The organism is Achromobacter xylosoxidans (assembly GCF_001457475.1).
Taxonomy (GTDB): Bacteria; Pseudomonadota; Gammaproteobacteria; order Burkholderiales; family Burkholderiaceae_B; genus Achromobacter; species Achromobacter xylosoxidans.
Genome location: NZ_LN831029.1, coordinates 3,465,510 through 3,911,787, shown reverse-complemented (window position 1 = coordinate 3,911,787; position 446,278 = coordinate 3,465,510). Strand labels below are relative to the sequence as shown.

Here is a 446,278-nt window from a genome sequence, read left to right as displayed (position 1 = left end):
CGCTATACCTTCGCCTCGTACGGCCCCGGCAGCCTGGCGCAGATGGCCGCCGAACTGCTCAAGAAGGATGCCAAGATCGACGTCGTGCACGTGCCGTACAAGGGCGGCGCGCCCGCCATCGTCGACGTCATGGGCGGGCAGGTCGACGTCTACTTCGCCAACGCCGCGTCCAGCCTGAACTACGTCAGCACCGGCAAGCTGAAAGCCCTGGCGGTCTCGTCGGCCACGCGCATGCCCGACCTGCCCAACGTGCCCACCGTCAGCGAAGGCGGCGTCAAGGCCTTCGACGTCGTCGAATGGAACGGCTTCTTCCTGCCGGCCGGCACCGATCCGCAGGTCGTCGCCAAGCTGCAGGACCTGGTGCAGAAGGCGCTGGCCCGTCCCGAAACCCGCGACAAGCTCGCCAAGCTCGGCCTGACCCCGGTCGGCAGCAGCGCCGCGGACTTCGCCAAGTTCGTCGACGCCGAACAGGTCCGCTGGGCCGAGGTCGTGAAAACCAATAACATCACCGTGAACTGATCGACCGGGGCGGGCAGCGCCGTTGCCCGCCCCGCCGACGCAAGCACCCAAGGGGAGATGCCGCAATGAGCCGGGAAGACGATTTCGAGCGCGGCCTGGTCAACCGCCGCGCCGTGCTGGGAGAAGAATGGGTGCAGCGCTCGCTGGACCGCGCCACCACCTTCACCGCCGACTACCAGAACCTGATCACCCGCTACGCCTGGCACGACATCTGGAGCCGCCCGGGCCTGCCGCACAAGGCGCGGCGCATGATGGTGCTGGCGGTGACCTTGTCTTTAGGGCGGTGGGAGGAATTCGAGCTGCACGTGCGCGCCGCGCTGACGGCGAAGGACGACTCGCGGCTGAGTCCGGATGAACTGAAGGAAGTGCTGCTGCAGAACGCGATCTACGCGGGCGTGCCGGCGGCCAATACCGCGTTCAACCTGGCGCAGGGGATTCTGCGCGAGGTGGCGGGGGAGATTGGGTATGTGTTGGAGCCGGCGGAGGTGCGGGGGGCGGATTTGTTTGGCGGCGGTTAGGTGGTCGGGGGGCTGTCAAAGCCTCGATGGCGCAATGCCGGATGCCCTCTCGTATGCGGCGCAAATCTGTCGCCGCATATCGTTCAAGGGGGTTGGCCCAGGCCCCTGGGCTGCAATCCTCACAAGCAATTTCAATCGGAATTCCTGCCGCTGATCTTTTGCGGTCACCTGTCACCCCTGCGCCCGAGGAGTGGCCTAAGGTGGTCCCATACACCTGTTTCCAGAACGCTCATCGCTCTTTCGACTTCGACCTTGTCGCTATATTGCGGTACGTCATAAACGGTTAAGTTGATGGTCAATGCGAGTGGTTTCGCCCATTCCTCCAGGTGCATCGCGTAGGTGCCACTTTTTGACGAAACCAGATGTTGGCTTATTCTCGATCGAGGGGTAAAGCTGCGACCCACATAGAGAGTTTCAGAACCATCGAACTGAGGATTAAATGTGCAAAGATTCTTCTTTCCGTCGTCTGTACCTTGTTCGCCCTTAGCGCGTTCGATTTCGCTTAGAACGATCTTGCTTTGTTCGGGGGTGTCGAGTTTGAATATATACAGAACACACTTTCGCTTGTCGGGCAGCGCGTAGCCCGTTCTCAGATCTTGAAGTTTGGACTCTGTCCATTCGTTCGAAATGACAGATGTGTTGAAACTCAGTTCGAAAAATGGTTCCAGTGTCAGGGTGCGGGCGATGGTGATTGCTTCGCTCAATGTTTCCTGATAGCTGTTGATTGCATCTGAGACGATCTTGTTGTGTGGCATCTAAGGTGTTTTTCAGAGTCTTTTGGAATTACAGCCGGATGGCTGATAGTTAAGGAGTTTATTGGATGCGTCAAGGCACACCGAGGCATGGCTTTAGTCTTGCTCAATACCTGACCACCACAGACTCCGCCGTCCGCACCGCCGAATCCCGGCAGACCGCCTCGATATTGTTCCCATCCGGATCGAGCACGAACGCCGCGTAATACCCCTTGTGGTACGCCCGTTCCCCCGGCGCGCCATTGTCGCGTCCGCCATGGGCCATCGCGGCCTGGTAGAACGCATCCACCATGTCCCGGTCATGCGCCTGGAACGCCAGATGCAGCCGCCCGGTCAGCTGCCCCTGCACCTCATCACTATCCGGCGTGGAAATGAACAACTCATCCGCCCAGAAATTCCTGTCATCGGACCCGCCGATCGGAATTCGCAGCGCTTCGAACACGGCGGTATAGAATTTCTTGCTGGCGGGCAGATCACGCACCACCAACCCGATGTGATCAATCAAACGGCCCTTGTGTCGTTCTCGATTCAGCACGAAACGCTCCTCGTGGTTGAGGGAAAAACAGGGAAACCCGCCGCCCGGGCGCCGTACCCGTATCTCCCGTGCGACGGCGTCCCGGACTCGCCGATAACTATAATCCCCTCTCGATCCCCGCTTTGACGGCGTTTCCCGCCGTGTCTCATGTCCGCCACGCCCCTTCGCGTGCTGTCCGTCATCCCGCCGATGACGCAGCTCAATACGCCATACCCGTCCACCGCCTACCTGACCGGCTTCCTGCGCTCCCGCGGCGTCACGGCCACGCAGGAAGACCTGGCGTTGGCGCTGGTCTTGCGCCTGCTGTCGTCCGACGGCCTGCTCGCCGTGGCGGCCAGGCTGGACGCGTTGCCGCTGGACAAGCACACCCCCGCGATCCAAGCCTTCATCGCCATGCAGCCGCGCTACCTGGCCACCATCGGCCCGGTGATCGCCTTTCTGCAGGGCCGCGACTCGACGCTGGCGCACCGCATCGTCGGCCGCCACTTCCTGCCCGAGGGCCCGCGCTTCGCCTCGCTGGACGTGTATGTCGATGACGAGGGCGGCGATCCGCTGGGCTGGGCCTTCGGCGCCCTGGGCCTGCAGGACCGCGCCAAGCACCTCGCCACGCTGTACCTGAACGACCTGGCCGACGTGCTGCGCGACGCCATCGATCCGCGTTTTGAATTCGTGCGCTACGCCGAATCGCTGGCCGGCAGCCAGCCGACCTTCGACCCGTTGGCCGAAGCGCTGGCCGCGCCGCTGAACCTGGTCGACGACACCCTGCGCGACCTGACCCTGGAAGCGTTGGCGCGCCACCAGCCCACCATGGTGCTGCTGTCGGTGCCGTTTCCCGGCGCCGTCTACGCCGCCTTCCGCATCGCCCAGGCGATCAAGGCGCAAGACCCCACGATCATCACTGTGCTGGGCGGCGGCTTCGTCAACACCGAGCTGCGCGAACTGAAAGACCCGCGCGTCTTCGACTATTTCGACTTCGTCAGTCTCGACGCCGGCGAGCGCCCCTTGCTGGCGCTGATGGAACACGTGCAAGGCAAGCGCTCGCGCCAGCGCCTGGTGCGCACCTTCCTGCGCGACGCCGACAGCGGCGCGGTGCGCTACGTCAACCTGGTCGAGCCCGACGTCGCCTTCGCCGAGGTCGGCACGCCCACCTGGGACGGCCTGCCGCTGGACCGCTACCTGTCGCTGCTGGACATGCTCAACCCCATGCACCGCCTGTGGAGCGACGGTCGCTGGAACAAGCTGACCGTGGCCCACGGCTGTTACTGGAAGAAGTGCAGCTTCTGCGATGTGAGCCTGGACTACATCGGCCGTTACGAAGGCGCCTCGGCCACCGTGCTGGCCGACCGCATCGAGGCCATCGTGCAGGAAACCGGGCAGACGGGCTTTCACTTCGTCGACGAGGCCGCGCCGCCCAAGTCCCTCAAGGCCCTGGCCACGGAACTGATCGCGCGCAACGCCGGCATCTCGTGGTGGGGCAACATCCGCTTCGAGAAGACCTTCACTCCCGAGCTGTGCGAACTGCTGGCCGACAGCGGCTGCATCGCCGTCTCGGGCGGCCTGGAGGTCGCCTCGGACCGCCTGCTGAACCTGATGAAGAAGGGCGTGTCCGTCGACCAGGTGGCGCGCGTCACGCGCGCTTTCACCGACGCCGGCATCCTGGTGCACGCCTACCTGATGTACGGCTTTCCCACGCAGACGGTGCAGGATACGGTCGATGCGCTGGAGTACGTGCGCCAGCTATTCGAGAACGGCTGTATCCAGAGCGGGTTCTTCCACCGCTTCGCCTGTACGGTGCATTCACCGGTCGGGCTGAATCCCGAGGAATACGGCGTGACGCTGCGGCCGCTGCCGGAGGTGACGTTCGCCAAGAACGACATCGGCTTTGACGACCCGACTGGGGTGGATCACGACGCGCTGGGACGGGCGTTGAAGAAGGCGATCTACAACTACATGCACGGGATCGGGCTGGACGAGGACGTGCGTAGCTGGTTTCCATTCAAGGTGCCGAAGACGACGGTGGGGCGGCATCGGATTGCCAAGGCGTTGAGCCAGCGGGGGTAGGGGCTTCTTCCCCCGCTGCTTGCGGAGCGGTTCAGGCGCGCGGCTTCACGTGTGGACCGTTCCAATAATGCACGTCCAGATGGACCCGAGCTATGCCCTCCCGGTTGGCGATCCGGGATGCGACCTCCTGCAAGATCGCGCTTTCTTCCGGTGTTAATCCGATAACGGTTTTCCAGCGCAGCAGTTTGGCGCCTTCCGGCTGCTTCCTCAAGCCGGATGCTACGTGGCTGTCCAGCGGCACTTCCATCCATTGCTCTATCGTGTCGAGGGCGTATTCGCTGCACAGATACTTGTTGTAGGCGCAATTGCGAAGAAAGATATTCAGAAACTTGCGCGCGCTTCCCCAGTGCTGGGCAGTTCGGGGCAAGGCGTTCTGCAGTGCGGCAGTCTCCGTATCAAGCAATCGAAAATAGGCACGTTCCGTCTTGGCGTTTCCGAACTTGCGCAGGTTCACGCCTTGCAAGAACTCTCGCGCTGCGGCGATCGTTCCTTTGGGGCCCATCTTCTGCGCGGTGGATGCTCCTACGGCGGTGCGGGCCGTGCGAGCCTTTAACTTTTCCAAAGTCTCTTTATTCATCGCCGGTACGTCTCCTCATGCGTTCGACATTGTGCAGATAACGGCTTTCAGGAATTAAGCCCTAGAGCAATGTATCGAAATGGAGGTGGCATGTCAGGTCGAATTGCGACAGTTTTTGGCCGTTCCTTCGCGAGTTTCCATGCCAGAGGATGCCATCGGGCGAAGGGCAAATATAAGAACTATCTCGTGGCGGCGATATTTGACCGCAGCAGTTTAGTGCGCAGCTTGTCTTCCAACTCACCCAGCCCAATATTGCCGCAACCCACCAGGGTCAGCTCCTGCAAACCGGTAAGTTCTTCCAGGACATCGATATCGGCAATTTTCTTGCAATATTGGATGTTCAGCCATTCCAGTGCGGGCAGGGCGGCGATGGGCCGGATCGTCTCCAATGCCCCTTGATTCTTCAGCCGCAACGAGCGCAGTCCGGATAATTGTTCTATACCCGCCAGCGTCTGCAACGAACGCCCCGCCATCAACCCCAGCGACACCAGCGGCAACGCCGCGATGCGATCAAACACGGTCGCATCGAAGGGCACGTTGTACAGATTCAGTTCCGCCAGCGGCAGCCGCAAGGTCTGGTCCAGCAGCTTGCCTGGCTTGTCCGGCAATATCGACAGCGACCGCAGCGCGGGGAAATCCTCTGCCTTGAACCGCATCGGTACATTTACTTCTAGCGATTCCAGTTGCGGCATCGCTCCCGCCGACCAGGTATGCGAACCGGGGCAATCGAAAATCGACAGATGCCGCAGGCTGTCCGGCAGCATATCGGCGCGCAGGTTCTCGATCACCGAGGCCTGGATATTGCCAGGTCCGATGGACAGATGCGTCAGGGACGGCAGGCGCGCGATCAATGCCGGCAATTCCTGCACCGGGTCCAGGGGCGGCGCCCACAGATGGACGTATTCGATCGTCGCCAGCGTTGTCGCGTCCGGCGGCGCATCGTAGACAAGGACTTGATCCGAGCCATGCGCCTGCGCGGCCTGGCGGCTGTGCATCAACAGCCATCGCTTGTCGCGGCCGGGTTGGGGCGTCGAAAACGGGACTAGTGGCATACGGGCTCCGGAGTCATGGCGTCTGTCGGCAGGGCGGGCATGGCGACAGCGGGGCGGGCATTCTCGAAGGGTAGAACAATAAAGCAGAACGGCAATCCCGCGCGAGCCGGATTGCCGTTCTCTCTGTGTGGCGCCGTGATGGCCTCCGCTTTTTCACTGTTCCAATGCCGTGATGCGATCGGTACTCGGTTTTCAACCGCGCTGGCCGGTGTTGCTGCCAGCCGGCGCCGGCGGTTGACACTATTTTTTACCCCGCCCCGAGGTTGAGGTTGCCATCGTCGCCGGTACACTACCGTGATTCCCCAAGGAGCCATATGTCGATTCAAACGTTGGGCCGTTACGGTATTGTGCTATTTCTCGCTGCGTTGAGCTCGGGCTGCTCTTCAATCATCGGCGAGTGCGGCTTGGCCCGCAGCAGCTGCATGTATGAAGGCAAATACGAACAGGGCGAGGAAGACTACGCGGAGGCCGAGGCAAAGCGGCTGAACAAGCAGTCGACGGATCGGTTGCGCCGAAGCTCCGGGGATTGAATCCGGCGACGTCCTGCCGTTGCGTTCAGGATGTCGTCATAGGGGTCGGCAGGAAAAACCGATCCTTCAACTCCTGCAACCCGATCCGATCCAGCATCTCCGTCAGCCGTTCCGCAGGCTTCCGACGCGGCAGATCCTTGTACTGCGCAATGATCAGCTCATTCTTCATCGAATGCTCCCACCCCACCAGCTCCGTCACGCTGACCTGATACCCGTGCGCTTCCAGTTGCAAGCACCGCAGCACGTTCGTGATCTGGCTGCCAAACTCCCGCGTGTGCAGCGGATGCCGCCAGATCTCCGCCAGCGGATCGGCCAGCGCCTTGGCTTTGTTCTTGCGTAGCACCGACGCCACTTCCGCCTGGCAGCAGGGCACGACCACGATGTACTTGGCCTTTTTCTCCAGCGCGAAATGGATCGCGTCGTCGGTGGCGGTGTTGCAGGCGTGCAGGGCCGTGACCACGTCGATGGTCGCGGGCAGTTTGTCGGAGGTGATGGATTCGGCCACCGACAGGTTCAGGAACGACATGCCGCCAAAGCCCAGGCGCTTGGCCAGTTCTTCCGATGACTTGACCAGTTCCTCGCGGGTTTCGATGCCGTAGATGTGCGAGCCATTCTTCAGCGCGTCGGGCTGCTCCTTGAAGAACAGGTCGTACAGGATGAAGCCCAGGTACGACTTGCCCGCGCCGTGGTCCGCGAGGGTGACGGCGCCGCGCTGTTGCTGGACGTCCTTGAGCAGCGGTTCGATGAACTGGAACAGGTGGTAGACCTGCTTGAGCTTGCGGCGGCTGTCCTGGTTCATCTTGCCGTCGCGGGTCAGGATGTGCAGGGCCTTGAGCAGTTCGATCGACTGGCCGGGGCGGATGTCGTGGGTTTTGTCGGACATGGGGGTAAGGCAATGCGCCCCGCGTGGGGCGGGGCGCAGTGGAAGGCGGAAAGCGTCATTTTAACGAAACCGCTGACTCCCCGTCCGGCTGCCGACAGGGCGGGCCTGCTTGGCGTTGAGCCGTGCGCGGGTCGGCCGACTATCCGGCGGCTATCCGCCGGCAGCCGGCGCGACGGCGGCGCCGTCGATGCCGTGGCGGGCCAGGGCCTGGGCCACGAAGCCGCTGCGTTTCATGTCTTCGACGAAGTCGGCCAGGACGCGCGCCGCCGCTTCGCCGCGCCCGCGCGGCAGGCCCATGGCCTGGCGGATGGTCATGAAGCTGCCGGGCAGCAGGCGCAGGCCGCCCAGGCGGCGGGCGTCGGCTTCCAGTTGCTGGCGCACGCCGGCGGCGACGTCGGTGCCGGTCTGCAGGAAGGTGTCGACCACGGTGGGCGAGGTGGCGGCGCGGGTGATGGCGGCGCGTTGCAGTTCGCGGGTCAGGTAGAGGTCGTAGGCGCTGCCCAGGCCGACGGTGACGCGATGGCGCGGGTCGTCGACCTCGGCGATCTCGCGCAGGGGCGAATCGTTGCGCACCAGGTAGGCGCCTTCGATCAGGACGTAGGCGTCGGTGAAGGCGATGCCGGCGGCGCGCTTGGGGTCGATGGCGAAGAAGCCGATGTCGGCGGCGTCCTGGCTGACGGTGTCGACGGCCTTGCCGGCGCTGTCCAGAACGATGAGTTCCAGGGCCACGCCGAGCCGCTGCGCGAAGGCGCGGGCCAGGTCGACGGAGACGCCGGCGGCCGCGCCGCTGGCGTCGCGGGTGGCCAGGATGGGGTTGCCGAGGTTGATGGTGGCGCGCAGTACGCCGGTGGGGGTGAAGGCCTGGACGATGTCGGCGGGGATGCTGGTGGCGCCGGAATGGGCGGGGACGTCCGAACGTGCGGTGGTGCTGGAAATCGCGGTCATGGCGTTATTGGTGGAGGACAGTGGGAAATTCAAAGGCGATTGCTGATGGCTTGTCTGCCGTGGCGGAAGCTCACAGGCGGCAGCTACGGTTCAAGGGGCGTGGCGGATGGTTCACACCGGGTAGCAGCCGACTCAGACGCTGTACCGCCCCGCAGTCGGCGCACAGCACAAGTCGATCCGTTGCGGCTCCAGATCGTCGCCAAACCAGGCATTGATGGCGGCGCGGCGTTCGCCGACGTAGACCGGCGCTCCATCGGCGTCGAGCTTCATGCCCAGGTCATGCCCAGGCACCAGCAGGGTGTCCGGTCGCTTGCGCCACCACGCCCAGATGCGCTCCAAGCTGGCGTGGCTGGCGGCGGCGTCGGCGGTATCGACTACCTGGCCCGAGACCAGTTCGGCGCGGTTCTTGGCGGCGTCGCCGGTGAACAGAATAGGTTGGCGCGGGTCATCGACGTAGAACAGCAGATGGCCCGGGGTATGGCCGGGCGCGGCGATGGCGGTGATGCCGGGCAGGAAGGCGTCGCCGTCGCCGATGCGGCGCACGCGGTCCAGCCGGTCGAGTTCGCGCACGTACAGTTCGGGCAGCGGGTTGAAGCCGGGCGGTTGCGCGGCGGCCCATTGCAGTTCCTGCGCGCCGATCCAGACGGTGGCGTTGGGGAACAGCGTGAAGTTGACGGCGTGGTCGTAGTGGGCGTGCGTGAGGACGACGTCGGTGATGTCGGCCGGCGCGACGCCGCAGGCGTCCAGGTGGCGGCCGAGCAGGTGGCGCACGCCGAACGCGCCCACGTCCACCAGGATCCTGTGGCGGTCCGAGCGCAGCAGGGTGCTGGTGCTCCAGCCCAGGCCGCCATGGCAGACGGCGCGGCCCGGGTAGCCCTGGATCAGGATATCGATCTGGTACATGGGGTCACTCCGCGGTGATGTGAGCTTCGCTGATCAGTTGGCGGTAGCGTTGCAGGTCGTCGCGCAGCTGGCGCGTGAATTCCTCGGGCGTGCCGGCGATGATTTCGTTGCCGCCTTCGGTGGCCAGCTTGCGCACCACTTCCGGGTCCTTCACCGCCTGGACCACGGCGTCATGCAGGGTGGCGATGATGCGCGGATCGGTGCCGGCGGGCGCCAGCAGGCCCTGGAACTGGGTGATGACGAAGTCCTTGTAGCCGAGTTCCTGCATGGTGGGCAGGTCGGGCAGACTGGAGGTGCGGCGCGGGCCGGTCACGGCATAGGCGCGCAGCTTGCCGGACTGGATGTGCGGGGTGGCGGTGACGGTGGTGTCGAAGGTGAACGACAGTTGCCCGCCCAGCACGTCGGTCAGGGCCTGGGCGTTGCCCTTGTAGGGCACGTGCGTCAGTTGGGTGCCGGTGCGCAGGGCCAGCAGTTCGCCGGCCAGGTGGCCGCCGGCGCCCAGGCCGGCCGAGCCATAGGTGACGGCGCCGGGTTTCTTGCGGGCGGCGGCGAGCAGGTCGTCGATGCTGTGCGCGGGCGATTGCCGCGGCACCACCAGCGCGTACTGGTAGCTGGTGATCTGGCTGATCGGGGCGAAATCCTTCAGCGGGTCATAGGGCGTTTTCTTGTACAGCGACGGGTTGACCACCAGCGGGCCGCTGGCGTCCAGAAGCAGGGTGTAGCCGTCGGGCGCGGCCTTGGCGACGAAGTCGGTGCCGATCATGCCGTTGGCGCCGGGCTTGTTCTCGACCACGATGGTGCCCTTCAGGGTCTTGGCCATGCGGGCCGCGACCACGCGCGCGGTGATGTCGGCCGCGCCGCCGGCCACGTAGGGCACGATCAGGCGGATCGGCTGGCTCGGGTAGTCGGCGGCGCGGGCCAGCGGCGCGGCCAGCGCCGCCGCCAGGACCAGGGTGAGTCGGGCGATGTTCTTCATGTTGTCGGTCTCCTCCGGGATGCCGGCTCAGCTCTGGCCGGCGTGTTGGCGCAGCAGGGCCAGGACGTCCGCGGCCACTTCGATGCCGTGGGCGCGCTGGCGCGCCAGCTTGGCCAGTTCGATCTCGCCGGGCTGGATCACGGGGCGGGCCGGGTCGGCGGCCGGGCTGCCGTGCAGGATGGCGGCGAAGTCGTTCATGCGTTCGGCCAGCCATTGGGTCGAGCCCAGGCGGCGGGTGTCGATCAGCAGGAAGAAGTGGCCCAGGTTCTGCGGTTCGTCGGGCGCGTCGACCCAGGATTTGACGTGGGTGAGGTAGGCGGCGTTGGACAGCAGCCCGGCGAACAGGTCCACCATCAGCGCCAGGCCGTAGCCCTTGTGGCCGCCGATCGGCAGCAGGAAGCCGTCCAGCGCCTGCCTGGGATCGGTGGTCGGTTGGCCCTGGGCGTCGGTGGCCCAGGTGTCGGGGATGGCCTGGCCGGCCTTCAGGGCGTTGCGGATCTTGGCGCGGGCCACCACGCTCATGGCCATGTCGAGCAGGAAGTGCGCGCCGTCCGGATTCGGCACGGCAAAGCCGATGGGGCTGTTGCCGACGCGCGCGTCGGTGCCGCCCCAGGGGGCGATGGTGGTGGTGGCGTTGCTGCCGATGATGCTGGCGTAGCCGGCCTCGGCGGCGATCAGGCCGTAGGGCGAGATCGGGCCGAAATGGTTGCTCTGGCGGGCGAACGCCAGGCCCACGCCGCATTCGCTGGCGGCCTGCATGGCGGCGCGCAGCGCGTGCATGCCGACCAGCGGGCCGACGCCGTTGTCGCCGTCGACCAGGCGCAGCGCGGGGGCGGGGCTGTCCACGCGGATGCGGGCCTGGCGGTTGATGCCGCCGACCTGCAGGCGCTCGCCATATGATTCGATGCGCGACAGGCCGTGGGTGGACAGGCCGAACAGATCGGCCAGCACCAGGATGTCGACCACGTCGACGGCGTCCTGGCGCGGCAGGCCCAGGCCTTCGAAGGCGCGCACGCCAAGCGCGCGCAGTTCGGTTTCCGGGACGAGGGAGGGGGAGCCAGCAGTGGCGGCCATGATCAGCAATCCTTGTGTGAAAAAAAGAGGGGGGCTTATTCGGCGGAAAGACGGGCGTCTTTCACCACTTGGCTCCAGCGGCGCTCTTCGGCGTCGATGAAGGCGGCGAATTCGGCCGGGCCGGCGCCGGAAGGCTCGGCGGCGTCATGGGCCAGGCGCTGGCGCACGGCGTCGGTCCGCAGGGCGCGCTGGGCGGCGGCCTGCAGGCGCGAGATCGCTTCCTGCGGCGTGCCGGCCGGGGCCAGCAGGCCGAACCACTGCGAGCTTTCGAAGCCGGGGTAGCCCTGCTCGGCCACGGTGGGCACGTCCGGCAGGATCGGCAGGCGCTGGGCCGAGCCGACGGCCACGATCTTGATCTTGCCGGCCTGCGCATGCGGCAGCAGGCCAGGAATGCCGGCCGCGGCGGCGTCGATGTTGCCGGCCAGCAGGTCGGTGACCTGGGCGCCGGTGCCCTTGTACGGCACGTGCACCACGTCGATGGCGGCGGCGGTCTTGAGCATTTCGAAGGCCAGGTGGCCGGCGCTGCCGTTGCCGGCCGAGCCGTAGTTCAGGACGCCCGGCTTGGCGCGCGCCAGCGCCACGAATTCGGGCAGGGTGGCGGCCGGCACCTTGGCGCCCACGGCGAACACCATGGGCAGCTTGGCCAGCAGAATGATCGGGGCGAAGTCGCGGCGCGGGTCATACGACAGGTTGGGCATCATGGTCGGGTTCACCGCCAGGGTGCCGACGTGGCCCAGGATCAGCGTGTAGCCGTCGGGCCGGGCGCGCGCCGCTTCCACCGTGGCGATGCTGCCCTGTCCGCCGCCCTTGTTCTCGACGATGACCTGCTGGCCCAGGTCGCGCGACATCTCCACGGCGACGGCGCGCGCCACCACGTCGGAACTGCCGCCGGGGCCGTAGGGCACCAGCAGGCGGATGGGGCGTTGCGGCCAGGCGTCGGCGTGGGCCGAGAAGGGGGCGGACGACAACAAGGGGGCGGCGGCCAGCGCCAGCGCGGTGCGCAGGCAGGCTCTCCGTAACGGCTTCATGGGCGGGTCTCCTGTTCGGGCCGCTATTGGTTGCGGCTGGGAGACATCGTGCCCCGCGCTCGGAATCGAGTAAAGTGCAAAAATTCGTTCAATTCTTGATAAAAACGCATGAATTTCGATCTTGCCGATCTGCGCGCCTTCCTGGCGGTGGCCGACCTGGGCAGTTTCCGCGCCGCGTCCGAGGCGCTGCACCTGTCGCAGTCGGCGCTGTCGCGCCGCGTCGACAAGCTGGAAGCGGCGCTGGGCGTGCAGCTGATGACGCGCACCACGCGCAAGGTCGAGCTGACCACCCTCGGCCGCGGCTTCGTGCCGCGCGCCCGTAGCGTGCTGAATGAGCTGGAGAGCGCGCTGGTCGGCATCCGCGACGTGGCCGAGCGGTTGTCGGGCATGGTGACGATTGCCTGCGTGCCGTCGGCGGTGGCGTATTTCCTGCCGGATGTGATCCGCGAATACCACGCCAGCTATCCGCGCATCCGCATCCGCATCATCGACGAGTCGTCCTCGCAGGTGCTGACGGCGGTGGCGCGCGGCGACGCGGATTTCGGGCTGACCTACATCGGCGCCAATGACGCGGAGATCGAGTTCAAGCCGCTGCTGGAAGAGCCGTTCGTGGCGGCGGTGAGCCGCAAGCATCCGCTGGCCAAACGCAAGTCGGTGGATTGGGCCGACCTGGAGGCGCATCCGTACATCACGCTGGCGCAGGGCAGCGGCAATCGTTTCCTGATGGACCAGGCGCTGGTGCACAGCGGCAGCCGGCCGCGCCATTTCTGCGAGGTGCAGCACGTGCCGGCGCTGGTCAGCATGGTGGAGGCTGGCCTGGGCGTGGGTGTGGTGCCGCGCCTGGCGATGCCGGATGAGGATCACGGCACGCTGGTCAGCGTGCCGCTGCGCAATCCCGCCGTGAGCCGCACGATCGGCCTGATCCATCCGCGCGGCAAGACCTTGAATCCGGTGGCGCGGCTGTTCTACGACCTGCTGTCGCAGCGGGTGGAGGCGCGGCAGAAGTAGGGGGGACGCCGAAAAACAAACAGGCCGCGAAAACGCGGCCTGTCCAGGTACTGCGCGCGCGATCGTCAGACCTGCACGACCACCGGCTCGCCCAGGTTCAACATCAACCGGTTGGCCCACGCGAAGATCGCGTCCGAATGCAGCAGGTCCAGCACTTCGCCGTCGCTCATGCCCACATCCTTCAACACTTGGATGCTGGCCGCATCCACCGAGGCCGGCGCGTCCGTGATCTGGATCGAGAACTTGCCGATCGCCAGTTCGCGGGCAGTGGTGCCGGCGGTGGCCGGATCCTCGAACACCTGCGCGATCACGTCGTTGCGCTTGGCCAGTTGCTCGAAGCGCTGCGCGTGCACCGAGGCGCAGTAGACGCAGCCGTTGACGCGCGACACCACGGTCGCGCCCAGTTCACGCTCGGCGCGCGACAGGCCGCCGGGCGCGTACATGATGGCGTTGAACGCGGTGGAGCGCTGGCGCAGGATCTCGGGCTGGTGCACCAGGAACAGGTAGTAATCCGAGACCTTGGCCTTGGGGTGGCTTTCTTCCAGCACCGCGATCTGCTCGGGCGTGGCGCTGTCGACCTGGACCACGTCCAGCCACGCCTTCCATTCCAGCACTTCGTTGGTGAAGCCGTGGGCCTTGATGACGGCGCCCGGTTCGGTGGCGGCGGTGTTGGCCGGGAAGGGCGCGGGCGGGTTGCCGGCCGCGATCGGCTTGGTTTCCAGCGCCAGCATGGCCTGCAGGCCGGCGACGAGACGCACCTGATACGACAGGAACGCCACCAGTTGCGACAGCGTGACCACGGCGGGCGTGGAGACGCCGGCGGCCGGCAGGGTCTTGAGGGCGGCCTCGTCGCCTTCGACGGGCTTTTCGATCAGCTTGCGGGTGAACTCCAGGATCGCGGCCAGGCGCGGGTCGGCGGCGTCCGCCGGCTTGCCGGACTCGGCCACCTGGATGTCGGCGGCGCTGGCGCCGGCCTCGATCAGGCGCTGGCGGTAGTGCGCGGCCAGCGCCGGCGACGGCGTCAGGCGCGCCGCGTACAGCGCGACCAGCAGGCGCTCGGCCAGCGTCAGGCCGGGCAGGGCCGGGTCGAACAGGGCGTCGTAGCTGCCCTGGGTGGCGGCGGCGACCTTGTCGCGCTGGTGGCGCACGGCGTAGGTGGCGCTGTCGGCCTTCAGGCCGACCAGTTGGTCCACCAGGTCGCGGGCGGCGTCATAGACGATGGGGGGTTGTGCCATTGAGAAAGTCTCCTTGGATGTCGTTCAGCCGGCGTTGCCGGGCGTGGCGGCCGCGCCGGCTTCGGCGCGGTTCGCGGACGGCGCGGCCTGGCCGCGCGCCTTGACCGCGGCGTCCAGGAACTTCAGCACGCCTTCCCACGATTGCTCGTCGGCGCGCGCGTTGTCCTTGGGGTTGCCGCCGCTGGTGCTGATCTTGCCGGACACGGGGTGGGCGTAGACCAGTTGCGTGGTGGGCACGTAGGGGAACAGGATCGAGTGGCCGCCGTTCTCGTAGTCCAGCCATTGGACCGGATACGGATGCTGTACCTCGGCCAGCTTGTCGCGCACCATCTTCGAGTACAGGCTGGACGGCCACGAGCCGTCGTCGGTGGCCGACAGCAGCATCACCGGGCCCTGGATGTCCTCGACCCTGATGCGGGCGCGGGCCACGGCGTCGGGGTCCTGCAGCGCGGTGAGGATGGCCTTTTCGTGGCGATGCGGCGCGGGGCCTTCGTCGAACGGCGCCCAGGTGGCGGTGCGGTTGTTTTCCCAGACGTGCGGCAGGGGCTTGCCGCCCAGCAGCCAGGTCGGGCCTTCGCGGCCGATCTTGGGGTCGCAGGCGTTCTGGCCGCTGTGGACCACGGCGCCCGGCACGTAGGCCACGACCGCCGACACTTCCGTGGGGAAGGTGGCGCCCAGCAGCAGCACCAGTTCGCCGCCGCGCGACTGGCCGCTGATGGCGACGAAGTCGTGCTTGGGCTGGACCTTTTTGCGCAGCCAGCGCAGGCCGGTCTGGAAGTACTCCAGCGGCGTGTTGGAGATGTAGTCCGACAGGCCCGGCGCCTTGAAGTAGGCCAGGGCGAAGGCGGCGTAGCCGCGCGACGCATACAGCGCGGCGCGCGGTTCGTTGATGCCGCCGCCCGAGCCGTTCAGGATCAGCACGGCGGGATGCGAGCCGGGCGTGGCGCCGGGCGGCAGGTAGAGCGTGCCGACCAGGCCTTCTTCGCGCACGTCCTGGCGGGTGACGCCTTCGGCCGCCAGGCGCTGGGTGAAGCGCGCCACGCTCTGGGCGCCGGCCACGCGCGCCACCACTTCGGTGACCAGCGGCTCGCTGACCGGGTGGTTGAAGTGCTCGCGGCTGGGCGAGTCCACGGGCGACTGCGACCATACCAGGCCCATGGGCGAGAGGCCGCTGTAGTCGCCCGAGACGGGCGCGTCGCGCGTCAGGTCGACCACGCCGTCCTCGCCCGCGACGAAGGCGGCGTGGCTTTGCCACAGCACGCCGTTGCGGCGGGTGAGGGCGGTGATCTCCACCGTCTGGCCGGGCGCGACGTGCTCCACCCGGATCTGGCGGGGCACGTCGATGAGCGCGTCGGCGGGTTGGATGCTCAGGGTAGGAACCATGATGCGCGCCTTACTTGGCCGAGTCCTTGGTGACCATCATGGCGGCGGTGCGGTCGCTGGTCATGGGGGTGACCTTCAGGCCCTTCTTGGCGGCCCAGATGTTCTTGTAGTGGTACAGCGGGATGATGCCGACGTCGTCGGACACCAGCTTGACCGAGTCGCGCAGGATGGCTTCACGCTTGGCCACGTCGAATTCCGAGGTGGACTGGTCGAGCGCGGCGTCGACCTTGGGGTTGCTGTAGTGGCCCCAGTTGGAGGCGCCCAGGCCCTTCTTGGCGTCGACCGTGGCCAGGATGTTGACCAGCGCGTAGCTGGCTTCGCCCGTGCCGTTGCCCCAGGCCAGCATGCTGACCGCGAATTCGTTCTTGTTGGCGCGGCCCGAGTACACGGCCCATGGCACCACTTCCACTTGCGTCTTGACGCCGATGCGGGTCCAGAACTGCGCCACCGCCTGGGCCGTTTCCGGGCCTTGCGGGTAGCGGTCGTTGGGCACGTGCATGGTCAGTTTGAAGCCGTCGGGGAAACCGGCTTCGGCCAGCAGCTTCTTGGCCTTTTCGACGTCGTTGGGGATGTCCTTGACGTCGGGGTTGTAGCCGAAGGTGCCCTTGGGCATCCACTGGTTGGCTTCGGTGGCGGCGCCCTGCAGGATGCGGTCGGCGATGGCCTTGCGGTTGATCGCCAGGTTCAGGGCCTGGCGCACGCGCACGTCCAGCAGCGGGTTCTTGTCCAGCGGCTTGCCGTTGTTGTCGGTGATGTACTGGTTGGGCGCGGGGTTGAAGCTGGGTTGCAGGATCATGACGCGCAGGCCGTCGTACGGGTAGACCGAGATGTTGGCGGCCTTCTGCAGCTTGGCCAGGTCGGACACCGACACCTTGTCGATCACGTCGACGTCGCCGGCCAGCAGCGCGGCGGTGCGGGCGGCGGCGTTGTTGATGTAGCGGTAGTTGACCTTGTCCCAGGTGGCCTTCTCGCCCCAGTAGCCGTCGTTGCGTTCCATGATGACGCGGTCGCCGGGGGTGTAGGACACGAACTTGTAGGGGCCGGTGCCGACCATGGCCTTGCCCGAGTTGTAGTCTTCGGTGGTGGACTTCTCGCCGACGTGCTTGCTGACCACGTGCACCGACGCCAGGTTCAGCGGCAGGTCGGGGTTGGGCGCCTTGGTCTTGACGATCAGGGTCAGCGGGTCCTTGGCGGTCATCGTGTCGATGGTGCGCAGGTAGCCGGCGTAGGTGGCCACGCTGCCGGGCACGGCGCGGGCGCGGGTGTACGAGTAGATCAGGTCGTCGGCGGTGAACGGCGTGCCGTCCTGCCACTTGACGCCTTCGCGCAGCTTGAATTCCCAGGTGGTGCTGTCCAGCGGCTTCCAGCTCACGGCCAGGCCGGGCTGCAGCTTGTTCCACTTGTTCTCGATCAGCAGATCCCAGAAGTGCAGGGCCACCGAGCGGTCGCCGGCGTGGTTGTTCAGTTGCGGGTCGAGCGAGGACAGCGGATCGGCAAAGCCGATCGACAGGTTGTCGGCCGAGGCCGCGGCGGACGCGCCCAGGATGGCGGCGGTCAGGGTCGAGAGAATCAGGCGTTTCATGTTCGGGGTCCTTGGTGAGGGGGAACTTCTTTCAGGCCATGTCGTTCAGGTGACAGGCGCTCAGGTGGTTGATGGCGATTCCCTTCAGGGTGGGAACCTCGGTTTTGCAGCGCGCCATCGCATGCGGACAGCGCGGGTGGAAGTGGCAGCCGCCGGGCGGATTGAGCGGGCTGGGAATCTCTCCCTTGATGGCGGTGAAGGTCTTGTGGCGCGATTTCAGGTTGGGGATCTCGGCCAGCAGCGCCTGGGTGTACGGATGGTTGGGGCGGCGGAAGACTTCGTCCACCGGCGCCGTCTCGACCACGCGGCCCAGGTACATGATGACCACGCGGTCCGACAGGTGCTCGACCACGCCCAGGTCATGGCTGATGAACAGGTACGTCAGGTTGAGCTGTTCGCGCAGGTCCATGAACAGATTCAGGATCTGTGCCTGGATCGACACGTCCAGCGCGGCCACGGCCTCGTCGCACACCAGCATCGACGGCTGCACCGCCAGGGCGCGGGCGATGCCGATGCGCTGGCGCTGGCCGCCGCTGAACTGGTGCGGATAGCGCTGGCGCAGGGCCGGGTCGAGGCCGGCGCGTTGCAGTTGCGCGCTGACGTAGTCGTCGAAGTCGCCGTTGCCGACCAGGCCGTGGATGCGCGCCGCTTCGCCGACGATCTCGTCCACGCGCAGGCGCGGGTTCAGGCTCGCGTACGGGTCCTGGAAGATCATCTGCACCTTCAGGCGCGCGGCGTGGGCCTGGGCCGGCGTCATGTCGGCGGGGCGCTGGCCGTTGATCAGCACCTCGCCGCCGGACGGCGTCAGCAGGCCGGCCGCGATGCGGCCCAGCGTGGACTTGCCGCAGCCGGATTCGCCGACCAGGCCGACCACTTCGCCGGGGCGCACCAGCAGGTCCACATGATCGACGGCGCGGGTGATGGCGGGCGGCTTGGACAGGCCCAGGCGCTGCAAGGCGCGGCCGGCGGCGCCGACGGGGCGTTCGCCAAAGCGCTTGCTGACCTGGCGCAGGTCGATGAGCGGGGTGGCGCCGTCGCGGGTGTCCGGAATCGTCGTCTGGCTCATGCTGCCACCTCGCCCGGTTGGCGCGACGGATGAAAGCAGCGCACCTGATGGCCGGGCAGCACGTCGGTGATGGCGGGCTGCTGGCCGCATTGCGCCGTGGCGCGCGCGCAGCGCGCCGCGAAGGCACAGCCGGCGGGCAGGGTGAGCAGGTTGGGTGTCATGCCGGGAATCTGGCGCAGGCGTTGGCCGCGCTGGTTGTTGCTGGGCAGGCTGTCGATCAGGCCCAGGGTGTAGGGATGCTGAGGACGGTCGAGCACGTCGTCGACCTTGCCGTGTTCGACGATGCGGCCGGCGTACATCACCGCCACGTCGTCGGCCAGGCCCGCCACCACCGACAGGTCGTGGGTGATCCAGATGAGGCTGGTGCCGTGTTGCTGCGCCAGCTTCTGCACTTCGGACAGGATCTGCGCCTGGATGGTGACGTCCAGCGCCGTGGTCGGCTCGTCGGCGATGATGAGGTCGGGCCGGTGCAGCATGGCGATGGCGATCGCCACGCGCTGGCGCATGCCGCCGGACAACTGGTGCGGATACGCCAGCAGCCGTTCTTCCGGGCTGGGAATACCCATCATGCCGAGCGTGTCGCGGGCCAGCTCGCGCGCCTGCGCCTTGCTCATGCTGTTGTGGGCGCGCACCGTTTCGATCATCTGCACGTCGACCCGCAGCACCGGGTTCAACGTCATCATCGGATCCTGGAAGATCATGGCGATGCGGTTGCCCTGCAGCTTGCGCAGCTCGCGCGGGGCCAGCTTGGTCAGGTCGCGGCCCTGGAACAGCACCTGGCCGCCGACCACGCGGCCGGGGGCGTCCACCAGGCCCATGATCGAAAAGCCGGTGACGGATTTGCCCGAGCCGGACTCGCCGACCAGGCCCAGGATCTTGCCGCGCTCCAGCGTGAAGGACACGTCGTCCACGGCGGGCAGGGTGCCGGCGCGGGTGAAGAAGTGGGTGCGCAGGTTGCGCACTTCCAGGGTCGGCACGTTGGCGGCGGCCGGCGCCGCGACGGGACGGGCGGCGCTCATTTGTGGGTCCTCGGGTTCAGCACGTCGCGCAGGCGGTCGCCCACCAGGTTGATGGCGACGATGGTGATCAGCAGCGCGATGCCGGGGTAGAAACTGATCCAGTATTCGCCGGACAGCATGTATTGGAAGCCGTTGGAGATCAGCAGCCCCAGCGACGGTTCGGTCACGGGCACGCCCAGGCCTAGGAAACTCAGCGTGGCTTCGAGCGTGATGGCGCGCGCGATCTGCAGGGTGCCGATGACGATCAGCGGCGGCAGGCAGTTGGGCAGGATGTGCTTGAGCATGATCCGCCAGTTGGGGATGTCCAGGCAGCGCGCCGCCTCGACGTACTCGCGGCGGCGCTCGACCAGGGCCTGGCCGCGCGCGGTGCGGGCGTAGTAGGCCCATTCCAGGATCACCAGCGTCAGCACCACGTTGCCCACGCCCTTGCCCAGGTAGGCCAGGATCATCATGGCCACCAGGATCGACGGGAACGACAGGATCAGGTCCACCAGCCGCATGATCAGCGCGTCGACCTTGCCGCCGGCATACGCCGCCAGCAGGCCCAGCAGCGTGCCGATGATGCCGGCGATCAGCGCCGAGCCCACGCCCACCATCAGGCTGATGCGCAGGCCGTACAGGATGCCCGACAGCAGGTCGCGGCCCTGGCCGTCGGTGCCGAGCCAGTAGTGGAAGGTGTTCAGGCCGTTCATCGTGCCCGGCGCCAGGCGCGCGTCCAGCACGTCGATCTGCAGCAGGTCGTAGGGGTTCTGCGGCGAGATCCACGGCGCCAGGATGGCGGCCAGGATCAGCAGGGTGGCGATCACCAGCCCGAACACCGCCGTCTTGGACGACAGGAATTCCAGCAGGTTACGGCGCCAGGGCGATTCGCGCTTCAGCGCGGGGGCGGCGGTTTGCATGGCATTTGCCTGGGGAGTGTTCGGAGCGCTCATGCCGAGGCCTCCAGCCGCACCCGCGGGTCCAGCACTTTGTACAGGATGTCGACGATCAGGTTGAGCGTCACGAACAGGCACACCACCACGATCAGGTAGGCCACGATCACCGGGCGGTCCAGCGCGTTCAGGCTGTCCAGGATCAGCTTGCCGGCGCCGGGCCAGGCGAAGATGCTTTCGGTGATGACGGCGAAGGCGATGGTCGAGCCCAGCTCCAGGCCCAGTACCGTCACCAGCGGGATCATGGTGTTGCGCAGCACGTGCACACAGACCACCCGGAACGGCGACAGGCCCTTGGCGCGGGCGAACTTGACGAAGTCCAGCGGCATCACGTCGCGCACGCCGGCGCGGGTCAGGCGGATCACCAGCGAGATCTTGAACAGCGACAGGTTCAGCGCCGGCAGGATCAGGTGGCGCCAGCCGTCGGCCGTCAGCCACGACCACTGGAAGCCCAGGAATTCCACCGTCTGGCCGCGGCCGCTGGCCGGCAGCCAGCCCAGCGACACGCTGAAGGTCATGATCAGCATCAGCGCGACCCAGAAGGTCGGCAGCGAGAAGCCGACGATGCTGCCCGCCATCACCAGCTTGGAGAAGCGGCTGTCGGGATACAGCCCGGCCAAGAGGCCCAGCGGCAGCCCGATGATCACCGCCAGCAGCAGCGCGGCGATGGCCAGTTCGAGGGTCGCCGGCAGGCGCTGGATCACCAGTTCCACGGCGGGGATGTTGTAGACGAAGCTGTTGCCCAGGTTGCCGTGCAGCGCCCCGTTCAGAAAGCCCAGGTACTGTTGCCACAAGGGCTTGTCCAGCCCCAGTTCGGCGATGATGCGGGCGCGGTCGACCTGGTCGACGTCCTGGCCGATCAGGATGTCGACGGGGTTGCCGATGGCGTGCAGCCCGACGAAGACGATCAGCGTCATCAGGAACACGACCACCGCGGCTTGCGCCACGCGGCGGAGCAGCCAAGCGGTCATTGCGCGGTCTCCGCCTGCCGGGGCGCGCCGGGCGCCGGGGCCGGCGTCCATTCGTCGCCGAACACTTCCGGTTCCGAGAACGCTTCCATATTGGCGTAGTGCGTGGCCACGTCCTCGCGGTAGAACAGGCCGGCGATGCCTTGCGCCAGGCGCTTGGCGCCTTCGCTGATGGCGGGGATGTCGCCCGACACGGTGCCGTGCGTCAGCGCGGCCGGGTACGAGAAGCAGTGCACCCGGTCCAGGCCGGGACAGGCGCCCGGGGTCTTTTCCTGCAATTCGAAGGCCGCGCCCAGGTCGGGCGAATCATGCAGTTCCTGGTCTTCCTCGCCGGCGGGCGGGGTGTAGCGGTCGCCCCAGGCGCGCACGTGGGACGCCAGCGCGGCGAATTCCGGCCGCACGGTCCAGTCGATGCGGAAACCCGTGGAGAACACCAGGAAGTCCAGCGTGAAGACGCCCTTGGGCGTGGTCACGCGGATTTCGTCATTGACCAGCGCCAGGTCCTGCACGCCGCAGCCCAGGTTGAAGCGGGCGTTCGGGTGGCGCGACACGCGCAGCGTGCTGCCGCGCGGCGGCGGCACCTGGGCGGCGTTGATGTAGTGGCGGATCTTCCACTTCCAGTCGTCGGGCAGGTTCAGGTGGCCATGGGTCAGGCCGGGGTTGCCGGCGCCCTTGCCCTTGTTGATGCGCGGAATGTCGTCGCGGCGGATCAGCAGGTCGACGCTGGCCGCGCCCGCTTCCAGGGCGGTGGCGGCGCTGTCCATGGCCGACGCGCCCGCGCCCACCACGCCGACGCGCTTGCCGGCCAGGGTGGCGTAGTCCAGCACGTCCGACGAATGCGCCCAACGGTCGCGCGGCAGCTTGCGCGCGAAGTCCGGCACGTAGGCGCCGCCCAGGCCGTCGCGGCCGGTGGCCAGCACCACGCGGCGCGCCAGCACGGTCTGGCGGCCGGCGGGCGCTTCGATGTCCAGTTGCACCAGCCGGTCGGCGCGCGGCAGCACGGCCAGCACGCGGTGCTGGTTGCGCACGTCCAGGTTCAGCACGCGGCGGTACCAGCGCAGGTAGTCCATCCACTGCAGGCGCGGGATCTTGTCCAGCGCGTCCCAGGCTTCGCCGCCGAACTGCGCCTCGAACCAGGCGCGGAAGGTCAGGGCGGGCAGGCCCAGCGCCGGACCCGTCAGTTGCTTGGGCGAGCGCAGGGTCTCCATGCGCGCGGTGGTGGCCCACGGGCCTTCATAGCCTTCGGGTGACTGGTCGAAGATCGGCGCGACGATGCCCTGGTGGGTCAGCGACGCGGCCGCGGCCAGGCCGGCCATGCCGCCGCCGATGATGGCCACGTCCAGCACCGGCTGGCCGTCGACCAGGCGCGGCGTGACCCACTGTTTGGCCGGGATTTCCAGCCAGGACAGGTCCTGGCGCAGGCGCGCTTCCAGCGCGGCCAGGCCTTGCGGGGCGGGAGCGAGGGGTTGGTTCATGCGGGCGTATCCGTAAGAGGGGCGTCATCGCCGTAGATCGACTGCAGCAGCGCGCCGTGCTGGCAGGCGTCGTGCAGCACGAAGCCGGGCAGCAGTTGCGCGGCGGCCTGCGCCAGCGCATCGGCCATGGCCTGGCAGGCCGGCGTCAGCGGCTGCGACTGCGAGGTGATGACCCCGAAGAAAAAGGGAATGTCCAGGTCGATCGGGCGGATCGCCACGCCCGCCATCGGCGCGCCGTAGGCGGTAATGGGTTCCAGCACCGACACGCCCAGGCCCGCGCGCACGGCGGCCAGGGCGTTGACGGACGAATTGGTTTCGATGGCGCCGGCCGCGTGGCCCAGCGCCGCGTCCAGCCGCCGCCGCAGGCGGTAGGGATTGGCCATGGTGATGACGCGGCGCCCGGCCAGCTCGGCCACCGGCACCACCTCATGGCGCGCGGCCGGATCGTTTTCGGGCAGCGCCACCACACAGGGCGCCTGGCCGATCCAGTGCACGGTCAGGCCGCGATGCTCCAGCGGGAGGCTGGTCGCGCCCAGTTGCGCCGCGCCGCTCAGGACGGCGTGCACCACGCGCTCGGGCGAGGCGCTGCGCAGTTCGATGCGGGGGGCGAGGTTGGCGTGCGGCTCGATGCGCTTGAGCGCGTCCGGCACCAACCCGGCGGCCAGCGCCGAGGTGGCCGCCAGCAGCAGGGGCTGCGCCTGGCCGCGGGCGATTTCCTCGGCCCGGTCGCGGATCTGGCGCAGGCTGGACAGGGCGCGCTCGACGTCGTCATAGAGCAGGAAACCCTGCTCGGTCGGCGTCACGCGCGGCCCGCTGCGGGCGAACAGGGCATAGCCGATCTCGGCTTCCAATTCCTGCAACAGGCGGCTGATGGCCGGTTGCGAGCGGCCAAGCAGACGCCCGGCAGCGGTGACGCTGCCCGTGGACATGACGGCCGCGAAGGCCTCGAGTTGACGAAGTTCCATCTTTCTTGCTTTATGCCAAGGACGAATTCTTACGTATCGAGTATGCGCCGTACAAATAATTAAAGGGCATAAGCAAATTCCCTAATCGGGATTTCCTTATGCCCTTTCATTACTGTCAGTTATTTCAACGGCTTACGGGATTTGCCTTAAGCCACCAGCCGCAGGCTGGGGGACTTTTGGGGGACTTCTTGTTGTCGCCTCTCCCGCATGATGGCCAGCAAGTTGAGCGATTCACCGTCTGCGCCCGGGGCCTGGATAGCCTCGAGAGCGTCGTAAATCTCGCGCAGCTGCGCCACGGCATAGTGATCCGTCATGCTGCCGGATTTGTGCCAGAGGATCTCGTTTTGGGTCCGATCCGAGACCCCGGCAGCCCGCAAGCGCATCCCGAGGGTGTGGCGCAGGTCGTGCAGGTGCAGATCCGCCATGCCAGCAGCCGTCCGAGTCTTACCCCATGCATACTCGAATCGATCCGCGAGCGTCTTGTGAGGCCGCTCGGGCAGCGTCCAGCCCAGCGGGTGTGGGCCTTTAGCGAGCCGCGCCCACTTGGGGAGATCCTTTACGTAGGTGAAAACGAATTCCGGATGCTTGCCCCGCTGGCTGTCAACGATGCCTTGCGCGGTTGTGTTGCAAACGATGATCCTCTCCCGTTTCCGCCCCTTCACGTACTCCCGCGGCACGATGAAGACCGAACGAACCAGGCCAGGGCGGATCTCGAGGGGGAGTTCCCAGGTCCACCGCAGATTCGAAAGGACATTTCGCCGGACGCCGGTATTCAAGTCGAAAAGCAGCACCTTCGCCAAGTAACCTGGCGCGCTGGCCAGGAGCCTGTCCTGCTCGGCCCAGGTTATGGGGCGGGGAGGGCGCTGATCTTCGAGTTTCAGCAGGCTGATGTGGGGAGCGCTCTCCAGCCAGGTCATGCGGTTCGGAAATCTCCATCGCCTTGCGGCGCGGTTGCAGATGGCCCTGACGCATTCCAGGCTGTTGTTGACCGTCTTGTCGGCCCAGCCGAACGCCTTGCGCTCCTCGATAAATGGCACGAGGGCGTCGTCGTCGAGCTGATCCAATGTTAAAGAGCCAAGGAGGGCCACCAGCGGCTCAAGCGCGTAGGTTGACGCCGTCGCCGATGGCATGCCTTCCTTCTCCAGCAGATATCTGGCCGCCGCAGCGGCCAGGGTTACCTTTGGCCGAACTCCGTTGGTCATGTCGTCACGGATTTCGGCCTTGCGTTGCATCAGGTAGTCGCTGGCGTCCCCCTGATTTTGGAAACCACGTTTGCGAATTCGGTGCCCCCTATATCGGGCGTCGACCTCGAACGTGCCGTCTTGCGACGGGTAGATGCCACTTGTTCTAGAACGTCCCATTTGCGTACTCCGTTCTTGGGCGCGGGACGCTCATTGCCCGCCGTCAGTTTATAGCGGTCCCAGGCCGCGTCGAGATCGGCCCGTTCATAGACAACCGATGTGCCGGCCTGGACTCCCTTGCCAGCGAGCAGCGGGGCGAGTTTGGCTTCGAAGAACCGGCGCTTGACGCCCAGGTACTGCTGGGCTTCAACGGTGTTGAAGCAGCGCTTTTGCATGTCAGATCCTCCTGAACTCGACGATCCAGACCCAGGGGTCGGCGTCCCAGGACTCGGCGCCGTTGATGCTGCTCCACAGTTCGCGGAATGAGCGCTGCGGCCATTGCAGGCGGCGCGCCAGCTCGTCGGCTGATTCGACGCTGGCGTCGCGGCATTCGTCGCCCACGAACAAGCGCGGGTCGAATGCGCCTTCCGCCAGCGCATCCTCGTAGCTGATGCCTTGCAACCGCTCTACGCGCACGCCGGTCACCTCCAGCTCAAGCCGACTCGCCCAGCGCGGCATGAACCGGGCATGGCGATACCTGCCCGGTTGGGGCGGACCGTCATGGGGCGGCGTGCCGGTGTGCTTCCAGTCACGCCTCGCACCGTCGGCTTCGTACTGGATCGGAGCCCAGGGCGCGTTGTAGCCGGCGTCCAGGCACAGCTCGGCGATCTGGCTGCCGCTGCACCTGTCCAGGTCTGCGGTGCTGCGCCAGGGCTCACGCACCCACAGGCGGTCACTGGGCTGGCCGTAGGGGCATGACGTTTTCCCGGGAGCCGCCCACGCGCCGGCCGGCTGCTGCCTCACGACCCGCCGCGTCTGCGTCTTGTTGCCGGCCAGCAACGCCCGCACCATCGCTCCGTTGAAAGGGATGGGCCGTTCTTTCATTGCGGCACCTCGTTCCATTCGCGGCCATCGAGCAGCCGGCCGGCTGCCACCTTGCCCGGCCGATGAACCATCGACCAGCCGTCCGCGCTCGTTGCGCCGACCGGGTAGTCGTCGCGTGCGACACGGCCATCCCAGGCGACCGCCGCGGTGTCATAGCCGCCGGCGCCGAAATCCCCAGATCCAGGCGCCCAGTCACCCCACTGCTTGAACAGGAACGGCACTCCAGCGTTCTGGCATTGGTCGCGCAGACTGGCGGCCCAGGCCGGATGCATGGGGCGTGCCCCGGGGCCGCTCTCGCCGCCGACGATTACCCAGTCCAGAGCCTCGCCCAGGTGCAACCCAGCGCGCCGGCAGCCGGCGCCAAGGTCGACCGGCCCGAGTAGCGGTTCCATGCTCAGGAAGCGAACGCGCGCCGGCAACTCGAGCAGCTTGGGGATATCTCGGTCGGCCTCGGCTTGATTCACGATGGTGGCGCCGATCCAGACGTTGGGATACATCCGGTCGAAGTCGAACGGCACAGGCAGCATGTTGCCCACGTTGCCGATACGTTTCGTCAGCAGCAGCCAGTCCAGGTTGGGCGTGGCCTCGATCTGCCCGTAAAGATCCTCGCGCCAGGCCGGGTCCACGGCATTGTCGAAGACGTCAGCCAGGCTGGCGCAGAACACCCTCGCTCGGGCCGGGGCCAGCCTCAGGGAAGCGCATTTCGGCACCGGGCAGACCGGCAGGCCCCCGTTGATCTTGCCCGCGCCGTGTCCACGCCATCCGCAGTCCAGGCATTGGTAGAATGGGTTGCCGTTCCAGGACAGCGGCTTGCGCCAGTTGGCGGCGCTGGTCCGCCGGCGTGGCGCGCCCGGCCCCCAGTTGATAGCCCGGCCGCCGGCGAAGCGGGCGTTGCGCGTCTCTGCGTAGCAGTGGTCACAGCCGGGCCCGACCTTCTGGCAGCCTTCCCACGGGTTGAAAGTATGGTCGGTCCATTCGATCTTACTGTTCTCAGCCACTGATGCCTCCTTGTGCGGAAGCCTTGGGCTCGCGCCGGATTTGAATCCCGTAGATGGCCCACTCGCCGGGGTGATGCGTCGCCATGTAGTGGCTGATGCGCCGCGCGCTTTTCAGCAGCCACGCCGGCACAGGCGGCGCTGTGGCGCCCAAGTAAACCAGCTCATCATCGCCCGCCTCGGCGCTGGCCTGGGGCACGGCATAGACCTTGGTGCCCGCCGGCAGCGGCCGCGAAAGACGGAAGGTATTGCCGTTGGGCTGCACGACGCCCACTGGCTCCCCGGCTACAGGGGCGCTTGCCAGGGCGGCGCGTCGCAGCACGTCCTCGCGGACCCCGGGGATGCGGCACATGGGCGGCCGCACCCCGTTGGCGCGGTCGCACTCGTCGTTCGCGCACAGCACGGCATCGGCCTGCCCGGCTTTGCATACGTCGGTAGGGCATGCAGCCCGCTCTTCGGCTACAGGGGCGGCAATTTCCGACACCTCAAAGACACCGAACCCGACCTCCTGTAGGGCCTTGAGCAGCCCCAGCCCTCTGTCGATGAGGTCGCCCGAACTACCGCTGGCTGCCTTTTGCCAAGCGGCACCGAGGCGGTGCGCCCCGATATTCCCCGGCTGGTGGTGGTACGTAAATGCCCGGTGCGGTCCGGGGAGGTCAAACGCTGCGCCATACGCACCCAGGGTGCGAGTGAGCGTGACGACAATCGCCGGCTGCGCGATGTTGTTCTGTTCATTCATAGTTCAGTCCTTTGCGCCCGCGCGCATGTTCCTGGGCACCTCGTAGACGGTCACCAGGGTTTCGTGGGCGAAAAACCAGATGTGTTCAGCGTGGATGCGGACGTTGTTGGCCTTGCGGTGCTGGAGCCAGCACTTGTCCAAGAAGCGCTTGAGCTTCCCGGCCGCGTCGCCGTGCCGCTTGCCTTGATCGAAGGCGCGCTGCGCGGCAGCAGCGCGGGCCGACTTCGGCAGGCCCAGACGCTCTTTCAGGCGGGCGTCGGCATGATCAGTGATGGTGACTGCCATGTTCACACCTCCGCGGCCTGGCGGCTCTGCTGGCCGCCGTCCGGCGCCGGCAGAAGGTTGGCCGCCGCTGCATGCTCCAGCACGGTATGGCCCGTCGGCAGCATGATCTGACCGAGAAACGCGCCTTCGAACGAGAGGATGCCAGTCTCGATGGCCATGATCTGGCCTTTGATCCAATCGCGCAGGATCGAATACACGGCGACGCTCGCCACGTCCATGGCTTTTTTCTCGTACTGGGCCCGCGTGCCGGTGCGGCGATGACTCCACGGGTTCTCCTTGAGCCAGGCCGCGGCGTAGCCCTTCGTCGATGCCTTCACGGAAACCTGGCGGCCCCGGTATTCGAACTGCACCAGCAGCTCGCCGGCGCCGTCGTCCACCATGCTCCCGAACTTGCTGCAGCCGAAGGCGCGCAGCAGCTTCTGGATCTCGCCAAGTGCCTTCTCGCCGCTGGTCGCGGTGCTGTAGGGCAGGGCCATTAGGCATCCCCCGCGCGTTGCGCTGCACGGTCCAAACGCTCGATTTCAGCCAGGATCAGGGCGCCGGCCTTTTCCAGATTGCGGCGATACGTCGAGGGCTTCCACCATTCGGCGGCCCAGGGCCAGCTCGGTCCAGGGCGGCCCGGCTCCGGATAGTGGTGGCGACCCTGGGCGGCGTAGCACGCCGCCGCACTCGCCATGTCGCCGGCGGTGTATTGGTCGTCATGCGCCGGCGTCCGGCCTTCGACGCTGATCTGTCGCTGGCGCTCGGCCAGAACGTCGCGGGCGGCAGCGGTTTGCACATCGGCAGCAGCGGGAGCGCGCAGCGCTTTCATGGCCTCGTACAGCAGCAGGCTCACCGAGTTTTCCTGGCCGTTGTGGGTGAGGTAGTTCTCGATGCGCACCGCCACCTCAGCCGGGGCGCCGTAGGTGTGCGCCGCCGTGGATAGGCCAGCGGCGGCGGGCAGCGGATGCGCCCCGCTGTAGATGCAGTGCGATCCCTGCCACACGCCAACGCTGACGCCGCGCGGATCATGGTCCACGGTAACGGTGATCGGGGCATCCTGTTCGGTGCTGACTGCAGGCGAGGTCGGTGAAGGCTCCGCGGCCGCCAGCAGGTCGGCGAGGCGCTCCAGGCCAGCCATGGCGGTATAGCCTTGGGGAAGAAAGCCGAGGGCGGCGCGAACCTCGGCCAGCTCGTGCTGTGCAGCGGCCACCGGGGCCAGGCGCCAGGTGTTTTCGATCTTGCTCATGCCTGCGCCTCCATGGCGATCTTGATGCGGGTTTGGTGGAACAGGTCGCCCTGGTCGTCGCGCTGGCCCAAGGCGATCACACGGCGCAGTATCGGCAGTGCGTGCCGCAGGCCTTCGATAGTGCGTTCCTGGATCGGCACCAGGTAGTGCAGCGCGATGTACAGATCACGCAGGGGCTGCAGCGGCAGTTCCTTGGCGTGGCGGATGCTCCACATCTCGAAGTGCCAGATCAGCCCTTCGATCGCGGGCGCGGCCTCGTACTTGTGGCCGTCGCAGGCCACGAAGGTCGGGTAGCCCTTGGCGTTGACCGACACCTTGCCGGTCCGGTCCAGCTCGTCGAACAGCTGTTCCAGGGGGCGCATCACGATTTCTGAGCCCATAATCATCGGGGCGGCCATGGGACGCGCCATGCGCCCCGCCCGAGGCCGTCGGCCCTCGGCGCGCCGGGCCTGGCGCCGGTCGTGGCGGTTCATGTAGGGATGCATGATTACGCGGCCTCCCTTTGCAGGTCCTGGATGCCGAAATAGACGTCCATGCAGCCGCGCACGTCCGCCAAGGCGCTATGCGCGTTCTCCAGCGGCTTGCCGGTGAAGAACAGCACCGCCTCGCTCAGGTTTGCCGTCTTGTAGTGGTGGCGATTGGCGGCCACCATCTTGGCGGTGGGCGGCAGTTTCAGGATGGGCGTGGCCAGGCGTGCGGTGCATTCGGCCGTGCCGGCCTTCCAGCGTTCCAGGTCGTGCTCCAGCTCGCCGGCGCGGTGCTGGGCGATGCGGATGATGCGGGCATCGAAGGACTCGTTGTGTGCGATGCGCTTGCGTCCGGCCCACATTTCCAGGAACAGGGACAGGGCCAGCGTCTCGGGCACGCCCACCGCCAGGGCGTACTCGGTGGTGATGCCGTGGACCTCGGTGACCTCATCGGGGATGATCCAGCCGTCCGGCCGGACGACCAGGTCCAGGCTGGCGACCGTCTCGCGCGAGTCCAGGTCGACCAGCGCCGCGGCCAGTTGCACAATGTGGGGCTGGCCGGGGTGTCCAGACGGCTCCTTGAACTGCGGCAGGCCGGTGGTTTCGGTGTCGTAGAAGAATCCCAGGTTTTGCATGTCGTGGTCCTTGTGTCAGGCGGCGGCGCGCAGCGCGGGCTGGGCGTTGGTGCCGTGGTCGATCCAGTGGCTGGTGAAAAGGTCGGTGGGGGCGGGCGGGGCGGATTTCAGGGTGCCCAGCACCAGGGCGGTGTCGAGTTCGCCGTCGGCGGCCAGAGTGTCGAGCAGCCCCAGCAGGTCGCCGCGGCCTGGCTGATCCAGGCAATCGAAGCGGTCCAGCAGCACGCAGCGCAGCCCGGACTGGGCGGCCAGCGCCAGCCCGATCAGGGCGTCGGTGCGCCAGCGCTCGGACTCGGACAGAAGCCGATAGGCGCGGCCGCCGTAGGTGATGGCCATGTCGCCGGCGATCGCCACCGCCGGCCAGTTGGCCAGGCTGGCCAGGTGAGCGAGACGGTCGTTCATCGGCTGCAGGGCTTCGGCCAGGATTTCGCCGGGGATGCCGTCGGGCGCCAGCGCGTCGCCGATCTTGGCCCAGGCCTGTACCTCACCGTGGTACTGCGCTGCGTTGGCGGTGCGCTGTTTCGCGCTGTCGGCGGCTTGCTTGGCGTTCAGCAGCGCCTGCACCCGCTCGTGCACTTCCTTGCGCTGCTCCTTGAGGGCGTTGAGTTGCGCGCGCACGGCTTCGACGTCGGCGGTGTCGATCGCCTCCGGAGCGTTCACGGCTTCCAAGCTGGCTGCGGCTTCTTGGGCGGCGGCGATATCGCGGCGGTCGTTTTCCACGCTGCGCGCCATCAGCTCGCGGGCATCGATGGCCTTGGGCAGCGCGCCCGCGGCTTCGGCGTCGCCGGGGGCGTCGAGCTTCCCGTACTGGACCTCGTAGCGCTCCAGCACTTCGAGGATCCGCATATCGAGCGGCCCGGGCAGCAGCAGGGTCACCTTCTCGCAGTTGTAGACGTCGTCCAGGCAGATGGCCAGTTCGTGCACCAGGCCCGTCCGCGGGCCGGCGCCAGCGCGCAGCTGGAGCGCTTCGACGTGCGCGACTGCCTTGCCATGCTCGGCAAGGTCGTATTCCAGCTTGCGGTTCAGCTCGGGCAGGCGCGCCGCCTTGGCCTGGCGCGCGGCCAGCTGATCGCGCGCCGCCGCGTAGGCCTCGGCCTTCTGCACCAGCTTGCCCAGCGATTGCGCCGTCGCCTCGATGCGTTCGTCCAGGCCGGCCAGCTCCGCGCCGGTGTTCTCGAGTGCCGCGCGGTCGAACGCGGGCTCGTCGGCCGCCCAGTCCTTGGCCTTGACCTCACCGTAGGCTTCTCCGGTGACGGTGCGCCAGGCACCCTTGGCCTGGGTGGCCTGGTCCTTGGCGTACTTTGAGCCCGCGGCGAACCCGGTACGCAGGATGGGCTTGATCTGGGTCACCAGCTCGGCGTTGCATGTCCGGGCCAGCAGGCGGGCGGCGATATCGTCGGGGCGGATCTTCGCGCCGGTCAGCGTGAACAGCAGGCTGCGCCGGTCGTTGGCCTCGGCCTGGGCGAAGCGTTCGGGCGCCAGGACGAAGGGCAGGGCCGGGCTGGTCGGCACCAGGTCCTGGCCATCCGCCACGCCCTTGGGCAGTGTCATCGACACGGCGCCGGCGTCCAGTTCCACGGTCACCGCGCCCAGCTTCGCGCCGTCGCTGACCAGCATGTCGTACTCTTTTTTCAGGCCGACCCGTTCCGGCGTGCCCTGCAGCGCCAGGCGGACGGCTTCGGCGACGGTCGACTTGCCGGCGCCATTCAGGCCCGACACCAGCGCGAGCGGGGTGGGCAACTGCAGGTCCACGGCGCGGGCGCCCTGGAAGTTCTCGACGGTGATACGGTTGATTCGCATGGTTGCTCCTCAGGAGATGGCAAGCAATTCACGGCCACCATCAGGGCGCATGGCCGTCACCACACCGCGCAGCTCGAGGGCTTCGAGAAGCGACGCGGCGCGGTTGTAGCCAATGCGCAGATGGCGCTGAACAAGGGAAATGGACGCGCGGCGGTTCTCGACCACCACGCGGCGGGCTTCTGCCAGCAGCGGGTCGTCGCCGTCGTCGTCGGTGTCGTCGGCGCGCAGGGCCGGGCCGGTGCTGGTGCGGAACATGTCCGCTTGGCGGTCGTCGACGTATTCGCCGCCCAGGGCGTCGACCAGGTCGGCCACCAGGCCGCGCAAGGTGGTCGCCATGAGGAAAAAATCAGCCTCGAATTCCTCGGCTTCCGTCTTGGCGGAGCGTTCGACGTCCATCTGCACGACGTCGGCGGGGACGATGCGTTTCAGCACCAGTTCGTCATCCAGCACGAACGAGATGCGGTCCTGCCACGTCAGGGCGAGGCGAGTGCACTGCATGCCGCTTTGGATGTGGTGGCGCACCTCCGCAGGGTCCAGGGGGCGATTGACGTACTGCACGGCGCCGGCGCCTTCGCCCGCCGCCCGCAGGTCCGCCAGCGTGTCAATGGTGAAGCCTTCCGGCGCCTCATCATCGGCGAGCCAGGCAGTCATCGCGCCGGCCGCCGCCGTGCGCACGGACAGGCGGTCAAGCGCGAAGTGGTCGATGCTCTCGCACAGCAGGGCGACCGCGGCGTCGCGCGGGCCGCTCGAGGCGCTGTCAATTCCCAGGCGGCCGGCGTAGGTGTCGATCCAGACCAGCACATCGTCCTGCTGCCGGAACGCCGCGGGCAGCATCTGGTCGATGACCCGTTCGCGGATCTCCTTGCGCTGCTTTTTGCCGGGCTTGTAGCCCTGGGCCTCCTCGACCTTCGCCGCAGCTTCTTGCACCTGCAGGTCGATCGCCTTGGTGGGCATCACGCGCGATTCGGTGCGTTGGCGCAGCAGCAGATGGCCCTGCACCTCGTGCACGAGCCCGTAGCCCTCGTGAACCGGCGCCCAGCCGGTGGACTCGGCCTGCAGGTCGGTCGTGGGCACGAATTGATGCTGCTCCAGCATGCCGACCAGCTGGGGCAGGGATACGGCCCACCCGCCGGGTAGGCTGTAGACCGAGAGGTTGCGGAACAAAGCCATGTCGGTCACCTGGCCTTATTCGGGCGCCTGGACGCTGCGGCGCCGCGTGCTGCCAGCGCGCTGGGCCTCGGACGTGAGAGACAGGCGGCGCGATTGGTACAGCTGGTGCAGCCGGGCTCGCTCGCCAAGGTCGTCTACGCCGTCGATCGAGTCGCTGGCCAAGTCCAGGACATCGATGGTCTTGGCGTATTGGATCTGGTGTTCCACCTTGGCCGGATCCAGGCCGCCGCCTTCGTTGCCAGCGTTGGGCAGTTCGGCTTGGCCCTGCTCGCTGGGATTGGCCTGCGGCTCGGACGAGGCCTTGGCGGCCGTAGCCGCGCGCGGCGCCGGATTACCGGCCTCGGCTTGCGCCTGCGCGGGAGCGGTGTCGACTTGCGCAGTCTGTTGTGCGTCCCGGCTTTCCACATCGGTGACGTCGGCGGGCGCGGCCGACGGCTGACGCTGCGCGGGCGCTGCATTGGCGCGCAGTTCGTCCACGTTCACGCTGATCGTGCCATCCGGGCCAGCCGTTGCCTCGATGATGTCCTGCGCTTCCTCGACCGTCTGCAGGCCCATCAGCAGTTCCGGTGCATAGAGCTTGCCGAAGAAGCTGGCCGTGCGGTAGCGAAGCATGACCTCGTCCATGGTCTGCCACTTGCTGCCAGTCTTGGTGTACCACCCCTCGCGCACCGCCATTTCAATCGACACGGCGGGCGATTCCAGGCGCTCGCCGGTTTCCTTCTCGATCGCCCAGGCTACGCAGACCTTGTCGACGATTTCGACCTTCTCGACCTTGCTGCGGCGTTCACCGGCTTCCCAGTAGGTCGACTTGTAGTCGATGGCCTTGGGGCCCAGGACCTTGATATCGAAGCGTAGCGGGGAGAACCTTCCGCAGCCGTTGACGGCCGCGATGATCCATTGCGAGGACCAGGACGGGCGGCCCTCGACGATGTAAAGGTTTTGCATGACCATGAGCGGGTCGGCGCCCATGCGCTGCGCCATGTTCAGCGCCACAACGGCGTTCGCAAGGGCGTTGGGGTTCTCGCGCGATTCCTTGACGTTGCCGTACTTGTCCAGCTTCTCGATGACCTTGCGGTATTGCGCCGGCACCAGGGTGCTGCTGGCCAGAAGGTTGGCGGCGCGCTGCATCAGCTCGAAGCTCTGCAAGCTGCCGAATCCGGGGGCGACGACAGGCATCTGAGCTTCGGGCGCCGCGCGCAGGCTCTGAACGGTGGTGGTCTGAGTCATAATCAGCGTCCTTGCTTGTGGCTGTTGCGGTAGTCGCGGTACTCCGCGGCGGTGGCGAGCGCGACGGTCTGGCGCTCCTCGGGCTTGGCGTCGCGGTGGTACTGCTCGACTTGGCTGACCAAGAACTGGGCGGGATCCCAGGCCAGGTGCTGGGTCACGACCGACTTGCCGGCCTGATCGGTGCGCCGGACGAACACGTCGCGGCTGACGGGGTGAAGGGACATGCGGGGCTCCTCTGGTTATCGGAAAAGGCAGGACGACCAGCGCGCGCAGTACTTGGGGCTGCACAGGACGCTGGAGGGGTTCGGGGGAAACAGGCCGGTGCGGAACATCGCCGCAGCGTGTTCGAGCAGGCCGGGCTTGTCGGGCTCGCCGACCATCACGCGGCGGGCGTCGAAAATGGGGCTCACGGCCGCGGCCGGCCGGCTGCTGGTGGACAGGGCGATGATTTGCGATCCGACCGTCGTGACCTTCTTGGTGGCCTCGTACATGAGCTGGTAGGTGCCCGTCTGTGCGGCGCGGCCCTGGGTCACTGCCTTGCCGTCGACCAGGACACGCGTGCCAGTCTTGACGTCGGGCACTACGATGCCGCCCTCGGTCGCGGCCACTCGGGCGCGGTCCATGGTGCCGGTCAGGCGCACGGTCATGCCGTTGCCGCAGTCGATATTGAGCGGGTCCAGCGTCGTCTCGACGTCGATGTACTCGAAGCGGGGCGCGATTTCGGCGCAGTACTTGACCAGCACCACCAGGGCGATGCGCTCGGCCTCGTCGATGGACAGGCCGTCCTGCGCCATGTCGACGTCCTGGGCAGGGTTGCGCAGCTCGTCCACCAGGACGCCGGCGGCATCGTCGGGCGTGCAGTCCGTGCCGTCCAGGCGGGCGCGGTCGAACGCGGCCGTGCCAGCATGCACGGCGGTGCCCAGCAGCGCGCGCACGCCGGCGGGCTTCTTCATGCCCAGGATGTGCGTGCCTTCCCAAGCGTGAGCGCAGTCGAACAGGCGGCCCCAGCTGGAGGCGCGGACAGTGAAAATCTTGGGTTCCATGTCAGCAGCTCCGTTCAGCGAGAGGCGTGGCGCTCGGCACCGGCCTGATGGTGGCGCTGGGCGTCGAGTGTCGGGCCCAGCACGCCGGTCATGGCGGCCAGGAAGATCACGCCGCCGACGATGCCGGCTGCGTAGGAAGCCGCGTCCAGGTCGCGGCCCGTGCGGCGCGCGCGGCGCCAGACGATGCGGAGGCGGCGGATCATGCTTCCCTCGCGTAGTCGGTGTCGGGCACGATCACGACATCGCCGTGGATGGGGCGCGGCTCGCCGCGCGCAGCCTGGTACAGATGGGACGCCGCGGCGTTGACCGGCAGGCCCTTGGCGTCGGCCGACTGGTCGATGAGCATGGCGTGCTGGCGCTGGCCGAGGCTGACTATCTCGAGGGCGTCGGCGCCGATGAGCTGGCGGACGTCGATCAGCGCGTGCGGGCCGTGCAATTCGGTGTCCGTGCCGTCGGCGCGGACCAGCTTGCGGGTGGGCTTCATTGGCGGGGCTCCAGGGGCAGGCGCTGCCCTGCGCGGATCTGGCGGCTGGGCAGGCAGGTAAAGACGGTGGTGATGTTTCGGGGGAAGATCGCGCGGACGCGCTCGCATTCCGCAGCGGTTTCGAACCGCTCGATGCGCATGACCGGCGGGCGGTCGTGGCCCGCCGGGAGGAAGGCGAACAGCACCCAGATGGTGGCGGCGCTCATTGGCGGGCCTCGCGTGCGAGGCGGCAGACTTCGCCGGCGCGGCCGGCCTGCTGTTCGGTGAACATGCCGAAATGGCAGATGGACGGCGAAATGGTCAAAGCGCGCGCGAGCCAGGCATAGGCGGCGCTCTGCTTGCCTGCATACCGTTCGCCGACCAGCGCCAGGAAATCGGCCTTGGCGACCTTGCGCGCCTGGATAGTTGCCTTGGTGGCCATGATGCCCAGCGGCAGATCCGTGTCAGGGTGCAGGCCGACGTAGGCCTGGCACTGCGCGCACCGGTAGACATAAGGCCACGCGCCAAAGGACTGCCCGCCGTAGATGTCACGGTTGTTGGTCAGCTTCACCGGGCCGCCGCAGCAGTGGCACGCCTTGGGCGGTTCGATGCGATCGCGCACGCGCGCCAACGCGCGGCGGGAAACGTAGGGAAGGGGGGCGGGCGCGGTCAGCTGGGTCTTGCTCCGGCTGCGCGGGTCGACGCCAAGGACTTGGATCGTCATACGGTCGGGCTCCAGGGATCGGTGCGGCGCAGGACGGCCGCGATGAAGTCGATCCCGCGCGCCATGACATAGGCGACGGGAACGAGGATCAGGGCGCCGGTCACGGTTGCACCCCGCGGGCCAGGATCTGGCGGGCGCGCTTGACCAGTTCGGCCTGCAGCTGCTCAACGCCCTCGGCGCCGGCGCGCTGATCGAAGGGCCACTTGCTGATCGCCGCCAGCACCACGCCGCCGGCGGCCTTCGCGGCCAGGTCGCACTGAAACGTCTCCGCCCACCACTCCAAGGACTCGCCGAAGGCGGTAGCGGCGCGGCCGGCGAACAGGTCGCAGAGGACGCTGAGAACGTCGGCGTCGGAGAGCGTCGGCGGCGCAAGGTGGACCAGCGAGTAGCTGTCGGCGTTTGCCGCCTGGCTGATGGCGGCGGGGGCCGCGTGCGTGGAAAGCATGGCTTCCTCTCGTCTTTGATGACCCACAAATGGGTCGACGGAAGGAAATTTACAGACCAAAAACGGGTTAGTCAACCCACAAATGGGTCGCGATGGAAAAAAAATGGCCGCCTGGGGCGGCCCGCGTTGGTTCGTTTACTTGATGATGTAGGTGACGGATGCTGGACTGGCTGATCGGATCTCGAGCTTGTGACCGCCCCATTCCACTGGCGCTGGCCAAGGCGGGCGCACAACGAGGTCGGCTGCGTTCGGAGGAAGGGACTCGGTTCTTCCGGCCGTGGAATGAGTCGTTACGGCGGAGCCGTAGGCCTGATTTCCGACCGTATAAGCCGACGCGGTCGTCACAGACATCGCCGTGCGGTTCATGGTTGTCTCGTTTGAAACAACGTCGATAGTGACCACCCTTAGAACCACTGCGCCATCTTCGCGCAAGCCCTGATAGAAGATCGACCGCGAGCCCTTATCCACCTTACGTCCAAACACGTCGGCATTGCCGAAGGCATTGGGCAAATCGCCCGTGCGCGTCTCACGAAGCATTACCGTCGAGAGGTCGGCTGTAAGTTCGGTGCCGGTCGGCTGTTGAACGGAGGAATATGTCTTCGGGGAGGCGCAGCCGACGAGCACGCTGACGGCGGCGAACGAACACACTACTAGATAAAGTCTGTTCATGTTTCGATCAAATTTGTTTCAAGGGGGACAAATTTTTTTCCCCAGACGACGAATTGGGAGCCGCATACTGCGCGCCCATTCGACCAAACGAGTCGGATGTTAGGACGAACTAGCCCTTTTGGCAGGGGGACTTTTGATAGCAGGCTGCTGCACTTGCAGGTACTTCCTGGCGTCCGCAAGGAGCAACGCCCGGTAAACGTCGTCCAGCTGGTTGAACAGCGCCAGCAGTTCGGAGTCTGCTGCGCTCAGCGACGCCATTCCCGAGTCGGCCGTCGGCGAACTCCCGGCGAGGCGAGGTTTATGCACCGCCGAGACGTCAGGGATCAAGAATTGCCAAGCCTCTAGGCCAAATGCGCGCGCGACCTCCTCGACGTTGTCGATGCCGGCACTGATTTCCGCGTTGCGCATGCGCCCTATGGTCGACTTCGTGACGCGTCGAGACAGCCGGCTTTCCAACGTCACGTTGGAAAGGCCAGCCTCGGTCATGAGTCGGTCAAGGTTTGCGCCGACAACCTCCGCAGCTGATTTTTTACCCATAAATGGAACTATGCCAAGGCTCGCAACCATTATGCGGGTTGACGCCAACCCAAATATGGGTTGAAAATGCGGCGCATGAACGAGCCCACATTTCTTTCATCTGTCCTCGCGCGCCTGAGCGCTGTTCGATTTCCCGACCTTCCCGCTGTTGCGGAAGGGTCTGGTGTGCCGGAAAGCACGGTGCGAAAGCTGCGCTACGGAGAGGTGAAAAATCCCCGCGTGCAGACCGTCCAGGCGCTTCACGACTATTTCGAGCGGAAGGCCGCATCGGCCAAGGCCGAACCGGCCGGCGTAGATGGGCCCGCCGGAGATGGCGGCGCCACCCTGGCCGAGGGGGTGGAGCATGCGTGACGCCCACATCCGCGCCAAGGCGGTCGAGTTCGCGCTGCACCTCGCGGTAACGCGCCGCGCCGGGGAAAACACGCCAATCCGCGCGCGCGACGTCCTCAAGGACGCGCAGGCTTTCCTAGGCTTTTTGCAGGGGCGGCGACCGACGCGGCGGAGGCTGTCCGCCTTTGTGAGCCGAAATAGGCAAGATGCCCGGCATGGGGACGAGCCTACTTGGCGCGACATGGTCGAAATGGCTACTTCCCGTCTGGCGCAGGAAAACCGGGAAAGCCAGCGAGCCATTTGTCCTGAACGCTGCGCAGCCCAACAAAATAGTCGTCCGGGGCGGGCATCGACATGACCATGTCCTCGAATCGTCCGAGGTCGTGCTGGAACTGCGCGGCGAATGCTTTCGCGTATTCCTCTGGCAGCACAGCCACCATCGCGCGCAATGCGATCGTCAAAGCGTCGACGCGCCCCTCTACGGCCGATAGTTCTCGTGCCGGTTTTTCCATGGTCAGTTCCTTCCAAAATGAATTGCTCAGTGGGTGGGCAAATCATAGTCGGAGGGAGCTGGCCGCCAAGATTCGTCATGGGGGAGTCCATGGATGACGCAACCGGAGGCGCGACCCCGGCGCCGCTCTTCGAAGTCGTGGCGCCTTCGGGCCACACGTTCCGCATCTGGTCGAACGGCCAGGCCGAGGGCTTCCCCGAGGGTTCGATGCTGACCAACGGTCTGGCGCCGAGGCTCGCGTACACGCTGGGCATGGTGACACGCCTGAGAAATGGCGGCCGGTTCGCGGAACATGTGGCCGAACAGATCCTCGACGCATGGGATGACCCCGAGGCCGCGCTAACTCGCCCGGTCGGTCGTCCCGACGCCCCGGTCCAGCTCGGGCCGAACGACGCCGCGCTGGCGCTCGATCGCACTGTCGCGGAGGTAGTTTTCGGCATCCCCGCGGAATCCCTCGAAACCTGGCCCTTCCCGTTGCCGCGGTTCTCCACCGATCGGCATGTCGCGGGTACGGCGCTGTTGCACGTACAGACGTTGCCGGATGGGCCTGCCCGCGTACAGCAGGCGCTCGCCGACGAGCTGGACCAGTGGCTGCCGCCTGGCGACCGCTCCCATTTCGCCATTCTGACGGTGCTGACTGCCGCCGCGATGTGCCGCGCAGCTATCAGCGCGGCTCGTGAATGCGCTGCCGTGAGTGCTGCGCCCGCACCGAACGTTCCTTTTCCGCCTTCCCCTTGAGCTGACTGCATGCCGGCATTGTGCCCGCCGCAGCGCGCCAGGCCCAGCCGAGCAATATCCGATAGGTAACCCATGAGCAACCCGACCCTGCATACCCTGGAATCCCGCCCCGCCGAAACTTCCGCCGGTGGCAAGTGCACCGAACGGCTGGACGTGCCTTGCACCAGTGACCTCTACGACGCGATCGCGGCCCTGGCCACGATGAGCGGCAAGACCAAGGCCGAGTACGCGCGCGCCGTGCTGGAGCAGCATGCTTTCGGCGCGATCGGGTACGTGCGCGCACGCGCCAACACGGTCGCATGACGCCATGGCCAAGTCGAGAATCAACCATTTCGGCGTCTTTTCTGGGTCGGGCATCGGCGCGGCCGGCATGCAGGACGCAAAGCCCGCCATCCCTGGCCTCGAGGGCGAGATGGTCTGCCTGGGCGGGATCGACGTGGATCCGGCCGGCGCGGCAGACTTCGAGAAATTCACGGGCGTGCGCTGCACGGTGCGCGACATGTTCAGCCGCCACCAGTACATCTCGTTTCACGGCCATGAGCCGCCGGCAGGTTGGGTCGAGGCCATGCCGGCGGACGTCCGCGCCGCTGCGGGCGGGCACCGGCCGCACATCCTTTTCCTGTCGGCGCCGTGCAAAGGCTTTTCGGGGCTGCTGTCTCACGCGCGCAGCCTCACGGCCAAGTATCAGGCGCTGAACGAACTGACGCTGCGCGGCATCTGGCTGTGCCTGGAGGCCTGGAAGGACGACCCGGTCGAGGTCATCCTGTTCGAGAACGTGCCGCGAATTGCCACGCGCGGCCGCCACTTCCTCGATCAGATCGTCCAGCTGCTGCGCCACTATGGCTATGTCGTGCGCGAAACCGCCCACGACTGCGGCGAGCTGGGCGGCCTGGCCCAAAGCCGCAAGCGCTTCTTGCTGATCGCGCGCCACGCCGAGAAGGTGCCGGCGTTCATCTACGAGCCGCCGAAGCGGCCGCTGCGCGCCGTGGGCGAGATCCTGGGCCGCATGCACCTGCCGGGGGACCTGCGCGCAGGGCCGATGCATCGCATTCCGAACCTGAGCTGGAAAACGTGGGTGCGGCTGGCGTTCGTCGAAGCCGGCAGCGACTGGCGCAGCTTGAGCCGCCTGGCCGTGCAGGACGGCTACCTGCGCGATTACCTGCTGGTGCCGGAGATGCACCGCGGTGCCCTCGGGGTGCATTCGATGCAGGACAGCGCCGGCGTGGTGGCCGGTCGCAGTTATCCGCTGAATGGCGCCTTCTCCGTGGCGGATCCTCGTTTCGATCCGTCGGCGGCGTGGAAGGACGGCCAGGCCTACGGCGTGCGCCGCTGGGACGCCTCGACCGGTGCGATCGCCGGCCAGCAGGGTCCGGGGCAGGGCGCCTACAGTGTTGCCGACCCGCGCCACCGCGGCCCGGCCAAGCACAGCAACGAATTTCGCATCGTCCGCTACGACGACGCCGCGCGCGCGGTCACCGGTGCCCACGGTACCGGCCAGTGCGTGGCGGATCCGCGCACCGGCTGGCCCGAGTCGGCCCGCGGCAGCAAGCTGGCCATCACGGCCTACGAGGACCACGCAAAGACTGTCACCGGCGCGCGCTTCGGCAGCGGTGGCCTCTGCGTCGCGGATCCCCGCGGTGGCGCTGATGCGAGCAAGCTGCACGGGAAGTTCCACACGGCGGACTGGGCGGAACACTCCCATGCTGTGATCGCCGGCTATGCCAATGGCGCATTCGCCGTGGCGGACCCGCGGCCCGGCCTGGCCCGCGAGCGTGGCGATCACTACCTGACCGCAGGGCATTACGGCGTGGCCGCCTGGGACAAGCACGTCGGCGCCGTCTCGGCGTCGGCGTGCCATGACAACGGCCGATGGACTGTCGCCGATCCGCGAAATTTCGAAAATTCGCAACTTTCGCTGCCCGCGGCCAACGACAAGCTGGTGTGCCGCATCATCGCCGAGGACGGCACCTGGCACCGGCCGTTCACCACGCTCGAGCTGGCGGCCCTACAGAGCATCTACGACCCCGACGACTACGCCGAGGCCGAGGAGCGCGGCGAGGTGTTCCAGATGGACGGCACTTCCGACAGCGCCCACCGGGAGCGCATCGGCAACGCGGTGCCGCGTAAGGCGGCCAAGGCCATGGCCGAGGAAATCGGCCGGGCCATCCTGCTGTCGCGCGCCGGCGAGTCGTTCCAACTGTCGAGTACCCCCATCTGGGTGCGGCCGATTGCGACGGCGCTGGCCGTGCGCGGCGGGGAGGGCGCATGACTCTGTCGATCATCCAACCGAAGCGCCCCAAAGGGGCTGGCTGGGCGCAGGTGCCCCGCAACGCCATCCCGGCGCAGATCCTGGCATTTGGCTTTCCCATTGCCGCCTGGTTGCATGAGGCCAGCGGCCTTTATGTGCTGTCCGCCGTCGAGGTGGCTGTCCCCGAACCCGGCGAGCCCGCACTGGGGCCCGAATACCACCTGAGTGTCAGTCTCAGCGGGGAGCGTTGCTCCGCCGCGGATGCAGCCTGGGTGCTGGACGAGTTCGATCTGATCGACGCGAATGAGGACAACCATGTTCCTTCCGGCCGCGTGCGCAATTTCTGGCGGCCTGTCGCTGATCGCTGGGCGGGCTACGAGTGTCCGTGTCAGGAGAACGAGCCGGCCATGCGCGAGGACAAGGGCGATTTCGTCTGGCGCGGGGTGACGACATGACCTGGTCAGAGCATGCCATCGCCCGTGCGCTGGTGCGGCAGACGTTCAACCGCAAATACCTGGTGGTGGTGCCGAATTGCAATTGGACCGGGCACGAATGCGACCTGCTGGTGGTGACGGAGAACCTGCGCATCATCGACGTCGAAATCAAGATCAGCCGGGCCGACTTGAAAGCTGACGCCAAGAAGGAAAAGTGGTGGCATCGGGAACACCTCGGCTACTGGCCCACCGTGTCGGAGCTGCGCCACAACCCCCGCATGAACGAGTTGCGCCTGGAACGAGAGTACCGGAGCGCCCGCTACAAAAGCACGCCCAAGGATTGGCCGCGCAAGGTCTGGAAGCACTACTACGCGCTGCCCAAGGAGATCTGGCACCCGGATCTGCTCGCGGCGCTTCCGAGCCGCCAGAGCGGCGTCCTGCTGCTGGACCGCGAGGGCTATCCACGGCCGGTTGGCGCCGCCATGCGCGTCGAGTGCATCCGACGCGCCCAACCGAATCGCGACGCGCCGCCGATCAGCCCGGCCGCCGCCGTCGATATCGCGCGCCTGGCGAGCCTGCGCATGTGGGAGGCCTACGCGCGTCTTGAAAAGACAGACCCGGAGGGGCCATGACTGAGTTGCAGTTGCCTGAGCCCCTGACCCCGCCAGATTGCGACCTGCGGGATTTCGCCTTTATGCCCTTGGACGTCGCACGCCTGCGCGATAGCGACCTGGCGATCCAAATTGAAGCCGAGGAATTCCGCGCGGCGGTCCTGCTGTGGTGCGCGTCGTGGCATCAGGTGCCGGCGGCGAGCCTGCCGGACGATGACAAAGCCCTGGCGGCCCTGGCCGGCTACGGGCGCGTCCTCGCCGAATGGCGCAAGCACCGCGACGGCGCGCTGTACGGCTGGGTTCGGTGCAGTGATGGGCGTCTGTACCACCCCGTCGTGGCTGAAAAGGCGCGCGACGCCTGGCAGGCCAAGCACAAGCATGCGCACGACAAGTTGGTGGACCGCGTCCGGAAAGCCAACAAGCTGCGTGAGCAGCAGCACCTCCCGCCGTGGGTCGTTCCGTCGCTTGAGGACTGGATTGCCGCCGGCTTTCCGCTGGAAGCTGATCTTTTTCCGTCGGAAATCTCCACTAATTCCGGCGGAAAGGGCCGGAAGAATCAAAAGCAATCCGGCGGAAATCCTTCGGAAAACGCTCTTAAGGGACAGGGACAGGGAGAAGGAAATAAAAAAGATATAGCGGCAGCGGCGTCTATCGCGCGCGACCGCGACCCTGTGGACAATTCGCCGCCGCCGTCGGAAGCCATCTGGCTTGCCGCCCAGGAAGAATGCGCCGCTGGCTATGCCAAGCTGCTGAACAGCCTGGAGAAGGTCCGGGGCAAGACCGCCAAGTTCGTCAGTTCAGACCCGCGACTGGTCGCCTGGGAAAAGCAGGGCGTGACGAGGGCGCAACTGGTCGAGGCCTACCACCTGGCCGTGGCTGACCGGGAGAAAAGCAGCGACGCGGGGCCGGTCAATTCAGGCTTTGTCGACGTGTTCCTGGTCAAGGTCCTGCACCCCGGCACCTCAGCCAGCGGCGTTGGCGGAGGGGGCGCACCTGCAAAGGGCGTAGACCCCCTCGGCTGGGCGTTGACCGCTTCGGGCATCGAGGCCCAGGGGGCCAAGCTGGGCGTCCAGCAGTTGCCCGGGGAGCAGTTTCCCGACTTCAAAACGAGGGTGCACGCCGCGGCTGGTCTCTCCGAAGCTGACCGTGCCAGGTTGCTGGCGGATTACGGAGTTCGGGTATGACCGCCACCACCGCCGTGCAATGCGTTGCGTGCCAGCTGTTCTCGTTGCGAGACGCACCGAGATATGCCGACCTGGGCCTGGGCCGCTGCACCGCCATGACGGACCGCCCGGGGACCTTCGTCAGCCCCACCTATCCCCGCACCTGCGGAACCCATCAACCGGCGCCGAGCGGCAAGACCGCCGCGCGTATCGAATGGCTGCGCGACCTGCGCAGCGAGGGAGCCTGATGACCATCCAATCCCACACCCTGGTGCTGCCGTACCCGATCAGCGCGAACCGCTACTGGGCCAGCCGCACCGTTACGGCGCGCGGCGGCAGGTCGTTCACCAGCACCTACGTCACGCCCGAGGCGAAGGCCTACAAGGCGCAGGTGCTGGCGTTGGCACGCAAGGCCGGCGTCGCCCAGCCGATCGCCGGCCGCGTCAAGGTCGAATTCACCCTGTTCCCGAACCGTCCGCAGGACTGGCAAAAGCGCATGCGCAAGGATGGCACCGCGTGGGACGACACTGTGCAGTGCCTGGACCTGGACAACGCCCAGAAAGTCGTCCTGGACAGCCTCAAGGACGTGGTTTTCGAGGACGACCGCTGGGTGCGCGAGATCCACGCGCGGCGCGCAGAACCGGACGAGCATGGCGCGCGCCTGGTGGCGGTCGTCACGCCGCTGCACACCTACGACCCGCAGTCTGTGCTGTTCGGCCTGGAGACTGCCGCATGAAGATCAGCGATCGCAACCTGGAAATCACTCGCCGGCGCGAGGCTGGTGAACCGAGCGCCGAGCTGGCGCGCGCCTACGGCATATCGCCCGAACGCGTGTGGCAGATCGTCACCACGGTTCAGCGCCACCAGCGTGGCGAGCCGCCCAAGCAGCGCCGGCGATACCCGGTCAGCACCGCGGCGCCGACGCGGTCCGTGGTGCGCCCGCGGCTTCGCCTTTGGCCCGATCGCCCGGCCGGCTCGGAGTGGTACGAGTGCGTCAGCGCCGGCCGCATGGGGGTGGGAGCCACGAAGCTGGAAGCCTATGCGCGCTGGCAATCTGCTGGGCCCGTCGCCACCAGCACCACCGACGCCAGCACCCCAACCCACACGGCCGCCAGCGTTCCGGTGGTGCGGCAGCCGGACCCGACACCGGCGCAACCAGCGCTCACACCAGTTCATGCCAGCCAGGTGCGGGTGGTGCCAGGCGTTGCCAAGCGCGAGCCGCTGCGCATGGCCGCCAGGCTGGGCCTGAACGCTGATCGCATCGCCGCGGCCCAGCCGCGGCTGCAGTCGCTGCATGGCGCTGGCCGTGGGCCGAATGGGAGCTTTCATGGCCAGGAATGAACACAGCCTCGAGTTTGGGCCGCTTCGGCGTCTGGACAACGGGTGCTTCGCTATGACGGGATCGCTGACGGCTCCCGGCGGCACAGGTCGGTATAGCCAGACGGTGGAATGCGGTTCCCAGATGGCCAGCGCTCGATCGCCAGAGGAAATTGCCTCCCTGATGCGCCAGCGCCTGACGGCATGGTCAGTGGAAGTACTTGGGGGCTTGGATTGAAAGATTTTCACGGAACGCCGATACAGGAGCGCACAGTGTCCGAACCGCTTTTCAAGGGTGCCCACCAGGCGCTCACCTACGCCTTCAACTACTCCGCTGGCACCCTGGACCGGCCGGCCATGGTGAAGATGGCTGATCGCACGCCGCGCACCGGCCGCGGCCTGGCCGGCGTCGATGGCGCGGCGCAGGCCGGATTCATCCTGCGCGAGCTGCAGGCGCTGGCGCCGCTGCACCAGCGCATCCTCGAGGCCCGGTTTCTGCCGCAGACGACGCCATGCCCGTGCTGCCGTAGCAGCGTGTGGGACCAGGACTGGTTCGCCGCGGTGCGCGCGGTGTCCGACGGCGTCATGGCCAGCGGCATCCTGTCCGGGCACATCGTGCACCGCGCCGTCCGCGACGGCATCGTCGCCCGCTACTTCGCCGCCAAGGCCAACCGCAGCCGGGTCATGCTGTCCGACCTGGCCGTGCACGCCGGCATCAGCGATCGCACCGTCACGGATCAGAACGGAAAAATCACCATCTGGCTGCGCGGATCGCGCGTAGTGCGCAAGGGCGCCGGCGTGGTCGAGGAAGGGAAGAAGGGCGAGGAGGCCCGCGCCATGGACCTGGCTGAATCCCTGCTGCGCGGTGCGGGCCTTGTCGGCGAATAGGATCTGAGATAGCGTTTTGCCAGCTCCCCAAGATCTTGGTTGCTTATGACATTCAACCCGTGGATTGTCCGCCCGCTTCCGTCAAAAGCGGAGGAGAAAAAAGAACGCGCGCGTCGACGAAAAATAGAGCGCGAAGAACAGCGAATGGCCTATGAACTCAGGGCCTACAAAAATCAGGATCGGCGGGATACGAGCCATGATGCGCGTGCAGAGAGGCTATCGCGCGAGAACATTGAAAATCTGGAGACTATCCTCGCAGCCCTGCGGGGTCGAGCCTTTAGGGCATGGTATGAGGCAACGACTGGCGAGCCCGTGTCGGACTTCTTGGAGGAGGTACTGCTTTCGCCTGAGGAGTTTGAAACGCGCTACACCCGCTTATCGTGGCACCGGGACTATCAAAACTGGCTGGAGTCTCGGATTGAGCGAGTGGCCAACGACAACCCATGGAAGAATCCAGAAAAGGTCGGGCATTGGGCGAGGGCAATTCAGGAATGCTCAGAGCCGAAGGAACGGAGACGACTGCTGATGCGGCTCGCGACGCCGGCGTGGGCAGATCGCAAAAAGATCAGGATGATCTATGACGAACGGGATCGAATCGAACTCGAAACCGGCATTCCGCACGACGTCGATCACGTCGTGCCGTTGGTCAACCCGCTGGTGTGTGGGCTTCATTGCGAAGCCAATCTGCGGATCGTGCCCGCGGTCTTGAACCGGAGCAAGTCCAACAAGTTCGACCCGGACCTTTCTCACGATGCTTGACAAAAAAGTGAGCAATCCGCAAAATCGGCCTCATTCTGTCACTGGTCATCAGTGCGCGTAGAAACCCCGCCGGGAGTCCGAGCGGGGTTTTTTTCATGAGAGTGCTTGAGCAAGCTTGAAGCAGGCGACCCCTGTAGCACCGATGGCGAGGAGGACTGGCACAACGATTTCGAGCACAGTCCACGAGACGCGTAGCATGTTGCGGAACGTCCGTACCGCGAGCCAAGCTGTGCTTAACCGACTGATCCTAAACCACGCCGATCCGTCGCGTGCATAGGTCACTTTGACCGGATGACCGTCTATTTGGCCATCGTCACCTGACCAGCCGATCGCCACATTTCCAGTTCGCCACGTTGTAAAGGAGTATCTGCCGATGAGGCCCGGGCGAGCCGATGGCGCTGGGGGTTGCGAAATGTTGAAGATAACGCGCGGCAATATCTTTCTGCGCTCTCGATGCTTGAATGCGTTTTCTATTGTGGTCATTGCTAGCTTTTGATAGATCTCCGTTCCCTGCTTCTTCCATTCGGAGGCAAGCTTTCGTATCGCTGGATCGTGCCAATAGCGAAGTACAAGGTAGAGCAAAGCGATCAATGTGCCCGACCAGACACGGCTCGGATCTAGCCCGTTGAGGTCGAGCCCTAGAAATTTGCTGCCGTTCAGTGGAATCTCGAGGAAGGCGACAGCAAGCACACCCGTGCTGAACACCATCAAATTGCGCCTTGTCTTCCCTAATTCGTCCGACACGTTGTGCTCCTGGCTTGGAAACTGCCAATATTATTACGATCCGTAACATCGCCCGTTTGAAATCACCATGACCTCATCGAAGTCCAAAGCGCCCAAGCCGGCGCGGAAGTCGCCTGCGCGCTCGAAACGCACGCTGTCGACCGCCGCCCGCCGCGTGGTGTCCGCGGATAGCCCGCTGACGCCCCAGCAGCGCCGGTTTGTGGACGAGTTCGCCGCGGGTGGCTTCCAGAACCAGACCAAGGCCTACGAGGCGGCCTACCGGGCGCGCGGTGCTGCGGCCATCAGCGGCGCGTCGCGCTTGTTGAACCAGGCTAACGTCGCGGCGGCGGTGCAGGCTCTGCGCGACAAGCTGTCGGCGAAGCTGGAAGTCACCGCCCAGCGCGTCCTCGAGGAATGGGTGGCCATGGGCTTCTACGACGCGGCGGACCTGGTGGTGACGGACGAGAATGGCGTGGTGCGCGATATCACGAGCCCGAAGGATCTGCGGTTGCTGCCCGAGCGCGTCCGCCGCTGCATCGTGGGCTGGAGCTGGGACCGCAACAGCAATTTCACGCTCAAGCTGGCGGCCAAGACCCCGAATCTGGAGCTGATCGCGCGCCACCTGGGCATGTTCGTGGAGCGCAAGGAGCTGCGACTGGGCGACCTGGACAAGAAGTCCGACGCCGAGCTGGATGCCGCCATCGCGCAGGCCGCCCAGGAAATCGCCCAGGCCGAAGGTATCCCGGTGGAAAAGGTACTTGCCCAGCTGCGCGCGGGCGGCGCTGGCGCCGGGACCACGATGCACTGATGTCCAATCCGCGCGTGATGCTGGCCAGGGCGCTGCAGGAGCGTGCCTGGCGCGCCAAGCGCAACCGGTTGAAGTACTACCGGCCGTACGAGAAGCAGAGGGAGTTCCACGCACAAGGCGCCGCATACCGCGAGCGCCTTTTTTCTGCCGGTAACCAGCTGGGCAAGACGTTCTCGGGCGCCTACGAGACGGCCATGCACCTGACCGGGCGCTACCCGGAATGGTGGGAAGGCAAGGTTTTCCAGAAGCCCACGGCGGGATGGGCGGCCTCGGTGTCGTCGGCGCTGACGCGCGACGGCATGCAGCGCCTGCTGCTGGGCCGGCCTGGCGTCGACAGTGAACGCGGGACCGGCGCCATCCCCGGCGACGCCATCAAGGAGGTGGCGCCGCTGGCCGGCGTGCCGGGCGCGGTGTCCATGATTGTGGTGCGCCATGGTGGTGGCGGCGACGTCCAGGCCGGCGAGAGCGTGCTGGGCTTTCGCAACTACGAGCAGGGCCGGGAGAAGTTCCAGGCCGAAACCCTGGATTTCGTCTGGCTGGATGAGGAGCCGCCGCACGACATCTACATGGAGGCGATCACCCGCACCAACACGACGTTGGGCCCGGTGTACCTGACCTTCACGCCCCTGATGGGCATGTCGGCGACCGTCAAGCGGTTCCTGATCGACAAGCACGCCGGCACCGTGGTGGTGTTCATGGGCATCTACGATGCCGAGCACTACACCCGCGAGCAGGCCGACGCGATCCTGGCCAGCTACCCGGACCACGAGCGCGAGGCGCGCGCCTACGGCAAGCCGGTGCTGGGCTCCGGCGCGGTGTTCCCGGTGCCGGAATCCAGCATCGTGGTGCCGCCGTTCAACATCCCTGACAGCTGGCCGCGCATCTGCGGCCTGGATCTGGGATGGGACCACCCGACGGCGGCGGCCTGGCTGGCGCACAACCAGGACGCCGACATCGTCTACGTGTACGACGTCTACGCGGCCAAGAAGCAACCGGTTTCCGTGCACGCCAGCGCCATCAAGGGCCGCGGCAGCTGGATCCCGGTGGCCTGGCCGCACGACGCCCTGCAGGCGCAGAAGGACACCGGCACGCCCATGCGGGACGCCTACCTGGCCGAGGGCGTGTCCATGCTGCCGGAGCGCACGCAGTTCGAGGATGGCTCGAATGGCGTCGAGGCCGGCATCCAGATCATGCTCAACCGCATGGTCACCGGCCGATTCAAGGTTTTTTCTCACCTGGAACTCTGGCTTGCCGAGTACCGCACCTACCACCGCAAGGACGGCGCGATCGTGAAGATCGATGACGACGTCATCTCCGCATCGCGCTACGGCGTGATGTCCCTCCGCTACGCGGTCAACAACGCACCGATCAACTTCAAACGACACCGGGAAAACTGGCGCGCATGAACACTTCCGTAACCGGCTTCCGCCTCCTCGATGGCAGCGAAAGCGCGACCGCGCACGCCCGCGATCAGGCGCCGGCCGACGCCGGCGCGCTGTCCGTGTCCCAGCTCGAGCGCTGGCTGGACGAGATCCGCAACCAGCCTACCTGGCGCCGCGAGGCGGACAAGGCCTGTGACTACTACGACGGCAACCAGCTGGACGCCGAGACGCTGGCCCGCCTGGAAGCGAAAGGCCTGGGGCCGCTGGTCACCAACCTGATCCAGCCGACCGTCAACGCCGTGCTGGGCATGGAGGCCAAGACTCGCACCGACTGGCGCGTTGGTGGCGATGACGACCAGTACCAGGACGTGGCCGAGGCCCTGTCGGCCAAGATGCACGAGACCGAGCGCGAGGCCCAGGCGGATACCGCCACGTCGGACGCCTACGCCAGCCAGATCAAGGCCGGTTTCGGGGTGGTGGAGGTGTCGCGCAACAGCAACCCCTTCAACTACCCCTACCGCGTCACCAGCGTTCCCCGCTCCGAGATCTACTGGGACTGGCGAAGCCGCGCCCTGGACTGGAGCGATGCCCGCTACGTGGTGCGCAAGAAGCGCTACGACGCCGACCACATCGCCGCGTTTTTCCCCCAGCACCGGGAGATGATCCTGGCCGCGGCCGGCTGGCGGGACTGGGCGGACTACCTGACGACCGAAGCCCGCATGTCGGCGGACTTCTTCAATGACATCGGGCAGGGCACGCGCACCACCTGGGACGACCTGGACTGGCGCGACATCGAGCGCAGGGTGGTGACGTGCTTCGAAGTCTGGTATCGGGTCTGGGTGCGGGGCCTGGTGCTGGCGCTGCCCGGCGGGCGCACCCTGGAATTCAACGAGCAGAACCAGGTGCACCGCGCGCTGGTCGCCGCCGGCGCCGTCCAGCCCAAGCTCGCCGTCTACGACAAGATTCGCTGCGCCTTCCATATCGGCCCGATCCGGGTTCAGGACCGCGCCACGAACCGCCGGCGCTTCCCGTACATCCCGTTCTTCGGCTACCGCGAGGATCTGACGGGCGTGCCCTACGGGATCATCCGGGCCATGCTGTCCCCGCAGGACGAGGTGAACGCCCGCGCGGCGCGCATGATGTGGCTGATGAACAGCCGGCGCACCTTCATCGACTCGGATGCCCTGGACGAGAAATACAACACGATGAGCGACGTAAGCCGAGAGATCGGCCAATCGGACGCCTTCGTCGTGACGAACCCGAAGGCGCTGCGCGTGGGTGCAAATATCAAGGTCGAATCGAATTTCGACCTGTCCCAGCAGCAGTTCCAGGTCATGCAGGAGCGCAAGCAAGCCATCCAGGAGGCGGCCGGCGTGTACGCAGCCATGATGGGCCAGCAATCCAATGCCAGCTCCGGCCTGGCCATCCAGTCGCTGGTGGAGCAGGGCGTCACCACGCTGGCCAAGATCAACGACAACTACCGGGTCGCGCGCCGCGGCGTCGGCAATGCGCTGCTGGACCTCATCAAAGAGGACATGACCGACCAGGCCGAGATCCTGGTGGACAACGGCACGGTCAAGCGCAAGGTGGTGGTCAACATCCCGCGCAAGGACCCGGTCACGGGCCAGGCCTACAAGGAGAACGACGTGCAGACGGCGCCGGTCAAGGTGGCGCTGTCCGACGTCCCCAGCACCCCGACCTACCGCGCCCAGCAGTTCGCGGCCTTCTCGGAAATCCTCAAGTCCATGCCGCCCAACATGCAGGCGCTGCTGATCCCCTTCGCGCTGGAAATGTCCGACTTCGGCAAGCGCAAGGAAATGGCGGCGTTCCTGCGGGCCCAACTGGGGATCCAGGCCGACCCGAATTCACCCGAGGCCCAGGCCGCCAAGCAGCAGGCCGATCAGGCCGCGCAGGCCCAGATGCAGACCGCCATGCAGGATGCCCAGTCGAAGATCGCCGAGCGCGAGGCCAAGACGCAGAAGCTGCTGGCCGAGGCCGAGCGCATCCGCGCCGAGGCGGCCGGCGCTGGCGACACCGATACGGTGGGCCAGGTGGACGGCGCGCTGGCGCGCTACGAGGAAGAGGTGCAGAAGCTTCGCCAGCAGCTGGCCGATCGCACCACCGAATGGCAGACCCGCCTGCAGCAGACCGAGATGCACGAGGAGGCAGAGACGGTGCGCGCGCGCATTCGCGCCGAAGCGCAGACCGGCGGCGCCCAGCTGCAGGAGCGGTTCCAGCAGCTGACGGACGAGGTCGACCAGGTGCTGGCGCGCCTAGGCACCCGCCAAGCCACGGCCGCGTAGCGCGCCGACACAGATTCCCCGCCCTGGGATACGGGCAACCACTGGCCCCCGCCGAGAAATCGTCGGGGGCTTTTTCGTTTTCAACCCCCCCGGACCTATCCGAGAACTAGGAGCAGGAAGAGATGACCACGGACACCACGACGGGCAACCCCATCGACAACCTCGATGAAGTCTTGCGCGACCCCCTCAGTTTGACGGACGACGCGCTGGCCGCGCTGGTCGGTGGGCAGGATGCCACCACCAGCGCCGCCGACCAGTCGACCGCCGATGACGTCGCGGCCACCGCCGCCGGCGCCAAACCCCAGGGCGATACCAGCGGTGCAACGCCCGGCACCGACGAGGGCGGTAAGCAGCAGGGGGCCACGGCCGCCGCTGCCCCGCAGGAAGGCGAAGCCGTTGTGTTGGCGAGGGACGGCAAGAACGTCATCCCCTACCAGGTGCTGCAGCAGGAGCGCGAACGCGCAATCCGTGCCGAGCAGATGGTGCGGGATCTGACGACCAAGCTGGAACAGGATCAGGCTGCCGCCCAGCAGGGAAAGGCAACCAAGTCGCTCGATCTGGACCAGATCGTCGACCAGCAACTGCTGGAGCAGCTGCGCGAAGAAGCTCCCGACGTGGCGCGCCGGATGGACAACCTGATCGACCTGGCCAAGAGCCTGAGCGAACAGGTCGACGCCGGCCGGCCCGCCGCCGAGGAAGCGGAAGCCGCGCGCCGCGAACAGCAGGTGCAGGCACTGGTGACCGTCGAGGACACCATCGTGTCGATCCCCAAGCTCGCCCACCTCCGTGCCACCGCCCCGGCCGAGTTCAACGAGGTCGCCACCATCGACGCCATGCTGCGCGCCAAGCCGTCATGGCAGGACAAGCCGCTCGCCGAGCGGTTCGGTGCCGCCCTCCGTATGTACGAAGCCGAACACGGCGAGATCGAGCTACCCGACCCGGCCAGCGCCGCGGCGGGCAAGCAGCCAGCCGATCCTGCCGCGCGCGTTGCCGAGGCCGTCGCGAAAGCGAAGGCCGAAGCGTCGGGGCCTTCCACGCTTTCCGATATCCCTGGCGGCCAGCCGGCCGCCACATCCGAGGCAGACGCCATCGCGGCGCTGTCGGGCAGTGCCCTGACGGACCGCTTCATGAACATGTCGCCGGATGAAATCGAAGCGCAGCTGGCGCGCCTCTCTTCGTAAATCCCACGAACTGGAGGCTTTATGTCCCAAACTACTGTTCCCGTTGGCTCGCCGCTTGCGCGCAAGGTTTTCGGCGCGGCGCTGTTCGCCAACACCCAACGTCAGCCCTCGCTGATGAACAACCTGACCGGGGCGGCGCCGAAGCAATCGGCCGCCGAGGCGAAGCTGAAAGGCCAGACCAGCCCCGACATGCCGCTGGTGCGAGTCACCGACCTGACGAAGTCCCAGGGCGACCAGGTCAGCGTCGACCTGATCAACCAGACCGGCGGCAAGCCGATCATGGGCGACAAGCAGGCCGAGGGCAAAGGCGAGCGCCTGGACATGTCCAGCATGGACATCCGCATCGACCTGGCCACCAAGGTGGTGGACGCCGGCGGCAAGATGACCCAGCAGCGCACCGTGCACAACCTGCGCGGCCTGGCCATGGCGAACCTGCAGGGCTGGTTCCGCCGCTTCAACGACCAGTCCACCATCGTGCACCTGGCCGGCACCCGCGGCTCCCAGGTCGGCACCGATTGGGTGGTGCCCATGGCCAACGATCCGGATTTCGCCGAAATCATGATCAACCCGGTCAAGGCGCCGACCTACAACCGCCACTGGGTGGCCGATGGCACGTCGCTGGTGCAGGGCGGCCAGGCGCTGGGCGCGATCGATACCACCGACACCTTCAAGCTGGAACACCTGGACCACCTGGGCGCGATCATCGACGACATGGAGTTCAAGCTCCAGCCGATCAAGATCGCGGGCGACGCCGCCGCCGATGACGAGCCGCTGTACCTGCTGCTGGTGACCAACCGCATGTGGCAGAGCATTCTGACCAACACGGCGGCCAACAGCCTGCAGTGGCGCACGTTTCTGCAGAACGCCTGGAACCGTGCCTCGTCGTTCACCGGACCGAAGAAGCACCCGCTGTTCACGGGCGAGGCCGGCATCTGGCACAACATCCTGGTGCGCAAGATGGACCGCGCCATCCGGCTGAACCCGGGTGATTCGGTGCGCTACTGCACCCAGGCTGGCCAGGCCACGGCCGCCGAGGCGGACGTCACGATCCCGACGTTGCAACCGGGCTTCGCTGTCGACCGCGGCATGCTGCTGGGCGCCCAGGCGCTGGCGCACGTTTACGGCAAGAACCAGGGATCGGACACCTACGCCAACTGGATGGAGAACCGCTACAACTTCGAGCGCAACCTCGAAGTCGCGGGCGAAGTCATGTGCGGCAAGGCGAAGCTCCGCTTCTCGGTGCCGGACGCGCGCGGCAACAAGATCCCGACGGACCACGGCGTGATGGTGCTGGACACCGTCGTCAACCTCAACACCTGATCGGCGGCGGGCGGCCGGTTGGCCGCCTGCCCCGGTGGAACTGGAGAACTTCATGGATCGCTACTCTCCCGACTACAACGCCAAGCCCCTGCACACGCAGGCCTTCGGCAATGCCTGGGTCGAAACCTACGGCTACCGCGGCGCGGCCGGCATCGCGGACAAGGTCTACCTGGGCGTCATCCCGGCCGGCGTCGTCGTCACGGCCGTGCGCCTGGTCACCGACGCCGCTGGCGCCGGTGTCAAGGCGGACCTGGGCTTCGAGCCCTACGACGCCAGCGATGGTCCGGTCGCCGATCTGGACGCCTGGCTGGCCGGCGCCGACATCGCCGCCGCCGGCAACGTCGATTCGACCGCCCATCCCATCCTGTTCAAGCGGCCGGTCAAGCTGGTTGCCACGATCAGCGGGGCTGCCTTCACGGGCACGCCGCAGCTGACGGCCGTGGTCAACGGCCAGATGGTGGGCGTCGCCTAAGCCTTTTCGGGGCTGTCTCGCCGCATTGCGCGGCATTCGGGGCTGGGCGGGAAACCGCCTGGCCCCACCTTTTTGGAGTTCCCTATGGAACAGGACAACCTCATCCCGATCATGTACATCGGGGCGAAGGAACAGAAGAAGGACACGGTCGCCGGCACCGGCCTGGTGTGGGAGCGCGGGCAGATTCATTTCGTGCCGCCGCTGATCGCCATCAAACTGACGCCCCACAAGGACGTCTGGCGCGAGGCCTGGGAGGAAGCGGACGAGAACCCGGGCAACATTGGCCTGGTCGTGACCACGCAGCAGGCGGTCGGCGGCGGAAAATTGTCCGAGCAGAGCCAGGTGCCACCTTTCAACATGCCCAACCTGCAGGGCATGAAGAAGGAAGACCTGGCGACGTTCGCCCGTGCCCAGTTCAACCATGAACTGGACGCGGCCCTCAAGAAGGACGAGATGATCCAGCAGATCGTCAGCCTGGCCAACTCGCGCGCCGCGGGCGAACCGACGTAATGGCCGCCCTCGCAGATTTCGAGCGGTTCGTGGTGCCGCTGATCGAAGGCGCGCCCACGCCGGCGGTCGAGGATGCCATCGTCGACGCAGCGATCGAATTCTGCACTCGCACCCGCGTGCTGCGCGCGTTCCTCGATCCGGTGACGCTGGTGCCTGGCACCGCCGAGTACGAGCTGGACCCGCCCGAGGCTGATACGCAGATCGTCGATGTGGTGGCGGCTTGGCTGCCCGAGGGCCCGGTGACGTCGGCCACGCGCGCCGAACTCGAGGAGAAATTCCCCGACGGCTGGGCTTGGCGCCAGGTCGGCAGCACCGCCGACGTGCAGCACTTCTACTGCCGGCTGCCGGGCTTCGTGCAGTTGGTACCGGCGGTCACGGTCAAGGCGACGCGGGCGCTGCGGCTCGAGGTGGCCTACGCGCCCACCAGGAACGCGCGCGAGCTGCACGACGTGTTGCTGAATCGCTACGCCGAGAAGTTGGCCAACGGCGCGCTGGCGCGCCTGCACCAGCATAAGGCGGGCTACGCGGATCCCGGCCGCGCTGGAGGCTACCAGACGGAGTTCGACCGGGATTGCAACACGCTGGCCGATGATGGCGCCCGCGGCTTTGCCAAGCGGCGGATGCGCACTGGCGGGGACGAATTCAAATGAAAGTCGGCGAAGTCATCACCCGCGCGCGCACCATCCTGCAGGACGACGGCGCCGTCTACTGGGACGACACCGAGCTGCCCATGTGGTTGAGCGACGGCCGCCTGGAGGCGTACCGCCTGCGGCCGGACCTGTACGAGGTGTCCGAGGATTTCGCCTGCGCCGAAGGGGCGCGCCAGGCTCTGCCGGGCGGCGCCCGCATGCTGTTCGACGTGCCGCGCAATGTCTCGGCGCCGCGCCAGCGCGCCATCACGGTGGCCGACGCCGCGGCGCTGGGCCGCGTGCGCCCGAATTGGCGCAGCCAGTCCAAGGTCCAGGAGATCCGCCACTTCCTGTACGACGAGCGCAGCCCCGGCCAGTTCGACGTGTATCCGCCGGCTCGAGCCGGCGTAGTGATCGAGCTGTCCTACGCGAAGCCGCCGGCGGCGGTCACGAAGGACGACGGCGACAAGGAGCTTGCCGAGGAGGGCGCCTACGCGCCGGCGCTGGTGGACTACATCCTCTACCGCGCCTTCCTCAAAGAGGCCGACACGGTGCCTGCGTTCCACCAACGCGCCGCCCAGCACCTGGCGGCATGCCAGTCCACCCTGACCAGCGACGTCACCGCCAAGGCGATGACCAGCCCCAACGAGCAGAAATAACGCATGGCAACCGACAAAATCCGCCTGGTGCAGGGAGACACCGCGCCCCAGCTGCAGCTGTCGCTAACGGACCAGCGCACGCGGCGCCCGCTGGATCTGTCCGCGCCCGGCACTACCGCCCGGCTGCTGTTCCGCGAGGTGGGGGCCGACGCCGTCAAGGCCACGATGCCGTGCTTTGCGATCGCGGGCTACGTTGACCCCGAGACGGGCGACGTCGATTACCGCCCGCCCTATGACGTGGCCGGCCGTGGTGGCCGCCTGGCCATGGATTGGTCGGCCGACGCCCTGGATACGGCGGGCGAATTCGAAGGCGAGGTCGAGGTGACCTTTCCCGATGGCCGCATCCAGACGGCGTTCGCCATCCTGAAATTCCAGGTGCGGGAGCAGTTCTAGCATGACCGGCCCCGTTCACCTGGAGCATGAAATTGTCGCCGCCACGGTCGACGCCTCGGGCACCCTGGTGGCGCGCGTGGATGCGGTGGCGGACCCCCTGGGCCTGAATCCCATCCTGGCGGACCTCGGCCTGGCCGTGGACTACTTCCGCCTGGTGCGGATCCTAAACCGCCATGACCTGGCGGCGGCCGTCGACTGGCGCGCCGTCGCCGTGGTGGGCCAACGCCGCGATGGCGCGACCGCCACTGACGTGGTCGGCGCTGGCGTTGCCTTCGGCCGGGCCGACGTTGCTGGCGCGCTGGACCGGTTTGCCCTTGCGTTCGTGCGGCTGTCGGCCGGCACGGCAGTGGATTGGGCCCGGCAGACGGTGCGCTCCATTCGATTCGACGCCGCGATGACGGTCGACGTCCTGGCGCTGGCGGTGGCCCGCGAGCGCCGGGATGCAGCCGCGTCGCATGACTCCGGCCGTGTGGTGCTGGAGAACTACGCCCTGGACTATGCCGACGACTACGTCGGCGACGCCACTTCCTTCTGAAAGGACTTTCCCATGAGCAACATGCTGAACAGCTCCGGCGCCCTGAACCGGGGTGATCTGGAAATCATCGTCCGCCGCGGGCGCACTGGACAAACCGAGCGCTTCGTCATCAAGAACTTGTTCACCGACGACGGCCTGGCTTATCTGGCCGCCCGCGCCGCTGGCGAGGCGGTGGGGGTGATTTCCCATATGGCGCTGGGCACCGGCACGACGCCGGCGGCGGGTGCCGACAAGACCCTGGAGGTGGAAATCGCAGGCAGCCGTGTGCCGGTCACCATCTCCGGCACCGGCGCGCAGCGCCTCTATACCGCGACTTTCGGCGAAGGCGTGGGGTCGGGCCCCGTCACCGAGGCCGGTCTTTTCAATGCGGCCGCTGCCGGCACGATGACGAATCGCTCTGTGTTCGGCGTCAAGAACAAGGAGCCCGAGGACGTGTTCACCATCAACTGGACGCTGGCCCAGCAGCGCGGGTAAGCCATGACCCGATTGCTCACCCTGCGCCGCAACCTGGCGCGCCTGCTGACCCGTGACGAGGTCGACGACAATTTCGTCAACGTCGCTTCGGACTTCTCCGGCGCCGTGGACCCCGCGACGTTGACGGGTGCCTACGTCGCACCGTATATGCGCTGGGCGGACATCGGATCCGGGTGGCTCAAGCGCCGCAATGCGGCCAACAATGCCTGGGAGCCGGAGCAGCGCTTGCTTCGCCGCACGGTGCAACCGTTCAACACGAGCGAGCTGCCCACGGCTGACGGCGGGCCCATCTATGTCAACGGGCAAGGCATGGCCGAGTTCGACACAGCGGCGGGCATGTATCGCGTGAAGTCGCCTGTTCCTGTGGGGGCAGTGGCCTGGTGGCCGCTGCGTTCGTCCATCCCGGCAGGCCGGATCCCCGCCGATGGCCAGACCATTTCGCGCGCCACCTTTCCTGACCTTGCCGCCATGGTGGTGGCCGGCACGGTGCCGGTGGCTACGGAATCCGATTGGTTGGCAGACCCGCGCAATCGCGGCTGTTATACCACCGGTGACGGTTCGACCACCATCCGGGTGCCCGACCTGAACGGCCACTCCGTCGGCTCCCTCGGGCGCGTGTTCCTCTCGGGTGACGGCACGGACGCAGCCCCAGTGGGTGTGATTCAGCCGGACCAGTTCCAGAATCACAGTCACCTCATCAACATCAAGACCTCACAGAGTGGTTCCCCTACGGCATACGGCACTGTACCGTATGGGCAGGGGACCAACAGCCAGTACAGCACGGTCGATGCCCCGGTCCAGAACGGACCCAGTGGGGTGCCGCGTGTGGGCACCAAGACGCACCCGCAGAACGTCGCCGGTGCATGGACTATCCAGGCCTTCGGCGCCGTCACCAATCCTGGCGCGGCCGACGCTGCGCAGCTGGCGACCGACTATGCGACGCTCAATGCGGCATTTCAAACTATGCGCGGCCAAGTTTTTGGCGTCAATCAGACATGGCAGAACGTCGCGGCTTCGCGGTCTTTGGGTGTGATCTACACGAACACGACGGGGCGGCCAATCCTCGTCCAGGTCTATACCACTTCGACCGCCGCAGCGGGCTACTTGTTCTTTGCCATAGACGAAGTCCCGGCCGGCTTGATCTATTACCCGAATAGCTCGGCGAATTTGCCCGGCTGCATCCTGGTTCCAGCAGGTTCGACATATCGGGCAAGCACCACTAATGCGAGCCTGAGCGGCTGGCGGGAGTATCGATAATGCACACCTTCAAAGACACTGAAACGGGCCGCTTCTTTCAGTTCGACGACGACGTGATCGCAGATAACTCGGCCGGTCACTATGTATTCCGTTCGCCGTTCGGACCAGTCGATGCGCCGCTTACCTTGGTGCCCGCATCGTTGGAGGAAATGCCCGAGCCGCCGGCAGGACCTCCGGCCTCGGTTTCGCGCTATCAGGGCCGCGAGGCGATGCGCCTTACTCGCTTTCCTGCGGAGGGGCGCCCTGAGCGAACCCTATTCGAAGCCTTCGAGGAGTTACTGAACGATCCGACGACGCCGGCGTACTACCGGCGTGCCTGGGATGAACTGCAGGTATTCGAGCATGGCAGCGCCATGCTCAACGCTGCGGCTGACGTCCTCGGCCTTACTCAAGCGAAGCGGGATGACCTGTTCCGTCTCGCCGCGGCCATCAAGGCCTAGCTGGTAGACCTCACACAGGAGAAATGATGGCTGAACCTACCAGCGCGATCAGCGCAGCATTGCCCACGGCCTCGGCGCTGCTTTTCGGCGCAATGCTGCCCGGGGTGGATGGCGGCGCGCTGATCGGCGCGTTCGCCGGCGCCGCCTTGTTCATCGTGCACAGCAACGAGCTGGGTGTCGCCAAGCGCCTGGTCTACGGCCTGGTGTCTTGGCTGATCGGATACTTCGCGGCGCCTGAGCTGGGCCGCCTGATCGGCATTCAGGAAACCGTGGTGACCGGCTTCGGTGCGGCCGCGGTGGCCGTGACCGTCGCCATCACGGCGATCAAGAAGATCGAGGCGGCCGATTTCACCTTCTGGAAGCGGGGAGGCTGACATGCACCCTTGGGACTTCGGCAGTACCGTCACGGGCCACCATCTGGTGGCCCTTCTTTTTGTCGTCGCCAATTTCGCCACCGCCCTGCGCCTGGCCTGCTACCAGCGCCGCGGCGCGCGGTATCGCGTGGGCATGTCAGTGGTGGCCTATCTCATGGTGGTGCTGACTGGCGGCCAGGCGCTCGATGTGCTGGCGCGGCAGGGCGCGGTCAGCCCGTGGCAGCTGGGCCTGACGCTGCTGCTGGCCTTCCTGGTGTTCCGGGCCCGCGGCAACGTCGCCAACATCGCCAAGCCGGCGCGGGCGAGGTAGCGATGCGGGAAGCGGAAAAGGCGTTCACCGGCATGCTGCCCAAGGTTGAGCCGCACCTGTTGCCGGCCGGCGCCAGCCAGGACGTGCTGAACGCCAGTCTGCAGCGCGGCTCGCTGGTGCCGTACCGGGCGCCGGCCAAAGTCGCCGACCTGGCCAAGGTCGGCACCAAGCTGGCGATCTACCGTTTCGGCCGCTCGATCGATGACGACTCGCGCTACTGGTTCCACTGGCTGAACGATACCGATGTGGCGCGCGGCGCCATTCCGGACGACGCGCAGGAGCGGACCTACTTCACCGAGGCAGGCCAGCCGCCGCGGGTGACGGATTCGACCATGGCTACAACCGACGGCCAGATGCCGTCCGCGTGGTATCGGCTGGGCATCCCGGCGCCGACGTCGCGGGCCACGGTGACGGTCGCCCTGCAGCCCGATCCGCCCTCGGGCCTGGAGCGCCAGTCGTGCCTGCTGGCGTACACCTTCGTGTCGGCCTGGGGCGAGGAGGGGCCGCCCAACGAGGTGAGCGACCCGTTCAATGCTGCCACCAATGACACCCTGAACGTGATCAACATGGAGGGGCCGCCGGCCGGCGAATACAACATCACGCTGAAGCGGCTTTACATCTCCACCACCGACGGCACCGGCACGGCCGTGCTGCGATTCTGGAAAGAAGTGCCGGCCGGCGCCGTGACCTTTTCCGACAAGGTCGACTTCACCGAGCTGGGCGAGGCGCTGCCCGAGCGCGCACTGGTGCCGCCGCCGGCGGACCTGTTCGGCCTGATGGCGCACCCCGGCGGGTTCATGATCGGGTTTTCGGGCAAGCGGGTGTACCGGTCGGAGGTGTTCAAGCCCTTCGGCTGGCCGTACTACTCGCCGGTCGCGGACGAGATCGTGGGCGGTGCCATCATGGGCCAGGCCACGGTCGTGTGCACCAAGGGCGACACCTATCTGGCGACCCAGGCGGATCCGGTCACCCTGACGCCGCTGCGCCTGGATGGGAACCAGCCGTGCGTCGCCAAGCGCACTATCCGGGCGTTCAAGGGCGGCGTGGTCTACGCCTCTCCCGATGGCCTCGTCATGGTCGACCAGGCGGGCGGCGTGGGCGTGGTGACTGAGGAGCTGCTGACCCGGGCGCAGTGGCAGGCCTACCGGCCGGCCTCGATGCATGCCAGCGTGCACGACAACCGCTACTTCTGCTGGTTCGACACTGGCGCCGAGCGCGGCGGCCTGATTTTCGATCTGACGCGCGGCGCCATGTCGCTGACCCGTACCGATGTGTATGCGACGGCCTCGTTCTCGGACGGCCGGCGCGATGAGCTGTTCCTGGCGCTGCCTGATGGCAACGTGCACAAATGGGACGGTGGCTCGGTGCCGCTGGCCATACGCCGGGTGAGCAAACGGTTCATCCTCGAGCGCGCCCAGAACATCGGCGCCGCCCAGGTGGTGGCCGGCGCCTACCCGGTGACTTTCCGGCTACGGGCCACGATCGAGACGTCCGGCGGGCCGCTGGACGTGGAGCTGCAGCACCAAGTGACCAACGGCCGCCCGTTCCGGCTGCGCGGTAACTATCGCGCCCGCAGCTACGAGTTCACCGTCGAGGGCACCGCGGCTATTTCCGAGGTGACCGTGGCGTCGGTCCTGGGCAACGTCACGGCGGTCTGACGATGGCGACCTCTGCACGATCCGGCCTGCGCTACGCAGACCTGCCGGCGATCGAGTCCGCCCGGCTGCCCGATAACCCGGCCGCGACGCGCGCGCTCGAGCAAATGCGGCTGACCCTGGCGACGCGCTTCGGGAAGGGCGGGCAGGCGGTCGACAAGGCGGTGACCTGGGGCGACCTGGTCGAGAATGGCATCGTCACGATGCGCGGCGCCGATGGCAAGCCCATCCTCATCAAGAATCCGGGGGGCACGTTCCAGCCCAGCACGCCGCCGTTGGTCGATGGCATCCCGCCGGCGCCGACTGGCTTCAAGGCAACGCCCGGCCTGGGCACCGTGGTGTTGGAATGGGACAAGCCGAACTTCGCCTACTTCGGCTATGCGGAGGTTTTCCGCGGCACGACCGACAACCAGGCGCAGGCGCAGAGCGTCGGCCAGTCCACCGGCTGGGTGTATGCGGATCCGGTAGGCGGCGCCACCGCTACCACCTATTTCTACTGGGTGCGGTTCGTGTCCGTCGGCGGCAAGGTGGGGCCGTTCAATGCCGTGGGCGGCACGACCGGCGCCGTCTCGCTGGACCCTGCCTACCTGATCGACGTCCTGTCGGCCGCCGGCGACCCCAAGGCGCTGCTGTACGAGATCCCCGAGCCGACGGAAATCAACGGCGTGCCGGTGCCTGCCGGCATCTACATCCGCGACCTGTACGTCGCCAACGGTTCCATCTCCAACGCCAAGCTGGGCAACGCTTCGATCACCGACGCCAAGATCGCCAACCTGTCGGCGGCCAAGGTCACGTTCGGGGAGATGAGCGGCGATCGCATCGCGGTGAACAGCCTGAATGCGGACCGGCTGACGGTGGCGTCGCTGTCCGCGCGCCTGGCCGTCATCACGACCGCCTACGTCAAGACGGCCAACATCGAGGACGCGGCGATCACCAACGCGAAGATCGCCAACCTGAGCGCCGACAAGATCACAGCCGGCGTGCTGAACGCGGCGCGCATCGCCGCGGGCTCTATCACGGCGGACAAGCTCAATGTGGCGAGCCTGTCGGCAATCACTGCCACCATCGGCCTGCTGCGCACGGCGGTGAGCGGCGCGCGCCTGGAGATCCGCGACAACCTGCTGCTGGTGTTCGACGCCAACAACGTGCTGCGCGTGCGTCTGGGGATCTGGTAATGCCGGCCGGCATCGAGACCTACGCGCCCAACGGGGCCGTCCTGACGTCCTACCTGAGCAAGATCAGTCGGCAATACGGAAAGGTCGCCACCGGCACGTCGGACGGGGCGCACGCCGATGCCCGGTTGGCAGAGGGCGGTGAACCGTGGTTTGCGACCCTGCCGCAGGGCAGCCCGGCGAGTGTCAATGCGCCGTTCGTCTGGCGCGACGGCATCACCCTTCGGTGGAAATTCCTGGAGGACATGCCGGGCGACAGGGCGACCGCCACCATCATCTACGGGGTGCGGTGAATGGCTGCCGGTTTTCAGCTGCTCTCCGGCGCCAGCGAGCTGATCGTGGACAGCTCGTCCATCAACATGTTTCTGCGCCACGCCGGCGTAGCTAGCAATTCGGCAGCGGTGGCGGCCCTAGACCCCGTCTTGTTCTTCCGGCCGGTGGGCGAGGCCTGCTATCTGTCGTGGGCCAATCTCTCGGGCGGCACGCTGGAGTTCGCGTTCAACAAGCCGGCCGAGTATTACGTGTTCGACAGGCCAGTAACCCCGAGTTACCTGGATGCATTCAACGAGTCGGGTTCGCAGATTTTCACCGCGGCGCAGCGTCCGCTGAACGTCATCGGCAGCGTGAACATTCCCGACTACTACAGCGCTTACCGGCTGGCATATCGGGACGGCTGGACCTATAGCGGGCTGGTGTCGGGCAAGTATGCCTACAACCAGGCCTTTGTCCGGCAGGGCTACAACTCGCTGCCCGGCGTGTCGGGCTGGGAAACCTACCTCATGGCCGAAGCGCTGCAGGCGACCGCGAACGGCTTCTGGGCGGGCTTCCCGCAGTTCGGTGTGCGCTTCTTTGGTTGGAGCCCAACCCGCACCAATACCTTTATCTCGTATGCACCCAGCCCGCAGGTGTCGATCATCGACGTGGCCGGGATTCTCTAACCAACCGCTGGCAAGGACGACATGCAAAAGGAAATCGAAAACGCCATCTTCTCCAACGTGGGGAACCGCATCACCCAGGAGCTGGCCATGGGCCTGGTGATGAGCCTGCTGCAGGTCGCGCAGCAGGCGGTCGAGACCGCCCGCAGCGAGGCGTTGTCGGCTGCCGCTTCCATGGTGCCGCCGGCCGCGGCAGCGCAAGGGGCCGACGAGGCCGGCGCCATCGATCCGGCCTATGCCCGCAAGGCCGAGGTGCCCTCCACTAGCAGACGGGCGATCAAGCCCACCAAGACCACGAAGGCGCGCCGATGAGCGCGCCTTTTTTTGACCAGGCGATGGCGCTGCGCTGGATGCGCGGCAACGCCAGCGCGGTCGATTTCCTGCGCACGGCGTTCGACGTGGCGCACTTCTGGGATGACCTGGTCGACCGCGACAGGATTCTCAGCGACGCCGATATCAACCGCGCCATGTTCCAGGCGCTGGTGGTGCTGCCGCGCAACGCGTTCTACCAGGCCAATTTCGCCAGCCTCAACGCGGTACTGGCGAACGCCTCGACCAACTGGACGATCGCCACGGATCTGGAGCGCGCGGGCGGCGTGGCGGGCAAGCGGACGGCCTATGTCCTGCGCGCCTCCTATGTCGACCTGGTGACCCATTGCGCGCTGCTGCTGGGCGGCATGGACTGGGCGCGCGCGGTGGGGGTGGAGCTGCGCCAGCTGGCTGAACCGTACCCCGAGTACTTGACCAACCTGGAGGCCGAGAAGGCCGCACGAGGTGACTGAAATGGGCTGCATGTCCACGGAAGTGAAACAGGATCCGGCCGTCGGCCGGGCCCAGGAAGCCAATGCCCAGATCGGCATGCGCGCCCAGGATCTTGCCGAGCGCAATTTCGAATGGAATCAGCAGCTGACCGAGCAGTTTGCGCCGATCTACCAGGGGCTGCTGAACAACGCGCTGGGCGAGGCCACCAAGAACGCGCAGCGCGGCGACGATCAATGGAATCAGTACAAGTCCGTATTCCAGCCGATCGAGAACAAGATGGCCGAGGAGGCCATGAATTACGACAGCCCGGAGGAGATCGCGCGGCGCGAAGGCCTGGCCGCGGCGACCGTGGGCCGGCAGTTCGACAACACGCAGGCGCAGACCTCGCGCGAGATGGCTCGCATGGGCGTTTCGCCCACCAGCAGCCTGGGCAGCACTGCCATGACGGATCAGGCCAATGCGCGGGCGCTGGCCACCGCCGGCGCGGTCAACAAGGAGCGCAACGACACCAAGCTGCTGGGCATGAGCCTGCGCGAGAACGCGGCGAAGTTCGGCCGGAACCAGACCGGCACCGGCATTGCGGCGTCGCAGGCGGCCCTGCAGGCGGGGAACTCCGCCACTGGCGTGATGGGGGCGCAGTCGGCCCAGGGCAATGCCGCGGGGACGGGGCAGGGACTGCTGGGGACTGCAAGCGGTGCATTCAATTCCATGGGGCAAATGGGGCTCAACCAGATGCAGATGCAGCAGAACGCGAACTCTGCCAGTCAGGCTGGCCTCGGTTCGCTGTTGGGCACGGGGCTGATGGCTGGCGCCATGGCGTTCTCGTCGAAGGAATTGAAAGAGGACGGGGAACCGCTGGACGACGACGAGGCACTGGCCGGCCTTACGAAAGTACCGGTAGAGCGGTGGAAATATCGCGCCGGCGTGGCGGATGGTGGGGAGCACGTCGGTCCCTACGCCGAGGACATGCACGCGCAATTTGGTGACGAGGTCGCCCCGGGCGGGGTCGGCCTGGACATGATCAGTGTGAGCGGGCAGCACCACGCCGCGATTCGGGCGTTGGCGAAAAAGGTGGATCGACTGGAACGGCGACGTGCCAAGCCCGGCCTGGCGCCCGTTGCGGCGCCCGCGGAAGAAGGGGGCGGTGCATTGCCGCCGGCGTTGTCGGGCGACTTGTCGGCCGGCCTGATTGGACTGGAGAGGATCTGATGGCGATGAATGGAAGCTTTGCGGGTGGCCTGGCCGATGGCCTGCGCAATGGGATGGCAATCGCCCAGGCTTATGACGTGTCCAAGGATCGGGCGCGCGAACGTGAGGAGGCCGACCGGCAGAAGCGTGTGAACCGGGAGATTGCCGCGGCGATGGGAGGAACCCGCGACCAACTGCAGGCACCTGCGGGGCTGGAGCCGGTGCAGGGACCGCAGGCGGTGGCTGCTGGGGACGCGATGGGAGGCGGGCCAGGCCTGCAGCCTGTCGCTACCAGCGCTCCGGTAGCGCCGGCCATGGCAACCGCCCAGTCGTTGGGGCTGGCCGATGTATCGACGGGCGGGGCGGGCTTGGGCGCTACCCAGGCCGGGCTGCCGAGTGCCGGGCAATCGGCCGCAATGGCGCAAAAAAAAAGTCCTTCGCCCGTTGATTACCTCGGGGCGGGTGATTTCGGAGAGGTCGCGGACGGACTGACGCGGGCATATCGGAAAGCCCTGGAGCTGGGAGAGCCAGGCCGAGCCATGGAACTGCTGGCAGATCGCGAGAAATATGTCGGCCAGCACCGAGAACAGGCCTTTGCTGCGGCGCAGGGACGCTACCAGCTGACCGGCGATCCGAACGCCTATGTCCCCTTCGTGAACCGCTTCATGCCGGGAGGCATCGAGGTGAAGGCGATCAATCGCCGTAGTGAACAGGCCGGAGGCGCGCCGGTGTACGACTTTGTCGGCGTGGACACCGTGACCGGCAAGCCGGTGCAGCAGCCTATCACCGAGAACATGTTGCAGACCTTCGTGCGCAGCATCAGCGACCCGAAGGCGCAGCAAGCGATGGTGGCGCAGCAGGCGAAGCTGCTTTTCGATGCCGAGCAGAAGCGCCGCGAGCAGGTGCTGGCCAGTCAGCTGCGCAAGGATGAGGAGGCGGCCAAGCCTCGCATTCTGGGGAAAGACCAGACGCTGTACACGCCCGACGGCCAGGGCGGCCTGCGTGTCGGCGCCCAGGGCAGCGAGGCCGGCAAGCCGAGGATGACGACCTCCGACAAGGATTTCGCCAACCACGTCATGCGCATTTTCAAGGTGGACAGCTTGGACGGGCTGGGCGATGACCAGCGCAAGTTGGTGAGCGGCATCATCGCCACCGGCGAGAACATCAACCGCCTGAATGCCGGCACGCCAGCCGGCGAGGTACTGACGGCGGGGAACCTGGCGGCGCTGGCCCAGCGGGTGCAGGACGGCACCGCCGAAATCACGCCTATCCGGCTGGGCGATCGACAGTTCGGCTTTGGTGTTGAGCACGAGGGCCAGCTGGTGCGCCTACCGGTGTCCGTCGTGCCCAAGGCGGTGCAGGAGCAAATCCGGGCGCGCCTGGTGGCAGCGCCTGCTCAGGGTGAAGGCCAGGCGGCGCCGGCCGCGGCCGCTCCGGCCGATGCATCTCGGCCAGCACAGCCGGTGCCGAGTGTGGCCAAGCCAGCGCCGGCCGGCCGCGCCGCGCCTGCTGCCGCCAACCCCCGAGCAGCTGCGGCCGACAGCGCAGAGGGGGCCCAGCTTGATACCGCCCGCGCCGAGCTGCGCCAGGCACAAGCCCTCGTGCGCCAATTGCGCTCCAGCCCGCCCGGATTGAAAGCCGGCCAGGAGGCGCGTGCGAGGCACGCCGCGCAGCTGCAGCAGGCCGAGCGCGATGTAGAGCTGGCCCGCGTGGCCGAACAGGCTGCGGCCGAGCGCTGGGCCCGCGCCACCGAAGGATCCGAATTCACGCGCGCCGCCATGGGCCGCACCACCGCAGAATAGAGGGAATAGATGGAAAACTTTGAAAATCCCGCTGACGGGATCGAGTTCAAAGACAACGTGGCCGCGCGCCGCGACCAGGTCCGCGCCGACCTGGATGTCCAGTTTTCGGACGCCGGTGCGCCGGCGGGCGCCATCGGCAAGCCCTTGCCGTTCACTTTCCGCGTGGCCGACTACACGCGGCCGCAGCAGGATGGCGGCGGCATTGAGTTCGTCGACTTCCCCAAGACGCTCGCCGGCGGCGCGATCAAGGGCGCCGGCAGTGCCGTGCGCGGCGTGGGGAAGGTTGCCGAAGGCCTGGGCCGTGTCGGCGTGACGGCGGTGAACCAGGCCTTTGATGCTGGCCTGGAAATCCCCACCAACCCCCTGGAGGGGGCGGCGGATGCAACGCATCGCCTGGGCGAACGCGTGCTGGACTCGCGCACGGAAGAGGCGAAGCGCCGTGAGGCCGACTCGCAACCGGGCGGCGACCTGGACAAGCCGGAAACTTGGACGCTGGGCCGTGACCCGTCAGCATCGGGCTTGGCCCTGCAGGCGTTGAACGCCGGCGGTTCCAGCGCGCTGCCCGTCCTCGCGTCGGTGGCGGCCGGCCCCTTGGGGGTCGGGGCCCGCATGGCCGCAGGCGCTGCTGCTGGCGGCGCCATGGGCGGCGGTAATGCGATCGAGCAGGTGCGAGAAACGATCGACGGCCTGGACGACCAGCAACTGGCCGCCGCATCGTCCGCATATCGAGATCTGATCGCGCAGGGCGTGACGTCGGAGGAAGCGCGCGCTCGCGTGCGCGCCGACGCCGAGAATGCCGCATTTGTGCGCACGCTGCCGGTGTCCGCGGTCGGCGGCGCGGCGACCGGCCGGATCTTGTCGCCGGCGGGCCGCGTGCTTGGCGATCGCGGCGTGGTGGCGCAGACCCTGGGCAAGGCCGCTTTGGCCGGCACCGAGGAAGCCGTCCAGGAGGTCGGCGAGGGGTACGCCACCCAGAAGGGTATCAACGCCGGCGCGGGCATGGCGCTGGACCCGATGGCCGGGTCTTTCGGCAACGCGGCGCTGGGCTTCGTCGCAGGCATGGGGCCGGGCGCTGTGCATGGCGCAACCGAAGGCGTGCGCCACCGTGGCGTGCCTTCGGCGCCGAGCCTCCAGGCGGGCGACGTGATGCACGCCAGCGGCAAGCCGTTCGTGACGGCCAGCGCCGCGCGCCAGCGGGCCGAGGAGCTGGGCGAGGGCGCGCAGGTGCTGCGCTACGAAAACGGGTTCATCGTGCGGCCTGGGGCGGCGGTCGACCAGCAGGCCGTTGGCGCCGCGCCGACGGCAGCAGCGGACAGCGGCGGCACCGACGGCGCGCCGGACGCCGCGCACACGGCGAATGCAGACGGCCAGGCCGCAGGCTTCGCGCCGCGGCAGCAGGTCTACCTGCGGCAGAACGGCCGCGAGCTGCCCGTCGAGTTTCTGGGCGTGGAGAGCAACGCCGCGACCGCGCGCGCCGGCGGCGAGCAGTTGGCCAGAATCCGGACGGCTGACGGGCGCGGCCGCTTCGTGCGGCTGTCTGAACTGTTCGCCGAGCCCATGCCCGGCAACTCGCTGCGCGAGGCCATGGGCGGCCCGGCGGCGCTCGAGGGGCCGGAGGCCTTTCCCGTCCTGGACGGACCAATCCAGCGCGCGGCATTGCCGGCGCCGGACGGGTACGCCGCTGGCGAGGGCTTCGTCGCGCGCGACTCGTGGCGCATGCCCGCCAACGCGCCGCGCGGGATCCGCAACAACAACCCCGGCAACATCCAGAAGGGCGCCGGCTTTCAAGGTGAAGTCGAGGGCAACGATCCGCGCTTTGCCACCTTCGCCACGCCGGAGGATGGTATCCGCGCGATCGGGATGAACCTGCTGACCTACCAGCGCCAGCACGGTCTGGACACTGTGCAAGGCATCCTGAACCGGTGGGCGCCGCCGTCTGAAAACGACACCGGCGCATATGTGGGCCAGGTGGCACGCGCGCTGGGCGTGGAGCCCAACCAGCAGCTGGATCTGAGCGACCCGGCGACGCTGACCGGGTTGACGGCCGCCATCATCCGCCACGAGAACGCCATGCAGCCTTACAACGCGGCGCAGCTGGAGGCAGCGGTAAGCGCCGCGCTGTCCGGTGCGCCGGTGCGGCGCGCGTTGCCGGCCCCGGTCTATCAGGTCGACGGCGAGGGCAAGGCGGCCACCGCCGGCCAGCGTGACGCCGAGCTGGCGCGCCAGGCGGTCATGGGCATGACGCCCGATGTGGTGGCCGCCGGCGTGCGCCATCCTGGCGCTGCAACCGACGCCGCAGCTCACGAGGCGGCCACGTCGCCGACGAACGACCGCCCCGAGCCGACCGACGCCCAGAAGGATGCCGGCAACTACAAGGTCGGACGCACGCGCATCGCCGGCATGGATATCTCCATCGAGAATCCCGAGGGGTCGGAGCGCCACGGCACGTCCCCCGACGGCACCAGTTGGGCCAACCGGATGGCCGGCCACTATGGTTACATCCGCCGGACTCAGGGCGCCGACGGCGACCAGGTGGACGTATTCGTTCGCCCGGGCACCACGTCCGATTTCGCCGGCCCGGTGTTCGTTATTGACCAGGTCGATCCTGCTGGCGGCCGCTTCGACGAATCGAAGGTGATGCTGGGCTACGACACCCGCGAGGACGCCGAGCGCGCCTACCGCGACAGCTACACGCCGGACTGGCGTGGCATGGGCAAGATCACCCAGATGGACGTGCCCACGTTCAAGCGCTGGATCAACGAAGGCGACACGACGAAGCCCGCGTCGGAATCCGGCCTGGGTACGTTGGTGGCCGAGCCCGACATTACCGCCAAGGGCGGCCGCCCCTTCCTGACTCGCGGCGCGGCCCAGCGCGCCGCCACGCTGCACGGGAATGCCGACGTCGAACCGGCGGATGGCGGTTTTGTGGCGCGGCCGCGCACTGGCCAACCCCCGCGAGAGGCGCCGGCACCTTCTGCGGCCGACTTCGCGCGCGGCGCGCGGCGCGACTTCCTGCAGGTGGTGCGCCAGGCCGGCGGCATCCGCCCCGAGTTGGCAGCCGATATCTACGGCGATCGCGCCCACCTGGCCAACCGCCGGGCGCCCGGCCTGTTCCGCCAGGGTGGCATGGACGCCGACCGCCTGGTGGAAGCCATGCAGCAGGCCGGCTACCTGCCGATGGAGGGCGACACCGTCGACCTCGCGGGCACGGCTATGGATCGCGTGCGCGAGGCGCTGGAGGGCGAGGCGGTCTATTCGCTCGAGCAGATGGACGAGGCGGCGCGCCGCGCGTATGCTGAACGCCAGGCCGAACGGTTCAGCGATGCCAAGGATAAAAACAAGCTGGCCGAGGATCTTTTTGGCGCGATCGACGCCATGCCGGCCGATACGACCATGCAGGAGCTGGCGGCGCAATTCGATGCCGCGGTCTACCTGAGCGAGCAAGGAATTACCGATGCCCCTACCCAAGAAGCCATCATCGAGCGAGCCTCAATCCAAGCCGACGGAGACGCCGGAGCATTCGAGCAAGCCGTTAAGTCCCAAGCAGCGGCGCTTGGTCGGCGGGACGATGGCGATCCTCGGCGCCCTGCGCAACAGCCAGGAGCGGGAGGCGATGGAGCAGGCGCAGGAGGTGATCGCCAAGGCGGCCCGCAAGGACTGACCCTCGAAAGCCCGACGCCTGACGGGCTCCGGGCGGCAGCCAATCAGCAGGCCGTCCAGCAGCAACAAGCCACCATCGAGGCCCGAGAGGCCGACCAGCGCGGCGCAGCTGATGCCGCGCGCGACGATTTTGTCCTGACCGGCAGCGACCGGGCGGCCGACCAAGCCGCAGCGCGGGGCCAGCAGGAACTGGCACCGGCCCCGGAAGCCCCCGCCGCGGCAAGCGAGCCGACCGCCCGTCCTGGTGGCCGCATCGAAGATTTCGGCGAGACGCTGCAGGGCGCCCGCAAACACTATGCCGAGCAGTACGCCGAGCGCATGCGCCAGGCCGAGGCGTTGCCGATCCGCGATCACGCCCTGGCCGAGACGTGGCCGGAGCCGAACTACGGCAAGCTCCTCGAGGACGGCGCCGACCCGTTCCTGGTGGCGCTGGTGCACGCCAGCCGCGACGAGGTTCCCAGCAAGCCGCGCAAGGGGTGGAAGCTCAAGGGCTGGGCCGACCAGGTGCAACGGCTGCGCGAATTCTCCGGAGAGCTACTGGGGGGCAGGATCAAGGGCGCCGATGTGCGCGCCATCCTGGACAAGTCGCAGGATCTGCGCGACGTCTACGGGCGGGCCCAGCTGTACGAGGCCGTGGGCCATGACCGATCCCTGCGCGGCGTGTCCCTGCGGGCGGCGGACTACAGCGTTTTTGCCGGCGAGAGGTTCGAGGCGCCGCGCCGGATCTGGACGGTAGAGCGCAAGGCGTCCACCGGCATGGGCAACTGGCCGCAGATCGCCGCCAAGGGCGACAGCGCCGCGGCGGCCATCGCCGACTTCAAGCGCGAGCTGGACAAGCTGGCCGGCGAGCCGGCGCCGGCGCGTGAGGTGCGATTCGATATCTACTCGCGCCCGCGCATGCCTGGCTTTTACATCGGCAAGAAGGTCGGCCGGACCTACATCGACCTGCAGCACTTCGATGACGTCAAGGCCGCCCGCGCCTACCTGGCCGAGAACAAGGAGCTGCTGACCCAACGGCTGGACGAGCTGAAGGACGTCCCGGCGCACCGGCGCGAGACGAACGCGCCGCGGGTGGGCGTGGACCACCGGGATGGTGGTGACGTGACGCCGGCGCAGTTCAGCGATGCCTTCGGCTTTCGTGGGGTGCAGTTCGGCAACTATGTGGAGGGCGGCCGCCGCCAGGCGGATCTGAACGAAGCCTACGATGCCCTGATGGATCTGGCTGGTGTCATCGGCGTGCCGGCGCGCGCGCTGTCGCTCAATGGCGAGCTGGGCCTGGCCTTCGGCGCGCGCGGCGCCGGCGGCAAGGATGCCCCCATGGCGCACTATGAGCCCGGCCAGGTCGTGATCAACCTTACGAAGAAGCGCGGCGCGGGGTCGCTCGCGCATGAATGGTGGCATGGCCTGGACAATTATTTCTCCCGCCGCGGCGGCACGTCGGCGGGCTACGCCTCAGAATCCGGGGCCACTACCGCCGGCATCCGGCCCGCGATGGCCGAGGCCTTCGGGGCGCTCAAGCAGACGATCGGCCTGATCGGCATGCGAGAGCGGTCGCGCAAGCTGGATGAGCGCAAGGCGAAAGACTACTGGTCCACCGGCCGCGAGCTGTCCGCGCGGGCGTTCGAGAGCTATGTGATCGCCAAGCTGGCCGACCAGGGCGCCGCCAACGACTATCTGGCCAACGTGGTGCCGGAGAAGGCCTTCGGCGACGAGCTGGCCTACCCGTACCCGACCGCCGCAGAGATCCCGCAGATCCGGGCGGCGTTCGATCGCTTTTTCCAGACGGTGGAGCAGGTGCCCGGTGAGGATGGCCGGATTGGCCTGGAGAGTCGGGGCGACGGCGGCGACGGTGTCGACCCCGCCGAGGCGCGGCGACTGGCTGCCGACTTCATGGGCAAGTTGCCGGGCGCCGCAGGCCTGCGCGTGTCGGTGGTGGAGCGCGTCGACCAGATTCCCGAGGGGGCGAAACCGTCCGCGATGGCCGAGGGAGCCTACTACCCGGCGGGTGACGGCGGCCGGATCTACCTGGTGGCGGAAAACCTGCCCACGGCGGAGCGCCTGCAGCAGGTGCTGGCGCATGAGGTGGTCGGCCACTTCGGCGTCGAAGCGCTGCTGGGCGATCGCTTCCGCGACGTGCTGGCCGACGTGCGCCGCCTGGCTCGCGCGCCGGATGGCGTGCACATCCCGCGCGACGCGGGCCCGGACCATGCGCATTACGCCACCTTCGAAGCGGTGACGGCGCGCTACCCGGACTATTCGGCCGCCAACCGCGCCCGCGAAGTCCTGGCGCGCATGGCCGAGCAGGGCAAGCGCCCGGTGTTCCTGGAACGTCTCTACGGCATGATCCGCGCCGCGCTGCGGCGGCTGGGCCTGAACCTGCAGTTGAACAACGCCGACATCCGCAAGATGGTCGTCGACGCCGGCCGGTTCTTGCAGCGTGCGCCGGCGGCGCGAGTGAGCGCCGGCATGCAGGAAGCCGCCGCCTCGATGGCGGCCAGCCGCGGGGCGGACACCTCCGGCGCCGCCGTGACGGTGCTGACCGGCGAGGAGCTGGGCGCGGCCGAGCTGGGCGCCAAGGAGCTGCGCGACGCTGCGCGTGCCTGGGCGGCGGAGAACCTGAAAGGGAAAAATTTCGTGAACCGGGCGACCGGCTGGGAAGTGCAGGTCAGCCAACGCGGCATCAAGGAATCGCTGTCACGCAGCGCCCGCATCAGCAAGGTCCAGTCCATGGTGGCATTGCCGGGCTTGATCGAACAGGCCATCCTGGGCCATTCGGAGGCCAATCGCAATAAGCAGCGTGACCCATTCACAAGCCAGGTGCACACGCTGTATGCGCCCGTGGAGATCGCTGGCCAGGACTATCTGGCGCGGCTGGTCGTGAAGGAAAACGCCAACGGTCACCTGTTCTACGACCACGATCTTTCCGACGTGGTGGAAGCAAAGCGCCCCGACAACACGTCCGCCGTAAGCACTCCCGCTTCCAAAGCGGGCGCAGATCGGACGCCGTCAGGGCGAGCCTTTACGGTAGAAGATATCGCGGCGATCGTCAACAGGGAGGGACGGGCCGGCTGGGTGTTCGACCCTGGCGCGCTCGAGTCGCGCCGCCGCCACAAAGAAGCCCCGCCCGCCGCGGGGCTTCGTACTTCTGGGCCCATGGAATCGCGCGCGGCCGCGGCCACCGCCGGCGCGCCGCCGGCGCAGCCGGGTGCGGCCCGAGAGCCCAAACGCGGCGCCAAGGTCGAGCGCCCCGGCGAGACGCTGTCGGACATCGAGCGGCGCCAGCGCAACAAGTTCCTGGGCAAGATCGGCGCGTGGGCGGAGCAGGAACCCATCAAGGCGCGCCTGGCCAAGGCGTCCGATCGCTGGCAGGCGAAGCTGGTGCAGGGGATTTTCGACCAGTTCGCGCCCCTCAAGGGGATCAGCGCCACCGCCTACATGCAGGCGCGCCTATCCAAGGGCGCCGACGGCGCTGCCGAGTACCTGGTGCGACACGGTGCGGTCAAGCTGCAGGACGGCGCGCTCGACACCGCCGGCGGCAAGGGCCTGGCGGAAATCCTGGCCGGCTTGAACGGCGAACACGACCATTTCATGGCCTGGATCGCCGCCAACCGGGCCGAGCGCCTGGCTGCCGAATGGCAGGTGCGGTTCGACAACGGCGTCACCGAGCGCTTTGCAAACGAGGCAGCGGCGCGCGCCGAGGCGGCGAAGTGGCCCGGTGCCATGGCCGAGCCCGCGTCGCGCGAGCGGCTTTTCACGCCCGACGATATCGAGGCCGGCAAGCGCCTGGCTCAGGGCAAGATGGCCGACGGCCGCGATCGCGCCACCGTCTACCGCGAAGCCCTGGCCCAGTTCAACGAGCTGCAGCGCTCCGTCCTGGACGTGGCGCAGGAGGCCGGCCTGGTCGATCCCAGCTCGCGCAAGCTGTGGGAGAGCGAGTTCTATGTGCCGTTTTACCGGGTGATGGAGGACGACGCCACCGGCACCATGGGGCCCGGCCAGATCGGCGGCTTGGTGGGCCAGCACGCATACAAGCGCCTCAAGGGCGGCACGGACAAGCTGGGCGACCTGGTCGCCAACACGGTGTCGAATTGGTCGCATCTGCTGTCGGCCAGCATGAAGAATCTGGCCGCGCAGGGCGCGCTGCAGGAGGCGGAAAAGCTGGGTATCGCCACGCGCGTGCGCCAGGCCGAGCGCGGCAGCGTGCGCGCGATGTTCGCCGGCCAGGAGCGGCACTACCAGGTGTCCGATCCCCTGGTGCTGAACGCCCTGACGGCCTTGCACTATGTCGGCTCCAATGACCCGTTCACCAAGGCGGCGCGCAAGTTCAAGCACGCGCTGACCGTGGGGGTGACCATCAGCCCGACCTTCCGCGTGCGCAACCTGCTGCGCGACACGATCCAAGCGATGGCGATCGACAGCAACCTGTCCACGAACCCGCTGCGCAACCTGGTCGAAGGCTGGAAGGCGACGGGGGCCGAGAGCGACACCTGGCGCCGGCTCATGGCTGGCGGCGGGGCGGTGCGCTTCGGATCCTTCAACGACGGCAACGCCCGCAATGTGAAGCGGCTGGTCGACGAGCTGGGCGCCCATCCCGATGACGTCATCACGTCGCCGGCCGGCATGGGCCGCGCGCTGCGCAAGGCCTTCGACTGGTATCAGGAAACCGGCGACCGATCCGAGACGATCAACCGCGCGGCGATCTACCAGCAGGCACGCAAGGCCGGCCGTAGCCACCTCGAGGCCAGCTACGCCGCCCGCGACCTGATGGACTTCACCGCCGGCGGCACGTTCTCCGCCGTGCGGATGCTGTCGCAGGTGGTGCCATTCTTCAACGCACGCCTGCAGGGCATGTACAAGCTGGGCCGCGGCGCGGCCGCGGATCCTGCCCGGTTCGCCGCGGTGACGGGTGCTGTAGCGATGGCGTCGGCGCTGCTGTACCTGGGCATGAAGGACGACGACGACTACAAACAGCTGCCCGACTGGGCGCGCAATTCGTTCTGGATTACGAAGCTGCCGGGCACGGACCACTTCGTCTACATCCCGAAGCCGTTCGAGATCGGCGCCCTGGGCAGCGTGGTCGAGCGCGGCACCGAGCTGGCCTTTGGCGGGGACGATTTCCGCCTGCGGGACTTCGGCCGTACGGTCGGCGCCATCCTGAGCGAGCAGCTGTCGATGAACCCGGTCCCGCAGCTGGTCAAGCCGGCTATGGAAGCGGCGTTCAACTACGACGCCTTCCGCGAGCGCGACATCGACAGCGTCGGTCAGCAGCGCCTGCCGGCGGGCGATCGCTTCACGGCGTCGACCTCGGCCGGGGCAGTGGCGCTGGGCAAGGCGCTGGGCCTGTCTCCGCAGCGCCTGGAACACCTGGTGCGCGGCTACTTCGGCTGGTTGGGCACTCAGACGCTGAACGTGTCCGATCACCTGGCCAGGCCGCTGTCGGGCCTGCCCGAGAATCCGCGCCGCGACCTGAGCCGCCTGGATAACTGGTTCGTGGTGGGCGATTTCGTGAAGGAATCCGACCCGCGCTCGAGCAAGTACATCCAGCGTTTCCATGACGAGCAGCGCGAAGTCAACCAGGTCTACGCCGCCTTTTCACAGGCGCGCGAGCTGGGTGACCTCGAGCGCGCCCGCGAGCTGGCCGGCGACGACCAGATGCGCCTGCGTGCACTGTTCAAGGCTGCCGACAGCCAGCTGCGGGACGTCAATCTCAAGATCAAGGCGCTCGAGCGGGCCAGCATCCCGGCCGACGAGAAGCGCGCGCAGCTGGACCTGCTGTACCGCGCCCGTAACCGCCTGGCCGCGCTGGCCGACCAGCACGCCCGCAGCGCCCGTCCCTGAGGCCTACCCCCTGATCCAACCACGGCGCGCCCTCAGGCGCGCTTTTCTTTTTCGAGGAGCCATCATGTCCGCATTCAGCCTTTCGGCGCGCAGCCTGCAGCGCCTGGACGGGGTACACCCCCGACTTGTCGAAATCGTCAAACTGGCGATCCAACGCACCGCGGTCGATTTCACTGTGGTCGAGGGTGTGCGCACGCCCGAACGCCAGCGCGAGCTGGTCGCCCAAGGCGCCAGCCAGACGCAGAACAGTCTGCACCTGCAGCAGCAGGACGGCTATGGCCACGCCGTCGACCTGGCGCCGCTGGTCGGTGGCGCGATCCCGTGGAACGACTGGGAGCAATTTCGCCGACTGGCCGACGTCGTCAAGGCCTGCGCGGCCGAGCTGGGCACGCCGGTGGAGTGGGGCGGGGACTGGAAATCGCTCAAGGACGGCCCCCACTTTCAGCTGCCGCGTGGCTGGAAGGCCGCAGCGTGATGGCCGCCGGCGCGAAAGTGGCCGGCCTGCTGGTGGGCTGGCGAGGGTACGCCGCCGCGGCGCTGGTCGGAGCGTTTACCGCGGGGAGTGCTGCCTGGACGGCGCAGGGCTGGCGCTACTCCGCACAGTTGGCCGACCTGCGCGCCGCCCACGCTCAGGAACGAGATGCTCAGGCCCAGGCTACGGTTGCCGCCGTAGAGTCAGTCAGAAATGAAGAAAGGCGGCGCATGGCCGCCGTGGAGATCGCCCGTGATAATGCCCAGAAACAGGCCGCTGCCGCGGCTGCTGATGCTGTTGGCGCTCGTGATGAGCGCGACCGGCTGCGTGCCCGCGCCAACACGTTGGCTCGCGCCGCAGTCACCCGAGATCCCGCCCTTGCCGACGGAAGCCCGTCAGGAGCCGCTGCCGTCGATCTGCTCGCCTACATGTTCGGCCGCGCTGTCGATCGAGCTGAAGCGCTTGCGGGCATTGCAGACCGTGCCCGCATCGCCGGACTGACATGCGAGCGGGTGCATCGTGAGTTGCAGGACCAAGTTGTCACGGGCCCAGAATGACAAAAGCCACCCCAACCGGGGTGGCTTCGCCGACTCGACGTACAGGGCCTGATTAGGCGATATGACGCATCGGGCGTGGCGAGAACGGGAAGGGGCCGGTCGTTGCTAACTGGCTCGCTGCGATCGCGCGCTGCCGCACACGGTCTCTGATCACAAAGACCAGAATCCCCTTGCTTGCCTCGGAGCATTCTGCGAACGAAATACGGCTGATTACCTCGGGGCCATGCTCAAGCACCAAGGCTCCGACGAGTTCGTCGGCAAAGGATTGGGTGACCTCGATACCGCGAAAGTTGATCATCACGTGATGACCGGCCTTCAGTTCGGCGTTGATGTGGTCGCGTATGGGCCGTGCTGTGTGGCGCTGACCAAGCACGGGGCTGCGGCTGAACTCTTTCAGGTAGATGTCCATGGCGTATCCCTGCAAGGATTGGGCGGCGGAGAGCGCCGCCAACAACTCATATTACACAAAATTGATTTCAGGGCCATCCCCGTTTGGTAGGGTGGGTTCGTCGTCGGGGAGAAGTTCGTGGATCTTGATGCTCGCCAACTTTTCTCGTGACAAGTCTATGACTACGCCTACTCCCTGCCAATGTGGGCCGATCGAACGGCGGCGCTGCCATCGCTTTTGTCGGCTACCGGCCCCGTCCGAATGAACGCCGTTACCGCTAAAAATCAAGATGCCCCCGTGTGCCTTCTTTGAGATGCGGGCTGTTGTCGTGAGGCCCACACCCTGATTCTCTGGTTCACCGAACGGCACCACCCCCCTGTTACAACTGACTCGAGGGATGAGCGCTGCCGCGATAGCAGCCACATGGGTTTGTTCCGTCAACGATTTATGGAATCGCAGGGTTTCGAGAAATCCACAACCGTTATCCGTCACTGCAATCTGAACAATGCCGGAAGCCGGGTAGTACTGGGCCGCGACCCAGACGGAGGCATGGCCATATCCTTGTCGCTTCGCGTGGGTCACGGCATTACCCACCAGCTCGCTCAGCGCATATTTGATAGGTACGAAAAGCTCAAAAGCATTCACGGTCGGCTCATCATCCGGCTTTTCTCCGCCACCCAACGTACCCGTTACTGCCCAAGCCAACAGCTCCAGCGCTTCCTCCGCGTCTTCCTCTCGCGCGATCCTGGTCAGTTCGCACATTTTGCCTTTGGGGCTGTGACGCACTTGTGCGCCGAGGTTCACGCCGTCTATGTCAAAGTGCTTAAAAAAATCCATCCGTTGCAGATAGCTGCGCAACTTCTCGCCCAAGAATTCGAAGCGAATCGAGCGGCCCGCCGACTGAACGGACTCGAGCGCACTGGCAAATACGGTCAATCCAAAAGGGTCGATAAAGGTAAGCTCGCTGCAGTCCACAATGAGAGCATCGTCGCAAGCGATAACTTGCTGCATCTGAGCCAGGATCGGCTCCAGATTCTGGGATGTCATCATTCGTGGTAACGAGATTTCTACCGGCATTTTTTGTTGCGCTCTTGTTTTCGGGGAGAGGTCTGCAGTATTTGCAGAATGTTACTCGAATCGGGTCAAGTGCCCAAGCTTGGTGCGACACCTACTTGTTACACCACCGCCCCAGGTAGCGCGCGCCCTAAGTGAAAACGCCCCAACCCGTGAGGGGGCTGGGGCGAATGCTCGGCGGCGGCCGGCATGGGCACCGCGAGCGTGAGAAATCTATCACGGGCTGGCTGGCCGTTCCATCAATGCGGTGAGAACGCTCAGGTTGGGGTTGCCACGCGGCCCCGGTGATATCGAGGTCCGCCCGCGCCCCACGGCGAAGAAGACGCGTGGCCGGGCGGTTGGCCGCGGAGTTCCACCCTCTCCGTCGGCCGTAGAAATGTACATGCGTTAACTTGTCGCGGAAATCGGCTTTGCGTCGTCGGGCAGGAAGAGGATGGCGCGGTCGACCGATCAGCGGCGGGTCGCGCTTGAGATTGGTCCGCTCGTCTCGGCTGCCACGCGCGGGCGTCGCCGCACCTCTGACCGAAAGCCTGCTTCCCACGCTTCGACGTTATGCCGCCATTCCGCTAGGGCTTCCGCTGTTTGGTCCGGCCTTGCGGCTGACTTGAAATAGGGGCAGTCCAGTAGCGTTAGTCCATTGCGGGCGGCACGCGCGCCGAGCTTTTGGATGTCTTCGCACTTCATCGCGGTGTCCTCCAAAAGTAGCTGATGGAGCAATCCGTTATACCGAAGGGAGGGCGCTGGGCACAATGGTGATACAACACTAGGGCACCTGCCTCTCATCGACCCACTGCATCCACCAGCCCTGGTAGTAGCGCACGCCGGCGATTTCTTCGAAGCCACAGACCATCATGCCGCGGTCGGAATTGAAGGTGAGCAGTTGGGGGTCAAGCAAGTCCGGGATCGCGCTTGGGATCCTTGCGCCGAACTTGGCCAGGCTTTCCATGGTCAGGCGGGGTACTTGGCGATTTAGCCCGTCGTGGGGCATGGAATACATCCGGACCGTGCCCACGACGGGCTGGCCTGGATCGTTGTCTCGGCGGCGTTCGCCGAGGTGATGGGTCCTGAGGACGCTGCACTGGAATTGCACGGTCTTGCTCGAAAAATACTGTACGTATATCCAGTATAATTCGCCATCAAAGCGGTGCAATTAGGCCCCGATTTTGGCCTCTAGGGGACGGAACATGGCAGATGTGACGGACTGGCAGCAGCGTGACGAATACTACTGGGCAGGGCCTGGCGGCTGGAATATCTGCCGGGTGTTCGCACAGAACCGCTGGCAATATGAGGTGTGGGCCGCGAACGGCACACGCCACGGGATGGAGCCGTCCCTGGCCGCCGCGATTACGCTCTATGAGAAGGTCAAGCCGGTGTCATAGGATCGACAGGTTCGACGGCGTCGGGAAGCTTGTACTTGGAGTTGCCCACTTCCTGGCGCACGGGGTGCCAGCTGAAGGCGGTTTCGGGGAGTCCTTGCGAGAGCAGGGCCACCGCCTGCGCGGCGGGTAGGTCGGGGGCCATCCATTGCAGCGCCAGGTCGGGAGGCAGTGCCACCGGCCGGCGGTCGTGGAGGTCGATCATCCCGCCCGCCGCGTCGTTGGTGACGATAGCAAAGCCGTGAGCCTCGTCTTTCTCGGCGCCTGGCTTCCAGTCGCTCAGGCCTGCGAAGAACAGCGGGGCATCGTCTTTCGAGTGAATGAAGTAGGGTTGTTTGGGAGGTTTGGTGCTGTCGGCAAGCGGCTTCCATTCGTACCAGCCATCCGCCGGTACGAGGATCCGCCCGCGCCCGATGAGCATCTTCCACGGCCATGCGCCGGCCAGGATCTTGTCCAGGCGGGCATTCGACATCAGGTGCTTGGAATTGCTGGGGCGCCATCCCCATGGCAGGCGTTCGACTTCGAACTCGCCCGCAAGCTGGTGCATTGCCAGCGGCTGCCTGCCGGGCGGGATGTTGTAGTCCGGCCCGGCCGGGTCGGAGAAGATCCGGCGGGGATTGGGGAACAGGCGCTCCACGTAGTCCATGGGGCCTGACTTCTGGACGATTCGGCCGCACATGCTTGGCTCCTGGCCGCACTTCTGAGATGGTGGCCATCCTGGAAGGCGGCGGCTGGTGGGGTAATTTTGGGGTAGTTTGCTGTACTCGACTGTGCAGGACAAGCCAAATTTGGGCAATGGGCGTCTGCAAAAAGATTAATAAAATCAAAGGGTTGTGTATTAAAGCTAGGCAAATTCCCTAATCGGGATTTCCTTATGCCCTGTCATTACTTCGCGTTATTTCAACGACTTACGGGATTACCCTGGTCCGGCCCGCCGCCAGCTTGGGGGGGGCTACTCATTGGCGCATGTCCCGCATGACGGTCAACTAGTTGACGGGTTCACTTTTTCTATGCTGCCGATCCATCCAGTAAGTCAGGTATCGTTCTGGGGGGGCACGTCAGCAGTTCGTAAGCGCATCTCGATGGTGCTGTGCGGACTCATGTGATGCGAGCGACATTGTTCGGTCTTTTTGCACAAGCCGGTTTGATCGTAAATCGCATGTCATCTTGTCTTCCTTCTGAGTGTCGTTCTGGCTATAGCGGCGGATATAACCCGAATCTGAACCGCGAGTCAGGAAAAGAATATTAGGTTATTCTTTTGAGCTAAGAGGCACGCGCCATGCGATGCGGTACGTGTTGATGTAATCTCGTAAGGTGTGCTTTAATGTGAGTTGTAATTAATAACTTTAAATATATTTTGAGAGGCTGTCTTGGAGGGATATATTCAGACCGGGATCGGCGTGGCGTTTTCCGTTGTTTTTTTCTTGATCGGATATCGTCAGACGATCGGGGCTCGAAATGAGAGAATCAGATCCGCCAATCGTTCTATCTATAAGGCATTGCTTCGCCGGCTTGTCCTAGAGGACTATTTGCCGAAGGTGGAAGAGATTAATCGCCTGATTGAGGGTAAGGCTCACGAACATCGAGTGACGGTGGGGGACCTATATCCCAACGAGCAGGTGTTGAACCAAGTTTTCGCTGAAGTCTTTGATAATGACTTCATAGCTCCTGAAAAACGATTGGAGATTGAGGCTAGGATTTCCCAGGCCTTTGATGAACTGGATAGCCGCAGGAAATCACCCGGCGATCCCCTCGCATTTTCTGCGGGTTATCAGCGCCAGAAGCGATTGGCGACAGTGCTTTCGATTCTTGCGTCGCTAAGCGGAGCATTGGTATCTTTGCTCTTGGTGTTGAAAAGAGATTCTGGTGATGAGGGGCCGACAGATTTCGAGCAGTTTATTCCTATCGGATTGGTTTTCGTAGTAAGTATGGTTGCAGTGCTTGCGATTTCGATTGTGAAGAAAGCACGAGAAGCGCCAAACGATGCCGAGAGGGCTACTACTCAAGAACGTGCCCAACTTTCTCAAGAAGTGAGCGGTATTTTGCGATTGCTCGGTCTGGAATACGAAGTTGTTCGTGACTTAGGGGGGCGATTCAGGCCAGATTTTCTTGTGCAGATGGGGGGGGGGAAGACCGTGGCGATTGAGACGATGTCATGGCGAGCGACGCCATCCACTGCGTTTCTCGCCGGAACGTTAAAGTCATTGGAAGGTTTGGTCAGCTCTGGCAAGACGGACGGAGCTATTGCGGTCAGTCGTACTCGCATTCCGCAACTCGAGAGCATTCGTGATGAAACTACCGTTGAGGTCATTACTGTCAAAAACCTCGTTTCGTGGCTTAAAAACTGGCAAAAGGCTGCTGCCTCGGTGCCTGAAGTAGTAGAGGTCGAGTAGATTTTACGAACGTGTCGCTTTTTTTAAACTAGATAGAATCTTCGCACGTGCAATGACTCGGCCTGATGGGAAATCCGCTAGATGGAGTAATTTTTTTAGGAATTGCTGTCATGTTGCGTTGTGATTATTGGGTTTGAATGGTTTTGTTATTAAATTAGAGTTGAGGCTGCGTGCGTGCCACTGGTTTTGGCGAAAGGCTCTCGGGCAAGCGATTCGATTGATGGGAGGTTTTGCTGGAAAGCAGAAGACGGAACGGATAACTGCCCAATCAACGTGGGTTGCTACAACAGTACAATAGCCGAGAAAGAAAGAAGCGTCAGTTAGGACGAAAAGGTAGTCCTGTCACCCTTCAGTATGACCGCCCGGTAGTTGGCGGCGGTGGTGCTGTGCGAGATTTTATGAGCAGCCCAATTGGAAAATTATCTGGACTAGCGTGGTTTGGTGCCCTTCGTTCAGTTTTCTTGAGCTGGCGCGAGAATGAGTATGCTGGATGGCGCATTTTGCTGATGTTTGATCAATGAAATGTGCTGTGCTGAGATTTGCTGCGTCGAGGAAAAAATTCTACAGGGCTGATGTTGGAGATTGAAAATTCTTTGAATCGATAAGGGCGATCTAGAAAGGCGCGGGGATATATTCAGCCACACGAAATTGTGACGCGGGTGGATCCATTCTGGATATGTATTCCTTGTTTAAGCCGGTGGAAGATGCAGGGGCTTGGTACGACCAGATGGTCATGCAGATAGCTTAATCTTCCAAGGTTTTTAATTCAAAATTTCCAATGCCTTTCGTTAATTGCTTTGAATTATTTCAATGGCTTAGCGGTTGGCCCAGCTGACCGGGGCGTCGTCGCAGCTCAAGGACAGCAGGGGAGGACACAGCATTAGGCCTCGCCTGAAGCTTGAATCTTGGCAACGTCGATGGGGGGAATATGAGGCGGGAACGACCGGCATTGCACGCTTGGCGTACCACCCCTCGAACCGCGTGCCAGCAATGCGCCGCGAGTGACCGCGCGCGCCTGTTGCGCCCGCTGACGGCGCTGCTATGCCTGGGCTTGAGCGCTTGCATCAATGGCCGGCCGATGCAGCCCCCGCCGCCGCTGTACGCCCTGTGGGCCAAGGCCGGCGTCGATCAGCAAGGCGTGCGTGACGCGCTGCTCGGCTGCGGCTTTCCCAGCGCCAGCCATGTCGACGGCACGACCATCACCAACAACGACTATGCGCGGGGTGAGCAGTGCATGCTCGGCAAGGGCTTCGCCTACCAGGAGCGCCACACCTACTGTGACGCCCATCCCCATCTGGCGGCCTGCCCGGCAACCGACGGCGCCGCGGCGGCGGGGTCACGGCAACGTCCGCCCGCCTATGAACAATGGACCCGGCCGGACGCCGACGCGCAGCGCGTGCAGCAAGCCATGCGGGCGTGCGGCTACGCCTCGGTGATCGAGCCGGGCGACGACATGCTGCTCAACGATATCGCCGCCGCGCAGCTGTGCATGCTCGATGGGGGCTTCCAGTTCACGTTGCCGGCCAGCGCGCTGTTGTGCAGGAATCCCCCCAAGCTGGCGGCCTGCCGCGACCGCGTGATCGACACCGCCCACTGCTGCGCGCCGCCCCGGGCTGCCGGCCAGCGCTGACGCGGCGGCCCTGCGTCAGTCGGTGCCCGGAAACGCGTCCACCCACTTGACCGTCACGTCGGGGAACGCGTCCACGAACTGGATCTTGAAGTCCGGGAAGGCATCGACGATCTTCCATTCGCCGCAGCGGTCGGCGAAGGCGCTGACTTTCTTCACCCGGATATCGGCGAAGGCGTCGACCACTTTGACGCGGATGTCGGGAAACGCGCTGACGATCTTGATCTTGCCGCGCAGCGGAATGCCTTTGTAGGTGCAGCTGCTTTTGTCGACATCACCGGCCTGGGCGGTGAAAGCGGCGCCCAGCAGGGCGCAGGCGAGAAGGGCGTGGGGCAGAGCGCGCATGAGCGGTGTCTTTTCAAAGCCGGGCCAGGCCGGCGGGCGGGGGGATTATGCCCGAGTCCGCCGCCGTGCCATGCGCGTCTGCTGGGGTACGGTCTTGCCTATACCGCCGAAACTTGCGCCGCCGACGGTCCCCGTGCCACCCCCGGCGGCGCCGTCACGATCGACGTCAGCGCCGGCTCCGCCGCCTTCAGCCCGGCCAGATCCGGCCGCGGCCGCCGCAGTTCCTCATTACCCGCAAACGCCGACTCCATCCCCTGCGCCGCCGCCAGCACCTCGCGATCCCCGCGGAAGCGACCCACGATCTGCAGCCCGAACGGCATCCCCTTGTGATCCCGCCCGCAAGGCAGCGTCAGCGCCGGATGCGTGGTCAGCGTGATCACATACGTCAGCGCCAGCCAGCGGTAGTAGTTTTCCTGCCGCTTGCCGTTGATGGCCTCGGCATACAGCTGCGTCCACGGAAACGGCGACACCGGCGTGGTGGGCGACAGGATCAGGTCGTAGTCGTCGAAGGCGCGCTGGAAGCGCTTGATCAGCCGGGTCTGCTCGGCCTGCGCCCAGGCGCAATCCTTCAGGCTCATGGCCGCGCCCATCTCGAAATTGGCGCGGGTGTTGGGGCCGAGGCTGGCGGGATCCTTCTCGTAGGCGTCGCGCATGCCGGCCACGAAGGCTTCGGCGCGCAGCACGTCGAAGCAGCGGTGGGCCTCGCCGAAGTCGATCTCGATGGGATCGCAGGCCGCGAACAGATGGCGCATGGCGGCGATCTTGGCGCGGAAGGTGGCGCGGATGCCATCGTCCACGTCGCACAGCCCGAAGTCTTCGGTATAGGCCACGCGCAGGCGGCCCAGGTCGGCGCTGCCCGGCGCCAGGAACTGCAGCGGATCGAGCGGATAGCTGAGCGGGTCGCCGGCGTCGGGGCCGGCGCTGGCGGCCATCTGCAGGCAGGCGTCGGCCACCGTGCGGCCCATCGGGCCGACCACCGAGATCGGCGTCCAGCCCAGCGGCTTGCGCACGCTCGGCACCACGCCGGGCGATGGCCGGAAGCCGACCACGCCGCACTTGGCGGCGGGGATGCGCAGCGAGCCGCCGGTGTCCGAGCCAGTGCACAGCGGGAACAGGTCGCTGGCCAGCGCCGCGGCCGAGCCGCCCGAGGAGCCGCCGGCGTTCAGATTCGGATTGAAGGGATTGCCCGTCGCGCCCCACACCGTGTTGCGCGAATTGGCGCCCGCGCCCATCTCGGGCACGTTGGTCTTGGCGGCCACGATGGCGCCGGCGCGGCGCAGGCGCGCCACCAGCGTCACGTCGTCGGCCGGCACGTGATCGCGGTAGATCGGCGAACCATAGGTGGTGAGCAGGCCGGCGGTGGGTTCCAGGTCCTTCACGCCCAGCGGCAGGCCGTGCAGCAGGCCCAGCGTGTCGCCGGCCATCACCGCCTGCTCGGCCGCGCGCGCCTCGATGCGGGCGCGGTCGAAAGCCGTGGCGGTGACGGCGTTGATGTAGGGATTGACCGCCTCGATGCGGGCGATGCACGCCTCCAGCAGTTCCACCGGCGACAACTGCCGCGCGCCGATCAGGCGCCGCAGTTCCACCGCGGATAACGAGACGAGGGAATCGTCCAGGATCATGGGGGTGTTTCCTTTCAGTCGATCTTGATATCAGCGCGCCGGGCCAGGTCGCGCATCATCGGCAGTTCCTTCTGGATCAACGCTTCGCCCTCGGCGGCGCTGGAGAAGGCCGGCTCGAAGCCCTGGTTTTCAAGGCTCTTGCGCACGTCGGGCGATTCGACCGTGGCGCGCAAGGCGTTTTCGAGCCTGGCCTTCACGTCGGCGGGCAGGCCGCGCGGCGCGGTGAACATCAGCCAGGTGTCCATCGCCACCGACGGGTAGCCTTGCTCGGCGAAGGTCGGCACATCGGGAAGGAAGCTGGAGCGGGCGGGCGCGGACACGGCCAGCACGCGCACCTTGCCCAGCTTGCTTTGGGGCAGCGCGGCGGCCACGGTGTCCACCGAAAACGGGATCTGGCCGCCGATCAGGTCGGTCATGGCCGGCGCGCTGCCCTTGTAGGGCACGTGGACCATCCTGATGCCGGCGGCCGCCAGGAAGGCTTCGCCCACGAAGTGCGAGGTGGTGCCGGTGCCGAACGAGCCATAGGCCGGCGGCTCCTTGGCGCGCGCGTTGACGTAGGCCACCAGTTCCTTCACGTCCTTGACCGGCACCTGCGGGTTGGCCAGCAGCGCCAGGCCGGTGCGGCCGACGATGCCGAGCGGCTCGAAGCTCTTGACCGGGTCATACGGCAGCTTGCTCTGGATGGCGGGGTTGACCGTGAAGGTGGTGCCGGAACTGACCAGCAGGGTGTAGCCGTCGGGCGCGGCCTTGGCCACATAGCCGGCGCCGATCACGGTGCCGGCCCCCGCGCGGTTTTCCACCACCACGGTCTGGCCCAGTTCCTGGCCGAGCTTTTGCGCGATGACGCGGCCCAGCACATCCGTGGCGCCGCCGGGCGGGAAGGGCACGACCAGGGTGATGGGACGGGTCGGATAGCCGCCCTGGGCGCCGGCGGGCGCGGCAGTCGCGAGGGCGCCCGCCAGGGTGATACCAAGGGCAATCAAGGCAGTCTTCATGGTCATGCTCGACAAGGGAGTGGACGGAACGACGCGTGTGACGGATGCCATCTTGGCGGGGGCTCAACGTTGCAGCAATATGAATTGTTAGAATCCTGCGTTGCGTTTGGCGCAAAGCTAACCTCAACCAAGGGCAAACCCGGATGAACCCGCAGATCCTGCAGGAAATGGCCGTCCGCTACTTTCTGGAAGTGGCGCGCTGCGGCTCCGTCAGCGTCGCGGCGGAGCGGCTGGACGTGGCGCCGTCCGCGGTCAGCCGCCAGGTCGCCCGCCTGGAGCGCGAGCTGGGCACCTTGCTGTTCGAGCGCCGCGCGCGGGGCATGACGCTCAACGCGGCGGGGGAGCTGCTGGCCGCCCATGCCAAGCGCGCGCAGCAGGACGTCGAGCGCGTCGCCGGCGACATCATGGGCCTGCGCGGGCTGCGCCAGGGGCTGGTGCGGGTGGTCTGCACCGAAGGCTTCATCCATGATTTTCTGCCCGCCGCGATCGCGGATTTCCGCCGGCAGTACGCCGGCATCCGCTTCACGCTGGACGTGTGCTCGCAGCGCGAGGTGCCGGTGCGGGTGCGCGACGGCACGGCCGACATCGGCGTCACGCTCAGCCTGACCTCGCATCGCGACGTTCGGGTAGAACTGCGCATGCCGGCGCCGGTGCGCGCGGTGGTGGCGGCCGGCCATCCGCTGGCAGGCCAGTCCGAGGTGTCGCTGGCGCAATTGATGGCCTATCCGCTGGCCTTGCCCGATGCCGATTCGACGCTGCGGCAACTGATCGACATCAGCTGCAGCCGCCAGCAGCTGTCATGCGAACCGATGTTCTCCAGCCGCAGCGTCGACGCGCTGGTGGCGTTCGCGGGGGCGGGCGGCGGCGTGGCGTTCTGCGGCGAACTGGCGATCCGTTATCGCCTGCGTGCCGGGCAGGTGGTGGCCTTGCCGCTGCGCGACCGCGAGATGAACGAACGCCACTTCGAGGTGCAGACGCTGGCCGGGCGTGTGCTGCCCGAAGCGGCCAAGGCCTTCATCGCCAGCCTGCGCGCGCAGTTGCAAGCGGATGGCGGCGTGGTACCGGCGCCTGATAGTTAGGAAGGCGTCGCGCTCATGCCGGCCTGGCGCGCGGTCAGCCAGGCGCGGCCCTTGGGCGTCAACGTGGCCACCGGGGCGGCGGCGTCGCCGGCAGGCCGGCGGGCCAGGTCCACCAGGCCGTTGCTGGTGGCGTCTTCCCAGGCAGACAGGCGTGGACACGACGTGCGCCACGCCTCCATGATGTCGGCATAGGTGCGGGGATGCTCGGCAACCCAGATCAGGAACTGCGTCAGGTTGCCCAGTTGCGAGGCGCTGGCCTCGATGGCGGGGGTGTCGTCGGACATGGCGGGCTCCAGGCGCGAAGGGCTGGTTTTCACGATACTCCTGCGCCAGCGCCGCGGCCAGTTTCGGAAAGGCCTGCTCCCTGGCCAGCCCCGCGCCCATCCCGCGCCCACGGCCAGCCACGGCCATTGGCGGCCACCAGCGCCACGCGCTCAGGCGACCCGTGTCACGCTGTCGCCCGGCCGCGCCATCTCGTGATACAGGTCGTCCAGGTACGCCGCCAATTCGTCTTCCGCGACATCCGCCGGAATGACGATCTCGCCAGCGCGCACGCGCTTGCCCGCCACGGACTGGTACACGGCCCATTGGCCAGCTTCGCGCTCGATGTCCAGTTGCAGGCGGCGGTAGATGTCGAATCGCATGATCGGCGGGGCGGGATCTCGATGGTGGCGCGCGGGGCGGGCCCGGCTTGTGCCGCGCTCAGGCAGTCGCCGGGCCGATGAGCTTCCTCATCGACGGCGCCGGATGCAGCGTGTATTGCTCGCGCTCATAGAATGGAATCGCGTCGGGCCGGGCATCCAGGAACACCGCCCCCATGCCGCGGGCGCGCGCGTCCGCCTCGGCGTAGGCCATCAGCGCGCGGCCGGCGCCGCTGCCGCGCACGGCCTCGTCGACCACCAGATCGTCCACATGCAGGTGCGGACCGCGCGCCAGCGTGTGTACCGGCCGCATGCCCATCACGCCGATCAGCCTGCCGTCGCGGTAGGCGCCGACCAGTTCGTAGCCGCCATGCGATTGCCGCCGCACGCGCTGCAGGAATTCGGCTTCATCGAGGGCGGCGCGCAGTTGCTTTATCAAGGGAAAGGCCTGTGCCCAGGCGGACGGTTCGATTCTGCTGCAGATCACCATGATGTCTCCGGATAGTTGGGCGGCAGGCTACCATGGCCCGGCCCCAAAAAGAGGAGCGGCCATGGAAGAAGCATTGAACGGATTTCAGATCACGCGCGGCGCGTTGCAGGTGCAGGACGGCTACGTGCCGGTCATCGAGGCGCGGGGGCCGGCGCCCGACGGCCGCATCCTGCATGGCGCGGTGGCGGTGACCGAATACGGTGTGTTTGACGATCAAGAAGAGGCCATCAACGCCGGCTGGACGATCCGGGTGCGGTCGATCGTGGCGCGCGCCGATGGGCTATCCATCACGATCGATGCGTGACGCGGGCAATCGCGGCGGATGCGGGTCGATGGCGGAAGATGGCGCTGCAATGGCAGCGAAATGCCGTCGCGCCAAGGGTGCCCGTGGCGGGCGCGCCGCCCGGTGTCCAAACGCCCAGAGCAAAAAAAATCCGGCCCGAAGGCCGGAAAAAATTACAACAACAAGCACAACAGCTCGCCGGCACGAGCCAGTGCGATGAGAAATTTATCATGTATGAGATAGATAACAAGATGTAGTGTCCATTTGATGGACGCTTGGTGGCCGATTTCCTCAAATAGCGTCCCATCCGGGGGCGTTCCCGCGGAGCGGGCGGCATCGCTACCTCGTTCGCTCGCCGCGGCCCATCGTCTCAAACCACCTGCGTCACCGTCTTGCCTTCGCGGAACCAGCCGTCCAGATTGGCCAGCATCAGGTCCGCCATGGCCCGCCGGGTCTCATGCGTGCCGCTGGCGATGTGCGGCAGCATCACCACATTGTCCATCGCGTTCAACGCCGCCGGCGTGGCCGGTTCGTGTTCGAACACGTCCAGGCCCGCGCCGGCGATGGCGCCGCTTTGCAGGGCCTGAACCAGTGCCGTCTCGTCCACCACCGTGCCGCGCGCGATGTTGATCAGCCAGCCTTGCGGGCCAAGCGCCTGCAACACCTCGGCATTGACCAGGTGGCGCGTGGCGCCGCCGCCGGGCACCGCCAGCACCAGGAAATCGCACTCGGCCGCCAGCGCCGTCAGCGTCGGGCAGTAGCGGTAATGCGCCGGCGCGTCCGCGCGCGGCTTGCGGTTGGTGTACAGGACGGGCATGTCGAATGCCTCGGCGCGCCGCGCGATCTGCAGGCCGATATTGCCCAGCCCGACAATGCCGCAGCGCTTGCCGCTCATGCGCGTGCCCAGCCCGAAGCCTTCCTGCGGCCAGCGCCCGGCGCGCACGAAACGGTCGGCCTCGGCGATGCGGCGCGACGCCGCCAGCATCAGGGCCAGCGCGGTGTCCGCCACGCAGGCATCGAGCACGCCCGGCGTGTTGGTGACGCGCACGCCGCGCGCCTGCGCCGCCGCCAGGTCGATGGTGTCGTAGCCCACGCCGAAACTGAAAACGCCTTCCAGCGCCGGCAGCGCGTCGATCAGTGCGCGCGACGCGCCAAAGCGGCCGCTGGTGGCGATGCCGCGGATCGCCGCGCCGTGATCGCGCAGCAGCGCCGCCTGATCGGGGCTTTGCCACCAGCGGTGCACGCGGTAGCGCGACTCCAGTTCGGCGGTCAGTTCGGGCAGCAAGGGGCCGACCATCAGCAGGTCGGCAAGGGGTGGGGAAGCAGTCGTGGTCATGTCGGGTGTCACGGTTGTCGCGACGACCCGCGGGTGCGCGGGTCGCAAGAAATTGCCGGCGGCGGGACGACCGGCGATGAAAGCCGTCCCGGCCGTGTGGGTCGGGGACGAAAGAATGACGGGGGGCGGGCAACGCGCCGCTCTTCGGCCGCGTCAGCGCGTCGTGTGCGGCCGCATTGCCCGCTCGGTCACTGTGTCTGGATATGCCGGGTCTTGATGATCTCCCCGTAGCGCGCGCGTTCGCTGGCCGCCAGCGCCTGCAATTGCTGCGGCGTCGATCCGTGCGCGACCGCGCCCTGCGACTCCAGCTTGGTCTTCATCGCCGGGTCCGCCGCCACCTCGCGGATCGCCGCCGACAGCTTGTCGATCACCGCCTGCGGCGTGCCCGCCGGCGCGAGCACCGCCGTCCATGAGCCGGTCTGCGCGTTCTGGACGCCGGCCTCGTCGATGGTCGGCACGTCGGGCAGGGCGGGCGAGCGCGTCGCGCCCGTCACCGCCAGCGCGCGCAGCTTGCCGGAATTGACGTACGGAATGGTCTCCAGCACCGATGCGAACAGCATGTCGACGCGGCCCGCCATCAGGTCGGTCATGGCCGGGCCGCCGCCCTTGTAGGGCACGTGCATCAGATCGGTGCCGGTGGCCTGCTGGAAGATCTCGCCCGACAGGTGCGGCGCGCCGCCGGTGCCGGAACTGGCGAAGGTGTGCTTGCCGGGCTGGGCGCGCGCCAGCGCCACCAGGTCCTTCACGTTCTTGGTGGGCAGGGTGGTGGGCACCACCAGCACGAACGGCAGGTCCGAGAACAGCGATACCGGCGCGAACGCGGTGGCCGGATCGGAATGCAGCTTGTAGATCCACGGATTGATCGCCAGCATGCCCGAGTTGGCGAACAGCAGCGTGTAGCCGTCGGGATTGGCGCGCGCCACCAGGTCGGCGGCGATCTGCCCGCCGGCGCCGGGGCGGTTGTCCACCACCACCGACGCCGCCAGCTTGTCGCCCAGCGCCGCCGCCAGCAGGCGCGCCGAAATGTCGGTGCCGCCGCCTGGCGAGAACGGCACGATCAGGTTGATCGGGCGCTCCGGGAACGGCGCGGCCTGCGCGGCGGCGGGCAGGGCGCCACAGGCGGCCAGGGCCAGGGCCGCCGCCAGGAAGCGGCGGCGCGGGCGTGCGGAATTGCTTGTCTCCATGGGTCTTCTCTTTGTAGTGGGCGGCGCGGGCCGCGGAAAAACGTTGCTGCGATGGCACTCCTTTTGCGGGGCGGCGAATCAGGCTCCCGACGTTGCGGCCGAGTATAGGAACGGCGACTCATGCATGACTGTTCGAGCTATAAATAGCATTGATCAATTCAAGGATTGGATCGATGGAATTCCGCCAGCTCGAATGCTTCATCGCCGTGGCCGAGGAACTGCACTTCGGCCGCGCCGCCCAGCGCCTGTGCATGACGCAGCCGCCGCTGTCGCGCCAGATCCAGTTGCTGGAGCAGGACCTGGGCGTGACGCTGTTCGAGCGCAGCAGCCGCCAGGTCGAACTGAGCGCCGCCGGCCGCCGCTTCCTGCGCGACGCGCGCCACCTGCTGGAATACTCCGCCCGCGCCACCGCCAGCGCGCGCCGCACCGCCGGCGGCGACGCCGGCCACATCACCTTGGGTTTCACGGCGGTGGCGTCGTACCGGCTTATGCCCTCGCTCATCATGCGGGCGCGCAAGCGCCTGCCCGGCGTCGAGATCCAGTTGCGCGAAACCGTCAGCACCGACCTGTCGCGCCTGCTGCTGGCGCGCGAGCTGGACGCCATCCTGGCGCGCAGCGTGCCGCGGCAGGCGGGCATCGAAGCCCGCCTGATCGAGCGCGAACCGCTGGTGCTGGCGCTGCCGGCGGATTCACCGCTGTGCGAACAGGACGTGGTGCCCCTGCGGCTGTTGCAAGGCCAGCCTTTCGTGCTGTATTCGCCGCGCGAAGGCAAATACTTCTATGACCGCATTGTCGGCGCGTTCGGCCTGGCCGACGTGCAGCCCGACTACGTGCAGCGCGCCAGCCAGACGCATACCTTGCTGGCGCTGGTGCGGGCGGGGCTGGGCGTGGGCATCGTGCCCGATTCGGCGCGCGAGCTGCGCCTGGAGGGGGTGGAGTTCCGCTCGCTGGGCCAGCGCGACCTGTATGCCGATATGTACCTGGCCTGGCATGCGCAGCACGACAACCCTGCGTTGGAGGCCTTCCTGCGGCAGGTGGCGGAGGTGTTGCCCCCGGCACCCTGAAGGGGGCGACAGCCGGGCGCGCGCCTGGCATGTCGTCGTCGTTCAACGCGATGGGCAGGGAATTGCATGGCGTTCGCGCCGTTCAACGCGACATGGCGTTCGTATCCGACTTCAGGCTCTCGATGATCCGCAGTCCGTCCCGGTGGCGCTGTTCGCCGGTTTCGCACGACTTGCAGATCGCGCCGACGTACAGGCCGTCGACCACCGTCTCGGCGAACACGCCCGACCGGTACTGGTGCCGCGCATCGGTCTCGACCCGATACCAATCCCGATCGCCGATGCGCACCCGCTCCAGCGGCTGGCGGATATCGGCGTCGGGACTGGTCGCGCGCAGCACCGCCCGCAGGCGGAAATAGCGCTTGAGCGGCGACGCATAAAGCGCTTGCAAACGGGCGTCATCGTCGTCGCCTTCGAGCGGCTTGGCTTGCATCAGCAGGGTGCAGGTTTCCTGCGTCTGTTCGCAGGCCTCGCTTTCGCAGACCAGTTGCACGCGCCGCATGCCGCTGCGCGAGACCTCGCCTTGCGGCGAGCCGTCCACCACCCAGCCCTCCGGCAACTGCACCGACAGGCCATGCGGCAGATCGAGGGTTTCGGCGGACGCGGCGGGCGCCAGCGCGCCAAGCGCCGCGCACAGGGCCGCCAGGCGGATCAAGGCCGGCCCGCTCATGGCGTACCCCCGCGCTGGCGATGATCGCCGCCCGCGCCGCCCATGAGGGTGCGTTCGAACAGCGCCAACTGCTCCGCGTCCAGCGCGCGTCGGGGCAGGATCAGCGGTTCGCCCTCCCGCCGCATCAGGATCAGGTGTTCGCCTTGCCGCTCGACCCGGTCGAACCCGGCCGTCGCGAAGCTGTTGACCCAACCGTCCTGCCGGACTTCGAGCCGGTCGTCATACAGCCGCGCCTCGTGTTCCTCGGCCGGCATGCGCCGGTGCATCTGCCCGGCCAGCTTGTACGCGTGGCGGCGCCGGGACCAGGGATGCAGCAGAATGATGACGGCCAGGATGGCCCAGAACCCCAGCGTGATCTTCCAGAAACTGTCCGTGAACATCTCGCCGAACAGCGGCCAGGCATAGCGCAGCGGCACCCGCTCGGGGTCCAGCAGCCACAGCAGCACGAATATCAGCGGCACCAGCAGGGCGGTCAGCGCGAAGGCCAGCAGGAAACCGCGCCGGCGGCGCCGCCGCATGCCGGGACGTTCGATCTGCCACGAAATCGCGGCGGCCCGGTCTTCCTGGTTCAGCAGGAAGCGCGTCGTCAGCAGCGGCGGCGCGGCCTCGGGCGCCTGCCGCGCTTGCGGCGGGTGCTGCGTCGCGTCCGGAGCGCTGGCGTGGCAGGATGCGGCCCACGCCTTGATGCGCGCCACCTGCTCGTCGGATAGCGCCTGTCGCGGCAGGGCGTACACGTCCTCGATGTTGCGCAACTGGATGAACAGGTGTTCGGAGGTCTCGGCAATCCCCTGGATGCGCGAGCACGCCATGGCCGTCTTGCGTCCCGGCAGGGTGACGACAAGCCCGCCCGGCTGAAAGTAATAGAGCGGGTGGATGGTCTGGTCGAGCCCTTCGTCGCGGCACCAGCGCGCCAGGCGCCCGCGCACGATCGCCGGATGGCGGAAGTAGTAGATCAGCACCGGGATGGCCACGACCAGGATGGGCACGCCGTCCAGCCCGAACAGGTCGTGAAAGAAGCGCGAGAGGAATGGGCCGAAGCCCTGCTCGCCGCTATCCCGCCAGGAAAAGAACCCCAGCATCCCCAACAGCGCCAGCACCACCCACGTCAGGAAGTACAGCGCGCGCCGCCGGGCGGCCCCGAACATGTCCGCGTAGCTGAACAGCGCGGCCGCGATGCGGTCCTGCAGCGTGATCGGCGCGGTCAGCGAGAAACCGTCGGCCGGCATCGCGCCGGGCGCGTCGTCCGGGGGCGCAACCGGCGGCGTCAGCGTACCGTCGGCAGCGGTGCTCGGCTCGGGCATGGGGTCTCCGTCAGGGGTTGACCCGCAATTTAGCATTGCTGCGGGGCGAGACGAGACGGGACGGAACTAGGCTAGGCGGGACGGGGAGAGGCGCGGTGGGGAGAGGCAGGGCGAGGAGAGGCAGGGCGAGGAGAGGCAGGGCGCGATGAGGCAGGGGCGCGATGAGGCAGGGCGCGGTGAGGCAAGACGCGGCGAGGCAAGGCAACGCGAGGCAAGGCGCGCGACCAACCGCGCGCCGCCGCCGTCAGGCCGGCATCTTCTTCTTGCCCAGCAGCGCCAGCGTCAGCGCGCGGCCGCGGGTCATGAAGGGATACAGCGCCGCCGACAGGCACGGGCGGCGGAAGATGGCCGCATTGATCTGGTTGAACAGGTCGCTGTCCGAACTGAGCAGCGCCAGCCGGTTGATGCAATCGGCGCCCCAGTAGATGTGCCCGTCCAGCCGCAGCAGCATGCCATCGTTCAGGTCATAGCCGCGGTCGCGGAAATGCGCCACCAGTTCGGGATGCAGGCGCATGTCGAGCAATTCGACCGGGCCGACGGCCTTGCGCAACTGCACCATCCGCACGTAGTTGGTGCAGAACGGGCAGTCGCCGTCGTACAGCAGGAAGTTGCGGGGCGCGGTATCCGTATCCATGACGTACAGCTTACCAGCGGCGGGCGTCGCTTGCTTGGGGCGCCGGGACGCCGCCGACGCACGATTGGAAGCGGCGCATGACGCGCGCGACGCCATGCGCCAGCGGCGCGCGCAGCCATGCGGCGCAGCGACGGCCCGCAGTCGTTGTGGGGAGGCATGGGGCGCAGGTGTGTGGCGCAGGTATGTGCGTAGGGATAAGGCGCAGGAACAGGCCACTGGGATCGCGCGCGGCGATACGCGGCCTGCCGCTCAGGCCTGCTCATCCGCCCACGCCAGCGCCATGGCGTAATCGCGCACGTCCGCCGGCCATGCGGCCACCTGCCGCGTGAAACCCGCGCGATCATCGGCATACAGCGCCCGCGTGGCCTCCTCGAAGCCCGGCAGGTTGCCGCCCATGCTCGACATGAAGTGGTACGCCGCTTCCTGCCGCTGGCGCCGCTGGTCGCGCGCCTCGTTGTCGCGGCGCGCCTGTTCCACCAGCTTGCGCAGCGCCACCGACGCGCCGCCGGGCTGCGCCGCCAGCCAGTCCCAGTGGCGCGGCAGCAGCGTCACCTCGCGCGGCACCACACCCAGCTTGGGCCGGCCGCGGCCGCGCGGGGCGGCATCGGCGCCGTCCGTCTCGTCAGCCTGCTTGGGAGCGGCCTCGGGCGAAGGTTGATAGCGCTTGCGGATATCGGCGTCGGCGCCGCGCAGGTCCAGGTCGACCTGCTTGCCGGTCTGGTCGTCGAATACCAGGATCGCGCCGTGGTCGTTGTCGTTGGCGGGGCCGGCCTGGGCCTGCTTGACGGCCAGCGCGACCTCGGCAAGCGCGCCGCGCGCCAGCAGGCGGTGGCCGGAGAAAGCGGTATGGAGAAGGGCGGATGGGTTCATGGTGTGCACAGGTATTTACCCGGGTAAATTTGACGCCTCGCATTGTGCGCGGCTCCAACGCTTCTGTCAATATAATCCGGGTAAAAATAATGCAAGCCCACGACGGTGATTGAAAAAAGTCGCAAAAATTACGTCCCGACCTAGGGTCAATACCTAGTCAAAACATGCAAGCGGCGTATAATCTTGCTTTGCGCCCGGAGTTACCCATGCGTCTCGTTCAAAAAGCGCTCACCTTCGACGATGTGTTGTTGGTGCCTGCGTATTCCGAGGTGTTGCCGCGCGACACCTCCCTGGCCACGCGCCTCACCCGCAACATCTCCCTGAACATCCCCCTTGTGTCCGCCGCCATGGACACGGTCACCGAATCCCGCCTGGCGATCGCCATGGCCCAGGAAGGTGGCATCGGGATCATCCACAAGAATCTGTCCGCCGACGCCCAGGCCCGTGAAGTCGCCCGCGTCAAGCGCCACGAATTCGGCATCGTGATCGATCCGGTCACCGTCACCCCCCAGATGAAAGTGCGCGACGCCATTGCGTTGCAGCGCCAGCATGGCATCTCGGGCCTGCCGGTGGTGGAAGGGCGCAAGCTGGTCGGTATCGTCACCAACCGCGACCTGCGCTTCGAAGAGAACCTGGACCAGCCCCTGCGCAACATCATGACGCCGCAGGAACGCCTGGTCACCATGAAGGAAGGCGCCACGCTGGACGAGGCGCAGGCCCTGATGCACAAGCATCGCCTGGAGCGCGTGCTCATCGTCAACGACGGTTTCGAGCTGCGCGGCCTGGCCACCGTCAAGGACATCGTCAAGAACACCGAGCACCCGCTGGCCAGCAAGGACGCCCAGGGCCAGCTGCGCGTCGGCGCCGCGGTCGGCGTCGGTGGCAACACCGAAGAGCGTGTTGAAAAGCTGGTCGCCGCCGGCGTCGACGTGCTGATCGTCGACACCGCCCACGGCCACTCCAAGGGCGTGCTGGAAGGCGTGCGCTGGGTCAAGCAGAACTACCCCAAGGTCGAAGTCATCGGCGGCAACATCGCCACCGCCGCCGCCGCGCGCGCGCTGGTCGAACACGGCGCCGACGGCGTCAAGGTCGGCATCGGCCCCGGCTCGATCTGCACCACCCGCATCGTCGCCGGTGTCGGCGTGCCGCAGATCCACGCGATCTCCGAAGTCGCCAAGGCGCTGGAAGGCACGGGCGTGCCGCTGATCGCCGACGGCGGCATCCGCTACTCGGGCGACGTCGCCAAGGCCCTGGCCGCCGGCGCGTTCTCCTGCATGATGGGCGGCATGTTCGCCGGCACCGAAGAAGCGCCGGGCGAAGTGGTGCTGTTCCAGGGCCGTTCGTACAAGTCGTACCGCGGCATGGGCAGCCTGGGCGCCATGACGGAAGGCTCGGCCGACCGCTACTTCCAGGACCCGGCCAACAACGCCGACAAGCTGGTCCCCGAAGGCATCGAAGGCCGCGTGCCCTACAAGGGCAGCGTGCTGGCCATCATCTACCAACTGGTCGGCGGCATCCGCGCCTCCATGGGCTACTGCGGCGCCGCCACCATCGACGACATGCGCACCAAGGCCGAATTCGTGGAAATCACCTCCGCCGGTGTCCGCGAATCCCACGTGCACGACGTACAGATCACCAAGGAAGCGCCCAACTACCGCGCCGACTGATCCCCGTACAGTCAACTACAATGTCATGCATCACGCACCGGCAGAACCGCAAAATCAGTCAGCGGGTCTGCCGGTGCGGTTTTATTTACAGCGATTTCATTCCTTACCGGTAGAGTCTCCATGCACCAGCGCATCCTCATTCTCGACTACGGTTCGCAAGTCACCCAACTGATCGCCCGCCGCGTGCGCGAAGCCGGCGTCTACTCCGAAGTACACCCGGGCGACGTCGACGATGCCTTCATCCGCGACCAGATGGCGCAGGGCCTGAAGGGCATCATCCTGTCGGGCAGCCACGCATCGGCCTACGAAGAAGGCTCCATGCGCGTGCCGCACGCCGTGTTCGAGCTGGGCGTGCCCGTGCTGGGCATCTGTTATGGCATGCAGTCCATGGCGCAACAGCTGGGCGGCGTGGTCAGCTTCTCCGACCACCGCGAATTCGGCTACGCCGAAGTCCGCGCCCACGGCCACACCAAGCTGCTGGAAGGCCTGGAAGACTTCACCACGGACGAAGGCCACGGCATGCTCAAGGTCTGGATGAGCCACGGTGACAAGGTCACCGAGCTGCCGCCCGGCTTCAAGCTGATGGCCTCCACGCCGTCCTGCCCCATCGCCGGCATGGCCGACGAAGAACGCCGCTTCTACGCCGTGCAGTTCCACCCCGAAGTCACGCACACCGTGCAAGGCAAGGCCATGCTGGCCCGCTTCGTCAACGAGATCTGCGAATGCCAGGGCGACTGGAACATGCCCGACTACGTCGCCGAAGCCGTCGCCCGCATCCGCGAGCAGGTTGGTGAAGACGAAGTCATCCTCGGCCTGTCCGGCGGCGTCGACTCGTCGGTGGCCGCGGCCCTGATCCACAAGGCCATCGGCGACCAACTGACCTGCGTCTTCGTCGACCACGGCCTGTTGCGCCTGGACGAAGGCAAGCAGGTCATGCAGACCTTCGCCGAGAACATGGGCGTCAAGATCATCCACGTCGACGCCACCGCCCAGTTCATGGGCAAGCTGTCCGGCGTGGCCGACCCCGAAGCCAAGCGCAAGATCATCGGCCGCGAGTTCGTGGAAGTGTTCCAGGAACAAGCCGGCAAGCAGAAAAGCGCCAAGTGGCTGGCCCAGGGCACCATCTACCCCGACGTCATCGAATCGGCCGGCGCCAAGACCGGCAAGGCCACCTCGATCAAGTCGCACCACAACGTCGGCGGCCTGCCGGACACGCTGAACCTGCAACTGCTGGAACCCCTGCGCGAACTGTTCAAGGACGAAGTCCGCGAGCTGGGCGTGGCCCTGGGCCTGCCGCCGCAGATGGTCTACCGCCATCCGTTCCCGGGTCCTGGCCTGGGCGTGCGCATCCTGGGCGAGGTCAAGCATGAGTACGCCGAGCTGCTGCGCCGCGCGGATGCGATCTTCATCGAAGAGCTGCGCAACACCAAGGACGAGGCCAGCGGCCTGACCTGGTACGAGCTGACCTCGCAGGCGTTCGCCGTGTTCCTGCCGGTGAAGTCGGTGGGGGTGATGGGGGATGGGCGGACGTATGAGTACGTTGTCGCGCTGCGGGCTGTGCAGACGTTTGACTTCATGACGGCGGATTGGGCGCCGTTGCCGCATCCGTTGCTGGCTCGGGTTTCCTCGCGGATTATCAATGAGGTGCGGGGGATCAATCGGGTGGTGTATGACGTGTCGAGCAAGCCGCCTGCGACGATTGAGTGGGAATGATTCCGCGTCTGGCACAGCCAGGCACCTGATGGCATGAAATGCCGCTAAGCCCGCGTAATTGCGGGCTTTTTTTTGTTTGTGTTTGGCACGATCTGGCAACGGGAGGAAGCGCCAAGCACCGTTTGAGCATGGCATTAAAGCTGGTATTATGGTTTGGCGATGCCATGATTGATGCCGATACCATGCTGCGTTCTTTTGTGTGTTCATGGTATTAATATTCTATAAGTTACTGTTTCGTAAGAAAAAATACGATAAATTCGAGATTTTTTCAGCATGGTATCGGAGACGAAGAAGGACAAGGTACATGCTGACCGATACCAAGCTGCGCAATCTCAAGCCCAGGGACAAACTCTACAAAGTGAATGACCGGGAAGGTCTCTATGTGGCAGTGACTCCAGCCGGCTCCATCTCGTTCCGTTACAACTACTCAATCAACGGTCGGCAGGAGACCATCACCTTTGGGCGTTATGGTGTCGGTGGCATCACCCTGGCCGAAGCCCGCGAGCTGTTGGGTGACGCCAAGAAGATGGTTGCGGCGGGCAAGTCGCCGGCCAAGGAGAAAGCCCGAGACAAGGCGCGGGTGAAAGATGCAGAGACGTTCGGTGCCTGGGCGGAGAAGTGGCTGCGTGGCTACCAGATGGCCGACTCCACCCGCGATATGCGCCGCTCGGTTTATGAGCGTGAGCTGAAGCCGAAATTCAGCAATCAGAAGCTGGTGGAGATCACCCACGAAGACTTGCGGGCGCTGGCTGATGCCATTGTTGAGCGAGGCGCACCGGCCACCGCCGTTCATGTGCGTGAAATCGTGTTGCAGGTATTTCGCTGGGCCATCGAGCGTGGGCAGAAGGTCGAAAACCCGGCAGAACTGGTGCGCCCAACAAGCATCGCTCGATTCGAGCCACGTGACCGAGCGTTGACGCCAGAAGAAATTGGGCTGATGTACCAGTACATGGAGCGAGTGGGCACAAGCCCAACAAACCGTGCGGCGGCCAAGCTGTTATTGCTGACGATGGTGCGCAAGAGCGAGCTGACCAATGCGACCTGGAGCGAGATCAATTTCAGCGAAGCGTTGTGGACGATTCCAAAGGAGCGGATGAAACGCCGTAACCCGCACCTGGTATTTCTGTCCCAGCAGGCTCTGGATATTTTCATTGCCATGAAAACCTTTGCCGGTGGTTCCGACTTCGTTTTGCCATCACGGTACGACTCGGATGCGCCGATGAGCGCTGCCACACTTAACCAGGTGCTGACGCTGACTTACAAGGCGGCGCAGAAAGATGGGAAGTCACTTACCAAGTTCGGACCGCATGATTTGCGGCGCACAGCCAGCACGCTGTTGCATGAGGCCGGCTACAACACCGACTGGATCGAGAAGTGCCTGGCGCACGAGCAGAAGGGCGTGAGGGCTGTCTACAACAAGGCTGAGTACCGCGAGCAGCGGGCGGCGATGTTGCAGGATTGGGCCGATATGATTGATGAGTGGACTTCGGGAGGCAGTAAGGGTTGATGTTTTTGCTATCTTTGATAGCATTGAAGTTGATGCCGTGAATTTATAAATAAGGCCGCCATTGGCATCGGGCAGGTCAATTACCGATTAGCTGCTTCGCGCAGCTACTCGATGAATAGCAACTATTCATTTGAGAGGTATTGACCCATGCAAAATATAAAGACCCTCATCAACAGGAAGAAGCTCCTGGAGATGATCCCGCTTTCGACACGAACAATTTATAACCTGGAGCAGCGAGGGGATTTTCCACGCCGTATCGCGTTAACCAGTAGAAATGTCGCCTGGGATTTGTCAGAGGTCGAAGAGTGGATTGAGGCACGTAAATCATCGGGTGATCAAGCTGCGCGACCTGGCCCTATAGAGGGCTAGTTATATGGCTCTTGATCTTATGGCGGCTTTCACGGAATTGCCGCCACCCATTGATTATGTTCTGCCTAATATGGTTGCTGGCACTGTTGGTGCTCTTGTGTCGCCTGGTGGGGCTGGTAAATCCATGTTGGCCCTTCAATTGGCTGCACAGATTGCAGGCGGGCCTGATTTACTTGAAATAGGCGAGTTTCCCACCGGGCAAGTGGTCTATCTGCCTGCTGAAGATCCACCGGCCGCTATTCACCATCGTCTGCACGCCCTTGGGGCACACCTCAGCGCAGCGGAACGGCAAGCCGTGGCTGATGGTTTGCTCATTGAACCCTTGATCGGTAAATGCCCAAACATCATGGCTGCTAGCTGGTTCGATGCTCTCAAACGAGCCGCTGAAGGTCGTCGCTTGATGATCTTGGACACTTTGCGGCGCTTCCACATTGAGGAGGAGAACGCTAGCGGGCCGATGGCGCAGGTTGTTGGGCACATGGAGGCCATAGCCGCTGATACAGGCTGCTCCATTGTGTTTCTGCACCACGCGAGTAAAAGCGCAGCCATGATGGGGTCGGGCGATCAACAGCAGGCCAGTCGTGGATCGTCCGTACTGGTTGATAACATCCGTTGGCAATCGTACCTATCCGGCATGACGCAAGGCGAGGCCGAGATACTGGGGGTCGATGATTGTCAGCGTGGGTATTTTGTCCGCTTTGGCGTCAGCAAGGCCAACTATGGCGCACCTTTTCAAGAACTCTGGTTTAGACGGCACGACGGCGGCGTGTTGAAGCCTGCTGTACTGGAGCGGCAGTGCAAGGTGAAAAGGAGACAGCGTGAAGAAGCCTAAGCATGACCTGACCCACGTCCGACATGATCCCGCGCACTGTTTGGCACCTGGCCTGTTCCGCAGCCTCAAGCGTGGCGATCGCAAACGCTGCAAGCTGGACGTGACCTACACCTTTGGCGAGGACGAATCCATGCGTTTCGTCGGATTCGAACCTCTCGGGGCCGATGATATGCGTCTTTTGCAAGGCATCGTGGCCCTTGGCGGCCCGAACGGCATCTTGCTAACCCCGGAACCGACCAGTGAGACGGGGCGACAGCTACGGCTATTCCTTGAACCCCGTTTCGAAGCCATTGAGCAAGACGGCTTGGTGGTTCGTGAGAGCCTGACCAAACTGCTCTCAGAAACGGGCATGACGGATAGCGGCGACAACATCAAGGCGCTCAAAGCCAGCCTGCTGCGCATGTCGAACGTCACCATCCTTGTGACGAAGGGACGGCGGCAAGCCGCGTTCCACCTGATGAGTCATGCTTTTGACGAGACGGACGGCAGGCTATGGGTTGCCCTGAATCCGCGTATTGCCGAAGCGATCCTGGGGCATCGTCCATATGCCCGTATCGACATGGCGGAAGTGCGGGTGCTACAGACTGATCCGGCACGGCTGATGCACCAACGGCTATGCGGCTGGATCGACCCCGGCAAATCCGGGCGCGTGGAACTGGACACGCTTTGCGGCTATGTCTGGCCAGATGAAGCCAATGCCGAAGCTATGAAAAAACGCCGTCAGACTGCCCGGAAGGCACTGGCCGAACTTGCCGCCGTGGGTTGGGTAGTGAACGAATACGCCAAGGGAAAATGGGAGATCAAGAGGCCTGGCCCCACGGCAACTGCACCCGTTTACCGTCGTAACGTTCCCTTGTTACCGTCGTAACGCTCCCCTTCTGCCGTCGTAACGTTCCCCGTCCCAATTTGGAAAACCCAGACGGTGCGCTGCTTTGCGGGCAGTTTGGGAAATCCATCCAAGATTATCTAAAGATAATCCATCATGCGCGGTGCAGCTCGCGCCTTGAGGGCGCGTTCTGACCTTGCCAATAAAGCCCTGGCGGGCTTTATCAATCGGCCATAGGCCGATGGTTTAACGCCAAGAAGAGAAGGCGGCTTCAGTGGCCGCTGAAACGCCTTGTGAGAGGGGAAAACAACCCGGAGTCCCTTATTCCATGAGCTGAAGCAGAATCTGCGTCTAACGGTGCTGGAGGGCCGCTGTGTGCACTTGTAGTTATCTGTACTGAAACCTTGGCTCGAAACGTGAAATGGCTAAGCAGTGCCCATTCGTTCGGTAAGAATAATAAGAAGATTATTATTCTTATTATTACCAAGCAGGAATGAGCCGTGTGTGTTGGACGCCCATAACCAGTAACCTGCGTGAAGGTGTCAACATCAGGAAAGGTTGCCCCTCAAGTATCAATACGTCGCCTTAGTGGTATGACGGGAGGGGAGGCAAATTTCTTGTGTTCATTGACACTTGAGGGGCGGGTTATGCCCTTCTTTTTTGGCGTCCAACTCGCCCCATCGGGGCGAATGGTTTGTGTCGATTGTTGGCATTTTAGGTTCCGATTTAAAGCCGATTGAGCAGCGATTTTGAAGCGACTATGTCGATTGCAGGCCGATTTGGTGACGATTACGGTTATGTTGCCAAGAATCGGTGTTTGTTTGACGATAAAACGCTTTACGTTCGATATGCGCTAGATTTTCAATAGTGGGTGAAATGCGGGCAGGATGGGTGAAGTTAGCTAACCGGCAAGCCGGTTATCTATCTTCACTGTCCCTTATTCGCGCCGGGGGCACTCAACGGGAATCCTGCCCTGCGGGGCTGATCGGCTACCGCCGGTTGCAAGAGTATAGGTCTTGCTATTTTTAATATCTTTGATAGCATGGTTGTCGGGTACACCAAAAGGGTATTGATATGGCAAATGTGCTTATCAGGAATTTACCCGCCGAGGTGCACCGTGCGTTGAAAGTTCGAGCAGCGCTCAACGATAGGAGCACCGACGCGGAAATACGCGAAATACTGACGGCGGCAGTACAGCCGCTAGAGCTTGAAGAGATTGGCCGGGAAGTTGGCTTGTCCGAAAGCGATAAAAAAACAGAGTAGTTTTACGTTTGTAAGTCCGGGCCTCAGCGCCAAGGGCAATACCGATCAGCTAGTGGCGTAGCTCTTCGATGAAACGTTGCCGAGAACAAGCACAACGCTTGGTCAAGGCAATGCCTTCTTTTCATCGACGGAGTACGACCATGAAGTCCAAAATTTTAGCGGCTAAAAAAACCGCTCTAGCCGTTGCACTCGCAACCGGCTTTATCACCACTACCACCGCCCCTGTGCAAGCTGGTATCCCCGTCATCGACGGCGGCAACCTGGCCCAGAACATCATGACGGCCATCGAGTCGGTGGCGCAGACGCTCAAGCAGATTGAGCAGTACCAGACCCAGTTGCAGCAGTACGAAAATCAGCTCCAGAACACGATGGCCCCAGCCGCGTATATCTGGGATCAGGCGCAGACTACGATCAACCGGCTGATTGCCGCGCAAAACACGCTGGCCTATTACGAGAACCAGCTAGGCAGCCTGGATCGTTACCTGGCCAAGTTTCAGGACGTGGCCTATTACCGCAGCTCGCCATGCTTCAACGGCAGCGGCGGATGCACGCCGGCCGAAAAGGCAGCGATGGAAGAGAACCGCCGCCTGGCGTCAGAGTCGCAAAAGAAGGCCAACGATGCCCTGTTCCAGACCGTTGCCGACCAGCAAAAGGCTTTGAAGGATGACGCCCGTACCCTGGAGCGGCTGCAAGGCGCGGCCCAGGGTGCAACTGGCCAGCTACAGGCCATCGGCTACGCCAACCAGCTCGCCAGCCAGCAGGCCAATCAGCTCTTGCAGATTCGCACCATGTTGACCGCCCAACACAACGCGGAGGCAGCCCGGATTGCAGCAGAACTCGATGCCGAGGCGCGAGGTGATGCCAGGGCCGAGCAAATGCGTACCTGGACGTTTCGCCCGAGTCCGGCAGACAACTACTAGGGAGGCGGTGAGATGAAAAAAATCTTTTTTACTACCGCGGCTACGTTGCTGTTGTTGGCTGGATGTGAACAGGAAAGGATGCCCGAACCAAATGCGGCGACGTGTGCCCCCGATGCGTTCCAGGCAGCACTGAATGAAATGCGCAGCGAAGCGAACCGAGAGGCCTTTACCGAGGAATGCAGAGCATTCCAGAAGGCCAAGCAGATGCGTCAGTGGGAGTTCAAGCCCAGCCCTAAAGATGATTATTGAGGTGGTCGCCATGAGAAAGAAAATTGCTCTAGGTGGCTTGATGATGGTCGCCACAATGGTGCTGGCTGAACCTGCAATGGCGCAGGAGCTAAGTAGCAGCGGTGTTATGAATGATGTGCTCAAGCGTTTTCATGATGCTGCCGCAACATGGGGGCCAGCTATTGAGTCCGCTGCATCGCGTTTGTTCTGGACGCTGGTTGTGATTTCGATGGTCTGGACATTCGGCATGATGGCTTTGCGCAAGGCCGACATTGGCGAGTTCTTCGCGGAGTTCGTTCGCTTCACGATCTTCACCGGCTTTTTCTGGTGGTTGCTGACGAATGCGAACCAGGGCATGAATATCGCCGGTACGATTGTTCAGTCATTGCAAACTCTGGGCGCGCAGGCGGGGGGACTTTCCAATAGCAATCTTGGGCCCTCCAGCATCCTTGATCTTGGTTTCGAGTTATACAACCGCACAGTACAGGCCACCTCGGAGCTGGGATGGCGGCAGATGGCAACTGCTCTGGTCATGGAGCTAATGGCCCTGGCTGTTTTGTTTGTCCTGGCGTTGATTGCGGTCAACCTGTTGCTGTTGCTCGCATCAGCCTGGATTCTGTTGTATGCCGGTGTGTTCTTCCTTGGCTTTGGTGGAAGTCGTTGGACTTCCGACATGGCGATCAATTACTACAAGACCGTGCTGGGCCTGGCCGCACAGCTTATGGCAATGGTGCTTCTGGTTGCGATTGGCAAAGAGTTCATCAATCACTACTACACGCAAATCAGCGAGAACATGGCATCCCAGGAACTGGCCGTGATGTTGGTTATATCGGTCATCTTGCTTTTCTTGGTCAACAAAGTTCCGCCGATGATTTCTGGTCTTGTGTCTGGTGGTGGTATTGGCGCAGCCGGTGGAATTGGAAACTTCGGTGCGGGTGCGGCAGTTGGGGCGGCGGTGACGGCGGCCAGTATGGCAACTGGCGGCGCTGCCCTGGCAGGTAAAGCGGTTATGGGTGCCGCAGCCGGTGCAGCCGGAGGTGCAAGTGCACTCCAAGCGGCTTTTCAGAAAGCATCAGCGAGTATGGAAACCGGCGGTGACATGTCCAGCATGGGGTCAGTTGTCAGCAGTGGCGGAAACGGTGGTGGTGAAGCGGGTACTGCTGGCAGTAGCCCATTCGCCCAAGCGGCTGGCTTTGGTGACAGCGGCAGTAGCTCAAGCGGTGGCGGCTTTGCCAAGGCCGCGAAGCTGGCCACAGGCACGGCCTCCGAGTTAGCCAAGGGTGTCGGCTCTCAAGTGAAGCAGGGATTCCAGGAGCGAGTGAGCGAAACCACAGGCGGAAAACTGGCTGCTTCGATACGCGAAAGCATGGAGCCGAAAGAAGCAAGCCAATCTGGCCAGTTCGAGGGCAATAGCTTGGGCGCCGATTCTGGCCCAGATAGTAACGAAGTCAGGAGTTAGCACGATGACGACATCAACATACATGGCCGCATTGGCGGCCCTGGATGAAGCGCCAAGGGAAGAAGTCAGCCAGGTATTTATTTCGCCGCTGGGTGATCAATCGACCGAGGTCGATGCAGAGACAGAAACAGCCGCTTTTGTATCACGGCCAGACCCTATGAGAGAGAGCGAAACTAAGCCGATAAGTATTGAGGTTAATGGCGGCAGGAATGAGCGGTCAGCATTCGCGGAGGCGGCGGGGCTGTACCTGTAGGCGCACCGGGCTGGCCACAACCAGCCCGGCACTTTCAATCAACACCTACTGGAGAGGTGAATTATGACAACACAACATATTATCGAACCAGGGCAAGCAGTGCATCAAGCAGCGGCTATTCTTTCTTCTTTGGAGTACATCAACCAAGCGGAAGCGCGGAGCCTTGGGCCATTGGCCGAAGCCGTCGCTAATGCTTTTATGGTGGTGTACTACCAAGCTGAAACGGGCCGGGCGACACAGGCTGATTTTCAAGAAGCAATGAACGCCTTGCGCCAAGCGTGCAGCTAATGACGAAAGGGCGGCCACTCGAACTGGCCGCCTTTTTCAATCTTCACTGTTTGGCCATTCCCGACCCACAGACGGCGCATCCATCCATTCGCGTTCCTCCGGCGGCAGCGGGTAAGCCCCGGATGCTTCCGCGTCGGCCAGTAGTTCGGCCAGTGTGTAGCGCACCCGACCAGTGGAAACGGCGCGGGCCGGGTCGGCCTTCTCATGCAGCCTGTTCTCTAGGTTCTTTGGGTCTGTCATCGGGCGACCTCAGCAAGCATGGATACTAGGTGTTCCAGGTCAGTGATCGAATGCGCCAGGAAGCGGCCGGCGCGGCAATCTGCAATCATTTCCTCAGTTTTTTCCTACTCATGTTCAACCTCGTTCGTACCAGCTCTTCGAGCGATTCACCACGCGCACGACCAGCAGCATCACCGGCACTTCGACCAGGACGCCGACCACGGTTGCCAATGCAGCGCCGGAGTGCAGACCGAACAAGCTGATGGCGGCCGCCACGGCCAGCTCGAAGAAGTTGCTGGCACCGATCAGGGCCGAAGGACAGGCGACAGAGTGCTTTTCCCCCGCCCGCTTGTTCAGCCAGTAGGCTAACCCGGAATTGAAGAACACTTGAATCAAGATCGGCACGGCTAGCATGGCGATCACTAACGGCTGCCGGATGATGGCCTCGCCCTGGAAGGCGAACAGTAGAACCAACGTCAGCAGCAGCGCGGCCATCGACCACGGCCCGATCTTCTGCATGGCCCGTTCAAAGGCGGCCTGTCCTTGCTTGAGCAGATGCCGCCGCAAGAGCTGCGCCAGGATCACCGGCACGATGATGTAGAGCACGACCGAAATCAGCAGCGTGTCCCAAGGCACCGAGATCGAGGACATGCCCAGCAGCAGGCCGACGATGGGCGCGAAGGCCACGATCATGATGGCGTCGTTCAGAGCCACTTGCGAGAGCGTGAAAAGCGGGTCGCCGTTGGTAAGGCGGCTCCACACGAACACCATTGCCGTGCAGGGCGCGGCGGCCAGCAAGATCAAGCCCGCGATGTAGCTGTCCAGTTGATCGGCCGGCAGGAACGGAGCGAACACTTGTCGGATGAACAGCCACCCCAGCAGGGCCATCGAGAATGGCTTGACGGCCCAATTCACGAACAGCGTGACGCCGATGCCGCGCCAATGCTCTTTGACCTGGTGCAGCGCCCCGAAGTCGATCTTGACCAGCATCGGGACGATCATTACCCAAATCAGCAGGCCCACCGGCAAATTGACCTGGGCCACTTCCATGCGGCCTATGGCCTGGAACACGTCAGGAAGGCCCTGGCCGAGCGCAACACCGGCGACGATGCACAGGGCCACCCACAGCGTCAGGTAACGCTCGAAGCCGCTCATCGGGGCCTGGCGCGGCTTCGCGGCGATGGCCTGTGCGCCGGCGCTCATGCTTCCTGCTCGGTCTTGCCGATGTTCGCCAGCTCGCGCTTGATGGCCGTCTGGTCAAGCATTTTGAGAGGCAGATTCACGAACAGGCGGACGCGGTTCATCATGTGCCGGAAGGTTTGTTCGAAGGCCCGGCGCTTCTCGGCGTCAGTGCCTTCGACGGCGGCCGGGTCTTCAAATCCCCAATGCGCCGAGATCGGCTGACCAGGCCACACCGGACACATTTCGCCGGCGGCGTTGTCGCAGACGGTGATGATGAAGTCCATCTTCGGTGCGTCGGGCGTGGCGTACTCGTCCCAGCTCTTGCTGCGCAGATTCTCGGTCGGGTAATTCACCGACTCCACCTTTTCGACGGCGAAGGGATTGACCTTGCCGGTTGGGTGACTGCCGGCGCTGTAGGCGCGGAAGCGCCCTTGCCCCATCGTGTTGATGAGAGCTTCGGCCATGATGCTGCGCGCCGAATTGCCGGTGCAGAGGATGAGGACGTTATAGATTCTTTCGGTCATGATGTTTCGCTTTCTGGTAGTGGCTGGGGAGCAATGGCGATGGATGAAAGATCGGTGGCCTCGTCGATGACGTGGCCGGCCGCTTTCCGTTCGGAATAGCGGTCTGTCAGTGCTTCACGGTGCGGCCGTACCAGCGCCGTGAAGCGCACCAGTTCTTCCATCACATCGGCTATTCGGTCGTAGTACGGCGAGGGCTTCATGCGGCCCGCCGCGTCGAACTCTTGGAACGCTTTGGCGATACTCGACTGGTTCGGAATGGTGAACATTCGCATCCAGCGGCCGAGCAGACGCAAGGTGTTCACGGCGTTGAAGCTCTGCGAGCCGCCGGATACCTGCATCACGGCCAGGGTGCGGCCTTGGGTCGGCCGGATGCCGGCCATTTCAAGCGGCAGATGGTCAATCTGCGCCTTCATGACACTGGTAATCTGACCGTGGCGTTCCGGGCTGCACCAGACTTGTCCCTCTGACCACTCGGACAGGGCGCGCAGCTCCTTGACGGCCGGGTGATCGTCGCTTTGCACTTGATCGGGCAACGGCAAATCGGACGGGTCGAAGATGCGTGTTTCTGCGCCAAAGAATTGCAGCAGCCGGGCCGCTTCCTCGACGGCCAGCCGTGAGAACGAGCGGGCGCGCAGCGAGCCATACAGCAGCAGGATACGCACCGGCGGGGCGTCGGGTGCCAGCCCGAGCGCCGGGCGCTCGATGGCAAAGGATTTGTCCAAAGCGGGCAAAGAATCGGGGTCGGAAAGATGGCGAAGTCTCATGCCAACACCTTCCCGGCTTCCGTGGTGCAAGACAGGTTGCACACCTGGCCGCCGCAGCAGTTTTCCGTGAGAAAGGCCACCAGGTTAGTGGCCGTCGAAAAGTTCGCCTCGTAGATCACAAATCGGCCTTCTTGCCGCGACGTGACCATGCCGGCGTGTGCCAGCTCTTTCAGGTGGAAGGATAGCGAAGACGGCGGGATGCCGGCCGCTTCGCTGATTTTTCCGGCGGCCATGCCGGCGGGGCCGGCCTGGACGAGAAGCCGGAACACCGCGAGGCGCGATTCTTGAGCGATGGCCGCCAGGGCGGCTACAGCATTTATCGTTTCCATGTTTCAATAATAGTCGAAATATGGAGTGTGCTCAATAGCTCATTTAAGCTGTAAAAATGAGCTAGGCGCATTTAGATCGATATGTGATAAATTGGCCTGCCAGTTTAAGATGGGTGCATTTGAGTATGCCCAAAGGAGCCCGCAAGTATGCGCAGGACGAAGCCAGTAGCCGCGCCGATGGTGGCGCGGGTCTATCTGCGCGTCAGCACCGACGCGCAGGACTTGGAACGCCAAGAGGCGATCACTACGGCCGCGAAGGCCGCCGGCTACTACGTCGCCGGCATCTACCGTGAGAAGGCATCCGGCGCACGCGCCGACCGGCCTGAGCTGCTGCGCATGATCGGCGACCTACAGCCCGGCGAGGTGGTCATTGCCGAGAAGATCGACCGCATCAGCCGCCTACCTTTGCCCGAGGCCGAGCGCCTGGTGGCCTCGATACAGGCCAAAGGCGCACGCCTGGCCGTCCCTGGCGTGGTCGATCTATCCGACCTGGCGGCCGAGGCCCAGGGCGTCGCCAAGATCGTGCTGGAAGCCGTGCAGATCATGCTTTTTCGCCTGGCCTTGCAGATGGCCCGCGACGACTACGAGGACAGGCGCGAACGCCAGCGCCAAGGCATTGAGTTGGCCCGCCAGGCCGGGCGGTACAAGGGCCGCCGTGCTGATCCGAAGCGCCGCGCCCAAGTTGTCGCGCTGCGCAAGTCCGGCTACAGCATCAACAAGACCGCCGAGCTGGCCGGGTACAGTGCGGCCCAGGTGAAACGGATATGGGCCGAGGTCAGCCAGGCCGAAGCGAAGCAGCACGGCGCGTTCGTGGAGGACGCATTGACGGAAGCCGATGCCCTGGCCGCTGTCGGCCAGGATGAGCGCCAGGAGGAAAGGGCATGAAGAAGCCGAACCAAGACGACGAGCCGTTTTTCATCACCGAGGAGATTGCGGCCGAAATGATCGCCGGCGGCTATGAGTTCGAGCTGCCGCCCATTCCTTGCACCATCCGCCTACGCGACGTGCTGGAGCGCATGACCGATGCTGAGCTAGCATTGCAGCCGGGCGAGATCGCCGACCAGGAGCGTGAACGCTGCCGGCGCAAGCCGTGTTCAACCTCATGATCTGGTCATGGTATTTTTCATGGCACTGAGCCTGATAGTTCTTGCAAATTGTTGTCACTAAAGGGTTTTGTGTGCTTGTTTACAATCGAGTGGGAGTGACGGGCACTGGCTGGCAATGTCTAGCAACGGCAGGCATTTCGGCTGAGGGTAAAAGAACTTTCCGCTAAGCGATAGACTGTATGTAAACACAGTATTGCAAGGACGCGGAACATGCCTCATGTGGCGGCCAGGACGGCCAGCCGGGATCGGGATACTGGTCGTTACCAGAGCCACCGACCCGAGCAAACCCTTCTCTATCAGATCGTTGACGAGTATTACCCGGCATTCGCTGCGCTTATGGCAGAGCAGGGAAAGGAATTGCCGGGCTATGTGCAACGGGAATTTGAAGAATTTCTCCAATGCGGGCGGCTGGAGCATGGCTTTCTACGGGTTCGCTGCGAGTCTTGCCACGCCGAGCACCTGGTCGCTTTCAGCTGTAAGCGTCGCGGTTTCTGCCCGAGCTGTGGGGCGCGGCGGATGGCCGAAAGTGCCGCCTTGCTGGTTGATGAAGTACTGCCTGAACAACCCATGCGTCAGTGGGTGTTGAGCTTCCCGTTTCAGCTGCGTTTCCTGTTTGCCAGCCGGCCCGAGATCATGGGGTGGGTGCTGGGCATCGTTTACCGCGTCATTGCCACGCACCTGGTCAAGAAAGCGGGCCATACCCACCAAGTGGCCAAGACGGGCGCGGTCACCCTGATCCAGCGTTTTGGATCGGCGCTCAATCTGAATGTTCACTTCCACATGCTGTTTCTCGACGGTGTGTATGTCGAGCAATCCCACGGCTCAGCGCGTTTCCGCTGGGTCAAGGCGCCGACCAGCCCAGAGCTCACCCAGCTGACGCACACCATCGCCCACCGGGTGGGTCGCTATCTGGAACGGCAAGGCCTGCTGGAACGGGATGTCGAAAACAGCTATCTGGCCTCGGATGCGGTGGATGACGACCCGATGACACCCCTGCTGGGGCACTCGATCACTTACCGTATCGCTGTCGGTTCACAGGCGGGGCGAAAGGTGTTCACTTTGCAAACTCTGCCGACCAGTGGTGATCCGTTCGGTGACGGGATTGGCAAGGTAGCCGGGTCCAGCCTGCACGCCGGCGTGGCGGCCAGGGCCGATGAACGCAAGAAGCTCGAACGGCTGTGCCGGTACATCAGCCGCCCGGCGGTATCCGAGAAGCGGCTGTCGTTAACACGAGGCGGCAACGTGCGCTACCAGCTCAAGACGCCGTACCGGGACGGCACCACGCACGTCATTTTCGAACCATTGGATTTCATTGCAAGGCTGGCCGCCCTGGTACCGAAGCCCAGAGTCAACCTAACCCGCTTCCACGGGGTGTTCGCACCCAACAGTCGGCACCGGGCGTTGGTCACGCCGGCAAAACGGGGCAGGGGCAACAAGGTCAGGGTGGCTGATGAACCGGCAACACCAGCACAACGGCGAGCGTCGATGACATGGGCGCAACGGCTCAAGCGTGTTTTCAATATCGACATCGAGACCTGCAGCGGCTGCGGCGGCGCCATGAAAGTCATCGCCTGCATTGAAGACCCTATAGTGATCAAGCAGATCCTTGATCACCTGAAGCACAAAGCCGAAACCAGCGGGACCAGGGCGTTACCCGAAAGCCGGGCGCCACCGGCTGAGCTGCTCCTGGGTCTGTTTGACTGACGAGCCTGAAGGCCAACGATACCAATCAAAATGCTGCGTTCACAGCGCCGCGGCAGGGATCCGCCGTGCTGGTTGTCGGAAAAGGAGCCGCTAGTGGGAAAGAGGAGGGTAAATTTTCAGCGTTGCTGGCTCCCCGTCAGCCGGATTGGGTTGCATCGCAGGGGTGTCGAAAGAGTCAACTGCGGTCCAAAGCTGTTGGACTTGGGTGAAAAGGGCGTTTATTCTTCCTATACGTTGTCGGCAGCGGGCCAAAAAGGAATACGTCCATGCCCATCGAGGTGAAACCGGCTGTGAGCGCGGGTTCAAGCATATAGCCCGACAGGCGCGTATCCTTGCCGATCACGACACGATGGCGGTGGTCACCGCGACGAAAGACACGGCCAGCCGCCATGCCGACGCGCAAGGCGGTTTCCGCCGTCATCGCGCCTTCGTTGGCTTTGCCACGAATACCGTCTGTGCCGAAATATTTGCGCACCATAAGGTCGATTATCCTGTCGTCGGGTCGCCCTCAAAGGGGACATGCCTGCTGAACCGCGAATATAGAGAAATATCCCGAATGTGCAGTTAACGAATTCTTGCGGTTTCTTTCAGCGCCGCCAATACCGCCAGCCCGTCGCGCAAGGGGCGCGGCTCGTGTGTGCGGATGAAGTCAGCTCCACCTGCGGCGGCGGCAAGCTCTGCAGCGAGTGTCGCGGCCCCGACATCCCCCGGACCACGGCCTGTGAGCGCGCGCAGAAAGGATTTGCGCGAAACAGACAGAAGCACCGGCAAATCGAAGCGCAGCCGCAATTCATCGAACCGCGCCAGCACCGAGAGCGAGGTTTCGGGAGCAGCCCCCAGAAAAAACCCCATGCCGGGATCAAGGACAAGGCGGTTGCGTTTGATACCGGCACCCGTCAGCGCCGCGATGCGCGCGTCAAAGAACGCCGCAATGTGATCCATGATGTCGCCAGCGGGTGCCTCGCGCCGATCTGCCTGCCCGTCTTGCACCGAATGCATAACGACGAGTTTGGCAGATGATTTCGCCAATTGCGGATAGAACGCAGCGTCTGGAAAACCGCGAATATCATTGAGATAGGCCACACCACGCGACAAGGCATAGGCTTGCGTCGCGGGTTGATAACTGTCGAGCGAGACGGGAATGCCATCTGCCTTGAGCGCGTCCAGCACCGGCGCGATACGCGCGATTTCTGTGTCGGACGAAACAGGCGCGGCGTCGGGATTGCTGGATGCCGGACCGAGGTCGATCACATCTGCCCCCTCGGCCATCAGCTTACGCGCCTGCGCAATGGCTGCGTCTGGCGCCAGATACCGGCCTCCATCGGAGAAACTGTCCGAGGTTATGTTGACGATGCCGAAAATGATGAGCGATTTATTCATGGGGGCTTCTATAATAATAATAATCGAGCATGAGTCTCATACGGATGCTCGGGTCGAAAGGGAATCCCCAGGCGAGTAACCTGTTTGCGGTGATCCATTAGCTGCAGGAGCAGAAGAGCATACATCTGGAAGCAAAGCCAGGAAAGCGGCCTATGGAGCTGTGCGGCAGCGCTCAGTAGGCAATTTTTCAAAATATTGTTAAGCCTTTTCTGAGCATGGTATTTTTCATGGTATTACCAATTAGCAGGAAAATAAGCCATTGAATATAAAAGATAAAAATGTCTTGTTTACAATAGAGTGGGAGTGAAATCAGGTCCTTCGGGGACTATCGCAGGCTATCGAACAACTGCCGTAACGTGTTGATTTAAAAGAATATACGTCACGACAGCTATCGGTGGCTTTCGCCGGTCAACAGAACAGGTTGGCGGTGGAACTGGCGGTAAGAACTGAGGGCCGGATTAAGACCGTCCCGTTCACTATCCAGACCAAAACCGTCTTTGACGGTAAAGGTCTCCTCGGGAAAGCTTGTTTTATGCGGCTTTCCCGGCATCAGCAGGTCTCCTGGCCCCTGACGGTAAAAGCCGTCACGAAACAGGAGAAAAACCTCGATGCTTACCGACACAGCACTGCGCAATCTCAAGCCTAAGTCCAAGATTTATAAGGCTTCAGACCGCGATGGGATGTACGTAACGGTATCGCCTACTGGTACCGTCACCTTCCGCTACGACTACCGTCTCAACGGACGCCGCGAAACCCTCACCATCGGCCGCTATGGGCCTGCCGGTATTTCGCTAGCTCTTGCCCGTGAAAAGCTGATCGACGCCAAAAAGGCCGTCGCTCAGGGCAAGTCCCCCGCGCTGGAGAAGCAGCGCGAGAAGCGCCGCCTGACCGCTGCCAAGACATTCGGCGAGATGACCGAGAAGTGGCTGGCCGGCGCCCGGATGGCCGACAGCACCAAGGCGATGCGCAAGAGCATCGTCGATCGGGACATCTTGCCGGCTTTCGAGAACCGCCAGCTCAACGAAATTACCTCCGACGACCTGCGAGCGTTGTGCAACAAGGTGAAGGAGCGCGGGGCACCTGCCACCGCGGTGCACATCCGCGACATCGTGAAGCAAGTCTATGCCTTCGCCATCCTGCACGGCGAGAAGGTGGAGAACCCCGCCGCCGATGTCGGTGCTGCGTCGATCGCGACCTTCGTGCCAAAGGATCGCGCCTTGTCGCCGCTTGAGATCCGTCTGATGGCGCGACAGATGGAATCGGTGGCGACCTATCCGACCATTCGGCTGGCGCTACGCATGATCCTGCTGACGCTGGTGCGCAAGAGCGAGCTGATCCAAGCCACCTGGGATGAGGTTGATTTCGAGAACGCGACCTGGACCATTCCAAAGCAGCGGATGAAGGGGCGCAATCCCCATGTGGTCTATCTCTCGCGCCAGGCCCTTGACATCTTCGTGGCACTCCACACGTGCGCGGCCGGCTCCAAGTTCGTGCTGCCGTCGCGCTATGACGCCGACCGCTGCATGTCGAATGCGACCCTCAACCGTGTCACGCAGATCGTGGCGGAACGGGCCAAAGCCGCCGGCCTGCCGTTGGAGTCGTTCACCGTCCATGACCTGCGCCGCACCGGCTCGACGCTTCTCAACGAAATCGGCTTCAACCGCGACTGGATCGAAAAGTGTCTGGCCCATGAGGACGGACGTTCTTCGCGCTCGATCTATAACAAGGCCGAGTACGCCGAGCAGCGGCGTCACATGCTGCAGGAGTGGGCCAACATGGTCGATGCCTGGATCGACGGACAGGCCTATGTGCCGAAGCTGATGCCGGAAAACGTCGTCGTTCCGACGTTGAGCGCAACGGTCTGACAGTGTGGATTGGTTGTCACTTGACAACCAATCCAATCATTCCCATACTGGAGATCACTGATGGCCCGTTCGTCTCATCCGAAGAAAGAGATTGAGGAAGCTCTCAGACATGCCGAAGGGCAGGGCTGGCGCGTCGAAATAGGCGGCAGCCATGCCTGGGGGCGGATTTACTGCCCGTACAACGACGAGGAATGCCGCTGCGGCGAGTTCTGCATCACGTCGATTTGGAGTACGCCAAAGAACCCCGGCAACCACGCCCGCGCTTTGCGGCGTGTCGTGGACAACTGCACCACGCATCGCAAGCAGCGCGAGGCTGGTGACGATGCCAAGGAATAGCGATGGAATACACCTTCACCTTAAAGTACCAGCTTGCCGATGACGACCGCGACCCGGACGTGCTGGTTGAGCGCCTGGGCGAAGCCGGCTGCGACGATGCCTTAGTCGGCATAGGCCAGCCGGGACGGCTGGCGCTGGAGTTCACCCGCGAGGCGGCCGACGCGGAGGCTGCCGTGCGTAGTGCGTTGGCGGCCGTACGCAGTGCCATACCGGCGGCCAAGCTGATCGAAGTCGCACCCGATCTGGTCGGGCTGACCGACGTGGCCGAAATCGTGGGTGTTTCCCGGCAGAACATGCGCAAGCTCATGCTGGCGCATCCGGGCAGCTTTCCTGCACCGGTGCACGAGGGCAGTGCGTCGATTTGGCACCTGGCCGATGTACTGACCTGGTTGCAGGCCAAGGGCAGCTATTCGCTGGCCAAGGACGTGCTGGATGTGGCGCGGGTAGCCCTGCAGGTCAACGTGGCGAAGGAGGGCCAGCGGTTGCCGCGGTCGGCGTCCAAGGAACTCCAGGCTCTGGTCGGATGAGGGGCATTGCCCGCATCATCCTTCGCTCGAACCCGCCCGAACGGGGCGGGTTTTTCGTAGGTGGACATCCGGTTTCGCGCTGCCTCCGCGTGGGGCTTGTTTGCGTTCTTCGATCCAGGCTTCCACTTCGGCCAGGTCCCACACGACGCAACGAGGCGTCAGATTGAAGCGAAGCGGGAATTCTCCGCGGCGCTCCATTTCATAGATGGTCGTTTCAGCCAGAGGAACGATCTGCCGCAGTTCCTGACGGCGGATGGTCCGGCGAAAGGGCAGAACGCCGGACTTCGGAAACTGTGGGAGTTCCCCATAGGCGGCCGAGCCGGGCAGCGCAGCAGCTACGGGGCTAGCGGATTCTTGGGCTCCGCCCATTTGGGGTATCGGGGTATTCTCCATATCGCACTCCATGAGTGTTGATGCCGCAAACCATGAAGTAATGGTGGCTTTCATTGGCTATCGGTGAAACTCGTTGGGGCGTAGTGAGGCGTACTGAAGAATGGATAACTACGGAAAGGGCAGGGACATGGCGACGGTGACAGTTTCTCCAATCCATTTTGAGGATTACAGCGGCATCCAGTTCGAGCGCCTTGTCTTTGCATACCATGTGCGTGCTGGTTGGCGCGATCTGGTTTGGCATGGTCAATCTGGCGGCGACCAAGGGCGTGACATTGCCGGCATCGAACAGTTCGATGACCAGCCGGCTCGCAAGACCATCATCCAATGCGCGAACCGGGACACGCTGACATTGGCGAAGGCCAAAGGCGACATGTCCAAAGCGGTCAAGGCCGCAGGCGGGACGCCAGATGCCTTCAAAATCGTCTCTCGGGGAGCAGTTTCGGACACGAGCCGTGGTCGGATCGAGGAAGCCGCAGCCTCGCTCGGTGTTGCCCATGTGACGATCTGGTCGGGTGTTGAGTTCGAGGAAAATATCCGGCTCCGCGCAGAATACCTGCTGCATCGCTTTGTCCAAGGAACCGAGTTTCCCGATGCCGAGACGGACATCCGAAAATTCGTTGACGACTTCCCCGATCTATCGGATACCGATGCACTGCAACTAATGGCGGCCGTATTCGATCGGCCGGCCTTTCGCACGCCATTTCAGCAGGAAAGTTCTCTGCCCGCTTTTCAGCAGGCGATTGAAGACACTATTGGCGCGCTCAACACTGGCGTGTGGCGGACGCGCGAGGGCGATGACATCAGGCGCATCCCCTCTATTCACCATCTTCGAGATCAACGCATCCAAGCGGTGCTTGCAAAGGTGGTTCGCCAAGTCGACGACCTGCGTCGCATCTTCGTGACCCGTCTCAAGGATGGGGAGATAAGTCGCTGCCGGTGCGGTCAGCCGAATTGCCCTACGTACATCCTCACGCATCGCGTTGCCGACGAACTGGACGAAGCCAGGCGGAAAATTTTGACGACGTTTGGATTGGTGCATGCGTCCTTTGACGTGAGTCTTCAGTAGGTGAGCACGGCAATGGCATTGTCCAAAGATCAAATTCAGTATCTCAACCATCATCAGCCAGGCAAGGCTGTGGCACGCGCGTTGTCCAAACTACTGGACGCTGACCATGACTTGCTCGGCATCGACGCTAACGAACGATCCATCACTTTTCGCTTCGCGATGTATCTCCAACAGCATTTCCCTGATTGGACCGTAGATTGCGAATACAACCGCGATGGTATCGAACCAAAGCGGCTCGGACATCTGGAGCTTTATCCGGACAGCGAGGATGATGAGGCGAAGACCGTATTTCCAGATGTGATCGTTCACCGGCGGGGAACGAAAAACAACCATTTGGTCTTGGAGTTCAAGAAGTCAACGAGCCGCATTGACCGACAGATCGACCTTCGGAAACTTAAGGGCTACAAGCAGCAGCTTGGCTATGAGCATGCCCTGTTTGTGGAGGTTGGCACGGAGGGGCAGGCGATCATCACCGTGCTTGAATGGGCCTGAGGGGCGGAAAGGTAAAGAACTCATGACACGTATTCCACCCTTCAGCTCGCAGCACCTTGAGGCCGCCTGCCGCGTCCTCGCCGATACCGAGCGCGGTTTGAGCGGAACACAGATCGAGCGGCTGCTGCAAGAGGTCGAGGTGGCAGATCCGTCTCCTGGCATGACCAAGTGGAAGCGCCTGTTCAATGCGCTGGCCGGTGCGCAGAACCAGCATCAGCTCGGCAACCATCTCATCATGTTTATCAACCGCGCGATGAACCCGGTGAGCTACGCCCGCGACGCCGCGGCGTTTGCATGGCGGCGCGACGAACTCAACGTCGTCCTAGCCTTCTCCGGCTTCTACGTGCGCGAAGATGGCAAGGTCGCGCACGCCGACAAGGCCACAACGCTCGATGCCGCGCGGGCCCGCGCGGGGCGACTGAAGGCTGCGCTGGAAAGTCGCATCGTGCATGCGGAAGTGCTGGACTACTGCCGCGCCGAGTTGCTGGACGAAAACTATTTCCATGCGGTCTTCGAGGCAACGAAAGGCGTTGCAGAGCGGATTCGCCTGCTATCAGGTCTGAACGGCGATGGCGCTGAGCTTGTGAACAAAGCATTCGCAGGCCAGCAGCCCATTTTGGCCTTGGGGCCGCTCACGACAGAGTCTGAGAAGAGTGTGTTGGTGCCGATGCAATCTTGACCAGCTAAACCGCAAAGTGCCAATCCAATATTGACCAGGGTGTTCCACTGACCTGCTGAGAATTTCAGCAGGGGATTCAAGGTGATCACCATGGACATGATTGGCAAGGTCAGGCGCATGAGGCTGCGCGACCAACTCTCTCTCAGCGAGATCGCAAAGCGCACAGGCCTGTCGCGCAACACGGTCAAGAAGTGGCTCAAGGCGCCCGGCGATGTTGTGCCGAAGTACGAGCGGGTGAAGCTCGATGGCAAGCTAACTGCGTTCGAGCCGATCCTGCATCAAGCGCTCACGACCGACAGCCATCGCCCCAAGCAGGGACGGCGCAGCGGCCGAGCTTTGTTTGCTCAGATACAGGCCCAGGGCTATCGCGGCGGCTACAGCGCCGTCACCGACTACATCCGGCGCTGGCGGGTGGAGTCCGCAGCCAGTCCGGCCAAGGCGTTCGTTCCGATGAGCTTCGAGCTGGGCGAGGCCTTCCAGTTCGACTGGAGCGTCGAAGCCATGCTCGTCGGCGGTGTGTTCTACAACGTGCAAGTGGCGCACCTGAAGCTGTGCGCCAGCCGGGCCTTCTGGCTGGTGGCCTACCCCAGCCAGGGCCATGAGATGCTGTTCGACGCGCACACACGCTCGTTCCAGGCACTTGGTGGCGTCACCCGACGCGGCATCTACGACAACATGCGCACCGCTGTGGACAAGGTGCAGCGTGGCAAGCAGCGCACCGTCAACGCGCGCTTCGCAGCCATGTGCAGTCACTACCTGTTCGATGCCGACTTCTGCAACGTCGCCTCGGGCTGGGAGAAGGGGGTGGTGGAGAAGAACGTGCAGGACAGCCGCAGGCGCATCTGGATCGAAGCCGCGACCCGTCGCTTCGGCTCGTTCATCGAACTCAATGCCTGGCTGAGCGAGCGATGTCGTTCGGTGTGGAGCGACACCACGCACCCGATCCATCGGCAGTTCACCGTGGCCGAGATGTGGGAGTTGGAGAAGCCTCACCTCATGTCCATGCCGGCCCCCTTCGACGGCTACGTCGAACGGTTGGCCCGGGTCAGCAGCACCTGCCTGGTGGCTGCCGCTCGCAACCGCTATTCCGTGCCGTGCGAGTGGGCCGGCCACATCGTCAGCACCCGCGTCTATCCCGAGCGAATCGATGTGGCGGCCGCGGACGCCATCGTCGCGAGTCACGCCCGGCTGCCGGGCAGCGGCCAGACCAGCTACGATTGGCAGCACTACATCGACCTGGTGCAGCGCAAACCGGGCGCCTTGCGCAACGGCACGCCGTTCCTGGACCTGCCGGCGCCGTTGCTGCGTTTGCGCCAGTCGCTGCTCAGGCATCCTGGAGGAGACCGGGTCATGGCACAGGTGCTGGCCGTGGTGCCGCAGGCCGGGCTGGAAGCGGTGCTGGTGGCCATCGAGCTGGTACTCGAAGGCAGGACCCCCAGCGGCAGCATTAGCGTGGAACACGTGCGCAACGTGCTGGCCCGCTTGAACAACCCGGCCACGCCGGCGCAGGCGCAGACGTCCTTGCAACTCACCCAGGCGCCCAAGGCCGATACCGCGCGTTATGACCGGCTGCGCCCCACCCACCAGGATCATCTAGGCGGGCAGGAGGTGGGCCATGCGTGAGACCTCCATCGATGTACAGGCCCAACTGAAGGCGCTGCGGCTCAACGGCATGGCCACGGCTTGGGCCGATCTGACGGAGCAAGGCGGCGATACGGCCTTGGCTGCATCACGCTGGCTGGTGGAGCACCTGCTGCAGGCTGAAGATGCTGATCGGGCGATGCGATCCATCGCCCACCAGATGAAGGCGGCACGCTTCCCGATGCACCGCGACCTGGCTGGGTTCGACTTCACCGTTGCGCCGGTCGACCGCGCGTTGATCCAGAAACTGGCGGACCTCTCGTTCACGCAGGATGCGCAGAACGTGGTGCTGGTCGGCGGCCCAGGCACCGGCAAAACCCACCTGGCCACGGCGCTGGGAATTGCTGGGCTCACCCGGCACGCCAAGCGAGTGCGGTTCTACTCCACGGTCGATCTGGTCAATGCCCTGGAGCATGAGAAGAGCCAGGGCCGTGCCGGACGCATCGCCATGAGTCTGGTGCGCATGGACCTGGTCGTGCTCGACGAGTTAGGTTACCTGCCCTTCAGCCAGGCCGGTGGCGCCTTGTTGTTCCACCTGCTGTCCAAGCTGTACGAGCACACCAGCGTGATGATCACCACCAACCTGACGTTCGCGGAGTGGTCCACGGTGTTCGGCGATGCCAAGATGACCACCGCGTTGCTGGATCGCTTGACCCATCACTGCCACATCATCGAGACCGGCAACGAGTCCTACCGCTTCCGCCACAGCACGCACGAAGCCAAGGGGCGCATCAAGGCTCGTGAGCAGACCAAGAAGGCAGTGGCCGCCCAGGTTAGCGAGACCGCGGAGGAAGGGGCCTCGCCTGACGGCTCGGCAATACCAACCACCAGTTCAAAAAAAGGAGGCCCTACCGAAGCATCCACCCTATAGTTATCCACAGCTGGTTTCTAATGGAACCAGCTTTAGCCCCTGGTCAATGTTCGACTGGCACTGCTGATCACGTTTGCACTGGCACTAACAAAGAGTGAGCAGAAAGGCTTTGCCAACTTGCTGATCGGGCTGTTCGGAGCCGTCCGCAATCCACTTGCCCATGCGCCCAAGACGAACTGGCCTATGTCTGAACAAGACGCACTGGACATCCTGACCCTTGTATCGCTGATTCACCGGAAGCTGGATGGCACGACAAAAATAGGCGCAGCTTCCGGTAGTGGTGCTTAGGTTCCGAGGGCCTCCGAAAACCTTACCCTGTCCAGAGCCCAGTAGTCGAGCAGGCAGAACAAAGTACTGCGGAGTTCGATGCTCGCACTCGCGTGCGACTTGAATTCCTTGGCCATAGCAAGTTGTTCGAATTCTCTCGCTGCGCCGAACAGTGTCCGGGCGACATCATTCTTTGAGAAGTAATCGCCCAATATTGCAGTGTTGAGCTGGGCCAATTGCTTCTCTACGCTGGTTCTGACCTGTCGCGATATTGTTGGGCCGTCAGTCGCGTGCTCTTCGACCAAGCCCATTGCAACATTCAAAACCCTTTTAAGCCCAGAGCTACCTCTGGAGCCATAGGTGAATCCATCTTTTATTAGTTCGCTTCGCTCGGACTGTTCAAGAAATGAGAGCTCCTTCATGGAGTAATCGACCGCGACGGCGATGAAAGAGCAAACGAGGTAGAGGCATCTTAAAGCGGTCTCTCTGGATGCTCCTTTTGTCATCGATTGTTCCGCGAAGAACTTTCCCTGCCCAAGCCACTCATTGCAGCTATCAAAAGATAGCGACTTAGCTAGCAGGCTTTTGGAGAGAACGATTCGCCCACGCCAATCTCCATCCAATTTGCTCAAAGAGTAGTCATTAATTCGAGCAAAGAACTCTTCATCAGAAAGTCGCGCTGAATTTGGATCTTCCGACTTGGCGAGCTTTCCGAGGAAGGCGCCATCAAGAACCAGAACGCCAAGCTCTCGGCCAAAGTCCTTGACCTCCTGGCGCTTTTCCGTTGTGGCCACAATCGCATTGGTCGCCTTTGTGGCGACCCGCAGCCCCTGCACCCAGAAAATGCGTTCAATCGCTTGCGGGGTTTTCTTATTCTTTGCGTCAACTAAGGCAACCTCACGGGATACCGAAGATGTGCGGCTGTACAGCCAAAGATCGATGTCGGTAACATCAAAACCTTCATAGATAAATGGGACGCCGCGAACAACGTAGTAACCGGTTTTAAGGAAATAGCTGCGAAGCAGCTCTTCCATTCTCGGCCCCTTGGTCAGAACATCTTGATTGCCTTTGCTCATAGTCCACCTCCCGTTCGAAGGATGGAAAGCATGTCATTGGTCGCTTTAGGGCTCATCTTTGTCTGTGTCCTTCGAGCCTTTTCACGATTGTGCTCTGGGCCATTGAATGTAGTTACAGCAGCAGTCGGCAATGCGTTCAAAGAGTGCTCGCTAACGTCACCCTGCCGGATGGCTTGCAAGGCCAGCTCGCCCACCTCTTTCTTCAGTAAGCGAAGCATCGGACCAGAGCGCCCCTTCTTCATTCCTTGTTTGACTTCGACCACGCCTTTCAGTTCGAGAACTTTGTAGTCTTCTGCTATGGCGCGAACCGGTCCGACACTTTCGCCTCGGACCAATGCTCCTAGCAGCGCATCAACCATCTGAATCTGGCCGCGTTCATAGTAGCTCTTGGTCATTCCGTAGGTGACGGAACTCACGAAAGCTTTTGCAAGGTCAAAAGCATCGTCCACCATGGAATTACTATATTTTGAGAACGCAGAGGGCAAAGTAAGGAAGCCAACGTCTTCAGTCGAGTTGCTCACTACGCTAACATCGAACAGGCCAATCGCTGTCAATTTTTGGAAGAGGGCATCACCCAAGAACTGTTTTGCATAATCCGTCGTTACGCACGCCTTCTTTCTCAGCGTCTCGGTAAGCTCGGTCAGCTTCGATTGCTCGGCAACATTTAATGAGTCCAAGACGGCTTTGATTTTCTGCGTGGTATCGCGTCGAAAGAGATTCCCGTTGAAGAGCAAAGTCTGGTTGTTCCCAAGCTTCTCCGCATCAACAAAGCCAATTTGTTCGGCCTCTGAGAAGAGTTGCGTCAGATCCCCAGTTGCGATCTTGTAGGTATCGGCCAAGTCAGACGCGACATCTTTCGCAAGGATCGGTGCGACGGAGGCACGCTCCGCGAGGGCAATCGAAGCGATTTCGTTGGTTGCCGGTGAGAGTGAATCGAACAGATCCGCGGTGTGTTGCAGGGCTGTAGTGGTGGTTACGCCAAGCACTGCAACTCCGCCGGCTGACTTATCGACAAGCGACTTTTGCTCCAGTACTTCGATGAGCTTGGGCAGCTCAAATGTCGTGTTGATGTTGGCGGCTTTCGCTAGGACAGAGAGCCTGTCGTTGTTTACAGTGCTGTCCTTATTCGCGGAAATGGCCGACAAAAGTATTCCCGCTTTCCCAGCCAAGTAGGTCTTCTCGTAACCTGATTGGTTGGTCACTCCCTGGAGCTTGTTCGTGTGGTGGATCAGCCAAGATCCTTTTGTCTTCTTGTCCATTCTTTATCCCTTTAAGCCCCAGAGGAGCGCCACGCTTAAAAACAAACCTATGTGACTCTACTTCTATCCGAAACGTATGCCGAACAAGCCGCCGTCCTCCGTGGCATCGGTGAGCCGCTGAGGGAGTACATAGTCATTCAAGTCGAAGCCATCGATGATCTCCTTGAATGCATCGTCTTCGTTCATCGTCACGATGTACTGAAAGCCAAGCTCCTGCGCGATCTCCGAGCCCAGGCGCAACGCACTGATGACCTGGCGGCCGTCGACGCCGTCGAATAGATGGCTGTCATGGATCAAGAAGCCGGGCCCGATCTTTCGGCCCGCGCACAGTCGCATAAGCATCATGTCGAAGCAGAAGATCTGCATATTCTTGATGCCCTTGCTGCGCTGTCCCTGCATCGGAAACTTGAAGATCGGACCATTCGAGGTTTCATCAACCGTCATGCTGCCGGCTGACTCATACAGTCGTTGAGAGGTTTCCTCGAAGGCGACGATGGCTTCGGCGAGTCGGTCCTTCTGCTCAGTAAAGTCGCGGCGCAAGCGAATCGTGAGGCGGTTGCGCTCTATCTCCAATTCGTTCTTTGTGCCTTCGAGTTGCTCGGCGGCCTCAAAGCGTTGTCGCAGCAATTCCACTTCCGACTCTAGCCGCCCCAGTTCGCCTTGCAGCTTGAGGAATTGTTCGAGTGCGCCATGACTCTTGAGAATGCCAAGAATCTCGCCGCGCCGCTGATCGAGCTGGGCCTTCTTACTGTCTCGCAGTTCGATACGCAGCCTTGCAGCTTCGAGCTCGCTAGATAGATAGTCTTTGCGATTGCGAACCACTGAGTCGTGGAAGCTTTTAACATCCTCGTAGCGACGCTTGACCAAGCCGGGTAGCACGATGCCTGCTTCCTGATAGACCGCCTGAAGATCTTCATGTTCTGGCGGAACCTCAGAGGCCAGCGCACCTTCCAAGTCGCGAATCGCAGAGAAATCGATGGTGTTCGCATTGGCCAGCTCGTTGAGCTGGCGGGTCAAGCTGGCGCTTTCGACCTCCAGTTCCCGGTACTCCGGCAAGACCTGGAACGTGTCGATTTCTGCATGAAGCTTCTTGAGGCGAGCTTCCTGAATCGTTAGCTCCGTGCGCAAGTCGGCGGCCTTGCCGATGATTGAACCGAAGGCACCGTTCCCAGCCGCCTTCTTCAACTCTTCAAGGGTCTTTTCCCGATCGCGCACTGCTTGCCAATCTCGTGCAATCTGCCAGTCCAGCCCGAGCAGGAACATCAGCGCCATCTGCATGTCGCCGGTTCCCTGCATCGCGGCCTGCTTTTCCGGCGTCGTGAAGGCACCGCTTGCCTGCCGGCGTACAAAATAGGCAAACAGCGACCGGAAAGACGGCGGCTTGCTGCCTGCGGCTTCAAGGCTACTGAGGCCAAACATCTGTTCGCCTAGGAACGTACACCACTCGGTGGCCGAGAACTTGATCTTGCCGGCAGGCGGGACCGTCACAAAGATTTTGGCTTTGGAGCCGCCGCTGCGCTCGACGACCGTGCGTTCCGACTTCAAATCAAAGTCCATGCCGAAGGTCTGTTCGACCAGCTCCGGCGTACGAAAAATGGACTCTGGGCCAGCATCGGCGCCGAGCAGAAAATGCACTAGCTCAACGAAACTGGTTTTTCCGGCACGATTGCGCGTTTGCTTGGTCGTCGCCCCCTCGGTCTTTTCGGCGAGCAGTACGTTCAGGCCGGGCTTCAGTTCTCCAAGATTCTTGAAGCTAGGTAGCGTGCTGAAAAGGTGGTGAATCACGCGGTCCTCCGTGCCACCAAGCCACTTTCGAGTTCAATGGTTCCCAGCGCGTAAAGGAGGTCGAGCGCGAGCAGAAACCAGTCATAGGTGATTCGTCGAGGCATTGCAGCCGGGCCAACGTCATGCTTGTTCAACTCTTCCCAGAGTGCGGAGACAGTCTTGGGGCGTACGAGGAAGCTCAACACGTGCGCGCCGACCGTCAACAGCGCGCGATCCTGCGGTAGATGCTTGGAGGGGAGAATCATGCGGCCCCCGTCGCTTGAGCATCTTCAAAGATCTCGCATTTGTCGAATAGATATGCCATCACGGCCAAAACTGCTGCCTTGTGCGCAGGCGTGGTATTCGCCGTACCGCCCGCCCATGTCTCTAGGCGGCCGAATATTTCATCAGGATGGAGCGGCGGAACGCGGTCACGTAAGCCAACATATTCGGTCTTGAACGCTTGCGCGATCTGTTCGCCGTAGGTGGGGTTCTTCCAGTTATTGAAGAACTGCGCAACGAGCGGCGACTTCTGCATGCCGATCTTCAGGAAGTCTGCAACTGCCTGAGACAAAAGGTTCGCTTCGATTTTTCCGCGCGACACGTCCTTTACGTCACTCGTCGTGGGGACGGGGGTGATGCTGATGTGCGTGAGTACCGCGGCCAAGTCGCCGAAACCCAGGTTGACGTTCGCTTCCATCGTAAGTGACGGGCCAAACCACGACTCAAGGTCTTCAAGGCTTAGCTGACGGAACTTCGCCAACATTTCCTCGTACCCGCAATGTCCAATTTTGATTTTCGGATTGTCTTGCTTGAGTTTGGCCAGGGCTTCGATGATGTGCGGACCCAAACGCCCATCGGGCGCGTTGTGAACGAAGGTCCACTCATCAAAGTGTTCTTCCCAATGCTCTTTGGCCCCTTCGAAGTCCTCGTTGATTTTCTTGATAGCGTCGGCGGCGCTCAGTTCGTTGGGGGCGTAACTCTGGAACAGGGTTCGCGCGGAGGGGAGGTAGCCGTCGTTCTTGCGATCACCGACGTTCCCCCAAGGCCGGCACGCCATGAAGTCATTGGGGTGCGCCTTCGACATCAGCTTCTCGAAAAGACGTTGAAAGCCATCTCCCTTGGATTCCAAGAAGGCAATGCGGAAGTCCTTTTCGTAATTTAGCTGTTGTATGCGATCCATGCAGTCAGGCCCTAGCCTTGATGTTCTTGGAGTTTTTTAGGCAGAAGCTCGTGGCTTCTTCGTGTCGGGTTGGGCCTGCACACGATTGATATCGAACGGGAGGGCCTTGTCGGCCGCAATCCGCGTGAGGAGCACCCGAATGGCGTCCGACACGGACAAGCCCATGCCCGCCAGAACGTTCGTGGCTTCCTCTTTGATATGCCCGTCAATCCGGGCGCGGACTACATCACTGCTGCTTGCCATTGCATGCCTCAAGCCTTGTTGTAGCTACATTGTGCCCCGTTTGGGCCTCTGTGTCACTTGCAAATCGTTGCGTCTGTTCTGGAGTACGCCGCCTGCATCCTGACGACTCGGCCTGATGCCTTCGCGCCCCTCCCGTGCGCTGCGCGCTGTGCTTGGCGCGCCTCGATACCGACGAACCGGCCGCGTCGGATCGGCCATAAATCCGCAGCCACAGCAGAAATCAGCTTCTCGATGCCTGGGGTGTGGTGCATCCCCTGCGCCTGGTGCTCATCGAACCTTGAAGGCTGGGCGTCCCCGGCCACCTGGGAGATGGCCGGTCGCGCTGTCGTGCGCGTAGCGCATCGAGCCGCCTGCGGCGTCTCGCCCCTGTCGGGCTTCCATCGTTCCCTCGCTCCGCTCGGCTGACGCCTCCGGCCCGGCTTCCAGCTTCGGGCCTGCGCGCTTCGCTTGCCGTGCGGTCAGCGCAAGGGGAGGGCCGTTGCCATGTCCAGCCGTCTCCCCTGACTTCATCACCTTGTCCGCGACTGTAGCCCGCGTCCGTGTGCCGTCAAGGCGCGCAGGGCCGTGTCCTCGGCTGCGCCTGCGGGCCGCACCAACCCTGCGCTTGTCTCCTTGACGGCCCCCGTCCGCGCGCTCCTGCCCGTCGCGGGCGATGAACTCAGGAAAGACGGTGGCAACAGGGCCAACCGGGTTCCTCGTGCCGACCGCACCGAACAGCCGAAAGGCTGGGCTCCGAATCTAGGAATCCGGTGTGCGGTGTGAACAGCAAACCTCTTTTTGTCAGGAGAAAGATCATGCAACTCGCATCCCGTTTCGCGTCCCGTTCCCCGGCGCTGCGCAGCGACTACCCGCTGTCCGATGACCAAATCCGCCGCGTGGCCCCGTCCATCTTTGCCGACGCCCCGCACGAAAGCCGCTCCGAGCGGTACAGCTACATCCCCACCGCGACCGTGTTGCAGGAACTGCGCGGGGAAGGTTTCGAGCCTTTCATGGTGTGCCAGACCCGCGTGCGCCATGACGACCGCCGCGACTACACCAAGCACATGATCCGGCTGCGCCACGCCAGCCAGATCAACGGCCGCGAGGCCAACGAAATCATCCTGCTGAACTCCCATGACGGCACCAGCAGCTATCAGATGCTGGCCGGGATGTTCCGCTTCGTTTGCAGCAATGGCCTTGTCTGCGGCGACACCGTGGCCGACGTGCGCGTGCCGCACAAGGGCGACGTAGCCGGGCACGTCATCGAAGGCGCTTACGAAGTCCTGCACGGCTTCGACCGGGCGCAGGAATCGCGCGATGCCATGCGCGCCATCACGCTGGACGCCGGGGAATCGGAAGTGTTCGCCCGCGCCGCGCTGTCCTTGAAGTACGAAGAGGACAAGCCCGCACCCGTCACCGAATCGCAAATCCTCATGCCACGCCGTGGCGACGACGACCGCCGCGACCTGTGGAGCGTGTTCAACCGCACGCAGGAAAACCTCATCAAAGGCGGCCTGTCCGCCCGCGCCGCCAATGGCCGCCGCCAGACCACCCGGCCCGTGCAGGGCATCGACCAGAGCGTGCGCCTGAATCGCGCCCTGTGGCTGCTGGCCGATGGCCTGCGCCAGCTCAAAGCCTGAATCCCCACGCGGCAGGGGCAGGCAGCAGCCCTTGCCGCTTCCCTCGCTGCTGCATCCCCTGAACCCATAGGAGTTATCACCATGAACGCCGTTACTCAAACCGAAGCCCGCGCCATCGAAATCGCCGCACCGCTGGAAATGGCCGACCCGTCCAAGAACCTGATCTTGGTTGCCCTCTCGCAGTTGCTGCCGCGCCGCTCCAAGCGCAACGCCCGCAAGATGCCGCGCCTGTCCATTCCCGAACTGGCCGCGAGCATCGCCCGCATCGACCTGCTGCAAAACCTGATCGTGATCGCATCCGCCGATGGCGAGCATTACGAGGTGGTGGCCGGTGATCGCCGTTTGACTGCCTTGAAGCTGCTGGCGAAGAAGCACCGCATCCCCGCCGACTATGAGGTGCCGTGCCTGCTGGTGGCCGATGGCAGCGCCCGCACCGTCAGCCTCGCGGAGAACCTGATGCGCGAACAGATGCATCCCGCCGACCAGTTCGAGGCGTTCGCCGCGCTGGTCAAGGAAGGCCGGCCCATCGAGGACATTGCCGCCGACTTCGGCGTGTCCCCGCTGGTGGTGCAGCGCCGCTTGAAGCTCGCCCACATCGCGCCGCGCCTGATGGCCGACTACCGCGCCGGAGCCGTCACGCTGGAACAGTTGATGGCCCTGACCATCACCGACGAACAAGCCGCGCAGGAAGCCGCGTTCTATGGTGCGCCGGAATGGCAGCGCAGCCCGTCCGCGCTGCGCGCACGTCTGACCGAGCGCGAAATCGACGCCACGCACGCGCTGGTGCGCTTCGTCGGGCTGGACGCCTACCGGCAGGCAGGCGGCGGCATCCGCCGCGACCTGTTCGCCGAAGGCGATGCCGGAACCTACCTCACCGACGCCGGAGTGCTGGAAACGCTGGCGCGCGAGAAGCTGGCAACGCTGGCCGAAGACGTGCGCGCCGAGGGCTGGGCATGGGTGGAAGCCGTGCCGCATCTGGCCTACGAGGAACGGCAGGCGTTCCAGAACGCACCGCGTCACCGCCGCGAGCCGACCGCCCGCGAGGCCCGCCGCATCGCCTCGCTGGAAAACCGCCTTGAAAAGATCGACGCCGAACTGGAAGAAGCCAGCGACGCCGAGGACGAGGCCAAGGCCGAGAAGCTGGAACAGCGGCGCGATCAGGTGGTCGGGGAACTGCAAGACGCGGAGGACGCCTTACAAGGCTATGCGCCCGAGGTGCGCGAGGTGGCCGGTGCCATCGTCACCATCGACCGCAACGGCGAGGCCGTCATTCATCGCGGCCTGCTGCGCGAGGCCGAGGCCAAGGCGCTGCGCACGCTGGAAAAGCTGCGGCGCGGCTTCGGCAACGCCGAAAGCGAAGCCGACAACGACGAAGGCCACGACGCCGACGACGCGCCCAAGGCCGCGAGCCTGTCCGACCGGCTGGCGCAGCGGTTGAGCGCCCACCGCACGGCGGCGCTGCAAATCGAAGTGGCCCGGCATCCGCAAGCGGCGCTGGCCGCGCTGGTGCATGGCATGGTGCAGCAGGTTTTGCAGCCCGACGCCTACGGCGACGACCTGCCGCTCGGCGTGCGCCTCAGCGTGCAAGACCGGCTGGAAGGCATGGCCCCGGACTGGCCCGAATCGTCCGCCGCCGTGGCGCTGCGCGAACTGCAACAGGTGGCGGGTGCTGGCTTGCCGCAGGACAGCGCCGAACTGTTCGCCGCACTGCTGGCGAAGCCGCAAGACGAACTGGTCAAGCTGCTGGCCGCGTGCGTGGCTTCCACGGTGGACGTGGTGACGCCTCGCGCCACGCCGCACCAGCCCGGCGAGGAACTGGCGCAAGCCGTGGGCCTCGACATGGCCGCATGGTGGCAGCCGACCGCCGAGGCGTATTTCCGGCATGTACCGAAGGCCGCGATTCTGGAAGCCGTGGAGCAGTTCGCCCCGACGCAAACCCCCCGGCTGGCGAAGTTGAAGAAGGCCGACATTGCCAGCGAAGCGGAACGGCTGGCCGATGGCACGGGCTGGATGCCCGCCATCTTCAAGGCCGAAACGCCGGAAGCCACGCAGCCAGAACCGCAGGAGCAGGACGACGCCCCGGAGGATGCCGAGGCAATGGCGGATGAACCCGCCGAGGCGCTGGCCGCTTGACTCGCGCCCAAGGCAAGCGCCCCGGCCTCGACCGGGGCGCTTCGCTGAAAGGAAAGCACCCCATGACCTGCACGACCACCAGCCGCCCACGCATGGCGGCGATCTATGCCCCCGGCGCGGTACGCGCCCGCCGCTGGCACGGCGACGGCGACGTGCGCGGCTACCGCCCGCCCTCGGGCTGGTCAGCCCGCGCCGACCTGACCGACATTCACCCCATCACGGGCCGCGCCTTGCCGCGTGCCGTGTGGTGGCTCATCGAGACGAAGGACTAAATCAGCACCGCGCCCAGGCCGTTCCGTCCTGGGCGCGGTGAAATGCACAACCGGGCGCGGCGGTGGCCGCGCCCGGTGTTCAAGGCCAACAGCCGCACCAGAACGCCGCCGCCTTCGCACTGGCTCAGGCGGCGGCGTTGATGCAGCCGGGTATCTGGCTCGGCAACGTCATGCGCGCAATGCGTGGCAACAGCGCCAGTTTTGAGTGTGCCGCGTGCATGGCCCTCAGCTTGGGAACGGCCTGGGCGTGTCGGCGCGATGCGCCGCCGGGCTTTCGGGCTTCGCCCCGTGCCGTCTTTGCCGTCACGGCCATTCGGCTTCAATCCCTCACGCCTTCGCGCCTGCGGCGCTGCGCGCTCCGCTTGCCTCCAGGGGAAAGCCCTACGGCTATCCCCGCCGCGCGATGCTTGGCGCCCCTCGATGCAGCCGAACCGGCTGCGCCGGATCGGCCTGGCCAGCGCCCCGCCGCGATGGACGGCGCGCTGGCGAACACGCTGGCGCTTGCTGCGGCAGGTTGTGCAAATGCGTGCCGCCCTCAACGCTGGCGGTTCCTGCCTGTCACGTCACAAAGGACGGTTCACGGACAACCCGCCCGGCATCGCTATGGAGCTTCCACGCCACGCCTCAAGACCGGCACCGCAAGGTGCGGCAGGGGCGTTCTCGCCTGTCGTCGGGTCGTTGACCTGGCCCGCGTCAGCGGGCGAGCCGGAGCAGCCTTCATGCGGGGATGCCGAGCCGGCCCCATCTCCTTTCGGAGCGGTTCGGCCCAAGGCGTCCTTGTCTCGTTGTGAATCCTGGCGGTGGCGCGGCTGCGCCTCGGGCTTCATGGCCGCAACCGTCCGGCGAAAACAATTTCCCCTGCGCTGCGCGCATTCCTCGCGGGACAAATTCTTTTCGCCTCCCGGTTCTCCACTGCGTTTCGACCGCAAGCGGTGCAGCCAGCCCGTCCCCCGCCGGCCGGATCACAACAAGGACGCAATGGGCGCGAACCTTGTTCAACCGAAAGGAGAAAACATCATGGCCACCATCGGCACCTTCACCGCAGAGAAAGACGGCTACACCGGCCAGCTCCGCACCCTGACGCTCAACGTCAAGGTCAAGCTGGTTCCCAACGACAAGGGCGACACCGAGAGCGCCCCGGACTTCCGCCTTCAGGCGGCCGGCCACGACATCGGCGCGGCGTGGAAGAAGACCAGCGAGGCCGGGCGGGATTACCTGTCCGTGAGCATCGACGATCGTTCGTTTCCCGCAACGGTCTATGCCCGCCTAATCGGCAACGAGGACGGCACGCACGACCTGATCTGGTCGCGCAGCAAGCCCAAGGCGGCGGACTGACCGCCGCAGCGCCCCGCCCATCGCGGCGGGGCGCTGTGCTGCTGATCGCAGCACATCAGCGCATCACGCACGCGGCTTTGCCGCGTCGTGTTCGCTCAACACCGCCTCCAGCTCCTGGCGCACCTGCGCCAGCAGCTCGTCGGCCTTGCGCGGGCTGTCGCCCGCATAGGCCAACGTCAGCAACGTAAGCGGGTGGATCTCCATCACCTCGCACAGCTCGGCCAGCTTGTGCAGGGTCGGGCTTTTTAGGTCGCGTTCGAGGGTACTCATATAGGTGCGGCTGGACACGTCAGAGAAGGCTTCCTGGCTCAAGCCACGCGCCTTCCTGACCGTCTTCAATGCCTTCGCCAATGAGTACCGAGCCGCCACCTATGGTTTCCCTTGAAAAACCAAGATGACATTCGATTGCGCCCTATAGGGCTACAATCTATAGTGTTCATTTGGTGTTGTTCTCCGTTTTTGTGCTTTTACGGAAATCCGTATCGGCGGGTTCCAGTAAAGCCACGGAACCGCATCCATGCTTGCGCACGAAGGCGCAAATCCGGCTTGGCGGTTCTGTGCTTCGGCGTGAAACCGCGTTCGTGCAACATTGGACTTGTGGGATTGCCGACCATGCCCCAGCCACTCACCACCGCCCCGGAGCGCGCGCAACTGCTCGCCAACGGCGAGGCCCGCCCCGCTGGCCGGGCCATCGACCCAGTGCCCGTGGTGCGGCTGTTCATGCCGGACGCGCATGTGACCTGGCTGCTGGCTGCGCTCGATCCCGCCGATGGCGACACTGCCTGGGGCCTCATCGACTTGGGGCTGGGGATGCCGGCGCAAGGCACCGTCAAGCTGTCCGACTTGGCCGGCATCGTCGGGCCACTCAAGCGGCCCGTACTGCGCGACTGCTATTTCCGGCCCACGCGCACGCTGTCGGAGTACACCCGTCTGGCCGAGCGGGACGGGGCTATCCCCGACTGAACACAGCCGACTGTGACTATTTCGGTCTGGTGTCATACCGGGCAAGTCTCAATCGGGATTCTTGCGGCATAGCCGCACCAGTCTGATCCAAACAGACATGATCCCTGGCGCGGCTTGCGGCAGGCTGGCTGGCTGGTACGGTGCCCCACGAGTGGGCGCCGCTGCCCCGCCTTTGAGACGACTACCGCAACGCATCGGAGCCAATCAGTCTTGACAGCCCCATTTAGCCTTGTACCCCATGACGTTCTGAAGACGACGATGTAGCGCGTAGTCCTTCCGTGGCGGCGAGTCCTGTTCGCAGGGAGGTTCCGTCATGGTCGATCGCAGCGCAGAGCCTTGGTATCCAACCGCTGCGTACCTGTACGTGCTGCATCTGGACGGCCTTGAGCTTGCCTGGGAATACCTGCGCAGGAACCCCGACTACCGGCTTGACTGGCTGCGCCGCCGTCGCCGGCCACAGGCGGCACAGGACGCGGCGCATCGCTGGGGCTTGCGCCTGCTGGAAGACGCGGCGCTGGATGCGCGCGACGCGCATCCTGCTTGGCTACCCGGCCATGCGGCCGTGGTGCAGCTCTACCCCGACGCCGACCCGCCGCCCCATGCGACGGACTTCGCGTTCTGGCACATCCCTGGGCACAAACAACTGCTGCACGACGGCAAAGGGCTGGCGCTGATCGCGCGCAGCCCAGGCCGATGCTCGCGCTTCGCGCTGGCGCCCGGCCTGGAAGACGGCATGGCCGTGGCCTATGCCTACCGCGGCGGCGCTATCGCGCCCACGCGCGGGCATGCGCCCAGTTCAGACTTGGCCGATGCCAAGCCTCGGCCGTCGCCAGCCGCAATGCTGGAACTGCACACTTTGCAGGCGCTCGACGCGACCCTGGCGGGCGCGTCCTTGCGCGAGGTGGCCGAAGGGCTGTTCGGTGCCGACACCGTGGACGCTCACTGGTACAGCGACGGCGGGCTGCGCGCCAAGACTCGCCGCCTGGTACGGCGAGGCGACGAGCTGATGCGTGGCGGTTATCGCCGCCTAGCAGAACTGCCGCCGCTTGAGAAGGGCCGTCTTGCCGCCGACGCAAGACGGCCCTGATTGCAAACCCGACCTTTCTTGAGACTGCCTCCATCCGGTCGCGCTGTGTGGCCGGGCGTTTCCAAACGATGGAGGTTCACACCATGCGTCCCGCTCCCTTGCGGCCTGCCGCCACTGTCTCGACTGCTGCCGCGCAGCCCCAACGCTACCTCACCAACGACGAAGCCGCCGAGTACCTGCGCCTGTCGCCGCGCACGCTGGAGAAACAGCGCGTGATCGGCGGTGGCCCGCGCTTTCGCAAGTTCGGCCGGCGCGTCATGTACGCCGTGGCCGACCTCGATGCCTGGGCGTCTGATCGCAGCTTCGAGACGACTTCCGATCCCGAGTACGCCGAGCATCACTCGGCGGACAGCCGTGCGCGCTGATCGCTGGCGCGCGTCAGGCCATCGCCATGTCCAGCCCCGCGCTGCCCGTGCGGCAGCGGCCGATGCAAGAGCGCGAACAGCTCGACCTGTTCCGCGCCTTGCCCGGCGACATGGCGCCGCGCGACAGCCAGGATTTGATGGCCTATCCGTTCTTCTCGCTCGCCAAGTCCAAACGGGTCAAGCCCATCGACTTTCGCGCGGGCAACGTGACGATCCGCGTGGAAGGCACGCAGGAGCACGGCATCGCCACGATTTGGGATGCCGACGTGCTGATTTGGGCGGCCTCGCAGATCGTGGAAGCAAAGGACGCCGGCCTGCGGCCGTCGCGGCTGATGCGAGCCACGCCCTACGAGATCCTGCGCTTCATCGGGCGCGGCAAGTCGCTGCGCGACTACCAGCGCCTCAAAGCGGCCCTGGATCGCCTGCAATCGACCACGGTGGCCACGTCCATCCGCGAGACGACCGGGCGGCGTCTGCATCGCTTCTCATGGATCAACGAATGGAAGGAACTGGCCGATGCCAGCGGCACGCCGCTGGGCATCGAACTGATCCTGCCGGACTGGTTCTATGCGGGCGTGATCGACGCCGCCCTGGTGCTGACCATCGACCCGGCGTATTTCCGATTGACCGGCGGCATCGAGCGGTGGCTGTACCGCCTGGTGCGCAAGCACGGCGGCAAGCAGGAACATGGCTGGCAGTTCGACTTTCAGCACCTGTACCGCAAATCGGGCAGCGTGGCGCGCTACTACGACTTCGCCGCCGACTTGCGGGCATTGGTCGCGCGGCAGTCCTTGCCCGGCTACCACTTGGGCATCGAGCACGTCTCCGGGCTTTCCTCGCCGCTGCTCACGTTCCGGCCCGTGCCGTCCACGGCACGGGGATAACTGCGGGAGAAGCTGTGGACGGACTCGTGCTATCAGGCAACAGAGGTATCGTGCTATCAAGCAACGAACTATCGTGCTATCAGGCAACAAAATCGGCCGCAAACCCGCGCCAGCACTGGGTTTCCGCGCCCCCTAACTTCCCTAACTTAATTTCTCTAACTTTTAGTAGGGAAACGCCGCTGCGGTGGATAACCGCCACGCGGCCACAAACGCAGCAGCAACAGCCGGGCTTTCCAACACGGAGGGCCCGGCCATGATCGTCGCGCTGCTCAACCAGAAAGGCGGCGTGGGCAAGACCACGCTCGCCACCCATATCGCCGGCGAGCTGGCGATGCGCGGCCAGCACGTCGTGCTGCTGGACGCCGACCCGCAGGGGTCATCGCTGGACTGGACACAGCGCAGAAGCCAGCAAGGCTTGCCACGGCTTTTCAGCGCCGTGGGCCTCGCACGCGAGACGCTGCATCAGGAAGCGCCAGAGCTTGCCAGGCGGGCAGATCACGTCGTCATCGACGGGCCGCCGCGCATCGCCGCCCTCGCGCGCTCCGCGCTGCTGGCGGCCGAGCGCGTGCTGATTCCGGTGCAGCCCAGCCCCTACGACTTGTGGGCCAGCGCCGAGATGGTGACGCTGATCCGCGAGGCGCAGGTGTTCCGGCCTGCGCTGCGCGCGGCCTTCGTCATCAACCGGCGTGTCAGTACCACCGTGATCGGGCGCGAAGCGCGCCAGGCGCTCGCCGACCAGCCGCTTCCTGCGCTGCGCGCGGAAGTGCATCAGCGCATCGTGTTCGCCGACAGCGTGGCCGCTGGCCGGCTTGCACGCGAGACGGCGCCGGACAGCGCCGCCGCCCGCGAAATCACCGCCCTGGTGGACGAACTGCTGCGGTGGACGACATGACAGCGAAGCCACCACCTCGCGCAAAGCGCGTCGGCATCGGCGCACGCCCACCTGCGAATCCGCACGCCGAGGCGTGGATTCGCCAAGGCGACGCCGATGCGCTGGGCAAGGGTGACCTCTACACGGCTCGCCTCACCCTCGACATCACGCCCGCGCTGCGGGCGCGCATCAAGGTGTCGGCTTTCACGCAAGGCGTGACCGTCGCCGACCTGCTGCGCGGACTGCTGGAGCGGGAGTTTCCCGAGAACCGCAGGGAGAACACACCATGACCGCATCCACTGCACCTGCTGCCGCGCCTGCCGCTGGCGCGGCCACGGCTGCGCCACAGCCATCAGTCATCGCGCCTTCCGGCCAGTCCGCCAGCGCGCCGCTGACGCGCGTGGCGCTGGCCTACATCGAGGCCCGTTTCAAGCTCTACCTGCGCTTCGGCGAACCCGCACGCACGCACCAGCTCGACCGCTGGCGGCGCAGCGCGGTGTTCCTGCCGGGCGCTGTGCTCTGCCGCGTGCGCTGGCAGGCCAACGATTACGGCACCGTGCGCTGGCAGCTCATGGTGATGCAAACCTGCACACCGCTGGACGCGGCGCAGCGCATCCCCGGCGTACAGCCGGGCGCGCGCCTGCTGCTGCACGCGGAGGGCGACGGGCAAGTGCGCGCCGTGCTGGAACGCATCGACGCCATCGAGGCGCTGGGCATCGCGCCCGTCGCCACCTCGCCTGCGTACTGGCGCACGCTCGCCAACCGGCTCGCCGCGCGCCTGCCGCTGCCCGAATACACCGCCGAGCGGCACGCCGCCTGGCTGACCGGGAGAGCGCTGCCATGACCACCGTTTCCACTACTGGCACGGCGCCGCGTCCTCGCTCGCAGGCCCGCTCACGCTTGCGCGCTCGCATCGTACTCGCGGGCCTCGCGGCCTGCGGCCTCGCTGCGCTGGCCTGGGCGTCCTTCGTGCATCCACTGCCGCGCCTGATCTACAACCCGTCCGACAGCGTGGCCGTCGGCTGGTATCGCGTCGATCCGCTGCGCCATCGGCCCGGCTCGCTGCCACGTCCGTTGTCCGTGGACAGCATCGTCCTGACGACGCTGCCGCCAGACGCCGCCGCGCTGGCCGCGCAGCGCGGCTATCTGCCGGCGCGCGTGCCACTGCTCAAGCGCGTGGGCGCGGTCGCGCCGCAGCACGTTTGCGTTTTCGACGCGCTGGTGTGGATCGACGGCGTGCCGGTGGCCGCCGTTCGGCCTGCCGACCGGCTGGGCCGTGCGCTGCCGTCCTGGCCGCAGTGCCGGCAGCTTCGGCCTGGCGAACTGTTCCTGCTCAGTTCGACCAATCCGGCGTCGTTCGACAGCCGGTATTTCGGGCCGGTCAGCACGTCCGCCGTGATCGGCGTCGCGCGTCCGATCTGGCTGGAGGCTCGCCCATGATGACCACCGACTCACTGCACGTTGCCGTGCCTCTTGTCGTGCCATCGGGCGTGTCGTTCTGCTGGGCGTCGCCGTATCGTCGCGCGTGCAGTGTGGGTGCATTCGCACCGCACTTCGCGCTGCCTTCGGCGCAGCCGTCCAACGTGCAGGCGTCTTGCCTCGAACGCTGCCGGCCTGTGGCCGTCGCCGCGTTCGCCGGCGCGCTGGCTGCTCGCGCAGCAGCGCCGCCGGGCCGCCGCTGCCCGGAGCGCCAGCGAGGGGCAAAGGCGGAAGGCAAGACAAAAGGACGCGGCACTGGGCCGCGTCGAAAGCCAGTCTGCACGTGGGGTTGGCGCGGCACGGAGCGGCTTCGCCGCCGTGCCGCGTATGGCGCGAGGCCCGCGCCAATGCAGGCATGTCCGCGTGCTTCGCACGACAGGACACGCCAGAGCTTGCAGGGAGAACGGCAATGACCGACCGCCAAGACGACGATTTCCGCGTGCGCCCCAGCGCCCCGAAGAGCCGGGGCAAGGGTCAGGGGCAGAGCTTCGTTTCCAAGGTGCTCAAGCAGGCGGGCAAGGCCAGCAGCGGCAAGTCCGCAGTGCGCCGTTCTGGCGCAGCGCATGGCACCGGCCAGCGTCCCGGCTCGCGCCTGGGGCGCGGCCACACGGCAGCACGCTTCGCCGGGGCGAAGCTGACGCCCATGTCGCGGCGCGCGACCATCAAGACCTTGCTGGTGAATCACCAGCGGGCCAGCCCGCAGTCGCTTGCCAAGCACCTGCGCTACATCGAACGCGATGGTGTGGGATGCGACGGCGAGCTGGGCCAAGCCTACGGGCCGCAGACCGACGCCGCCGACCTCGACGCCTTCAAGGAACGCTGCGCCGACGACCGGCACCACTTCCGCTTCATCCTCTCGCCCGAGGATGGCGCGGAGTTGGAAGACCTGCGCACCTACACGCGGCACCTCATGGGGCGCATGGAGGCCGACTTGGGCACGGGCCTCGATTGGGTAGCCGTGAACCACTGGAACACCGACAACCCGCACACGCACATCGTCGTGCGCGGACGCGACGACACCGGCAAAGACCTCATAATCGCGGGCGACTACATCGCCGACGGCTTCCGCCACCGCGCCGCCGAACTGGCGACGGAGTGGCTGGGGCCGCGCACTGAACTGGAGATCCAGCAGACCTTGCAGCGCGAGGTGGAACAGGAGCGATGGACGAGCCTGGATCGCACCTTGAAGCGCGAGGCCGGCGACGATGGCCTGGTGCATGTCGAACGGCTCAACGAACCCCGCGTGCAGCGCCAGCGCCAGCTGCTGATCGGCCGCCTGCAACGCTTGCAGCGCCTGGGCCTGGCCGACGAGACGCAGCCTGGCACCTGGGCCGTCCATGCGGATGCGGAAAAGACCCTGCGCGCCCTGGGCGAGCGCGGAGACATCATCCGCACCATGCAGCGGGCCATGCGTGGCGAGCCGCGCGAGCTGGCGATGTTCGAGCCGGGCCAGGATACGAATGGAAGTGGCCGAACCATCCTCGGCCGCGTGGCCGCGAAGGGGCTGGCCGACGAGCTGCGCGACCGGGGCTATCTGGTCATTGACGGCGTGGATGGCAAGGCCCATTACGTCGCGCTCAACGCCCGCGACGAGCTGGCGAACTACCCGAGCGGCGCCGTGGTGGAGGTGAAAGGCTCGGCCGACGTGCGCGCAGCCGACAAGAACATCGCCGCGCTGGCGAGCGATGGCCTGTACCGCACTGACCATCACCTGGCGATCGGGCAGGGCCGGGCCAAGGCCGGACGCGACCCGCAAGAAGTCGTCGCCGCCCACATCCGCCGGCTGGAGGCCCTGCGTCGGGCCGGCATTGTGGAGCGCGTTGCCGAAGGGCTATGGAAGGTGCCGGACGACCTGGCCGAGCGTGGCCGCCAGTACGACGCGCAGCGCCTGGGCGGCGTGGCCGTGGAGCTGAAATCGCACTTGCCCATCGAGCGGCAGGCCCGCGTGATCGGGGCCACGTGGCTCGACCAGCAGTTGATCGGCGGCGGCTCGGGCCTGGGCGACCTGGGCTTTGGTGGCGAGGCCAAACAGGCCATGCAACAGCGCGCCGACTTCCTGGCCGAACAGGGGCTGGCCGAGCGGCGCGGGCAGCGCGTGATCCTGGCGCGCAACCTGCTGGGCACGCTGCGCAACCGGGAACTGGCACAGGCCGCGAAGGACATTGCCGCTGAAACCGGCCTGGAGCATCGCCCGGTGGCCGACGGGCAGCGCGTGGCTGGCATCTACCGGCGCAGCGTCATGCTCGCCAGCGGGCGCTACGCGATGCTGGACGACGGCATGGGATTCAGGTTGGTGCCGTGGCGGCCGGTGATCGAGCAGCGGCTGGGGCAGCATATCGCCGCCGTGGTGCGCGGTGGCGGCGTATCTTGGGAGCTTGGACGGCAGCGCGGGCCAAGTATTTCTTGAGACCCTTCATCTACTTGTCGAACGGCCGAGCGCCTTCATCAGCCCCGGCTTCTGGCTCGCAAAGGTGCCATAGAAGACCTCATTACCGATGAGCGTGATCGGAGCCACGCGCACGCCGGTTCGTGACTTGGCTTCCGCAGAAATCTTCGGGTCGGTCAGGTCGCGTTCTTCAAACACGATGCTCTGCTGGGACAGCCACTCCTTCAGCACCCGGCAGTCCGGGCAGGCTGGAGTGCTATAGATGATGATGCGCGGGGTGCTGGCTTGGTTCATGGTCGTGCCTTCACTTTCCCCGAGCGGCAAGCCAGCTCTTCATCATGGCGATCTCTCCTTCCTGCGCAGAGATAACCTCCTGAGCCAACTCGCGGACCTCCGGGTCCTTGCCGTACTGCAACGCCACCTTGGCCATGTCGATCGCGCCCTGGTGATGCGGGATCATGCCGCGCATAAAGTCCACATCGGCATCGCCGCTGAAGTCAATCATCATGTCGGCGTGCATGCGGTCATTGCCGGCACGGTAGGCGGTCGTCGAGGCGTCGCCCGAGCTGCCGGTCGCCGCCTGTTGGCCGCGTTCTCCAAGCCACTTATTCATCATGGCGATCTCGCCTTCCTGCGCAGAGATAACCTCCTCAGCCAACTTGCGGACCTCCGGGTCCTTGCCGTACTGCAACGCCACCTTGGCCATGTCGATCGCGCCCTGGTGGTGCGGGATCATGCCGCGCATGAAATCGACGTCGGCGTTGCCAGTGAACTGCGCTCCCATCCCCGCGTGCATCTGGTCGTTCACGGCGCGATACGCGGTCGTGGAAGGACTGTCATTGGCCGAGGCGCTGGAGGGCATCGCGTGCCCTTGGTGATCTCCGCTCGCATTGGCCTGCATCACTTCACCCGACGAGACCACCTTCTTCTGAACGGCCATCAGGCCGATGGCGACCACGACGGCGCCCGCAATGAACAACAGGCTGAACTTGTTGACTCTCATGAAAAACTCCTTGAATGAGGTTGATGGAGTCACTGTAGGGCTTCCCATTGTTGGAAGGTCAAGCCCCTCATTTCGCCGTTGATGCCGATGAAGACCCTCGGTGCAAGATCCAGTCCTTCACTTCCGCCGCCAACGACAACGCGCTGTCGAAGCTGCAGCGGTGGAAGCAGGTGATGTAGCGCCTGAGGCGACCGCTAGATGGAACACCTCCCGCATCGGCCCGATCAGCCCGGACCTAGCCGCACCGGCTTTCGCGCGGTCTGCCACAGCAGCGGCACCAAGATCAGCGCCAGGGCCGGGAAGATCATCCAGTTGACCGCCTGCCAGCCCGAGCTGTGCAGGATCGATCCCGCGAGGAACGACACGGCCGCCGTGGCGGCGAAGACGAAGAAATCGTTCATGCCCTGCGCCTTGCTGCGCTCGGCCGGGGTGTGGCAATCGGTGACCACCGCCGTCGCGCCGATGAAGCTGAAGTTCCAGCCGATGCCCAGCAGCGCCAGCGAGCCCCAGAAGTGGGACAGGCCGAGCCCGCCCAGGGCCACCACCCCGGAGGCGGCGAGCAGCACCATGCCCACGGCGGTCACGCGCTCCTTGCCGTAGCGCACCATCAGCCGCCCAGTGAAGAAGCTCGGCCCGAACATCGCCAGCAGGTGCCACTGGATGCCCAGGGCGGCGTTGTCCACCGAATGCCCGTGGTTGACCATCGCCACCGGCGCGGCGGTCATCACGAACGCCATCACCCCATAGGACACCACGCCCGCGGCCACGGCCAGCGCGTAGCGCGGCATCGCCAGGAGCTGCAGCACCGTGCGGCCGCTGTCGGCGGCGGCTTCGGCCGGGGTCTGGCGCGGCGTGCGCAGCATCAGCAAGATCGGCAGGGCGATCAGCGGCAGCAGCGCCTGGCTGAGGAAGCTGCCGACGTAGGGCGTGCCCGCTACCGCGTCGCGCGTGAAGATCACCAACTGCGGCCCGATGATGGCACCCGCGAGACCCCCCACCATCACCCAGGAAATCGCCTTGGCCTTGAGCGCGTCCTCGGCGGTGTCGGCGGCTGCGAAGCGGTAGCTCTGCACATACGCGCCGTAGAAGCCCGCCAGGAAGGTGCCGGCGCAGAAGATCCAGAACGAGGCCAGCATGATGCCCAGCGCGGCGATCAGGCCCGAGGCCACGCCGAAGCCGACCCCGACCACGTATCCGTTGCGGCGGCCATGGCGCCGCATGATGAACGCCGCAGGCAAGGTGCCGATGGCAAGACCCAGGCCGAACAGGCTCACGGGCAAGGTGATCCAGGCCGAGTCCTTGGCAAGCTGCTGGCCGACCAGCCCGCCCAGCGACATCACGATGGGCGCGCTGGCGCCACCGAGCGCCTGCGCGCCGGTGAGAACGCCGATGTTTCGGCGCGTGATGCTCTGGTCGGTCATGGGCGGTCTTTCTTGTTCGTTTGTCTGGCCGGAAATATTACACGCATGAATATATGTTCAGTTATCCGACCATGATTCGGCCATGCGATGCTCATGAACCGCCGCAACCTGGTCGCTCCTCGCAAATCTCCCGAGCGGCAGAAGGAACAGCCTGCCGTTCCAATGCGAGCAGGTGCTCTTTCACCCGGGTCAGTTGCGCCATGCGTTCCTCGACATAGGCGAGATGGTCCCGGACAGCCTGCGTCAGCAGCTCGGGTTCCGGGGACTCGCGATGCGTCCAGCCCAGCAAGTTGCGCATGTCATCCAGGCCGATGCCCGACGCGCGGTAGTTGCGAATCAGGTAAAGCCGCTCGACATGGGCCGGGCCATAGCGCCGGTAGTTGTTGCGGGACCGCTCGGGAGCGGGCAGCAGGCCCTCCCGTTCGTAGAACCTGATGTTCTCAGGGGGCGTGCCGGTCAAGCGCGCGAGTTCACCAATCCTCATCCAGCTCTCCGCGCGCAGCGATGGGGGACGCCACCGCTGCGCGCCGGCCCTCATCCCGGCGACCGGGCGGGCTGCTGCGCCGTGGCGCCCGATTGCACCGTGTGCTCAGTCCAGCCGCCGCCCAGCGCCTTGTACAGATGGATGAGGTTGTTCAGCCGCGTCAGGCGCGTGCGCACCAGGGTCTGCTGCGTGCCGTAATGCGTGCGCTGCGCGTCGAGTACAGTGAGGTTGTCGTCCACGCCCTCCTGGAAGCGCTGCTCGGCCAGCTCGTAGGCCTTCTGGCTGGCCGCCACCAGGAGCTGCTCCGCGCGGATCTGCTCATCGAGCGTGCGCTTGCCCGCCAGGCCGTCGGCCACCTCGGCGAAGGCCGCCTGGATGGACTTCTCGTAGTTGGCGATCTCGATGCGCTTCTGTACGTGCGCCACGTCCAGGTTGGCGCGCAGCGCGCCGCCGCGGAAGATGGGCAGCGTGATCTGCGGCAGGAAGCTCCAGGCCCGCGAGCCCGAATCGAACAGGCCGTCCAGCGAAGCGCTGGCCGTGCCCGCCGAGCCCGTAAGGCTGATCGTCGGGAAGAACGCGGCCCGCGCCGCGCCGATGTTGGCGTTGGCGCCGATCAGCATCTGCTCGGCGGCGCGGATGTCCGGCCGGCGCGCGAGCAGTTCGGACGGCAGGCCGCTCGGCAGGCCGGTCGGCACGATGTCGTCCGGCAGCGCCATGGCCTCGTCAAGCTGCCGGGACAGCTCCGGCGTCAGCGGCTGGCCCAACAGCAGCACCAGCGCGTTGCGGTCCTTGGCCGCCTGCCGTGTGTAGGCGGCATGGTTGGCCTCGGCGGTGCGCAACGCGATCTCTGCGCGGCGCAGGTCGAGCTGCGTGGAGTTGCCCGCTTCCACCAGTTGGGTGGTCAGCCCGTAGGAGCGCTTCTGCGTGGCGAGGGTGTCGCTCGTCAGGCGCAGCAGTTCCTGGTCGGCACGCAGCGTGAGGTAGGCGCTGGCCACCTCGGACACCAGGCTCATCTGCGTGGCGATGCGGGTCTCGTCGAGGGCCAGGTAGGACGCCAGCGCCCGGTCGCTGAGGCTGCGGATGCGGCCCCACAGGTCCAGTTCCCAGGCGGCCGTCACCCCGGCCACGTCGTAGCGCCGGAGCACGTCGCTTTGCCCCGTGGTGCTGAGGTCGGCCGGTACGCGCTCTGACGCGCCGCGGGCGGAAACGCCCAGGTTCGGCAGCATCTCGGCACGCTGGATACGGTACAGCGCCTGAGCCGCCTCCACGTTGAGCGCGGCCTTGCGCATGTCGCGGTTGTTCTCCAGTGAAATGCCGATCAACTGCTGCAGCAGCGGGTCGCGGAAGAAGTCCCGCCAGCCGATCTCGGCCGTGATCGCGTCGTCGGGCGTCGCGGCCGCCGGTTCCACATAGGCCGCGCCCAAGGGATAAGCCGTGTCGATCGGCGCTGCGGGCCGGTCATACTTCGGTGCCATGGAGCAGCCAGTCAACGCCGCCGCGAGGGCGAGCGGCGCCAGCGTCCTGGCGGGTCGTGTGAATGCGAAAGATGTTTTCATGTCGTATGTCCTCCTGGCCGTCATGCGTGCTGGTCGGTCATGCCGACACGGGCATGGCGCGCTTCGCGGCGCAGCGCCAGCTTGCGCACCACGACGTAGAACACCGGCGTCAGCACCAGGCCGAATACCGTCACGCCCAGCATGCCGGCGAACACCGCGATGCCCATGGCGTGGCGCATCTCGGCGCCCGCACTGCTGGCCAGCACCAGCGGCACCACGCCAGCGATGAAGGCGAACGACGTCATCAGGATCGGGCGCAGCCGCAAGCGCGCGGCTTCGAGCACGGCTGCCAGCGGATCGGCCCCTTCGCTTTCCTTCGCGCGGGCGAACTCCACGATCAGGATCGCGTTCTTGGCGGCCAGGCCGACCAGCACCACGAAACCGATCTGCGTGAAGATGTTGTTGTCCCCCCCAGAGAGCCAGACGCCGGCGATCGCCGAGAGCAGCGCCATGGGTGCAATCAGCAGCACAGCGAACGGCAGCGACCAACTGTTGTACTGGGCCGCCAGGAACAGGAAGGCGAGCAGCACCGCCAGCGCGAAGATATAGATAGCAGTATTGCCAACTCGCTTTTCCTGGAAAGTCAGGTCCGTCCATTCGTAGGTCATACCGTCCGGCAGCGATTCGCTCACGATCTTCTCAATCGCGGCGGTGGCCTGGCCGGATGAGTAGCCCGGCGCTGGCCCGCCGCTGATGTCGGCCGAGGGGAAGCCGTTGTAATGCATCACCCGGTCGGGGCCGGAACTGCGCTCGATGGTCGCGATCGCGCTCAGCGGGATCATGTCGCCCGCTGCATTGCGCACCTTGAGCATGCCTATGTCCTCAGCCTGCATGCGGAACTGCGCATCGGCTTGGGCCATTACCCGGTAGGTGCGACCGAAGCGGTTGAAGTCGTTGACGTAGAGAGAGCCAAGGTTGACCTGCAGGGTGTCGAACACCTCGGTCAGCGACACGCCCTGCGACTTGGCCTTCACCCGGTCGATGTCCACCTGCAACTGCGGCGCATTGGTCTGGAAGCTGGCGAGCATGTTCGCCAGCTCGGGCGCCTGCATGGCCTTGCCCATGATCTGGCCCTGTGCTTGTGCAAGCGCCTCGGGACCCAGGCCCGCCCGGTCCTCGATCTGCAGCTTAAAGCCGCCCATAGAACCCAGGCCCGGCACCGGCGGCGGCGGGAAGATGCCGACGAAGCCGTCCGGGATCTGGCTGAACTTGCCCATGAGCTTGCCCTGGATGGCGAAGGCCGACAGCGACGGGTCCTTGCGCTCATCGAAGGGCTTGAGCATGGCGAACATCAGCGCGGTGTTCGGCTGGTTCACCGGTCCATTGACCGACAGGCCCGGGAAGGCCACCACGCTCTCGACGCCCGGCTCAGCCAGTGCGATCTTGGTCATCTCCTTGACGACCGCCTCGGTGCGATCCAGCGAGGCGCCGGTCGGAAGCTGGGCGATGCCCACGAGGTAGTACTTGTCCTGGGCGGGCACGAAGCCCGCAGGCACCTTGTGGAAGCCCAGCCAGGTCAGGCCCAGGAAGCCGACGTAGAGCAGCAGCACGATGGCGCTGCCGCGCACCGCGCGGCGCACGCCCCCGACGTAGGAATTCGAGGCGCGGTCGAAGAAGCTGTTGAAGCGGCGGAAGAAGCCGCCGAACACGCCATCGATGATGCGCGTGACGCGATCGGGCTTGGCCGCGCCGTGGTGCGGCTTGAGCAGGATGGCGGCCAGCGCTGGCGACAGCGTAAGCGAGTTGATCGCCGACAGGATGGTCGAGAACGCGATGGTTAGCGCGAATTGGCGATAGAACTCGCCCTGCAGCCCCGACAGGAACGCCGAGGGGATGAAGACCGCTGCCAGCACCGAGGTGATGGCCAGGATCGGGCCAGTCACTTCATCCATCGCCTTGCGCGCCGCGTCCTTGGGTGATTCGCCCAGCGCTATGTGGCGCTCCACGTTCTCCACCACCACGATGGCGTCATCCACCACGATGCCGATGGACAGCACCAGTCCGAACAGCGACAGTGTGTTCAGCGAGAAACCGAACATGTGCATCACCGCGAACGTGCCGACCAGCGAGACCGGCACGGCGATCAGCGGGATGATCGACGCGCGCCAGGATTGCAGGAACAGCACCACCACGATCACCACCAGGAAGATGGCCTCCAGCAGCGTGACGGCGACGGACTGGAGCGAGGCGCGCACGAAGACCGTGGGGTCGTAGGCGACGCTATACTCAATGCCGTCGGGGAACTTGGCTTGAAGTCGGTCCATTGCCGCGCGCACCGCGCTAGACACATCCAGCGCGTTCGCGCCCGGGCTCTGGATGATCTGTATCCCCACCGCCGGCTCGCCATTGAGCAGGCTGCGCAAAGAGTAGGAATCGGCCCCCATCGAGATGCGGGCGACATCCCGCAGGCGAGTTACCTGGCCGTCGGCGCCCGTCTTCACGACGATCTCGCCGAATTGCTCCTCGCTCGACAGTCGGCCCAGAGTGTTGACCGTGACCTGGAACGCCGCCGAGGCATCCGGCTGCTGACCAACCGAACCAGCGGCAACCTGTATGTTCTGCTCGCGGATGGCGGCAACCACGTCGCTCGCGATCAGCCCACGAGCAGCGACCTTGGCGGGTTCGAGCCAGACCCGCATCGAATACTCCCCGGCGCCCCAGACTAGGACATCGCCGACGCCTGGCGTACGAGCCAGCTCATCCTTCACATGAAGTGTGGCGTAGTTGGAGACGTACAGCGGATCATATCGACCTCCAGGCGAAAGCAAATGCACCACCATGAGAACGTCCGGCGACGTTTTCTCGGTGACAACACCGATGCGCTGAACTTCAGGCGGTAGGCGCGGCAACGCCCGCGAGACCCGGTTTTGCACCTGGATCTGCGCAATGTCGGCGTTGATATGCTGCTCGAAGGAGACGGTGAGCACCATTTTCCCGTCGGTGGACATCTGAGACTGCATGTACATCATGCCTTCTACGCCGTTGATCGCCTGCTCCAGCGGTGATGCCACGGTATCGGCGATCACTTGCGGGTTGGCACCGGGATAGCTAGCGGTGACCTGCACCGTGGGAGGCGTGACCTGCGGGTATTCGCTCAGCGGCAGCTGGAAGTAGCTGATCGCGCCTGCGATCAGCATCAGCACCGACAGGACGATGGCGAAGATCGGCCGGTTGATGAAGAAGCGGGGGAAATTCATTTGCGGGCCTCCGCCGAGCCGGCCGCGCCGTCAGCCTTGGCGGGGTCCGCGCCACCGGCCTTGGCAGGCGCCGCAGCGGGAGCCGGAGCGTTTGCCGCAGCCTTGGTCGCGCCGGCCGCGCCGGCGGCCGGTGCCGCGGGCGCCTGCATGGGCACCATGCGCGGCGTGACCGCCATGCCGGGGCGCACGAGGCCCTTGATGATGATCTTCTCACCGGCCTGCAGGCCGCCGTTGATGACGCGCAGCCCGTCCACCACCGGCCCCAGTTCGATGGGCCGGTACTGGGCCTGGTTGTTCTCGCCCACAACCAGCACGTAGTTGCGCCCTTGGTCGGTGCCCACGGCCTGATCGTCGATCAGGACGGCCTCGCGCGCCGCGCCGGTGGACAGCTTGGCCCGGGCGAACATGCCGGGTGCCATGCGCCCATCCGGGTTGGGCACAACGGCGCGCGCGCGGATCGTGCCGGTGCTTCGGTCAATGGTGTTGCCCACGAAGTCGAGCGCGCCCCTGTGCGGGAAACCCTTGTCCGTGGTCAGCCCGACCTGCACGGGCAGCGAGGCCTTGCCGCCGGCGCCCGCAGCGGGCCGCGAGCGGCTCACGACGTTGAGGTACGTGGCTTCGTCGATGTCGAAGTACACGTGCAGCGGGTCGATGGACACGATCGTGGTCAGCAGCGTGGCCGCGCCGGCGACACCGCCGCTGACCAGGTTGCCCTCGGTCACGAGCACGCGGTCAACGCGCCCGGCGATGGGCGCCGTGACGCGGGCGTAGGACAGATCCAGCCGCGCCGCAGCGACGGCGGCCTTGGCCGCTTGCACCTGGGCCTGGCGCGCACTGCGCGCGGAGACGGCATCGTCGTAGGTCTTGCGCGCGACAGCGCCGGTCGCCACCAGGCGCTCGGCGCGGTCGAAGTCGGCCTGGGCCTGACTGGCCAGCACCTCGGCCTGTTGCAGTTGCGCCGCAGCCGTGTCGAGCGTGACCTGGAACGGTCGGGGGTCGATCTGGAACAGCAGTTGTCCCTTGCGCACCAGGCTGCCCTCGGGGACGCTCACAGCATCGACGGCGCCGCCGACCCGCGAGCGCAGCTCGACGGTCTTGGGCGCGGCCAGGAAGCCGGTGTACTCGGCCGATGGCGCGACCGTGCGGGTGATGACCTCGGCCACGGGCACCTGCGGCGCCATCGGCGCGCCCGCCGGGGGCGCCGCGGCCTTGCCCTCGTCCTTGGCGTCGCGGGCGGCAATCGCTATGCCCCCGACGGCTGCGATGACGCCTGCCACCACAACGATTCTGATTTTTTTACGCATGGAAGTGCCCCTTTCTTGGATGCAGGACTCCGGCCCTTCCGAAGCGCTCTGCAGAAATTTGTGTGGAGGCTAGGCGTTACAACGAAGGCAAGGTCAAGCCCTTTGGGTTGCCCTAGCGGGCAGGCTGCATGGACAAGGTGGTGGGAAAACCCCGCGTCGTCGCTGTGGCCACTCCGACATCCAGCTCACGAGTGCCGTTGTGCGGTTGAACCGGTCGGTCTTGTGGGTGATTGCGAGCGCGGGAGGCTCAGGCGTCCAAGCTGCCGCCGCCCATTGCTGTGCCTGCGCGGCATCCCGGCGCCCAGGCAGGGCCCGCGATTCAGGGTGTTGCGCCCAGGCCGCATCGAGGACGTCCTTGAGGCTAACCGGCGGCGTGGGTACCGGCGCCTCGCAACCTGCCATTCGCCTGGGTGCTTGGGCCTGGTCAGTCGTCGGCTTTGTCCTCGGAAATGTGGACCGCCATGTCCTGCAGCACCTGGCTGACGTGCTGGTCCGCGATGCTGTAGAAGATGTGCTTGGCTTGGCGTTCGCCGCGCACGAGGCGCGCACCGCGCAGCAGCCGCAGGTGATGGCTGACCAGAGACTGCGACAGGTCGAGCGCTTCGGCGATGTCCCCCACGGCGACCGAGCCATGCATGCACTGCAGCAGGATCTTCAATCGCGATTGGTCGCCCAGCAGGCGGAAGGTCTCGGCCAGAACAGCGACGTCACTTTGCGACATTGCGAGGGCATCGGTCGCCGCGTCGTGGCTGGTGGTCGAGCATTGCACGGTGTCGGCGCTGGTGGTTTTGCGGGACGTCATGGATGCAAATCCTCAAGTGGAGTGCGAGCCGGCTCGCGCGGCCTCAATGCCTGTGACCAGGAGCGGAATGGTCGTGGTCATGGCCGTGGCTGTGCCCGCCGCCATGCTTGTGATTGCCATGATCATGGCCGCTGTGGTCGTGCCCGCTGTGGTCATGACCGCTGTGATCGTGGCCGCTGTGGTCCTGACGCTCCGACGTGGGCTGCAAGCTGCAGACGTTCTCGTCGGTGCCCGAGTTCCAGTCGATCCCGACCGTGGCGTGTTCGATGCTGAATTGCTCTCGAAGCACCGCTTCGACGCGCTTGACCACGGCGCGTGCTTCCTCGTCCACGTTGGGGCGAACGTGCAGCGTGGCCATCGTGCGCCCGGAGGTGAGCTGCCACACGTGAACGTGGCTGACGGCCGCCAGGCCCGGCACGGCGCCCATCAGGCCTTGCTCCACCTTCTCCGGCGAAGCATCCTCCGGCGCGCCTTCCAGCAGGATGTGGATCGACTTGGCGAGCAGCTTCCATGCGCTGCGCAGGATCAGCGCCGCGACCAGGACCGACAGGATGGGATCGATCGGCGTCCAGCCCGTGAGGTAGATGACGATCGCAGCGACGATGGCGCCGACCGAGCCGAGCAGGTCGCCCATCACGTGCAGGATGGCCCCCTTCACGTTGACGTGATCGGTCTCTCCGCGGGTCATGATCCACAGCACGAGCACGTTCACCAGCAGGCCGAGCACGGCGACGATCATCATCGGGCCGGCCAGGATCACGGGCGGCGCCTGCAGCCGCTCCCACGCCTCGTAGGCGATCCAAGCGACGATCGCGAACAGGGTCACGGCGTTCAGGAAACCGGCGATGACCTCGAAGCGCAGGTAGCCGAAGGTGCGCTTGCTGTCGGCCGCGCGGCGGCCGAACCGGAATGCTGCGTAGGCCAGTGCGAGCGCCGCGGCGTCGGTCAGCATGTGGCCCGCGTCGGCCAGCAAGGCCAGCGAGCCCGACAGCACGCCTCCGACGGCCTCCACGACCATGAAGCCGAAGATCAGGAAAAAGGACAGCAGGACCTTGCGCTCGTTGGCGCTGGTCACGGTCGGGGTGTGGTCATGATCATGGTCGTGATCGTGACCATGGTCATGTGCGTGGGATTGGGACATGGGGCCTCGGGAAACTGGGTCTTTGACTGTGGCTCAAAATATAACACATGAACATGTTTTCATGTGAATTGTTGTACACATTTGTGTTCGCGTCTCACCACGGCCGGGATGCCGCTCCGGGCAATTGCCTTAGCCTGGCTCGGCGACCATTCCCCCCGCCTGGCAAGCAGCCGTTGATCTAACATCCAGTGGCAGTATCCCCCCTGGGGGGATATGATTTCAGCATGGAAGACATGCATAAGCACACCACCCATCCCGACCTGGTGAAGCGGCTCAAGCGCGCCGAGGGGCATCTGCGGCACGTCATCGGGATGATCGAAGGGGGAGAAACCTGCCTCGACATCGCCCGCCAGCTCGCGGCGGTGGAAAGCGCGGTGACGGCGGCCAAGCGCGTCCTGATCCACGACCACATCGACCACTGCCTGTCCCATGACGAGGACTCCGTTCTGACCGAAATGAAGGCGCTGACCAAACTGCTCTGAGGCCGTCCGATGCTCTCCGTCCTGAATAACCGCACCTACCGCCACCTGTTCACCGCCCAGGTGATCGCGCTCGTCGGCACCGGCCTGATGACGGTGGCGCTCGGCCTGCTGGCCTACGAGCTGGCCGGCGCGGATGCAGGCGCGGTGCTCGGGACGGCGCTGGCCATCAAGATGCTGGCCTACGCGGGGGTCGCGCCGGTCGCGCAGGCCTTCGCCGACCGGCTCCCGCGGCGCTCGCTGCTCGTGGCGCTGGACCTCGTGCGAGCGGCCGTCGCGCTGTGCCTGCCCTTCGTCACCGAGGTCTGGCAGATCTACCTGCTGATCTTCGTTCTGCAGGCGGCATCCGCCGGCTTCACGCCGACCTTCCAGGCCACCATCCCGGACATCCTTCCCGACGAAGAGGACTACACGAAGGCGCTGTCGCTGTCCCGGCTGGCCTACGACCTGGAAAGCCTGATTTCCCCGATGCTGGCCGCCGCGCTGCTGACCGTCATCAGCTTTCACAACCTGTTCGCGGGAACGGTGCTCGGTTTCCTCGTTTCAGCCGCTCTCGTGGTCAGCGTGCGGTTGCCCACGTCCGTCCCCGGCCCGCGCCGCGGCATCTGGGAGCGAACGACGCGCGGCACGCGCATCTACCTCGCCACGCCTCGCCTGCGGGGCCTGCTGGCGATCAGCCTGGCCGTCTCGGCGGCCGGCGCGATGGTGATCGTGAACACGGTGGTGCTCGTGAAGGCGCGTTTCGGCCTGGGCGAAGTCGAGGTGGCGTGGGCACTGGCGGCGTTCGGAGGCGGCTCGATGGTGGCCGCCTTCGTCTTGCCGTCCCTACTGGAGAAAGTAGCCGACCGACCCGCGATGCTCACCGGCGCCGCTGTCCTCGTCGTGGGCACGGCGATCGGCGCACTGCTGCCGAGCTATGCGCTGTTGCTGCCGCTGTGGCTGGTGATCGGCTTTGGCTACAGCGTGGCGCAGACGCCATCCGGCCGTCTTCTGCGCCGCTCGGCCCACGCCGAGGACCGTCCAGCGATCTTCGCGGCCCACTTCGCGCTGTCGCACGCCTGCTGGCTCATCTGCTACCCGCTGGCCGGACGCTTCGGCGCGGCCATGGGGCTGCAATCGACGTTCGTCGTCATGTCCTTGATCGGCCTAGCTGGCGTGGCGCTGGCGCTTCGGCTGTGGCCGGCCAGCGACCCGTCGGACTTGGCCCATGACCATCCGAACCTGTCGGCGGATCACCCCCACTTGCGTCAGCACGCGAACCAAGGCGGGCACCATCACGTGCTGGTCGTGGATGACTTGCACCGGATCTGGCCGAAAGGATAGGCCTCACGGGACGCGGTAAGGGCTGTTTCGCACCAAGGCTAGTCGTCGCTGTTGTCCTCAACGATGTGGATGGCCATGTCCAGCAGCACCTGGCTCACGTGCTTGTCCGCTACCTCATAGAAGATCTGCTTGGACTGGCGCACGCCCTTGACCAGACGGGCTCCACGCAACAGTCGAAGGTGATGGCTGACCAACGACTGCGAGAGTTCGACGGCTTCCGCGATGTCGCTTACCGACGTGGACCCCTTCATGCAGCACAGCATGACCTTGAGCCGCGACGGATCGCCCAGGAGCCGGAAAGTCTCGGCCAGGATGGTCACGTCATTCTGTGACAGGGAGGCCAGATCGGTGCTTGGGCCCTTCGGTGGGGCACTGGCTGGTTTGCGTGGAGTCATCTCTCAAAAATTCCTACCCTCGAACGGCTGTTCGTGCCCTTCAGGATCAACGAGGCTGCGACCGCTTGAGCGCGCGCACAGCCCGGGACCAGGGCGAGCCTGGCGACCAAGGCCCCTCGTTTCCCCCGTGCGCCGGGCCATTTCTGAAACCTGACAGTACCCGAAAAAAGCGCTTGACCTTCCCACGATGGTAAACCCTAAGCTCCCCCATGTCGAATATCAACTATGGGAAACAACCATGAGCATGCCAATAACGAGTGATGCTCGTGCCACCGCAGCAGCGATCAGCCTACCCATCGAGGGCATGACCTGCGCGAGCTGCGTCGGCCGAGTCGAGGCCGCCCTGGCCAAGGTGCCGGGCGTGGACAGCGTGTCCGTCAATCTCGCCACCGAGCGGGCGGACATCCGCCTGGCCAGTCCTGTCGATCGCATCGCGTTGATCCAGGCGGTCGAGAAGGTCGGCTACGACGTGCCGGCTGGCACCGTCGAACTGGCGGTCGAGGGCATGACCTGCGCCTCCTGCGTGGGCCGCGTCGAGAAGGCACTCAAGGCCGTGCCCGGCGTCACCGAGGCCACGGTCAACCTCGCGACCGAGCGTGCCACCGTGCGCGGCGTGGCCGCCGTGGCGGACCTGATCGCGGCCATCGAGAAGGTCGGCTACGAGGCCAACCCGGTGGATACCGGCGCGCAGGCCGACGAGGAAGCCGCCGAGAAGAAGGACGCCGAGCGCGCCGAACTCAAGCGCGACCTGACCCTGGCCGCCGTGCTGGCGCTGCCTGTGTTCGTGCTCGAAATGGGCTCGCACATGATTCCCGGCATGCATGAGTGGGTGGCTTCCACCATCGGCATCCAGCAGAGTTGGTATCTGCAGTTCGTGCTGACCCTGCTGGTGCTCGCCATTCCGGGCTGGCGCTTCTACGAGAAGGGCTTCCCGGCGCTGTTCCGCCTGGGTCCCGACATGAACTCGCTGGTCGCGGTCGGCACGGCCGCAGCCTTCGGCTATTCGATGGTCGCCACATTCGCGCCCAGTCTGCTGCCGGCCGGCACGGTGAACGTGTACTACGAGGCGGCCGCCGTCATCGTGGCGCTGATCCTGCTGGGCCGCTTTCTTGAGGCACGGGCCAAGGGCCGCACCTCCGAGGCCATCAAGCGCCTGGTCGGCCTGCAGGCCAAGGAGGCGCACGTGCTGCGCGACGGCCGCATCGTGGACATCCCGATCAACGACGTGGCGCAGGGCGACATCGTGGAAGTGCGCCCCGGCGAGCGCGTGCCGGTCGATGGTGAAGTGACCGAGGGCCGCAGCTTCGTGGACGAGTCGATGATCACCGGCGAGCCGATTCCCGTCGAAAAGGCGGAAGGCAGCACCGTGGTCGGCGGCACCGTCAACCAGAAGGGTGCGCTGACGCTGCGTGCCACCGCCGTGGGCGGTCAGACCATGCTGGCGCAGATCATCCGCATGGTCGAGCAGGCGCAAGGTTCCAAGCTGCCGATCCAGGCCGTGGTGGACAAGGTGACACTGTGGTTCGTGCCCGCCGTCATGCTGGCCGCCGTGCTGACCTTCCTGGTCTGGCTGGTGTTCGGCCCGTCGCCCGCGCTGTCCTTCGCGCTGGTCAATGCCGTGGCGGTGCTGATCATTGCCTGCCCGTGCGCCATGGGTCTGGCGACGCCGACCTCCATCATGGTCGGCACGGGCCGGGGCGCCGAGATGGGCGTACTGTTCCGCAAGGGTGAAGCCCTGCAACTGCTCAAGGACGCCAAGGTGGTGGCCGTGGACAAGACCGGCACGCTGACCGAGGGCCGCCCGGTCCTGACCGACCTGGAGATTGCCGACGGCTTTGACCGCAACCAGGTGCTGGCGAAGGTCGCCTCTGTCGAATCGCGCTCGGAGCATCCGATCGCACGCGCCATCGTCGAGTCGGCCGTGGAAGGTGGCATCGCGCTGCCGACGATGACAGACTTCGATTCGGTCACGGGCATGGGCGTGCGCGCCACCGTGGACGGCGCGCGTGTCGAGGTCGGTGCCGATCGCTTCATGCGTGAGCTGGGGTTGGACGTGAGCGGCTTCGCTCGCACGGCCGAGCGCCTGGGCAATGAGGGCAAGTCGCCGCTGTACGCCGCGATCGACGGCCGACTGGCCGCCATCATCGCGGTGGCCGATCCGATCAAGTCCAGCACGCCCGCGGCCATTGCCGCGCTGCACCAGCTCGGCCTGAAGGTGGCGATGATCACTGGCGACAACGCGCGTACCGCGCAGGCTATCGCCAAGCAACTGGGCATCGACGAGGTGGTGGCCGAAGTGCTGCCCGAGGGCAAGGTCGAAGCCGTGCGCCGCTTAAAGGCCACCCACGGCCAGATCGCCTACGTGGGTGACGGCATCAACGATGCGCCGGCGCTGGCCGAGGCCGACGTGGGCCTGGCGATCGGCACCGGCACCGACGTGGCGGTGGAGTCGGCCGACGTGGTGCTGATGTCCGGCAACCTGCAGGGTGTGCCCAACGCCATCGCGCTGTCCAAGGCCACCATCGGCAACATCCGCCAGAACCTGTTCTGGGCGTTTGGCTACAACACGGCCCTGATCCCGGTGGCCGCTGGCGTCCTATACCCCGCATACGGTGTGCTGCTGTCGCCGATCTTCGCGGCCGGAGCGATGGCGCTGTCCAGCGTGTTCGTGCTCGGCAACGCGCTGCGCCTGCGCCGCTTCCAGCCGCCGCTGGCGGCGGATACCGCTCATTGAGAAAGGAGGAACACCATGAACATCGGTGAAGCATCCAAGGCCTCGAAGGTCTCGGCCAAGATGATCCGCTACTACGAGCAGATCGGCTTGATTCCCCCGGCCGACCGGAACGATTCGGGCTACCGCGCCTATAGCCAGGACGACGTACACCGGCTGCACTTCATCCGGCGTGCGCGCGACCTCGGCTTCTCGGTGGCCGAGATCACGGACCTGCTGGGACTGTGGAACGACAAGTCGCGCCGGAGTGCCGACGTCAAGCGCCTGGCGCAGCAGCACATCTCCGAGCTGGACCGGCGCATCGCGAGCATGTTGGAGATGGCCGAGACGCTCAAGGCGCTGATCCGGTGCTGCGCCGGCGACGAACGGCCCGACTGCCCGATCCTGCACACGCTGGAGCAACTCGATACCAGCGACGACGAGCCCGAAGCGCGCACCGGCGCCGTGCCACGGCGTGCAAGTGGCAACGCAGCGGCAAAGAAGCCGCGTGCGCACTGAGCAGCCGGGAGAGACCATGCCCAAGATCACCGTCTTGCCCCATCCTGAACTGGCGCCCGAGGGCGCCGAGCTGAACGTGCCGGTCGGCACCTCGATCTGCGAGGCGCTGCTAGACAACGGCATCGAGATCGAACATGCCTGCGACATGAGCTGTGCCTGCACGACCTGCCACTGCATCGTGCGCAAGGGATTCGATTCCCTCAACGAGGTCGAGGAGTGCGAGGACGACCTGCTTGACCGGGCCTGGGGGCTAGAGGCGCAATCGCGCCTGAGCTGCCAGGCCATCGTGGCGAACGAGGACCTGACCGTCGAGATCCCGAAGTACACGATCAACCATGCCAAGGAGAACCACTAGGACCCAGCGTGCCGCCGCGGGCGCGCCGGCCTGCGGCGGGGTTGCTCTGGCAGACGGAGGACTGACGGCGTTGCAGCCTGACGACCGCCCCGGGAGCCAGATGCCTACACCCCCTTGCACCACCGCCGGTTAGGCAGGAAATGTCGTCAAAGTCCTTCAATCCGTGATAGTCGGCGCTGCGGCCGGCCCATGAAAAGTCCCACAGGAGAAGTCCAGCATGTCTGCGCCCAAACAAGCCACGCTCTACCGGATGGTCATGCCCGGCCATACCTGCCCCTACGGGCTGAAGTCGCTCGATCTGCTCAACCGCAAGGGCTACGAGGTCGAGGACAAACACTTGCCGAGCCGCGAGCAGACGGATGCGTTCAAGAAGGAGCATGGCGTCGAGACCACCCCCCAGGTCTTTATAAACGGGCGGCGCGTGGGCGGCTACGACGACCTGCGCAAATTCTTCGGCATGTCCGTGAAGGACAAGAACGCCGTGACCTACACCCCTGTGATCGCGCTGTTCGCCATGGCGGCCGCGATGGCGCTGGCGGCGAGCTGGGCGGCCTTCGGCCAGCTCTGGAGCATTCAGGCGGCAGAGTGGTTCGTGGCCTTTGCCATGTGTCTCCTGGCGCTGCAGAAGCTCAAGGACGTGGACGGCTTCGCGACGATGTTCCTCAACTACGACCTGCTGGCCAAGCGCTGGGTTCGGTATGCCTATTTCTACCCGTTCGCGGAGGCCATCGCAGGCGTCCTGATGGTCGCGGGCGTGGGGATGTGGGTGTCGATTCCGTTGGCGCTGTTCATCGGGACCGTCGGGGCCGTGTCGGTTTTCAAGGCGGTCTATGTCGATCGCCGGGAACTCAAGTGCGCCTGTGTGGGCGGGGACAGCAACGTGCCGCTGGGAGTGAATTGACGTCCTTCGAGGACTATCGCCAGCTATCGAAAAACTGCCGTAACGTGTTGATTTATAAGGAAATACGTCACGGTGGCTATCGATGGCTATCGCTGGCCAGCAGAAAAAGTTGGCGGTAGAGCTGACGGTAAAAATCGAGGCCGGATTAAGACGCTCTCGTTCACTATTCAGACTTTTACCGTCTTTGACGGTAAAAGCCTTCTCGGGAATGCTTGTTTTATGCGGCTTTCCGGGCATCAGCAGGTCTCCAGGTCCTTGACGGTAAAACCTGACGGTAAAGCCGTCACAAGCCGGAGGAAACCTCGATGCTTACTGACGCCGCACTACGAAATCTGAAGCCTAAGTCCAAGATTTATAAGGCTTCTGACCGGGACGGGATGTACGTGACGGTATCGCCCAGCGGTACTGTCACCTTCCGCTACGACTACCGCCTCAACGGACGCCGCGAGACGCTAACCCTCGGGCGCTACGGCCCTGGCGGCATCTCACTGTCGGTGGCGCGCGAACTGCTCCTGGACGCGCGCAAAGCCGTGCTCAAGGGCATCTCGCGCGCGCTCGAAAAGCAGTGCGAGAAACGCTGGGTGTGGTCGCCAAGACCTTCGGCACGGCGATGGAGACGTGGCTGGCGGCGCCGTCGCGCTTGGCACCCAGCAGCGGACTTTGTGCTGATCCTGACGCTTCTGGTAAGCAAGAATCGATGCAAGTTGTTATTTGGCCGCGTTTCACTAACGGCCTCAAAGCCAAACGTGCTCTTCACGCGCGACGAGCTCGCGCATCGATTGCACGTCGATTGCCTTGGCTACGGCACGGCGCGCTGCCACTTTCTCGGGGCTGCGCTCGGTTTGAATCAGTGTGCTCGCACAAGCGTTGCACGCCAGTTGGAAATCGAGTTCGTTAGCGCGTGCGAACAACATGCTCTTTCGCGAGTCATCGATTAGCATGAGGCGTATCGGATTCAGGCGAAGAAGGTTGCGCCAGCGCTCATCCATCGAGATGAAATAGGGAACGAAGAATGATTCAAACCGGGATAGGGTGGTCGTTTGCTCCATCAGTCGGAGATGCGTCATATCCCAGGCCATCCCTTGAATGTCCTTCAGCATTGTTTTGGATTGGCCCGTGATGGGGCCGAAGAACGGCGCAACCACCTTGCGATTGATGCCGCTCCAGATCAAGCTCAGTTCCGTGACGGGAAGGAAACCCAGTTTGGACAGGCTGAAATCAAGCAGTTCGCTAAGAATGCGTTGGGGAACGGGTTTGCGTTCATGCCATAACGTGGCGAAGCGAAGTAGCAGTGCCTGAATGCCGAGACTCTTTGCCTCGTGGTGCATCACTGATGTGCTGGTCTGCGCTTCGGCAAGAAAGGCTTCAGCGTCGGGACGAAGATGCGTGCGGAGAGACTCTGGTGAAACGCCGAAATCGAAACGACTGGGGTCTGTGTTGAAGGCGGACCAGTTCAGATGGTTAAGCATACGAAATGCGATCAACGTGTTCAGTGGTCGCTGGTTCTCTTCATTGCTACGGGCTAATCGTAGGTTTTCATATAGAAATGGCAGGACATCGAACTGCACCCTTGCATTGTTGGCCTTGAGCATAAGGACCTCAAGCACCCAGTTGCGGTCGGCGGGCTGGATGTGTTCGCCGCTGAGTGTTGCTCTCAGCTTTTCCGCGAAATTGGAGTCGAAGCTCAGCGAGTAATCGAGGGGTACCGTCGTCTGACCGCCGGTGAGCCGTGCTTGAACGCTGACTTGGCGGGACATAAAAAAAGCGCAAGGCCCCTCGAAGATCGGCGTCACATATACGCTCGACGCCAGTCCGAGCCCAAGGTCGAGAGCCACGGCACCGGCATGCTCCGTGCTGATGAGGGCGCGAAGATTCACGCACTCATGGGCTCGGTGAATTTCGATATCACGCAGAGCGTCTTGATCCCCGGTAATCAGGGCCTGGAACAGCGCGTCAAGCACAGGTGGTGTGGTCATGCGGAGCCTGCGAGACGGTTCAGGATGGTTGTGACCAGCGCTGCAGCTTCGGGCGCGTGGATCGTATGGGGAGAATGAGGGCGGGCGCGAATGATCCCAGCCAGTTCGTTAGGGCTAACGAAGGCGTAGCTATCCCTTGGACGGTTGCCGGTCAACTCCGATATCTCTGTCTTCAGGCTCATCAGCGTGGAATTGCAGTGGTTGCAAATCTCGGATGCGCTTGACCATGCGCCACGGCCATGGTTGGTGCTGATGTGGAAGCTGACTTTGCCCTCGTCGCCCACATAAAGGATTTCTTGCTTGGTGCGTCGGCATACGGGGCATGACCAATCGTCGGCGACCTGCTCCCAGCGGCGGGCTCGGTATTCGTCCGATAGCAGCATGGCGAGGAAGTTCGCCGGAAGCGGGCGCCCCTGCTTGGGTATCGTCGTACGCCAGCGCGTGAGATTCCTAGGGGCCGTCTTTTGCTGCGGGCCGAGTGCCTTATAAAGGGATTCGGTGGATACCCACTTCAAGATGGTCGTATCACCGGTCCGGTGTCCGTTACCAAGTGTGGGGATCGGCTGCATCGTGCGGTCATACGGTTCGTACCAATGGTTGTCGGTAGCGGCGGCCTGCGCCACGGTGCGTATCAGTTCCATCCGCAGTTCATAAGCGGGCCTGGCTTCCTTCCATCTTTGGTGAGCTGCGTCGGCGTCAACATCGTGAGGATGATGCGCCGAGCTTTGGATGAACGAGCGAATCTGTCCGATCGAGAAGGAGAAGAAAGATGGCGCTTCCAACAGCTTCTTGGCCTCGGTATCGGCGTTGTTGCAGTCTTCGCAGATCAGGACTTCCTCATATGCTGCAAACGCGCTTCCGATACGTTCCACAAGCCGATTTCCCTCGATCTGTGCATCACGGGTGCCGGCTTCTTCAAAGGCTACGTGGAAAGCAGCCTTGAGCGCTTCGCCCATGTGGTCGTGATGGACAACGAGCTTTGCCAGAATCTGGTTCTTCTTGCCGACCCGCGAGATATGGAATTTCGATCGTCCACAGCACGGGCATGACCACGCTTGGGACGAGCCGATCCAATGCGCATTCATTTCAAAGTCGGTGAGTCGATGATGTGCTTTGATGGCTGTCGACAATGGCGAATCGACGCTATCGATAGTAGTGATTTCGCCATCGCTGACTGATTTGACCAGTAAGGGGAGGGCCTCTTCTCTCAACGTCAGCATCGTCTGGTAGTCAATGGGTTCGTGCTGGGCGGACCATTGTGCGAATCCGCTCGAATAGAAGAATTGGTCGTCACTCATATTCTTTGTTCGCATCAGTCGGGTATGAGAAGCGGTTGTCGAATCCTGCCATCATCCCTGGGTAGTCGTGGGCTGCGCAGCGCGATTCGAGAGCGTCTGCCTATGGGGCGTCTCGTTTGGATGCCACGGCGGTTAGGTCTGAATACGAGCCATGACCTGATCGCAGGCCAATGCGAACGCGATGGCGTAGGCATGCAAACCTATCGGAAGCACGAGGCCATCCGAGCGAATCCGCGCTGATGCGAATACGATCCCAAGCGCGAATAGCGCCAGGAAGGTTGTCAGGTACTGGTAGCTCGCGTGGTGTTGGTAGGAGAAGAAGCTTGCCGTACCCACGACTGCAACCGTTGCGATCCACCTATTGGCCTTGAATGGCAATAGCGAAAGCAAAAAATGCCTAAAGGCGAGTTCTTCCACGATAGGCGGCAGGAGAAGCAGACAGGCCACCATGATGGCGATCTGCGCTGGCGTCTTGTGGTCGTAGAGGCTCGCCATGCTGACTTCACGTGGTTGCCCGAGCCACAGTGCCGTGCCATAGGTAGCCAGATAGATTGCTGATACCGCCAAAATGCCTTGCACGACGTGTTGGCGCCGAATGCCGCCCATGAAACGAATGTCTGGGAAGCACCAGCGCTTGTGGACGGCGAATAGAGCGAGAAGCAGCAAGGCGGACGGCCCGTAAAACACGGCAATCGTGTAGCGCACCATGTCTTGTAGGCTGAACTGGCTGACGATCCAGGGCAGCGTCAACCGATAGATGCGGTAGGCCAACAAGCCGAGCAGTAAGGCCACGCTCCATCGGGTGGCAAAGGGTTGCCCCAAACCGAAAATATTCCTGAATCGTTGCGCATCCAGTCGCATGTCCATTTCGTTCCCAAGTCTTGATTTCCATCTGTCCGACAAGGAATAATCGAGTCGGGCGTCTCCCGGCTGTGCCGGGCCGCGCTGTCGTGCTCCGCATCGAGTCTCGCCTCCTTTGGGCTTCCATCGCTGACGCCTACTCGACGGCAAAACCCTGATTAACCACTACAAACTGAAAAGAGCCACTCCCACAAAATCAGAGAATAGTTGCCTACTACAGCAACCCGCTCTAACCCCCATCGATTTCACAACGCTTTGATCGGAGCATTGGGTGCATCTGGCCTAGGATCGCGATATCCGGGAGCTAATCGTGCATTGCTTGCTCCATACAGTGCCAAAGGATCCTTCAGCCAAAGAGCATACTCAAGCCCTTCAAGGCTGTGATCAGGAGAGCAGTCGATCGTAGACATACGCAGCATGTAGCCCGCATTCGCTGCCCGGACTTTGACATGCAGCACACCGTCAGGCATGTCGTAATCCATCATCACCACCTCGGGGCGCGGGTGGTTTGGATGCGGAACCAGCTCGAGCTCAATGATGCGATTCCATTGGACGTCCTTTTCGACTTTTTCTTCCTCGCCGATGGGGCTCTCCTCTAAAACGACGGGATTCTCCATACGAGTAAGGACGAAATCACGGAATCCTTTGCGCCTGCGATCGAAGGCCCGTACGTGCCATCTAATGCCGATGTCGACAAGAGCTATGGGAACGATCTCGCGTTCGGTCCGACCACTTTCTACTGATGTGTAGACCAGCTTGACCGCTTTGCCGCGGTTGATAGCACGCGTAATAGGCGCCAAGACTGACATCTTTGGCTGATTCAGCGCTGTAGGAAATTCGCATCGGACCATCGACTTCAGGGAATCTCCCAGCCCTTCACCAAACCCATGGGACAACGCGGTTAGTACGCGTTGCGGCGAATGGTCGAACAGGGGAACAAAGCTCTCCGTAGGGCGATAAACCTTGTCGACGTTGTCAAGAATCAGGTTTCCAGGCGCGATCTCCCTGTACTGCGCGATGTCACGAGTAGCCGCAGCTGGACCAGTGCCAAAGCGGCCTACTACATCAGCACGTCGCAACTCCCCGAGGAAGAACAACTTGAAATCTATATGCGACAGGCGCTCACGCTGGGCTTGAGTCAGCTCCTCCAGTAGCGCGCGTCGCTGTTCATTCGTGTTTGTAGTCATCCCGAAATAATAACAAACTATGCGACATAAGGCGATATATTTAGATGCTTGATCTAATCATAGTGATGATGTAAAGTGATCGCACAAAGCATGAATGGAGGTTTCTATGGCAAAAAACAATCCCATCGGCGACGGCCGTCGAGTTGGTGCAGTGCGAGACCGCAGCCAAACCCAGACCCCCTCCGGCCATTACGTCAAACGTGATACCGAAACAGGCCGCTTCCTGGACGTCAAAACGTCTGACAAGACCCCGTTCAAGGGTGTACGTCGCGAGAAACGGTGACCTGCATGCTAGATCACTATCCATCCTGCACAGCGCAAGCGTCTCGCCTGCCCCTGACACATTGCCTCCTGACCGAGCCTTTGCGTTGGTCCAACTCGCTCGTGATGAAGGAGGTATCCGGATGTTGACTGGGCACGACTCTCATTTGCTGGACCAAGGCGAAGAGCCTAGCCAGGATCTAGGAAGCCAGACTGGCGTCACAGCTCCCTTTCATGTTTTAGCGCTATCCGGTGGTGGCTTCCGGGGGCTGTACACCGCTACCGTCTTGAAGCACCTGGAGGAGCAGCTAGGAACACCGCTGGCCAAGCGGTTCGATTTGATCTGCGGAACCTCAGCTGGGGGGCTACTTGCTTTGGGGCTCGCAGCCGAGATTCCCGCGCCCCAGCTGCAAGACATGTTCGAGCACCATGGCAGTCGCATTTTTGGCGGCTCGACAGGTGCCAGACGCCTTTTCCCTCAAATCTTCAAAGCCAAGTATTCGCCTGACGGATTAAAGGCTGTCTTGACCGAAAATTTTGGCGATCTCACCCTCGGCGACCTGAAGCATCGCGTACTTATCCCGACGGTTAATTACTCCAAGGGTAACGGGCAGTTCTTCAAGACGCCGCACTCCCCAAGGTTCTTCATGGACTACAAGCACAAGCTTGTAGACATTGGATTGGCAACTGCTGCGGCTCCAACCTACTTCCCGCTGCACGCCATCGGAGAAGAAGGCGTCTTTGCTGATGGAGGGCTGGTCGGCAACTCTCCCGGCTTCTTTGGCTTACATGAGGCCCACCATGCCTTGGGAGTGCCGCGCGGGAAAGGAAACGTCCGAGTCCTTGCGATTGGAACGATGACCCTGGGTGCCACGAAGAGTGGCAGCACAGGCCTTGACTGGGGTATCAAACAATGGGGAGCACGAATCTTCGACCTCGTCATATCTTCGCAAGAACACTCCGTCGACGCGATGCTGAGCCATCTGCTGGATGAAGATTATGTCCGGATAGATGACCCCGCCACACCGGACCAGAGCAAGGACATCGCAGCTCTGGATGTAGTCAGTTCGGCCTCCATCCAAGTGCTGAAGAGCCGAGGAACACAGGCCGCCCGTCGGGCGCTGGGTGATAAAGCACTGACACCATTCTTGAATCACACCGCCGCCACCCCCGTGTTCTTCCACGGGCCTAACAAAACCCTGGAGAACCACCATGCTTAATCTGAGCTCTCTCTTCTACTCTGGCGTGGAACAGCCTACGCTCCTGGATAACATCACCCTTTCGGATCGGCGTTGCGAGTTCATCCTCGAAGCCAAGGAAGCTATCCGTGCCCAGTTGCGCACGGGGCTCCCGGCCGTTCTTAAAGAGCTCGGGTATCCAGGGGCGGCGGTTCAGCCGCGCTTCTTCACGCAAGGATCTTGGGCATACAAGACGCTCAACGCACCTGCGCACCCTGAACAACAAGCGGACATTGATGATGGCGCCTACCTGCCGCTGAGTTTCATGCGGCTCACCTCGAAGCCGAGCGTAGCCAGCAAAGTGTTTTTCGCGGCAGCTGAAACAGCCCTGATGCCGCTGGTTCAAGAACGCAAATGGCGCCTCATTACTGACAAGCCAACGTGCATTCGTATTGAAATAGCTGAGTTCGCGCACATCGACGTGCCTTTGTACGCAATTCCAGACGACCAGTTTGAGCAGCTGCGCAAAGCCGCTCTGTCTGCGCACGGCTACTACGCGCTTGATGAGGCAATGAAACGCGCCGAGCGCGATGCTTGGACCGAACTACCGCACGACCAGGTGCTCCTCGCTCACCGTGAAGATGACTGGTTTAAATCTGACCCACGACCAGTAAAACGGTGGTTCCTCGGCGAGGTAGATCGACACGGCGAGCAGTTCCGCAGAATTGTTCGCTATCTCAAGTCTTTTAGGGACTGGCAGTGGGTGCAGGGTGGTCCTTCATCGATCCTTCTTATGGCTGCGGCGGCTCCTTTATTCGAGCCTCGTGATCGCAGAGACGACCTTGCCTTGCTCGACCTGCTTGATAACCTGCCAAGGGCCCTGCGACAAGGCGTTCTTTGCCCGACAGACCCCAATGAGTCCCTAACGGATCGCCTCGGAGCGCCTGGAGTTGAGGATGCTGCCCAAAAGCTGGAGCAGCTTGAGAAGTCGCTGCGAGGCGCGATTCATGCCAGCTCGCCAAGCCAGGCACTTATCTGGGTACGTGAGCAGTTTGGGCCAAGGTTCCCGAATACTCCTGAGCGCGTCAAAGTAAGCTCCGCTACAGCAGTGGTCCAAGCCACTCCGGCAGCGATTGTTTCAACGCCACTCGTAGGACGTACGCAGGCAGGCTGATGAACGACGAGACACAGCTGTCTAAGCTCACCCGTGCGATGAAATCGCGAGGGTTCACCTACCTGGGACGGGATGCGGGCGATTGGCTAGCGTTCAAGGGCGCATTGACAGCAGCAAGTACCAATCATGCAGCGCATGTAGCTGTTGATCCGACTGGGGTGGATCTTCCTAGGATTGGTGTAGAGTTGCCACTGGGAACACCGAATGTTTTGGCCCATGTCGGCGCTAACGGCCAAATCTGTTACGCTGCTCAAGGGAGCGTCGTACTGGATATTTTTGACATTGCTGGCCAGGCGCTGGGCTGCATTGATCGGGCCGAAGAAATCTTGGATCTTTCGTTGAGAGGCAAGATGGATCAGGACCTAGAGGATGAGTTCTTCGCGTTCTGGCACGGTGATCTCTGCTTTCTCGACATCTACCCCGGCGATCCTGGGGCACTCGATATTCTGTTTGCCAAGCGCGGTAGTGCTGCAACCAGCGTCGTATTCGTCACTAACGATGTAACTCGCACTAGAGAGAAGCTTCAGGCCATGTCGCTCCAAGAGCGAGAAGTACTGAAGGGAGCTGCTTTCAGGGTAAGCACTTCCGCCAAACCAAAACCGTCACAAGGTGTGTGGCCCCCTCCAACGGTAGCTGCGCTATTGAAATGGCAGGGACTGCTTGATCCGTCGGCAAAGCGCAACATAGAACGCCGACTGCTTCAATCGATTGCCTCCAGGCGAAACGCATCACTGTGCGTCATAGATTCGCCAATTACACAGTACGCTTTCTGGACGGATTTCGAAACCGTGGATGATCAGGTCAATCGATCACGGCAAGATCCAAGAGTAAAGCTCTATTCCTCGAAAGTGTATCCAATGATCTCGATCAGAATGGACGACAAATACGTCGCCGAACGCAACGTGCCAGAGGGGCCGACTCTCGCCGGCAAGCGTGTCGCCCTTATTGGGTGCGGAACCATAGGAGGCTTCCTGGCGGAATTGCTGGTAAAGGCTGGCGCCGGCCTGAATGATGGAGACTTGGCTCTCATTGATCCAGATATCCTCCTCCCTCAAAATGTCGGTAGACACCGTTTAGGCCTAAATCGGGCACTGCAGTACAAGTCCAATGCGCTTAAAGAAGAACTTTCCCTCGCAGCTCCGACAGCCAAGGTACGAAGCTTACCCGTGAAAGCGGAGGAAGCCGACTTGAACTCCTTCGATTTGATCATCAATGCAACCGGAGAAGAGGCCTTAGGTCACTACCTCACACGTACCGCCACTGATTCGGGGAATTTTGTCCCGACTTTATCGGTTTGGGTTGATGGTCCCGGAGTCGCAGTACGAGCGCTGTTTCGGGACACTACTCAAGCAGCATGTACTCGCTGCCTTTCCGACACCCATCGAGCCTCGCTTTATCCCGTAGTGAACGAGCCAGTGCCGACTGAGTTGGCGGGGCACGGATGTGAAAGCTTGTACGTACCTTTCCCCGCTAGCGTCTCGGTTCAGGCCGCTTGCCTAGCGGTAGAAATGGCAACCAGTTGGGCGGCGAACCAACCTAGCCCACGGCTGCGTACCCGAGTGACTCGACACGGATTCAGTCAAGCAGCACCAGATGGAGATCCAGTGAGGCAACCCACGTGTGCAGCATGCCATTCGTAACAGAATGGTCCACCAGGGATCACCGAAACCTGGTGGTTTTTGCACCGGATGTTCTCAAGGTTTTTAAGCATTATCGTCAGCGGCTTTTTTGGCAACCGGAGGGTGGGGGCATTCTCTTAGGGCGCCGGCGCGGCAAGCATTTGGAGGTCATGCTTGCAACCGAACCAGGTCATAAAGACAGGCGCTCAGCATTTTTCTTTGTGCGTGAAGCTGACGGGCATGCGGACATTGCTGAACAAACTTGGCGCCAAGGCGATAAGAAGATCGACTACCTTGGGGAGTGGCACACTCATCCACAGAGGGTACCGACTCCGTCAGCCATTGACCGGCTCGAATGGGAGAAACTGATACTCCAACGGTCTCAGTTAACGCCCATTCTAGTCGTCGTGGTAGGTACGAAAGCAATACATGCTGAACTCATTGATGGCGTTCAATATAAGATACTGTCGCCAATCGGATTATCGGAATAGTCCCATCTACTTATCGGGCTGGACTATGGTTTGTAGGGATGTTACTCGTCCATCAGGACAACGAATCCGGCATCCAGGTGGCTAGCGGCCGCAGCAGCATCCTGGAGTTGAGTTCTGCGTCCCATAGGTGACTGGTCGACGTACCGCCTGCAACTAGCCCATCTTTGGGCCCAGTTGATTCTTCGCTTCATAGAGCACATCTGATTCAAGTTGAAGCGTCGATATTTACCTCGTAACAGTTGAAAATGAAGAAGCCGCTCATGACAGCGGCTTCTTCAAGGAGCCTGTCCGTATTTTCGTGGGCGAGGCGTTTTAAAAGTTGTTATCCCCGCGCCGCAGTAAACCGTTCGCCGAACAGGATAGCAAACTGGTTCATGGCGACTTTCCAGTCGAAGGTCGCCCTGACGGACTTGGCCAGTACGTTGCGTAGCGCCAGCCATAGGAGCTTGATGGCGGCCTCATCGGTGGGGAAGTGGTCTCGCGTCTTGATGATCTTGCGCAATTGCATGTTCAAGCTCTCGATGGCGTTGGTCGTGTAGATCACGCGCCTGATGTCCGGCGGGAAGACGAAGAACGGCGTGACGTTCTCCCAGGCCCGCTGCCAGGCCGCGACGATCGTTGGGTACTTGGTCCCCCAGGGCCCATCGGCGAACGTTTGCGGCGCCAGCTCGGCCGCTTGTGCGCTGGCGGCAGCGTAGATCGGGCGCAGGGCGGCGGCCACGGCCTTGCGGTCCTTCCACCCCGCGTAATCCAGGCTGTTGCGGATCAGATGTACGATGCAGGTCTGCACGGTCGTGCGCGGGAAGGCCGTGCCGATGGCGTCGGCCAGGCCCTTCAGGTCGTCGACCACGGCGATCAGGACGTCCTGGCACTCTCGGGTCTTGAGTTCATTGAAGACCTTGAGCCAGAACTTGGCCCACTCGGTCTGCTCGACCCACAGGCCCAGCACGTCGCGCTGGCCGTCGGCCTGCACGCCCAGCGCCAGATACACCGCCTTGTTGCTGACCCCGCCGTCGTCGCGGATCTTGACGCGCAACGCGTCGAAGAACACCACCGGGTACATCACCTCCAACGGCCGGTTCTGCCAGGCGATGGTCTCGGCCATGACCTCGTCGGTGACCGAGGTGATGAAGTCAGGCGAGACCTCGGTGCCGTAGCTCTCGGCCAGGAACGCCTGGATCTCGCGCACGCTCATGCCCCGTGCGTACATGGCGATGATCCGGTCATCGAACCCGGTGAAGCGTCGTTCGTGCTTGGGAATCAGGATCGGGGCGAAGGAGCCGTCCCGGTCGCGCGGAAGCTCCACGCGCACCGAGCCATGCTCGGTCAGCACCGTCTTGCCGCTGGCGCCGTTGCGCTCATTGGCCTGGCTTTCGGGCTTGTCCTCGCCTGGCCGATAGCCCAGATGCAGGTTCATCTCGGCGGCCATCGTGCGCTCGATCACCGCCTTCTGGAACGACAGGAACAGGTCTTGAACCTCGCTGGGCGTCATCTGCCCCTTGACCAGATGGTCCAGCAGTTCGGCTGGGACTTCAGGCAGCGGCCCACGGGCCGCCGCCTGGGCGGCTGCTGTGCGTTTCTTCTTCATCGGCATATCCATGATCTTTAGTCCTCATGATATGCCTCGCACACAGAATTACGGATAGGCCCACGGAGGACTACCCGGCCGTCAGTAGTCCAAGCTATAACTCACCGCCACAGTCCTCCCCTGCGCCCGCGGCCAAGGCGCCCGCGCATTCGCCTGCATGAACACCGAGTAATAATCCCGATTCGTCAGGTTATAAACCCCCACATCCACCCGCCCCTTGGGCAATTCCACCGAAGCCAACAGATCCAGCAACGTATACCCCACGGTCTCGCGCCCATTCTTATCCCGAGCCGCCGCAGCATACCCGCCCACGCGCACGCCCTGCAACCGCACGCTATATGTCCCGGGCGCATAACTGACATAAGCCGTGAACTTTGGCGGCGCGATCCGGGTTGCAGGTAGCGCGATCCAGCTCCCATTCTGCTTGGTCGCACCCTTGGTATACGCATAACTGCCACCCACCTTCCAAGCGCGAGCGACATTGACGTCCAAGCTCGCCTCGACCCCGCTCACACGCTCCTTCTGATTGATCAACCGCAGCACCCGATCCTTCGCATCGTAAAACTGCGTCACGTCCGAATTGTTCCGATAAGCAGTGAGGCTGGCCTGCACCGCATCCCATGCACCGCGCCAACCGATCTCATAGCTGTCGACCTTCAACGCCTGCGAGTTCAACTGCTGGATGTCGTAGTCGCTGCGCACGTCGCGCAGGAATCGCTGGATATCGGGCAGGGTGAAACCCTGGCTGAAGTTGACGAACACGTCCTGGGCATCGCTCAGGTGGCGGACCACCCCCAGGTTGTAGAGCGTGGCGTTGTACTTGAGCTTGCCGCCCGGCAGGATGTTGCCCACGCCGGTGGCCTGGATGTCGCCATAGGCGACGCTGTCCTTGACGTTGCTGTCGATCCACTGGCGACGAACGCCCGCGCGCAGGGTCCAATCCTGCATTTCCCAGGCGGATTGCAGGAAGAGGGCGCGGGTCTGGGTGGTCATGTCCGGCCCCAGTTCCAGCGTGCGGCCAGTGGGAGTGTAGACCAGTCCCTTCACGGTGTATTGCCTGCCATCCTGGGTCAACTGCTCGCGTTCGTAGTCGCCGCCGTAGGTCAGCGTTCCCTGGATGCCGCTGAAGCTGGGTAACTGGCTTTCCATGGCAAGGCGCAGTCCGTAGACCGTCGCGCGGCTGTCCGTGGCGGTGATGCCAGCTTTCTTTCTGGGGCGATCGGGATAGAAAAGCGCCTCGTTGTGGCGCCAGTAGCTTTCGGCTTGCAGCCGTTGGCCGAAGAAGGCGCGGTCTGTGTAGTTGAGGTTGATGGCGCGATTGAGCGTCTTGGGTTGATCGTCCAGATCCAGGCCGGATACGGCGCGGGCTTCTCCAGCAACCGCCTGGAAACCGTAATCGGAACGCTGCTTATCCTGGAACTCCTGCAGCCCCAGGGTCAAGCGGCGGTCTGGGGTGAAGTCGAAGCCGAAGCGCGCCGTCAGGTCATGGTTGCGGGTGTCCATTTCGCTGCCTTGGGAGGTGTCCTGCGGGATGCGTTGGCCCAGGGCATCGAATTGCCCACCGCGTTTGACGAAGTCTCCGGACAGGTACCAGTCGAACGCGCCCTTGCGCCCGGTGGCGCTCTGGAACAGTTCGTAGGCCATGCCGTCGCCGTGGAAGTCCTTGTCGGCGGTGATGCCGACCCGGCTGCTGAAGGCCAGGTCCTGCCCGTTGTTGCGCTTGGTGATGATGTTGATCATGCCGCCGGTGGCGCCGGCGCCGTAGAGGCTGCTGGCGCCGGAGACCACTTCCACGCGCTCGATGCTCTCGGGAGCGATGCTGTTGAGTTGGCGGTAGTTGTCGCGGCTGGCGTTTTGCGGCACGCCGTCGATCAGGACCAAGACGTTGCGTCCGCGCAGGCTCTGGCCGTAGTTGGTCATGGTGCCGCTGCTGGGAGCCAGGCCAGGCACCAGGGTCGCCAGGACGTCGGCGACCTTGCGGCCGGCGCCGGATTGGCGCTTTATTTCTTCGGCTTCGATGACCTGCACCGAGCCGGGGATGCTGGCAATGCTGGCTTCGCCGCGTGTGGCGGTGACCGTGACGGCGGGAAGGGTGGTGGCTTCCTCGGCATGGGACGGGCTGATACCCAGCGTCCACATCGAGGCGGAGACGAGCACGAGCGGGAGTCGGTTGACGCGGACAGGCGCGATGCCGGCGATAAGGGATTTCATGGTGGGTCCTTGATGTGCGAGGAGGATGGCGTGGCGGGTGGGTCAGGGGAAGTCGGGAGTGGCTGCTGGCAACCGGGTAGTCGGCGCAGGAAGCGCACGCTCAACGCGGCGACGACATAGAGCGGCGCGACCAGCCAAAAGCCCCAATGCAGGCTGGCCCATGACATGGCGCCGGCGCCCAAGGCGAACCCAGCCAGGGCACCGGCTTTGGCGGCGCTGTTGCCCAGGCCCAGGCCGATTGCGCGATAGGCGTTGGGGGAGGTATGTCCGATCAGGACGTAGGCCAGAGGCAGGAGCGCGCCTTGCCATAGGCCCCAAAGCAGGCGTGTGGCGATGAACGTGATGGTGTCGTGAGCCAGCGCCATCAAGCAGAGCGTGAGCGCGCTGGCCCAGGAGGCGAGTTCCAGGCATCGCCAGCCGCGTTGGACGGGCTGGGGTGTGCATAGGCGCGCCCACCATGGGGCGGACAGGGCCAGCGTCAAGGCGCTTGCGGCGTAGCTTGCGCCGCTGAGCCAGGAAGGCGCGTGCAGCACTTCGTTCAGATACAGCGCGAAGAACGGCTGCGGCATCATCTTTGCTGCCTGGATGAGGGCGATCACCACCAGTGGGGCCAGCAACCAGGTGTGCGAGGTGGTGCGTCTGGTGGTCCCGGTGCCCACTGGTGCAGCGGGTTCCGGCGTGTCCTTGGGCAGACTCAGGACGGGAACCACGCAGGCCAGGCAGATCAGCCCGGCGATCAGGCAGAGCCAGGCGAATCCGTAGAGGTCCACCAACAGGCCACCGGAGACGGGGCCCAGCATGGAGCCGATGGCGGTGGCCGATTGCAGGCGGGCGAGAACCTGTCCGCGATTCGCGCCAGACGACCCGGCGGTGGCATAGGCCTGCGCCGCGGCGATGAAGCCGGCCAAGGCGCCCTGCAGCACCCGGATGCCGATCAGCAGCCAGACGTTCGTGGTGAGGGCCGCTAGCCATTGGCACGCGCCAAGCGCCAGCAGTGCCCGGATCAGCATGGGACGGTGTCCGCGACGCGCGCCCAGCGCGCTCCAGAAGGGCGTGGCGACAATGGCCGACAACGCGGGCCCGATGTAGATCATCGCCGCCAGCCATGACAGTTGGTCTTGCCGATCCGGAGGCAACAAGGCCCGCAGGCTCAGCGGCCAGAATGGGCCGCTCATTTCCATCGCGCCCATCGCAAAGGCCTGGATCAGCACCAGCCGGAAGATCTGTCGGCGATCGAAGTTCATGCATCGCCGATCCACGCGCGTAGCGGGTTGTCCATTTGGCCGGTGATGTCGTTCTGGGTCCGGGCCAAGCGCATGCGCAGGAAACTCTTGGCGGGCCAGGGGTTTTCGAGAAACGCGGCGCGTTCGGATTGCCAGCGGTCAGTCTCCGTCCGTGGGCGGACATGATCGAAGCGTTCGGCGACCTGCCGGGCGAGCGCGGACCAGAGCGCTTGCTCATCCAGTTCCGGCCAATGGCGCTGGCACAGCAGGGCCAGTTCGCCGAGATGGCACATGAAGCCGGCGTGCAGCAGCTTGGCGCGCACGAAGTCGGGGTCGTCAAAGAGCGTCAGCGCGGGGTCGTGGATCTCCAGCGTGAGACCCTGCCGGACCAGGCTGGGACGGTGGATGCGCAGATCGCCGAAATCGCGGATCAGCAGCCGGGATGGTCGGCCGGCGTCATCCATGACCATGAAGCTGTTCTGTTGATGGGCTTCGAAGGCGATGCCGTAGATCAGGTATAGATCGAGCAGGCCGGGTAGGGCCGTGGCGACATAGTCCTGGAAGAACCGCAGTGCCGACTGATGGTCGCTTGCGCCTTGCGCGATCGCGACCCATTGGCGTAGCAAAGGTTCGTTGTTGTGGTCTTCGACGAACAGGCTGCCGACGGGTATCGCCATCTGGCCTGAATGCAATCGACTTGTCGGGTTGTCCCGATAGAGAACGCCGAGGTGGCGCGCGCGCTCGTCGTTGGCCGGTTCCAGCAAGACATGGATGCCGTGCCGCTCGGGAACGAAGTCCCATGACTGGGCCAGTTGCGGCTCGCGTTGCCTGATGGTCGCCAGCAAACGGCTGATGCGAGGCCCCATCCTTGCCGATCGCGGAGAGAGCGTACGTTGCACACTGGTCAGGCGCAACGCGACGGGCAGCTTCACCATTGGCATATGCCGCGGATCGGCGCCCTCAGTCCACAACGTACGGAAGGACATACCGGGACAGCCTGCGATCGCAGTGTCGTCTGGCAGGATCAACTGACCCTGTGCGATTTCGGCGGCGAATGCTTCCCGCAGGGTTGAGAGCTGAAAGGGATGCACCGGCAAGGGTAGGAAGTCTGCCGGCTCGCGTCCCAGCGCACGCAGCGCCGAATCCCAGGTACGCGCTTCGTGTGGAAAAGCCCCGCGCCACCAGGTCGGATAGGCAGGCTCCGACATCGACTCGGTATGCGCTACCCCTCGGTGTAGCGCGACAAGCGGAAGACGCACGTGCGCTTCGAATTCCGGGGCGCAGCCAATGACTTCCCGGGTGTCCATGCCGAGCTTGGCTTTGTAGCCGGGATGCCAAGGATGGCCGAGGGTTCCCCACTGTTCCAGCAGTTGCGTGGGATTGCGGGGCGCGTCCGGTGATCGCAACCATTGCAACAGGCTGTCGGTATGCGCGTCGCGAGTCTGCTTCAATAATCGCGCGTTCCAATTGTCATGAAACGCCAGGCACAGGCTGTCGTTGCGGAAGCTGTCGTCGAGTTCGCGTTTCAGTTGTTCGATCACCTCGACGCCGGGGATGGGGGCCAGCAAGGGAACCAATTGTTCGATCAAGTCCGAGGGAAGTTCCAGTTCGCGTGAAGGATTCGGAGAACGGTGAAGCAGCACGGGACCAGCGAGGTACCAACTGGCCATGGGCCCCGGCCGCAGGCTCCCAAAGGTGAGGTAAGCGCCCTCGTCGCCGAGGGGCAGGATGCTTCGCCCATGCGCTTGTTGGATGCGCCCAGGCGGTATCAGCTTCTCTCGCAGCAACGCTTGCATCAGACGCTGAAACGCACGTTCACGAACCCGGGGGAGTACGGCAATCAGGTCGGCCTGATGGATGCCATTACGCTGAAACGCTTCGGTCTGAAGCGCCTGCGTCCATACGGAATGCAGGCGTCCGGTGCTGCTGGAAAGCTCCATACACGGCCTCATTGAAGTGCCACGTTGCCGCAGAAGGGAGAACTGTGTAATCGGCTCGACAACGTCGGGATTTACCGTCGCGCGCCGTGTCGACGCGCTATTCGGTTGGAGCTCGATTTTTGTTGAGAATGGGAGTTATTTAAGATGCGCGTCGTCCGACTCTTGTCCCTGCTGCCTCTAAATCGGACGAAATCGGCCCGTGGTCAGCAGGTATGGCAACAGAGAGCTGGGAGCGATCAGTTGACCGCGCACGGAAGCCTGCCAACTACACTAGTCGCCCACGGCAAAAATTCAATCCATGACGCTCGAGGGTGCAGGGAATGCAGGCAAAAGACGCACGTGCCAGATGGCAGGCAGAGCAGTTGCAGTTGGCCGGAAGACGTCTTCTCGATGCGGCCAAGTCCATGAGGATGGGGGCGATGCCGGAATCGCCGTTCGGACTCACCGATGAGGGCTTTGAGGACTACCGAGGGGTTACGCTCGCTGAAGCGGTTCGCTACCTGAGCATCGAAAGGGTCGATCTCTCCGATGCCGTGTTCAAAGACGGGGCCAGCATCAATGAGTCCGAGGCAAAGGGATGCAAGTTTGAGCGCATGGATATGCGTAACGTGTTTGTGCGAAGGAAATTCGATTCGTGCAGCTTTGTCGGCGCGAAGCTCAATGGGGCGCGGTTGGGCGGGGAGTTCATTGGCTGTGACTTCTCGCGCTCGAATCTATCCAGGTCCTTTGCGACAGACTGCAAGTTTGTCGATTGCAAGTTTGCCGGGGCAAATCTCTCAGGCATTCACTTCATCAGTTGCGTATTCGAAGGGTGTGACTTCACGGGAGTCAAGGCCCTGTCTGGATCCGTTGCCAGGAGCAGGTTCGTTGGCGGTGTTGCCCTCGCGCAGCTGCAAGGCTGTATCACGGATGGGGTCGTGATTCGTTAGGGCAATGCGCTTGCGGCGCTGGAGCTTCAAGGTGCGGCCATGCCGGATAACATCATCCGACAGGGTGATCGATCGCGTTTTTTAGCGGGGCTGGGTAGCCCTAGTCGTAATAGGGGGCGGTCGCGCGTGGTCTCCTGCGCGTCGGCGCGCCGGGAGCAGTCCGCAGACCTTTGATGATCCTCAGCGCCGACGATAATGCATAGTGTTGTTGTGAGAAGTCATATGAGCGGCCGTCATCAACGGAAAGGTTCAAATAATATCCACGCTGATGCACGTCAGGGACTTTGACGCTCATGGAAAATGAATCCCCAATCATCGCGGGATAACGAGAGAAGAACTCCCCGATTCGGGCACGCACCTTGGGGCCGATTCTGACCTCAGGATCAAGCAACGATTCAACTTCGATTTGAAACAGTTCAACACCCGCTCGCACGAGGGCGTCCATATGCGCAGCTCTGTCCAGCAGCGAAAGCTCATCCTTGAGCAGGAAAAGTCCGTTGGCAATCTTGCCCACATCCAGTCTCGACAGCGCATCCAGCTGCGCCAGGCTCAATTCGGTTTTTTCCGGGTCCACAACCGTGAACTCCAGATAGCGAGGCTTCAACTCTGCAATGATCTCCCTGCAAAACCCAATGTCATCGACGCCGCCCACCGGATGGACGGCATGCGCGCAATCGAGCACGCTACCGAGGCTCCTGCACTGATCCAGGTCCAGCGCGCTCGCGCAGGACGAGCGCGCCACGACAAAGCCTGCGACGTCGATGGAACCCAGTTTTTCAGCCTCGGAAATCGACCTTATTTGATTGACTTTTATCACTTCAACCCCTGCATGCCTTGAATGTATGCTTCCAGCTGCCGCTTTCGATGTTCAATCCCGCCAACCTATCGATGCCGCCTCCCGCTTGAGCACAGCCATGAATGACGCAACATCGAGGCCTTTGAATTCATACTTGTTCAAGGACGCTTCAACATAGTCGAAGAAATGGCTGGCCACGAGGGATCTCTGCTGCGCCACATCCATGTCCTTCAGCAGGTCCTCTGAAAGACACATATCCAGGTAGAGAACGGACTCCGCCTTCGAAAAGCGCCGCGATGACTTCCTGCCGATCCCATCTGGCAGACAGCGAAAAACAAAGAAAATCTCGATCTCGACCGATGGGAATTGCGACGCCAGGGCCGGAAATATCGAATCAAGCTCGTTGGCAATCTTGTAGACACTGGTCGCGCCACTTGTGTCTGTAGACAGTCCGAATTTCATTACGCCCTCAAGTCCTGAACTCATGCTTCGCCGGAAACAAACCTTTTCAGTTCAAACAAAGCCCGATTGCTCATTCGCCCTACGATACGATTAAAGCGTTTGGTCGCTTCGCGATGTCTTGCAAAACTGCCGCATCGCCACCGCCCACGGCGCCAATGATGACTCGAGCGGCGGGGCAGGGCTGCGTCAACGCGGCCCCGGGACCATTCAGCCTTGGCGGCAAGTGATCAGAAGTGGAGATATCCGGCACTAGCTGTATCCGCCTGGCACCTAGGCATCCTTCTATTTGAACTGGATTCCCTTGATAGCCAGCATGGGTGAAAGCAGGCATGTGAACTTGACCGCGGCAAGGTCCGGTCCTGACGACTTGTAGAAAGCCGTGCCCTCTACTGCGATGTCGTATCGTTCCGCTTTCGTTCCCGCGATCGAGGCGCCTGCGCGATAGCGGGGGCCATCGATGCCAATTTCCACAACCGCGGAGTAAACACTATGGTCGAAATTAGGGCGGTTGATCTTCGCGGGGGCGGCATCCACGCAAACCTTGGCCGCCATTGACTGGCCTTTGGGGGTGTTAATTCCCGGCTTGAACTGTTTCGGACGGATCAAACGCCAATTGTTGCCCTCAGGGCTATATGAGGCGGGTTCGTACTTCCCGGTGCCTTTGCGAAGATGGCATTCGACCAGCTGCGGACTGATTCCATCTATTGCGATGAAAGTGGCATCTGGATTGAACGAGCGCGCGCTCTTGAGGTAGCGGGAGTCAATTTCAAATGGCACCGTCTTGCCGTTGGCGCGGGAAGCACAAAGCTTCTCTTTTTGTGGGTCATTGCCAATAGCATCGTTCCGTATCATTTCGGCTTGGGCGAGACATGAAAAAAACAGCAATCCAAAACCAAGTGGCAACCAGCGCATTCAATGTCTCCATGTTGATCCGCACGAAGTGCGGATCGGGCGAAAATACCATATTCACCACGCATGGCGTGCTGGCGCTTTGCCTGCGGCGAGTCATGGCCGGCTGTATGAATACGGCGAGTCGTTGTGCGTATTTTCGCGGGCGAGGCGTTTTAATAGTTATCGTCCCCGCGCCCCGTGCGCAAAATCACGGGTAAGGGGGGGGTGGAGAGGATCATCCTTTTACGGCTTCAATCCTCTCCCATACCCCCCGATATCACCCCTGCAATTCCTTCCGGACGATCTCCGCGCCTTCGCTCAGCGCCAGCAGTTTGCCGTGCGCGATGGCGCGCGACAGCGGCGCCATGCCGCAGTTCGTGCAGGGATAGAGCTTGTCGGCGTCGACGAACTTGAGCGCCTTGCGCAGCGTGTTGGCCACTTCCTCCGGCGTTTCGATTTTGTCGCTGGCCACGTCGATCGCGCCCACCATTACCTTCTTGCCGCGGATCAGTTCGATCAGGTCGATGGGCACATGCGAGTTATGGCATTCCAGCGAAACGATATCGATGCTGGATTGCTGCAGTTTGGGGAAGGATTCCTCGTACTGGCGCCACTCCGAGCCCAGCGTCTTCTTCCAGTCGGTGTTGGCCTTGATGCCGTAGCCGTAGCAGATGTGCACGGCGGTTTCGCACTTCAGGCCTTCGATGGCGCGTTCCAGGGTGGCGATGCCCCAGTCGTTCACCTCGTCGAAGAAGACGTTGAAGGCCGGCTCGTCGAACTGGATGATGTCGACGCCGGCGGCTTCCAGTTCCCTGGCTTCCTGGTTGAGGATCTTGGCGAATTCCCAGGCCAGCTTTTCGCGGCTCTTGTAGTGGGCGTCGTAGAGGGTGTCGATCATCGTCATGGGGCCGGGCAGGGCCCATTTGATGGGCTGCGTGGTCTGCTGGCGCAGGAACTTGGCGTCTTCGACGAAGACCGGTTTCTGGCGGCTCACGGCGCCGACGACGGTCGGCACGCTGGCGTCGTAGCGGTCGCGGATCCGGACGGTTTCGCGCTTTTCGAAATCGACGCCGTCCAGGTGCTCGATGAAGGTGGTGACGAAGTGCTGGCGGGTCTGCTCGCCGTCGCTGACGATGTCGATGCCGGCGTGCTGTTGTTCGTGCAGGGCCAGGCGCAGGGCGTCCTGCTTGCCTTCGACCAGTTCCTGGTCCTGCAGCTTCCAGGGCGACCAGAGCTTTTCAGGCTGGGCCAGCCAGGAGGGTTTGGGCAGGCTGCCGGCGGTCGAAGTGGGCAGTAGTTTTTTCATGATCTTGCGGTCCCGTGTTGGATGTTTGGTGCGGGGGGATTAGTGCGCGTAGTTGGCGGCCCAGCTTTCGAGCACGTGCTTGTACGGCTTGATGAAGTGTTCTTCGGTGAACTTGCCTTGCTTGACGGCCAGCTGGCTGCGTTCTTCGCGGTCGTAGACGATCTGCGTCAGCGAGTAGTCCTGGTTTTTCAGGCTGGGTTGATAGAGCTTTCCGGCCGCGGAGTTGGCGTTGTAGATCTCGGGGCGGTAGATCTTCTGGAAGGTCTCCATCGTGCTGATGATGCTGATCAGCTCCAGATTGGTGTAGTGGCCCAGCAGGTCGCCCTGGAAGTAGAAGGCCAGGGGGGCGGCGCTGCCCGGGGGCATGAAGTAGCGCACGCGCAGGCCCATCTTCTCGAAGTACTCGTCGGTCGACGAGAGCTCGTTTTGTTGATACTCGACGCCCAGGATGGGGTGCTGGTTCTCGGTCCGGTGGTAGGTCTTGCTGCTGGAGGCGCTGATGCAGATGACGGGCGGCTTGCTGAACCGCTCTTTGTAGGCGCTGGAATTGACGAAGTGCTTGAACAGCTTGCCGTGCAGATCGCCGAAATTGTCCGGGGTGCTGAAGGTGGGCTTGTCGTTGTTGTGCTCGGGCAGCAGCACGCTGAAGTCGTAGTCGCGCACGTACGAGGAGAAGTTGTTCCCCACGATGCCTTCGATGCGCTCGTTGTTGGCCTTGTCGACGATATTGGTCTTCAGGATCTCGATCAGCGGAAAGACGTCGCCACCGCTGGCGGCGCCGATATGCATTTCGGCGGTGATGATCTCGAGTTCGACGGCGTAGCGGTCGCCTTTGGGGTTGTCCCAATGCGCCAGGTTGTTGAACCGCTTGTCGATCATCCGCAGCGTGTTGCGCAGGTTTTCCTGGCGGCTTTCGCCCCGGGCCAGGTTGGCGAAGTTGGTGGTGATGCGCGTGTTGTCCGAGGGACGATAGTTTTCATCAAAAGAAAGGCTCTTGATGCTGAAGGTGAAATCGTTGCTCATGGTGATGGGATGCGCTGATTCTGCGAAAAAAAAGTCTGCGGAAAACGAAAAGCCGGTTCGGGCGGCCGCAAGGCGGGAGAAACAGAAGCCTTTGCGGGGCGCTCGAAGGGCGGATGTCGGGTTGGAACGGCGCTGGCGAACGAGCCGCCTGGCCAGCGTTCCGAGGCGTGCTTCAGGCTGCGAAGGCTTCCACGGCGGCGACGGCGCCTGCGTGGCGCGACAACGCGATCAGGGGCAATGCCCGTTCGATCGCCAGCCTGGCCCGTTCGATCAAGGCTTCGTCCCGCAGCCGGTAGTCGGCGAAATCCTTGTCGGTCGCGTAGACGCCCAACGGCAAGGTGCGGGCCTGGAAGAAGCTGAACAGCGGCCGCAGCTGGTGGTCGATCATCAGGGCATGGCGTTCGCTGCCGCCGGTGGCAGCCAGCAGGACGGGCTTGTCGATCAAGGCGTCCTGGTGGATGAAGTCGAAGAAATGCTTGAACAGCCCCGTGTAGGAGCCGCGAAAGACCGGGGTGGCCACTACCAGCACGTCCGCCTGTTCGACCGCGTCAAGGTCCCGCTCCACGGTGTCGGGCAGGTGGGTGCGCCAGGTGGCGCCGGCCAGGTGCGGGACGAGCTGGCCCAGTTCGACCAGGCGCTGTTCGCACGGGACGTCGTCGGCGATCAGGTCCATCAGGTGCTGCGCCAGGGCGGCGGATTTGGAGGGGCGTTGCAGTCCGCCGGAAACGGCTACTAGACGGAGTGGACGTGTCATTTTTGCTTCACTGGAATTGATTTATGCGGCGCCGCGCCCGCAGACGACGGAAGCGCATACTAGGGGCGGGAAGCGATGAAGTAAAATGGTTTTATTTCACGAATCCATGAGCGGAAATCATCTGAATGCTTGAGCGCATCCATCTCAGCATCGTCCAGCAGGTCGAAAAGCAGGGTTCATTGACGGCCGCCGCGGGCGTGCTGAGCCTGACCCAGTCCGCCTTGAGCCACAGCATGAAGAAGCTGGAGCAGCAGCTGGGCACCGACGTCTGGCTGCGCGAAGGCCGCAGCCTGCGCCTGACGCAGGCCGGCCAGTACCTGCTGGCGGTGGCGAACCGCGTGCTGCCGCAGCTGGACCTGGCCGAAGAGCGCCTGGGCCAGTTCGCGCAGGGCGAGCGCGGCGCGCTGCGCATCGGCATGGAATGCCATCCTTGCTACCAGTGGCTGCTCAAGGTGGTTTCCCCCTATCTGGCCGCGTGGCCCGACGTGGATGTGGACGTCAAGCAGAAGTTCCAGTTCGGCGGGATCGGCGCGCTGTTCGGCTACGAGATCGACCTGCTGGTCACGCCCGACCCGCTGTTCAAGCCGGGCCTGAAGTTCGAGCCGGTGTTCGACTACGAGCAGGTGCTGGTGGTGGCCAAGGGCCATCCGCTGGCGTCGGTGGCGCATGTGAAGCCCCAGCAGTTGACCCAGGAAGTGCTGATCAGTTACCCCGTGGATATCGAGCGGCTGGACATCTACAACCAGTTCCTGTTGCCGGCCGGGGTCACGCCCAGGCGCCACAAGGCCATCGAGACCACCGACATCATGGTGCAGATGGTGGCCAGCGGCCGCGGCGTGGCCGCCTTGCCGCGCTGGCTGGTGGAGGAATACGCCGCCCGGATGGACGTGGTGCCGGTGCGGCTCGGCGCCCGCGGCATCGCCAAGCAGATCTTCCTGGGGGCGCGCGAGGCCGACACGGCTATCGATTATGTGCGCGCCTTCATCGAGCTGGCCCGCCAGCCGGCCGCCGCCGCCACCGTTGCGCAACAAGCCAACAGTTGAACCCTTTTTGCCGTACACAGGCCGCGCGCCGAGCCGTTCGGCCTGCCTTCATCGATGTCCTTGATTCCTCGCGGTACCCCTTTCTTTCCCGGCAACATCACCGACGACTGTTCGTTGGAAGTCAGCGTGAAGGACATTGCCGCGCTGACCGCGGCAGCGTCGCGGCTACCGCCCGGGTCGACCATTTCCATTCCCTACCTGCCGGGCCAGGACGATGACGCCCGGCTGGCCGCCGCGCGGGCCGTGCGCGGACTGGGCCTGGAACCCATGCCGCACCTGTCCGCGCGCCGCATTGCCTCGCTGGCCGACCTGGAGGCGTTCGTCTCGCGGGCGGTGGCCGAGGCCGGCGTTGAGCGCTGCTTCGTGATCGCGGGCGATCCGTCGACGCCGGCGGGGCCGTTTGCCGATAGCGCCGCGCTGATCGAGACGGGCGTTTTCGAGCGCGCGGGCATCAAGGTGGTCGGCGTGGGCGCGCATCCGGATGGCCATCCGGTCATGAGCGCGGCCCAGCGGTGGGAGGTGCTGGAACGCAAGTGCCGCGGCATCGGCGCGCGCGGCATGTCGCCCTTGATCGTCACGCAGTTTGGATTCGATGCCGACATCGTGCTGGCGTGGCTCGAAGCGCTGCGCGCGCGCGGCCTCGAACACCCCGTGCGCGTGGGCGTGCCGGGACCCGCCGGTATCGCGGTGCTGGCGCGCTATGCCGCCTTGTGCGGGGTCGGCGCCTGCGCATCGATGTGGGCCAAGTACGGTATCTCCCTGGGCAAGCTGTTTGGCACCGCGGGGCCGGACGTTTTCGTGGATCGGCTGGCCGCCGGACTGACGGACGCGCATGGTAAGGTGAGCCTGCATTTCTTCCCGTTCGGAGGGATCGCGCAGTCCGTGAGCTGGCTGGAACGGTATCGCGCCCGCTCCGGGCAACCGGGTTGCGCCACGGCATCCCTGCCGTGACATTTGGCGGCCTTGCCCATTTCACCGCGTTTGGCCAGCCGCCCGGCAAGTTGCGCGCCGCGGTTGTCAGCCTGGCGTCGCCGACGGCCGACCATGCCGGCAATCCGGCACTGTCTCGGGCGATGACTCGTCATAGGTAGCGTGAGTTCGCCTTGCCGCCGATGCGTCAATCGGCCACCGCGATCGCGATCTTTCCCCGCAGCCCGTTGTTCGCACTCTCCAACCGCGCATGCGCCGCCGGAATATCGGCAAGCGGATACACCGCGCCCACGTGCGGCCGTAGTTGCCCACGCGCCACCAACGCGCTCAACTCGTCCAGCTTCCCGCGGTTCTGCCGCGTGAAAACGAAGTGATAACTGGCGTTCTTGCCCCACGCCTGGATCAGGTTCTGCGGCTGCGCGATATCCACGATGCTCACCACGCGGCCCAGTTGCGCCAGCGCGTCGGGGCTGCGCGCCAGCGTGTTGCCGCCGATGGTGTCGAACACCACGTCGACGCCGCGCCCGTCGGTCTCGCGCAGGATGGCCTCGACATAATCTTCCTTCTCGTAGTCGATGGGGACGTCCGCGCCCAGGCTGCGCGCGAAGTCGACATTGCTGTCGCGCACGGTCGTGAACACCCTGGCGCCGACGGCTTTCGCGAGCTGGATGGCGACGTGGCCGACGCCGCCGGCGCCGCCGTGCACCAGGATGCTCTCTCCCACACGCAAGCCGGCGCGCACGACCAGCGCTTCCCACGCGGTGCCGCCGACCAGCGTCAGGCTGGCCGCTTCCAGATGGCTCAGCGAGGCGGGCTTCCTGCCCACGATGCTTTCGGCGGCCACGTGGTATTCGGCGTAGCTGCCGGGGCCGTCGAAGATCTGCGGGGTGTACCAGACTTCATCGCCTGGCACGAAGGCGCTCACGCCGGGCCCGACGGCTTCGACCACGCCGGAGACGTCATGGCCGGTGATGGCGGGCAGGGCGACCAGATCGGGGTAGTCGCCCCGGCGGACCTGGTAGTCCAGCGGGTTGATGGAAGTGGCGTGGACGCGGACCAGGACCTGGCCCGCTTGCGGCACGGGTTTGGGGACGTCGCGCAGTTCGAAGGATTGCGGGCCGCCAAAGGCGGTGAGGACGAGGGCTTTCATTGGGTGGCTCCTTATTTCGGCAAAACGGGATATCGGGAATTATCGATTTAAAAAAACAAAAAAATGCGAAGAACAGGGCAAGGCAAAAGGCGAGGCAAGCGCGCGGCAAGCTGGCGCCGAATAAGCACGGGCGGCCATGCCCGACCTCGGTCACCGCCAGCTACAGCTCTTTTCCGATGATCTCGGCCAGGGCGCGGATGGTGGTTTCATTGCGCTTGTAATACGTCCACGAGCCGATGCGCGTGGCTTCGACCAGGCCGGCGCGTTGCAGCGTGGCCAGGTAGTCGGACACGGTGGACTGGGACAGTCCGACGCCTTCCTGGATGCTGCTGACGCAGACGCCGACCGTATGCACGTCCCCTTCGTCCTGCGGCGGGAAGCTGTTCACGGGGTCCTTCAAACCCTTCAGGATTTCAAGGCGCGTGCGGTTCGAGAGGGCTTTGAAGACGTCGAGCAGGTCCATGGCGGGCATGATATCGGAAATTCCCGATATGTCAATATGAGGGAGCGTGGCGTATGGGGACGCGCCAGGCGGGATGCAGACAGGCAGCGTCAAAATACTTAAGTGAATACTTGACTTTCCGCGTCGTCCTCTCTAACTTAAGCGAATGCTTGAGTATCAATCCCAACTCGACCTGGCCTTCCATGCGCTTGCCGACGCGACGCGGCGCGGCATGCTCGAACGCCTGTCCCGCGGTCCGGCTTCGGTCAGCGAGCTGGCGGCGCCGTACGACTCGACGCTGGCAGCCATCCACCAACATGTCCGGGTGCTGGAAGCCAGCGGCCTGATCGTCACGGAAAAGCGCGGACGCACGCGCGAATGCCGGATTTCGGCCGAGGCGGTCATGCGGGTGGAGCAGTGGCTGAGCGAGCGTCGCCAGCTTTGGGAAGACCGATTCGACCGCCTCGGCCAATTGCTCGAAGGCGAAGCCGGCAATCACCCGGGCGGGCTGGGCGCCGCGCCCGATCAGGGAGGGAAGACATCATGACTTTCACGCCGTTTTTCCATGGCACGTTCACGCTGCGGCGCACGTGGAACGCGCCGGCCCAGCGGGTCTTCGAGGCGTGGGCCGATCCGCGCGTCAAGGCGCAGTGGTTCACCGGCCCGTCGGATCGCTGGACGCTGTCGCGCCGCGAAATGGACTTTCGCGTGGGCGGCCGGGAGGTGCTGGAAGGGCGTTTCAACGAGAGCGGCATGGTGTCGTGCTTCGATGCGCGCTATCACGTGATCGAGCCCGCCAGCCGGCTGGTCTACGCCTATGACCTGTTCCATTCGGGCAGGCTGCATTCCGTGACGCTGTCGAGCCTGGAGATCGAGCCGGCCGGCAATGCCACGCGCGTGGCGTACACCGAGCAGATCGTGTTCACGGACGGCAACGACGGCGTCGAGTCGCGCCGCCATGGGACCGGGCTGCAGTTCGACATGATCGAGACGCTGCTTCAAGCGGGCGGAGCGCTGCCATGACGGTCGCGATCTACGGTCATCCGTTTTCGTCCTTCACCTGGAAGGCGCTGATCGCGGCGTATGAACGCGAGGTGGACTTCGAGTTCCGCATGATCGATCCGGATCATCCCGAGCACGCGGCCCGCATCGCGACGCTGGCGCCGACCGGGCAGTTTCCGGCCCTGGTGGATGGCGTCACGGAGGTGGTCCAGAGCAATGCCGTCATCGAGTATCTCGACCTGCACCACGGCAAGGGCGCGCCGCTCGTGCCCCTGGACCCGCGCGAGGCGCTGGCTGCGCGCATGATGGCGCAGGTGTTCGACGACTACGTGCACGTGCCGATGCAACGCATCGTCGGTAACGCCTTGCGCCCCGAAGACAGCCGCGATCCGTTCGGCGTGGAGCAAGCGCATGGCGTCATCGCGCGGTGTTATGCCTGGCTGGAGGCGCGATTGCAGGACGGGCCGTGGGCCGCCTGCGGCCGCTTCACGATTGCGGACTGCGCCGCGGCGCCGGCGCTGTTCTATGGCGATTGGGTGCATCCGATGGGCGGGCGGTTTCCCGCGCTGGCGGCGTATCGGGCCCGGCTGCTGGCGCGGCCGTCGATCGCCCGGGTGGTCGACGAGGCGCGTCCGTACCGCGGCTTCTTTCCGCTGGGGGCGCCGGACCGGGATTGAGCGGGGCGGGGGGCGTCGACGGCGCGAGCCAAGGACACGGCAACTTGGAATAGACTACGTCGCTGACCCCGATTCGATGATTTTTCCTGGCCTGGAACAAGCTACCCAAGATGACCCATTCCGTGTCCCGCGCCATTGTCCTGACAGCAGGCCTGCTGCTGACCGCCACCTGCCTCGCCCAGTCGCCGCAAGTGGGCGCCTGGCGCAAGGTTTCCGATTCCCAGCTCGACAAGCAATACCATTTTTCCATGCTGCCCAGCGCCGCGCCGGTGGCGAGCAAGTGGGCGGCTTTCGACGCCAAGGCCGGCAAGGTGGTGTGCTGCCTGGTGGTGCAAGGCGAAGCCGTGACGGAAGCCGAACTGGAGGGTACCTACGACATTCCCGGCCCGTGGATTACCGATCTGACCAACGGCTGGAACCTCGACGCGGCGCCGTACCGGCCGCGCGTGCAGCGGCTGCGCGCCGAGGGGGCGCTGGACACATACGAATTCGCGGACAGCGTGGATGCGCTGGGAGGCTTGCTGGTGCCGGCCGATGCCCGCGCGCCGGCGCGGGGTGCGCTGGAGGTCGGCGGCCAGCGCTACGCCGTATCGCGCAAGGATGCGTCGCTGGCCGACGATGACGGCGGCGTGGCCACCTACACGTTGCGTCCGGCCGCGGGCGGCAAGGCGTTGACGGTAGACGTGCCTTTCGCGACGTATTGACGCATGGGCGATACTCTGCGGATCGAGCAAGCCCCGCTGACCGATGATGACCTTGCGCTGCTGCGCCGATGCAGCCGCGGCAAGGGGCTGGCCGCCGTATTCGGCCTGATCGTGTTCCTGCTGCTGGCCTGCACGGTGCTGACGATCTTCGGGCTGGCATTGTCCGACTGGCGCTCGCTGCGCGCTGGCGATGGCCTGATGCTGCTGCTGATCGGCGCCGGGGTGGGCGCGGCGGCTTTTTTCTTCGGACGCCGGCTGTTGCGACTGCCGCGCGCCTGGCGCAGCATCGATCGCGCGCTCCGGGGGCGCGTGCCCAAGCAGATCCTGTCGGGTCACCTCACGGGCTTCGGGCCGGCCGAGCGGCCGGGCGTCAGCTATGCGTTTGGCGAGCAGCGCGTGGAAGTGGCGGTGCCGTTCTGGAACGAGGGCGCCGGCGACACCCGCAGCGGCGCCCGGCCGCACGCCGCGGTGGCGCTGACGGACCTGCCGGTGCGCCTGCACGTGCTGACGCTGATGCCGGATGCGCCGGGGCTGCTGCTGCGGGTGGACTATCCCATGAGCGGCCAGGCCTGGACGTCCGTCGAGGAGATCAGCGACGCCGACCGCGCCAACGCGCGCCGCGAGGAACTGGGCGTGCGCAAGTTCTTTTTCGTGGCAGCGCTGGCGCCGCTGGCCGCGAGTTTCTTTTTCCTGCCCTTGATCCTGCTGGCGATGGTTTTCGTGCTGCTGGGATGGGTGCTTGGCATGCGCAGCCCGCGGCTCAAGCGCGCGCACTGCAAGCATGGCGTGCGCGGCGTGGTCGAGGAGGCGGTGACGTATCGCCAGCGCACGCCGAACTCGCCCACGGTGTCGCTGATCCCGAACTATCGTGTGGGCGGCGTGATGTATCGGGTCTATCATCTCGGGCCGGTCGCGGCGCCGGGCCAGCGGGTCGAGTTCGAGTATGTCGACGCCGGCCTGCTGGGGCAGCGCGAGCTGTCCTTCCGCATCGAAGACCAGCCCCCGATGACGTTGTGACGGCGCGTTGCGCGAGCCGCGCGACGAGGCTGCGTCCGTAGCCCCCACCTTCGTTGACCACCAAGAGGAGTGCTGTGTGTCCCAACTGATCGATGTGTCCGGCCAACCCGCGGGTTCGGTGACGGGGGATGGCCGCTACCTGCTGGGCCTGACCGGGCCGGGCAGTCACGTGCTCGTCACGGAGCCGGGGCGCGGCAACCTGATCATCGGGCCGGCCAGCATGGGCGCGAAGGCGGATCTGCATGTGGCGTCCGACGACGTGATCCTCTGGCCGGCGTTCGAGCCGTTCGCCACGCCCGCCGGCTCGCCCTGGCCGCGCCATATCGATTACCACGGCAATGACAGCGGCTTTGTGGGCTGGTCGGCGCAACGCGCGATCGAGCAGTTCTCCTGGGCGCCGGCGTTTGCCGATGCGCGCCGGATCGACGCGCGCCCGGCCAGGATCCAGATGCTCCAGATCCGCCTGGCGGCGGTATCGGGCCACCTGGACATCGTGTTGCCCAGGGACACGCGCCTGGGCCTGCATGGCGATCTGGCGCGGATTACCGTGTCGGGCGCGCTGCCGGACCTGCTGTCGCTGCATCCCGCGTTGGGGCGGCGGCCCGGCCTGGCGCCGTATGCCTTGCCCGACCTGGGCGCGCTGCAGGGCGTGTCGACCCTGGCGCTGTATGGCGAGCCGGTGGCGCAGGCGATTTCGCTGCGGGGGATCGAGCGCTTCGCCGCGCTGGAGCATCTTTCGCTATGGGGCGCTTTCACCGATTGGGACGCGCTGGCCCGGCTGCCCGGCCTGAAGAGCCTGGAGATCCGCCATGCTCCCGACCTGGAAGGCCTGCCGGCGCTGGCCACCTGGCCGTCGCTGGAACGGTTCATCGGCTTCAACATCGATGACGCCGGAGGCAAGCGGCTGAAGGCGCAGATGAAGGCGCGGGAGAAGCTGCGGCCGTGGGCCGGCTATAGCTCGGTCAGCAAGCTGCGCAAGCCGGATTGGTGGCAAAGCGAGTATGGCCGACCCTTTTCCGCCTGGAGCGGCCGCATGGCGAAAGCGGCCAATACCGCGTACGACGCCGCCCGCCAGGCGCTTGAAGGGGCGGCCACGGTCGATGCGGCGCGGGCCGCCATCGAGGTGTTCGCGCGCCATTTCAACGGCATGAAGGGCATCGAGACCGCCGAGCGCGAGGACATCGGCGAAGCCGTGTGGCAGTTCAGCCAGCTGGCGCGGGTGGTCGAGCTGGGCGTGACCGAAGCGCAGGCGCAGCGCTGGTTTGACGAGGCGCGGGATTACTGACCGCTCAGTGCGTCGCCGCCACGCCTTCCAGTTGCGCCGCGGGCAATAGCGCGAACATCGCCTTCATCTGGCGCGCTTCCTCGCCCGGGCTGCGGCCGAACAGGCGCTTGAATTCGCGGTTGAACTGCGACGCGCTTTCGTAGCCCACGCGCGTCGAGGCCGCGGCGGCGGTGAGGTTGTCGCGGATCATCAGCAGGCGCGCCTGGTGCAGCCGGATGGACTTGATGTACTGGATGGGCGAGGTGCCGGCGATGGTCTTGAAGTGCGCGTGGAAGGCGGGCGCGCTCAGCCCGGCCTCGCGCGCCAGGGTCGCCACTTCCATGGGCTGGCTGTAGTCATCGTGGATGCGGCGCAGCGCGCGCGAGATGCGGCCGAAGTTGCCCTGGCTGGCCAGCGCGGCGCGGATTGCGCCGCCTTGTTCGCCCACCAGCACGCGAAAGCACAGCTCCCGCACGATTGCCGGCCCGAGCACCCTGGCTTCGAGTGGCGAGGCCAGCGCCCGCAGCAGTCGCAAGGTGGCATCGGCCAGCGTGGGATCGAGCGGGGTGGACGTGATGCCGGTGGGGGCGGGCGCGGCCGGCCCGTCGTGGCCGTCAAGCGACAGCACCAGGTCGGCCAGGGTGGTCGGATCGAGCCGCAACTGGATCGCCAGCAGGGGTTCCTCGGGCGTGGCGTCGGTCTCGGTGGAGAAGGGCAGCGGCACGGACAGCACCAGGTAATGCTGCGCGTCGTAACGATAGACCTTGTCGGCCAGGTAGCCGCGCTTGCTGCCCTGGCACACGATGACGATGCTGGGTTCGTACAGCACCGGCGTGCGGCCGAGCGGCTGGTTGGCGCGCATGAAGCGCACGCCGTCCAGGCGCGACAGGGTGTAGCCCTCGTGCGGGGCGAGCCGGTCGAGCAGGGCGGTCATCTGGTCATGGAGGGCTTGCGGTGCCGTCATTGCGCTATCGCTTGGGTAAGAGTCTTAGGCATCATTTTGCTCCTGATTCGTCAAAGAATATGGCGTTCGAGTAGGAATAGGCAATGATCCAATAGCGCTGTGCCTATCCGGCCCGCCCGCCCACGCCTAGCATCTGTCCTGTCATCCGACCAAACCGGGAGTACAGGAATGCAAGACACTCAACGCAACACTCAGCGCAATCAAACGTGGTTCATCACCGGCGCCGCGCGCGGCATCGGGCTTTCCCTGGCGCGCCAATTGCTGGCGCGCGGCGACAACGTGGCGGCCACGTCGCGCACGCTGGCCAGCCTGCGCCAGGCGCTGGGCCAGGACAATCCGCGCCTGCTGGCGCTGGAGGTCGACCTGGTGTCCGAGGCCAGTGTCCAGGCCGCGATCGAGCGCGCCATCGCCACATTCGGCCGCATCGACTGCGTGGTCAACAACGCCGGCTATGGCCAGCAGGGCACGCTCGAGGCGCTGGACGACGACGAGGTGCGGCGCAATGTCGAAGTGAATCTGTTCGCGCCCTTGCACGTGCTGCGCCACGCGCTGCCGCAACTGCGCAAACAGCGCGGCGGGCATGTCTTCAACGTCGCGTCCATCGCCGGATTCCAGGGCGGCTATGCGGGCTGGGGCAGCTACGTGGCGACCAAGTTCGCGCTGGCCGGCCTGACCGAGACCCTGGCCGCCGAGGGCGCGGAGGTGGGCATCAAGGCCACCGTGGTGTACCCGGGACCGGTGCGCACGGACTTCCTGAACGACAACAGCCTGGTCATCGCCCGGCGCAGCATCGCCGACTACGCCGCGGCCCAGGCATCGCTGGACCTGCATCGCGACGGCATGAACGGCAAGCAGGCGGGCGACCCGGAACGGCTGGCCGCGCTGATCTTGCGGGTGGCCGGCATGGCCGAGCCGCCGTTGCATCTGTTCGTGGGCAGGATCGCCCACGATTTCGCGCAGCAGAAGCTGGCGCAGGTGCGCAGGGATATCGAGGCGTGGCGCGAGGCGGGCGAGGCGACGGACTTCGCGTGACCCCGCGTCAAGGGCGCGGCGGCGTCATCGCCGGCTCGATTTGGGGCCCGCGCCCGACGCCAGGACTTCGTCGGCAATCTCCGACAGCGGCATTTCCCTGAACGCCTGCAGCAAGGCCAGCTCCGCGGACGCCAGCGCGGCGCGAAGACGCCGGTTCACCGCCGCTTCCACGGGGCACGCCGCATTGTCCTGCGCCGGCCCCACGGCGAACAGCGTGGCGTGCGCGATGGCGTCGCATACATCGCCGACGGTCAGACGATCCAGTTCGCAGGCCAGCGTCCAGCCGCCGCCCGGACCGCCGGTGGAGGTGACGAAGCCGGCATCGCGCAACACACTCATCGTGCGGCGCGCGAAGACGGGGTTGGTGTGCAGCATCTGGCCGATGGTCTGCGATGTGGTGGCGCCGCCGCGCAAATGCATGTGGACCAGGACGTGCAGCAGGCGCGCCAGGCGGGTGTCTCGTTGCATGGAACCCCAGTTTGAAAATGTGCAACTTTTGATGTTACTCTTTTGGCCAGAGATTGTGTAATCCCTTGCCATCGAGAGCCCGCATGCTTGAACCCCGCCAACGTTTTATCGAGACCAATGGCATCCGCCTTCACGTGGTGGAGCAGGGCGCCGGCCCTTTGGTGATCCTGTGCCACGGTTTTCCCGAGACCGCGCATGCGTGGCGGCACCAGCTCGAAGCGCTGGCGCAGGCGGGCTATCGCGCCGTCGCGCCGGATTTGCGCGGCTATGGCGCCAGCGACTGCCCGGCTGACGCGGGGCAGTACACGGCGCTGGACGTGATCGGCGATCTGGTCGGGTTGCTCGACGCCCTGGGGGAGCGGCAGGCCGTGCTGGTCGGCAACGACTGGGGCGCGTCGATCGCATGGCAGGCGGCGCAGGTCCGGCCCGACCGGTTCCGCGCGGTGGCGGCGCTGGGGGTGCCGATGATGGGACGCGCGCCCATGGCGCCCAGCCGGCTGTTTCCTCAGAACGAACAGGCGTGGTTCTACACGCACTATTTCTCGGCGCCGGGCGTGGCCGAAGCGGAGTTCGAGCGCGATATCCCGGCCACGTTGCGCAAGATCTACTTCTGCGCCTCCGGGGCGATGGGGCCGCGCGATGGTGGCACGCCCAATCCGTTCGGCATGGTGCCGCGGGGAGGCGGGCTGCTGGACTCGCTGACAGACCCGACGGCCTTGCCGCCCTGGCTCGGCGCGGCGGACCTGGAGCGATTTGTCCAGGCCTACACGCGGTCGGGGTTTCGGGGCGGCCTGAATTACTACCGCAACCTGGATGGCAACTGGCAAGCGCAAGCGGCCTTCGCGGGGTTGCGCATCGAGGTGCCGGCGCTGTATCTCGTCGGTGAATACGACACGGGTCTGGCGATTCCGGGAATGCGGCAGATCATCGACGCCATGCCCCTGCTGGCGCCGGACCTGCGTGGTTCGCAGGTGATTGCGCAGGCGGGGCACTGGCTGCAGCAGGAGGCGCCCGACGCCGTCAATGCGACCCTGGTGGCATTCCTGCGGGCATTGTGACCTGACGGCCCCGGGGCGCGGGAACGCATTGCATCGCTTTTCGCTTCAGCCGGCCGGCCGCCGCTGCGCCATATACCTGCCCGGCGAGGTGCCCAGGGCCTTGCGGAACATCGTCACGAAGCCGCCAGCGCTTTCATAGCCAAGGTCGTCGGCCACCTGTTGCACCGACATGCCGGTGCTGAGCCATTTCACGGCCAGCATCAGGTGCAACTGCTGGCGCCAGCGGCCGAAGCTCATGCCGGTCTGCTGCATCAGCAGCCGTGCCAGCGTGCGTTCGCTCAGGCCGACGCGCCGCGCCCAGCCCTGCATGGTGCCGCGTTCGCGCGGCTCGGCCATGAGGGCGTCGACGATCTTGCGCAGGCGCCGGTCGGTGGGCATGGGCAGTTGCAGCGTGCCCAGGGGCGCGGCCGCCAGTTCGTCCAGCAGCAGGGTCACCAGATGCGCGGCGGGGCCGTCGTCCGGATACAGCAGGGGCAGGCTGGCCGAGCGGACCACCAGTTCGCGCAGCAGGGCCGTGGTGGTGACGGCGCAGCAGGCAGCGGGCAGCGCCGAGGCGGCGGCCGGTTCGATGAAGGCGACGTAGACCTCGATCGTGCCGGCCGCGGTGATCTTGTGCAGCAGGTCGCCCGGCACCCACAGGGCGCTCTGCGGCGGCACGATCCACAGGCTGCCGGCGATCTCGCAGGTCAGCACGCCGCGCAGCAACAGCAGCAGCTGGCCCTTGCGGTGGCGGTGGAAGTCCTTTTCGATCCGGTCCAGGCCGTGCTCGTCGAGGTCGGCCAGATCGATGCCGGCCGCGCCGACGGTCACGACCGGGCGCGGCACGAGGTCGGGGTCGAACCATTGGACGGGATCGACCAGGTTGGTCAGCACGGGCATGGCGGGGCGCCGGAGCCGAGGGCGCCGGCAGGTTGGCAGGATTATGGAATTTGATGGCGTAGTTTACCAATGCTGCCAGGTATGAGGCTTCCTACCATGACGGTACGGCTGGCGCTGGGCCGCCGCACCCCAACAGGACGACTCATGAATGCACTCGATAGCGACCGCGTCGCGCAGACCCTGCGGCGCCTTTTCCAGGAGGCGGCCGAGGCCGACCGGGGCCTGATGGATCAGTTCGGCGCGAATCCGGACGAGGACGCCGGGCAGATGTACGCGCAAGCCATCGCCAGTACGCTGGCCGATGAGCGGCGCGACCTGCGCGCCGTGTATCGCGGCTATGCCGGCAATTTCCTCAACGTTTCGGCGGCCTATGGTCGCTTTCTCTACCAATGCGCGCGCAGTCGCCGCGCCACGCGCATCGTCGAGTTCGGCACCTCGATGGGCGTGTCGACGATCCATCTGGCCGCGGCGCTGCGCGACATGGGCGGCGGACAATTGATCGGCACCGAACTGGAGCCGGCCAAGGCGGAGCGGGCGCGGGCCAACCTGCTGGCGGCGGGGCTGGCGGAAGGGGTCGAGATCCGCGTCGGCGATGCCCGCGAGACGCTGGCCGATGTCGGCGGCCCGATCGACCTGGTGTTGCTGGACGGCGCGATCAGCCTCTATCTGCCGGTGCTCAGGCTGCTCGAGCCGCGCCTGAAGCCGGGCACGCCGATCCTGGCCGAGAATGCGTGGGACCACGACAACGAGTACCTCGACTACGTGCGCGATCCGGCCAATGGATACGTGTCGCAACCGCTGGAGATCGACCCGGGCCGTGGCAACGAATTCACGGTGTATGCAGGATGACCGCCATGACCGATCCGAGGCCGGAGCCAGGCCGGGTCAGCCGCCTGCTGACCCGGCTATTCATGACGCGCGCGCGGGTGGCGCGGGCCGAGACGCCGGCGCTGGGCTTTCGCTTGATCACGCTGGAAAGCCCGGCGTTTCGTGAAGCGTCGTGGCGGCCGGGGCAGAAGGTGCAGATCGCGATGGGTTCGGCGTTCGTGGCCCGCACCTATTCGCGGATCGAATGGGATGCGGTGGCCGGGCGCACGCGGCTGCTGGTGTGCTGCCACGGCGGCGGACCGGGCAGCGCATGGGCGCGGCAGGTGACGCCGGGCGACGAATGCGACGTCTTCGGTCCGCGCGCCTCGCTCGATCCGGGCCGCGTGCAGGGACGTTGCGTGCTGCTTGGCGACGAGACTTCGCTTGGCCTGGCATACGCGATCAGCCGCCACTTTGCCGCCGACGCGCCGCATTGCCTGCTCGAAGTGGCGGCGCTGGCCGAGGCGCGGGCGGTGTCGAGACGGCTCGGGCTGGAGGCGGTCGAACTGTTCGAACGTTGCGGCGACGACGGGCAATTGGACGCGATCGCGCGCCGCCTGCCCGTGCTTGCCGGCGCCGACCGCGGCTACATCCTGACAGGCAGGGCGCCGTCGATCCAGCGGCTGCGCCGGACCTTGGCCGCGCAGGGCGTGCCGGGCGCGCGCATCATGGCCAAGGCCTATTGGGCGCCCGGCAAGCGCGGCCTGGACTGACTGGCGCGGCATGCCGGGCCCGCTCCGGGCGGGGGAAGGCGGCTGGCTGACACGGCGCCGGCGCGGGCCGGCACGTGGACGGTGTCGATGTCACTAGCGTTCAAGACGGCCGCGCACGCATGGCCAATACTCGATCTCCCATCAGGATCGAAGAGGCTTTTTCCATGATCGAGGTCATCCACGCCCATCCGGCGTCGCTTTCGCACGGGCGCCCGGCGCCGGCCGAGGCGCAGCCGGCCTTGCATCCGGACCGGATGCGGCTGCTTGCCCGGCAGTTCGCCGACGAGCCGGCCTATCGCCACGTCGGCCTGTGCCTGGAGGACCTGGCGCGCGGGCGCTGCCAGGCATCGGCCAGGATCGTGCCCGCGCTGCTGCATCACCGCGGCGCGGTGCAGGGCGGCATCGTCGCCATGGTGGCGGATGCCACGGCGGGCTATGCGGCGCTGACGCTGATCGACGGCGGCGCCGGCCAGGAGGGCGACGATATGGCGACGCTGGAATTCAAGACTTCGTTCCTGCTGCCCGCCGCGGGCGATACGATCCGTTGCGTGGCGCAGGTGGTGTCGCACAGCAAGAGCATCGCGTTTTTCGACGCCCAGGTATACGTGGTGGAGCGCGGCGAAACCCGCCTGTGCGCCCAGGCCTCGCTGACCTTCAAGCGACTGCGCCCGCGCCGCTGACGCGCGATGCAGGGCGGGCGGGGGCGCCGTGGGCCCCGGCGCTTTTTCACTTGTTTTCACATATCTCGTACAAAGCGCGGCGGAATGCCGCCGGTTTTGTGCGTAAGCTGCCGGTGCCCGCTCCCCGTCCAACGCCATGCTCAAATTCATCCTGCGTCTCTTTGTCGTGGCCGTCATCAGCCTGACGGCGGCTTTCCAGGTCGTCGACAAGGGACTCGTCACGCTGTTTTCGCCCAGGCTGGACGATCTGGCGGAACGCTCGATACGCGGCCAGGTGCATGCCCTGCACAAAGAGCTGGACCCGGTGGCGCCGCAGGCGCGCGACGCCTTCCTGCGCGAGGAACTGCTGCCGCACTATGGCGCCGACCTGCGCCTGTTGCCCTGGGAGGCGGTGCGCCCGGACGAGCGCGAACGCCAGCAGATGGAGCAGGCCGGCTTCATCATGCGCGATGAATACAACACCTACCTGATCCCGCTGCCGGGCGCGCCGCGGCAATGGCTGGAACTGCGCCTGCCGGGCGACGGCATGCTGGACAAGCTGATGACGTGGGGCGCCTGGACCATGCTGACCCTGATCATGGCGACCGCGTTCCTGTTGCTGTGGGCGCTGCCGGTCTGGCGCGACCTGGACACCTTGCGCAATGCCGCGATCGGCATGGGCCAGGGCGATCTCGGCAGGCGGGTGCGCCTGTCGCGGGTCTCGGGCATCCGCCACGTCGGCGAGAGTTTCAACCACATGGCCGAGCGCATTTCGGCGCTGATCGACAACCAGCGCAGCCTGACCAACGCGGTCTCGCACGAGTTGCGCACGCCGCTGGCGCGGCTGTCGTTCGAGATCGACATCGTCGACCGCGGCAAGCTGCGGTCCCGCCACCGCCAGACTTTCCAGGACATGCGCGCCGACATCGCCGAGCTGGAAAGCATGGTGGGTGAACTGCTGATCTATGCGCGCCTGGAGCAGCCCAATGAAGATGCCATCCAGCTGGACACGGTGGACGCGCGGGACTGGCTGGGCGAAGCGCTGGCCCAGATCGCGCACCAGGCCGAGACGCGGCAAGTGCGTTGCAGCGTGCGCGATGGCCATCCGCCGCATGTGAGCCTGCACCCGCGCAACATGACGCGGGCGTTGTCGAACCTGGTGCAGAACGCCGTGCGCTATGCGCGCGAGCGGGTCGAGGTGGCGCTGTTGCCCACCTGTGACGGCGGATTCGAGTTGATCGTCGACGACGACGGCCCCGGCATCCCGCCCACGGACCGGGAGCGGGTATTCGAACCGTTCATCCGGCTGGACGAAAGCCGCGACCGGGGCACCGGCGGCGCCGGCCTGGGCCTGGCGATCGTGCAGCGCGTGGCGGCCAGCCACGGGGGCAGCATCCGTGTGTGCGACAGCCCGCTGGGCGGCGCCCGTTTCGTCCTGAGGTGGCCGGACACGGCGGGGGCGGGCGACACGGTGCGGACGCTGGCCTGCCACGCGTGAGCGAAGCCGGCTGCGGGAACGAGGCGCCAGGCCTTCAAGCGCGGGCTGGCGCGGCCTGATGACGGTCGTGGACCGCTGACGCGCAGTCCGATTTTGCGACGCGCTTCCTGGTCGTCCCGCGCGGGTCAGGCGCGCCCCGCGCGCAGCCATCGTCCCAATGAAAACCGCGTGTCGTGGCCGCCCGCGCGAGCGGATCGGCTGTCGTTGCCCGTCCACTGCGTGTTCTTGACATCGCCGGGTCGTTCCACATAATCAGGGCGATTCTCGTTGTTATTTGTGGATAGCCTTCGAATGCCAGAATTCATGGCCGCACGGGCGCGGACGTCTGCGGTGCAAACATCTTCGGCGCAAACATCTTCGGTGCCTACATCTTCGATCGTCCCGACGCCTCGGGCCGATTTGCGGGCAAGCCGCGGGCAGGCGGGAGGGGGGAGCTGTTCAACCCCGTTCCTCACTTTCCGGAGCTTTCCATGAAGAAGACCCTATCCCTGGCGATCGCGGCCCTGTGCCTGACCGCCACCGCGCAAGCCCATCAAGTCTGGATCGAGCAGTCCGGCGGCAAGTCCGCCATTGCGCGTTTCGGCGAGTTCGCCGAGAACCTGCGCGAGGCCTCGCCTGGCTACCTGGATGGCTTCGGCAAGATGTCGGCGAGCCTGGTCTCGGCCAAGGGCGAATCGCCGTTGACGGTCACCAAGACCGCCGATGGCTTCACGCTGTCGGGCAAGGCCAGCGGCAACGAGAGCCTGGTGCTGGATAGCCCCATGGACACGTTGCGCAAGTTCAAGCATGGCGGTGAATCGATCAATGCCTGGTTCCACATGAGCGCGCGCTATGTCGCCAACCCGTCCGCCGCGGTGGCGCCCAAGCTGACGCTGGATATCGTGCCAACCGGCCAGGCAGGTGAATTCCAGGTGGTGCTGAAAGGCCAGCCCTTGCCCAAGGCCAAGCTGGTCGCGATGGTGGATTCCGGTTGGGAAAAAACGGCCTACACTGACGCGCAAGGCAAGGCGCGCTTCGACCTGCCGTGGAAGGCGCAATACGTCCTGCGCACCATGCATATCGACAAGACGCCGGGCGAGCGGCAGGGCGCCAAGGGGGCCGAGCCTTACGATGCCGTCGGCTACGTGGCAACCCTGACCTTCGTCAAGCCTGATGGCGTCATGCCGCTGCCCGCCGGCCCGGTGGTGCCGCCCAACAAGCTGCCCGCGGCAGCGCCGGCGTCCGCGCCCGCCAAGTAGGGCTGGCCGTCGGTCCGGCGCCGCCAGGCGCGGCCCGGACCGTATCGCGGCGGTCGCCCGCCGCGATCCCATTGATCGTTACCGAGAAGGACAAGGACATGAATATCGGGGAACTGGCCAAGCGCACCGGACTGACCCCGTCGCGTATCCGCTTCTATGAAAGCGCGGGGCTGCTGCAGACGGTGGCCCGCCGGCCCAACGGCTACCGCACGTTTTCTCCCGAGGCGATGCTGGCGCTGGAACTGATCACCACCGCGCAGCAGGTCGGTTTCAGCCTGGACGAGATCCGCGTGCTGCTGCCGGCCTCGGGCGACGACTGGAATCATGACGCGCTGCTGGCCGCCCTGCGGCGCAAGGTGGGCGAGATCGAATCGCTGGAGGCGCGGCTGGCCCGTAGCAAGGCCCAACTGATGGGCCTGATGCGGGATGTCGAATCCCGGCCCGAGGATGCCGATAACATGTCCGACGCCCGGCGCGTGCTGTCGCGCGTGCTGAGCAAGCTGGACTAGTGCGCTGTGCGAGGCGCTTTCAGCGCGCCCAGGCGCTAGGCCACGGGACCGGCGACGTCCGGTGGTTGGCGCGGCCGGCCCGCCTCGATATCGAAATCGCGCGTCAACGCCGCGCCGGCATCGGCGAAGCGCGCCACCAGGAAGTCCAGCAACCGCCGCACCCGCGGCGCCATGTAGCGGGTGCCGTGGAATACGGCATGCACGCCATCCTCGCTTACCCGATAGTCGGGCAGCAGCACCTTCAGGCGCCCGGCGCGCAGGTCGTCGGCTGCATCCCAGATGGTCTTGCGCGCAATGCCATGGCCGGCGATGGCCCATTGGCGCGCCAGCGCGCCGTCGTTGGTTTCCCACGCGCGCTCCAGCGGCACTGTGAAGCTGGCCGCGGTTTCGTTCTTGATGAAATGGAACTGGTTGAGCGGACCGGCGGCGGTGACCAGCACGATGAAATCGTGCCGCGCCAGGTCTTCGGGCGTGCGCGGCGCGCCACGCCGGGCGATGTAGTCGGGCGAGGCGCACAGCACTCGCCAGTTGGGGGCGAGATGGCGCGCGACCAGGGCGCCATCCTGCGGCCGTCCGAAGCGGATCGCCAGGTCGATGTCGTCGTGCAGCAGGTTCGACAGCGAGTCCGACAGCGTCAGCGCGATCTTCAGGTCAGGGTGCGCCGCGCTGAATTCTTCCAGCCAGTCTTTCAGCAGGTTGCGGCCGAAGTCGGCCGATGCCGAGATCCGCAGCTTGCCGCGCACGGCCTGCTGGCCCGCCTGCAGCGCGGCCTCGGCATCGTCGATGGCGCGTAGCGCGATCTCGCAATGCGCCAGGTAGACACGGCCTTCCTCGGTCAGGCGCAACTGCCGGGTGCTGCGGTGAAACAGCCTGGCGCGCAGCGCGGATTCCAGCTTGATCAGCCGCGCGCTGGCCGCCGCGGCCGACAGCCCCAGCTTGCGGCCGGCCGCCGACAGGCTGCCTGCCGCCGCCGTTTCCACGAAAAGTCGCATGTCGCCCAACCTGTCGGTCGCCATTTGAAATCCAGATTTGAAGATCATTCAAATTCTAGGCTAATTATCAAATTTGATGGTTAGCTCCAGACTGTCGCGTCTTTCATATGCAAGGAGCGCGACTCATGAGTGAGATGTCCGGATCGGCGGCGTTGGAGGGCAGCACCGCCAACCCTGCCACAGCCACCCCCACTACCGCGCGGCTGCCGCTGGCGGGCCTGTTGGCCCTGACGATGTGCAGCTTCATCGCGACCGCCAACGAAAGCGTGCCCGCCGGCCTGTTGCCGCAGATGGCGCGCGACTTCGGCGTGTCGCAGGGCTGGGCGGGGCAGTTGGCGACCCTGTGCGCGCTGGGTTCGGGCCTGGCGGCGATTCCGCTGACCATCGCCATGCGCGGCTGGCGGCGGCGCGCCGCCTTGCTGCTGGCGGTGGGCGGGTTCCTGCTGTGCAACGCCATTACCGCGTGGTCGCCGTACTACGCGCTGACACTGGGCGCGCGCTTCATGGCGGGCATTGCGACGGGGCTGGCGTGGAGCCTGCTGGCGGGCTATGCGCGGCGCATGGTGGCGCCGGCCTTGCAGGGGCGCGCGATGGCGGTGGCGATGGTGGGGATTCCCCTGGCGCTGGCGCTGGGCGTGCCATTGAGCGCCTGGCTCGGCGCCCTGGCGGGATGGCGCGCGGTCTTTGGCGTGTTGTCGGGGATGAGCCTGGCGCTGATGTTGTGGGTGGCGCGGCGCGTGCCCGACTATCCCGGCCAGGCGGCGGCGCGGCGGACGCCGATGCGCCAGGTATGGCGCACGCCGGGCGTGCGGCCGGTGCTGGCCGTGATCCTGGCGTGGATCCTGGCGCACTACACGCTGTACACCTATATCGCGCCGCTGATGGCCGCGTTCGGACTGGCGGCGCGGGTCGATGCGGTCTTGCTGGTGTTCGGGGTGGCGTCATTGGGCGGCATCTGGATGACCGGCATGCTGGTCGATCGCGGACTGCGTCCGCTGGTGCTGGCCAGCCTGGCGCTGTTTGCGCTGGTGGCGCTGGCCCTGGGGCACGGCGCAACGTCGACGGGCGCGGTGTTTGCCGCCATTGCATTGTGGGGGCTGAGCTTCGGCGGCGCGCCGACGCTGCTGCAGACTGCCCTGGCGGACGCCGCGGGCGACGGGGCCGACGTGGCGCAATCGATGTTGGTGACGGTGTTCAACCTGGCGTTCGCCGCCGGCGGCGCGATCGGCGGCGTGGTGCTGGAGACGGCCGGGGCGCCAGCCTTGCCGCGCACCATCGTGGTGTTGCTGGTGGTCGCGCTGGCCGTGGCCTGGCGAGCGCGCCACCATGGATTCGTGGCGGGCCGGCGGCGCGCGGCCTGACGCCGCCGGCCGTGTCAGGCCGCCGTGGCCGGCCGACCCAGCGCGGCGAAGGTGTCGCGCACGCAGTCGGCCATGCGCCGCGCCAGCGTGTTGACGGGGAAATGGTCGGAGGTGACGGCGTAGCTGTGGAATTCGACCTTTTCCGAAAAGCGGATTTCGCGCAGGTTGGCGATGCCCAGCGCGCGCGGCACCACCGGGTTGACGATGGAAACGCCCAGGCCCTTGGCGACCATGCCGCAGATGGTCGTGGCGTAGGGCGTTTCGATAGACAGCACGCGGGTGTCGTCGGGAAAGTGGCGGTCGATGGCGGCGCGGTTGAAGCTGCCGGCGGGCAGCGAGATGAAGTTCTCGTCGCGAAAGTCCGCGGGCGCCAATCGCCTCTTGCCTGCCAGCCTGTGGCCGCGCGGCACGATACCCACGCCATGGGCGGTGTTGATGCGCTCGTAGCGCAGGCCGGGCAGGTCGGTATGCAGCGAGCAGAAGCCGATGTCGCAGACGCCGGTGGCCAGCCATTTGGCGACCACGTCGGAGCCCCCGGTGTTGACCACCACGGGGATGTCCGAGAACTTCTGGCGGAACAGCACGATGGCGTCCGGCAGCACGCACTGCGTGATGGAGCCCACCGCGCCAACCCGCAACAGGCCGGTGCCGCGGCGGCGGATGGAGCTGGCGCTGTCGTTGAGCGATTCCAGGCCGATGAAGGCGCGTTCGACGTCGGCGTAGAAAGCCTCGGCCTCGGGCGTGGGAATGATGCGGGTGCCGACCCGTTGGAACAACACGAAGCCCAGCGCTTTTTCCAGTAGCGCGATCCAGCGGCTGACGTTCGGCTGCGAGGTGTGCAGCAGTCCGGCCGCGGTGGTCATGGAGCGCGTCATCATGACCGCGCGGAAGGCTTCGACTTGCTTGAAATTCATGATTCAAATCATATCAGTTTTGTATGATAAGTCGTAAATATCTGATTTGACGTATGAATTGGCCCGGCGGGAGACTACGGTTTTCAGCCCTTGCATCCCCCGGACCGATATGGAATCCAAAGTCAGCGCCCGCCTCAAGCAACCCCTGGCCAAAGAGGTGCTCCAGCATATTTTCCTGCCGCGATTGAACCGCGAGTTCTTCGCCAACTTCGAGATGCTCACCCAGGTCAACCTGGCGCACCTGTTGATGCTGCGCGAGCAGGGCATCCTCGATCACGACGCCGCGCAGCGCCTGGCGCGGGCGCTGCTCAAGATGCAGGCCGACGGTCCGCACGCGGTGGAACTGGACCCGGCGCGCGAGGAAGCGTATTTCAACTACGAGGCGCACCTGATCAAGGCCGTTGGCCAGGAACTGGGCGGCCGCCTGCACACCGCGCGCAGCCGCAATGACATCGGCGCCACCATCGACCGCATGCGGGCGCGCGATTTCGCCGCCCGCATCGGCGCGGCGCTGATCGGCGTGGCGCGCGCCGCGCTGGCCCGGGCCGAACGCTATGCCGACTGGGTCATGCCGGGCTACACCCACATGCAGGCGGCGCAGCCCATCACCTACGGCTATTACCTGTCGGCGCTGGTCGATGCCTGGTCGCGCGATATCGGCCGGCTGGCGCATGCGCTGGAAACGGCGGACGCCTCGCCGCTGGGGGCCTGCGCGCTGGCGGGCACGTCGTTTCCGATCGACCGCGCCGCCACCAGCGCCATGCTCGGTTTCAGCGCGCCGCTGGCCAATGCGCTGGACGGGGTGGCGTCGCGCGACTTCGCGCTGGAGCTGAGCGCGACGCTGTCGATCATGATGGTCACCTGCAGCCGCATGGTGCAGGATTTCTATATCTGGTCCACGCCCGAGTTCGGCTACCTGTCGTTTCCGGACAGCATCGCCAGCACCTCCAGCATCATGCCGCAGAAGAAGAACCCGGCGGTGCTGGAATACCTGCGCGGCAAGACCGGGCACCTGATCGGCCTGACCGGCGCGGCGCTGTCCACGGTCAAGTCCACGCATTTCACCCACTCCGGCGACAGCAGCCGCGAAAGCACCCGTACCTGCTGGGAAGCGTGCGAGGAGGCGCTCAAGGCGCTGGAACTGATGCAGCTGCTGGTGGAGCAGGTCGAGCCGGACCGCGCGCGCATGGCGGCGCGCGCGGCGGACGATTTCTCGACCGTGACCGATCTGGCGGACCTGCTGGTGCGCAAGGCCGGCATGTCGTTCCGCGACGCGCACCACGTCATCGGCGCGGTGGTGCGGCAGGCCCTGGAGCAGGGGCTGCCGGCGCGCGCCATCACGCCGCCGATGATCTCGGCCGCGGCGCGGGAACAACTGGGCCGACCGGTGGCGCTGGCGGCCGACGACGTCGCCGCCTGCCTCGATCCGGTGCGCAACGTGGCCGCGCGCCTGTCGCTCGGCGGGCCGGCGCCACAATCGGTGCGCACGCATCTGCGGGAGCAGCAGACCCTGCTGGACCTGCGCCAGGCCGCCATCGACGCCGCGCGCCAGCGTAGCGCCGCGGCGCACGCCGCGCTGCAGCGCCGCGTGGCGGCCCTGGTCGATACCGAAACCGGCGCGGCAGCCTGAGACGCCGCGCCCATCACGCCGTATAAATCAAACCAAGGGGAATACCGATATGTTCAAGGCAATGCCGAAATTCGCCGTGGCGCTGGCCGCGGCCCTCTTTGCCAGCCCAGGCGCGCAGGCCGCGCAGGACTATCCAGGCAAGCCGATCACGATGGTGGTGCCGTTCGCGCCGGGCGGCACCGTCAACCTGATGGGGCGCCTGCTGGCCAACCGCATGTCCGAGGCGCTGGGGCAGACGGTGATCGTCGAGAACAAGCCCGGAGGCGGTGGCAGTATCGGCGCCAACTTCGTGGCCAAGGCGGCGCCGGACGGCTACACGCTGCTGCTGGCGACGATGGGGCAGCAGTCGATCCTGCCGCTGATATCGAAGAACCTGCCGTACAACGCCGACAAGGACTTCGCGCCGGTGGCGCTGTTCTCGACGGTGCCCAATGTGCTGGCGGTGTCCAGGGACGCGCCGGCCAGGACCGTGGCCGAGCTGGTGGCCTATGGCAAGGCCAATCCCGGCAAGCTGAACATGGCGTCCGCCGGCATCGGTTCGGTCAACCACCTGACCGGCGAGCTGTTCATGTTCCGCTCGGGCGCGCGCTTCGAGCACGTGCCGTATCGCGGCGCCGGACCGGCCACGTCGGACCTGCTGTCGGGACAGGTGCAGGTGCTGTTCGCCAACCTGCCCAATGTGCTGCCGTACGTGAAGTCGGGGCAGGTGCGGGTGCTGGCGGTGGCCAGCGACAAGCGCAGCGATGCCATCGCCGATATCCCGACCCTGGCCGAGGCCGGGGTCAAGGACGCGGTGGTGGAGTCCTGGTACGGGGTGATGGCGCCGGCAGGGACCGATCCGCAGGTGCTGCGCAAGTTGCAGGACACGATACTGGCCATCGCCAACGACAAAACGCTGGTGGGGCAGCTGGCCGAGCAGGGCGCGGTGCCGTATCCGGGCACGAGCGAGGACCTGGCCAGGTTGTCGGCCGAGGAAACCCGGCGCTGGAAGCAGATCATCGACAGCGCCAGGATCCAGCTGGATTGAGGCTTGGGCGGCCAAGGGGGGCGGGCGCCGCCCCGGCCGCTACAGCGCCATCACCATTTCGTGCCAGGCCATGCCGCCATGGTCGGACGGCGACGGCCGCACGTAGCGGTAGCCGAGCTTGCGGTACAGCTCGACGTGGCGTTCCTTGCACATCAGGTGGATGGTCTGCTTGCCCTGGCGGCGGCAGTCGTCGATGAAGCGGTGCATCAAGCGCGCGGCATGGCCCTTGCCCTGGTGCACCGGATCGACCACCACCGACATGATCACCACGTTGGGCGCGGCCGGGTCATGGCCGACCAATTCCTTGAAGGCCTCGTCCGACATGACCACGTCGTGGGCGCAGCCGCTGTTGATGAAGCCGACGATGGCGCCATCCTCCTCCAGCAGCAGGAAGCCCTGCGGATACTCGGCGATGCGGGTGGCGATCTTGGCGTGGGTGGCGGCCTCGTCGCCTTCGTAGGCGGTGCTTTCGATCGCGAAGCAGCGATCGGTGTCGGCCAGGGTGGGGGAACGGAAAGTCAGGGAAGGCATGGCGGAACGACAGCGGGGGATGACAGCGAAGCCGGTATGGTAGCTGTTCCGCGCGCGCCACACGGGTATTCCCGGGGACCGCGCCGGACCGGCCGGGCATCCCGGGAACCCCGGCGTGAAAAAAATGCGCATTCCCCGCGAAGGGGAATGCGCCAAGTCGCTGTGCGGCGCCGTGCCGGCCGGGCCGGCGCGGCGCCCCGCTTGCTTGCGGTACTTCGGCCCGAGTCCGCGTACGTCTTGCGGAATCTCCTGGCAAGCTTAGATACTGTTAGTCTCGTGGCTATACCGCGCGTCTCAGTTTTGCCGGAGTCTGCCGGTTATTTACTTTTTGTCATACTTGACGCGTCCTCGTCCGGGCCACTCGCGCGGCAACCTGCAAGCATGAACCCAAGTGCTTATCCGGCCGGCCAACCGCCGCGCATGCCTCCCGCCATCGCCCACCATCATTTCGATGTGGCGGCGCAGGCCCCCGAACGCCGCCTGCTGGCATGGCGCGACCAGGTCGGGCACGTGGTCGACGTGCTGCCCGACCGCGACGCGCTGCGCCAGCCTTTCAACGCGTCCATCGATCGCTATCGCATCGGCCGGCTGATGTTCACCGATTGCCGTTCCGACGCCCTGCGGCTGGAACGTTCGCTGGTGCGCATTTCACGCGACAACATCCGCGACTTCGCCTTCCATGTGTTCCTGGAAGGCGGGGTGGACGACGTGACGCTGCGCAACGCGCCGCGCCCGCCGGATGCGCGCGGCGCGGCGCGGGTGCTGGCGGTGGACCTGGGCCAGCCGGTGCGGCTGTGGCGCCACGCCTGTCGCATGCTGACCTTTTTCGTGCCGGCGGAATTGGTGCAGGAGGTGTTTCCCGATCCGCAGGCGATCCACGGCCGCACGCTGCACGATGGCATGCCGCTGCTGCCGCTGGCGATCGGCCAGGTGGCGGCGCTGGGCCAAACGATGCGCGGCCTGGACGCGCGGCAAGCGCAGGCCGACATCATCACCTGCGTGCGGCTGCTGTTGGCCGCCTTCGGCAAGGACGCGCGCCTGGCTGGCAATGCGCGCGCGGCGGGGCGGGCGGCCATGGTCGCGGAGGTCCGGCGCTACGTGCAGGCCAATCTGCACCAGGCCGGGCTGACGCCGGAATCGGTGATCCAGGCGCTGCGCCTGCCGCGTCCCACGGTGTACCGCCTGTTCCAGCACGAAGGCGGGCTGGGGGCTTACATCCGCCAGCTGCGCCTGCGCCTGGCCGCCGAGGAACTGGCGCGCTACCCGCACCTGACGGTGATGGAAATCGCCTATGGGCTGGGGTTCGGCAGCGCATCGGACTTTGCCCGCGCGTTCCGCCGCGCCTACGACATGCCGCCGCAGGAATTCCGCGAACAGTCATGGCGCTGGCCCGGGCGGGCCGTCCCGCGCGCCTAGCCGCGGCGCGGCGTCAGGCCGCGCACACCTGCCGCACGCATTCGCGCAGCCAGCGTTTTTTTGGGGTTCCTGAGCGTGTCATGCTGACGAACACCTGGTTGCGTGCCCTCGGTGCGATCTCAATCCTCATTCGCGGACAAGTTGAAGCCTTCGTCCAGCCATCCTGTAATCCCTCCGATCATGATCTTCACCGGTCGCCCCAGTTGAGCGAGGCGCAAGGCCCCACGTGTCGCGCCGTTACAGTGCGGGCCGGCGCAATACGTGACGAAGAGGGCGTCGGCCGGATAGTCCACCAGCTTCGATTCGACAATCTTGCCGTGAGGCAGATTGATCGCGCCCGGCACATGGCCCTGCGAGAACAGGGCTGGACCCCGCACGTCGAGCAGGATAAAGCCGGGCGTGCCACTTGCGAGCGCGCTGGCGACGTCGGAGCAATCAGTTTCGAACTGAAGCGCAGCGCGGAAGTGGGAGAGTGCGGCGGCGGGGGCGGCGGCGGGGATGGCGGTGACAGCGTTGGTAGTCGACATTTTGATTAAGCCTGAGTGGATCGTCGGATGAAAATCGCCTGGGAAAAGGAATCCAGGAAATGCATTCTGGCGTCCACGGACCGTCCCGATAAGTGGCGCAATAGACAAGGTTCGGTAATATTGCGCCATGAAAAATCATCTCGTCGTTGCCCTCGCTTACGATCGGCTGTGCACTTTCGAGTTCGGGTGCGTGACTGAGCTGTTCGCGCTAGAACGCCCTGAGCTCGGTGTGGATTGGTACCGTTTCGCCGTTTGCGCGATCGAGCCCGGCCCGCTGCGGGCCGCGGGTGGAATCATGGTCGCCGCACCCTATTCGCTCAAAATGCTCGACATTGCGGACACGATCGTGGTGCCCGGGTGGCGCGATGCTGACGAATTGCCGCCCGAGCCGCTGCTGAAACGGCTTCGAAAGGCTCATCGGAGCGGGGCGCGGCTTTGTTCGATCTGTTCCGGCGTGTTCGTGCTGGCTGCCGCGGGTGTGCTGGACGGGAAGACGGTGACTACCCACTGGCGATATGCCGATATGCTGCGGCAGCGTTACCCGCAAGTGCGCGTCGAGCCAGATGCGCTATATGTCGACGAAGGCCAGGTCATTACCTCGGCTGGTTCCGCGGCCGGGCTGGATATGTTGCTTTATCTGGTGCGCAGGGATTATGGCGCGGCCGTGGCTAATCGGGTCGCGCAGCGACTTGTGGTAGCGCCGCATCGGGAGGGCGGACAGGCGCAGTTCGTGCCTCGCCCCGTGCCGCACGACGAGAGCGGGCGCCTGACAAAGTTGATGGACTGGATGCGTCAGCATTCCGCCTTGCCGCACACGTTGCGCTCGCTCGCGGAACGCGCGGCGATGAGTCCGCGCACACTGCAACGGCAATTCCATGACGCTACCGGCATGGCACCCTACGAATGGCTCGTGCGGGAGCGCGTGGCAGCAGCCCGTGAAATGCTGGAAGCGCAGACTCCCTTGCCAATCGGCCGCATTGCCGAATTGGCAGGTTTCGGCTCGGAAGAGTCGCTGCGCAGGCACTTCCGGCGTATCGCGCTGACGAGTCCTACCGCCTACCGGGCAAAGTTCGGTCAGAGCGCGAGGTGATGCGGGCTCCGGCTGAAACGCCATTGTTTTGAACGGATCACTTTTCAGCGGTTTGCCTTCAAGTGCAAAGCGGCCGCGTGGCAAGGGTGGGTAGATTGAGGGCGGCGATGCGCGAGCGCCTAGCCGCGGCGCGGCGTCAGGCCGCGCACACCTGCCGCACGCATTCGCGCAGCCAGCGGTGAGCGGGGTCGGCATCCATGCGCGGATGCCACAGCATCGAGACGGTGAGGGCCGGCACCTCGACCGGCAGCGCGAAGCTGTGCATTCCGGCCCGCAGGTTGCCGGTATGGCGCTCGGGCACGCTGGCGATCAGGTCGGAACCGCGCGCCAGCGACAGGGCGTCGGAAAACCCGGCGACGATCACGGCGATCTCGCGCGCCAGGCCGAGCGCGCGCAGCCCCTCGTCGATCGGGCCTTTGTCGAGCCCGCGGCGCGAGACCAGCACGTGTTGGCCGGCGGCGTAGCGCGCCGCCGTGACCTTGCCACGGGCCAGCGGATGGCCGGCGCGCACCACGCCGATGAAGCGGTCGCGAAACAGCGCCCGGGTGCGGATCTCGGGACTGCTGGCGGCGCCGATCACGCCCGTCTCCAGGTCCACGCTGCCATCGCGCAGCGGCGCGCTGTCCTTGTCGGGTTTCTGCACGAAGCGCAGCCGCACGCCGGGCGCTTCGCGCTGCGCGAGCGCGATCAGCGCCGGGCCGAAATACTCCACGAAGCCATCGCTGGTGCGCAGCGTGAAGTGGCGCGACAGCCGCGACGGGTCGAGCAGTTCGGCCGGACGCAGCACGCCTTGCGCCTCCTGCACCAGCCGGCTCACCTGTTCGCGCAGTTCCTGGGCGCGCGGCGTCGGCACCAGGCCGCGGCCGGCGCGCACCAGCAGCGGGTCGCCGGTGGTGTCGCGCAGGCGCGCCAGCGCCCGGCTCATTGCCGACGGGCTCAGGTGCAGGCGGCGCGCGGCGCGGGCGACGTTGCACTCGGTCAGCAGGACGTCGAGCGTGAGCAGCAGGTTCAGGTCGGGACGGGACATGGCGCGAACATAGCACGGCGTTGCCGTGAGATGGCGTCTGGTGCATGGATAAAGTGCAAATGCTGCGCCTTCCGCCATGGTCGATGCCGGCATACGCTGGCGGCAATCGGGGCAGGATCGGGCCGCCGCTGCGCCTTGGGGCGCAGGGCGCCGACCGCGTCGCCCCGCGTTTTTCTTTCACGGATCTCCATGTCTCAAGTTCTTTCGAATTCGGCGCCGGCCGCGGCCGCCGGCCAGCGCGCCGCCTGGGGCCTGGCCGGCCTGGCGCTGTCGATGCTGCTGTCCTCGCTGGGTACCAGCAGTGCCAATGTCGCCCTGCCGACGCTGGCCCGCGCGTGGGACGCTCCGTTCGCGCAGGTGCAATGGATTGTGCTGGCCTATCTCCTGGCGATCACTTCCTGCGTGGTGGGCGCGGGCCGCCTGGGCGACATTGCGGGCCGGCGACGGCTGCTGCTGGGCGGGATCGTGGTGTTCGTGCTGGCATCGGCCGGCTGTGGCCTGGCCGCCACGCTCGGTCAACTGGTGGCGGCGCGCGCAGCGCAGGGCGTGGGCGCGGCGCTCATGATGGCGTTGACCATGGCGTTCGTGAGCGATCTGGCGCCCAGGAATCGAACAGGCAGCGCCATGGGACTGCTGGGCACGATGTCGGCGGTGGGCACGGCGCTGGGGCCGACGTTGGGCGGCGCCTTGATCGCCGGGCCTGGCTGGCGCGCGATTTTCCTGGTGAACGCGCCGCTCGGTCTGGCGGCGCTGGCGCTGGCCTATCGCTGCCTGCCGGCCGATCCGCCACGCGGGGGCCGCGCCGCGCGCTTCGACCTCACCGGCACGGTAGTGCTGGCGATGGCGCTGGCGGCCTATGCGTTGGCCATGACGCCGGGGCGGGGTCACTTCGGCGCGTTCAATGCCGGCCTGCTGCTGGCCGCCGCGCTGGGCGCATGGCTGTTCCTGCGGGTCGAGGCGCGCGCGGCGGCGCCGCTGCTGCGTCCGGCGTTGTTGCGCCAGCCGGGCCTGGCGGCGGGATTGGCGACGAACGCGCTGGTCTCCACGGTGATGATGGCCACCCTGGTGGTGGGGCCGTTCTACCTGGCGCGAGCGCTGGGACTGGATGCGGCCGCAACCGGGCTGGCGATGTCGGCCGGACCGCTGGTGAGCGCACTGAGCGGCGTGCCGGCGGGACGCCTGGTCGACCGTCGTGGCGCGGGACGCGTGGCGCGCGCGGGCCTGGCGGCGCTTGCGTTGGGCGCGGCGCTGCTGGCGGCGGCGCCCACCTCGTTGGGACTGGCGGGGTATATCGCGCCCATCGTCCTGCTGACCGCGGGCTATGCGCTGTTCCAGGCGGCCAACAATACCGCCATCATGGGCGCCATCGACGCCGGCCAACGCGGGTTGGTGGCGGGCATGCTGAACCTGTCGCGCAACCTGGGGCTGGTCACGGGGGCCTCGCTCATGGGAGCGGTGTTTGCCCTGGGCACGGGCGCGCCGGACCTGTCGACCGCCGCGCCGGCCGCAGTCGCACGGGGAATGGCGGTGGCGTTCGGCGTGGCGGCGCTGTTGGGGGCAGGCGCGTGGCTGATCGCCCAACGCCACCGCGCCCACTGAAGCGCGGGCGGCGTCAGGGGCTGTCGGCGCGTTCCGGCCTGGCAGATATCGCGGGCGCGCGTGGCGTCGACGCGGTCGTGGACGTGGCCATCAGTGCCTCTGGCAAGCGCCGCGCTAGGCCGCGCCCGTCACGCGCAGTATCCACCACGCCAGTCCCACCGCCACGGCGACCAACACGATGCGGCGCAGCCCGCCAGCGCCGCGCGGCACCGCGCCGGGAGCGGGCGCATCCAAGGCGTGCGGGGCGGGCCCGTTGGCGGGCGCCGCGCTGCGCACATCCGGAATATCCGTTTCCATGATGAATGCCGGCTTGTCGGCCGGTCTTGGCGCCCCCGTTCCCGCCAAGCCGCCGATGTCCACGCCGGCATCCCGTAGCGCGTCCCACAGGCCGCTGTCGTTCAGCCCGGTGCGCAGGGCTTCGATGCGTTCCCGGTCGGCCTGTGGCACCGCGTCCAGACTGTCGTAGCGACGGCCGTTCAGCGTGACCACGCCGTCCTTGATTTCGACCCGGTAGGGGCCGTCGGCATCATCGCCGACGTAACTCCATTGCTCGCTGACTCGCGTCCGGGCGCCGTTGCCAGCGTGGCGCAATGCGTCCATGGCGTCGCCCGCGTCGGCCGACGTGCCGCCCGACATCGACCAGCTGTGGGTGGTGGTCGAGCTGCGCCAGGTTTTGCTCTTTTCCGTCATCGAATCGTTTCCATGAGTAACGTTTGTTATTGGACCGGGCGGGGCCCCCCGTGGCCGCAGGTTGACTGCGCACTATACAGATGCAGGGCAGTCCTGAATTCGTCTGACAGTGTCCTTAATGCAAAAGTAAATCCCAAGTCAAGAAAATCGATCTGATATGGTCTTTGGAGCAGATCAGATGGGCTGAAAAGCGCATAATGAGGGCCCGTCCCTTTGTAGGACGGGTCTGCTTTTCTGTCACCAAGAAGAGCGCGTTGTCACCAGGGCGCGGCCCGGCAGTTCGTGTTTCCAGGGGTTCATGTTCGGCTGTGCCAGGACAACTTGGAATTCTCACGGAGATGTCTATGACACAAGACGCAAAGCCGCGCAGGCGGTTTCTGCAGGCGTTGGCCATCGTGCCGGCCTCGACACTGGCGGTGGGCGTGGCCGCCACGGGCTGTACCAACGCCGCCGACGGCGGCGCGGCGCGCGCGGCCAAGGCCTACGAGCCCACCTACTTCACCAAGCCCGAATGGGACTTCATCGTGGCCGCGGTCGATCACCTGATCCCCGCGGACCAGTACGGCCCCGGCGCGATCGAGGCCGGCGTGCCCGAGTTCATCGACCGCCAGATGGAGACGCCTTACGGCCACGGCAAGCTCTGGTACATGCAGGGGCCGTTCCATCCCGACGTGGCGCCGGAACTGGGCTACCAGCTGAACCAGAACCCGCGCGAGGTCTACCGCCACGGCATCGAGGCCTGTGACGCCTGGTGCACGAAGACCCACGGCAAGCGCTACGCCGAACTGGACAAGCCGATGCAGGAACAGATCCTGAAGGACCTGCAGGCCGGCAAGATCGAGTTCGATACCGTTCCCGCCAGGACCTTCTTCAGCTTCCTGCTGGCCAACACCAAGGAAGGCTTCTTCGCCGACCCGATGTACGGCGGCAACAAGAACATGGTGGGCTGGAAGATGGTGGGTTTCCCGGGCGCGCGCGGCGACTACATGGACTGGGCCGACCAGCCCAACGTCAAGTATCCCTACGGGCCCGTGTCGATCTCCGGGGAAAAGGGGTAAGCGATGGCGATCAAGAAAGACAAAGTGGATGCGGTGCTGGTGGGCTTTGGCTGGACCGGCGCCATCATGGGCCAGGAACTGACCGAGGCCGGCCTGCACGTGCTGGCGCTGGAACGCGGCGCCATGCAGGACACGCCCAAGGAGGCGGAATATCCCAAGGTGCTCGACGAGCTGGCGTACTCCGTGCGCGGCAAGCTGTTCCAGGACCTGTCCAAGGAGACCGTGACGATACGGCATGGCGTCGACGACGTGGCCGTGCCGTACCGCCAGAATGGCTCGTTCCTCCTGGGCACCGGCGTGGGCGGCGCGGGCTTTCACTGGAACGGCATGCACTACCGCGTGCTGCCCGAGGAACTGGAACTGCGCACCCGCTACGAAACGCGCTACGGCAAGAGTTTCATCCCCGAGGGCATGACCATCCAGGACTTCGGCGTTACCTACGACGAGCTGGAACCGTACTTCACCAAGTTCGAATACGTCTGCGGCACCTCGGGCAAGGCCGGCAACCTCAACGGCCAGATCGTCGAGGGCGGCAACCCGCTGGAAGGCAAGCGCAGCAAGGAATTCCCGCTGCCGCCCTTGGCCACCACCTACGGCGCCCAGCTGTTCGACAAGGCCGCGCGCGAAGTGGGCTTCCATCCGTATCCGGCGCCCGCGGCCAACGCGTCGGGGCCCTACACCAACCCGTACGGCGTGCGCCTGGGCCCCTGTAATTTCTGCGGGTTCTGCGAGAACTACGGCTGCTACATGTATTCGAAGGCCTCGCCGCAGACGACCATCCTGCCGGTGCTGCTGAAAAAGCCCAATTTCGAACTGCGCACCCATTCGCACGTCATCAAGGTCAACCTCGATTCGACCGGCAAGAAGGCGGTCGGCGTGACCTACATCGACGCCCAGGGCCGCGAGGTCGAACAGCCCGCCGACCTGGTGATCCTGTCGGCCTACCAGATGCACAACGTGCGCCTGCTGCTGCTGTCCGGCATCGGCAAGCCCTACGATCCCAAGACCAACGAAGGCGTGGTCGGCAAGAACTACGCCTACCAGATGAACGGCGCGGTCAACGTGCTGCTGCCCAAGGGCACCCAGCTCAACCCGTTCGTGGGCACCGGCGCCGGCGGCGTCGGCATGGACGATCTGAACGGCGACCAGTTCGACCACGGCCCGCTCGGCTTTCTTGGCGGGGCCAGCATCCGCCACGTGCGCTACGGTGGCCGTCCCATCAAGATGACGCCCACCACGCCGGGCACGCCCACCTGGGGCACGGCCTGGAAGGCCGGCGTGCAGGACGCCTACCAGCGCTTCATGACCATCGGCATTTCCGGCTCGGTGATGTCGTACCGCGACGCCTACCTGTCGCTGGACCCGACCTACAAGGACAGCTTCGGCCAGCCGCTGCTGCGCATGACGTTCGACTGGCACGACAACGAATTCGACATGCTCGGCCACATGGGCAACAAGATGGAGGAAGTGGCCAAGGCCATGAAACCCGAGAAGCACTTCGTCGCCGTGCGCAAGAAGGGCGCGCGCTACGACACCCGCGTCTACCAGAGCACGCACAACACGGGCGGCGCCATCATGGGCTCCAACCCCAGGGAAAGCGTGGTCAACAAGTACCTGCAAAGCTGGGACGTGCCCAACGTGTTCGTGATGGGGGCCTGCGCCTTTCCGCAGAACATGGGCTACAACCCGACCGGCCTGGTGGGCGCCCTGGCGTTCTGGTCCGCGCAAGCGATCCGCGACCAGTACCTGAAGAATCCCGGTCCGCTGGTCCAGGCGTAAGGAGTCGACAATGATGAAGAAAGCCATTGTTGCCGCGCTCTCCGTCCTGGCCGCGGGCAGCGCCTGGGCCGCCGACGGCACCCCGGCCGCGGCCGATGCCCAGTTGATCAAGCAGGGCGAGTACCTGTCGCGCGCCGGCGACTGCATCGCCTGCCATACCGCCAAGGACGGCAAGCCCTTCGCCGGCGGCCTGGGCATCGAGTCGCCGCTGGGCACGATCTATTCCACCAACATCACGCCCGACAAGGACACGGGCATCGGCAACTACACGCTGGAGGACTTCGACCGCGCCGTGCGCCATGGCGTGGCCAAGGACGGCCACTCGCTGTATCCAGCGATGCCGTACACCGCCTACGCCAAGGTCACGCCGGATGACGTCAAGGCCCTGTACGCCTACTTCATGCACGGCGTCGAGCCGGTCAAGCAGGCCAACAAGGACACCGACATCACCTGGCCGCTGTCGATGCGCTGGCCGCTGGGCGTGTGGCGCTGGATGTTCGCGCCGGACGTCGCCACGGCCCCGGTCAGCGCCACGCCCGCCAACGACGCCGATAAGCAGGCGCTGCTGCGCGGCCAGTACCTGGTCGAAGGCCTGGGCCATTGCAGCACCTGCCACACGCCGCGCGGCTTCGCCCTGCAGGAAAAGGCCTTGACCGACGCCGACGGCTCGGCCTTCCTTTCCGGCGGCGTGGTCGAGGGCTGGCTCGCCAAGAACCTGCGCGGCGACATGGCCGACGGGCTGGGCAGCTGGAGCAAGGAAGACATCGCCGCCTTCCTGAAATCCGGCCGCAACGGCCATTCGGCCGCGTTCGGCGGCATGGCGCAGGTGGTGCAGGACAGCACCCAGCACCTGAGCGACGCCGACGTCAACGCCATCGCGGTGTATCTCAAGAGCCTGCCGCCGGTGAACAAGGACGCCACCAGGCCGCTCGCGTACAACGACACCGTGGCGCAGGCCCTGCGCACCGGCAAGGACACCAGCGATGGCGCCATGACGTTCCTGAACAACTGCGCGGCCTGCCACCGCAGCACAGGCAAGGGCTACGCGGAGACCTTCCCGCAGCTGGCCCTGAGTTCGACCGTGAATTCGGCCGATCCCGCCTCGCTGATCCACATCGTGCTCAAGGGCGCGCAGATGCCGGGCACGACGGCGGCGCCGACCGCGTACGCGATGCCGGGCTTCGACTGGCGCCTGACGGACAAGGAAGTCGCCGACGTGGTGACCTTCGTGCGTGCCAGCTGGGGCAACCAGGGCGCGGCAGTCAGCGCGTCCGACGTGGCAAAGGTGCGCAAGGACGTGGGGGCGGCGAAGGCGCCGGTGAGGTAGGCGCTTTGCCAGCGGGCGCATGCCTGCGCGGTCCCGGATCCGCCCGCTTTGCCGGGCGGATTTTTCTTGGGGGGCTGTCGAAAGTGTTCGACTCCTATCGGCCCCAAGGCCGGGCAGGGGGCGCCGGATTGTGGCGTGGATGGCCGTGCAGCCGTCGTCTGCGCGGCGCCCGCGATGGCCTGCCGCCGCTAGCCGGCAGGCCAGGCGAGCATCGCGGCATCGATGATCTGGTTGAGCTTGTCCACGCCGGCGCCGTCGCGCGCCTGGATCGACAGCCCTTCGAGAACGGTGGTGTAGAAGGCGGCAAGCTGCGCGATGTCCGCCGTGGCGGTCAGGTCGCCCTGCGCGATGCCTTGGGCAAGGCGCTCGCGCAGCAGCGTTTCGCCATGCAATCGGTTGCTTGCCAGAAACGCGCGCACGCTTTCGTTCTCGGGAGCGCCCAGCAGCGATGACAGCACGATCATGCAACCGCGCGGACCGTCCTGGACGACGTAGGCCCGGGCGTTCGCCCGCAGCATGGTTTCGACCGCCTCGCGCGCGGTAGGGGCGTTGGCCAGGCTGTGCGAGGTGGCGCGGCCCTCGAGGCGGTCGTAGAGTTCGACCGCTTCCCGGAAAATCTCTTCCTTGCAGCCGAAGGTTGCATAGAGACTGGGTTTGTTGACCCCCATGGCGGCGACCAGGTCCTGGATCGAGGTGCCTTCATAGCCTTGCGTCCAGAAGGTCCGCATGGCCGCGAGCAGGGCGTTGTCCCTGTCGAAGGCCCGGGGGCGCCCGATCCTTGGCGCGGGAGCCGATTTCGCCGATTTTTTCCTGTCGCCAGCATTCATGATTCAACCATCCGCAGACCCGCCACACCCATTCCGATCAAGGCCAGGCAAAGCAGCTTGGCCGGTGACATGGCTTCGCCGAGCACCCATGTTCCAAAGGCTGCCACGCCGAAGGCGCCGATGCCCACCCAGACCGCATACGCCGTACCGACCGGCAGATGCCTGAGCGCCAGGCCAAGCAGCACAAGGCTCAGCATGGCAACACTGACACCGATCAGGCTCGGCCAGAACCGGGTCAGCCCATCGGCCCGCTTGAGCGCCAGCGCCCACACGATTTCGAGCAGGCCTGCCAGAACCAGGAGTGCCCAAGCCATCGAAAGCCTCGCTTCTTTCTGATTGTCAGTGTATCCGTGGCGGCCAGCCGCGTGCGGCGCCCGGCCTATGCCGTGAAGCCGCCGTCGATGGCGAGCGATGATCCGGTGATGAACTGGCTCTCGGCCGACGCAAGATAGGCGACCGCGGCCGCGATCTCCGCCGGCCGGGCATAGCGCTTGACCGCCATGAGCGCCAGTTCGGCGGACGCCGCCGGCCCGTCGGCCGGGTTCATATCGGTATCGGTCGAGCCCGGATCGACGATGTTCACCGTGATGCCGCGCTCGCCCACCTCGCGCGCGAGTCCCTTGGTGAAGCCGATCAGCGCGGATTTGCTCATCGCGTACAGCGTCACGCCGCCGTAGGGCACGCGCTGCGCGAAGCACGAGCCGATGGAGATGATGCGTCCGCCGGAACCCATATGCGCCAGCGCCGCCTGCGAAGCCACGAAGACCGCGCGCGCGTGGATCGCCAAGGTGTCGTCGATCTCTTGCAGCGTGGCGTCCTCGATCGGGCCTGAAGGGAACACGCCGGCGCTGTTGACGAGAATGTCCAGCCGGCCCAGTTCCCGGGCGGTATGGTCCACCGCCGCCCGGACCGCGGCCGGATCGCGGCTGTCCGCCTTGATGCCCAGGACCCGCGCGCCGCTCGCGCCAAGTTCACGCGCCAGTTCGTTGGCGGCGCTGTCCGAGCTGGCGTAGGTGAAGGCCACCGCGGCGCCCCGTTGCGCCAGGCCGCGGACGATGGCCGCGCCGATGCCGCGCGTGCCGCCGGTGACGAGGGCGGCCTTGCCGTTGAATTCCATGTCGATAGTTTATTTTGTACCGATCGGTTAAAATGCTATGCGAACGGGAATTGCGCGTCAAGAAGCGCGGACAATGGTGTCAAAGCGACTATGGTGTGGGATGACGCCCCCGCATCGGCAAGCACTGACCCCAACCCCATCAAGGATTCCTATGCCCGGACTGGAACGCCCCGAAGACGCGCCCATCGCGTTTGAAGCCGCCTGGAACAACCACGACATGCAAGCGCTTGGAACGCTGTTCCATGCGGATGCGACGTTCGTGAATCGCTTTGGCCATTACGTGCGCGGCGTCAATGAGATCGTCAAGCTGCACGCGCCGATCCACCAGACCATCTATCGCGATTCCACGCTGCGCAACGAGTTGATCGACGTGACCGCAATCGGCGGCGAGGCGGCGATCATCCATTTCTGGAGCCGCCTGTCGGCCGGTGCCGCGCATCCCGCGGGCCGCCACGTCGTCGACACGCTGATTCTGGCCGTGCTGACGCGACAGGGCGACGGGTGGCGGATCAAGGCGCTGGAAAACGTCACCCTGACGAATCCACGCACGGGCGAAGCCGTGTTGAGGGACAGCCCGCCGGCTTGATCCGGCGGCGGGCGAGGGCGAGTGGCCGGTTGCCGCGCAGCGGCTGCTCAGTTGCGGTTGATCCAGTCCTGCGTATCCTGGATGAACCAGGGCAGATTCAACTTTTCCCCCTCGCCGGACTGGATGCTCAAGCGCTGGTCCGGCGAGCTGGTCGCGCCCCGCATGGAGGGGGAGGGGCGGCTGCGGTAGTCGAGATCGGTGGCCTGGCGCGGCGGGTTGTCGGCGCAGGCGGTGATCGACGCGCAAGCGAGCATGGCCAGGAGAGGGCGCAGCACTGATCGAGAAGTCTTCATGGTGTTCGGATTCCTGCTGGCGGCACACGGTGGCATGCCGGGGCAATCGGGATTTCTACCCTGAACCTTACTCCCGATCGCGGGCTTTCCGCGCTAGAGCGGCCGGACATAGCGCCGCGCCCGCGCCTCGATGCCGCCGATGCGGTCGATCTCGCTGCCGGTGTATTGCCAGCCCTGGCGTTCATAGAAGGCGATGGCGCGGGTATTGCCTTCCAGCGCGTAAAGGTACAGGCGCGCGGCGCCACGGGCGCGGGCCCAGGCCTCGGCGCGCGCCACCATCAGCTTGCCGGCGCCGGTGCCCTGGTAGGGCGGCAGGACGTGCAGATTGTCGAGCAGGACTTCGCCGGGATGGTCGTGTTCCTGCTGCACGCAGACGAAGCCGATCGGCTCCCCGTCCTGTTCGGCGATGAATACGGCCCGGGCGTCGAGGTTGGATTCCCGCATCCTGTCCTGCCAGTGCACCATGCGGTCGTCGGCCAGTCCGGCGTCCAGGAATCCGTCGGGCAGCAGGCCGCGGTAGGTGGCGGCCCAACTGGCCGCATGCATGGCGGCGATGGCGTCGGCGTCCCGGGCGGTTGCCTGGCGCAGGGTGACGGGGTGGTCGGACATCGGGATTCCTTGGCGCGCCCGGCCGCGACGGCGCTGGCGCGGCAGCGGTCGGGGCGCGATCGGTTTGACAGGTCGGGCGGGCTCGCGCATGATCGACGCATGAACCGCCCGTCGCTTTCGTTCGCCCTGATTATTACCACCATTCGGAACATGGTGGGTTAGCGCGCGTCGGATCATCGCTGCATCAACCCGCCAAAGGCGGGTTTTTTGTTGGCCCGCCGCTGGTTTTCTCATAGGCAAGCCATGCAATCGAACCCGTCTTCCCTGTCCCCTTCCTCCACGCCGATGCTGCATTTTCTGTGCGGCAAGATCGGCGCCGGCAAATCCACCCTGGCGGCCCGCCTGGCGTCGCGGCCGGACACCCTGCTGATCAGCGAGGACGCGTGGTTGGCGGCCCTGTATCCGGGCGAAATCCTCAGCGTGGCCGACTATGGCCGCTGCGCTGGCCGCCTGCGCGACGCGATGGGCGGGCATATCGCCGCCGTGGTCGCGGCGGGGCTGTCGGTGGTGCTGGATTTCCCGGCCAATACGCGCGCAAGCCGCGCATGGCTGCGGCAGGTCGCGCAGGCCGCGGGCTGTCGCCATCAACTGCATTTTCTCGACCTGCCCGATGAGGTCTGCAAGGCACGGCTGCGCGCGCGCAACGCGTCGGGCACGCATCCGTTCTCCACCAGCGAAGCCCAGTACGACGCCATCACCGCGTATTTCGTGGCGCCGCAGGACGACGAGGGCTTCCATATCGTGCGCCACGGACAGGAATAAGGCCGGGCGGCGGGGCGGGCGGCCTGCTATGATTACTGGATAAATAGCCAGTTGTCTCTCCGGCCGATGCTGCCCCCGCACCGCTACTACTACCTGCACAATTTCCAGCGCGCGCTCGCGTGGGTCGGCGAGCGCTATGCGGATCTGCTGGACGAACGCGAACGCCTTTTCATGGCCGATTTCGCGGCCTTGCCACGGGCGTCGCAGGCCTTGCTGACGCGCATGCTGATGCGGCGCGGGCCCTGGTTCCGCGCCAGCCGCCTGGTGTACGAGGAAATCCCGAACACCCTGGACGCCGCCGCGCCGTTGCTGGCGCTGGGCTGGCTGGACGCGGACGCGCCGATGACGCTCGATGAGCTGTTCGGCCTGCATACGCGGCCCGAACTGGATCGTCTCTTTGCGGGTGTCGTGGGCCGGGGAGCGGCGCGCAAGGTGGACCTGCTGCAAGCGCTGCGCGCCTGCCAGCCCGACGCCCAGCCCTATGCCCGCTGGCGCGCCGGGACGCGCGCGCAGCCCGACCCGGTGGGCGCCGATGCGGCCTGGCGGGTCGCCATCGCCGATCTGTGCGAACGGTTCCGGCTGATGTTCTTCGGCAACCTGCACCAGGACTGGTCGGAGTTCGTGCTGGCCGACCTGGGCGTGTTCCAGTACGAGGTGGTGCCGTTCGAACCATCATCGCGCGCGTTCCAGACGCGCCAGGACATCGACCGCTACCTGGCCTTGCAGGCGTGCCGACAGGCCTTGGACGAAGGCCTGGACGTGGACGCGCAGTTGCGCGCGGTGGCCGGCTGCGCCAGCGACAACCCCTGGCTGGAAAAGCGCCGCGCCAAGGTATTGCTGCGATTGGGACAAGCGTGCGAACGCGCGCAGGACTGGGCGGCGGCCGAGCGGGTGTATGCCTTGTGCGCCTATCCCGGCGCGCGTCATCGCCGTATCCGCGTGTACGAGCGCATGGCGCGCTTCCAGGATGCCCTGGCGCTGGCCCTGCGCGCCGAGGCCGCGCCGGAAAGCGAAGAAGAGTCCCAACGGCTGGCGCGCATGCTGCCGCGGCTGCGCCGCAAGCTGGGACAGCACGCGGCGCGGCGCGCGGCGGCGCCGGTGGCGCGGCTGGACCTCGAACTGGACCGGCCCGCGGCGCCGATGCCGGTGGAGTTCGCCGCGCGCGACCACCTGCACCGGGACGACGCGCCGGTGCACTACGTGGAAAACACGTTGATCAATTCCCTGTTCGGCCTGTTGTGCTGGCCGGCGGTGTTCGCGCCCTTGCCGGGGGCTTTTTTCCATCCCTTCCAGCGCGGGCCCGCCGACCTCGACGCGCCGGATTTCCATGCGCGGCGGCAGGCCCTGTTCGCCGCCTGCCTGGCGCAATTGGATACGGGCGAATATCGCGACACGATCCGCCTGCGCTATGCCGACAAACGGGGCGTGCAGTCCCCCTTCGTGTTCTGGGGCGCGCTCGACGAATCGCTGTTGCAGCGGGCGCTGGATCACTTTCCGCCGGCCCACCTGAAGCTGTTCTTCACGCGGCTGCTGCGCGACGTCAAGGCCAACCGCTCGGGCCTGCCGGACCTGATCCGCTTCCAGGCCCAGGCGCCGGGCTACGAACTCATCGAGATCAAGGGGCCAGGCGACAAGCTGCAGGACAACCAGATCCGCTGGCTGGCGTATTGCGCCGAGCACGGCATGCCGGTGCGGGTCTGCCACGTCAGCTGGCGGGAGCCGCGGCCATGACCTACGCCGTGGCGGTGCGCGCGTTGTGCGAATTCACGGCTCGCGCGGGCGACCTGGACCTGCGTTTCACGCCGGCGCCCAGCGGCCTGGAAGGCATGGCGGGCCACACGGCGGTGACGAGCCGGCGCGGCCCCGGCTACGAGACCGAAGTGGCGCTGGCCGGCCAATACGAGAACCTGCTGGTGCGCGGACGCGCCGACGGCTATGACCCGGTGGCCAACCAGGTCGAAGAGATCAAGACCTACCGGGGGCGGCTCGACAGCGTGCGCGACAACCATCGCGCCGCGCATTGGGCCCAGGCCCGGGTCTACGCCCACCTGTTGTGCGCGGCGCGCGGCCTGGCGCAGGTCCGCGTGGCGCTGGTGTATTTCAACGTGGCGACCGAAGAAGAGACGGTGCTGTCCGAGAGCCGCGACGCGGCGTGGCTGGCGGCGTTTTTCCATGAGCAATGCGATCGCTTCCTGGCCTGGTCGCGTACCGAACTGGCCCATCGCCAGGCGCGCGACGCGGCGCTGGAACGGCTGGCGTTTCCCCATGGCGATTTCCGCAGTGGCCAGCGCGAGCTGGCGGTGTCGGTGTACCGCAGCGCGCGCGACGGCCGCTGCCTGATGGCGCAGGCGCCCACCGGTATCGGCAAGACGCTGGGCACGCTGTTTCCGTTGCTCAAGGCCGCGCCGGGCAGCGGGCTGGACAAGGTCTTCTTCCTGGCGGCCAAGGGCTCGGGGCGCGGGCTGGCGCTGGCGGCGCTGGACACCCTGAACGCCCAGCCCGCGCAACCGGCGCTGCGGGTGCTGGACCTGCAGGCGCGCGACAAGACCTGCGAGCATCCGGACAAGGCCTGCCATGGCGAATCCTGCCCGCTGGCGCAGGGCTTCTACGATCGCCTGCCGGCGGCGCGCGAGGCGGCGCTGGCGCAGGGGCGGCTGGACGCGCCGGCGGTGCGCACCGCCGCCCGCGCCCATCAGGTATGCCCGTACTACCTGTCGCAGGAACTGATCCGCTGGAGCGACGTGGTGGTGGGCGACTACAACTACTACTACGACGCCACCGCCATGCTGTACGCCTTGACGCAGGCCCACCAATGGAAGGTGGCGGTGCTGGTGGACGAGGCCCACAACCTGGTCGATCGCGCGCGCCGCATGTACACCGGGGAATTGAACCAGTTGGGACTGGCGGCGGCGCGGCAGGCCGCGCCCAAGGCGCTGAAAAAGCCGCTGGACGGGCTGCAGCGCTCCTGGACGGCGTTCAACAAGAAGCAGGCCGAGGCCTACCAGGCCTACGACGAGGCGCCGGCCGGCGTGCTGGCGGCGGTGCAGAAGGCGGTGGCGGCCATCACCGACTACCTCGGCGAGGCGCCGCTGGCCCAGGACGACCCGGTGCTGGCCTTTTACTTCGAGGCCTTGCATTTCATGCGCCTGGCCGAGCAGTTCGGGCCGCACGCGTTGTTCGACGTGACGCGGGCCGAAGGCGGCGCATGGAGCGCCAGGACGCCGCCGTCGACGCTGTGCGTGCGCAACGTGGTGCCCGCGCCGTACCTGGCCGCGCGGCATGCGGCGGCGCATGCCACGGTGCTGTTTTCGGGCACCCTGAGCCCACAGCAGTTCTACCGCGACACGCTGGGCCTGCCGCCCGAGGCGGCCTGGATCGACGTGGCCGCGCCGTTCCAGGCCGAGCAGCTGGCGGTGAAGGTGGTGGGCAACGTATCCACCCGATATCGCGACCGCGAGCGTTCGCTGGCGCCGATCGCGGACCTGATCGCGGACCAGTATGCGCGTCGGCCCGGCAACTACCTGGGGTTCCTGAGCAGCTTCGACTACCTGCGGCAGGTGGCCGAGCTGATGCGGGTACGCCATCCGCAAGTGCCGATCTGGCTGCAGACGCCGGGCATGGACGAAAGCGGCCGCGCCGCCTTCCTGGCGCGATTCACCGAAAGCGGGCAGGGCGTGGGGTTCGCGGTGCTGGGCGGCGCCTTCTCCGAGGGCGTGGACCTGCCGGGCAAGCGCCTGATCGGCGCTTTCATCGCCACCCTCGGGCTGCCCCAGGTGAATGCCATCAACGAGAACATCAAGCGCGCCATGGAGCGCCGCTACGGCGAGGCGCAGGGCTACGACTACACCTATCTCTATCCGGGCATGCAGAAGGTGGTGCAGGCGGCCGGGCGCGTGATCCGCACCGAGCACGACGTGGGCACGGTGCACCTGATCGACGACCGCTATCGCCGCGCCAAGGTGCGCAACCTGCTGCCCAGCTGGTGGCGGGTGGACTGAGCGCGCGCCGATTTCCACCCGGACGCGGCGCGGGAGACGCCCCGCTGGCGGCGCCGTGGGGCCGTGGCTTCAGGCCGAACGCAATTCCGTCAGCGGCTGGTTCGGATCGCGGCTGAGCTGGTAGCCGTACCACAGGCTGCGCGCCATGCGCTTGGCCATTTCACCGGCGGCGTCGGCCAGCGCGCGGTTGGGCAGCGCCGCCAGGGTTTCACCCCACAGCGCCAGCCAGCGCTCGAACAGTTCGGCGCTCAGGTGCGGCATTGCCACGTGCTTGGGCATGGGCATGCCGGTGAAGCGGCGCGTGCCCAGCAGCACCGCGGACCAGAAGTCCGACAGCGTCGCCAGGTGCTCGTCCCAATCGTGCACCTGGGATTCGAACACCGGCCCGAGCGCGGCGTCGGCGCGCGCCTTGGCGTAGAACGTATGCACCAGATCGCGGATCTCGGCTTCGGTGCAGATGTCGGGTTCGGACAAATGGGTCTCCTGGCGGCGTGAATCGGCAGCGCGAATAGTAGGGCGCGGCGGCGCAGGGGCGGATTGATCTGGCGCAAACCGCTGCCGGTCCGCGCGCGCCGGCGTCCGGATCACGCGATCGGCGTTCAATGCGGCTGGGGCCGCGCCGGCGCCATGGGCGCCGCCTCGGGCCGGGCAAGCAAGGCGTAGACCAGCACGGCCAGCAACAGCGCGAATCCGGACAGGGCGTACAGCACCTGCCCGAAAGCCACGTCGTAGGCCTGGTGCAGCAGTCCGCCCGCGCCGGGCAGCAACGCGCCGGCGACGTCCAGCTGGCCCAGCGCCGCGCGGTTGGCGGCCTGCAACAGCAGCTGGGCGCCCGCGTCCGGCTGGTCGATGGCGACGCGGGCATGGATCAGCGTGGCCAGCAAGGCGCTGATGACCGCGATGGCCACGCCGTCCGCCGATACCCGCACGGTGTTGAAGATGCCGGTCGCCATGCCGACGCGCTCGGGCGGCGCCACGCTGACCGCCATCGCGTCCATCAACCCCCAGGGCAGGCCGATGCCGATGCCGATCAGGCTCATCGGCAGCCATAGCCGGCCGGCGTCGCCGCCCAGGTCGCGGGCCAGCCAGGCCAGGCCGGCGGCGGCCAGCGCCAGGCCGATGCTGGACAAGATGGCGGGGCTGAAGCGGCGCGTCAGCAGCGCGGCCAGGAACGGCACCACCAGCAGCGGCGTGGCCAGGCCCATCATCAGCTGGCCGGCGCGCAACGCGCTGTGGCCGTCGATGCCGATGAAGCGGCCGGGCAGGATGGCGATCAGGGCGATGAACAGAAACGCCGGCGAGGCGGCCAGGGCCTGCACGCCGACAAAGCGCGCGCTGCGAAACAGCGACAGGTCCAGCATCGGATGCGATGCGCGCATCTCGGTGGCGATGAAAGCGATGGCCAGCAGCGCGCTGGCCAGCAGCGAGCCGGCCACGGCGGCGTCGCGCCAGCCGTTCTCGGGCGCCAGCAGCATGCCGTAGGTGAACAACCCCAGCGCGCCGGTGAAGCTGAGCGCGCCGCGCCAGTCGAAACGTCCGCTGGCCGCGCCGGCCGTGGCGCGCACGCTGGCGGCCACCAGCGCCAGCCCGAGCAGGCCGACCAGGCCGGTGCCGTGGAAGACCCAGCGCCAGCCGGCCGTCTGCACCAGCCAGCCCGACACCAGGGGCCCGAACGACAGGCCGATGCCGAAGGTGGTGCCCAGCAGGCTGAAGGCGCGGGCCCGGGCCGCGCCGTGGAACAGCGGCGCCAGCGACGACATGGCGGCGGCGAAGGCCGCCGCGCCGCCCACGCCCTGCATCAGCCGCAGGAAATCGATCCAGGCGGCCGAAGGCGCCCAGGCGATCGGAAAGGTGAAGGCGCAGAACCACGCCAATCCGCCCAGCCAGACGCGGCGCGGCCCGTACAGGTCGGTCAGGCTGCCGGACACCATGATGACGCTGCCATAGGCCAGGATGTAGCCGTTGAGGATCCAGTTCAATTGCACCGGCGTGCCGCCGAGCGCATGGCTGATGGCGGGCAGCACCACGGCGGGGCCGGTGAAGCACAGGGGAATGAGCACCGCGGTGAGGCAGGCGGCCAGCAATTGCAGCCAGCGGTTGGTCATGCGGGAAGGAGGCAGGCGAGTCATGTCGATCACGTCAAACGAGGAGGGCGGCCGGGTCGGCCGGCAACGGGGGGAAACGGCGTCGGCTCCCGACGGGCATGGCGCCGGGGAACACGATGCCGGCAGGATAGGCAGCCATGGATAAAAGAAAAATAGGCTAGGATTCCGGATATTCCGGACATTGAAGTCCGTACTGAAGGAATCCGGCCATGGACAGCCTGAGCGGTATCGGTGTTTTCGTGCTGGTGGCGGACACCCGCAGCTTCGCGGAGGCGGGGCGCACCCTGGGCGTGTCGCCGTCGGCGGTGGGCAAGAGCGTGGCGCGGATGGAGGCGCACCTGAAAGTGCGCCTGTTCCACCGCAGCACGCGCCACATCACCCTGACGCCCGAAGGCGAGAAGTTCCTGGAGCGGTGCCGCCGCATCCTGTGCGAAGTGGAGGCCGCCGAACTGGAGCTGTCCGAGGCCGCCGGCACGCCCAGCGGCCGCCTGCGCGTCAGCCTGCCGCGCTACAGCCGCCTGTTCGAGCCGGCCATCGCCACGTTCATGAAGCAGTATCCGCAGGTGCGGCTGGACCTGGATTTCACCGACCGGATGGTCGACGTGATCGGCGAGGGCTACGACGCCGTGGTGCGTTCCGGCGAGATGCAGGACTCGGGCCTGAAGCGCCGGCGCCTGGGGCAGTTCCGCCGCATCCTGGCGGCCTCGCCCGATTACCTGGCGCGCCACGGAACCCCGCGGCGCGCCAGCGACCTGCAGCGCCATTGCTGCCTGCATTACCGCTATCCCAGCACGGGCAAGCTGGAGCAATGGCCCTTGAAGACGGCGGCTGGCGCGCCTGCGCCCGAACTGCCGCTGACGCTGGTCTGCAACAGCGTGGAGACCCGCATCTTCCTGGCGCTGGGCGACCTGGGCATCGTCTGCCTGCCGGATTTCACCATCAGGCAAGAGCTGGCTTCGGGCCGGCTGGTGACCGTGATGGATGAACGCACGCGCGGCAACGCCACCATGTGGGCGCTGTGGCCGGCCAGCCGCCATCCCTCGCCCAAGCTGCGCGTGTTCGTCGACCATCTGGCGCGGCATCTGTTCGATTGAGACCCCGGCGGCGCGGCAATTCCCGCGCCCGGCGCGGGGCCGTTCAATGGCGCGGGCCGCTTTCGAGCAATAATGATACGTATTTCGTTTTCGACAACCTCAAACCGCGCGCAGGCCGCGCAGCGGCGCCAGCGCGCCGCGGGCGGCATGCGCCCGGGGAACAACAAGATGCATTCCAGAAAAAACAATCTGTGGCGCGCCGGCTGGCTCGCCCTGGCGCTGGCGGCGGGGCCGGGCGCCGCGTCGGCCCAAAGCGCGCAAGGCGTGGTGGCTTCCGGCACGCCGGCGGATACGCCGCTGGCCCTGGCCAAGGGCGAATTCGTGGCCGGCCAGTGGGAGGCCGCGCCTGGCGTGACGCTGGACCTGCTGGACGCCGACGGTCGCCACCTGCGGCGCCTGAGCGATGCCGAGCGGCCGGCCGGCGGCCTGATGCTGGTGGCGCCGGCCGACGGCCGCTATACCGTGCGGGCCAGCGGGCAGGGCGCTTATCGCTGGACGTTGAACGAACGCGTGCCGCTGGCGGCGCAGCGCGCGCCGGCGCCCGCCATCGACAGCCCGCGCCTGGCGGCGCTGGCGCGCGAACTGGCGCGAGGCGGCAATACCGACGCGTTCTGGCGCGAGATCGCGGAGCAGGGCACGCCGCTGGTGGAGCCGGTCGACGCCGGGCGCGACCGGGTGACTTTCATGTGGCGCGGCGCCGAGCGCAACGTGCGGCTGTTCGGCGGTCCCGGGCAGGACCACACCATGCTGGCCCGCCTGGGTGCGTCCGATGTCTGGTACGCAAGCTTCGTGCTGCCGCGCTCGACGCGGCTTTCGTACAAGCTGGCGCCCGACGTGCCGGAACTGCCCGCATCGGACACGGCGCGGCGGCGCGCCATCCTGGCGACGGCGCAGGCCGACCCGCTCAACCCCAAGGCCTATCCGGCGCGCGGCATCGACGCCTTCCAGTACGCCTCGGTGCTGGAGCTGGCCGACGCCGCGCCCGAACCCTGGGTGGCGCCGCGCGCCGGCGTGACGCCGGGCGAGGTGCAGACGCGGTCGATCACCAGCGCCATCCTCGGCAATACCCGCGATATCCAGCTGTATCGCCCGGCCGGCTGGCGTCCCGGCGCGGCCGACAATCACGTGCTGGTGCTGTTCGACGCCGGTCCGTACCTGAACCGCGTGCCCACGCCGACCATCCTCGACAACATGATCGCGGCCGGCGTGATCCCGCCGACGGCGGCGCTGCTGATCTCCAACCCCACCGCCGAATCCCGTGGCGTCGAACTGCCGCCGAATCCGGACTTCGCCGAGTTCCTGGCGCGCGAATTGATGCCCTGGGCGGCGCGCCAGGGCATCGCCGCGCCGGCCGCGCGCACGGTGATCGGCGGCTCCAGCTATGGCGGCCTGGCGTCCTCGTACGCCGCGCTGCGCCACCCGGAAGTGTTCGGCAACGTGCTGAGCCAGTCGGGCTCTTACTGGTGGGGCCAGCCTGGCGGCGAAGACCAGTGGCTGACGCGCCAATACGCGGCGGTGCGCAAGCTGCCGATCCGCTTCTACCTGGTGGCGGGCCGGTTCGAGACGGGCCGCGCCGGCCAGCCGGGCATCTTCGAGACCAACCGCCACCTGCGCGATGTGCTGCGGGCCAAGGGCTATGTCGTCACGCACCAGGAGGTGGCCGGCGGCCATGACTACCTGAGCTGGCGTGGCACGCTGTCGGACGGCCTGATCGACCTGATCGGCAAGGACGCGCAGGCGCGGTGAAGCGGCGGGCGGGGAAGGATGCTATATGATGATTGTCATATAAATACCCCCGCCCGCGGGCTTCCCCATTCCCGGGCTTTCCCATTCCCTTTGCCGGAGCATTGCGCATGACCTCCGATTCGACCCGCGCGGACGCCGCCGCCCGCGACGCGACCGCCTTTTCCCCGTCCACCGATGCCAACCGCGCCGCGCGGCGCGAACCCAGCCTGGTCGACCAGACCGGCGCCGGCCTGGACGGCCTGGCGCAATTGCGCGCGCTGCTGGCATCGGGGCGCAAGCCGGGCATCCTGGTGTCGCTGGATTTCGATTTCGTCGAAGCCGAGGAAGGGCTGGCGGTGTTCGCCGGCACGCCCGGCCCGCATGCCTACAACCCCATCGGCACGGTGCACGGCGGCTATGCCGCGACCTTGCTGGATTCGGCCTGCGGCTGCGCGGTGCATTCGCGCCTGTCGGCCGAGCAGGCCTACACCACCCTGGAACTGAAGGTGGCCTATCACAAGGCCATCACGCGCCACAGCGGCCGGCTGCGGGCCGAGGGCCGGGTGCTGTCGTTCGGCCAGCGCGTGGCCTACGCCGAAGCCAAGCTGACCGACGCCGATGGCCGCCTGCTGGCGTCGGCCACGTCGACGCTGCTGGTGTTCGCCCGCCCGCCGGCCTGACAGCCGCGGACGCGCCGGGCACGCGGCCAGGACAGGGGCCGGGCCCGGCGGGCGTCGGCCGCCCCCGCGCGCGGCCGCCACGGCATTGGCGTAGTATCGTCGGCCTGCCAAGAAAAAAAGCGGAGACAACACCATGAATGCAGCCACGCCTGCGGCCGCCGGCCGCCTGAACGATATCGTCGCCATGCCCGCGCATGCGCTGTCGGACGCGATCCGGCAGCGCCGGGTATCCTGCCGCGAGGTCATGGCGGCCTACCTGGACCATATCGATGCGGTCAACCCCGCGCTCAATGCGCTGGTGGCGCGGCGCGAGCGCGCTGAACTGCTGCGCGAAGCCGACGAGCGCGACGCGCAACTGGCCGCCGGGCAGTGGCTGGGCTGGCTGCACGGCATGCCGCAGGCGCCCAAGGACCTGACCGCCGTGCGCGGCATGGTCACGTCGATGGGGTCGCTGGTCTACAAGGACCAGGTGAGCCAGCAGGATTCCATCCTGGCCGAACGGATGCGGGCGGCCGGCGCGATTTTCATCGGCCGCAGCAACGTGCCCGAGTTCGGCCTGGGTTCGCACACCTACAACCCCGTCTACGGCACCACCGTCAATCCCTACGATGCCACCAAGAGCGCCGGCGGCAGCAGCGGCGGCGCGGCGGCGGCCCTGGCGGCGCGCATGCTGCCGGTGGCCGACGGCAGCGACTTCGGCGGCTCGCTGCGCAATCCGGCGGCATTCTGCAACGTCTACGGCATGCGGCCGTCGGCGGGCCGCGTGCCCAACGGGCCGTCCACTGAAGTGTTCCTCAAGCAACTGTCGTACGAGGGCCCGATGGGCCGCACGCCGCGCGACGTGGCCCGCATGCTGTCGGTGATCGCCGGCCACGACGCCCGCGCGCCGCTGTCGCTGGGCGACGATCCCGCCGTTTTCGCGCAGCCGCTGGACGCCGACCTGCGCGGCAAGCGCATCGGCTGGCTGGGCGACTGGGACGGCTATCTGCCGATGGAGCCGGGCATCCTGGACCTGTGCGCGCAGGCGCTGGCCGACCTGCAGGCGGCCGGCTGCCGGGTCGACGACTACCGCGTGCCGTTCGCCGGCGAGCGGCTGTGGCGCATCTGGCTGGCGCACCGGCACTTGATGGTGGGCGGCCAGTACCACGACCTGGTGCGCAACCCCGAAACCCGCAAGCTGGTCAAGCCGGCGCTGATCTGGGAAGTCGAGGGGCTGGACGGCATGACGGCGCGGCAGGTCTACCAGGCCACCGAGGAGCGCAGCGCCTGGTACCAGGCCGTGCTGCGGATGTTCGAGGACGTCGATTACCTGGCGGTGCCATCGGCGCAGGTGTTCCCGTTCGACGCCAAGCTCGACTGGCCCAGGCAGATCGCGGGGCGGCCGATGGACACCTACCACCGCTGGATGGAAACCGTCACGCCCTGGACGCTGGCCGGCTGCCCGGTGATCAGCGTGCCGGTGGGATTCGGCGCGGCCGGCCTGCCGATGGGCATGCAGTTGATCGGGCCGCCGCGCGGCGACCTGGCGGTGCTGCAACTGGCCCACGCCCACGATCAACTGCGCGACTGGGTCGGGTCCCGTCCGCCGCAAGGCCTGTGGGGGTAGGAGAAAGGCCGCAGGCTTGCGGCCATTTCGTACGCCCTGTCACACCAAAAGACAAGTCCCGTGTAAGCAGGCTTTGCTTTTTCCCGACGGAGCGCGGCGGGAATACGGGGTTTCCCCTGTTTTTCCGTAGCTGAGAGGCCGCGCCTTTGCAATAATTGCTGACTATTCCCACACTCCGTCAGAAACGGGTGGAAGGCGGGCCGAAACGGCCGCCGGAAAAACGTCGACGGCGCTGGCGCGGATGCTGGCGCCGACATTGCACAAGGGTCCCCGGTATGAAGAATCTGACACTCCGCGAGCGCATCATCGCCAGTTTCCTGGTGATCCTGGCCATCATGGCGCTGATGGTCGTGGTCGATTACCAGCGGCTGTTGCAGGTCGAGGCCGAGGCCAAGTCGATCAATACCGACGCGGTGCCCGGCATCTACTACAGCACCTCGATACGGGCGTCGTGGTTTGCCGGCTTCGTGGCGGTGCAGGACGCCTTCAACAGTGATACCGAACAGGAGCGCCAGGCCGGCCTGGCGGCGCTGCCCAAGAACGACCAGCACCTGAAGGACGACATCGAGCAATACCGCCGCACCGTGGTTCGCGGCGAGGACCAGCGCATGTTCGCCGATTTCGAGAAGGCGCTGCAGACGTACATGCGCATCCGCGCCGAAATCCTGGAGCCGGCCATGCTGGCCGATCCGGCGCGGGCCCAGGCCAAGATCAAGAGCGACCTGCGCCCCGCGTTCTACGCCGGCCGCGATGTGCTGGCCACGATGGTGGCGGCCAACAAGGAGCAGGCCGACGAGTCGGCGATCGGCATCCAGAAGGCGGTCGAAAAGGCCGAAGTCGGCATGCTGGTGTCGTTGGGGCTGGCCATCGTGGCCGCCATCATCTGCGGCGTGTTGCTGCTGCGCGCCATCGTCAACCCCATGAGCGCCATCGTCAAGACGCTCGAGGCGACCGGCGGCGGCGACCTGACACGCCGCCTGACGCTGGCCCGCAAGGACGAGTTCAATGCCATCGAGAGCGGCTTCAATGGCATGGTGGACGAGCTGACCGGCCTGGTCGGCAAGACCCAGCGCTCGGCGGTGCAGGTGGCCACGTCGGTGACCGAAATCGCGGCCACGTCCAAGCAGCAGCAGGCCACCGCATCGGAAGTGGCGGCCACCACCACCGAGATCGGCGCGACCTCGCGCGAGATTTCCGCGACCTCGCGCGAACTGGTCCGCACCATGACTGAGGTCTCCAGCGCGGCGGAGCAGACGGCATCGCTGGCCGGCAGCGGCCAGGTGGGCCTGGCGCGCATGGAAGACACCATGCGCAACGTGGTCGGGGCGGCGGGCTCGGTCAACGCCAAGCTGGCCATCCTGAACGAGAAAGCGGGCAATATCACGCAAGTGGTCACCACCATCACCAAGGTGGCCGACCAGACCAACCTGCTGTCGCTGAACGCGGCCATCGAGGCCGAGAAGGCCGGCGAATACGGCCGCGGCTTTGTCGTGGTGGCCACCGAGATCCGCCGGCTGGCGGACCAGACCGCCGTGGCCACCTACGACATCGAGCAAATGGTGCGCGAGATCCAGTCGTCGGTGTCGGCCGGCGTCATGGGCATGGACAAGTTCTCGGAAGAGGTGCGCCGCGGCATGGCCGACATGCAGCAGGTCGGCGACCAGTTGTCGCAGATCATCCAGCAGGTGCAGACGCTGGCGCCGCGCGTGCAGATGGTCAACGAAGGCATGCAGGCGCAGGCCACCGGCGCCGAGCAGATCAACCAGGCATTGCAGCAACTGAGCGATGCGGCCCAGCAGACGGTGGAATCGCTGCGCCAGTCGAGCCTGGCGATCGAGGAACTGACGCTGGTGGCCAACGACCTGCGCAGCGGCGTGTCGCGCTTCAAGGTGTGATTCCATGCCCGACCTCGCCCCGATCCCGTCCGCGGGGGCCGGCGCCGGCCGCCGGCTGTACCTGCTGTTCCGCATCGGCGCCGACCGCTATGCGCTGGACGCGGCCGACGTGGTCGAGGTGCTGGGCATGCGCCCGTTCAAGCAGGTGCCGGGCACGCCGGCCTGGGTGGCGGGCATGTTCGATTGCCACGGCGCGGCGGTGCCGGCCATCGATCTGAGCGCGCTGGCCGGAGCGGGCGCGGCGGCCAAGGTGACCAGCACGCGGCTGGCGCTGGTGCGCTATCGGCCCGCCGGCGAGCGCGACGCGCGCCTGCTGGGGCTGATCCTGGAGCGCGCCACGGAAACGGTCCACTATGACCCCGCCGCCTTTCAGCCGGTGGGCCTGGATATGCCGCAGGCCCGTTACCTGGGCCCGGTGCTGAGCGACGGCCATGGCATGGTGCAGGCGCTGCGGGTCGTCGACCTGTTGCCGGAGCCGGTGCGGGCGATGCTGTTCCCGGCCGGGGGAGCGCAGCCATGATGCTGGTGGACGACTTCAGCGCGGTGCTCAAGCGCAAGATGGGGCTGGACAGCGGTTCCATCGGCGCGGCCGCGGTCGAGCGCGCGGTGCGTCATCGGATGCAGTCGGTGGGCAGCGACGACGAGCACGACTACCTGATGCGCCTGCAGACTTCGCCGGCCGAAATGCAGCAGCTGATCGAAGCGGTGATCGTGCCGGAGACGTGGTTCTTCCGGTATCCGGAATCCCAGGCGGCGATGGCGGCGCTGGCGCGCGAGCGCCTCTTCGCGCCGGGCGCCGAGGCGCGCCAGTTGCGCGTGCTGAGCGTTCCCTGTTCCAGTGGCGAAGAACCGTACTCCATCGCCATGGCGTTGCTGGACGCGGGCGTGCCGGCGGAGCGCTTCCAGGTGGACGCCGTGGACATCAGCGAACGCATGGTGGCGTTTGCCCGACGCGCCTGCTACGGCCGCAATTCATTCCGCGGCGAATCGCTGTCGTACCGTGACCGCTATTTCACCGAAACCGCCGATGGCCATCAACTGACGGAGCATGTCACGGCGCGCGTGCGCTTGCTGGCCGGCAACCTGTTCGACCCGGCCCTGCTGCCGAACGCGGCGCCGTACGATTTCGTGTTCTGCCGCAATCTGTTGATCTATTTCGACGCGCCCACGCAGGAGCGCGCGGTGACGGTGCTCAGGCGTTTTGCCCGCCACGACGGCATCCTGTTCGTGGGGCCGGCCGAGACCAGCCTGATGACCGGCCGGCGCCTGCCGGCCGTGCCGCTGGCGCGGGCGTTCGCCTTTCGCGCCGAGCCCGCGCCGCCGACCGAGGCCGCGCCGGCCCGGACGGCGGGCGCGGCGAGCGGCCGTGCCACGCCGCCGCCCGTCGTGGCGCCGCGCGCGGCCCGGCCCTGGATGCCGGCCGCGCGTCCACAGCCCTACGCGCCGGCCGCCCCGGCGCGGCCGCATGCGGCATCCCCGGCGCCGCACGGAACGCCCGCGCAAGCGGGCCAGGACACCGCGGCAGCCCTGCGCGAGATCGCGGCGCTGGCCGACCAGGGGCGGGTGCGGGACGCCCTGGCGCAATGCCGCGCCCATCTCGAACGGCATGGCGCCAGCGCCGAGGCTTTGTACCTGCTGGGCCTGCTGCAGGACGCCGACGGCGACACGCGCGCGGCCCAGGCTGCCTACCGCAAGGCGCTGTACCTGGACCCCGCGCACCGGGAGGCGTTGCTGCACCTGGCGGCGCTGATCGCGGCCGAAGGCGACCACGAAGGCGCCCGCCGCTTGCAGGCGCGCGCCGCTTGCAGGCGCGCGCCGCGCGCCAGGAGGCCCGCCGTGAGTGATTTTCCGGATTCGCTGGATTCGCTGGCCAGACTGGCGGAGGTGGACGACTGCTGGAACCGCATCGGCATCCGCGGCGACAAGCGCTGCGAGCGCCTGGCCGGCTACGTGCATTGCCGCAACTGCCCGGTGTACGCCGACGCCGCCAAGCGCATCCTCGACCGCCTGCCGCCGCAGGCCGAAGGCGTGGACGACGGCGCCGGCGCGGCCCAGGCCGACCGGGGGCGGCTGTCATCGCTGCTGGTGTTCCGCCTGCAGGGGGAATGGCTGGGCCTGCCGACCAAGGCGCTGGACGAAGTGGCGGGCACACGCCCGATCCTGACCCTGCCGCACCGGCGCGACCCCGCGGTGCTGGGGGTTACCAACATGCGCGGCACGCTGACGGTCTGTGTCTCGCTCGGCCGCCTGCTGGGCCTGGAGGGGGCGGCGGTCGACAGCGGCCGCGAGCGGCCGGCCGCGGCGCGCATGCTGATTTTCGGCGGCGCGGGCCGCGCCGTGGTGTTGCCGGTCGACGAGGTGGAGGGTATTCATGGCGTGGACCTGGAGGCGCTCGAAGCCTTGCCGGCGACCATCGAAGGCGCCAGCCTGAAGTACTCGCGCGGCGTGGTTCGCTGTGGCGCCCGCAGCGTCGGCGTGCTGGACGAGACCCTGTTGATGCAAGCCTTGGAACGGAGCCTGGCGTGAACCCGGACCAGATGCGCGATGCCTCGCTGCTGGAGCTGTTCCAGCTGGAAACCCGCAATCAGGTGCAGGTGCTGAACAACGGCCTGCTGGCGCTCGAGCACGACCCGACCTCGGCGCCGCAGCTGGAAGCCTGCATGCGCGCGGCGCATTCGCTCAAGGGCGCGGCGCGTATCGTCGACCTGTACCCGGCGGTGCGCATCGCGCACGCCATGGAGGACTGCCTGGTGGCCGCGCAGGAAGGCCGGCTGCGCCTGCAGGCCGCCGACATCGATGCGCTGCTGCTGGGCGCGGACCTGCTGCAGCGGGTTGCCACCCCGGGCGTCGAACTGGGCGAAGAGATCGACACGCTGGTGACGCGCCTGTCGAATGCGCCCAATGCGCCGCCGGCCGCGCCGGTGGTCGAGCGGCCGCCCAAGCCTTCGGATTTCCTGCCGCCCATCCACCAGCCCGATGATCCGCCGCCCGCGCCGCCGCCGGCGCGCCGCAGTTCGGACCAGACGCTGGGCGAGGGTGAGCGGGTGCTGCGGGTCACCGCCGATACGCTCAACAAACTGCTCGGCCTGTCCAGCGAAACCCTGGTCGAATCGCATTGGATCGCGCCGTTCAGCGCCTCCATGCTGCGGCTGCGGCGGCTGCAGTCCGGCGCCGGCCAGGCGCTGGACAGCCTGCGCGCCTCGCTGGCCGGCGTGCACATCGACGCCCGCAGCCAGGCGGCGCTGGATGACGCCCAGCGCATCGTCGAGGCCTGCCAGCGGGAACTGGCGCAGCGCGCCAGCGAGGTCGATGAGTTCGGCTGGCGCATGGGCCACCTGGCGCAGCGCCTGTACGACACCGCGCTGGCCTGCCGCATGCGGCCGTTCGGCGACGGCCTGGGCGGCATGGCGCGCATGGTGCGCGACCTGGGACGCTCGCTGGGCAAGCAGGTGCGGCTGGAGGTCGAGGGCGATTCGACCCAGGTCGACCGCGACATCCTGGACAAACTCGACGCCCCGTTGATGCACCTGCTGCGCAACGCGGTCGACCACGGTATCGAGATGCCGATGGATCGCCTGGAGGCCGGCAAGCCGGCCGAAGGGCTGATACGGCTGTCGGCGCGTCACGCGGCCGGCATGCTGCTGATTGAACTGAGCGATGACGGCGCCGGCATTTCGCTCGATCGCCTGCGGGTCGAAGTGGTGCAGCGCAAGCTGACCAATGCCGAGACCGCGGCCCGCCTGAGCGAGGCCGAGCTGCTGGAATTCCTGTTCCTGTCCGGCTTCAGCACGCGCGGCGAGGTCACCGAGATCTCGGGCCGCGGCGTCGGGCTGGACGTGGTGCAGACCATGGTGCGGCAACTGCGCGGCGCCGTGCGCATCCACCAGCAGACCGGGCAGGGCACGCGCTTCGTGCTGGAGATGCCGCTGTCGCTGTCGGTGGTGCGCAGCCTGCTGGTCGAAGTGCAGGGCGAGATCTACGCGTTTCCGCTGGCCTACGTCAGCCACGCGCTGCAGGTGCGGGCGCAGGACATCGAGCAGCTCGAAGGGCACCAGCATTTCCGCTTCATGGACCGCCAGATTGGCCTGGTGTCGGCGCGCCAGATCCTGCGCTCCGGCGCGCCGGCGCCGGCCGCCGAGACATTGCCGGTGGTAGTCGTCGGCGACCACGACAGGCTCTACGGCATCGCCGTCGACCGCTACGTCGGCGAGCGCACCCTGGTGGTGCAGCCGCTGGATCCACGCCTGGGCAAGGTGCAGGACGTGATGGCCGGCTCGCTGATGGACGATGGCACGCCGCTGCTGATCCTGGATGTCGAGGATATGCTGCTGTCGGTGCAGAAGCTGGTCGAGGGCGGCCGCCTGGCGCGGGTGGATGGCGGCGGTCCGGTGGCGCAGGCGCGCCGGCGCAAGCGCGTGCTGGTGGTGGACGATTCCCTGACGGTGCGCGAGCTGGAACGCAAGTTGCTGCTGAACCGCGGTTTCGATGTGGCGGTGGCGGTGGACGGCATGGACGGCTGGAACATGCTGCGCAACGAGGCCTTCGACCTGGTGGTGACCGACGTGGACATGCCGCGCATGGACGGCATCGAACTGGTGTCGCGCATCAAGGCCGATCCCAAGTTGCAAAGCCTGCCGGTAATGGTAGTGTCCTACAAGGATCGAGAAGAGGATCGGCGGCGCGGGCTGGACGCGGGCGCCGACTATTACCTGGCCAAGGGCAGTTTCCACGACGACGCCTTGCTGGACGCCGTGGAAGACCTGATCGGAAAGGCGCGGACGTGAGAGTCGGAATCGTCAACGATATGCAGATGGCGGTGGAAACCCTCAGGCGCGTGATCGCGCTGGAACCAGGGCTGGAGGTCGCCTGGGTCGCGTCCAACGGCCTGGAGGCGGTGCAGCAATGCGCGCAGGACCGGCCCGACGTGGTGCTGATGGACCTCGTCATGCCCGTCATGGACGGCGTCGAGGCCACCCGCCGCATCATGGCCGAAACGCCTTGCGCCATCGTGGTGGTCACGGTGGACGTGGCACGCCATACCGCGCGCGTGTTCGACGCCATGGGCTACGGCGCGCTGGACGCCGCCGACACGCCGGTGGTGGGCGGCGCCGACCTGCGCAGCGCGGCCGCGCCGCTGCTGCGCAAGATCCGCAATATCGGCTGGCTGATCGGACGCTATGGCAATAACCGCACCGCGCTCACGCCGGTGGTCCGCGACGCGGCGCAAGCGGGGCCGTCGCAGGGCCTGCTGGTGATTGGCGCCTCCGCCGGCGGTCCGGCGACCCTGGCACAGTTGTTACGCGATATTCCGGTCACGTTCCCGGCCGGCATCGTGCTGGTGCAGCATGTGGACGCCTCGTTCGCCGCCGGCATGGCCGACTGGCTCAACGATCAGGTCGAATTGCCCGTGCGGCTGGTGCGCGAAGGCGAGCGGCCGACGCCAGGGCAGGTGCTGCTGGCCGGCACCGACGACCATCTGCACCTGGTGGCCGATGGTACGCTGCGTTACACCGAGAATCCGAAGGAAAGCCTGTACCGTCCCTCCATCGATGTATTTTTCCATAGCGTCGCGCAGCACTGGCGCGGGCTGGCCGTCGGCGTGCTGCTGACCGGCATGGGACAGGACGGCGCCCGTGGCCTGAAGGCGCTGCGCGACCGCGGCTGCCTGACCATCGCCCAGGACCAGGCCACCAGCGCGGTCTATGGCATGCCCAAGGCGGCCGCCGCGATACAGGCCGCGGTCGAAATCCGGCCGTTGGACAGGATCGCACCCCGCTTGATCCAGGCTTTTGCCTGAGGCGGCGGACATTGCTAGCAATCAAGGAAAGACACTATGCACCCTCCCATTGACAGCCCGGCTTCGGCCGACCTGAACTCGCACGCGGCCATGGTGCTGCTGGTCGATGATCAGGTCATGGTCGGCGAGGCGATCCGCAGGGCCCTGGCCACGGAGGGCAATATCGACTTCCATTACTGCTCCGATCCGTACAAGGCGCTGACGGTGGCGGTGCAGACCCGGCCCACCGTGATCCTGCAGGACCTGGTGCTGCCCGGGGTGGACGGCCTGAGCCTGGTGCAGGAATACCGCAGCCATCCGGTCACGCGCGATATTCCCATCATCGTCCTGTCGACCAAGGAAGACCCCGCCATCAAGAGCGCCGCCTTCGCGGCCGGCGCCAACGACTACCTGGTGAAGCTGCCCGATTCGATCGAGCTGGTGGCGCGCATCCGCTACCATTCGCGCTCGTACCTGGCGCTGGTGCAGCGCGACGAGGCCTACCAGGCGCTGCGCCAGAGCCAGCAGCAATTGCTGGAAAGCAATATGGAACTGCGCCGCCTGACCAATTCCGATGGCCTGACCGGGCTGGGCAATCGCCGCTATTTCGACGAATACCTCAACGCCGAATGGCTGCGCGCGCGCCGCGACGGCCGCGAAATCAGCATGCTGATGATCGACGTGGACCATTTCAAGTCCTACAACGATACCTACGGCCATATCGCCGGCGACGAGGCGCTCAAGCGCGTGGCCAACACCATCTTCGCCAGCTGCGACCGTTCCACCGACCTGGCCGCGCGCTTTGGCGGCGAGGAATTCGCGCTGGTGCTGCCGGGCACGCCGGCGGGCAGCGCGCGCCTGGCCGCCGAGAAACTGCGGCGCGCGGTCGAGGCCATGCAGATTCCGCAGAAGGACAACGGCGGCGGCCCCTGGCTGACGGTCAGTATCGGCACCGCCACCGCCGTGCCCGTGGTCGACCAGCCCTGCACGGATCTGATCCAGATCGCCGATCGCGGTCTTTACCAGGCTAAGCGCCAGGGCCGCAACCGCGTGGTGCAGGGGCCGCTGCCGTCGGCCGGGGACACGCCGGATCCGGTCTGATGCGATGCCGGCGGGCGCCGGCCGCCGGACCCGCGCGATCGCTCAGGCGCGCGCGCCGCGCCGCAGCGACGTCGCCGCCAGCATCAGCGCCAGGCTGACGCCGACCGCCACCGCGGCCATCGCCATGCCTTCGCCCACCGAGCCCTGCTCGAACTGGCGCCACACGAACACCGACACCGTCTGCACGCCGGCGGGCGCCAGCAGCAACGACGTGACCAGTTCGCGCGAGGCCACGGCGAACACCATCAGCATGGCTGCCGCCAGGCCCGGCAGCACCAGCGGCAGCACGATGCGGCGCAGCGCCGTTGCCGCACGGGCGCCATGCACCCGCGCCGCGGCTTCCAGGTTCGCGCCCAGCTGCGCCAGCGCGGCGCTGACGTAGCGCACCGGATACGGCAGCAGCAAGCAGGTGTAGGACAGCAGCAGGATGCCCCAGCCGCCGTACGGCGAAGCCGGCCAGAACGGCTGGTTCCAGGCCAGGATCAGGCCCACCCCCACCACCACGCCGGGTAGCGCCGCGGGCAGCAGCGCCAGCGCGTCGATGACGGCCGCGCCCGGCACGTGGCGGCCGGCCACGCACCAGGCCGCCAGCAGGCCCACCGCGCCCGCCGCCAGCGCGGTGCCGGTGGCCAGCAGCAGGCTGGTCGACAGCGCCTGCCAGGCCTCGCCGCGGGCCCGGAACAGCGCGGTGAAATTGGCCAGTGTCAGGTTGTCCGGCGCCAGGCCGGCCGAGACGTGGCGCGTCAGGGCCGCGGCCAGCATCGATGCCAGCGGCGCCGCCACCGCAATCAGCGCCACCGCCGCGAACAGGCCCAGCACCGGCCAGCGCCAGGCGCCGAGCCGGCCGCGCGCCAGCGGCGCGGGCTTGCCGGTGGTGGTCTCGAAGCCGCGTCCGGCGACCAGCGCGCGCTGCACCGCGTAGGCCGTCAGCGCCAGCGCCACCAGCACCAGCGACAGCAGCGCGGCGCCCGGCAGGTCGATGGGCCAGTCCGCCAGGCGCCGCTCGATGGCGGTGGTCATGACGGCCACGCCGGCCTGCGCGCCCAGCGCGGCGGGCACGCCGTATTCCTCGATCGCCAGCGTGAAGGCCAGCAGCAGGCTGGCGCCGATGGCCGGCAGGGCCAGCGGCAGGGTCACGCGCAAGAAGGCGCGCCAGGGGCCGGCGCCGAACACTCGCGCCACCTCGGCCAGCCGCGCGCCGCTGGCCGCCATGCTGCGCGAGACGGCGAAGTACACCACCGGGAAGATCGCCAGGCCCATTGCCAGCGTCACGCCAGCGGACGAGAACAGCAGCGGCCCAAGGTTGAAGCCGGCCAGTTGTTCCAGGTAGCCGCGCGGCTGCAGCGCCATGGTCCACGACAGCGCCGCGATGTAGGGCGGCAGCAGGAACGGCACCAGGAACAACAGGTCCCACAGCCGCGCCAGCGGCACCTGGAACAGGCCGCGCAGGGCGCCCAGCGGAATGCCGATGAGCGCGCTGACGGCGGCCACGCCCAGCCCCAGCTTGAGCGTGCCGCCCAGCAGTGTCAGCGCGGCCGGCGTGGCCAGCGTGGCGGCCCAGGCGCCGAAGGGATCGCGCAGCGAACCTTCGGCCAGATGCGGGAAGACGGCCTGCAACGCGACGAAGGCCATCGGCAGGGCGACGAGCACGCCCAGGGCGGCCACGGTGATGGCCGCCAGGATGAAAGCACTTTTCATGGTCGGAGTGGGGATGCCGGACGCGCCGGCATCCCGGCCTGTCAGTGTTGGCCGAACAGGCGCGCGAAACGCGCCAGCACCTCGGCGCGCGAGGCGCCGGGCGCGGTCTCGGGCAGCAGCGCCAGGTCCTTGAACAGCGGCCGCTTGCCGGCCACGTCCTGGCGCGCCGGCATCAGCCAGGCGTCGGCGACGGCGCGCTGGCCGTCCTCGGACAGCACATAGTCGATGAACTGGCGCGCCTGGTCGGGCGCCTTGGTGGTCTTCAGGATCATCATCGGGCGCGGCGCGATGGCGGTGCCGCTGGACGGAAAGATCACCTTGATCGATTCGCCTTTCTCGACGCTGGCGTACGACACGTAGTCGACGGCGCCGAACACCGCCGCCTTGGCGCCCTGCAGCACCGGCGTCAGCGCCTGGGCGTTGGGGCCGGAGATGGTCATGCCGTTGTCGCGCAGCGTCTCGAACAGCTTCCAGGCCGATTCGCCCTGGGCGCTTTGCAGGCCCAGCAGCAGGTCGAGCGAGGCGCCCGACAGGGCCGGGTCGGGGGTGGTGACCTTCTGCTTGAACTGCGGGCCGGTCAGGTCGGACCAGTCGCGCGGTTCGGGCGTGCCGCTGCGCGAATTCCAGACGATGCCCAGCGCCGAGATGCCCTGCGCCACGTAGGTCGGGGCCTTGAAGCGCGCCGGCACCTGGGCCGCGTTGGGGCTGTCATAGGCCAGCAGCCAGCCGCGCTGGTCCAGGTCCTGCGCGGTGTCCCAGGAGGCCGAGATCAGCACGTCGGCGCGCGGGTTGGCGGACTCGGCCTCGAGCCGGGCCATGACCTTGCCGGTGGTGGCCTGGAACACGTCGACCTTGATGCCGGTCTTCTCCTGGAAGCCGGCGGCCAGTTGCTTGATGAGGCCGCCTGGGCCCGCGGTGTAAACGGTCAGCGCCTTGGCCTGGCCGGCGGCCAATCCGAACGAAAGCGTCATAAAGAACGTGGCAAGTAGTTTGGAAACGGGTGCGTGGGGCATTTTAGGCAGAGTCCTGGGGTTTGGACACGGCGAGGTCGGCGATGCGGCCGTGTTCCATGCGGGCGATGGTGTGCGCCAGGGCATGGGCTTCCTCGTGGTCGTGGGTGACGTAGACGGCGGTGGTGCCGAGCCGGCGCAGCAGGGCGCCGATCTCGACGCAGAGCGATTCGCGCAGGGCCCGGTCCAGGTTGGACAGCGGTTCGTCGAACAGCAGCACACGCGGCCGCGCCACGATGGCGCGGGCCAGCGCGACGCGCTGCTGCTGGCCGCCCGATAGTTCCGACGGGCGGCGCGCGGCGTGCTCGTCCAGGCCCACCAGGGCCAGGGCTTGTTGTACGCGGGCCGGCCGCTCGCGCCGGGCGACGCCGCGCATTTCCAGCGGAAAGGCGACGTTGCCGGCCACGCTCATGTGCGGCCACAGCGCGTAGTCCTGGAACACCATGCCGAGGTCGCGGCGTTCGGGCGGTTCATGGCGCTGCGCGTCGCAGACGACGGCATCGCCGAAGGCGATGCTGCCGGCCTGCGGCCGCAGCAGTCCGGCCAGCGACTTGAGCAGGGTGCTCTTGCCGCAGCCAGACGGGCCCAGCAGCGCCAGGACGGTGCCCGCGGGCACGTTCAGGTCGACGCCGTCCAGCACGGTGTGGCCGTTGAAGGCGTGGCGCAGGCCGCGCACGGCGATCGCCGTGCCGCCCGCGGAGGATTCGAGCGCGTTCAAAACCGGTGCCGCAGGCCGAGGTTCAGGCCGAGCTGGTTCTTGCCCGGCTCGACGTTGGCGCCGTACTTGCCGCCGACCACGCTTTGCGCCGACTTGTCGTCGTTGACCGCGTAGGCCGCGACGGCGTAGACGGTGGTGCGCTTGGACAGGTCGTATTCGTTGCCCAGGACGAACATGGTGGACTTCTGGCCGGTGCCGGCGGCCTGCGCGGCCGGGCAGACGGCATTGTTCATGTCGTCGCAGACCGAGTCGTTCAGGTGGTACACGGCCAACGACAGGCGGTTGTTCTGCACCGGCAGGTAGGTCACGCCCAGCCAGGTCAGGTTGTTCTTGTAGGTGCGCTGCGTCAGCTTCTGTTCCAGCCAGCGGTAGCCGGCGTAGACCTTCACGCCCTCGAAGTCATACGACAGCCCGGCGACGATGCGGTCTTCGCGGTTGTCGCTGTTGGCGCCCTTGGCCGGCTTGTCGGCATGCTTGGAGTGGTACAGCAGGCCGGCGTCCAGGCCGCCCGACTGATAGCGCACGCCGCCGCCGAGCATGCGGCCCAGCGTCTTGTCGTCGAACGACTGCTCGTTGTTCCAGCCGAAGCTGTAGTAGCCGCCGACGGACACGGGACCGAACTTGCCGACGTACATCACCGCGTTGTCGGTGCGGTCCGAGAAGGCCGCGTCGGGGCGCTTGATCGAGAAGTTGGCGTTGTCGAACGGGTTGTACTTGCTCATCCAGTCGATCATGAGCGTGTTGTGGCGGCCCAGCGTCAGGCGGCCCAAGCTCTTGCTCGACAGGCCGACATAGGCCTGGCGGCCGAACAGGCGGCCGCCCTGCATGGTGGTGCCGTTGCCGGAGTCGAAGCCGTTTTCCAGCACGAACACGGTCGACAGGCCGTCGCCCAGGTCTTCGGTGCCGCGCAGGCCCCAGCGCGAGCCGCTCAGGTTGCCCGTGCTCATGCCCGTCTTGCTGTTGCCGCTGGGTCCGTTGCTGAGGTATTGCAGGCCGGTGTCGACCAGGCCGTAGAGCTGGACCGAGCTGGAAGTGGCCGTCGCCGCGAGGGCGGGGGAGAAGCTGAAGACGGACAGGCAGGCGCCAGCCGCCGCGATGCGGAGAGTCGATTTCATGACAGGAAGTCCTCTTTGGGATTCAATCGGAATCGACACTCTAGGCACGGGTCGCTACAGCTTCGTGACACTCCCTGGCATTTGGCGGGCAGGCGCCGGGCCGCGCTGGAACGGCCCGGCGCCGGTCATTGCGGGATCACAGGTGCAGCTTGGTCGACGACTTCACTTCGTGCATCGACAGCGTGCTGAGCAGTTCCTTGACGCCGGGCAGGGTGCGCAGCCGGTTGCGCACGAATTCGGAATAGGCGTCGAAGTCGCGCGCCACGATGTGCAGCAGGTAGTCGTGCTGGCCCGTGGTGTTGTGGCAGGCCAGCACTTCGGGCATGGCGGCCACCGCCGCCTCGAACGCGCGGCAGGTTTTTTCGGTGTGGTTTTCCAGCGAGATGCTGACGAACGCCACCACCCCCATGCCGAGCGCGCGGCGGTCCAGGATGGCCTGGTAGCCGCGGATGACGCCCGAGGTCTCCAGGCGCTTGAGGCGCTTCCAGCAGGGCGAGGCCGACAGCGACACGCGCTCGGCCAGTTCGGCGTTGGAGAGCCGGCCATCTTCTTGAAGGATTTTCATGATTTTCCAATCGATCGCGTCAAGTTGATGTAACAAGGCAGTCTCTTTCATGGTTTCGAAGGTATGGGAAACGATATTTCCCATTATCCGATCCAAAGAGTAGAAATGGAAAGAATATTGTGGCCGGACGCGCCCATACTCGCTGCATCCCCCGGCCGGCGGCGCTATCGTGTCCGAATCCGTGATATCGCCGTCAGGTAGGCCGCACTTCCCCCATTGAGAGGCACGCCATGAGTTACTCCAGCTATCACAAGAAAGACATTTCCGGCCGTCCGCTGCACGCCGAGACGCAGATGATGTCGTACGGCTTCGATCCCTTCCTGTCCGAAGGCGCGGTCAAGCCGCCGGTATTCCTCACGTCCACCTTCGCCTTCCGCTCGGCCGAGGACGGCGCCGAGTTCTTCGACCTGGTGTCGGGCCGCAAGCCGCTGCCGCAGGGCGAGTCGGCCGGGCTGGTGTACAGCCGCTTCAACCATCCCAACCTGGAGATCGTCGAGGATCGCCTGTCGCTGCTGGATGGCTCGGAGGACGCGGCGGTGACCTCCAGCGGCATGTCGGCCATCAGCGCGGTGTTCCTGGCGTTCCTGCGCCCGGGCGACCAGCTGGTGCAGTCGGTGCCGCTGTACGGCGGCACCGAGACCCTGATCGCCAAGATCTTCCCGGAATGGGGCATCGGCTCGCACCCGATCCACGACGGCCTGTCGGCGCAGAGCATGCGCGATGCGCTGGAAGCGGCCGCCGCCAAGGGGCCGGTGAAGCTGTTCTACGTGGAAACGCCGGCCAATCCCACCAATGCGCTGATCGACTTCCAGGCCATGAAGGCCGAGCTGGACGCGTTTGCCGCGCGCCACGGCTACCGCCCGATCTCGGTGTGCGACAACACGCTGCTGGGCCCGATCTTCCAGAAGCCGGCCGAGCATGGCGTGGACCTGTGCGTGTATTCGCTGACCAAATACGTGGGCGGCCACAGCGACCTGGTGGCCGGCGCGGTCACCGGCTCGAAAGACCTGATCAAGAAGGTGCGCGCCATCCGCAGCGCCTTCGGCTCGCAGCTCGATCCGCACTCGTGCTGGATGATCACGCGCTCGATGGAGACCGTGGTGCTGCGCATGAAGCAGGCCGCCCGCAGCGCCACCCGCGTGGCGCAATGGCTGGCGGGCAATCCGCACGAGAAAGTGCGCATCTACCATCCCGAGACCATTGCCGACGAGGCCTACCAGGCGGTCTACAAGCGCCAGTGCACGGGGCCGGGCTCGACCTTCGCATTCGTGCTGGACGGCGGCCGCGCCAAGGCGTTCCGCTTCATCAACGCGCTGCGCCTGTTCAAGTCGGCGGTGAGCCTGGGTGGCACCGAATCGCTGGTCTGCCACCCGGCCTCGACCACGCATTCCGGCGTGCCGGCGGCCGAACGCGACGCGGCCGGCGTGTCCGAAGGCCTGATCCGCATTTCCATCGGCCTGGAGCACGAGGAAGACCTGATCGCCGACATGGACCAGGCCATGCGCAGCGTGCTCTGAGCGACGGGCGCAATGCCGGTTTGGCGGCCTGCGCTACGCCGCGGACGGTGTTGCGCAGGCCGCGGCAGCGCGGTCCGCGAGGGCGGCGCGCACCGCTTCCGGCGTGAAGGGCGCCTGGTGGAAGCGGCGTCCGGTGGCGTCGAACAGCGCATTGGCGATGGCCGCCGGCCCGGGAATCGACGCGGACTCGCCGGCGCCCATGGGCGCTTCGTCCTGGCGCGGCATCAGCAGCACGTCGATGGGCGGCAGGTCCTTGAAACCGATGATGGGATAGCCGCCCCATTCGCGGCTGGCCACGCCGGCCGCATCGAACCGCACGCGTTCCAGCAGGCAGCGGCTGAGGGTCTGGTTGACGTTGCCGTGGATCTGGTGGCGCACGCCGTCGGGGTTGACGACCATGCCGGTGTCCTGGCCGACCACCACCCGCGTGATGGCGATGCGCCCGCTGGCCGGGTCCACGCCCAGGTCGATGACCCACGCCGCCCAGGCGGCGCCAAAGCCCGGGAACTTGCTGTGCACATAGCGCGCGTAGGCCACGCCGCGTCCGCGCAGGATACCGTCGGCGCCCGGCGTGCCGCGGCTGCCGGGCGGCCGCTCGTGCCAGCCAGCGCGCGCCGCGGTCGCCTCCAGCAGCGCGGTGGCGCGCGCATCGTCCAGGTGCGCGAGCCGGAACGCAACCGGGTCGGCGCCGGCCGCCTCGGCCAGTTCATCGACCATGCAGTCGTGCGCGAACGAGGTGGGCAGGGCCGAGACCCCGCGCAGCCACGAGGCGCGCACCAGCGGCGCGGTGTCGTGGCAGACGATGCGGCGGCTGGGATAGCGATACGGCGGCACCGAGGTGCGGTCGCCCATTTCCAGCACGCGCGGCTCGCCGGACACGCCGCCGGTCAGCAGCAGCGCCAGCAGCGGCGCGTCGTTGGACGGATAGCGCACCTGGAAGTCGTAGGCCAGCAGCCTGCCCTCGGTGTCCAGCGCCGCGCCCACGTCCATCAGCTGGCCCGTGCCCTTGGGCTCCCACTGGTGTTCCTGGTCGCGCATCAGTTGCACCCGCACCGGCGCGCCGACGGCGGCCGACAGCAGCGCGGCGTCGGCGCAGACGTCGTCGGCGCAGTTGCGGCCATAACAGCCGGCGGCTTCCATGCGGATGATGTCGATGCGGTCCTCGCCCAGCTTGAGCAGGCGGTCCAGGTCTGCGCGCAGCATGTGCGGATTCTGGGTGCCGGCCCAGACCGTGAGGCGGCCATCGCGATGATCCGCCACCGCGCACGAAGGCCCGATCGACGCGTGCATCTGGTAGGGCCAGACGTAGGTGCGGCGCAGGTGCACCGCTGCGCCGGCACAGGCGGCGTCGACGTCGCCTTCCTCCAGCAGCAGGCGGCGGCGCGCCGGGTTGGCGCGGATGGCGCTGGCCAGGTCGTCGAGCGCCGGCGCCGGCGGCACCGGCTTCCAGCGGACCTTGAGCGCGCGCATGGCGGCTTCGGCCTGCTCCTCGCGGTCCGCCACCACGCCGATGAAATCGCCTTGCACCACGACCTGGACGCGCCCGGGCAGGTGCGCGACCGAACCGGTGTCGACATCGAGCAGGCAGCGGCCGATGAAGTCGCCGGCATCGCGGCCGGGATGCGGCGGGCGCACCACGCGGCCGTGGCGCATGCCGGGCACGCGCACGTCGTGCACGAAGCTCAGTTCGCCGGTGGCCTTGGCGGGAATGTCGACGCGCGCGACGGCGCTGCCGACCAGGGTGTAGTCGCCCGCCGGCTTGAGCCGCACCTGGGAATCATCGGCGGCCAGTTCCAGCCGGGTGTGCTGGCCCTGGACCAGTTGACCGTAGCGCAGGGCGCGTTCGTCGCGCTCATCGGCGGGGCGCACGATGCCGTCGCGCAAGCGCAGCGTGTCCGCCGCCACGCCCCATTGCCGCGCGGCCCGCGCCAGCAGCTGCTCGCGCGCCTGGGCCGCGGCGCGGCGCAAGGGCGCGGCCGAAATCTGGATGCTGGCGCTGGCGATGGTGGGGCCCTGGTTGGGGGTGGCGTTGGTGTGGCCCAGCACCATTTCGAGCCGCGCCATCGGCACATGCAATTCCTCGGCCACGATCTGCGCCAGCGCGGTGCGGATGCCGGTGCCCAGGTCGACGTGGCCGTTGAAGGCCAGCGCGCGCCAGCCATCAGGCGCGGCATCATCTGCCAGCACCGCCACGAAGATCTCGGGCGTGTCCTGGACGTAATCCGAGACCACGCCCGGCTGCCCGGGCGCCGGGCGCGGCGGGGCGGTCGGCGCGCGCACGACCAGGAGCGCGCCGGGGTGGCTCAGCAGCGCGTCGTGCTGCGCGCGGGGATGGGGCAGGTTCATGGGCGAAGGCGATCCGGGCGGATTGGCTGATTATGCCGCTATCGCGCCGCGCCGGGCAGCGCGGCGATGTCGGCCAGCGCCTGCTCCAGCGGCATGACGGCGGCGTACTTCTGCGCCATGTCGAACAGGTTGGCCTCGTGCGGCCCCAGCGCGCGGTCGCCGCAACAGTCGGACACCACCAGTGGCCGCAAGCCAGCCTGCATGGCGTCGACCACGCTGGCGCGCACGCAGCCGCTGGTGACGCAGCCGGCCACCACCAGCGTCTGCACGCCGCGTTGCGCCAGCCACGGCGCCAGCATGGTGCCGTAGAACGCCGACGGCGTGCTCTTGCGCACCACGTATTCGCCGGGCGCGGGGGCCAGCTGCGGCACGATGGTGCTGTTGTGGCTGTCTTCCTTCAGGGTCAGCATGCCCGGCACCTTGAGGCAGAAGATGTTGCTGTCGGCATCGTCGTCGGAGAACACGATGCGGCTGTGGGCCACCGGCCACCCTTGTTCGCGCGCATGCGCCAGCAACGTCCGGGTGCGCTCGATGGCCGGCGGGATGTTGCCGCCGCCGAACACGGCGGGGTCGGCAAAGCCGTTGACGAAGTCGATGATCAGCAGGCCGAACGGCGCCTTCAACGGCAGCGGCGTGCCGAAGCCCTGGCGGGCGTAGGCCGAGATATCCCCGGCGGGAACGGTGTGGGTCATGCCAGCTCCTTGCGGCGGGCGGCGTAGGCCAGCCCGGGTTCGTCCTGCACCACGCCGTCGATGACGACGGCGCGTTCGTCCAGCATCACCGTGCAGCGGCGCATCGGGATGTCGATATGGCAGGCGGTGGTGCGTTGACCGCCGGCCTCGTTGTTCGGTCCCATGGACCAGAGGAAGTTGCCCTCGAAGGCGCGGGCGTCCATGCCGATGTGGGTCTCCTTGCCGTAGTGGCCCAGCATCGACCAGTGGGCGCGCGGCTGCAGGCCCCAGCCGATGTGCGAGACGGCGTACGCTTCCGGGTCTTCGTACGACGCCATGTAGTCGCGCAGCACCTCGGCCTGCAGGCCGCCCTGGATGCGGGTGACGTAGCCGCGTTCCACGGTGAGGGTGATCGGGTCGGTGACGTAGTCCTTCATCGGCAGCAGGATGTCGCCGCGGTCCAGCACCACCTGGCCGTTGCTGTGGCCCTCGTCGGGCCAGGTCAGCACGAAGCCGCTGGGCCAGTGGTCCCAGCGCCCTGGCTCGTCGACGAAACCGTATTCGGAAATCGCCGGGAAGCTGCCCAGGCGGCATTGCAGGTCGGTGCCGGCCCGGGAGGTGATGCGCATCTGGCGCGCCTCGGCGATTTGCGCGGCGGCCGCGCGCACGCGGGCGCGGTCGGCCTCGGTGGGCACCAGGCGGCAGAGAATCTCGGGCGGCTCGACCGCCAGCAGGATCTTGGTGCCGCCCAGCAGGATCTCGTGCTGCTCGGGCGAGAACAGCAGCGTCATCAGGTCCAGCACCAGGTCGCTGGCCTTGAGCGCGGCGATGGCGGCGGGGTTGCCGGTCAGCGGCGTGGTGCCCAGGTAGGCCAGCGAGTCGCGGCTGAGGGATTTTTCGCCGTTGACCGGCGGCAGGTCGAGGCGGTTGACCCGCGCGCCCATGTCGCCGGCGGCGGCGATGGCGCAGCGCAGCGTCTGCGGATGGGTGTCGGCGCCGGTGAGCACGGTCACGGTCTGGCCGGCTTCGAGGCGGGAAAGCGTGAGCACCTGTTTCCAGGCGCGGATCAGGTCGATGTCGCTGACGGGCATGGCGGACTCCTGTCCGGTAAGGGGGAAAAGGGGATTCAGCCGCGCGGTTCGAGGAAGTCGCCCAGCGCCTCGTGGAAGCCGGCCTCGTTGTCCCAGGGGATCATGTGGCCGGCGGCGGGCACGCGCCGGTGCAGGGTGTCGGGCGCCAGGCCCTGCCATTCGGCCACGTCCTCGTCGCCGACCACGCCGCCGTTCTCGGCGGTCATCAGCAACTGCGGCACGCGCACATGCGGCAGGTCGGCATGGATGTCGTCGCGGCCGAAGTCCTCGAAGCTGCGCACGATGGCGGGTTCGTGGCAGGTGTGCAGCCATTGCGCGCGCAGGCGCCGCTGTTCCTCGGTCCAGGTGGGGCAGAAGGCGCGCATGGCCTCGGCGTCCATGCCGTGCGTGGCCTGGCGGATCGAGTCGACGTACCAGGCCAGCTTGGCGGGGTAGGGGCGGCGGCCCGGGCCGGAGACGGGCGGGTCGACGATGACCAGCCGCGTCAGGCCGGCCGGCTGGCCGCGGGCCGCGCGCACCGCGATGCGGCCGCCCATGGAATGGCCCATCAGGGCGTAGCGCTGCAGGCCCAGCGCCTGCGCCAGCGCCAGCACGTCGGCGGCCTGCGCGTCCAGGCTGTAGTCCAGGCCGGGGTCGGCGCTGGACAGGCCGCGGCCGCGCACGTCCAGCACGTAGGTGTCGTAGCGCTGGCCCAGGCGCTCGGCCACGAAGCCCCAGGTGACCGCCGGGCTGGTGATGCCGGGGATCAGGATGAGCGCGTCGCGTTCGGCGCGCGCGCCGTCCGCGCCGCCGTAGCGCAGGTAGTGCTGGCGGATGCCGTTGGCGTGGACGTTGGCGCCGTACAGGAAGGTGCTGGATGGTTGGCTCATGCCGTGCTCCGGGTGGGTCGATGCCAGGACGGGATCCGGCGGCCATCGCTTGCCCCGCGCAGCGGGCGGATCGAGCGTGATGACGTGAAGCGCGGATCCATCTTAGGGTTTTCGATAAATTAAAAAAACAGTGTAGACGCTCTATTCTTGCAAACAGCGAGGTGAATCGCAAAGCCGATGTTCATAGTGGTTTTTACCTATATGTGCATAAAAATGCACTGTTTTGGACGCAGGCGAACAGTTTCGGATCCACGATGGTGCGGTTTTCCATCTGGAAAAAATAGAGTGTATGCATAGAAAAGTAGGAGAGCCTCTTGTCTAAATCCCCCCGCATCGCCGTGATCGGCGCCGGCCTCGGTGGCGCCGCCACCGCCTCGCTCCTGCTGCAGGAAGGCTTCGACGTGCGCGTGTACGAACAGGCGCCGAGTTTTTCGCGGCTGGGCGCCGGTATCCACGTCGGCCCCAACGTCATGAAGATCCTGCGCCGCATCGGCATCGAGGACGCGCTCAACGCCCAAGGGTCGCACCCCGACTACTGGTACAGCCGCCACGGCCTGACCGGCGACGTGCTCGCGCGGATTCCGTTGGGCGACTATGCCGTCAAAACCTACGGCGCGTCGTACCTGACGGTGCACCGCGGCGACTTCCACGCCCTGCTGATCGAGGCGCTGCCCGAGCGCGTGATGGCGTATTCCAAGCACCTGGTCGGCGTCACCGACCGCGGCAACGACGTCGAGATGCGCTTTGCCGACGGCAGCGTCGAGCATGCCGACATCGTGATCGGCGCCGACGGCGTCAATTCCTGCATCCGCGAGGAACTGCTGGGGCCCGAGCCTCCCAAGTACGCCGGCTACCTGGCCCACCGCGCGGTGTTCCCCACGCCCGAGGTCAAGGCCGGCATGCTGCCGTTCGACGCCTGCGTGAAGTGGTGGACCGATGACCGCCACATGATGACGTACTTCGTCACCAGCAAGGCCGACGAGCTCTACTACGTGACCGGCGTGCCGGTCGAGCAATGGGACCTGAACGACCGCTGGCTGCCCAGCAGCAAGGACGAAATGCGCGAGGCGTTCCAGGGCTGGCATCCGACGGTGCAGGCGCTGATCGACGCCACCGTCGAGGTCACCAAGTGGTCCTTGCTGGAGCGCGACCCGCTGCCGCTGTGGAGCCGCGGCCGCCTGGTGCTGCTCGGCGATGCCTGCCACCCGATGAAACCGCACATGGCGCAGGGCGCGGCCATGGCCATCGAGGACGGCGCGATGCTGGTGCGTTGCTTCAAGGAAGTGGGGGCGCATAATCACGAACTGGCTTTCGCGCTGTACGAAGCCAACCGCGCCGAGCGCGCCAGCAAGGTGCAGCGCATTTCGCATGACAACACCTGGCTGCGGACCAACGAGGATCCGACCTGGTGCTTCGGTTACGACGTGTTCAGCGAGCCGCTGGTCGAACCGAAGGCCAAGGCGGCGGCCTGACGCGCCCGCCGCGCTTCATTCACCGGACTTTCGCCACGCACACCATGGAACATACCGCCGCCACCGCGCCCGCCGCCGATCCGATCGACCTGAAGGTCAACGGCGCCGCCGCGCGGGTGGCGGTGGCGCCGGCGACCCCGCTGTTGCTGGTGCTGCGCAACGACCTGGCGCTGAACGGTCCGAAATACGGTTGCGGCCTGGGCGAGTGCGGCGCCTGCACCGTGCTGATCGACGGCGTGGCGGCGCGTTCCTGTGTGATCCCGGTGCGGGCGGCGCAGGGACGCGAAGTCACCACGCTGGAAGGGTTGGGCACGCGCGAGCGGCCCGGGCCGACCCAGCGCGCTTTCATCGAATGCCAGGCGGCCCAGTGCGGCTATTGCCTGAACGGCATGATCATGACCGTCGAGGCGTTGCTGCGCCGCGACCCCGCGCCCTCGGAGCGGGCCGTGCGCAGCGAGCTGCATCACAACCTGTGCCGCTGCGGCACGCACGTTGAAATCATGCAGGCGGCGCTGCGCGCGGTGCAATTGCGCGCAGCGGCGCGGCCATGCGGGCCGGAAGGGGCCGGCGCATGAGCGCGTGGCTGCCCGAGGCCGCGCCGCTCGCCGTCGCGCCGGCCTCCGAGCTGTTGCACGGGCTGGCGCTGCGCCCGCCCGAAGCCGCCTGGGACGGCACCCGTTATCGCGGCAGCGCGCTCGACAGCGTGCGCCTGGACGAGGCGCGGGCGCAGGCGGGCGTGGTGGCGGTGGTGCGGCGGGACAACTTCGCCGGTGTGGTGGCGGTGACGCCGCTGCACGCGCGGCAGGCCCTGGCCAGTCTCGCGCCCGCGTGGCGTGGCGGGGGCCGGCCGGCGCAGGAAGGCCTGGCCGAAAGCGCCGGCACGGCGCCGGCGGATGAACCTGAATATCTCTGGCGGCCGGCCGCGGCCGCGGCTGCGGCCAGCGCGCGGGTCGCGGCCTGGTGCCTGGAAGGCCGCCTGACGCTGTGGCTGCCACCGGACGCGGCCGCGCTGCATGCCCTGGCACGGCGCGAGCTGGCGGCCTTGTTCGACTGGCCCGAGTGCGCGGTGACCGTGGCGGCATGGCCGCAGGGCGCGGCCCCGGCCGCGCACGCGGCGCATGCGCTCGATCTGCTGGATGCCGCCGCCGAAGCGGCGCTGCTGTCCGAGGCGGTGGCGCGGCCGGTGTGCGTGGCCAGCCGCCCGCCGCTGCCGGCCACGCTGGCCCTGCGCGCAGCGGACCTGGCGGCGGGGCCGGTCCTGTGCTCGCCGCGGCCCTGGGCCATGCGGCCCAGCCTGGCGCGCCTGCTGGCGCGGTCCGGGCCGGCGCCGGCCAGTGGCCATGCCACGGTGCTGGGCGATGGCCCGGTACGGGCGCAAGCGTCGTCGCATGCCTTGCTGCACGCCAGCGTCGACGAGTTGAACGCGGCTCAGGTCTTCGCCGGCGAAAGCCTGTGGCATGAACGCGCGCTGGCCGCCGGCGAGGATCCGGTTGACTGGCGCCTGCGGCACCTGGCCGACGCGCGCGGCCGCGAGCTGGCGCGCCAGGTGGTCGAGCAGGCGGCCATGGATGACGCCGCCGCGCCGCGCGACGGCCTGCTGCGCGGCAGCGGCTTTGCCACGGCCCAGGTGCGTTGCGAGGCCGAGGATGGTTCGGAACGCATGGTCTGGAGCGCCTGGGTTGCCGAGGTGGCGATCCAGCCCGCCACCGGCGCGATCGAGGTGACGCGGGTAGTCGCCGGCCATGACAGCCAGGACCTGCGGCCGGCGCAGGGCGCGACGACACGCCTGGCCATCACCCGCCAGCAACCCGAACGGCTGGCCGAGGCCCGCCGCCTGATCGGCGCGCCGGCGGCGTTCGACGATTGGCGCGCCGCCACGCCGGCGGCCGCGAACGGGGCGACGGATGCGCTGGCCATGGCGGCGCCGACGCCGCCCGACGTGGTGCGCGCCGGCTGCCTCGACCTGGACGGCGTGGCGACGCTGCCGGCCGCCGCCGCCATCGCCAACGCCATCGCGGACGCCACCGGGGTGCGGCTGCGGCAGGCGCCGTTCGATGCCGGCCAATTGCGCCTGGCCCTGGCGGACCGGCGCGCGGCGCGGCGCGGCGCGCTGCGCCGAGGCTGGGGCTGGCTGGCGGCGGGCGCGGCCAGCGTGGCCACGCTGGCCACCGCGCTGTGGCCGCTCAAGCCGGCGCTGCCGCTGACCGCCGGTCCCGACCCGTCCTTGTATTCGGCCCAGGCAATCGAGCGCGGCCGGCTGGTGGCCGCGGCCGGCGATTGCGTCGCCTGCCACACGGCGCCGGGCGGCGCCCGCAACGCCGGCGGCCTGGCCCTGGAGACGCCGTTCGGCACGATCTATTCCACCAACATCACGCCCGATCCGCGGACCGGCATCGGCCGCTGGTCCTTCGCGGCCTTCGAACGCGCCATGCGCCAGGGCGTGCACCAGGATGGCCGCCAGCTGTATCCCGCTTTTCCGTACACCGCCTATGCCAAGCTCAGCGACGCGGACATGCAGGCCTTGTATGGCTACCTCATGTCGCAGCCGGCGGTCGCCGCCACGCCGCCGCGCACCGAGCTGGGTTTTCCGTTCAACCTGCGGCCGCTGCTGGCCGGCTGGAACCTGCTGTTCCATGATCCCAAGCCCTTCACGCCGGATCCGTCGCAGGATGCGCAGTGGAACCGCGGCGCGTACCTGGTCGAAGGCGCGGGACATTGCGCCGCCTGCCATTCGCCGCGCAACGCCTTGGGCGCGCAGAAGGGCGGCCTCGACTACCTGGCCGGCGGGCAGGCCGAGGGCTGGAACGCGCCGGCCCTGAACCAGCTTGCCAGCGGCGAGCGCGCCTGGTCTGGCGAGGAACTCTACCAGTACCTGCGCACCGGCTATTCGCCGCGCCATGGCGTGGCCGCGGGCCCCATGGCGCCGGTGATCCATGGCCTGGCCGAGTTGCCGGACAGCGATTTGCGCGCCATCGTCACGTACCTGACGGCGTTGCCCGGGCGGGCCCGCGCGATGCCTGCCGAGGCGCCGCCGCGCCCGACCGCCGCCGCCACGAGCACTGCGCCCGCCAGCGCCGCCACGGCCAGCGCCGCCGCCAGCGAAGCGATCACGCTGCGCCGCGCCAGCGGCGAACGTATCTACCAGAATGCCTGTGCCGTCTGCCACGAACCCGGCAGCGGTCCCACCCTGTTCGGCGCCAAGCCCTTGCTGGCCCAGAACACCAATCTGCATGCCGCATCGCCCGACAACCTGATCCAGGTGATCCTCAACGGCATCCAGGCTCCCGCCGACGACGCCCTGGGATACATGCCGGGTTTCGGCAACAGCCTGGACGACAGGCAGATCGGCGATTTGATCGACTATTTGCGCGCGCGATTCGCGCCGGAGGAAGAGGCTTGGCCAGTTGACACGACGACCATAGGCAGGCTGCGCCAGCACGCGCAGCAGCAGTAAGGGGAAGACGGGGCAGCGGACCGGCCCATGGCGGGTCCGGCCGCGCCTCGCGACACAACATCGCGCGCATCGGTTTTCCATCGGCACCCGCCTGGCGCCGAGGGGCGTTGCTGTACCCCCGCATCCGCGGGGCGGGCCACATACCGACAGCGGCACCGGCGCCTTGGCGGGCACGGGCCGCGCGCGGCAAACAAAGGGAATCACGCATATGTCAGCTTCATTCATCACGGTGGAACAAGGCATCAAGACCGCCGGTGTCGGCAAGTTCCAGTACCGGCTGTTCATGATCTTCGGCCTGGTCTGGCTCGCCGACGCGATGCAGGTGCTGTCGATCGGCTTCAGCGCGCCGTCCATCGCCCGCACCTTCGGCATCCCGGTGCCCGAAGCCCTGCAGACCGGCACCGCGTTCTTCGTCGGCATGCTGATCGGCGCCTTCGCCTTCGGCCGGCTGGCCGACCGCATCGGCCGCCGGCCGGTGCTGATGATGGCGGTGGTCATCGACGCCTGCGCCGGCGTGGCCTCGGCCTTCGCGCCGGACTTCGCGTGGTTGTTGCTGCTGCGCTTCGTCACCGGCATCGGTGTCGGCGGCACGCTGCCGGTGGACTACACCATGATGGCCGAGTTCCTGCCCAGCGAGCGCCGCGGCCGCTGGCTGGTGTTGCTGGAATCGTTCTGGGCCCTGGGCACGATCTGCCTGGCGCTGCTGGCGCTGGCCGCGCTGTCGTGGGGCGATGATGCCTGGCGCGTGATCTTCTTCGTCACCGGCCTGCCGGCGCTGATCGGCGTGGTACTGCGCTTCTACATCCCCGAGTCGCCGATGTACCTGAACCGCAACGGCAAGTCGGGACAGGCGCGCAAGGTGCTCGAACGCGTGGCCCGCGTCAACGGACGTCCGACCGACATCCCCGAGCTCAAGCCGGAACTGCATGAGCGCAAGCCGCTGTCGGCACTGTTCTCGAACGCGCTGCGCCGCCGCAGCATCGCGCTGTGCCTGGCCTGGGCGCTGATCTCCATCGCCTACTACGGCGTGTTCGTCTACCTGCCGATCAAGCTCAGCAGCCAGGGCTTCGCCTTCATGCGCGGCCAGGAATTCCTGGTGCTGCTGGCGCTGGTGCAATTGCCCGGCTTCGCGCTGTCGGCCTACGGGGTGGAACGCTGGGGCCGCAAGCCCACGCTGGTCGGCTTCCTGATCCTGAGCGCGGTGGGGTGCATGCTGTACAGCCTGGGCACCTCCAGCTTCCTGGTGGTTGGCTCGACGCTGCTCATGAGCTTCGCGTTGCTGGGTACCTGGGGCGCGCTGTACGCCTTCACGCCCGAGGTCTATCCGACCGACCTGCGCGCCAGCGGCATGGGGCTGGCGGGCGCGGTGGCGCGTTTCGGCGGGCTGTTCGCGCCGGCCATCATCGCACCCATCATGGCCACCCACTTCACGCTGGCGCTGGCGGTGCTGGCGGCCATGCTGCTGGCCGCGGCGCTGTCGATCCGGGCGGTCGACGTCGAGTCGCGCAACCGCGCGCTGGACTGATCCGTCAGAAGGGCGGCGCGCATCCGGGAGGACGCGTGCCGCTCGCACGCCGGAAGCGCGGACGCCGGAAGCCCGGACGCCGGACGCCCGGACGCCTCATTCCCCGGCGTCGCCCTCGATCATCTTGCGCAGCAGGAATTCCAGCGCCACGCGCTCGGCGGGATTGAGCGTGCCGTAGGTGCTTTCGGTGATCTGCAGGGCAAAGGGTTCCATCTTGCGCACCAGCTCCTGGCCCACCGGGGTCAGGTTGATGACCACCTTGCGGCGGTCGTGCGGGTCGTGGTCGACCCGCACCAGCTCGCGCTGCTTGAGCCGGTCGACGACGCCGCGCACCGTGGCCTGGTCGATGACCGTGGCCTTGACGATATCCGCCAGCGAACTGCCCTGGTTGTCGCGTACCGAGCACAACACGACGAACTGCGCCGCGGTCAGCTGCGAGTCGGGGATGTACTGCTGGAACAGGGCGGTATGCCGTTGGTACACCCGCCGCAGCAGGTGCCCAATCTGGTCGGAGAACAAATAGCTGTCCTTGTCGGGGGCGGACTTGTGTTTCACGTTTCGCATAAGCCTATCCGAAGCCATACCCTGGGTACGATGATCTATCTCAATGGGAATGTCCGGAAGTTTACGGGGCTTGCCGCCTTTGTGCCGACAGGGGGCAGGTTTTTCGCAGCGCCGCGAAGCCGGCGCCCGATCAACGGGGCGTGGCCTCGCCCGCGCCGCCACGCAGCCGGTTTGCCAGCACCAGCGCCGCGGTGCCCAGCAGCATCAGGGCGGCCGTGGCGATGACCGCCGCGTAGCCCGCGTCGAAGGCGCCGCGCGCCAGGCGCGCCAGCGACGCGCCCAATTCGCCGGACAGGCCCTCGGCCAGCGCCAGCGCCTCGTCCAGGCTGTCGCGGGCGACGGCCGCGGAAACGCCCGCCGGCACGTCCAGCGTGTGCGCGTACACCCCCGACAGGATCGAGCCCATCAGCGTCACGCCCAGCGCGCCGCCCAGTTCATACGACACTTCCTCGATCGAGGCGGCCATGCCGGCGCGTTCCGGCGTGGCGCTCTGCATGATGGTGCTGGACGCGGCCGTCATGGTGGCGCCGATGCCCACGCCCAGCACGCACAGACTGGCCATCTGCGCCGCCAGCGCGCCGTCGTAGCTGAACAGGTAGCCGCCCATGCCCAGGCCGGACGTCAGCAGCGCCACGAACAGCAGACGCGCGCTGCCCACCTTCGGCAGCAGCCAGCCGGCCAGCGGCCCGGCGATGAACGCGGCCAGCGGCAAAGGCAGGATGTAGAGCGCCGCCTCGATCGGCGACATGCCCAGCACCAGCTGCAGGCGCTGGCTGAACACCAGCTCCATGCCCAGCAGCGCCGCCGCCGCGAACAGCGCCGCGGCCACGGCCGAGCTGAAGCTGCGGTTGCGGAAGATGGCGAAATCGATCAGCGGATGCGGCCGCGCGCGTTGGCGCCGGGCGAAGACGAACAGCATGGCCGCGCCGCCGGCGCAGGCCAGCGCGGCGTCCAGCCACGACGGCTGGGCGCGGCCCAGCTCCTTGAGCGCATAGGCGGTCAGGATCAGGCCGACCATCACCTGCAGCGAACCGATCAGGTCCCAGGGGCGCTGGCGATCCGGCTGGCCGGCGGGGATGTAGCGGCGCGCCAGCGGCAGGGCCAGCAGCACGATCGGCAGGTTGATCAGGAACACCGAGCCCCACCAGAAGTGCTCCAGCAGGATGCCGCCGATGACCGGTCCGAGCGCCGCGCCGCCCGAGGCCACCGAGGCCCAGACGCCGATGGCGATGGCGCGCTCGCGCTCGTCGGCGAAGGTCAGGCGCAGGATCGACAGGGTCGCCGGCATCATCATGGCCGCGCCCACGGCCAGCACCGCGCGCGCCGCGATCAGCGCCGCGGGGTTGGGCGAATAGGCCGCCGCCAGCGAGGCCGCGCCGAACACGGCCAGGCCCATCATGAACAGGCGCTTGTGGCCCAGTCGGTCGCCCAGCGTGCCCATGCCCAGCAGCAGGCCGGACACCACCAGCGCGTAGATGTTGACGATCCAGAGCTTGGACGAGGCCGTCACGCCCAGCTCGTGCGTGAGCCGGGGCAGGGCGGTGTACAGCACGGTCATGTCGACCACGATCAGCAACAGGGCGCTGGAAACGATGGCCAGCACCAGCCAGCGACCCGGCGCGGGCGCGGCGACAGCGGGGAAGGGATTGCGCTGCGTCATGCATTTACTCCTGTAACGCCGGACATTTTCAATCTATGAAGAATGGATAAGAAGTTGGAATCCATCTATAAAATAGATGTATCGGTGGCGGCTCCGTCGCCCCGCGCGGGCGACGGCCTTTTGAAGGCTTGCTTGGCCACTACTGGAGGCAACCATGCACTGGACCCTGGAACAACTGCGGCATTTCGTGGCGGCGGCGGACGCCGGCTCGTTTTCGGCGGCGGCGCGCCAGGTGGGCCGGGCGCAATCGGCCGTCAGCACCTCGCTGGGATTGCTTGAAGCGGACCTGGGGGTGGAATTGTTCGACCGCTCGCGCCGCAATGCCACGCTGACGCGGGCCGGTGAAGTGCTGTTGCAGGAGGCGCGCGAACTGTTGCGCCAGGCCGCGGGACTGGAGCAGCGGGCGCTGTCATTCGCGGCCGGGCAGGACGCGCACCTCAGCCTGGCGCTGGACGAGGCCTTGCCCGATCGGGTGCTGGGCGCGTTGGTGAAGGAGGTCTCGGCGCGCTTTCCCGCGCTGGAGCTGACCCAGTTGAACGGCACGGCCACCGAAGTGGCGGACTATGTCTCGCAGGGGCGCGCCAGCGTGGCATTCCATTACGATCGCGGCGATCCGGGCGCGGCCTTCGCCCATCGCTACCTGGGCGACGTGGGGCAGGGCATCTTCGTGGCGCGCGACCATCCGCTGGCCGCGTTGCCCGAAGTCACGCGCAACGACCTGGCGCGCCATCGTCAACTGGTGATGCGGATGGAGGGGGTGGAGGATGTGGTGATGAGTCCGTCGGCCTGGCGTTCAGACAGTTTCTACAGTATCGCTGCCATGGCCGTGGATGGCTTGGGCTGGGCCATTCTGCCGCTGAACATCGCCGAGTACGAGGGCTACCGCGAGGACCTGGCCAACGTGCCGTGCGTCGGCCTGTCGCTGCCGCCGTTGTCGGTGCGCACGCTCTGGCTGCAAGGCCGGACGCCGACGGCCACCGAGCGCTGGATCCAGGATCGCATGGAGCAACTGCTGCATCCGGCGGCCTGAGCAGGTCGAGGCGGCCGGGCGGCCGGCGCCGGCCGCTGCCGGAAGGCGACCGCGGCGGCTGCCCGAGTCCGGGCGCGTCAGGCCTTCTTGCGGTACACCAGCACCGGCGTGGTGGAATGCGCCAGCACCTTCTGCGTCTGGCTGCCCAGCACCACGGCGGCCATGCCGCGGCGGCCGTGCGAAGCCATGGCGATCAGGTCGCAGTGGCGCTCGCGGGCCGCGTCGATGATGGCCTGGTACGGATCTTCGTGGGTGGCGCGCAGCGTTTCGCAAGGCACGCCGGCTTCGCGCGCCTGGGTGGCGGCCGCGCTCAAGAGGCGTTCGGCCTGGGCGCGGATCTGGTCCTGGTACTCGCCCAGGCTGTGGGCCACCTGCGCCGCGCCCATGGCGAAGACGTGGAAGGGTTCCTCGACCGTGAGGATGGTGGCCTTGGCGCCCAGCGACCTGGCCAGATCAAGGCTTTCGACCAGGGCTTCCGAGGACAATTGCGAGCCGTCCGTGGGAATGAGAATGTGCTTGTACATGGTGTCTCCCGTGTTTGTGCGGCGGCCGCCGCGACTTGCGGCGGCTACGTAACACTGTATCGGGCGGGAGACGGACGCCGTTTGCGCGTAATCAAGGGTTGCGCGCGGTCAAACCGCCACGCGTGGCGCCGCGTCAGCTCAACAGTGCCGCGACCAGGTCGCCGCCGGCGCGGTCGCCCTCGCTGAAGTCGAGCGCGGTCTGCACGTGTTCCAGGTGCTCGTCCATCAGCGCGCAGGCGCGGTCGACGTCGCCGGCGCGAGCGGCTTCGATGAAGGCGTGGTGCTCGCGCGAGGAACAACTGGCGTCGTGCGAGCTCTGGTACAGCACGGTGATCACGGCGCTGCGCGCCGACAGCTCGCGCAGCATGCCGGTCAGCACCGAGTTGCCGACGGCCTCGGCCAGCAGGATGTGGAAGTCGCCCAGCAGGCGGTTGCGCGCCTGCACGTCGCCGCTTTCCACGGCCGCGCGTTCCTCGGCCAGGTGGGCGTCGATGCGGCGGTAGTCGGCCGCCGTGGCGCGGGTGACGAACTCGCGCGCCAGCGCGGCTTCGAGGATGCGGCGCACCGCGTAGACCTCGCGCGCCTCGTTGGCGTCGGGCTTGCTGACGAAGGCGCCCTTGTCGGGCACGATGTTGATCAGCTTGTCCTTGGACAGCATCAGCAGGGCGGCGCGGATCTTGGTCCGGCTGACCTTGTAGACGCGCGCCAGGGCCTCTTCGCGCAAGCGGGTGCCGGGCGGCAGGCGGTGCGCCACGATGGCGGCGGCGACTTCCTTGGCGATGTCGTCGGCGCTGGGGTCGGGAGGTACTGCCTGGGTCATGAAGCGCGGGAGCGGGAAGACGGTATGGGCAGCCAGTCTATCAAAAACCCGCGCACGCAACATTTATTGCATACGAAAATTGTTGGCGAACCGGCCTTCTGCGCGCCCGGTGGAGCCGGTCTGGGTCGATTCATGCCGGATTCCGCACAATCGCGCCGCCAAGCGTGATCAATCCCCCGGGGGACCTGGCGTATCCTGCTGGCCATCCCCGTGTCACGCCCGGACCGGCAGCGGCATCCGGCTGCCGGCCGGCTTTCAACGTATCCAGGAATCCGCCCATGTCCATAGATTTGTCGTCCGCCCTGCAACGCTTTCCCCGTTACGCCCTGCTCGATGGCCCGACGCCGATCCAGCGCCTGGCCCGGCTGGAGGCGGCGCTGGGCGCGGCGGCCAACGGCGTGCGCCTGTACGCCAAGCGCGATGACCACATGGCGCTGGGCGGGGGCGGCAACAAGCTGCGCAAGCTGGAGTTCCTGCTGGGCGAGGCGCGCGGGCAGGGGGCCGACACGGTGGTGACCGTGGGCGGCCTGCAATCGAACCATGCGCGCCTGACCGCCGCGGCCGCGGCCCGCGCCGGCATGGCCTGCGAGCTGGTGCTGGGGCGGGTGGTGCCGCGCGCCGACGCCGATTACGAAGAAAACGGCAACATGCTGCTCAACCGGCTGCTCGGCGCCACCGTGCACGCCTTGCCGGTCGGCGCCGACGCCATGGCGGCGGCCCTGGAACGGGTGCGCGCGCTGGAACTGGCGGGACGCCGCGTCTACCTGGCGCCGCTGGGCGGCTCCACGCCGGTCGGCGCGCTGGGCTATGCGGCCTGCGCGCAGGAGATCCTGGAGCAGGAGCGCGCCCTGGGCGTGACGTTCGCGCAGGTGGTGGTGGCCAATGGCAGCGCCGGCACCCACGCCGGCCTGGCCGCCGGCATGGTCGCGGCGGGCCTGCCGGCAACCCGCGTGCAGTCGTTCACCACCCTGGCCGACACCGAGGTCGCGCAGGCGAAGACGCGCGACCTGACGGCCGCCACCCTGGCGCTGCTGGGCCGGGCGGATGGCGAACACGGCGCCGCCACGGGCGAGACGGCCGCGCCGGCGCCCAACGACATCCTGGTGGACGGCAGCCAGCGTGGTCCGGCCTACGGCGTGCCCACGCCCGCCATGCTCGAGGCCGTCGGCCTGCTGGCGCGCAGCGAAGGGCTGCTGCTCGACCCGGTGTATTCGGGCAAGGCCTTCGCCGGCCTCTTGGCCGACGTGCGCGCCGGCCGCCATGCAGCCGGCAGCGACGTGCTGTTCGTGATGACGGGCAGCGCGCCGGGGCTGTACGCCTACAAGCCGGCGTTCCAATGAAAAGCGGGCCGGTCGCCGCAAGGCGTCCGGCCCGCCCGGGGCGAAGCAGGGGGCGTCAATCCTTGGCCATCAGCCCCAGGTATTCGATCAGGCCCTTTTCCTTGACGTAGGTGGCCTGGGCCCAGGCCTTGTAGTCGGCGCTGTCGCGGTAGGCCGGTTCCTGGTTCAGCTGCTTCATGACCTCCATGCTGGCCGGGTCGAACAAAGCCTTCTTGAAGGCGTCGTGCAGCGTCTTGACCACCGCCGGGTCCATGCCCTTGGGGCCGGCCAGGCCATAGGGCGAGGTCGATACGACCTTGTAGCCCAGCTCCTGCGCGGTCGGCACGTCGGGCCAGCGGGTGGTGCGCTTTTCGCCGAACGTCACCAGCAGCCGCATCTTGCCCGAGTCCACGAACTGGTCCCAGCCCGTGGCGTCGCTCTGCGCCATGACGTGGCCGCCGAGCAGCGCCTGCTGCATGTCGGCGTTGCCCTTGTAGGGAACGTGGTTCAGCTTGACCTTGGCGTTGATGGCGATTTCCTCGATCAGCAGGTGCGGCGACGAGCCCACGCCGGTCGAGCCGTAGTCGACGCTGCCGGGGTTCTTGCGCGCCGCTTCGATGTACTCGTTGAAGGTCTTGTAGGGCGAGTCGGCGCGCACCGTGAAGCCGAACGTGTAGCCCGACAGGCCAATGATGAAGGTGAAATCGTTGATCGGATCCCACGAGGTCTTCTGCATGTACGGCATGCGCAGCATGGCCAGCGTGTACAGCGCGACGGTGTAGCCGTCGGGCTTGGCGGTGCGCGACATGGTGGCGGTGCCGAGGGTGCCGCCGGCGCCCGGACGGTTCTCGACGATGACGGGCTGGCCCAGGTACTTGGATGCGTCCTGCGCCACGATGCGCATGTGACGATCGGTGGAGCCCCCGGCCGGGAACGGCACGATAAGGGTGATGGGTTTGTTGGGAAAGGCGTTTTGCGCCGACGCCGCGGGCGCCAGCGCGCCGCCGGCCAGCGCCAGCAGCAGGGCGCCCAGGCAGGCGCGGCGCAGGGGTTGGTGGGCCATGGGGCTTGTCTCCAATGTGATTATGGTTTTGTGGTCTTGTCGCTTCGGGACTGCTTTACGGCTGTGTTGCTTTGCAATGGCGCCGGTCAGTCGCGTAGCGCGACCTTGACCGGCAATCGTTGCAACGCCTCGCGCAGCTGCTCCTTCAGCGGCGCGGGGGCGGTGGCGTCGACCTCGACGGCGACGTCGGGCTGCGCGTCGGACAGCACGCGCAGCAGGGAACTGTCAGGCGGCAGGCCGGCCTGTGCGAGCACGCGCTCCACCACGGCGCGCGCGGACACCGCCGTGGCCAGGCGCCGCAGATCGGGCTTGTAGATCTTGCCGACATTGGTCATGGGCATCTGCTCGAGCACGATCACGCGCTTGGGCCGCGCCGGCGCTTCGTCGACGCGGGCAGCCGCATACGCGACCAGCTCGGCCTCGGAGACCTCGGCATCGTCGGCCAGGGTCACGAAGGCGATCGGCAGTTCGCCCGCGTACGGATCGGGCGCGCCGACCGCGGCGCAGATGCGCACCGCCGGGTGCGAGGCCAGCGCATCCTCGATGGTCTTGGGATCGATGTTGTGGCCGCCGCGGATGATCAAATCCTTGGCGCGGCCTTGCAGATGCAGGCGGCCCTCGGCATCCAGGAAGCCGACGTCGCCGCTGATGAGCCAGCCGTCCGCGGTGAAGGCACGGGCCGTATCCTCGGGGTCGAGAAAGCCGGGGATCACGTTGGGCGACTTGAACAGCAGCATGCCGGCCTGCCCGGGCGGCAGGTCGCGCGCCGGCTGCCCGGCGGGCGCGTCCAGGCCGACCACGCGCACCTGCACATAGGGCAGCGGAAAGCCCACGCAGTTGACCGGAAAGCGCGAGCCGGGCGGCGTGATCGAGGTGATGCCGGCCATCTCCGTCATGCCCAGGCTTTCGTTCACGTGCAGGCCGAACAGGCGTTCGAAGCGCGCCGCCAGCTCCGCCGGCAACGGCGCGGCGCCGGTGCGGCAGTAGCGCAGCGACGAGATGTCGGCGCCGTCCAGCGGGATCTCGGCCAGCGCCGCCAGGATGGTCGGCACGCCCTGCAGCGAGGTGGCGCGGTGGCGCTCCACCAGCCGCCAATAATTGCGCAGCACCTCGCGGTTGCGCAGCAGCTGCGTGGTCGGGATCACGGTCTGCACGCCGGCCGACAGCGCCGCCAGCGAGGCCGGCAGCACGCCGGCCACGTGGAACAGCGGATAGCCGTTGATGACCACGTCGCCGGGCCCGGCGCCCTGCAACTGCACCGCCGCCCAGGCCGTGAAGACCTGGTTGGCGTGGGTATGGATGGCCAGCTTGGGCGCGCCGGTGGTGCCGCCGGTATGGAAGTAGGCGGCCACGTCGTCGGCGCGGATCACGCGGCCGCTGACCAGCCGGTCCGAGGGCTGGGCGGCGCGCGCGCTGTTGAAGTCGAGCGCGAAGCCGGGCAGCGCCGGGCGTTGCGACGGCGGCTCGTCATGCGGCGCGACGCGCAGCAGCGTGCGCAGCGTCGGCACCCGCTCGCGCAGGCGCAGGGCCTTGGACCAGGATTCGCATTCGGTGTCCGAGCCGTAGGCGATCAGCACCTTGGCGCCAGCGGTGGTCAGCAGCGAGGCCAGCTTGTCCTCGGTCAGCAGCGGATTGAGCGGCTGCACGATGCCGGCCGCCTCGCCGCCCCACAGCGCCAGGTGGTATTCGAGGCAGCCCGGCAGCAGCACGCCGACCGCGTCCGAAGGGCCGAGCCCCAGGCTGTGCAGCAGGTTGGCGGTCTGGTGGATGCCGGCCAGCAGCTCGTCGTAGCGCCAGCTGATGGCCGGCTCGTCGGGATCGGCGCTGCGCAGGAAGGTCAGCGCGGTGCGGTCGCCGAAGGCGGCGGCCGAGTTGCGGAAGATCTCGTAGGTGCTTTGCACCGTCAGCGTCTCGGCCAGCGGCCGGGCCGCCAGTCGGCGCACGTCGTCGATGGAACGCACCGGGAATGGCGCGGCGAAGGGCGGGGCGGTGGGGGAGGCTATGGGGGCCTGCGTCATGATGCCGTCCTCGCCGCTCACGCCCGCCCCAGCGCGATGTAGCGCCGCAGGTGGTGGTCCTCGTCGCCGAGCTGGTGGTCGATCATGACCAGCCGCTTGGCGTAGTGCGCCAGGGGCAGTTCCCAGGTCATGCCGATGCCGCCGTGCAGCTGGATGCTTTCTTCGGCCACCAGCGTGCCGATGCGGCCGATGGTGTACTTGGCGGCCGACAGCGCCCGTTCGCGCGTGGCGCGGTCGGGATGGTCGAGCGCGGCGGCGGCGTTGATGACCGCCGAGCGCGCCTGCTCGATCTCCAGCAACACGTCGGCCATGCGGTGCTGCAGCGCCTGGAAGCTGCCGATCGGCACGCCGAACTGGCGCCGGGTGCGCAGGTATTCCAGCGTGGCGTCGCGGGCGCAGTCCATCGCGCCCACGGCCTCGGCGCACAGCGCCAGGATGCCGCGGCCGGTGGCGTGTTCCAGCAGCGCATGGCCGGCGCCGGCCTCGCCCAGCAGGCTGTCGGCGCCCAGCGCCACGTTCTCGAACGCGAGTTCCGCGGCGCGGCCGCCGTCGATCAGGTCGCAGCCGCGCGCCGTCACGCCCGGCGTGCCGGCGCTGACCAGGAACAGGCTGATGCCGGACTCGTCGTCGTCGGCGCCGGCGGTGCGCGCCGACACCAGGAACAGGTCGGCGTGCTCGCCGCCCGTCACGACCGCCTTGGCGCCGTTCAGCACCCAGCCGTCGCCGCTGCGCTCGGCGCGGGTGCGCACGTCGTTCAGGGCATAGCCGGAGGTGGGCTCGGCCGCGGCCAGCGCAGCGGTGATGCCGCCCGCGATCAGGCCGTCCAGCGCCTCGCGTTGCGCCGGGCTGCCGGCGCGCGCGATGGCGCTGCCGACCATCAGCGCGTCCAAAAAGGGTTCCAGCACCAGGCCGCGGCCCAGCGCCTCGAACACCACGCTGATGTCGAAGCCCGCGCCGCCCAGCCCGCCGTGTTCCTCGGCGAACAGCGCGCCGATGGCGCCCAGTTCGGCATACCGGCGCCAGAACTCGGGGTTGTAGCCCTGCGCCATCCTGGCGTGGCGTTCGCGCGTGGCGAAGTCGTATTGTTCGGCGACAAAGCGGCGCAGCATGTCGGACAGCATGCGCCGGTCTTCGGTGTGTTCAAAGTTCATGGCCGGCCTTTACAGTCCCAGGATCATCTTGGAGATGATGTTCTTCTGGATTTCGTTGGAGCCGCCGAAGATCGACAGCTTGCGGTTGTTGAAGTATTGCGCCGCGGCGCTGTCGGCGCCCTCCGGGCCGATGGGCGCGGCGTCGTAGCCGTCGTGCAGGGCCTCGGCCACGAACGGGCGGGCGTAGGGCCCCATGGCGCGGCGGTTCAGCGCGGTGATCTCCTGGCGGATCTGGGTGCCGCGGATCTTCAGCATCGAGCTTTCGGCGCCGGGCGCGCCGCCGCCGGCCACCGCCGCCACCACGCGCAGGTTGGTGGTGCGCATGTTGGCCAGCTCGATTTCGACCCGCGCCAGGCGCGCGGCGAAGTCGGGATCCTCGGCCAGCGGGCGGCCGTTCTTCTTCTGGCTGGCGGCCACCGCCTTCAGGCGTTCCAGTGCCGCGGTCGACTGGCCGACGCCCGCGATGTTGGTGCGCTCATAGGTCAGCAGGTACTTGGCGCAGGTCCAGCCGCGGTTTTCCTCGCCCACCAGGTTCTCGACCGGCACCCGCACGTCCGAGAAGAACACTTCGTTGACTTCGTGCTCGCCGTCCAGCGTGATGATGGGGCGCACCTGCACGCCCGGGCTGGCCATGTCGATCAGCAGGAAGCTGATGCCTTCCTGGCGGCGGCCCTCGTTCGAGGTGCGCACCAGGCAGAAGATCATGTTGGCGTACTGGCCCAGCGTGGTCCAGGTCTTCTGGCCGTTGACGACGTAGTGGTCGCCGTCGCGCACCGCGGTGGTCTTGACCGAGGCCAGGTCCGAGCCGGCGCCGGGCTCGGAATAGCCCTGGCACCACCAGTCCGAACCATCCAGGATGCGCGGCAGCCAGTGGCGCTTCTGCGCCTCGTTGCCGTACTTGATCAGCACCGGGCCCAGCATGCTCAGGCCGAACGGCACGATGCGCGGCGCGCCGGCCAGCGCGCACTCGTTGTCGAAGATGTACTTCTGCGTAGTGCTCCAGCCGGTGCCGCCGTACTCCACCGGCCAGTGGCTGGCCAGCCAGCCCTGGCGGTTGAGGATGGCGTGCCACTCGACCATGTCGGCACGCGCCAGCAGCTTGCCCTGCGTGACCTTGGCCGACAGCCGCGCCGGCAGGTTGGCGGCCAGGAAGGCGCGGACCTCGTCGCGGAAGGCGTTTTCTTCGGGGGTGAATTCCAGATCCATCGGGCGATTCCTCAGTAGATTTCGAACAGGCCGGCCGCGCCCATGCCGCCGCCCACGCACATGGTGACGACGGCGTAGCGCGCGCCGCGGCGGCGGCCTTCCAGCAGCACGTGGCCAGCCAGGCGGGCGCCAGTGACGCCGAACGGGTGGCCCAGCGCGATCGAGCCGCCATTCACGTTCAGGCGCTCCATCGGGATGCCCAGGCGTTCCTGGCAGTACAGCGCCTGCGAGGCGAAGGCTTCGTTCAGTTCCCACAGGTCGATGTCCTCGACCTTCAGGCCGTGGCGCGCCAGCAGCTTGGGCACCGCGTAGACCGGGCCGATGCCCATTTCGTCGGGCTCGCAGCCGGCGATCGCCAGGCCGCGGAACGCGCCCAGCGGGCGGATGCCGGCGCGCTGCGCCTCGGCCGCTTCCATCAGTACGCAGGCGGCGGCGCCGTCGGACAGCTGCGAGGCGTTGCCGGCGGTCACGAACTGGTCCGGGCCGCGCACCGGCGCCAGCTTGGCCAGCGCCTCGTAGGTGGTGCCGGGCCGGTTGCAGGTGTCCTTGTCGACCGTGACCTCGCGTTCCGACACCGCGCCGGTGGCGCGGTCGGTGACGGCCATGGTGGTGGTGACGGCGATGATCTCCTCGCGATAGCGGCCGGCGGCCTGGGCCGCCTCGGTGCGCGCCTGGCTCTGCGCGGCAAAGCGGTCCTGCGCCTCGCGGCTGATGCCGTAGCGCGCGGCGACGATGTCGGCGGTCTCGATCATGGGCAGGTACAGCTCGGGCTTGTTGGCCACGATCCACGGGTCCATGCCGCTGACGCCGTCGTCGCGAGTGCGGATCTGCGACACCAGCTCGACGCCGCCGGCGATGACGGCGGGCGCGCCGTCCATGACGATGCGCGCCGCGGCCGAGGCGATGGCCTGCAGGCCCGAGGCGCAATAGCGGTTGACGGTGGCGCCGCCGATGCCGACCGGCAGGCCGGCGCGGATCACCGCCTGGCGGCCGATGTTGCGGCCGGTGGCGCCTTCGGGGTAGCCGCAGCCGATGAAGGCGTCCTCGATCAGGGCGGGGTCGATGCCGCTGCGCTCGACCGCGGCGCGCACCGCGTGGGCGGCCAGGGTCGGCCCGGCGATCAGGTTGAATTCGCCGCGCTGCGCCTTGGTGATGGGCGTGCGGGCGGTGGAGACGATGACGGCTTCTCGCATGTCGGTTTCCGTTGGGTGAATGGGGTCAGGCGGCCTGGTTCAGGCTGGCGAAATCGCGGCCGGATTCGGCCAGTTCCACCAGCAGTGGCGACGGCTTCCAGAACGCGGGGTCTTCCTTGGCAAAGGCGCGGATGTCGGCCAGCACGTTGGCCAGCCCGACGCGGTCGGCGTAATGCATCGGCCCGCCGCGATAACGCGGAAAGCCATAGCCCGACAGGAAAACCATGTCGATGTCCGAGGGCCGCAGCGCGATGCCCTGGTGCAGCACGTTGGCGGCCTCGTTGATCATGGCCGCCAGGTAGCGGCGCTGGATGTCCTCGGCGCTGAACGGGCGCGGCGTCACGCCCGCGCGTTGGCGCTCGGCGTCGATGATCGCCAGCACTTCCGGGTCGGGCGTGCCGTGGCGCGCGCCATCCGGATACAGGTAGAAGCCGCGGCCGGTCTTCTGGCCGAACCAGCCGCGCTCGCACAGACGGTCGGGAATCTGCACGTAGCGCAGCGCCGGGTCGCGGGTGGCGGCGCGGCGCTTGCGCGTGGCCCAGCCGATGTCGCCGCCGGCCAGGTCCACCATCTGGTACGGACCCATGGGATAGCCGAAGTCGCGCACCGCCGCGTCGATCTCGTAGGGCGAGGCGCCGTCCTCCATCATCATGTCGGCCGCCTGGCGGTGCACCGCCAGGATGCGGTTGCCGATGAAGCCGTCGCAGACGCCGGCGCGCACCGGGATCTTGCGCAGGCGGCGCGCCAGCTCGAAGCCGGTGGCGACGGTGTCGGCGGCGGTCTGGCGGCCCACCACCACCTCCAGCAGCTTCATGATGTTGGCCGGCGAGAAGAAGTGCAGCCCCAGCACGTCGGCGGGGCCGCGCGTGGCCTGGGCGATGCGGTCCACGTCCAGGTACGAGGTGTTGGTGGCCAGCACCGCGCCCGGCTTGGCGACGCGGTCAAGCTGCGCGAACACCGCCAGCTTGACGTCCATGTCCTCGAACACGGCCTCGATGATCAGGTCGGCCTCGCCCAGCGCGGCATAGTCGGTGGCGCCGGTGAAGCGCGCCAGTCGGGCGGCGCGTTCGTCGGCCGTCATGCGGCCCTTGCCGACCAGCAGGTCGTAGACGTGTTCGACCCGCTGGCGCCCGCGCGCCAGCGCGGCGTCGTCCTGTTCCACCATGACCACCGGCAGGCCAGCGTCCAGCACCGCCACGGCGATGCCCGCGCCCATGGTGCCGCCGCCGATCACGCCGACGCTGTCGAGCCGGCGCGGCTTGGCCTGCTTCAATTCAGGGATCTTGGCGGTCTCGCGTTCGGCGAAAAAGGCGTGGATCAGGCCGGCGCGCTGCGGGCTGTCCAGGCATTGCAGGAACAGCGCGCGCTCGGTGCGCAGGCCCTCGTCGAAAGGCTGTTCGACCGCGGCGCGCACCGCCTCCAGGATTTTCGCGGGCGAGAACAGGCCGCGCGTGCTGGCGGCGATGCGCTGGCCGGCGGCATCGATCGCGGCCACGCATGCGGCCTTGTCCGCCAGCGCCTGGCCGTCGCGGCTGCGGCGCGGCGCGGCATTTTGCGCCAGCAGGCGGCGGGCGTAGTCCAGGCCGGCGGCCAGCGGATCCGTGCCGGCCGCCAGTTCATCGGCCAGCCCGGCCGCGACGGCGGCCTGCGCCGTCATCGGCTTGCCCGACAGCATCAGGTCCAGTGCCGCGGCGGCGCCGATCAGGCGCGGCGTGCGCTGCGTGCCGCCGGCGCCGGGCAGCAGGCCCAGCGTCACTTCGGGCAGGCCCAGCTTGGCGCCGGGCAGCGCCACGCGGTAATGCGCCGCCAGCGCCACTTCCAGGCCGCCGCCCAGCGCGGCGCCATGCAGCGCGGCCACCACCGGCTTGGCGCAGGCTTCGATCTGGTTGCAGACGTCGGGCAGGGCGGGCGGACGCGGCGGCTTGCCGAATTCGCGGATGTCGGCGCCGGCGATGAAGTTGTTGCCGGCGCCGGTCAGCAGCACGGCGCGCACCTGCGGGTCGCCCTGGGCCTGGTCGATGGCGCGGGCCAGGCCGGCGCGCACATCGGCGCTCAGGGCATTGACGGGGGGATGATCGATGGTGACGACGAGTACGTCGCCGTCGCGGCGCGCGTGGACGGCGCCGGCGGGTGCGCTGGCTGTCATGGGACAGTGTCTCCGGTAGGGTCGCCGCCCGCGCCGGCCAGGCCGGCACGGCGGCATCGCAGAGCGGGGCTCTGGCGAGGCCGGCGCGTCCCGGGGCGGACGCGGCGCAGTCGCGGCGCCTGGCGGGCCAGGAACGGCCCGTCTTATAGCCGTCTATTCTTTCCCAGCAAAGAAGTCTTGACAATGCCATCAAGAATTGACATTGACGATAAAAAAAATTGACAATCGCCTGCGGGGCGCCGGGTTGCAATGAAGGAATGCCGGCCGTCCCTGGAGACTCGACATGGACACGAAAGCGCTGACCCTGCTGGTGGAGATCCTGGACGCCGGCAACCTGAGCGAAGCCGCGCGCCGCCTGAAGATGACGCGGGCCAACGTCAGCTATCACCTGACCCAGCTGGAGCGCGCCGTCGGCATGCAGCTGCTGCGGCGCACCACGCGCCACGTCGAGCCCACCGAAATCGGCCTCAAGCTGTACCAGCATGGCCGCAGCATCCAGGACGAGCTGGCCGCCGCGCGCGAAGCGGTCGAGACCCTGGGCAAGACGCCGCAGGGCAAGGTGCGGCTCAGCGTGCCCAGCGGCTATGGCCAGTTCGTGATGACGCCGTGGCTGCTGGAATTCAAGCGCGCTTATCCCGACATCGTGCTGGACGTGCTGTTCGAGAACAGCGTCGACGACCTGCTGCGCGACGAGGTCGACATCGCCGTGCGCATCATGTCCGAGCCGCCGCACAATCTGGTGGCGCGCGAACTGGGCCAGGTGCGTTACGTGGCCTGCGCTTCGCCCGCCTTCGTGCGCGAACGCGGCCTGCCGGACAAGCCGGCCGAGCTGGCGCGGCTGCCCGTCATCAGCGCCGCCGTCATCGGCCGGCCGTTGCGGTTGTCGGCGTACTACGGCGGCCAGCCGCGCCAGCACGTGGTGCTGGAACCCACCATCATCTCGCGCAACTACGCCTTTTTGCGCGACGCCATGCTGGCCGGGCTGGGCATCGGCGTGGTGCCGGACTACGTGGTGCACGACGACGTCGCGCGCGGCGATTTGATCGCCGCCTTGCCGCAATGGCGACTCAGCATCTTCGGCCGCGCCATGTACATGCTGTATATGCCCAACCGCCACCATCCGCGCGCCATCGCGATGATGATCGAGTTCATCCAGCAGCGTGCCCAGGCCGCGCATGAAGGGCGGCCCGGACTGCTGGGCGCGGCATAGGTCCGGCCCGCCGGCTATCATCGGCGTCCCCGTCCCTGGATGCCGCCATGTCGAACGCCGATTGGAGTTTTCTCGCGCCCGCCCGGCGCCACGGGCGCATCACCCTCCGCGCGAAAGTTTGACAAAAAGAAACATAATGATAAAAATGCCGACCATTCCGGCGCGCCGTCCTGGCGGGAAGCCTCGGACCAGGGACGGGCGGCGTTGACCGCCGCCTGATCCCCACGCCGGGGCAGGCGTTGTTCCGATCCATTGCGGGCCTTTTCTTGCGGAGCAAGTATGGCTTTCGTGTTCATGCGCCGGCGTGGGGCCGGCCTGCGGCGGCGGCAACGCGCCGCCTTGCGGTGGGGCATGTTGGGACTGGCGGGCCTGTTGGCGGGATGCGCCGGCGGCGAGCCGCGCATCGGCGATGCCTACACCGTGCATACCCCGATCTACGCGGACAACCGCATCTTCTATCTCAAGCCCGGCAGCAACGAGCGCGCCCGCGTGCTGGAGCAGACCGGCGCGCCGGCCACCACGCAGGACGAGCGCCAGCTGGCGGTGCCGGCCAACGCGCCGCTGTCGATCATGATGCGCTCGGTCGAGATCCCGGCGCTCAAGGACGCCGCAGGCAGGAAAGCCGCCGGCATCGACGGCCCGGCCGACTACGTGGTGATCCTGGACGTCGCGGCCCGCGACGACGGCAGCAACCAGTCCATCGTGGTCTGGTACCAGCGCGGCGTGCAGCCGGACCAGTCCCTGAACTTCTCGAACCTGCTGGTCTACTACGTGCAGCGCTGGGACGAGCGCGTGGCGCCGTCGTTCCGCCTGCGCGTGATGGACGTCACCACCGAGCGCAACGCCGAGACGCTGCGTGCCCTGCAACGCGCGCAGGGCGTGGCCAACGGCGCCGCCAGCCTAGCCAACAATCCGCTGGTATCGCCGCTGGTGGGCGTGGCCTTCACCGCCGCCGAACTGGTGCTGGCGAACCAGCGCAACCGCATGGTGCTGGACTACAGCGTGCAGCTCTATTCGCAGTCGGCGGTGAGCCAGGCGGCCGGATCCAACCTGGGGCTGCTCAAGCAGGGCACCTACGTGGTGGTGGGACGGCCCGAGGGCGACTCCCGCGCATTCTGGGACAAATCGCTGGTCTACAACACGCGCACCAACCAGGTGTTCGATGGGGCGACGCCGCTGAACGTGCCGACGGCGCTGGTGTCGGTCGGCACCTTCGAAAGCATCGTGCCCAAGTCGGTGCTGGAAAAGTCGGTGGCCCTGACCTCGCTACTGGGCAAGGTCGGCACCAGCGCTTCGATCGAGCAGGTCAGCGACGCGCAGGAGCGGCTGCAGGCGGCGTTGACGGCGTACACGCTGGGCGAGCGGCTGGCGCGCTATCGGGATGAACAGACGCTGACCGAGATTTCCGAGAAACTGAATGACGAGGAGTTTCCCAAGGCGCTTGGCAGCGAGGAAGCGTTTCTGTTGCTGCGCGGCCTGAATGCCTGCTACCGGCTGCAACCGCCGCTGGCGGACCTGGACGCGTTCCTGACCCACTACGCCACCCCGGGGGGCAAGAAATGCGCCGCGCGATCCTAGCATTGCGACACACGGAGGGCGCCGGCATGCTGCGCTTGCTGCCTCGCTGGCTGTTGCCGGCGCTGGCCGCGGTGCTGTTCGGGGGCTGTGCGTCCTCTCCCGGTCCGGCCCGCAACCCGGCGGCGGCGCCCGCCGGCGGCAATGATGCCATGTCGATGCCGGCCCCGCCCCCCGCCGATCTGGCGGCGCCGTGGTCCTTTCCCGTCGCGTCCCTGCCGAGGCTGTTTTCGCACCGCGTGATGGTGCCGCCGCTGCAATTGACGCAGATCGACCTGGGCGCGAAGACGCCGACACTGCAGGCGGCCATGCGCCGTTTCGCCGAAGCCGCGCCGGCCGCGCTGGCGCAACGCGGCCTGTTCGATGCGCACAGCTACCTGGAACCGAACGAAGGCTGGCTGACCTTGATCGCCAGTTCGCAGGGCGTCGACTGGGTGTTCGGGGTGCAGTTCACGGTGGACGGCGGCGGCCGCACCCTGACGCTGCGCCTGCGCACCGCGGGCGCCGCCAATATCGGCAATCCGCAGGCGAAGAAAATGGACCAACACATCGGCACACTGGTGACCCTGGTGCCGGCCTTGTTCGCCGATTGACAGGCGCCACGCCGGGGCCTCTGGTATAAGGTCGAGGGTCCCGCCATCATGGCGGACCCGTCGACCCATCGAAAGGGAATCGCCCGTGCCGCATCCGCTGACCGCCCGACGCCTGCTTGCCCTGGCCGCGACGCAATTCACCCGGCAGGTTCCCGGCCTGCTCGCCGCCGCGCCGCTGGCTTTCGTGCTGTTCGCGCTGTCGCTGCCGGGGGCGCTGCTGCTGGGCCAGCTCGACGGCCGTCTCGATGGCTGGTTCATGCTGGCCGGCGCCATCAACCTGCTGGCGCTGGCCCGCCTGGCGCTGGCCTGGCAGCGCCGGCTGGCCCGGGCCTCCGACATCAAGCCGGCCGCCGCGTTGGGGCGCATCGATGGCGCGTATGTGCGGGTGCTGGCGCTGCTGGTGCTGGCCTGCTGCGCCATCGCTGCCCTGAAAGCGGTGAGCCTGACACTGGGGCTGGCCCTTTACTTCAAGCTGCCGGGTGTCTCCAGCACCGTGTTCCTTGCCATCGCGCTGCTGGCATGGCTGGCGCTGTGGCTGCCGGTGATGTATTGGCTGGGGGCGTGGTCCCTGAGCCTGCCGCGGGCCGCGCTGACCGATCGGTATGGCCTGGCCCGCTCGCGCCAGGCGCTGCGTGGCCGGGTCTGGCCGTTCGCGGGGCTCCTGCTGTTGCTGACCGGCATCACCGAGGTGACGGGCGTGGCGCTGCGCAAATCGGTGCTGCTGCGTTGGCCGCAGGCGATTGCGACGGCGGGCGGCGGCCTGGTGATCACGCTGGTTCTGGTCCTGTTCTTCGCCATCCTGTGCGGCACGGCATACCGCGAGCGTGCCGAGGCCTGAGCGGGCGCCAGGGCGCCGCCCGACAGGATCAACGCAACATCGGCAGGCTGCCGGTCAGGGCATTGACCCAGCGCCGCGGGCCGGCCAGGCCCACGCCCAGCAGGGGCTGGTCGCGATGCGAAGTCTGGCGATGCCGGGCCCAGTATTCGGCGGCCTCGTGGATCTCGCGCGCATAGGCCGGAAACAGCGTCATGCCGGCGTCGCCCGGCATGGGCAGGGACAGCCGCTCGCGCAGTTGCGCCATGCGCGCTTCGTCGGCCGTCAGCACGATGATGGGCAGGTGCGAGATCGCCGACGACAGCATGCCATCGGCATCGCGCAGGGCTTGGCCGGCCCAGTTGGGCTGCCGCGCCACCAGTCCGGCCGCCAGGCAGGCCGCGGCGTTGGCGGCCTGGCCGGCGCCCAGGCCCGCCGCCAGCACGATCACGACTTTTTCCGGCACGGCGGCGGCAAGAGGGGCGGACGGTTCGGGCATGGCGGACTCCTGGACAAAAGGCGTTATCTTCCACCGTGCCGCGGACGCCGTCTTGAACGCCTGTGAACGCGGGCGACGACTCGCGCTACCGTTGCCGCGCCAGGGCGCTGGCGCCGGCGTACACCGCCGCCGCGCCCAGTTCGCGCTCGATGCGCAGCAGGCGGTTGTACTTGGCGGTGCGGTCGGCGCGCGACAGCGAGCCGGTCTTGATCATGCCGCAATTGGCCGCCACCGCCAGGTCGGCGATGCTGGTGTCCTCGGTTTCGCCGGAACGGTGCGACATGACCACGCCGTAGCCGGCGCGCCGCGCCAGCGCCAGCACCCGCCAGGTTTCGCTGAGCGTGCCGATCTGGTTGATCTTGACCAGGATGGCATTGCCGATGCCCTGTTCGATGCCGGCCTGGAACAACCGCGGATTGGTGCAGAACACGTCGTCGCCCACCAGCTGGCAGACGCCGCCCAGCGTCGCGCCCAGCACCTTCCAGCCGACCGCGTCGTCTTCGGCCATGCCGTCCTCGATCGACACGATGGGGTAGTCGCGCGCCAGGCCGGCCAGGTATTGCACCTGCTGCTCGGCCGTGCGCAGCAGGTTCTCGCCCTGATAGCGGTAGCCGTCGGCGCCGTGGAATTCGCTGGCGGCCGGATCCAGCGCCAGCGCGACGTCGGCGCCCGGACGCAGCCCGGCGCGTTCGATCGCCGCCATGATGAAGTCCAGCGCCTCGGGCGCGTTGCGCAGCGTCGGCGCGAAGCCGCCTTCGTCGCCGACGTTGACGCTGTGGCCCGCGGCCTTGAGCGCGTGGCGCAGCGTGTGGAACACCTCCGCGCCCATGCGCAGCGCTTCGCGGAAGCTGTCCGCGCCCACCGGCAGGATCATGAACTCCTGGAAGTCGAGCGGATTGTCGGCATGCGCGCCGCCGTTGATGATGTTGATCATCGGCACCGGCAGTGTCTGGGCCTGCACCCCGCCCACGTGGCGCCATAGCGGCAGGCCCTGGCTGGCGGCCGCGGCGTGCGCCACCGCGAGCGATACGCCGAGCAGCGCGTTGGCGCCCAGCCGGCTTTTGTCGGGCGTGCCGTCCAGCTCGATCATGGCCTGGTCGATGCGGGCCTGCTGGTCGGCCGGCAGGCCCAGCAGCGCCGCGCGCAGTTCGCCGTTGACCGCGCCGACGGCGCCGAGCACGCCCTTGCCGAGGTAGCGGGCGCCGTCGCCGTCGCGCCGTTCCAGCGCCTCGCGCTTGCCGGTGGAGGCGCCCGAGGGCACCAGCGCCAGGCCGCGGGCGCCATCGTCCAGGCGGACCTCGACTTCGACGGTGGGATTGCCGCGGCTGTCCAGCGCTTCGTGGGCGGCGAGATGGGTGATGTGCATGGGAGGCTCCGGAATGTCAGGAAAATGGTCAGATAATTCAAGCAAGGGCCCGGCTCGGGAGAGGCGCTGGGTCGAATCCGTCCGCCGTCTCATTGCGGACGACCAGGCCCGGAAAGCTACGGTGAATGTTCGATGACGACGCCGCCATGCTAAAAACGGAGTCACGATCCGACAATGCAGTTTTTCTGCGGATATGTCAGTTTTCTTGACGAATGAACCTGATGCGCCAATTGCCACCCTTGTCCGCCGTCCGCGCCTTCGAAGCCGTCGCCCGCAGCGGCTCGGTCACGCGCGCCGCCGAGGAACTCTGCCGCAGCCACGGCGCCGTCAGCCGCCACTTGCGCCTGTTGCAGGAACACGCCGGCGCGGCATTGTTCGAGAAGGACGGCACCGGCCTGCGCCTGACGCCCGCCGGCGCCACCTTCTACACGTCGGTGCGCGCCGCCTTCGACCAGCTGGAAAACGCCTACGAGCGGCTGGCGCGCGAAGCGCAGGCGCCGGGGCTGCACGTGGCCTGCAGCGCCACCTTCGCCATGCGCTGGCTGGTGCCGCAACTGGCCGTGTTCTACCGCAGGCATCCCGAGATCCGCATCCGCCTGTCGATGACCTCGGCGCGCGAGATGCGCAACGAGGGCGCCGACCTGATCCTGGCCTGGGACCTGTCCGGCTATGCCGAGGCCGACCGGGCCCGGGCGCTGGCGTTGGCGCCAGTGCATTTCGGCGCGGTCTGCACGCCGGCCTATGCGCGCCGCAAGCCCGCCACGCGCGCCCGCATCGCGCATGAATACACCGCCAGCGCCTGGAACCAATGGGAGGCCATCACCGGGCAACCGGCGGCGCGGGGCGACACGCTGGCGTTCCCGCACACCCACCTGTGCATCGAGGCGGCCTTGTCGGGCCTGGGCGTGGCGCTGGTCGAGCGGCGCCTGATCGCGCGTGAACTGCACGACGGCCTGCTGGTGGCGCCCCATGGCTTCGTGCCTTTCGAAGGCGGCCTGCGCGCGGTGCCGGCCGCCGGCCGCGCGCGCACCGCCCACGCCGACGCCTTCATCGCCTGGCTGCGCGGCGCGCTGGCCGAGGCCGGCGACTGAGGCAGCGACGCAACGGGCTTGGTATGCTGGACGCGCATTCCCGCCGGAGACCCCATGACCGATACGCCGCAGTCCGCCAGTCCGTCCGCCAAGGCGTTCGTCACGCGCTCGGCGCTGGCCTCGCAGGCGCGCCGCGCGCAGCTGCGGCGCATGAAGATCGCCGCGCTGGCCCTGCTGGTGGCCATGATCAGCGGTTTCATCACCAGCCATCTGATGGGCGGGCAGGGCGCCTGGGCCTGGGTACGGGCTTTCTGCGAGGCCGCCACGGTTGGGGCGCTGGCGGACTGGTTCGCGGTGGTGGCGCTGTTTCGCCGGCCGATGGGGCTGCCCATTCCGCATACCGCCATCATCCCCAGCAACAAGGATCGCATCGGCGACAACCTGGCGGTGTTCGTGCGCGACCACTTCCTCGATCCGGACACCTTGATGGACAAGCTGCGCGGCTTCGACCCGGCCGCGCGCCTGTCGCGCTGGCTGGCGCGGCCAAAGCAGGCGCATGCGCTCAGCGACGGCGCGCGGCGGGTGGCGTTGCAGACACTGGACCTGCTGGACGACCACGCCGTGCGCGGGGTGATCCAGGAATTCGTGGTGAAGAACCTGCGGCGCTGGGACGCGGCCGGCACCGCTGGCGAGGTGCTGGGCCTGCTGACCCGCGACGGCCGCCACCAGGAATTGCTGGACGCCGCCATGGAGCGGCTGGGCGGCTACCTGGGCGACGAGGACGTCAAGGAGCGCGCTTCGGCGCTGCTGGTCAAGTTCGCGCGCAAGGAATGGCCGCGCATCATCAAGGCGGTGGACGTCATCGCCTCGGTCGAGGGCATCGCCGACAACCTGGCCGACCGGCTGGCGCGCGCGCTGGTGCAGGAACTGCGCGACGTGCTGTCGGAGCCGGACCATCCGGTGCGGCGCGACTACGAGGCCTGGGTGCTGGACTACATCGCGCGCCTGCGCGCCGACCCGGCGCTGGCCGCCCAGGTGGAAGCCATGAAGCAGCGCGCCATCGACCACCCCAAGGTGCAGGAATACGTGCAGGGCCTGTGGGACGACATCCACGCCGCGCTGCGGCGCGACCTGAGCGACGAGCATTCGGCGCTGTCCGCGCACCTGGAAAGCGCCTTGCTGGCGCTGGCGCGCAAGCTGGGCGAAGACGCGGACCTGCGCGAGGCCGTCAACAGCCATGTGCTGGGCGCGGCGCGGCGCCTGACCGGACGGCTGCGCATCGGTGTCACCGAGCACATTTCGCGCACCGTCAAGCTGTGGGACGAGCGCCATCTGGTCGACGAACTGGAGCTGAGCGTGGGGCGCGACCTGCAATACATCCGCTTCAACGGCACGCTGGTGGGCGGCCTGATCGGCGTGCTGCTGCACGCGGCGGTGCTGCTGGCGACGGGCTAGTCATGCCGAGGCGGTCAAACATCGCGGATTTGCGGACGTATCCGATGTATCAGGAACCAAGATTGCTGGCGAAGCGCCGTGGCGCGATGCTATTGTCTTTGGCAGTCTCCGGCCTGCCCTCGGGTTCCGGGGACGCCCGCCGCCCTTTCGGGCGGCCCGTATCATGCGCATCACTCCCAGGAGGCAAGTCCATGAAGAAATTCTCGATTCTCGTTGCAACGCTGGCGCTGGCCGGCGGCTCGGCTGTTGCCCAGGCCGAGAGCGTCACGATGTCATTCCTGAACGACGACGGCTCCGTGGGCAAGAGCGCCGGTACCGTCGCGCTGGAGCAGACCAAGGAAGGCCTGAAGTTCACGCCCGACCTCAAAGGGCTGCCGCCCGGCGAGCACGGCTTCCACGTGCATGAAAAAGGCTCGTGCGAATCGACCACAGTCGACGGCAAGGTGATGCCGGGCGGCGCCGCGGGCGGTCACCTCGATCCGCAAAACACCAAGGCCCACAAGGGCCCGCTGGCCACCGATGGCCATCTGGGCGACCTGCCGTTCATCACCGTGGCGGCCGACGGCTCCGCCAAGACCGCCGTGGTGGCGCCGCGCCTGAAGCTGGCCGACGTCAAGCAGCGCGCCCTGATGATCCACGTGGGCGCCGACAACTACAGCGATACCCCCAAGCCGCTGGGCGGCGGAGGCGGCCGCATGACCTGCGGCGTGATCAAGTAAGCGGCACGCCCCAGGCAAGGCGCGCGGCGGGCCGGGCAGGCCGGACCGCGCTACACGGTGCCGTTGCGGCCGTGCTCGCGGTAGCCCGGCCGCTCGGCCAACCGGTCGTAATAGGCGGCCAGCGCCGGCAGGTCGGGTCGCAGCGCATCGTCCAGCGGCGTCTGGAACCACCGGTTCACCGACAGGCCGACGGCGACGTCGGCCAGCGTGAACGCCTCGCCGGCCACATAGGCGCCGGTTTCGCGCAGGCGCCGTTCCAGTATCCCCATGAAACGCCCCCACTCGCGGCTGGATGCCGCGATGGCGGCCGCGTCCTGGTGCGCGGGCGACTGCCGCGCCAGCGCCATGAAGGCATAGCTCCACGAACGGTTCAGGTCGCTCGCCTGCCAGTCCAGCCATTGGTCGACTCCGGCGCGGCGGCGCGCCTCGGCCGGATACAGGTCCGGATTGCGCGCGCCACCGTACTGGTTGGCAAGGTAGCGGATGATGCTGTTGGACTCCCACAGCACGAAATCGCCGTCTCGCAGCACCGGCACCATGGCGTTCGGATTCAACGCCAGGAAGGCGGGTTCGCTGGTGGCGCGAAAGCCCGAGCCCCAGTCCTCGCGCGCGAATGGCAGATCCAGTTCGACGCAGGTCCACAGCACTTTGCGGACGTTGATGGAAGTAGCTTTTCCGAGAATGTTCAGCATGGCGGAGGCGACGCGGACGTGGGCGTGGGGAAGCCGGGGCGGGCCCTCAGGCCCGCGCTTGGCGGCCCCCCAGTCTATCGGCCATCGCAGGCCGGCAACAGATACAGATCGGTCCTTGCGCGTGCGCAACAGATTGGTCGGACCGTCACGCGAGCCGCCACCGTCCCGCGTCAGCCCGTCACCGGCTCCGGCTGGCTTCGCAGCCGCGGCACCGGCGAGGCCGCCAGCACCGCGAACTGCGCCGCGAAGCCGGCGCTCGACACCCACAGGCAGGCCTCCAGCCCCAGGCGCGAAGCCAAGGCCGCGCCGATCAGCGCGCCCAGCGGCCGCGCGCCGAAGGTGGCGGTGAGGATCACGGCGGACACCCGCCCCAGCAGCGCATTGGGCGTGATGGCCTGGCGCAGCGTGGTGGTGGCGATGGTCCACAATATCGGCCCGGCGCCGAACAGGAAGAAGCCCGCCGCGGCCCACAGGCCAGACGGCTGGGCCAGCGTCGACAGCAGGATCAGGCTGGCCGCCAGCGCGCACAGCGGGCCGGCCGCGATCAGGGCGCCGAACGACAGCCGTCCGGCCAGCCAGGGTGCCGCCAGCGCGCCGGCCAGCATGCCCGCGCCGTACACCCCCAGCGTGACGCCGACCCCGGCCGCGCCCAGTCCCAGCCGTTCCACCGCGTACACCACATAGACCGCCTGCAGCACGAACCAGGCGAGGTTGAAGAACACCGCCGTGACCAGCACCGGCCGCAGCAGCGGGTGGCCTGTCACGAAGGCCGCGCCATCGCGCAATTCATGCCACAGGTGGCGCCGCGCGGCGGCGCGCGGCGCTTGCGGCGGCAGGCCGGCCAGCAGGCCCGCGGCCAGCAGCGACAGCAGCGTCGCCAGGCCGTAGGCCGCGGCCGCGCCGATGCCGCCGACCAGCGCGCCGCCCAGCGCCGGCCCGGCGGAAAAGGCCGCGCTGCGCGCCAGTTCCAGCCAGCGGTTGGCCTGGCCCAGGGCGGGGGCGGGCACCAGCGTCGGCACCAGCGCCGGCGCGGCGACGTTGTAGGCCACGGTGCCCACCGCGCCCAGGAAGCCCAGCGCCGCCAGCCAGCCCAGGTTCAGGCCGCCCAGCGCCAGCAACGCCAGCAGGGCCAGCAGGCTGGCGGCGCGCACGCATTCGGCGCTGGTCATCAGGGTGCGGCGCGGCAGGCGGTCGGCCAGCACGCCGGCGGGCAGCGACAGCAGCAGGAACGGCAGGGTCTGCGCCGTCTGCAGGTAGCCGGTCTGGGCGGCCGTGGCGCCCAGCGCCAGCACGGCCACCAGCGGCGCGGCGGCCAGGGCGATCTGTTCGGAGAATTGGGCGGCCAGGTTGGAACTGGCGAGCCGGCGGAAGGCCGGGGGCAGGGCGGACATGGGGCGACGGGCGGCGGGGCCGCAAGAACGGCAAGGGCCCGATCATGACCGGGCCCCGCGCGTGTCGCACTCCGTTAATTGCCGTCGCCGGCCTGGTGCGTCAGGGGATCGGCGGATAGTCGCCGAAGCCGTCCGGCCAGGACGTCAGGACCTCGTAGCCGGTGTCGGTGACGACCACCATGTGTTCCCACTGCGCCGACAGCGAACGGTCCTTGGTGACCACGGTCCAGCCATCGGGCAACTGCTTGGTCTGCGGCTTGCCGGCGTTGATCATGGGTTCGATGGTGAACATCATGCCCGGCTGCAGCACCAGGCCTTCGCCGGGACGGCCATAGTGCAGCACCTGCGGTTCGTCGTGGTAGATCTGGCCAATGCCGTGGCCACAGTATTCGCGCACGATGCTGAAGTGCTCGCGGTGCGCCACCGTCTGGATGGCATGGCCGATGTCGCCCAGCGTGGCGCCGGGCTTGACCGCCATGATGCCGGCGCGCATCGCCTCGTAGGTGGTGTTCACCAGGCGCCGCGCCAGCGGGCTGGGCTGGCCGACGTAGTACATGCGGCTGGTGTCGCCGTACCAGCCGTCCTTGATGACGGCCACGTCGATATTGAGGATGTCGCCGTTCTTGAGCACCTTGGCCGACGGGATGCCGTGGCAGATGACATGATTGACCGAGGCGCAGACGGTCTTGGGAAAGCCGTGGTAGCCGACGTTGGCCGGAATCGCCTTCTGCACATTGACGATGTAGTCGTGGCAGATGCGGTCGAGTTCGTCGGTGGTGACGCCGGGGCGCACGTGCTCGGCGATCATGTGCAGCACCTGCGCCGCCAGGGCGCCGGCCTGGCGGGCCATGGCGATGTCGGCGGCGGACTTGATGGAGACCTTGCGCGCCATTTACGCGGCCTCCTGCTGGCCGGTGGACGCCTGTCCCTGGGACAGGGCGGCGATGCTGAACCCTTCCGCCTGCTCGATGCGGATCAGCAGCTGGCAGATGTCGGCGTGGCGCAGCTCGGGGTAGAGCTCGGACAGCATGCCGATGCGCATCCAGTGTTCGGCCTGCGAGTTGATCGAGCGGCTCAGCGCGCTGCTGGCCACGCGCAGGTTCTCGTGCATCTGCTCGGAAATCTTGACGATACCCATAGGGAGCGTTCCATATATGGTTTGTATATGGAACGTATGGTATCGCACCTGCGGGGACGGGTGCAACCCGCCACCCGCGCGGCAGGGTCATGCGGCCTGGGCGGCGGGGCTTTTCTCCAGCAGGTCCATCGCGTCCAACTGCCGGTAACGGGCCGGGTAGATCGAGCGGGCGTAGTTCTCGCAAGGCGTGCCCTGGGTGGCGATGGCCATCACCACGAATTCGGCGAAATCCTCGGGTGGGCCGGCCTTGGCGTAGTCCGACGGGAAATTGCCATCCGATTTGGCCGCGGCGCCCCAGGCCTTCATGTCGACACGGGCGTTGTTGGCGTAGCTGTGGGCCAGCTCGTGCAGCACGGCGTGGTCGATCACGGCCTGCTCGCCCGGCATGCTGTAGAGCGTGATGCGCGAGAACATCGTCTCGCCCACGGTGTGGACCTCGCGGGTGGGATCGGCCCAGGGCGGGCCTTTCACCCATTGCGCGTCGAGCCGCTTGACGCTGTCGTCCACCGACATGCCCTTGGCGATGGTGATCTGCAGGTCGCGCCCCTGCAGCAGCGCCTTGGGCGCCACGCCCAGGCTCTTGGCGACCTGCTCGGGCTGCGGCTGCGGTTCCTCGGTCAGGCGTTCGCTGATCTCGTGGGGCGAGCGCTGCAGCAGGTCGCCGGTCCACAGCGGCTTGCGCGGTTCCAGCACCACGGGCACGCGCTGGCCGGCCGGCCAGGCTTCATACATGACCAGTTTGTCATCGCCCGCGCGCGCCAGCGCGGCCGGCGGCTTGTAGGCCGACGGTCCGGTCAGCCTGACCGGGGCGCGCTTGGCGTCGAACATGGCTTCGGTGAGCTTGAGGGTGTCCTGGACCTGGGCGCATTGCTGCGGCGCCTCGTCGGCCGCCACCGGCACCACCGCGGCCAGTGCCGCCGGCGCGCCGGCCTGCAGCGCCTGCGGCGCATCGTTCACGCCGCCACCGGCGCCATCGCCGCCGCCGTGCTCCAACTGGTAGAACTGCTGGCTGGCGATGAGGGTGGCGCCGCAGGAGGTCTTCATGCCTTCCAGCGCGGTGCGGCGATCGGAACTGACGCTTTGCACGCCTTCGACGATGGTGTGCTGGCCGGCGCACTTGGGGCAGGTGACGCGGTCGCCGACGCGCGCCATGGGCTGGCCAAAGATCTGCACGGACTCGTCTCCGGTGACCACCACGCCGCCATGCGAGGTGCGGTCACCCTTGCGTATTACGGATCGCTGCGCCATGGCCGTCCGTTGCTCCCAAACGATGGTTATTTATGCTTACAGATAGGTGCCGTCCGGCGCCATGCGGGGCGTGCCCACGACGAAGCTGCCGTCGGGCGCCATGCGCACCGGCCCGCCGCCGCCCAGGTAGCGGCCATCCGGCGCGCGCTGTGGGGTGCCCGCGACGTAGGTGCCGTCGGGCGCGCGGGTGATGGGCCCGCCGTCGCCGACATAGGTGCCGTCCGGGCAGCGCCGCGGCGCGCCATTGATGAAGCGGCCATTGGGCATCATGTGAAAGGACTTGTTCATCGCGACTCCCTGTTTTTGGAGAGCTTGCATGATAGCGATGGTCCCTGATGCGTTTTGTAATAGGGCGTGTCATGTTCCAACGTAACGCGGTTACAGATATGGGATCATCGCTGCTTTGCCGCCGGGCCGCGCGCCGCTTGCGCAAGGCCCGCCATCCGCAACGACCCAAGAAACTATGAGCGATATCGACGCACTGTTGCAGCCCATTGCGGGCGAGGCGCCTTGTGGCGCCGACATGGTCTTTTCGGCCGAATTCGACGCCATCCGCGAGGCCCGCCGCCACGATGACCCGCACCTGGACCAGGGCGACTGGGTCATCGACATCAAGGAGGCCGACTGGCCGCAGGTGATCCGCATCTGCACCGAGGTGCTGACCGAGCGCAGCAAGGACGTGCGCGTGGCCGCCTGGCTGGCCGAAGCCTGGGCCAAGACGCGCGGCTTCGCCGGCCTGCGCGACGGCTTCCTGCTGGTGGACGGCCTGTGTCGGCGCTATTGGGACGGCCTGCACCCGGTGCCGGACGAGGGCGACGTGCAGCAGCGCGTGGGCAACCTGGCGTGGCTGCTGTCGCGGTCGCAGCAGCTGGTGCGGGAACTGCCCTTGACGCAGTCCGAGGGCGGGCGTTTCGGCGCGGTGCTGTGGGACAGCGCCACGCAATTGGCCAACGCCATCAAGCGCGCGCCGCAGAACGCCGCCGACCTGACCCGCGGCAAGGTTACGCTCGACCAGTTCGACGCCGCGCGCCGCGATACGCCGCCGGCGTTCTATTCCGAACTCGAAAGCCAGTTGCAGGGCTGCTTTGGCGCGGTCGACGTGCTCGAGCGGACCTTGACCGAACGCCTGGGCGAGGAAGGCCCGGCTTTCACGCCGCTGCGCACCGCCCTGAAGGACGTGACCGAGCTGGCGCACCGCTTTGCCCGCGAGGCCGGCCTGCTGGTGCGGGCCGACCTGGCGCCGCCGGCCGCCCAGGCCACGCCGCCCGCCGGCGCGGCCGTCACCCGCATGGAGCCTACCTTGACCGCCGTCGACCTGCCTTCCACCGCGCCGCTGGCGGCCACGCGTGGCCCGCTGCAAACGCGCGACCAGGCCCTGGCGCAGTTGCGCGAAGTGGCCGAGTTCTTCCGCCGCACCGAGCCGCACAGCCCGGTGGCCTACCTGGCCGACAAGGCGGCCAGCTGGGGCGAGATGTCGCTGCACCTGTGGCTGCGCACGGTGCTCAAGAACAACGACGCCCTGTCCGGGCTGGAAGAGTTGCTGGGCGTTCCCAAGGCGCCCGAGAACAACGGCTGAAAGCGGGGCCCGGCGATGGCCGCAAGGGCCATCGCGGCCCGCGGCATTGGGCGCGCGACGGCGCGCGCCCAGCGGCAGCCGCGCGCCGGCTAGCGGCTGGCGCGGAATTCGATGCGGCGGTTCTTGGCGCGGCCCTCGGCGGTGGCGTTGGTGGCCACCGGCTGGTCCGGGCCCGCGCCCAGCGTCTCGAAACGTCCGGGCGGCAGGCCTTTGTCCACCAGATAGGCGCGGACCGCGTCGGCGCGCGCCTGGCTCAGCGCCAGGTTGGTGCTGCGGCTGCCGGAGCTGTCGGTGTGACCGATGATCTGCACCTTGTCGCTGTGCAGCTTCGGGATGACGTCGGCCACCTGGTCGAGCAGTTCGCGTCCGCGCGCCGTCAGCGTGGCGCTGCCGGTCTCGAATTCCACCACGCGGTTGGTCAGCACCTTGTCGAGCAGGCCTTGTTCGTCCTTGCCGGCGGCCACGCGCAGGCCGTTGACGATCTTGTAGGTCGGGTTGAGCGAGGTGGCGAAGGTGCTGGCGATCTGCTGGCGCGAGGCTTCGTTCTGCACTTCGCCGAGCAGGCGGATCTGGGTGCCGTCGACTTCCAGCTGGCCGCGATTGATCTGCTTGAGCGGCTGGCCGATCAGCTTGCCCACGTGTTCGGACCAGTTGGGCGGCGCCACCACGCCGCCGACCTCGATCTGGTCGATGACGTTGCCCACCCCGTAGACCTGTTGCAGCCGGGCCAGCACGTCGGCCTTGGTGGCCTCGTCTGGCACGGCGCCGCTGGCCACGACCTGGCCGGGCTGCGGAATGACGTTGGCGGGGACGACGGTGGCCGCGTCCTGCGCCGCCGCGGCGCATGAGAACAGCGCCGCCATGATCAGGAGAGAGACGCGCATGGTCAGGCTCCGGTGAAGACTTCGAGATAGGTGTCGAGCGCCATGCGCAGGGACAGCCGGGGTTGGTCCAGGTAGCTGGAAAGCTTGGCCAGGCCGTGGCTGGCCGACACGTGGTCGCGCACCCAGGGCGCGTCTTCCAGCACGATGTGCTGCTCGGCGAAGGCCTGCGGCGTGGACAGCAGGCTGGCCAGCGTCTGCGGCGAGGCGCCGCGAAAGCCCGCCACCAGGCGATGCTTGCCGCCGATGCGGCCGATGAACACGGTGATCTCGAAATCCGCGCGCGCCAGGAACGGCGCGATCAGCGTCATCCAGTACGAGGCCACCAGGTTGATATAGAGCGGATCGTCCGGCAGCGGCAGCGCCAGCCCGCGATCGAGCTGCGACGAGCCGCTGGACATGACCGGTTCGAGCAGGATGCCCAGCGCCAGGATGATGTCGTGGACGTTGGCCGCGTGGCCATTGCCGCGCAGCATGGTTTGCAGCCGCTCGACGCTTTGCAGGTCGACGAAGGCATCGAAACCGTCGTCGGCCTCGGTGCGGATCTCGCCTTCGAGTTCGTTCAGCGTCTGCAGCGCCGGGCCGGGGTCGGCGTCGGTCATCAGCAGCGCGGCGGCGCCGCTCATGCGGTTCCACAGCCGGCTGAAGGCCATCGGGCTGCGCGCGATGAAGGCCAGCGGCCGCTGCACTTCGACCGAGGTCGCCGACAGGAACGGAAAGCGCCGGCCCGACTGGTCGCGGCTGGGTTGCAGGTGGCCGGCGATGGCCAGCTTGCCGCGCGAGCCGAGAATGGCGAACGGCATCGGCTCGGCCTCGTCGTACAGCGTTTTCCAGTGCGGGTCCTGGGCCAGCAGCTCCATGGTGCTGGCGACCCAGCCGTCCAGCGTGCTCATCAGCTGCGGATGCGAGGTGTTCTTGACGAAGTCGCCGCGGGCCGGGATCTTGCCGAAGTAGGCCGTGCGGAACAGGGGGGACTGCAAGTTGCTCATTGCGGCGCTCCGGGTCGCGTCTGGGCGGAGGAGGATTCGGGGGATGCGCCCACCACGGAGGAGGGCAGGCGCAGGTTGCGCAGGCCCTGGCTGCCGCCGGGCTCGCTGCCGCCGGCGCCGGGCGCCTGGGCGTTGCTGATGATGCGCAGCTTGACCGGCACCGTCACGTTGGACTTGCCCCAGCTCATGTTGAAGCTGCCGTCGGCGTTGGCGGTGCGCTGGGCGGTCGCGATCAGGCGCTCCAGGCCGAAGCGTCCCGGTTCGTTGACGATCTCGACCACGCTGCCGTCGAAGGTGGTGGCGGTAATGCGCGCGCCGGGCGCGCCCTGGGCGTTGGGCCAGACGAAGTTGACCCATTGCGGCGGCGTGTTGCGGTAGCGCAGCTGCTGGCCGTCGATCTCGATGGTGTATTCGGTCACCCCGGCGGCGGGCTTGGGCTGGATCTGGAACAGCGTCTGCGGCTGGCTGGCCGAACCGGCGCCCGCGCCGCCGGACAGCGGCGCCACCCACTGCGCGAAGTTGGCGGTGAAGGTCGGCTGCAGGCTGATGCCCATGTCGCCCCAGGTGCGCGCCGTCAGGATGTCGCCGCGGCGCACGGTCAGCGGGCCGAGGGTGTCGTTGACGTACTTGGCGATGCTGCCCTGCGGACCGAACACCTGGCCGATCTCGTCGCTGCTGGCCTCGACGCTGGCGCGCGCGGCGAACGGGTACTTCTCGGCCAGGGTCTGGTTGAAGGGCTGGTAGATCTGCGCGTTCCAGACCTTGTTCAGTTCGCGTTCGGCCGGTTGCATGGCCACGGCGTAGGCCTGGATCAGCGGCCGCACCAGCAGCGGACGCAGCGTTTCGCGCTGCGTCGCCGACAGGCCGGCCAGCATCTGCTCGTCGACCAGCTTGAGCGCGTCGGCCAGCTCCGAATCCTTGCCCTCCAGCGTCTGGCGCAGCAGCACCAGCGAGCCGGGGCCGGGGTCGCCCTGGTTGTTGAGCAGGTTGAAGCGCGTGCGGATCTTGGACAGCGCGCCCATGTAGTTACCCAGCAGCGACTGGTTCTCGCGCGTCACCACCAGGCGCGCCACGTCCGAGAACTCGCGGCCCACCGGACCCATCGGAATGGCTTCGCCGTTGGCGGTGGTGGCGGGCGTGGGCGCGGGCGGCGTCTGCCGCAGGATCACGCGCTTGAACCAGCCGACCACGCCGCTCTGCGCCTGTTGCAGACCGGCGTTGACCAGCGACGGGTTGTCCCACGAGGTCTGTTCGTAGGCGGTGTTGATGAGCTTGGCGATGGGCGAGGTCTGCGGGTCGCCCAGGCGGTTCATCGCGCCCACCGACTGCTCGAAGCTGGTGAAGGGCTTGATGGTCACGCCGCGCAGGAACTTCTGCCATTCCTGGGCGTACTCCGTCTTGTACATCGTCGCCAGGCTCTTCTGGATCTGCTCGGGGCTGCCGTCCAGCGTCAGGTCGTCGCGCGCGTTCACGCCCAGCACCCAGTCGCTGGTCTGCACTTCCTTCTTGGCGGCCTCGTTGATGGCGGGCTGGATGTACTGCTCCCAGGCCTCGCGGGTGAAGGTGCCGGGGATGGCGTAGCTGCCGGCCACCACGCCGGCGTCGTTCTCGCCGACGATGCGCGCCACCGTCATGGTCTGGAAGCGCGTGGCGGCGCGCGCCTTGAGCGTGGCGTAGGCGCGTTCGCGCGCCGGCATGCCCTGCATCACGGCGCGCAGGCTGGCGCGGGTCTTTTCCACCAGCGCCAGGTTGGTGTCGATCTGCGGCCAGCCGGCGTCGGGCGCGCGGCTGACGTAGAACGAGATCAGGCGTTCGGCGCTGCGAATCAGCTGGTCGCGCGGCATGGCGCCGCGGTTGGTCTCCAGCCAGCCGCGCCAGAAACGCGTGATCTGGTCGGACAGGTGGGTGGGGTCGACGTGCTGGCGATTGGCCATCATCAGGTACGTCTTGAGCGCGTTGTAGGCGTCGTCGGCATTGGTCGGCGAGGCATCCTGGAACAGCGTGTCGCCGCCCGGGACGTGCGAGGCGCGCACCGCCTGCGGCGCCGGCTGCTGCGCGCCGCCGGCCGCCGCCGCGGCGCCGGACATGTCGACCTTGGCCAGGAAGTCCTCCAGGCTGGCCTTGACCGGGCTCAGCATGAACTGGCGCGCGCCGTTGTAGTACTCGGCCAGCAGGCGCTCCTTGAGCACGTCGCCCTGGTACAGGCCCAGGCCCAGCGACCACGGGCGGCTGGACGAATAGCGGTCCAGCTGCTCGATGCGGTCCTGCAGGATCTCCATGGCCTCCAGGCGGCTCTGCAGGTCGGTGCGCTCGCTTTGCAGGCGCACCACCTTGTCCAGGTCGGCCTGCACGTTCTGCGCCAGCTGGCGGTTGCCCAGGTACGACCAGCTCCAGCCGCCCAGCACCAGGCCCAGCGCCAGCACCAGGCCGAAGAAGGTCAGGTAGCGCATGCGGGTCTTGGCCGGGCTGGCGTGCTGGCGCACCAGCGTCTTGTCGGCGAAGATCACGCTGGAGAACAGGTCGCGCAGGAAGAAGCCGTTGTGCGAGGACACGTTGCGCGCCTGGCCGCGGGCGGCCGGGCGCAGGTCGAAGCGTTCGGCCAGCCGTTCGGTCGAGGTGCTTTGCGACACGCCTTCCTGCAGCGCGCTGGTGAAGTAGAAGCCGCGGAACACGGGCTTGTACTGGAACGGGTTGGTCTCGAACAGCGTCGACAGGAAGGTGCGCAGCGCCGGCTTGATGCCGGCGAACTCCAGCGGGAAGGTCAGCAGTCCCGGCGGCAGTTCGCGGTTGTTGCGCAGCGAGATCTGCGCCGTGCCCATTTCCTTGAGGCCTTCGTACAGTTCATCGAAGCGTTCGTCGAACAGGGCCAGCACGTCGCGGTTCTCTTCCGCGCCGTAGGGCAGGGTGGCGCCCCAGACGCGGTCGCGCTCGCGCTGGTCGCTGTCGGAGAAGAATTCGCTGAAGCCCGAGATCAGGTCGGCCTTGGTGAAGATGATGTAGACCGGCGCGAACACTTCCAGCCGGTCGGTCAGTTCCTGCACGCGCTGGCGCAGGTTCTTGGCCAGGTTGATGGCGAATTCCGGCCCGGCGCCGGTCAGCTCGTCGATGCTGGCGGCCACGATGATGCCGTTGATCGGCGCCTTGGGGCGATGACGCTTGAGCAGGTCGAGAAAACCCATCCATTCATTGCGGTCTTCCTCGTGCACCGAGTAGCGGCCGGCCGTGTCCAGCAGGATGCCTTCGGTGGTGAAGAACCAGTCGCAGTTGCGGGTGCCGCCCACGCCGCGCACCGCCGCGCCGTTCTTGTCGGCGAAGGGGAATTGCAGGCCGGAATTGATCACCGCGCTGCTCTTGCCCGCGGCGGGGTTGCCGATCACGATGTACCAGGGCAGTTCGTACAGCGCTTCGTTGCCCGACACCTGGCCGATCTTGGACGTCTTGATGGTGCGCACCGCCTGCACCAGGCGCGTGCGCAGCGCGTCCACGTCCCCGCGATTGGCGGCCGCGCTGCCCGTCTGCACCTGCTGCTCCAGCATGTCGCCCAGGTTCTTGTTGGCGCGGCGCGCGCGGCGCCGGCGCCACAGATAGGCGCACAGCCAGAGCAACAGGAATATTCCCAGCGCGATGCCGGCCCAGGCCAGGCCGATCTCGACGGTGTCGGCAAACAGGAACAGGAACACGACCAGGGCGATCAGGCCGATCGCCATGAACAGGCGCGGATTGCCGAGGGCGCGGGAGGTCCAATGGCGACCTTCGCTCAGGGCGCTGGAGATACCGGAAAAGAAACCTGAAGGGCTACGCATGATTCTGGCTTTTCTTATGGGGGTCAGGCGGAGGGGGAAGGGGACAGCAGCGCGAGCGTACGCAACATGGGGTCCTGGGTCATCACGGCGAGCACCGGCGCCTCGGCCTGGGCGCAGGCTTCAGCGGCGACCGACAACGTCAGCAGGTGCGCGGCGGCGCCGGTATAGCCGCAGGCGCCGCCGACCGCCAGGCAATCCTGGTTCGGGTCGAGGGTGGTGAACAGCGTGCTGGCCAGCCCCGCGGCTTCCAGCGGACGGCTGCCGCGATGGTCGGCGTCGCTGACCAGCGCGCGGATGTCCTGCGCGCGGCGTTCATGTTGTTCCAGGAAGCGGGTCGTCAGCTCGGCCAGTATCGGTTCGTTGGCGGCGCCGCGGTCATCGGCGCCGGTGGCGCGATGCGCCATGGGTGACAGCGTCAGCGCGAAGGCGCCCGCCGGCGGCGCGGCGGGCGCGCCATTGCCGGGCGTCGCGGGCGGGGCCAGGTTCAGGTCCAGCAGCAGGCCGGCGGCCGCTTCGCCGGGCACGCGCCCTTGCGGATTGCCGTTGCCGACCAGCAGGCCGCCGGCGTCCCATTCACCCACCACATGGCTGTCGATGAACGAATCGGCCGCGGCCACGATGCGCAGCGGCGCGCGGGCGGCCGTCGCTGGCTCCAGCGCCAGTTCGCGCAGCAGGCCGTCGCTGGCCAAGGCGTCGCGCGCCTCGTGCGGCCGCAGGCCCAGGCGCGCCGCGGGCCAGGCCGCGGCCTGCCGCGCCCGCGCCTGGGCGTGTTCGCGCGCGGCCGACGGCCATTGGGCCGGCAGCAGCAGTTCCAGCTGCAACAGGGGCCAGTCGTCGTCGCGCTCCGGCGTGCCGTGCTCCAGCACGTGGGCGCGGGCATCGCGTGACAGTGTTTCGATCACTTCGCACAACAGGGCGGTGGCGCGCAGGCAGTCCTCGGTGCGCGCCGCCGCCGGCGTGTCGTCGGTTTCGGCGATCTCGCGCAGGGCATCGCTGTCCAGGTGCGCGGCACGGGCGCTGAAGACGGGATAGCCGCGCGCATTCTTGAGCGTTTCGTCCAGGTCCGGGCGCTGCTGTTTGGCCAGCGCGGCGTGGATGGCGGCGGGGTCGCTGCCGGGCGCGGCGCGCGCGGCGCCGGCCAGGGCCACCAGCCGGGTAATGGCGGGCGCCGCCGCGGCGGACGTCGCGGCCGGTGCGTCGGCGGGGGCTGCGGCGGCGGCGGCACGGGCTTCGCGGCGCGCGCGCGCGATGCGCAGGCCGGCCCAGCCGGCCGCGATCAGCGCCAGCGGCAGCGCGAACAGGTACAGGCCGATGTCGAGCCCCGTGGGCAGCGTGCGCGATTCCTGCCACCAGATGATGACGGCCAGCCAGACCACACCGAAGACCAGGGCCAGCAGCAGGCCGGTTTTGAGAAAGCGGGTCATGTGGGTTCGTAGCGGTGGTCGGTTGTTCGAGTAAGCGTGAGGGGCAGGGTAGCGGCGCAAGATGATCGGATCATTGCGCGGCCCCCGTATCGCGGCGCATGACGCCCGGGCGGCGCAGCTCGGTGTGGCCGAAGTCCATCAGCTTCCAGCGTCCGCCCCAGGTCAGGCCGACGCGTTCGGCGGTTTCGCCGAACAGCTCGTAGCCGCGCATGGCCCACGGGTCCTTCTCGGAGACCACCACCTTGCCGTCGCGCAGGAACGCGCTGTCGGCGGCCAGCCCGTACTGGTGATAGCTCTGGTAGGCGCCGGCGTTGGTCACGTGCGAGCCTTTGCTCGCCAATTCCTCCTGGCGCTCGGGGCTGCGGTAGCCCTCGATCAACACCATTTCATAGCCATGTTCTTCGCGCATCACGCGGTAGGCCGCCAGCAGACGCTGACGGTAGTCGGCGTCCAGCAGATTCCAGTCGCGGCTGGCGCCGCCCAGGTTGGGACGCACCAGTTCCACCTCGCGCGTGGTGAACACTTCGGGCGGCAGCGGTGGCGGCGGGACCAGCCGTTCGCCCGTCAACAGCGCCTGGATGCGCGGGTCCGGACCGGCCATCCGATCCTCGTAAATAAATGTGTGATTGTGTCGCATGACGAAAGCGAAAAGGGACGGAAGCAGCACCACCGCGAGCCCGGCGGCGATCTGCCAGCGGTACGCCGAAAACGTGTTGCCGGCCTTGCCGACGCCGGCGCGCACCACTTGCGCCGAGCCGCCCACCACGCCGCCCGCCTGCCCCGCGCCGCGCGCCACGCGGCGGCGTATTCCCTGTGCGAACGCGCGCGCGCCCCGCGCGGTCCCGGCCCTGAAAGACGGGAACACCAGCAGCGCGGAGACGCCGATCGCGAGCAGAAAATATAGGGGCAGTAGAAGTAGCAACGGTATCCCTCAATCACGAAGGCGTAATCTTTTGTTCTATTCGTGATTGAGGCAAGCGCCAGGGCGTTGCAGACAGCGTCGATGCTTTAGGAATCGTAACAAGATGCCGTGATCTAAAAGATGTCATCGGGTATTCTCGATCACCTTGGTTAATAGGGGCCGACCAAGCCCCTGCCGACACGGAACCTCGCATGGCAGAAGACGAAAAAAAATCGCGACCTCCGCCCGCCATTCCCAGCTTGCTGGCGGGGCGTTCATCCGCCGTGGATGAGCCGCAGTCGTCGCGCATTCTTGCCTCGCTCGAAGGCCGCGTGCCCGATGCCGAGGTCAAGCACCTGCCTGTCCGGCAACGTTCCAGGACGCCGCTGCTGGTGTTGCTGCTGCTGTTCCTGGGCGCCGCCGGCGCGGGACTGTGGGCGGTGTATGACACGGCGCAATTGCCGGTGGTGGTGGCGCGCGTGGATGGCGACGCGCCGCGCCCATCCCAGCCTCAGACCCAGACTCAGACCCAGGCGCCCGCCGCCAACGCGGGCGCTGCCGGTATGCCGGCAGCGCCGCGCGCGAGCATGCCCGCGAATGCCGATGCCGCGCCCTCGAATGCCGCGGCCATCATCGACGATCATCCGTTGGCGCAACTGACCCGCCCGTCCGAGGCGGACGTGCCCAACCCGCTGGCCGCGCTGGCGGTGACGGCGGCCCCGCCCAAGCCTGCCTCCGCCACGCCGCGCGCGGCCACCGCCAAGGCCCCCGGCCCGGCCGCGGCGGCCACGCCGGCCGCTACTTCGAAGACCGCGCCGGCGCGCGGCAAGGCGGCGCCCCGCAACGACAGCGACGCCGCCCTGCTGGCGACCCTGATGTCGTATGGCCTGCCGCCCGCGTCGCCGCCGGGCACGAAGGTCTACAAGACCGACGGTATCTTCATCCGCGAGCTGCCGGGGTCGCCGCTGTCGGCGCGCCTGGCGGAATGCCGCAAGCTTGGCTTTCTTGAAAGCGAACAATGCCGCCTGCGCGTTTGCGCGGGCCACTGGGGCACTGCTCCGGAATGTCCCAATGCGCAAGCTCACATCGAGCCGTGAGCGCGCCTGACCTAGGTTTTCCCGCAATGGATCCGACCGCGAACACCGGCCTGTTCAATTCCGATGCCCGCCTTTACGGCCTGCAGGGCGAGGGCGCGCTCGCGTCGTTGCAGGTGGAAGGCTGGGTCGCGCGCGAAGCGCTCTCGGGCGTGGGGCAATGGCGCGTGGTGGCGCTGTCCGACAACGCCGGCCTGTCCTTGCAGGACATGATCTCGCGGCCCGTCACGCTGTGGACCACCCGCGCCGACGGCAGCCGCGCCGGGCGCAGCGGCGTCGTCCGCGAAGCGGAATTGCTGTCCGGCGACGCCGGCCTGGCGCGCTACCGGCTGACGGTGGTGCCATGGCTGTGGCTGGCCACGCAGCGGCGCGCCAGCCGCGTGTTCGAGGCCAAGCCCGTGCTGGACATCGTGCGCCATGTGCTGGACGGCTACGAAGGGTATGTCTACCGCGTCGCCGGCGACGTGGAGGCGGCGCTGGCCGACCTGGCGCCGCGTCCCTACACCACGCAGTACCGCGAGACCGACTACGACTTCATTGCCCGCCTGCTGGCCGAGGCCGGCCTGGGCTGGACCGTGCTGGAAGACGCCGGCGTGCCGGCGCGCCACGTGGTGCAGTTGTTCGCCGACAGCCGCGGCCTGGCCGAAGACGCCGAGTCCGCCGGCGGCGGCATCCGCTTCCAGCGGGCCGCCGCGACCGAGTCGCGCGACACCGTGCAGATGCTGGCGCGCCAGCGCCGCCGCGTGCCCGACAGCATCACCGTGCTGGGCTGGCACGACAGCGGCAAGCGCGCGGTGGCGGCGCAGGCGCTGGTCAATCCGGCCAGCGGCCAGGACGACGCCGCGGGGCTGGATTGGTACGAGGTCGCCGGCCACGGTGGTTTCGCCGATGAAGCGCAGGCGCGGCGCCAGGCCAATCTGGCGACCGAAGCCCTGCGCGCCCGGGCCGAGACCTTCGTCGGCCTGGGGGTGGTGCGCACCTTCCGTTCCGGCACGCGTTTTACGTTGCGGGATCTGTCGCCGCTGGGGCCGGCCGGGGAAGGCGGCTTCGAACCGGAGTTCGCGCTCGATCGCGTCGAACACGCGGGCATCAACAACCTGCCGCCCGAGACGCGGGCCTCGCTGGCCCAGCGCCTGGGAGGGCTGGATGCGCACCTGGTGCTGGACGGCGACGCGCTGGCCGCGCCGGGCGCCGAACCGCATGAAGCCGTGTCGCTGCGCGTGGACCCGGCGGTGCTGGCCAAGGCGCGCGAGGTCGGCTATGCCAACCGTTTCGAGGCCGTGCGCTGCGACCGCCCCTGGCGGCCGCCGTTGCCAAGCGCCCGCGGCGCGCGGTTGGCGGGCGCGCCCTCGGTGCACGGCGTGCATACCGCCGTCGTGACGGATGCCGAAGGCGGCACCCAGCCGAAGGAGCAGGACGAGATCCTGCGCAACAAGCGCGGCGACGTGCGCATCCGCTTCCATTGGCAAGGGAGCGGCGCCGATGGCGAAGCCCGCAGCCGCTGGGTACGGGTGGCGCAGCGCCAGTCGGGCGCCGGCATGGGCATCAGTTTCGTGCCGCGCATCGGCCAGGAAGTGCTGGTGCGTTTCCTGGACGACGACATCGACCAGCCCATCGTCGTGGGCGCGTTGTACAACGGCCGCGGCGAAGGCGGCACGCCGGCCACGCCCGGCGGCCGCCAGGGCGCCAAGGCCGACACGCAGGTCTACGCCGCGGCCCGCGATGGCGCGCCCAGCGCGCAGGCCAACCTGGCGTCCGGCAATGCGCCGGCCTGGCATGGCGCGGCCGGCGGCGACGAGAACCACCGCAACGCGGCCGCGTTGAGCGGCTTCAAGAGCAAGGAATTCGGCGGCTCCGGCTACAACCAGATCGTGTTCGACGATACCGACGGCCAGCTGCGCATGCAGATCAAGAGCAGCGAGCAGGCCAGCGAGCTGAACCTGGGCCACCTGATCCACCAGGCCGGCAACTATCGCGGCGGCCTGCGCGGCCTGGGCGCGGAATTGCGCACCGACGGCTATGGCGCGGTGCGCGGCGGCGCCGGCGTGCTGCTGAGCACCTATAGCGCCACCGGCGCCAACGCCAGCGCCATCGGCGACGCCGCCGGGGTGCAGGCGCTGGCCGGCCAGACCGACCAGATGGCGCGTTCGCTCGATGGCGTGGTGGGCGCGCACCAGGGCCTGCGGCTGGCGACGGTGCAGGGCACGCGCGGCCCCGGCGCCAGCGTGCTCGATGGCGACAAGGCGCCGTTGGCGGCGATGCACCGCGCGGTCTCCGGCACCGTGGCGGGCGAGAGCCTGGGCGGGGCGCGCGGCGACGCGTCGGCCAAGCACACCGCCGCGGCGCAGGGCAAGGTGCCGCATGCCACCGACCCGGTGGTGCTGATGGCGGCGCGCGCCGGCCTGGCGCAGGTCGCCGGCCAGCATTTACAGTACACCGCCGGCGAGGCGGTGCACTGGTCCGCGGGCAAGGACCAGAACCTGGCGGTGATGGGCGCCTTGCGCCTGCATACCGGCCAGGGCCTGGGCATCGTGGCCGGCCTGCAGCAGGGCGGCGCGGAATCGGGCCTGGACCTGATCTCGGCCAAGGGCAACGTCGACATCCAGGCGCAGCACGACATCCTGCGCGTGCAGGCGCAGCAGGACCTGAAGATCGGCAGCGCCCAGAGCGCGGTGGAGTATGCCGCGCCCAAGCGCATCCGCATTGCCACGGCGGCGGGCGCCAGCATCGTGCTCGAAGGCGGCAACATCACCGTCACCGCGCCGGGCCGCATCGACGTCAAGACCGGCAACAAGCAGTTCGCCGGACCGGACCGGCTGCCTTACGCCTTCCCGCAATTCACCGTCTGCAAGCAGTGCGTGCTGGACGCGCAGGATGGCGTGCAGTCCATCACCGACAAGGCGTGAGGGGCGCGGCATGATGGATTGGGAATCCCGTCTCAACGACACGCTGGCGCAGGCCGGCGAACTGGCCGCCGGCGGCGCCAGCTTGAACACCTACCTGCTGGTGGACTTGCGCGGCCACGCCGAACTGGCCGGCCCGATCCGGGCCAGCGCGGACCTCAGCTTTGGGTCGATCTGGGTCGGCACCGAGCTGGCGATCTACGAAGACATCGCGCCGTTGCTGATCGAGGTCGATGACCTGAGCCGCTTCGAATTGTGGCGCGGCCCGTCGCAGCCGCGGACCTCGGAATTGCTGCGGCTGCTCAAGCGGCTGCACCAGGCCGAGGGCGGCGCGTACGCGCTGACGCATCTCGTGTCGCCCTTGCCGCTGGCCGAACTGATGGCGCATTTCGCCTATCACGGCGAATACGGCTTGCCTGACGGCCGCGAGTATTACCTGCACCTGTACGACAGCCGCATCCTCGACCGCGCCTTCCAGGTCTGGACGCCGTCCGAGCGCGCGCGCTTCCTGGCGCCGTTCAATCTGCTGCGCTACGCGCGCCGCGACGGCACCATGGCGCAGTGGGCCGGCCCGGGCCAGCGGCCCGCCGCCGATGCGCCGCGGCAGCAGCCGTTCACGCTGGCGCAGCACCAGGCGCTGCTGGACCTGGACTATCCGGACAAGCTGGCCGTGCAGATCCGCCGCATCTACCTGGGCGTGCTGGGCGGCGAACTGCGGCAGGACGAACTGGTGGCGCGCGTGGCCGAACAGATGGCGCGGGCGCGGGCCTACGGTATCGAGAGCGAGCGCGACATGCTGGACTACGTGGCGTGGGGCATCACCATTTCCCCGCGCTTTGACGAACACGAGGCGATCGCGCCGGCGCTGCGGGACTTCCAGGGCGAGGGGTTGTCGCAGGCGCTGGCACACGTGCCCGACGCGGTGTGGGATGCGCTGCTGCGGGCGGAACAGGAACGGGAAGCGGAACAGGGAGTGTTGCATGCGTAAGGGCTTGGTCGTCCTGCTGCTGTGGCTGGGGATGTTGGCGGGATGCAATGGCGAGCCCAGTTATCAGGGGCTGTCGTTCGTGGCGTACAACTACACGCCCTGGGACCTGGACCGCGTCCAGATCACCGATACCCACGGAAGTTCGGCCGCCACCGGTTCCATCGGTGCGGGAGGCGGCGAGGGCTCGGTGACCTGCTGCTACAGCCTCAAGGGCACCGATTTCAAGGTGGCCTGGCGCGGCGCGGACGGCGAGGAAGTCCGCCAGCACATGTTCGACGGCAAGCTGGAACAGGTGATCTTCAACAAAGAGACGCCAGTGCATTTCCCGGCGGCCGAGATCCCGCCGGGCGACGGCCCGCTGTACCTGGAATTGCATATCTATCCCGACGAGCACATGGAGTTGGCGCTGAGCCGCAAGTTGCTGGGGCAGGTGCGCATCCCCATCGTGGAGGTCACGCGCTGGCTGTACGCCCAGCATCGCGACGCCCTGGGCGATTACCGCAGCAGCGCCGAAGTGCGTCGGGTGGTGGCCAAAGTGGCCAGGACGGCCTGGACCAAATACCGAATCGAAGACAGGCAGGACATGCAGCAATACATGTTCCTCTACTTCACGGTGGCATCGAATTTCGACGCCGATCCCGACATCGCGGCGCTGCTGGCCAGATCCGGCCGGCAAGCCGGGGACTTCGCCAAGGCCGTGCAGGCCCTGCCGGCCGAAAAGATCGCGCACCTGAAAGCCACGGGAACCGCGCCAGGAGACAAGAATGGCTGACAGCCTGCCGCCGGTGGATCGCACCCCCGCCAGCGTTCTGAAGAAAATGGCCGAAAGCGAGGCCGCCTATCCCAGGCAGGATTGCCAGGAGTGCGGCGCCGTGATCCGCATCGGGTTCTTTTTCGACGGCTTCGGCCGCAGCCGGGATGTGGACAGCCAGCACCCCACGTTCTATTCGAACGTCTGCCGGCTCTGGGAAGCGCACTATGCCCACGACGATGAAGACCGTCCCGTGAACCAGTATTGGTTCAGGTTCTACTATTCCGGCCTGGGCACCGAGCTCAACGAGGACGCCAAGAACGATGATCTCATCTACGGCGCGACCGTCGCCGGCCGGAAGATCCTCAGCGAAGCGGCCAACAATGCCAAGAGCGCGGTCAAGAACATTACCCGTACCGACGAGATCCCCGAGACGGATGCCTTGAAGCGCCTGCGCAGCGCCACGCAGAAGATGATCAAGGAGGGGTCATTCCAGCCTATGGTCAAGGCGTACAAGGACGTGGTGAAAGACGTCAAGACCTTGCCCGACAAGGTCGTGCGAATCTGGAATGCCTGGGATCCGGAACGCCTGGCCAACCGTGCCAAGGGCACCGTGCGTGGGTTCTGGGCCGGCTTCAAGAAGAACCCGCTGAAGGTGGGCTGGACGGCGGCCAAGGAAGTGGCCAAGAGCACCGCGCTGGAAGGCGTGCCCGTCATTCGCGACAACGAGACCGTGGCCTACCTGATGGGCACCGGGGTCGACGTGCGGGTGGACGCCGCGCTGCGCCAACTGCGCGCAACGCATGAAGCCGTCAGCGCCGAGATGAACAACGTGCGGCGGATCGAGATTTCGGTGTTCGGCGGCGACCGCGGCGGGGTCATGGCGCGCCAGTTCATCAACGACGTGGTCAAGAAGTACCGCCGGCGCCACGACAAGGACCTGGTGTTTCCGGGCAAGAACGGCGCGCGCGAGGCCGAGATCCGCATCCGCTTCCTGGGGCTGCTGGATTCAGTGTCCTCGATCATGGACGAGAACACGTTCCTGGGCTTTCTGCCTTTCACCGATCTGCTCAAGCAGACGCACAAGGATCGTACCCTGACGGTGCCGGGCGCGGTCGACAAATGCGTGCATTTCGCCGCCGCCCAGGAGTTGCGCGCCAACCAGCGCCTGGACAGCCTGGAGAAGACTCGGGGCGAACAGTATCTCTATCCGGGATCCAGCGGCGACGTCACCGGGGTCAGCCCCGAGGGGTCGCTGGGCTCGCGCGCGGAACTGTCGCGGGTGCCGCTGCGCGACATGCTGAACCTCGGCCTGTGCCACGGCGTGGGTTTCTACAGCATGGAGCAATTGTTCGACAAGCGCCCGCTGACGTACGCCAAGTTCAGCATGGGCATGTCCATCCAGGACGGTGGCCAGAGCTACCGCATCACCGAGCTGGTCGAGGCGTATCGCGGCGTGGTCAAGTACGAGCCGGGCGTGGACTTCATGCCGCACATGGAAGTGTTCCTGCGCTGGCTGGCCGTGCGCTACCAGGATCCGGTATTCAAGAGCGAGCTGTCCGATCCCGCCGAGAAGTGGATCCAGGACCGCGACTTCTATACGCCCGAGAAGGCCTATATCGAGGAGTACCGCCGCGTGCTGGGGCTGTCCAGGGAAGAGCAGGCCAAGCCGGAGAACACGGCCCGCCTGAAGGAACTGGAGGCGCTCAAGAACGAACGCTGGGATCGAGCCGTGGCCAGTCGTGGCGAGCTGCCGCCGCAGCGCTTCAAGCCGCTGTGGCAGCGCCTGGAGGAAGAGTACCGGGCGCTGGAGGACGCGGAGCGCCAGGACGCCGCCATGGAGCGCCACAAGGAAGAATTCCGCCGCAACAATCCGAATACGGTGCGGGCCATCGAGCGGATGGAGCAGGACCAGCTCGACATGCAGAACATGCGCAACGAGCTCATCACCCGCGGTGGCGGCACGCTCACCGAGGCAGACAAGCCCAAGGATCCGTTCGCCGACATGAAGGCCAGGCGCGCCACCGAGCAGCGGCTGCTGAACGTGTGGCGCGAGGCCAGCGCCGGCAAGAATCCGCTGCCGCCCAAAGTGATGGCGCTGTTCGACTTCCTGGTGCACGACGCCATGTTGAGCAGCTGGCCCGATCACCTGCTGGCCAGCACCACGCTGTACTTCCGCACGCGCGACAAGGACATCTTCGGCAAGACCGATTTCAAGGCCGAGGAGGCCAAGATGAAGACCGACACCGCCTCGGCGGCGCGCGTGGAGCAGATGCGGGCGAACCTGGACGGGTTGGCGCCGGCCCGGCCGTAAGGTCGAGGGCGACCTCTAGCCGTAGCGTCTGGCGGGCGCGGTCATGGCGCCGCCTGCACCTCGATCGTCACGGTGTTCGACCGCACGCCGTTGGACTCGATATACACCTCGTACTTCGCCGGCTCCTTCGGCAGCCCCACCTGCGCCGCCAGGTCGGTGCTGAACTGCGTGCCCACGCTGATGCCCGGGCTGATCGGGATGCCCTTGGGCGGGCGCGAGCTGGCGATCTCGTCGACCTCGACGCCCGGCGGCGGGCTGCGGCGCTTGTACTCGTAGGCCACGCCTTCGTAGGTCTTGCCGGTCAGCGTGTCGACCGCCACAAAGCGCGGCAGCTTCTGGTCTTGCGAAACCGGGATGATGCCTTGGGCGCAGACGGGAATCACCAAGGCGCCCGATGCCTGCGGCCGCACGCGGGCGGGCGCGGCGATGTTCAGTTGGTCGTCGCTGCCCTGGTTGGGCGGGATGCAGGCATGGTCGCGCACGGTGCCGATGGGCGCGGTGGCGAAGGCGGGCGGGTCGATCCAGTCGGTATTCATGGAAGCGGTCTGGGTAGCGGATTGGGAGGGAGCGCGCGGACCGCCCACGGTCCGCGCCGACGCGGGCGCGGCGGCCAGCGCGGCCGCGAGCAGCAGGGCCAGGGCCGGCGCCAGTCGGCGCCGGCCGTCAGAACGACGGCCAGCCATTGGACATGTCCACTTTACGCACGGCCTTGGCGCAATGGACGCAATAGCGGATGCTCTGGCAGTCGCCGCCGAACATGACGCAGGCGCCGGTGTGGCTGGGATCGGCCTGGCTGGCGGGCAGGCCGAAGTGGCAATGGTTGCCGAACTGGGAATAGAAGAACGGGCCCTTGTCGAGCCTGGACGAATCCATGTCGGCTTCGTCCGGATGGGCCTGGGCCCATTCCGGGCCGCTGGGAACCATGCCGATCAAGTGGCCGATCTCGTGCACCAGCGTTTCCTGCTGGTAGTTCATGGTGACCGGCTCGAAGGGCGACAGGGCCGCGACGCACAGCAGGTTGGTGTCGTAGAAGGCCGCGCCGGCGGCGGCGCTTTCCATGAGCCGCACGCGCAGGATCAACCTGCCGGTGGCCGGTATCGGCAGCAGCCCGGCCAGGCGGATATTGACGGCATGGCAGGCCTTGGGCTCGGCCGGATCGTAGGGCAGCGGCGTCAAGCGGTCGCGCGCGACAGGCACGCGCCGCACCCCCGCGGCCGGGTCGGTGTATTCGAACAGGCATTCCAGGAACCAGTCGACATTCGGCTCGATGTTGTGCCAGAGGAAGCTGACGTTGCCGTCGGCGCTGACGAACTGGACTTCCTTGTCGGGCGCGCCGGGGCCGGCGCTGGCCTGCACGTAGATCGGCTGCACGGGCAGCATCGACGCCAGCCGGTCGACGTGGCAGACCACGATGGTGTAGGGCGCGTGCGAGGGGCCCTGCGAACGGGGATAGACCGAGCCGGCCAGTTGGCGCAGGCGCGCCTCGCCGTCTTCGGTGAAGACGTCGGAATTGGCATCGCCGGGAGTGCTCACCGGCGGCAATTGCAGCACGTCGACGCCATGGCGGGCGTACTCGGTGGCGGTCGGCTGGAAGCCGTGCGGACGCGGCAGCGCTTCCGGGCCGGGCAGCATGATTTCCTGCAGATACAGGCGCCGGACGGTTTCAACCACTTCGGTCGAGATGATCTGGTTCTTGTCGTTGATCACTTCGAACAGGTAGGTGTTCAGGCCGGCGGCCGGCAGCGCGATGTCGTCGACGGTCTTGGTGCCATCGGCGTCCGTGACGTAGCTGTACGTGCGCTGGGTGGGTTCGCGGTACAGGGGTTGGCGGCTCTGTTCGCGCGCCGAATACACGGCGTTGCCGGGGCGCGGGCTGACCTTTACGGTGAAGCGGTGCTGGCCGGCCTTATTGAATTTCACATGGATCTTGGGCTTGTTGGTCTGGCGATCCAGGCTGTTGAGCGCCTGGCCGTCGTTCCAGCGTTCGGAAGGCTCCGTCAGGTTGACGTATTGCAGTTTGGCGCCGTTGCGGGCCCGGTAGGCCGACGGCGTGGCTGAGGTCGGGGCCGGGTCCGGCGTCGCGCCGGCGTCCTGGCCGGCCGGCCGCGCGGCGGTTCCCGGCAGGCTGATGCCCGCCGCTTCCATCACCCGCTTGGCCAGGCCCGGATAGGGCGAGTTGGCCACCGCCGGGATGTTCATGATGGTCTCGGCCACCTTGGGCAAGGTGACGCTGGAAATGCTGGGCGATTGCAGGATGGCGCCCACCACCGTGGGCACCGCCGAATCGGTCAGGCCGGGCGTGCCGAGGATGGCGCCGGCCACCGCCGGCAGGTTGCCCTGGTTGACGTCGGGCATCGACAGCAGGGTGTTCACCGCGGAACCCAGCGCGGCGCCGCGGTCGCCCAGGGCGCCCATGGCCTGCGTCATTACCGGCCCGATGGCCGCGCCGACACCGCCGCCGCCCGCGGCCGTCAGGCCCGAGGCCGCCGACAGCGCGGAGGCGGCCGAAGCATTGCCCATGGCGCCGGCGGCCTGCGCGGCCACGCCGGTGGCCGACGACGCCATGCCGGCCGCCTGCGCCGCCACGCCCGGCGACGATGCCGCCGCGCCGGAGGCTGCGCCGGCCGTGCTCGCCGCGGCGCTCGCGCCGGAAGCGCCGGACAGCATGCCGGCGGCCTTGCCGCTCAATGCGGCGGCTTGCGAGGCCATCGCGGTGGCCTGGTCCGCCATCGGGCCGGCCTGCGATACCGCGCCGGCCGCATCGGCCAAGCCGGCGGGCATCGGCGCCGCGCTGGCAAGCGCGCCGCCCATCAACGAAGGCGTGGCGCCGCCCATCAATGAGGGCGTTGCCGATCCCAGCGCCGATTGCGCCATGCCGCCGGCTCTGGCGGCGGCGCCGGACACCAGGCCCGAGCCGGCCTCGGTCACCGAGCCCATGGCCTTGCCCGCCATCGCGCCCAGGTCCTGGACCGGCTTGAGCGCGGCGTTGGCCATGGATTTGGCCTTGTCCACCATGCCGGACGCGGTCTGCGTCGCGCTCTGCAATCCGCTGGAGACGGCCGTTGCGCCGCTGGCCAGGGTGGCGCCCAGGCCGCCCAGCATGGAGCCGCCGCCCGTCGCGGTGCCCGCCGCCGGGAGCGCGGCGCCCGTTGCCGCGGCATCGGCCGCGCCCGCGGCGTTGAGCGCCTGGCCGGAGCCATTCAGGGCTTGCAGCAGCGCGTTCGGCCGGTGCACCAGTTCCGCCGTCACCAGCATCGGATCGCCCACCTGGCTCGAGGGCAGGGCCGGCAGGGCGGCCGCGTCGCTGGCCGGGCCGATCAGGTTGTGCGAGGCGCCTTTGACCGAGAACATGCCCGGCCCCTTGAAGACAATGTCGCCGCCGTCCATCACGATGGCGCCGCCGGCCGCCTGCAGGGTGATGCGCTGGTTGGCCAGGATCTCGATGCTGTCGGTGGTGGAGGTGATGGTGATGTCCTGCCCGGCCAGCATTTCGAGCATGTCGGTATGGGCCTGCAGCGATACCGGCGCGTTGGCGGCGATGGCGCGCAGGCCGCCATCCTGCACGAACAGGCTGGTCGAGCGGCCGGAAGCGCTGGCGAAGGTCTGGCGCGCGGCGATGTGGCCATCGGCCTGGGCGGTGACGTGCAGGTTTTCGCTGGCGTGCAGCACGGCCGAGGCCGGTGTCGCCAGGTTCATCGACGAAGGCGCGTCGATCAGCATCCGGGCCCCGTCGATGCGCTCGACCGGATCGCTGCCGCCACGCTCGCCGCCGGCGGCCTTGACCGCCTGCTGGCCGCCGACGCTGCCGGGATAGCGGCCGTCGGCCTTGGGATCGACCGCCTTGATCAGGGCATCGTATTGCTCGTTGGCCGCCAGCGGCCGCGCCTGGCGCTGGGTGGCGGCGTCGTTGATGCGGCCCGCCGCGTTGCGCGCGCCCCGCAGCAGCGCCAGGGCCTCCTGTGCATCGGCCTGGGTCGAGCGCGCGCCCTCGCGGGCGTTGGCCGACAGCAGCATGCCCTGGCCCGAGCGCACGACGGTCCAGGCGTCCGAGCGCAGCTCGAAACCGCTGCCGCGCCATTCGCCGCGCGATGCGTCATCGGCGGACTGCTTGACCAGATAGCCCAATCCCAGCTGCGAGGCGGCGATGGAGCTCGACAGGCGCGTGCGCACCTGGCCGGCGGTGTCGTCGAACAGCCACTGGCTGTGGCCCTGGCCGTCCAGGCCCTGGCTATGCCAGCCGCTGAGCGTGCCGGGATGATTGGCCTGGCCATCCACGCCCGCGCTCCATGGCGGCAGGTCGCTGTCGTTGTAGAGCTGCGCCACCACCACGGGCTGGTCGATGTCGCCGTCGAGGAATTCCACCACGACTTCGGTGCCCTGGCGCGGCAGGTGATGCGCGCCCCAGTTGGGGCCGGCCTGGGCGCCGGCCACGCGCAGCCAGGTGCCGGAGCGATCGTCGCCCGGCGCGTTGCCGGCGTCGTCGCCGTGGCTGCGGTGGCGCAGGCCGCCCGGCAGCGGCCGCTCGCCGCGTTGCCACGGGAACTGCACCTTGACGCGCAGGTCGCGGCCGGTCGTGATGCTGGCATCCTGCGCCGTCACCACCAGGGCGGTCACGCCCTCGGGCGCCGTCGGCCGGGCTCGCCAGGCGGGCAGCAGCGCCGCGGCGGCCGGCTGGGCAGTGAAGTCGTTGCGGTAGGCGCCATGCTCCAGGTCGGGGGCGGCCAGCGCCTGGGCGGCCTGGCTGCCCAGGTTGTTGGCGGCCTCGTGCTCGACCCACAGCAGCGTGTAGCGGTTGCCGCCCAGCTCGTCGCCCGCCGCGCCCGCACCTTGCGCGTAGCGGTCGTGCTGGGTCAGCGCGAAGACGTGGCCCGGCATCATCTGGCGGGCGCTGCCGCCGCCCTCGAAGCGCAGCGCGCGCGCCTCGTGCGCCTGCAGCCCGCGGTTGGCGAGCTGTTCGGCCGCGGCGTCGTCCGGGTGGCGGCCGTGTCCGTCGTAGTCGTAGTCTTCCAGCGGCGGCAGCGCGCCGGCGTCCAGCGCCGATTCGGCATGGGCGCCGTGCGCCAGCAGCGTCCGGTCGTTCCAGGCGACGCGGGTGACGGCGTTGGCGCGGACCTCGCGCGCCGCGCCGAAGCGCGTGACGCTGTCTTCGGATTCGGTGGCGTCGCTGCGATGAAAACGCAGCGAGGCGGCGGGGTTGGCCGGCTGCGCGGCGCGGGCATCGAACACCACCAGGCGGTGGCGCGCGCCGCCGCCGTCGGCCTTGCTGTCACCCTGCTGGTGGTCGAAGCGGAAGCTCAGCCCGGCCTCGGCCATCAGCCGCAGCACGAAGTCCAGGTCGGTTTCCCGGTACTGGGTGCGCACCGGGCGCGGCGCCAGCGGTTCGGCGATGTCGAAGGCGAACGCGGCCAGCGGGTAGTCCGCGAACACGTCGGTCAGGATATCGGTGACCGACTTGTCCTGGAACACGAAGCTGTCGCGCCGCAGCCGCAGCGTGGCCAGCCAGGGCGCGGCGTGCAGGCGGTAACGCGCCAGCCCGCCGTCGGCGCCGAGCGCGTCCACGCCTTCCACCACCGCATGCCAGCGCCGCCGTCCGCCGTCGGCCAGCAGCAGACTGACGCTGATCTCCTTGCCCAGCAGCGGTTCGACGTCCAGCTCGGCCGACGCGGACAGGCAGTCCAGGGTCAGCGCGAACAGTTCCGAAACGCCTTCGCGCAGGCGCAGGCGTTCGACGACGAGCGCTTCGCCCAAAGGCGTTTCGACTTGCAGCAGGCGGGCGTTCTGGGACAGCACGGCGACATCCAGACTGCTGTAGCCCGCGGGCGGGGAGGAACGATCGATCATGGTGCGTGGCGGTGTGCGTGTGCCGTCAGGGCAGCGAGATGGTCAGGTGGGCGGCGCGCGGGCCGAGCTTGACGATGTCGTGATACGGCGCCATGGCCGTCTGCATGTCGCCGTTCAGGAAATGCGCCATGCCCAGGTAGGCCAGCAGGCCCAGCAATGCGAACAGCGCGCCGATGCTCCACAGCGGCACGTCGCGCTTGAGCGTGTGGGCGATCTTGTCCGGCAGCGGCCAGTGCGGCGCGAAGCCGGCGCGCTTGCCGCGCAGCAGCGCGATCTCGTCGCCCAGGCGCGCGGTCAGGTAGCCCAGCTTTTCCTGGCCCTCGATCATGTACTTGCCCTGGAAGCCCAGCAGCAGGCACATGTAGAACACCTCCAGCGATTGCAGCCGCGGCGCGCCCTGGGCGCGCAGGTCCTCCAGGCGCGAGAAAAAGTTCTCGCCGGCCAGCTGCTCGCCGAACAGCGTCAGTTGCAGCGGTTGCAGCATCCAGGCGTCGCGGATCGAGAAGCCCGAATTCAGCACGGTTTCGTCGACCGCCGCGCAGAACGCATACTTGGTGGCGTAGACGTCCTCGGCCGGTATGTCGAGCTTCTTGGCGCTGCGCTCGAAGTCCGCCAGGAACTGCTGCACCCGCGCCGAGAACGACGCGGCGCTGGCCGGTTCCTGCCCGCTCTTGAGCAGGAACAGCATCAGGAAGCCGTCGTACAGCAGGTCCAGCAGTGACTTGGCGGGGCGCGATCCGTAGAAATCGGCGGCGCGCGGCGGGAGCGAGGCGGCGGGCATCAGAGAGGGCGCGGCGGTGTTCATGGCGGGCTCTGTCAGTGGATGTCGGGGTGGCGTCGGGAAGGGGCGGACAGGGCGCGCGTCAGCGGGTGACGGCGATCAGGTCCAGTTTCAGCTCGGGTATGCCGGACGGCGCGTAGATGGCAATGCTGCGCGCCTGCAGCATGCGGTCGTACAGCGAGCCGCGCGTCTGCAGGGTGAAATAGCAGGCGCCCGGCTTGACCGGCACGGCCGGCGGCACCTGTGGCGTGTAGGCCAGTTGCACGCCCGGCATGGCCGACAGCACCAGCTTCTCGACATCGTCCGGCGCGCCGACCTTGAAGCGCAGCGGCACCGTTTCGGCCAGCTCGCTGGCTGGCGTCGCCGCGGACACCGACAGGTACAGCGCGGTGGTCTCGTCGAGTTTGTCGGAATCGAGGCGGCCCACGTGGAACGAGGGGCGCAGCTCTTCCAGCACGATGGAGAAGTAGCGCGTCGAGATCACGGTGTCGAGCAGGTCGCGCAGGATCGTGTCGAGCTGCGCGAAGGCCGCGCCGGGTTGCTCGTGGCGATACACCGGCAGGTCGGCCAGCGTGTGCACCTTAGAGAACGTCATCAGCGCGCCGGCCAGCCGCAGCATCTCCTGGAACAGGCGTTCCGGATGCAGCTGCGGGTTGTGGAACAGGTGCGACAGCGCCGAATAGGCTTCGTTGGCGGTGTGCAGCAGCCAGAACGAGGCCACGTCGCCCGAGCGGAACTCGATGATGTTCTTGTTCGGCTCGCGATGGAAACCGTACAGCGCATTGACCTTGGCCTGCAGCGCGTCCAGCAGGCGGCGCAACTGCTCGAACAGCGCGCCGCAGGCCTGCACCGTGAGGCTGGGCGCGATGAAGCCGGTGTCCAGCTCGTAACCGGCGCTGGCCGTGCGGCGCACGCGCGCCACCGGGATCGTCAGCAGCGCATCGCGCGGCTCGTGTTCGGACAGCAGCCGCACGTTCTTGCGCAGGAACGCCAGCTCGGCGGTGCTGGCATTGGTGTAGAGGTCGGGAGCGGGGCTGTCCTGGTGCGCGTAGCGGGCATCGAATCCCTGCGCCTGCTGCGCGTCGCGGTAGTTGCCGCCGATGTCCTTCATCGGATGCAGGGCCAGGTAGAACACGGCCTCGCTGGCGCCGTCCAGCCCGTCCAGCGCCACGGCGGGCGGCAGGTCGTCGTTGTGCGGCGCGTTGTAGATTTCGCCGTCGGGGAAGATCGCCGACAGTTCGGTGGCGCGCAACATGCCATTGGCGAGCGCGGCGGCGTCGAAACGCGCGGCGCGCAGGCCCCACGAATACGGATGCAGCGCGCGGCTCATTTCCGCCAGGCGGGTCTCATGGTAGGCGTCCTGGCGCTGAAAATGCTGGGGCCGCAGGAACAGGCCCTCTCCCCACAGGATCTTCGCTGAATAACTCACGTTGGCGGGCTCTCGTTATTGACTATCTATATATATGAAGAGGACGTTGCGGTGAACACGCGCGGCTCGCGCCGGAATCAGTTCGGGCATTGCAGGGAACCGAGCCGGGACGGATCGAACGCGGGCATGCCCGGCGGCAGCACGATCTTGCCGGTGGCGACCGTCATGGCGCAGGCATGCGCGCCCAGGACGATGCCGGTGTCTTCGACTTCCTTGACCTCGAACACGTATTTCCAGCGCTGCGGCGCGGGCGCGTAAAACAAGGCGGCAACGGCGATGTACGCGGCGCCTTTCGGCACCTTTTCGACGTTCTCGAAACGCTGGCCTGGCGTCAGGGTGATTTCGCGCGACGCGATGAGACTGTCGCCCAATGCCGCCTTTTCCTGCGCAGTATCAACCAATTGAGTGAGCGGCGCGCGCTGAAATGCCTCGGCATTCTTCAAATAGTATGCTTTCGTAACGACGGCGGTTGGCTGGCCGCTGCTCGCATTCAAATTTTCTCCGGCGTGTATCGCCAATTTCACATCGGTGGGCGCATTCGGGTCCTTTTTCAGGCCCGCCGCATCGAGCGCCGTGCCGGTGATTCCGGCGACCGCGCCAAGGGCGGAAACCGCCGCACAACCATTAATGACGGGCACTGCCGCGATGAGCATCGTGGCCGCCAAGCATCGCGATAAATTGAGATGTTTTGACATGGCTCTTTATACCGGATGATTGCGACAACATACAGATGACGGCACGTTGCACGACATTTCGACGCAAGTTACATGACGTAATCCTCTGTAGTGGTGTACTAACAAAAAGTTGTTGAAATACGCGGCCCTTGGTTACATCAGACACGTGCCCAAAAAATGCAACTTTCCCGGTATTTCCTCATAGGTGGCATGGTGGCGTTAATGGCCGGTTGTGCCACCACCAACAAGCCCCAGACGGACGCTGAATACAAGCAGTCGATCACCCAGGCCACCGAGACGCTGGCCAACAAGGGGGGCGACGAGGCCGTGGCCCAATTCCAGGAGATCGCGCAGCGCAACCCGTCGCGCGGCGAACCCTGGTCGTACATCGCCAAGATCCGCTTCGATGAGCAGAAATACGGGGAAGCGATCGTTGCCGCCGACGAAGCGCTGAATCGCGACTCGAACGACTTCACCGCCAAGACCGTGCGCGCCGTGGGCGGCCTGCGAGTCGCCATGCAATCATTGGCCGACCTGCGCGCCGACGCGCTGCTGGCCGGCAACGCCCGCAGCGACGCGGTGGCGCTGGCCGCCGCCATGCGTGAAACGCTGGGCCAGGACGTGCTGTTCCCCGAGGGCCGCAAGCCGCCGCGCGGCGGCGGCACGCGCCCGCCGCCCAAGCCGCGCAACGACAGCGCAGCCGCCACGGGCACGCCCGCCGCGGGCACCCCCGCCACCGGTACGGCGGTGACCCCTTCGGCCGGCACGCCGGCCGCCAACGCCGGCGCCGCGGCCAAGCCGGCTCAATCCGGCGGCGCCACGCCGCCGGCCCAGACTTCTGCCCCTCCCGCGGGCCGCGCGCCGGATCCGTTCGGCAATCTCCTCAAACCCTGATCGGCCCGCCGGACCCGGCTGGCCGGGACCGCTCGCCTTCGTCAATACGCATCCGCTTGGAGCCCCCATGGCTAAGAAAGAAAGCGTTCAGAAAAGACTCCAGAAAGTACGCCCGCCGCGCGTCCAGTTGACCTATGACGTCGAGAAGGGCGACGCGATCGAGCAGAAGGAACTGCCCTTCGTCGTGGGTGTGGTGGGCGACTTCAGCGCGCAGTCGGAAGCCGAGCTGCCGCGCCTGAAGGACCGCAAGTTCGTCAATATCGACGTCGACAACTTCGACGACGTGATGCGCGGCCTCGAGCCGCGCGCCGCGTACCGCGTGAAGAACCGCCTGACCGACGAGGGCGGCACCTTCGGCGTCGACCTGAAGTTCCGCTCGATCGAGGACTTCCGCCCCGAGGCCGTGGTGCAGCAGATCGAACCGCTCAAGGAATTGCTGGAGATCCGCACCAAGTTGGCCGACCTGCGCAACAAGCTGGCCGGCAACGACAAGCTGGAAGACCTGCTGGGCGAAGTGCTCAGCAGCACGGAAAAACTGCAGCAACTGACCAGCGAAGCCGGCAAGGACGGCAAGGGAGGCAGCAATGAGTAATTCCGCCGCCGCGCAGAACGCGGCCGCCCCGGCCGCCGCCGACTCGGGCCTGCTCGACCAGATCGTCGAGCAGAGCCGGGTGGCCAAATCCACTGCCGAACACGATCGCGCCAAGGACCTGATCGGCGAACTGGCGCGCGAAGTCATGAAGGGCACCGTGGTGGTGTCGGACAATCTGTCGGCCATGCTCGACGCCCGCGTGGCTGAGCTGGACCGCCTGATCTCGGCCCAGCTCAGCGAAGTCATGCACGGCGCCGAGTTCCAGAAGCTCGAAAGCACCTGGCGCGGCCTGCATTACCTGTGCCAGGAAAGCAATACCGGGCCGATGCTCAAGATCAAGGTGCTCAACGTCACCAAGCGCGACCTGGTGCGCGACTTCCAGACCGCCATCGACTTCGACCAGAGCCTGATGTTCAAGAAGGTCTACGAGGAAGAATTCGGCACCTTCGGCGGCTCGCCCTTTGGCGCGCTGCTGGGCAACTTCGAGATCACCCGCCAGCCCGAGGACATGTACTTCATCGAGCAGATGTCGCACGTGGCCGCGGCCTCGCACGCGCCGTTCATCGCCTCGGCCTCGCCCGAGCTGCTGGGCCTGGACAGCTTCGCCGACCTGGGCCGCCCGCGCGACCTGGCCAAGGTGTTCGACACGGTCGAATACACCAAGTGGCGCAGCTTCCGCGACTCCGAGGACTCGCGCTACGTCGGCCTGACCATGCCGCGCTTCCTGGGCCGCCTGCCGTACGACCCGAAAGAGGGCACCTCGGTGGAAGGCTTCAATTTCGTCGAGGACGTCGACGGCACCGACCATGCCAAGTACCTGTGGTGCAACGCCGCCTGGGCCTTCGGCGCACGCCTGACCGCGGCCTTTGCCGACTTCGGCTGGTGCGCGGCGATCCGCGGCGTCGAAGGCGGCGGCCTGGTCGAGAACCTGCCGACCCACACCTTCAAGACCGACGATGGCGAGATCGCGCTCAAGTGTCCCACCGAAATCGCCATCACCGACCGGCGCGAGAAGGAACTGAGCGACCTGGGCCTGATCCCGCTGGTGCACTGCAAGAACTCCGACTACGCGGCGTTCTTCGGCGCGCAATCGGTGCAGAAGGCCAAGAAGTACAACACCGACAGCGCCAATGCCAACGCGGTGCTGTCGGCGCAGTTGCAGTACATCTTTTCGGTGTCGCGCGTGGCCCATTACCTGAAGGCCATGATGCGCGACAAGATCGGCAGTTTTGCGTCCGCGCAATCGGTCGAGAGTTTCCTGAACCGCTGGGTCTCGCAGTACGTGCTGCTGGACGACAACGCGAACCAGGAGCAGAAAGCGCAATTCCCCCTGCGGGAAGCATCGGTGCAGGTTGCCGAAGTGCCGGGTCGTCCTGGCGTGTTCCGGGCCGTGGCGTTCCTGCGGCCGCATTTCCAACTCGACGAGCTGTCGATTTCCCTGCGTCTGGTGGCGGAACTGCCCGCCCAGGCCCAGAAATCGTGATGACCGTCTGATCCAAAGCTATTAACCGGAGAGTACTTTAATGAAGGACATCTACGTCAAATTCGGCAATCCCGCGCTCAAGGGCGAGTCCCAGGACAAGGATCACCCGGACTGGATCGAAGTGGGCTCGTGGCGCCACGAGATCATCCAGCCGCGGTCGGCCACCGCCTCGACCTCGGGCGGCCACACCGCCGAGCGCACCGAGCATGGCGAAATGGTCTTCACCAAGGACCTGGACGTGGTCAGCCCGCTGCTCTACCAGCACGCTTCGGGCGGCACGACCTTTGACGAAGTGACCATCGACTTCCTGCGCGCCGACGGCGAAGGCAACCGCGTCAAGTACCTGGAAATCAAGCTCAAGTACGTGATCATCTCGCGCGTCGCGCCGGAAGTGGTCAGCGAAGGCCTGCCGCACGAATCGTTCTCGCTGAAGTACGCCGCGGTCCAGTGGAAGTACACGCAGCAGAAGGTCGGCGGCAACCAGGGCGGCAATTCCCAGGGCGCCTGGAGCCTGACCAAGAACGACAAGACCTACTCGGTCTGATCCCGACCGCGCGGCAAGGCGAAGGCCGCGGCTCGTCCCCGGGCCGCGGTTTTCCTGAAAGAGGTCCGTGATGAAGGGATTCGAACCCAGCCTGTTCGACAAGCTGTTCGACGGGGACGGCCCGGCGCCGCACGCGCTGCGGCGCCTGTCCGTCGAGGAAATCAAGGAAACCGTCGCGCGCGACATCGAGGCCCTGCTCAATACCCGCATGGTCTTCACCGAGGAGTCGCTCAAGCGCTATCCGAACTGCCAGCGGTCGATCCTGACCTACGGGCTGTCGGATTTCTCCGGGCTCAGCCTGGCCAGCCACTACGACCGGGAATTCATCTGCCGGTCGCTGGAGCAGGCCATCGCCCGCCACGAGCCGCGCTTGACGCACGTGCGCGTGGTGCTCCAGGTCGACAGCCGCGCCACCTCGGTGCTGTATTTCGCGATCACCGCGATGCTGGACGTCGGCCCGGCCCATGAGCCGGTGACGTTCGACGCGACCTTGCAGCCGTCGACGCTGCAGTATTCGGTCAGCAAGGGCTGGGCCAAGGCCGCGGCGGCCGCCTGACAACATAAACGCACGCGGGCGCCGGCGGCCAGCCGCCGGCGAGGAAGGGAAAGATGGAAGAACTGCTGCCGTATTACGAACGCGAGCTGGGGTTCCTGCGCGGCTCGTCGCGGGATTTCGCCCAGCGCTATCCGAAGATCGCCGCGCGCCTGGGGCTGTCGGGAGAGACCTGCGAGGATCCGCACGTCGAGCGGATGATCGAATCATTCGCCCTGCTGGGCGCGCGCATCAACAAGAAGCTGGACGACGACTATCCGGAATTCACGGAAGCGTTGTTCGAAGTGATGTATCCGCATTACCTGCGGCCGTTTCCGGCGTGTTCGATCGCGCAGTTCGACATGGGCGGGGTGGCGGCCCAACTGACCGCGCCGGTGCGCGTGGCGCGGGGCACCGAATTGAAATCGCACGCCGTGCGCGGCGTGGCCTGCCGCTTCCGCACGGCCTACGACGTGACGCTGGCGCCGGTGGCCATCCGCCAGGCCACGTTCGCCTCGACCGCCAACGCGCCATCGGCCACGCAACTGCCGCCGGGCGTGACCGGCCGCCTGTCGCTGACGCTGGCCTGCCTGGCCGAAACGCAGAGCTTCGCCACCTTGGCCGTGGACCGCCTGCGGGTCTATCTGCATGGCGAGCCGTCGTTCGTGGCAGCGCTGCGCGACTGCCTGTTCCTGCGCACCGCGGCGGCCTACATCGAGACCCAACCCGGCCGCTGGAACCGGCTGCCGGACGTGCCGCTGGCCCAGGTGGGACTGGCCGAGGACGACGCGCTGATCGATTTTCCGGCCAGCTCGCATCCGGCCTACCGGCTGCTGGCCGAGTACTTCGTCTTTTCCGAAAAATTCAACTTCGTCGACATCGACCTGGCGGCGCTGCGGCGCGCGGTCGGGCCGCTGCGCGAATTCACGCTGCACCTGCCGGTCAAGGGGCTGCGCGCCGATTCGAATACCGCGCGCCTGCTGGAATCGGCCTCGGCCGACAACTTCCGGCTGGGCTGCACGCCGGTGATCAACCTGTTCGAGCAGCGCGCCGATCCCATCCGCGTCACGCATGCGGCGGCCTCCTACCCGGTGGTGGCCGATGCGCGCCGGGCCTACGGCTACGAGGTCTATTCCATCGACCGCGTGCGGCTGGTGCGGCAGAACGCGCAGGGCGATTCGGTGGTGGAGTTCCGGCCGTTCTATTCGCTGCACCACGGCGAGACGCCCGAGGGCGCCAGCCATTACTGGACCGCGCGGCGCGATTCGATGGTGGCCGAGCGCAGCCCGGGCTACGAAATGGAGATGTCCATCGTCGACATCGACTTCAATCCGGCCCTGCCGCAGACCGAAACGCTGAGCCTGGAGCTGACCTGCACCAATCGCGACCTGCCGTCGCACCTGGCGGTGGGCCAGCCCGGCGGCGACCTGTTCCTGGAAGGCGGCTCGGTGGCGCGCGAGATCCGCATGCTGCGCCGCCCGACCCATACGCACCGCTTCCAGCAGGGCCGCGCGGCGCACTGGCGCCTGATCTCGCACCTGGCGCTGAACCACCTGTCGCTGGTGCACAGCGGCCTGCCGGCCTTGAAGGAAACCCTGCGCCTGTACGACCTGTCGCACGCGGCGGTGGCCGCGCGCCAGATCGAAGGGCTGGTGGGGCTGGACTACAAGCCCGCCACCCACTGGATGCCGGGCGAGCCGTTCGCGACCTTCGTGCGCGGCATCGAGATCCGGCTGACGATCAATGAAGAAAACTTCGTGGGCACCAGCCTGCATGCCTTCGTGGCGGTGCTCAACCGCTTCTTCGGCCTTTACGTGCACGCCAACAGCTTCGTGCAGTTGGTGGTGCTGTCGCGCCGCGGCGCGGAAGAAATCCTACGGTGTCCCCCATGCAACGGCGACGCGATCCTAGCGTAATCGAATCGCTGCTGGCCGAGCCGCAGCGCTTCAAGTTCTTCCAGGCCGTGCGGGTGCTGGAACTGTGGTTCGCACGCCAGGAAGGCACGCGCGCCAGGAATGCCGTGCCGGCGCACCTGCGCTTCGTCAACTCGTCGTCGCTGGGTTTTCCGGCCAGCGAGATCGCGGGGCTGACCGCCTTCGACAAGAACGGCCAGGCCCTGCACGACGCCGACGCGCGACTGGCGGCGCTGGCCGCCGGCACGCTGGGACGGGTGGAGATCGAGCCGGCCTTCTTCGGCCTGCTGGGCGGGCAGGGCGCCTTGCCGCTGCATTACTCCGAGATCCTGAGCCACCGCGAAAGCGCCACGCGCGACCGTGGCGCCCGCGCCTTCTTCGACATCTTCTCGAACCGGGCCGCGGCGCTGTTCTACGCGGCCTGGAAGAAGTACCGCATGCCGCTGCGGCACGAGACCGAACAGGACCATCACTACCTGCCGCTGCTGCTGGCGCTGGGCGGGGTAGGGCATCCGGCGCTGCGCGACCGCCTGCATGCCGGCGAGGGCCGCGTGTTCGACGAATCGCTGGCGCACTACGCGGCGGCGGCGCGGCAGCGGCCGGTGTCGGCCGCGTACCTGCAGCGGGTGCTGGCCGACTATTTCCAGGTCAGCTTGCGGGTCGAACAGTTCGTCGGCCGCTGGTACCACGTGCCGCCCGAAAACCGCACCCAGTTGGGCCGTCCCGGCGCGGTGCTGGGCGTGTCCGCCATGGCGGGCGAGCGCATCTGGCAGCGCGACCTGCGCATCCGGCTGTGGATCGGCCCGCTGTCCAGTTCGGCGTTCGCCGATTTCCTGCCCGGCGGCGCCCGCGCCCAGGCGCTGGAGAAACTGCTGACGATGTTCGGCGGGCTCAGCTTCGAATACGAGGTGCGGCTGGTGATGGCCAAGGAGGACGTCGCCGGCAGCGCGCTGGGCGGCGACGCCGAGGGCGGCGGCGCGCGCCTGGGCTGGAATTCCTTTCTTTGCACCGAACCGTCGGCGTCGGATCGCGACGACGCCAGCTACGAACTGCACACCATCCACTGAGAACAAGACAACCCAGAACATGGCCACTCCCCTGAAAACCCTGATCGGGAAACTGAACCAGACCTGCCGCCAGGCCGCCGAGCGCGCCGCCAGCCTGTGCATGGCGCAAGGCCACTACGAGGTGGACCTGGAACACCTGTTCCTGGCGCTGCTGGAAAAGCCCGCCAGCGATTTCAGCATCGTGGCGCGCCGCAGCGGCATCGAGGCCTCGGTGCTGGAGGCCGACCTGAACGCCGAGATCCGCGGCTTCAAGAACGGCAATACCCGCACCCCGGTGTTTTCGCCGCACCTGCCGCGCCTGTTCGAGCATGCCTGGCTGATCGCCTCGTTGGACACGCAGACGACCCGCATCCGTTCCGGCCACCTGCTGTTGGCGCTGTTGACCGAGCCGGATCTGGCGGCGCTGGCGCGGCGCGGCTCGCGCCTGTTCGAGTCGTTCCGGCTGGAAGAGCTGAAGCACGATTTCGCGGCCCTGACGGCCGGCTCGGAAGAGGCCGGCCAATCGGTGGCGCTGGGCGACGACGCCGTTCAGGGCGAGGCCGCAACGCCCGCGGCCGCGCTGTCCAAGACGCCGGCGCTGGACCAGTACACCACCAACCTGACCGAGCGCGCCCGCGAAGGCAGGATCGACCCGGTGATCGGCCGCGATGCCGAGATCCGGCAGATGATCGACATCCTGACGCGGCGGCGCCAGAACAACCCCATCCTGACCGGCGAGGCCGGCGTCGGCAAGACCGCGGTGGTCGAAGGCCTGGCGCTGCGCATCGTGGCCGGCGACGTGCCGCCGGCGCTGGCCGGCGTGGCGCTGCGCACGCTGGACATGGGCCTGCTGCAGGCCGGCGCCAGCGTCAAGGGCGAGTTCGAGAACCGCCTGAAAAGCGTGATCGACGAGGTCAAGCAAAGCCCCACGCCCATCATCCTGTTCATCGACGAAGCCCACACCATGATCGGCGCGGGCGGGCAGGCCGGCCAGAACGATGCGGCCAACCTGCTCAAGCCGGCGCTGGCGCGCGGCGAACTGCGCACCATCGCCGCCACCACCTGGAGCGAATACAAGAAGTACTTCGAAAAGGACGCCGCGCTGGCGCGGCGCTTCCAGGTGGTCAAGGTGGAAGAACCCAGCGAGACGCTGGCCGCCAGCATGCTGCGCGGCATGGCGCCATTGATGGAAAGCCATTTCGGCGTGCGCATCCTGGACGAAGCCATCGTCGCCGCCGCCCGCCTGTCGCACCGCTACATCAGCGGCCGCCAGCTGCCGGACAAGGCCGTCGGCGTGCTGGACACCGCCTGCGCCCGGGTGGCGCTGGGCCGCAGCGCCACGCCGGCCCTGATCGACGACGCCCGCCACCGCCTGGCGCGCCAGGAAACCGAGCGCGCCGCCCTGCGCCGCGAGGCCGCCGCCGGCGCCGCGCAATCGGCCCGCCTGCGCGAACTGGACGAAGAGATGGCCGCCACCCGCCAGCAGCTGGCCGACGCCGAGGCGCGCCTGGCCCAGGAAAGCGAGCTGGTGCGGCAGATCCACGCGCTGCGCGAAGAGCTGGAAGCCGCGGGCCAGGAACCCGAGTCCGAAACCACCGGCAAGCGCCGCGGCGGCAAGGCCGCCGAGCCGACGCCCGCCCAGGTGCAACTGGCCGAGTTGCAGCAGCAACTGCGCGCCCTGCAGGGCGAGGCGCCGCTGGTGCCGGCCTACGTGGATGCGCAGGTGATCGCCGAGATCGTCTCGGCCTGGACCGGCATCCCGCTGGGCCGCATGGTCAACGACGAAATCCGCACCGTGCTGGAACTGCAGCCGCTGCTGGCCGAACGCGTGATCGGCCAGGATCACGCGCTGCACGCCATCGCCCAGCGCGTGCGCACCGCGCGCGCCGGCCTGGAAGACCCGAACAAGCCCAAGGGCGTGTTCCTGTTCGTCGGCCCCTCCGGCGTGGGCAAGACCGAGACCGCGCTGGCGGTGGCCGACATCCTGTACGGCGGCGAGCGCAAGCTGGTCACCATCAACATGAGCGAATACCAGGAGGCCCACAGCGTCTCGGGCCTGAAAGGTTCGCCGCCCGGCTACGTCGGCTACGGCGAAGGCGGCGTGCTGACCGAAGCCGTGCGGCGCCAGCCCTACAGCGTGGTGCTGCTGGACGAGATCGAGAAGGCCCATCCCGACGTGCTGGAGCTGTTCTTCCAGGTGTTCGACAAGGGCGTCATGGACGATGCCGAAGGGCGCGAGATCGACTTCCGCAACACGCTCATCATCCTGACCTCCAACGTCGGTTCGTCGACCATCATGCAGGCCTGCCTGAACAAGACCGCCGAGGAACGGCCGGATCCGGACGCCTTGCAGGAACTGCTGGCGCCGCAGCTGTACAAGGCCTTCAAGCCCGCCTTCCTGGGCCGCATGAAGACCATTGCCTACTACCCGGTGGATGACGACGCCCTGGCGCGCATCATCGGCCTGAAGCTGGCCCGCATCGCCGAGCGGGTGCAGGCCAACCACCGCGCCGTGTTCGATTGGGACGACGCGCTGGTCGAGGCCGTGCTGGCGCGCTGCACCGAGGTCGACACCGGCGCGCGCAACGTCGACCACATCCTGAACGGCACGCTGTTGCCGCAGATCGCCGAACAGGTGCTGGGCCGCATGGCGCAGGGCGAGGCGATTGCGCGCATCCGCGTCACGGCCGGCAAGAACGGCGACTTTCGCTACCGCCTGACCTGAGCCAGGAGCCGCGATCATGCCCCAGGATTCTTCCGGACTGTCCCGCCTGTCGACCGCCGGCATCGCGCAGGCCAACCGCCTGCTGGACCTGCGCACGCCGCTGGGCGATAACCGCCTGGTGGCCGAGACCCTGTCGGCCACCGAACAATTGAGCGGCGGCGCCTATCGCCTGGAGATCACCGCGCTGTCCGACGACGCGCATATCCCGCTGAAGGCCCTGATGGGCCAGCCCGTCACCCAGCGCCTGCAGACCGCGCTGGACCGCGAGCAGCCGCGCCTGTGGCACGGCCACGCCACGGCGGTGCGTTTCCTGGGCGCCAATGGCGGCCTGGCGCGCTATGGGCTGACCGTGGAGCCGTGGCTGGCGTTCCTGCGGGCGCGGCGCGACAGCTTCGCCTACCAGGACAAGACGGTGATCGACATCGTCGACAGCATCTTCGGCGACTACAAGGGCCAGGGGGCGCTGGCGCCGCAATGGCGCTGGGAAGTGAAGGACCGCGCCGCCTACGCCAAGCGCAGCCTGGCCATCCAGTACCGCGAAACCGACTACGCCTTCGTCGAGCGCCTGCTGGCCGAAGAGGGCCTGTTCTACTGGGTCGAGCACGCCGACGACGGCCATACCCTGGTCATCGCCGACCACAACGGCGCCTTCAAGCCCGGCCCGCAGGCCAGCGTGCGTTTCGCGCGCGCCGACGTCACCGAAACCGAAGACAGCATCCAGCACTGGAGTCCGCGCCAGCGCTGGCAGACCAACGCCGTGCGCATGGCCAGCTGGGACTACCGCAGTGCCCAGGCGCGGCCGGTCTCGGCGCAGGCGGACGCCGGCAAGCTGGCCAACGCGATCGAGCTGGTCAGCGACGACTATCCCGGCCAGTACGCCTACGAGGACAGCGCGCAGGGCGAGCGGCTGGCGCACAATGCGCTGGCCGCGTTGCGCGTGCGCCAGCAGAGCATCGAAGGCGCGGGCACCGTGCGCACGCTGGCGCCGGGGCAGCGTTTCGAGCTGACCGGCCACTACCAGCAGGGCGGCGCGTCCGCCTTCGTGGTGATCGCCATCACGCACCAGGCCCGCAACAACTTCGACGCCGACCTCGGCCGTGCCGTGAGCGAGGCGTTGGGGGGCGGCGACAGCGACGACGCCGATTTCTATCGCAACGCCTTCACCTGCATCGGCAGCGACACCGAATTCCGCCCCGCGACGCAGGATGGCCATGGCGTGCGCCTGCACCCCCGTCCCACTGTGTTCGGCGCGCAGACCGCCCTGGTGATCGGCGCCGAGGAACCGGTGCACACCGACCGCGATCACCGCATCAAGGTGCAGTTCCATTGGCAGCGCGGCAAGGCCTCCAGCAGCCGGATGGCGCATCCTTCGGGGGAAGAGAACGCGCCCGCCAAGGATGAACTGGGCACCTGGGTGCGCGTGGCCGAGCCCGTCGCCGGCGGCGACTGGGGCGGCCATTTCGTGCCGCGCGTGGGCCAGGAGGTGCTGGTGGAATTCCTGCATGGCGACATCGACCGGCCGGTGGTGGTGGGCGCGCTCTACAACGGCGAGGGCGCCGAGGATGCCTCGCACAACAAGGTGCAGGCGGGCGGCGCCAACGCCACTGGCAATGCGCCGGCCTGGTTCGCCGGCGCCAACGAGGGCCACGCCCACAACGCGGTGATGTCCGGCTTCAAGACCCAGGCCCTGGCCAGCAGCGGCGCCGGCACCGGCGGCTACAACCAGCTGGTGCAGGACGACACGCCGGGCCAGTCGCGCCTGACCGCCTCGACCACCCAGGCCGATGCGCGCCTGAACCTGGGCCACGTCAAGCAGCAGCGCGACAACGAGCGGCTGCAGGATCTGGGCCATGGCGCCGAGCTGTCGACCAAGGAGGCCGTGGCGCTGCGCGGCGGCTCGGGGCTGCTGCTGAGCGCCGATCTGCGCGAGAACGCCGAAGGGCCGCTGCTCGACAGTGCCGAGGCCTCCAAGCAGATCGAGGCCGCGCTGGAAGCGGCCAGGGAACTGGCCGACGTCGCGGTCAGGCAGAAGGCCATCCTGGACGGCGACCCGCAAGCGCTGCCGGCGCAAGAGGGCCTGCAACACATCCTGGAAGTGGTCGAGGCCACCCAGGACGATCCCAATCCCCAGGGAGCCGCCGTCAAGGTGGCGGCCTACAGCGAACCGCACATCCAGGTCAGCGCGCCCAGCGGCATCGGCCAGTACACGCCGGCCAATGCCTTTCTGGTGGCCGGCGCCACCTTCGCGCAGATCGCGCCGGACGTGAACTGGGCCAGCAGCGCGCACCTGGCGGTGGGCGTGGCGGGCGGCGCCTTGCTGTTCACGGCCGGCCACGCGGCCGGCGGCGGCCGGCCGGTCAAGGACGCGGGCCTGCGCTTGCATGCGGCCGGGGGCAAGCTGCGCCTGCACAGCCAGGACGCCAGGATGACCCTGAGCGCCGAAAAAGCCGTGACCTTCGCCTCCGCCGGCGCCAACGTGCTGGTCGAGGGCAAGCAGCGCGTGCTGGCCACGGCCGCCGGCGCCTATCTGCGGCTGGAGGGCGGCGGCATCCAGCTGCATGCGCCGGGCAAGGTCGAGTTGAAGGCCGGCGCGCACAGCTGGGTCGGGCCGCAGACGGCCAGCGGCAACCTGGCCCCGCCCTCGGGTGAATTCAAGGATTGCCCAAGCAAGGTCAACAGCGCCGCGGCGGGAGGGTCGGCCTTTGTTTGACGGCGACTTTCCGCGCGACGCGGACCGGGCCGCCGTCTCGCGGCTCTACCAACAACTGCTGGCCGCCGCCTCGGGCCTGCCGCAAGACCGGCTGTACGTTCTGGTCGACCCCACCATCGAGGATCCGCTGGCCCATGCCAGGCGCCGGGGGCAGGCCGTCGCGTTGCCCCTGGATCGCAGCCGCTTCCTGGCCGAACATTGCCCCTACCTGCTCGAACTGGGCGAGTTCGGCCGCGACGATGCGATCGAACTGGCCGTCGAAGCGGCGTGCGCGGCCGCCGGCCCGGGCCGGACCCATCGGCCGATCTGCGGCTGGATCGCCAGCCCGGTGGCGCCCGCCGCGCTGGCCCGGCATCTGGCGCGCATGGCGCGCTGCCTGGTGCCGGACCGCGCCGACCCCGTGACGCTGCGTCATTGGGACCCGCGCGTGGCCGAGGTATTGGCCGAAGTGCTGTCCGAAGACCAGATGGCCCAATGGCTGGCGCCGGTCCGGGCCTGCTGGCGGCCGGGCCGCGCCGCCGGCGAGCTGGCGCTCCAGTATGAACGGTCGGCGGCCGCTGGCGCGCCGCAGGCCGGTCCGGCGGCGCCGCTGGTGCTCGATCGCGCGCAATGCGCCGTGCTTGAACGCGCCGGCTGGGTCAACCAGGCGCTCGACGCCCTGGCCGAGGCTGGCCACGACATGGGCGAGTCCCGCCTGCGCGCGCGCGCCGACCGGCTGGTGGCGCGCGCCCAGGCGCGCTGGGGGCTGGAGACGGACACCGACATCGTCGACTACGCCTTGCACGGCCTGCTGGTGCACCCGCATTTCGACCAGCACCCCGACATCCGCCACGCCATGGCGACCATGCAGGCCAATGGCATCGCGGCGGTGGCGGCCTTGAACGACATCACGCAAGAACAATGGAACCGCGTGCGGCAATGGACCGGCGCGGCATCCGAATCGAAGCAGACAGAGGTGAGGGATGGCCGAGCTTTCTAACGCGCGCTGCGCCGCCGCGGCGAATACCTGCGGCGAAACCAAGGGCAAGTGCATCAACTGCGACAAGCAGGGCGGCGTGGCGATCATGCCGCTGGTGCCGGCGCCGTTGCCGCGCCCCATGGTGCGCGAAGCCTGGGCCAATAGCGAGCATGGCGGCGCCAGCAATACGCAATGGGAGATTCCCGCCCATCGCATGTACAGCACCTGGCTGGAAAAAAAGCTGAACGCGCACGCCAAGGTGCGGCTGTTCGATCCGCGCTTCGACCCCGCCGGGCTGCCGGTGGAAACCTATTTCGTGCGCGTGCCCGCCGCCGGCTACCTGTACGTGCTCAAGCAGGACAAGACCTGGGACGGCTACCTGCTCGACAAGAAGGGCTACTACCGCAAGATCCCGGTCGCCAAGATGCCGGAAGACGCCGAGACCACCAAGCCGCTGTCCGAGGCCTGCTCGTCGGAGGGGCACAACAACACCGCCACGCAGTTCATCACCATCGATCACGCGCGCAGCCCCAAGGTCTGGATCGCCTACAGCCGCTACGTCTGGGACAGGGAGACCCGCAAGGATTACGAAGACGACAAGGACGGCTGCCGCACGGCCCGCATGACCGAGCTGAACGTCAAGGACATTGCCGACGGCAAGGTGGGGCCGGGCAGCACCGCGCCCAACACCTGCAAGCTGACCATGCCCGACATCACGGAGATCGTCGCCGACTACGCGCCGGCGGACGTGCAGCGCTGCCTGAACGCGGGGCTGCACAACCCGCTGCAGCTGCGCGCCGAGCCGGAACCGCAGTTGTTGACCGCATCCATGTGGGGGGTGAATTCGAAGCTGCCGGCGTTGCAATGGGGAGTGGGACTGGTGCTGCCCGATCCGGTGGGGATCGTGCAGGAACTGAATCTGCGGCGCAATATCGCGGCCGCGCGGGCGTCGGTGCTTGAAGGAGCGCTCGATCCGGAGCGCGCCCGCAAACGTGTCATCGCCGATATCATCCAAGGCATGTGCCTGAGCGCGAAGGCCAATCCAGGGCCGTTCTGGGCGGCCAATTATGGGCCGGAGCGCTACGAACGGAACATAGACACCGGGGCATGGAAGGCGGCGCTTGCGGACAGTGAAGGCAAGACGTCCTTGATGTCGCAGATAGAGAACCTGAGCGCGTTATTCACGACCTGGATCAAATGCCAGGGTTGGAAACAACAGCAGCGCTCCGATTTCTGCGACCGGGATGATATGGCCGGGGTGCGACGCGAACATATGGCGGCGTCTTGCGTTGCCGGCTCGGGCCAGACCGAAAGGGAACGCGTGGAGGTCTGGGCGGAACTCTGGAAGCTGTCGGTCGATGATCCGGACAACTGGTTCTATCGAAGCTTGTCCGCGGGCAATTCGGATCTCTACAAGCTGCTGGCGGACACGGGTTCGGTCGACGAAGCCGGTTCGATCATCAGGGCTGCCTATGCGATGGTGACTCCGTATATGGAAGGCGGCGCATTGAAGATCGATAATCTGCGCGAAGCCTTGAGAGCCAAACGGCGCTATAACGAGGCCACCGCCACGCTGGTGGATACCGTGACGGGGCAGTTGGTCAAGCTGATGATCAATGATCCCAAGACGTACAACCGGCTCATGCGCGGCATCGCGATGACGCTGGTCACGCGTGACGACTTGCTGGTCTCACCGGCGGTGCTGAAGGGGCCGTTGGCGGAGATCAAGAATCTGCTGGAAGAAGCCGCGACCAAGCCGATAGAAGGTCGCGCGCCGATACGTGTGGGCGGCGCCTTGCCCGCTGGCAGAGGCTATCTGGCGCAGGAAGGCAACCTGGGCCAGCGCGGCCTGAGCCTGTCGGAAACAATGGGGCGCGGCGTGTATCTGGATTTGCCCGAGGACAGAATGACGATCTCCGCCGTGGTCGCATTCACCTTCAAGAAGCTTGCCCAGGGGGAAAAGCTCAGCCGCTCCCTTGCGGGAGGCACGCCCCTGCAGGAAATCGAATTACCGTTGCGTGAACAGGCCCGGGTGAACCCCTATCTGAACGGCCGCGTTGCATTGACGGGGAACCTGGCGTCCACCGCCCTGGGCTCGGGGATCATGTTCTTCCAGGCGCAAGGCGCCATCAACGCGTTGGCGGCGACGCTCAAGGAAGGCGCCTCGATAGAGGACAGAATGACGAGCGGCGCGGGCGCGACGGCAAACATCGTTGCCACGGTCAGCATCGGTTTCGATTTGGCTTCCTCTATCGGCGCGCTGGTTTCCAAGGAGGTTTCGCTGAAACTGATGCGGCAGGGCGCCAAGCTCGGTTTGGCGGCCGGCATTCTGGATGGCTTGGCGACCGCCTATGGGGCATACCGCAAGCGGCAAGCGGGCAACAATACGTCGGCGTATTGGAGTACGGCCTCGGCGCTGGCGACCGTGATATCGGGGGCGGCAGGCTATGGGGCGACGATGGCGGTGGCTGGCGGAGGTTCCGCCTTTGCGGTCCTGGGGCTGTCGCTGGGACCGGTCGGCTGGACCTTGCTGACGATCGCTGCGCTGGGAGTCGCTATATGGACCGCGGTGAACGCGGCGGGAACCGACGATACCAGTCGTTTGCCCGTGGAGTATTGGCTTGATAATGGCGTGTTCGGCAAGCGTGCGCAGCTTGGCAACACCGACAACAACCCCTTCGCCACCAAGGCAAGCGCCGGCAAGCGCGGGGCGCCGGCCATTCCGTTCGCCAATCTGAATGACGAACTTCAGGCGCTGGAACGCATTATCCTGGTGGCCAGTGGTTACTTGATGAAGGGCGCGGTGGGGAACGGGTATTTCCACGCCCATTACAACGTTACGGTCCCGCTATATTCTGATGACACGCGGGTCACGATCGAATTCTATAGGAACGATCGGGACGGAAAGAAGGTCTTCCGCACCATGAGCGCCGGGAAGAACGCGACGTTGCCTGCGGTACAAAGCGGATCCTCTCTTGTTCCTGCCCCGGGGTTCAGGAACGAGCAAATGACCATTGATCCAATCAGCAAAAGCGCCAAATTGACAGGCTCTTTTCAGGTGTTTCTGGGCTTGCGTGGATTCTATTGCATGAAGGTCCATTATTGGCCGAATGAAACCCAGCGGCCCGGAATGGAGACGGGGTTTGAGTCGGGGGTCTACGTTGACAACTACTAGGAAAAAAAAACAAAAAAGAGATCTGGAGGCATTGCCGGAGCGCAGCGGCGCTTGGGGATGGCTGTTGTCGGAACGGTCAGGCGCACAGCCGGCGGCTGACGGCATGGTTACCGAATTGACGCCTGCCTGTTTGCGCTTGACGGGACCTTTCGAGGCCTCGCGCGGCTACGTGGCATGCGTTTCGTTGGCGGCCGCGGTTGGCCTGACTTTGCTGTTCCTCACCGCGCTCGTCGATCTCTACAGGGGCAGAACCACCCTGGAAACGGGGCTGGCCGTCATGATGACGGGTTATCTCGTGTGTGCCCTGGTCGGCTGGGTCTGCGCTTACCGATCCATTTTTTCGCCCATCCAGGAGACCACCCTGGTCAGCCGGCCGTTACGCCGCTTGTATGCATGGGAAAAACGGACCGGCTGGACGTCGGTCGACTTTGATCGCGCGCAGGCCTACGTGGGCAACTATCACGTGGTCACCACGACCGGGGCGGGCGCGGCCTATCCATTGCGTGTCGTCGAGATCGCGCCCGATTCGCGCCGCATCCTCAAGGGCGTGGCGCTTACCGCGCCCTTTGATCGTCCGGAAGCCGCGGCGCAACTCTGGGAGTTCATCCGCTTGTACATGGACGCCGAACCCGCGGCATTGCCGCCGGTCGCGTTGGTGCCGGATCATCGCGTCAACGCCTACGCGTGGATGGACAGAGAACTGTTTCCCTACGCGATCGATCGTCACCACAGATTGGTGCGGCCGTTCGCGTTCTGGTTCTTCAGCGGCGCCTATTACCTGCCGAATTGGATGGAGTGCTGGATTCGCCGATTCGGACGCCGCCCCGCGCTGCCGGCGGAATTGGCGGCGGTGGCGGGCTGGCAAGGCGACAACCCGTATCGAATCGTCCCGCCGACGCAGGAAGAACTGCTGGCGCGGGCCGGGAATCTGCCGTCCATGAAAAGGCGGTGGCGGCTGGCGAGTATTTTCGGTTTGGCGCTCTGGGTTGCCCTGCCGCTGTTTTTCGCGGGCGTCGTGGTGTCCAACTGGTAGGCGGGTATTGACGGACGTCGGTTCCACGCCGGCGGCATGCATTCGATGAGCGGAGCGCGATCGATGGGATGTTCGGAATCGGTGGCAATGACGGCTGAGCGGCATGACAAGGTGCGCAAGCTGGCCGGCAGGATCGCGGGGCTGCGCCGCGTCAGGCGCTCGCGTGATTTCGTGATGGAGCAGTTGGGCGGTGGCGTCGGCGCGACGGCGGTGCGCCAGCGCCCGCTCGAGAGTGGGGCGTCCGATCGATGAGGAAAACCAGAGGCAGGGCGGGCATCACCATGGTCCCGGAGAAGAGCGGGGCATGGGGATGGTTGTTGCCCGCGGGCTCGCAGCGCGCGCGCAGCCCGGAGGACTCCTCAGTGCTGTACAACGTGGTCGAAATCAATCCCGCCTGCCTGCGTCTGGTCGGTCCTACCGAGAATGTGCGTGGCCTGGGCATCGTCATGACGATCATGTTCAGCCTGATGCTGCTGCTGATCGCAACCCAGTTCATCCTGTTCTACGACACGGCCACGCGCGGCTACGGCGAGTTCCTGGCGTTCGCCGGAGGCGGTTCGTTGCTGGGGCTGTTCGGGCTGTGGCGCGCCTACCGCGCTGCGTCCGCGCCCATGCAGTACACCGCCATCATCAGCCGACGGCTGCGGCGCATCTACGCCTGGAGCAGAAAGGGCGGCTGGATATCGGTGGACTACGACCGGGCCGTGCCATACATCTGCAGATTCAGGCTGGTGGCGCCCACGGGCGCGTCCGCGCCGGTCTTTCCCTTGCGGGTCGCCGAACTTGAGCCGGACTCGCGCCGCATCGCGCGCTTCGTCGCACCGATCCGGACTTTTTCGTCGCGCGAAGCCAGCGCCGGCGCCTGGCAGTTCATCCGGCGCTACATGGACGAGGATCCCGCGGCCGTTCCTCCCGTGGTCCTGGTGCCGGATCATCGCATCAATGCCTTTGCGTGGATGGACCGGGAACTATTCACGGACGAGATCGACCGGCAGCATCACCCCGCCGGCCTGTTCGACGGCTTCACGTTCTGGATCATGGCGGGGACGTACTACTTGCCAAACTGGATGGAATATTGGACGCGCCGCTACGGCAGACGGCCGCCGCTGCCCCCCGAGTTGGCCGCCGCCCTGCGGTGGGAAGGCGAGAACCCGTACCGCATCGTGCCGCCCACGCCGGAAGAGGCGCTGGCCATGCAAGGCAAACTTCCCCACATGAAAAAGCGCTGGCTGCACGCCAGCATCCTGGGGGTTCTGATATGGGGCGTGCTGCCGTTGTCATTCGTGCTCGGGACGGCATGGACATGGATATCATCATCAAATTAAATCCGGGTAATATTGACGAATAATTTAATCCGGGTAAAAATTGCATCCTTCTCCAACCCGAAGGATGCAAGGCATGACCCGATTCGAGCTGAACACCGGCGCCACCGCGCCGCTTGCCGATGAAACCGACCTGACCGACCTGCCGGTGACGGGCACGTTGCCGCCCGAGCTGGACGGCGCGCTGGTGCGCAACGGTCCCAACCCCCTGCGCGGCCGTTTCGAGGGCAACGACGTGCTGTCCTGGTGGCCGCAGCCGGCGATGCTGCACGCCATCACCTTGCGCGACGGCCGCGCCACGGGCTACCGCAACCGCTGGGCTCGCACCCGCCTGTGGGCGCGCGAATACGCGCCCGCGCTGACCGCCGACCTGCCCGACACCAATCCCAACGTCAACGTGCTGCGCCATGCCGGCGAAACCCTGGCGCTGGCCGAAGGCGGCGCGCCGCTGGCGATGACGGCGGGGCTGGACTTCCTGGGCGCCAGCGGCCGCCATCCCGGCCTGGCGGGCGGCATGACCGCGCACCCCAAGATCGATCCCGCGACCGGCGAGTTGATGAGCTTTCGCGCCCACTGGGAGCGGCCCTGGCTGCGCTATGGCGTGGCGGATGCCCACGGCCGGCCGCTGCTGGACCAGCTGATCGAGGTGCCCGGGCCGTCGATGATGCACGACATGGCCATCACCGCCCGCCACAGCATCCTGCTGGACCTGAACGTGGCCTACGACTTCTCGATGCTGTCACGCGGCTACCGCATGCCGCTGCGCTGGCACGACGAGCGGCAATCGCGGCTGGGCGTGATCCCGCGCCACGGCGGCGCGGCGCGCTGGTTCGAGGTGGCGCCGTGTTTCATCCAGCACGTGGTCAATGCCTACGAGGCCGACGACACCACGCTGGTGCTGGACGTGGTGCGCTATCCGGAATACCTGCGGCTGTCGCGTGACGGCGCGGGCTTCGAGGACAGCCCGTTGGGGGTGCTGTGGCGCTACGTGATCGACCTGGCCGGCGGCGGCGTCAGCGAGCGCCAGCTGGACGACGCCGGCATCGAACTGCCGCGCATCAACGATGGCCGCACTGGCCACGCCTACCGCTATGCCTACGCCGTGCATCAACCCAACAATCGCGAGATGCGCGGGGTGGTGCGCTACGACCTGGAGACCGGCGCGCGGCAGCGGTACGAGGTGCCGCCGGGCGACCAGAACAGCGAACCCGTGTTCGTGCCGCGCCCCGGCGCGCAGTCGGAGGACGACGGCTGGGTGCTGGTGTGCGTCTATCGACAGGAGGGCGACCGCAGCGACGTGGTGGTGCTCGATGCCCGCGACCTGACGGCCGGGCCGCTGGCCACGGTGCGCCTGCCGCGGCGGATACCGGCGGGTTTCCATGGCGCCTGGCTGCCACGCGAGGCGGGCTGAAGGCGAGGGCGGCGCGGGGGCGGTCCGCGCCGGGAGGCCGCTTGAGGGCGCGCGCCGGCGGGGCATTGGGCCGGCATGGCCAGCGTTGCCTGTCGCGGTTGCGGGCGGGAGGTGTCCTAGCGGCCCTTGGCGCGCGCGCCTTTCCTGGCGGGCGCGCGCGACGTCTCCTTGGCCGGCGGCGCGGCGGCCGCCGTTACCTGTTCCATCCAGGCCAGCGCCTCGGTGTAGGTCACGAACTGCTGCAGATAGCCCGGCGACAGCTCGCGCATCAGCGACAGGGCGCGGTGCACCAGTTGGTTGGAATTGAGCGGGCCGGCGTTCTTGTGCACCTGCTCCTGCGACTGGCGCACCTGGCGGTCGGCGCTCAGGCCGGACCAGATCTCGCGCAGCCCGTCCAGCACCGGCATGTCCGGATAAGCGTCGCGGCGCGCCTGCGCGGCGATGGCGTCGGGATCTTCGCCGGGGGCGCCAGGGTAGGCGAGATACGCCGCCAGCTCGGCCAGCGGTCCGCGCGCGGGCTTGGGAACCGCCATGGCCGGCGCGGGGCTGGCGTCGGGCGTAGCGGCATCGTCCAGCCCTTCGGCGGCGGCGTTGGCCGCGCTGGCCGCGGCGATGCGCGCCGCATACGCCTGCAGCAACTGCGCCAGTCGCTCGTCCAGCCGGGCGCGGGCGGCGCCGGCGTGGGCGGCCGCGCGCCGGGCCAGCGCCTCGATGAATTGGAAGCCGACCGGATCGAGCCGGTCGTCGCCGCGCTCGCGCCAGGCCTGCAAGATGGCGGACGTGGCCTCGGCGGACGTGGCGTCGGCGGGCACGGCATCCGCGCCGGCCGTCAGCGCCAGGCCCAGGCCGCCATCACTGGCCACGCGCGGCCTCCGTGCCGTTGGACGGCTTGGGAAGGGGCATGATCTCGACCCGGCGATTCTTCGCGCGGCCTTCCTCGTCGGCGTTCGAGGCCACCGGCTGCTCGGCGCCGAAGGCGGCGGCGAACACCAGGGACGACGGCACGCCTTCGTCGATCAGGGCGCGGGTCACCGTCAGCGCGCGCTGCGCCGACAGGTCCCAGTTGTCGGCAAAGCGCCGGTTGCCTTCGCGCACCTGCTGGTCGTCGGTGAAACCGCTGACCATCAGGATCTCGTCATTGGCCTTCAGGTAGGCCGACAGCGGTTCGATCAGGCTTTTCAGCACCTCGCGGCCTTCCGGCTGCAACTGGTCGGAATTGAGCGCGAACAGCACGCTGCCGCTGATGCCGATGCGGCCGTTGATGAGCGTCACGCGGCCGGCCGCCAGCGGCGCGGCCAGGGCCTGCTCCAGCGTCTGGCGGCGCTGGGTCTCTTCCTGGCGCTGCTTGACCTCCTGTTCCAGCTGGGTCGACAGCTCGAGCTGCACGGCCACCACGCTCACCAGGATCAGCACGAAGGCGCCCAGCAGCACCGACATCAGGTCGCCGAAGACGGCCCAGGCCGGCACCGCGGGTTCCACGCCGCCGTCGATGTCCTCGCCCGCGCTCATGCCGCCTGCGCTCCGGCGGTGGCGGCGCGCTGGCTGGCCAGCTCGCGCAGGTTCTCGACGATCTGCTTCTGCGACATGGTGCTCAGGTCGACCACTTCACGCGCCTGCGCCACGTAGTAGGCCAGCTGTTCGTCGCCACGGGCGATGGACTTGTCCAGCGCCGCCTCGATGCGTTCCAGGTGCGCCACCAGCTTGTCGTTGGACTCGCCGAACAGGCGCACCGCGGCGCCGAAGGCTTCGCCCAGGCTGGCCACTTCGGCCGCGCCGCTGGTCACTTGCGCGGCCACGTCGTCCAGGCGGGCGGTCTCGGATTCGACCTGCTCGGTGAACTGCGCGCCGACCCGGTCCAGCAGGTCCGACGACGACGACACCAGCGCATCGACCGCGCTGCGCTGTTCGCTGGAGGCGTGGTTGACCGCGTCCAGCAGCGTCGCCAGCGTGTCCAGCAGGCGGTTGCGTTCTTCCAGCATGGCGTTGTCGTAGGCCAGGCTGTCAGAAAGTTTCTGGCGCAATTCGCCAATGACTTCGGCGGCCGCGCGCGGCGCTTCGGAGGCGGCCTGCATCAGCTGGCCGATCTCGGCGATGGTGCCGCTGGCGTGGGCCTCGGTCTGGGTGGCGATGTCCTGCGCGGTCCGGGCCAGGGTGGCGCAGATCTCCTGCTGCAGGGCGGCGCTGCGGGCGCCGGCCTGTTCCCATTCCTGGCGCAGCGCCTCGGCCATGCGGCCCAGCTCGCCGGTCCAGGCGGCCAGGCGTTCCTGGTCGCGCGCGGCCAGTTCGGCCTGCAGGCCGGCCTGCGACTGGCCCAGGGTCTGCAGCAGCGATGCCGAATGCTGCTCGAAGGCGGACGCCGCCGTGGTCAGGGCCTGCTGGTTGTCGCTGGCCAGTTTCTCGTTGGCCAGTTCCTGGCGCACCTGCGCCTCGGTCCAGGCCTGGGTCACGCCGCCGGCCGCCGTTTCCAGGCGGGTCGACAGGTTCTCCAGCAACGCGGCCTGCGCCTGGGTCTGGGCGGTCAGGTCCTGCGCGGTGCGGGCCAGCAACTGTTCCAGTTCCTGGTGGCGGGCGGCGGTCTGCTCGCCGGCCTGGCGCCATTGGCGGCCCAGTTCGGCGGCCATGTCGCCCAGCGAGGCGTGCCAGGCGGCCAGGCGCGCTTCGTCGCGCGAGGCCAGGGCGGCCTGCAGGTCGGCATGCGACTGGTCCAGCGTGCGCAGCAGCGACGCGGAATGCTGTTCGAAGGCGGCGGCGGCGGTGGCCAGGGCCTGTTGCGTGTCGCCGGCCAGCTTCTCGCTGGTCAGCTCCTGGCGCACCTGCGCCTCGGTCCAGGCCTGGGTCACGCCGGTGGCGGCGGATTCGATGCGGGCGGCCACGGTGTCCAGCAGCGCGGCCTGCGCTTCAGAGCGGCTCGCCAGGTCCTGCGCGGTCCGCGCCAGCGTCTGGCTGACTTCCTGCTGGCGGGCGGCGGCTTGCGCGCCGGCCTGTTCCCACTCGCGGCCGAGCTTGTCGGTCAGGGCGCCGAGCGTGCCGGCCCAGGCGGCCAGGCGCTGCTCGTCGCGCGAGGCCAGGGCGGCCTGCAGGTCGGCGTGCGACTGGTCCAGCGTGCGCAGCAGCGTCGAGGCGTGCTGCTCGAAGGTGGCGGCGGCGGCGGCCAGGGCCTCGCGGTTGTCGCCGGCCAGCTTGTCGCTGACCTGCGACTGGCGCTCCAGCGCCTCGTGCCATTGCGCCGAGACGTTGCCGGCGGCGCTTTCCAGGCGCGCCGAGACGTTCTCCAGCAGGCCGGCCTGGGTCCGCGCGTGTTCGGTCAGTTCCTGCGCGCTGCGCGCCAGGGCCTGGTTGATTTCGAGCTGGCGCTCGGCGGCCTGCGCGCCGGCCTGCTGCCATTCCTGGCGCAGGGTGGCCGACAGGGCGCCCAGGGTTTCGGTCCACGCGGCCAGGCGTTGCTGGTCGCGCGAGGCCAGTTCGGATTGCAGGGCGGTGTGCGACTGGTTCAGGGTGCGCAGCAGCGACGCCGAATGCTGCTCGAAGCTGGCGGCGGCGGCCGTCAGCGCCTGCAGGTTGTCGCCGGCCAGTTTCTCGCTGGCGCGCTCCTGGCGGCTCAGCGCCACGTTCCAGGCCTCGGACATGCTGCCCGAGGACGCCTCCAGGCGTTCGGACACGCTGTCCAGCAGGGCGGCCGAGCGCTGTTCGAAGGTCTGGGCGAAGCGGTCCAGCGAATCGCGCAGGTCCTGCGCCAGGGTTTCGCTGGCGCGCTGCTGCCCGGCCAGCGCCTGGTTCCAGATGCCGGCCACGTTGCTGGTGGCGGCCTGCAGGCCGGCGGTCATGCCGTCCAGCTGGCGTTGCACCGCCTGGGTCACGCTTTCGTGCAGCGAGGCGGTTTCGCGCGACAGGCCGGCCATGGTGGCCTCGACCGCGGGCTGCAGCGCCGCGCCGGCCGAGCGGGCGCTTTCGGCCACGCTTTCCTTCATCGATTGTTCCATCACGGCGGCCAGGCGGGCGTAGGCCGCCTCGGCCTTGCCCTGGAATGCGTCCTGGCTGGCGAGCTGGCGCTCGTTCAGCGTGTGGTTCTGCTGTTCCAGGTTGCGCATCATGGCGTCCAGGCGGTCGACCAGCGCCGGCATGGCCTCGGCCTGCCGTTGCAGCACTTCGGCCTGGCGTTGCAGCAGCTTGAAGCTCTCTTCGCGCTGGTGGCCCTGGGTGTACAGACGCAGCGTGGTCGCGGCTTTGGCGTCGAGCAGTTGCGCCGCCTGGATGCGGTCGCGCCGGCACAGCGCGGCCAGCAGGCCCAGCATGGCGGACGTGGCGACGCCGGCGATCGAGGTGCCGAAGGCGAAGCCCAGGCCCTTGACCGGCGCGGCCAGCGAGGCGCGGATGGCGGCCAGGTCGGTGGCGCTTTCCAGGGCGGTGCCGGTGCCGCGCAGCGTCACTACCATGCCCAGGAAGGTGCCCAGCATGCCCAGCAGCACCAGCAGGCCGACCAGGTAGGGCGCCAGCGCCGGGCCAGGCAGGCCCACGCGCTCGCCCTCGACGCGCAGCCGCACCGCGTTGCGCAGCCCGGCCGGCAGTTGCTCGAGCCAGCCGCCCAGGCTGGCGGGGGCTTCCGACAGGTTGCCGACCGCGCGTCTCAAGGACGAGGTGGCCTGTTGGTAGCGCAGCAATTCAAGCGCCCCGGCCAGGTAGCAGGCGCAGATCAGCAGGGTGACGGCCAGCGCCAGCGGGTTGGTGCCCGCATAGCCCGCGCCGATCCAGCCGGCCACGGCCAGGCCGCTGAGGAAAACAACGATATTGATCAGATACTTGGACATAGTGTCCCGGTTAGCTGGCGCGAAGGGCGGCAAGCAGCCCCTCCACCGGTTGTAAACGAATATCCAGTTCGGCCAGCAGCACGCTACGCATGTCCTTGCGGAACGTCTCCAGCCACGCGCCCGGTGTGGGCGCGGGTAAAGCGGGTTGCGGCGCCGCCACCGCGGCCTGCGCGGGCGCGGCGGCGCCGGTGGGGGCGTCATCAGGCGCGCTGTCCCCCGGCGCGGCTTGCGCCTGGGCATCGGCCCGCGGCTCGTCCCCGCTTCCGGCCTGGGCCTCGGCGTGCGCCTGCGCTTCGGCTTGCGCTAGCGCCGCCGCCTCCAGCGCGGCCTGTTCGGCCAGCCGCAGCCGGTCGAAATGTCCTTGCAACAGCTTCGGAATCGCGCCCAGCAGCGTCCGCTCGCGCGGCAGCAGGGCGCGGTCCATGATGGCGTCCACCACCGCCAGCCGCGTCATCTCGGGCGTCTTGGCCGCGACCATGCCGCGCAGGCGGCTGCGCAGGTTGCCGATGCTGGTCTCCATCGTGTGCTGCAACGACAGATAGCGCTGACGAAAATTCGAGTAATCGGCGTCGTCGGCCTGCAGCGCCGCCACCTTGGCGGGCACCTGCCCCGGCAGCAGCCGCTTGGCGGCCGTGGCCGCGGTGTCGCTGGCGATGGCATCGGCCAGCGTAGTGCGCACGCGCTCGCACTCGCGCTCCTCGGCGCTGCCGAACGCGCGCGCGCCGGGCGCGATCGCCGGCGGGCGGTTGTTCAGGGCGGCGGACAGGGCAATCGCGTCCGTCCAGCCGAGCCATTGGCTCAGATGATCCGACAACGGTTGCCGCGATTGCGGGACGTCGACATCCGTCAGGCGAGTCAGCAAGCGAATGAGCGTCGGGCCGCTTAAACCTGTGCGCTGTGGGGCTTGCAACATACCACCAGAGTCAAAAAGGGGGGAGTTTACACGCTGGCGGGGGCTCGCTGGGTCGGAAAGCGGCCGCCGCGCTAGCGCCTGCAACAATTTGTCAGGACGGCGCGGGGGCAGGGGTCGCGGGAAACCCGCGGCGCTGGCGCCGCGATCTCGGAAGTGGACGATAAGCGCGGCAAAGAAGAACGCCCGCCGGGGATGCCGGCGGGCGTTGCGGAGTGGCGAAGATCAGGCGCCGGCGCGCGGCCGGCGCACCGCGCGGACCCGGCTGCTGTTGGAGCCGCCGCCGCAATAGAGCACATCGCCGCCGTCCGATTCCAGGCCGGACACGTAGGCGCCGGGCGGCATCGCCAAGCGTTCCAGCACCTCGCCGTTGGCGGGGTCCAGCCGCCGCAGCTCGCTGGCGTCATCCTCCCAGGTGCCGTGCCACAGGCTGCCATCGACCCAGGTGACGCCGGTGACGTAGCGGTCGGACTCGATGGTGCGCAGGATGGCGCCGGTGGCGGGATCGACCTGGTGGATCTTGCGGTCCTTGTAGCGGGCGATCCAGAGCATGCCTTCGGCCCAGGTCATGCCCGAATTGCCGCCGCCTTCCGGGGCCGGCACGGTGGCCAGCACGCGCCCCGATGCCGGGTCGATTTTCTGGATGATGCTGTCGGCCAGCTGGTAGAGGTGCTTGCCATCGAAGGCGGTCCCGGCGCGGGCGATGACGTCGATCGTGCGAACCACGTCGCCGCTGGCCGGGTCCAGGGCGTGCAGCTTGTCGCCGACCGCGATCCAGATGCGGCTGCCGTCGTACGAGACGCCGTGCACGTCGGTGACGCCGGGGAACGGGCCGTATTCACGGAGGATTTCTGCGGGCTTGGTTTTCATGACGGTGTCCTTGTTCGGGGGGAATGACACTTCCATGCTAGGCATTCGGCAGCGGAGCCGGGAGTAACAATGTCGTCGCGAAACCGGGCAGGGGCGGCGTGATCCAGCGCCGCGCCCGGCCGCGGCCGAGCGAATGCGCCTGGCCGGAGGCCGCCAGCGCGTCCAGGGCGCGCTGCACCTGGCGTTGGCTGGCGCCGCTGGCCAGCGCCAGCGCTGAACTGGACCACGCCTGGCCGTCGGCCAGCAGCGCCAGCACAGCGGCGTGGCGGTCCTGCACCGGGGGCGTCAGCACGGCGACGGCGCCCGTCGCGGGCATCAATGCGAAGCCTTGCCGTGTCGCCCGGATCTCGGCCAAGGGCGCCAGGACCGCCCGCAAACGGCCGATTTCCACCCTCAGTCGCGCGCGGTGCGAGTCGTCCGGATGGCGGGTGCGGAAAGCCAACGCAATCAATGCGTCGCGCGGCGCGTCGCCCGGCCACGCCCGGCCCAGCGCCTGCGCCAGGGTGAAGAGCACGGGCCGGCTGGCCAGGGCCAGGGTGCGGCCCGCGCCGTGCACCGCATAGCGGCAGGCGTCGATCACCAGCGTGTCGGACGCGAGCAGCGCTTGCACCTGCTCCAGGCGCAGCACCTGCGTGTCGCCGGCGCGGTGCAGGTGCGCGGCCGGCGCCTTCAGCACGAGCGACGCCTGGCGCACCTCGGCCCGCAGGGCCGGGATGCCGGCCGCGCGGGCGGCCCGCGCGGCCCGGGCCAGCGCGGCGCGCGCCGCCGTGGCTTGCACGCGCCGCAGCGCGATGCCTGCCAGGGCCAGCTCGTGCACCGCCCGCAAGGCGGGCGGAAAGGGGGCGGGGTTCAGGTCCGACAGCACCTGTTCGGCCTGCTCCAGGCGTCCCATCAGGATCAGGCGGCGGCCGGCCAGGTAGCCGGCATAGGCCGCATTGCGCCGGTCACCATGGCGCTCGAGCGTGGCGCGGGCGGCATCGAGCGCCGCCGCGGGCCAGCCCAGGTCGCGCGAGGCCAGCGCGATCTCGGCCTCGGCCACCACGCAGCGGGCCCGCGCCACCGGTTCCCGGGTGCCGAACGCGCGGGCGGCGCGCCGCACCAGGACGCGGGCGCGGTCGAAATCGCCCAACTGCGCCAGCGCGATGCCGCGCAGCGCCAGGCCCGGCGCGTCGTCGCGCAACGCCACCCGGGCCAGCGCGCCCAGCGGGTCGCCGCTGGCCAGCGCCCGCGCCGCGGCCATGATCAGCCCGTCCATGACGATCCCGCCATCGTTGCCGTTCCCCCTTGCCACGTCCATTCGTGGATGCCGCCAATCTACCACCGCGCTGCGGGCGCGGGGAGTTGGTCCGCTATTGCGGCCGGCGGCCGGATAGCGAGGTCTATCGCGCGGCTTCTCGGACCCGTTCCTATCGTCGGCCGCGGGGGCGTTCGATAAGTTGGGCGGGCAATCACTTATTGCCAAACGCGCCCGTCCGGCCGCCCGCCAGCGAGCCGCGCACGGCGCCGTGCATCGGTCCTCTCCATCGATCCCTTCCGCTCATGTCCGCGCTTCGTTCCCTGGTTGTCTGGTTGGTGCTGTCCACGCAGGTCTGGACGCCCGCGCTGGCGCAGACCCTGCCCATCTCCGTGGACAAGAGCGTGGCCGGCCAGCGGCCCGTGGTGGGCGTGAGCCGCGGCGTGCCGGTGGTCGACATCGCGCCGCCGTCGGCCGGCGGCGTTTCCAACAACCGTTTCACCCAGTTCAATGTCGGCCCCTCGGGCGTGGTGCTGAACAACAGCGGCGCGGGCCGCCAGACGCAACTGGCCGGCCCGGTGGCCGGCAATCCCATGCTGGGCGACCGGCATGCGGGCATCATCCTGAACCAGGTCACCGCACCCAATCCTTCCCAATTGGCGGGCATGCTGGAAGTGGCGGGCCATCGCGCCAGCGTCATCGTCGCCAACCCCGCCGGCATTAGTTGCGACGGCTGCGGTTTCCTCAACGCCAACCGCGCCACGCTGACCACGGGCAAGCCCGTCATCGGCGCGGATGGCGCCTTGGGTTTCGACGTCACCGAAGGTCGCCTGGCGATCGAAGGGGCGGGGCTGTACGGCGCCAACCTGGGCCGGCTCGACCTGCTGGCCCGGGCATTGGAAATCAACGCCGAGGTCTGGGCCGACCGCCTCGACGTGACGGCGGGCGCCGCCCATGTCGACTACGCCTCGGGCGCGGTCGCCGCGCGCACGGGCGATGGGCCGGCGCCCGTCGTCTCGCTCGACACGGCGGCGCTTGGCGGCATGTACGCCAACAGCATCCGTCTCATCGGCACCGAGGCCGGCGTGGGCGTGAACATCGGCGGCAACCTGGCGGCGCTGACCGGCGGCCTGTCGGTCGACGTCAATGGCGACGTCCGGATCCAGCCGTCGGGCCGCCTGCAGGCCGCCGCCGACCTGTCGCTGCGTGGCGCGGGCGACATCGTCAACGATGGCGCGCTGGCCGCCGCCGGCCCGCTGGCGCTGCGGGCCGCCAATACGGTGGCGAACAACGGGGCGATATCGTCGGGGGCCAGCGCCGCCATCCGCGGCGATACGCTGGATTTGTCAGGTGGCAAGCTGGTGGCAGGGGCAGAACTGGCCCTGGATGCCGGCGGCGCGCTCGCCAATCGTGGCGGCGCCCTGTATGGCGGGTCGGTCACGCTGCGCGCCGGCAGCCTGGACAATCGCGGCGGCAAGCTCGCCAGCGGCGCCACGCTCAGCGGCCGGGTGATGGGCGCGCTTGATAACACCGGTGGCACGGTGGCCGGCGCGGGCCTCGTGGACCTCGGCGCCGGATCCATCGTCAATGCGTCCGGCGGCGTGGCGTCCGCGCAGGACGTCCGCCTGCACGGCGACGCCGGCATCGACAACCGGGGCGGCACGATCCAGGCCGGCGGCGCGACGCGCGTCGACACCGGCGGCGCATTCGACAACCGTGGCGGCAAGCTGCTGGGCGACACGCTTGCGCTGGAAGCGGCCGACGTCGACAACCGCGATGGCGTCCTGCGGGCCGAAGGCCAACTGGCGCTCGACGCGGCGGGGGCGCTGCGCAACCAGGGCGGCCGCCTGTATGGGGGGATCGCCGACGTCCGCGCCGCCCGCATCGACAACGCCGGCGGCAAGGTCCTGGGCGGCGAACTCACGCTGCACGCGCGGGAGGTGGCGAACGCTGGCGGCCTGATCGCGGCCAATGTCCTCACGCTTCAGGCGCAAGGCGTGCTCGACAACCGCGCCGGCCTGATCCAGGGCGACGACGCGTTGGTCCTGCACGCGGGCCGCCTGGACAATCGCGATACCTTGGCCGGCAGCGTCGAGGTTGCCAACGTTGCCGCCGGCGCCAGCGCGGCCGACGCCGTCCTAGGCTTGGCGGGGGCGCGCATCACGCTGGAGACCGACGTCCTGGACAACCAGGCGGGCCGCGTGGGCGCCAGCCGCGAGCTGGACCTGACCACCGGCGCGCTTGAGAACACCGGCGGTCGGCTGGCATCGCAAGGCGACGCCCGGCTGCACGTGCGCGAACTGGCCAATGCCGACGGCGAGGTGGCCGCTGGCGGTGCGCTCACCCTGGCTGCCGGCGATCTGCGCAACGACGGACGGATCCATGCCGGCCAGGACCTGCAGCTCAGCGCCGACACGCTGACCAATGGCGTGGCCGGTGAACTCATCGGCGTGCGCAATATCGATCTGGCCATCGGCGGCGATCTGGCCAATGCCGGCCTGATCGACGGCGGCTACACCCGTATTCAGGCCGGCAGCCTGCGCAACGGCGGCCGCATCTACGGCGACCGTATTGCCGTCCAGGCGCCCGTGCTGGTGAACGACGCCGACGCCGTCATCGCCTCGCGCGGGGATATGGACCTGGGCGTGGACACGCTGGTCAACCGCGGACACGCGTTGCTGTATGCGGCGGGCGACCTGCGGGCGGGACGCGGGCTGGACCCCGCCGGCCTGGCGACGGGGCAGGCCGCCACGCTCACCAACGAGTCAGCCACCATCGAGGCCGGCGGCGATGTCCGCATCGCGGCGGAAAGCATCCAGAACCTCAACCCGCATTTCGCGAGCGAAGTGGTCCCGGTCAGCCACGCCGAGCGCAAGATCTAATACCGCCTGGAGAACGGCACCGAACTGCTGGACGGCGCCACGACGTGGCTGTGCGATTCGGTCACCACGTCGTGCGGCAAGGATCCCGCTTTCCTGAACGACGATCCGGACCGCAGCCTGTTGCTGCCATCCGCCCAATATCCGGAATCGCGCTACGGGCCGCCGTTCGATTACGTGCCCCGGATCAAGGGCGAGGAAGGCCGCGACGCGCCCATTCCGCCTGCCTATGAACGGGTATGGACAGGGGGGCTTTCCCCATCATGGATATCCGTCCCGCGCTACGAGGCCGGCGATCGCGTCTGGCAGGTGTTCGGCGTGCAGGAGCCCGTGCCCGTGCCGCCTTTGCAGGCGGGAAATTGCGGCGGCAAGCGCTGCGACGATGTCTCCACCCCGGAACGCGAAGCGGCGCTGGCGATCAACAAGTCCCGGCATGACGCGCTGCAGGCCAGGATTCGCGCTTTCAACGCCGACTTCAACCGGCGCCTGGTCCGCAATTTCTTCTACTACATCGTGCGGGAGGACGTTAGCGAGACCCGCGTCACGTCGACCGACCCCGCCCGCATCGTGGCGGGCGGCGAAGCCACTTTCACGGGCGCCGTCACCAACGACAAGAGCCGCATCATCGCCGGGGGCGCCTTGAGCGTGGAGGGCCCGGGCATCGACAACCGCGGCGCGCAGGGCGAGCGGCGGGTCACGCGCGTCGGGACGGCGGTGCATACCGTCACCCGCAGGCGCCACCGCAAGGAGTCGCGGTCGCATTACGAAGACACGGCCGGTTCCCGGCGCCTGGCAGTGGCCGTGGGGACGGTCAAGGACCACGCCGATCCTGCCGACAACGGCCCCGCGGCGCCGCCACCGGCCACGGCGCCACGGCCCACGGCCGGCGTCGTGCCCCGCCCGCGCCCGGCCGCCCGGATCGTCGAGGTCGACGCGCCCGGCGGGCAGGCGGTGCGCGTCGTCACGTTGCCGCCGGTCCTGCCGACCAACAGGCTGTACCGGGTGATTCCGTCGCCCGAGGCGCCGGCGCTGATCGTCACCGACCGCCAGTTCATTGGCTCGCGCGCCATCGTTTCCAGCGATCTCCTGCTGCGCCGGATCAACCGCGATCCGGGCCTGGTCCTCAAGCGCCTGGGCGACGGCTTCTACGAACAGAAGCAGGTCGCCGAACAGATCATGCTGGCCACCGGCAGGCGCTTCGTCGGGGACTACACCGACAACGAATCCCAGTACAAGGCCTTGCTCGCCGCCGGCGCCGATGTTGCCGGCCGGTTCGGCCTTACGCTGGGCACCGCGCTCACCGAAGACCAGATGCGCCAGCTGAGCGGCGACATCGTCTGGCTGGTGGAAACCACCGTCACGTTGCCGGACGGTTCGCGCCAGCAGGTGCTGGCCCCGCAGGTCTACCTGGCCGTCAAGGCGGGCGACCTGCGGGGCGATGGCACCTTGATCGCCGGCGGCGATACGCGGATCAGCGTGGCCGGCGACGTTGCCAACAGCGGCACGCTGGGCGCGCGCAACGCGTTGATCGTCGATGGCCGCAACATACGCAACACGGTCGGCACGCTCCAGGGCGGCAGCATCGACCTGAACGCCCGCAACGACATCGACAACCTCGCGGGCCTGCTCAAGGGCGGCACGGTCACGCTCCGGGCCGGCCGCGATGTCAACCTCGCCGCTTCGACGCGGTCGGACGCCAGCGGCGGCGTTTCCAGCACGCGCATCGACGGCGTCGCGCGCATCGATGCCGACGCGTTCGACATACAGGCCGACCACGACATCGCCATCCAGGCCGGCGTCATCAGCGCCACCGGCAATGGCCGTCTGCGGGCCGGCCACGACATCGACCTGGGTACCGCCGAGACCCGCTACGCCGAGTCTTTCCATTACGACAGCCGCAACCGCGCCGAGATGCGCGCCGTTGCCGACGTGGGCACGCGCATCGCGGCCGGCGGCGATCTGCTCCTGTTCGCCGGCAACGATGTCAACGCCCGCGCCGCGGATGTCTCGGCCGGCCAGCGCCTGGGCGTGGCAGCCACGCGCGACATCAATGTGCTGGCTGGCAACGCCGCCGGCCACACCTACAACGAGACCTACTTCAAGGAAAAGGGCTTCCTGTCCAGCAGAAAGACGCATCGCAAGAGCGAGGCCGACTGGACCGAGGCCGTGTCGTCCACTTTCACTGGCGACCGGGTCAGGTTGATGGCGCGGCGCGACGTGAATGTGGCCGGTTCCAATGTCGCCGCCCAGAACCAACTGACCCTCGCGGGCGGCCGCGATGTCAGCATCGCCGCCGTCGGCAACACCTCCAGGGGATATGAATACAGCAAGGTCGCCAAATCGGGCTTCGGCGCGTTGGGAGGCATCAGCTACGGCACGCGCCAGGTCACGGATGCGGTCGACACGCATCGCGGCCTGAATACCGGCAGCGCCATCGGCAGCGTGGCCGGCAATGTCCTGATCGACGCGGGATCGTCATTGGCCGTGACCGGCAGCGACGTGCTGGCCCGCCAGGGCAACATCGCCCTGACCGGCCGCGACATCCGCATCGCCGGCGGCGCCGATACCCTGCGCCAGCGCGAGTTGCATGAAATCCGGCAAACCGGCTTGACCGTCACGGCCAGCACGCCTGTCGTCGATGCCGCGCGCACCGGCATCCGCATGGCCGAGGCCGGCAGGAAGGTGGACAACCCCATCATGGCGACCCTGGCCGGCGGCACGGCCGGCCTGGCCGCCCGCAACGCCTATGACGCGGTCAAGGCCGATCCCGGCAGCGCGGGCGGCGCCCGTATCGGCATCGGCCTGGGCAGCAGCACTCAAACCACCACGATGGACCGGCGGGAAACGCTGTCCACCGGTAGCCGCATCGCGGCGGGCGGGGATCTCCTGATCGCGGCGCGCGGCGGCGGCGAGACCTCGACCCTGACCATCACCGGATCCGACGTGTCCGCGGGCAACGACGCCCTGCTGCGGGCCGAGGGCGACATCCTGCTGCGCGCCGCCAGCAACCATACCGAGCAGAACACCCGCAGCAAGAGCCGCGGTGCCTCCATCGGCGTGAGCGTGGCGGTCGGCAAGGACCGGTCCGGTCTCATGCTCGACGTGGGCGTCAGCGGCGGGCGCGGGCGCGAGGACGGTAGCGACGTCACCTGGCGCCCGAGCCGCGTCACGGCGGGCAATGTGCTCGACCTGCAATCCGGCGGCGACACCGGCCTCGTCGGCGCCTCCGCCCGTGGCCGGCGGATCGTGGCCGATATCGCCAAGAACCTGCGCATCGAAAGCCTGCAGGACATCAGCATCTACGCGGCCAGCAACAGTAACGCGGGAATCGCCGCCAGCCTTTGCCTGTATTACTGCGCCGGCCAGGGGGGCTCCATCAGCGGCAGCCTCGGGGCCGGCGCCATGAAGAGCGACTGGCGCTCGGTCACCGATCAGGCCGGCCTGTGGGCGGGCGACCAAGGGTTCCAGGTCGACGTGGGGCGCAACACCAGCCTGGTCGGCGGCGTCATCGCCGGCAGCGGCAGGGGAGGCGAAGACGGCGCCAACCGCCTGTCGACCGGCACGCTGCACGTGGCGGACATCGACAACCGCGCCCGGTACAGCGGCCACCAGATCGGAATCAGCGGCGGCTACAACATCGGCGCCGCCACGGGCGACGCCAGCCACCCGGCCGCCACCGGCGCCAACGTGGGCGAACAGGCCGAAGGCGGGGCGCGCGCCAGCGGCCCGGGCGCGCCCCAGTCCAAGCCCGGCCTGGCCGCGAACGCGCCGGCCATTGCCGCCGCCGGCGGCAAGGCCGACTCAAGCACGCGCAGCGCCATCAGCGTCGGCAGCATCACGATCCGCGATCCGGCGGGCCAGCAGGCGCTCACCAACACATCGGCGGACGAGGTCATCGCCTCGCTCAACCGCGAAACCGCGGGCGCGTTGAACACGCTCAAGCCGATCTTCGACAAGGAGAAGATCCAGGCAGGCTTCGACATCGCATCCGAAGCGGCGCGGCAGACCGGCCAGTTCCTGACGAATCGGGCGGCCGAAGCCAAGGCGCTCAAGGACGCCATGGACGCGGCCCCGGAAGGCCGGGCCAAGGAACACCTGCGCGCGCGGTACGAGGACGTCCGGAAATGGGCGCCGGGCGGCGGATACCGCGAAGCGCTGACGGCAGTGACCCTGGCCGCCGGCGGCAACGTGACGGGCGGAGCGAGCCAGTTCGTGCAGGCGGCGGCCGTGGATTATCTGCAAAGCCTGGGCGCCGCCAGGATCAAGGAAATCGCGCCGCTGCTGGGCGGCGAAGGCTCCCCGGGCCACGTGGCCTTGCACGCATTGCTCGGCTGCGCGGGCGCCGCCGCAACCGGCGCAAGCTGCGGCGCAGGCGCCTCCGGTGCGTCCGCGGCCGTCGTCATCGGCCAGCTCATGGAGCACGCGCTTGGCGAGCCGACGAGCAAGCTCGATCCGGCGGAGCGCGAAGCGCGCATCAACCTGGTGACCAGCCTGCTGGGCGGATTGACGGCGGCGTTGGACCCGACTGCCGTGGCGGCGGTGAATGACGCGGCGCGGCTTGAATTGGAGAACAACCAGGCTGTGGTCTTGCCGCCGCCGGCTATGGGTCCGGCCTCGATTGGCGGCACGCTTGGCGGAGTGGGGCGGCGCGGGTCCAACGGCGTATCGAGCGCGGACGAGAACATTGCACGCCACCTGACGCGGGCGTGGAACTGGCTATTCGAGACGGATAGCGGGCCGGAAGAAGCCAGAGGGCCGCTCGAGACGCCGGCCGTGCCGCCGGGCGGTGATGCGCGGGTGCCGGGGTATGCGGGGGATAGACGCGAGACGGGGGGTACGCCTGGGTATGAGGCGGACCGTGGGAGTCCGGGCACGCCGAGCTATGACGCGGAGGGGAATCCGCATCCGGGCGGTAGTTTTACGCCGATGCCGGGGCCGCAAGGGCCCACGGTCATCTTGAGTGAAGATTCAAAGAATATTCATGACATTCTTAGGCCGAACGGAAATCTTATTGGGATTGTCAGCAAAGGATCTACTGAAAATATTCGGACTGTTTCTTCAAGTGAATTTAATAAAATTAAAGGCGATCTCTTGAGTGGCGCCACAGAGTCGGGTGCCTATGCAAAGGGTGACGGAACTTGGTACACCCTTCCGGGTGGAGGGCGTGTAGGTGTTCGGGTATCACGCAATTTCGGGATGACGTTGGATATTAATATTCCTGGCCTCCCTTCTGATCTTAAGATCCATCAAAAATGAATAATGAACCTGTGAATAAATATTTCGGCACTCCCATGAGCGAGTGGATAGCTCGAGTGCCTAACGAATTGGGAGTAGATGCTGTGGGGCTATGGCAGATTATTCCGGTGGGTGCCGATCATTTTGGGCTGTCTGGCGCGGAGCTGGAAGATTTTTCACGTAGATGCATTGTTGCTCTTCTTGAAAAAGGAGCAGTGCCTGTGCGACCTGCTCCATCTCCCATTTTTTGGGAACCTGATTCCGCATACCGAGGATCTCATGAAGATATCGCAAGGCAGATCGTCGATGAATGGAAAAATAACAAATTAGTGCCAGATCACGATGGATTATGGTTTTGTCTTCCCGATGATTGCGCGGGATAGTTTAGAAGGAAGCTCAACGGCAGATGCGGTGGTTCCTGTCGAAGTGAGACTCATGGATTACAGGGGCTAAGCAACTCGCGGAAGATGTTCGCTCATTCTCTGCCGAAGCGGGACATGTCTGGATTATTGAAATTCCGGGTGAGGCGGTCGACAAGTCATATGATCCCGAAACAATGGGTTGGCTCATGACTCCGATTTAAGAAACGCCTCGGTAACTTCTGAGCAGTTAGGGAATATATTGCAACGAGTTAAGGGGGCGAAAGATATCACAGACATCAAGATTGTTGGAAACTAATATGCCTAATAGAGTTTGCGCATGCGGCCATTTGTTTCGGTTGGGAGAAATTCCTTCCCGTGATCAGTGGTTAGTGATTTCTGATATTGCTTATGATGATTTTTTTTCTAATGATGCGAATGCGGAAGAGATCTATAAATCGATGAAAATATTGCTGAAATGCCCGAATTGTGCTCGTTTGTCAGTTTTTTGGGATGGATTCGAAAAATCAGCGTCAATTTACGCGTTGGATAAGTGAATCTGTACGAATTGTGCGCTTGGAGGAGGGTGCTGGTTGTCTTTTATATCGGGTGAATTCTAGACTCTAAGCGGGAATGCGCATTTTGCACTCAGAAACGTTCTTACGATATGCCGGGATATACGGAGGCTTGGGTAGCCGAGGTACACCGAGCTATGACGTGGATGGGTGACTATTCTTGCCGATCCACGGATCGACTCAAATCATCACGGCGTTTCCTGAGATTTCCCTGATTATGACGTATGTACACTTCGCAGTTGTTAATGAAGCATGCCCGGTCTGCGGGCAGGGGCGCGTTCTTGTCGCCTTAGAGGAAGATCATCATTCACTTTTTGTCATATGCGAGGACTGCGAATCTGAATGGAATGAGCCCCGGGAGTCGCACGATGCTTCGAAAGCCGGTCGTGATCAACACTCATTCTTGCGCTGTTTGGAGTTTAATGAGATGAAAGGGCATTCGTGGTATGTCATGGTTGTCAATAAATAATTTCTCTAAGATAGGTTTTCAGGCTGCATTGAAATAAAAACGGCTCTTCTGTGTGGGCATATATTAGATGCTCCGGATAATAGAGAGTTGTTCTTGGTCGAGATCAAGGGCTCGGCTGCTTGGCTCGGAAAAGATAAGTATGGGAATGCATGGTCAGCTCAGATTTTTTCCTAATGGAAAGCAACTCTCGGCTCCAACGAGAAATTGGGGAAATGTGGAAAGTAGCTATTAATGAAAAATCCATAGGGTTTGATCCTGAGGCTGGATTGGCATCGCCAAATAGGCCGGGGTGGAAATGATGAAAGAGCAAGTTCTAACAGTTGAAGAAGCATATCGAGCGATGTTCTATTTTCTTGAGGGAGAGTATGAGCTAACAAAGTCTGATGAGCTGGGGGGGAATCCTTGGTTCATTGCCATGGCATATTTGGACGGATGGGAGACCCGCTGATCCTGCTGCGTGGCAGGACTGGGAAACCGCTGTGCGAAAGGCGTTGTCGACCAATGATAAGGTTTCTTGGAAATCCGGGGATTCAGAAATTTAGTAAACGTGTTGTAAGGCAGAGTGGCCCATAAATGACCTGGTGTATTAAGGTAAGTGGTATGAGCCTACTTGACCGGATTGTCTTGAGCTTGATTGGAAAATGGGTGTCAGCCTGCAATTGCGTCGTGTTGAAGCGGGAAGGCTTAGATAAGCGATCTCGCTCGGGAATTATCGAAGGTGTTTCAAACCCATGTACGTACTGAAAGACTTCTGCTGGAAAACCGCGCCAGAAAAATTCCGGTTTCGTAAGTTGACTCCCACCGACGGCGCCTCGCCCTCATCGCAAGGCAAGGACAACCTGGACGCGTTGGCCAAGGATCAGGCGGCCGGGCGCGTCGACGCCGAGGACTGCGCCTGGGGCGCGCAGATCTTCCTGGACTGCCCTGTGACAATGCCGCGCAGCAAGGGCTCGTGAGCGGATCACGGATCCTTGGTGGCCTGGGTCTTCATGCGCCCACGGGTAGAATCCGATACGCCATATCCATGAAGCATCCAAGATGAGCGAGCATTTTTCCGACGACGAAATCCAGTCGCTTCGACAACACGGCATCGCCCTGTTCGCCGACCGTGTCCTGATCGCGGTCCAACCGCCCATGAGCGAGGCGCGCATCGATGAGATCGAAGCGATGTGCGCCGGCCCCTTGCCCGGTGCGCTGCGCGAATTGTGGCGCCTGACCGCCGGCGGTGAATTGGCCTATGACCTGCATGCGCGGATGGACGGCAACGAAGAAGCGCTTAGTTGGTCCGAACTGTTCTATGACGGCAGCGACCACTACCGCGACCTGGCGGGCTGGATCGAGCACGAGCAGGAATGCGCCGAAGAGGCCGCCGGGGAACGCGGCGAGGCCTGGGACGGCAAGCTGCGTTATCTGCCCATCGGCGGTTTCGAATATTGCGACCGCATTTATGTGTGCCTGGAGCCGGGCGCGCAGGCCGGCGGCATCGTGGCCTGGAAGCAGGGGCTGCCGGGCTGGACGCACGCGCTGCAACAGGATGGCGTTGCGACGATCGCGGCCGATCTGCTTGGCGCGTTTGCCGAGCTGTGCCTGGAGGAAGATCCCGAGGACCCCGACAGCACGGGGATACGCCTGCTGGAGTATCTGGACGAGCGCGTGGCGGATCACGGCATGCCGCAGGCCTTGGCGGACAAGCTGACGGCGTTCTACCGGCGCGCTTTGGTGGACTGGCGCGGACCGTTGGCGGCCGGGACGCTGGGGCGGTCGCCGCGGCTGGCCAATCTGGCATTGAGGCACGCGCTGGCCAACGATGACGGCGCGCTGGTCGGCCAGTTGGCGGCGCAGGGCATGCGCCTGGATCAGCCGTTGCGTGGCAGCGCGACGGCGCTGGATGTGGCGTTGATGCAGCATGCCCACGCGGCGGCGCAGGCGCTGTTGCGGGCCGACGCGCCGGTCAGCGCGGATGTGTTGCATCGCTTCGATCGCCAGCCGCCCGCCGAGTTGGTGGCGCAGTTACTGGCGCGCGGGGCGCGGGCCGACGGCCTGGGCGCCGCGCGTTGCGTGGCATGCGGCGCGCCCGATGCCGCGCGCCTCATCGTTGCCGCTGGTGGCGAGGGGATGGGCGCCGCGTATGCCGAGGCGCGCGACGCCATGCTGACACGCTACGAGGAAGACCTGCGCCGCGTGCGCGCCGGCAAGCTGGGGCACTACCTGGGCGCGGACGGCCTGGCCGAGCGCATCGCGAACCTGCGGGCGTTTTCGATCTGAGGCTGTGCGCGGACGCCGCGCATCTTGCGCCCATCCCGCGTATCCCGCGCATCCCACGTATCCCTATCGCGCCGCGTCCCGCCAGGCCGGGTCGGATGAGCCCAACGCGCTCGCCGGGTAATCCCACGACTCGGGCGTGCCTTCGATCCGCATGGGCGGCTTGACGCGCCGGGCCGGGCCCCATGACGTTTCCTCGATCGCCGCGGACCAGTCCGCTTCGCTTTCCGGGGCCAGCGCCGGCCCGCCTTCCAGCATGCCGCCATGCGTGATCAGCAACTGCGCGCTGCGGGCCAACGACGCGCGCGTGCTGCCGCCGGCGCCCGTCGCAAGCCGTTCGGTCAGCCCGCGGATCGCCGCGGCCGCCATCAGATAGCCGGTGGCGTGGTCGAGCGCCTGGCACGGCAGCGGCACCGGACGGTCGGCGCCTTTGGCGCGCATGCCGGCCTCGGCGATGCCGGTGCTCATCTGCACCAGGCTGTCGAAGCCGCGGCGCGCCTGCCAGGGGCCGCTCCAGCCATAGGCGTCGAGCGACACGTCCACCAGTGTCGGGTTCAGTTGGCGGCGGCGCTCGGCGTCCAGGCCCAGGCGCGCCAGGGCGTCGGCGCGGTAGCCGTGGATCAGCACGTCGGCGCCGCCCAGCAGGCGTTCCAGCGTCGCCAGGCCCTCCGCGGACTTGAGGTCCAGGCGCGCGCAACGCTTGCCCAGCACGACTTCGGGCACGGTGCCGGGCTCTTCCCAGCCGGGCGGATCGATGCGCAGCACGTCGGCGCCATAGCCGGCGAGGAAGCGGGTGGCGACGGGGCCGGCCAGGATGCGGGTCAGGTCCAGCACGCGCAGGCCTTGCAGGGGCCGTTGCCGGCGGACGCGCCATTGCGGCCTGGCCGCGGTGGGACCGGCGTCGCGGTGCAGGAGCGGCTCCTCGGCCACGCCGCGGCCTTGCGGGTGCTGGCGCCAGGCGTCGATGCCGCGCATGGCCGCGGCGCAGCCGTTGCGGGCGACCACGGCCGCTTCCAGTTCGTCGGCGCGCCAGCGCGACACGGCCTGGGCCACGGCGTCGCGGTCGGCGGCCACGCCCAGCACCGCCAGGGCGGCGTCGCGGTGATGAGGCGCGTTGGTATGCAGCCGGATCCAGCCGTTCGCGGCGCGGTAGTCGCCCGCCACGGCGTCCCACAGCGGCGGCGCGCTCCAGCCGACCGGACGCAAGGTGGTGCCGAACCAGATCGAGGCCAGGCGGCGGTCGACCGTGACCTGGCCGATGGCGCCAGGACCGGTCGAATCCGGACCGGCCGCGCCGGCGCCGGCCGCCGCGAATTCAGCCATGGCCAGCCCGGCCGCGCCAATGGCGGCGGTGGCGAATTCGGTGACGGCGAAGACGGATGGCAAGGCGCCTTCGCCGGTGATGGCCACGCGCGCCAGGTGCGCGGCGTCGCCGCCGGCGGCCAGCCAGAACTGGCGCAGATAGTCGGCAATGGCGGGCGAGGGCGGGAGGGCGTTGGCGGACATGAGGCTTCCTGGTCGTTGGAGAATGCCGTCAGGATTATTCTTCTCGTATTAATTGTCAATATTGATTAATCTAATCAACTTATTGGTCCAGCCTCACGGCATGGCGGTCGCCATGCCGTGTCCGGGCCTCGTTTCCCCTTCGTTTTCCCCTTAGCTGAACGCCGTCCGCCACCGTCCGCCCTCATGCCCGATTACCTGACTTCCGCCGCCGCGGCCGCCCGTCTGGGCGTGTCGCGCCAGACCCTGTATGCCTATGTGAGCCGCGGGCTGCTGCACGCCGAGTCCGGCGCCACCCCGCGTGAAAGCCGCTACCTGGCCGAGGATGTGGACCGGCTGGCGGCGCAGCGCACGCGCGGGCGCAAGCCCAGGGAGGTGGCCAAGGCCACGCTGAATTGGGGGCTGCCGGTGCTGGAGTCCGCCATCACGCTGATCGATGACGGGCAGCTGTTCTATCGCGGGGAAAGCGCCGTGGCGTTGGCCGGTTCGCGTTCGGTGGAGGCGGTGGCGGCGCATCTTTGGCAGTGCGACCAAGCCATGGCGTTCGGCGCGCCCGCGCCGGTGTTGCCGGGCGACCTGGCGGCGTTGTTCGCGCGGCATCGCGGCCAGCGCGCCGAGGCCGCGTTGTTGCCGTTATTCACGGCGGCCAGCGATGACGACGCCACCGCGTTGTGGCAGCGCTCGCCCGAGCGCCAGGCGCAGGGCTGCGGCGCGCTGGTGCGCACGCTGGCGGCCTGCCTGTTGCAGATCGCCCCGGACGACGCGCCGATCCACGCGCAATGCGCCCGCGCCTGGGGCGTGGACGAGGCGGGCGCGGACCTGATCCGCATGGCCCTGGTGCTGTGCGCCGACCACGAATTGAACGCCTCCAGTTTCACCGCGCGCTGCATCGCGTCCACCGGCGCCAGCCTGCGCGCCGGCATCGTGGGCGGGCTGGCGGCGCTGACGGGCGGCCGCCACGGCGGCACCACGGCGCGCGCCGAGGCCATGTGGGATGAACTGGAACGCGGCGATGCCGGCGCGGACGCCGGCCAGCGGCTGGCGCGTGGCTTGCGCGAACGGTTGGCGCGGGGCGAGGATCTGCCGGGTTTCGGGCATCACCTGTATCCGGCCGGCGATCCGCGCGCCAGCGCCTTGCTGGCGCGGATACTGCCGCGGCGTCCCGACTGGCAGGCGCTGATCGAACAGGCGTTCCAGCTGGCCGGGCAGCGGCCGTCGGTGGACTTCGCGCTGGTGGCGGTGCGGCGCCACCTGGGGCTGCCGCCGGGCGCGGCCTTCGGCTTGTTCGCGCTGGGGCGCTCCATCGGCTGGCTGGCGCACGGGCTGGAGCAGCGCGGCAGCCAGGATGTGATCCGGCCGCGCGCGGCCTATACCGGCGCGCATCCCGACGCGGCTTGAACGCGGCGTCCGGCGCTGACACGGCATGCCGTGTCGGCGCCGTGGGGCGCGGTACGGCGCGCGCCGCGGGCGTCAGGCCTTGGACAGCGTGACCTGGCCGAACGTCATCCAGACGTGCGCGGTGTCCGAGGCCTGCGCGCGGTAGGAACCGCTGGCCTCGCCCAGCCGCATGGCGACGGCGGTGAATTCCCAGGCCAGGGCGTCGTCGCAGGGCACCTTGCGGTGGGTGTACGCCTCCAGGCCATGGGCCTTGCCGAAGGCCAGCGCCAGCTGGGCGTGTTCGGCCAGTTCGGCGGGCACGGAGGGATGATCCCAGCCCCACAGGAAGCTGCCGTCCTCGCTGTTGGAGGTGCCGACGATCTGCACCGGCGCTTGCGCGGTGATGCCGCCGGGCAGCTGGAACACGATCAGGCCGCTGTCCATGTCCACGGACCATTGTTCGGCTTCGTCCAGGTGCCAGGTGGCGCAGTGCGCCGAGGTGGCGGCGCGCATGCCTTCCAGGCTCTGGGCGATGTAGGCGGAAACGTCGAAGGGCTGCGTGGTGTCGGACATGCGGGGCTTTGCGGGTGATGGAAAACCGATAGGGTACCCGCAAAGGCATGCTGCCGTGACGGTAGAGGCGATGGCCCCGCGCCGGTCCCTGCCTAGTTCCGGGGACGCGCCAGCGCGTAGACGCGGGTATCACGTCCGTAATGCGTTTCGACGGCGCGGAAGGTGAAGCCCAGTTTCTGCAGCACGCGCTGCGATCCCAGGTTGTCGGGCCAGGTGACGGCCAGCAGCTCCGCGCAGTCGAGCGCGCGCCAGGCGTAATCGCACAGCTGGCGCGCCGCCCGGGTGGCATAGCCGCGTCCCCAGGCCGACCGTTGCAGGCGGTAGGCCAGCTGCAACGCGCCAGTGTCTTCCAGCCGTGTCAGGCTGATCCAGCCCACCGCCACGCCGTCAGGATCGACGACCGCCCAGTGGCCGATCGCGTCGGGCGGCGTCTTCAGCCAATCCAGCAGTTCCTGGCGGCGCGCCTGGGTGGCGGGCTTGACGCCGGTGCTGTGGCGCATGACCTCGGGGTCGGATTCCAGGGCCAGGATCATGGGCACGTCGTTTTCGCGCAGGCGGCGCAGCGTGACGGTCGGGGCGGGCGGCATTGTGGCGGCGCTCAATACGTCAGCGGCGCGCCGGTCACGACTTCGTACAGGAACCGGTCCAGCCGCTCGGTCTGGCCATCGGGCCGGTCGAAGAAGGGGGCTTTTTCCAAAGCCGGCAGCGTGGTTTCCAGGTAGGCGTGGATCAACGGGAAGCGCGGGCCGTGCTCGGCCTCGCCGGCCTGCATCTTGATGGCCAGCAGCGCGTTGATCTCGTCGCGCAGCGCGGGATCGGTGACCATGGCATCGGCCAGGTCGGCAAAGCGCATCGGCGGGATGCCGCGGCCGCTGTCGATCCATTGCGCGGCCAGCACCGGACGCAGCACGTACAGGTATTTCTTGAGCCGCACCGTGTCGCCCTGCAGTGATTCGCGGAAATTGCGGCCGGCCATGGACACGTAATGCCAGCGGCCCTTCATGTGCGAGAAATACCCGCTGCGAAAGTGCCGCAGCCAGGCGCTGGTGGCCTCGTCCTGGCGGTACAGCACGGGCGAATCCAGCCACTCGAACAGGGTGGGGTTGGAGCCGCGCAGCAGTTGCAGCGCCTTGCGCAATTCCCAGCCGGACACGTCCAGCTCGTCGTCGATGGGCAGTTCGATCACGTCGCGCTGGGGCGCCACGCGCAGGTACCAGTCCAGCTTGTGCACGTACAGGAAGCGCACGTCGTAGTCGCTGTCGGGCGAGGCGAAGCCCCAGCCGCGGCTGCCGGATTCGCAGGCGAGCAGGACGCGCACGTCGTGACGCTGTTCGATGTGTTCCAGCGTGGCCATGACGCGTTCGCGGACGGCCGGATCGATGGGATGGGCATGCAGGATCGAGGTCATGCGTCCAATGCTAGCACTTCGTCCCGCGGGCGCGATGCGCGTGGCTAGGGGCGGCGCGTTGCGGTCCCGCGCGCGTTTGCCATTCAATGATTAGGCGGCTTATCATATGCCTCCATATCAATTTTCCGAAAACACATGCCAGCTGTTCATCCCGCCATGTTGGAACCCAAGCACCATGCCTTGCTCGACGAGGCCGCCCGTCGCGGGCTGCCTTCGTCCGACGGTATCCGGCTGTGCTTCCAGGTGCTGGCCCTGGCCGGCGCCATCGACCGCGACTGCGCCGCGCGCCTGGCGCCACGGCAGTTGTCCGAAGGCAAGTTCGTGCTGTTGTTCCTGCTGCATGCCCAGGCCGGCGGCCTGTCGCCGCACGAGCTGGCGGCGCGCGCGGGCGTGACCCGCGCCACCGTCACGGGCCTGCTCGACGGCTTGGAACGCGATGGGTTCGTGTTGCGCCAGCCGGGCCAGGACGACCGGCGCCGCGTCACCGTGACGCTGACGCCCAAGGGCAGGGCAGCGGCGGCGCGCCTGTTCAAGGAGCACGCGCACTGGATCGGCTCGCTGTTCGACGGCCTGTCGCAAGCCGAGCGGCGCCAGCTTGGCGACCTGTTGGCCAAGGTCTGGCGCGGCACCGACAGCGGGCGCGCGGCGCCGGCCGGAGCCGCGCCATGAGCGCCGCGAAACCCGCGGGCCGCGGCGTCAAGGACATCGGCGCCGATCGCCTCGCGCAACTGAACGCCGGCGCGCCGGCCACGCACCTGACCGAATGCCTGGCGGTGGACTTCGCCCGCCTGATGCAGGCGCTGGCGCCCGAGGTCGGCGCCGCAGGCATCGCGCGCATGCGGGCCGCGGCGGCGCTGGGAATTTCCCGGCGCATGGCGCTGGCGGCGCGGATCCTGGGGGAAAGCCTGGGCGAGCCCGGCATGGCGCGCATGGCGGCGCAGGCGTCGGATACCGCGCGCGGCTGGGCCTGCTTCATGGTCGGCGCCGCGCCAGGCCTGTCGCTGGCGCAGCGCCTGGCGCGGATCCGGCCGCTGGCCGACGACGCGCATTTCGGTGTGCGCGAATGGGCCTGGCTGGCGGTGCGGCCGGCGCTGGCGGCGGACCTGGACGCGGCCATCGCGCAACTGCAGGCGTGGACGGCATTGCCGTCCGAGCGCCTGCGCCGCTTTGCCAGCGAAGCGTTGCGGCCGCGCGGCGTCTGGTGCGCGCACATCGCCGCGCTCAAGGCGGATCCGGGGCAGGCGCTGCCGCTGCTGGAGCCGCTGCGCGCCGATCCGGCGGTCTATGTGCAGGATTCGGTGGCGAACTGGCTGAACGATGCCAGCAAGGACCAGCCGGACTGGGTCCGGCGGGTGTGCGCGCGCTGGCTGACGCACAGCCCGGTCGCGGCGACGCAACGCATCTGCCAGCGGGCGCTGCGCACCATCGGGGCGTAGCGCGCCGCAGGCCGCGCAGGCCACGCGGCTATCGATCGCCATTGCGGACCGGCCGCGAGCTGTTCAAGCGTGCGCTTCGGCCGCCAGCGCGGCCTGCACGGCGGGGCGCGATTCGATGCGGCGCTGGAAATGCACCAGCTCCGGCCAGCGCGCCAGGTCCACGCCGAGTTGGGGCGCCCAACGCAGCACCGCGTACAGGTAGATGTCGGCCACGCCGTAGCGGTCCTGCACCAGGGCCTGCCGCGCGTGCAGCGCGGCGGCGACGTAGTCCAGGCGCTTTTCCAGGCGACCCTGCCACCACGCGCGCGCCGCCTCGGGCAGATCGCGGTTGAACAGCGGGCCGAAGCCGCCGTGGATTTCCGCCGAGATGAAATTCAACCATTCCTGCAACTGGCTGCGGCCCCAGCTGCCCGCGGGCGGCGCCAGGCCGGCTTCGGGCCGCAGGTCGGCCAGGTATTGGCTGATGGCCGGGCCTTCGGTCAGCACCCGGCCGTCGTCCAGCCGCAGCGCGGCCACATAGCCCTTGGGATTGATGGCCAGGAAATCGCCGCCGTCGGCGGTGCGCTTGCTGCGGTTGTCGACCCGCACCAGGGTGAAGGGCAGGTCGAGTTCGCGCAACAGGATGTGGGGCGAGAGCGAGCAGGTGCCGGGAGCGTAATAGAGTTTCATGCGGGCAATCCGGAAGAAGGGAACGCCAGGATGCCGCGCCGCCAAACATCCGTAAAATTACTTCTTCATAAACATGCAATAAGCTGGGCTGATGCCATGATGAACCTGATTCACTGGCGGCTGCTGCTGGCGGTGGTGGACGCCGGCAACATCACGCACGCGGCAAGGCAGGTGGGCATGACGCAATCGGGCGCCAGCCAGGCCATCGCGCAACTCGAACACCACCTGGGCGCGCCGCTGTTCACCCGCGAACGGCGCCAGAGCGTGCCGACCGCGTTGGGGCTGCGGGTCGCGCACGAGGCCCGCGCCATGCTCGCCGCGCTCGGCCGCATCCAGGCGCTGGCGCGCGAGGCGGCCGGCGCGCCGGGCGGGGTGTTGCGGCTGGCCAGTTTCCCGATGGTGTTCTCGACCATCCTGCCGCCGGTGCTGCGGCGTTTCCGGCAATTGCATCCGGCCATCGACGTGGTGCCGCTGGAGGCCAGCGACAGCGAGATCGAAGACCTGCTGGCGGCGGACACCGTGGACGTGGGCGTGGTGTTGAATCCGCCTGCCGGCCGCGCCACCTGTCCGCTGGGCGAGGACCACTGGGTGGCGGTGCTGCCGGCGGCGCATCCGCTGGCGCGCGGCGCGTCGGTGGCGCTGGCGCAATTGGTGGCGCAGCCTTTCGTGCTGGCCACCGGCGGTTGCAGCGTGCATGCCGGCAGCGTGGCGGCGGACGCCGGCCTGGCGCTGGCCGACGTGCGCGCCACCGTGATGGAGTGGTCCAGCGCGCATGCGCTGGTGCGCGACAATGTCGGCGTGGCGTTGGTGCCGGAACTGACCCTGCCGGAGAACCGGCGCGGCTTGCGGGTGTTGCCGCTGGCCGAGCCGGTGCGGCGCCGTTTCGCGCTGGCCGCGTCGCCGGCCGCCGCCGGCTCGGCCGCCGTGCAGGCTCTGTTCGCAATGTTGCGCCAGGATGACCGCCGCGCCTGACGCGGCGGGGCGCGGCGCCGCGCGCGGTCATCGCGGCGACATCGTGGCCGCCTACCATCAGCGCTTTTGCCCGAGGCCCTATGATCATCCGCAATGCGCAAGCCGGCGACAGCGCCGACATCGTTGAACTGCTGGCCCAGCTGGGCTATCCCGGCACCGCGGATTTCGTGCCGGAGAAGATCGAGCGCCTGCTGGGGCACTGCGACGCCGAACTGCTGGTGGCCGAGGACGGCGGCCGGCTGCTGGGGTTCATCGGCCTGCATTTCATGGTGCAGCTGGCGCTGCCGGGGGACTTCTGCCGCATCACCTATTTCTGCGTCAGCGACGCGGCCCGCGGCAGCGGCGTGGGGCGGGCCCTGGAAGAGGCGGCCGAAGCGCTGGCGCGCGCCCGTGGCTGCGACCGCATCGAGGTGCATTGCCACGAGCGCCGCGTCGACGCGCACCGCTTCTACCATCGCCAGGGCTACGCGGAATCGCCCAAGTACCTGATGAAGTCCTGCCGCCGCTGAGCGGCGGCGGGGGCGGACAGGTTGGCCTGCCGGCCTTGCTCTCGTGTAGCCTTGCCCGTACCAACGACAAGTCCAAAGGACGGGCATGGAAGAGACAACCCAACAGACAAATCAAGAGGCCATCCCAGGCCAGCCGCTCGACTGGGCGGCGCTGGTCGACGACCTGAACCGCCTGCTGCGGCTCAAGACCACGGTCATCGGCATGAAGCTCTACCAGGACGAAGCGGCGCTGGCCGGCGTGAAGGGACTGCGGCGGCCCAAGGCCACCCACACCACCGACCAGATCGTCGGCATGGCGGCGCGGCTGGGCTGGACCGTCGGCATCACCGGCGATGACCTGGTCGGAGCGCAGTGCCGCGCGGTGATCGGCCTGGGGCCGCAGGACGAGGCCTGGCGCAGCGGCAAGGAATACGTCGGCGTCTGGCACGCCACCGAGGCCGACGCGCGCGCCCGCCAGGAAGCCCTGTCCTGTGTGCCGGCGGGCAGGTATCGGGCCATGGTGGTGTCGCCGCTGGCCTCGGGCCGGCTCGATCCGCCCGACATCTGCCTGGTGTACGCCACGCCCGGGCAGATGATCATTCTGATCAACGGCCTGCAATGGAAGAACTACCGGCGCTTCGACTGGAGCGTGGTGGGCGAGACCGCCTGCGCCGATTCCTGGGGGCGGGCGCTGGCCACCGGCGAGCCCAGCCTGTCCTTGCCCTGTTATGCCGAGCGCCGCTATGGCGGCGTGCCGGACGAGGAAATGCTGATGGCGCTGCCGCCGCGCTACCTGCCCATGGCGATCGAGGGAATGAAGGCCTTGTCGGCCAATGGCCTGCGCTACCCGATTCCGCCGTATGGCATCCAGAACGACGTGCGCGCCGGCATGGGCGTGAGCTACGCGCAGCCGCCGCGCGCCTGAGGCGAAGCCGCCAGCCACGGGCGCCGCGCCTGGCCCGAATTGGCCCCGGACCGGGCCGTGGCCCTGGCCGTCAGGCGCCCGCCAGCGCCGCCGCCAGCGTGCGCGCGGCCGGCCCCAGCGGCTGGTCGATGCGGTGCGCCAGGTAGACCTCGGTGGCCACCTGGCTGCCGCGCCCCAGGCTGCCGGTGGGCAGGCGCAGCAGCCGGCCCTCGGCCAGGTCGCGTTCGACCAGCCACAGCGGCAGCCGGCCCCAGCCGACGCCGGCCAGGATCAGCGCATGCTTGGTGTCCTGCCCGCTGACCCGGCAGGTCTGCGGCGACAGCACCGCGAAGTCGCGGCCGGCGCTGAGGGTGGATGGGTCGATCTGCACCACCTGCAGGTGGTCGGCCAGTTCGGGCGTGGCCAGCGGCGCGCCGTCGGCCACCCGCGCCGCCAGGGGATGGCTGGCGCCGACCACGGCGACCATCTGCACCGAGGACAAGGCCTGCATGGCGATGCGCGGATGGCGGAAATGCTCGCCGGCGATGATGCCCAGTTGATGGCTGCCGTCCAGCAGCGCGGCGATGGGGCCGCCCAGCGGCAGCACCGCGACGCGCGTGGCCACGGACGGATAGGCGGCGCGCAGGCGGTTCAGCGCGGCGCCAACCTGGGCAATGGGGTACAGGGTGTCCACCACGAGCGACAGTTCCAGCTCCACCCCTTCGCCCAGCCCCTGGGCGCGGGCGCGCATGGCGTCCACCCGCAGCAGGATGTCGCGCGCGTTGGCCAGCAGCGCCTGGCCTTCCGGTGTCATGACGGGCCGGTGGCCGCCGCGGTCGAACAGCTTCACGCCCAGCTGCGTTTCCATGTTGGCGATGGCGTGGCTGACGGCCGACTGCACTCGCGCCAGCTGCTTGGCCGCGGCGCGGAAACTGCCGGTGTCGGCCACGGCGGCGAACACGCGTAGCTGATCCAGGGTGAGGGCGTCTATCATCGTGCGTCCTGATCTATTTTCAAGATCGGTTCCATCAAAAGATTATCACTTATCAGAATCGGTTCCGGCCGGCATGCTGGCGGCATTGCAAGCGAGGAGAGGCAAGGATGGACAAGGTGGAAGGCGCGGCGCGGGCCGGCCAGCCGGCGGCGACCCGTTGGGGGGCGGTGCTGGCGATCGTGGGCGCCGGGGTGGTGGCGTCGTTGCAGGTGGGCAAGGTGATCATCGCGGCGCCGCTGCTGCGCCGCGACCTGGGACTGGACCTGGCGTCGATCGGCACGCTGACGGCGGTGTTCTCCATCCTGGGGATGGTCGGCGGCATCGCCGCCGGCGGCGTCATTGCGCGCTTTGGCGCGCGCCGCATGCTGCTGTGGGGCCTGGCCACGGTCGCGGCGGGCACGGCGGCGGGCGCGCTGGCGCCGGGTTATGGCGTGCTGCTGGCCTCGCGCGTGGTCGAGGGCCTGGGCTTCCTGCTGATCACGGTGGCCGGGCCGGCGGCCTTGCAGCGCCTGGTGCTGCCGTCCAGCCGCGACCTGGCGTTCGCGCTCTGGAGCTGCTACATGCCGGCGGGCATGGCGATCGCCATGCTGGCCTCGCAGGCGTTTGGCGACTGGCACGCCTATTGGTGGTGCGCCGGCGCCGCCGCGGTGCTCGCGCTGGGCTGTATCGCCGCGCTGGCGCCGCCGGTGCCGGGCGGCGCGGCCCTGTCCTGGAACGGTTTGCGCCGCGACACCACGGACACCCTGGGCGCGGCCGGGCCGATGCTGCTGGCGGCCTCGTTCACGCTCTACAGCCTGATGTTCTTCGCGCTGTTCACCTTCCTGCCGGTGTTGCTGATGGACAAGCTGGGCCTGCCGCTGGCCACCGCCGGCCTCTACAGCGCGGTCGCCAGCGCCGCCAACATCATCGGCAACCTGGGCGCCGGCGTGCTGCTGTCGCGCGGCTGGCGCCGTTCGACCCTGATCGCCTGCGCCAGCGTGGCGATGGGCGTGGTGGCGCTGCTGATCTTCCGATCGGTGTTCGCGGCGATGCCGACGTTCCTGCTGTGCGTGCTGTTCTCGGCCGTGGGCGGCCTGATCCCGGCGACGCTGCTGGGCACGGCGCCACTGGTGGCGCCGCGGCCGACGCTCACGGCGGCCACGGTGGGCCTGGTGATGATGGGCAGCAACCTGGGGCAGGTGATCGGCCCGGTGACGGTGGGCGGGGTGATCGACCGCTATGGCTGGGCGCAGGCTTCGCTGATCGTGGCGGCCGCGGCGTTGGGCGGCGTGGCCATCGCCTGGCGCCTGCGGCGGCTGAACGGCGCGCAACTGTAGGCGCCGTCGCCACCCCGGCATCGATTGTCATGCGGGCGGCCTATCATGGAGGCTCGCATCCCGTGGAGTCCCCATGTCTACGCCTGCCCCGCGCCTGGTCATTTTCGATTGTGACGGCGTCCTGATCGACAGCGAAATCATCGCCGCGCGCGCCCAGTCGCGCGCGCTGGCCGAACACGGCATCGCCATCACACCGCAAGAAGCTGCCCGGCGCTTCGCCGGCATCCCCGATGCCGACATGTGGCAGACCCTGCAGGAAGAGAACGCGCGGCCGCTGCCGCCGGAATTCCCGCGCCAGTACGCCGACCGCCTGCAGGACACCTTCCGCCAGGAATTGCGCGCGTTGCCCGGCGTGCACGAGACCCTGGCGGCGTTGCGCCAGCGCGGCATCGAGTATTGCGTGGCCTCCAGCAGCACGCCGCCCAAGCTGGAAGCGGCGCTCAAGCTGGTGGGGCTGTGGGAGGCGTTCGCGCCCAATGTATTCAGCACCGCGCAGGTGGCGCATGGCAAGCCGGCGCCGGATGTGTTCCTGTTCGCCGCGCGCCAGATGCGCACCGCGATCCTGGAATGCGTGGTGGTCGAGGACAGCGTGCCCGGCGTGCGCGCCGCCCGCGCCGCGCGCATGCGGGCGGTGGGCTACATCGGCGCCTCGCACAACGGGCCGGACCAGCGCAAGCGCCTGCTGGACGAAGGCGCGTTCGAGGTCATCAGCGACCTGCAGCGCCTGTCGGAGATCATCTAGGGCCGCCACGCGCCCGGGCCGCCTGGCATGGGCGCGGTGGCGACGCGCCCATCAACGGCTCTTGGCGATCACGCCCGTCATGTATTCGTGCAGATCCCGGAAATCCTTGACCGTCCAGGCATGCGGAGGCACCTTCACGCCATTCTCGCGCAATGTCCTGGGAATGAGGTCGCCGTTGGGGCGGAGGATGACCGAGGACACGATGACACCCGGATAGTCGATCAGCCGCTTCTTGAACGCCGCGGTGGTGAGGTCCGGGGTAGGCGGATTGCTTTTCCTGGCCAATGGCCCGGTGCCCTTGATGTCCGCGCCGTGGCACATGGCGCATCGCTGCTGGAAGAGATTCCTGCCGTTGATGTTCTCGGCCAGGGCCGGCGGCGTTTGAATGAGCGCGGAGAATCCCAGCGCGGCGATGCATGCTGTTTTTGTTTTCATGTCGTCGTGTCGTATCGATCGGGCCCCAGGACGGGGGCCCGGCATTCTAGACCGTGGCCGCGGGCCTCGCCACGCGCCGATGCTAGGCGGGCAGCGGCTCGGGCTTGACCCGCACCGCGCGCAGTACGCCGATCATCAGCAGCACGATGCCGGCCAGCGTCAACGGCTGCGGCAGGCTGCCTCGCAGGATGAAGGCATAGGCCAGCGCGGCCAGCGTCTCGAACACGATCAGTTGCCCGGCCAGCGCGGTCGGCAGGCGCTGGCTGGCTTCGTTCCAGCACAGCGTGCCCAGCCACGAGGCGAACAGGCCGATGATGATCATGAGCCCCAGGAACACCTCGGGACGCGGGCCCAGTGGCATGTCGAAGCCACTGCCGGTGGCGGCCATGCCGCCCCACAACAGGCCATAGCCGGCCAGCGCCAGCGGCAGGGTGGCCACGCCCTGGGCGGTGGCCCAGGTGCGCGGACTGCGGCCAGGATGGTCGCGCAGCCAGTCGGCGTTGCGCAGCGGATACCAGGTCCAGCACGCCACCGCGCCCAGCGCCAGCACGGCGCCGATCGCGTAGCGCGACAGGTCGGCATCGGCTTGCTGGCGCAGGGCTTGCAGTTCCGCCTGGTTGACGCAGGCGATGCCCAGCGCGATCAGCGCCAGCGAGGGCGCCAGCCGCTTCCAGGGCAGCCGGCCGTCGCGGCGCGCGTTGCGCAGGTTGGCGCAGATGGCGATCACCACCGGCAGCGTGCCGATGATCATGGTCGGCACCGGGCCGCCGGCGCGCTGGATGGCGCTGGCCAGGCACAGGTAGTACAGCAGGTTGCCGATGGCGGCCAGCTTCAGGGCCTCGATCCAGTCGGCGCGACTGAGCTGGCGCAGCGCCTTGCGGTCCAGCCAGGCCAGCGGCAGGGCGATCAGGCCGAAGGCCAGGTAGCGCGCCACCGATTGCAGGGCGGCGGGGTATTCCGGCAGCAGTAGCGGACCGACGAAAACCAGCCCCCACATCAATCCGGCCGCCAGGGCGTACAAGGTTCCTGCCCACATGAAGATTCCCTACGTGTATGCGATAGACGGGGCAGTCTAGCGGCGGCTGGCGCGGCCGGTCTTGTACCAGATTGCTGCGCGCCGCGACCCTGGCGCGGCCGCCGGCGGCGTCAGGCCCGCACCTGCTTCTGGTAGCGGGCGGGCGTGACGCCGTAGCGGCGGGTGAAGGCGCGGGTCAGGTGGGCCTGGTCGGTCAGGCCGGCGGCCAGGGCGGTCTGGGCCGGCGTTTCGCCGGCGGCCAGCAGGCGCTTGGCCTCGAACAGGCGCAGCGCCATCAGCGTCTGCTGCGGCGTGGCGTGGTAGTGCGCCTGGAAGCTGCGCAGGAAGTGGAACGGACTGAGGCCGGCGACGGCGGCCAGTTCCTCCAGCGTCAGGCGGCGCGCCAGGTTGGCGCGCAGGTAGTCGATGACCGGCGCGAAACGCGGCGCGCCTTGCGCGCGCGGCGGTCGCGGCACGCGGGCGTGGCGGCGGAATTCGGCCAGCAACGCGAACAAGGCGCTATCGAACGCCAGCGGCTCGCGCGCGCGCCACAGGGTGTCCAGCAGGGCGGTGACGCGTTGGGCGCCGGCGGGGTCGTGGCCCACCGCGCAATCGAACCACCAGGCGGCCTCGCCCGTCACCTGCTCGACCACGTCGGGGTCGATGTACGCCATGCGGTAGCGCCAGCCGCCCGCGGTCTCGGCGCGGCCGGTGTGCAGTTCGTCGGGATTCATCAGCACCACCGAGCCCGAGGGCGCCAGGTGCTCGGCGCCGCGGTAGCGGAAACGCTCCACGCCGGCTTCGATGGCGCCCAGGCCGAAGGCTTCGTGGGTATGCGGTTCGAAGGCGTGGCGGATGATGTGGGCGCGGTACAGCTCGATGCCGGGCCGCTGCGCCAGGCGCCGGAATTCGGCGCGGTCATCGGCATGGTCGAAGGCCTGCGGCACGCCCGCGAGCGGCGGTTCGGCGTGCGTGTCAGGCGCGGCGCGGAGGCCGCCGGCGGCGGGATGGGATGAGGCCATGGCGGGATTTAAGCACGTCCGCCCGGGATCGGCATGCGCCATCGCGGGCGCCCACCGGCGGCCGGGCCGCGGCGATCCGGCGCGGCGGGGGCATCAAGGCGCGCGCATGGCCCGCGCCCGCGCCAGCAGCATTTCGCGTTCGCGGGCGTTGCGCGTCATGCCGGCGGCGCGCTCGAATTCGGCCAGCGCTTCGGCATGGCGCCCGAGCTTGGCCAGCAGGTCGCCGCGCACGCTCGGCAGCCAGTGGTAGTTGGCCAGCGCCGGGTCGCGCGCCAGCTCATCCGCCAGGTCCAGCCCGGCTTGCGGGCCGAAGGCCATGCCCACGGCAACGGCGCGGTTCAGTTCCACTACGGGCGACGGCATGGCCTGCGCCAGCGCGTCGTACAGCGCCACGATGCGCGCCCAGTCGGTGTCCTGCGGCTGGCGCGCGCGGGCGTGGCAGGCCGCCAGGCCGGCCTGCAGCGCGTACGGGCCGCTGGCGCCGCCCAGGCTTTCGGCGCGCTCCAGCGCGGCCAGGCCGCGCCGGATCAGCAGCGTGTCCCAGCGGCCGCGATCCTGTTCCAGCAGCAGCACCGGCCGGCCTTCGGCGTCGCTGCGCGCATGCAGGCGCGAGGCCTGCAGTTCCATCAGCGCCACCAGCCCGTGTACCTCGCTTTCGTCGGGCGTCAGCTGGGCCAGGATGCGGCCCAGCCGCAGCGCTTCGTCGCACAGCGCCGGGCGCATCCAGTCTTCGCCGGCGGTGGCCGCATAGCCTTCGTTGAAGATCAGGTAGATCACTTCCAGCACCGAGGCCAGCCGCGCCGCGCGTTCCTGCGGCCCGGGCACCTCGAACGGCACGCGCGCCGCCGTCAGGCTGCGCTTGGCCCGCACGATGCGCTGGGCGATGGTCGACTCCGAGGCCAGGAAAGCGCGCGCGATCTCGGCGGTGGACAGCCCGCCCAGCAGCCGCAGCGTCAGCGCCACGCGCGCCTCGGTCGACAGCAGCGGATGGCAGGCGGTGAACACCAGGCGCAGCAGGTCGTCGCCGATGTCGTCCTGGCGCGCGGCGTCCAGCGCCTCGACGAAATCGGGTTCGACGTCGGCCCACAGCGCCTCCAGTTCGTGGCCGATCTGCTCGTGCTTGCGGCGATGGATGGCGTCCAGCCGCAAGCGGTCGCGGGCGCGGTTCTTCGCGGTGGTCATGAGCCAGGCTCCTGGGTTGTCCGGCACGCCGGTGGCCGGCCAGCGCTCCAGCGCGGCCACCAGCGCGTCCTGGGCCAGTTCCTCGGCCAGGCCGACATCGCGCACCAGGCGCGCGACGCCGGCGATGACGCTGGCGGCCTCGATGCGCCAGACGGCTTCGATGGCGCGGTGGGTTGCCGCCGATCCGGCCGTCGTGGTCATGCCTGCGGCGTCGCGCCGGGTTCCATGTAGAACACTTCCCAGATGTGGCCGTCCAGGTCGTCGAAGCCGTGTCCGTACATGAAGCCATGGTCCTGCGGCGGGCGCGGCGCCGTGCCGCCGGCCGCCTTGGCGCGCGCGACCAGGTCGTCGACCTCGGCGCGGCTTTCGCACGAAAGCGCGATCAGGGATTCGGTGGCGCCCTTGGCATCGACGACGGGTTTGTTGGTGAAGCCCTGGAAGAAGTCCTTTACCAGCAGCATGACGTAGATGTTGTCGCTGACGACCATGCAGGCGCCCTGGTCATTGGTGAACTGCGGATTGAAGCTGAAGCCCAGGCTCTTGAAGAAGGCCTGCGATTTCGCCATGTCGGCGATGGGGAGATTGACGAAGATCTGCTTGTGCATGATGGGTCTCGTGGCGTGGGGCGTTGAAGGGGCGGCGCGGCTCACTGGCCGTTGCCGGGCAGTTCGCGGAAGCGGTCGATTTCCTTGCCGGGGCCGAAATCGTCCAGTTCATACAGCTGGCGCACCTCGATTTCGCAGGGCTGGCCGGGGAAGGGGTCGGGAAAGCGCAGCGTCCATTGCAGGGCTTCCTCGCGCGAACGCACCTGGATCATGGTGTAGCCGGCCACCAGCTCCTTGGTGTCGGCGAACGGCCCGTCGATGACCTGGCGCTGGCCGCGCTCGTCGTAGCGCACCCGCCAGCCCTTGGACGAAGGCTGCAGGCCGCTGGCGTCGAGCAGCACGCCGGCCTTGGCCAGGCCTTCGTGGTAGGTCGCCATGGCATCGAGCAGGCTGGCCTCGGGCAGCTTGCCGGCCTCGCTGTCGGCGTTGGCGCGGACGATGATCATGAATCGCATCGGGGATCTCCTGGTATCGATGGGCCCGGCCACAAGGCGCGGCAGGGTCGGTACTGGCACGACGCATGAGGCGGGCGCGAATCGACAGGGAGACGTGCGAATCAGGGTAAACACCTAGTCCGGCCGCCACGCCAGCCCGCGCGGCAGCGACCCGGCGCTACATGAAACAGGGCCCCAACTCGCGCACCTCCACCGTGGCCCAGCGCGCCGCCGGGCATTCGGCGGCCAGCGCCAGCGCCTGTTCGCGATCCTCGCAGTTGAGCAGGAAGAAGCCGCCGATCATCTCCTTGGCCTCGGCGAAGGGGCCGTCGACCAGCGTACGCTGGCCGTCGCGCACGCGCAGCCGCACGCCGTCGGCGTCGGACTTGAGGGATTCGGCGCGCGCCAGCAGGCCGCGCGCCTGCAATCCTTCGGCGTAGCGCACCATCTGGGCGTAGACGTCGCGCCCTTGCTCGGGGGTGCGCTCGGCGCGCTGGCCGGCGGGCTCGACGATGAGAAGCATGTACGGCATGGACGGTTCCTGGTGGCAAGGTCGGCGTATGTGCCGGCGCTGGCGCGCGTCGCGCCCGGCCGGCAGCCGCCAGATTACGCTGTTTGCGGCGCGCCGGACAGGTTCGCGTCAGCCTTCCTGGAAGATGGCCTCGATGGGCTGGCCGAACACGCGCGCGATGGCAAAGGCCAGTGGCAGGCTGGGATCGTAGCGGCCAGTCTCGATGGCGTTGACCGTCTGGCGCGAGACATCCAATTGCTCGGCCAGCGCCGCCTGGCTCCAGCCGCGTTCGGCGCGCAGGTCGCGGATCCGGTTCTTCATCGATGGCGCAGGTAGTCGATGATAGTGGTGGCGAGCCAGGCGACGGCCATCAGCGGCCAGACGAAGAACATGCTCAGGCGCGGAAAGCCGGCCAGCTCCAGGAAGCCGTAGGCGAAGGTGATGGCGGCGGTCACGGCGGCGGCGATGGCCAGGTGTTCGGCGGTGATCTTGCGCACGAACTCATCCGCCCGGCGGACCTGGCGCGCCACCGCGCGGATGACCAGCAGGATCGCGAGCACCGGGCTGGCCAGCAGGGCGGTGCGCGGCGCGCCCGGCTCCAGCAGCGTGGCGGCATACACCGACAGCGCCACCAGGGCCACGTAGAGCGCGATGGCGGCGCCGAATTCCTTCAGGTAGCGGCGCCTGGCCTGGGTTTGATTCATGGGGGACATCTCCGGGTGTGTAAAGCGTGCTTGACATTGTGGCGGGGCCAGAACGGGATGTCAAGTTTGCTTTACATCCGCGGTCAAAACAAAACCGGCCGCGGCTGGTTCGGGGTAGACGCTGGCGCGTCAGGACTTGCCGGCGGCCGGCGCGGGGGCGCCGGCCTTGCCGTTGGCGGCGCTGGCCGGCTTGCCCGCGTCCCCCTTGGCCTCGGCCTGCACCGGCTTGGCCGGCGCGGTGATGTCCATGATCAGTTCCACGCGCCGGTTGGCGGCGCGGCCGGCCGGGGTGTCGTTGGACTCGATCGGGCGCGTCTCGGCGTAGCCCACCGCGCGCAGGCGGCTGCCGGCCACGCCGTCGCGCACCAGTTCGCGCAGCACGCTGGTGGCGCGGCTGCTGGACAGTTCCCAGTTGGAGGCGAACTGCCGCGTCTGGATCGGCACCGGATCGCTGTGGCCCTCGACCGAGACCTGGTAGTCATTCTTGTTGAGGATGGCGGCCAGCCGCTTGATCACGTCCAGGCCCGACGGGCTGAGGGTGGCCTGGCCCGAGGGGAACAGCAGCTCGTTGCTGATGCGGAAGCTGACCGATTGTTCGTTGATGATGACGTCGACCGAATTGCCCAGGTCGGCCAGCCCCAGCGATTCCTTGGACGGCGCCTTCAAGGGCGGGGCGGCTTGCGCCACCACCTCGCCATCGCTGTCCGCGGCATCGGCGGCGGCGCTGGCCGTCGCGGCCGGCGCCGTGGGTTCGGCCCAGCTGGCGGGGATGGCCGGCATGTCGAATTCGGCGTATTCGCCGTCGTAGGCGGGCAGGCCCTTGGCCGCCAGGCTGCCGACGATGTCGACCTGCGTTTCGCCGGGCTCGGGGAAGCCGCCGTGCAGGCGCGCCACGGCCAGCATCACCACCAGCATGGCCAGCAGCAGGGTGATCAGGTCCAGGTAGCTGAGCAGCCAGTTCTCGGCATCGCTTTCGACGGTTTCATCGACGTGCCAGCGGGCGTAGCGATCCTTGCGGTCGCTCTTGCTGGGGCGCCAGCCGCTGTTGGCGGCCGCCTTCTGCGCGCGCAACTGGGCCTGGCGGGCCTGCTCGATCCGCTGCGCCAGGGAGGGGGAAATCAGGCTCATTGGCGCGCGGCGGCGGGGCGGGTGATGGACACGGGCTTGTTGGCGGCGGCGGACACCTGGCCCTCGGCCTTGGCGCGCGGCGCGGCGGCGCCGCCGTCGTAGATTTCGTCCTCGACGTGCATGACGAACGAGTTCAGGGTTTCGCGCACCACGGCCGGGCCGCGCTTCTCGCACATCATGGAGATGCCCTGCAGCACCATGTTCATGGACTCGACGCGGCGCGCGGTGCGGCGTTCGAGCTTGACGGCGATGGGCTTGCACACCAGGTTGGCCAGCAGGATGCCGTAGAAGGTGGTCATCAGGCCGATGGCCAGCTGCTGGCCGATGGTGGTCATGCTGCCGTCGCCCAGCACCGACATCAGGTTGATCAGGCCGACCAGCGTGCCCAGCATGCCGAAGGCCGGCGCGAAGGTGGCCATCACGCGGAACATCTGCGCTTCGGCCATTTCGCGGGCCTTGAGCCGCGCCACGCGCCATTGCAGCAGTTCGATGATCTGGTCTTCGGGGGTGTTGTCGATGATCAGCTGCACGCCGGTGCGCAGGAACGGATTGCTGACCTTCTTGAGTTCCTGTTCGACCTTGTGGACGTCGGTGTTCATCCACAGCTGCGCCATGTTGACCAGCTCCTCGATGTCGCGCTGCTGGTCGTGCTGGTCGCTGCGGAACACCGTGACCACCAGCTTGAACACCCGCATCACTTCGGACAGCGGGTAGGCGATGAACAGCGCGGCGCAGGTGCCGCCCAGCACGATGGCCAGGCCCGGCAGGTTGAAGTACATGCCGGGGTTGGTGGCGGCCAGCGCGATGACGATGACCAGGGTGAGCAGGCCGACAACGGCGCCGATGACGGTAGACGGATTCATGGATCTTGCCCGATAGCTAGCGCATCCGGTTCACGGAATGCGGGATGGTGGCAAATTCTAGCCACGGGCGGGTCGCGCCAATCCGTCGGAAAACGGGGCGAAAGGGGCGGTAAGCGCCGGCTTGAACCGGCGTCCGGGCGCGGGGCCCCAGGAGAATAATCGGGGCCGGATTTGGTTTCAGACGGCCGGCGGATGCCGGGCGCGCCATTCGTCGCGCGTGATCTCCCAGATCTCGGCCAGCTGGCGGCCAGAGACGAAACCGCGTTCCTCGGTCGCCACCAGCCGCATCCCGGTCCGCTCCGACAGCCGGCGCGAACCCTCGTTGGCAGCCGCCTTGGGCGCCCGCAGCACCGGCTGCCCGAGCACGTCGAACCAATAGGCGGTGACCGCCTCGCTGGCCTCGGTCATGTAGCCCTGGCCGCGGTATTCCGGGTCGAGCCAGAAACCGCGGTTGTTGCCCGGTTCGTCGCGCATCAGGCTGATGATGCCGATCAGGCGTTGCGGCTCGGTGCGCGGGCGCAGCGACCAATGCCACTGCATGCCGCGCCGCATCGCCGGCAGCGCCACCTGTTCCACGTAGGTACGGGCGCCGTCCTCGGGATAGGGCCAGGGCACCTGGTCCGCCAGGTAGCGCACCACTTCCCATTGCGGAAAGATGCGCTGGATGGCGGGCGCATCGTCCAGGCTCAAGGGGCGCAGCAGCAGGCGTCGGGTGTCCAGGGCGGGCAGGTCGGGCACGGCGGGCATGGCGGTCCGGGTGGGGAGGAGGGACGGGAATGTATATCATGGTCGGCCTGGACACAGCCAATCGGCGGCCAATCGTCCCCCGGGCTACCGGCTCGGGGCGGCCGCGGCAACGGAGAAAAACACATGAATGCAGCCAACGAAAACGTCAGCATGGCGCTTTTTTGCGACTTCGAGAACGTGGCGCTTGGCGTGCGCGACACCAAGTACCAGAAGTTCGACATCCGGCCGGTGCTGGAACGCCTGCTGCTCAAGGGCAGCATCGTGGTCAAGAAGGCCTATTGCGACTGGGAGCGCTACAAGGAATTCAAGGCGCCGATGCACGAGGCCAATTTCGAGCTGATCGAAATCCCGCACGTGCGCCAGTCGGGCAAGAATTCAGCCGACATCCGGCTGGTGGTGGATGCGCTGGACTTCTGCTACACCAAGTCGCACGTCAACACCTTCGTCATCATCAGCGGCGATTCCGACTTCTCGCCGCTGGTGTCCAAGCTGCGCGAGAACGACAAGAAGGTGATCGGGGTGGGCGTCAAGCAGTCCACCTCCGACCTCTTGATCGCCAACTGCGACGAATTCATTTTCTATGACGACCTGGCCCGCGAAGGCCAGCGCGCCGCCGACGCGCGCCGCGACAATCGCGGCGGCGGCAACGCCGGCCAGCGCCGCTCGCCCGACGAGGAGCGCCGCCGCAAGGAAGAACTGGAGGCCCGCAAGACCCAGGCGGTCGACATGGTGGTCGAGACCTTCGAGGCGCTGATGGCCGAGCGCGGCGACAGCGGCAAGATCTGGGCCTCGGCCCTGAAGGACGCGCTCAAGCGCCGCCGGCCGGACTTCAATGAGTCGTACTACGGCTTTCGCGCCTTCGGCAACCTGCTGGACGAGGCGCAGTCGCGCGGCTTCCTGGAGGTCGGGCGCGAGGAAAAATCCGGCACCTACGTGTATCGCGACAGCGCCGGCGGCGCGGCCGCGCGCGCGGGCGGCCGGCCCGCCGCGCGGGTCCAGGCGGTCGAGGCGCATGACGCCGCCGACGCGCAGCCGGCCGGTTCCATGGCCGATATCACCGAGGCCCGGCCGGCGCGCGGCACGCGCGGCGGCCGCAAGAACGCGGGCGCCAACAGCCGGGGCGGCCGCCAGGAGGGTGCGCGGCCGGATGGCCAGCGCGGCGCGTCCGTGGATGAATCGCAATCCCACGATGCCGGCCAGGCATGGCAGGGCGGACCGGGGCGGCCGGAGGTGGCAACGGCGCAGGCGCCGCTGTTCGACGTTTCGCCGGCGGCCCCCGCGTTGCCCGACGCGCCGCCGCTGGAAGCGGTGGTCGACGCGATAGGCGCACCGGAGCGAGCCGACGCGCAGGTGCCAGACGAACCGGTCGAGCCGACCGACGCGGCCCCGGCCAAGGGCCGTCGCGGCGCCCGTGGCGGCCGCGGCGCGACGCGCTCGGCACGCGCGAAGGGCGGGGAGGCCGACAGCGCGGCCCAAGCCGGGGTGGCGGAAGATCGCGTCGCCGCGCCAGCCGCCCCGGCCGAAGCGGGCGCCGAGGCCGTCGAGGCCGCGCCCGCCAAACCCGCTCGCAAAACCGCCCGCAAGACGGCCACCGGCGCCCGCCGGCCCCGCAAGACCGCCGCAAGCAAGAGCGCCGATCCCGAATAAGCCGCCCGCGCGGCAGGCGTGGCCGGCATGGCGATGTGTCCTCGCCGGCCACGCCTGCCCCCGGGGCGGGTCAGCGGCCGGGACGCCGCTGCCGCCAAGCCCGGTATCCGGGTTCGCGGCAATCGCCGCGATCGGGCGCCGCGTTCATTCGGACTGCGGCGCTTGCTCCGCATAACGACCCGGCGTGACGCCATGTTCGCGCTTGAACATGGCGATGAAGGCGCTGACGTTGTCGTAGCCCGCTTCCAGCGCGGCCGCCGTCACGCCGCGGCCGGCCGCCAGCATCTGCTGCGCCCGCATCAAGCGGGCGCGCTGGCGCCAGGCGCCCGGCGTCAGGCCGGTCTCGGCCTGGAAGCGCCGCGCCAGCGTGCGCGGCGCCATGCCGATCCAGTCCGCCCATGCCGCCAGCGGGCGCGTGTCGGCAGGCGAATCCGACAGCGCCCGCGCCAGCCGCTGCAGCCGCGGATCGCGTGGCAGCGTCAGGCCGTCGCCGGCGCGCGGCAGGGTGCGGATCTCGTCGCGGATCAGCTCGACGATGCGCAGGCGCGCCGCATCCCACGCTTCGTCGCGCCAACCGGCGGCGCGCTCGACCGCCGCCAGCAGCAGCGCGGAGGCCTGCAAGGCGCACGGCGCATCGGGCAGGCCCGCGCACGCCGCCGCGCTCAGGTAGACGCTGTAGCCGGCATAGGGGCCATGCGAGCGCAACCCATGCGGGCAATCGGGCGGCACCCACAGCGCGTGCGCGGCCGGCGCGACCCATTGGCGGTCGCCGGCCTGCACCGTCAGCAAGCCCTGGTAGGCGCCGAACAATTGCCCGCGCGCATGCCGGTGCAAGGCGGTCTGGCGTACCGCCTTGTCCTGGCGGCGCACCGCCAGCAGGCGCGGCCCGCCGCCAGCGGCGGCCAGCCCGGGGGCGACCAGGGGCGAGGCGGGATCGTCGGGACGTGTCATGCGAAAGGGCGGCGGGGCAGGGACGGCATGGATGAATGGCAAAAAAACGGTATGGATTGACCAAAATACCGCAGATTTGCCGGCCGTGCGCGACTAAGCTGGTTTCCGTACCCACCCACTGGAGAAAACCATGAAAGCTCAGGATGTGTTGCCCGACGACCGCGACAGCGCGGAGTTCCAGGGCGTGACCGTGCGCAAGGGCACGGTGGGCGCGTTCCTGGCGAACGCGCGCCTGTGGTGCGACGCCGCCACCACGCCGCCGGCCCGTGAACGCGCCGCCGCCGACCTGCGCGAGGCGTTGCCGGCCTTGCGCGCGCTGGGATTGTTCGAGGTGCTGCAGGTGCGCGACCCGGCGCTGCGGCAATGGCTGGAGACGGCCCGGGAGTGAGCCCGCGCGGGCCGGCATCCGGCGATCAGCCGTGCCGGGCACGGCGCCGGGCTGTTCTATGATGACGCCTGCCCTGGGCGCATATCCGAATGCGCCCGCCTCGTCAGCCCGGAAATCCCCATGCAATACGTTCTTGTCAGTGCCTGCCTGCTCGGCCATCCCGTGCGTTACGACGGCCGCTCGGTGCCCGGCGGCCACGATGTGCTGGCCCGCTGGCTCGATGCCGGCCGGGTGGTGTCGGTCTGTCCCGAGGTGGCCGGCGGCCTGCCGATCCCGCGTCCGCCGGCCGAGATCGAACCCGGCGCCGACGCGACCGCGGTTCTGTCCGGGCGCGCTCGGGTGATGACGGTGTCCGGCGAGGACGCGACCCGGCCCTTCGTCGACGGCGCGCAACAGGCGCTGGAGGCGGCGCGGCGACGCGGCATCCGCATCGCCGTGCTCAAGGAGGGCAGCCCTTCCTGTGGCAGCGGTTACGTCTACGACGGCAGCTTCTCCGGCCAGCGGCAGGCGGGGGTCGGCGTCACCGCGCGGCTGTTGGCGGACGCGGGCCTGCGGGTATTCAGCGAACACCAATGGGCCGAGGCCGACGCCTGTCTGGCACGGCTGGAGGCCGGCGATGGGCTTTAACGTCGGCGACTGGCTGGTGCTGGTGGCGGTGGCGGCCGGTGCGCTGTCGGCCTGGCGGCTGCTCGCCGGGCTTGGCCGCGGGCGCCTGCTGGCGCGGGTCGGCGCGGTGGTGTCGCTGTCGTGCGCGGCCTTTTTCGGCTGGCTCTGGTATCAGCAATACCTGAAATGGGACTTCAACGAACTGGGCCGCTATTACGACCCGGTCGACCAGGTGGTCTACACCGACAGCGGTTTCGTCTGGATTCTGCCGGCCGCGCTGGCCCTGGCGGCCGGCCTGTTCTTCGCCTGGCGCGGCTGGGGCGGCCGGCGGGCCTGAGGCCCGCGGCCGTTCGCCGTGCCGCCCGCGACCGTTCGCGGTGCCGCGGCGTCGGCGCCAATTGCCACGAGCGCCCCGCGGGGCGCTCGTCGTGTCCGGGCAAGCCAGCCTCAGTTGGCGCGGTAGCCGCGGCTGTTCATGCAGGAATCCATGGCGTGGTTGTAGCTGTCCACCATGACCTGGGTGGTCCATTGCGAGATGGTCGCCGGGTCGTAGCCGCTCTGGTTCATGGCCCAGCGCTGGCAATCGGTCGAGGCGCTGGCCTGCGCCGTGTTGGCGGGCGGCGCCGCCTCGTATTGCACTGGCGCGTATTGCGCCGGCTCCTGGTAGACCGGGGGCGCGCTGTACACCGGCGGCGTCTCATAGACGGGCGCCGCGTACACCGGCGGACTGGTGTAGGACACGCCCGGCGCATAGACGCCGGTCTGCGCGTAAGAGGGGCTGGAATTGGCCGCCAGGATCAGCCCGGTGGCCGCCAGCGCGAAGGCGCCGCCGATCCACCAGCCGCTGCCGCCGCCACCGCCGCCGTGATGATGGTGGTAGCCCCCATGGTGGCCACCGCGATACCCGCCCGCCAGGGCGGGGGAACTTGCCAAGGCCAGGGCCAGCGCAACGCCGACCATGCGACCCGTGAACCGCTTCATGATCTTGCTCCTGAGCCGCCAGGCGTGCGCGTGCTGCGCAGGCTGGCGATACCGTAATGTACCGCCGCCGCCACGCGGCAGGTGTGTCAAGATTTATGAAGATTTCAAGTGATTTCAGGGGCTTGGCGGCGGGCCGGCGCTGCCGCCTGCCGTTTCCCGCGCGGGCGCGGCCTGGGCCGGCCTGGGCGCCGCCGGTTGGTCGCGCATGAAGGGCGATCCCCGCGGATTGTCGCAAGTCGTCGATTCGCCGGCCCGCAGGCGGACCACCGGGCGCGGGTCGAAGGCCTCGGCGTTGCGGTCATGGGTGGCGTGGGTGACGTAACCCGGCTTCTCGACGCACCAGTTCCAGAAGAACACCTCCGCGCCATGGATCGCCAGCATTTCGACACGCCACTCATGGCGGGCCTCGAAGCTGGCGCGGCCCTCGGCGTCGGTGCGCTGCTCGTTGCGGAACCGGTCATAGCCATAGGGATAGGCGGCGGCGATCAGCACCACCCGCGCGTCGGCCACCGGCCGTCCGGCCTCGTCCTGGACGGTGATGGCGGACTGCGGCTGCAGAGTCTTGTGGGCCGGGTAGGGTATGCAGCCAGACAGGGCCAGCGTGAACGCGGCGGCGCAACCAAGGCGAAGCAGGCGCGGCAATCGGATCATCAGGGTTTCTATGTATGCAGGAATGTATGGCTAAAAGGGCGGAAGGATAGTATTTTCACGCGATGACGACGGCACTACCCCCCTCTGTACCGCAAGAAAAGCGTTTGACGAAAGGTGAGCGCACCCGGTTGCAACTTCTGGAAGTCGCGGCGGCGGAGTTCGCCGAGCGCGGGTTCCAGCACACCCGGATCAGCGACATTGTCGCCCGGGCGGGCGTGACGCAACCGGTGTTTTATCAGTATTTCGCCGGCAAGCAGGCGGCCTACGATGAACTCGTGGGCATGTTCGCCCAGCGCCTGCGGCAGGAAGTCTGCCAGGCGCGCCTCTATGAGGATCAGCAGAATCTGCCCGTCGAGGAACGCGTGCGCCGGGGCGTGACCAACTGGCTGAACATCCTGGGCGAGGACCCCAACCTGACGCGCATCGGCTTTTTCCAGGTCGATGCGGCCGAGTCGCTCAAGGACGAGCTGGTCGAGATGATTGCCGAGAACATCCGCATCGACCAGCGCGCCGGCGTGTTTCGCAAGGACATCCCGCCGGCATGGCTGTCGCACGCCTTCATGGGCGTGATAGAGCGCTTTGCGCGCCGCGGTCCCGACGCCGAGGAGCGCGAGGCGCTGGCCGAATTCATCACCAACATGTTCCTGGAAGGCGTGCGCCAGCGCTGACAGGCGGGCCCGGCCGCCGCCCGGGTCCAGGCCGCCTGTGCCGGCCGCGTCGCTTGACGCCGTGGCCGGCCCGTGGCCCGGCGCCTATTCCACCCGCGCGCCCGAGGCCGCCACCAGCTTGCCGGCCGCGTCCCAATCCGCTTTCAGCAGTTCCTGGAACTGCGCCGGGGACCTGGCTTCGGCCTCCACGCCCAGCGCCGCCAGGCGCGCCTGCACCTTGGGATCGGCCAGCACGCTGTTGACGGCGGCGTTGAGCTTGTCGCGCTCGGCCGGCGCGATGCCGGCGGGGGCCAGCAGGCCCAGCCACGAATCGAAGGCATAGCCGGGCAGGCCGCTCTCGGCCACGGTTGGCAGGTCGGGCGCGAAGCGCGAGCGCTGCTTGCCGGTGTAGGCCAGGAACGTCACGCGCGGATCGTTGCGGTAGCCGGTCACGCCGATGGTGGCGGCGGTCACGGCCTGCACGCGGCCGGCCAGCAGCTCGGTAACGGCGTCGCCGGTGGACTTCATGGGGATGTGCTGCATCTGCGCGCCGGCGGCGCTCAGGAACGACGCCATGCCCAGGTGCGAGGCGCTGCCGTTGCCGGCGGAGGCGTAATCGTAGGCGCCCGGTTTTGCCTTTACCGCCTGGATGAACTCGGCCGTGTTGGCCACCTTCAGCCCGGCCGACGCGAGGATGACGTAGCCGGTGTTGCCCAGGTAGGCCACGCCGGTGAAATCCTTGTAGGGGTCATAGCTCAGGTTCTTGTACAGATAACCGGCGATGTGGTGGCTGGCCGCGGCCAGCACCAGCGTATTGCCGTCGGGCGCGGCGCGCGCCACCTGGGCGGTGCCCACGGTGCCGCCGGCGCCCGCGCGGTTCTCGATCACGATCGACGCGTCCAGGGTCCGGCCCAGCTCGTCGCCGATGGCGCGGGCGATGGTGTCCTGCACCGCGCCCGTGCCATACGGCACCACGATGCGGATGACGCGTTGTTCGGCATGGGCGGCGCCGGCACAGGCGGCGGCGATGGCCAGGAGCAGGGCGGAAAGGCGGGAAGGCACGCGGGCGGCAAGGGACATGGAATTGGCAATGGGTTCGATGATGCGGGGCGTTGGACTCTACCGGCCGCGCGCCGCCGCGCCAACGATTGATTCACGCCTTGCTTATTGCCGCAGGCGATATCGCGCGGCGGGCGGATGGATATACTCCCAGGGCCACTGGCCTACGACAAGACAAGGGAAATCAATGAACGCGCTCATGCAGCAGGCGATCGAGTTCGCCAACGACCACGAAACCGCCTGGGACCGCGGCGTCGATGGCGTCTTCGGCGTGCACCAGAACGATCCGCCGCCCTGGAACCGCCTGCTGGGGCCGATCCACGACCGTGGCCCGGTCTCGGGCGTGGTGCTGCGCGAGGGCCGCGAGATCGCATCGTGGGGCGAGCCCGACCGCGCCGACCTGACCTTCAGCGTGGCCAAGCTGTACCTGGCGATCCTGGCCGGACTGGCGCACGACCGCGGCCTGTTGCCGGATGTCGATGAACCGGTCGGCAAGCGCGTGCCCGGCATCGGCTTCGACCACGGCCGCAATGCGCGGATCACCTGGCGCCATCTGCTGCAGCAGACCAGCGAATGGGAAGGCGAGCGCTTCGGCGTCTCCGACCAGGCCGACCGCTACCGCGCCGTCACCTTCGGCGCGCCGCCCGACGGCAGGAAGGGCGAGGCGCGTCCGCTGCAAGCGCCCGGCACGTACTGGGAATACAACGACGTGCGCATCAACCAGCTGTCGTACGCGCTGCTGCACCTGTTCCGCAAGCCCTTGCCCGAGGTGTTCCGCGAGGCCGTCACGCGGCCGCTGGGCGCCAGCGAAAACTGGCAATGGGTGGGCTACGACAATGCCTGGGTCGAGATCGACGGCCAGCGCATGCCGTCGGTGCCGGGCGGCTCGCACTGGGGCGGCGGCATGTCGATCAGCGCCCGCGACCAGGCATTGATCGGCCAGATGCTGCTGGACCAGGGCCGCGCCGCCGATGGCCGCCAGGTGCTGTCGAGCGACTGGATCGCGCAGATGCGCCAGCCGTGCGCGATCGCGCCGTACTACGGCTACCTGATCTGGCTCAACCACGAAGGCCGCGTGTTCCCCAGCGTGCCGGCATCCAGCTTCTTCGGCGTGGGCGCGGGCAGTTCGTTCACCTGGGTCGAGCCCGAGCGCAGGCTGGTGGCGATCGTGCGCTGGCTCGATTCGGCGCACGCCGACGCGCTGTTCGGCCGAATTCTGGCGGCGGTGGACGCGCAGCCGGCCTGAGCGGCCGCCGCGCATGGCGGTCGGTGTCCCTGCCCGGCGCAGGGATTTTCAGCGGCCTGCCGGCATTCTTCTGGCAACATGCCCCTTTGCCCGCCGGGCCGCCGGCGGGCGCGCCATCGTTTTTCGCCGACCAAGGATTTCGCCATGAACTACCGCCGTCTCGGATCCAGCAACCTTCGCGTCTCGCCCCTGTGCCTGGGCACCATGATGTTCGGCGAGCAGACGCCCGATGACGAGGCCGCGCGCATCGTCGCCTCCGCGCGCGACCACGGCCTGAACTTCATCGACACCGCCGACGTCTACAACGACGGCCGTTCCGAGCAAGTGGTGGGCAAGCTGCTGCAAGGGCAGCGCCACGACTGGGTGCTGGCCAGCAAGATCGGCAACGTGGTGGGCAAGGGCCCGAACCAGTCGCACTATTCGCGCCAGTGGCTGATCCGCGGCGTGGAGCAGAGCCTGGCGCGCCTGGGCACGGATTTCCTCGACATCCTGTACCTGCACCGCGACTACCACGAGGAAAACCTGGAAGAGGCGCTGTGGGCGCTGGGCGACCTGATCCGCGCCGGCAAGCTGCGCAGCTTCGGGCTGTCGAACTTCCGCGGCTGGCGCATCGCCGAAACCCTGCGCCTGTGCGAAAAGCTGGGCGTGCCGCAGCCGGTGGTGTGCCAGCCGTACTACAACATGCTCAATCGCGGCCCCGAGGTCGAGATCCTGCCGGCCTGCCAGCACTACGGCCTGGGCGTGGTGCCGTACAGCCCGATCGCGCGCGGCGTGCTCACCGGCAAGTACCAGCCGGGCCAGGCGCCCGCCGCCGACACCCGCGCCGGGCGCGGCGACCGCCGCATCCTGGCCACCGAGTTCCGCGAGGAATCGTTGCGCATCGCGCAGCAGCTGGTACAGCACAGCGCCGCCCGCGGCGTGCAGCCGGGCCATTTCGCCACCGCCTGGGTGCTGGCCAATCCGATCGTCACCGGCGTCATCGCCGGCCCGCGCACGCTGGCGCAGATGGACGATTACTACGCCGCGCTGGACGTGACCATCACTCCCGAGGACGAGGCCCTGGTGGACAGCTGGGTCACGCCCGGCCACGCCTCGACCCACGGCTACAACGATCCCAACTATCCGTTCCACGGCCGCCCGGTGACGGTGGTCTGACGGCAGGCAGGGGGCGGCGCGCGGCGCCGCCCGCGCGCCGGCTATGCCTTGCGCAGGGTCGCGCTGGCCGGCGGGGCCAGCCCGTCCTGCGCCGCGGTGCGCCCGCCGCGCCCGATCAGCCAGGCGCACAACGCCGACACCACGCCCGAGAACAGCACGTACAGGCAGATCAGCCAGGGCTGGCCGTTGCCGGTCTTGAGCAGCGCGGTGGCGATGATCGGCGTGATGCCCGAGGCGAAGATACCCGAGAACTGGTAGACGAACGAGATGCCGGTGTAGCGCACCTTGGCGTCGAACAGCTCGCAGAACAGGGCGGCCTCCGGTCCGTAGACGGCGGCGTAGAAGATGCCGAACGGAATGATGATGGCCAGCCACACCAGCATCACGCTGCCCTGGCTGTTGAGCATCAGCCAGAAGCCGGGAAAGGCCGCCACCGCCGTGATCAGCGAGCCCCAGAAATACACCCGCGTGCGCCCGATGCGGTCGGACAGCCGCCCGAAGTAGGGGATGGTGAAGCACATCACCAGCGCGGCCGCCATCACCCCGGTCAGCGCCTCGGTGCGCGTGATCTGCAGCGTCTGGGTCAGGTAGGAGATCGAGAACACGCCGAACACGTTGAAGAACACGCCATCGATGTAGCGCGCGCCCATGCCCTTGGCGACGTTGCCCGGGTAGCGGCGGATCATGTCCATGAACGGGATGCGGCTTTCGGCGTTGTCGCGCTTGACCGCGGCGAACTCGGGCGTTTCCTTGATGTTCAGGCGGATGTACATGCCGACCCCGACCATCGCCGCCGACGCCAGGAACGCCAGGCGCCAGCCCCAGGCCATGAACTGCGCGTCGGTCAGCAGCGTCGACAGCAGCGCCACCGTGCCGGACGCCAGGCACAGGCCGATGGCCAGCCCGATCTGCGGCAGCGAGGCGTAGTAACCCTTTTTGCCCGGCGGCGCGTACTCATACGCCATCAATACCGCGCCGCCCCATTCGCCGCCCAGGCCGATGCCCTGGAACACGCGCAGGAGCAGCAGCAGGACCGGCGCCCACAGGCCGATGCTGTCATAGGTGGGCACCAGGCCGATCAGGAAGGTGGACACGCCCATGATCATCAGCGTCATCACCAGCATGCTCTTCCTGCCGATGCGATCGCCGAAGTGGCCGAACACCAGCCCGCCCAGCGGCCGCGTGATGAAGCCCACCGCGAAGGTGGTGTAGGCCAGCATGGTCGAGATGAGCGGGTCGCCCGTGGGAAAGTACAGCTTGTTGAACACGATGCCGGCGACCACGCCGTACAGGAAGAAGTCGTACCACTCGATGGTGGCGCCGATCAGCGACGCGGCGACGACTTTGCGCACCGCGGTTTCGTTCTGCTTGGCCATGCCTGTCTCCTTTGGTGGGGCGGGCGGCGCTCTGCGGCGCCGCGCCGCGGGTTGCGGTCAGTTCATGTCATGCCGCCTGCTGCAATACCGGTTGCGCCTGCGCGCGCGGCCGCGCCGCGTGCAGGTCCTGCAGGATGAAATCGGCCGCGCGTTCGGCCAGCATCACCACCGGCACGTTGGTGTTGCCCGACACCAGCGTTGGCATGATGGAGCAATCCACCACCCGCAGCCCGCTCACGCCGTGCACCCGCAGGCGCTCGTCGACCACGGCCATGGGGTCCTCGCGCGGGCCCATTTTCGCGGTGCCCGAAGGGTGGAAGATGGTGGCGCCATGCTCGCGGCAGAAATGCAGGATCTCGTCGTCGCTCTGCACCTCGGCGCCGGGCCGGAACTCGCGCTTCATCAATCCGGCCAGCGGTTCGGTGGCGGCCAGCCGGCGCGCGTACTTGACCGCCGCCACCGTCATGCGCCGGTCCAGCTCGGTGGACAGGTAGTTGGGCTGCATGGCCGGGGCTTCGAAGGGGTCGGCGCTGCGCAACCGCACCGTGCCGCGCGACGAGGGCCGCAGCTGGCACACCGAATAGGTGCAGCCCGAGAATGGATGCACCTTGCCGCCGGCCATGTCGGCCGACAGCGTGGCGAAATGGAACTGGGTGTCGGGCGTGGCGCTGGCCGGATCGACGCGGCAGAACAGGCCGCCCTGGTTGATGCCCACCGCCAGGGGCCCGCCGCGGAACAGCAGCCATTGCAGCCCCATCGCCGCGCGTCCGTGCAGCGTGCGCAGCTGGTCGTTGGTGGTGATGGGCTGGCGGGTCTCGTAGATGAGGCGGATCTGCAGGTGGTCCTGCAGGTTCTCGCCCACGCCGGGCAGGTCGCGCACCACGCCGATGCCGAAGCGCCGCAGCAGCGCGGCCGGGCCCACGCCCGACAGTTGCAGCAGTTGCGGCGATTGCAGCGCGCCGGCGCACAGGATCACCTCGCGGCGGACCCGCAGTGTGCGCACCTGGTCGTCCTGCCGATAGCGCACGCCGCAGGCGCGGCTGCCCTCGAACAGCACCGCCATCGTGTGCGCGCCGGTCTCGACACGCAGGTTGGCGCGGCCGCGCGCCGGCCGCAGATAGGCCACCGCGGTGGAGCAGCGGCGGCCATTGCGGGTGGTGAGCTGGTAGTAGCCCACCCCTTCCTGGTCGCCGCTGTTGAAGTCGGTCACGTGTGGCAGGCCGAGCGCGCGCGCCGCGCCGATCAGGCCTTCGACCAGCGGATGCGGCGTCTTGATCGAGGTGGCGTTCAGGGGGCCTTCGGTGCCGCGCGTGGCGCCCGGGCCGAGGTCGTTGTTCTCGAGCTTGCGGAAGTAGGGCAGGCATTCCTCCCAGCTCCAGCCCGGGTTGCCGGCGGCGACCCAGGCATCGTAGTCCTGGCGCTGGCCGCGGATGTAGATCAGGCCGTTGATGGCGCTGGAGCCGCCCAGCGTGCGGCCGCGCGGCCAGTAGATGCGGCGGTCCAGCATGTTAGGGTCGGGTTCGGTGTAGTAGCCCCAGTTCAGCACCTTGTGGAACATGGTCTTGCCGTAGCCGATGGGGATGTGGATCCAGGGCGAGCGGTCCGGCGGCCCCGCCTCCAGCAGGCACACGCTGTGCTGGCCGTTGGCGCTCAGGCGGTTCGCCAGCACGCAGCCGGCGGAACCGGCCCCCACCACGATGTAGTCCACGGCATCGGACATGTCTGTTTCCTCCTTGGCCTGGCCGTGCCGTGACGCGGGGAGTCCCTCGCCCGGACGGCGCGTTTACCCTGCTTGCCGCGCCGCCGCGCACTTATATACTGGCCTGATGCGAGGGGGGCGCGGCGACGCGCAAAGGTTCCGTATCTGTGGCGATTCTAGGAAGCCGCCACGGGAAAGAAAGCGCGACAAGCGCGGGAACGGCGAAATGGCACAGAACATGGATCTTCGGTTTCAAAATCGCAGTGCAGCATCGGCGCGTGCGCCCGACGCCGACGAGCCGCGGGATGGCTCGCGTTCGCTGCGCGCGCTGCTGGTGCTGGACTACCTGGCCCGCGCCCAGCACCCGCCCACGCTGGCGCAACTGGCGCAGCGCCTGGACATGCCCAAGTCCACCCTGATGCGCCTGCTGGCGTCGATGCAGCGCGCCGGCTTCGTCGCCGCCACGCCCACCGAGAACGGCTACGTGCCGGGGCCGCAGGCCACCGCGCTGGCGCTGGCCACGCTGCGCGCCTCGGCCTTCACCCGCGCCTGCCGCGCGGTGCTGGCGCAACTGGTCGGCAAGCTCGGCGAGACCTGCAATCTCACCGCGCCCGACGGCGACCAGGTGATCTACATGGAGCGGGTCGAGACCGCCGAACCGCTACGCCTGTTCTTCGCGGTCGGCAGCCACGTGCCGATGCACTGCACCGCCAGCGGCAAGCTGTTCCTGGCGTCGATGAACCGGCTCGAACGCGGCCGGGTGCTGGCGCGCCTGCCGCTCACGCGCAACACGCCGCGCACGCTGACCGATCCGGCGCGGCTGGAAGACGAACTGGAACGCCTGGCCGCGCGCGGCATCGGCATCGACAACGAGGAGTTCGTGCGCGGCATGAGCGCGGTGGCGGTGCCGGTGCGCGACGCGCAGGACCGCGTGGTGGCGGCGGTGGCGTGCCATGCGCCGACCGCGCGGCTGATGCTCGATGACCTGCTGCGCGCGGTGCCGGTGCTGCAGGGCGCGGCGCAGTCGATGAGCGCGGTGCTGGCCGAGCACCGGCCGGGCGGTTGAGGGCGTCGGGCCGCGAACCCCTAGCCCGGCAGCGCGGCCGCCCGGCGCCAAGCCAGCGCCAGCACGGCCGCCGCGCCCGCGGTCAACGTCGCCAGCATCGCGACCGGACCGGCCGCGTCGAGCAGAATCCCGGCCCCCAGCGGCGCGGCGATGCGCGTCAGGGCGAAAACGCTGGACTGGATGCCGTAGTCCAGCGCCTGCAGGCCCGGCCGTGCATGCGACATCATCAGGCCGAACGCCAGGGCGGCGGTGGCGCCCATGGCCGCCGCCACCATCATGGCGCAGGCCGCCAGCACGGCCGGGGCCGCGTCCAGGCCGACCGCCAGCGTCAATGCCAGCAACGCGGCGGCTCCGGCGCCCGCATGCAGCCGCACCGCGCGGCCCGCGCCCAGGCGCTTGAGCAGCCGCGCGCCCGCGATGCTGGCCACGGCGCCGACCGCGCCGCCCGCGACACCGACCAGCCACGCCACGCGTTGCGGCGCCAGGCCCTGGTCCAGCAGCAGCGGTTTCAGGTAGAACCAGCCTGCGCCGATGAAGGGGAACAGCAGCGCCAGCAGCGGCAGCCAGCGGCGGCTGGCGGGCAGGCGCAGGTACGCGATGGCCTGGCGGGTGGTCGAGGTGGTGTCTGTGGTTTGCAGGGGCGCGCCGGGTTGCCCCTTTGTGTCATCCAGTGTCGCCGCGTCGTTCGTGTCGAGGTGTCCATCGCGCGAGGTAATCGCGCCGTCGTCGGCTCGTCCGGCATCCATGCTCTCCCGCAGCAGCAAGGTCAGCGCCGCGCCCAGCGCCAGCGCGGCGGCCATGATCAGGAAGGGCGCCTGCCAGCCCCAGCGCGCCTGCGCCAGCAGCATCAGGCCGCCGCCGGCGATCGCGCCCAGGCACAGCGCCATCGAGCGGATGCCGCCCGCCGAGGCGCGGCCGGCCACAGGCAGCACGCGGATCGCCAGCGCGTTGACGGGCACGTCGGCCCAGGTGCCGGCCAGGGCGGCGGCGGCCGCCAGCGCGAACAGCGTAACGCCATCATTCAGCAGGTCGCGCCAGCCCAGCGCCAGCAGCACGGCGGCGTAGACCAGCAGCAGCGCCACGGTCCAGCGCCGGTAGCCGCCATGGCGCGCGCCGCGCCGGTCCAGCGGCATCGCCAGCAGGAACTTGAACACGGTCGGCAGGCTGGCCAGCTGGAACAGGCCCAGGGCGGTGCCGGACCAGCCGTGCTGGCGCAGCACCAGCGGCAGCCCCAGCCACAGATAGACGCCCGGCGCGGTCAGTGCCAGGTTGAGCCAGCCGAACAGGGCCTGGGCCAGGCCGTGCCGCAGGCGCGGCGTCATGGCGCGGTCCGCCGCGCCGACAGCACATGCAGCGGCGCCAGCGGAAAGCGGTCGGAATCGAAGCCGCGCACTTCGGCGAAGCCGGCGGCGCGCAGCGCTTGCGCCAACTGGCCCTGGCGTGTCACGCGCCGCCCCAGCAGCAGCATCGGCAGGTAATAGCGCAGCACGCGCGCGGCGGCGTCGGCGTCGTCCGGGACCTCGGCATGCGCCATCACCAGCAGCCCGCCCGGTGCAAGGGCGTCGTGCATCTTGCGGATCGCGGCGGCGGCGTCGGGCACGAAATGCAGCACCGACGAGCACCAGATGAGGTCGTAGCCGGCGCCGATATCCGCCGTGGCCAGGTCGCCGCCCACCGCCACCATGCGCTCGGCCAGCCCGGCGGCGGCGATGTTCTCGCGCGCCACGGCGGCGGTCTCGGGCCAGTCGAACACCACGCCGCTGGCCTGCGGGCGGTCCTGCACCAGCGCGATGCCGATGAGGCCCGGACCGCCGCCCAGGTCGAGGATGCGGCGGGCCGCGTCGGCGCCGGGCACGCAGGCGACCGCCTCGCGCGCCGCCGCCACGGCCAGGGCGCGTTGCTCCTGGCTGATCTGCACGCGCGCCGCGTTGGCCCAGCCGCTGGCTTCGGAAGCCGCGCCCGGCGCAGTGGCGAGCGCGGCGGCCGGATCCTGGCGCAGCCGTTGCATCAACTGCTCGCCGGACTGCGCCAGCGAGCGGCGCCGGTAGCGCCAGGCGTCGCCGCAGTAGCCAGGCCGGCCCGCCACGAAATGGGCGCGCGCCGTGGCGCCGCAGCGGTACAGCGCGGGTTCGCCGGCGATGCGATGCAGCAGGCGCAGGCTCCACAGCAGGTCCAGCAGATGCTCGGCGGCGGCGGGGCGCAGCGCCAGCGCCTGCGCGACGTGCGCGGCGCTGGCCGGCGCGACCAGGCGCGCGAACAGGTCCAGTTCCAGGGCGGCGTCGAGCGCGGCGGTTTCGACCGGCGCGGCGGCCAGGTCCCAATAGCGTTGCAGGGGCAGGGGGGAAGTCGGCATGGCGGGTTCCTTGTGTTGACGATCAAAGGCGCCAGGTCAGGCGCAGGCCCACTTCGCGCGGCGGGCTGTAGACGGTGACGATGCCGTTCTGGTAGCCCACCGCGTCGTAGCGGCGGTTGGCGAGGTTGTTGACGTAGGCGGCGATCTCGACCTGCCGCACCGTGACGCCGGTGGCCAGGTTGACCAGCGCGTAGCCGCTGCGGCGGTAGCGGTTGGCGGCGTCCAGGTAGACCGGGCCGGCGCCGCTGAGCGAGGCCTGCGCGTACCAGCCGGCCGGCGCGTCGTAGCGCGCGGTCAGGTGGCCGTTCAGGCGCGGCGCGAACGGGTTCTGGTTGCCGCTGTAGTCGTTGGCGCCGTCGCGGAAGTGGCTGAAGCGGGTGCGGTTCAAGCCCAATCCGGCCTGCAATGACCAGCCCTGGCCCAGCAGGTATTCGAGCTCGAATTCCGCCCCGATCGAACGCGCCGACGCGGCGTTGGTGACGTACACCAGGCCCGGCAGCGGCATCTGCTGCACCTGCATGTTGTCGACCGTCATCACATAGAACGCGGCGGCGTAGCGCAGGCGGTTGCCGGGCAGCCAGCCCTTGGCGCCGATCTCGTACGCGCGCAGCGTCTCCGGCTGGTAGGCGGCGTAGTCGGCGGCCGGCGAAAACACGTTGTAGCCGCCGGCGCGAAAGCCATCCGCGACCGAGGCGTAGACCTGCTGGCGCGGCGCGAAGGCGTATTGCAGCGCCAGCTTGGGCGTGACGCGGGTCCAGTCGGCGCGGCGCGTGCGGTCGCCTTGCGGCGTGAAGCGCACGGCGTCGCGCTCGACGCGGGCGCCGGCCTCCAGGGTCCAGCGTTCGGCCAGCGGCACGGTCCAGTGGGTGAAGGCGGCGCCGGACTGGCCGCGCAGCCGCACCACGCTTTCGGTCAGGCCGCGCGGCATTTTCTGCGTGTTGCGCAGGTCGTGGTCGTCGCCGTCGGCGTACAGCCCCGCGAGCCAGTGGGCGCGGCCCAGCGCGCCCTCCAGCCGCAGTTCCTGCGACAGATTGCGGAAATGGTGGTCGCGGGCAATGTGCAGCAGGTCGGCCGGCTGGAAATCGGTGTCCTGCTGCACGCGGTCGCGCAGGTCGTTCCAGGCCGTCACCGACGTCAGGCGCAGGCCGCCGTCCAGGTCGTGGCGCAGCGACAGCGACGCGCTGCGGCCGATGGACCGGTTCCAGCTCGGCGTGCCGGACGCCACGGTGGCGCGCGAGGCCGTGGGCGAGCCCCACAGCGCGGCGCCGTCGCGGTAGTTGATCTGCGCATAGCGCAAGGTGGCGTCGGTGCGCGCCGACGGCGTCCAGCGCAGCGCCAGCTTGCCGTTGCGCAGTTCGCGGTCGTCCTCGCGCCGGCCCGTGTAGGTGTTGTCGATGAAGCCGTCCTGGCCGCGCCAGGCGCCGGCCACGCTGGCGTAGAGCGTGTCGTCGACGATCGGCCCGCTCAGGTCGAAGCGCAGCATGCGCAGGTCGCGGCTGCCCACGGTGGTGGAGACGCTGCCGCGCAGGCTGTCGCCCGGCTGGCGGGTATGGACGTTGATGACGCCGGCTTCCGCGTTGCGGCCATAGAGCGCCGATTGCGGGCCGCGCAGCACTTCGACGCGGTCGATGTCCAGCAACTGGTCGTCGAAGCCCTGCGCCATCAGCGTGGGCACGCCGTCCACCACCAGCAGGGTCGAGGTCGAGAGCGAAAAGAAGTTGGCCGACAGGCCGCGCATCACGGCCGCATTGACGCCGGCCTGGCCGAACGGCTGGAACGTCAGCCCGGGCGTGATGCGCTGCAGGCCCTCCAGGTCGACGACGCCCTGGCTGTCGAGCATGTCGCCGTCGAACACCGACAAGCTGCCGGGCAAGGATTCGAGCGAGCGTTCCTGCTTGTCGGCGGTGACGGTGACGGCAGGCAGTTGCGCGGCGCCGGGGGAACCCGGCGTCGGCGCTGCGGACGTCGTGGGTGGGGACGCGGAAGAAAGCGGTGCGGCAGGCGCGGCCGGACCGTCGGCCGGCTGCGCGGCGGGCTGCGCCAGCGCGGCGGGCGTGGCGCAAAGCCACAGCACAACCCAGGCGGCGCGAGGGTGGGGAAGAGGGCGATTCATCGGGATTCCTGTGCAAGCAGTCACGGCGGCCGGACGCGCGGCCCCGTCCCGAAAATGGTATTTCCTTATGAGAACGCCTATCATTAGCATTCATATGCGAACCGGATGGATTCGTATGCATGCCGGCGCATCCGCGCCTGAGCCGATTTCAGGCACCCGTCCCGGCGCCATCCCGGTCCCGTCCCGCCACCCGTCACCTCCCGTCGAAACCATGACCCTGCGCATCTCCGCCACGCTAGCCCAACCCGGTCCGGCCACCCGTCCCGGCTGGTCACGGCTGGCGCTGCCGGCGGACCTGGGCGAGTGCGTGGCCGACCGCCTGGACCTGGGCGAGGGCCTGGCCCTGGTGCATTCGCAATACACCCCCGTGCGCGACCTGATCGAGGAGAACGCCGCCGAGCACGGCGGGCGCACGCTGGTCATCACGCTGGCGCTGCGCGGCGCGTCGGCCTATCGCGGCGCGGACGGCGCCGAGCTGGATTTCCGCGGCGGCCAGACCACGGTGACCGCCTTCCGCCGTCACCTGGGCGAGCGCCGCTACCTGGGCGGCAGCACCGTCTCGCAACTGCGCCTGCTGGTGGGCGAGGCGGCGCTGTGCCGCTATGCCGGCCAGGCCCAGGCCGAGGCGCTGTTCGGCGCCGGCGGCCTGCGGCGGCTGGCGCAGGGCCGCACCAGCGCCGACCTGGCCGCCGTCGCGGGCGAGTTGGCGCGGTCCAGCGATCCGCTGGATACCCACATCAAGGCGTTGACGCTGCTGTCACGCCAGTTGCGCGCGCTGGCGCCGGCGCCAGCGGCGGGCCGGTTCAGCCAGGCCGACATTGCCCGGCTGGAGCGGGCCCATGCGCTGATGCGCGAACAGATGGATCGCGAACTGACGGTGCAGTACCTGTGCCTGGCGACCGGGTTGAACGAATTCAAGCTCAAGCAGGGCTTTCGCGCGCTATACGGCAACAGCCCGATGCGGCTGCTGACCGAGATGCGCATGCGCCGCGCTTGGGAGTTGCTGGAGACCGGCTGCCAGGTGGCGCAGGCGGCGTACCGGGTCGGCTATCGCCATCCGGCCAACTTCAGCGCCGCCTTCACCCGCTTCCATGGCCGCGCGCCCAAGTCGGTGTTTGGCAAGCGGCGTTGATGCGGCGCGCAACGATGCCGTTGGCCCCTGGCCGCCCTAGTGTGCCGCCCGCATCCGCCGCCGCGACACGCTTTCCCACCCGGCCACCAGCATCATGATCAACGTCGTCAGCCCGCCCACCATCAGGTTGTCGGTGACGAACGCGATCGGCGCCAGGATGGCCAGCAGCGCGAGGCCCACCACATGTGACAGCGGGAAGCGGCCATACACCACCGTCTTGTAGATGCCGTTGCCCAGCAGGTACAAGGCCGGGCCGCCGAGCAGCGCGGCGGCTGCCGCCGTGACGATGCGGCCGTCCGGGTGCAGGATGACCAGTTCGTTGGCCACCGCCGAGACGATCACGCCCGCGATCAGGATCACATGCACGTAGTGGAAGTAGGCGCCGACCCGGCCCGGATCGGCGTGGTGCGCGATGGCTTCGCTGCCGTCCTTGCTGCTGGTGTCGAAATACACCCACCACATCGCCGCCGTGCCCAGGAACGCGGCCAGCAGCGCGATCAGGGTGGGGATGTCCCAGTGCGGATGCTCGCCCAGCGTGGCGCCGGTGATCAGCAGTGTCTCGCCCAGCGCCACGATCACGAACAGCTGGCAGCGTTCGGCCAGGTGGCCGCCCTCGATGGTCCATTCGCGGGTGGTGGAACGGCCCAGGCCCGGCAGCCAGAAACCGGCCATGGGCGAAAAATACTCGCAGGCCACCGCCACGATCCACAACGCCAGCCGCGTATCGCCCGAGGCCAATCCGCCGGCGATCCAGAACACCGCCGAAATGCACAGCCAGCCCAGCATGCGGCGGAAATTCGGCGCCAGCGGATGCGACCGCCCCAGGTGCAGCACCACGAACAGCGTGCGGCCCACCTGGATCAGCACGTAGCAGACCGCGAAGATCAGCCCGTTCTCGTCGAAGGCGCCGGGCAGCACGGCGGCCGCCACCAGCCCTGCCAGCATCACGCCGAACAGCATCAGCCGCATCGGCAGCGCGTCGGGATCGAACCAGTTGGTGACCCAGCAGGTGTACTGCCAACCCAGCCATACGGCGAACCACAGTACCAGCGTGTGCACCGCGCCCATCAGGGTCAGGTCGTGCAGCAGGCTGTGGGACAACTGCGTGACCGCGAAGACGTAGACCAGGTCGAAGAACAGCTCGACGAAGGTGACGCGGGCTTCATGGCCGTCGCGGTGGCGCAGCAGATTGGCGCTGGCAAGGAATGTCATGGCGGCGCTTCCTATCCGGTAGGGGCGTCGCCAGATTACTCCCGGCCTTGCCGGCCAATCGTAAAGAACTCAAAAGACGTGGCGCGGCCGCGACGCCTCAATGGCCGGCCGGCGTTTCGCCGTGGCCGCCCAGCTCGCGGTTGCGCGAGCGCACCAGCGCGGCGGCCAGCGCCGCCGCCACGGCCGCGATCACGGCGCCGGCCAGGAAGGTCGCGCGGTAGCCGCCCGCCAGCGCCGCCACCGGGGCCGCGCCGGCGCCGGCCAGCGCCGCCGTGCGCGCCGCGGCCAGGCTGGCCAGCACCGCCAGCCCCAGCGCGCCGCCCATCATGAAGGCGGTGTTGACCACGCCGGACGCCAGGCCGGACTGGCTCGGCTCGACGTCGCTCATGGCGGCCAGCAGCATGGGGTTGAAGGCGATGCCCGCGCCCAGGCCCAGCAGCAGCATGCCGGGCAGCACGTCCGCCGCGAAGTGGCCGTCGACCGGGGCGCGCGCGAACAGCGCCAGCCCCAGCGCCGCCATCAGCAGCCCGGTGGCCAGCGGCCCGCGGATGCCGAAGCGCATCACCAGCTTGGCCGACAGCCCCAGCGAGAACGCCGCCATGATCAGGTTGGCCGGCAGGAACGCCAGCCCCACCTGCATGGCGTCATAGCCCAGCACCAACTGCATGTACAGGGCCGAGACGAAGAACCAGGCGAACATGCCCGCGGCCCACAGCACGCCGACCACGTTGGCGGTGGCGACGTTGCGCAGGCGGAAAAGCGCCAGCGGCATCAGCGGTTCGGCCACGCGCGCCTCGATCGCCAGGAACAGCGCCATCAGCAGCGCGGCGGCGCCCAGCAGGCCGAGCGACTGCGCCGAGGTCCAGCCGGCCTCGTTGCCGTTGACCACGGCGTACACCGCCAGCATCAGCGACGCGGTGACGGTCAGCGCGCCGGCCACGTCCAGCCTGCCGCCACCGGCCGCGCCGCGCGCCGCCGGCAGCAGCCGCAGGCACAGCGCGTAGACGGCCACGCCGATCGGGATGTTGACCAGGAAGATCCAGTGCCACGACAGCTTGCTGGTCAGCAGCCCGCCCAGCAGCACGCCCAAGCTGCCGCCGCCCGCACAGACGAAGCCGTACACGCCCATGGCGCGGGCGCGCTCGCCGGCCTCGGTGAACAGGTTCATGATGAGCGACAGCGACACCGCCGACACCACCGCGCCGCCCAGTCCTTGCGCGGCGCGCGCGGCAATCAGCAACCCCTGGCCCCGCGCCAGTCCACAGGCCAGCGAGGCCACAGTGAACAGCACCAGGCCGGCCAGGAACATGCGCCGGTGCCCGAGCAGGTCGCCCAGCCGTCCGCCCAGCAGCAGGAAGCCGCCGAAGGTCAGCATGTAGGCGTTCACCACCCAGACCAGCGAGGTCTCGGTGAAGTTCAGGTCTTCGCGGATCGAGGGCAGGGCGACGTTGACGATGGTGGTGTCCAGCACGATCATCAACACGCCCAGGCACAGCACCATCAGTGCCCACCAGCGTTGCCTGCCCTGTATGCCATGCGTCATGGATGTCTCGCTCCATCCGCTTGTGGCGGATTCGGTTGTCAGTGGGGTTGTCAGTGGCTGAGCCGCCCGCCGCTGATCATCCACCGCGTGTCGTAGCGGTCGATCAGCGCGCCGTAGGCTTCGGCCCAGAAGGTTTTCTGGAGCGGCATGGTAACGCTGCCGCCGTCGGCCAGCATATCGAACACGCGTTGCGCGTCCGAGACAGTGGGGTAGGCCAGCGACAGCGCCATGCCCTGCTTGCCGGGATAGGGATGGCCGGCGGTGGCGTCGCTGGCCATCAGCACCTGTTCGTCCAGCGCCAGACGGGCGTACATGATGCGTTCGGATTCTTCGGTCGACAGCGCCGGCATGGCGGCATCGGCGGGTGCGTCCGCGTAGCGCAACATGGCCTCGACGCGGCCGCCCAGCACGCGTTCGTAGAAACGCATGGCCTCGGCGCAGTTGCCGTCGAAACTGAGGTAGGCGGAAAGTTGGGGCATGAGGGTTCCTCCTTGTGGCCGATCCCGATTCTCGCATCCGCGGCGCTGTCCGGGAAACCTCTTATTGCCGCCGGTCCGCGCGCCTCCCTATGATTCGCCACAGGATCAGGACTGATCCGCACGCGCCGGCACGGCTTGGCGCGGCAGTGCCCCGCAGCAATGATTGCTGCCCGAACCTTCGTCTGGCTATAGAAGCCCCCGACTCACACGCAATGCGTGGTCGGGGGCTTTTTTGTTTTCCAAAACGTTGCAGGGAGATCGCATGCAAGTATCACCGCCGCCGGACGCCGCCGCGTCCGCGATCCACGTGGCCAGTGTGCAGACGGCCCCCGTCATGGGCGAGGTCGCCGCCAACGTGGCCCGTTCCATCGAACTGGTCGAGCAGGCCGCCGCGCAGGGCGCGCGGCTGGTGGTGCTGCCCGAGCTGGCCAACACCGGCTACGTGTTCGCCAGCCGTCAGGAGGCCCACGCCCTGGCCGAAAGCGTGCCCGACGGCCCCAGCTCGCAGGCCTGGATCGCGCTGGCGCGACGCCTGGGCATCTACCTGGTGGCCGGCATCGCCGAGCGCAGCGGCGGCCGGCTGTACAACGCCGCCATCATCGCCGGCCCCGACGGCTACCTGGGCACCTACCGCAAGCTGCACCTGTGGGGCGACGAAAACCTGTTCTTCGAGCCGGGCGACCTGGGGCTGCCGGTGTTCGATACCGAATTCGGCCGGCTGGGCGTGGCGATCTGCTACGACGGCTGGTTCCCCGAGGTCTACCGGCTGCTGGCGCTGCGCGGCGCCGACATCGTGGCGGTGCCGACCAACTGGGTGCCGATGCCGGGGCAGACGCCCGACGGCCCCGCCATGGCGCACGCGCTGGCGGCGGCCGGGGCCCACAGCAACGGCCTGACGCTGGTGTGCGCCGACCGGGTCGGCGTCGAGCGCGGCCAGCCCTTCGTCGGCCGCAGCCTCATCGTCGGCTCTCAGGGCTGGACCGTGGCCGGCCCCGCCAGCCACGACCGCGAAGAAGTGCTGCTGGCGCCGGTGGACCTGGCCGCCTCGCGCCGCGCGCGGCAACTGAACGACTTCAACCACGTGCTGCGCGATCGGCGCCGCGACCTTTACGACGAACTGCTGGGCGCCGCCGACGCGCCGCGGCAGCGTTGAATACAACGGCGGACAGCCGGCCCCCAAGGAGAAATCCCCATGAAAAAACCCACTTGCAGCTTCCTCATCCGACTTTCCTTCATCGCCGCGCTGACCGGCGCGGCGGGCGCGCACGCGGCCGACCCTTTGCGCATCGGCGTGCCGGTCGGCCTGTCCGGCGCCAACAGCGTGGTCGCGCCCGGCGTGGTGCAGGCCTCGCAGCTGGCCGCCGATGAAATCAACGCCGCCGGCGGCATCCTCGGTCGCCAGGTGGTGCTGGAGATCGCCGACGACGCCTCGGGCGCGGTCGGCGCGCAGAAGGCCTACGACACGCTGGTGTTCCAGAAGAAGGTGGACGCCATCATCGCCATGGAAACCAGCGCGGCGCGCAACGCGGCGCTGCCCATCGTCTCGCGCGGCAAGGTGCCGTACATCTACACCTCGTTTTACGAAGGCCGTTCGTGCAACCGCTGGATGCACGTCAACGGCTGGGTGCCCGAGCAGCAGGTGGCGCCGGTGGTGGACCACTTCATGAAGGAACGCGGCGCCAAGACGTTCTTCCTGGTCGGCAGCGACTACGCCTTCGGCCGGGGCATGCTCAAGTTCACCCGCGAATACATCGAGAAGCAGGGCGGGCGCGTGGTGGGCGAGGAATACCTGCCCATCGACGGTTCCGACTGGACCCCGGTGGTGTCGAAGATCCGCTCGGCCAACCCGGACGCGCTGATCAGCTCCACCGCCGGCGGCGGCCCCAACGTCAGCCTGGCCAAGCAGGTCAAGGCGGCCGGCCTGATCATGCCCTACGGCAACCTGGCGATCGACGAAGCCACCGCCAAGACCATGGGCGACACGGCGGTCGGCATGTACCTGTCGGCCTCGTACCTGACCAGCATCGATACGCCGCAGAACCGCAAGTTCCTCGACGGCCTGAAGGCTAAGTTCGGCGCCGACGCCAAGACCGCCAACGAGTTCTCGGGCCCACAGTACGAAGCCTTCTTCCTCTACAAGGCGGCGGTCGAGAAAGCTGGCAGCACCGATTCGCAGAAGGTGGTCAAGGCGCTGAGCGAAGTGTCGTTCGACGGCCCGCGCGGCCCGGTCAAGATGGACCGCCAGCGCCACGCCGCGCTGACCATGCGGCTGGGCCAGGTGCAGCCGGACGGCTCCATCAAGATCCTGCAGACCTTCGACCAGGTCGATCCGGGCGCGCAGTGCCCCGATCTGAAGTGACGCGGTAAGCCGCACCCTGCGCGCCGCCGGTCCGCCGGCGGCGCTGGAGAACACAATGGGTTTGATGCTGGACATCCTGAGCACGGCCGCCATGCTGTTCATCGTGACGGCCGGGCTGATGATCATCTTTGGCGTGATGAAGATCGTCAATTTCGCCCACGGCGCCATCATCACGCTGGGCAGCTACGCCGCCCTGGTGGTGACGCGCCTGGGGCTGGACCCGTGGCTGGCGCTGCCGTGCGCGCTGGTGGCGGGGGGGCTGGTGGGCATGCTGGTCGAACGCCTGATCGTGCAGCCGCTGTACAAGCGGCCGCTGGACGCCATCCTGGCCACCTGGGGCCTGGGCATCGTCATCGGCCAGCTCATCACCATGGCCTTCGGCCGCGAGGTGCAGTTCGCCGACGCGCCGATCCAGGGCGCGGTCGCGTTCCTGGGCACCGAGTATTCGGCCTACCGGCTGTTCCTGGTGCCGGGCGCGCTGCTGCTGTACGTGGCGCTGACGCTGCTGCTGAACGGCACGCGTTTCGGCGTGCGCACCCGCGCCGTCATCATGAACGAGGACCTGGCGCGCGGCCTGGGCATCAACGCCGAACGAATCCGCTTCACCACCTTCGCGCTGGGCGCCGGGCTGGGCGCGCTGGCCGGCGCGCTGATCACGCCGCTGTCCAGCGTCGACCCGAACATGGGGCTGCCGTGGCTGGTCAGTGCCTTCATGCTGGTGATGGTGTCGGGCAACTCGATCACCGCGCTGCTCCTGACCTGCCTGGTCTATGGCGCCTGCCAGGTGCTGGTGGGGGTGTACATCAGCCCGATCCTGGGCGGCGTCACCATCGCGGTGCTGGCGGCCCTGACCCTGCGCCTGCGTCCCAAAGGATTCGCCCATGACTGATTCCTCCCTCGCGCAACCGGCGCTGGCCACTCGCGCCGACCCGCGCCGCGCCGCCCGCGGCCGCGACCTGCTGTGGCTGGCCATCGCCTGCCTGGCGTTGACCGTGGCCGGTCCCTGGCTGTTCGACACCTACCTGCTGAACGTGCTGATCAAGGCGCTGTTCTTCGCCGTGGCGGCGGTCACGGTGGACATCCTGTGGGGCTACACCGGCTACCTGACCTTCGGCCAGTCGGCCTTCTTCGGCGTCGGCGCCTACGCGGCCGGGCTGGCCTTCACCCATTACGGCTTCTCGCCCGGCATCGCGCTCGCGGCCGCGCTGGTGGCGGTGGGCGCGGCGGCGCTGCTGGCGCTGGCCACCGGCTGGCTGTCGTTCTATCGCGGCGCCTCGCCGTTTTTCGCCACCGTGATCTCGCTGGTATTGCCCATCGTGCTGACCCAGGTGGCGCTGTCGGGCGGCACCTACACCGGTTCGTCGTCCGGCCTGACCGGCTACGACACCTTCGACCTGTCGCTTGAAGCCTGGTACGTCATCGCCGCCGGCGGCCTGTCGATCGTGGCGCTGCTGGCCTGGGTCGCGGTGCGCAGCGACGGCGGCCGCATCCTGGCCGCGCTGCGCGACAACGAGGGCCGTTGCAGCTACCTGGGGCTGAACACCGCGCACTGGCGCATCGCGCTGCTGGTGGTGTGCGGCGCGGTCGCCAGCCTGGCGGGCTTCGGCTACGGCGCCTTCAGCGGCGTGGTCGCGCCGGAACTGACCGGCTTCGTGTTCGGCACCGAACTCATCATCTGGGTGGCGCTGGGCGGACGCGGCACGGTCTGGGGGCCGGTGCTGGGCGCCGTGCTGATCAACGTGGCCGGCTCGTACCTCAGCGGCAACATGCCGTTCCTGTACCAGTTGGTGCTGGGCGTGACCTTCATCCTGGTGATCCTGCTGTTGCCGCGCGGGCTGCTGCCCCTGGTGCTGGCACCATGGCGCCGGCGGCGTCCGGCGCCGGTGCCGGAACTGGCGGTGCGCGCGCCGGCCAGCGCATCGGGGCACGGCGGCGCAGCGGGACAAGGCGGCACGCCAGGGCAGGGCGCCGCCGAAGGCGGCCTGGTCTTGGCCGGCGTGGCCAAGCGCTTCGGCAGCCTCAAGGTGCTGGAAGGCATAGACCTGCGCGCGCGCGGCGGCGAACTGCTGGGCCTGATCGGCCCCAACGGCGCCGGCAAGACCACGCTGATGCGCTGCATCGCCGACGGCGCCGAGCGCAGCGACGGCACGGTCGAACTGTGCGGCCACGCCGTCAAGCGCGACGGACCGGAGCAGTGCGTGCGTTACGGCCTGGGCCGCAAGTTCCAGAACGCCAACATCTTCGACACGCTGACCGTGGCCGAAAGCCTGCGCATCGCCACCACCCTGCGCGAGCGGCCGTCGTGGCGCCGCCGGTCGCCCCGACTGGCGCTGCCGGCCTATGCGCTGGAGGTGCTGCGCATGACCGGCCTGGACCAGCAACTGGACCGCGTGGCGCGCGACCTGTCGCATGGCCAGCAGCAGGCGCTGGAACTGGCCATGGTGCTGGCGCTGGAGCCGCGCGTGGTGCTGCTGGACGAACCCACCGCGGGTCTCAGCAAGGACGAACGCGCCCGCATCGGCCAGGTGCTGTCGGCCCTGGCCCATACCCACGGCCTGTGCTGCCTGCTGGTCGAGCACGACCTGGACTTCGTGGCCGAGGTGGCCACGCGCATCATCGTGCTGCACCAGGGCCGCATCGTCATGGACGGCAGCTTCCGCGAAGTGGCCGAATCGGAACTGGTGCGCACCATCTACGCCGGCAACGCGCCGGCCGCGAACAAGACCACGCAAGCCACTGAGCAAGCCGCGCGGCAAGGCGCCCATCCCGCAACCCCGTCCATCCCGCCCGAAGGAGCCCAACCATGAACGCCGCCCCGGCCTTGCGCCTGGAAAACGTCGCCAGCGGCTACAAGGGAGCCGTGGTGCTCAACGACATCTCGCTGTCGGTGGCCGGCGGCGCCTGCGTGGCGCTGCTGGGCAAGAACGGCATGGGCAAGAGCACGCTGCTCAAGACCGTCATGGGTTACCTGCCCAAGCTGCGCGGCACCGTCAGCCTGGGCGGCGTCGACGCCACCCGCCTGCGGCCGCACGAGGTCGCCCGCCGCGGCGTCGCCTACGCCGCCCAGGACCAGCCGCTGTTTCCCGACCTGAACATCCGCGACAACCTGCGCCTGGGCCTGGCCAACGACCGCCTGTTCGACGAACGCTTCGGCGAAATCGCCGACCTGTTCCCGGTGTTCGCCAGCCGCCTGCGGCAGTACGCCGGCACCCTGTCCGGCGGCGAGCAGAAGATGCTGCTGGTGGCGCGCGGCCTGATGCAGCGGCCGGCCCTGCTGCTGCTGGACGAGATCACCGAAGGCCTGCAGCCCTCGGTGATCGAGCGGCTGGGCCGGGCGCTCAACTGGGAACGCGAGCGGCGCGGCACGTCCATGTTCATCGTCGAACAGAACGTGGCCTTCGCGCTGGACGTGGCCGACCGCTACCTGGTGCTCAAGCAGGGCGCCATCGTCGACCAGGGCGAGGCTGGCGTGCCGGGGGCCGCCGGCCATATCATGGACCACCTCAAGGTATGAGTCTTGTTTCGTAGAAGGATGCGCTTATGACTGCCCGCACTGACAGGGACGCCGCCACGCCGGGATGGCGCATCGGCGTGCTGTACTCCCGCAGCGGCGTGACCGGCACCACCGAATCGCAGCATTTCTTCGGCACCGTGCTGGCGGTCGAGGAAATCAACGCGCTCGGCGGCGTGCTGGGCCGGCCGCTGGAACCGGTGGTCTACGACCCGCGCAGCGACGCCGAGGAATACCGCCGCCTGGCCGCGCGCCTGTTGCTGGACGACGAGGTCAACGTGATCTTCGGCGGCTGCACCTCGCACTGCCGCAAGGCCATGCTGCCGGTGATCGAGCGCAACAACGCGCTGCTCTGGTATGCCTCGGTCTACGAAGGCTTCGAGTATTCGCCCAACATCATCTACACCGGCGCCGCGCCCAACCAGGGCAGCATGCAGCTGGCCGCCTACCTGATCCAGCACTGCGGCAAGCGCATCTTCCTGGTCGGCGCCGACTACATCTACCCGCGCGAAACCAACCGCATCATGCGCGACACCGTCGAGGAACACGGCGGCGAGATCCTGGACGAAACCTACCTGCCGCTGGGCTGCGACGAAAGCGATATCATCGACGTGGTGCGCGACATCCGCCGCATCAAGCCCGACGTGGTGTTCTCGACCCTGATCGGCGACGACGCCCAGCGCTTCTACCGCCGCTACCACGCCGCCTGCGAGGCCGACCCGGGCGCGCCGCACATCCCCATCGCCAGCCTCACCATGGCCGAATCCGAGGTGGCCGAAATCGGCCCCGGCCTGTGCGCCGGCCACATCACCGCCGCCACCTACTTCAACACCGTCGACTCGCCCGCCAACGCCCACTTCCTGGAACGCTGGCGCGCCCGCTTCGGCGAGCGGCCCGCCAGCGTCTACGCCGAGGCCTGCTACAGCCAGGTGCACCTGTTCGCGCGCGCCCTGCAGCGCGCCGGCAGCCTGGACACGCGCAAGCTGATGCAGGCGCTGCACCAGGTGGGCTTTGACGCGCCGGCCGGGCGCCTGACCATCCTGGCCGAGAACAATCACAGCGTCCTGACCCCGCGCATCGGCGTCTGCCGCGCCGACGGCCGCTTCGACATCGTCTGGGCCAGCGGCGAACCGGTAAAGCCGGACCCCTACCTGACGGCCTTCGGCCTGGACGAGTTCTGGCTGGCGTGATCATGGACCATAGCCTCCGCCGCCTCTACGAAGACCTGCGCAGCGTGGCCGTCGCCGTGGCCTATCCGCCCGGCGAAGACCGCGACCTGCTGGTCGAACAGCTCAAGCGCATTGGCTGCCGCATCCACCTGGTGTGGCCGTTCCCCGACAAGCCGCCCGCCGGCGCCGACGTGGTGTTCTTCCAGGTCTCGCAATGCGGCCAGAACTCGTTCGCCTGGTCCGCCAGCGAGGTCGACGCCACCCTGATCGCGCTGTCCGAATACGAAACCCCCACCACCTTGAAGCAACTGCTCAAGACCAACGCCCACGGCGTGCTGACGCGGCCGTTCCGCTCGGCCGGCATCCTCAGCACCCTGGTGCTGGCGCGTTCGGCCAAGCAGTTCCAGAACCGCCAGCAGAACAAGATCGACAAACTGGAAAGCACCATCAAGGCGCGCCGCGTGATCGAAAAGGCGATCCGCGTGCTGATGGACCACCAGCGCCTGGACGAACGCGCGGCCTACGAACACATGCGCACCCGCGCCACCGGCCTGCGGGTCAGCGTGGCCGAGGTCGCCGCCATGATCGTCGAGGCCAGCGAAGCCATGGAAAAACTGGGCCTGGGCGGCGCGCGCCCCGACCCGCAGAACAACAGCAACAACGGAGGCAAGGCATGAAAGTCATGATCGCCCGCATGAACCACGAGACCAACACCTTTTCGCCGGTGCCCACGCCACTGTCCGCCTTCGGCAACGACGGCCCGACCTACGACCGCGCCGCCTACGACGAGAACCACGGCAAGCGCACCGCCATGTCGGCATTCATCGACCTGGCCGAGGCGCGGGGCGCCACGCTGGTCACGCCCGTGTCCGCCACCGCGTACCCCAGCGGCCGCGTCGACGGCCAGGCCTATCGTGAACTGTGCGACCGCATCGTCGCCGCCGCCGCCGGCTGCGACGCGCTGCTGCTGGACCTGCACGGCGCCATGGCCGTCGAAACCACCGACGACGGCGAAGGCGACCTGCTCGAACGCCTGCGCCAGCAGGCCCCCGGCGTGCCGATCGCCGTCGCCCTGGACCTGCACGGCAACGTCACGCAAAAAATGATCGACAACGCCGACGTCATCGTCAGCTTCAAGACCTACCCGCACGTCGACATGTACGAAACCGGCGAACACGCCGGCCGCATCCTGTTCGACTGGCTGGCCGGCGGCCCGCGCCCGCGCCTGGCCTGGCGCCGCCTGCCGCTCATGACCCACACCCTGCGCAGCAACACCGCCGAAGGCGCCATGCGCCGCGCCGTGCAGGCCGCGCGCGGCGCCGAGGCCGGCGGCATGCTGGGCGTGTCGGTGCTGGCCGGCTTCGCCCTGGCCGACATCCCCGACCCGTGCCTGAGCGTCATCGTGGTCGCCGCCGGCGACGCCGACGCCGCCGACCGCGTCGCCGCAGGCCTGGCCGCCGCCATCTGGGACGACCGCGATGGCTTCGTCTACGAAACCGAACCCCTGGCCGCCTCGCTCGACCGCGCAGTCGCCCTGGCGCGCGGCGCCGACCGTCCCGTGCTGCTGCTGGACCACGGCGACAACTGCATGTCCGGCGGCACCTGCGACACCATGGACGTGCTGATGGCCGCCGTCGACGCCGGCCTGACCGGCATCGTCGCCGGCCTGTACTGCGACCCCGAAGCCGTCGCCGCCATGATCGCGGCCGGGCAGGGCGCCCAGGTGGAACTCCCCGTGGGCAACAAACGGCCCATCCCCGCCATCGGCCGCCCCGCCGCGCCGGTCACGCTGACGGGCACCGTGCGCGCCATCACCGACGGCAGCTACGTCATCACCGGTCCCACCTACACCGGCCAGACCGCCTGCATGGGCCGCAGCGCCGTGCTCGACATCGGCGCCGCGCAACTGGTCATCACCGAACGCACCCACGAACCCTGGGACCTGGGCGTCTTCGAAAGCCTGGGCATCGACCCGCGCGAGGCCCGCTTCATCCTGGTCAAATCGCGCATGTACTGCCGCCCGGTGTTCGTGCCGATCTCCTGCGCCCTGGTCGAATGCGACAGCCCGGGCGTCACCAGTTCGGACTTTTCGCTGTTCCCGTACCAGCGGCGCAACCGGCCGCGCTATCCGCTGGAACCGTTCAAGCCGGCGCACATGTCGCCGTGAGGGCCGGGCCGATGTCGCGGCAAGGGCGGGCATGGATGTCGCCGGAAGACCGGCGCAGGCGATGCCATGAGGTGGACGCGGGGACATTCCAGGCGCGTTGCGGCGATCCGCCCGCGCCTTGAACCGCGCCGGGCTTTCCAGTTCAATGGGACATGGCGCGGGCGGCACGCCGCCGCCCGGCCTTACCTGTTGGAGCGGCATATGGCTACGGTGCATCTGTTGTCGGATGAAGAAGCGCGCAAGATCCCCGAGGCTTGGGCGGTGTTCGAAGACATCCGCGCCACCCGCAAATCCGATTTCGTCAACAACTTCTGGCGTGCCCTGGCCAACGACCCGCCGCAGCTCAAGCGCGTCTGGGAACAGCTCAAACAGGTCATGATGGCCGATGGAGAAATCCCGCCCCTGGTGCGCGAGATGATCTACATCGCGGTGTCCACCGCCAACGGTTGCAGCTACTGCATCCATTCCCACACCGCCGCCGCCCGCGCCAAGGGTATGACCGACGGCCAGCACGCCGAACTGCTCGCCGTCATCGGCATGGCCGCCCAGACCAACGCGCTGGTCACCGCCATGCAGGTGCCGGTCGACGACGCCTTCGCCGTGAAGTAGGGCGCCGCCATGGCGACCATTCCGCTGTTCCCGCTGTCCAACGCGCTGTTCCCCGCCGGCGTGCTGCACCTGCGCATCTTCGAAGTGCGCTACCTGGACATGATCCGCCGCTGCATCGCCGACGGCACCGAGTTCGGCGTGGTCGCGCTGCTGGCCGGCAACGAGGTCCGGTCGCCCGAAGGCCAGGAGGTCCTGGCCGACGTCGGCACGCTGGCCCGCATCGACGCCTGGGACGCGCCCATGCCCGCCTTGCTGCAATTGCGCTGCGTGGGCACGAGCCGCTTCCGGCTGGTTTCCAGCCAACTGGCAAAATACGGTCTTTGGATGGGCGAAATCGAACCCATCCCCGACGACCCGCCGCTGCCCGTGCCTGCGCCGCTGCAACCCTGCGCCGACGCGCTGGGGAGGTTGGTGGCGCAATGGCAGCAGGAAGGCGTGCCCGCCGACCGCATGCCGGTGGCGCCGCCGTACCGCCTGGATGAATGCGCCTGGGTGGCCGACCGCTGGTGCGAGCTGCTGCCGCTGCCGGCGGCCGACAAGGTCCGGCTGCTGGCGCTGCCGGACCCGCGCGCTCGTCTTGAAGCCGTGCGCATCGCGCTGGAAGGGCCGCAGGCCTAGCCAGCCACAGGCGGCGCTGCTTTGGCGGAGCAGGGCAACGCGAGTCGGGCTCGAACTGTTTTTTTGGACACCATGGATATCAGGATTGACGAAGGCCTGCGTGCCTATATTGACCCCTTGACCGACGACGAGCGCGAGGCGCTCGAACGCAGCCTGCTGGCCGAAGGCTGCCGCGACGCGCTGGTGCTGTGGGGCGACCTGCTGATCGACGGCCACAACCGCTACGCGCTTTGCATGAAGCACGGCATTCCGTTCGAAACGCGCCAGAACACTTCGTTCAAGTCGATGGACGACGTGCACCTGTGGATGATCGAAAACCACCTGGGCCGGCGCAGCGTATCGGATTTCCAGCGCGGCGTGCTGGCGCTGCGCAAGAAGGAAATCCTGCAATCGCGCAGCGTGCCGCCGTGGGAAGACGACGGCAGCACGCCGCCGCCCGAACCGCCGCCCATCCCGCCCGCGGCTGCATTGAGCCGCCAGGCGCTGGCGCGCGAGGCGCGCATCAGCAGCAATACGCTGGGGCAGATCGAGAAAATCCAGAAAGCCGCCGCGCCGGAACTGGTGCGAGCGGTGAAGGACGGCGCGATTTCCATCAACGCCGCGGCGGCGGTCGCGACCTTGCCGCCGGAGCGGCAGGCCGCGGCGGTGGCTGGCGGCAGGAAGGAATTGCAGCAGGCGGCGCGCGAAGTGCGCCAGGCCAAGGCGCCGCCGCCGAAAGAGGCGGTGCCGGATATTCCGATCGAGAATATCGCGGATTTGCCGGCTGAGGTGGCGCGGTTACGGGAGTTGCTGGCGCGGCTGACGGATGAAAGGGATCAGTTGAAGAAGAAGGTGATGCATCTGACGGTGGCGCTGGCCGAGGCCAGGAATGCGTCGGCGGGGGCAGGGGACGATTGACGGGGGCGTACTAATCCAAGGCTAAAACTTATCAAACACGACGACCATTCTATGCCCTAGGACTTTTCCCAGTTCTAGGGCCAGTGCGTCGCCTACGCCAGGTCCATCGAACCCAAAGGCGAGGTTTCCCAATCCCCATGCCAGCGGTAAGAATCGCCATTGATTGATACTGTCCGAGTGCCGACAACTTGGGCACTCGAGCGCGCCAAGTTCTCCCGAATACCAGGCGGAGATCATTTCGTCCCACGGGAGTGAAGCTGCTTCATGCTCTACAGAGCAGCATGGGCAGCGCAGCCCCTCGACTCTCTGCGGTCCGGCGTTGTAGACATGGCGCCCCACGATTGCACCTATCCCGTTATTGCTGTGCTCGTTTACCCATTCGGCCCACCGAGCGATACCCGGGCCAGGCGCGTGGCTGACAGGTGAAAAAGCGACCTCGGCAATAGTGGAACGAACAGCAATACCCATTGCTTCCATCCAGCTTATGCCGCTGTCGGCGAAGGCGGGTGCGTCCTCAAGGGTGACATCGAGATCGACGATGTAGATGGGGGAGTCGCTCATTGGTCGCTGAAATTCAATACGTGGTTCATCTCGCGCACACGAATCCGTGCAGGGTGGAAATGTCTTCACATTTTTCTTCAATCAATCCACCGGATCACGTGGGACTTTCTCACTTTCCCGCAGTGAACGGACAGAAGTTTTTGTGTAATATTAGGTAACACTAACCTTTAGAGTACTCGTGTGGAACCTCCGTCGATCACTCAGTTCTTCGCCAATGAGTTGGGCGCACCCTTGGCAAATCCTCGCTGGAGCTGGGGTAGTTGGCATGAGGCCACCAATCGCATCTTTCTCAGAGTGTGGGCACATGATCACATAGAGGCCCAAGACCAGGCACAAATGGTTCGGCTGCTCAGAGAAGACTGGACGAGGACTTCCGCCGGCTATAACGAAAGAGCGCGACACATAGAGAGTATTAGGTCTGGGGCTGAAGCTTTCGGAGTCGTTGCCACTGCGGCACCCAGGGGCGCTGGGCATATTCGCATTCAATCCTATGATTCCCGATCATTAGTCAGGCTTGGAGCTCTCGTTCGTTGGGAGAAAGACCCGACGAGCGTATTCGCGCTGATTGGCCCCTCGGTGCCAGTCACACAAATCGGCACTCAAACACGCTCCGTTGGCGGTGAAGCAGCCGACATTGCGGAATTGATAGCCCGGCGGGACCTGGAGGGGAGACCAACGCGCCGTCGTGCCCTCATCGATGCGCGTTTGGGTCAAGGAAAATTCCGGCGCCAACTGTTGGCCAAATGGGACAACGCTTGTGCCGTCACCGGCACTTGTGTGCAAGAGGCACTGCGAGCATCTCATATAAAGCCGTGGGCAAGAAGTACCGACCAACAACGACTAGACCCCGACAATGGGCTCCCATTAGTGGGCACCTTGGATGCCCTCTTTGATCGGGGCCTGATCAGCTTTGACAATAGTGGCCGAATGCTTATAAGTGATAGGGTTCAAAAAAATCAAAGACGAATCCTGCATTTGCGAGGTCAATTACGGCTCGCGCTTAATGAAAAACAGCTGGATTTTCTCGCATTTCATCGGAATGAGTGCTTCCGGGGGTAGCGATGAGAGCGTACGCGCAGCAAGCGCTGCGTGACCGAAGCTATGTATGCAGAGCCTGCCTAGGGTCGGGGGGGCGGACTGTTGACAGCGGCCGCTCGCGGCCTGGTGGTCGATCAGCATTCCTTTCTAGTGGACCGCTTTAGGCTGGCTGCAGTCGCTGGTGTTTGCCCGGCTGAAAAACGGCTTCCGCTGCGAGAGAAATCTGGTCGAAGGTGCGTCTCTGTCGGGTTATTCGATCAGTAGCCGTTGTTATGTCGCCAGAAGGAAGTGAGAGTCGTTGCAGCAGTCATATATCTGAGAAATGAGGCAACGTGTGGCCATCAGGTTTTGAAAAAAAAACGGTGCTGCACGGTGGTGGTCGATCTTCTCAATTTTGAGGATATTGGCCGTTGACTTGAAGGCCAATTTGCCACATGAGCACTTGTCTGGAGGAGAACCAGCGATGCCACAAGAAAAGAAAGTCAACCATCTCAGCATTTTCCTCATCAAACAGCAATTTACGACCAATCACCAAGTTATAAAGATCGAGGACTGCGACGCGCCTGTTGAGGTTGCCATCGCGGGCCATGGGGCCGGACAACTTTTTGTCAAGAAGAATCCTCCGTTACCGCCGAAATGGTCGGCACTGTTTAATGAGTTCATCAACCCCAAGAGTCTGGCCGTTGAGGGCGTCGCTGCTGCCTTTTTCGTTAAGATCGACGAACGCTGTTTTGTCCTGGTCTTCGGCCAGGCAGGGCGCTTCCTTCTGAGAGATGATGTGATCGAAGAGCGCTTCGGACTTCTCTGCGCTCTCAATGCCGTTGATCCCAAGACGTTCCGCTGCGTCGATGTGCAATCGCTGAATGCCATCGAAAGCCACATGCGCATCCAATCCGGTCAGGAGACGACACCGGATCAGTTCGGCCTGAGTGTTGAGCAGGACATGCTGAAGGCCATCGTCGGCGCACCCAAGAATCCGATCCTCGGCAACCGTATGGCAGGCAGCGACGCGCTGGCTGTCTCGGTCAAGTTGGATCTTTCCGATCTCCCGTTTTTGCTTGATCAATACAGGAGACTTTTCGAAGCCGAACTAAACGCAGAGGACTATCAATGGGTCAACAACATCTCGACAACCAAGAGTGCAGCGGTCATAAGCGTCCTCGAGAACGCGCTCGAAGCAAAAATGGCCGCAGGCCAATTCGACGGCATCTGGCTGTCGATTCCGGAAATCATCGAATGGACGATGGTCAAGGGATTCATGTATTCACCCTACGGCGGCGGCATTCTTCATCCTGACATCAATATGGAAGGGTTTCGCGGCACTGTCGATGGACCCATCACTCTTGAGGTGCTGCGTGCGCGCCATGTTCATTGCGCCGACGCGGACCATAAGAAGGTTTTCAAGTCATGGTCAGTATTCAAATGTCTCTATGCTGAGATCGAACTCAACGGTGTCACACATGTCCTGAACGACGGCAAGTGGTTCAGTATCGCCAAGGATTTCGTCGAACGGACGAACCACGACTATGCGGCGATCCCACCGTCGAATATCAAGCTGCCCGAATACCAGGGGGGCGGAGAAGGGGCGTATAACGCACAGGTAGCAGCGCTCGAACCGGCGATCTACGACTTGCTCGATGACAAGAAGAAAGTTATGCACGGCGGCGGTCATGGACAGGTCGAGATCTGCGATCTTTTCTCATCCAACCGCGAACTGATCCACGTCAAGATGTACGGCAAGTCCAGCGTCTTGAGTCACCTGTTCGCTCAAGGCTTCGTATCCGGTCAACTCATTCAAATCGACCCTAAATTTCGTGAGAAAGTCCGAGCACAGCTTGCGCCGTCCCATCGCGAACTTTTGAAGGTCGAGCCGAAGCCGGAGCATGAATCCTTCACAATCACCTATGCCGTCATCAGCGACGCGCCAGGCGCTGACCTGCATCTACCTTTTTTTTCCAAGGTCAATCTTGTCAATACGCGCAAGGTGCTTCGGGGCTTCGGATACAAGGTCGAACTTTTAAAGATAGCCGTGAACGACGGATACGCGAAGACCGTCAGAATCCCCCCGAAAAAGGGAAAGAAAAGGGCATAGCGCGTTCACGCGCTATCAGCATCCACGACGTCGCATCACAGTCTGGACGGCAACGTTTAGCAGCGATGAATGCTCGGAGAGCGCTAGGTTGCTGACATTCTTACGTGTCCGGTGGAAGGAGGGTTTTCGCTGCAAAGCGGACATCAGCCGAAAAAACACGAACGGTGGGAATGAGTCGGAGGCGGCCCGTCATCAACGACCGCTCGGCTACGGGAGTTGCTGGCGCGGCTGACGGATGAGCGGGACCAGTTCAAGACGAAGGCCCCCGGCGAGGACATTCAGGCGGTCAGGAAGCGGATGACTTCGGCCCAATCGTTGGTCGACAGGGCGACGTCCTCGTAGTCGCCGGCTTCCTCGTCGTAGCGCGAGACACAGAAGCGCTGGCTTCTGCCGGATTCGCGATCGGCATACTCGGCGTAGTCGACATACACCTTCAAGCCGCGTTCCTCGTTCTCGAATGAAGGAGCGGCATCGATGTAGCTCGACGCATCGACATACCCTTCGGGCAGCGTCGGCAGGGTGGCGATGTCGTAGTCGGGAAATTCGCGGCGCAGTCGGTCAAGGTTCATAAGGAAAGCAAGTGGGGAAGCAAGTGGAGACAGGAGGCCTGGCATTTTACGTTGCTCCGTGTCAGTCGCCACGATCAGCTTAAGAACGTCGCGCCGCCAGGGCAGGTGCGGGCGGTGCGGGACGGGGCGTTGGAAAAAAAAGGCGGCAAGTCGCTTGACTTCGTCAAGGTATCGAGGCCGCTGCCAGCCACAAAAAATTTCCCCCTGCCATGCGAAATCGCAAACTTCAATTACAAAACTGTTGCTATATATGTCATGGTTTTTACACTAGGGTTTTCCCTTTGTCGTAATACAAATCCATGCGCTCGCGTTTCACTATTGGCAACCTGTTTGGCAACCTCTCCATTGGCACCCGGCTGACCCTGGGCTTCGGCACCGTACTCGCGCTATTACTGGCGCTTACCGGCCTGTCGCAATACGAACTGACCCACATCGGCGGCATCAACCGAGCGATCACCGAACAGACCTGGGCCAAAGCGAATGCCATCAACATTATCGACGTGACGACGCGCGCCAATGCGCGCGCCAATCTCGAACTGATCGTCAACACCGATCCCCGCACCGCCGAAACGCTGTTCGCTCGCATCGACACCAATCGGAAAACGATCGACCAGGCGCTGGAGACCCTGAGGCCGTTGTTCCGCACCGAAGACGAACGTCAGAAGCTGCGGCTGTTGGAAGACGTGCGCGGCCGCTACGTGAAGTCATTCCAGGGCGTGGGCGTGCTCCTCAAGCGTGGTGAGCGCGACGCCGCTCGCCAGCGCTTGCTGGAAGAGACCCTTCCGCTTCTGGACGGCCTGCAAGACCGCGTCATCGAGATCTCCCGGATTCAATCCGCAGAGATGGTGGACGCCGGCGCCGACAGCCAGCGGGTGATCGACAACGCGGGCATGTTGAACCTGATCCTGTCGGGCCTGGCCGTCGTGCTGGGCGGCCTGTTCGCGTGGCGGGTGTCCAAGTCGATCACGGCGCCGCTTGCCCAGGCTGTGTCGGTGGCCGAGACCGTGGCGCGTGGCGACCTGGGGCAGCCCATCCTAGCGGTCACCCGCGATGAAACCGGCCGGCTGCTGCGCGCGCTGCACGATATGCAGGACAAGCTGGCCGGCGCCGTTCGCACCATTCGCGCCGGGTCCGAAACCATCTCCAGCGCAGCGGGGCAGATCGCGGCCGGCAACACGGACTTGTCCAGCCGGACCGAGGAGCAGGCCGCCTCGCTGGAAGAAACCGCCGCATCGATGGAAGAACTGGCGTCCACCGTCAAGCAGAATGCCGACAACGCGCGCCAGGCCAATCAACTGGCGGCAAGCGCCTCCGAAGTCGCCCAGCGCGGCGGCGCCGTCGTGTCGGCGGTGGTCAGCACGATGGGGGATATTTCCGCCAGCTCGCGCAAGATTTCCGAGATTGTCTCGGTCATCGACGGGATCGCGTTCCAGACCAACATCCTGGCGCTGAACGCCGCCGTTGAAGCGGCCCGGGCGGGCGAGCAGGGCAAGGGCTTTGCGGTGGTCGCGGGCGAGGTGCGGTCGCTGGCGCAACGCAGCGCGCAGGCCGCGCGCGAGGTCAAGACGCTGATCGAAGCGTCCGTCAGCAAGGTGGCCGAGGGCGCGGGCCAGGCGGAAAACGCAGGCACCACGATGCAAGAAGTGGTCGCCTCGGTCAAGCGCGTGACGGACATCATGGGCGAGATCGCCGCGGCATCGCAGGAACAGGCCTCCGGCATCGAGCAGGTCAACCGCGCCGTGTCGCAGATGGACGAAGTGACCCAGCAGAACGCCGCGCTGGTCGAAGAAGCCGCGGCCGCGGCGGGCTCGATGCAGGACCAGGCGCATGCCTTGGTGAGGGCGGTTGGTGTGTTCCGCTTGAGCGAGGATGCCGCGCGACGCGAGGCCGTGGTCGCCCAGCCAGGCGAACGCGGCGTGCTGAGGTTGACCTGATCAGTACGTCTCATTACGGGCCGGGCCATGAGCGGGGCGCAATGCCCCGCTCATCCACGTTGATCATCCGTTCAGGATTCGGTGCTTATGCTCCAGCCCGAACGCCGCAAGGCTAAATTGCAAGAACGGGAGCACGAACCATGACCGCCTTTCCGCCTCCGCTGGAAGATCCGGAGGACGATGGACACAGCCCGGCCGAACGCGCCGCCGCCGCCGCCCGCAGCACCTGGGTGAGCGTGGGCGTGAACGTGGTGCTCGCCACCGCCCAGATCGTCATCGGTATTTTCTCCAAGTCCCAGGGCCTGATCGCGGACGGTATTCATTCTTCTTCCGATCTGATCGCCGACTTCATCGTGCTGCTGGCCAACCGCCATGGCCAGAAAGCAGCCGACGCGGACCACCACTACGGCCATTGCCATTATCCGGAATTACTTTCGGGCCAACAAAGACGCTACCGCCGGACCCGGCGCCGATACCACCACGTCAGCCCCGCCCACACCAGTGCCCAAATACCCAGGATCGCGGCGATGAAGGGCCAAAAAATGAAGGTGGTGACATCGCTCCAGCCGGGCGCGGTACGCTTGAGGCCGATAGGTGCGCTGATTTCCAGTTCGATCTGCTCGCCCTGAAGCGTCGGCCCGACCTCTTCCACCGTGAAGGTAAGCGGCGAAGTCCCCTTTGCCAGCTTCGGAAAGGGCGGGGTGGTCTCCGGCAGCGTGCCATCTATATGACTTTCCGGCCAGAGCTTGCGGTAGAAATGCGTCGCGCTGGCGCTGCTGCGCGGAGCCGCAACCATCACTACGTCCAGGTCCCCGCCATCGCGCACACGAATCCGCACCGGCTCTCCTGGTTCGGCGACTGCGCCCGGCGCCCCCAAACGCGTCGTGTGTTCTCCCAATTCGGGCCGCTTTCTGCCCATCGGGCCGCCGAAACGCGCCTCCATCCATAGTGGCGCTTCGCGGATGCGGTAGACCTCGGCGCGCGCCGTCTGCCCCGGCGTAAGGGTGATCGGCGTCAGCGTCGCGTCCGCGGACGGTACATACCGCAGCATGCCCGCCGTGAACCACGCCATGGCAGCCAACCAAAGCGCCCAGCCCACCACCAGCGACATCTTGCAGAACTTTTGCCACATATCGTGCAGCCCAGAATTTTCCAGCATCAAAGCGTACCCGATTTCGAGTGGGCGATTGGAAGCAATGCAGGTTTCTTCCACGCATCGCTGTTTTCAGAGCGCCATGCCTCGGCAAGGAGGATGGCCGTATAAGCCAAGAACGCTACGCCTTCGGGGCGGGGTTCAGCTTGCGCAGCGCTGGCTTGGGCGCCGTGGAGGTGGCGGCAACCTTGGACGGCAGATCCCACGTCTTACTACCGCCCAGGCCAGCCCCGGCATGAATTCAAGCCGGAGACCGCGCCCATAGGGGGAGAACCGGTCATTCCGAAGCAGACGAACAGTGCGTTTATCGGCACCGATCTGGAACAGAAGCTTCGCAACAATGGCCTCGACGCATTGGTCGTGGCGGGAGTCATAACGAACAATTCAGTCGAGGCAACTGTCCGCATGGCCGGCAACCTTGGCTTTCAGGTGTGGCTCGTGGCTGACGGTTGCTTCACATTCGCTCGGACAGACTGGAATGGGTCAGCGCGAAGCGCCGAAGATGTTCACGCCATGTCGCTCGCCAACCTGGACGGCGAATACTGCACCGTCGTCACCGCAGATGCGCTGTTAAGCGCGCTTGGCTGAAGCGAACTTGCATTTGCAAGGTTGATCGGCTGATCTGCACTTGCCCCGTGAGCGGGCGCAACGCTCCTCTCACGGATTTTCTTCCGCTCTCCATCAGGTATCGGTAGCCGCCAAGCCACGTGGCCAGGTGCGGTCACCGCATCACGCTTGGCTTCTGGAGTTCAGCATTTCCACGTTCATCAATCGTTCAGGTTTCGGTGCTTATGCTCCAGCCCGAACGCCGCAAGGATAGATTGCAATAACGGGAGCCCGAACCATGACCGCCTTTCCGCCTCCGCTGGAAGACCCGGAGGACGATGAACACAGCCCGGCCGAACGCGCCGACGCCGCCGCCCGCAGCACCTGGGTGAGCGTGGGCGTCAACGTGGTGCTCGCCACCGCGCAGATTGTCATCGGCATTTTCTCCAAGTCCCAAGGCCTGATCGCGGACGGTATTCATTCTTCTTCCGATCTGATCGCCGACTTCATCGTGCTGCTGGCCAACCGCCATGGCCAGAAAGCAGCCGACGCGGACCACCACTACGGCCATTACCGCTACGAGACCGCGGCGTCCCTGGCGCTGGGCGTCTTGCTGCTGCTGGTCGGCGGCGGCATGCTGTGGTCCGCCGTGACCAAGCTGGAGCAGCCCGACGCGATCCCGCAGGTCCACCTCGTCGCGCTGTGGGTGGCCTGTGCCGCCCTGGTCATCAAAGAGGCCTTGTTCCGCTACATGCTTGCCGTGGCCAAGCGCGTGAAGTCCAGCATGCTGGTGGCCAACGCCTGGCATGCGCGCTCCGACGCGGCGTCGTCGCTGGTGGTGGGTCTAGGCATCGTCGGCAACCTGCTGGGCTACCCGATACTGGACCCCATCGCCGCGGCCATCGTGGGCTTCATGGTGGCCCGAATGGGCTGGAGCTTTGGCTGGGACGCCTTGCACGACCTGCTGGACCGCGCCATCGACGAAGGCGAAGCCGCCGCGATCCAGCGCACCTTGCTGGACACCCCGGGTATTCAAGGCGTGCACGATCTACGCACCCGAAAAATGGGGGATATGATCGTCGTTGACGCTCACCTGGAAATCGACGCCGGGCTGACTGTCGAGGAAGGCCACAAGATCGCCGTGCAAGCGCGCCAGCGCGTCATGCAGCGGCATCGTGTATTGAACGTGATGACCCATGTTGATCCCTGGAGACCTCCCGACGCGCCCACGCAGGGCGCCGAGGGCAGGGCGATTATCGAACCAGGCTGTCCGTAGCGCGCTTTGACGACAAGGAAGAAACATGAAAATCAAGAACTCCGATACTCAGTATGCAGGCCTGGTGATCACCATGCACTGGCTCATGCTCGTGGTTCTGGCTTTGGTCTACGCCTGTATGGAATTGCGCGGGCTGGCCACCAAAGGCACCGATCTGTACAACAACATCAAGGCGCTGCATTTCTCGCTCGGGTTGTGTGTGATCGGGTTGGTGGTGCTGCGGGTGGTTATCCGGGTGGCTTCGGGCCCGGCGCCTGGCGTGCGGCCGCCGATGCCGAGGTGGCAGGATGTGCTTTCACGGGTGATGCATTACGCGTTGTATGCGTTCATGATTGTCACGCCGATTTTGGGGTGGTTGACGCTCAGCGCGGGAGGGAAGGCGATTCCGTTGTTCGGGTTGGAGGTTCCGGCGCTGGTGGGGCCGGATAAGGCCTTGGCGGATCAGGTCAAGGAACTGCATGAGACCTTGGCTACGGTGGGGTATTTCCTGGTGGGGCTGCATGCTGCTGCGGCGTTGCTGCATCATTATGTGTTTCGGGATAACACGTTGGTGCGGATGTTGCCGGGGCGGCGTTGAGGTTGCTTCGGGCCAAGGGCACCAGTGCCCCTTCAACTTTCCCCTCCGGCAGGGGAGTCTGGAGGTGGCATCGAGACCGGCCAAGCAGACGGCCACGAAAGCCTGCAATCGGCCACAAGCGGACGTACAACATTGCAGACCGTTACGGAGGCTCCTGAGCTGGCCTTAGCACCCGCAATATCAGTCTATCTGTCCAGCATTAGAAGACTTGATGTATCGTACAGTTACATCGAAATCTTCGGAAGGTCTGCATATGCGCTACGTATTTCGAAGGAACAGCTCCGTGGGGGCAATGGATGCCGAATCAGACGAGAGGTTTTTGCGGGACTGTTTTTTCGACACTGGTGATCTTGCCGCACTCGTTGATTGCGAGAATCCGAAAAGAATCGTAGTGGGGCGAGTAGGAGCAGGTAAAAGCGCGCTGCTTTCTCGGCTGATCTCTGAGCAAACCAACGCTATCGAGATTCGAGCGGAAACTCTGTCGCTCAGCTATGTGGCGAACTCGGACATCATTCAGTTTTTCGAATCGGTGGGAGTCAAACTCGATCTGTTCTACCAATTGCTATGGCGGCATGTTTTCGTGGTCGAACTGCTATGCAAGCGATATCGGATATCTCGAGAGGATCCATGGAGCTTTCTCGAAAATTTCCGAGATTTATTTTCCCGAGATCCGGCTAAAAAGCGGGCGGTCGAATACTTGCGGCAATGGAATGAGCATTTTTGGCAAGACACCGAGACTCGCGTCAAGGAATTTACCTCAAAACTAGAGCAAAAGCTTGCGGGATCTGTAGACATACAAGCTTATGGCATTTCGCTAAATGCAGTGGGAGGGAAGACACTCACGGACGAAATAAAAGCCGAGGTGCTTCACAAGGCCCAATCCATTGTTAACGAAAATCAAGTTCGCGAGTTGGGTGAAATTATAACATTATTGGCGGATGAAATTTTCACCGATCCCAAGAAAAGATATTTTCTTGTGATTGACCGGCTTGACGAATCATGGGTCGACGATCGATTGCGATATAAGTTGATCCGGGCGTTAATCGAAACTGTGCGGGCTTTTCAACGAGTCCGGGCAGTTAAGGCAGTGATTGCCATAAGAGAAGACCTTCTCCAAACCGTGTTCGATGCCACTCGCGATGCCGGATTCCAGGAAGAGAAATTTTCCGGTTTGATGCTACGACTTCGTTGGAGCAAAGCTCAGCTTAGACAATTGCTTGATCTCCGCGTAGAAAAGCTAATTCGGGAGCAATATACCCAGAAGAAGGTGACGTTTGACGAGGTCTTCCGCGGGGAGGTACGCGGGGAGTCAGCTATCGACTATTTGTTGACCAGAACGCTCCTACGACCTCGCGACGTCATCGCATTCGTGAATGAGTGCATTGAACTTTGTGAGGGAAAGGAGTATGTGCCTCCGTCTACAGTGCAGGACGCTGAACGCAAATACTCTACAGGAAGACTCCGGTCGTTGCGGGATGAGTGGCGTAGTCACTACGCTTCACTAGAGGCATGTACCGAACTATTACGGGGCCGGCCCTCAAACTTCAAATATTCTGAGATAACGGAGGATAAACTGCAGGAGTGCATTCAAGAGCACTGGTCTGGCATTCCCGAATCTGACCCAGTTGGGAGAATTGCGCTTGAATATCTATCCAGCGATAAGACAGCAAATGCCTGCATAATCCAAATCTTGAAAGTTCTATATACGACTTCCGTCGTCGGCATAAAACCAGAAGCCGCAGCAGGCGTAAGCTGGTCTCACGTCGATGATCGCGGAATTTCGGATGGGCAATATAAGAAGAGCTCTTCCATTAGCGTCCATCCAATGTTATGGCGCGCACTCGATATAGTGCCGCCATTACGTGCGGATAGCCGCAAAAAAGCAAAAAAGAGGCAGTATGATTAATGGCTTGGCTTATTATTTATTAATCATAATTTACTTCGCTCTTGCAAATTTGCGCCGTATATAATTAATAATCGGCTGCGGGCGGATCCGATACTTGAAGCCTGCTCCGAAGCAGTGTGTTCCTATGCAATCCGATTGAGAAAAATCTTATTATGAAGAAAATATACAGAGCGATTTCTCATCCCAGCGGTTGGGCAGGTTTGCCAGATTACGAAATTCGTAGTGATGGAAAAATATATCGGTCAATTTCTCACCCTAATGGCTGGGGCGGCCTTCCTGACTATGAGTTTAGAAGCGATGGAAAGATCTATCGGACAGCATCTCATCCCGAAGGTTGGGGAGGACTGGCCGATTACGAAATACGCGCAGACGGAAAAATATATAGAACTGTTTCTCACTCTGCTGGTTGGGGGGGGCTCGCTGACTTTGAATTTCGCTGACTTAGAACATTAGGGACCTTCTGCTTCGAGTCGATAGAGGCTTATCATCAATAGCAGCTCGCCGGCGAGGCCTGCTGCCCATCCACATAGCGCCAACGTTTGCCTATGCGGTAGGCCACAGCCACCATCTTACAGTGGCCGTTGGATAGGTTGATTATCTCCGGTATGTTCGAGGGGGGCAGCGCAGCTTGTGGTAGCAATCAGCGTGCGGAGGATAGCTGGGCGCTTTGTCGTTTATCGACGGTCTTATCTGCGGCCGCTGACCGGCCCTGGTGAAACACAGCCGTTTTTCTAGAATACATGACGCCGATATCTCGATTAGGGAGCCGACTTACGAATTTGATACGGTGTCTCGCTTCGAATTCTGAAAAGTTTCCATGGTTAGTTTTCGGATCTTCGCAACATCAAGGACAGAATCTTGCCAGAGCTGAATTTTGAAAGACAAGCGCAGGACTATTACAACAAAGCGCCCCTCATTATCTTGGGAAGCGGCGCATCTGCTGCCCACGGCATGTCTGGGATGTGGGCGCTTGCAAAGCATCTAATCAAAAATACCGACATTTCAGAAATGTCCGCTAACGAGATAGAAGCCTGGGATAAATTCTGTAAAGTCCTAAATTCTGGCGTTGACCTGGAGTCGGCGCTCCACCAAGTGGCTATAACGGCCGAGCTAACTTCTAGAATTGTCAACGCCACTTGGTCACTCATCAACGCTGAAGATAATCACATTTTCAACCAAAGTCTTCAGAATCCGGAGATGTTTCCCTTGAGCCGCTTGTTGCGCCACATGTTCAAAAGCAGCCTAACGAGATTGAACATTGTTACAACGAACTATGACAGACTTGCGGAATATGCCTGCGATCAGGAGCGGATTCACCATTACACAGGATTCACGCACGGCTTTTTTCGGCAGCTAGCCACCCTGAATGAGATAAATTCTGCCCGCAGAGTCAATATCTGGAAAGTTCATGGGTCGCTGGATTGGTTTAGATCGCCATTTGAAGACATTGTGGCAATTTCAAATATTCATGGAATACCTGCCAAATACAAACCGGAAATCGTGACTCCCGGTACTCAAAAATATCAGGCTACGCATTTGGAGCCATACCGATCAATAATTAACCATGCTGACCAGGCCATCGTTGCCGCGAACTCTTACCTGTGCATTGGCTACGGCTTTAATGACGAGCATATTCAGCCGAAACTTATGGCGAGATGTCAGCGGCAAAATACTCCTATCACAATTATTACCTATGCACTGTCAGAAGCGGCCAAGAAGTTAATTACTGACGGCAAGGCACAGAATTACCTGGCAATTGAGCGGGGGGAAGCCGACGATCAATCCATTGTCTACTCCTCTTGGGATGCAAATCCAGTGATAATTGAAAGAAACATCTGGAGTCTTCAAGGTTACTTGTCACTCATAATGTAGGAGAAGAGATGCCAATATTTAATTTTAGCGATGAAGATGCACTTGGAAAGGTCGCTTCTGTTGACACTACAAACGTTATAGTGGACGTGGAAAATGTTGATCAACTCAAAAGATTGCAAGTCAATCACCTAGCCGTACTCCAGAGCAGCAAGCCTGGGCAGCATCTCATCGGGCTCATCACTCAAGTGACCCGGAAGCGTAGTATCGGGGATATTGTCGATGATGGAATCAGCGAGCAGACCTCAGAGCTGAATCTGTGCAAAATTGCCCTGATTGGTACGATGTTGGACCGTGACGGAAAAAGAGAAAATGTCTTTCGCCGGACTCTAGAAAGTGTTCCAGAAATCGACGCGAATTGTTTTTCGCTGGAGGGAGATAACCTTACCAACTTTATGCGGACGCTATCCAGTGTCTCAGCCGATGGTAATGCCCTGACGCTAGGCAAGTACACACTGGACGACCACGCCGTTGCTTATCTCAATGGTAACAAGTTCTTCCAGCGTCACGCCTTTATCGGCGGTAGCACTGGGTCAGGTAAGTCCTGGACGACAGCCAGAATCATTGAGCAGATGGCAGGACTCTCTACGGCTAACGCGATTGTTTTTGATCTTCACGGTGAATACTCGCCATTGGTAGGCCAAGGTATTCAGCATTTTAAAGTGGCAGGTCCCGCAGATGTTGAGTCTACGCGCACCATTGACGATGGTGTGCTTTACCTGCCTTACTGGCTGCTTTCGTATGAAGCGCTCGTCGCAATGTTTGTTGATAGGAGCGACCAGAATGCACCCAACCAAGCCATGATCATGTCTCGCGAGATCAATCAGGCCAAGAGAAAGTACCTGGAGGACGGCGATCATAAAGAAATTTTGGCGCACTTCACGGTAGATAGCCCGGTCCCATTCGATCTGGATGTTCTCATGAGCAGACTGAACGAGATAAACGTGGAAATGGTTCCTGGGGCAACGGCCGGTAAAGAAAAACAGGGTGATTTTTTTGGAAAGCTCGCCCGAATGATTTCAAGGTTAGAGAATAAAATCTCTGATAGGCGCCTTGGATTTATGTTCAAGGGCGGTAAAGATATTTTGGATTTTACATGGCTTGAGAAGTTCACCACTGCTGTGCTCGGAAGCTCTGGGGAAAATGGTAAAGCTGGTATCAAGGTAATCAATTTTTCAGAAGTTCCATCAGACGTCCTCCCGCTGATCGTCTCCCTCGTCGCGCGTGTCACATTCTCTGTCCAACAGTGGACGCCATCCGAGCTGCGCCATCCTATTGCCCTTCTCTGCGATGAAGCGCATCTCTACATGCCTCAACGAAATATGGCAGAATCAGCTGACGATATCTCTTTGGATATTTTTGAGCGTATCGCCAAGGAAGGCCGTAAGTACGGTGTCAGCCTAGTCGTGATAAGTCAGCGTCCGTCGGAGGTGAATAAGACGATGCTCAGCCAATGCAGTAACTTCGTGTCCATGCGGCTGACAAATGCCGAAGACCAGACCGTTATCAAGAGGCTCCTTCCAGATAGCCTCGGTGGCTTTAGTGACATCCTGCCGACCCTAGACACTGGCGAGGCACTGGTTGTGGGCGATGCGAGTTTACTGCCAAGCAGAATCAGGATTGACGAGCCCATAAACAAGCCGAATAGCGGTACGGTCAATTTTTGGGATGAATGGCAAAACCCGGTCAAGGACAATCGTCTTGTAGTTGCGGTGGATAACTGGCGTAAGCAAAACATCCAGTGAATTCTGAATGGGTGACACGCTTGACTTGATTGTCATGTATAGGAGGAACCGGCAAATTTCGCATAGAAATTGACTTTACGTCGATACGCTGGGACCGTGGCATGAATTTTTCCGGCCTAATCTGCCGCTCCGAAAGGCAGCTTTGGTCGAGAGTGACCATTCAGTATGACGCCAAGGACCAGTCGCGAAATTGTCCCTCCTGCATCCAACATACCGCCATCTCACCATACACTCATGACTATCACCTCTCCGGTGCCGGTTTGGAAGCCGGAAAGCTATAGGCGGACAGCCGCAACGATTTGCGGCTTAACTCCCCTATATGAGGCAGCCCCATGCTGCACCCCCTCACCCAAAACCCCTGGCAAATCGACACCGACCGCGAATCCGGCCCCGTCTCCCTATCCCACCTCCACCAACTAGACCGCACCCGCTACGCCATCCAGACCATCGCTCGCATGATCGGCAACAGCGCGTCCGAACCTGACGCCACCGGCTCTCCACCCCTGGACCCCTGGGCAGTCACCGCCCTGATGGGCGGCGTCGAAAGCCTCTGCGAGCACCTCGGCACCCTGACCGAAGCCATGCTCGACCAGGCCCTGCAATCCGGCGACGAAAGGGAAGCCCCCAACCCCACCCACAACGCTCCTCCCTCGATCCAATAACATTCACGAAAATAATTCCTACATAACCGGGAATTTATATCGTTTTGAGGATCGCCCCGCGAGGCCTTGTAATGCGTGTTCGCTTATTGCCGTTCACGCCTTCAAGAAAATTCCTCGCTATGAATCCCATCGGATACCGCATTCTTCCCCGGCCCGCGCCGGCCGTCGCCGCTGACGTGCTGGCCGGTTTTGCCGCCATTGGCTCGGCCCAGATCAGCGATTGCATGAACCGCCTGTACGGCGTCAGCGGGCTGCGTCCGCTGCACGCCGGCAACCAGCGCACGGTCGGCCTGGCGCTGACCGTGAAGACGCGGCCGGGCGATAACCTGATGATCCACAAGGCGATTTCGCTGGGTGGCGCGGGCGATGTGATCGTGGTCGATGGCGCTGGCGATACCAGCAATGCGCTGGTCGGCGAGTTGATGATGATGGACGCGCAGGGGCGCGGCATCGCCGGGTTCGTGATCGACGGCGCGGTGCGTGACCTGGATGTGTTCGCGCAGGGGCAGTTCGGCTGCTTTGCGCGCGCGGTGTCGCACAAGGGGCCGTACAAGGATGGTCCGGGCGAGATCACCAGTATGTGGGGCGGATCGGCGCGAAGTACACATGGTGATGCCTGAAGCTGGGCGTATTCGCTCCTGGGCAGTACCGCCCCTTGGGCCCATGGGTTTTGCCCTGGACGCGGGGGGCGGACAGATGCCTGGCGTAATAAAGAGCCGGCGCCATTGGCTCTCGTGCGGTGGCTTCCCGCTACCTTCTTGTCTTGGAACAGGCGACCTGTGACGCCGTTTCCCCTCTTATCGGAAGGTAACCTGTACGGTGACTTGCTGGCTGAATTCTCCCGTTATCAGCGGCGTTCCGGACTTCGTCAATTGCGCCGAGTATCGCAGCGGGAGTGGCCGCTTGCTGGTAGTCAATGATGGCTGGTGGGAATCCTGCCACTGGTTGAAGATGACGGGGTGAACGCCCAGTTCGTTGATTCCCAGCGCGAATCCGTTTGGTGTGCCGTCGTTGTTCTTCAGGAGGATTTCCTGGTTGCCAGGCAGCAGTTCTTGATTACCTTCCGGCTGGAACCTTAACTGAAGCGGCACGACCAAATTGCCCAGGTCTACGATCCGGAAGCCGCCATCGCAGCTCTCATCGTAATCCGCAGTGATTGTGAAATCCACGGGCGGTGGTAGCGGAAGGTGGTTTACGGCGTAGGCTTTTCCCAGATTGATCGGGCCTGGCGTGGATATTTTCGCGATGCATTTGGGTATGAGCGCAATGGTCGTGCTGCTGTTGGACCCGATCGAGATGACATTCATGGTGGAAACCCCGGAACTTAGGACGACCAGGTTTCCCATGGCGGGAATATACGCTCTCGTCGGCTTGTTGGGGGGCGTTACCATGACGAGTTTCAGCTTGCCGTGCAAGATGCCGGATGCCGTCATGGTGGGATCGGAAGGTGACTTCGCTGCGTAAGTCACGTCGGAAAGGACGAGTCGATTGTCGGTGGTTGAACTGGATGGCGTCCACTCGGGATAGTTGTTGATCTGCAAAACGAGTTTCAACCCGGCCGAAGCCAGGTCCTTTATCATCGTTTGCATGTATCCCCCCGAGCCCATGTAGGGCAGACGGTCTGGAATGTTCGTGATGCAGACCCACGGGATCACCGGAAGCGAGGTTTCGTAGACGACCTCTCCTACGGGGATGGTCTTATCCAGATTGATCTGCAATGGCGTGAAAGTGGTCAAATAGGAGTCGGCGCCGGTTCTGGTGGGGTCGAACCCTTGTGATGGGTTCCTGTTGAACTGGCATCCTGACGTGACCTCTTGCCCCAAGGCGTGCCCGGCTGGGCCCAGCAGGCCGGCGACGGCGCACACGGCTGCCAGCGCGGCGCGCCAGGCCAGAAAGGCGCCAGTCTTTCGCTTGATCATGCAGTTTCTCCTCGGGTGGACGGATGACGGCCAGTTGGCTTCCCATCAGGGGCCGCCATGGCACGGGTGCCACGCGAGTTTGCATAGGTAGGATTATCCGAACGTTAAGTTTTCGTCGGATGAAAAGAATGGGCGGAGCGCAGCCTGACTCGACTGTTAGAGTCAGATCCGCTACGCGATGTTGTTGGTCTTGGTGTTCACGAGCATTATGACGTTACCGATCCATACCCGCGTTCCGCCTGCCGATGCTACAGATCCTTCTTCGCATACTACATGTTCCAACTCCGACAACTGAAAACCTTCGTCGCGGCGGCAGAAACGTTGAGTTTCACGCAAGCCGCCAGGCGAGTGCACCTGTCCCAGCCCAGCGTGACGGAACAGGTGAGGGCGCTCGAGGAGGCCGTTGGTCAGCCGCTGTTTATCCGCCATAACAACCGCCTGCAGCTGACGCCGGCCGGGGAAAGACTGGCCAGCCGCGCCCGCGAACTGCTTGCCATGGCCGACGATGCCCTGCGCGAGGTTCGCGACGATGTCGCCGGCACGGCCGGCGCGATCCGCGTGGCGGCGCCGCCTACGCTTTGCACCAGCCTGCTGATTCCGCAGTGGCTGGGCTTTGTGCAGCAGCACCCGGCAATGCAGGTCGAAGTCCAGGAACGCAACTCTTCCGCGACGGCCCAGGCGGTGCGCGATGGGACGGCCGACCTGGGGCTGGTGCATGGGTGGCCGGCCAATGGCGCCGAGCTGCGGACGGAAGTCCTTGCGAGGGACATGCCGATGGTGGTGCTGCCGCCGGGCCATCCCCTCGGCCAGGCGGCCGACATCCCGTCGGACGCGCTGTCGGCGCTGCCGCTGGTTGTCACGATGGAAGGCTGCCGCTACCGCGAGTACCTGGACGCCTTGTTGCAGCACGGCCCCGCCCGGCCGCGTATCCGCGGTGTGGCCGACAGCGTGCCGGCCTTGATCCAGATGGTGGCCGCGGGCCTAGGGGTGTCGATCCTGCCGAGGATGGCGCTGGCGCCGGCCGGGGCGGCGCCGCGCGTCGAGTGGAAGCCCTTGTCGGACAGCGGGGAAGGGCTGCCCATCTGCCTGCTCACCCCGCATCGGACTCCGGCCCGCCAGGTGGCGGCGTTCATCGCGATGATCCGGTTGGCGACGGCCCCGTCAGACCAGCCGGTGGCCGCCATCGACATGCAGCACGGTGCCGGTCGTGTAGCCGTTGCCGAGTAGAAAGACGATGGCATCGGCGATGTCGTCGCCTTCGCCCACCCGGCCCACCGGCAGCCGTTCGGCCATCGCCGCCAGCAGCGTTTCGCTGTCGGCGCCGGCCACGTGGTTCCAGATGGGTGTGCGCACCCAGCCGGGCGAGACGGCGTTGACGCGCAGCGGCGCCAGTTCGACCGCCATGGCGCGGACGATGCCTTCGAGCGCGGCGTTGATGGCCGCCACCGCGACGCCCTTGGGCCGGGGGCGATAGGCGGCGATGCCGGATGTCAGGGTGATGGAGCCGCGCGATGGCATGCGTGCCGCGCCATGCTTGGCCAGCAGAATGGGCGCGACGACCTTGGAGCGGATGGCGCGGTCCAGCGCATCCAGGCTCAGCTGCGGCAGCAGTTCGTAGGCGCCGCGGATGTCGGCGGCGGTGCAGACCAGGTGGTCGACCGCGCCGGCTTCCTCGAAAAGCCGCCGCACCTGCGCTTCGTCTGTCACGTCTGCGGGGTGCAGTTGCGGCTCGCCAAAGGGGCGCAGCGGCTCGCGCGCGGCGTCGAGCTTGTCGCGCGACCGGCCCACGATCAGCACCTGGCACCCCATCCGCATCAACCGCGCGCTGACGGCCAGGCCCATGCCCGAACTGCCGCCCACCACCATGACCCGCTGCCCCGTCAGGTTGTTGTCCATGCTTGCTTCCTTGATGAATGTGTCTGGAAGGCGCGATGGTGGCGCGGCGCCGGGCGGGGCGCCAGCAGGAATGTTTGATGGGGGTATCGGGATTGCCGATAAGGCGCGTCGCAGCGAACGCGCCGCCGGCTATCCTTTCAACGTCGTCCCCAATCAATGCTCCCCGGCTTCGGGCACACCCAGGACCCTTGCAACCGTTCCCGGATCTGCGCCAGATCCTGCTCGACCAGCAGAACCCCATCCCGGAACACCGGCACCAGCGCGCCGCCAGCCGCCTGCTCCGGCGTCTGCTGGTCGCGCAACACATACCCCGTCGCTGTCTCATCGACCCGCAGCAAGCCCTTGGCCGACCGCTTCACGCCGGAGTCGGTGACCGGGTCCTTGACCAGTTCCTGCGGTTCGCCATTGACCTCGGCATACGTTGCCTTCAATGCCCAGCCGAAGCTGTCGCGGGTCAGGTATTGATAGGTGTACGAGCCGATGCCCAGGACCACGTTGCCCGACGCGAAACCCTTTCTCTCCAGCCGCGCCAGGATGTCGCGGCCGCGCGCCAGGGTGATGGAGTCGCCGTAGATCAGGCCGACGTGCGGGTCCAGCAGCTTGTAGCCGCGCTCGGTCACGACGCCGCCGAAGATGTTCCACAGGCATTGCACCGCGCCGTTGACTTCGGCCTCGCGCAGCGCCTGGCTGGCGCGGGCGTCGTCGTCCAGGCGCCAGTAGCGGCCAGTCTCGATATCCCGCACGGCTTCGAATCCGTCGCGGCGGGCGGCGGCCAGGGCTGCGGCGTCTTCCACACTGGGCACGTCGGTGCAGAAGTAGCCGGTCAGGATCTTCACGGGATCGCCGGAGTCCGGGCGGAACACGACCTTGGCGTTGCCGAAGGGATCGGGCTGGCGCGCCAGGATCTCCGGCTTCAGCGCGGCGGCGAAGTCGGTGACCACTTGCCAGAAGTCCCAGGTGTCGGACACCACCGACACGATGCCGGCCGGATAGACCTGCGTGACCAGGCGGCGGATGGTTTCGATTTCGCCTTCCTTGCTGCCCAGGCACATGACCGAGTGTTCGGTGGCGGGCACCGAGCCGCCGACCAGTTCGCGGTCGGAATCGGCGCCGTACAGGTCTTCCAGGTAGTCGATGGCCGGGATGGTGTCGGTGCCGGTGAACGACAGCAGGTGGCCGGCGCCGCTCTTGCGGGCGTCGTACAGGCCGGCCATGCCGCGCATCGAGAAGTCGTGGCCTTGCCAGTTGACGAAGTCCATCGGGCTGCCGGTCAGGCGGGCGAAGTAGGTCAGGAGCTTGCGGTATTCGAAGGCGATGGTGGCCACGGTGGACGGCTTCCACGATTCGCAACTGAACAGCGTTTCGATGTAGGTGACCAGCCAGGCGAATTCCGGCCTGGTGTTGACGAAGGTGACGGGCGGCACGCGGATGTCGACGCGGGCGCCTTCGGGCAGGGAACGGATCTCCAGCGGCAGATAGCCCAGTTCGTACAGCGCTTGCAGGTGATCGACGGTGACCGCGCCCTTGCCGAGCGCGTTGTCGACGCGGCGCTGGTACTGGCGCACGGCGGCCCCGGCGGGCTTGCCGAAGAATTCGCGGTTGAACAGGTCGATCAGGATTTCCTTGATGAAGCCTTGCAGGCCGAACCAGACGATCTTGTTGTCGAACAGTTCGGGCAGCACCGGCGCCAGCCGGGCCGAGCGCGGGGTGAAGTTGGCCAGGATCCTGTTGGTGCCCTTGGGGTACTGGAAGGGGTGGCCGGTCTTGTAGAAGTCGGCTTGCAGCAAAGGGTTGATGCCGTTCTTGGTGGCGACGGGGGCGGGGGCATTCATGGTGTGGACTCCTGCTTGATGTTCAGTTGGCCGCGGTGGCGAGCGCGTCGGCGGCTTCGATCGGGTTGACGATGACGGGCGCGCCCGGGCCTTCGGCGGCGGTCCAGTCGTAGGCGGTGTACAGGCCGGCGTAGCGGGCGTTCAGCTCGGCCAGGCCCTTGCTGAAAATGCCGTGGGTGACATACAGGTAGAGCGGCTGGTCGGTCTTGTCGCGCAAGGCGGCGGCCAGTTCCAGGAAGGTGCGGCCGCCGTCGCAGATGTCGTCCACCACCAGCACCGGTTGCGCGGGGATGTCGTCGGGCACCCGGGTTTCGGTGATGCGGCCGGTTTGCGGGTCGCGGACTTTTTCGGCGTAGCGCACGTCGGCCACGCCCAGCTTTTTGGCCAGGGCCTGCACGCGCTTGCGGGCGCCGGCGTCGGGCGCCATCAGGGTGACGCCGTTGGCAAAGGCGGGGTTGGCCAGCGCGTTCTTCAGGAAGGCGGCGGCGTCGATGACGCGGACGCGTTGCAGCAGGGCGGGGGTGACGTCGCTGTGCGGTTCGACCACGCTGACGGTGGCGTATTGCTGGTCGTTGATCAGCTTGCAGAACACGGCCGCGCCCAGCGCCTCGCCGGGATTGCAGATGCGGTCCTGGCGGGCGTAGGGCACGTAGGGCATGTCCAGGTGCACCGGCGCGGCCGGGTTCAGGCGGCGCAGGGCGTCGGTCAGCATCAGCAGTTGCATGACGTCGTCGGCCGATTTCAGCAGGGCGTGGATGCGGAATTCGCTGGCCGCGTCGGCGCGGGCCTGCAAGGCAGCGGGCACGGTGACCTGGCTTTCGCCGCCGGGGAACACGAACGCGCGGGCCGTATCGGTGTGGCGTTGTCCTTCTACTACCGCTGTGATGGTGAACATGATCAGGCCTTAGTGGCAAATTAAAACTAAGTGAGGCAAGTATAAGCCTACTTATTGTTTATTTGCAACTAAGCGGGGGCGGCGCGAGGTCAACCGACGCTGCGGTCGAACAGGGCGAAGTCTTTCAGGCGGTACAGGCGGGCGGGACGCTGCGCGCCCAGTGCATAGTCGTCGGTGGCTTCGAGCACATCCCAGGCTTCCATCTTGCGGCGGAAGTTCGATTTCTCGAGGGTGGTCTGGAGGATGGCTTCGTAGGTGCGCTGCAGCTCGGTCAGGGTGAAGCGTTCGGGCAGCAGGAAGAACGGCAGGGTGGAGTAGCTGGATTTGCCGCGCAGGCGGGCCACGGCGGCGGCGACGATGTCGGCGTGGTCGAAGGCCAGCGGCGGCAGCGCGTCCACGCTGACGAAGCGAAAGCCCGCCGGGGCCGCCTCCAGTTCGGCGGCCGGCACCAGCGCCACGTAGGACACCGACAGCGACCACTTGCGCGGGTCGCGGTCGGGGCCGGAGAACACCTGCAACTGCTCCAGATAGCGCGGCTCGAAGCCGGTCTTGTCGCGCAGCACGCGGCGGATGCTGGCTTCGGTGCTGGCGTCTTCGTCCACGTGCACCACGCCGCCGGGCAAGGCCATGGCGCCCTTGAACGGCGCGCGGTCGCGCGGGTGCAGGGCGATTTCCAGGCCGGTCTCGCGCAGGGTGAGCAGGACGGCGTCGACGGTGACGAGGGGCTGTGGGTGGTCCAAGTGGGGTTCCGGCGTGGCACTTCGGGGTAAGGTGCCACTATGCGGCGGATTGGTCAACCGCGCCCATTGAACTAACCCGCGGCGCCGATCCCGTCCAGCTCGGCCACGGCCCGCGGCGGCAGCGCCAGGCTGGCCGCGGCGGCGTTCTGCCGCAGGTGTTCGATCGACGAGGTGCCCGGGATTAGCAGGATGTTGGGCGAGCGTTGCAGCAGCCAGGCCAGCGCGGTCTGCATCGGCGTGGCCTGGCAGTCGGCGGCCACGCGCTCCAGCGTGGCCGATTGCAGCGGCGAGAAGCCGCCCAGCGGGAAGAACGGCACGTAGGCGATGCCATCTTGCGCAAGCTGCCCGATCAGCGCGTCGTCGGCGCGGTGGGCGATGTTGTACTGGTTCTGCACGCAGACGATGTCGGCGATGCCGCGCGCCTGCGCCACCTGGCGCGCGGTGGCGTTGCTCAGGCCCAGGTGGCGTATCAGGCCCTTGCGCTGCAATTCGGCGAGGGTGGTGAAGGACGGTTCGATGTCGCCTTCGGCGGGGCCGGCCACGTCGAACATGAGGCGCAGGTTGACCACGTCCAGCACGTCCAGGCCCAGGTTGCGCAGGTTGTCGTGCACGGCCGATTCGAGTTCGGCGGGGGAATTGGCCAGCAGCCACGAGGCATCGTCGCCCCGGCGCGCGCCGACCTTGGTGACGATGACCAGATCGTCGCGGTAGGGGTGCAGCGCTTCGCGGATCAGCTGGTTGGTGATGTGCGGGCCGTAGAAGTCGCTGGTGTCGATGTGGTTGATGCCGAGTTCGAGCGCTTCCCGCAGGACCGCCAGGGCCTGCGCCTTGTCCTTGGGCGGGCCGAATACGTGCGGGCCGGCCAGTTGCATGGCGCCGTAGCCCAGGCGGTTGACGGTCAGGTCGCCCAGTGAATAGGCGCCGGCTTGTTGAATCGAGGTCATGACGTGCTCCAGGGAGGGAATGACAGCGAGTCTAGGGCGGCGCGGGGCGTGCGACAATCCCTGGTAATCGCACAGCTTGTGCGGAATATCGAACAATCAGGACCCGCCATGTCCAATCTTCAAGACATCAGTGCCTTTGTCGCGGTGGCTACGCATGGGGGCTTTCGCGGCGCGGCGCGCCAGACTGGGACCAGCGCGTCGCAGCTGAGCGAAGCGGTGCGCCGGCTGGAAGCCCGGCTGGGCCTGCGGCTGCTGAACCGCACCACGCGCAGCGTGGCGACCACGGCGGCCGGGCAGCGCCTGCTGGAGCAACTGACGCCCGCGCTGGACGCGGTCGAGTCGGCACTGGACGTGGCCAACAGTTTCCGTGACCGGCCGGCGGGCCGGCTGCGGCTGAATGTGCCGCTGGCGGCATCCCGGCTGGTGCTGCCGCGCATCGTGCCGCCGTTCCTGGCGCAGTATCCGGAGATCCGGCTGGAGGTCGTCGTCGACGATCGTTTTGTCGAGCTGCTGCAATCGGGCTGCGACGCGGGCATCCGCTACGAGGAAAGCATGGACCAGGACATGGTGGCCATTCCCATCGGGCCGCGGCGCCAGCGGATGGCGGTGGCCGCCGCGCCGGCGTACCTGGCCCGGCATGGAACGCCGCAGCATCCGCAAGACCTGCGCCAGCACCCGTGCCTGCGCGGCCGTTTTACCAGCGGCGCGATGCCGGCGTGGGCGTTTGAACGCGAGGGCCAGTCCGTCACGGTGGAGGTGGACGGTCCGCTGATCGTCAGCCTGGGGGCGGCGGTGGACCTGGCGGTCGATGCGGCGGTGGCCGGCGCCGGGGTGGTCTATCTGTTCGAGGACTGGTTGCAGCCGTACCTGGATCGGGGCGAACTGGAGCCGGTGCTGGCGGACTGGTGGCCCAGCTTCACCGGCCCCTTGCTGTATTTTCCGGGCCGGCATTATCTGCCGGCGCCGCTGCGCGCCTTCGTGGATTTTGTCCAGGCGGCGCGCTGGTAGCGCGGTCGTGGCCGCGACTGTCGCCGCGACGTCGACCGTAACCGCGTCGGCGTCCGTGTCTGCGGACGCCGACGCCGCTTAGCGAGCCGCCGTCAATGCGCCCATCGCCTGGCGCATGAAAGCCAGCGTGGCGTCATCGGCCCAGGTGCCGGCGGTCAGTTCGGGCTCGGTCATCAGGGCGTGGCGGAATTTCGCGTGGGTCGCGGGATCGTTGCCGGCGTAGCTGCAAAACAGTTCCAGCCATTGCCGCGCGAGTTCGCGGCCGGCGGCCGAGTCGGGGGCCTGCCCGGCATCGATCGCCTCGCGCACCCGCGCCATCAGGGCCGGCCATTCGCCGGCGCGGTCGTGATAATGCGCCCGCATGAACCGGGCCTCGTCCGGCGTCAGGTGTTTTTCGTAGAGCCGCAGCTTGCTTTCGGAGAACGCCCGCACGATGTAGTCGCGCATGGCCGGCGAGATACCGATGTGTTCCTGCATGGCCGGTTCCCGTTCGTGCATCTGGTTCAGCTTCACGAGCAGGCGCGGATCGCCGTTGGTATCGCGCAGCAGCAGCGTCATCCAGCGCAGGGCCAGCGCCTGCGAACGCGGGTCCTCGGGCGGGGCGCCGTCGTCCATCTGCCGGCGCACGTCGGCGATCAGCGCAAGCCAGCCGGCGTCGTCGTTCGGGCCACGGCGGTACATGGGCAGACGCGCCAGTTCTTCCTGGGAGAAATATTTGTCGTACATGTTCATCAGTTCCAGAGTGGTCAGCCAATCGGCCAGTTCCGGCTCCGCTCCCATCGCCAACTGGCCTTGCAACTGCGCGAGGCGTTCGCGCAGCCGGGTGGCGTGTTGGATCTGGCTGTCGAGCATCGCGATCTGTCTGGCGATGATCTCGTCCAGCGGCGTGCCGGGCTGGTCCAGGTAGGCGCCGATCTCGGCCAGCGGCAATCCGAAGCGACGCAATGCCTGGATCTGGTGCAGTCGGGCGATGTCGTCGCGGCCGTAGAGCCGGTAGCCGTTGTCGGCGCGCGCCGAAGGCGTCAGCAGGCCGATCGCGTGATAGTGGTGCAGCGTGCGGACGGTCAGTCCGCTGCGCTTGGCCAGTTCTCCTACTTTCAGTCGCATGGGGTTCCTTCGTTGATGGCGCAGGCCGAACTTTTGGGCATGACGTTACGTAAGGGTCAAGCGTTGGTGGAACGATTTGTGGATCGGGCTTGCAGGAAGGCGATCGCGACAGGGAAAGTGTTGCGCGCCAGGCCGGTCCTGGCTGTCGAGCCGGCCGGTCGTTCTCCGGGGGATGGATGTCCGCGTGCGGGGCGGCCGCGGGGAGAATTCCGTGGACGACGCGGGCCGCCGCGCCGTCTGGAAAAAAGCGGGCGCGGGGCGGGTGTGCCCGTTGCGCCCGTCGCGCCGTGAATGGCGGGATTTCAGCCGCAGCGGATCGCCGTCATCACGTCCTTGTCGTCGACGATCAGGTTCAGGCGGGTGTCGTTGTATTCCATGGTGACCAACTGGCCCGGACGCAGGATGCGGGCGGTGGCGGCGCCGCTGCGGGTGCGCAGGTCTTCCAGGACGGACTGGGTGGCTTTCTGGCCGATCTGGGATTGCAGCGGGGCGGCGTCGCAGGTCTTGCGGGCGCCGGCCTGGGTGGAGGGCGATCCGTACGACGCGCCGGAGGAGCTGTCGGACGTGGCGGGCGAGCTGGCGGAACTGGAGGCGGCGGATGAGGATGAGGAACGCGGGGCTCCGGTGTTGGCGCAGGCGCTCAGCGTGGCTACCAGCAGAACGGGAATCAGCTTGCGGATCATGATCACTCCTGAAAAAGAAAACGTTTCCACGGCGCGGCCGGCGCGGGGGCGGGCGGGCGGCGCGGAAAATCCATCATAGACCAGCCGCCCGCGCGGCGCTTGGCCGTGGCGTCCGGTCGATTCCCGGAGCGTCGCCGGCCGCCGCGCACTGCCGTCAGTGGAAATTGCGGCTGGGCGTGCTCAGGCCGCCCAGCAACTCGGACAGGTCCACCAGCCGCTGCGCGATCAGGTGGCGCACGCCGTCCACGCTCTGCCAGGTGCCGTAGACACCCAGCAGGGTGGAACCGAGCAGTTCGCGGCGCTGGCGCTCGATCAGTTCGGGGCGCACCACCACGTTGACCGGACCGGTTTCGTCTTCGAGGGTGACGAAGATCACGCCCTTGGAGGTCTGCGGCCGCTGGCGCACGGTGACGATGCCGCAGGCGCGGGCCACGCGCTTGTCGGGGTAGCCGTTGAGCGCGCTGGCGGGCTGGAAATTGCGCGCCGCCAGCTGCGGCCGCAAGAGTTCGACGGGGTGGCGCCGCAGGGTCAGGCCGACGCTGCGGTAGTCGGCCGCCACGGTCTGGCTCTCGGTGGGCGCGGCCAGTTGCGGCATCTCGGTTTCGTGGATGGCGGCGTCGCGCAGCAGGTCGCGGCTGTGGACGCTGGCGGCGGCTTCCCAGCTGGCCTGGCGGCGGTGGCCGGCCAGGGTGCGCAGGGCGTCGCCGGCGGCCAGCGCGTTCAGGTCGTGGCGGGTCAGGGCGGCGCGGCGGGCCAGGTCGCCGGTGCTGGTGAAGGGCGCGTCGGCGCGGGCCGCCTCGATGCGGCGGGCGCTGTCTTGGTGCAGGCCCTGGATCAGGCTCAGGCCGAGGCGCACGGCGGGGCGGATTTCGTCCGGCGAGGGCGCGTGAGGATGCGGCCGGCGCGGCGGCGCGTCGGCGGGCGCGGGCTCCAGCGCCGCGTCCCAGCCGCTGACGGTCACGTCCACCGGCAGCACCCGCACGCCGTGGCGGCGCGCGTCCTGCACCAGTTGCGCCGGGGCGTAAAAGCCCATGGGCTGGGAATTGAGCAGCGCGGCCAGGAAGGCCTCGGGCTCGTGGCGCTTGAGCCAGGAGCTGGCGTAGGCCAGCAGCGCGAAGCTGGCGGCGTGGCTTTCGGGAAAGCCGTATTCGCCGAAGCCTTCGATCTGGCGGAACAGCGCCTCGGCGAATTCCAGCGTGTAGTTGTGGGCCAGCAGGCCGCCGACCAGCTTGGCGCGGTATTTATCGACGCCGCCCTTGCGCTTCCAGGCGGCCATGGAGCGCCGCAACTGGTCGGCCTCGCCGGGCGTGAACCCGGCCGCGACCACCGCGATCTGCATCACCTGTTCCTGGAAGATGGGCACGCCCATGGTGCGGCTGAGCACGCCTTTCACCTTGTCGCTGGGATAGTCGATGTCTTCCTTGCCCTGGCGGCGGCGCAGGTAGGGATGCACCATGCCGCCCTGGATCGGGCCGGGCCGCACGATGGCCACCTGCACCACCAGGTCGTAGTACTTGCGCGGCCGCAGGCGCGGCAGCATGGTCATCTGGGCGCGCGATTCGATCTGGAACACGCCGATGGTGTCGGCATCGCAGATCATGTCGTAGGTGGGGTCGTCGCCTTCGGGAATGTCCTGCAGCCGCAGCGGCTGGCCGCGGCGCTGGCCGGCCAGTTCCAGGGTGCGGCGCAGCGCCGACAGCATGCCCAGGGCCAGCACGTCGACCTTGAGCAGATTGAGCGCGTCCAGGTCGTCCTTGTCCCACTGCACCACGCTGCGGTCGGCCATGGCGGCGTTTTCGATCGGCACCAGCCGCGACAGCTTGCCGCGCGAGATGACGAAGCCGCCGGGGTGCTGCGACAGGTGGCGCGGAAAGCCCATCAGGGTCTGGGCCAGCGCGGCCCACTGCCGCGCCACCTGTGATTCCGGATCGAGCCCGCAGGCGCCCAGCGTGCGCAGCATTTCCTTCTTGCCGTCCCACCACTGATGGGCGCGCGCCACGGCGTCGATCACGCCCGGGTCCACGCCCAGCGCGCGGCCGGTGTCGCGCAGCACGCTGCGCGGCCGGTACGAGATCACCACGGCGGTCAGGGCGGCGCGCTGGCGGCCGTACTTGGCGTAGATGTACTGGATCACGTCCTCGCGCCGCTGGTGTTCGAAGTCGACGTCGATGTCGGGCGGTTCGTTGCGTTCCTTGCTGATGAATCGTTCGAACAGGTTGTTGCCGCGGCGCGGATCGACCTCGGTGATGCCCAGGCAGTAGCACACGACCGAGTTGGCGGCCGAGCCGCGGCCCTGGCACAGGATGCCGTTGTTGCGGGCGTACAGCACGATGTCGTAGACCGTGAGGAAGTAGGCCTCGTAGTGCAGGTCGGCAATCAGCGCCAGTTCCTTTTCGATCTGCTCGGTGACGTAGTCCGGCGTTCCGTCCGGAAAGCGCCGCGCGGCGCCGGCCAGGGTTTCCTGGCGCAGGTAGGTGGCGGGCGTGTGGCCGCGCGGGATGATCTCGTCGGGGTATTCGTAGCGCAGCTCGTCCAGCGAGAAGGCGCAGCGCCGCGCCACCACCAGGGTCTGCGCCAGCGCTTCGGGCGGATACAGGTTGGCCAGCCGCATGCGGGTGCGCAGGTGTTGTTCGGCGTTGCCCGACAGCGCGTAGCCGCATTGCGACACACACTGGTGGGTGCGGATGCCGGTCAGGGTGTCGTGCAGCGGCTTGCGCGAGCGCACGTGCATCTGCACCTGGCCCAGGGCCACCACCGGCAGGTCGGCGGCGCGGGCGGCGTGGTCGACGGCGGCGCGGTGCAGGTCGTCGCGCGAGCGGTACAGCAGGGTCAGGCCGACCCAGGCGCGGCGCGGGAAGGTGGCGGCCAGCCAGCGCGCCTGCTGCGCCATGCGGTCGGGGTCGTCGCCGTAGACGGGCGACAGGATCGCCAGGCATTCGGGCAGGTGGCGCAGGTGTTCGTAGCCCGGCGGCGGGGCGGTGAAGTCCTCGGGCGCCAGCCGGTATTCGCCCTTGGGCGCGCGGGTGCGGGCCAGGGTGATGAGTTCGGACAGGTTGCCGTAGCCCTCGCGGGTCTGCGCCAGCAAGGTCAGGTCCATTGGCGCGGCCTCGGGGCCGGCGCGCAGCCGGAAGGTGGCGCCGATGATGAGCGGCAGCTTCTGGGTCTTGGCTTCCATGTGGGCGCGCACCACGCCGGCCAGGCTGCATTCGTCGGTGATGGCCAGGGCGGCGTAGCCCAGTTCGGCGGCGCGGGCGGCCAGTTCCTCGGGGTGCGAGGCGCCCTGCAGGAACGAGAAGTTCGACTGGCATTGCAGTTCGGCGTAGCCGGGCAGTCCGACAGGCGGAGCGGGGGCGTCGTCATGCGGATCGTCGGGCGCTTGCATGGCGGAGTCAGGCGTACAGCCCGTGCAGGTGCCAGCGCGCGTGCTCGTCGTCGCGCTCGCGGTAGATCCAGTAGCGCGCGCCGGCGGCGTCCTCGGCCACGAAGTAGTCGCGCACGGTCAGGGCCGGGTCCCACCAGCCGCTTTCGATGCGTTCGGGGCCGCGCATCAGCCGCAGCGCCTGGCCGGCGTATTGCGGGCGGTGGCCGGCGAGTTTGAGCGGCAGCGGCGGGTCCAGCAGCCAGAAGGGGCGGTCCAGGGGTTCGGGCAGCGGTTCGGGGCGCGGTGACGGTTCCAGCGCGTCGCCCCAGGCATTGGCGGCTTCGGGCCGGTGGTCGGGGATGGGGCAGGCGTGGCGCACCTGGTCGCGGCCCAGCCGCGCGGTCAGCAGGTCCAGCAGGCGGGCGTGGTCGGCGGCGGTGCCGCCGGGTTCGGGGAACAGCGTGGTGCTGGCGGCGGGCTGTTCGGTGGTGTCGGGCGCCAGCAGCGTCACCGCGATCACCGGGGCTTCGAGCGTCAGGCGGCCGAGTTTTTCGCGCAGCAGGTTGAGGATCTGCGGGGCCTGCCAGACGGGCTGGGCCAGCGCCAGTTCCAGCTCGGTGGGCGGGCGCGCGTGGCGGCCGCGTTCGTGGTCCAGGCGCAGCAGCACGCGCCGCACCGCCAGTTGCCGCGCCGCCAGCCAGCCGCCCAGTTGCTCGGCCAGGCGCCGCGCCACGGCCAGCACCGCGTCGGTGTGCTCGAGGTATTCCATCAGCTCGATGCGGCGCTCGAAGCGCGGCGGCGGCTCGATCCAGCGATGAAGTTCGGGCGACTGGCCGTAGGCCGCGTCCAGCGCTTGCAGCAGGTCGGGCGCGCTGCGCCGTTGCAGGCCGGCGCGCGGCAGGGCGCGCAGGTCGGCCAGGGTGTGGCAGCCGATGTCGTTGAGCCAGTCCAGGCGCGGCCGGGCCTGGGGCAGCAGGGCCACGGGCAGGGCGTCGAGCCGGCGCGCCAGGGTGCGCGGGGTGAGCACCCGGCGCGCCGGCCGGCGTCCGCCGCGATGCGCCAGCAGCCAGGCGCCGGCGGCGGTGGGCGCCATGCCCAGCGACACGCGCAGGTCCAGCGCGGCCAGCGTGGCGGCCACGCGCCGGTGCAGCGCGCGCGGCCCGCGGAAGAACAGCAGGCTGGCGCCGACGTTGAGCAGCACGGTGTCGTCGCCCGCCAGCGCGACCTCGGGGGTGTATTGCAGCAGCGCCAGCGCCGCGCCTTGCAGGGCGTCGGCCTCGGCCAGCGGGTCGCGCGTCAGCAGCTCGACCGTGGGCGCGATGGCGGCCGCGCCGCCGCGGCGCATGCCCGGGCGCACCCCGGCCTGGCGCGCGGCGGGCGTGAGGGCGGCGACGCGTTCCTGGTCGAGGACCGCGTAGGCCTGCGCCTCAAGCGGCCAGTGCGGGCGCAGGGCGTCCAGCGGCAGGCAGCGCAGGCAGGCGGCGATCCAGAGGCGCATGGCGGGTGGGCGCCAGGACGCCGGGCTCCAGGCCCACGTACAGCGGGGCCTCGCAGACCGGTCCGCGGCGCTTGAGGATATGGACGGACAACCCGCCCGGCGCGGGCGCGAGCGCCAGGCGCAAGGGGGCGGGGGTGGCGTGCTGCGCGGCGCTGGCCGGGCGCAGGGCGACGAACAGCAGGTCGCTGGCCTGGGCCGCCAGGTGCAGCCGGCGCAGCGATTCGGGGCGCACGTGCGGCAGCCAGCAGAGCAGGGCGCCGCAGCTGCCGTTTTTCAGGATCTGCTCGGCGGCCCAGAGGGCGTCCAGGGTTTTTTCGGGGGCGACCCAGAGCAACTGGCGCGGATCGAGCCGCCAGCTCATCCAGCTGGCGATGTGCGGCGCGTGGGGCGGCTGCACCAGGGCGATGGGGCGGCGCGTTTCCAGTTGCGCCAGGGCCGGGCGCAGCAGGCGGATTTCGCCGATGCCGGGTTGCGGGGCCAGCAGCTCGATCAGCGAGCCCAGCGGCCAGCCGCCGTCCGGCAGCTCGGCCGACAGGGTGGGGTGGCCGGTGGGCAGGCTGCGGGCGGCGCCGCGCGCCAACTGGGTGGCGCGCCACAACGCGGGATGGATCTGTTCTGGCGACGGCATGGCGGGTGGGCGACCCGGTTTTCCTGGGTGAAGACTCGGTGGGCGGCGGACGGCCGGGCGGGGAACGCCTGGCCGGAATCGCTTATTACTGTATGAATATACAGTATTTTACCCGACCCGGAAGGCACCGGATGTATCAGTCGCTTGCACCGTATTGGTGCGCGCCGCAAGGCCCGCTTCGAGGCGCGATGCGCCGTCGTCACCCCCGCCCCGCCCATGGAAGGGGCTGGTCATTAACCCATGCACGACTTGGCACGCTTCCTGCTTGTGTCCCCATGTCACCGTCTCCTCACGCAACAACGTCCAACAAAAGGAGTGCTGAACATGGCCCATCAACCGGAAAGAATCGTCGAACTGTCGCGCCGCGTCGAGCGCATTTCGAACGAGAAGATCGAGAGCATCGTCGATATCAACCAGCAGGCCAAATACCTGTCGCTGAACGCGCGCATCGAGGCCGCGCGCTCGGGCGAGGCGGGGCGCGGGTTCGCGGTGGTGGCCAACCAGGTGCAGTACGTGTCCGAGCAGATCACCGGCATCGCCGACGCGCTCAAGGAGGAGCTGGCCGGTTCCATCGCCGACCTGATCCGCATCGGCGAAAACACCCTGCACGAGATCCGCGGCTACGAGGGCCGCCGCCTGGGCGACCTGGCGCTGAACATGATCGAGACCATGGACCGCAACCTGTACGAGCGTTCCTGCGACGTGCGCTGGTGGGCGACCGATTCGTCGGTGGTGCGGGCTTTGCAGGAACCCGGCGCCGACAGTGCCCGCCACGCCAGCGGGCGGCTGGGCGTGATCCTGGACAGCTACACGGTCTACCTGGACCTGTGGGTGGCCGACGCGCAGGGCCGGGTAGTGGCCAATGGCCGCCCGGACCGCTATCCGCAGGCGCGCGGCGCCAATGTCAGCCATGCCGAGTGGTTCCGGCGCGGGATGGCCGCGGCCGACGGCGGCGAGTACGTGGCCATGGATATCGACAGCGAGCGCCTGCTGGACGGCGCCCACGTCGCCACCTACGCCACCGCGATCCGGCGCGACGCCGACAAGCACGGCGAGCCGTTGGGGGTGCTGGGGGTGTTCTTCGACTGGAGCCAGCAGGCCGCCAGCATCGTCAAGTCGGTGGGGCTGTCGGAAGAGGAATGGGCGCGCACCCGCTGCCTGCTGGTCGACAGCCGCCAGCGCGTCATCGCCGCCTCGGACGGCGCGGTATCGCTGAAAGAGCGCTACGTGCTGCGCCACGACGAGCGGCCGCGCGGCTACTACGAAAACGCCGATCGCGGCCTGGTGGGGTTCGCGCTGACGCCGGGCTATGAAACCTATGCCGGCCTGGGCTGGTACGGCGTCATCACGCAGCGTCCGCGCGACAGCTTCGAATAGGCGGCGGCGCGAGCCGGGCGGCGTCCGGGCGCGTGGCCCAGGATGCCTCCCGGCCCGCACGCGGGTCAGGTCCGCGCGGCCTGGCCGGCGGCTATCGGTTCGTCCTGCGGCACGCCCGCCGCGCGGTCGGCCTCGAAGCCGTAGAACTGCATGTCCTGGTAGCGGATCCAGCGCGACTTCTTCACCAGCCGGTGGCCGATCCAGAACGCCAGGAACAGAGGGATCGCCAGGTAGGTCGAGACCACGCCGATCCAGTCGATGCGCTCGTCCAGGAAGGCCTGGTAGTTCTGGCCCAGCGTGACCAGCAGGCACAGCACGAAGGCCAGCAGCGGGCCGAACGGGAACAGGCCGGCCTTGTAGGGCAGGTTGGCGGTGTCGTAGCCGTGCTTCACGTAGCCCTGGCGGAAGCGGTAGTGGCTGACCGCGATGCTGAGCCAGACGATGAACTCGGTCATGCCGGCGAAGTTCAGCAGCCAGATGTAGACCGCCTTGGGGCTGTAGACCACGCTGAACATGCACAGGCAGGCCAGCGCGGTGGTGGCCAGCAGCGCGTACAGCGGCACGCCGTTGCCGGTCAGGCGCTTGAACACGGCCGGGGCCTGGCCCTCGACGGCCATGT

Annotated in this window: 424 protein-coding genes and 5 pseudogenes (2 of these 429 only partly in view); 225 read left to right on the top strand and 204 right to left on the bottom strand. The window is 66.8% G+C overall.

Annotated features, from left to right (window positions below; translation table 11 throughout):
• Together AT699_RS17620 and AT699_RS17615 are read left to right on the top strand one after the other, a co-directional pair.
• Positions 1-519 carry the 3' portion of a tripartite tricarboxylate transporter substrate binding protein gene (locus AT699_RS17620; protein ID WP_024069324.1) on the top strand. It extends 468 nt beyond the left edge of the window, so only the last 519 of its 987 coding nucleotides appear in the window; its start codon lies off the left edge, out of view; it ends in the stop codon at positions 517-519.
• Positions 520-584: 65 nt separating this feature from the next.
• Positions 585-1,037: a carboxymuconolactone decarboxylase family protein gene (locus AT699_RS17615; protein ID WP_024069323.1), complete on the top strand. Its 453-nt coding sequence runs from the start codon at positions 585-587 to the stop codon at positions 1,035-1,037.
• 164 nt (positions 1,038-1,201) lie between these two features.
• Here AT699_RS17615 and AT699_RS31590 read toward each other — a convergent pair whose 3' ends face one another.
• Both AT699_RS31590 and AT699_RS17610 read right to left on the bottom strand, forming a co-directional pair.
• Positions 1,202-1,792: a hypothetical protein gene (locus AT699_RS31590; protein WP_131726714.1), complete on the bottom strand. Its 591-nt coding sequence runs from the start codon at positions 1,790-1,792 to the stop codon at positions 1,202-1,204.
• A gap of 103 nt (positions 1,793-1,895) precedes the next feature.
• The gene (locus tag AT699_RS17610; RefSeq protein WP_024069322.1) at positions 1,896-2,324 is read right to left on the bottom strand and encodes a VOC family protein; all 429 of its coding nucleotides are present in this window, start codon (positions 2,322-2,324) and stop codon (positions 1,896-1,898) included.
• Positions 2,325-2,471: 147 nt separating this feature from the next.
• Between AT699_RS17610 and AT699_RS17605 the strand changes: the two genes are divergently transcribed.
• Positions 2,472-4,385 (top strand): B12-binding domain-containing radical SAM protein, encoded by a 1,914-nt coding sequence (locus AT699_RS17605; protein ID WP_024069321.1) that lies wholly within the window; start codon positions 2,472-2,474, stop codon positions 4,383-4,385.
• A 31-nt stretch (positions 4,386-4,416) separates the two neighbouring features.
• Here AT699_RS17605 and AT699_RS17600 read toward each other — a convergent pair whose 3' ends face one another.
• Both AT699_RS17600 and AT699_RS17595 read right to left on the bottom strand, forming a co-directional pair.
• Positions 4,417-4,962 (bottom strand): hypothetical protein, encoded by a 546-nt coding sequence (locus AT699_RS17600; protein ID WP_035181172.1) that lies wholly within the window; start codon positions 4,960-4,962, stop codon positions 4,417-4,419.
• A gap of 179 nt (positions 4,963-5,141) precedes the next feature.
• Complete coding sequence (locus AT699_RS17595; RefSeq protein ID WP_035181169.1) at positions 5,142-6,014, bottom strand: leucine-rich repeat domain-containing protein; 873 nt, start codon at positions 6,012-6,014, stop codon at positions 5,142-5,144.
• 314 nt (positions 6,015-6,328) lie between these two features.
• On the opposite strand from AT699_RS17595, the gene AT699_RS17590 reads away from it, so the two are divergent.
• Complete coding sequence (locus AT699_RS17590; protein ID WP_006384150.1) at positions 6,329-6,544, top strand: hypothetical protein; 216 nt, start codon at positions 6,329-6,331, stop codon at positions 6,542-6,544.
• A gap of 25 nt (positions 6,545-6,569) precedes the next feature.
• Here the strand turns inward: AT699_RS17590 and AT699_RS17585 are convergent, their stop codons facing one another.
• From AT699_RS17585 to AT699_RS17560, 6 genes are all read right to left on the bottom strand, one after another.
• Positions 6,570-7,427 (bottom strand): class I SAM-dependent methyltransferase, encoded by an 858-nt coding sequence (locus AT699_RS17585; RefSeq protein WP_024069320.1) that lies wholly within the window; start codon positions 7,425-7,427, stop codon positions 6,570-6,572.
• Positions 7,428-7,577: 150 nt separating this feature from the next.
• The gene (locus tag AT699_RS17580) at positions 7,578-8,372 is read right to left on the bottom strand and encodes an ABC transporter substrate-binding protein (RefSeq protein ID WP_232254285.1); all 795 of its coding nucleotides are present in this window, start codon (positions 8,370-8,372) and stop codon (positions 7,578-7,580) included.
• 132 nt (positions 8,373-8,504) lie between these two features.
• Positions 8,505-9,275, bottom strand: coding sequence for an MBL fold metallo-hydrolase (locus AT699_RS17575; protein ID WP_024069318.1), 771 nt, complete (start codon positions 9,273-9,275; stop codon positions 8,505-8,507).
• 4 nt (positions 9,276-9,279) lie between these two features.
• On the bottom strand, positions 9,280-10,251 hold the full coding sequence (locus AT699_RS17570; protein WP_024069317.1) for a Bug family tripartite tricarboxylate transporter substrate binding protein: 972 nt from the start codon (positions 10,249-10,251) through the stop codon (positions 9,280-9,282).
• 27 nt (positions 10,252-10,278) lie between these two features.
• Entirely contained in the window at positions 10,279-11,325 is a 1,047-nt protein-coding gene (locus tag AT699_RS17565) for an Ldh family oxidoreductase (protein WP_024069316.1), read from the bottom strand.
• A gap of 35 nt (positions 11,326-11,360) precedes the next feature.
• On the bottom strand, positions 11,361-12,353 hold the full coding sequence (locus AT699_RS17560; RefSeq protein ID WP_024069315.1) for a Bug family tripartite tricarboxylate transporter substrate binding protein: 993 nt from the start codon (positions 12,351-12,353) through the stop codon (positions 11,361-11,363).
• Between the two features lie 108 nt (positions 12,354-12,461).
• On the opposite strand from AT699_RS17560, the gene AT699_RS17555 reads away from it, so the two are divergent.
• Positions 12,462-13,361, top strand: coding sequence for a LysR family transcriptional regulator (locus AT699_RS17555; protein ID WP_006387054.1), 900 nt, complete (start codon positions 12,462-12,464; stop codon positions 13,359-13,361).
• Positions 13,362-13,426: 65 nt separating this feature from the next.
• Here AT699_RS17555 and AT699_RS31095 read toward each other — a convergent pair whose 3' ends face one another.
• The 31 genes from AT699_RS31095 to AT699_RS17405 all read right to left on the bottom strand — a co-directional run bounded on the left by AT699_RS31095 (position 13,427) and on the right by AT699_RS17405 (position 38,587).
• Complete coding sequence (locus AT699_RS31095) at positions 13,427-14,596, bottom strand: CMD domain protein (protein ID WP_024069314.1); 1,170 nt, start codon at positions 14,594-14,596, stop codon at positions 13,427-13,429.
• Between the two features lie 24 nt (positions 14,597-14,620).
• Positions 14,621-15,979, bottom strand: a complete 1,359-nt coding sequence (locus tag AT699_RS17545; RefSeq protein WP_024069313.1) for an acyl-CoA thioesterase/bile acid-CoA:amino acid N-acyltransferase family protein — start codon at positions 15,977-15,979, stop codon at positions 14,621-14,623.
• 10 nt (positions 15,980-15,989) lie between these two features.
• Positions 15,990-17,561, bottom strand: coding sequence for an ABC transporter substrate-binding protein (locus AT699_RS17540; RefSeq protein WP_006387057.1), 1,572 nt, complete (start codon positions 17,559-17,561; stop codon positions 15,990-15,992).
• 31 nt (positions 17,562-17,592) lie between these two features.
• Positions 17,593-18,627 carry an ABC transporter ATP-binding protein gene (locus AT699_RS17535; protein ID WP_024069312.1) on the bottom strand — a complete coding sequence of 345 codons (1,035 nt, stop codon included), beginning with the start codon at positions 18,625-18,627 and terminating at the stop codon, positions 17,593-17,595.
• Positions 18,624-19,646, bottom strand: coding sequence for an ABC transporter ATP-binding protein (locus tag AT699_RS17530; protein ID WP_024069311.1), 1,023 nt, complete (start codon positions 19,644-19,646; stop codon positions 18,624-18,626). Before AT699_RS17530 ends, AT699_RS17535 begins: the two co-directional genes overlap by 4 nt.
• Positions 19,643-20,545 (bottom strand): ABC transporter permease, encoded by a 903-nt coding sequence (locus AT699_RS17525; RefSeq protein WP_024069310.1) that lies wholly within the window; start codon positions 20,543-20,545, stop codon positions 19,643-19,645. Before AT699_RS17525 ends, AT699_RS17530 begins: the two co-directional genes overlap by 4 nt.
• Before the next feature lie 29 nt (positions 20,546-20,574).
• Positions 20,575-21,549, bottom strand: coding sequence for an ABC transporter permease (locus tag AT699_RS17520; RefSeq protein WP_006387061.1), 975 nt, complete (start codon positions 21,547-21,549; stop codon positions 20,575-20,577).
• Positions 21,546-23,021, bottom strand: a complete 1,476-nt coding sequence (locus AT699_RS17515) for a flavin-containing monooxygenase (RefSeq protein WP_024069309.1) — start codon at positions 23,019-23,021, stop codon at positions 21,546-21,548. The genes AT699_RS17520 and AT699_RS17515 overlap by 4 nt, the downstream gene beginning before the upstream one ends.
• Positions 23,018-23,986 (bottom strand): LysR family transcriptional regulator, encoded by a 969-nt coding sequence (locus AT699_RS17510; protein ID WP_024069308.1) that lies wholly within the window; start codon positions 23,984-23,986, stop codon positions 23,018-23,020. Before AT699_RS17510 ends, AT699_RS17515 begins: the two co-directional genes overlap by 4 nt.
• Positions 23,987-24,132: 146 nt before the next feature.
• Positions 24,133-25,218: a tyrosine-type recombinase/integrase gene (locus AT699_RS17505; RefSeq protein WP_024069307.1), complete on the bottom strand. Its 1,086-nt coding sequence runs from the start codon at positions 25,216-25,218 to the stop codon at positions 24,133-24,135.
• Entirely contained in the window at positions 25,218-25,562 is a 345-nt protein-coding gene (locus AT699_RS31910; protein ID WP_158646888.1) for a hypothetical protein, read from the bottom strand. The genes AT699_RS17505 and AT699_RS31910 overlap by 1 nt, the downstream gene beginning before the upstream one ends.
• A 1-nt stretch (position 25,563) precedes the next feature.
• Positions 25,564-26,211: a hypothetical protein gene (locus AT699_RS17500; RefSeq protein ID WP_058207380.1), complete on the bottom strand. Its 648-nt coding sequence runs from the start codon at positions 26,209-26,211 to the stop codon at positions 25,564-25,566.
• The gene (locus AT699_RS17495; protein ID WP_024069305.1) at positions 26,208-27,209 is read right to left on the bottom strand and encodes a phage Gp37/Gp68 family protein; all 1,002 of its coding nucleotides are present in this window, start codon (positions 27,207-27,209) and stop codon (positions 26,208-26,210) included. The genes AT699_RS17500 and AT699_RS17495 overlap by 4 nt, the downstream gene beginning before the upstream one ends.
• Positions 27,202-27,945: a hypothetical protein gene (locus tag AT699_RS17490; RefSeq protein ID WP_058207379.1), complete on the bottom strand. Its 744-nt coding sequence runs from the start codon at positions 27,943-27,945 to the stop codon at positions 27,202-27,204. Before AT699_RS17490 ends, AT699_RS17495 begins: the two co-directional genes overlap by 8 nt.
• A 3-nt stretch (positions 27,946-27,948) precedes the next feature.
• Positions 27,949-28,230 (bottom strand): hypothetical protein, encoded by a 282-nt coding sequence (locus AT699_RS17485; protein WP_024069303.1) that lies wholly within the window; start codon positions 28,228-28,230, stop codon positions 27,949-27,951.
• Positions 28,231-28,232: 2 nt separating this feature from the next.
• Positions 28,233-28,706, bottom strand: coding sequence for a hypothetical protein (locus AT699_RS17480; protein ID WP_024069302.1), 474 nt, complete (start codon positions 28,704-28,706; stop codon positions 28,233-28,235).
• On the bottom strand, positions 28,706-29,458 hold the full coding sequence (locus tag AT699_RS17475) for a hypothetical protein (protein ID WP_024069301.1): 753 nt from the start codon (positions 29,456-29,458) through the stop codon (positions 28,706-28,708). Before AT699_RS17475 ends, AT699_RS17480 begins: the two co-directional genes overlap by 1 nt.
• Entirely contained in the window at positions 29,455-29,820 is a 366-nt protein-coding gene (locus tag AT699_RS17470; RefSeq protein WP_049054998.1) for a hypothetical protein, read from the bottom strand. The genes AT699_RS17475 and AT699_RS17470 overlap by 4 nt, the downstream gene beginning before the upstream one ends.
• Positions 29,821-29,945: 125 nt before the next feature.
• On the bottom strand, positions 29,946-30,560 hold the full coding sequence (locus AT699_RS17465; RefSeq protein ID WP_024069299.1) for a 3'-5' exonuclease: 615 nt from the start codon (positions 30,558-30,560) through the stop codon (positions 29,946-29,948).
• A 15-nt stretch (positions 30,561-30,575) separates the two neighbouring features.
• Positions 30,576-32,360, bottom strand: coding sequence for an AAA family ATPase (locus tag AT699_RS17460; protein ID WP_024069298.1), 1,785 nt, complete (start codon positions 32,358-32,360; stop codon positions 30,576-30,578).
• Between the two features lie 9 nt (positions 32,361-32,369).
• Complete coding sequence (gene rdgC / locus AT699_RS32210) at positions 32,370-33,530, bottom strand: recombination-associated protein RdgC (RefSeq protein ID WP_155523072.1); 1,161 nt, start codon at positions 33,528-33,530, stop codon at positions 32,370-32,372.
• A gap of 15 nt (positions 33,531-33,545) precedes the next feature.
• Positions 33,546-34,757 carry a hypothetical protein gene (locus AT699_RS17450; RefSeq protein ID WP_058207378.1) on the bottom strand — a complete coding sequence of 404 codons (1,212 nt, stop codon included), beginning with the start codon at positions 34,755-34,757 and terminating at the stop codon, positions 33,546-33,548.
• Positions 34,758-34,759: 2 nt separating this feature from the next.
• Complete coding sequence (locus tag AT699_RS17445) at positions 34,760-34,981, bottom strand: hypothetical protein (RefSeq protein WP_024069295.1); 222 nt, start codon at positions 34,979-34,981, stop codon at positions 34,760-34,762.
• Positions 34,982-34,996: 15 nt separating this feature from the next.
• Positions 34,997-35,800: a RecB family exonuclease gene (locus AT699_RS17440; RefSeq protein WP_024069294.1), complete on the bottom strand. Its 804-nt coding sequence runs from the start codon at positions 35,798-35,800 to the stop codon at positions 34,997-34,999.
• Between the two features lie 14 nt (positions 35,801-35,814).
• The gene (locus tag AT699_RS17435; protein ID WP_024069293.1) at positions 35,815-36,003 is read right to left on the bottom strand and encodes a hypothetical protein; all 189 of its coding nucleotides are present in this window, start codon (positions 36,001-36,003) and stop codon (positions 35,815-35,817) included.
• Entirely contained in the window at positions 36,000-36,284 is a 285-nt protein-coding gene (locus AT699_RS17430) for a DUF3846 domain-containing protein (RefSeq protein ID WP_024069292.1), read from the bottom strand. The genes AT699_RS17435 and AT699_RS17430 overlap by 4 nt, the downstream gene beginning before the upstream one ends.
• On the bottom strand, positions 36,281-36,490 hold the full coding sequence (locus tag AT699_RS17425; protein WP_024069291.1) for a hypothetical protein: 210 nt from the start codon (positions 36,488-36,490) through the stop codon (positions 36,281-36,283). The genes AT699_RS17430 and AT699_RS17425 overlap by 4 nt, the downstream gene beginning before the upstream one ends.
• Positions 36,487-36,987 (bottom strand): zinc-finger-containing protein, encoded by a 501-nt coding sequence (locus AT699_RS17420; protein WP_024069290.1) that lies wholly within the window; start codon positions 36,985-36,987, stop codon positions 36,487-36,489. The genes AT699_RS17425 and AT699_RS17420 overlap by 4 nt, the downstream gene beginning before the upstream one ends.
• Before the next feature lie 100 nt (positions 36,988-37,087).
• Positions 37,088-37,432: a hypothetical protein gene (locus tag AT699_RS17415; RefSeq protein ID WP_024069289.1), complete on the bottom strand. Its 345-nt coding sequence runs from the start codon at positions 37,430-37,432 to the stop codon at positions 37,088-37,090.
• Positions 37,433-37,567: 135 nt separating this feature from the next.
• Positions 37,568-38,101, bottom strand: coding sequence for a hypothetical protein (locus AT699_RS17410; RefSeq protein ID WP_058207377.1), 534 nt, complete (start codon positions 38,099-38,101; stop codon positions 37,568-37,570).
• 99 nt (positions 38,102-38,200) lie between these two features.
• Positions 38,201-38,587, bottom strand: a complete 387-nt coding sequence (locus AT699_RS17405; RefSeq protein WP_058207376.1) for a hypothetical protein — start codon at positions 38,585-38,587, stop codon at positions 38,201-38,203.
• A 126-nt stretch (positions 38,588-38,713) separates the two neighbouring features.
• Between AT699_RS17405 and AT699_RS31585 the strand changes: the two genes are divergently transcribed.
• Positions 38,714-38,989, top strand: a complete 276-nt coding sequence (locus AT699_RS31585) for a hypothetical protein (RefSeq protein ID WP_155523071.1) — start codon at positions 38,714-38,716, stop codon at positions 38,987-38,989.
• Between the two features lie 233 nt (positions 38,990-39,222).
• Here AT699_RS31585 and AT699_RS17395 read toward each other — a convergent pair whose 3' ends face one another.
• Complete coding sequence (locus tag AT699_RS17395) at positions 39,223-39,480, bottom strand: hypothetical protein (RefSeq protein ID WP_049052403.1); 258 nt, start codon at positions 39,478-39,480, stop codon at positions 39,223-39,225.
• An 89-nt stretch (positions 39,481-39,569) separates the two neighbouring features.
• Between AT699_RS17395 and AT699_RS17390 the strand changes: the two genes are divergently transcribed.
• From AT699_RS17390 to AT699_RS17340, 11 genes are all read left to right on the top strand, one after another.
• Positions 39,570-40,217, top strand: a complete 648-nt coding sequence (locus tag AT699_RS17390) for a hypothetical protein (protein ID WP_155523070.1) — start codon at positions 39,570-39,572, stop codon at positions 40,215-40,217.
• 72 nt (positions 40,218-40,289) lie between these two features.
• Positions 40,290-40,520, top strand: coding sequence for a hypothetical protein (locus AT699_RS17385; RefSeq protein WP_024069287.1), 231 nt, complete (start codon positions 40,290-40,292; stop codon positions 40,518-40,520).
• A 4-nt stretch (positions 40,521-40,524) separates the two neighbouring features.
• Positions 40,525-42,486, top strand: coding sequence for a DNA cytosine methyltransferase (locus tag AT699_RS17380; protein ID WP_024069286.1), 1,962 nt, complete (start codon positions 40,525-40,527; stop codon positions 42,484-42,486).
• Entirely contained in the window at positions 42,483-42,920 is a 438-nt protein-coding gene (locus AT699_RS17375; RefSeq protein ID WP_058207373.1) for a hypothetical protein, read from the top strand. Before AT699_RS17380 ends, AT699_RS17375 begins: the two co-directional genes overlap by 4 nt.
• Positions 42,917-43,531 carry a hypothetical protein gene (locus AT699_RS17370; RefSeq protein ID WP_024069284.1) on the top strand — a complete coding sequence of 205 codons (615 nt, stop codon included), beginning with the start codon at positions 42,917-42,919 and terminating at the stop codon, positions 43,529-43,531. The genes AT699_RS17375 and AT699_RS17370 overlap by 4 nt, the downstream gene beginning before the upstream one ends.
• Positions 43,528-44,694, top strand: a complete 1,167-nt coding sequence (locus AT699_RS17365; RefSeq protein WP_054432419.1) for a DUF1376 domain-containing protein — start codon at positions 43,528-43,530, stop codon at positions 44,692-44,694. The genes AT699_RS17370 and AT699_RS17365 overlap by 4 nt, the downstream gene beginning before the upstream one ends.
• Positions 44,691-44,921, top strand: coding sequence for a hypothetical protein (locus AT699_RS17360; protein ID WP_024069282.1), 231 nt, complete (start codon positions 44,691-44,693; stop codon positions 44,919-44,921). The genes AT699_RS17365 and AT699_RS17360 overlap by 4 nt, the downstream gene beginning before the upstream one ends.
• Positions 44,921-45,409: a RusA family crossover junction endodeoxyribonuclease gene (locus AT699_RS17355; RefSeq protein WP_024069281.1), complete on the top strand. Its 489-nt coding sequence runs from the start codon at positions 44,921-44,923 to the stop codon at positions 45,407-45,409. The genes AT699_RS17360 and AT699_RS17355 overlap by 1 nt, the downstream gene beginning before the upstream one ends.
• Complete coding sequence (locus tag AT699_RS17350) at positions 45,406-46,014, top strand: hypothetical protein (protein WP_058207372.1); 609 nt, start codon at positions 45,406-45,408, stop codon at positions 46,012-46,014. The genes AT699_RS17355 and AT699_RS17350 overlap by 4 nt, the downstream gene beginning before the upstream one ends.
• Before the next feature lie 249 nt (positions 46,015-46,263).
• On the top strand, positions 46,264-46,878 hold the full coding sequence (locus tag AT699_RS17345; RefSeq protein ID WP_024069279.1) for a hypothetical protein: 615 nt from the start codon (positions 46,264-46,266) through the stop codon (positions 46,876-46,878).
• A gap of 45 nt (positions 46,879-46,923) precedes the next feature.
• Positions 46,924-47,637, top strand: coding sequence for a hypothetical protein (locus tag AT699_RS17340; protein ID WP_145964688.1), 714 nt, complete (start codon positions 46,924-46,926; stop codon positions 47,635-47,637).
• A 93-nt stretch (positions 47,638-47,730) separates the two neighbouring features.
• Here the strand turns inward: AT699_RS17340 and AT699_RS31580 are convergent, their stop codons facing one another.
• Positions 47,731-48,381 (bottom strand): hypothetical protein, encoded by a 651-nt coding sequence (locus AT699_RS31580; RefSeq protein ID WP_155523069.1) that lies wholly within the window; start codon positions 48,379-48,381, stop codon positions 47,731-47,733.
• Between the two features lie 67 nt (positions 48,382-48,448).
• Here AT699_RS31580 and AT699_RS17335 point away from each other — a divergent pair, with 67 nt between their 5' ends.
• The 27 genes from AT699_RS17335 to AT699_RS17205 all read left to right on the top strand — a co-directional run bounded on the left by AT699_RS17335 (position 48,449) and on the right by AT699_RS17205 (position 79,448).
• Entirely contained in the window at positions 48,449-49,168 is a 720-nt protein-coding gene (locus AT699_RS17335; protein ID WP_024069277.1) for a terminase small subunit, read from the top strand.
• Positions 49,168-50,574: a terminase large subunit domain-containing protein gene (locus AT699_RS17330; protein WP_024069276.1), complete on the top strand. Its 1,407-nt coding sequence runs from the start codon at positions 49,168-49,170 to the stop codon at positions 50,572-50,574. Before AT699_RS17335 ends, AT699_RS17330 begins: the two co-directional genes overlap by 1 nt.
• The gene (locus tag AT699_RS17325) at positions 50,571-52,853 is read left to right on the top strand and encodes a portal protein (RefSeq protein ID WP_024069275.1); all 2,283 of its coding nucleotides are present in this window, start codon (positions 50,571-50,573) and stop codon (positions 52,851-52,853) included. The genes AT699_RS17330 and AT699_RS17325 overlap by 4 nt, the downstream gene beginning before the upstream one ends.
• A gap of 122 nt (positions 52,854-52,975) precedes the next feature.
• Entirely contained in the window at positions 52,976-54,034 is a 1,059-nt protein-coding gene (locus AT699_RS17320) for a hypothetical protein (protein ID WP_024069274.1), read from the top strand.
• 21 nt (positions 54,035-54,055) lie between these two features.
• Positions 54,056-55,354, top strand: a complete 1,299-nt coding sequence (locus AT699_RS17315; protein ID WP_024069273.1) for a phage capsid family protein — start codon at positions 54,056-54,058, stop codon at positions 55,352-55,354.
• 52 nt (positions 55,355-55,406) lie between these two features.
• Complete coding sequence (locus AT699_RS17310) at positions 55,407-55,826, top strand: hypothetical protein (RefSeq protein WP_058207370.1); 420 nt, start codon at positions 55,407-55,409, stop codon at positions 55,824-55,826.
• Between the two features lie 84 nt (positions 55,827-55,910).
• Positions 55,911-56,336, top strand: a complete 426-nt coding sequence (locus AT699_RS17305; RefSeq protein WP_024069271.1) for a hypothetical protein — start codon at positions 55,911-55,913, stop codon at positions 56,334-56,336.
• Entirely contained in the window at positions 56,336-56,986 is a 651-nt protein-coding gene (locus AT699_RS17300; protein ID WP_024069270.1) for a hypothetical protein, read from the top strand. Before AT699_RS17305 ends, AT699_RS17300 begins: the two co-directional genes overlap by 1 nt.
• Positions 56,983-57,624, top strand: coding sequence for a phage adaptor protein (locus AT699_RS17295; protein WP_024069269.1), 642 nt, complete (start codon positions 56,983-56,985; stop codon positions 57,622-57,624). Before AT699_RS17300 ends, AT699_RS17295 begins: the two co-directional genes overlap by 4 nt.
• A gap of 3 nt (positions 57,625-57,627) precedes the next feature.
• Complete coding sequence (locus AT699_RS17290; protein ID WP_024069268.1) at positions 57,628-58,017, top strand: hypothetical protein; 390 nt, start codon at positions 57,628-57,630, stop codon at positions 58,015-58,017.
• A gap of 1 nt (position 58,018) precedes the next feature.
• Positions 58,019-58,552 (top strand): hypothetical protein, encoded by a 534-nt coding sequence (locus AT699_RS17285; protein WP_024069267.1) that lies wholly within the window; start codon positions 58,019-58,021, stop codon positions 58,550-58,552.
• Between the two features lie 12 nt (positions 58,553-58,564).
• Positions 58,565-59,026, top strand: a complete 462-nt coding sequence (locus AT699_RS17280; protein ID WP_024069266.1) for a hypothetical protein — start codon at positions 58,565-58,567, stop codon at positions 59,024-59,026.
• A gap of 3 nt (positions 59,027-59,029) precedes the next feature.
• Positions 59,030-60,283: a phage tail protein gene (locus AT699_RS17275; RefSeq protein WP_058207369.1), complete on the top strand. Its 1,254-nt coding sequence runs from the start codon at positions 59,030-59,032 to the stop codon at positions 60,281-60,283.
• A complete protein-coding gene (locus tag AT699_RS17270) occupies positions 60,283-60,723 on the top strand; it encodes a hypothetical protein (protein ID WP_058207368.1) in 441 nt (146 codons plus the stop codon). Before AT699_RS17275 ends, AT699_RS17270 begins: the two co-directional genes overlap by 1 nt.
• Before the next feature lie 26 nt (positions 60,724-60,749).
• Entirely contained in the window at positions 60,750-61,097 is a 348-nt protein-coding gene (locus tag AT699_RS17265) for a putative holin (protein WP_024069265.1), read from the top strand.
• A gap of 1 nt (position 61,098) precedes the next feature.
• Positions 61,099-61,407, top strand: coding sequence for a phage holin family protein (locus AT699_RS17260; RefSeq protein WP_049052356.1), 309 nt, complete (start codon positions 61,099-61,101; stop codon positions 61,405-61,407).
• A 32-nt stretch (positions 61,408-61,439) separates the two neighbouring features.
• On the top strand, positions 61,440-63,065 hold the full coding sequence (locus tag AT699_RS17255) for a hypothetical protein (RefSeq protein WP_197945446.1): 1,626 nt from the start codon (positions 61,440-61,442) through the stop codon (positions 63,063-63,065).
• Between the two features lie 2 nt (positions 63,066-63,067).
• Positions 63,068-64,237: a phage tail protein gene (locus AT699_RS17250; protein ID WP_024069262.1), complete on the top strand. Its 1,170-nt coding sequence runs from the start codon at positions 63,068-63,070 to the stop codon at positions 64,235-64,237.
• A complete protein-coding gene (locus AT699_RS17245) occupies positions 64,237-64,527 on the top strand; it encodes a hypothetical protein (protein ID WP_024069261.1) in 291 nt (96 codons plus the stop codon). Before AT699_RS17250 ends, AT699_RS17245 begins: the two co-directional genes overlap by 1 nt.
• Positions 64,528-65,172 carry a hypothetical protein gene (locus AT699_RS17240; RefSeq protein WP_058207367.1) on the top strand — a complete coding sequence of 215 codons (645 nt, stop codon included), beginning with the start codon at positions 64,528-64,530 and terminating at the stop codon, positions 65,170-65,172. It abuts the gene before it with no gap.
• A 21-nt stretch (positions 65,173-65,193) separates the two neighbouring features.
• Entirely contained in the window at positions 65,194-65,481 is a 288-nt protein-coding gene (locus AT699_RS17235; RefSeq protein WP_024069259.1) for a hypothetical protein, read from the top strand.
• Positions 65,478-65,951 (top strand): helix-turn-helix domain-containing protein, encoded by a 474-nt coding sequence (locus AT699_RS17230; RefSeq protein ID WP_024069258.1) that lies wholly within the window; start codon positions 65,478-65,480, stop codon positions 65,949-65,951. Before AT699_RS17235 ends, AT699_RS17230 begins: the two co-directional genes overlap by 4 nt.
• Before the next feature lie 10 nt (positions 65,952-65,961).
• Positions 65,962-67,140, top strand: coding sequence for a tail fiber domain-containing protein (locus tag AT699_RS17225; protein WP_024069257.1), 1,179 nt, complete (start codon positions 65,962-65,964; stop codon positions 67,138-67,140).
• Positions 67,140-68,921 (top strand): hypothetical protein, encoded by a 1,782-nt coding sequence (locus AT699_RS17220; RefSeq protein WP_024069256.1) that lies wholly within the window; start codon positions 67,140-67,142, stop codon positions 68,919-68,921. Before AT699_RS17225 ends, AT699_RS17220 begins: the two co-directional genes overlap by 1 nt.
• Positions 68,922-68,930: 9 nt before the next feature.
• A complete protein-coding gene (locus tag AT699_RS17215; protein WP_024069255.1) occupies positions 68,931-78,419 on the top strand; it encodes an LPD5 domain-containing protein in 9,489 nt (3,162 codons plus the stop codon).
• A 64-nt stretch (positions 78,420-78,483) separates the two neighbouring features.
• A complete protein-coding gene (locus AT699_RS17210) occupies positions 78,484-78,894 on the top strand; it encodes a M15 family metallopeptidase (RefSeq protein WP_024069254.1) in 411 nt (136 codons plus the stop codon).
• Positions 78,894-79,448 (top strand): DUF2514 family protein, encoded by a 555-nt coding sequence (locus tag AT699_RS17205; RefSeq protein WP_058207364.1) that lies wholly within the window; start codon positions 78,894-78,896, stop codon positions 79,446-79,448. The genes AT699_RS17210 and AT699_RS17205 overlap by 1 nt, the downstream gene beginning before the upstream one ends.
• Before the next feature lie 52 nt (positions 79,449-79,500).
• Here the strand turns inward: AT699_RS17205 and AT699_RS17200 are convergent, their stop codons facing one another.
• The 4 genes from AT699_RS17200 to AT699_RS32385 form a co-directional block, all read right to left on the bottom strand.
• The gene (locus AT699_RS17200; protein WP_155523068.1) at positions 79,501-79,857 is read right to left on the bottom strand and encodes an STAS-like domain-containing protein; all 357 of its coding nucleotides are present in this window, start codon (positions 79,855-79,857) and stop codon (positions 79,501-79,503) included.
• Between the two features lie 51 nt (positions 79,858-79,908).
• Positions 79,909-80,913, bottom strand: coding sequence for an STAS domain-containing protein (locus AT699_RS17195; RefSeq protein ID WP_024069252.1), 1,005 nt, complete (start codon positions 80,911-80,913; stop codon positions 79,909-79,911).
• 447 nt (positions 80,914-81,360) lie between these two features.
• Entirely contained in the window at positions 81,361-81,594 is a 234-nt protein-coding gene (locus tag AT699_RS32445; RefSeq protein ID WP_081247842.1) for a CrpP-related protein, read from the bottom strand.
• 79 nt (positions 81,595-81,673) lie between these two features.
• On the bottom strand, positions 81,674-81,805 hold the full coding sequence (locus tag AT699_RS32385; RefSeq protein WP_255288728.1) for a hypothetical protein: 132 nt from the start codon (positions 81,803-81,805) through the stop codon (positions 81,674-81,676).
• Positions 81,806-82,094: 289 nt separating this feature from the next.
• Here AT699_RS32385 and AT699_RS31085 point away from each other — a divergent pair, with 289 nt between their 5' ends.
• Complete coding sequence (locus AT699_RS31085; protein WP_062794048.1) at positions 82,095-82,289, top strand: hypothetical protein; 195 nt, start codon at positions 82,095-82,097, stop codon at positions 82,287-82,289.
• On the opposite strand, the gene AT699_RS17185 is transcribed toward AT699_RS31085, so the two are convergent.
• The gene (locus tag AT699_RS17185; protein WP_024069249.1) at positions 82,273-82,965 is read right to left on the bottom strand and encodes an SOS response-associated peptidase; all 693 of its coding nucleotides are present in this window, start codon (positions 82,963-82,965) and stop codon (positions 82,273-82,275) included. The genes AT699_RS31085 and AT699_RS17185 overlap by 17 nt on opposite strands.
• A 691-nt stretch (positions 82,966-83,656) precedes the next feature.
• Between AT699_RS17185 and AT699_RS31575 the strand changes: the two genes are divergently transcribed.
• Together AT699_RS31575 and AT699_RS17180 are read left to right on the top strand one after the other, a co-directional pair.
• A complete protein-coding gene (locus AT699_RS31575) occupies positions 83,657-84,679 on the top strand; it encodes a hypothetical protein (protein ID WP_145964683.1) in 1,023 nt (340 codons plus the stop codon).
• 1,051 nt (positions 84,680-85,730) lie between these two features.
• A complete protein-coding gene (locus tag AT699_RS17180; protein ID WP_232254219.1) occupies positions 85,731-86,309 on the top strand; it encodes a hypothetical protein in 579 nt (192 codons plus the stop codon).
• A gap of 15 nt (positions 86,310-86,324) precedes the next feature.
• Here the strand turns inward: AT699_RS17180 and AT699_RS17175 are convergent, their stop codons facing one another.
• The 3 genes from AT699_RS17175 to AT699_RS17165 all read right to left on the bottom strand — a co-directional run bounded on the left by AT699_RS17175 (position 86,325) and on the right by AT699_RS17165 (position 89,274).
• Complete coding sequence (locus tag AT699_RS17175) at positions 86,325-86,651, bottom strand: hypothetical protein (protein WP_024069247.1); 327 nt, start codon at positions 86,649-86,651, stop codon at positions 86,325-86,327.
• A 98-nt stretch (positions 86,652-86,749) separates the two neighbouring features.
• Positions 86,750-88,273 carry an amidase gene (locus tag AT699_RS17170; RefSeq protein ID WP_024069246.1) on the bottom strand — a complete coding sequence of 508 codons (1,524 nt, stop codon included), beginning with the start codon at positions 88,271-88,273 and terminating at the stop codon, positions 86,750-86,752.
• A 14-nt stretch (positions 88,274-88,287) separates the two neighbouring features.
• Complete coding sequence (locus AT699_RS17165; protein ID WP_024069245.1) at positions 88,288-89,274, bottom strand: Bug family tripartite tricarboxylate transporter substrate binding protein; 987 nt, start codon at positions 89,272-89,274, stop codon at positions 88,288-88,290.
• 137 nt (positions 89,275-89,411) lie between these two features.
• On the opposite strand from AT699_RS17165, the gene AT699_RS17160 reads away from it, so the two are divergent.
• The gene (locus AT699_RS17160; RefSeq protein ID WP_024069244.1) at positions 89,412-90,347 is read left to right on the top strand and encodes a LysR family transcriptional regulator; all 936 of its coding nucleotides are present in this window, start codon (positions 89,412-89,414) and stop codon (positions 90,345-90,347) included.
• Here the strand turns inward: AT699_RS17160 and AT699_RS17155 are convergent.
• The 3 genes from AT699_RS17155 to AT699_RS17145 form a co-directional block, all read right to left on the bottom strand.
• Positions 90,344-90,664 (bottom strand): hypothetical protein, encoded by a 321-nt coding sequence (locus AT699_RS17155; protein ID WP_371318073.1) that lies wholly within the window; start codon positions 90,662-90,664, stop codon positions 90,344-90,346. The two genes, AT699_RS17160 and AT699_RS17155, sit on opposite strands and share 4 nt — an antisense overlap.
• Before the next feature lie 117 nt (positions 90,665-90,781).
• Positions 90,782-90,991 (bottom strand): DUF7661 family protein, encoded by a 210-nt coding sequence (locus AT699_RS17150; RefSeq protein ID WP_006387073.1) that lies wholly within the window; start codon positions 90,989-90,991, stop codon positions 90,782-90,784.
• Positions 90,992-91,049: 58 nt separating this feature from the next.
• A complete protein-coding gene (locus AT699_RS17145) occupies positions 91,050-91,478 on the bottom strand; it encodes a GNAT family N-acetyltransferase (protein ID WP_006387074.1) in 429 nt (142 codons plus the stop codon).
• Positions 91,479-91,539: 61 nt separating this feature from the next.
• Between AT699_RS17145 and AT699_RS17140 the strand changes: the two genes are divergently transcribed.
• Positions 91,540-91,782: a hypothetical protein gene (locus AT699_RS17140; RefSeq protein ID WP_006387075.1), complete on the top strand. Its 243-nt coding sequence runs from the start codon at positions 91,540-91,542 to the stop codon at positions 91,780-91,782.
• A gap of 38 nt (positions 91,783-91,820) precedes the next feature.
• A complete protein-coding gene (locus AT699_RS31570; RefSeq protein WP_131726715.1) occupies positions 91,821-92,018 on the top strand; it encodes a hypothetical protein in 198 nt (65 codons plus the stop codon).
• 113 nt (positions 92,019-92,131) lie between these two features.
• Here the strand turns inward: AT699_RS31570 and AT699_RS17135 are convergent, their stop codons facing one another.
• Together AT699_RS17135 and AT699_RS17130 are read right to left on the bottom strand one after the other, a co-directional pair.
• Complete coding sequence (locus tag AT699_RS17135; protein WP_024069243.1) at positions 92,132-93,097, bottom strand: 2-hydroxyacid dehydrogenase; 966 nt, start codon at positions 93,095-93,097, stop codon at positions 92,132-92,134.
• A 188-nt stretch (positions 93,098-93,285) separates the two neighbouring features.
• Positions 93,286-94,281 carry a tripartite tricarboxylate transporter substrate binding protein gene (locus AT699_RS17130; protein WP_024069242.1) on the bottom strand — a complete coding sequence of 332 codons (996 nt, stop codon included), beginning with the start codon at positions 94,279-94,281 and terminating at the stop codon, positions 93,286-93,288.
• 173 nt (positions 94,282-94,454) lie between these two features.
• Between AT699_RS17130 and AT699_RS17125 the strand changes: the two genes are divergently transcribed.
• Positions 94,455-95,345, top strand: a complete 891-nt coding sequence (locus AT699_RS17125; RefSeq protein ID WP_006387078.1) for a LysR family transcriptional regulator — start codon at positions 94,455-94,457, stop codon at positions 95,343-95,345.
• Positions 95,346-95,427: 82 nt separating this feature from the next.
• Here the strand turns inward: AT699_RS17125 and AT699_RS17120 are convergent, their stop codons facing one another.
• The 4 genes from AT699_RS17120 to AT699_RS17105 all read right to left on the bottom strand — a co-directional run bounded on the left by AT699_RS17120 (position 95,428) and on the right by AT699_RS17105 (position 98,817).
• On the bottom strand, positions 95,428-96,012 hold the full coding sequence (locus AT699_RS17120; RefSeq protein WP_006387079.1) for a hypothetical protein: 585 nt from the start codon (positions 96,010-96,012) through the stop codon (positions 95,428-95,430).
• Positions 96,009-97,313 (bottom strand): YcxB family protein, encoded by a 1,305-nt coding sequence (locus tag AT699_RS17115; protein WP_024069240.1) that lies wholly within the window; start codon positions 97,311-97,313, stop codon positions 96,009-96,011. The genes AT699_RS17120 and AT699_RS17115 overlap by 4 nt, the downstream gene beginning before the upstream one ends.
• A 244-nt stretch (positions 97,314-97,557) precedes the next feature.
• Complete coding sequence (locus tag AT699_RS17110) at positions 97,558-97,947, bottom strand: DCC1-like thiol-disulfide oxidoreductase family protein (RefSeq protein WP_020928158.1); 390 nt, start codon at positions 97,945-97,947, stop codon at positions 97,558-97,560.
• A gap of 249 nt (positions 97,948-98,196) precedes the next feature.
• Positions 98,197-98,817, bottom strand: coding sequence for a DUF2239 family protein (locus tag AT699_RS17105; protein WP_058207360.1), 621 nt, complete (start codon positions 98,815-98,817; stop codon positions 98,197-98,199).
• Positions 98,818-99,023: 206 nt separating this feature from the next.
• On the opposite strand from AT699_RS17105, the gene guaB reads away from it, so the two are divergent.
• The 12 genes from guaB (at position 99,024) to AT699_RS31060 (ending at position 110,142) form a co-directional block, all read left to right on the top strand.
• Positions 99,024-100,484, top strand: a complete 1,461-nt coding sequence (gene guaB, locus AT699_RS17100; protein WP_006387084.1) for an IMP dehydrogenase — start codon at positions 99,024-99,026, stop codon at positions 100,482-100,484.
• Positions 100,485-100,604: 120 nt separating this feature from the next.
• Positions 100,605-102,197 carry a glutamine-hydrolyzing GMP synthase gene (gene guaA / locus AT699_RS17095; protein WP_024069238.1) on the top strand — a complete coding sequence of 531 codons (1,593 nt, stop codon included), beginning with the start codon at positions 100,605-100,607 and terminating at the stop codon, positions 102,195-102,197.
• 304 nt (positions 102,198-102,501) lie between these two features.
• Positions 102,502-103,704, top strand: a complete 1,203-nt coding sequence (locus tag AT699_RS17090; protein WP_000954590.1) for a tyrosine-type recombinase/integrase — start codon at positions 102,502-102,504, stop codon at positions 103,702-103,704.
• A 147-nt stretch (positions 103,705-103,851) separates the two neighbouring features.
• Positions 103,852-104,073 carry a helix-turn-helix transcriptional regulator gene (locus AT699_RS31080; RefSeq protein WP_001179606.1) on the top strand — a complete coding sequence of 74 codons (222 nt, stop codon included), beginning with the start codon at positions 103,852-103,854 and terminating at the stop codon, positions 104,071-104,073.
• Positions 104,074-104,077: 4 nt separating this feature from the next.
• A complete protein-coding gene (locus tag AT699_RS17085) occupies positions 104,078-104,905 on the top strand; it encodes a helicase RepA family protein (protein ID WP_001162384.1) in 828 nt (275 codons plus the stop codon).
• Positions 104,892-105,773 (top strand): replication protein C, IncQ-type, encoded by an 882-nt coding sequence (repC, locus tag AT699_RS17080; RefSeq protein WP_000743064.1) that lies wholly within the window; start codon positions 104,892-104,894, stop codon positions 105,771-105,773. Before AT699_RS17085 ends, repC begins: the two co-directional genes overlap by 14 nt.
• A gap of 1,032 nt (positions 105,774-106,805) precedes the next feature.
• Positions 106,806-106,994 carry a FitA-like ribbon-helix-helix domain-containing protein gene (locus AT699_RS31075; protein WP_000024442.1) on the top strand — a complete coding sequence of 63 codons (189 nt, stop codon included), beginning with the start codon at positions 106,806-106,808 and terminating at the stop codon, positions 106,992-106,994.
• A 140-nt stretch (positions 106,995-107,134) separates the two neighbouring features.
• Entirely contained in the window at positions 107,135-107,914 is a 780-nt protein-coding gene (trbJ, locus tag AT699_RS17075) for a P-type conjugative transfer protein TrbJ (protein WP_000836966.1), read from the top strand.
• Between the two features lie 12 nt (positions 107,915-107,926).
• Entirely contained in the window at positions 107,927-108,163 is a 237-nt protein-coding gene (trbK, locus tag AT699_RS31070) for an entry exclusion lipoprotein TrbK (RefSeq protein ID WP_000718002.1), read from the top strand.
• A 10-nt stretch (positions 108,164-108,173) separates the two neighbouring features.
• The gene (gene trbL / locus AT699_RS17070) at positions 108,174-109,601 is read left to right on the top strand and encodes a P-type conjugative transfer protein TrbL (protein ID WP_001405816.1); all 1,428 of its coding nucleotides are present in this window, start codon (positions 108,174-108,176) and stop codon (positions 109,599-109,601) included.
• Positions 109,602-109,605: 4 nt separating this feature from the next.
• Positions 109,606-109,854 (top strand): hypothetical protein, encoded by a 249-nt coding sequence (locus tag AT699_RS31065; protein ID WP_000213809.1) that lies wholly within the window; start codon positions 109,606-109,608, stop codon positions 109,852-109,854.
• A gap of 63 nt (positions 109,855-109,917) precedes the next feature.
• Positions 109,918-110,142 carry a type I toxin-antitoxin system ptaRNA1 family toxin gene (locus AT699_RS31060; RefSeq protein ID WP_000211355.1) on the top strand — a complete coding sequence of 75 codons (225 nt, stop codon included), beginning with the start codon at positions 109,918-109,920 and terminating at the stop codon, positions 110,140-110,142.
• A gap of 354 nt (positions 110,143-110,496) precedes the next feature.
• Here the strand turns inward: AT699_RS31060 and arsB are convergent, their stop codons facing one another.
• Genes arsB through AT699_RS17050 form a run of 4 tightly spaced genes read right to left on the bottom strand, consistent with a single transcriptional unit; the run spans position 110,497 to position 113,160 of the window.
• The gene (gene arsB / locus AT699_RS17065; RefSeq protein ID WP_001272375.1) at positions 110,497-111,564 is read right to left on the bottom strand and encodes an ACR3 family arsenite efflux transporter; all 1,068 of its coding nucleotides are present in this window, start codon (positions 111,562-111,564) and stop codon (positions 110,497-110,499) included.
• Positions 111,561-112,067 carry an arsenate reductase ArsC gene (locus AT699_RS17060; RefSeq protein ID WP_000140066.1) on the bottom strand — a complete coding sequence of 169 codons (507 nt, stop codon included), beginning with the start codon at positions 112,065-112,067 and terminating at the stop codon, positions 111,561-111,563. Before AT699_RS17060 ends, arsB begins: the two co-directional genes overlap by 4 nt.
• Complete coding sequence (arsH, locus tag AT699_RS17055; protein WP_001239389.1) at positions 112,064-112,831, bottom strand: arsenical resistance protein ArsH; 768 nt, start codon at positions 112,829-112,831, stop codon at positions 112,064-112,066. Before arsH ends, AT699_RS17060 begins: the two co-directional genes overlap by 4 nt.
• On the bottom strand, positions 112,828-113,160 hold the full coding sequence (locus AT699_RS17050) for an ArsR/SmtB family transcription factor (RefSeq protein WP_000447876.1): 333 nt from the start codon (positions 113,158-113,160) through the stop codon (positions 112,828-112,830). Before AT699_RS17050 ends, arsH begins: the two co-directional genes overlap by 4 nt.
• A gap of 147 nt (positions 113,161-113,307) precedes the next feature.
• Between AT699_RS17050 and AT699_RS17045 the strand changes: the two genes are divergently transcribed.
• From AT699_RS17045 to AT699_RS17035, 3 genes are all read left to right on the top strand, one after another.
• Positions 113,308-114,045, top strand: a complete 738-nt coding sequence (locus AT699_RS17045; protein WP_001366550.1) for a recombinase family protein — start codon at positions 113,308-113,310, stop codon at positions 114,043-114,045.
• Positions 114,042-114,266 carry a hypothetical protein gene (locus AT699_RS17040; RefSeq protein WP_000743213.1) on the top strand — a complete coding sequence of 75 codons (225 nt, stop codon included), beginning with the start codon at positions 114,042-114,044 and terminating at the stop codon, positions 114,264-114,266. Before AT699_RS17045 ends, AT699_RS17040 begins: the two co-directional genes overlap by 4 nt.
• Positions 114,267-114,476: 210 nt before the next feature.
• A complete protein-coding gene (locus tag AT699_RS17035) occupies positions 114,477-115,970 on the top strand; it encodes an IS91-like element ISCR2 family transposase (RefSeq protein WP_001120888.1) in 1,494 nt (497 codons plus the stop codon).
• 235 nt (positions 115,971-116,205) lie between these two features.
• On the opposite strand, the pseudogene glmM reads toward AT699_RS17035, so the two are convergent.
• Both glmM and sul2 read right to left on the bottom strand, forming a co-directional pair.
• Positions 116,206-116,448, bottom strand: a pseudogene (gene glmM, locus AT699_RS31045) (phosphoglucosamine mutase); the annotation flags it as partial.
• Positions 116,449-116,534: 86 nt separating this feature from the next.
• Complete coding sequence (sul2, locus tag AT699_RS17030; protein WP_001043260.1) at positions 116,535-117,350, bottom strand: sulfonamide-resistant dihydropteroate synthase Sul2; 816 nt, start codon at positions 117,348-117,350, stop codon at positions 116,535-116,537.
• 608 nt (positions 117,351-117,958) lie between these two features.
• Between sul2 and AT699_RS17025 the strand changes: the two genes are divergently transcribed.
• Genes AT699_RS17025 through AT699_RS17015 form a run of 3 tightly spaced genes read left to right on the top strand, consistent with a single transcriptional unit; the run spans position 117,959 to position 120,078 of the window.
• Entirely contained in the window at positions 117,959-119,215 is a 1,257-nt protein-coding gene (locus AT699_RS17025; protein WP_024069236.1) for a tyrosine-type recombinase/integrase, read from the top strand.
• Positions 119,216-119,275: 60 nt separating this feature from the next.
• Positions 119,276-119,551 carry a hypothetical protein gene (locus tag AT699_RS17020; protein ID WP_024069235.1) on the top strand — a complete coding sequence of 92 codons (276 nt, stop codon included), beginning with the start codon at positions 119,276-119,278 and terminating at the stop codon, positions 119,549-119,551.
• Positions 119,552-119,553: 2 nt separating this feature from the next.
• Positions 119,554-120,078, top strand: a complete 525-nt coding sequence (locus AT699_RS17015) for a helix-turn-helix transcriptional regulator (RefSeq protein WP_024069234.1) — start codon at positions 119,554-119,556, stop codon at positions 120,076-120,078.
• Positions 120,079-120,093: 15 nt separating this feature from the next.
• Here the strand turns inward: AT699_RS17015 and AT699_RS31030 are convergent, their stop codons facing one another.
• On the bottom strand, positions 120,094-120,447 hold the full coding sequence (locus AT699_RS31030) for a helix-turn-helix transcriptional regulator (RefSeq protein ID WP_232254286.1): 354 nt from the start codon (positions 120,445-120,447) through the stop codon (positions 120,094-120,096).
• A gap of 124 nt (positions 120,448-120,571) precedes the next feature.
• On the opposite strand from AT699_RS31030, the gene AT699_RS17005 reads away from it, so the two are divergent.
• From AT699_RS17005 to AT699_RS31025, 6 genes are all read left to right on the top strand, one after another.
• Entirely contained in the window at positions 120,572-121,537 is a 966-nt protein-coding gene (locus tag AT699_RS17005) for a hypothetical protein (protein WP_232254220.1), read from the top strand.
• Positions 121,538-121,549: 12 nt separating this feature from the next.
• Positions 121,550-122,029 (top strand): hypothetical protein, encoded by a 480-nt coding sequence (locus AT699_RS17000; RefSeq protein WP_058207605.1) that lies wholly within the window; start codon positions 121,550-121,552, stop codon positions 122,027-122,029.
• A gap of 22 nt (positions 122,030-122,051) precedes the next feature.
• Positions 122,052-122,708, top strand: coding sequence for a TIGR02391 family protein (locus AT699_RS16995; protein WP_024069233.1), 657 nt, complete (start codon positions 122,052-122,054; stop codon positions 122,706-122,708).
• A gap of 90 nt (positions 122,709-122,798) precedes the next feature.
• Positions 122,799-124,331 (top strand): IS21 family transposase, encoded by a 1,533-nt coding sequence (gene istA, locus AT699_RS16990; protein WP_054076172.1) that lies wholly within the window; start codon positions 122,799-122,801, stop codon positions 124,329-124,331.
• A complete protein-coding gene (istB, locus tag AT699_RS16985) occupies positions 124,324-125,220 on the top strand; it encodes an IS21-like element helper ATPase IstB (RefSeq protein WP_024069231.1) in 897 nt (298 codons plus the stop codon). Before istA ends, istB begins: the two co-directional genes overlap by 8 nt.
• Positions 125,221-125,337: 117 nt before the next feature.
• Positions 125,338-125,508, top strand: coding sequence for a TIGR02391 family protein (locus AT699_RS31025; RefSeq protein WP_232254221.1), 171 nt, complete (start codon positions 125,338-125,340; stop codon positions 125,506-125,508).
• Here the strand turns inward: AT699_RS31025 and AT699_RS16980 are convergent.
• From AT699_RS16980 to AT699_RS16955, 6 genes are all read right to left on the bottom strand, one after another.
• Positions 125,505-126,563: a hypothetical protein gene (locus AT699_RS16980; protein WP_058207358.1), complete on the bottom strand. Its 1,059-nt coding sequence runs from the start codon at positions 126,561-126,563 to the stop codon at positions 125,505-125,507. The genes AT699_RS31025 and AT699_RS16980 overlap by 4 nt on opposite strands.
• Positions 126,560-127,822: a hypothetical protein gene (locus AT699_RS16975; protein ID WP_058207357.1), complete on the bottom strand. Its 1,263-nt coding sequence runs from the start codon at positions 127,820-127,822 to the stop codon at positions 126,560-126,562. Before AT699_RS16975 ends, AT699_RS16980 begins: the two co-directional genes overlap by 4 nt.
• 63 nt (positions 127,823-127,885) lie before the next feature.
• Complete coding sequence (locus AT699_RS16970; RefSeq protein ID WP_024069230.1) at positions 127,886-129,607, bottom strand: ABC-three component system protein; 1,722 nt, start codon at positions 129,605-129,607, stop codon at positions 127,886-127,888.
• Positions 129,604-129,852: an ABC-three component system middle component 6 gene (locus AT699_RS16965; protein WP_058207356.1), complete on the bottom strand. Its 249-nt coding sequence runs from the start codon at positions 129,850-129,852 to the stop codon at positions 129,604-129,606. The genes AT699_RS16970 and AT699_RS16965 overlap by 4 nt, the downstream gene beginning before the upstream one ends.
• A complete protein-coding gene (locus AT699_RS16960; RefSeq protein WP_024069229.1) occupies positions 129,849-130,769 on the bottom strand; it encodes an ABC-three component system protein in 921 nt (306 codons plus the stop codon). Before AT699_RS16960 ends, AT699_RS16965 begins: the two co-directional genes overlap by 4 nt.
• Before the next feature lie 36 nt (positions 130,770-130,805).
• Entirely contained in the window at positions 130,806-131,012 is a 207-nt protein-coding gene (locus tag AT699_RS16955; RefSeq protein WP_058207355.1) for a type II toxin-antitoxin system RelB/DinJ family antitoxin, read from the bottom strand.
• Positions 131,013-131,806: 794 nt separating this feature from the next.
• On the opposite strand from AT699_RS16955, the gene AT699_RS16950 reads away from it, so the two are divergent.
• From AT699_RS16950 to AT699_RS16935, 4 genes are all read left to right on the top strand, one after another.
• On the top strand, positions 131,807-132,631 hold the full coding sequence (locus AT699_RS16950) for a DUF932 domain-containing protein (protein WP_024069227.1): 825 nt from the start codon (positions 131,807-131,809) through the stop codon (positions 132,629-132,631).
• 81 nt (positions 132,632-132,712) lie between these two features.
• Positions 132,713-134,764: a ParB/RepB/Spo0J family partition protein gene (locus tag AT699_RS16945; protein ID WP_024069226.1), complete on the top strand. Its 2,052-nt coding sequence runs from the start codon at positions 132,713-132,715 to the stop codon at positions 134,762-134,764.
• 62 nt (positions 134,765-134,826) lie between these two features.
• Positions 134,827-135,036, top strand: a complete 210-nt coding sequence (locus AT699_RS16940) for a hypothetical protein (protein ID WP_024069225.1) — start codon at positions 134,827-134,829, stop codon at positions 135,034-135,036.
• A 1,017-nt stretch (positions 135,037-136,053) separates the two neighbouring features.
• Complete coding sequence (locus tag AT699_RS16935; RefSeq protein ID WP_058207354.1) at positions 136,054-136,371, top strand: DUF736 domain-containing protein; 318 nt, start codon at positions 136,054-136,056, stop codon at positions 136,369-136,371.
• 63 nt (positions 136,372-136,434) lie between these two features.
• Here AT699_RS16935 and AT699_RS16930 read toward each other — a convergent pair whose 3' ends face one another.
• Positions 136,435-136,740, bottom strand: coding sequence for a helix-turn-helix domain-containing protein (locus AT699_RS16930; protein ID WP_058207353.1), 306 nt, complete (start codon positions 136,738-136,740; stop codon positions 136,435-136,437).
• A 243-nt stretch (positions 136,741-136,983) separates the two neighbouring features.
• On the opposite strand from AT699_RS16930, the gene AT699_RS16925 reads away from it, so the two are divergent.
• From AT699_RS16925 to AT699_RS16885, 9 genes are all read left to right on the top strand, one after another.
• A complete protein-coding gene (locus AT699_RS16925) occupies positions 136,984-137,334 on the top strand; it encodes a DUF2958 domain-containing protein (RefSeq protein WP_024069222.1) in 351 nt (116 codons plus the stop codon).
• Positions 137,335-137,647: 313 nt separating this feature from the next.
• On the top strand, positions 137,648-138,421 hold the full coding sequence (locus AT699_RS16920; protein ID WP_024069221.1) for a DUF2285 domain-containing protein: 774 nt from the start codon (positions 137,648-137,650) through the stop codon (positions 138,419-138,421).
• An 83-nt stretch (positions 138,422-138,504) separates the two neighbouring features.
• The gene (locus tag AT699_RS16915) at positions 138,505-138,786 is read left to right on the top strand and encodes a helix-turn-helix transcriptional regulator (RefSeq protein ID WP_024069220.1); all 282 of its coding nucleotides are present in this window, start codon (positions 138,505-138,507) and stop codon (positions 138,784-138,786) included.
• A 26-nt stretch (positions 138,787-138,812) separates the two neighbouring features.
• Positions 138,813-139,670, top strand: a complete 858-nt coding sequence (locus AT699_RS16910; RefSeq protein ID WP_024069219.1) for a replication initiator protein A — start codon at positions 138,813-138,815, stop codon at positions 139,668-139,670.
• Positions 139,671-139,923: 253 nt separating this feature from the next.
• Complete coding sequence (gene parA / locus AT699_RS16905; RefSeq protein WP_024069218.1) at positions 139,924-140,562, top strand: ParA family partition ATPase; 639 nt, start codon at positions 139,924-139,926, stop codon at positions 140,560-140,562.
• The gene (locus AT699_RS16900) at positions 140,559-140,831 is read left to right on the top strand and encodes a hypothetical protein (RefSeq protein WP_024069217.1); all 273 of its coding nucleotides are present in this window, start codon (positions 140,559-140,561) and stop codon (positions 140,829-140,831) included. Before parA ends, AT699_RS16900 begins: the two co-directional genes overlap by 4 nt.
• The gene (locus tag AT699_RS16895) at positions 140,828-141,385 is read left to right on the top strand and encodes a DUF2840 domain-containing protein (protein WP_024069216.1); all 558 of its coding nucleotides are present in this window, start codon (positions 140,828-140,830) and stop codon (positions 141,383-141,385) included. Before AT699_RS16900 ends, AT699_RS16895 begins: the two co-directional genes overlap by 4 nt.
• A complete protein-coding gene (locus AT699_RS16890; protein ID WP_058207352.1) occupies positions 141,382-141,981 on the top strand; it encodes a S26 family signal peptidase in 600 nt (199 codons plus the stop codon). The genes AT699_RS16895 and AT699_RS16890 overlap by 4 nt, the downstream gene beginning before the upstream one ends.
• A gap of 448 nt (positions 141,982-142,429) precedes the next feature.
• Positions 142,430-144,427, top strand: a complete 1,998-nt coding sequence (locus tag AT699_RS16885) for a relaxase/mobilization nuclease domain-containing protein (protein ID WP_024069214.1) — start codon at positions 142,430-142,432, stop codon at positions 144,425-144,427.
• Between the two features lie 6 nt (positions 144,428-144,433).
• On the opposite strand, the gene AT699_RS16880 is transcribed toward AT699_RS16885, so the two are convergent.
• The 9 genes from AT699_RS16880 to AT699_RS16840 form a co-directional block, all read right to left on the bottom strand.
• On the bottom strand, positions 144,434-144,700 hold the full coding sequence (locus AT699_RS16880; RefSeq protein ID WP_008786730.1) for a glutaredoxin family protein: 267 nt from the start codon (positions 144,698-144,700) through the stop codon (positions 144,434-144,436).
• A gap of 10 nt (positions 144,701-144,710) precedes the next feature.
• A complete protein-coding gene (copM, locus tag AT699_RS16875) occupies positions 144,711-145,409 on the bottom strand; it encodes a CopM family metallochaperone (protein WP_058207351.1) in 699 nt (232 codons plus the stop codon).
• Between the two features lie 224 nt (positions 145,410-145,633).
• Positions 145,634-146,830, bottom strand: a complete 1,197-nt coding sequence (locus tag AT699_RS16870; protein ID WP_024069211.1) for an MFS transporter — start codon at positions 146,828-146,830, stop codon at positions 145,634-145,636.
• Positions 146,831-146,921: 91 nt separating this feature from the next.
• Positions 146,922-147,314 carry a MerR family transcriptional regulator gene (locus tag AT699_RS16865; RefSeq protein ID WP_019396549.1) on the bottom strand — a complete coding sequence of 131 codons (393 nt, stop codon included), beginning with the start codon at positions 147,312-147,314 and terminating at the stop codon, positions 146,922-146,924.
• Between the two features lie 50 nt (positions 147,315-147,364).
• Positions 147,365-148,870 carry an efflux transporter outer membrane subunit gene (locus AT699_RS16860; RefSeq protein ID WP_024069210.1) on the bottom strand — a complete coding sequence of 502 codons (1,506 nt, stop codon included), beginning with the start codon at positions 148,868-148,870 and terminating at the stop codon, positions 147,365-147,367.
• A 20-nt stretch (positions 148,871-148,890) separates the two neighbouring features.
• Positions 148,891-152,067, bottom strand: a complete 3,177-nt coding sequence (locus tag AT699_RS16855) for an efflux RND transporter permease subunit (RefSeq protein ID WP_024069209.1) — start codon at positions 152,065-152,067, stop codon at positions 148,891-148,893.
• Positions 152,064-153,371 (bottom strand): efflux RND transporter periplasmic adaptor subunit, encoded by a 1,308-nt coding sequence (locus AT699_RS16850; protein WP_024069208.1) that lies wholly within the window; start codon positions 153,369-153,371, stop codon positions 152,064-152,066. The genes AT699_RS16855 and AT699_RS16850 overlap by 4 nt, the downstream gene beginning before the upstream one ends.
• 424 nt (positions 153,372-153,795) lie before the next feature.
• Positions 153,796-154,173 carry an ArsR/SmtB family transcription factor gene (locus AT699_RS16845; protein WP_024069207.1) on the bottom strand — a complete coding sequence of 126 codons (378 nt, stop codon included), beginning with the start codon at positions 154,171-154,173 and terminating at the stop codon, positions 153,796-153,798.
• A 43-nt stretch (positions 154,174-154,216) separates the two neighbouring features.
• Positions 154,217-155,314 carry a cation diffusion facilitator family transporter gene (locus AT699_RS16840; protein WP_008786738.1) on the bottom strand — a complete coding sequence of 366 codons (1,098 nt, stop codon included), beginning with the start codon at positions 155,312-155,314 and terminating at the stop codon, positions 154,217-154,219.
• A 224-nt stretch (positions 155,315-155,538) separates the two neighbouring features.
• On the opposite strand from AT699_RS16840, the gene AT699_RS16835 reads away from it, so the two are divergent.
• Positions 155,539-155,796 (top strand): metal-sensing transcriptional repressor, encoded by a 258-nt coding sequence (locus AT699_RS16835; protein WP_019396551.1) that lies wholly within the window; start codon positions 155,539-155,541, stop codon positions 155,794-155,796.
• 9 nt (positions 155,797-155,805) lie between these two features.
• On the top strand, positions 155,806-157,116 hold the full coding sequence (locus AT699_RS16830) for an MFS transporter (protein WP_008786740.1): 1,311 nt from the start codon (positions 155,806-155,808) through the stop codon (positions 157,114-157,116).
• Positions 157,117-157,154: 38 nt separating this feature from the next.
• Here AT699_RS16830 and AT699_RS32525 read toward each other — a convergent pair whose 3' ends face one another.
• A complete protein-coding gene (locus AT699_RS32525) occupies positions 157,155-157,367 on the bottom strand; it encodes an ArsR/SmtB family transcription factor (RefSeq protein WP_425306389.1) in 213 nt (70 codons plus the stop codon).
• A 382-nt stretch (positions 157,368-157,749) separates the two neighbouring features.
• Between AT699_RS32525 and AT699_RS16820 the strand changes: the two genes are divergently transcribed.
• The 5 genes and pseudogenes from AT699_RS16820 to AT699_RS31005 form a co-directional block, all read left to right on the top strand.
• Entirely contained in the window at positions 157,750-160,245 is a 2,496-nt protein-coding gene (locus AT699_RS16820) for a heavy metal translocating P-type ATPase (protein WP_008786742.1), read from the top strand.
• Positions 160,246-160,260: 15 nt separating this feature from the next.
• Positions 160,261-160,740, top strand: coding sequence for a Cu(I)-responsive transcriptional regulator (gene cueR / locus AT699_RS16815; RefSeq protein ID WP_008786743.1), 480 nt, complete (start codon positions 160,261-160,263; stop codon positions 160,738-160,740).
• Positions 160,741-160,756: 16 nt separating this feature from the next.
• On the top strand, positions 160,757-161,095 hold the full coding sequence (gene fdx, locus AT699_RS16810; RefSeq protein ID WP_008786744.1) for an ISC system 2Fe-2S type ferredoxin: 339 nt from the start codon (positions 160,757-160,759) through the stop codon (positions 161,093-161,095).
• A 217-nt stretch (positions 161,096-161,312) separates the two neighbouring features.
• Positions 161,313-161,996, top strand: coding sequence for a MauE/DoxX family redox-associated membrane protein (locus tag AT699_RS16805; protein WP_024069205.1), 684 nt, complete (start codon positions 161,313-161,315; stop codon positions 161,994-161,996).
• A 305-nt stretch (positions 161,997-162,301) separates the two neighbouring features.
• Positions 162,302-162,624 (top strand): annotated as a pseudogene (locus AT699_RS31005) (Arm DNA-binding domain-containing protein); the annotation flags it as partial.
• Positions 162,625-162,730: 106 nt separating this feature from the next.
• Here AT699_RS31005 and AT699_RS16800 read toward each other — a convergent pair.
• The 4 genes from AT699_RS16800 to AT699_RS31000 form a co-directional block, all read right to left on the bottom strand.
• Entirely contained in the window at positions 162,731-163,972 is a 1,242-nt protein-coding gene (locus AT699_RS16800) for a hypothetical protein (RefSeq protein WP_058207349.1), read from the bottom strand.
• Positions 163,969-165,270, bottom strand: a complete 1,302-nt coding sequence (locus AT699_RS16795) for a hypothetical protein (RefSeq protein WP_058207348.1) — start codon at positions 165,268-165,270, stop codon at positions 163,969-163,971. The genes AT699_RS16800 and AT699_RS16795 overlap by 4 nt, the downstream gene beginning before the upstream one ends.
• A 132-nt stretch (positions 165,271-165,402) precedes the next feature.
• The gene (locus AT699_RS16790; RefSeq protein WP_158646887.1) at positions 165,403-166,131 is read right to left on the bottom strand and encodes a CPBP family intramembrane glutamic endopeptidase; all 729 of its coding nucleotides are present in this window, start codon (positions 166,129-166,131) and stop codon (positions 165,403-165,405) included.
• A 245-nt stretch (positions 166,132-166,376) separates the two neighbouring features.
• The gene (locus AT699_RS31000) at positions 166,377-167,318 is read right to left on the bottom strand and encodes a helix-turn-helix transcriptional regulator (protein WP_081247836.1); all 942 of its coding nucleotides are present in this window, start codon (positions 167,316-167,318) and stop codon (positions 166,377-166,379) included.
• A 548-nt stretch (positions 167,319-167,866) separates the two neighbouring features.
• Here AT699_RS31000 and AT699_RS16780 point away from each other — a divergent pair.
• Genes AT699_RS16780 through AT699_RS30990 form a run of 4 tightly spaced genes read left to right on the top strand, consistent with a single transcriptional unit; the run spans position 167,867 to position 172,041 of the window.
• Positions 167,867-168,799 (top strand): CBASS cGAMP-activated phospholipase, encoded by a 933-nt coding sequence (locus AT699_RS16780; RefSeq protein ID WP_324610072.1) that lies wholly within the window; start codon positions 167,867-167,869, stop codon positions 168,797-168,799.
• A complete protein-coding gene (locus tag AT699_RS16775) occupies positions 168,792-169,931 on the top strand; it encodes a CBASS cGAMP synthase (protein ID WP_058207345.1) in 1,140 nt (379 codons plus the stop codon). The genes AT699_RS16780 and AT699_RS16775 overlap by 8 nt, the downstream gene beginning before the upstream one ends.
• On the top strand, positions 169,931-171,571 hold the full coding sequence (locus AT699_RS30995; protein WP_024069203.1) for a ThiF family adenylyltransferase: 1,641 nt from the start codon (positions 169,931-169,933) through the stop codon (positions 171,569-171,571). Before AT699_RS16775 ends, AT699_RS30995 begins: the two co-directional genes overlap by 1 nt.
• Positions 171,559-172,041: a Mov34/MPN/PAD-1 family protein gene (locus AT699_RS30990; RefSeq protein WP_081247835.1), complete on the top strand. Its 483-nt coding sequence runs from the start codon at positions 171,559-171,561 to the stop codon at positions 172,039-172,041. The genes AT699_RS30995 and AT699_RS30990 overlap by 13 nt, the downstream gene beginning before the upstream one ends.
• Before the next feature lie 322 nt (positions 172,042-172,363).
• On the opposite strand, the gene AT699_RS16765 is transcribed toward AT699_RS30990, so the two are convergent.
• From AT699_RS16765 to AT699_RS16750, 4 genes are all read right to left on the bottom strand, one after another.
• Positions 172,364-173,635 carry an IS256 family transposase gene (locus AT699_RS16765; RefSeq protein ID WP_169818061.1) on the bottom strand — a complete coding sequence of 424 codons (1,272 nt, stop codon included), beginning with the start codon at positions 173,633-173,635 and terminating at the stop codon, positions 172,364-172,366.
• 75 nt (positions 173,636-173,710) lie between these two features.
• On the bottom strand, positions 173,711-175,840 hold the full coding sequence (locus AT699_RS16760; protein ID WP_058207343.1) for a TonB-dependent receptor: 2,130 nt from the start codon (positions 175,838-175,840) through the stop codon (positions 173,711-173,713).
• Complete coding sequence (locus AT699_RS16755; RefSeq protein ID WP_024069200.1) at positions 175,837-177,084, bottom strand: MFS transporter; 1,248 nt, start codon at positions 177,082-177,084, stop codon at positions 175,837-175,839. Before AT699_RS16755 ends, AT699_RS16760 begins: the two co-directional genes overlap by 4 nt.
• Complete coding sequence (locus AT699_RS16750; RefSeq protein WP_024069199.1) at positions 177,081-179,003, bottom strand: IucA/IucC family protein; 1,923 nt, start codon at positions 179,001-179,003, stop codon at positions 177,081-177,083. The genes AT699_RS16755 and AT699_RS16750 overlap by 4 nt, the downstream gene beginning before the upstream one ends.
• Before the next feature lie 320 nt (positions 179,004-179,323).
• Here AT699_RS16750 and AT699_RS16745 point away from each other — a divergent pair, with 320 nt between their 5' ends.
• Complete coding sequence (locus AT699_RS16745; protein WP_232254222.1) at positions 179,324-179,932, top strand: pentapeptide repeat-containing protein; 609 nt, start codon at positions 179,324-179,326, stop codon at positions 179,930-179,932.
• Positions 179,933-180,032: 100 nt separating this feature from the next.
• Here the strand turns inward: AT699_RS16745 and AT699_RS16740 are convergent, their stop codons facing one another.
• The 6 genes from AT699_RS16740 to msuE all read right to left on the bottom strand — a co-directional run bounded on the left by AT699_RS16740 (position 180,033) and on the right by msuE (position 185,164).
• Positions 180,033-180,749: a hypothetical protein gene (locus AT699_RS16740; protein ID WP_024069198.1), complete on the bottom strand. Its 717-nt coding sequence runs from the start codon at positions 180,747-180,749 to the stop codon at positions 180,033-180,035.
• A gap of 51 nt (positions 180,750-180,800) precedes the next feature.
• The gene (locus AT699_RS16735) at positions 180,801-181,190 is read right to left on the bottom strand and encodes a hypothetical protein (RefSeq protein WP_054444009.1); all 390 of its coding nucleotides are present in this window, start codon (positions 181,188-181,190) and stop codon (positions 180,801-180,803) included.
• A gap of 282 nt (positions 181,191-181,472) precedes the next feature.
• Positions 181,473-182,102 carry a hypothetical protein gene (locus AT699_RS31565; protein ID WP_131728544.1) on the bottom strand — a complete coding sequence of 210 codons (630 nt, stop codon included), beginning with the start codon at positions 182,100-182,102 and terminating at the stop codon, positions 181,473-181,475.
• 256 nt (positions 182,103-182,358) lie between these two features.
• Positions 182,359-183,387, bottom strand: coding sequence for a methionine synthase (locus AT699_RS16725; protein ID WP_006387098.1), 1,029 nt, complete (start codon positions 183,385-183,387; stop codon positions 182,359-182,361).
• Between the two features lie 39 nt (positions 183,388-183,426).
• On the bottom strand, positions 183,427-184,410 hold the full coding sequence (locus tag AT699_RS16720; protein ID WP_006387099.1) for a DUF1852 domain-containing protein: 984 nt from the start codon (positions 184,408-184,410) through the stop codon (positions 183,427-183,429).
• Positions 184,411-184,582: 172 nt separating this feature from the next.
• On the bottom strand, positions 184,583-185,164 hold the full coding sequence (gene msuE / locus AT699_RS16715; protein ID WP_058207342.1) for an FMN reductase: 582 nt from the start codon (positions 185,162-185,164) through the stop codon (positions 184,583-184,585).
• 125 nt (positions 185,165-185,289) lie between these two features.
• Here msuE and AT699_RS16710 point away from each other — a divergent pair, with 125 nt between their 5' ends.
• Both AT699_RS16710 and AT699_RS16705 read left to right on the top strand, forming a co-directional pair.
• Complete coding sequence (locus tag AT699_RS16710; RefSeq protein WP_024069195.1) at positions 185,290-186,207, top strand: LysR family transcriptional regulator; 918 nt, start codon at positions 185,290-185,292, stop codon at positions 186,205-186,207.
• A 54-nt stretch (positions 186,208-186,261) separates the two neighbouring features.
• A complete protein-coding gene (locus tag AT699_RS16705; RefSeq protein WP_006387102.1) occupies positions 186,262-187,158 on the top strand; it encodes a methylenetetrahydrofolate reductase in 897 nt (298 codons plus the stop codon).
• Between the two features lie 166 nt (positions 187,159-187,324).
• On the opposite strand, the gene AT699_RS16700 is transcribed toward AT699_RS16705, so the two are convergent.
• Together AT699_RS16700 and AT699_RS16695 are read right to left on the bottom strand one after the other, a co-directional pair.
• Positions 187,325-188,287 carry a zinc-dependent alcohol dehydrogenase family protein gene (locus tag AT699_RS16700; RefSeq protein ID WP_024069194.1) on the bottom strand — a complete coding sequence of 321 codons (963 nt, stop codon included), beginning with the start codon at positions 188,285-188,287 and terminating at the stop codon, positions 187,325-187,327.
• Between the two features lie 160 nt (positions 188,288-188,447).
• Positions 188,448-188,750 carry an ArsR/SmtB family transcription factor gene (locus AT699_RS16695; RefSeq protein ID WP_045953579.1) on the bottom strand — a complete coding sequence of 101 codons (303 nt, stop codon included), beginning with the start codon at positions 188,748-188,750 and terminating at the stop codon, positions 188,448-188,450.
• 145 nt (positions 188,751-188,895) lie between these two features.
• Here AT699_RS16695 and AT699_RS16690 point away from each other — a divergent pair, with 145 nt between their 5' ends.
• The 6 genes from AT699_RS16690 to AT699_RS16665 all read left to right on the top strand — a co-directional run bounded on the left by AT699_RS16690 (position 188,896) and on the right by AT699_RS16665 (position 193,414).
• A complete protein-coding gene (locus tag AT699_RS16690) occupies positions 188,896-189,276 on the top strand; it encodes an ArsR/SmtB family transcription factor (protein ID WP_006387105.1) in 381 nt (126 codons plus the stop codon).
• Positions 189,273-189,752 carry an SRPBCC family protein gene (locus AT699_RS16685; RefSeq protein WP_024069193.1) on the top strand — a complete coding sequence of 160 codons (480 nt, stop codon included), beginning with the start codon at positions 189,273-189,275 and terminating at the stop codon, positions 189,750-189,752. Before AT699_RS16690 ends, AT699_RS16685 begins: the two co-directional genes overlap by 4 nt.
• Positions 189,749-190,408, top strand: coding sequence for a glutathione S-transferase family protein (locus AT699_RS16680; RefSeq protein WP_006387107.1), 660 nt, complete (start codon positions 189,749-189,751; stop codon positions 190,406-190,408). The genes AT699_RS16685 and AT699_RS16680 overlap by 4 nt, the downstream gene beginning before the upstream one ends.
• A 110-nt stretch (positions 190,409-190,518) precedes the next feature.
• The gene (locus AT699_RS16675) at positions 190,519-191,112 is read left to right on the top strand and encodes a hypothetical protein (RefSeq protein WP_024069192.1); all 594 of its coding nucleotides are present in this window, start codon (positions 190,519-190,521) and stop codon (positions 191,110-191,112) included.
• A gap of 3 nt (positions 191,113-191,115) precedes the next feature.
• Complete coding sequence (locus AT699_RS16670; protein WP_024069191.1) at positions 191,116-192,129, top strand: hypothetical protein; 1,014 nt, start codon at positions 191,116-191,118, stop codon at positions 192,127-192,129.
• A 76-nt stretch (positions 192,130-192,205) separates the two neighbouring features.
• Positions 192,206-193,414, top strand: coding sequence for a hypothetical protein (locus tag AT699_RS16665; protein ID WP_024069190.1), 1,209 nt, complete (start codon positions 192,206-192,208; stop codon positions 193,412-193,414).
• Between the two features lie 4 nt (positions 193,415-193,418).
• Here the strand turns inward: AT699_RS16665 and AT699_RS16660 are convergent, their stop codons facing one another.
• Entirely contained in the window at positions 193,419-194,357 is a 939-nt protein-coding gene (locus tag AT699_RS16660) for an AraC family transcriptional regulator (protein WP_006387111.1), read from the bottom strand.
• A gap of 168 nt (positions 194,358-194,525) precedes the next feature.
• On the opposite strand from AT699_RS16660, the gene AT699_RS16655 reads away from it, so the two are divergent.
• Positions 194,526-195,389 (top strand): SDR family oxidoreductase, encoded by an 864-nt coding sequence (locus tag AT699_RS16655; RefSeq protein WP_024069189.1) that lies wholly within the window; start codon positions 194,526-194,528, stop codon positions 195,387-195,389.
• A 24-nt stretch (positions 195,390-195,413) separates the two neighbouring features.
• On the opposite strand, the gene AT699_RS16650 is transcribed toward AT699_RS16655, so the two are convergent.
• Positions 195,414-195,857, bottom strand: a complete 444-nt coding sequence (locus AT699_RS16650; RefSeq protein WP_024069188.1) for an RrF2 family transcriptional regulator — start codon at positions 195,855-195,857, stop codon at positions 195,414-195,416.
• An 83-nt stretch (positions 195,858-195,940) separates the two neighbouring features.
• Between AT699_RS16650 and AT699_RS16645 the strand changes: the two genes are divergently transcribed.
• A complete protein-coding gene (locus AT699_RS16645) occupies positions 195,941-196,915 on the top strand; it encodes an alpha/beta fold hydrolase (protein ID WP_024069187.1) in 975 nt (324 codons plus the stop codon).
• Positions 196,916-196,960: 45 nt separating this feature from the next.
• Here AT699_RS16645 and AT699_RS16640 read toward each other — a convergent pair whose 3' ends face one another.
• Positions 196,961-197,794, bottom strand: a complete 834-nt coding sequence (locus AT699_RS16640; protein ID WP_024069186.1) for an AraC family transcriptional regulator — start codon at positions 197,792-197,794, stop codon at positions 196,961-196,963.
• A gap of 144 nt (positions 197,795-197,938) precedes the next feature.
• On the opposite strand from AT699_RS16640, the gene AT699_RS16635 reads away from it, so the two are divergent.
• The 6 genes from AT699_RS16635 (at position 197,939) to AT699_RS16610 (ending at position 203,278) form a co-directional block, all read left to right on the top strand.
• Positions 197,939-198,643 carry an O-methyltransferase gene (locus AT699_RS16635; protein WP_026382891.1) on the top strand — a complete coding sequence of 235 codons (705 nt, stop codon included), beginning with the start codon at positions 197,939-197,941 and terminating at the stop codon, positions 198,641-198,643.
• 5 nt (positions 198,644-198,648) lie between these two features.
• A complete protein-coding gene (locus AT699_RS16630) occupies positions 198,649-199,374 on the top strand; it encodes a siderophore-interacting protein (protein WP_024069185.1) in 726 nt (241 codons plus the stop codon).
• A gap of 164 nt (positions 199,375-199,538) precedes the next feature.
• Positions 199,539-200,054 carry a PaaI family thioesterase gene (locus AT699_RS16625; protein WP_006387115.1) on the top strand — a complete coding sequence of 172 codons (516 nt, stop codon included), beginning with the start codon at positions 199,539-199,541 and terminating at the stop codon, positions 200,052-200,054.
• Between the two features lie 136 nt (positions 200,055-200,190).
• On the top strand, positions 200,191-201,531 hold the full coding sequence (locus AT699_RS16620) for an ATP-binding protein (RefSeq protein ID WP_024069183.1): 1,341 nt from the start codon (positions 200,191-200,193) through the stop codon (positions 201,529-201,531).
• Between the two features lie 470 nt (positions 201,532-202,001).
• On the top strand, positions 202,002-202,769 hold the full coding sequence (locus AT699_RS16615; RefSeq protein ID WP_020928129.1) for a hypothetical protein: 768 nt from the start codon (positions 202,002-202,004) through the stop codon (positions 202,767-202,769).
• A gap of 98 nt (positions 202,770-202,867) precedes the next feature.
• Positions 202,868-203,278, top strand: a complete 411-nt coding sequence (locus AT699_RS16610; RefSeq protein ID WP_054482710.1) for a MerR family transcriptional regulator — start codon at positions 202,868-202,870, stop codon at positions 203,276-203,278.
• A gap of 35 nt (positions 203,279-203,313) precedes the next feature.
• On the opposite strand, the gene AT699_RS16605 is transcribed toward AT699_RS16610, so the two are convergent.
• On the bottom strand, positions 203,314-204,294 hold the full coding sequence (locus AT699_RS16605) for a LysR family transcriptional regulator (RefSeq protein ID WP_049052541.1): 981 nt from the start codon (positions 204,292-204,294) through the stop codon (positions 203,314-203,316).
• 110 nt (positions 204,295-204,404) lie between these two features.
• Between AT699_RS16605 and AT699_RS16600 the strand changes: the two genes are divergently transcribed.
• On the top strand, positions 204,405-205,631 hold the full coding sequence (locus tag AT699_RS16600) for an MFS transporter (RefSeq protein WP_024069180.1): 1,227 nt from the start codon (positions 204,405-204,407) through the stop codon (positions 205,629-205,631).
• A gap of 14 nt (positions 205,632-205,645) precedes the next feature.
• Here AT699_RS16600 and AT699_RS16595 read toward each other — a convergent pair whose 3' ends face one another.
• Positions 205,646-206,545, bottom strand: a complete 900-nt coding sequence (locus AT699_RS16595) for a LysR substrate-binding domain-containing protein (RefSeq protein WP_024069179.1) — start codon at positions 206,543-206,545, stop codon at positions 205,646-205,648.
• 109 nt (positions 206,546-206,654) lie between these two features.
• Here AT699_RS16595 and argH point away from each other — a divergent pair, with 109 nt between their 5' ends.
• Positions 206,655-208,175, top strand: a complete 1,521-nt coding sequence (argH, locus tag AT699_RS16590; protein WP_024069178.1) for an argininosuccinate lyase — start codon at positions 206,655-206,657, stop codon at positions 208,173-208,175.
• Positions 208,176-208,224: 49 nt separating this feature from the next.
• On the top strand, positions 208,225-209,202 hold the full coding sequence (locus AT699_RS16585) for a Bug family tripartite tricarboxylate transporter substrate binding protein (protein WP_024069177.1): 978 nt from the start codon (positions 208,225-208,227) through the stop codon (positions 209,200-209,202).
• A 39-nt stretch (positions 209,203-209,241) separates the two neighbouring features.
• Here AT699_RS16585 and AT699_RS16580 read toward each other — a convergent pair whose 3' ends face one another.
• Complete coding sequence (locus AT699_RS16580; RefSeq protein WP_024069176.1) at positions 209,242-209,733, bottom strand: GNAT family N-acetyltransferase; 492 nt, start codon at positions 209,731-209,733, stop codon at positions 209,242-209,244.
• Positions 209,734-210,114: 381 nt separating this feature from the next.
• On the opposite strand from AT699_RS16580, the gene AT699_RS16575 reads away from it, so the two are divergent.
• Positions 210,115-211,149 carry a helix-turn-helix transcriptional regulator gene (locus tag AT699_RS16575; RefSeq protein ID WP_049050936.1) on the top strand — a complete coding sequence of 345 codons (1,035 nt, stop codon included), beginning with the start codon at positions 210,115-210,117 and terminating at the stop codon, positions 211,147-211,149.
• A gap of 119 nt (positions 211,150-211,268) precedes the next feature.
• Here AT699_RS16575 and AT699_RS16570 read toward each other — a convergent pair whose 3' ends face one another.
• Positions 211,269-211,676 carry a rhodanese-like domain-containing protein gene (locus AT699_RS16570; protein ID WP_053498571.1) on the bottom strand — a complete coding sequence of 136 codons (408 nt, stop codon included), beginning with the start codon at positions 211,674-211,676 and terminating at the stop codon, positions 211,269-211,271.
• Positions 211,677-211,803: 127 nt separating this feature from the next.
• On the opposite strand from AT699_RS16570, the gene ftrA reads away from it, so the two are divergent.
• Positions 211,804-212,766 carry a transcriptional regulator FtrA gene (ftrA, locus tag AT699_RS16565; protein ID WP_006387130.1) on the top strand — a complete coding sequence of 321 codons (963 nt, stop codon included), beginning with the start codon at positions 211,804-211,806 and terminating at the stop codon, positions 212,764-212,766.
• A gap of 136 nt (positions 212,767-212,902) precedes the next feature.
• Here the strand turns inward: ftrA and AT699_RS16560 are convergent, their stop codons facing one another.
• Complete coding sequence (locus AT699_RS16560) at positions 212,903-213,793, bottom strand: LysR family transcriptional regulator (RefSeq protein WP_024069173.1); 891 nt, start codon at positions 213,791-213,793, stop codon at positions 212,903-212,905.
• 189 nt (positions 213,794-213,982) lie between these two features.
• Here AT699_RS16560 and AT699_RS16555 point away from each other — a divergent pair, with 189 nt between their 5' ends.
• Entirely contained in the window at positions 213,983-215,392 is a 1,410-nt protein-coding gene (locus AT699_RS16555; RefSeq protein ID WP_024069172.1) for an MFS transporter, read from the top strand.
• A gap of 114 nt (positions 215,393-215,506) precedes the next feature.
• On the opposite strand, the gene AT699_RS16550 is transcribed toward AT699_RS16555, so the two are convergent.
• Complete coding sequence (locus AT699_RS16550; protein ID WP_024069171.1) at positions 215,507-216,082, bottom strand: hypothetical protein; 576 nt, start codon at positions 216,080-216,082, stop codon at positions 215,507-215,509.
• A gap of 344 nt (positions 216,083-216,426) precedes the next feature.
• On the opposite strand from AT699_RS16550, the gene AT699_RS16545 reads away from it, so the two are divergent.
• From AT699_RS16545 to AT699_RS16535, 3 genes are read left to right on the top strand one after another with little or no spacing between them, the layout of a single operon-like run.
• Positions 216,427-217,140: a gluconate 2-dehydrogenase subunit 3 family protein gene (locus AT699_RS16545; RefSeq protein WP_024069170.1), complete on the top strand. Its 714-nt coding sequence runs from the start codon at positions 216,427-216,429 to the stop codon at positions 217,138-217,140.
• A 3-nt stretch (positions 217,141-217,143) separates the two neighbouring features.
• Positions 217,144-218,919 (top strand): GMC family oxidoreductase, encoded by a 1,776-nt coding sequence (locus AT699_RS16540; RefSeq protein WP_006384437.1) that lies wholly within the window; start codon positions 217,144-217,146, stop codon positions 218,917-218,919.
• Between the two features lie 10 nt (positions 218,920-218,929).
• Positions 218,930-220,246: a c-type cytochrome gene (locus AT699_RS16535; RefSeq protein ID WP_020928104.1), complete on the top strand. Its 1,317-nt coding sequence runs from the start codon at positions 218,930-218,932 to the stop codon at positions 220,244-220,246.
• Positions 220,247-220,434: 188 nt separating this feature from the next.
• On the opposite strand, the gene AT699_RS16530 is transcribed toward AT699_RS16535, so the two are convergent.
• The 3 genes from AT699_RS16530 to AT699_RS16520 form a co-directional block, all read right to left on the bottom strand.
• Entirely contained in the window at positions 220,435-221,073 is a 639-nt protein-coding gene (locus AT699_RS16530; protein ID WP_054443981.1) for a TetR/AcrR family transcriptional regulator, read from the bottom strand.
• Entirely contained in the window at positions 221,070-221,387 is a 318-nt protein-coding gene (locus tag AT699_RS16525) for a DMT family transporter (protein WP_024069168.1), read from the bottom strand. The genes AT699_RS16530 and AT699_RS16525 overlap by 4 nt, the downstream gene beginning before the upstream one ends.
• Before the next feature lie 65 nt (positions 221,388-221,452).
• Entirely contained in the window at positions 221,453-222,190 is a 738-nt protein-coding gene (locus tag AT699_RS16520; protein ID WP_024069167.1) for an SDR family oxidoreductase, read from the bottom strand.
• Between the two features lie 151 nt (positions 222,191-222,341).
• Here AT699_RS16520 and AT699_RS16515 point away from each other — a divergent pair, with 151 nt between their 5' ends.
• Positions 222,342-222,776, top strand: coding sequence for a YybH family protein (locus AT699_RS16515; protein WP_024069166.1), 435 nt, complete (start codon positions 222,342-222,344; stop codon positions 222,774-222,776).
• Positions 222,777-222,823: 47 nt separating this feature from the next.
• Here AT699_RS16515 and AT699_RS16510 read toward each other — a convergent pair whose 3' ends face one another.
• Both AT699_RS16510 and AT699_RS16505 read right to left on the bottom strand, forming a co-directional pair.
• On the bottom strand, positions 222,824-223,069 hold the full coding sequence (locus AT699_RS16510; RefSeq protein WP_006384442.1) for a hypothetical protein: 246 nt from the start codon (positions 223,067-223,069) through the stop codon (positions 222,824-222,826).
• A 93-nt stretch (positions 223,070-223,162) separates the two neighbouring features.
• Positions 223,163-223,678, bottom strand: coding sequence for a GNAT family N-acetyltransferase (locus tag AT699_RS16505; protein WP_024069165.1), 516 nt, complete (start codon positions 223,676-223,678; stop codon positions 223,163-223,165).
• Between the two features lie 243 nt (positions 223,679-223,921).
• On the opposite strand from AT699_RS16505, the gene AT699_RS16500 reads away from it, so the two are divergent.
• The 3 genes from AT699_RS16500 to AT699_RS16490 all read left to right on the top strand — a co-directional run bounded on the left by AT699_RS16500 (position 223,922) and on the right by AT699_RS16490 (position 228,438).
• Positions 223,922-224,440: an AAA family ATPase gene (locus tag AT699_RS16500; RefSeq protein ID WP_024069164.1), complete on the top strand. Its 519-nt coding sequence runs from the start codon at positions 223,922-223,924 to the stop codon at positions 224,438-224,440.
• Between the two features lie 66 nt (positions 224,441-224,506).
• Positions 224,507-226,171 carry a VRR-NUC domain-containing protein gene (locus AT699_RS16495; protein ID WP_024069163.1) on the top strand — a complete coding sequence of 555 codons (1,665 nt, stop codon included), beginning with the start codon at positions 224,507-224,509 and terminating at the stop codon, positions 226,169-226,171.
• Complete coding sequence (locus AT699_RS16490; protein WP_024069162.1) at positions 226,168-228,438, top strand: helicase C-terminal domain-containing protein; 2,271 nt, start codon at positions 226,168-226,170, stop codon at positions 228,436-228,438. Before AT699_RS16495 ends, AT699_RS16490 begins: the two co-directional genes overlap by 4 nt.
• A gap of 69 nt (positions 228,439-228,507) precedes the next feature.
• Here the strand turns inward: AT699_RS16490 and AT699_RS16485 are convergent, their stop codons facing one another.
• Positions 228,508-228,912, bottom strand: a complete 405-nt coding sequence (locus AT699_RS16485) for a group III truncated hemoglobin (protein WP_006384516.1) — start codon at positions 228,910-228,912, stop codon at positions 228,508-228,510.
• A gap of 125 nt (positions 228,913-229,037) precedes the next feature.
• Positions 229,038-230,567: an MFS transporter gene (locus AT699_RS16480; protein ID WP_054447861.1), complete on the bottom strand. Its 1,530-nt coding sequence runs from the start codon at positions 230,565-230,567 to the stop codon at positions 229,038-229,040.
• 185 nt (positions 230,568-230,752) lie between these two features.
• On the opposite strand from AT699_RS16480, the gene AT699_RS16475 reads away from it, so the two are divergent.
• The 11 genes and pseudogenes from AT699_RS16475 (at position 230,753) to AT699_RS16425 (ending at position 244,420) form a co-directional block, all read left to right on the top strand.
• Positions 230,753-231,637, top strand: a complete 885-nt coding sequence (locus AT699_RS16475) for a LysR family transcriptional regulator (RefSeq protein WP_020928095.1) — start codon at positions 230,753-230,755, stop codon at positions 231,635-231,637.
• A 168-nt stretch (positions 231,638-231,805) separates the two neighbouring features.
• Positions 231,806-233,383 carry an alpha/beta hydrolase-fold protein gene (locus AT699_RS16470; protein ID WP_058207602.1) on the top strand — a complete coding sequence of 526 codons (1,578 nt, stop codon included), beginning with the start codon at positions 231,806-231,808 and terminating at the stop codon, positions 233,381-233,383.
• Between the two features lie 107 nt (positions 233,384-233,490).
• Positions 233,491-234,042: a PaaI family thioesterase gene (locus tag AT699_RS16465; protein WP_024069159.1), complete on the top strand. Its 552-nt coding sequence runs from the start codon at positions 233,491-233,493 to the stop codon at positions 234,040-234,042.
• A 133-nt stretch (positions 234,043-234,175) separates the two neighbouring features.
• A complete protein-coding gene (locus AT699_RS16460) occupies positions 234,176-235,648 on the top strand; it encodes an amidase (protein WP_024069158.1) in 1,473 nt (490 codons plus the stop codon).
• A 275-nt stretch (positions 235,649-235,923) separates the two neighbouring features.
• Entirely contained in the window at positions 235,924-237,543 is a 1,620-nt protein-coding gene (locus AT699_RS16455) for a methyl-accepting chemotaxis protein (RefSeq protein ID WP_058207339.1), read from the top strand.
• 4 nt (positions 237,544-237,547) lie between these two features.
• Positions 237,548-238,063, top strand: coding sequence for a chemotaxis protein CheW (locus AT699_RS16450; protein ID WP_006385137.1), 516 nt, complete (start codon positions 237,548-237,550; stop codon positions 238,061-238,063).
• Positions 238,060-239,364 (top strand): annotated as a pseudogene (locus AT699_RS16445) (CheR family methyltransferase); the annotation flags it as partial. The gene AT699_RS16450 and the pseudogene AT699_RS16445, both read left to right, overlap by 4 nt.
• A gap of 15 nt (positions 239,365-239,379) precedes the next feature.
• The gene (locus tag AT699_RS16440; protein WP_006385139.1) at positions 239,380-240,069 is read left to right on the top strand and encodes a chemotaxis protein CheW; all 690 of its coding nucleotides are present in this window, start codon (positions 239,380-239,382) and stop codon (positions 240,067-240,069) included.
• Positions 240,066-242,327 (top strand): hybrid sensor histidine kinase/response regulator, encoded by a 2,262-nt coding sequence (locus AT699_RS16435; RefSeq protein ID WP_024069155.1) that lies wholly within the window; start codon positions 240,066-240,068, stop codon positions 242,325-242,327. The genes AT699_RS16440 and AT699_RS16435 overlap by 4 nt, the downstream gene beginning before the upstream one ends.
• Complete coding sequence (cheB, locus tag AT699_RS16430) at positions 242,324-243,340, top strand: chemotaxis response regulator protein-glutamate methylesterase (protein WP_024069154.1); 1,017 nt, start codon at positions 242,324-242,326, stop codon at positions 243,338-243,340. Before AT699_RS16435 ends, cheB begins: the two co-directional genes overlap by 4 nt.
• Positions 243,341-243,376: 36 nt before the next feature.
• Positions 243,377-244,420 (top strand): response regulator, encoded by a 1,044-nt coding sequence (locus tag AT699_RS16425; protein WP_020928086.1) that lies wholly within the window; start codon positions 243,377-243,379, stop codon positions 244,418-244,420.
• 42 nt (positions 244,421-244,462) lie between these two features.
• On the opposite strand, the gene AT699_RS16420 is transcribed toward AT699_RS16425, so the two are convergent.
• The 5 genes from AT699_RS16420 to AT699_RS16400 all read right to left on the bottom strand — a co-directional run bounded on the left by AT699_RS16420 (position 244,463) and on the right by AT699_RS16400 (position 249,526).
• Complete coding sequence (locus AT699_RS16420) at positions 244,463-246,118, bottom strand: ABC transporter permease (RefSeq protein WP_024069153.1); 1,656 nt, start codon at positions 246,116-246,118, stop codon at positions 244,463-244,465.
• A 41-nt stretch (positions 246,119-246,159) separates the two neighbouring features.
• Complete coding sequence (locus AT699_RS16415) at positions 246,160-247,089, bottom strand: ABC transporter substrate-binding protein (RefSeq protein ID WP_197602761.1); 930 nt, start codon at positions 247,087-247,089, stop codon at positions 246,160-246,162.
• A gap of 43 nt (positions 247,090-247,132) precedes the next feature.
• Complete coding sequence (locus AT699_RS16410) at positions 247,133-247,846, bottom strand: ABC transporter ATP-binding protein (RefSeq protein ID WP_024069151.1); 714 nt, start codon at positions 247,844-247,846, stop codon at positions 247,133-247,135.
• A complete protein-coding gene (locus tag AT699_RS16405; protein ID WP_024069150.1) occupies positions 247,843-248,961 on the bottom strand; it encodes a porin in 1,119 nt (372 codons plus the stop codon). Before AT699_RS16405 ends, AT699_RS16410 begins: the two co-directional genes overlap by 4 nt.
• A gap of 136 nt (positions 248,962-249,097) precedes the next feature.
• A complete protein-coding gene (locus AT699_RS16400; protein WP_035181401.1) occupies positions 249,098-249,526 on the bottom strand; it encodes an Lrp/AsnC family transcriptional regulator in 429 nt (142 codons plus the stop codon).
• Between the two features lie 230 nt (positions 249,527-249,756).
• Between AT699_RS16400 and AT699_RS16395 the strand changes: the two genes are divergently transcribed.
• The gene (locus AT699_RS16395) at positions 249,757-251,043 is read left to right on the top strand and encodes a cystathionine gamma-synthase family protein (protein WP_024069149.1); all 1,287 of its coding nucleotides are present in this window, start codon (positions 249,757-249,759) and stop codon (positions 251,041-251,043) included.
• A 33-nt stretch (positions 251,044-251,076) separates the two neighbouring features.
• On the opposite strand, the gene AT699_RS16390 is transcribed toward AT699_RS16395, so the two are convergent.
• The 4 genes from AT699_RS16390 to AT699_RS16375 are packed head-to-tail and all read right to left on the bottom strand — an operon-like array spanning position 251,077 to position 256,020.
• Positions 251,077-253,389: a xanthine dehydrogenase family protein molybdopterin-binding subunit gene (locus AT699_RS16390; protein ID WP_024069148.1), complete on the bottom strand. Its 2,313-nt coding sequence runs from the start codon at positions 253,387-253,389 to the stop codon at positions 251,077-251,079.
• A gap of 38 nt (positions 253,390-253,427) precedes the next feature.
• Entirely contained in the window at positions 253,428-254,081 is a 654-nt protein-coding gene (locus tag AT699_RS16385) for an isochorismatase family protein (RefSeq protein ID WP_024069147.1), read from the bottom strand.
• Positions 254,078-255,151 (bottom strand): M29 family metallopeptidase, encoded by a 1,074-nt coding sequence (locus tag AT699_RS16380; protein ID WP_024069146.1) that lies wholly within the window; start codon positions 255,149-255,151, stop codon positions 254,078-254,080. Before AT699_RS16380 ends, AT699_RS16385 begins: the two co-directional genes overlap by 4 nt.
• Positions 255,152-255,186: 35 nt before the next feature.
• The gene (locus tag AT699_RS16375; protein WP_024069145.1) at positions 255,187-256,020 is read right to left on the bottom strand and encodes an alpha/beta fold hydrolase; all 834 of its coding nucleotides are present in this window, start codon (positions 256,018-256,020) and stop codon (positions 255,187-255,189) included.
• A 314-nt stretch (positions 256,021-256,334) separates the two neighbouring features.
• Between AT699_RS16375 and AT699_RS16370 the strand changes: the two genes are divergently transcribed.
• From AT699_RS16370 to AT699_RS16355, 4 genes are all read left to right on the top strand, one after another.
• Positions 256,335-257,492, top strand: a complete 1,158-nt coding sequence (locus tag AT699_RS16370) for an FAD-dependent monooxygenase (RefSeq protein ID WP_006385094.1) — start codon at positions 256,335-256,337, stop codon at positions 257,490-257,492.
• A 44-nt stretch (positions 257,493-257,536) separates the two neighbouring features.
• Complete coding sequence (locus AT699_RS16365) at positions 257,537-258,067, top strand: (2Fe-2S)-binding protein (protein ID WP_024069144.1); 531 nt, start codon at positions 257,537-257,539, stop codon at positions 258,065-258,067.
• Entirely contained in the window at positions 258,064-260,946 is a 2,883-nt protein-coding gene (locus tag AT699_RS16360) for a cytochrome c (RefSeq protein ID WP_058207338.1), read from the top strand. Before AT699_RS16365 ends, AT699_RS16360 begins: the two co-directional genes overlap by 4 nt.
• Before the next feature lie 208 nt (positions 260,947-261,154).
• Positions 261,155-262,471 carry an MFS transporter gene (locus AT699_RS16355; RefSeq protein WP_006385090.1) on the top strand — a complete coding sequence of 439 codons (1,317 nt, stop codon included), beginning with the start codon at positions 261,155-261,157 and terminating at the stop codon, positions 262,469-262,471.
• Positions 262,472-262,567: 96 nt separating this feature from the next.
• Here AT699_RS16355 and AT699_RS16350 read toward each other — a convergent pair whose 3' ends face one another.
• Positions 262,568-263,035, bottom strand: a complete 468-nt coding sequence (locus tag AT699_RS16350) for a MarR family winged helix-turn-helix transcriptional regulator (protein WP_006385089.1) — start codon at positions 263,033-263,035, stop codon at positions 262,568-262,570.
• 130 nt (positions 263,036-263,165) lie between these two features.
• A complete protein-coding gene (locus tag AT699_RS16345) occupies positions 263,166-264,695 on the bottom strand; it encodes an MFS transporter (RefSeq protein ID WP_024069143.1) in 1,530 nt (509 codons plus the stop codon).
• Positions 264,696-264,849: 154 nt separating this feature from the next.
• Between AT699_RS16345 and AT699_RS16340 the strand changes: the two genes are divergently transcribed.
• Entirely contained in the window at positions 264,850-265,725 is an 876-nt protein-coding gene (locus AT699_RS16340; protein WP_006385087.1) for a LysR family transcriptional regulator, read from the top strand.
• 77 nt (positions 265,726-265,802) lie between these two features.
• Here AT699_RS16340 and AT699_RS16335 read toward each other — a convergent pair whose 3' ends face one another.
• Positions 265,803-266,249: a universal stress protein gene (locus AT699_RS16335; protein ID WP_024069142.1), complete on the bottom strand. Its 447-nt coding sequence runs from the start codon at positions 266,247-266,249 to the stop codon at positions 265,803-265,805.
• 133 nt (positions 266,250-266,382) lie between these two features.
• Positions 266,383-267,069 carry a GntR family transcriptional regulator gene (locus tag AT699_RS16330; protein WP_035181720.1) on the bottom strand — a complete coding sequence of 229 codons (687 nt, stop codon included), beginning with the start codon at positions 267,067-267,069 and terminating at the stop codon, positions 266,383-266,385.
• 278 nt (positions 267,070-267,347) lie between these two features.
• On the opposite strand from AT699_RS16330, the gene AT699_RS16325 reads away from it, so the two are divergent.
• A complete protein-coding gene (locus AT699_RS16325) occupies positions 267,348-268,409 on the top strand; it encodes a D-cysteine desulfhydrase family protein (RefSeq protein ID WP_024069141.1) in 1,062 nt (353 codons plus the stop codon).
• A gap of 55 nt (positions 268,410-268,464) precedes the next feature.
• On the opposite strand, the gene AT699_RS16320 is transcribed toward AT699_RS16325, so the two are convergent.
• The 6 genes from AT699_RS16320 to AT699_RS16295 form a co-directional block, all read right to left on the bottom strand.
• The gene (locus tag AT699_RS16320) at positions 268,465-269,451 is read right to left on the bottom strand and encodes a tripartite tricarboxylate transporter substrate binding protein (protein ID WP_006385083.1); all 987 of its coding nucleotides are present in this window, start codon (positions 269,449-269,451) and stop codon (positions 268,465-268,467) included.
• Between the two features lie 86 nt (positions 269,452-269,537).
• Positions 269,538-271,469, bottom strand: coding sequence for an acyl-CoA synthetase (locus tag AT699_RS16315; RefSeq protein WP_049050971.1), 1,932 nt, complete (start codon positions 271,467-271,469; stop codon positions 269,538-269,540).
• 17 nt (positions 271,470-271,486) lie between these two features.
• The gene (locus AT699_RS16310) at positions 271,487-272,620 is read right to left on the bottom strand and encodes an acyl-CoA dehydrogenase family protein (protein ID WP_024069139.1); all 1,134 of its coding nucleotides are present in this window, start codon (positions 272,618-272,620) and stop codon (positions 271,487-271,489) included.
• Positions 272,621-272,629: 9 nt separating this feature from the next.
• Positions 272,630-273,826 carry an acyl-CoA dehydrogenase family protein gene (locus tag AT699_RS16305; RefSeq protein ID WP_006385144.1) on the bottom strand — a complete coding sequence of 399 codons (1,197 nt, stop codon included), beginning with the start codon at positions 273,824-273,826 and terminating at the stop codon, positions 272,630-272,632.
• Positions 273,827-273,837: 11 nt separating this feature from the next.
• Positions 273,838-275,019: an acetyl-CoA C-acyltransferase gene (locus tag AT699_RS16300; RefSeq protein ID WP_006385147.1), complete on the bottom strand. Its 1,182-nt coding sequence runs from the start codon at positions 275,017-275,019 to the stop codon at positions 273,838-273,840.
• A gap of 25 nt (positions 275,020-275,044) precedes the next feature.
• Complete coding sequence (locus AT699_RS16295; protein WP_024069138.1) at positions 275,045-277,165, bottom strand: 3-hydroxyacyl-CoA dehydrogenase NAD-binding domain-containing protein; 2,121 nt, start codon at positions 277,163-277,165, stop codon at positions 275,045-275,047.
• Positions 277,166-277,448: 283 nt separating this feature from the next.
• Here AT699_RS16295 and AT699_RS16290 point away from each other — a divergent pair, with 283 nt between their 5' ends.
• The 4 genes from AT699_RS16290 (at position 277,449) to AT699_RS16275 (ending at position 281,381) form a co-directional block, all read left to right on the top strand.
• Complete coding sequence (locus AT699_RS16290) at positions 277,449-278,375, top strand: LysR family transcriptional regulator (protein ID WP_024069136.1); 927 nt, start codon at positions 277,449-277,451, stop codon at positions 278,373-278,375.
• 279 nt (positions 278,376-278,654) lie between these two features.
• Positions 278,655-279,953 carry a hypothetical protein gene (locus AT699_RS16285; RefSeq protein WP_024069135.1) on the top strand — a complete coding sequence of 433 codons (1,299 nt, stop codon included), beginning with the start codon at positions 278,655-278,657 and terminating at the stop codon, positions 279,951-279,953.
• A 26-nt stretch (positions 279,954-279,979) separates the two neighbouring features.
• Positions 279,980-280,543: a hypothetical protein gene (locus AT699_RS16280; RefSeq protein WP_020928057.1), complete on the top strand. Its 564-nt coding sequence runs from the start codon at positions 279,980-279,982 to the stop codon at positions 280,541-280,543.
• 85 nt (positions 280,544-280,628) lie between these two features.
• Positions 280,629-281,381 (top strand): hypothetical protein, encoded by a 753-nt coding sequence (locus AT699_RS16275; protein WP_006385154.1) that lies wholly within the window; start codon positions 280,629-280,631, stop codon positions 281,379-281,381.
• 28 nt (positions 281,382-281,409) lie between these two features.
• Here the strand turns inward: AT699_RS16275 and AT699_RS16270 are convergent, their stop codons facing one another.
• Together AT699_RS16270 and eno are read right to left on the bottom strand one after the other, a co-directional pair.
• Positions 281,410-281,856, bottom strand: a complete 447-nt coding sequence (locus tag AT699_RS16270; RefSeq protein WP_024069134.1) for a DUF2000 family protein — start codon at positions 281,854-281,856, stop codon at positions 281,410-281,412.
• Between the two features lie 85 nt (positions 281,857-281,941).
• Positions 281,942-283,222, bottom strand: coding sequence for a phosphopyruvate hydratase (gene eno, locus AT699_RS16265; RefSeq protein ID WP_024069133.1), 1,281 nt, complete (start codon positions 283,220-283,222; stop codon positions 281,942-281,944).
• Between the two features lie 221 nt (positions 283,223-283,443).
• Between eno and AT699_RS16260 the strand changes: the two genes are divergently transcribed.
• The 3 genes from AT699_RS16260 to sodC all read left to right on the top strand — a co-directional run bounded on the left by AT699_RS16260 (position 283,444) and on the right by sodC (position 286,427).
• Entirely contained in the window at positions 283,444-284,313 is an 870-nt protein-coding gene (locus tag AT699_RS16260; protein WP_047991631.1) for a LysR substrate-binding domain-containing protein, read from the top strand.
• A gap of 150 nt (positions 284,314-284,463) precedes the next feature.
• Positions 284,464-285,708 carry a DUF445 domain-containing protein gene (locus tag AT699_RS16255; RefSeq protein ID WP_108914012.1) on the top strand — a complete coding sequence of 415 codons (1,245 nt, stop codon included), beginning with the start codon at positions 284,464-284,466 and terminating at the stop codon, positions 285,706-285,708.
• A gap of 191 nt (positions 285,709-285,899) precedes the next feature.
• Positions 285,900-286,427: a superoxide dismutase family protein gene (gene sodC / locus AT699_RS16250; RefSeq protein ID WP_024069130.1), complete on the top strand. Its 528-nt coding sequence runs from the start codon at positions 285,900-285,902 to the stop codon at positions 286,425-286,427.
• 50 nt (positions 286,428-286,477) lie between these two features.
• Here sodC and AT699_RS16245 read toward each other — a convergent pair whose 3' ends face one another.
• The 6 genes from AT699_RS16245 to AT699_RS16220 all read right to left on the bottom strand — a co-directional run bounded on the left by AT699_RS16245 (position 286,478) and on the right by AT699_RS16220 (position 291,184).
• Positions 286,478-287,119 carry a glutathione S-transferase family protein gene (locus AT699_RS16245; RefSeq protein ID WP_024069129.1) on the bottom strand — a complete coding sequence of 214 codons (642 nt, stop codon included), beginning with the start codon at positions 287,117-287,119 and terminating at the stop codon, positions 286,478-286,480.
• A gap of 170 nt (positions 287,120-287,289) precedes the next feature.
• A complete protein-coding gene (locus AT699_RS16240; protein WP_024069128.1) occupies positions 287,290-288,510 on the bottom strand; it encodes an MFS transporter in 1,221 nt (406 codons plus the stop codon).
• Positions 288,511-288,610: 100 nt separating this feature from the next.
• Positions 288,611-289,402, bottom strand: a complete 792-nt coding sequence (gene map, locus AT699_RS16235) for a type I methionyl aminopeptidase (protein ID WP_020928049.1) — start codon at positions 289,400-289,402, stop codon at positions 288,611-288,613.
• Entirely contained in the window at positions 289,403-289,648 is a 246-nt protein-coding gene (locus AT699_RS16230; RefSeq protein WP_006385163.1) for a ParD-like family protein, read from the bottom strand.
• Between the two features lie 87 nt (positions 289,649-289,735).
• Positions 289,736-290,896, bottom strand: coding sequence for a PAAR domain-containing protein (locus AT699_RS32205; protein WP_024069127.1), 1,161 nt, complete (start codon positions 290,894-290,896; stop codon positions 289,736-289,738).
• A 36-nt stretch (positions 290,897-290,932) separates the two neighbouring features.
• Complete coding sequence (locus tag AT699_RS16220; RefSeq protein ID WP_020928047.1) at positions 290,933-291,184, bottom strand: hypothetical protein; 252 nt, start codon at positions 291,182-291,184, stop codon at positions 290,933-290,935.
• A gap of 175 nt (positions 291,185-291,359) precedes the next feature.
• On the opposite strand from AT699_RS16220, the gene tssA reads away from it, so the two are divergent.
• Positions 291,360-292,472 carry a type VI secretion system protein TssA gene (gene tssA / locus AT699_RS16215; RefSeq protein WP_024069126.1) on the top strand — a complete coding sequence of 371 codons (1,113 nt, stop codon included), beginning with the start codon at positions 291,360-291,362 and terminating at the stop codon, positions 292,470-292,472.
• 89 nt (positions 292,473-292,561) lie between these two features.
• On the opposite strand, the gene AT699_RS16210 is transcribed toward tssA, so the two are convergent.
• From AT699_RS16210 to AT699_RS16190, 5 genes are all read right to left on the bottom strand, one after another.
• A complete protein-coding gene (locus tag AT699_RS16210; RefSeq protein WP_020928045.1) occupies positions 292,562-293,356 on the bottom strand; it encodes an OmpA family protein in 795 nt (264 codons plus the stop codon).
• 2 nt (positions 293,357-293,358) lie between these two features.
• Positions 293,359-294,342, bottom strand: a complete 984-nt coding sequence (tagF, locus tag AT699_RS16205) for a type VI secretion system-associated protein TagF (protein WP_006385166.1) — start codon at positions 294,340-294,342, stop codon at positions 293,359-293,361.
• The gene (gene tssM / locus AT699_RS16200) at positions 294,339-298,049 is read right to left on the bottom strand and encodes a type VI secretion system membrane subunit TssM (RefSeq protein WP_058207337.1); all 3,711 of its coding nucleotides are present in this window, start codon (positions 298,047-298,049) and stop codon (positions 294,339-294,341) included. The genes tagF and tssM overlap by 4 nt, the downstream gene beginning before the upstream one ends.
• Before the next feature lie 119 nt (positions 298,050-298,168).
• Complete coding sequence (locus tag AT699_RS16195; RefSeq protein WP_024069124.1) at positions 298,169-299,569, bottom strand: hypothetical protein; 1,401 nt, start codon at positions 299,567-299,569, stop codon at positions 298,169-298,171.
• A gap of 70 nt (positions 299,570-299,639) precedes the next feature.
• The gene (locus AT699_RS16190; protein ID WP_026382340.1) at positions 299,640-300,491 is read right to left on the bottom strand and encodes a M15 family metallopeptidase; all 852 of its coding nucleotides are present in this window, start codon (positions 300,489-300,491) and stop codon (positions 299,640-299,642) included.
• A 191-nt stretch (positions 300,492-300,682) separates the two neighbouring features.
• On the opposite strand from AT699_RS16190, the gene AT699_RS16185 reads away from it, so the two are divergent.
• Genes AT699_RS16185 through AT699_RS16165 form a run of 5 tightly spaced genes read left to right on the top strand, consistent with a single transcriptional unit; the run spans position 300,683 to position 308,520 of the window.
• Entirely contained in the window at positions 300,683-301,567 is an 885-nt protein-coding gene (locus AT699_RS16185) for a hypothetical protein (protein WP_024069123.1), read from the top strand.
• A gap of 26 nt (positions 301,568-301,593) precedes the next feature.
• Positions 301,594-304,470: a type VI secretion system Vgr family protein gene (locus AT699_RS16180; protein WP_024069122.1), complete on the top strand. Its 2,877-nt coding sequence runs from the start codon at positions 301,594-301,596 to the stop codon at positions 304,468-304,470.
• Positions 304,471-304,480: 10 nt separating this feature from the next.
• Positions 304,481-305,455 (top strand): DUF4123 domain-containing protein, encoded by a 975-nt coding sequence (locus AT699_RS16175; RefSeq protein ID WP_024069121.1) that lies wholly within the window; start codon positions 304,481-304,483, stop codon positions 305,453-305,455.
• Positions 305,448-306,227: a DUF3304 domain-containing protein gene (locus AT699_RS16170; protein ID WP_006384062.1), complete on the top strand. Its 780-nt coding sequence runs from the start codon at positions 305,448-305,450 to the stop codon at positions 306,225-306,227. Before AT699_RS16175 ends, AT699_RS16170 begins: the two co-directional genes overlap by 8 nt.
• Positions 306,220-308,520, top strand: a complete 2,301-nt coding sequence (locus AT699_RS16165; protein ID WP_024069119.1) for a DUF2235 domain-containing protein — start codon at positions 306,220-306,222, stop codon at positions 308,518-308,520. The genes AT699_RS16170 and AT699_RS16165 overlap by 8 nt, the downstream gene beginning before the upstream one ends.
• Before the next feature lie 41 nt (positions 308,521-308,561).
• On the opposite strand, the gene AT699_RS16160 is transcribed toward AT699_RS16165, so the two are convergent.
• The 5 genes from AT699_RS16160 to tssJ all read right to left on the bottom strand — a co-directional run bounded on the left by AT699_RS16160 (position 308,562) and on the right by tssJ (position 317,266).
• Entirely contained in the window at positions 308,562-309,203 is a 642-nt protein-coding gene (locus AT699_RS16160) for a hypothetical protein (protein WP_024069118.1), read from the bottom strand.
• Entirely contained in the window at positions 309,184-314,361 is a 5,178-nt protein-coding gene (locus AT699_RS30985) for a type VI secretion system Vgr family protein (RefSeq protein ID WP_081247871.1), read from the bottom strand. Before AT699_RS30985 ends, AT699_RS16160 begins: the two co-directional genes overlap by 20 nt.
• Before the next feature lie 25 nt (positions 314,362-314,386).
• Positions 314,387-315,166, bottom strand: a complete 780-nt coding sequence (gene icmH, locus AT699_RS16150) for a type IVB secretion system protein IcmH/DotU (protein WP_024069116.1) — start codon at positions 315,164-315,166, stop codon at positions 314,387-314,389.
• 58 nt (positions 315,167-315,224) lie between these two features.
• Positions 315,225-316,571 (bottom strand): type VI secretion system baseplate subunit TssK, encoded by a 1,347-nt coding sequence (gene tssK, locus AT699_RS16145; protein ID WP_024069115.1) that lies wholly within the window; start codon positions 316,569-316,571, stop codon positions 315,225-315,227.
• Positions 316,572-316,648: 77 nt separating this feature from the next.
• On the bottom strand, positions 316,649-317,266 hold the full coding sequence (gene tssJ / locus AT699_RS16140; RefSeq protein ID WP_223308493.1) for a type VI secretion system lipoprotein TssJ: 618 nt from the start codon (positions 317,264-317,266) through the stop codon (positions 316,649-316,651).
• A gap of 156 nt (positions 317,267-317,422) precedes the next feature.
• Between tssJ and AT699_RS16135 the strand changes: the two genes are divergently transcribed.
• From AT699_RS16135 to AT699_RS16070, 15 genes are all read left to right on the top strand, one after another.
• Positions 317,423-318,139 (top strand): outer membrane protein assembly factor BamD, encoded by a 717-nt coding sequence (locus AT699_RS16135; protein WP_232254223.1) that lies wholly within the window; start codon positions 317,423-317,425, stop codon positions 318,137-318,139.
• A 67-nt stretch (positions 318,140-318,206) separates the two neighbouring features.
• Positions 318,207-318,731 (top strand): type VI secretion system contractile sheath small subunit, encoded by a 525-nt coding sequence (tssB, locus tag AT699_RS16130; protein ID WP_006384072.1) that lies wholly within the window; start codon positions 318,207-318,209, stop codon positions 318,729-318,731.
• Positions 318,724-320,214, top strand: coding sequence for a type VI secretion system contractile sheath large subunit (tssC, locus tag AT699_RS16125; protein WP_020928026.1), 1,491 nt, complete (start codon positions 318,724-318,726; stop codon positions 320,212-320,214). Before tssB ends, tssC begins: the two co-directional genes overlap by 8 nt.
• A 40-nt stretch (positions 320,215-320,254) precedes the next feature.
• Entirely contained in the window at positions 320,255-320,758 is a 504-nt protein-coding gene (locus tag AT699_RS16120) for an Hcp family type VI secretion system effector (RefSeq protein ID WP_006384074.1), read from the top strand.
• A gap of 70 nt (positions 320,759-320,828) precedes the next feature.
• Positions 320,829-321,314 (top strand): type VI secretion system baseplate subunit TssE, encoded by a 486-nt coding sequence (tssE, locus tag AT699_RS16115; RefSeq protein ID WP_006384075.1) that lies wholly within the window; start codon positions 320,829-320,831, stop codon positions 321,312-321,314.
• 53 nt (positions 321,315-321,367) lie between these two features.
• Positions 321,368-323,206 carry a type VI secretion system baseplate subunit TssF gene (tssF, locus tag AT699_RS16110; protein ID WP_024069111.1) on the top strand — a complete coding sequence of 613 codons (1,839 nt, stop codon included), beginning with the start codon at positions 321,368-321,370 and terminating at the stop codon, positions 323,204-323,206.
• Complete coding sequence (tssG, locus tag AT699_RS16105; protein WP_173720672.1) at positions 323,170-324,270, top strand: type VI secretion system baseplate subunit TssG; 1,101 nt, start codon at positions 323,170-323,172, stop codon at positions 324,268-324,270. Before tssF ends, tssG begins: the two co-directional genes overlap by 37 nt.
• A 19-nt stretch (positions 324,271-324,289) precedes the next feature.
• Positions 324,290-326,974 (top strand): type VI secretion system ATPase TssH, encoded by a 2,685-nt coding sequence (gene tssH, locus AT699_RS16100; RefSeq protein ID WP_024069109.1) that lies wholly within the window; start codon positions 324,290-324,292, stop codon positions 326,972-326,974.
• A gap of 16 nt (positions 326,975-326,990) precedes the next feature.
• A complete protein-coding gene (locus AT699_RS16095; RefSeq protein WP_024069108.1) occupies positions 326,991-329,684 on the top strand; it encodes a type VI secretion system Vgr family protein in 2,694 nt (897 codons plus the stop codon).
• Positions 329,677-330,663: a DUF4123 domain-containing protein gene (locus tag AT699_RS16090; protein ID WP_024069107.1), complete on the top strand. Its 987-nt coding sequence runs from the start codon at positions 329,677-329,679 to the stop codon at positions 330,661-330,663. The genes AT699_RS16095 and AT699_RS16090 overlap by 8 nt, the downstream gene beginning before the upstream one ends.
• The gene (locus tag AT699_RS16085) at positions 330,647-333,817 is read left to right on the top strand and encodes a toxin VasX (RefSeq protein WP_024069106.1); all 3,171 of its coding nucleotides are present in this window, start codon (positions 330,647-330,649) and stop codon (positions 333,815-333,817) included. The genes AT699_RS16090 and AT699_RS16085 overlap by 17 nt, the downstream gene beginning before the upstream one ends.
• Before the next feature lie 103 nt (positions 333,818-333,920).
• Positions 333,921-334,850 (top strand): hypothetical protein, encoded by a 930-nt coding sequence (locus AT699_RS16080; protein ID WP_006384084.1) that lies wholly within the window; start codon positions 333,921-333,923, stop codon positions 334,848-334,850.
• Between the two features lie 63 nt (positions 334,851-334,913).
• Complete coding sequence (locus AT699_RS31560; protein WP_145964681.1) at positions 334,914-335,102, top strand: hypothetical protein; 189 nt, start codon at positions 334,914-334,916, stop codon at positions 335,100-335,102.
• A gap of 110 nt (positions 335,103-335,212) precedes the next feature.
• Positions 335,213-336,175 (top strand): hypothetical protein, encoded by a 963-nt coding sequence (locus AT699_RS16075; protein WP_024069103.1) that lies wholly within the window; start codon positions 335,213-335,215, stop codon positions 336,173-336,175.
• 73 nt (positions 336,176-336,248) lie between these two features.
• The gene (locus AT699_RS16070) at positions 336,249-337,583 is read left to right on the top strand and encodes a carotenoid oxygenase family protein (protein WP_024069102.1); all 1,335 of its coding nucleotides are present in this window, start codon (positions 336,249-336,251) and stop codon (positions 337,581-337,583) included.
• A gap of 116 nt (positions 337,584-337,699) precedes the next feature.
• Here AT699_RS16070 and AT699_RS16065 read toward each other — a convergent pair whose 3' ends face one another.
• The 6 genes from AT699_RS16065 to AT699_RS16040 form a co-directional block, all read right to left on the bottom strand.
• Positions 337,700-338,446 carry a DUF2894 domain-containing protein gene (locus AT699_RS16065; RefSeq protein ID WP_024069101.1) on the bottom strand — a complete coding sequence of 249 codons (747 nt, stop codon included), beginning with the start codon at positions 338,444-338,446 and terminating at the stop codon, positions 337,700-337,702.
• Positions 338,436-339,092: an OmpA family protein gene (locus AT699_RS16060; protein ID WP_024069100.1), complete on the bottom strand. Its 657-nt coding sequence runs from the start codon at positions 339,090-339,092 to the stop codon at positions 338,436-338,438. Before AT699_RS16060 ends, AT699_RS16065 begins: the two co-directional genes overlap by 11 nt.
• Positions 339,089-342,388, bottom strand: coding sequence for a DUF802 domain-containing protein (locus AT699_RS16055; protein WP_024069099.1), 3,300 nt, complete (start codon positions 342,386-342,388; stop codon positions 339,089-339,091). The genes AT699_RS16060 and AT699_RS16055 overlap by 4 nt, the downstream gene beginning before the upstream one ends.
• A 10-nt stretch (positions 342,389-342,398) precedes the next feature.
• Entirely contained in the window at positions 342,399-343,301 is a 903-nt protein-coding gene (locus AT699_RS16050; RefSeq protein ID WP_054471443.1) for a DUF3348 domain-containing protein, read from the bottom strand.
• A 222-nt stretch (positions 343,302-343,523) separates the two neighbouring features.
• Positions 343,524-344,168 (bottom strand): Vgb family protein, encoded by a 645-nt coding sequence (locus AT699_RS16045; RefSeq protein ID WP_006384951.1) that lies wholly within the window; start codon positions 344,166-344,168, stop codon positions 343,524-343,526.
• A gap of 37 nt (positions 344,169-344,205) precedes the next feature.
• Positions 344,206-345,423, bottom strand: coding sequence for a hypothetical protein (locus tag AT699_RS16040; RefSeq protein WP_024069096.1), 1,218 nt, complete (start codon positions 345,421-345,423; stop codon positions 344,206-344,208).
• Between the two features lie 284 nt (positions 345,424-345,707).
• On the opposite strand from AT699_RS16040, the gene AT699_RS16035 reads away from it, so the two are divergent.
• The 6 genes from AT699_RS16035 to AT699_RS16020 all read left to right on the top strand — a co-directional run bounded on the left by AT699_RS16035 (position 345,708) and on the right by AT699_RS16020 (position 357,184).
• Positions 345,708-348,284: a filamentous hemagglutinin N-terminal domain-containing protein gene (locus tag AT699_RS16035; RefSeq protein ID WP_058207335.1), complete on the top strand. Its 2,577-nt coding sequence runs from the start codon at positions 345,708-345,710 to the stop codon at positions 348,282-348,284.
• Between the two features lie 120 nt (positions 348,285-348,404).
• Positions 348,405-353,537: a hemagglutinin repeat-containing protein gene (locus AT699_RS16030; protein ID WP_058207334.1), complete on the top strand. Its 5,133-nt coding sequence runs from the start codon at positions 348,405-348,407 to the stop codon at positions 353,535-353,537.
• A complete protein-coding gene (locus tag AT699_RS31555) occupies positions 353,534-353,899 on the top strand; it encodes a hypothetical protein (RefSeq protein ID WP_131727081.1) in 366 nt (121 codons plus the stop codon). Before AT699_RS16030 ends, AT699_RS31555 begins: the two co-directional genes overlap by 4 nt.
• Positions 353,900-354,195: 296 nt before the next feature.
• Complete coding sequence (locus AT699_RS31550) at positions 354,196-354,432, top strand: hypothetical protein (RefSeq protein WP_131727082.1); 237 nt, start codon at positions 354,196-354,198, stop codon at positions 354,430-354,432.
• 1,278 nt (positions 354,433-355,710) lie between these two features.
• Positions 355,711-355,875 carry a hypothetical protein gene (locus tag AT699_RS31545; protein WP_024069095.1) on the top strand — a complete coding sequence of 55 codons (165 nt, stop codon included), beginning with the start codon at positions 355,711-355,713 and terminating at the stop codon, positions 355,873-355,875.
• 82 nt (positions 355,876-355,957) lie between these two features.
• Positions 355,958-357,184: an SMI1/KNR4 family protein gene (locus AT699_RS16020; RefSeq protein ID WP_024069094.1), complete on the top strand. Its 1,227-nt coding sequence runs from the start codon at positions 355,958-355,960 to the stop codon at positions 357,182-357,184.
• A gap of 63 nt (positions 357,185-357,247) precedes the next feature.
• On the opposite strand, the gene AT699_RS16015 is transcribed toward AT699_RS16020, so the two are convergent.
• Positions 357,248-358,687, bottom strand: coding sequence for a CoA transferase (locus AT699_RS16015; protein ID WP_024069093.1), 1,440 nt, complete (start codon positions 358,685-358,687; stop codon positions 357,248-357,250).
• Between the two features lie 183 nt (positions 358,688-358,870).
• On the opposite strand from AT699_RS16015, the gene AT699_RS16010 reads away from it, so the two are divergent.
• Complete coding sequence (locus AT699_RS16010) at positions 358,871-360,082, top strand: citrate synthase family protein (RefSeq protein WP_024069092.1); 1,212 nt, start codon at positions 358,871-358,873, stop codon at positions 360,080-360,082.
• 72 nt (positions 360,083-360,154) lie between these two features.
• Here the strand turns inward: AT699_RS16010 and AT699_RS16005 are convergent, their stop codons facing one another.
• The 3 genes from AT699_RS16005 to AT699_RS15995 form a co-directional block, all read right to left on the bottom strand.
• Entirely contained in the window at positions 360,155-360,634 is a 480-nt protein-coding gene (locus tag AT699_RS16005) for a DUF6882 domain-containing protein (RefSeq protein ID WP_006384532.1), read from the bottom strand.
• A gap of 92 nt (positions 360,635-360,726) precedes the next feature.
• Complete coding sequence (locus AT699_RS16000) at positions 360,727-361,221, bottom strand: GNAT family N-acetyltransferase (RefSeq protein ID WP_024069091.1); 495 nt, start codon at positions 361,219-361,221, stop codon at positions 360,727-360,729.
• An 11-nt stretch (positions 361,222-361,232) separates the two neighbouring features.
• Positions 361,233-362,042, bottom strand: a complete 810-nt coding sequence (locus AT699_RS15995; protein WP_006384534.1) for a nucleotidyltransferase domain-containing protein — start codon at positions 362,040-362,042, stop codon at positions 361,233-361,235.
• 135 nt (positions 362,043-362,177) lie between these two features.
• On the opposite strand from AT699_RS15995, the gene AT699_RS15990 reads away from it, so the two are divergent.
• The gene (locus AT699_RS15990; RefSeq protein WP_024069090.1) at positions 362,178-362,711 is read left to right on the top strand and encodes a MarR family winged helix-turn-helix transcriptional regulator; all 534 of its coding nucleotides are present in this window, start codon (positions 362,178-362,180) and stop codon (positions 362,709-362,711) included.
• Positions 362,708-363,478, top strand: a complete 771-nt coding sequence (locus tag AT699_RS15985) for a hypothetical protein (protein ID WP_020928001.1) — start codon at positions 362,708-362,710, stop codon at positions 363,476-363,478. The genes AT699_RS15990 and AT699_RS15985 overlap by 4 nt, the downstream gene beginning before the upstream one ends.
• A gap of 63 nt (positions 363,479-363,541) precedes the next feature.
• Here the strand turns inward: AT699_RS15985 and gstA are convergent, their stop codons facing one another.
• Positions 363,542-364,147 (bottom strand): glutathione transferase GstA, encoded by a 606-nt coding sequence (gstA, locus tag AT699_RS15980; protein WP_024069089.1) that lies wholly within the window; start codon positions 364,145-364,147, stop codon positions 363,542-363,544.
• 96 nt (positions 364,148-364,243) lie between these two features.
• Between gstA and AT699_RS15975 the strand changes: the two genes are divergently transcribed.
• The 3 genes from AT699_RS15975 to AT699_RS15965 all read left to right on the top strand — a co-directional run bounded on the left by AT699_RS15975 (position 364,244) and on the right by AT699_RS15965 (position 366,532).
• Complete coding sequence (locus AT699_RS15975; RefSeq protein WP_024069088.1) at positions 364,244-365,119, top strand: LysR family transcriptional regulator; 876 nt, start codon at positions 364,244-364,246, stop codon at positions 365,117-365,119.
• A gap of 80 nt (positions 365,120-365,199) precedes the next feature.
• Positions 365,200-365,628 (top strand): GNAT family N-acetyltransferase, encoded by a 429-nt coding sequence (locus tag AT699_RS15970; protein WP_024069087.1) that lies wholly within the window; start codon positions 365,200-365,202, stop codon positions 365,626-365,628.
• A gap of 85 nt (positions 365,629-365,713) precedes the next feature.
• Entirely contained in the window at positions 365,714-366,532 is an 819-nt protein-coding gene (locus AT699_RS15965) for a DUF169 domain-containing protein (RefSeq protein ID WP_020927997.1), read from the top strand.
• A gap of 70 nt (positions 366,533-366,602) precedes the next feature.
• Here the strand turns inward: AT699_RS15965 and AT699_RS15960 are convergent, their stop codons facing one another.
• The gene (locus AT699_RS15960) at positions 366,603-367,505 is read right to left on the bottom strand and encodes a LysR family transcriptional regulator (RefSeq protein WP_020927996.1); all 903 of its coding nucleotides are present in this window, start codon (positions 367,503-367,505) and stop codon (positions 366,603-366,605) included.
• Between the two features lie 107 nt (positions 367,506-367,612).
• Between AT699_RS15960 and AT699_RS15955 the strand changes: the two genes are divergently transcribed.
• Together AT699_RS15955 and AT699_RS15950 are read left to right on the top strand one after the other, a co-directional pair.
• Positions 367,613-368,821, top strand: coding sequence for an MFS transporter (locus AT699_RS15955; protein ID WP_024069086.1), 1,209 nt, complete (start codon positions 367,613-367,615; stop codon positions 368,819-368,821).
• 73 nt (positions 368,822-368,894) lie between these two features.
• Complete coding sequence (locus tag AT699_RS15950; RefSeq protein WP_024069085.1) at positions 368,895-369,563, top strand: HAD family hydrolase; 669 nt, start codon at positions 368,895-368,897, stop codon at positions 369,561-369,563.
• Between the two features lie 51 nt (positions 369,564-369,614).
• Here the strand turns inward: AT699_RS15950 and AT699_RS15945 are convergent, their stop codons facing one another.
• From AT699_RS15945 to AT699_RS15890, 12 genes are all read right to left on the bottom strand, one after another.
• Entirely contained in the window at positions 369,615-369,998 is a 384-nt protein-coding gene (locus AT699_RS15945) for a c-type cytochrome (protein ID WP_024069084.1), read from the bottom strand.
• 82 nt (positions 369,999-370,080) lie between these two features.
• Positions 370,081-371,034 (bottom strand): DMT family transporter, encoded by a 954-nt coding sequence (locus AT699_RS15940; RefSeq protein ID WP_024069083.1) that lies wholly within the window; start codon positions 371,032-371,034, stop codon positions 370,081-370,083.
• Positions 371,035-371,144: 110 nt separating this feature from the next.
• Entirely contained in the window at positions 371,145-372,035 is an 891-nt protein-coding gene (locus tag AT699_RS15935) for an AraC family transcriptional regulator (protein WP_080684540.1), read from the bottom strand.
• Positions 372,036-372,128: 93 nt separating this feature from the next.
• Positions 372,129-373,418 (bottom strand): RNA polymerase sigma factor, encoded by a 1,290-nt coding sequence (locus AT699_RS15930; protein ID WP_024069082.1) that lies wholly within the window; start codon positions 373,416-373,418, stop codon positions 372,129-372,131.
• Entirely contained in the window at positions 373,415-373,822 is a 408-nt protein-coding gene (locus tag AT699_RS15925; protein WP_006384318.1) for a VOC family protein, read from the bottom strand. The genes AT699_RS15930 and AT699_RS15925 overlap by 4 nt, the downstream gene beginning before the upstream one ends.
• Positions 373,823-373,863: 41 nt before the next feature.
• Positions 373,864-374,277, bottom strand: a complete 414-nt coding sequence (locus AT699_RS15920) for a YciI family protein (protein ID WP_020927989.1) — start codon at positions 374,275-374,277, stop codon at positions 373,864-373,866.
• A 157-nt stretch (positions 374,278-374,434) separates the two neighbouring features.
• The gene (locus AT699_RS15915) at positions 374,435-374,788 is read right to left on the bottom strand and encodes a YciI family protein (protein WP_006384316.1); all 354 of its coding nucleotides are present in this window, start codon (positions 374,786-374,788) and stop codon (positions 374,435-374,437) included.
• A gap of 108 nt (positions 374,789-374,896) precedes the next feature.
• Positions 374,897-375,088, bottom strand: a complete 192-nt coding sequence (locus AT699_RS15910) for a helix-turn-helix transcriptional regulator (protein WP_024069081.1) — start codon at positions 375,086-375,088, stop codon at positions 374,897-374,899.
• Positions 375,085-375,471, bottom strand: coding sequence for a hypothetical protein (locus AT699_RS15905; RefSeq protein ID WP_006384314.1), 387 nt, complete (start codon positions 375,469-375,471; stop codon positions 375,085-375,087). Before AT699_RS15905 ends, AT699_RS15910 begins: the two co-directional genes overlap by 4 nt.
• A 129-nt stretch (positions 375,472-375,600) precedes the next feature.
• Positions 375,601-376,599 carry an OmpA family protein gene (locus tag AT699_RS15900; protein ID WP_024069080.1) on the bottom strand — a complete coding sequence of 333 codons (999 nt, stop codon included), beginning with the start codon at positions 376,597-376,599 and terminating at the stop codon, positions 375,601-375,603.
• Positions 376,596-377,462, bottom strand: a complete 867-nt coding sequence (locus AT699_RS15895) for a motility protein A (RefSeq protein WP_006384312.1) — start codon at positions 377,460-377,462, stop codon at positions 376,596-376,598. Before AT699_RS15895 ends, AT699_RS15900 begins: the two co-directional genes overlap by 4 nt.
• Positions 377,463-377,639: 177 nt before the next feature.
• On the bottom strand, positions 377,640-378,209 hold the full coding sequence (locus tag AT699_RS15890; protein WP_006384311.1) for a GNAT family N-acetyltransferase: 570 nt from the start codon (positions 378,207-378,209) through the stop codon (positions 377,640-377,642).
• A gap of 123 nt (positions 378,210-378,332) precedes the next feature.
• On the opposite strand from AT699_RS15890, the gene AT699_RS15885 reads away from it, so the two are divergent.
• Positions 378,333-379,856, top strand: a complete 1,524-nt coding sequence (locus AT699_RS15885; protein ID WP_024069079.1) for an NYN domain-containing protein — start codon at positions 378,333-378,335, stop codon at positions 379,854-379,856.
• Positions 379,857-380,000: 144 nt separating this feature from the next.
• On the opposite strand, the gene AT699_RS15880 is transcribed toward AT699_RS15885, so the two are convergent.
• Positions 380,001-380,807, bottom strand: a complete 807-nt coding sequence (locus AT699_RS15880) for an AraC family transcriptional regulator (RefSeq protein WP_024069078.1) — start codon at positions 380,805-380,807, stop codon at positions 380,001-380,003.
• Positions 380,808-380,937: 130 nt separating this feature from the next.
• Here AT699_RS15880 and AT699_RS15875 point away from each other — a divergent pair, with 130 nt between their 5' ends.
• The 3 genes from AT699_RS15875 to AT699_RS15865 all read left to right on the top strand — a co-directional run bounded on the left by AT699_RS15875 (position 380,938) and on the right by AT699_RS15865 (position 382,138).
• Positions 380,938-381,195 (top strand): hypothetical protein, encoded by a 258-nt coding sequence (locus AT699_RS15875; protein ID WP_024069077.1) that lies wholly within the window; start codon positions 380,938-380,940, stop codon positions 381,193-381,195.
• Positions 381,196-381,315: 120 nt separating this feature from the next.
• The gene (locus AT699_RS15870) at positions 381,316-381,822 is read left to right on the top strand and encodes a 2-thiouracil desulfurase family protein (protein WP_024069076.1); all 507 of its coding nucleotides are present in this window, start codon (positions 381,316-381,318) and stop codon (positions 381,820-381,822) included.
• The gene (locus AT699_RS15865; protein WP_024069075.1) at positions 381,812-382,138 is read left to right on the top strand and encodes a hypothetical protein; all 327 of its coding nucleotides are present in this window, start codon (positions 381,812-381,814) and stop codon (positions 382,136-382,138) included. Before AT699_RS15870 ends, AT699_RS15865 begins: the two co-directional genes overlap by 11 nt.
• Positions 382,139-382,248: 110 nt before the next feature.
• On the opposite strand, the gene AT699_RS15860 is transcribed toward AT699_RS15865, so the two are convergent.
• On the bottom strand, positions 382,249-382,782 hold the full coding sequence (locus AT699_RS15860; RefSeq protein ID WP_024069074.1) for a hypothetical protein: 534 nt from the start codon (positions 382,780-382,782) through the stop codon (positions 382,249-382,251).
• 114 nt (positions 382,783-382,896) lie between these two features.
• A complete protein-coding gene (locus AT699_RS15855) occupies positions 382,897-383,433 on the bottom strand; it encodes a carboxypeptidase-like regulatory domain-containing protein (protein ID WP_024069073.1) in 537 nt (178 codons plus the stop codon).
• Between the two features lie 104 nt (positions 383,434-383,537).
• On the opposite strand from AT699_RS15855, the gene AT699_RS15850 reads away from it, so the two are divergent.
• A complete protein-coding gene (locus AT699_RS15850; RefSeq protein ID WP_232254224.1) occupies positions 383,538-384,101 on the top strand; it encodes a TetR/AcrR family transcriptional regulator in 564 nt (187 codons plus the stop codon).
• An 84-nt stretch (positions 384,102-384,185) separates the two neighbouring features.
• On the opposite strand, the gene AT699_RS15845 is transcribed toward AT699_RS15850, so the two are convergent.
• The gene (locus tag AT699_RS15845; RefSeq protein ID WP_024069071.1) at positions 384,186-385,160 is read right to left on the bottom strand and encodes a tripartite tricarboxylate transporter substrate-binding protein; all 975 of its coding nucleotides are present in this window, start codon (positions 385,158-385,160) and stop codon (positions 384,186-384,188) included.
• Between the two features lie 166 nt (positions 385,161-385,326).
• On the opposite strand from AT699_RS15845, the gene AT699_RS15840 reads away from it, so the two are divergent.
• On the top strand, positions 385,327-386,385 hold the full coding sequence (locus AT699_RS15840; RefSeq protein WP_024069070.1) for a serine hydrolase domain-containing protein: 1,059 nt from the start codon (positions 385,327-385,329) through the stop codon (positions 386,383-386,385).
• A gap of 144 nt (positions 386,386-386,529) precedes the next feature.
• Positions 386,530-387,540 carry an aldo/keto reductase gene (locus AT699_RS15835; protein ID WP_058207331.1) on the top strand — a complete coding sequence of 337 codons (1,011 nt, stop codon included), beginning with the start codon at positions 386,530-386,532 and terminating at the stop codon, positions 387,538-387,540.
• A gap of 41 nt (positions 387,541-387,581) precedes the next feature.
• On the opposite strand, the gene AT699_RS15830 is transcribed toward AT699_RS15835, so the two are convergent.
• Both AT699_RS15830 and AT699_RS15825 read right to left on the bottom strand, forming a co-directional pair.
• Entirely contained in the window at positions 387,582-388,916 is a 1,335-nt protein-coding gene (locus tag AT699_RS15830) for an MFS transporter (protein WP_024069068.1), read from the bottom strand.
• Positions 388,917-388,983: 67 nt separating this feature from the next.
• Positions 388,984-390,636, bottom strand: coding sequence for a GMC family oxidoreductase (locus AT699_RS15825; protein WP_024069067.1), 1,653 nt, complete (start codon positions 390,634-390,636; stop codon positions 388,984-388,986).
• Positions 390,637-390,841: 205 nt separating this feature from the next.
• Between AT699_RS15825 and AT699_RS15820 the strand changes: the two genes are divergently transcribed.
• Positions 390,842-391,681, top strand: a complete 840-nt coding sequence (locus AT699_RS15820; protein WP_024069066.1) for an IclR family transcriptional regulator — start codon at positions 390,842-390,844, stop codon at positions 391,679-391,681.
• 20 nt (positions 391,682-391,701) lie between these two features.
• On the opposite strand, the gene AT699_RS15815 is transcribed toward AT699_RS15820, so the two are convergent.
• Genes AT699_RS15815 through AT699_RS15805 form a run of 3 tightly spaced genes read right to left on the bottom strand, consistent with a single transcriptional unit; the run spans position 391,702 to position 396,147 of the window.
• Entirely contained in the window at positions 391,702-393,003 is a 1,302-nt protein-coding gene (locus tag AT699_RS15815) for an MFS transporter (RefSeq protein WP_024069065.1), read from the bottom strand.
• Entirely contained in the window at positions 393,000-394,034 is a 1,035-nt protein-coding gene (locus tag AT699_RS15810) for a class I SAM-dependent methyltransferase (protein ID WP_024069064.1), read from the bottom strand. Before AT699_RS15810 ends, AT699_RS15815 begins: the two co-directional genes overlap by 4 nt.
• Positions 394,035-394,056: 22 nt before the next feature.
• Entirely contained in the window at positions 394,057-396,147 is a 2,091-nt protein-coding gene (locus AT699_RS15805; RefSeq protein ID WP_024069063.1) for a TonB-dependent receptor, read from the bottom strand.
• A 211-nt stretch (positions 396,148-396,358) separates the two neighbouring features.
• Here AT699_RS15805 and AT699_RS15800 point away from each other — a divergent pair, with 211 nt between their 5' ends.
• Positions 396,359-397,279 carry a helix-turn-helix transcriptional regulator gene (locus AT699_RS15800; RefSeq protein WP_024069062.1) on the top strand — a complete coding sequence of 307 codons (921 nt, stop codon included), beginning with the start codon at positions 396,359-396,361 and terminating at the stop codon, positions 397,277-397,279.
• 36 nt (positions 397,280-397,315) lie between these two features.
• Here the strand turns inward: AT699_RS15800 and AT699_RS15795 are convergent, their stop codons facing one another.
• From AT699_RS15795 to AT699_RS15785, 3 genes are all read right to left on the bottom strand, one after another.
• Entirely contained in the window at positions 397,316-398,491 is a 1,176-nt protein-coding gene (locus tag AT699_RS15795; RefSeq protein WP_024069061.1) for a low temperature requirement protein A, read from the bottom strand.
• A 97-nt stretch (positions 398,492-398,588) separates the two neighbouring features.
• Complete coding sequence (locus AT699_RS15790) at positions 398,589-400,034, bottom strand: MFS transporter (protein WP_024069060.1); 1,446 nt, start codon at positions 400,032-400,034, stop codon at positions 398,589-398,591.
• 50 nt (positions 400,035-400,084) lie between these two features.
• A complete protein-coding gene (locus AT699_RS15785; RefSeq protein ID WP_006386255.1) occupies positions 400,085-400,513 on the bottom strand; it encodes a VOC family protein in 429 nt (142 codons plus the stop codon).
• A 262-nt stretch (positions 400,514-400,775) separates the two neighbouring features.
• Between AT699_RS15785 and AT699_RS15780 the strand changes: the two genes are divergently transcribed.
• The 11 genes from AT699_RS15780 to AT699_RS15730 all read left to right on the top strand — a co-directional run bounded on the left by AT699_RS15780 (position 400,776) and on the right by AT699_RS15730 (position 411,843).
• Positions 400,776-401,666, top strand: coding sequence for a nitrilase family protein (locus tag AT699_RS15780; protein ID WP_024069059.1), 891 nt, complete (start codon positions 400,776-400,778; stop codon positions 401,664-401,666).
• Between the two features lie 39 nt (positions 401,667-401,705).
• Positions 401,706-402,872 carry a substrate-binding protein gene (locus AT699_RS15775; protein ID WP_024069058.1) on the top strand — a complete coding sequence of 389 codons (1,167 nt, stop codon included), beginning with the start codon at positions 401,706-401,708 and terminating at the stop codon, positions 402,870-402,872.
• Between the two features lie 55 nt (positions 402,873-402,927).
• A complete protein-coding gene (locus tag AT699_RS15770; protein WP_024069057.1) occupies positions 402,928-403,761 on the top strand; it encodes a branched-chain amino acid ABC transporter permease in 834 nt (277 codons plus the stop codon).
• The gene (locus AT699_RS15765; protein WP_024069056.1) at positions 403,754-405,679 is read left to right on the top strand and encodes a branched-chain amino acid ABC transporter ATP-binding protein/permease; all 1,926 of its coding nucleotides are present in this window, start codon (positions 403,754-403,756) and stop codon (positions 405,677-405,679) included. The genes AT699_RS15770 and AT699_RS15765 overlap by 8 nt, the downstream gene beginning before the upstream one ends.
• Entirely contained in the window at positions 405,676-406,386 is a 711-nt protein-coding gene (locus AT699_RS15760; protein WP_024069055.1) for an ABC transporter ATP-binding protein, read from the top strand. Before AT699_RS15765 ends, AT699_RS15760 begins: the two co-directional genes overlap by 4 nt.
• Positions 406,387-406,412: 26 nt before the next feature.
• Positions 406,413-407,573 carry a transporter substrate-binding domain-containing protein gene (locus tag AT699_RS15755; RefSeq protein ID WP_024069054.1) on the top strand — a complete coding sequence of 387 codons (1,161 nt, stop codon included), beginning with the start codon at positions 406,413-406,415 and terminating at the stop codon, positions 407,571-407,573.
• A 2-nt stretch (positions 407,574-407,575) separates the two neighbouring features.
• Positions 407,576-408,229: an ANTAR domain-containing response regulator gene (locus AT699_RS15750; RefSeq protein ID WP_024069053.1), complete on the top strand. Its 654-nt coding sequence runs from the start codon at positions 407,576-407,578 to the stop codon at positions 408,227-408,229.
• Positions 408,226-409,719 (top strand): M81 family metallopeptidase, encoded by a 1,494-nt coding sequence (locus AT699_RS15745; RefSeq protein ID WP_024069052.1) that lies wholly within the window; start codon positions 408,226-408,228, stop codon positions 409,717-409,719. The genes AT699_RS15750 and AT699_RS15745 overlap by 4 nt, the downstream gene beginning before the upstream one ends.
• 201 nt (positions 409,720-409,920) lie before the next feature.
• The gene (locus AT699_RS15740; RefSeq protein WP_006386267.1) at positions 409,921-410,328 is read left to right on the top strand and encodes a carboxymuconolactone decarboxylase family protein; all 408 of its coding nucleotides are present in this window, start codon (positions 409,921-409,923) and stop codon (positions 410,326-410,328) included.
• Positions 410,329-410,337: 9 nt separating this feature from the next.
• On the top strand, positions 410,338-410,946 hold the full coding sequence (locus tag AT699_RS15735; protein ID WP_024069051.1) for an LON peptidase substrate-binding domain-containing protein: 609 nt from the start codon (positions 410,338-410,340) through the stop codon (positions 410,944-410,946).
• A gap of 72 nt (positions 410,947-411,018) precedes the next feature.
• Positions 411,019-411,843 carry a ParB N-terminal domain-containing protein gene (locus AT699_RS15730; RefSeq protein ID WP_006386271.1) on the top strand — a complete coding sequence of 275 codons (825 nt, stop codon included), beginning with the start codon at positions 411,019-411,021 and terminating at the stop codon, positions 411,841-411,843.
• Between the two features lie 21 nt (positions 411,844-411,864).
• On the opposite strand, the gene AT699_RS31540 is transcribed toward AT699_RS15730, so the two are convergent.
• Positions 411,865-412,404 (bottom strand): serine/threonine protein kinase, encoded by a 540-nt coding sequence (locus AT699_RS31540; RefSeq protein ID WP_145964680.1) that lies wholly within the window; start codon positions 412,402-412,404, stop codon positions 411,865-411,867.
• A gap of 336 nt (positions 412,405-412,740) precedes the next feature.
• Here AT699_RS31540 and AT699_RS30975 point away from each other — a divergent pair, with 336 nt between their 5' ends.
• Positions 412,741-413,463: an HNH endonuclease gene (locus AT699_RS30975; RefSeq protein ID WP_081247865.1), complete on the top strand. Its 723-nt coding sequence runs from the start codon at positions 412,741-412,743 to the stop codon at positions 413,461-413,463.
• 442 nt (positions 413,464-413,905) lie between these two features.
• Entirely contained in the window at positions 413,906-415,534 is a 1,629-nt protein-coding gene (locus tag AT699_RS15725) for a TIGR04141 family sporadically distributed protein (protein ID WP_024069050.1), read from the top strand.
• A 278-nt stretch (positions 415,535-415,812) separates the two neighbouring features.
• On the opposite strand, the gene AT699_RS15720 is transcribed toward AT699_RS15725, so the two are convergent.
• Positions 415,813-416,103, bottom strand: a complete 291-nt coding sequence (locus tag AT699_RS15720; RefSeq protein WP_020927956.1) for a hypothetical protein — start codon at positions 416,101-416,103, stop codon at positions 415,813-415,815.
• 299 nt (positions 416,104-416,402) lie between these two features.
• On the opposite strand from AT699_RS15720, the gene AT699_RS15715 reads away from it, so the two are divergent.
• Complete coding sequence (locus AT699_RS15715; protein ID WP_024069049.1) at positions 416,403-418,037, top strand: methyl-accepting chemotaxis protein; 1,635 nt, start codon at positions 416,403-416,405, stop codon at positions 418,035-418,037.
• A 140-nt stretch (positions 418,038-418,177) separates the two neighbouring features.
• A pseudogene (locus AT699_RS30970) lies at positions 418,178-418,459 on the top strand (cation diffusion facilitator family transporter); the annotation flags it as partial.
• Between the two features lie 29 nt (positions 418,460-418,488).
• Here AT699_RS30970 and AT699_RS15710 read toward each other — a convergent pair.
• Positions 418,489-419,250 (bottom strand): hypothetical protein, encoded by a 762-nt coding sequence (locus tag AT699_RS15710; protein WP_232254225.1) that lies wholly within the window; start codon positions 419,248-419,250, stop codon positions 418,489-418,491.
• Between the two features lie 96 nt (positions 419,251-419,346).
• Between AT699_RS15710 and AT699_RS15705 the strand changes: the two genes are divergently transcribed.
• From AT699_RS15705 to AT699_RS15675, 9 genes and pseudogenes are all read left to right on the top strand, one after another.
• A complete protein-coding gene (locus tag AT699_RS15705) occupies positions 419,347-419,778 on the top strand; it encodes an isochorismatase family protein (protein WP_006386279.1) in 432 nt (143 codons plus the stop codon).
• Positions 419,779-420,034: 256 nt separating this feature from the next.
• The gene (locus tag AT699_RS15700; protein ID WP_024069047.1) at positions 420,035-421,012 is read left to right on the top strand and encodes a cation diffusion facilitator family transporter; all 978 of its coding nucleotides are present in this window, start codon (positions 420,035-420,037) and stop codon (positions 421,010-421,012) included.
• A gap of 25 nt (positions 421,013-421,037) precedes the next feature.
• The gene (locus tag AT699_RS15695; protein WP_024069046.1) at positions 421,038-421,589 is read left to right on the top strand and encodes a cytochrome b; all 552 of its coding nucleotides are present in this window, start codon (positions 421,038-421,040) and stop codon (positions 421,587-421,589) included.
• Between the two features lie 292 nt (positions 421,590-421,881).
• A complete protein-coding gene (locus AT699_RS30965; protein ID WP_232254226.1) occupies positions 421,882-423,495 on the top strand; it encodes a P-loop ATPase, Sll1717 family in 1,614 nt (537 codons plus the stop codon).
• Positions 423,496-423,720: 225 nt separating this feature from the next.
• Complete coding sequence (locus AT699_RS15690; RefSeq protein WP_058207329.1) at positions 423,721-423,948, top strand: hypothetical protein; 228 nt, start codon at positions 423,721-423,723, stop codon at positions 423,946-423,948.
• A 405-nt stretch (positions 423,949-424,353) separates the two neighbouring features.
• A complete protein-coding gene (locus AT699_RS30960; protein ID WP_081247863.1) occupies positions 424,354-425,367 on the top strand; it encodes an SIR2 family protein in 1,014 nt (337 codons plus the stop codon).
• 8 nt (positions 425,368-425,375) lie between these two features.
• A complete protein-coding gene (locus AT699_RS15685) occupies positions 425,376-427,109 on the top strand; it encodes an ATP-binding protein (protein WP_024069044.1) in 1,734 nt (577 codons plus the stop codon).
• A 332-nt stretch (positions 427,110-427,441) separates the two neighbouring features.
• Positions 427,442-427,771 carry a hypothetical protein gene (locus tag AT699_RS15680; protein WP_058207328.1) on the top strand — a complete coding sequence of 110 codons (330 nt, stop codon included), beginning with the start codon at positions 427,442-427,444 and terminating at the stop codon, positions 427,769-427,771.
• Positions 427,772-427,890: 119 nt separating this feature from the next.
• Positions 427,891-428,343, top strand: a pseudogene (locus tag AT699_RS15675) (RraA family protein); the annotation flags it as partial.
• Positions 428,344-428,568: 225 nt separating this feature from the next.
• On the opposite strand, the gene AT699_RS15670 reads toward AT699_RS15675, so the two are convergent.
• A complete protein-coding gene (locus tag AT699_RS15670) occupies positions 428,569-429,690 on the bottom strand; it encodes a hypothetical protein (protein WP_054472290.1) in 1,122 nt (373 codons plus the stop codon).
• 273 nt (positions 429,691-429,963) lie between these two features.
• Here AT699_RS15670 and AT699_RS15665 point away from each other — a divergent pair, with 273 nt between their 5' ends.
• Positions 429,964-430,917: a LysR family transcriptional regulator gene (locus tag AT699_RS15665; RefSeq protein WP_058207327.1), complete on the top strand. Its 954-nt coding sequence runs from the start codon at positions 429,964-429,966 to the stop codon at positions 430,915-430,917.
• Here AT699_RS15665 and AT699_RS15660 read toward each other — a convergent pair.
• From AT699_RS15660 to AT699_RS15640, 5 genes are all read right to left on the bottom strand, one after another.
• The gene (locus AT699_RS15660) at positions 430,852-431,586 is read right to left on the bottom strand and encodes an SDR family oxidoreductase (protein WP_024069041.1); all 735 of its coding nucleotides are present in this window, start codon (positions 431,584-431,586) and stop codon (positions 430,852-430,854) included. The genes AT699_RS15665 and AT699_RS15660 overlap by 66 nt on opposite strands.
• 137 nt (positions 431,587-431,723) lie before the next feature.
• A complete protein-coding gene (locus AT699_RS15655) occupies positions 431,724-433,418 on the bottom strand; it encodes a nicotinate phosphoribosyltransferase (protein WP_024069040.1) in 1,695 nt (564 codons plus the stop codon).
• A 22-nt stretch (positions 433,419-433,440) separates the two neighbouring features.
• Entirely contained in the window at positions 433,441-434,313 is an 873-nt protein-coding gene (gene prs / locus AT699_RS15650) for a ribose-phosphate diphosphokinase (RefSeq protein WP_024069039.1), read from the bottom strand.
• A gap of 89 nt (positions 434,314-434,402) precedes the next feature.
• The gene (locus AT699_RS15645) at positions 434,403-435,053 is read right to left on the bottom strand and encodes an NUDIX hydrolase (RefSeq protein ID WP_020927934.1); all 651 of its coding nucleotides are present in this window, start codon (positions 435,051-435,053) and stop codon (positions 434,403-434,405) included.
• Positions 435,054-435,124: 71 nt separating this feature from the next.
• On the bottom strand, positions 435,125-435,997 hold the full coding sequence (locus tag AT699_RS15640) for an aldo/keto reductase family oxidoreductase (RefSeq protein WP_024069038.1): 873 nt from the start codon (positions 435,995-435,997) through the stop codon (positions 435,125-435,127).
• A gap of 108 nt (positions 435,998-436,105) precedes the next feature.
• On the opposite strand from AT699_RS15640, the gene AT699_RS15635 reads away from it, so the two are divergent.
• The gene (locus tag AT699_RS15635) at positions 436,106-437,005 is read left to right on the top strand and encodes a LysR family transcriptional regulator (RefSeq protein ID WP_024069037.1); all 900 of its coding nucleotides are present in this window, start codon (positions 436,106-436,108) and stop codon (positions 437,003-437,005) included.
• A gap of 78 nt (positions 437,006-437,083) precedes the next feature.
• On the opposite strand, the gene AT699_RS15630 is transcribed toward AT699_RS15635, so the two are convergent.
• From AT699_RS15630 to imuA, 5 genes are all read right to left on the bottom strand, one after another.
• A complete protein-coding gene (locus AT699_RS15630) occupies positions 437,084-438,112 on the bottom strand; it encodes a MerR family transcriptional regulator (RefSeq protein WP_024069036.1) in 1,029 nt (342 codons plus the stop codon).
• 302 nt (positions 438,113-438,414) lie between these two features.
• Positions 438,415-438,795, bottom strand: coding sequence for an I78 family peptidase inhibitor (locus tag AT699_RS15625; RefSeq protein ID WP_006386303.1), 381 nt, complete (start codon positions 438,793-438,795; stop codon positions 438,415-438,417).
• A 154-nt stretch (positions 438,796-438,949) separates the two neighbouring features.
• Complete coding sequence (locus AT699_RS15620; protein WP_024069035.1) at positions 438,950-442,177, bottom strand: error-prone DNA polymerase; 3,228 nt, start codon at positions 442,175-442,177, stop codon at positions 438,950-438,952.
• A gap of 7 nt (positions 442,178-442,184) precedes the next feature.
• On the bottom strand, positions 442,185-443,654 hold the full coding sequence (locus AT699_RS15615; RefSeq protein ID WP_058207326.1) for a Y-family DNA polymerase: 1,470 nt from the start codon (positions 443,652-443,654) through the stop codon (positions 442,185-442,187).
• Positions 443,584-444,282 carry a translesion DNA synthesis-associated protein ImuA gene (imuA, locus tag AT699_RS15610; protein ID WP_024069033.1) on the bottom strand — a complete coding sequence of 233 codons (699 nt, stop codon included), beginning with the start codon at positions 444,280-444,282 and terminating at the stop codon, positions 443,584-443,586. Before imuA ends, AT699_RS15615 begins: the two co-directional genes overlap by 71 nt.
• Before the next feature lie 324 nt (positions 444,283-444,606).
• Between imuA and AT699_RS15605 the strand changes: the two genes are divergently transcribed.
• Positions 444,607-445,659: a methyl-accepting chemotaxis protein gene (locus AT699_RS15605; protein ID WP_020927925.1), complete on the top strand. Its 1,053-nt coding sequence runs from the start codon at positions 444,607-444,609 to the stop codon at positions 445,657-445,659.
• A gap of 65 nt (positions 445,660-445,724) precedes the next feature.
• Here AT699_RS15605 and AT699_RS15600 read toward each other — a convergent pair whose 3' ends face one another.
• Positions 445,725-446,278, bottom strand: the 3' portion of a protein-coding gene (locus AT699_RS15600; protein WP_045953172.1) for an amino acid permease. Its footprint extends 988 nt past the window's final position; 554 of the gene's 1,542 nt are visible here — the last part of the coding sequence; the start codon falls outside the window, past its right edge; it ends in the stop codon at positions 445,725-445,727.

What these genes read in the sequence shown, in the direction of transcription:
- AT699_RS17615 (WP_024069323.1), top strand. Translation starts at nt 585, where the DNA reads ATGAGCCGGGAAGACGATTTCGAGCGCGGCCTGGTCAACCGCCGCGCC.
- AT699_RS31590 (WP_131726714.1), bottom strand. Translation starts at nt 1,792, where the DNA reads ATGCCACACAACAAGATCGTCTCAGATGCAATCAACAGCTATCAGGAA.
- AT699_RS17605 (WP_024069321.1), top strand. Translation starts at nt 2,472, where the DNA reads ATGTCCGCCACGCCCCTTCGCGTGCTGTCCGTCATCCCGCCGATGACG.
- AT699_RS17600 (WP_035181172.1), bottom strand. Translation starts at nt 4,962, where the DNA reads ATGAATAAAGAGACTTTGGAAAAGTTAAAGGCTCGCACGGCCCGCACC.
- AT699_RS17595 (WP_035181169.1), bottom strand. Translation starts at nt 6,014, where the DNA reads ATGCCACTAGTCCCGTTTTCGACGCCCCAACCCGGCCGCGACAAGCGA.
- AT699_RS17590 (WP_006384150.1), top strand. Translation starts at nt 6,329, where the DNA reads ATGTCGATTCAAACGTTGGGCCGTTACGGTATTGTGCTATTTCTCGCT.
- AT699_RS17585 (WP_024069320.1), bottom strand. Translation starts at nt 7,427, where the DNA reads ATGTCCGACAAAACCCACGACATCCGCCCCGGCCAGTCGATCGAACTG.
- AT699_RS17580 (WP_232254285.1), bottom strand. Translation starts at nt 8,372, where the DNA reads ATGACCGCGATTTCCAGCACCACCGCACGTTCGGACGTCCCCGCCCAT.
- AT699_RS17575 (WP_024069318.1), bottom strand. Translation starts at nt 9,275, where the DNA reads ATGTACCAGATCGATATCCTGATCCAGGGCTACCCGGGCCGCGCCGTC.
- AT699_RS17570 (WP_024069317.1), bottom strand. Translation starts at nt 10,251, where the DNA reads ATGAAGAACATCGCCCGACTCACCCTGGTCCTGGCGGCGGCGCTGGCC.
- AT699_RS17565 (WP_024069316.1), bottom strand. Translation starts at nt 11,325, where the DNA reads ATGGCCGCCACTGCTGGCTCCCCCTCCCTCGTCCCGGAAACCGAACTG.
- AT699_RS17560 (WP_024069315.1), bottom strand. Translation starts at nt 12,353, where the DNA reads ATGAAGCCGTTACGGAGAGCCTGCCTGCGCACCGCGCTGGCGCTGGCC.
- AT699_RS17555 (WP_006387054.1), top strand. Translation starts at nt 12,462, where the DNA reads ATGAATTTCGATCTTGCCGATCTGCGCGCCTTCCTGGCGGTGGCCGAC.
- AT699_RS31095 (WP_024069314.1), bottom strand. Translation starts at nt 14,596, where the DNA reads ATGGCACAACCCCCCATCGTCTATGACGCCGCCCGCGACCTGGTGGAC.
- AT699_RS17545 (WP_024069313.1), bottom strand. Translation starts at nt 15,979, where the DNA reads ATGGTTCCTACCCTGAGCATCCAACCCGCCGACGCGCTCATCGACGTG.
- AT699_RS17540 (WP_006387057.1), bottom strand. Translation starts at nt 17,561, where the DNA reads ATGAAACGCCTGATTCTCTCGACCCTGACCGCCGCCATCCTGGGCGCG.
- AT699_RS17535 (WP_024069312.1), bottom strand. Translation starts at nt 18,627, where the DNA reads ATGAGCCAGACGACGATTCCGGACACCCGCGACGGCGCCACCCCGCTC.
- AT699_RS17530 (WP_024069311.1), bottom strand. Translation starts at nt 19,646, where the DNA reads ATGAGCGCCGCCCGTCCCGTCGCGGCGCCGGCCGCCGCCAACGTGCCG.
- AT699_RS17525 (WP_024069310.1), bottom strand. Translation starts at nt 20,545, where the DNA reads ATGCAAACCGCCGCCCCCGCGCTGAAGCGCGAATCGCCCTGGCGCCGT.
- AT699_RS17520 (WP_006387061.1), bottom strand. Translation starts at nt 21,549, where the DNA reads ATGACCGCTTGGCTGCTCCGCCGCGTGGCGCAAGCCGCGGTGGTCGTG.
- AT699_RS17515 (WP_024069309.1), bottom strand. Translation starts at nt 23,021, where the DNA reads ATGAACCAACCCCTCGCTCCCGCCCCGCAAGGCCTGGCCGCGCTGGAA.
- AT699_RS17510 (WP_024069308.1), bottom strand. Translation starts at nt 23,986, where the DNA reads ATGGAACTTCGTCAACTCGAGGCCTTCGCGGCCGTCATGTCCACGGGC.
- AT699_RS17505 (WP_024069307.1), bottom strand. Translation starts at nt 25,218, where the DNA reads ATGCAACGCAAGGCCGAAATCCGTGACGACATGACCAACGGAGTTCGG.
- AT699_RS31910 (WP_158646888.1), bottom strand. Translation starts at nt 25,562, where the DNA reads ATGCAAAAGCGCTGCTTCAACACCGTTGAAGCCCAGCAGTACCTGGGC.
- AT699_RS17500 (WP_058207380.1), bottom strand. Translation starts at nt 26,211, where the DNA reads ATGAAAGAACGGCCCATCCCTTTCAACGGAGCGATGGTGCGGGCGTTG.
- AT699_RS17490 (WP_058207379.1), bottom strand. Translation starts at nt 27,945, where the DNA reads ATGAATGAACAGAACAACATCGCGCAGCCGGCGATTGTCGTCACGCTC.
- AT699_RS17485 (WP_024069303.1), bottom strand. Translation starts at nt 28,230, where the DNA reads ATGGCAGTCACCATCACTGATCATGCCGACGCCCGCCTGAAAGAGCGT.
- AT699_RS17480 (WP_024069302.1), bottom strand. Translation starts at nt 28,706, where the DNA reads ATGGCCCTGCCCTACAGCACCGCGACCAGCGGCGAGAAGGCACTTGGC.
- AT699_RS17475 (WP_024069301.1), bottom strand. Translation starts at nt 29,458, where the DNA reads ATGAGCAAGATCGAAAACACCTGGCGCCTGGCCCCGGTGGCCGCTGCA.
- AT699_RS17470 (WP_049054998.1), bottom strand. Translation starts at nt 29,820, where the DNA reads ATGCGCCCCCTGGAACAGCTGTTCGACGAGCTGGACCGGACCGGCAAG.
- AT699_RS17465 (WP_024069299.1), bottom strand. Translation starts at nt 30,560, where the DNA reads ATGCAAAACCTGGGATTCTTCTACGACACCGAAACCACCGGCCTGCCG.
- AT699_RS17460 (WP_024069298.1), bottom strand. Translation starts at nt 32,360, where the DNA reads ATGCGAATCAACCGTATCACCGTCGAGAACTTCCAGGGCGCCCGCGCC.
- rdgC (WP_155523072.1), bottom strand. Translation starts at nt 33,530, where the DNA reads ATGGCTTTGTTCCGCAACCTCTCGGTCTACAGCCTACCCGGCGGGTGG.
- AT699_RS17450 (WP_058207378.1), bottom strand. Translation starts at nt 34,757, where the DNA reads ATGACTCAGACCACCACCGTTCAGAGCCTGCGCGCGGCGCCCGAAGCT.
- AT699_RS17445 (WP_024069295.1), bottom strand. Translation starts at nt 34,981, where the DNA reads ATGTCCCTTCACCCCGTCAGCCGCGACGTGTTCGTCCGGCGCACCGAT.
- AT699_RS17440 (WP_024069294.1), bottom strand. Translation starts at nt 35,800, where the DNA reads ATGGAACCCAAGATTTTCACTGTCCGCGCCTCCAGCTGGGGCCGCCTG.
- AT699_RS17435 (WP_024069293.1), bottom strand. Translation starts at nt 36,003, where the DNA reads ATGATCCGCCGCCTCCGCATCGTCTGGCGCCGCGCGCGCCGCACGGGC.
- AT699_RS17430 (WP_024069292.1), bottom strand. Translation starts at nt 36,284, where the DNA reads ATGAAGCCCACCCGCAAGCTGGTCCGCGCCGACGGCACGGACACCGAA.
- AT699_RS17425 (WP_024069291.1), bottom strand. Translation starts at nt 36,490, where the DNA reads ATGAGCGCCGCCACCATCTGGGTGCTGTTCGCCTTCCTCCCGGCGGGC.
- AT699_RS17420 (WP_024069290.1), bottom strand. Translation starts at nt 36,987, where the DNA reads ATGACGATCCAAGTCCTTGGCGTCGACCCGCGCAGCCGGAGCAAGACC.
- AT699_RS17415 (WP_024069289.1), bottom strand. Translation starts at nt 37,432, where the DNA reads ATGCTTTCCACGCACGCGGCCCCCGCCGCCATCAGCCAGGCGGCAAAC.
- AT699_RS17410 (WP_058207377.1), bottom strand. Translation starts at nt 38,101, where the DNA reads ATGAACAGACTTTATCTAGTAGTGTGTTCGTTCGCCGCCGTCAGCGTG.
- AT699_RS17405 (WP_058207376.1), bottom strand. Translation starts at nt 38,587, where the DNA reads ATGACCGAGGCTGGCCTTTCCAACGTGACGTTGGAAAGCCGGCTGTCT.
- AT699_RS31585 (WP_155523071.1), top strand. Translation starts at nt 38,714, where the DNA reads ATGAACGAGCCCACATTTCTTTCATCTGTCCTCGCGCGCCTGAGCGCT.
- AT699_RS17395 (WP_049052403.1), bottom strand. Translation starts at nt 39,480, where the DNA reads ATGGAAAAACCGGCACGAGAACTATCGGCCGTAGAGGGGCGCGTCGAC.
- AT699_RS17390 (WP_155523070.1), top strand. Translation starts at nt 39,570, where the DNA reads ATGGATGACGCAACCGGAGGCGCGACCCCGGCGCCGCTCTTCGAAGTC.
- AT699_RS17385 (WP_024069287.1), top strand. Translation starts at nt 40,290, where the DNA reads ATGAGCAACCCGACCCTGCATACCCTGGAATCCCGCCCCGCCGAAACT.
- AT699_RS17380 (WP_024069286.1), top strand. Translation starts at nt 40,525, where the DNA reads ATGGCCAAGTCGAGAATCAACCATTTCGGCGTCTTTTCTGGGTCGGGC.
- AT699_RS17375 (WP_058207373.1), top strand. Translation starts at nt 42,483, where the DNA reads ATGACTCTGTCGATCATCCAACCGAAGCGCCCCAAAGGGGCTGGCTGG.
- AT699_RS17370 (WP_024069284.1), top strand. Translation starts at nt 42,917, where the DNA reads ATGACCTGGTCAGAGCATGCCATCGCCCGTGCGCTGGTGCGGCAGACG.
- AT699_RS17365 (WP_054432419.1), top strand. Translation starts at nt 43,528, where the DNA reads ATGACTGAGTTGCAGTTGCCTGAGCCCCTGACCCCGCCAGATTGCGAC.
- AT699_RS17360 (WP_024069282.1), top strand. Translation starts at nt 44,691, where the DNA reads ATGACCGCCACCACCGCCGTGCAATGCGTTGCGTGCCAGCTGTTCTCG.
- AT699_RS17355 (WP_024069281.1), top strand. Translation starts at nt 44,921, where the DNA reads ATGACCATCCAATCCCACACCCTGGTGCTGCCGTACCCGATCAGCGCG.
- AT699_RS17350 (WP_058207372.1), top strand. Translation starts at nt 45,406, where the DNA reads ATGAAGATCAGCGATCGCAACCTGGAAATCACTCGCCGGCGCGAGGCT.
- AT699_RS17340 (WP_145964688.1), top strand. Translation starts at nt 46,924, where the DNA reads ATGACATTCAACCCGTGGATTGTCCGCCCGCTTCCGTCAAAAGCGGAG.
- AT699_RS17335 (WP_024069277.1), top strand. Translation starts at nt 48,449, where the DNA reads ATGACCTCATCGAAGTCCAAAGCGCCCAAGCCGGCGCGGAAGTCGCCT.
- AT699_RS17330 (WP_024069276.1), top strand. Translation starts at nt 49,168, where the DNA reads ATGTCCAATCCGCGCGTGATGCTGGCCAGGGCGCTGCAGGAGCGTGCC.
- AT699_RS17325 (WP_024069275.1), top strand. Translation starts at nt 50,571, where the DNA reads ATGAACACTTCCGTAACCGGCTTCCGCCTCCTCGATGGCAGCGAAAGC.
- AT699_RS17320 (WP_024069274.1), top strand. Translation starts at nt 52,976, where the DNA reads ATGACCACGGACACCACGACGGGCAACCCCATCGACAACCTCGATGAA.
- AT699_RS17315 (WP_024069273.1), top strand. Translation starts at nt 54,056, where the DNA reads ATGTCCCAAACTACTGTTCCCGTTGGCTCGCCGCTTGCGCGCAAGGTT.
- AT699_RS17310 (WP_058207370.1), top strand. Translation starts at nt 55,407, where the DNA reads ATGGATCGCTACTCTCCCGACTACAACGCCAAGCCCCTGCACACGCAG.
- AT699_RS17305 (WP_024069271.1), top strand. Translation starts at nt 55,911, where the DNA reads ATGGAACAGGACAACCTCATCCCGATCATGTACATCGGGGCGAAGGAA.
- AT699_RS17300 (WP_024069270.1), top strand. Translation starts at nt 56,336, where the DNA reads ATGGCCGCCCTCGCAGATTTCGAGCGGTTCGTGGTGCCGCTGATCGAA.
- AT699_RS17295 (WP_024069269.1), top strand. Translation starts at nt 56,983, where the DNA reads ATGAAAGTCGGCGAAGTCATCACCCGCGCGCGCACCATCCTGCAGGAC.
- AT699_RS17290 (WP_024069268.1), top strand. Translation starts at nt 57,628, where the DNA reads ATGGCAACCGACAAAATCCGCCTGGTGCAGGGAGACACCGCGCCCCAG.
- AT699_RS17285 (WP_024069267.1), top strand. Translation starts at nt 58,019, where the DNA reads ATGACCGGCCCCGTTCACCTGGAGCATGAAATTGTCGCCGCCACGGTC.
- AT699_RS17280 (WP_024069266.1), top strand. Translation starts at nt 58,565, where the DNA reads ATGAGCAACATGCTGAACAGCTCCGGCGCCCTGAACCGGGGTGATCTG.
- AT699_RS17275 (WP_058207369.1), top strand. Translation starts at nt 59,030, where the DNA reads ATGACCCGATTGCTCACCCTGCGCCGCAACCTGGCGCGCCTGCTGACC.
- AT699_RS17270 (WP_058207368.1), top strand. Translation starts at nt 60,283, where the DNA reads ATGCACACCTTCAAAGACACTGAAACGGGCCGCTTCTTTCAGTTCGAC.
- AT699_RS17265 (WP_024069265.1), top strand. Translation starts at nt 60,750, where the DNA reads ATGGCTGAACCTACCAGCGCGATCAGCGCAGCATTGCCCACGGCCTCG.
- AT699_RS17260 (WP_049052356.1), top strand. Translation starts at nt 61,099, where the DNA reads ATGCACCCTTGGGACTTCGGCAGTACCGTCACGGGCCACCATCTGGTG.
- AT699_RS17255 (WP_197945446.1), top strand. Translation starts at nt 61,440, where the DNA reads ATGCTGCCCAAGGTTGAGCCGCACCTGTTGCCGGCCGGCGCCAGCCAG.
- AT699_RS17250 (WP_024069262.1), top strand. Translation starts at nt 63,068, where the DNA reads ATGGCGACCTCTGCACGATCCGGCCTGCGCTACGCAGACCTGCCGGCG.
- AT699_RS17245 (WP_024069261.1), top strand. Translation starts at nt 64,237, where the DNA reads ATGCCGGCCGGCATCGAGACCTACGCGCCCAACGGGGCCGTCCTGACG.
- AT699_RS17240 (WP_058207367.1), top strand. Translation starts at nt 64,528, where the DNA reads ATGGCTGCCGGTTTTCAGCTGCTCTCCGGCGCCAGCGAGCTGATCGTG.
- AT699_RS17235 (WP_024069259.1), top strand. Translation starts at nt 65,194, where the DNA reads ATGCAAAAGGAAATCGAAAACGCCATCTTCTCCAACGTGGGGAACCGC.
- AT699_RS17230 (WP_024069258.1), top strand. Translation starts at nt 65,478, where the DNA reads ATGAGCGCGCCTTTTTTTGACCAGGCGATGGCGCTGCGCTGGATGCGC.
- AT699_RS17225 (WP_024069257.1), top strand. Translation starts at nt 65,962, where the DNA reads ATGTCCACGGAAGTGAAACAGGATCCGGCCGTCGGCCGGGCCCAGGAA.
- AT699_RS17220 (WP_024069256.1), top strand. Translation starts at nt 67,140, where the DNA reads ATGGCGATGAATGGAAGCTTTGCGGGTGGCCTGGCCGATGGCCTGCGC.
- AT699_RS17215 (WP_024069255.1), top strand. Translation starts at nt 68,931, where the DNA reads ATGGAAAACTTTGAAAATCCCGCTGACGGGATCGAGTTCAAAGACAAC.
- AT699_RS17210 (WP_024069254.1), top strand. Translation starts at nt 78,484, where the DNA reads ATGTCCGCATTCAGCCTTTCGGCGCGCAGCCTGCAGCGCCTGGACGGG.
- AT699_RS17205 (WP_058207364.1), top strand. Translation starts at nt 78,894, where the DNA reads ATGGCCGCCGGCGCGAAAGTGGCCGGCCTGCTGGTGGGCTGGCGAGGG.
- AT699_RS17200 (WP_155523068.1), bottom strand. Translation starts at nt 79,857, where the DNA reads ATGGACATCTACCTGAAAGAGTTCAGCCGCAGCCCCGTGCTTGGTCAG.
- AT699_RS17195 (WP_024069252.1), bottom strand. Translation starts at nt 80,913, where the DNA reads ATGCCGGTAGAAATCTCGTTACCACGAATGATGACATCCCAGAATCTG.
- AT699_RS32445 (WP_081247842.1), bottom strand. Translation starts at nt 81,594, where the DNA reads ATGAAGTGCGAAGACATCCAAAAGCTCGGCGCGCGTGCCGCCCGCAAT.
- AT699_RS31085 (WP_062794048.1), top strand. Translation starts at nt 82,095, where the DNA reads ATGGCAGATGTGACGGACTGGCAGCAGCGTGACGAATACTACTGGGCA.
- AT699_RS17185 (WP_024069249.1), bottom strand. Translation starts at nt 82,965, where the DNA reads ATGTGCGGCCGAATCGTCCAGAAGTCAGGCCCCATGGACTACGTGGAG.
- AT699_RS17175 (WP_024069247.1), bottom strand. Translation starts at nt 86,651, where the DNA reads ATGCGCGCTCTGCCCCACGCCCTTCTCGCCTGCGCCCTGCTGGGCGCC.
- AT699_RS17170 (WP_024069246.1), bottom strand. Translation starts at nt 88,273, where the DNA reads ATGATCCTGGACGATTCCCTCGTCTCGTTATCCGCGGTGGAACTGCGG.
- AT699_RS17165 (WP_024069245.1), bottom strand. Translation starts at nt 89,274, where the DNA reads ATGACCATGAAGACTGCCTTGATTGCCCTTGGTATCACCCTGGCGGGC.
- AT699_RS17160 (WP_024069244.1), top strand. Translation starts at nt 89,412, where the DNA reads ATGAACCCGCAGATCCTGCAGGAAATGGCCGTCCGCTACTTTCTGGAA.
- AT699_RS17150 (WP_006387073.1), bottom strand. Translation starts at nt 90,991, where the DNA reads ATGCGATTCGACATCTACCGCCGCCTGCAACTGGACATCGAGCGCGAA.
- AT699_RS17145 (WP_006387074.1), bottom strand. Translation starts at nt 91,478, where the DNA reads ATGGTGATCTGCAGCAGAATCGAACCGTCCGCCTGGGCACAGGCCTTT.
- AT699_RS17140 (WP_006387075.1), top strand. Translation starts at nt 91,540, where the DNA reads ATGGAAGAAGCATTGAACGGATTTCAGATCACGCGCGGCGCGTTGCAG.
- AT699_RS31570 (WP_131726715.1), top strand. Translation starts at nt 91,821, where the DNA reads ATGGCGCTGCAATGGCAGCGAAATGCCGTCGCGCCAAGGGTGCCCGTG.
- AT699_RS17135 (WP_024069243.1), bottom strand. Translation starts at nt 93,097, where the DNA reads ATGACCACGACTGCTTCCCCACCCCTTGCCGACCTGCTGATGGTCGGC.
- AT699_RS17130 (WP_024069242.1), bottom strand. Translation starts at nt 94,281, where the DNA reads ATGGAGACAAGCAATTCCGCACGCCCGCGCCGCCGCTTCCTGGCGGCG.
- AT699_RS17125 (WP_006387078.1), top strand. Translation starts at nt 94,455, where the DNA reads ATGGAATTCCGCCAGCTCGAATGCTTCATCGCCGTGGCCGAGGAACTG.
- AT699_RS17120 (WP_006387079.1), bottom strand. Translation starts at nt 96,012, where the DNA reads ATGAGCGGGCCGGCCTTGATCCGCCTGGCGGCCCTGTGCGCGGCGCTT.
- AT699_RS17115 (WP_024069240.1), bottom strand. Translation starts at nt 97,313, where the DNA reads ATGCCCGAGCCGAGCACCGCTGCCGACGGTACGCTGACGCCGCCGGTT.
- AT699_RS17110 (WP_020928158.1), bottom strand. Translation starts at nt 97,947, where the DNA reads ATGGATACGGATACCGCGCCCCGCAACTTCCTGCTGTACGACGGCGAC.
- AT699_RS17105 (WP_058207360.1), bottom strand. Translation starts at nt 98,817, where the DNA reads ATGAACCCATCCGCCCTTCTCCATACCGCTTTCTCCGGCCACCGCCTG.
- guaB (WP_006387084.1), top strand. Translation starts at nt 99,024, where the DNA reads ATGCGTCTCGTTCAAAAAGCGCTCACCTTCGACGATGTGTTGTTGGTG.
- guaA (WP_024069238.1), top strand. Translation starts at nt 100,605, where the DNA reads ATGCACCAGCGCATCCTCATTCTCGACTACGGTTCGCAAGTCACCCAA.
- AT699_RS17090 (WP_000954590.1), top strand. Translation starts at nt 102,502, where the DNA reads ATGCTGACCGATACCAAGCTGCGCAATCTCAAGCCCAGGGACAAACTC.
- AT699_RS31080 (WP_001179606.1), top strand. Translation starts at nt 103,852, where the DNA reads ATGCAAAATATAAAGACCCTCATCAACAGGAAGAAGCTCCTGGAGATG.
- AT699_RS17085 (WP_001162384.1), top strand. Translation starts at nt 104,078, where the DNA reads ATGGCTCTTGATCTTATGGCGGCTTTCACGGAATTGCCGCCACCCATT.
- AT699_RS31075 (WP_000024442.1), top strand. Translation starts at nt 106,806, where the DNA reads ATGGCAAATGTGCTTATCAGGAATTTACCCGCCGAGGTGCACCGTGCG.
- trbJ (WP_000836966.1), top strand. Translation starts at nt 107,135, where the DNA reads ATGAAGTCCAAAATTTTAGCGGCTAAAAAAACCGCTCTAGCCGTTGCA.
- trbK (WP_000718002.1), top strand. Translation starts at nt 107,927, where the DNA reads ATGAAAAAAATCTTTTTTACTACCGCGGCTACGTTGCTGTTGTTGGCT.
- trbL (WP_001405816.1), top strand. Translation starts at nt 108,174, where the DNA reads ATGAGAAAGAAAATTGCTCTAGGTGGCTTGATGATGGTCGCCACAATG.
- AT699_RS31065 (WP_000213809.1), top strand. Translation starts at nt 109,606, where the DNA reads ATGACGACATCAACATACATGGCCGCATTGGCGGCCCTGGATGAAGCG.
- AT699_RS31060 (WP_000211355.1), top strand. Translation starts at nt 109,918, where the DNA reads ATGACAACACAACATATTATCGAACCAGGGCAAGCAGTGCATCAAGCA.
- arsB (WP_001272375.1), bottom strand. Translation starts at nt 111,564, where the DNA reads ATGAGCGCCGGCGCACAGGCCATCGCCGCGAAGCCGCGCCAGGCCCCG.
- AT699_RS17060 (WP_000140066.1), bottom strand. Translation starts at nt 112,067, where the DNA reads ATGACCGAAAGAATCTATAACGTCCTCATCCTCTGCACCGGCAATTCG.
- arsH (WP_001239389.1), bottom strand. Translation starts at nt 112,831, where the DNA reads ATGAGACTTCGCCATCTTTCCGACCCCGATTCTTTGCCCGCTTTGGAC.
- AT699_RS17050 (WP_000447876.1), bottom strand. Translation starts at nt 113,160, where the DNA reads ATGGAAACGATAAATGCTGTAGCCGCCCTGGCGGCCATCGCTCAAGAA.
- AT699_RS17045 (WP_001366550.1), top strand. Translation starts at nt 113,308, where the DNA reads ATGCGCAGGACGAAGCCAGTAGCCGCGCCGATGGTGGCGCGGGTCTAT.
- AT699_RS17040 (WP_000743213.1), top strand. Translation starts at nt 114,042, where the DNA reads ATGAAGAAGCCGAACCAAGACGACGAGCCGTTTTTCATCACCGAGGAG.
- AT699_RS17035 (WP_001120888.1), top strand. Translation starts at nt 114,477, where the DNA reads ATGCCTCATGTGGCGGCCAGGACGGCCAGCCGGGATCGGGATACTGGT.
- sul2 (WP_001043260.1), bottom strand. Translation starts at nt 117,350, where the DNA reads ATGAATAAATCGCTCATCATTTTCGGCATCGTCAACATAACCTCGGAC.
- AT699_RS17025 (WP_024069236.1), top strand. Translation starts at nt 117,959, where the DNA reads ATGCTTACCGACACAGCACTGCGCAATCTCAAGCCTAAGTCCAAGATT.
- AT699_RS17020 (WP_024069235.1), top strand. Translation starts at nt 119,276, where the DNA reads ATGGCCCGTTCGTCTCATCCGAAGAAAGAGATTGAGGAAGCTCTCAGA.
- AT699_RS17015 (WP_024069234.1), top strand. Translation starts at nt 119,554, where the DNA reads ATGGAATACACCTTCACCTTAAAGTACCAGCTTGCCGATGACGACCGC.
- AT699_RS31030 (WP_232254286.1), bottom strand. Translation starts at nt 120,447, where the DNA reads ATGGGCGGAGCCCAAGAATCCGCTAGCCCCGTAGCTGCTGCGCTGCCC.
- AT699_RS17005 (WP_232254220.1), top strand. Translation starts at nt 120,572, where the DNA reads ATGGATAACTACGGAAAGGGCAGGGACATGGCGACGGTGACAGTTTCT.
- AT699_RS17000 (WP_058207605.1), top strand. Translation starts at nt 121,550, where the DNA reads ATGGCATTGTCCAAAGATCAAATTCAGTATCTCAACCATCATCAGCCA.
- AT699_RS16995 (WP_024069233.1), top strand. Translation starts at nt 122,052, where the DNA reads ATGACACGTATTCCACCCTTCAGCTCGCAGCACCTTGAGGCCGCCTGC.
- istA (WP_054076172.1), top strand. Translation starts at nt 122,799, where the DNA reads ATGGACATGATTGGCAAGGTCAGGCGCATGAGGCTGCGCGACCAACTC.
- istB (WP_024069231.1), top strand. Translation starts at nt 124,324, where the DNA reads ATGCGTGAGACCTCCATCGATGTACAGGCCCAACTGAAGGCGCTGCGG.
- AT699_RS16980 (WP_058207358.1), bottom strand. Translation starts at nt 126,563, where the DNA reads ATGAGCAAAGGCAATCAAGATGTTCTGACCAAGGGGCCGAGAATGGAA.
- AT699_RS16975 (WP_058207357.1), bottom strand. Translation starts at nt 127,822, where the DNA reads ATGGACAAGAAGACAAAAGGATCTTGGCTGATCCACCACACGAACAAG.
- AT699_RS16965 (WP_058207356.1), bottom strand. Translation starts at nt 129,852, where the DNA reads ATGATTCTCCCCTCCAAGCATCTACCGCAGGATCGCGCGCTGTTGACG.
- AT699_RS16960 (WP_024069229.1), bottom strand. Translation starts at nt 130,769, where the DNA reads ATGGATCGCATACAACAGCTAAATTACGAAAAGGACTTCCGCATTGCC.
- AT699_RS16955 (WP_058207355.1), bottom strand. Translation starts at nt 131,012, where the DNA reads ATGGCAAGCAGCAGTGATGTAGTCCGCGCCCGGATTGACGGGCATATC.
- AT699_RS16950 (WP_024069227.1), top strand. Translation starts at nt 131,807, where the DNA reads ATGCAACTCGCATCCCGTTTCGCGTCCCGTTCCCCGGCGCTGCGCAGC.
- AT699_RS16945 (WP_024069226.1), top strand. Translation starts at nt 132,713, where the DNA reads ATGAACGCCGTTACTCAAACCGAAGCCCGCGCCATCGAAATCGCCGCA.
- AT699_RS16940 (WP_024069225.1), top strand. Translation starts at nt 134,827, where the DNA reads ATGACCTGCACGACCACCAGCCGCCCACGCATGGCGGCGATCTATGCC.
- AT699_RS16935 (WP_058207354.1), top strand. Translation starts at nt 136,054, where the DNA reads ATGGCCACCATCGGCACCTTCACCGCAGAGAAAGACGGCTACACCGGC.
- AT699_RS16925 (WP_024069222.1), top strand. Translation starts at nt 136,984, where the DNA reads ATGCCCCAGCCACTCACCACCGCCCCGGAGCGCGCGCAACTGCTCGCC.
- AT699_RS16920 (WP_024069221.1), top strand. Translation starts at nt 137,648, where the DNA reads ATGGTCGATCGCAGCGCAGAGCCTTGGTATCCAACCGCTGCGTACCTG.
- AT699_RS16915 (WP_024069220.1), top strand. Translation starts at nt 138,505, where the DNA reads ATGCGTCCCGCTCCCTTGCGGCCTGCCGCCACTGTCTCGACTGCTGCC.
- AT699_RS16910 (WP_024069219.1), top strand. Translation starts at nt 138,813, where the DNA reads ATGTCCAGCCCCGCGCTGCCCGTGCGGCAGCGGCCGATGCAAGAGCGC.
- parA (WP_024069218.1), top strand. Translation starts at nt 139,924, where the DNA reads ATGATCGTCGCGCTGCTCAACCAGAAAGGCGGCGTGGGCAAGACCACG.
- AT699_RS16900 (WP_024069217.1), top strand. Translation starts at nt 140,559, where the DNA reads ATGACAGCGAAGCCACCACCTCGCGCAAAGCGCGTCGGCATCGGCGCA.
- AT699_RS16895 (WP_024069216.1), top strand. Translation starts at nt 140,828, where the DNA reads ATGACCGCATCCACTGCACCTGCTGCCGCGCCTGCCGCTGGCGCGGCC.
- AT699_RS16890 (WP_058207352.1), top strand. Translation starts at nt 141,382, where the DNA reads ATGACCACCGTTTCCACTACTGGCACGGCGCCGCGTCCTCGCTCGCAG.
- AT699_RS16885 (WP_024069214.1), top strand. Translation starts at nt 142,430, where the DNA reads ATGACCGACCGCCAAGACGACGATTTCCGCGTGCGCCCCAGCGCCCCG.
- AT699_RS16880 (WP_008786730.1), bottom strand. Translation starts at nt 144,700, where the DNA reads ATGAACCAAGCCAGCACCCCGCGCATCATCATCTATAGCACTCCAGCC.
- copM (WP_058207351.1), bottom strand. Translation starts at nt 145,409, where the DNA reads ATGAGAGTCAACAAGTTCAGCCTGTTGTTCATTGCGGGCGCCGTCGTG.
- AT699_RS16870 (WP_024069211.1), bottom strand. Translation starts at nt 146,830, where the DNA reads ATGACCGACCAGAGCATCACGCGCCGAAACATCGGCGTTCTCACCGGC.
- AT699_RS16865 (WP_019396549.1), bottom strand. Translation starts at nt 147,314, where the DNA reads ATGAGGATTGGTGAACTCGCGCGCTTGACCGGCACGCCCCCTGAGAAC.
- AT699_RS16860 (WP_024069210.1), bottom strand. Translation starts at nt 148,870, where the DNA reads ATGAAAACATCTTTCGCATTCACACGACCCGCCAGGACGCTGGCGCCG.
- AT699_RS16855 (WP_024069209.1), bottom strand. Translation starts at nt 152,067, where the DNA reads ATGAATTTCCCCCGCTTCTTCATCAACCGGCCGATCTTCGCCATCGTC.
- AT699_RS16850 (WP_024069208.1), bottom strand. Translation starts at nt 153,371, where the DNA reads ATGCGTAAAAAAATCAGAATCGTTGTGGTGGCAGGCGTCATCGCAGCC.
- AT699_RS16845 (WP_024069207.1), bottom strand. Translation starts at nt 154,173, where the DNA reads ATGACGTCCCGCAAAACCACCAGCGCCGACACCGTGCAATGCTCGACC.
- AT699_RS16840 (WP_008786738.1), bottom strand. Translation starts at nt 155,314, where the DNA reads ATGTCCCAATCCCACGCACATGACCATGGTCACGATCACGACCATGAT.
- AT699_RS16835 (WP_019396551.1), top strand. Translation starts at nt 155,539, where the DNA reads ATGGAAGACATGCATAAGCACACCACCCATCCCGACCTGGTGAAGCGG.
- AT699_RS16830 (WP_008786740.1), top strand. Translation starts at nt 155,806, where the DNA reads ATGCTCTCCGTCCTGAATAACCGCACCTACCGCCACCTGTTCACCGCC.
- AT699_RS32525 (WP_425306389.1), bottom strand. Translation starts at nt 157,367, where the DNA reads ATGAAGGGGTCCACGTCGGTAAGCGACATCGCGGAAGCCGTCGAACTC.
- AT699_RS16820 (WP_008786742.1), top strand. Translation starts at nt 157,750, where the DNA reads ATGAGCATGCCAATAACGAGTGATGCTCGTGCCACCGCAGCAGCGATC.
- cueR (WP_008786743.1), top strand. Translation starts at nt 160,261, where the DNA reads ATGAACATCGGTGAAGCATCCAAGGCCTCGAAGGTCTCGGCCAAGATG.
- fdx (WP_008786744.1), top strand. Translation starts at nt 160,757, where the DNA reads ATGCCCAAGATCACCGTCTTGCCCCATCCTGAACTGGCGCCCGAGGGC.
- AT699_RS16805 (WP_024069205.1), top strand. Translation starts at nt 161,313, where the DNA reads ATGTCTGCGCCCAAACAAGCCACGCTCTACCGGATGGTCATGCCCGGC.
- AT699_RS16800 (WP_058207349.1), bottom strand. Translation starts at nt 163,972, where the DNA reads ATGACCACACCACCTGTGCTTGACGCGCTGTTCCAGGCCCTGATTACC.
- AT699_RS16795 (WP_058207348.1), bottom strand. Translation starts at nt 165,270, where the DNA reads ATGAGTGACGACCAATTCTTCTATTCGAGCGGATTCGCACAATGGTCC.
- AT699_RS16790 (WP_158646887.1), bottom strand. Translation starts at nt 166,131, where the DNA reads ATGCGACTGGATGCGCAACGATTCAGGAATATTTTCGGTTTGGGGCAA.
- AT699_RS31000 (WP_081247836.1), bottom strand. Translation starts at nt 167,318, where the DNA reads ATGACTACAAACACGAATGAACAGCGACGCGCGCTACTGGAGGAGCTG.
- AT699_RS16775 (WP_058207345.1), top strand. Translation starts at nt 168,792, where the DNA reads ATGCTTAATCTGAGCTCTCTCTTCTACTCTGGCGTGGAACAGCCTACG.
- AT699_RS30995 (WP_024069203.1), top strand. Translation starts at nt 169,931, where the DNA reads ATGAACGACGAGACACAGCTGTCTAAGCTCACCCGTGCGATGAAATCG.
- AT699_RS30990 (WP_081247835.1), top strand. Translation starts at nt 171,559, where the DNA reads ATGCCATTCGTAACAGAATGGTCCACCAGGGATCACCGAAACCTGGTG.
- AT699_RS16765 (WP_169818061.1), bottom strand. Translation starts at nt 173,635, where the DNA reads ATGCCGATGAAGAAGAAACGCACAGCAGCCGCCCAGGCGGCGGCCCGT.
- AT699_RS16760 (WP_058207343.1), bottom strand. Translation starts at nt 175,840, where the DNA reads ATGAAATCCCTTATCGCCGGCATCGCGCCTGTCCGCGTCAACCGACTC.
- AT699_RS16755 (WP_024069200.1), bottom strand. Translation starts at nt 177,084, where the DNA reads ATGAACTTCGATCGCCGACAGATCTTCCGGCTGGTGCTGATCCAGGCC.
- AT699_RS16750 (WP_024069199.1), bottom strand. Translation starts at nt 179,003, where the DNA reads ATGGAGCTTTCCAGCAGCACCGGACGCCTGCATTCCGTATGGACGCAG.
- AT699_RS16745 (WP_232254222.1), top strand. Translation starts at nt 179,324, where the DNA reads ATGCAGGCAAAAGACGCACGTGCCAGATGGCAGGCAGAGCAGTTGCAG.
- AT699_RS16735 (WP_054444009.1), bottom strand. Translation starts at nt 181,190, where the DNA reads ATGAAATTCGGACTGTCTACAGACACAAGTGGCGCGACCAGTGTCTAC.
- AT699_RS31565 (WP_131728544.1), bottom strand. Translation starts at nt 182,102, where the DNA reads ATGCGCTGGTTGCCACTTGGTTTTGGATTGCTGTTTTTTTCATGTCTC.
- AT699_RS16725 (WP_006387098.1), bottom strand. Translation starts at nt 183,387, where the DNA reads ATGAAAAAACTACTGCCCACTTCGACCGCCGGCAGCCTGCCCAAACCC.
- AT699_RS16720 (WP_006387099.1), bottom strand. Translation starts at nt 184,410, where the DNA reads ATGAGCAACGATTTCACCTTCAGCATCAAGAGCCTTTCTTTTGATGAA.
- msuE (WP_058207342.1), bottom strand. Translation starts at nt 185,164, where the DNA reads ATGACACGTCCACTCCGTCTAGTAGCCGTTTCCGGCGGACTGCAACGC.
- AT699_RS16710 (WP_024069195.1), top strand. Translation starts at nt 185,290, where the DNA reads ATGCTTGAGCGCATCCATCTCAGCATCGTCCAGCAGGTCGAAAAGCAG.
- AT699_RS16705 (WP_006387102.1), top strand. Translation starts at nt 186,262, where the DNA reads ATGTCCTTGATTCCTCGCGGTACCCCTTTCTTTCCCGGCAACATCACC.
- AT699_RS16700 (WP_024069194.1), bottom strand. Translation starts at nt 188,287, where the DNA reads ATGAAAGCCCTCGTCCTCACCGCCTTTGGCGGCCCGCAATCCTTCGAA.
- AT699_RS16695 (WP_045953579.1), bottom strand. Translation starts at nt 188,750, where the DNA reads ATGGACCTGCTCGACGTCTTCAAAGCCCTCTCGAACCGCACGCGCCTT.
- AT699_RS16690 (WP_006387105.1), top strand. Translation starts at nt 188,896, where the DNA reads ATGCTTGAGTATCAATCCCAACTCGACCTGGCCTTCCATGCGCTTGCC.
- AT699_RS16685 (WP_024069193.1), top strand. Translation starts at nt 189,273, where the DNA reads ATGACTTTCACGCCGTTTTTCCATGGCACGTTCACGCTGCGGCGCACG.
- AT699_RS16680 (WP_006387107.1), top strand. Translation starts at nt 189,749, where the DNA reads ATGACGGTCGCGATCTACGGTCATCCGTTTTCGTCCTTCACCTGGAAG.
- AT699_RS16675 (WP_024069192.1), top strand. Translation starts at nt 190,519, where the DNA reads ATGACCCATTCCGTGTCCCGCGCCATTGTCCTGACAGCAGGCCTGCTG.
- AT699_RS16670 (WP_024069191.1), top strand. Translation starts at nt 191,116, where the DNA reads ATGGGCGATACTCTGCGGATCGAGCAAGCCCCGCTGACCGATGATGAC.
- AT699_RS16660 (WP_006387111.1), bottom strand. Translation starts at nt 194,357, where the DNA reads ATGACGGCACCGCAAGCCCTCCATGACCAGATGACCGCCCTGCTCGAC.
- AT699_RS16655 (WP_024069189.1), top strand. Translation starts at nt 194,526, where the DNA reads ATGCAAGACACTCAACGCAACACTCAGCGCAATCAAACGTGGTTCATC.
- AT699_RS16650 (WP_024069188.1), bottom strand. Translation starts at nt 195,857, where the DNA reads ATGCAACGAGACACCCGCCTGGCGCGCCTGCTGCACGTCCTGGTCCAC.
- AT699_RS16645 (WP_024069187.1), top strand. Translation starts at nt 195,941, where the DNA reads ATGCTTGAACCCCGCCAACGTTTTATCGAGACCAATGGCATCCGCCTT.
- AT699_RS16640 (WP_024069186.1), bottom strand. Translation starts at nt 197,794, where the DNA reads ATGCCCGTGCTGACCAACCTGGTCGATCCCGTCCAATGGTTCGACCCC.
- AT699_RS16635 (WP_026382891.1), top strand. Translation starts at nt 197,939, where the DNA reads ATGAATGCACTCGATAGCGACCGCGTCGCGCAGACCCTGCGGCGCCTT.
- AT699_RS16630 (WP_024069185.1), top strand. Translation starts at nt 198,649, where the DNA reads ATGACCGATCCGAGGCCGGAGCCAGGCCGGGTCAGCCGCCTGCTGACC.
- AT699_RS16625 (WP_006387115.1), top strand. Translation starts at nt 199,539, where the DNA reads ATGATCGAGGTCATCCACGCCCATCCGGCGTCGCTTTCGCACGGGCGC.
- AT699_RS16620 (WP_024069183.1), top strand. Translation starts at nt 200,191, where the DNA reads ATGCTCAAATTCATCCTGCGTCTCTTTGTCGTGGCCGTCATCAGCCTG.
- AT699_RS16615 (WP_020928129.1), top strand. Translation starts at nt 202,002, where the DNA reads ATGAAGAAGACCCTATCCCTGGCGATCGCGGCCCTGTGCCTGACCGCC.
- AT699_RS16610 (WP_054482710.1), top strand. Translation starts at nt 202,868, where the DNA reads ATGAATATCGGGGAACTGGCCAAGCGCACCGGACTGACCCCGTCGCGT.
- AT699_RS16605 (WP_049052541.1), bottom strand. Translation starts at nt 204,294, where the DNA reads ATGGCGACCGACAGGTTGGGCGACATGCGACTTTTCGTGGAAACGGCG.
- AT699_RS16600 (WP_024069180.1), top strand. Translation starts at nt 204,405, where the DNA reads ATGTCCGGATCGGCGGCGTTGGAGGGCAGCACCGCCAACCCTGCCACA.
- AT699_RS16595 (WP_024069179.1), bottom strand. Translation starts at nt 206,545, where the DNA reads ATGAATTTCAAGCAAGTCGAAGCCTTCCGCGCGGTCATGATGACGCGC.
- argH (WP_024069178.1), top strand. Translation starts at nt 206,655, where the DNA reads ATGGAATCCAAAGTCAGCGCCCGCCTCAAGCAACCCCTGGCCAAAGAG.
- AT699_RS16585 (WP_024069177.1), top strand. Translation starts at nt 208,225, where the DNA reads ATGTTCAAGGCAATGCCGAAATTCGCCGTGGCGCTGGCCGCGGCCCTC.
- AT699_RS16580 (WP_024069176.1), bottom strand. Translation starts at nt 209,733, where the DNA reads ATGCCTTCCCTGACTTTCCGTTCCCCCACCCTGGCCGACACCGATCGC.
- AT699_RS16575 (WP_049050936.1), top strand. Translation starts at nt 210,115, where the DNA reads ATGAACCCAAGTGCTTATCCGGCCGGCCAACCGCCGCGCATGCCTCCC.
- AT699_RS16570 (WP_053498571.1), bottom strand. Translation starts at nt 211,676, where the DNA reads ATGTCGACTACCAACGCTGTCACCGCCATCCCCGCCGCCGCCCCCGCC.
- ftrA (WP_006387130.1), top strand. Translation starts at nt 211,804, where the DNA reads ATGAAAAATCATCTCGTCGTTGCCCTCGCTTACGATCGGCTGTGCACT.
- AT699_RS16560 (WP_024069173.1), bottom strand. Translation starts at nt 213,793, where the DNA reads ATGTCCCGTCCCGACCTGAACCTGCTGCTCACGCTCGACGTCCTGCTG.
- AT699_RS16555 (WP_024069172.1), top strand. Translation starts at nt 213,983, where the DNA reads ATGTCTCAAGTTCTTTCGAATTCGGCGCCGGCCGCGGCCGCCGGCCAG.
- AT699_RS16550 (WP_024069171.1), bottom strand. Translation starts at nt 216,082, where the DNA reads ATGACGGAAAAGAGCAAAACCTGGCGCAGCTCGACCACCACCCACAGC.
- AT699_RS16545 (WP_024069170.1), top strand. Translation starts at nt 216,427, where the DNA reads ATGACACAAGACGCAAAGCCGCGCAGGCGGTTTCTGCAGGCGTTGGCC.
- AT699_RS16540 (WP_006384437.1), top strand. Translation starts at nt 217,144, where the DNA reads ATGGCGATCAAGAAAGACAAAGTGGATGCGGTGCTGGTGGGCTTTGGC.
- AT699_RS16535 (WP_020928104.1), top strand. Translation starts at nt 218,930, where the DNA reads ATGATGAAGAAAGCCATTGTTGCCGCGCTCTCCGTCCTGGCCGCGGGC.
- AT699_RS16530 (WP_054443981.1), bottom strand. Translation starts at nt 221,073, where the DNA reads ATGAATGCTGGCGACAGGAAAAAATCGGCGAAATCGGCTCCCGCGCCA.
- AT699_RS16525 (WP_024069168.1), bottom strand. Translation starts at nt 221,387, where the DNA reads ATGGCTTGGGCACTCCTGGTTCTGGCAGGCCTGCTCGAAATCGTGTGG.
- AT699_RS16520 (WP_024069167.1), bottom strand. Translation starts at nt 222,190, where the DNA reads ATGGAATTCAACGGCAAGGCCGCCCTCGTCACCGGCGGCACGCGCGGC.
- AT699_RS16515 (WP_024069166.1), top strand. Translation starts at nt 222,342, where the DNA reads ATGCCCGGACTGGAACGCCCCGAAGACGCGCCCATCGCGTTTGAAGCC.
- AT699_RS16510 (WP_006384442.1), bottom strand. Translation starts at nt 223,069, where the DNA reads ATGAAGACTTCTCGATCAGTGCTGCGCCCTCTCCTGGCCATGCTCGCT.
- AT699_RS16505 (WP_024069165.1), bottom strand. Translation starts at nt 223,678, where the DNA reads ATGTCCGACCACCCCGTCACCCTGCGCCAGGCAACCGCCCGGGACGCC.
- AT699_RS16500 (WP_024069164.1), top strand. Translation starts at nt 223,922, where the DNA reads ATGCAATCGAACCCGTCTTCCCTGTCCCCTTCCTCCACGCCGATGCTG.
- AT699_RS16495 (WP_024069163.1), top strand. Translation starts at nt 224,507, where the DNA reads ATGCTGCCCCCGCACCGCTACTACTACCTGCACAATTTCCAGCGCGCG.
- AT699_RS16490 (WP_024069162.1), top strand. Translation starts at nt 226,168, where the DNA reads ATGACCTACGCCGTGGCGGTGCGCGCGTTGTGCGAATTCACGGCTCGC.
- AT699_RS16480 (WP_054447861.1), bottom strand. Translation starts at nt 230,567, where the DNA reads ATGACTCGCCTGCCTCCTTCCCGCATGACCAACCGCTGGCTGCAATTG.
- AT699_RS16475 (WP_020928095.1), top strand. Translation starts at nt 230,753, where the DNA reads ATGGACAGCCTGAGCGGTATCGGTGTTTTCGTGCTGGTGGCGGACACC.
- AT699_RS16470 (WP_058207602.1), top strand. Translation starts at nt 231,806, where the DNA reads ATGCATTCCAGAAAAAACAATCTGTGGCGCGCCGGCTGGCTCGCCCTG.
- AT699_RS16465 (WP_024069159.1), top strand. Translation starts at nt 233,491, where the DNA reads ATGACCTCCGATTCGACCCGCGCGGACGCCGCCGCCCGCGACGCGACC.
- AT699_RS16460 (WP_024069158.1), top strand. Translation starts at nt 234,176, where the DNA reads ATGAATGCAGCCACGCCTGCGGCCGCCGGCCGCCTGAACGATATCGTC.
- AT699_RS16455 (WP_058207339.1), top strand. Translation starts at nt 235,924, where the DNA reads ATGAAGAATCTGACACTCCGCGAGCGCATCATCGCCAGTTTCCTGGTG.
- AT699_RS16450 (WP_006385137.1), top strand. Translation starts at nt 237,548, where the DNA reads ATGCCCGACCTCGCCCCGATCCCGTCCGCGGGGGCCGGCGCCGGCCGC.
- AT699_RS16425 (WP_020928086.1), top strand. Translation starts at nt 243,377, where the DNA reads ATGCACCCTCCCATTGACAGCCCGGCTTCGGCCGACCTGAACTCGCAC.
- AT699_RS16420 (WP_024069153.1), bottom strand. Translation starts at nt 246,118, where the DNA reads ATGAAAAGTGCTTTCATCCTGGCGGCCATCACCGTGGCCGCCCTGGGC.
- AT699_RS16415 (WP_197602761.1), bottom strand. Translation starts at nt 247,089, where the DNA reads ATGACGCTTTCGTTCGGATTGGCCGCCGGCCAGGCCAAGGCGCTGACC.
- AT699_RS16405 (WP_024069150.1), bottom strand. Translation starts at nt 248,961, where the DNA reads ATGAAATCGACTCTCCGCATCGCGGCGGCTGGCGCCTGCCTGTCCGTC.
- AT699_RS16400 (WP_035181401.1), bottom strand. Translation starts at nt 249,526, where the DNA reads ATGAAAATCCTTCAAGAAGATGGCCGGCTCTCCAACGCCGAACTGGCC.
- AT699_RS16395 (WP_024069149.1), top strand. Translation starts at nt 249,757, where the DNA reads ATGAGTTACTCCAGCTATCACAAGAAAGACATTTCCGGCCGTCCGCTG.
- AT699_RS16390 (WP_024069148.1), bottom strand. Translation starts at nt 253,389, where the DNA reads ATGAACCTGCCCCATCCCCGCGCGCAGCACGACGCGCTGCTGAGCCAC.
- AT699_RS16385 (WP_024069147.1), bottom strand. Translation starts at nt 254,081, where the DNA reads ATGACCCACACCGTTCCCGCCGGGGATATCTCGGCCTACGCCCGCCAG.
- AT699_RS16380 (WP_024069146.1), bottom strand. Translation starts at nt 255,151, where the DNA reads ATGCCCGTCAGCGACATCGACCTGATCCGCGCCTGGAAACAGGTGCTC.
- AT699_RS16375 (WP_024069145.1), bottom strand. Translation starts at nt 256,020, where the DNA reads ATGAGCCAACCATCCAGCACCTTCCTGTACGGCGCCAACGTCCACGCC.
- AT699_RS16365 (WP_024069144.1), top strand. Translation starts at nt 257,537, where the DNA reads ATGGAACATACCGCCGCCACCGCGCCCGCCGCCGATCCGATCGACCTG.
- AT699_RS16360 (WP_058207338.1), top strand. Translation starts at nt 258,064, where the DNA reads ATGAGCGCGTGGCTGCCCGAGGCCGCGCCGCTCGCCGTCGCGCCGGCC.
- AT699_RS16355 (WP_006385090.1), top strand. Translation starts at nt 261,155, where the DNA reads ATGTCAGCTTCATTCATCACGGTGGAACAAGGCATCAAGACCGCCGGT.
- AT699_RS16350 (WP_006385089.1), bottom strand. Translation starts at nt 263,035, where the DNA reads ATGCGAAACGTGAAACACAAGTCCGCCCCCGACAAGGACAGCTATTTG.
- AT699_RS16345 (WP_024069143.1), bottom strand. Translation starts at nt 264,695, where the DNA reads ATGACGCAGCGCAATCCCTTCCCCGCTGTCGCCGCGCCCGCGCCGGGT.
- AT699_RS16340 (WP_006385087.1), top strand. Translation starts at nt 264,850, where the DNA reads ATGCACTGGACCCTGGAACAACTGCGGCATTTCGTGGCGGCGGCGGAC.
- AT699_RS16335 (WP_024069142.1), bottom strand. Translation starts at nt 266,249, where the DNA reads ATGTACAAGCACATTCTCATTCCCACGGACGGCTCGCAATTGTCCTCG.
- AT699_RS16330 (WP_035181720.1), bottom strand. Translation starts at nt 267,069, where the DNA reads ATGACCCAGGCAGTACCTCCCGACCCCAGCGCCGACGACATCGCCAAG.
- AT699_RS16325 (WP_024069141.1), top strand. Translation starts at nt 267,348, where the DNA reads ATGTCCATAGATTTGTCGTCCGCCCTGCAACGCTTTCCCCGTTACGCC.
- AT699_RS16320 (WP_006385083.1), bottom strand. Translation starts at nt 269,451, where the DNA reads ATGGCCCACCAACCCCTGCGCCGCGCCTGCCTGGGCGCCCTGCTGCTG.
- AT699_RS16315 (WP_049050971.1), bottom strand. Translation starts at nt 271,469, where the DNA reads ATGACGCAGGCCCCCATAGCCTCCCCCACCGCCCCGCCCTTCGCCGCG.
- AT699_RS16310 (WP_024069139.1), bottom strand. Translation starts at nt 272,620, where the DNA reads ATGAACTTTGAACACACCGAAGACCGGCGCATGCTGTCCGACATGCTG.
- AT699_RS16305 (WP_006385144.1), bottom strand. Translation starts at nt 273,826, where the DNA reads ATGGATCTGGAATTCACCCCCGAAGAAAACGCCTTCCGCGACGAGGTC.
- AT699_RS16300 (WP_006385147.1), bottom strand. Translation starts at nt 275,019, where the DNA reads ATGCGAGAAGCCGTCATCGTCTCCACCGCCCGCACGCCCATCACCAAG.
- AT699_RS16295 (WP_024069138.1), bottom strand. Translation starts at nt 277,165, where the DNA reads ATGACAGCCAGCGCACCCGCCGGCGCCGTCCACGCGCGCCGCGACGGC.
- AT699_RS16290 (WP_024069136.1), top strand. Translation starts at nt 277,449, where the DNA reads ATGGACACGAAAGCGCTGACCCTGCTGGTGGAGATCCTGGACGCCGGC.
- AT699_RS16285 (WP_024069135.1), top strand. Translation starts at nt 278,655, where the DNA reads ATGGCTTTCGTGTTCATGCGCCGGCGTGGGGCCGGCCTGCGGCGGCGG.
- AT699_RS16280 (WP_020928057.1), top strand. Translation starts at nt 279,980, where the DNA reads ATGCTGCGCTTGCTGCCTCGCTGGCTGTTGCCGGCGCTGGCCGCGGTG.
- AT699_RS16270 (WP_024069134.1), bottom strand. Translation starts at nt 281,856, where the DNA reads ATGCCCGAACCGTCCGCCCCTCTTGCCGCCGCCGTGCCGGAAAAAGTC.
- eno (WP_024069133.1), bottom strand. Translation starts at nt 283,222, where the DNA reads ATGCACATCACCCATCTCGCCGCCCACGAAGCGCTGGACAGCCGCGGC.
- AT699_RS16260 (WP_047991631.1), top strand. Translation starts at nt 283,444, where the DNA reads ATGCGCCAATTGCCACCCTTGTCCGCCGTCCGCGCCTTCGAAGCCGTC.
- AT699_RS16255 (WP_108914012.1), top strand. Translation starts at nt 284,464, where the DNA reads ATGAAGATCGCCGCGCTGGCCCTGCTGGTGGCCATGATCAGCGGTTTC.
- sodC (WP_024069130.1), top strand. Translation starts at nt 285,900, where the DNA reads ATGAAGAAATTCTCGATTCTCGTTGCAACGCTGGCGCTGGCCGGCGGC.
- AT699_RS16245 (WP_024069129.1), bottom strand. Translation starts at nt 287,119, where the DNA reads ATGCTGAACATTCTCGGAAAAGCTACTTCCATCAACGTCCGCAAAGTG.
- AT699_RS16240 (WP_024069128.1), bottom strand. Translation starts at nt 288,510, where the DNA reads ATGTCCGCCCTGCCCCCGGCCTTCCGCCGGCTCGCCAGTTCCAACCTG.
- map (WP_020928049.1), bottom strand. Translation starts at nt 289,402, where the DNA reads ATGGCGCGCAAGGTCTCCATCAAGTCCGCCGCCGACATCGCCATGGCC.
- AT699_RS16230 (WP_006385163.1), bottom strand. Translation starts at nt 289,648, where the DNA reads ATGGGTATCGTCAAGATTTCCGAGCAGATGCACGAGAACCTGCGCGTG.
- AT699_RS32205 (WP_024069127.1), bottom strand. Translation starts at nt 290,896, where the DNA reads ATGGCGCAGCGATCCGTAATACGCAAGGGTGACCGCACCTCGCATGGC.
- AT699_RS16220 (WP_020928047.1), bottom strand. Translation starts at nt 291,184, where the DNA reads ATGAACAAGTCCTTTCACATGATGCCCAATGGCCGCTTCATCAATGGC.
- tssA (WP_024069126.1), top strand. Translation starts at nt 291,360, where the DNA reads ATGAGCGATATCGACGCACTGTTGCAGCCCATTGCGGGCGAGGCGCCT.
- AT699_RS16210 (WP_020928045.1), bottom strand. Translation starts at nt 293,356, where the DNA reads ATGCGCGTCTCTCTCCTGATCATGGCGGCGCTGTTCTCATGCGCCGCG.
- tagF (WP_006385166.1), bottom strand. Translation starts at nt 294,342, where the DNA reads ATGAGCAACTTGCAGTCCCCCCTGTTCCGCACGGCCTACTTCGGCAAG.
- tssM (WP_058207337.1), bottom strand. Translation starts at nt 298,049, where the DNA reads ATGGCGATCGGCCTGATCGCCCTGGTCGTGTTCCTGTTCCTGTTTGCC.
- AT699_RS16195 (WP_024069124.1), bottom strand. Translation starts at nt 299,569, where the DNA reads ATGACCCGCTTTCTCAAAACCGGCCTGCTGCTGGCCCTGGTCTTCGGT.
- AT699_RS16185 (WP_024069123.1), top strand. Translation starts at nt 300,683, where the DNA reads ATGGCAGAAGACGAAAAAAAATCGCGACCTCCGCCCGCCATTCCCAGC.
- AT699_RS16180 (WP_024069122.1), top strand. Translation starts at nt 301,594, where the DNA reads ATGGATCCGACCGCGAACACCGGCCTGTTCAATTCCGATGCCCGCCTT.
- AT699_RS16175 (WP_024069121.1), top strand. Translation starts at nt 304,481, where the DNA reads ATGATGGATTGGGAATCCCGTCTCAACGACACGCTGGCGCAGGCCGGC.
- AT699_RS16170 (WP_006384062.1), top strand. Translation starts at nt 305,448, where the DNA reads ATGCGTAAGGGCTTGGTCGTCCTGCTGCTGTGGCTGGGGATGTTGGCG.
- AT699_RS16165 (WP_024069119.1), top strand. Translation starts at nt 306,220, where the DNA reads ATGGCTGACAGCCTGCCGCCGGTGGATCGCACCCCCGCCAGCGTTCTG.
- AT699_RS16160 (WP_024069118.1), bottom strand. Translation starts at nt 309,203, where the DNA reads ATGGCTGGCCGTCGTTCTGACGGCCGGCGCCGACTGGCGCCGGCCCTG.
- AT699_RS30985 (WP_081247871.1), bottom strand. Translation starts at nt 314,361, where the DNA reads ATGATCGATCGTTCCTCCCCGCCCGCGGGCTACAGCAGTCTGGATGTC.
- icmH (WP_024069116.1), bottom strand. Translation starts at nt 315,166, where the DNA reads ATGAACACCGCCGCGCCCTCTCTGATGCCCGCCGCCTCGCTCCCGCCG.
- tssJ (WP_223308493.1), bottom strand. Translation starts at nt 317,266, where the DNA reads ATGTCAAAACATCTCAATTTATCGCGATGCTTGGCGGCCACGATGCTC.
- AT699_RS16135 (WP_232254223.1), top strand. Translation starts at nt 317,423, where the DNA reads ATGCAACTTTCCCGGTATTTCCTCATAGGTGGCATGGTGGCGTTAATG.
- tssB (WP_006384072.1), top strand. Translation starts at nt 318,207, where the DNA reads ATGGCTAAGAAAGAAAGCGTTCAGAAAAGACTCCAGAAAGTACGCCCG.
- tssC (WP_020928026.1), top strand. Translation starts at nt 318,724, where the DNA reads ATGAGTAATTCCGCCGCCGCGCAGAACGCGGCCGCCCCGGCCGCCGCC.
- AT699_RS16120 (WP_006384074.1), top strand. Translation starts at nt 320,255, where the DNA reads ATGAAGGACATCTACGTCAAATTCGGCAATCCCGCGCTCAAGGGCGAG.
- tssE (WP_006384075.1), top strand. Translation starts at nt 320,829, where the DNA reads ATGAAGGGATTCGAACCCAGCCTGTTCGACAAGCTGTTCGACGGGGAC.
- tssF (WP_024069111.1), top strand. Translation starts at nt 321,368, where the DNA reads ATGGAAGAACTGCTGCCGTATTACGAACGCGAGCTGGGGTTCCTGCGC.
- tssH (WP_024069109.1), top strand. Translation starts at nt 324,290, where the DNA reads ATGGCCACTCCCCTGAAAACCCTGATCGGGAAACTGAACCAGACCTGC.
- AT699_RS16095 (WP_024069108.1), top strand. Translation starts at nt 326,991, where the DNA reads ATGCCCCAGGATTCTTCCGGACTGTCCCGCCTGTCGACCGCCGGCATC.
- AT699_RS16085 (WP_024069106.1), top strand. Translation starts at nt 330,647, where the DNA reads ATGGCCGAGCTTTCTAACGCGCGCTGCGCCGCCGCGGCGAATACCTGC.
- AT699_RS16080 (WP_006384084.1), top strand. Translation starts at nt 333,921, where the DNA reads ATGGTTACCGAATTGACGCCTGCCTGTTTGCGCTTGACGGGACCTTTC.
- AT699_RS31560 (WP_145964681.1), top strand. Translation starts at nt 334,914, where the DNA reads ATGGGATGTTCGGAATCGGTGGCAATGACGGCTGAGCGGCATGACAAG.
- AT699_RS16070 (WP_024069102.1), top strand. Translation starts at nt 336,249, where the DNA reads ATGACCCGATTCGAGCTGAACACCGGCGCCACCGCGCCGCTTGCCGAT.
- AT699_RS16060 (WP_024069100.1), bottom strand. Translation starts at nt 339,092, where the DNA reads ATGAGCGCGGGCGAGGACATCGACGGCGGCGTGGAACCCGCGGTGCCG.
- AT699_RS16055 (WP_024069099.1), bottom strand. Translation starts at nt 342,388, where the DNA reads ATGTCCAAGTATCTGATCAATATCGTTGTTTTCCTCAGCGGCCTGGCC.
- AT699_RS16050 (WP_054471443.1), bottom strand. Translation starts at nt 343,301, where the DNA reads ATGTTGCAAGCCCCACAGCGCACAGGTTTAAGCGGCCCGACGCTCATT.
- AT699_RS16045 (WP_006384951.1), bottom strand. Translation starts at nt 344,168, where the DNA reads ATGAAAACCAAGCCCGCAGAAATCCTCCGTGAATACGGCCCGTTCCCC.
- AT699_RS16040 (WP_024069096.1), bottom strand. Translation starts at nt 345,423, where the DNA reads ATGGACGGGCTGATCATGGCCGCGGCGCGGGCGCTGGCCAGCGGCGAC.
- AT699_RS16035 (WP_058207335.1), top strand. Translation starts at nt 345,708, where the DNA reads ATGTCCGCGCTTCGTTCCCTGGTTGTCTGGTTGGTGCTGTCCACGCAG.
- AT699_RS31555 (WP_131727081.1), top strand. Translation starts at nt 353,534, where the DNA reads ATGAATAATGAACCTGTGAATAAATATTTCGGCACTCCCATGAGCGAG.
- AT699_RS31550 (WP_131727082.1), top strand. Translation starts at nt 354,196, where the DNA reads ATGCCTAATAGAGTTTGCGCATGCGGCCATTTGTTTCGGTTGGGAGAA.
- AT699_RS16020 (WP_024069094.1), top strand. Translation starts at nt 355,958, where the DNA reads ATGAGCGAGCATTTTTCCGACGACGAAATCCAGTCGCTTCGACAACAC.
- AT699_RS16015 (WP_024069093.1), bottom strand. Translation starts at nt 358,687, where the DNA reads ATGTCCGCCAACGCCCTCCCGCCCTCGCCCGCCATTGCCGACTATCTG.
- AT699_RS16010 (WP_024069092.1), top strand. Translation starts at nt 358,871, where the DNA reads ATGCCCGATTACCTGACTTCCGCCGCCGCGGCCGCCCGTCTGGGCGTG.
- AT699_RS16005 (WP_006384532.1), bottom strand. Translation starts at nt 360,634, where the DNA reads ATGTCCGACACCACGCAGCCCTTCGACGTTTCCGCCTACATCGCCCAG.
- AT699_RS16000 (WP_024069091.1), bottom strand. Translation starts at nt 361,221, where the DNA reads ATGCCGCCCGCCCCGACCGTCACGCTGCGCCGCCTGCGCGAAAACGAC.
- AT699_RS15995 (WP_006384534.1), bottom strand. Translation starts at nt 362,042, where the DNA reads ATGACCTCGATCCTGCATGCCCATCCCATCGATCCGGCCGTCCGCGAA.
- AT699_RS15990 (WP_024069090.1), top strand. Translation starts at nt 362,178, where the DNA reads ATGCCAGCTGTTCATCCCGCCATGTTGGAACCCAAGCACCATGCCTTG.
- AT699_RS15985 (WP_020928001.1), top strand. Translation starts at nt 362,708, where the DNA reads ATGAGCGCCGCGAAACCCGCGGGCCGCGGCGTCAAGGACATCGGCGCC.
- gstA (WP_024069089.1), bottom strand. Translation starts at nt 364,147, where the DNA reads ATGAAACTCTATTACGCTCCCGGCACCTGCTCGCTCTCGCCCCACATC.
- AT699_RS15975 (WP_024069088.1), top strand. Translation starts at nt 364,244, where the DNA reads ATGATGAACCTGATTCACTGGCGGCTGCTGCTGGCGGTGGTGGACGCC.
- AT699_RS15970 (WP_024069087.1), top strand. Translation starts at nt 365,200, where the DNA reads ATGATCATCCGCAATGCGCAAGCCGGCGACAGCGCCGACATCGTTGAA.
- AT699_RS15965 (WP_020927997.1), top strand. Translation starts at nt 365,714, where the DNA reads ATGGAAGAGACAACCCAACAGACAAATCAAGAGGCCATCCCAGGCCAG.
- AT699_RS15960 (WP_020927996.1), bottom strand. Translation starts at nt 367,505, where the DNA reads ATGATAGACGCCCTCACCCTGGATCAGCTACGCGTGTTCGCCGCCGTG.
- AT699_RS15955 (WP_024069086.1), top strand. Translation starts at nt 367,613, where the DNA reads ATGGACAAGGTGGAAGGCGCGGCGCGGGCCGGCCAGCCGGCGGCGACC.
- AT699_RS15950 (WP_024069085.1), top strand. Translation starts at nt 368,895, where the DNA reads ATGTCTACGCCTGCCCCGCGCCTGGTCATTTTCGATTGTGACGGCGTC.
- AT699_RS15945 (WP_024069084.1), bottom strand. Translation starts at nt 369,998, where the DNA reads ATGAAAACAAAAACAGCATGCATCGCCGCGCTGGGATTCTCCGCGCTC.
- AT699_RS15940 (WP_024069083.1), bottom strand. Translation starts at nt 371,034, where the DNA reads ATGTGGGCAGGAACCTTGTACGCCCTGGCGGCCGGATTGATGTGGGGG.
- AT699_RS15935 (WP_080684540.1), bottom strand. Translation starts at nt 372,035, where the DNA reads ATGGCCTCATCCCATCCCGCCGCCGGCGGCCTCCGCGCCGCGCCTGAC.
- AT699_RS15930 (WP_024069082.1), bottom strand. Translation starts at nt 373,418, where the DNA reads ATGACCACGACGGCCGGATCGGCGGCAACCCACCGCGCCATCGAAGCC.
- AT699_RS15925 (WP_006384318.1), bottom strand. Translation starts at nt 373,822, where the DNA reads ATGCACAAGCAGATCTTCGTCAATCTCCCCATCGCCGACATGGCGAAA.
- AT699_RS15920 (WP_020927989.1), bottom strand. Translation starts at nt 374,277, where the DNA reads ATGCGATTCATGATCATCGTCCGCGCCAACGCCGACAGCGAGGCCGGC.
- AT699_RS15915 (WP_006384316.1), bottom strand. Translation starts at nt 374,788, where the DNA reads ATGCCGTACATGCTTCTCATCGTCGAGCCCGCCGGCCAGCGCGCCGAG.
- AT699_RS15910 (WP_024069081.1), bottom strand. Translation starts at nt 375,088, where the DNA reads ATGAAGAACCGGATCCGCGACCTGCGCGCCGAACGCGGCTGGAGCCAG.
- AT699_RS15905 (WP_006384314.1), bottom strand. Translation starts at nt 375,471, where the DNA reads ATGAATCAAACCCAGGCCAGGCGCCGCTACCTGAAGGAATTCGGCGCC.
- AT699_RS15900 (WP_024069080.1), bottom strand. Translation starts at nt 376,599, where the DNA reads ATGAGCCTGATTTCCCCCTCCCTGGCGCAGCGGATCGAGCAGGCCCGC.
- AT699_RS15895 (WP_006384312.1), bottom strand. Translation starts at nt 377,462, where the DNA reads ATGAATCCGTCTACCGTCATCGGCGCCGTTGTCGGCCTGCTCACCCTG.
- AT699_RS15890 (WP_006384311.1), bottom strand. Translation starts at nt 378,209, where the DNA reads ATGCCCGCCGTGCCCGACCTGCCCGCCCTGGACACCCGACGCCTGCTG.
- AT699_RS15885 (WP_024069079.1), top strand. Translation starts at nt 378,333, where the DNA reads ATGAATGCAGCCAACGAAAACGTCAGCATGGCGCTTTTTTGCGACTTC.
- AT699_RS15880 (WP_024069078.1), bottom strand. Translation starts at nt 380,807, where the DNA reads ATGACACGTCCCGACGATCCCGCCTCGCCCCTGGTCGCCCCCGGGCTG.
- AT699_RS15875 (WP_024069077.1), top strand. Translation starts at nt 380,938, where the DNA reads ATGAAAGCTCAGGATGTGTTGCCCGACGACCGCGACAGCGCGGAGTTC.
- AT699_RS15870 (WP_024069076.1), top strand. Translation starts at nt 381,316, where the DNA reads ATGCAATACGTTCTTGTCAGTGCCTGCCTGCTCGGCCATCCCGTGCGT.
- AT699_RS15865 (WP_024069075.1), top strand. Translation starts at nt 381,812, where the DNA reads ATGGGCTTTAACGTCGGCGACTGGCTGGTGCTGGTGGCGGTGGCGGCC.
- AT699_RS15860 (WP_024069074.1), bottom strand. Translation starts at nt 382,782, where the DNA reads ATGAAGCGGTTCACGGGTCGCATGGTCGGCGTTGCGCTGGCCCTGGCC.
- AT699_RS15855 (WP_024069073.1), bottom strand. Translation starts at nt 383,433, where the DNA reads ATGATCCGATTGCCGCGCCTGCTTCGCCTTGGTTGCGCCGCCGCGTTC.
- AT699_RS15845 (WP_024069071.1), bottom strand. Translation starts at nt 385,160, where the DNA reads ATGTCCCTTGCCGCCCGCGTGCCTTCCCGCCTTTCCGCCCTGCTCCTG.
- AT699_RS15840 (WP_024069070.1), top strand. Translation starts at nt 385,327, where the DNA reads ATGAACGCGCTCATGCAGCAGGCGATCGAGTTCGCCAACGACCACGAA.
- AT699_RS15835 (WP_058207331.1), top strand. Translation starts at nt 386,530, where the DNA reads ATGAACTACCGCCGTCTCGGATCCAGCAACCTTCGCGTCTCGCCCCTG.
- AT699_RS15830 (WP_024069068.1), bottom strand. Translation starts at nt 388,916, where the DNA reads ATGGCCAAGCAGAACGAAACCGCGGTGCGCAAAGTCGTCGCCGCGTCG.
- AT699_RS15825 (WP_024069067.1), bottom strand. Translation starts at nt 390,636, where the DNA reads ATGTCCGATGCCGTGGACTACATCGTGGTGGGGGCCGGTTCCGCCGGC.
- AT699_RS15820 (WP_024069066.1), top strand. Translation starts at nt 390,842, where the DNA reads ATGGCACAGAACATGGATCTTCGGTTTCAAAATCGCAGTGCAGCATCG.
- AT699_RS15815 (WP_024069065.1), bottom strand. Translation starts at nt 393,003, where the DNA reads ATGACGCCGCGCCTGCGGCACGGCCTGGCCCAGGCCCTGTTCGGCTGG.
- AT699_RS15810 (WP_024069064.1), bottom strand. Translation starts at nt 394,034, where the DNA reads ATGCCGACTTCCCCCCTGCCCCTGCAACGCTATTGGGACCTGGCCGCC.
- AT699_RS15805 (WP_024069063.1), bottom strand. Translation starts at nt 396,147, where the DNA reads ATGAATCGCCCTCTTCCCCACCCTCGCGCCGCCTGGGTTGTGCTGTGG.
- AT699_RS15800 (WP_024069062.1), top strand. Translation starts at nt 396,359, where the DNA reads ATGACCCTGCGCATCTCCGCCACGCTAGCCCAACCCGGTCCGGCCACC.
- AT699_RS15795 (WP_024069061.1), bottom strand. Translation starts at nt 398,491, where the DNA reads ATGACATTCCTTGCCAGCGCCAATCTGCTGCGCCACCGCGACGGCCAT.
- AT699_RS15790 (WP_024069060.1), bottom strand. Translation starts at nt 400,034, where the DNA reads ATGACGCATGGCATACAGGGCAGGCAACGCTGGTGGGCACTGATGGTG.
- AT699_RS15785 (WP_006386255.1), bottom strand. Translation starts at nt 400,513, where the DNA reads ATGCCCCAACTTTCCGCCTACCTCAGTTTCGACGGCAACTGCGCCGAG.
- AT699_RS15780 (WP_024069059.1), top strand. Translation starts at nt 400,776, where the DNA reads ATGCAAGTATCACCGCCGCCGGACGCCGCCGCGTCCGCGATCCACGTG.
- AT699_RS15775 (WP_024069058.1), top strand. Translation starts at nt 401,706, where the DNA reads ATGAAAAAACCCACTTGCAGCTTCCTCATCCGACTTTCCTTCATCGCC.
- AT699_RS15770 (WP_024069057.1), top strand. Translation starts at nt 402,928, where the DNA reads ATGGGTTTGATGCTGGACATCCTGAGCACGGCCGCCATGCTGTTCATC.
- AT699_RS15765 (WP_024069056.1), top strand. Translation starts at nt 403,754, where the DNA reads ATGACTGATTCCTCCCTCGCGCAACCGGCGCTGGCCACTCGCGCCGAC.
- AT699_RS15760 (WP_024069055.1), top strand. Translation starts at nt 405,676, where the DNA reads ATGAACGCCGCCCCGGCCTTGCGCCTGGAAAACGTCGCCAGCGGCTAC.
- AT699_RS15755 (WP_024069054.1), top strand. Translation starts at nt 406,413, where the DNA reads ATGACTGCCCGCACTGACAGGGACGCCGCCACGCCGGGATGGCGCATC.
- AT699_RS15750 (WP_024069053.1), top strand. Translation starts at nt 407,576, where the DNA reads ATGGACCATAGCCTCCGCCGCCTCTACGAAGACCTGCGCAGCGTGGCC.
- AT699_RS15745 (WP_024069052.1), top strand. Translation starts at nt 408,226, where the DNA reads ATGAAAGTCATGATCGCCCGCATGAACCACGAGACCAACACCTTTTCG.
- AT699_RS15740 (WP_006386267.1), top strand. Translation starts at nt 409,921, where the DNA reads ATGGCTACGGTGCATCTGTTGTCGGATGAAGAAGCGCGCAAGATCCCC.
- AT699_RS15735 (WP_024069051.1), top strand. Translation starts at nt 410,338, where the DNA reads ATGGCGACCATTCCGCTGTTCCCGCTGTCCAACGCGCTGTTCCCCGCC.
- AT699_RS15730 (WP_006386271.1), top strand. Translation starts at nt 411,019, where the DNA reads ATGGATATCAGGATTGACGAAGGCCTGCGTGCCTATATTGACCCCTTG.
- AT699_RS31540 (WP_145964680.1), bottom strand. Translation starts at nt 412,404, where the DNA reads ATGAGCGACTCCCCCATCTACATCGTCGATCTCGATGTCACCCTTGAG.
- AT699_RS30975 (WP_081247865.1), top strand. Translation starts at nt 412,741, where the DNA reads ATGGTTCGGCTGCTCAGAGAAGACTGGACGAGGACTTCCGCCGGCTAT.
- AT699_RS15725 (WP_024069050.1), top strand. Translation starts at nt 413,906, where the DNA reads ATGCCACAAGAAAAGAAAGTCAACCATCTCAGCATTTTCCTCATCAAA.
- AT699_RS15720 (WP_020927956.1), bottom strand. Translation starts at nt 416,103, where the DNA reads ATGAACCTTGACCGACTGCGCCGCGAATTTCCCGACTACGACATCGCC.
- AT699_RS15715 (WP_024069049.1), top strand. Translation starts at nt 416,403, where the DNA reads ATGCGCTCGCGTTTCACTATTGGCAACCTGTTTGGCAACCTCTCCATT.
- AT699_RS15700 (WP_024069047.1), top strand. Translation starts at nt 420,035, where the DNA reads ATGACCGCCTTTCCGCCTCCGCTGGAAGACCCGGAGGACGATGAACAC.
- AT699_RS15695 (WP_024069046.1), top strand. Translation starts at nt 421,038, where the DNA reads ATGAAAATCAAGAACTCCGATACTCAGTATGCAGGCCTGGTGATCACC.
- AT699_RS30965 (WP_232254226.1), top strand. Translation starts at nt 421,882, where the DNA reads ATGGATGCCGAATCAGACGAGAGGTTTTTGCGGGACTGTTTTTTCGAC.
- AT699_RS15690 (WP_058207329.1), top strand. Translation starts at nt 423,721, where the DNA reads ATGGAAAAATATATCGGTCAATTTCTCACCCTAATGGCTGGGGCGGCC.
- AT699_RS15685 (WP_024069044.1), top strand. Translation starts at nt 425,376, where the DNA reads ATGCCAATATTTAATTTTAGCGATGAAGATGCACTTGGAAAGGTCGCT.
- AT699_RS15680 (WP_058207328.1), top strand. Translation starts at nt 427,442, where the DNA reads ATGCTGCACCCCCTCACCCAAAACCCCTGGCAAATCGACACCGACCGC.
- AT699_RS15670 (WP_054472290.1), bottom strand. Translation starts at nt 429,690, where the DNA reads ATGATCAAGCGAAAGACTGGCGCCTTTCTGGCCTGGCGCGCCGCGCTG.
- AT699_RS15665 (WP_058207327.1), top strand. Translation starts at nt 429,964, where the DNA reads ATGTTCCAACTCCGACAACTGAAAACCTTCGTCGCGGCGGCAGAAACG.
- AT699_RS15660 (WP_024069041.1), bottom strand. Translation starts at nt 431,586, where the DNA reads ATGGACAACAACCTGACGGGGCAGCGGGTCATGGTGGTGGGCGGCAGT.
- AT699_RS15655 (WP_024069040.1), bottom strand. Translation starts at nt 433,418, where the DNA reads ATGAATGCCCCCGCCCCCGTCGCCACCAAGAACGGCATCAACCCTTTG.
- prs (WP_024069039.1), bottom strand. Translation starts at nt 434,313, where the DNA reads ATGTTCACCATCACAGCGGTAGTAGAAGGACAACGCCACACCGATACG.
- AT699_RS15640 (WP_024069038.1), bottom strand. Translation starts at nt 435,997, where the DNA reads ATGACCTCGATTCAACAAGCCGGCGCCTATTCACTGGGCGACCTGACC.
- AT699_RS15635 (WP_024069037.1), top strand. Translation starts at nt 436,106, where the DNA reads ATGTCCAATCTTCAAGACATCAGTGCCTTTGTCGCGGTGGCTACGCAT.
- AT699_RS15630 (WP_024069036.1), bottom strand. Translation starts at nt 438,112, where the DNA reads ATGCGACTGAAAGTAGGAGAACTGGCCAAGCGCAGCGGACTGACCGTC.
- AT699_RS15625 (WP_006386303.1), bottom strand. Translation starts at nt 438,795, where the DNA reads ATGATCCGCAAGCTGATTCCCGTTCTGCTGGTAGCCACGCTGAGCGCC.
- AT699_RS15620 (WP_024069035.1), bottom strand. Translation starts at nt 442,177, where the DNA reads ATGCAAGCGCCCGACGATCCGCATGACGACGCCCCCGCTCCGCCTGTC.
- AT699_RS15615 (WP_058207326.1), bottom strand. Translation starts at nt 443,654, where the DNA reads ATGCGCCTCTGGATCGCCGCCTGCCTGCGCTGCCTGCCGCTGGACGCC.
- imuA (WP_024069033.1), bottom strand. Translation starts at nt 444,282, where the DNA reads ATGCCGTCGCCAGAACAGATCCATCCCGCGTTGTGGCGCGCCACCCAG.
- AT699_RS15605 (WP_020927925.1), top strand. Translation starts at nt 444,607, where the DNA reads ATGGCCCATCAACCGGAAAGAATCGTCGAACTGTCGCGCCGCGTCGAG.